The organism is Erwinia sp. 2186, from assembly GCF_057812255.1.
Genome location: NZ_CM173824.1, coordinates 2867817 through 3329189, shown reverse-complemented (window position 1 = coordinate 3329189; position 461373 = coordinate 2867817). Strand labels below are relative to the sequence as shown.

Here is a 461373-nt window from a genome sequence, read left to right as displayed (position 1 = left end):
GCCGGAAAAGCGGCGGTCAGCGAGTTAACCCTGAATATCGCCAAAGGCGAATTTACCGTGCTGATCGGCACGTCCGGCTCCGGCAAGTCCACCACGCTAAAGATGATCAACCGGCTGATCGAACACGATCGGGGCACCATTGAATTTGCCGGTGAGGAGATCCGCAGCTTCAATCCGCAGATCCTGCGCCGCCGGATGGGCTATGCCATCCAGTCCATTGGCCTGTTCCCGCACTGGACGGTGGAAAAGAATATCGCCACCGTGCCGGCGCTGCTGAACTGGTCAAAGCAGCGGATTGCCGAGCGCGTCACCGAATTGCTGGCGTTGCTCAATCTCGACGAGCAGTTTCGCCACCGTTTTCCGCACCAGCTTTCCGGCGGTCAGCAGCAACGCGTTGGCGTGGCCCGCGCGCTGGCGGCCGATCCCGAAGTGCTGCTGATGGATGAGCCGTTTGGCGCGCTGGATCCGGTTACGCGCGGCGCGTTACAGCAGGAAATCGCCCGTATTCACCAGATTTCTGGCCGCACCATTGTGCTGGTGACCCACGATATTGACGAAGCGCTGGCGCTGGCCGACCGACTGGTGTTGATGGACGGCGGCAAGGTGATCCAGCAGGGCACGCCGGTCGAATTGCTGACCCAGCCCGCCAACGACTTTGTGCGGGATTTCTTCGGGCGCAGCGAGCTGGGTATCCGCCTGCTGTCGCTGGGCAACGTGGGCGCGGCGGCGCGGCGCGGTGAATGGCTGGAAGAGGAGGCCATCCCGGAAGAGATGACCCTGCGTGAGGCACTGTCGCAGTTTATCGCGCGCCAGACCGACCGCCTGCCGGTGATCGACCGCCAGCAGAAACCGCTGGGCGTGCTGCACTTCGCCGATTTGCTGCGGCAGAGGAGGGAATAATATGCGCTGGACTCGGGATCCGTTGCTGTGGCTAATCGCGGTGTTTATCGCGCTGTTGGTGTTGCTGCCTTACAGCCAGCCGCTGTTCGCCAGCTGGTTTCCAGAACTCGACCGGCCGATGTACCGGCAGGACAGTTTCCTGCAGCTGGCGCTGGCGCATATCGAACTGGTGGCGGTTTCCAGCCTGTTTGCGGTGATCGTCGGCATGGGGGCCGGGATTTTTGTCACCCGTCCGGCGGGAAAAGAGTTTCGTTCGCTGATTGAAACGTTGGTGGCCGCAGGGCAAACCTTTCCGCCGGTGGCGGTGCTGGCGATTGCGGTGCCGATCATGGGGTTTGGCGAGAAGCCGGCGATAATCGCGCTGTTTCTTTATGGCCTGTTGCCGATCCTGCAAGGCACGCTGGCGGGCATTGGCGCGGTGCCGGCCAGTGCCCGCGAAATTGCGGAAGGCGTGGGCATGAGTTCGTGGCAGATTTTGCGTAAGGTCGAATTGCCGCTGGCAGCCAGCGTGATCGTGGCGGGGATCCGCACCTCGGTGATTATCAATATTGGCACGGCGGCGATAGCCTCAACCGTCGGTGCCAAAACATTAGGATCGCCGGTGATCATTGGACTCAGCGGGTTTAATACCGCCTATGTGATTCAGGGTGCCTGCCTGGTGGCGCTGCTGGCTATCGTCACCGATCGCCTGTTTGAGCGCCTGCAAAAACGCTTCAGGAACGGATAATCAGGGTATAACCGGTCAGCATCACGCCGCCAATGCCGCCGAGCGCCATTAACAGGAAGATGAAGATGACGCCAATTTTTTGCAAGTTCATGCCGGTGTGTCCATGGTGGTCTGCCGCTGAAAGAGGGCGAAGTATAACGCCATTCGCCCTCGCGGGTTAAGCCTTTGCTGTCATTTTATTGCCCGGCCGGCTGCTCTTTGTTGAAGAAAATGGTGACGCGCGCCACTTCAACGCCCAGCTTTTTCATCGACGTTACGTTCATCAGATGCGTGGCATCCTGCTGATAAATCCAGTCATCAAAGTTCAACTTGTAGCTGCTGCTGTCGGTTTTGACCGTCATCGCATATTGCCAGTTGAAGGCGTTGCCCGCCGCATGACCCTTGGCGGTGCCAATGATATCGCCCGCCGTGCCGACATAGCTACCATCCTCCAGCTTGCGGATATGCCAGACGCGGCTCTGTTTTTCACCATCATCGTAGACAAACTGCTCGTTGAGGGTCAGCGTTGACCCGACCACCGTGCCCTTGATGGTCACTTCAAAGCGGCGGATCTGCTTACCGCTGTAATCCTGAACCATGCCCCAGGCGCGGGACTGGCCGTTAAACCACTGGAAGATATCTATCTTCGGCTGGGCCTGCTGATAGTCTTCTATTTTCGCGCCGCAACCTGTCAGCAGCAGCGCACCAATTAACATCAGGGATTTCCACATCAGCTACCTCCGGTCAGTGCCCGACGGATGTCGGGATAGGTGGTTTTTTCTGAAAGCCAGATGGCCAGGAAGGCGTCGCGGAAAGCCGGGTCAAAAGGCTGCCCCAGCGGCTTGATTGGGGAAGCGATCCCCGGCGCCTGCCAGTAAAACTGTCCACCCTGTTGGCTGGCCTGAAACGCCAGTCGGGTGCCGTCCGTGACGTCGGGCCACAGTCGGTTTAATGCGGTGATCCACGCCTGACGCTGGCTAAGGGTGCCAATGTTTTGCGCCTGCCACTGCTCTTCGGTGGCCTGAGTCAGATCCTGATGGCTGATGTCGCGGCGGTAGGTGATCACCAGCGCTAACGGCCACTGCTGCGGCGTAAACGTGCCCGCCGGTGTAAACAGCTGCGAATCGTAAACCGTAAACGGTCCCCATGTCAGCGTGGCTTTCCCCACCGGCTGCCAGCGCTGCCAGTCGGAGGCCTGCGCCAGCGGCGAGAGTACCAGCATCATCAGCAACAGCGATCTCATCTCTCACTCCTTTGCAGCAGCCTGCGGGTAAGCGGCAGATAAATCGCCCAGCCGATGGCCATCAGGCCAAAGACTTTTAATGGCGACGCGGTCAGTTCCATGCCGCCCAGTCGTTCACCGAGATAATAGGTGAACGGACCAACAACGGCGCCCAGCACCGCCAGTAACGGTCCGCTTAAGGCGTAGCGGTGCAGGCACAGCGGCCACCAGCAGGCATAGGCCAGCCATAACGACAGCATCCACAGCGGCACCCAGTGTGCGTCGGCGAAATGGAACAGATCCAGCCACAGCCACAGACTGTCCATGGCTAACCCCACCAGCGCCACCGCTAACACCCGCAGCCGGATGGCGGCATCGCTGGCCCACCAGGCCAGCAGCGCAATGACCACTAACGCGTAAACCGCGCGCTCGCGCATCCCGACAGCCAGCGCCCAGTAGAGGTCAAACCCGAGCGTCAGCAGCCAGAAGCGCAGGGTGCTCATGCCCGCTCCGCGGTGAGCTGAACGGTGCCGATGGTTTTCGCGCGGAAGCCTGCTTCGCAATAGCAGAGATAGAACAGCCACATGCGGCGGAAGTGTTCGTCAAAACGGCCTTTTTCCAGCTGCGGCCAGGCGTGATCGAAACGGTGACGCCACTCCTGCAACGTGCGCGCGTAATCCAGCCCCATCTCAAACAGATCCAGGCTGACGAAATCCGTCAGCTCGTTCATGGTCTTTTGCAGCAGGTTGACCGACGGTAAAAAACCGCCGGGGAAAATATAGCGCTGGATGAAATCAACGCCCCGCGCATAGCTGTCGAAGCGTTCTTCGCTGATGGTGATTGCCTGCAAGGCCATGCGGCCGCCGGGTTTTACCAGCTGCTGACAGCGTTCGAAAAACAGCGGGATATAGTTTTTGCCCACCGCTTCAATCATTTCGATCGACACCAGCTTGTCATACTGACCGGTCAGATTGCGGTAATCCTCTTTCAGCACCGTGACCCGATCGCTCAGCCCCGCCGCCTGAATGCGCTGGCAGCTGTAGTCATACTGCTCCTGGGAAATGGTGGTAGTGGTCACCCGGCAGCCGTACTCGCGTGCCGCGAACTCGGCCATCGCGCCCCAACCGGTGCCGATTTCCAGCAGGTGATCGTTGGGGCCCAGCCCCAGCTTGACGCACAGACGGCGCATTTTTTCCTGCTGCGCCTGTTCCAGCGTCATCTCCGGCTGCTTGTAACAGGCACTCGAGTAGAGCATCGCCCGGTCGAGAAACGCGGTGTAGAAATCGTTGCCCAGGTCATAATGTGCGGCGATATTGCGCTTCGCCTGTTTCACGCTGTTGCGGCGAAACGCATGGCGCATCCTGTTCAGCGGCGACGACATCCAGCTCAGCCGCGACTCCAGCTTATCCAGCACCGGCATATTGGTGGCCAGCGTCAGGATCACCGACGTTAAATCCGGTGTATCCCAGTCACCGTCCATATAGGTTTCCGCTGCGGCAATGCTGCCACCGAACAACACCCGACGGTAAGCGCTGGAGTGATGGACCACCACTTCAGCCTGGATCGCCGCCTGGCTGTCGCCAAAGAAATGGGTGCCGAGGTGCGGATCGTGCAGACGCAGACCCGCCCCTTGCAGATGTTGCAACAGAGAAAAAATCAGCCGTCGTGAGGTGGACAAACGTTTGCCCGCTTTACCGCGACGGGTCAGGGTCAGTTCCGGTATACACATCCGCTATTTCTCCGACTTGGGGTGGTCATAAATCGGCGCGCCTTTGCGCCACAACTTCCAGGCCTGCCAGTAAATGGCCAGTCCGGTTCTCAGGGTGATCAGCGGAAACCGCCACAAATGGTGGCGCAGGGTCTTGCGGGTCAGCGGCTGATGACGCAGGTGCAGCGTGGCATCAAATTCGCGACCGGCCCGGTGATTCTCAATGTGCACCGACAACGATTTGCCGGGCGCGGAAAGCCGCCAGTGATAGACCATATCCATCGGGTTAAACGGCGAAACGTGAAACGCTTTCTGCGTGGTTTCGCTGCCGTCTGGCTTCACCGCATAGGTATGGCGTTCGTTCCACGGCGTATTGCGCACTTCGGCCAGCATCCAGCGCAGGCTGTCGGCGTCATCGTAGAGGTAGTAAAAATTTACCGGGTTAAACGAGCTGCCCAAATAGCGCAACTGGGTCAGTAACATCACCCGGCCGTTGAGCTGCTCGCCGGTCAGTTCGGCAATCCGCGTTTGCGCCCGCTGCTTAATGTCGCCGCCGCCAAGATAATCATCCTGGCAAAAAGAGGCCCAGGAAAACTTGCCGGGCCGGATGCCGACGCTGCGCAGCAGTGGCAGCTCATCAAGGTCAATCAGCGGCATAAAAATGCGGTAGCTGAACTGATGATCCACCGGGGTGAAACGCCGGTGACGCACGTGGCCGCTGTACAGGGCGCTGTTCATAGCAATCCCGCCTGTTCCATGCCGGCCACCACATCCAGCCCGCTGCGAATGCCGTCTTCATGGAAACCGTTATAGCTCCATGCGCCGCAGAACCAGCTGCGGTTACAGCCATTCAGCCGCAGCCGTTCGGTCTGGGTGATCAGGCTTTGCAGGCTGAACTGCGGATGATGGTAGCTATAGCGACCCAGCACTTTGGCCGGATCGATCGGTTGTGTGGCATTCAGCGAGACACAAAAGGTCTCGGATGACTTGATGCCCTGCAAAATGTTCATGTTGTAGGTGACGCTGGCGCCCAACAGCTCGTCGCCGGCCTGCGTATCATCCAGACGGTAGTTCCAGCTGGCCCAGGCGCGGCGGTTTTCCGGCAGCAGCGACGTATCGGTATGCAGGATCACTTCGTTGGCGCTGTAAGGCACGCCCAGCAGCATCTCGCGTTCTTCAGCGGTGGCATCGGCCAGCAGGTTCAGCGTCTGGTCACTGTGGCAGGCGAAAATCACCTGGTCATAGCTCTCCTCACCGCGCGCGCTGTACAGAGTCACACCCTGTGGATGACGCACCGCTTTCAGCACCGGTGTGGCAAGATGTACGGTGAGCTTGTCGCCCACCAGCGCGATCAGCCGGCGGATATATTCTCTGGACCCACCGGGCACCACATACCACTGCGGGCGCTGGCTCAAATCCAGCAGGCCGTGATGGTTAAAGAAGTGCAGAAACAGCGACAGCGGCATCTGGCGGATCTCGGCCAGTGACGTCGACCAAATCGCCGCGCCCATGGGCAGAATGTAGTGCTGGGCGAAGAACTGGCTGAAGCCCTCTTGCTGCAAAAAATCATCCAGCGTTCCCTGCTCCGACTGATGTTCCAGCCAGGCCTTGCCGCGTTTATTGAAACGCACGATTTCCATCAGGAAACGCCAGAAGCTCGGCTTAAACAGGTTGCTGCGTTGAGCAAACAGCGTGCTCAGCGTATGGCCGTTGTACTCCAGGCCGCTGCGATTGTTGCGCACCGAGAAGCTCATTTCGGTCGGCTTGCTTTCCAGCCCCAGCTCGGCGATCAGCGACAGAAAACGCGGATAGGTCCGATCGTTGTAAACGATAAAACCGGTATCAATCGCCCAGCGTTTGCCCGCCAGTTCCACATCAACCGTTGCGGTATGTCCGCCCAGCGTGTCGCCGGCCTCATACAAATGCACTTCTGCTTTGTTTGCCAGCTTCCATGCACAGCTGAGCCCGGAAATCCCACTGCCTACAATCGCAATTCTCAAAGATTACCTCGCTATCTGTTGGGTAAGCAGACGCTGTAGCGATACCGGCAGACGGGAGGTCATGCGCAGAATAAAGGAGAGCAGGCGCGGGAAGGAGATCTCCGCTTTGCCTTTCGCCAGGCCTTCACGAATGCAGCGCGAAGCCTGATTGACGTTGATGATCATCGGCATCGGAAAATCGTTTCGCTCGGTCAGGGGAGTATCGACAAAACCGGGCTGCACCAGGCTGATGGCGATTTGCTGACGCTTCAGATCCTGGGCCAGGCTGCGGGCGAAGTAGGCCAGCGCGGCTTTGGAGGCACCATAGGCTTCGGCCCGAGGCATCGGCACCAGGCTGGCGGTCGACCCGACCAGCGCCACCCGGCTGCCGGGGGCCAGCTGCGGCAGCAGCACGTCCAGACAGTTCACCGGACCGTTGAAATTGGTGCTCATCACCCGATGGACTTTCTCCGCTTCCACCACGCCGTGATTAAGGTATTCACAGGTGCCGGCACAGAGGATCACCAGGCTGGCACTTTTACCCAGCAGCGCCTGGCGGGTCTCATTCAGATCGGTGATATCAAACACGCACAGCACGATGTCGCTGTGGTGTTCCCGCAGCGTTTCCAGCTTGGCGCGATTTCTGCCGCACGCGGTAACGTGCCAGCCGTCGGCGGCATAATCGAGCGCCAGTTGGTAACCAATTCCGGAGCTTGCGCCGGTAATTAACACCCGTTTCATGGTTGTAACCTCTTTTTAAGCTGCCTGATTACCGATCCCAGCACGGGGATCTTTTCGTACAGCATGGCGCCCATGTCGTAGTAATCGCGCTGAAAACTGATCTTATCGTCGCGGAACTGGATGTAGCTGCTGCCCTCCAGCGTCTGCTCCGCGCCGCCTTGCAGCGAAGGGTGCGCATAGAACATTCGCCAGATAAGCAGGGCGTTATTGTCAAAATGGTGAGTCTGCGAGACGTCAAACCGGCAGTAGCGCAGGTTTTTCAGCAGTGAAGAAAAGTAGTCCGAGACCACCGGCAGCCCGCGATGTTCACCGACCGGGTCTGCCAGGCAGATATCAGAGTGGTAAATGTCGGCCAGTTGGTTGAGCTTGCTGGCCTCCAGCTTCTGGTAAAACGCCACCAGTCTGGCCAGCGTTTCCTGCTGTGTCATATGCCACTCCTCAGCCTCAGCTGTTGATATAGGTGATTAAGAACCCCTGTTCGTGCCAGTGCGTCAGCTGTTCCTGCTGTCGGCGGGTGAGGGGTTTACCGGTGAACACAAAGATTTTTTGGCCCGGAAACAGTTCAGGGCGCGGCATCTCAAGGGGTTCAGCCAGCACATCGATTCGCCAACCCTGCTGCGACAGCCGCCATGCTTCTAACCAGAGTCGGGTGCGGTCTTCATTGGCCCAACCCATCAGCAACGCGTCCTTGCCAGGTTTCTTACGCGAACCGGTTAAACAGAAGGCGACATAATCAATTAAAGCACCATCCAGCAAACTGCACATGGTCCTGGCGGTATTTTGATCCAGCCCCAGCCGCTGTCTGATTGGGATGAAAACGTGGTCAATCAACACATCTGCCGGATTTTCACGACCGGTTGCCGCAATTTTAGCGCGAAGTTTTGCCGGCCTGACATGACGGAGGACCGCCATCATTTCTTCCTGCAGTGTGACCCATCCATCATGGACGTTAACGTTTTCGCCTTCTAACAGCGCCTTGACCTTGCCGACAGGGACGCCACTTTGCACCCAGCGTTTAATCTCTTCGATGCGAAGAATATCTTCGTCATCAAACTGGCGGTGACCGCCTTCGGTCCGCTGGGGTTTTAATAAGCCGTAGCGACGCTGCCATGCCCGTAGCGTGACGGGATTGATACCGCAGCGGACTGCGACGTCACCAATACTGTACAATGCCATTCATTTCCTCAGGATCTGCCCACTCCACCTAACCGTAGCGAACTCTCCATTGCTGTACAACTATTATTTTTCTGTACAAGTTGAAGTTCACACTAAATCCCTGTAGATCTCAATTTAGAGAAAATTTCCCTTTTATGAGATTTTTATGGAACCTCTTGCCAATACCGACCGACGTCTGGCCCAGCGGCTGGCGGATTTACGTCTGGAAAAAGGCTGGTCGCTGGAAACCCTGGCTGAGCTGACCGGCATCAGCCGGGCCTCTTTGTCGCGCATTGAGCGGGGCGAAACCAGCCCAACCGCCGCCCTGATGAACCGCCTGTGCATTGCCTACGAGCTGACTATGTCGCGTCTGCTGAGCGAGGTTGAAGAGCAGGGACCGCAGCTTCTGCGCGCGGCCGCGCAGACCGTCTGGCAGGACCGCGAAAATGGCTATCACCGGCGCAGCGTTTCACCGCCGGCCACCCCTTTTCACGCTGAGCTGGTGGAAGGGCGTTTGCAGAGCGGGGCGCTGATTGAATATGACGCGCCGCCCGTAGAAGGCATTGAACAACATATCTGGATGCTCGCCGGCGTGCTGGAGTTCAGCATGAACGACGAGCAGTGGCGGCTGGAAGCCGGTGATTGCCTGCGCTTTCACCTGTTTGGCCGCTCCTCCTTCCACGCGCCGGAGGCCGAAGGTGCGCATTACGCGTTGGTGGTGTGTCGTCCATGAATGAAATTCAGTATCAGCTTCTCAGTGCAGAACAGGCAGCCAGTGAACAGGACGCGTTGTACAACGTTCTGCACGGCTGTGTGGCAGAAGGCGCCAGCATTGGTTTTATCTCGCTGGATCCGCAGCCCATGCTCACTTTCTGGCAGGGCGTGGTGACCAGCCTGGCCAGTGGCGATAAACGGTTAATCGTGGCCCGCCAGCAGGGCGAGATCGTGGCGACGGTGATAGTGGTGTTGGGCATGATGCCTAACGGCCAGCATCGCGCGGAAATGGCCAAGCTGCTGGTCCATCCCAAAGCCAGACGGCAGGGCATCGCCCGCGAATTACTGCATCAGGCGGAGAAACGGGCTGAGCAGGAGGGAAGAACCTTGCTGGTGCTGGATACCCGCAGCGGCGATGTGGCAGAGCAACTGTATCTGGCGCAGGGCTGGCAGATAAGCGGTCAGATCCCGCATTACGCGCTCTCCACCGAAGGGGTATTTGATGCCACCACGGTGATGTTTAAGCGGGTGGGCTGAAAAAAACGCCAAGGGTGCGCATCATGATGGTGCAGGCGCTCAGGCTATTCCCAGCGAATCCATAAACAGCTTAATAATCTGATTTATCTTGCGGCCCTTTTTTATTATCAGACAAAAGGGGGTATGCACCTGCAATGCATCCGGGCCGACGGCGCGGATGCTATTCTCCTGCACATATCGCGCGGCGTAATGCGTCGGTAAATAACCAATAAAATGTCCGGTGAGGATCAGCATCGCCACCGCTTCAACCTGTACCGCCTGAATGTTGCTCTCATTAAAGGCGAATAGCTTATTGCCATGGCGATGTGTGACATAGGTATGATTAATGATCTTTTGTTGTTTTAATAATTCAAGGGTAATGTCGGCATCCGCCATCGAAAATAACGCATGCTCACTGCTGCAATATAATGCCGAGGTTTCGCTGTAGGCAGAATAATAATCGAAGTCACTCTTCTCATCATAAACCGGCGCAATAGCACAATTAAAACGGCCCTCATTTAATCCTTTTTCAATATCATCCAGATGCGCGGTTTGCAGCCGGATGTTTACTTTTGGTGCAGCAATATGCAGTCGCTGCACGGCTTTGGTGACCGGCGAATGCGGATCAGAAATGGTGTTATCGACCACGGTAATACTCAGGTCGCCCAGCAGTTCATTGCGGCTGTTATGCAGCCTGTCGCGGAAGGTATTCAGCGACGAAAACAGCTCCAGCGTGGCCTGATAAACGGTAATGCCGTATTCCGTCAGCTCAAAGCCTTCCCGCCCACGGCTGCACAGAGTCATCCCTAAACGGATCTCCAAATCCGACACCTGTTTACTGATTGCCGCCAGACCAATATTCAGTTCATGACTGGCAGAGGTCAGCCCGCCGGCTTCCACGACACATTTAAATACACGCAATAACTTCAGGTCGACATTGTTAATGGTTATCGATGAATTATCGCTGCGCGGATAATTCATGTTTCCCGCATTGGAAACCTTACTTTCCATAATAACTATTCAACCCCGGCTTAAATACAGTGAAAGTAAGAGTGAACCTGAATCAGACACGAAATACCAGACAGTACGCAAATATAACCTTTATTTATCGTTAAGGCTGTTTCCAGAGGATTTCCTTATTCTCCTGCGGATCCGGCGTTAACCTCGCCATAAGAGAGAAATTATGTCAGACAGTGCCGATCGTTTATGGGGTGCCCGTTTTAAAACGCCACCAGCCGCCGCCTTAACCGCGCTGTCGCGCAGCCCTGAATACTATTTTGCACTGGCACCTTATGACCTCGCCGGCTGCCGGGCCCATGCGCACGAACTTCAGCGCGCGGGCCTGCTTACCGCAGAAGAAACCGGGCACATGACCGCCGCTATCGACCAGCTCGACCTGGATTACCGGGCAGGAAAGGTCGATCCGATCGCGGCTGATGAAGATGTTCATACATTTATCGAACGCGTCCTGACCGAGCGGCTTGGCGCGCTGGGCGGCAAGCTGCGCGCGGGCCGTTCTCGTAACGATCAGACCGTCAACGATCTGCGACTGTATCTGCGCGATAACGTCCGCAATATCACCACCGCATTGCTGGCGCTGCAGAAGGCATTGATTTTCCAGGCCGACCAGCACACTCATACCCTCGCGCCCGGTTTCACCCATCTTCAGCAGGCTCAGCCGATTGTGTTTGCTCATCAGCTGCTGGCCCATGCGCAGTCGTTCTCACGGGATATTGAACGCATTCAGGACTGGGATCACCGCAGCGCCTTCTCGCCACTCGGCGCAGCAGCGATGGCCGGTTCCGCCATTGCGCGTCGCCCGGAACTGGCGGCGAAAGAGCTGGGCTATCGCGCCCCGTGCGAGAACTCGATTGATGCCGTGGCCAGCCGCGACTACGTTGCCGAATTCCTGTTTATCACCAGCATGATTGGCGTCAACCTGTCGCGCATCAGCGAAGAGATTTGCCTGTGGACCTCCCGCCAGTTCCGCTGGGTAGAAATCAGCGACAGCTATGCCACCGGCAGCTCGATCATGCCGCAGAAAAAGAATCCGGATATTGCCGAGCTGACGCGCGGTCGCAGCGGCCGCCTGATCGGCAACCTGACGGCGATGCTGGCCACCATGAAGGCGATGCCGCTCTCCTATAACCGCGACCTGAGTGAAGACAAACGCAGCGCCATTGATTCGGTCGACACCCTGCTGTTAGTGCTGCCTGCAATGGCCGGCATGATTGAAACCATGAAGGTCAACACCGGGGAGATGCTGGCTCAGGCCCCGGATGGCTTCACCCTCGCTACCGAAGTGGCTGACTGGCTGGCGATGCGCGGCGTGCCGTTTAAGGAGGCGCATGAGATCACCGGCAAACTGGTTCAGCTGTGTGAATTCCATCAGCAGGGCCTGTCCGATCTGACCGACGACCAGCTGGCTGAGGTCGATGTCCGGCTGACGCCAGAAGTGCGCAGTGCGCTGACGCTGGAAGCGGCGATCCATTCCCGCGACGGCTTCGGCGGCACCGCACCGGCGCGCGTCAGCGAGCAGATTAGCCGCCTGAAAGCGCGTATCCAGCAGCAGGCCGAGTGGGTGAGCGTCTATCAGGGCCCTCGTCTGTAACTTCTCAGCCTTCAACCTCCGGAGCCGGAATGAACAGTTCGCAAAACGTTAACGAGACGGGCAGGGCAGCCGACCCCGCTTACGATCTCAAGCGCTACCAGATGGTCCCCAAGCGCTATTACGGGCGCATCACCGCCACGGTGGTGATCATCCTGTTGCTCGGCTCGCTGGTGCACGCCTTTTCGCAGGGCAAAATCGAGTGGTCCTATGTCGGGCAGTTCTTTACCGCCCGCGCCATTCTGGACGGGGTGGTGAATACGCTGGTGATGTCGATCCTGGCGATGGCGCTGGGCATCTTCTTCGGCGTGGTGGCGGCGATTATGTATATGTCGCCCAACCCGGTGCTGCATTACCTCTCGGTCGGCTATGCCTGGGTCTTTCGCGGCACGCCGCTGATCCTCCAGCTGCTGCTGTGGTTCAACCTGGCGCTGGTGTTCCCGGTGATCGCCATACCCGGCGTGTTCAGCGTCGAAACCGTCAACGTGATGACGCCGTTTGTCGCGGCGCTGCTGGGACTGAGCATCAACCAGGGCGCGTACACCTCGGAAGTGGTGCGTGCCGGCCTGTTATCTGTTGATACCGGTCAGTATGAGGCGGCGAAGTCGATTGGCATGCCGCGTCTGCAGGCGCTGCAACGCATCATCCTGCCGCAGGCGATGCGGGTGATCCTGCCGCCGGTCGGCAACGAATTTATCAGCATGATCAAAACCACCAGCCTGGCGAGCATGATCCAGTACTCCGAACTGCTCTACAACACGCAGAACATCTACTACGCCAATGCGCGGGTGATGGAGCTGCTGTTCGTGGCGGGCATCTGGTATCTGATTATCGTCACCGTGCTGTCGTTCGGGCAGAGCCGCCTTGAGCGCTACTTCTCACGCGGCCAGCGCCGCCGCAACTAAGGAATTCCTGCGATGAGAAATATCGTCAGAGCCGTTGAGGTGAACAAGTACTTCGACCATTTCCATGCCCTGAAGGACGTCAGTCTGGAGGTAAATTACGGCGAGGTGATGTGCATTTTGGGGCCGTCCGGCTCCGGCAAAAGCACCTTTCTGCGCTGCATCAATCAGCTGGAGAGGGTCGATCAGGGCGGGATCTGGATCGATAACGAACTGGCCGGCTACCGCATGGCCGGCAACAAACTGCATCCGCTCAGCGACAAGCAGATTGCCCGTCAGCGGCTGCAAACCGGCATGGTTTTCCAGCGTTTTAACCTGTTCCCGCATAAAACCGCGCTGGAAAACGTGATTGAAGGGCCGTGCCGGGTGCTGTTGCGGCCAAAGCGGGAAGCGACGGAAGAAGCGATGGCGCTGCTGGATCGGGTGGGACTATCCAGTAAGGCGCACGCCTATCCGCAGGCGCTTTCCGGCGGACAACAACAGCGTGTGGCGATTGCCCGCGCGCTGGCGATGAAGCCCAAGCTGATGCTGTTCGACGAGCCAACCTCGGCGCTTGACCCGGAAATGGTCGGCGAAGTGCTGGCCGTGATGCGGACGCTGGCAAAAGAAGGAACCACGATGGTGGTGGTCACCCATGAAATGGGCTTTGCCCGTGAGGTGGCCAACCAGGTGGTGTTCATGGATGAAGGCCGCATTATCGAACGCGGTGCGCCCGAAGACATCCTGCTGAATCCGCAAAATCCGCGGATGCAGAATTTTATCAACGCCATTCTTCTTTAATAACCAGGGTAAATCAGATGAAAAAGATCGTGCTTTCTGCCGTTGCTGCCGCTGTTCTGCTTAACTCCGCCGCCTGGGCTGCGGAGCTGCCTGCTACCCTGAAAGCGAAAGGCGCCCTGACCGTGGCCATCATGCCGAACTATCCACCGATGGAATTCAAAGATCCGGCCACCAATACCTTAACCGGCGTCGATGTCGATCTGGGCAACGCGATTGGCGAGAAGCTGGGGGTCAAAATCAACTGGCAGGAAATTGCCTTTGAACAGATGGTCAATGCCGTATCAACTAAGCGTGTCGATATGGTGATGTCCGGCATGACCGACACCGCCGAACGTCAGAAGGTGGTCAGCTTTATCGACTACTTCACCACCGGCCCGCAGTTCTACACCTTAGCGGCGCGCAAGGACATCAACAGCGCGACCGATTTGTGTGGCAAGAAAGTCGGCACCAGCCGTCGCACCACCTTCCCACAGGAAATCGCCAAATGGAGCCAGGCCAACTGCGAAGCCAAAGGTAAGCCCGCTATCGTAGTGGTCGGCGCGGAAGGCACGGCAGATGCGCGTACCCAGCTGCGTCAGCGTCGTCTGGATGGCGCGGTGCAGGGCAGCGAAACCCTGCCGTACGTGATGAACCTAGAGAAAAACACCTACAAACCGTTGGATAAGGCGATCGCTTCGCAGTTCACCGGCATGGCGATCGACAAAAACGATCCGGCGCTGATTGCAGCGGTGCAGGGCGCGGTCAATGCGATGATCGCCGATGGCAGCTATGTGAAGATCCTCAGCAAATGGGGCCTGGCGGATAACGCCGTGAAAACAGCGACCGTGAACGGGAACTGATGATGACCTCACCTGACGTTCGCCCGCGCTGGCCGCAAGGCAAGCAGGGCTGTATGGCACTGGCCTTCGATCTCGATGGCCCCACCGGTGACGCGATGCTTAACGGCACGATCTGGCAGACGCCCGAGTATTTCACCTTCGGCGGCTACGGTCCGTTCCGCGCGCTGGGGCGGATCCTCGATCTGCTGGAGCAGTTTGACGTTCCGGCCACCTTCTTTATTCCGGCGTGGGTGGTGGAGCAGTGGCCGCAGCAGTGCGCCGCCATCGTCGAAAAAGGGCATGAGGTGGCGTATCACGGTTACCGCCATGAATCCTTTTATGCCCTGAGCGGCGAACAGCAGCGTCAGGTGATGGCGACATCGCGTGAAATTTTCTGGCAACACCTCGGTATCCGTGCCGAGGGGTTCCGCACGCCATCGGGCGACTGGCATCACGAGACGCCGGGCATATTGCTGGACGCTGGCGTCACCTATTCCAGCAGTATGCGCGGCGACGACCGGCCCTACGCCATCGCCGTGCCGGGCTTTGCGCAGAAGCTGGTGGAAATCCCCGGCAAATGGGAGATGGATGATTACGCGTCGCTGGCCTATACCCGCGAGCCGGACTTCCCGAAAGGGCTGGATCGCACCGCCAGCTATGCCCTGACGCTGGATAACTGGTGCCGCGAATTTGATGGCGCGATGGACGAAGGGCTGTGTCTCACCACCCTGTTCCATCCGAAAATCAGCGGGAAACCGGGCCGCATTCTGCTGCTGCAACAATTTATCGCGCATATGCGCCAGCGCAACGTATGGTTCGCCCGCTGCCGCGATGTCGCCCACTGGTATCTCAAGGAGCAGCAGCATGACTGAACCCACACGCTGGCCAGACGGGCAGCAATCCGCCGTGGTGCTGACCATCGATTTCAATGATATTCACGGCATTCTGACGCACACCCCCGCCGTGGCCGGGCGCGATAAAACCCTGTCGGTCTGGCGTTACGGCACGCTTCGCGGCGTCGATCGCCTGCTGAAGCTGCTGGCAGAGAAGAACGTGCGCGCAAGCTGGTGTCTGCCCGCTATCGTGGCGGAAGAGAATCCTGAGGTGTTCGCGCGGATTGTCGCGGCGGGGCATGAAATTGCCGGCAGCGGCGATCGCCATCAGAATTTCGATACCCTGACGCTGGCGGAGCAGGTAAGCAGCGTCACTGGCGGTTGCGACCGGCTCGAAGCCGCCTGCGGCCAGCGTCCGGTAGGATTCCGCACGCCGGCTGGGCAGTGGAAACCGGGGCTGGCAGCGGCGCTGAGCGATCGCGGCATCCGCTGGTCTTCCAGCTGGCGCGGTGACGATTTGCCCTATTTTCATCCGGCCACCCGACTGGTGGAACTGCCAATGCATTATGAACTGGAAGACGAGCCTTACTTCGCCTTCAACCTCAGTCCGGCGGTGCCACCGGGGCAGTCGCGCATCGCCTCGTATCAGCAGACGCTGGAAAATATGAAGCTCGATTTTCAGGGCTTCCACCGCTTTGGCCTGTGCTACGTCTTACGCCTGCATCCCGAAATCATCGGCACGGCCGGGCGCATTGGCCTGCTTGGCGAACTGCTGGACTTTATCCTCAGCCATGAAAAGGTCTGGCTGGCCAGCGCCGGGGAGGTGGCGGAGTGGTGGCAGACCCAGCCGGATAACGTCAGCGAACACCCTGCGGAAATCTTCCAGCGCCAGCAGCAGGAGCAGCAAGCATGAGCCAGAGCATCAACCAACTGGCCCGCTTTGTCGCCCAAACCACCTTTAGCGATCTGCCTGAAGCGCTGGTTGAGCGTGCCAAACGGCATATTCTCGATACCTTCGGCGCGACCCTTGCGGGCAGCAACAGCCCGATCGCGCTGGCCGTTCAGCAAACGGTGCTGGCTGAAGGCTGCGCGCCGGCTGCCCGCGTCTGGGGAAGTCCGATGGCCACTTCGCCGCGTAATGCGGCCTGGCTGAACGGTATTGCGGCGCATATGTATGAGCTGGACGATACCGGCGGTTGCGATCACTCCGGCGCGGTGGTGCTGCCTGCGGTGATGGCGGTGCTGCCACTGTGCCCGCCTGATGTCACGGGCCGCGAGCTGATTACCGCCGTGGTGTTGGGCTATGAGATTGGCCGCCGGGTGCTGGAAGCCTGCGGTGGCTATGCACCGCACAACGAAGCCGGTTGGCATTCCACCTCCACCTGCGGCGTATTTGGCGCGGCGGCGGCGGTGGCCTCATTACTTAAGCTTAATCAGAACCAAACGGTGCAGGCGTTAGGAATAGCGGCCAGCTTTAGCGGCGGCTTATGGGGCTTTATCCACGACGGTTCGCAAAGCAAGAAGCTGCACGCCGGACGGGCCGCAGAGGGCGGGGTGCTGGCGGCGATGCTGGCCCGGCAAGGGATCACCGGGGCATCACAAACCTTTGAGGATCTCTGGGGCGGCTTCCTGAAGACGCTGGCTCCTTCCAGTCGGCAACCGCAAGCGCTGACCGCCGAACTGGGGCTGGTATGGAAACTCAACCGTTGTTCGATCAAGCCCTATGCCTCCTGCCGCGGCACGCATTCGGCGGTGGATGCCGTTGGCGAGTTGATGGCAGCCCATCGTTGCAGCGCCGCAGAGATTGCCCGCCTTCACGTTTACCTCAATCCTTTCCTGCAGGAGATGTGCGGCAACAGCGATCTTGCAAGCCTGGCGGCGGCGCAGATGAGCCTGCCTTACGCGATGGCCGCACGCGTGCTGTATGGCCATGCGGGCCTCGCGGCGTATGACGCGGAAAAACGCGGCAGCACAGAGATGGCCGCCATGCTGGAACGCATTGTGCTGCATGTCGACGCCAGCCAGAACAGCAACGAAGAGCCGATTGTTGAGCTGGAAACGCTTAGCGGCGAGCGCGGGCGTAAGCAGGTGACCGTTCCGCTGGGATCGCCGCAAAACCCATTGAGCGATGAGGCGTTGTTGCTGAAGTTTCAACAGCTGGCGGTCAGGGTGTTACCGGCGCAGCAAACCGCCGCGCTGGAAGCTTACTGCCTGACGCTGGAGCAGCAGACCGATATGCAGGAACTGCTGAATCTGCTGACGGTGCATTAAAAAAATCCCCGCAGTTGACCTTCAGGCGCTGCGGGGGTTACTTTCCTTTATTGCCCGTTTTTCCCCCGGTGGATGAAGGAACTATGCTCACGTTGAAAGTGTTAAGTATTGGATTTATCTGCATCATGCTGCTCTCTTTCGGCCAAAGTTACCTTAACGCCTCGCAGAACGGTACGGCGATGACCGGTCAGAGTTGGTCCACCGCGAAACGGGATTCCGCCGGCATCGCCCCCGACCCGGTGGCCTTCAGGCAGACCGCCATTGTGCAGGTGTATATTGCGCCTGCCTTTAGCTGGCGTGGGCTGCTGGCCGTTCATCCGTGGATCATCTTTAAGCCGGCTGGCGAGACGCAGTTCCGCCGCTATGAAGTGGTGAGCTGGGGAAGTAACAACGTCATCAGAGAGAATTTCACCCTGCCGGACGGTTACTGGTTTGGCGGTAAGCCGCAGCTGATTGTCGATCACCGGGGGGCTGGCGCAGAGGCGATGATCCCGCAGATTGAAGCGGCGATTAAAAGCTATCCGTGGCCGCACACCTACCGCGTCTGGCCTGGCCCGAACAGCAATACTTTCCTGGCGCACATTGGCCGCGAAGTCCCCGCGCTGAAGCTGGATCTGCCCGCCAACGCCATCGGCAAAGATTTCCGGCCGCTGACCAATCCGGTCGGTTTGCCGCCGTCAGGACGCGGTTTCCAGGCCTCGCTGTTGGGCGTGCTGGGATTAACGCTGGGTGGGGAAGAAGGGCTGGAGATCAATATCCTCGGCTTCAATATGGGCGTGGATGTGAAATCTCCCGCGCTGCGCCTGCCGTTTATCGGCCGCATCGGCAAAGCCCGGCTGGAAACGGATAGCGGAAGCTAGCGTCTGCTGGCATCAGCAGGCAGATAGCGAAAGCGAGGGTTGGTTGGATAACCTGGAGGATAGCGTTTGCTGCGGGTTTACCGGCGCCGAAAGGCGCCGTTTTCACCGCTGACTTCGCGGCTTATCGCTGGGCTGCCAGCGCTTCCACGCGGGCAATCGCCTGGTACAGCGCCTCGACGGTAACCGGCTCGGCCATGTTTTCCATATCCGGCGCGTGCACCGACTCGCGGACTATTACCTCAAGCTCTTCTTCCGTCAGCCCGGCAATCTCTTGCAGACTCAGCGGCACGCCGCATTTGTGCGCCAACGCCATCTCATGCAGCAACTCTTCATCACTGCGATTTTCCAGCGCCAGCAGACACAGATTGCCGTAGCCCACCAGCAGGCCGTGACCGAATTCGCGGGTTTTATCGCAGAAGGTAAAGCCTTCATAAATCGCGTGTGCGGCTGCGGCATGCGCGCCATTGCTCATCAATGAGGTCAGGCCGGCAAAGGTAAAGATCACGTCCAGCACCTGATCCAGATGGTGGTCAGGCAGATTTTTGCGCACCGCCTCGACCGCTTTCGGCCCGTGGGCGGCGATAATTTCATAACAGATATGGCTGTGCGCCAGCGAAGAACGGGCGTTGGCATCCAGCGCCGGGTGACGCTGGCTGACCGCACGGAATTCATACCACTTGGCCAGCGTATCGCCGAGGCCAGCCGCCAGCCAGCGCAGCGGTGCCAGCGCCAGCAGTTCGCTGTCGATAATCACCGCCGCCGGCGCCTGATGCAGCGGAAAGATATCGTGAAAGTTGCCGTTATCATCGTAACGAATACTCAGCGGCGTCACCGCCGAACAGGTGGCGGCAATGGTGGGCAGGGTAATCACCGGGATATTGCATTCAGCGCCTACCGCCTTGCAGGTATCCAGCGACTTGCCGCCGCCGGTGGCGATAATCACATCCGCCCTTAACGCCATTGCCAGCTCACCCAGCCGGGCAATCTGCGTGAGCGAGGTTTCCCCGCCGAACCATTCGCAGCCGACCAGCGCCACTTCTGCATCCGCCAGCTGCGTTCGCACCTGCGGCTCCACCGCTTTCAGCGCCTGATGGCCGCCAATCAGCAACGCGCGCTGCCCCAGCTCGCGACAGATTTCTCCTAACTGATGAATCACCCCTGCGCCACGCAACACACGGGCCGGGAAAACCAGATTTTGTTCAGACATGACTGACCTTATCAATGTGCCGACGCAGGGCGCCTTCAGTTGTATTTCACTCCGGGTAACACACAGAGCATTTCGTAGAGAATGTTTGCTGCCAGCTGCGAGGTGGTGCCGCTGATATCATAAGGGGGCGAAACCTCAACCAGGTCAGCGCCAATCAGGTTCAGACCGCGGCATCCGCGCACAATCTCCAGCCCCTGAATTGAGGTTAAGCCGCCCACTTCCGGCGTGCCGGTGCCCGGTGCCCAGGCGGGATCAAAGCTGTCGATATCATAGGAAAGATAAACCGGGCCGCTGCCCATCTGCGCGCGAACCTCTGCCATCAGCGGTGCCATGGACTGATACCAGCATTTTTCAGCGGGTACCAGACGGAAACCCCGATCGACGCCCCACTGAAAATCGCCGGCATCGTAGCCCTGCGCCCGCTGACCAATCTGGATCACCCGTTTGAGATCGAGTAATCCCTCTTCGACCGCCCGGCGGAAGGTGGTGCCATGCGCAATCTTCTCGCCAAACATGTCGTCGTTGGTATCAGTATGCGCATCGACATGGATAAGTCCTACCGGTCCGTGCTTTTTTACCAGCGCGCGCAGAATGGGCAGCGTCAGGGTGTGATCGCCACCGAGCGTAAGCGGCACCAGCGGAAAGGCGTTCAGCCCGGTGAAGTAGTCTTCGATAATCTGCACGGATTTATGCAGATTATAGGTGTTGATCGGCACATCGCCGAGGTCAGCCACCCGCAGTGAATCAAACGGGGCCGCGCCGGTGGCCATGTTATACGGCCGGATCATCACCGAGTCCGCCCGAATGGCGCGCGGGCCATAACGGGTGCCTGCGCGCTGCGACGTGCCGATGTCCAGCGGAATGCCAACAAAGGCCGCATCCAGTCCAGCCGGCATGTCGGCTGCCGGCAGGCGCATCATGGTGCCACGTCCGGCAAAACGCGGCATATCGTTACCGCTTTGTGGCTGCGGGAAAGATTGATTATCAACAGGTTGCATCGGGTGCGCCTCCGGGCAGTCAGCAAATGAACCGCCATCATCTGTCGTACAGGCTTGTGAAAAAATCCCTGAGAGCAAATAATCAGTTCAGAAAATTCATAACTGATTGCCGACCCTGAGGATCCGCCGTGAGCGCCACCCGTTTGCCCAACCTCAAGCTACTGACTATTTTCGCCACGGTGGCCCGCTGCCAGGGCTTTTCCCGCGCGCAGCAAGAGCTGAATATGACCATGCCGGCGATCAGCGGTTATATGAGCGAACTGGAGCAGCGGCTGGGCTTTGTGCTGTGCCAGCGCGGACGCGGCGGATTTTCGTTAACCCCGCGCGGTGAACAGTTTTTGCAATACAGCCTGCAGCTGCTGGGCACGCTGTCCGACTTTGACCGCCAGGTTGAGGGGCTGAAAACCGAACAGGGCGGCGTTTTTTCGCTGGGGGTGGTGGATTCCGTCTCTACCGACACCCGGCTGGGGCTGGCGGAGAGCATCAATCAGTTCAGCGAGCGATTCCCGGCGGTCTACCTCAATCTTTCGGTTCGCGATCCCAATGAGCTGCAGCAGAAGGTGCTGGATAACCGGCTGGATCTGGCCATCGGTCATTTCCCGGTTAACGTCAATAACCTGGTGACGGTGCCGCTGCATCACGAGCAGCACTGGCTGTACTGCAGTGACAGCCATCAGCTGTTTGACCAGCCGGATCTTGATGCGCTGGATCTGCATGATTATGGCTTTGTCACCCGCAGTTACTGGAATCAGGCCGAGCTGATGCGGCGTGGATTCAAGGCCAGCGCCGCCTCGGTGGAAAGTATTGAAGCCCAGCTGATCCTGATCCTCTCCGGGCGTTATATCGGCTATCTGCCGGAACACTGTGCGCGGCCCTGGGTGGAGAAAGGGCGGCTGAAAAGGTTGTCTCCGCAGCAGTTCAGCTATCAGGCCTCTTTCTCACTGATTTTCCGCCGTGGGCGCAGCCGGGAGACGCTGATCAGGGCCTTCCGCGATTTAGTAAAATTGCGTGCCGCGCCGACACAATAATCTAAGAAGGCTGACGTCAGCCTTATACTGTGTAAAAATACAGGCCGTCTCAGTAAAAAGTGGTTGTCATGGCGTTATCTGCCGCGTTAAAAACGCAAATTGCCGAATGGTATAAAGCCCTTCAGCAACAAATTCCCGATTTTATTCCCCGCGCCCCGCAGCGGCAGATGATTGCCGAAGTGGCGAAAACGCTGTCGGGCGATGATGGTCGCCATCTGGCGATTGAAGCGCCGACCGGCGTGGGGAAAACGCTCTCCTATCTGATCCCCGGCATCGCGGTCAGCCGTGACGAGAAGAAGCCGCTGGTGGTCAGTACCGCTAACGTGGCGCTGCAGGATCAGATTTACAGCAAGGATTTGCCGCTGCTGAAGAAAATTATTCCCGATCTGCAGTTCACGGCGGCCTTTGGCCGTGGGCGCTATGTCTGCCCGCGCAATCTCTCGGCGCTGGCCACCGACGAAGAGAAGCAGGGCGATCTGCTGCTGTTTCTTGATGAGCAGATGACCGCCAGCAAGGATGAGCGCGCGCTATGCACCACGTTAGAAAAAAACCTCAACCGCCATCAGTGGGACGGCCTACGCGATCACTGCGAAGACACCATTGAGGACTCCCTGTGGCAGCGCCTGAGCACCGATAAAGCCAACTGCCTGGCCAGCAACTGCCACTGGTTTCGTGAATGTCCGTTCTATGTTGCCCGCCGTGAGATTGAACATGCGGATGTGGTGGTCGCCAACCATGCGCTGGTGATGGCCGCGCTGGAAACCGAATCGGTGTTACCGCCAGCGAAAAACCTGCTGCTGGTGCTGGATGAGGGCCATCATCTGCCGGACGTCGCCCGCGATGCGCTGGAAATGAGCGGCGAGATCACCCCGGGCTGGACCACCTTACAGCTCGATCTGTTCTGCCGTCTGGTGGAGCAGTGTATGGCGCAGTTCCAGCCAAAAAGGCCGCCGGGGCTCAGTAACCCTGAGCGGCTGAAAGCCCATTGCGAAGAGGTGCGTGAACAGCTTCAGCAGCTGTCGCATATCCTCGCCCAGCTGCTGCCGCCCAATAATCAGGAAGGCGAATACCGCTTTGAAATGGGCCTGCTGCCGGAAGAGGTGCTGACGATCTGTGCGCGCCTGTTTAAGCTCAGCGACGGGCTGCGCGGTCTGGCAGAAGCCTTGCTTAACGATTTGAGCGAAAAATCCGGCCAGTTTGATGTGGTCAGGTTGCACCGCACGCTGATCCAGATGAACAAAGCGTTGGGCTGGTTTGAAGCCAGCAGCAAACTGTGGCGGCTGGCGGCGATGGAGAAAGCCTCTGGCGCACCGGTGTCGAAATGGGCCACGCGGGAAATCCGTGAAGGCAATGCGCATTTGATGTTTCATTGCGCCGGGATCCGCGTCAGCGATCAGCTGGAGAAACTGCTGTGGCGCAAAATTCCCCATGTGGTGCTGACCTCCGCGACCTTGCGCTCGCTCAGCAGCTTCCAGCGTTTGCAGGAGATGTCTGGCCTGACGGAGAAGGTCGGCGATCGTTTTGTCGCCCTGGATTCCCCGTTTAACCATATTGACCAGGGCAAGCTGGTGATCCCACAGATGCAGTACGAGCCGATGCTGGCGAATGAGGTGAAGCATCTGGCGGAAATGGCGCACTTTTTCCGCGATCAAATTAAGCAGGCAAAGCACAAAGGCATCCTGGTGCTGTTTGCCAGCGGCCGCGCCATGCAGCAGTTTCTCGCTTATATTCCTGAGCTGCGGCTGATGATGCTGGTGCAGGGCGATAAGCCGCGTCCGGCGCTGGTGGCCTTACACCGCAAGCGCGTTGAGCAGGGTGAAACCAGCATCCTGGTTGGCCTGCAGTCGTTTGCCGAAGGTCTGGATCTGAAAGGCGATTTGCTGTCCCAGGTGCATATTCATAAAATTGCTTTCCCCCCGGTGGACAGTCCGGTTATTTTGACCGAGGGCGAATGGTTAAAAAGCCTCAAGCGCTACCCGTTTGAAGTACAAAGTCTGCCCAGCGCCTCCTTTAATCTGATTCAGCAGGTGGGCAGGCTGATCCGCAGCCATGAATGTTTTGGCGAAATCGTGATTTACGACCGCCGTTTACTGAGCAAAAGTTACGGCGCCCGTTTGCTGGGGGCGCTTCCGGTCTTCCCGATCGAGCAACCTGCCATGCCGGAAGGGCCGCTGCCGAAAGCCAGTCCGGCCCTCAGCGGCAAGAAACCTGCCGCCCGTCGTCGTCGCTAACCACCGAACAGAGTAGAAGCATGGAATATAACAAGATCATCAAAGAAGTCGGGCGCGGTAAAAACCATGCCCGTGATATCGATTTTGCCACCGCGCGCGATCTCTATCGCCAGATGTTGGCGGGAGCGGTGCCGGATCTGGAACTCGGCGGCATTCTGATTGCCCTGCGCATCAAAGGCGAAGGCGAAGAAGAGATGCTCGGCTTTTATCAGGCGATGCAGGAACGGGTGATGCAGCTGACGCCACCGGCCGATCAGCCGATGCCGGTGGTGATCCCCAGCTACAACGGCGCGCGCAAACAGGGAAACCTGACGCCGCTGCTGGCGCTGTTGTTAAGCAGGCTCGGTTTTCCGGTGGTGGTCCATGGGGTGAGCGACGATCCGACCCGCATTACCAGCGAAGCGATTTTTGCGGCGTTAGACTTGCCTGCAGTGCACAACGCCGAACAGGCCCAGGCAAAACTGGCGCAGGGCGAACTGGTGTTTATGACCGTCGCCACGCTGTGTGAACCGCTGGATCGTCAGCTGTCGCTGCGCTGGAAGATGGGTGTGCGTAACAGCGCGCACACGCTGGCCAAGCTGGCGACGCCGTTTGCGGAAGACGCGGCGCTGCGCCTCTCCAGCGTGTCCCATCCTGAGTACATTCCCCGCGTCGGCAAGTTCTTCCAGGCGATTGGCGGTCGTGCGCTGTTGCTGAACGGCACCGAAGGCGAGGTGTACGCTAATCCCCAGCGTTTCCCGGCCATCAGCCTGATCAATGGCAGCGAACCGCAACTGATGCTGCCGCGTCAGGACGAGGTGATTACCGACCGTGATGCGCTGCCGGAAGCGAAAGATGCTGACACCACCGCCGCCTGGATCACCCGCTGCCTGAATCGTGAGGTTGCGGTGCCGGAAGCGCTGCGCCAGCAGATCGCCTGCTGTTATGTCGCCACCGGTCGGGCGGCGGATATCGCCGAAGGGTTAGTGCAGATCGACGCTGCCGGCTATTAAGCGCGACGTCGCGGGGAGTGTTGCGTGACAGAGATTCGGGCGGCGCGTTTACCGCCCGACGTCAGTTTATCGCAGAGGCAGTAAACGCTCGGCCAGCGCGGTCCACAGCGAAATGCCTTCGCTAATCAGCCGATCGTTAAAGTCGTAATGGGCATTGTGTAACGGCCTGGATGGCGTCTCGCCATCGGCGCCAATCCAGAAGTAGGCACCCGGACAGACGTCCAGCATACAGGCGAAGTCTTCCGACGCCATCGACGGACTGACTTCCCAATGCACCCGTTCAGCCGGCAGCAGCGCCAGCGCACAGTCGCGCACCTTCTCCGCTTCCGCCGCATTGTTGCGCGTCACCGGATAATCCGTCAGATACTCAATGCTGCCTTCAATGCCCATTGGTGCGGTGAAGGTAGTAACGAATTCATCAATCATCTTGCGCACTTTGCTTCGGACATCCCCTTGCAGACAGCGCAGGGTGCCGCGCAGCACCACATTCTCCGGGATAACGTTGATCGCTTCACCACCGGCAATCTGGGTGATGCTGACCACCGCAGACGCCAGCGGCGACAGGCGACGGGCTGGAATGGTTTGCAGTGCGAGGATCAGCTGGGCGGCAGCCACAATCGGGTCCGCGCCGTTTTCAGGCATCGCCGCATGGCAACTTCTGCCATGCAGGGTAATTTCGAAGGCATCCAGCGAGGCCATCATCGCGCCGCTGTTAACCGCCAGATGACCGACCGGCAAGCCGGGCCAGTTATGCAGGCCGTAGATCGCATCCATCGGGAACAGCTCAAACAGGCCATCCGCAACCATTTTGCGGGCGCCGCCGAGATTCTCTTCCGCCGGCTGAAAAACAAAGTGCACCGTACCGCTAAACTGGCGGGTTTCACTCAGATGTTTTGCGGCGGCCAACAGCATGGCGGTATGGCCATCATGTCCACAGGCATGCATCACGCCTGGCTGGGTGGAACGCCATTCGGCATTGCCCAGCTCGGTGATCGGCAGGGCGTCCATATCGGCACGGAAACCAATCGTCGGCCCAGGGCCGTTTTCCAGCGAGCCCACCACGCCAGTGCCGGCCAGGCCGGTATGCACCTGCAAGCCAAATTCCCGCAGCAGTTCAGCGACTTTGCGGGCAGTCTGATGTTCCTGGTAGCCCAGTTCCGGCAGAGCATGCAGCTCTTTACGCCAGCGGGTGGCTTGTTCAATCAGCGAAACGGGGATTGCCATAACGTCCTCTCCTCTGCGGGCTGTCATTCCTGATATCTGGCTGATTTAAGGTAGCATAAAATGGCGGGCAGAAATGGCGTGCTGTGCGGATGGCGAAAAAATGAAACAGGCCGGGCAGGGCGCCCGGCCATCAGGTCTAGCGAATCATCGGCAGGTTCAGTTCGTGCTTCGCGGCACATTCCTGCGCCAGTTCATAACCCGCATCCGCATGACGCATCACGCCGGTCGCCGGATCGTTCCACAGCACGCGGCCCAGACGCTTATCGGCCTCTGCGGTACCGTCGGCAACAATCACCACGCCCGCATGTTGTGAGAAGCCCATACCGACGCCACCGCCGTGGTGCAGGCTGACCCAGGTCGCGCCGCCCGCAGTATTCAGCAGCGCATTCAGCAGCGGCCAGTCGGAAACGGCATCAGAACCGTCTTTCATCGCTTCCGTTTCCCGGTTTGGCGAGGCGACTGAGCCGCAGTCCAGATGGTCACGACCAATCACCACCGGCGCTTTCAGTTCGCCATTGCGCACCATTTCGTTAAAGGCCAGACCGGCAAGGTGACGCTCGCCCAGTCCCAGCCAGCAGATACGGGCTGGCAAGCCCTGGAAAGCAATACGCTCCTGCGCCATATCCAGCCAGCGGTGCAGGTTTTTGTGATCAGGGAACAGCTCTTTCAGTTTGGCATCGGTCTTGTAGATATCTTCCGGGTCGCCAGACAGCGCCACCCAGCGGAACGGACCTTTGCCTTCACAGAACAGCGGACGGATATACGCCGGGACAAAGCCTGGGAAATCGAAGGCATTTTTGACCCCTTCTTCCAGCGCTACCTGGCGAATATTGTTGCCGTAGTCGACGGTGGGAATGCCCATATGGCAGAAGTCGAGCATCGCCTGCACATGCACCGCCATCGAGGCACGGGCGGCTTTCGCCACCGCTTTAGGATCGGATTTGCGGGTCTCTTCCCACTGCTCAACGCGCCAGCCCACCGGCAGGTAACCGTTGATTGGGTCATGGGCCGAGGTCTGATCGGTAACGATGTCCGGCTTCATACCGCCGGCTTTGGCGCGTTTCACCAGTTCCGGCAGGATTTCAGCGGCGTTGCCCAGCAGGCCGACGGAGATTGCGCGTTTTTCTTTGTTGGCGCTGTCGATCATCGCCAGCGCTTCATCGAGGCTGGTGGCTTTGAAGTCGACATAGCGGGTGCGCAGGCGGAAGTCGATACGCGATTCCTGGCACTCAACGGCCAGCACCGACGCGCCAGCCAGTACGCCAGCCAGCGTTTGCGCGCCGCCCATGCCACCTAAGCCTGCGGTCAGTATCCATTTACCGCTCAGGTCGCCGTTGTAATGCTGGCGGCCGGCCTCAACGAAGGTTTCAAAGGTGCCCTGCACGATGCCCTGGGCACCGATGTAGATCCAGGAACCGGCGGTCATCTGGCCGTACATCATCAGGCCGGCTTTATCCAGCTCGTGGAAGTGGTCCCAGGTGGCCCAGTGCGGCACCAGGTTGGAGTTGGCGATCAGCACGCGCGGCGCATCGGCATGGGTACGGAACACGCCGACCGGTTTGCCGGACTGCACCAGCAGCGTCTCTTCCGGTTGCAGGGCTTTCAGCGAACGCAGGATCTGCTCGAAGCACTCCCAGTTACGGGCCGCTTTCCCGATGCCGCCGTACACCACCAGATCTTCCGGGCGCTCTGCCACGTCGGGATCGAGGTTGTTCTGGATCATGCGGTAGGCCGCTTCAATCAGCCAGTTGGCACAGTTAAGTTCGCTACCATGAGGGGCACGCACTTCGCGAGCCACGGCTTTGCTTACGTTGTCACTCATTTTTCAGTCCTTAATTTTGGGGTTGCTTAACGTGCTGCACTGGGTAAAAGGGCGGCAACTGGCTGCGGCCAGCGGTCGCTGCTTGCCCATAACCGCATTTGTTCAATATCCGGCGCCATCAGGCGATCTTTGTCGAGGAAGGCGACGCGCTCGCGCAGGGCAGAGAGTTCCTGCTCAATCAGCGGAGAGCTTTGCAGCGGGCGATGGAAGTCGATGCCCTGTGCAGCCGCCATCGCTTCAATGCCGACCACCGCCGAGGTGTTAAAGCACATCGCGCCGAGGCGTCGGGCGGCATAGGTTGCCATCGAGACGTGGTCTTCCTGGTTTGCCGAGGTAGGCAGGCTGTCGACGCTGCCAGGGTGCGCCAGGGATTTGTTTTCCGAGGCCAGCGCGGCCGCGGTGACCTGGGCAATCATAAAGCCGGAGTTGACGCCGCCATCGTTGACGAGGAACGGTGGCAGGCCGGACAGGCCGGTATCCAGCAGCAGCGCCATGCGGCGTTCGGAGATGGCGCCAATTTCGGCAATCGCCAGCGCCAGAATATCGGCGGCGAAGGCAACGGGTTCGGCATGGAAGTTACCGCCGGAAATCACATCGCCGGTGTCGCTGAAGACCAGCGGGTTATCGGAAGCCGCATTGGCTTCAATCTGCAGGATTTTGGCGGCGTGGGTCAGGTTATCGAGGCAGGCGCCCATCACCTGAGGCACGCAGCGAATGGAGTAGGGATCCTGCACCCGGCCGCAGTTGGCGTGCGAAGGGAGGATTTCACTGCCTTCCAGCAGCGCAGTGACGGCGGCGGCCACGGCGATTTGCCCCACTTGACCGCGCGCTTCATGGATGCGGCTGTCGTAAGGTTTAATCGATCCCTTGATGGCTTCCAGCGACAGCGCGCCGGCAACCAGTCCGGCGGCAAAGGCTTTTTCGCCTTCGAACAGGCCGCGCAGGGCCAGTGCGGTCGACACCTGGGTGCCGTTCAGCAGCGCCAGGCCTTCTTTTGGTCCCAGCACGAACGGTTGCAGGCCGGCCAGCGCCAGGCCTTCCGTCGCCGGGATCAGTTTGCCTTCAACCCGCACGTCACCTTCGCCCAGCAGCATCAGGGAAAGGTGCGCCAGCGGTGCGAGGTCGCCGGACGCGCCAACCGATCCTTTTTCGGGAATGCAGGGCATCACGCCGGCGTTAAACAGGGCCAGCAGGCCGTCGATCAGTTCGATGCGCACGCCTGAATGGCCGCGCGCCAGGCTGATGATTTTGGTCGCCATCACCACGCGCACCACATCATCGGGCAGCAGGTCACCCAGGCCGACGCTGTGCGAGAGCACCAGGTTGCGTTGCAGTTCCGCCAGGCGTTCAGCCGGGATAGAGGTTTGCGCCAGTTTGCCGAAGCCGGTGTTGATGCCGTAGGTTACCTTGCCAGAATTAACGATGGCTTCGACGGTGGCGCGGGCCTCAAGGATTTTGGCGCGGGCGCTGTCATCCAGCGAGAGGTGAACCTCACCGTGATAGATGCGTTTCAGCATCGCCAACTCAACCTTACCGGGGATCAGGTGGCAGAGATGCGGGGTGGCTGACATGGTATACTCCTGTATAGACAAGTTCGTAGGGTATCGACCCTTTTTCAGGGATGCCGTTGCCCTTGGGCAGCGGGGGCTTAACAGGTCACTTTCTGCAGTGAAGCAGATGTGTATAGTCTTGTCTATACAATTAGCAATGCTTGTGCCAGTTCGATCACAAAACTTTCTGTCCGTGGTGAAATTCATCTCAGGCGCGGTGGCGGCGGGCTTCAGAGCCGGATCCGCGTGGTGACTGGGCTGGTGGTGTTTTTAATCGAGGCGCGGGTCGTGCGCTATTCTGAAGCAGGCTGCTCCATTGCAGTGCAGTGGTTGCCCCTCAGATGTATATACATTTGGGTGGGTTAACAGTAAACTGGCGAAAGTATTTTCATTAAGGAAGCAATTTATGGTCGAGCAGACTGCCATTTCTCAACTCTCAGCCGCCATGAGCGATCAGCCTGCGCCGATTTATCAGCGGGTGAAGCAGGCGATCGTCAGCCAGATTACGGAAGGCGTTTGGAAGTCGAATCAGCGGGTGCCGTCTGAGAGCGAGTTGGTGAATGAGCTTGGCGTGAGCCGGATGACCATAAATCGGGCGTTGCGTGAGCTGACCAGCGAAGGTTATTTGATCCGCATGCAGGGCGTCGGCACTTTTGTGGCCGAGTCGAAAGGCTACACGGCGATGTTGGAAGTGCACAATATTGCCGAAGAGATTGCTCAGCGCGGGCATCGCCACAGTTGCAAGATTGTGGCATTACGGGAAATCAAAGCCGATCCTGAGCAGGCTTCAGTATTGGGTTTGAGCACCGGTAATGCGGTGTTCCATTCGGTGATTGTGCATTTCGAGAACGATCTGGCCGTTCAGTTGGAGGACCGGTTGGTGAATCCGCTGGTGGCGCCGGATTATTTGCAGCAGGATTTCACTGCGCAAACCCCTTACACCTATTTGATGCGCGTCGCGCCATTAACGGCGGGTGAGCACATTGTCGAAGCGGTATTGCCGAATCGTCAGCAGTGTACGTCGTTGGCGATAGAGGCCAATGAACCCTGTTTGTTAATCCGCCGTCAGACATGGAGTGACGCGAAGATCGTGACCTACGCCAAGCTGTTGTATCCCGGCTCGCGTTATAAGTTGCTGGGGCGTTTTAAGGGGCACGGCTAGGTTTACTAAAGTCAAAACCGGGTTGGGTGGTAAGTCTTCAGCCAACGTCAAAACCGGCTTTGGTGCATGGCTTCAGCCAAGGTCAAAACCGGGTCCGGTGTATTGCGTCCGCACAGAGCGGGTTATCCGAGACGCCGTGAACCCATCCCTGGGGGCTTGGATGCCGCATCCTTGCGGCATACACATACACTCGGCTAACCCGCTCTGTGCTACCGCCCGGTAACTTCAACGTTTATTGGGTGGTTTTGTGGATGCACAGGTCAAAACCGGGTTCGGTGTAAGTCTTCAGTCAAGGTCAAAACCGGGTTGGGTGTAAGTCTTCAGCCAAGGTCAAATTCGGCTTTGGTGTTAGCCTTCAGTCAAGGTCAAGACCGGGTTCGGTGTATAGCGTCCGCACAGAGCGGGTTATCCGAGACGCCGTGAACCCATCCCTGGGGCTTGGATGCCGCATCCTTGCGGCATACACTCGGCTAACCCGCTCTGTGCTACCGCCCGGTAACTTCAACGTTTATTGGGCGGTTTTGTGGATGCACAGGTCAAAACCGGGTTCGGTGTAAGTCTTCAGTCAAGGTCAAAACCGGGTTGGGTGAAAGTCTTCAGCCAAGGTCAAATTCGGCTTTGGTGTTAGCCTTCAGTCAAGGTCAAGACCGGGTTCGGTGTATAGCGTCCGCACAGAGCGGGTTATCCGAGACGCCGTGAACCCATCCCTGGGGGCTTGGATGCCGCATCCCTGCGGCATACACTCGGCTAACCCGCTCTGTGCTACCGCCCACTAACTTCAACGTTTTCGGATGCTTTGGTGAACGCACAGGTCAAAATCCATCTGGTTTTGACCTGTGCGTCCCGAATTAACTATTCGACGCTGAAGCTTAGGGGAAGGGAGAGAGGGGTGATAAGCAAAGCATCGGCGACAGGGATGTCGCCGCTGAGCCCCCAGGGATGGGTTCACGGCGACTTTGTGTTCACCCCTCTCTCCCAGACCTTGCCACCAAGACACCCAGACGACTTAACTCACCAACCCAACCTATCTCTGCCTAATCTCCGTAAACAGCAACTCGGCGTCCGCCGATCCCGGTGCCAGCGGCTCACCGTTTTGCGGCCACCAGACGCCCTGACCCTGTTGCAAACGGCGGTCGCCAAGGACCCATTCTCCGGCTAACACATAGGCGACGCCGGCGGTTTCGGCAGCAGGGGAAATACTTTCGTTCACCACCCGCACCGCTGCCTGATGCGTTTCCCGCCGGGTCATCACGTTAAAGTCACTGCTTACGCCACCGATTAACCGTGACGCAATCTCATCTTCACCCGCGAAAACAAATGGCTGATTACGCAACAACAGCTGCTGATACTTGCCACGGGCATTCAGCTCCACACCGTCGCCGTCCAGTAGCGTGATCACCCGATCGATGCCTGGAAACAGGGAAAAATCCCCGTCCTCAGCGATGGTGGCAATGCTGATGCGCCAGCTGAAGGCCTCGGCGTAGGGCGGGAAACTGATGATCTCCCGCGTTTCGCCGCCGCCATTGCGCCAACGGCTGACCGGCAAGGTTTGCATGTCAAAGAAATGCATCATTTCAGCGCCTCAACCACAGCCCGGAACGCCGCATCGATTTGCGGCTGATCGGCATGCTTACCGTCCGCAATCACCTGCTTACCGGCAACAAAGACGTCCTGAATCTGCCCACGATGCCCGGCAAACAGCCAGCGGTTCAACAGCGAAGCGTCTGCCGTGCTTCCCAATAACGCATCATCGGCCAACACCAACCAGTCGGCCCGGTATCCTTGCGCCAGCTGACCCATCTTCACGCCACAGGCCTGCGCGCCGCCTTCCAGCGACTGACGGTAAAGCAGATCGCCAACCGAGGTTTGTTCTGGGGTGACTATGCGGTTGCGACGACGATCGCGCAGCCGTTGACCGTATTCAAGCAGACGCAACTCTTCAACGACATCCAGCGAAACGTGACTGTCGGAACCGATGCCCCATCGGCCGCCAAGGGCGATATAGTCGGTGGCCGGGAAAATCCCGTCGCCGAGATTGGCTTCGGTGGTCGGGCAAAGACCGGCGACCGCCTTGCTGGCGGCGAGACGCGAAACCTCGCTCTCGTCGAGATGAGTGGCGTGGATCAGACACCAGCGCGCATCCACCGCAAACCGATTGAGCAGCCAGCTGACCGGGCGTTCACCGCTCCACGCCAGACTGTCAGCCACCTCTTTTTCCTGCTCGGCAACGTGAATATGCACCGGCAGACTGTCCGACAGGGCGGCCAGCACCTCACGCATCTGCGTTTCGCTGACCGCACGCAGCGAGTGGAAGCAAATCCCCTGATTATGCAACGGCTTGTCGGCGAGCAGCTCAGCCAACTGCTGCTGCTGACGCAAATAACCGGCGGTATCCTGAATAAAGCGCTTCTGGCCCGGCTGCGGCGGCTGCGCACCAAAACCGGCATAGCTGTAGAGAACCGGCAACATGGTCTGACCGATGCCGACGCGGCCGGCTGCGGCAATCAGCTGCTGCAACATCTGATCCTGCGGATACGGCGTGCCGTCGGTGTGGTGATGCAGATAATGGAATTCAGCGACCTGGGTATAGCCGCCTTTCAGCATGTCGACATAAAGATGGGCGGCGATGGCGCCAACCTGTTCGGGCGAAAGGCGCTGCACCATGCGATACATTAAATCGCGCCAGGTCCAGAAACTGTCCTGCGGATCGCCAGCCACTTCTGCCAGCCCCGCCATCACGCGCTGAAAGGCATGAGAATGCAGGTTTGCCATCGCCGGGATCACCGCGCCATTCAGGCGTTCGGCGTCGCCTTCAGCGGCATTGGGCGTGAGCTTCTGAATAAAACCAGCGTCGTCGACTTCAATCAAAACATCGTGATGCCAACCGTCCACCAGCAGGACGCGCGGCGCAAAATAGCGAGCCATCATGGTTGCTTCCCAGGCAATGTAGTTGTATATACATATACATACTTATGAATCAACAGTAAAGCCGGGAGAGAAGATGAGCGGTGAACTTCGCTGTGACAGCCTGTGGTACGGTGCCGATATCGTGACGATGCAGGAGGGCAAGTATAGCATCATCCCGAACGGGGCTATCGCGGTGCGTCAGGACAGGATCGTCTGGATTGGCCCGTGGAAAGAGGCAAAACATATTCGCGCCGATATCCATAACAAACTGGATGGCGGGATCGTGACGCCAGGCTTCGTCGATTGCCATACGCATCTGGTGTTCGGCGGCGACCGTAGCCACGAGTTCGAACAACGACTCAACGGCGTCAGCTACAGCGAAATTGCGGCGCAGGGCGGGGGGATCATTTCGACGGTCACCGCCACCCGCAAAGCCTCGCTCGAGGAACTGGTGGCCAGTGCCAGCTGGCGGCTGGAAAGACTGCTGGCGGAAGGCGTCACCACCGTTGAGATCAAATCCGGTTACGGGCTGGACCAGGAGAGCGAACTGCGGATGCTGAAAGCGATCCGCCAGCTGGCAAAGATCCATCCGGTGCAGATTCGCTCGACCTGCCTGGCCGCTCATGCCACCCCACCTGAATTCAAATCCGATCCTGATGGCTGGATCACGCTGATCTGCGAACAGCTGCTGCCGCAGGTCGCCCGCGAAAAACTCGCCGATGCGGTGGACGCCTTCTGCGAACATCTGGCGTTCTCGCCTGCTCAGGTCACCCGCGTGTTTGAGGCCGCGCAACGGCTGGGGATGCCGGTGAAACTGCATGCCGAACAGCTCTCTTCCCTCGGTGGGAGTTCGCTGGCGGCGAAGTTTAACGCGCTGTCTGCTGACCACCTGGAATATGCCACCGAAGCGGATGTGGCCGCGATGGCCGCAAGCGGCACCGTGGCCGTCTTGCTACCCGGCGCTTTCTACCTGCTGCGTGAAAAACAGGTGCCGCCGGTGGCGCTGTTCCGCCAGTACAAAGTGCCGATGGCGCTGGCCAGCGATGCCAATCCGGGCACCTCGCCCGCGCTGTCATTACGCCTGATGCTGAATATGGGCTGCACGCTGTTCGGTATGACGCCGGAAGAAGCGCTGGCGGGAGCCACGCTGCATGGCGCAAGGGCGCTGGGCCTGGCGGATACGCAGGGATCGCTTGAGACCGGCAAATACGCTGATTTCGTTCACTGGCCGCTCAAGCGCCCGGCGGAACTGGTTTACTGGCTTGGCGGGCAATTGCCTTGTCAGGTGATCTTCAGAGGAGAGGCAATTCGATGAAACCATTTGAGTTTACCCAGGGTTCGCTACCCTTACTGGTCAGCATCCCGCATGCCGGCACCGCGCTGACACCCGAAGTCGAACAGGGCCTGAGTGAAGCGGCCCGCGGCCTGCCGGACACCGACTGGCATATCCCCCAGCTGTATGATTTTGTCCGTGAGATGGGTGCCAGCGTGCTGGTGGCCAACTATTCCCGTTTTGTTATCGACATGAACCGACCGCCGGATAACGAGGCGCTGTACACCACCGCCACCACCGGGCTCTATCCCGAAACGCTGTTTGACGGTACGCCAACCTTCAAGCCCGGCATGACGCCGAGCGATGCGCAGCGGCTGGGCTATCTGGCGACTCTCTGGACGCCATACCATCAGCAAATCCAAAAGGAGCTGGCGCGAATTAAGCAGAAGTTTGGCTATGCACTGCTGTTTGATGCGCACTCCATCGCCTCGGTGATCCCGCGTCTGTTCGACGGCCAGCTGCCGGATGTGAATCTGGGTACCAATGGCGGCCTGAGCTGTAGCCCGGCCATCGCCGAAGGGTTGACGGAGATTTGTGCCGCGCAATCCAGCTTCAGCTGGGTGATGAACGGGCGCTTTAAGGGTGGCTATATCACCCGCGCTTACGGTAAACCGGAAGAAAATCAGCATGCGGTACAGCTGGAGCTGGCCCAGTGCAACTATATGGATGAGACGCCGCCGTTTAACTGGCGCGGCGATAAGGCCAGCACGCTGCAACCTCTGCTGAAGCAACTTATCGACCGGATGCTAAAGCGCTAACCTCAATAGCCTGTTCAATCAGCAGGCTGGCTTAATCCCTTAATTCTGCGGCTGGAAACGGCCGAACATCTTATAGCGCGCGCCCGGATACAGCAGGCGTGCGCAGGTCACCACCGCCTGCTGATGCCAGGTGCGGCGCTGAATTTGCAGGCAGGGTTCGCCCACCGCAATCTGTAGCAACTGCCGCTCCTCTTCGGTGGCGCTCACCGCTTCCACCACATGCTCGCCGGCGGTTAACGGCGCAATCCCGGTCAGATAAGCAAAGGGCGTTCCCTGGGTAAAATCCTGCTGAAGATAGTCAGGGGCGACCCGCGGATTAACCTGACGATCCTCTAACTGCACCGGTATCTCGTTATCAAAATGGATAATGCGCGAGTGAAACAGGACTGCCCCCACGCTGATGCCCAGCGCCTGGGCGGCGACAAACTCGGCCTTTTCCTCACGCAGGAACAGCACCTCGCTGGCGTGACGATGTCCCCGGCTGGCAATCTCATCGGCAATGTTATGCACCTCCAGCATCGGCGTGAACGCCTTTAACTCGGCGACAAACGTGCCGACGCCCTGCAGGCGCATCAGAAACCCTTCGCTGGTCAGCTCCCGCAGCGCACGGTTGATGGTCATTCTGCTGACGCCCAGTTCCACCACCATTTCACTTTCCGAGGGAACGCGCTGATGGGGTTGCCAGTGTCCGGCGCGGATCAGGTTGATGATGCCTTGTTTGACCTGTTGATAGAGCGGGGCGGGTTCATTGCTGAGCAGGGTAATCATCTCGGAGAGCGCTTTGTGGTCTGACACTGCGGATACCTTTTTGCGGGCTGAGGAGAAAGTGTACACAGTGTATCTGACGGTACAACAGACATTTTTTGCCGCCGTTAGCCGTACTTAACCGTGCCGTTTTGGTGCGCGATGCCTTCTTCTGGTGCAAAAGGTTGATGTCGTTACCAGGCTAAACGGCTGTTTGGCTCAGACGTGTCTTGTTTTAGCAGGGGTGAGCCGGTAAGGGTGAAAATGGCATAAAAATTGCTCTGGTTGTATGTACAAGACATAACAACTGCTGACAACAAGTCATTAACATAGAGTGCGTCACAGTTTTGTCTTTGGTCGCGGGAATAGTCACGGCTTTACTTGTATATACATGACATAGCTACTTCACCTCTGTGCGGGTTTAACAGAGACAAACTCAGGGTTGCGCCGTCAGTTGTGCCACCCCTTTTCTCCAGGAGCGCTTGATGAAACATCCGTTAGTCCGTCGGGTACTGGTTACCTCCCTTGTTACTTCAGCCTTGCTTTGCGCCGTCTCTGTTCAGGCGAAAGAGTGGAAATCGATCACCATTGCCACCGAAGGCAGCTACGAACCCTGGAACATGACGTTGCCAGGCGGCAAGCTCAGCGGCTTTGAGCCAGAGCTAATGGCTGACCTGTGCCAGCGGATGAAAATCAGCTGCAAGCTGGTGGTGCAGAACTGGGATGGGATGATTGCCGGTATGCAGGCCGGGAAATACGACGTGATCATGGATGCGATCGTCATCACCCCGGACCGCCGCAAGGTAATTGACTTCACCGTGCCGTACGCCTCAACCCCGGCGAGCTTTATCACCACCAAAAGCGGCGGCGTGCTGCCGGCGGGCACCGGCGCTGCCGGGATCATCAAGTTGCATGACGATGCGAAAGAAATCGAACCGGCGATTGCCAGCCTGAAAGCGGCGCTGAAGGGCAAAACCATCGGCATCGCCTCCGGCACGGTGTACACGCCATTTATTGATAAGTACTTCAAGGATGTGGCGACCGTGCGCGAGTACAACGCATCGGCGGATGCGATCCTCGATTTGCAGGCCGAGCGTATTGACGCGGTGTTTGACGATGTGACCTTTGCCACCTCGATTCTCAGCAAGCCGGAGAACAAGGATCTTCAGCTGGGCGGCACGCAGTTGGGCGGTCCGATCTGGGGTGAAGGCGAAGCGCTGGGCATCCGTAAATCTGACAACGATCTGAAAGCCAAACTGGATGAGGCGATCAAAGCGGCGCTGGCGGATGGCACGGTGAAAAAACTCAGCCAAAAATGGTTTAAAACTGACGTAACGCCATAGGCGGGGAGAAGCAACAATGGCCAATCTTGGGTTTGGTGAAAATGGCTGGGGAGGCTTAATCCTGAGTGCAACGCTGACCACATTACTGCTTTCGCTGGTGGCGATGATGGTCGGTGCGGTGGTGGGCAGCGGCGTGGCGGCAGCCAAGCTTTCTCCCAGACGTCCGGTGCGCTGGCTGGGTGACGGCTATTCAGTGATTTTCCGCGGCATTCCGGAACTGCTGATTATCTACCTGTTCTATTTCGGTGGCTCCGGGCTGATTACCCAGATTGGTCAGATGTTTGGTGCTGATGGCTTTATCGAGGTGCCGCCGTTTCTGATTGGCGCGCTGGCGATCGGCCTGATTTCCGCCTCGTATCAGGCGGAAGTCTTTCGCGCGGGCCGACTGGCGCTCAATTCCGGCGAGATCGAAGCGGCGCAGGCCATCGGCATGCCAAAGTGGCGCATTCTGCAACGCATCATACTGCCGCAGGTGGTGCGTTACGCGCTGCCGGGCCTGTCCAATGTCTGGCAGATGAGCCTGAAGGATTCGGCGCTGATCTCGGTGACCGGCATCGTGGAGTTGATGCGTGCCAGCCAGGTGGCGGCCGGTTCCACCCGGCAGTACTTCACCTTTTATCTGATTGGCGGCACCTGTTATCTGCTGCTTACGGTGCTCTCGAACACCGCCTTTAAAAAGGCGGAACAACGGCTGGGGCGTGCACATCAAAGCCGCACTGCGGCCCACAGCTAAAGGAGAGGCCCGATGATTGATTTTGCTTTTTTGACCGATACCTTCCTCAAACTCGCGGCCGCGCTGCCGGTGACGCTGGGGCTGTTTTTCGCGTCATTTGTGCTGGGCGGTGTGCTGGCACTGGTGATCCTGGCGATGCGTATGAGCCGCAACCCACTGCTCAGCGGCTTCGCCCGTCTGTATATTCTGGTTTTCCGCGGCTCACCGCTGATGATCCAGCTGTTCCTGATCTATTACGGCCTGGGGCAGTTCGAGGTGATCCGCCACAGCTTTGTCTGGCCGGTGCTGCGTGAGCCGTTCTTCTGCGCCGTGGTGGCGCTGGCACTCTGTACCGCGTCTTACACCGCCGAAATTTTCCGTGGTGGCCTGCTGGCGATCCCTTCCGGGCAGATTGAAGCCGGAATGGCCTGCGGCATGTCCCGCTTGCTGCTGCTGCGCCGGATTATCGCGCCCATCATGCTGCGCTATGCGCTGCCGGCCTATTCTACCGAAGCGATCCTGCTGGTGAAGTCCACTGCGCTTGCCAGCCTGGTGACGGTGTGGGATGTCACCGGCGTGGCGCAACAGATTATTCAGCGTACGTACCGCACGATGGAAGTGTTCGTCTGTGCGGCGCTGATTTACCTGATCCTCAATTTTATCATCGTCCAAATCTATGCCTGGATTGAGCGCAGGCTGTCGCCACGTCTGCGCCCGGTGGAGGCCGATGTGCCGCTGCCTGTTCCCCCTGTGATTGCCGGAGACAAACATGACTGATTACGCCCCAATTACCCTGTCGATGAACGACATCCGCAAGTCTTTCGGCTCGCTTGAAGTATTAAAAGGCATTTCGCTGGAGGCGAGAAAGGGCGACGTGATCTCGATCCTCGGCGCAAGCGGCTCCGGCAAAAGTACCTTTCTGCGCTGCATCAATCTGCTGGAAACGCCGGATTCGGGCGTGGTCAGCGTAGCGGGCGAAACTATCGAGATGAAGCGCCACGCGCGCGGGCATCAGCTGGCGGCCAACCATCGCCAGGTGGAGTCGCTGCGTTCCCGGCTGGGAATGGTCTTTCAGAGCTTCAATCTGTGGTCGCATATGACCGTGCTGCAAAACGTGATTGAAGGGCCGCTGTATGTGCTGAAGCGCAGCAAGAAAGAGTGCATTGCGCAGGCGGAAAAAATTCTCGACCGCGTCGGATTGCTGAACCGCAAAGATTTCTATCCTTCGCAGCTGTCGGGCGGTCAGCAACAGCGGGTGGCGATTGCCCGTGCGCTGGCGATGGAGCCGGAAGTGATGCTGTTTGATGAGCCGACGTCCGCGCTGGATCCTGAGCTGGTCGGCGATGTGCTGAAAGTGATGCGCAGCCTGGCCGAAGAGGGCCGTACCATGCTGGTGGTTACCCATGAAATGGGGTTTGCCCGTAACGTGTCGAACCGCGTGGTGTTTATGCATCAGGGCACCATCGACTGCCAGGGCACGCCGGAAGAGATGTTTGGCGAACAGGGATCGCCGCGTTTCCAACAGTTTATTTCCAGTCATCGGGCGGGCTAACCATGAGCACAACAGAGCAGGTCACCTGGGGCGATACGCGCCTGAACTGGCAGGACGTGGTGCAGGTGTCGAAATCCTCCGCCAGCCTGCAACTGAGTGCCGCCGCCTGGCAGCGCATCTATGCCGCGCGCGACATTGTCAGCCGCATCGTCAGCGATAAGCAGATCGCCTATGGCATCAACACCGGGCTGGGCGCGCTGTGCAATGTCACTCTGGAAGACGATCAGCTCAGCCAGCTGTCACGCAATACGCTGCTGAGCCATGCCTGCGGCGTCGGGCCTAAACTGCCGGATGTGCAGGTCAGGGCGATTATCTGCGCCGCCATTGGCAACTACAGCCACGGTAAATCCGGCGTTTCGCCAGAAATTGTGCAGGGGCTGCTGTCGTTACTGAATCGCGGCATCACCCCACAGGTGCCGACGCAAGGATCGGTTGGCTACCTGACGCATATGGCCCATGTCGGGCTGGCGCTGATTGGCGTCGGCCACGTCAGTTATCGCGGGCAAATTGTGCCGGCAACGGAAGCACTGGCGGCCGAAGATTTGCCGCTGTGCCGGTTAGGCGCGAAAGATGGCCTGAGCCTGGTGAACGGCACGCCCTGTATGACCGGACTCTCCTGCCTGGCGCTGGAAGAAGCAAGCCGCTTATTTGCCTGGGCAGACGTTACCGGCGCGATGAGTTTTGAAGCCTTGCGCGGCCAGCTCGACGCCTTCGATGCCGAGATCCTGGCACTCAAAGGCAGCGCCAACGTGCAGATTGTGGGGGAACGGCTGCGTGGCCTGCTGGCGGGCAGCCAGATTATCGCCGAGAGCAAAGGCATCCGCACTCAGGATGCTCTGAGCCTGCGATCGATGCCGCAAATCCACGGTGCCAGCCGCGATCAGTTTGATTACGCGGCCCGGCAGATTGAAACAGAGCTGAATGCCGCCACTGACAACCCGCTGGTGCTGGGAACGGCTGAGCAGTGGCGCGTGGTGTCACAGGCCAACCCGCACGGCCAGTCCGTGGCGCTGGCCGCCGATGCGTTAGCCATTGCGGTGGCCGAAACCGGCAGCGTGGCGGAGCGCCGCCTCGACCGCCTGATCAACCCGCTGGTCAGCGGCCTGCCCGCCTTCCTGGTGGCTGAACCGGGCGTCAACTCCGGCATGATGATTGCGCAATACGTTGCCGCCTCACTGTGCGGCGAGAACCGCCAGCTGGCACAGCCCGCGGTACTGGATAACTACGTCACCTCCGGCCTGCAGGAAGACCACCTGAGCATGGGCACCAGCGCGGCATTAAAGCTGCTGAAACTCACCGACAACACCGTACAGATTTTGGCTATCGAATACCTGCTTGCCGCCCAGGCGCTGGACTTCCATAACGCTGAACACGCGGGCGAGGGCACGCAACGTGCCTGGCGATTGCTGAGACAGACTGTCGCAACCTGGCGGGAAGATCGCTGGCTGGCACCCGAGATCGAAAAAGCCGCGCATCTGATCCGCACCCAGCATATTGCGGTCTGAAAGTGACTACAGATTAACGCTCATGTCGGTCTTAAAACTTTCCCACCCAGTCCCCAACAGGTTTTGACCTGTGCAGCCCCCAGCTCCCTAACAACGCAGAAGCTTAAGGGTGTCCTATGTCGACGCCGTAACACGGAACGGGTTTTGACCTGTGCAGCCACCCAGCTCCACAACAACACAGAAGCTTAAGGGTGGCGGCATAGGGCACCTTCGCCGGGTGTATGCAGCAGGGATGCTGCATCCAAGCCTACAGGGATGTATTTACGGCGTCCCGGATAAGGTGCCCTATGTCGACACCGAACCACGGAGCAGGTTTTGACCTTTGCTGACGCCGTACCCCGGAACAGGTTTTGACCTGTGCCCTTAACCTTATTTCTCAAAAACCCTACCGACGCGCATCCGGCCGAATCAAATCGAAACGCAACTCCTCGCTGATGCCGTAATACGCACTTGGACCCCCGGCCCTGAGAATCGGATTGGCCTTCGCCGTCTGGTAAATGCCGTCTTCCAACAACCCCGGATCAATGTGGATCGCGACCACTTCGCCAAACACCATCCACTGCTCCAACTTCTCGCCGTTGACCCCTTCCAACTGCAACACCTGCGTCAACTTGCACTCAAAATTGACCGGACTTTCAGCGACCATGCTCACCGCCACCTGCGTGCCCGGCAAGGCGGTTAACCCGGCCAGCGCGAACTCATCCTCATCTCGCGCAACCGAGGCGGAACTCTCGTTCATCGCTTCCGCTAACTCCCGCGTTGCCAGATTCCAGACAAACTCGCCGGTTTCAACAATGTTGGCCACACTGTCTTTCCAACCCTGACTCGAAAAGCCAATGATCGGCGGCTTATAGTTGAAACAGTTGAAAAAACTGTATGGCGCCAGATTGCGATCGCCGCTGGCACTCTGTGAACTGATCCACCCTATCGGCCGCGGACCGATAATGGCGTTTAAAGGATCGTGCGGTAAACCATGACCAAGACGGGGTTGATACGAGTAACGGGATTGGGACATCAGGACACCTTTATCTTTACGGGAATCGCACAGTGTAGAACAACTGTTCGCGGAAAAAAGTCGGGAAGTGTTTACGATCTTTACCTTAGCAGGTATCTTACGCGGCTTCAGACAAGAGAGCCGCTCATGAAATACACCGCCGAAAAAACACAGCTTCATCCCCGTAACCGTCACCGCGCGCGTTATGACTTCCCCGCGCTGATCGCCAGCTTTCCTCCGCTGGCAGACTTTGTGGCCGTTAACCAACACGGTGATGAATCGGTGAACTTTGCCGATCCGGCGGCGGTGCGTACCCTGAATCAGGCGCTCCTGCAGCACTTTTATCAGATCGCTAACTGGACCATCCCGGAAGGCTTCCTTTGCCCACCGGTGCCGGGCCGCGCTGACTATGTTCACCATCTTGCCGACCTTTTGGCGGAAGATAATAAGCGTTCTGTGCCGCGCGACATCACCGTACTGGATATCGGCTGTGGCGCGAACTGCATCTATCCGCTGATCGGATTCCGCGAATACGGCTGGCGCTTCACCGGTAGCGAAGTTAATGAAGAAGCGATGAAGGCCGCTAACGCCATTATTGCCGCTAACCCGGACCTCAACCGCGGCGTTCGCCTGCGTCGTCAGAAAGACAGCAGCCTGATGTTCAGCGGTATCATCCACAAAAACGAATTCTTCCACGCGGTGATGTGTAATCCGCCATTCCACGCCTCTGCCGGCGATGCCCAACAGGGTACCCAGCGTAAAGTGCGTAACCTTGGCCTGGCGAAAAACTCTCCGCTCAACTTCGGCGGCCAACAGGATGAACTCTGGTGTGAAGGCGGCGAAAAAGGCTTTATCAGCCGCATGATCGCCGAAAGCGTTAACTTCTCCCGCCAGTGCGTCTGGTTCACGTCTCTGGTATCCCGCAAAGAGAACCTGCCGGACATCTGGCGCGCACTGGAAGAGCACGAAGTCGTTGCCTACCGCACCATCGAAATGGCGCAGGGACAAAAACAGAGCCGCATCATCGCCTGGACCTTTATGGAAAAACCGGCGCGTGAACGTCAGATGGGCCGCGTTTAATCCGGCGCAGGTAAAGACTGGACGCTGGCGGCACCGTCAATCTCGCTACCGGTCTGCATCACCTGCACGGTCTGATGCGGCGCTCTGATACCGGCCGCATCAAAATGTTTCTTCACCATGTTGTCCAGCGCGAAGCGAACCGTCCACTGCTTCAGCGGCTGCGTGGTGAAAGACACCCGCACCGTAAAGCCCTGATTGGTCAGCCCAACCAGCCCGGCAAAGGACGGCTCGCCAATCACCATCCCGCGAATATCCGTATCCTGCATCAACTCCTCAACGGCCGCCTGTAAAATGCTGTTCACCCGCTCGCTGTCCTCCCGCCGATCGACATCGTAATTCGCCACGAACGAGCCAATGCCACGCACAAAGTTGGCGAAGGTGGTGATCGAAGACCAGGGAATGATGTGATACGCACCGGTATCCTGCCGCACGCCGACCGAACGAATCGACATCCGCTCTACGGTGCCGGTGATCGCGCCGATAGTCACCAAATCCCCGGTATTCATGCCGTTCTCAAACTGGATGAAAATCCCGGTGATAATATCTTTCACCAGCGTCTGCGAACCAAAAGAGACCGCCAGACCTAACGCTCCGGCACCCGCCAATAATGGCGCAATGTTTACACCAATTTCTGACAACAGGATCATGATGGTAATGGTGCTGATCACCACCGCCAGTGCATTGCGGAACAGGGTCAACAGCGTGCGTGTTCGGGCGCTGGGCATCGGGCGACCGTGGGAATCGGACGCCAGACGGCTCTCAATCAGACTCGCCAGCAGCGTCCAGCCGACGGCGGAGAAGAACAGGATCATCACGATGCGGATAATCACATCCACCAGCTTCACGCCCGCGCCGACCGTCAGCCAGTGCCAGAGATCAAACAGATTCCACGCGTTCAGCAACAGCAAACTCACGGCGAACACCGTCAGCGTGCGCGCCAGCTTTAACATCACCGAAATCCAGCCGTTCACCCGCTGCTGTAACTCGGGATAGTTGCGCCGTAAGTCAGGCGACAGAATGATGGTTTTGGAAATCCAGCGGGTCAGGATGCCCGACACCAGTGCGCCGATGCCGATAATCGCCAGCGAACGCACCGTTGCGGACATCATAAACTTCAGGCTGTCGCCGGGATTGAACATCGAAAACAGGAACAGGGCGATAAAATAGGCGCTGGCCAGCCAGTGCCAGACCAGCGCAAACGCGCGGATAAACAGCGAGAAGAACGACAGGGAACGGTCGGCAAGATTCACCAACTCGCGCTGAATATTGCGACGGTTGTGGAAAATCAGATACAACGCCCAGACGGTAATCAGCCCCATCACAATCACGTTAACCAGCGCGGCCACCTGGACATTGACCTGATTGGAAACAATCGGCACCACCACTAGCAAACCATAGCCAATCAGTCCGCTCAACCAGCTAAGGCGCGTGTTCCAGTACGCGGCGCGGTCATCAGCCAGATGGAAGAAACGCAGCTGAGGATAGCGTGGACAGAACATCAGCCGCAGGATCGCCTTAAAGAATTCAATCAGCGCAAAGGCATTCAGGAACAACCCTTGCTGATAGGCAATGGTGCGGTTGCCGGCATTCAGCGCGTCACTGAGGATTTGCCCGACAAACAGCGCGATACCCAACAACAGCAGATCGATAATAAACGCACCAAGGATCATGCCGGGCAGATGCAGCCAGTTGGTGCGGTCGCTGTTTTTCACCCGTCCCCATTGCCCCATCCGGCGGTAAACCGGCGTCATTGCCCAACCGATCAGCCAGTAAAAGGCGAACAGCGCTACGGCCAGCATCGAAAAGTGGCTCAGGGCGGTGAAGAACGTGTGCTGATTAAAGGGTTTGTGCGGGGCATCGGCAATATTGCGTTGCAGCGTTTCGACTTTGGTCAGGAACTCCCCGCCAAAGTGGCGGCTGACGTCGGTAACGCTCTCCAGCACCGTTTTATCATCATCCACTGCTGGTGGTGTCAGTACCGGTTCCGGCGCGCTGGCAGGCGTCTCTGAGGCGCTTCTGAGCTGGTCAATCAGCGCCTGACGCGACCGATCGTTCTGCAGGATGTTGGCTAACGCGGCATAGGCGGCCTTTTGCTCGGCAGGGTCAGGTTGATCCTGCTGGCTGGTCGCGCTGTGTTGCTGGGTTTGCGACGCCGCCACGGCAGCGGCGGGAAGTGACACGGCGTGCGCCGGTGCGGTAAACAGTATTACGGCAAAAAAAAGCCACCTGAAGGCATAGCGCCAGGGTGGAGAGGGTACCCACATCGTGTTCTCCAAGTGCGGCGCGAGAAAGCATCAGCCAGAAAGTATAGTCGGCTCAGCGTCAGCAAAAGGTAAAGAGGGCACGTTAAGATAAGGTGGGTGAAAAACAGGGCGAACCGATGTTCGCCCTGGGGGATCAGGAAACGTGCTGCAGGAATTCGCGCAGACGGGCACTCGGCGGGTTGTCGATCAACTCATCCGGGTTGCCATCTTCCGCAATACGGCCTTTATCGATAAAGATCAGACGCGAGGCGACCTTCTTGGCAAAGCCCACTTCGTGGGTGACGATCACCATGGTCATGCCTTCTTCCGCCAGATCCTGCATCACTTTCAACACTTCGTGACGCAATTCCGGGTCCAGTGCGGAGGTCGGCTCATCAAACAGCATCATTTTTGGCTTCACCGCCAGCGCACGGGCAATCGCCACGCGCTGCTGTTGTCCACCGGACAACTCAGATGGGAAGTGATGGGCACGTTCGGCCAGGCCGACTTTACCCAGAAGCTCTTTCGCCAGACGGTGCGCCTCGGCTTTTTTAGTGCCGCGCACGCGGATGGGACCAAACGCCACGTTATCCAGCGCGTTCATCTGCGGGAACAGGTGGAACTGCTGGAACACCATGCCGGCTTCCTGACGGATCAGGCGCTCGTCGACTTTCGGGTCGTTAACCTTCAAACCATCAACAATCAGTTCGCCGCTGGTGATCTCTTCCAGCTTGTTGATGCAGCGCAGCAGAGTAGATTTACCGGATCCGGACGGGCCGATAATCACCACTACTTCGCCCTGCTGAATGGTCAGGTCGATGTTGTGCAGCACCTGGGTTTCGCCAAAATGCTTGGAGACGTTTTTAAATTCAATCACAGGATTTTCATCCTTTTCTCAATGCGACGCAGAATGAAGCTCAGCATCAGGGTAATAAACAGATAGATAACGGCCACGGCGCTCCAGATTTCCAGCGCACGGAAGTTTCCGGCAATAATTTCCTGTCCCTGACGGGTCAGTTCCGCCACGCCAATCACAATAAACAGCGAGGTGTCTTTGATGCTGACAATCCACTGGTTACCCAGCGGCGGTAACATACGACGCAGCGCTAACGGCATAATCACGTAGCGCAGCGTTTCGCGACGGGACAGGCCCAGCGCCAGACCCGCTTCACGGAAACCGTTATGGATAGACAGCACCGCACCGCGCGTAATCTCAGCGATATAGGCGCCGGAGTTGATCATGATGGTGACCACAGCTGCACTGAGCGGGTCAATGCGCAGGTCGGTGAAGGCCATTGGCAGGGCAAAATAGATGAACATCACCTGCACGACAATTGGCGTACCGCGGATCAGTTCAATAAATACCAGTGCGATATTGCGGGATATCCAGCCGCCATAAGCACGGGCAAAGCCGGCTACCAGGCCAATTATCAGACCGCCGACTAAACCGAGGACCGAAATCCACAGCGTCAGTCGGGCGCCTTCAAGCAGGGCCGGAATCGAGGGCCAGATAGCGCTCCAGTCAAACTGCATGCTTTATTTCTCCGGATCAAAAAACATATTCTGGTGGTGGTGAAAAAACGCAGGCCTGAGCCTGCGTTAAAGACTGCAAAAAATTGAATTATTTAGGCTCGCTGCCGAACCATTTTTTATACAGCGTGTTGTAGGTACCGTTCTCGCGCAGGACTTTCAGTGCGCCATTCACTTTTCCACGCAGCTCGTCGCTGCCTTTCGGGAAGGCGATGCCGTACTGCTGAGCGGAGATCGACTCACCTACCGCTTTGAACTGGCCTTTGCCGGCGGTGTTGATGAAGTACAGGATGTTTGGCGTGTCGTGCAACACGGCGTCAGCACGGTTGGTGCCCAGCTCCATGTAGGCGTTGTCGATGTTCGGGAACTGGTGCAGTTCCTTGGATTTGATGTGCTCTTTGGCGTAATCCACCGAACCGGTGCCGCTCTTCACTGCCACCACTTTACCGTCGAGGTCGGCAATGCTTTTGATCTTATCGTTGTTGGCTTTTACCATCACCAGCAGGCCGCTTTTGTAGTAGCCATCGGAGAATTCAATCGCCTTTTCGCGTTCCGGGGTAATGGTGATACCGGCCAGCGCCAGATCGATATTACGGGTCTGCAGCGCAGGGATAATGCCGCTGAAGTCCATTGGCTTCAGGGTGTATTCGATGTTCAGCTGTTTGGCGATAGCGGCCCACAGATCGACATCAAAGCCAACGTATTCGTTGCCCTGCTTAAATTCGAAAGGAACGAAGGCGGTGTCAGTTGCGACAACCAATTTCTTTTCTGCGGCGGTAGAAGAGACGGCAAACGCCAACGTCAGCGCTGCCAGGGAAAACTTAACAATCGACTTCATCTTTTTATCCTTTTTGCCGTCAGGCAAGGTCTTTGCCTGATTGAGTGCCAGCAGCCATATGAAAATATTATGCCAACTTTTCAAAATATATTGAAAACAGCACGTTGAGTCAATTTAAGCCGGGCTGGAAAGCAGGGAAATCCACAATGCATCATTATGGTGCGCTACTTTGGTGCAACGTAACCATTATGGTGCAGGGTTTCTTTTAACAAACTGAGGGATAAAAACAACTGATAGTGAAGGAGGAAATTGAATAAGTGTTAACGAAGTCTTGTTTAGCTGTGAAAAGCGTGGGGACTAGCGCAACTGGCTGTCTTTACTGCCACGGCGATTATACAGCGATGCCGCCTGCTGGTTGTCGCGCTGCTGCTGACACTGTACGCAATATTGCACGCCGGGCAGGGCCAGTCGACGGGCTTCGGGGATCGGCTCACCGCAATGCTCACAATATTCCGCGCTCACACCGTGATGGATAGCCCGTCGCGCGCGCGATACGGCATCATCAATGGTGGAATCGATCTGTTCCTGAACGGCATCGTCACGTGCCCATCCACTTGCCATACTGACCTCCAGATGCAAAAGAGCAGATGGAAAACGCCATCTGCTCTGTAATCGCTCTTTCAAGCCGCGCTAAACGCGGCGACCGACATTATTCGATATTGGATTCGATGAACCACAGGAATTTATCCAGATCGCGGGATGCCGCGGTAAAGATATCTGCTGTGTCTTCATCTTCTACTTCAGAGATTGCCTTGCGGGTATCATTTGCAACGACGGCATAACGTTCTGCCAGCGCTTTAAGATGATCCTGCACGCTGTGGATATTGAGCGGGTAACTTTTCAGCGGTGTTCTGTCGTTAACAATCTGGGTGGTGCCCAGTGCCACGCCACCTAACTGCACAACACGTTCTGCAATCGTATCCTGATGGTCGGTAATCGCGGTACGGAAACCGTCGAGCATCTCATGCACACCGATAAAGTTTGCGCCGCGCATATTCCAGTGCGCCTGCTTGGTGATCAGGGACAAATCAATGAATTCCGTAACTATGCGATTAAGCACCTCGATGGTGGCTTTTTTCTCGTCGTCGGCCACGTTGTTGCGGGTGTAAATCAGATCAGGAGATTTTGCTTTAACCAGTTTAGCGGTACTCATCATTAATATCCTCTTAATTGTGGTTGTCCTAATTAAGTACGAGATTAAGTATAGCAGCGGTTTTTAACTCTGCCGGAAAGTTACTGCCTATTAGTTGTATAGAGCAGGCCTTTCACGTCCAGGCGGTTGGATATTAAACGAATTCAGACAAATAAAATGCGAGTGATAAATATTCTCACTCAAGGTTGTTTTTATAAGGTGCTAATTTATAGGGCTTTTAAGGGTGTTATTAAACCCCAGTCAACTCGCGCGTTATTTTTAATGAATAACCCTTGCAGGATATTTCTGCCCGTTGAATCAACACGATGGTCCGCTATTAATAACCGTCGTGTTACATGATGATTAAAATCCTTACCCCACTGCAGGGGCAAGAATTATCTGAAGTTTTATTCGCGGATCTCACTGACCGGATCTATTTTCTGCTTTGAAGAACGCATGGTTAGCGTTGAACCTGCGGAGGCCAGAATGATCGCCAGCAGGCCGAGCCACTGAACGAAATTGAGGATCTCGCCGAGGAACAGCATGCCTGACAGCGCAGCCATCGCCGGCTCCAGACTCATCAAGGTGCCGAAGGTTTTAGCGGGCAAGCGCGTTAACGCCATCATCTCCAGCGAGTAGGGCAGTGCGCTGGACAGCACCGCAATCAGTAACGCGACCGGGATCAGCGACAGGCTCCACAGCCCGGCGCTGGCAAACGCCAGGCCAACCGGCACATAGATCACCGAGGCGATCAGCGATCCCATCGCCACGGTCGCCGGACCATGCTCAGACCCTGCGCGCTTACCGGCCAGGATATACACGGCCCAGAAGGCGCCGGCCACCACTGCCAGTAACGCTCCTTTCGGATCGACGCTCGAGATGTCCTGACCAATCGGCAGCAGGAAATACAACCCCAATAACGCCAGCAACACCCAGACGAAATCCAGCGGTCTTCTTGAGCCGGCCAGCGCTAACGCCAGCGGACCGGTAAACTCCAGCGCCACCGCAATGCCCAACGGCACGGTGCGCAGCGCTAAATAGAAGGTGTAGTTCATGCCGCCCAGCGCCAGGCCATACAGGAACAGCGGTAAAAACTGCTGCCGACTGAAGCGTAAACGCCAGGGTTTGAAGATAATGCAGAGGATGACGGTGCCCAGCCCCAGTCGCAAGGCGGTAATGCCGGGCGCGCCAACCACAGGGAACAGGGTTTTCGCCAGCGCCGCGCCGCCCTGAATAGAGGTCATGGCAATCAGCAGAACAACAACAGGGAGCCAGAGTGGAGATTTATCAGCAGAAGACATCCGTGAACCAACCTTATTCGTCCATCATTTTGGGAAAAAGTTCCGTTGAGTGTACTGGAAGGGGGCTAAAAACGGATCTAAAGGCGGATAAAAAAGTCCAGAAACTGTCAAAAACAGGGCCGTTTCAGTAAAGAAACGTCAGATTTTAGTAAGAATAATCTGAGTGCACATTTTTTTACATTATGATGACAAGGTTAAGGGAACTCGATAATCATAAGAGAAAAGAATGACATACGAACCATCATTAACGTCCTGTTACACCAAACATTGTGTTGGACAACAAAATCTAGGCAGAGTTTCTGGCTAAGTTTTGTTATATTTTCAGCGTTGTCAGGAGAATAAGTATTTTCACATTTGAGGTGGTTATGAAAAAAATTGCATGTCTTTCCGCACTGGCTTGTGTACTGGCCGTTTCAGCTGGTTCAGCAATGGCACAAAGCACCGTTTCTGGCGGCTACGCTCAGAGCGACTACCAGGGCGTTGCTAACAAAGCAAACGGCTTCAACCTGAAATATCGTTACGAAAACGGCAGCGATCCACTGGGTTGGATCGGCTCTTTCACCTACACCGAAAAAGATAACACTGACGCTGGCATCTATAACAAAGGCCAGTACTACGGTATCACCGGTGGTCCTGCTTACCGTCTGAACGACTGGGCAAGCATCTATGGTGTTGTAGGTATCGGCTACGGTAAATTCCAGCAGAACTCTACTACCAGCCGTGACAAATCTGATTCAAGCGACGTAGGTTTCTCCTACGGTGCTGGCATGCAGTTCAACCCAGGCATTCAGGATGTTGCCCTGGACGTTGGTTACGAGCAGAGCCGCATCCGTAACGTTGACGTTGGCACCTGGATTGCTGGCGTAGGTTACAGCTTCTAAGTTGTCACCCTCAAGCCCAGCCTGACTGGTGCTATAAAAAATCCGCCCTCAGTGGCGGATTTTTTTTGTCTGTCTGCAGTAACTGACGCTTTTAAGCGAATATTTGTGCTTCTATGAGCTTAGTTTACAATGTGGCACCCGCTGCCGTTATGCGCTACCTGGGTATCCGAGAATAAGAAGAGGAAGCTGAATGAGTCGTCGCGCCAAAAGTGCAGCGCCCGCGCCACTAAAAGATATCGAAGAGCATGTCGAAGGCTTCCGCCAGGTACGTGAAGCCCATCGTCGCGAGCTGATTGATGACTATGTTGAGCTGATTTCCGATTTAATCCGCCAGTATGGCGAAGCCCGTCAGGTGGATATGGCTGCCCGGCTGGGTGTGTCACAACCGACCGTGGCTAAGATGTTGAAAAGACTGGCCATTGGTGGGCTGGTTGAGCAAATTCCTTATCGTGGCGTGTTTCTGACGCCGGAAGGTGAGGCGTTAGCGGAAGAGAGCCGCAAACGGCACTATATTGTTGAAACCTTTTTACTGGCGTTAGGGATCAGTCCTGACACCGCGCGCCGTGATGCGGAAGGGCTGGAGCATCATGTCAGTGATGAAACACTGGCTATTTTCCAGAAGTTTTACGAAAGCCGTCAATAACCCGATCCCTTCTCAGTGAGTCCTTATGGCAACGCTGCTCAGACCTTTTTTGCAAGACCGCTTTTTGCATTTGTTAGTTCTGTTGGGCCTGATACTGGCCTTTTTTGCTCCATTCTCACTGCAGCAGCTTCCCCGGGCGGTTGACTGGCCGACCATCATCACCCTGTGTGGCCTGCTGATGCTCACCAAAGGCATCGAAGCGAGTGGTTACTTCGATGTGCTGGGTCGCAGGCTGGTGAAACGCTTCCATCGCCAACGCACGTTGGCGTTATTCCTTATTGCCGCAGCTGCCTTGCTGTCGACCTTTCTGACCAACGATGTCGCCCTGTTTATTCTGGTGCCATTGACGCTGTCGCTGCGTCGCTACTCTACGTTACCCATCGCCAGGCTGATCATCTTCGAAGCGCTGGCCGTTAATGCCGGCTCGTTATTAACCCCCATCGGCAATCCGCAGAACATTCTGATGTGGCGCCACGGTGAGGCCGGATTCGCCGGTTTTGTCTGGCAGATGCTGCCGCTGGCGGCCGTGATGGTCGCCAGCCTGCTGCTGTTAACCGCACTCTGTTTTTCCGCCAGGAAAATTGAGCTGTCAGGTGAGCAGGACAGCCCGCAGTGGCAGCGCCCGTTGATGATCGCCAGTGTGATCCTGTATGGGCTGTTTATCGTCGCGCTGGAGTTGGATCAGGCGATCTGGGGTCTGGCGTTGGTATTTGCGGTGTTTATGCTGATGGCGCGGCGGATTCTACTGAATATCGACTGGAGTCTGCTGGCGGTCTTTATTGCGATGTTTATTGATGTGTTTTTACTGACGCGATTGCCCGCGCTGCAAAGCTCACTGCACCACATTACCCAGTTGTCCGCAGGAGGGCAGTATCTTCTGGCCATCGGATTGTCTCAGGCGATCAGTAATGTCCCGGCGACGATCCTGTTGCTGAGCAGCCTGCCTGCCACCACGCTGATGGCCTGGGCCGTCAACATCGGTGGCTTTGGGCTGTTACCCGGCTCGCTGGCGAATCTGATTGCCCTGCGCATGGCAAAAGACCGCAGCATCTGGTGGCATTTCCATCTCTATTCGGTGCCGATGCTGGCCTGGGCGATGGCGGTTGGTTGGGGACTGCTTTTGATATTAAATGCGGTCTGATCTGAGGAAAGTCTGAGTTCACACCGGCCGGTCGGCCATTAAATGCGTCAGGTTGCCCATTAGGGCTGTCTGGCGCTCTTTCCTGCCCTGATTTTCATCCTGTATAGTGTCGTAAAGCTGTGTTTGATTTTGTCAGTTTTCCTTCTATTGTTAAGACAGCTTGAGTGACTTCAGGCCCGGTATGGGCTTCGCTAACTGATGAGAATTATGGCTAATCAATCGAATAATGGGTCAGATGACGACCAGCGTCAGCAGGATGACAACCAGCAGCAGGACAACAACCCGCAACAGGACAATAACGAGCCACCCGAACGTAAACGCCCCGGCAAAAAACCGCTGATTATTCTGGCGGTGGTGGTGGTGATAGCGATCGTTGTGGCGCTGTTCTTCTGGTTCACCACGCGCAATATTGAAACCACAGACGATGCCTTTACGGAATCGGATGCGATCACCATCGCGCCTAAAGCGTCCGGGTATGTCACCGAACTGCGGGTCAGAGATAACCAGCGGGTGAAAAAAGGCGATTTGCTGGTGGTAATCGATCCGCGTGACAACAAAGCGCAACGCGATCAGGCACAGGCTCAACTTGGGCTGGCTGTCGCACAGCTTCACCAGGCGCAGGCTTCACTGGAGCTTTCGAAGGTGCAGTATCCGGCGCAGAAAGATCAGGCCGTGGCCCAGCAGGCGAAAGCGCAGGCCAATTACATGAACGCGCAGGAAGATTACCGGCGTCAGCGCGGTGTCGATCCCCGTGCCACCTCGCAGCGTAATATCGATGCCGCCAATTCGCAGTTAAGAAGTGCGGCGGCTGAACTCGAAAGCGCCAAAGCGCAGGTCGAAGTCGCTTCGCAGATTAAACTGCAGATCCGTCAACAGGAAACCAATGTTGAGGCGCGTCAGCAGCAGGTCGAGCAGGCCCAGGCCCAGCTGAATACCGCCAATCTCAATCTCTCCTATACCGAAGTGCGTGCGCCTTATGATGGCTTCGTCACCAAACGTAATGTGCAGGTGGGGACGCTGGTACAGGCGGGCACCGCGCTGTTCTCGCTGGTGTCACCGGATGTGTGGGTCACCGCTAACTTCAAAGAGTCGCAGCTGGAACGCATGAAGCCGGGCGACAAAGTCGATATCACCGTGGATGCCTGGCCGGATATGAAGCTGGAAGGGCACGTCGACAGTATCCAGATGGGATCGGGCTCGCGCTTCTCCACCTTCCCATCCGAGAATGCCACCGGCAACTACGTGAAGATTGTGCAGCGCGTGCCGGTCAAAATCGTGATTGATAAAGGTCTGGATCCGAACAAGCCGCTGCCGCTGGGCCTGTCGGTTGAACCGAAGGTGACGGTGGAATGAGTCACAGCGAAAGCTGGAAGCCGGCCAGCAATCCCTGGCTGGTCGCCATGACGGTGACGCTGGCGGTGTTTATGGAAATCCTCGACACCACCATCGTCAACGTGGCGCTGCCGCACGTGGCCGGGTCGCTCTCTTCCAGTTACGATGAATCCACCTGGGTTCTGACCTCTTACCTGGTGGCCAACGGCATCGTGTTGCCGATTTCGGCCTTCCTCAGCCGCATGTTTGGCCGCAAGCAGTTCTTCCTGATCTGCATCGTGATGTTCACCATCTGCTCCTTCCTGTGCGGCATTGCCACCGAACTGTGGCAAATCATCCTGTTCAGGGTGTTGCAGGGCTTCTTCGGCGGCGGTTTACAGCCGGTACAGCAGTCGGTGCTGTTGGATTACTTCAAACCGGAAGATCGCGGCAAAGCGTTTGGCCTCTCGTCGATCGCGATCATCGTGGCTCCGGTGTTGGGTCCGACGCTCGGCGGCTGGATCACCGATAACTACAGCTGGCGCTGGGTATTCTTTATCAACATCCCGGTGGGGATTTTCAGCGTGATGGCAATCTATCAGCTGCTGGAAGATCCGCCGTGGGAACGCAAATGGGCGAAAGGTAAGCTCAGTATCGATTACATCGGTATCGGGCTGATTACGCTGGGCCTCGGCTGTTTGCAGGTGATGCTCGATCGCGGGGAAGACGATGACTGGTTCAGCTCGAACTTTATCATTACCTTTGCCGTGCTGACCGCCATCGGGCTGGTCGGTGCCGTTTACTGGCTGCTGTATGCCAAAAAACCGGTGGTGGATCTGCATGTCCTGAAGGACAAGAACTTTGCCGTTGCCAGCCTGCTGATGGCCGGGATGGCGGCCATTCTGTACGGCAGCTCGGTGGTGATACCGCAGCTGGCGCAGCAGGATTTAGGCTACACCGCCACCTGGTCGGGGTTAGTGTTATCGCCCGGCGCGGTGCTGATCGTGCTGTCGATCCCGCTAGTGTTGAAGCTGATGCCGATTATTCAAACCCGGTGGATCATTGCCTTTGGCTTTACCTGCCTGTTTGTCTCCTTTGTCTATTCGGCAACGCTGACGCCCAACGTCGATTTCACCACGCTGGTGCTGATGCGCAGTGCGCAGACGATTGGGCTGGGATTCCTGTTTGTGCCGCTGACCACCATCGCCTTTGTCACGATCCCGCAACGGCTTAACGCGGACGCCTCCGCGTTGTTTACCATGTGTCGAAACGTCGCGGGCTCTATCGGCATTTCGCTGTCAACGGCGATGATCACCGAACGCGCGCAGGTGCGCAGCGCCAATATGGTGCATAACATGTCGCCGCTGAATGAGCCGTTCAATCTGACCGTCGAGCGCTGGGCGCAGGGCGTCCGGGATTTCACCACGGCGGTGGGCGATCCGGTCACCATTGCCACCGGACAGTTGTATAAAGAGATGATTGCTCAGGCGCGTATTCTGGCCTATGTCGACGTCTTTATGGGCCTCAGCCTTGTCGCCCTGATCCTCATTCCATTTTGTTTACTACTTTCGCCGATTAAGAGCGAGGGCAGTGCTGGAGCACACTGACATGAACGTTTATCTTCCTTTTTTGCGTTCGCGGCTTAGCGCGGTGGTGGCCACGCTGGCCCTGTCTGCCTGCTCGGTCGGGCCTGATTATCAGGCGCCGAAGCCGTCAACGCCTGCGGCCTTTAACAGCATCAAAAACGACAGCGGCTCCAATCCCCAGGCCAGCGCCACCAACGCCAACTGGTGGAAATCGTTTAACGATCCGCAACTTGACAGCCTGATCGACCGGGCCATTGCCGGCAATCTGAGCCTGCAGCAGGCGGTACTGCGTATTGCCGGTGCGCGTCAGCAGCTGAATCAGGCGCGCGGTGCGTGGTATCCTTCGGTCAATGCAAACGCCTCGGCGAAACGCGAACAGCTGGGCCTGAAGGGCGAGCTGGAGTCCAATGGCGTCTACGATCAGGCCGATAATGTTGATCCGCAGGTCAGCTCGGCGCTGAACGGCCTGACCAAGCCGGTGGCGCTCTACCAGGGCAGTTTTGATGCCTCCTGGGAGCTGGATCTGTGGGGCAAAGTCCGGCGTCAGGTCGAAATGGCCGATGCTCAGCAGCAGGAGTCGGTCGAAAGCCGCAACGATGCGCTGGTGTCGCTGGAAGCCGAAGTGGCGAGAACCTATTTGCAGCTGCGTGGCGCGCAGTCCGTCAGCCAGACCTTGCAAACGCAGATCGATGTTGCTCAGCAGACGTTTGAGCTGACGCAAAGCCAGCAGCGTAATGGCCTGGCGCCGCAAATGGACGTGGAAAATGCACGCGCGCAGTTGAATTCGCTGCGAGCCCAGCTGCCGCAATACGAGTCGCAGGTCCATCAGGCCCTGAACGGTCTGGCGGTGCTGATCGGTAAGCCGCCGGGCGCCCTCGACGCAGAGCTGATCGCCAGTAAACCTTTACCGCCGCTGCCGAAAGTGGTGCCGGTCGGTTTGCCGTCGACGCTGGCCAGAAGGCGACCTGACGTGCGTCAGGCGGAAGCGAAGCTGCATGCCGCCACCGCCAATATCGGCGTCTCGGTGGCGCAGCTGTTCCCGGATTTGTCACTGACCGGGCAGTTTGGCATGCGTAACTCGGATATCAGCTATCTGGATAACTGGAGCAGCAATTTCTACAGCTTCGGGCCATCGGTATCGATTCCGATTTTCCAGGGCGGCAGATTAATTTCCAGCGTCAAGCTGGCCCGAGCAGATCAGGCCAGTGCCGCGTTAGGTTACCGTCAGACGGTGCTGACGGCACTTCAGGACGTGGAGAATGCGCTGGTCAGCTACCGTACCGATCAGCAGCAGGTGGACGGGCTGGATCAAACCGTCGAGGCAATGCAGAACGCCTTCGACCTGGCCAGCGACAGCTACAAACAGGGGCTTTCAACCTTTATTGACGCGTTGGATGCGCAGCGTCAGCTGGCGCAGGCCAAGCAGCAGGCCGCCCAGGCCCGCGTGCAGAGCAGCCTGGATCTGGTTGCGTTGTATAAGGCGCTCGGCGGCGGCTGGGAGCTTTATCAGAACGTGAAGATGCCGGACTATTCAGTATTCGGCCCGGCGGAGAGTGCCGACAAGCCGATTAATTAACCTTCATGTCCGAACGCTGAAGTTTACAAGCGTGTTCATGGCGAGCTGAAAGCCAGTAAACTGAACTAAAGACAGTGGAAAGGGTGGCGGTGTATTCGCCGCCCCTTTTTTTTGGCATAATGCGCGCTGGTTCACATACTCACATCGCAAACGAAAGGCAATCCTGTGCTAGTTTCCAGCAACGTCACCATGCAGTTTGGCAGTAAGCCGCTGTTCGAAAACATCTCTGTCAAATTTGGCGGCGGCAACCGCTATGGCCTGATCGGTGCCAACGGTAGCGGCAAGTCCACCTTTATGAAAATCCTCGGTGGGGATTTGGTTCCTTCTGCCGGCAACGTATCGCTCGATCCTAACGAACGCATCGGTAAGCTGCGCCAGGATCAGTTCGCCTTCGAAGAGTTTTCCGTGCTGGATACGGTGATCATGGGCCACGGCGAGCTGTGGGCAGTGAAAGAAGAGCGCGACCGCATTTATGCGTTGCCAGAAATGACCGAAGAAGACGGCTATAAAGTGGCCGATCTGGAAGTCAAATATGGCGAAATGGACGGTTACACCGCAGAAGCCCGCGCTGGCGAACTGCTGTTAGGCGTGGGGATTCCGCTGGAGCAGCATTACGGCCCAATGAGCGAAGTGGCACCCGGCTGGAAGCTGCGTGTGTTGCTGGCGCAGGCCCTGTTCTCCAACCCGGAAATCCTGCTGCTCGACGAACCGACGAACAACCTGGACATCGATACCATTCGCTGGCTGGAGCAGGTGCTGAACGAACGTAACAGTACCATGATCATCATTTCGCACGACCGTCACTTCCTGAACATGGTCTGCACCCATATGGCCGATCTGGACTACGGCGAGCTGCGCGTTTATCCGGGCAACTATGATGAATACATGACCGCGGCAACGCAGTCACGTGAGCGTCTGCTGTCTGAGAACGCCAAGAAGAAAGCGCAGATCAACGAACTGCAGTCTTTCGTCAGCCGCTTCAGCGCCAACGCCTCGAAGTCCCGTCAGGCGACCTCCCGTGCCAAGCAGATCGACAAGATCAAACTGGATGAAGTGAAAGCCTCCAGCCGTCAGAACCCGTTCATTCGTTTTGATCAGGACAAGAAGCTGTTCCGTAATGCGTTGCAGCTTGAGTCACTGACCAAGGGATTCGATCAGGGTCCGCTGTTCAAGAACGTTAACCTGCTGCTGGAAGTCGGCGAGAAGCTGGCCATTCTGGGCCCGAACGGTATCGGTAAAACCACGCTGCTGAAAACGCTGGTCGGTGAATTGCAGCCGGATAACGGTGAAGTGAAATGGTCTGAGAATGCCCGTATCGGCTATTACGCGCAGGATCATGCTCACGACTTCGCCAACGATCTGAACGTGTTCGACTGGATGAGCCAGTGGAAGCAGGAAAGCGATGACGAGCAGGCTGTGCGTGGCATCCTCGGTCGTCTGCTGTTCAGCCAGGACGACATTAAAAAGCCCGCTAAAGTGCTGTCCGGTGGTGAGAAAGGCCGCATGCTGTTTGGTAAGCTGATGATGGAAAAACCAAACGTGCTGATCATGGATGAACCGACCAACCACCTGGATATGGAATCCATCGAAGCGATCAACATGGCGCTGGAGATGTATGAAGGCACGCTGGTGTTCGTTTCCCATGACCGTGAATTCGTCAGCTCGCTGGCAACCCGCGTGATCGAAATGACGCCGGGCAAATTCAACGACTTCACCGGTAACTACGAAGACTATCTGCGCAGTCAGGGCATCAACTGATTTTGACTCAGAACTGACAGAACGCAATAAGGGGACCTTCGGGTCCCTTTTTTATTGGGTTGCGCGCAGTTATCCCATCTCAACCCGGTTTTTACCGGACATTTTCGCCTGGTACAGCGCCTTATCGGCCTGACCAATCAACGCATGGCGCGAGTTATCCGGCAGGCCACCCTGCATTACGTGGACGCCAATGCTGATGGTGACGATTTTAGCCGCGTGATGGCTATTCTGATGGGGGATGGCCATGGCCGCCACCGATTCAAGGGCTGAGCTGGCAAAGCGCAGGGCGCCTTCACCCTCGCAGTCTGGCAGGATCACCGCAAACTCTTCGCCGCCGTAACGGGCGATCATATCGTCCGACCGGTGTGACACCTGCAGCAGCGCATCACCGACGCGTTTCAGGCAGTCATCGCCGGACAGATGCCCATAGGTGTCGTTAAAGTTCTTAAAGGAGTCGACATCAATCATCAGCAGCGCCAGCGGTTTTCGCAGCTTATTGGCGCGTTCCATCGCCCGATCCAGATAGAGGTCAAACTGTCTGCGGTTCGCTAACCCGGTCAGGCTGTCTACCAGTGCCAGCGTTTGCAGCGTGCGGTTCATGCTGGTGAGCTGTTCACGCACCTGAGCCAGTTCGGCCTGATCGCGGATATTCTGGCTAAGATTGCGCAGCAGGAAATAGCCCAGCACAAAAATCGCCAGCAGCAGCAGACAGCAGAGGATCAGATAGATCAGCAGATCGGTAAACCAGGCATGAACCAGCTGCTTACGATCGTAACCGACGGTCACCACCAGCGGATAACGTTTGAGGCTGGCATAGCCAAACACCCGTTCCACGCCGTCTAATGCCGACTTATAGGTTGCGGTCCCATTCGGCGAGGTTTTAAGCAGATCGGTAAATAACGGGCTATTGGCAATATTGCGGTTGATGGTGCTGTCAGGGAAGGGACGGGCGTAAAGGATAGTGCCGTTATTGACGATCAGCGCAATTAAACCTCGCTCGCCAAGATTGTAATAGCCAAATATCTGCCGGAAATAGTCGATGCGCAGGGTCGCCAACAGCACGCCACGGAAGGAGCCATCGCTATTATTCAGCCGCATGGAAACCGGAATAATCAATGCGCCGGTAGTGCGGCTACGGATCACCTCACTGATATGCACACCGGGATCGGTATGCTGCTGATGATAGCGAAAGTATTCACGATCCTGATTGTTGCTGTGCTGCTTTAGCGCGCCTTCTGACGTCACCACCCAGTTGCCCTGACTGTCATACACAAACAGCCCGTGCAGCTGTGGCAGTGACGCCTTGCGATCGGTAATCAGCGAACGCAGGTATTCCTGCCGCTCTTTATCCAGACCCACCAGGGTAATGCGATCGCGCAGATCCTGTAAGGTCAGTTCGACCTGCAAAAAGGAGTCTTCCGCCTGTCGGGAAACGGATTGCGACAGGTTGCGCGCATCGTTTTGCGTCTCGTCGACCATCCGTTCCCAGGTGTTGAACACCACCCAGGCCGTGACCATCACCACCGCACCGCCGATCACCAGCAGAAAGACAATCAGCATCTTTCTCAGGTTGAGCAGGTTGACGTCTGGCTGTGGACGGGGCTCCGCGGTCATAAACAAAACGCTCCTTTAGTACCGGCATTAACTCGCCTAACTATAGTGGCTGCGGGTAAAGGGCGTTGTTTTAACTGTGGAAAAAGAGCAGAAGTGGGCGCTTAGTAGCAAAAACGCCCAACAAGCAGAGGAAAATATCAGTGACCGCAGACCTCACAGGCCGGATCTTTCGCCACCTTCATTTCGCGGAATTGCAGCGTCATCGCGTCATACATCAGCAGTTTTCCCGGCACCGGGTTGCCAAAGTCGCTCAGCACGCGAATCGCTTCCATCGCCTGCAGCGAGCCAATCACCCCGACCAACGGCGCCATCACGCCTGCTTCGACGCAGCTGAGCGTGGCATCGCCAAACAGGCGGCTGATGCAGCGATAGCAGGGTTCATCCTGCTGCCAGCGAAAGACGGCGATTTGCCCTTCCATACGGATGGCCGCGCCCGACACCAGCGGCGTTTTACTGGCGTGACACAGCCGGTTTAGCTGTTCACGGGTGGCCACATTATCGCTACAGTCCAGCACCACATCCTGCTGGCCAATCAGCTCAGCCAGTTGCGCATCATCCAGCTGCTGGTTGATGGCGTCGAGGCGGATATGCGGGTTGATCTGGCTTAACTGCTGGCGGGCAGAATCGACTTTCGCCTGGCCAATCGCACTGTCGCGATGCAAAATTTGCCGCTGCAGATTGGAGAGCGAAACCGTGTCGAAATCCAGCAGCGTAAGCTGGCCCACGCCAGCGGAAGCGAGGTAGGGCGCGGCGGCACATCCCAATCCGCCCAGTCCGACAATCAGCGCTTTAGCGGCTTTCAGCTTCTCCTGGCCGTCAAAGTCAAAGCCGCGCAGCACAATCTGGCGATTGTAGCGCAGGCTCTCTTCGTCGCTGAGTTCAGGCAGCATGTCAGCCCTCCAGCAGGCTGTTAAACGGCTCGATCTCGACCCATTCGCCTGCTTCAACGTTGCCACGATCACGCTCCAGCACGATAAAGCAGTTGGCCTGGCTGAACGAACTGAACACATGGGAACCCTGCGGGCCGGTGGAGTGCACTTCCAGTTCGCCGTCTTCATTTTGTTGCACGAATCCGCGCTGGAAGTCGAGGCGGCCAGGCGATTTTTTCAGCGCGGTTGCCGCTTTCACCGTCTGGCGAGGCGGCAGCGCCGGTCCCTGTTGCCCGGTCAGTTTTGCCAGCAGTGGCTGAACCAGCTGATAGAAGGTGAGGACGGCGGAAACCGGATTGCCCGGCAGACCGCAGAACCAGCTGTTGGTCAGACGGCCAAAGGCAAAGGGTTTGCCCGGCTTAATCGCCAGCTTCCAGAAGCTGATTTCGCCTAACTCTTCCAGCATGCTTTTGGTGTAATCGGCTTCGCCCACCGAGACGCCACCGCTGCTGATCACCACGTCGGCCTGACTGTCGGCCTGGCGGAAAGCCTCGCGCAGCGCCTGCCGATCGTCACGGATGATCCCGAGGTCAATCACTTCGCAACCCAGCTTGTCCAGCATCAACCGCACCGCAAAGCGATTGGTGTCATAAATCTGCCCTTCCGCCAGCGGCTGGCCGACAGGTTGCAGCTCATCGCCGGTGGAGAACACCGCGACCCGCAGCTTGCGCAGCACCTTCACGTCCGCCACACCGAGAGACGCCAGCAGCGGCAGTTCGGCGGCACCTAAGCGGATACCCTGTTCCAGCACCGTTGCGCCTTGCAGGATGTCATCGCCCGCCAGGCGGATATTTTGCCCTTCGGTGACGTCGGCCAGAATGCGGATCGCATCGCCATCCTCGCCGGTCTGTTCCTGCATCACTACGGCTTCAGTGCCGGGCGGCACCGGCGCACCGGTCATAATGCGCAGGCAGGTGCCCGCGGGCCATTCACCTTTGAACGGGGCGCCGGCAAAGGCTTTTCCGGCAATTTTCAGCGGCTGTCTGGCAAGGTCTGCCATTCTTAAGGCGTACCCATCCATTGCCGAGTTCGCAAACGGCGGCACGTCAATCGGCGAGGTCACCGCACAGGCGGTGATGCGTCCGACGGCCGCGGACAGCGGCAGGGTTTCCGTCTCTGTCAGCGGGGTAATCGCCGCCAGCATTTTCGCCAGCGCATCGTCCAGCGAGATCAATCCCGCAGTAAAGGCTTCCATAATGTCTCCAGCGTGCCCGAAGCGTCGGGCCGTCATCCAGTCAGTTGCCATTATTATGGCGTGAATTCGCGGTCTGGTCACGCCTGCACCGAAGGCGGTTATGACATAGAACCTTTCGTTATTATCAGCCAGCGAACATTCTGCTTTACATCACTTTACAGCCTGCCTATAGTCGAAAACGACGCAGACCTAAACAATTTCATTCTAACTCAGTGTTTTTCATGCTGATTTAGCACCCAGGGTAATCGGATTATGGCCAGAGCAGTCATCGCGATCCACGGCGGTGCGGGCGCAATTGCCCGCGCCAGCATGAGCGCAGAGAAAGAACAGCACTATATTCAGGCCCTGTCGGGGATTGTTGCCAGCGGACAGGCGGTGCTGGCGGCGGGTGGCAGCGCGCTAGATGCCGTAACCGAAGCGGTGCGCTTGCTGGAAGAGTGCCCGCTGTTCAACGCCGGTAAGGGCGCCGTCTTCACCCATCAGGGCACCCACGAGCTGGATGCCTGCGTGATGGATGGCCGCTCGCTGGACGCCGGTGCGGTTGCCGGGGTGAATACCCTGCGTAATCCGGTACTGGCCGCCCGTGCCGTGCTGGAAAACAGCCCGCACGTGATGTTTATCGGTGAAGGCGCAGAGAAATTTGCCGCTGAGCACGGGCTGGAACAGGTTCCGCCTGACTTCTTCTCCACGCCTGAGCGCTGGGAACAGCTTCAGCGCGCGCTGCATTCCGATCATGCCGTGCTCGATCATGATGGCGCGGCGCAAAGCTCTGACGATCCTCTCGATCCGGATCGCAAGTTCGGCACGGTGGGCGCGGTGGCGCTGGATTTATCCGGTAATCTTGCCGCGGCGACCTCGACCGGCGGCATGACCAACAAACAGGCCGGACGCGTGGGCGACTCGCCGATTGTTGGCGCGGGTTGCTATGCCAATAACGCTAACGTTGCGGTCTCCTGTACCGGCACCGGCGAAGTCTTTATGCGCACGCTGGCGGCTTACGATATCGCCGCGCTGATGGAATATGGCGGCTTGTCGTTGAAAGAAGCCAGCGATCGCGTGGTGATGGAAAAAATCCGGGTGCTGGGTGGCAGCGGCGGCGTGATCGCCGTCGACCGCGAGGGCAATGTCGCCCTGCCATTCAACAGTGAAGGCATGTATCGCGGCTACGGCTATGTGGGTGATGCGCCTAATGTCGGTATTTACCGCGAAGAATAAGGAAGCAGGATGCCGGTGATCACGGACCTGCCTGCCGGGCAGGTATTATCAGTCAGAAACCTCAGCGTCAGCTTCCGTCAGGAAGAGGGCGTGGTGCAGGCGGTGAAAAACCTGTCGCTGGATGTGCAGCGCGGTGAGACGCTGGCGATTGTTGGCGAATCAGGTTCCGGGAAATCGGTCACCTCGCTGGCCTTAATGCGGCTGGTGGAGCAGGGCGGTGGCAGCATCGACAGCGGCGAAATGTGGCTGCGCAGACGCAACGATCGCATCGTCGATCTGGCCAGCGCGCGCCAATCCCAGCTGCGCACCATTCGCGGTGCGGATATGGCAATGATTTTCCAGGAGCCGATGACCTCGCTAAACCCGGTGTTTCCGGTGGGCGAGCAAATTGCCGAGTCGATTCGCCTGCATCAGGGGAAAAGCCACCGCGAGGCGCTGCAGGAAGCCGAGAGGATGCTGGATCTGGTGCGCATCCCGGAAGCGAAAAACGTCCTCACCCGCTTTCCTCATCAACTCTCCGGCGGGATGCGGCAGCGGGTGATGATCGCGATGGCGCTTTCCTGTCGTCCGGCGTTGCTGATTGCCGATGAGCCGACCACCGCGCTGGATGTGACCATTCAGGCGCAGATATTACAGCTGATCCGCGTGCTGCAAAAAGAGATGCAGATGGGGGTGATTTTTATCACTCACGATATGGGCGTGGTGGCCGAAATGGCCGATCGCGTGCAGGTGATGTACCGCGGCGATGTGGTGGAAACCGGCACCGTGGACGAAATTTTCAGCTCGCCACAGCAGCCCTACACCAAGGCGTTGCTGGCCGCCGTGCCGAAACTCGGCTCCATGACTGGCCAGGCGTATCCGGCCAAATTTCCGCTGATTTCACTGGAGAGCCGCGACGAAATCGTGGTGCCTCAGGATACCGTTTCACCCGACGCGGAGCCGGTGTTGCAGGTTCGTGACCTGGTGACGCGCTTCGATGTCCGTGGCGGCATTTTTAATCGCGTCATCCGCCGGGTTCATGCGGTGGAGAAGGTCAGTTTTGACCTGCGGCCCGGTGAAACACTGGCGCTGGTGGGCGAATCCGGCTGTGGGAAATCCACCACCGGTCGCTCATTGTTGCGGCTGGTGGAAAGCCAGGGCGGCACCATTACCTTTGATGGCCAGCGCATCGACACCCTTTCCGGTTCGGCGCTTTCGCATCTGCGGCGGGATATTCAGTTTATTTTTCAGGATCCCTACGCATCGCTCGATCCCCGGCTGACGGTCGGCTTTTCGATAATGGAACCGCTGCTGGTGCACAAGCTGGCAAAAGGGCAGGCGGCAGAAGATCGGGTGGCATGGCTGCTGGAGCGCGTCGGTCTGTTACCTGAACATGCGCGGCGTTATCCGCATGAGTTCTCCGGCGGCCAGCGTCAGCGAATTTGCATCGCCCGCGCGCTGGCGCTGAATCCTAAAGTGGTGATTGCCGATGAGTCGGTCTCCGCGCTGGACGTGTCGATTCAGGCGCAAATCGTCAACCTGATGCTGGATTTGCAGCGTGAATTCGGCATCGCGTTCCTGTTTATTTCCCACGATATGGCGGTCGTCGAGCGCATCAGCCATCGCGTGGCGGTAATGTACCTCGGGCAGATTGTTGAAATTGGCCCACGTCAGTCCGTATTTGAAAATCCCCAGCATCCCTACACGCGCAAGCTGATGTCAGCGGTGCCGGTGGCCGATCCCCGACATCGCCGTCGTGAACGAGCGCTGCTGGTGGACGAAATTCCCAGCCCGATCCGTGCCCTTGGGGACGAACCGGTGGTGGCACCGCTGATTGAGGTGAGTGCCGGACACTATGTTGCCCGTCATGCGATTGGCGGTGCCTGATATTGCTGCACAACAACAACAAGGACTTCAGGAGATGAACGCACAATGATGATTCATAGCAAACGTAAGTTACTGTTAACCGCAGGTTTATTGAGCAGCTTTGCCGCTGTGCCTGCCTGGGCGGCGAAAGATGCGGTGATCGCGGTGGGTTCCAACTTCACGACATTGGATCCCTACGACGCAAACGATACCTTGTCGCAGGCGGTGGCCAAATCCTTCTATCAGGGCCTGTTTGGCTTCGATAAGGACATGAAGCTGGTCAACGTGCTGGCTGAAAGCTCCGATGCCAGCAAAGATGGCCTGACCTACACCATCAAACTGCGTAGCGGCATCAAATTCCAGGATGGCAGCGACTTCAATGCCGAAGCGGTGAAGGTCAACCTCGATCGCGCCAGCAATCCTGATAATCACCTGAAGCGCTACAACCTGTTCAAATCCATTGCGACCACCGAGGTTATCGATCCGCTGACGGTGAAAATCACCCTGAAGCAGCCGTTCTCGGCCTTTATCAACACGCTGGCCAGTCCGGCTGCCGCGATGATTTCGCCAACGGCGCTGAAGAAATACGGTAAGGAGATTGGCTTCCACCCGGTCGGTACCGGCCCGTATGAGCTGGATACCTGGAACCAGACCGATTTCGTGAAGGTGAAGAAATTTGCCGGCTACTGGAAGAAAGGCTATCCGAAGCTGGATACCATTACCTGGCGTCCGGTGGTGGACAACAACACCCGTGCGGCGATGCTGCAAACCGGTGAAGCCAACTTTGCCTTCCCAATCCCTTACGAGCAGGCAAAACTGCTGGAGAAAAACAGCAAGCTGGATCTGGTGACCTCGCCATCCATCATGCAGCGTTACATCAGCTTTAACGTCACCCAGAAGCCGTTCGATAATCCGAAGGTGCGTGAGGCGATCAACTACGCCATCAACCGTCAGGCGCTGGTGAAAGTGGCGTTTGCCGGTTATGCCACGCCAGCAACGGGTATCGTGCCGCCAGCGATCCAGTTCGCCCAGACCTATCCGGCCCCCGAATATAACCCGGCTAAGGCGCGTGAGCTGCTGAAGGAAGCGGGCTTCCCGAACGGCTTCACCACCACCTTATGGTCATCCCATAACCACAGCACCGCGCAGAAAGTGCTGCAGTTCACTCAGCAGCAGCTGGCTCAGGTGGGTATTAAAGCCACCCTGACCGCGATGGATGCGGGACAGCGTGCGGCAGAAGTGGAAGACAAAGGGCAGAAAGAGAGCGGTGTGCGGATGTTTTACACCGGCTGGTCGGCTTCCACCGGTGAGGCTAACTGGGCACTGACGCCGCTGTTTGCCACCCAGTCCTGGCCGCCAACCATCTTCAACACCGCGTTTTACAGTAATGCCAAGGTTGACAGCGATCTGGCCGATGCACTGAAAACCACCGACGGCGAGAAGAAAGCCGCGCTGTACAAAGATGCTCAGGACATTATCTGGAAAGAGCAGCCCTGGGTACCGCTGGTGGTGGAGAAACTGGTTTCAGCCAACACCAAAAACCTGACGGGCTTCTACGTGATGCCGGACACCTCGTTCAGCTTTGACGACGCCGATCTGAAGTAAACCCCGCTCACGGTGACCGCGCCTCCCGATATGGGAGGCGTGGTTGTCTTAAGCGCAGGATGACGCATGCTCAATTATTTTATCAGACGCTTACTGGGACTGATCCCCACACTGCTGATTGTGGCGGTATTGGTGTTCCTGTTTGTACATATGCTGCCGGGCGATCCCGCCAGGCTGATTGCCGGTCCAGAAGCCGATGCAACGGTGGTGGCACTGGTTCGTCAGCAGTTAGGCCTCGATCAGCCAATGATCCAGCAGTTCTGGCACTTTATCAGCAATGCAGTGCAGGGCGATTTTGGTCAGTCGATGGTATCAAAGCGGCCGGTTTCGGCGGAGATTGCCGCGCGATTTTTACCCACCCTGTGGCTGACGTTAAGCAGCATGGTGTGGTCAGTGATTTTTGGCATGGGCATCGGCATTACCTCCGCTGTCTGGCGCAACCGCTGGCCAGATCGGCTTGGCATGACGCTGGCCGTTTCCGGAATTTCGTTCCCGGCATTTGCGCTGGGGATGCTGCTGATGCAGGTGTTCTCGGTTGAATTAGGCTGGCTGCCCACGGTGGGGGCGGACGGCTGGAAGCACTATATTTTACCGTCCATCACCCTGGGCGCCGCGGTTGCGGCAGTGATGGCGCGCTTTACCCGCGCCTCGTTTGTTGAGGTGATGCAGGAAGATTATATGCGCACCGCGCGGGCCAAAGGCGTGCGTGAGACGCTGGTGGTGGTCAAGCACGGCCTGCGGAATGCGATGATCCCGGTGGTCACCATGATGGGCCTGCAGTTTGGCTTCCTGCTAGGCGGCTCAATTGTGGTGGAAGTGGTGTTCAACTGGCCGGGACTGGGGCGTCTGCTGGTGGATTCGGTCGAGATGCGTGATTACCCGGTGGTGCAGGCCGAGGTGCTGCTGTTCTCGCTGGAATTTATTCTCATTAACCTGGTTGTGGACATGCTTTACGCCGCCATCAACCCCGCGATTCGTTACAAATAAGGACCGGCGATGAAAAACTGGCGACGTAGCGCGGCGCTGTCCGCGATGCCAACGATTAACCAACATCGCGTGCGGACACCCTGGCGGGAATTCTGGCGGCGATTTAAAAAGCAGCCGGTGGCGATGGTGGCCGGGGTGTTTGTGCTGCTGCTGATTGTGGTGGCGGTGATTGCGCCGTGGATTGTGCCATTCGATGCAGAGAACTATTTTGACTACGATCGGCTGACCGAAGGCCCGTCGATGATGCACTGGTTTGGTGTGGATTCGCTCGGTCGCGATATCTTCAGCCGGGTGCTGACCGGCACGCGCTTGTCGCTAATTTCCGGCTTCTTCTCGGTGGCGATCGGCGCGGCAATTGGCACCTTGCTGGGGCTGCTGGCCGGCTACTACGAAGGCTGGTGGGATCGGATCATAATGCGCATCAGCGATGTGCTGTTCGCCTTTCCGGGGATCCTGCTGGCGCTGGCCGTGGTGGCGATTTTAGGCACGGGTATGTCCAACGTGATTGTGGCGGTGGCGATCTTCAGTATCCCGGCCTTTGCCCGTCTGGTGCGCGGCAACACGCTGGTGCTGAAGCATATGACGTTTATCGAGTCGGCCCGCAGTATTGGTGCCTCCGATTTCACCATCATCATGCGGCATATTCTGCCGGGAACCATTTCATCGATCGTGGTCTATTTCACCATGCGTATTGGCACCTCGATTATCACCGCAGCCAGCCTGTCGTTCCTCGGATTGGGCGCACAGCCGCCGACGCCGGAATGGGGGGCGATGCTCAATGAAGCCCGTGCCGATATGGTGATGGCCCCGCACGTGGCGATTTTCCCCAGCCTGGCGATCTTCCTGACGGTGCTGGCGTTCAACCTGCTGGGGGATGGCCTGCGCGATGCGCTGGATCCTAAACTGAAGACCTGATGTCGCCGAGTGCGTGCCCTGTCGGCGCGCGCTGCAGATTTCTGTGCCATGCTTGCTTCTTTCTCAGTGGGGTGGCAATGAAAGAATTCGACTATCAGCAGGATTTCAAAACAATCGACTTTCGTAAGCATCCCGAGTTGTATCAGGTGGGGCGCGGGGAACAGGGCGTGTTAATGGTTGAGCCCTATAAAAGTGAAATCCTACCGCACTGGCGGTTTAAAACACCGGATATTGCGCAGGTCTCAGCCACGGCGATCATGGCGCTTTTTGAGCAGTACCGGAAAAATGATGAGTTTGTCGGCATGGATATGGCCCGCAAATTTATTCAGATGGGCTATACCCGCGCCAGGCGCTATGCCAACCATAAGGGCGGGAAGAAATACGATGAGAAGCGCGAGCTGTTGCCCTTCGAGCTGAACGAAGAAAAGGCGGCCTCAGCGGCGATTTTCAAAGGGTATTGGGACCAGATCCGCGCCGATAAAGACTATCTTCAGCGCAAAAAACAGCATCAAAAAGAGTACGGCTAACGCGGAAAGTGAAAAGGGCCAGCCCATTCCGGCCGGCCCTTTTGGCAGGTATTAAATCTTGGACGCCCACAGGTCGTATTCGTCGGCGTTATCAACCTTCACACGCACCACATCGCCTGGCTTCAGGGATTTCTCGCCGTTGAGATAGACGGCACCGTCAATCTCAGGTGCATCAGCCATACTGCGGCCAATCGCCCCTTCTTCATCCACTTCATCGATGATTACCAGAATTTCACGACCGACTTTTTCCTGCAAACGTTCGGCGGAGATCGCCTGCTGCAGCTGCATAAAGCGATCGTAACGTTCTTCCTTCACCGACTCCGGTACCGGATCCGGCAGCTGATTGGCGGTCGCGCCTTCAACCGGGCTGTATTTGAAGCAGCCGACGCGATCCAGACGCGCTTCCTTCAGGAAGTCGAGCAGCATCTGGAAGTCTTCTTCCGTTTCGCCAGGGAAACCGACGATAAAGGTCGAACGCAGCGTCAGGTCCGGGCAAATTTCGCGCCAGCGCTTAATGCGCTCCAGCGTACGTTCAACGGCACCCGGGCGCTTCATCAGCTTCAGGATGCGCGGGCTGGCGTGCTGCAGCGGGATATCCAGGTAAGGCAGCAGTTTCCCTTCCGCCATTAGTGGAATGACATCGTCCACGTGCGGGTACGGGTAAACGTAGTGCAGACGCACCCACACGCCCAGTTTAGCCAGCTGTTCGCACAGGCTGACCATGCTGGTTTTTACCGGCGATCCATTCCAGAAACCGGTACGGTGTTTCACGTCCACGCCGTAAGCCGAAGTATCCTGGGAGATCACCAGCAGCTCCTTCACGCCGGCTTCAGCCAGACGCTTGGCTTCATCCAGCACCGAGCCAATCGGACGGCTGTCCAGATCGCCACGCATGGAAGGGATGATGCAGAACGTACAACGGTGGTTACAGCCTTCTGAAATCTTCAGGTAAGCGTAATGGCGCGGCGTCAGCTTCACGCCCTGTTCCGGCACCAGGCTCAGGAACGGGTTATGCGCTGGCTTAGGCACATAGCGGTGGACGTGCGACAGCACCTGCTCATAGCTGTGCGGTCCGGTGATTTCCAGCACCTTTGGATGCACTTCACGGATCTGGTTCTCTTTCGCACCGAGGCAGCCGGTGACGATCACCTTACCGTTTTCATTCAGCGCTTCGCCGATCGCTTCCAGCGATTCTTGTACAGCGCTGTCGATGAATCCGCAGGTGTTGACGATGACGATTTCGGCATCGTCATAACGTGGAACCACTTCATAGCCTTCGGTGCGCAGCTCGGTGAGGATGCGTTCAGAGTCGACCAGATTTTTCGGGCAGCCGAGAGAAACAAATCCGACACGCGGCGCCATAGTTGTATTTTGCGACATTACTCATTTCCTGTTTTGCACAGCAATTTTGCGCGGGATTCTACCCATCTCTACGTAGAATTTATACAGCAATATGAAGTGTAGGGGGATTCTTCTGACCGACGGGCATTCCCGGCCGGATTGAGGGAGATCAAAACAAGCGGGATTAGGGGCGGCATTTGTTTGATTTGCTGGGATTTTGACCGGTATAACAGTGGCTGCAAACAGTATTGTTGAGGCTGTTGGCGTTATCAATGGACAGTGACAAGTTATGGTAGACAGCATTGAACAGCGGGTTTATGAGCATGTGCGGCCCTAAGCTGGCTCGTACCTGTTCAATCTTAAGAAGGTGAAATTATCGCCTGAGACTGACCTTGATACCGACCTGAGCAATGATGAGCTTGAAATTGAAGATTTGATGAATGAGTTTTTCGAAAAGTTTAATGTTCAGTGAGGAAAATTCAGGATTGAGACCTATTTCCCTGATATGCCTTTTACATGGAATGTCTTTAAAAAGAGTGCAACTTTTCCCGTCCCTGATTTCACTGTCGGGATGATGATTGAATCCGCAAAAGCCGGGAAATAGTTGTATGACTAGCCACAAGCAAGGAGCTCAAAATGGCCGTACCTGTACACTTATTTTTGACCGATGATGGCGGCGCTATAATCCGGGGTTCTTCCGAGGTGAAACACCGTGAAGGAAGTGTGGAACTGAGGAGTTTGCATCACAATATCACCCTCCCAACCGACCCTATGACAGGGAAGGTTACGGGGACTCGCCAACATTCACCTTTCCAGTTCACCAAGGAGCTTGATAGCTCCTCTCCCTACCTCTTCAAAGCTGCGGCAACAGGGCAGACACTAAAATCGGCTGAATTTCGTTTCTATCACATCAACTATGCCGGCCAGGAAGTGGTGTATTACGTAATCACACTGGAAAAAGTGAAAGTGATTTCTGTTAGTCCTGCTATGCACGACACGCGAGGTTGCCCGGGAACAGGTCACATGGAAGAAGTTTCATTGAACTACGAGAAGATCACTCACCTGTACAAAGACGGCAATCTGTTAGCCCATGACGCTTGGAACGAGCGTACAACGGCAACGGCTTGAAACAAAGGGAAAGGGGGCTATTGCCCCTTTTTCATCCGAGAGTAGCGAGTCTAAAAAGCCATTGTTGTAGGGCAATTAAGGTTTACTTGACCCCAAGAATCATATGGAAGCCTGTCATTTACCAACCTGATTGTAAAAAAACAAATCTTAAGTCTGCAAAAAAGGGATATTAGTATGGATACAGTTGAGGAACTTAATGGAACATATTTCTATGCAGGGCGATCTAACGTTAACGCCTCTGAGTTGTTTTTTATGGTATTCGTGATGAATACTGCGAAACACTTCGGGATAGTAGATGTCGCTGCTGTAGTTGCTTTATATAGCGGTATTAATGATCAGACAACGCGAGCTAAACCTATAAACGCCGTCCCCGTTACCTCACGAGTGTCTAAAAGCGTCAGAGGACTTCTCAAAAATACGATGTTCCCATTTGGGATCAAAATGCCAACATGGATAGGAGGTTATACGCCATGGACTGTGAAACTAAAGATGGTTAGAAAAGTAAGCACGTTCGTAGGGCGAACCATACCCCTCATCGGTGAGGTTATTCTGATTGCAGATGTATCAAGGATCACTTACTGCTCTTTACGCGATTATAACTTCATAGCACGAGGTGACGACAAGTTATGGTAGACAGCATTGAACAGCGGGTTATCGAATTCGTGACCCGCCGGAGTGGCGTGTATATGTTCAGGAAGAAGAAATACGACACCTACACCGCGTCCTCAAGCATTCATTTTGACGTGAAGTTAGATCAGGATGATGTTGAAGAATTGATCGATGACTTCTCGGAAGAATTCAATGTGGATATGTCCAGCTTCCATATTGAAACCTATTATCCTGACGTTCATTTTTCCTGGAATCCCTTTAAGAAATCCGAACCGGTGGATATTCCCGATTTCACGGTCGGAATGTTGATCGATTCAGCAAAAGCCGGAAAATGGTTGTATGACTAGCTTAAATTAGCGCAGAACGCGCGGCTTAGGTTAATCCCACAGGAATGTGAGCCCCATTGCAAAGGCAAGAATTGAGCAGGGTACGAGTAAAAGTATGGCGACATAACGTTTACTCTTACGCTTTCTGGTGATGCGCGGAAGACGCGCTATGCTTCAGTTGTCCTTACGTTTTTTTGCCTAATCCTCTGTGAAAAAGGAACACCCCATGCGTGTGTTACGTCTTGGTCTTGTTGCCGGACTTGCGATTGCGGTTCTGGCCGGATGCTCTTCAAAAGTAACGGAATCCCATCAGTATTCTGGGTTTCTCTCCGATTATTCCAAACTGAAACCAACCGAATCTCCGAGCGGGCATCCAACGCTGCGTTGGATCTCGCCAGACTATAAAGCTTCTGATTATCGCGGGATCTATTTCACCCCGGTGGTCTATTACCCTGCGGCGAAACCTACCGAACGCGTTAGCCAGCAAACGTTGGATAGCCTGAGAAGCTACGTAGATACCCGGTTGAAAGCGGCTGTCGCTAAGCAAATGCCGCTGGTCAGTTCCCCGGGCCCAGATACGTTAATTATGAAAACCGCGATTACCACCGTCAGTGCTGAAAACCAGGACATGAAGTTCTATGAAGTCGTGCCGGTCGCTGCGGTGATTGCCGGAACCATGGCGGCCTCTGGCCACCGGACGCAAAATAGCGTGCTTTACCTTGAAGCGCAGCTGATTGATGCCAAAACCGGTAAGCCGGTGGTGGAAGCGGTGCGTAAAGCCTATGGCAAAACGGTACCTAACAACTCGGCACCTGTCACTCTGTCAGACCTTAAGCAGGGCGCTGATGACATGATTAACGACGTCACCACCTTCCCGCATCAACCTTAATCGTCACCTTCCATTAAGCGCCGCACCGTTGCGGCGCTTAATGTTTTGTAAAAACAGCCCCGTCTCCAGCCTTCTTCACTAAATTTAACGGACATTGATCTGAAGGAGTGAAGGTATGTCACGTCTGTTTCCCCTCTGTTTGCTCGCCAGCGCCGTCCTGTTTTCCCATCCCGTACTGGCCGAAAAGGTCAGTGTCGAGCAGTTACAACAAGGGCTTGATCATCCCTGGGCGATGGCTTTTTTGCCCGACAATCAAGGCATATTAATCACCGAACGATCGGGCCAGCTACGGCACTGGCAACAGGGGAAAGGACTCTCGCAACCGATTACCGGCGTGCCGAAAGTCTGGGCGCAACGTCAGGGCGGCCTGCTGGATGTCGTGCTGTCCCCCGACTTTGCGCAAAACCGCCGCGTCTATCTGACCTGGACCGAAGCCGATGACAACGGGCGTGCCGGTGCTGTGGTGGGCTCCGGCTTGCTCAGCAAAGATCTGACGCAGCTGACCGATTTTAAAGATTTACTCCACCAGCAACCGAAACTCTCCAGCGGGGCCAATTTAGGGTCGCGACTGGCCTTTGATCAGGCAGGTTATTTGTACGTCACCTTTGGCGATAACTTCCAGGCCGCGTCAGCGCAGGATTTAACCGCCTTAACCGGTAAGGTTATTCGCCTCAATGCGGATGGCAGTATTCCAAAAGATAATCCTTTTGTCGGTAAGAAGGGCGCCAGACCTGAAATCTGGAGCTATGGTATGCGCAATCCACAAGGGCTTGCCTTTAATCCGTGGAGCAAGGAGATGTGGGAAAGTGAACACGGTCCACGCGGTGGTGATGAGGTGAATATTCCGCGAAAAGGCCAGAATTACGGCTGGCCGCTGGCGACCTGGGGAATTGATTACAGCGGTGAGAAAGTGCCAGGCTCGAAAGGAGGAACCGCGCCAGGCACCGTGCAGCCGGTGTTCTGGTGGAAGGTGTCTCCGGCGATCAGCGGCATGGCCTTCTATAACGGCCACTTCCCGCAATGGAAAAACTCGCTATTTATCGGGGCGCTGAAAGATAAAAGTCTGATCCGTCTGACGGTCAATGGCGATAAGGTCGAAGAGAAAGAGCGCCTGTTGAAGGATCGCGGTGAGCGTATCCGCGATGTCCGGGCTGGCCCGGATGGCTATCTTTATGTGCTGACCGACGAGTCGGACGGCAAGCTGCTTAAGGTGGGATTAGCGAAATAACGGCAGGCTTGACGGTATGGTCAGCAAAATCGGGAGGGCTGATTCAGCCTTCCCGATTTTTGTCAGGCTTATCTTACCCAGTGACACACTTCCCAGCCACGCTGTTCGGCAAGACTGTGCAGCTGTTCGCCGGGGTTAATGACATGGGCATGATCCGCATGTTCAAGTAACGCCAGGTCGTTAATTGAGTCGCTGTAGGCCCAGGTTTTCCCAAAGGTGGTTTCGCTCTGATCGGCCAGCCAGTCATTAAGACGGGTGACCTTGCCCTCTTTGTAGGTCATGGTGCCGTAGGTCTGGCCGCTGTAGCGGTCATCCACGATTTCCACTCCAATCGCCAGCGCGCCATGGGCACCCAGCTGTTCGGCAATCGGCACCACCAGATGTTCTCCGCTGGCGGACACCACCATCACCTTATCACCGCGTTCCTGATGCCATGCCATTCTCTCGCGGGCGGAAGGATAAACCCGTGGCAGAATATCCCGCTGAATAAAGCGACGGACCCAGCCCGTTACCGTAAGCGTGCCCATGCCGGTTAATGGCGACAGGGTGGTGGACATGTACTCTTCCATCGACAGGGAACCCTGATAATACTGGTCCATCAGTGCCCGTTCCTGCTCAATCAGCGCGGCCGGGGCAAAGCCCTGGGAGACTAAATAACGCAGCCACAGGCCGGTGCTGTCTTCGCAGATCAACGTTTCATCAAGATCGAACAAAGCTAAATCCATGGTCATTACTCCTGAGGCAAACTTTATTCAGGTTAGCGGAAAAATGTGACTGACTTAACTGTTCTGCGAAAAATCGGAATTTCACCTGGTGCTGTTCGCCGCAAACGGCGAAAAAAAGCGCAACGAAACGGCATATCCCAGATTTATCTAATAAACTCTGAATAACTTTACAGTAATGCTGTTCTTTTTAAGGCCAGAAACCGTTAGCGTGTCAGGGTTTCCGCCGCCGCGCTGCAAAACACTTGTCTTTCAAATGGATACTTGGGTCTCGTCATGAAGAAATCACGCCTTTCCGCCGGTGCTTTGACACTGACTGCCACCACTTCACTGTTGCTGTTCACCTTCTCAACCCGTGCAGAAGAGGCGCCCGCAGCGCCACAAATCGATGCTAAAGCCTGGATCCTGATGGATTACAACAGCGGTAAAGTGCTGGCGGAATCCCATGCAGATGACCGTCTTGACCCTGCCAGCCTGACAAAAATGATGGCCAGTTACGTGGTAGGGCAGGCCATCAAAGCCGGCAAAATTACCAACGACGATATGGTGACCGTCGGCAAGGATGCCTGGGCGACGGGTAACCCCATTCTGCAAGGTTCCTCGCTGATGTTTCTGAAGCCGGGCGATCGCATTCCCGTTTCAGAACTGAACAAGGGAATTATTATCCAGTCTGGCAATGACGCCAGTATTGCACTGGCCGATTATGTTGCGGGCAGTCAGGACTCCTTTGTCAGCCTGATGAATAACTATGTGCAGGCGCTCGGACTGAAAAATACCCACTTCAAAACCGTGCACGGGCTGGATTCTGACGGGCAATACAGCACGGCCAGAGATATGGCGCTGATTGGCCAGGCGTTAATCCGCGACGTTCCGCAAGAATATGCGCTGCACAAAGAGAAAGAGTTCACCTTTAACCGCATCCATCAGCAGAACCGCAACCGCCTGTTGTGGAGCAGCAACCTGCAGGTTGATGGCATCAAGACCGGCCATACCGCGGGCGCGGGAAATAATCTGGTGGCTTCGGCGGTCAGTGGCGACCAGCGCCTGATTTCAGTGGTGTTAGGCTCCCCGACCGATGCCACGCGTTTCCGCGAGAGTGAAAAGCTGCTGACCTGGGGATTCCGCTTCTATGATACGGTCACGCCAATCAAAGCCGACAAGCCGTTTTCCACCCAGCGGGTTTGGTATGGCGAAAAGAAAGAGGTCAATCTTGGCGTCGCCAGCGATGCCTCGGTGACCGTGCCGAAAGGGCAGCTTAAGAACCTTAAAGCCAGCTTTACCCTCTCACAGCCTCAGCTAACCGCGCCGTTGAAGAAAAATCAGGTGGTGGGCAATATCGATTTCCAGCTTGACGGCAAAACGATTGAACAGCGACCGCTGGTGGTAATGGAAGATGTGAACGAGGGGGGATTTATTAGCCGCATCTGGGATTTCGTGATGATGAAAATGACCGGCTGGTTCGGCAAATGGTTTGCCTGACGGGCGGTAAGAACATGAAAGGGGCGAAGAGATTCGCCCCTTTTTTTATCTCTGTCAGACCAGATCGTATGCGATAGCGGAAATCGCGATTAATCCCACCAGCACCACAAAGATATTGCTGATTTTGCCGCTGTACTGACGCATTGCCGGCACTTTATTGATGGCATACATCGGCATCAGGAACAGCAGCACGGCAATCACCGGGCCACCCAGGGTTTCAATCATTCCCAGAATGCTTGGATTCAGAGTAGCGACCAGCCAGGTGGTGATCAGCATAAAGATGGCGGTGATGCGGTTCAGCTTCGCTTCCGGCAGCTTTTTCGCTTTCTCACCGAGAGATTTAACCATCAGGCCGTTGAAGCCTTCACGCGCACCAAGATAGTGACCGAGGAAGGATTTGGTAATGGCGACCATGGCGATGATCGGTGCCAGCCAGGCCATCAGCGGCGTATCAAAGTGGTTCGCCAGATAGGAGAGGATCGAGATGTTCTGCGCTTTGGCTTCGGCAAGATTCTCCGGAGACAGGCTGAGTACGCAGCTGAATACGAAGAACATCACCGTTACCACCATCATCAGATGGCTGCGGGCCAGAATGCGTGAGCACTTCTTCTCGGCTTCCTCGCCATATTCCTGACGTTTGGCCACCGCAAACGCGGAGATGATCGGCGAATGGTTAAAGGAGAACACCATCACCGGTATCGCTAACCACAATGTCATCCACAAGCTGCTGCCGCTGCCCGCTAAGCTGACGTGCTGGAAAACGGAGCTGTTCCAGTGAGGAATCAAAAACAGCGCCAGTGCCATCAGCACAATCACAAACGGATAAACCAGCACGCTCATGGTTTTGACGATCATCTCTTTGCCAAAACGCACAATCGACATCAGACCGACAATCAGGATTAAGGCCAGCAGCGCCCTTGGCGGCGCCTGCATATGCAGCTGGTGGGTCATAAAGCTCTCAACCGTATTGGTGATCGCCACGCTGTAGACCAGCAGAATCGGGTAGATCGCGAAGAAGTAGAGCAGGGTGAGCAATTTACCGGCGCCCTGACCGAAATGCTCTTCAACCACACCGGTGATGTCTTCACCCACTTCACGTCCGGACAGCACAAAGCGACACAAACCGCGATGGGCGAAGAAGGTCATCGGGAACGCCAGAAGCGCCATAATCAGCAGCGGGATCAACCCGCCGATACCGGCGTTTATCGGTAAAAACAACACACCGGCACCAATCGCCGTGCCGTACAGGCCCAACATCCACATGGTGTCGCTTTTGCGCCAGCTGGCTGCCTCTTCGGCGCTGGCGAGAGGAAGTGAAGCCGTTTTGGATGAATCCATGATGATCTCCAGTTTGAAAACAGTAAAGTAAAGTGCGCTATACAGTGAAAACGGCGGCGAACCAGCGCAATTTAATTTAAGGCTCTGCCTGAAAGGCCGACACTCTACCATCTGAAATGGAAGAAGGAAGGGGGCGAAAACGAATTTCTGGCGATCTGAATCACAATACCAATAATATTATTAGTGATAAATGCTGGAGGAGATTTTTAAGGTGGGCAAATACGCTGGTTTTATATTGCTGCTGTGGTTTTTTAGACTGGGATTTTGCTGATTTGAGTTGGTTAAACAATGTTCAGTCGATCGTTTTTTAACGATTTACCAACATTAAATATGATGTAAATCAATGTAATAGATTTTAAGGCGGGAGAAAAAGTTAACCAATATCCTGGCTTGCGCAACACGAGAGCTAAATTCACCGAATATGAGATCGCGTTGCGCAATAAAACTGCCGCTTCTTTAACCATGCAGCGAATATGCACTTATCGGCAACGGCTAATTGCGTACCCAGCCTTTACGAATGGGGAAGGCGAACAGCAGTCGATATATCGTCGAGATATTCTGTAACAGGCGGCGGCCACAAAAAAGCCAGGCAACCTGTGCAAACAAACAGGAGAGCGCACCGACCAGCAATCCTCCCAGCATATCCATTGGCCAGTGTACGCCAAGGTAAATACGGGACCAGGCAATGGCGGCACCCATCAGCAATAACACGGCACCTGACCAGCGACGATGCCAGCAGAAGAAGGCAATGGCGAAGGTGAAAATGGCGGTGCCGTGGTCACTTGGGTAAGAGTCATCTGGCGCATGCGGCAGGAACTGATGACCCAGACCCACCACAAAAGGTCGCGCATGGGGGAATAAATTGCCGACGCACCAGGAGATAGTCAGCGCATAACCCAGCGCTATGCCCGTTTTCAACACCAGCTTACGCTGTGAACCCACTTCGCGCTCTGGTCCCCACAGCCACATGGCGACTATCAACACAGGCACAATGGCAATCAGGTCGCGCGCGATAAACGTTGCCACGGAAATCAGCCAGTCCGGTGAGGCCGGCGTCGCGTTTATCCACAGAAAAAGCATGCGGTTCAGCGCTTCCATCGTTATTTATTCCTCGTTTTAAAAAGGTGTAAGACACACCTAAAGTCCATCTCTCCAGCCAAACCTGTCAGCCAGTTGATCAAAGGGGTAAAAGGCGTTCGGCAGCGGCGCCTAACGGCGATGCCAGTACGCTGTCCTGCGTGACATCGAAGGCAAGTGGCCTGCAGGATCAGTCAGATAAGATAAAAGCACCGCACAGGAAGATAAATAGACTCTCTCCTATTTGACAGTCTGGTTGTGCTTTTGTTAAGAATTGATGACAGTTTACTGTCAGCCCGAGAAAGGGAGAGCAAAGATTTGGGGGGGTTAAAAAAGGGATCATCATGCGGAATAACTAAGATTACTCTGAAGTAGAAAGAAAAAAACCCGCCAATCATATGATTAACGGGCTCCACAATTTAGGGGATTTCAAAGAAAAGCAGTGGCACTAATTAGGACTGCGGCAAAATGCAAAAGTTCTGATCTGCACAGAAATATTTTTTTTCGCATAAGGAAGAAGGGGTAACCGGAAATTAGGGGAATTTGGCGCTTAAGAAATTTCTCAATAAAACCGCAGGTTAGGCTTAAGTCTGCACCACTCATAAACACCATGTCATTTCGATTTAACAACTTTGCGACCTTTTACTGCCTCATGTAACGTCCTGTTTACCAGTAACCTGTTGAAGTTAATCGGGATTTATCTTATATTGCGTCGCTGCCAGCAGAGTAGCGGTAATATTCCGGGATACCCTGAATAACAGCCAGCAATCAAAAACTGTTTTTGACACTTTCGTATCACTTTTTCAGCCAGTCATCGCCGCGACGTAAGTTACGGTAGTTTTTTACTCGTTAACTGAATTACATAGCCGGGAGAAGATCCTATGGTATTTAAAGGGATGTCCTGGACAGGCGTCATTGCTTGTTTTGTCCTTTACTGCCTCGTTTTTGTCGCCGTGAGATATGAAATGAGTGTCGACAGCATTATTCAGGAAAAACCCCGCCTGGGCCTGCTGATGTTTGCCTTGCCTGGGGCAATTGCCGCCTTAACCTCGAAAGAAGCGCCGCTGACGGTGGCGCTGGCGGGAGCCCTGCTGGCCACGCCTGTTTTCTTGCTTATTCTGCATTTTTCGCTGGCGGCAGCCAGCCCGGTGTTACAGGAACTGGCCTTTATCACCAGTGCGATTTTCTGGTGTGGATCCGGTGCGCTGTTGGTGATGCTGTCCCGCACGTTGCTGGGCGATGAAGATCATACGAGGCACTGACAGCCAACGCGCGGCCTGTGGCAAGAGCAGGCTAAAGTGACAAACTGCAGGCAATAAAAAAGGTCGATAAATATCGACCTTTTTTACGCCTTCAGCAGGCTGATGAAACAGCCAGCGGAGAAATCTTACTGGAACAGGCCCAGATTCTCTTTCGCGTAAGCTTCGAAATCAGTGCAACCACCAATGTGTTTCTCGTCGAGGAAAATCTGCGGCACAGTTTCGACTGGCTTGCCGACGGTTTTTTCCAGGTCCGCTTTGGTGATCCCTTCGGCGTGGATGTCCACATAGCTAAAGGAGAAGTCTTCGCGCTCGGCGGTCAGCTTTTCAGCCAGCTCTTTCGCACGGACACAGTAAGGGCAGCCAGGGCGTCCAAAAATCACTGCAAACATAGGTTTCTCCTCAAAGGTCAAAATTTATGTGATGTACATCACACTTCATCAGTTAATGCCGAATATGATGCCCGCTTCACGCAGGGAAGGGAAGAAGGAATTACCTGTTGATCTGATTCGTACAGGCTATGCACAACGCTGCGGGATAGGCTTTAATAACCTGATAAAGGATAGAGCACCCCCTACAGAGGAGATACGCCATGCGTGCTTTTAGTCAGCTACCCAAATCCATTTTACTGCTGGAAGGGCTGGGGGGTATTTTGCTGGTGCTCTCTTACTTCACGCTGCACCGGATGCTACCCTTACCGGCACCTTTTTCCGGCCCGCTGGCCGCCACCGTGATGATTTTCGTCGGGATTGCGATGATGCTACCCGCGGCGCTGATGATGATGTGGCGCACGGCTAAAGCGATGGCGCCGGAACTTTTTAACGCTAAGCGTGATGATGTAAAACCAGGAGAGAAGCATGACCCCGACCATTGAGCTACAGCGCTCGCACCGATCGATTCGATCGTTTACCGACCAGCCGATGTCTGACCAGCAACGCGAGGCCATCCTGTCGGCGGCTCAGTCAGCCTCAAGCTCAAGCTTTTTGCAGTGTTCATCCATTATCCGCATTACCGATAAGGCGCTGCGTGAAAAACTGGTTGGCCTGACCGGCGGTCAAAAATATGTCGGAACGGCTGCGGAGTTCTGGGTGTTTTGCGCCGATTTTAATCGCCTGCTGCAGATTTGCCCTGAAGCCCAGTTAGGCCTGGCGGAACAGCTGCTGTTAGGCAGCGTAGACACAGCATTGATGGGACAAAATGCGATGCTCGCCGCGGAATCCCTCGGCCTGGGTGGCGTCTTTATTGGCGGTATCCGTAACAGCATCGCGGAAGTGACCGAACTCCTGGGCCTGCCGAAATTTGTGCTGCCGCTGTTTGGTCTTTGCCTTGGCACGCCCGCGCAGACGCCACAGCTGAAACCGCGTATGCCGTTGGCGATGCTGGTGCACGAGAACCATTACCAGCCGATTGATGCGCAGGTGCTTGCGGCCTACGATGGCGAGCAGGAAGAATATTATCTTTCCCGCGAGAGCAATCCGCGCCGCGAAAGCTGGAGTGACCACATCCAGAAAACCATCGTTAAAGAGAGCCGTCCGTTTATGCTGGACTACCTGCATAAGCAGGGTTGGGCAACGCGTTAAGTTCCCTGGAGGCAGCTGTGAAAATAGCGATTCTTTCGCGAGATGGCTCGCTTTACTCGTGCAAACGTCTGCTTGAGGCCGCGCGAAAGCGTGGCCACAGCGTCGAAGTGATCGATCCGCTCTCCTGTTATATGAACATCAATCCCGGTTCATCGGCCATTCATTACCGTGGCAAGCAGCTGGCCCATTTTGATGCGGTGATCCCACGCATTGGTTCGGCGATCACCTTTTATGGCACGGCGGTGCTACGCCAGTTTGAAGTCTGTGGCAGCTATCCGTTGAATGAGTCTGTGGCCATCACCCGCGCGCGGGACAAGCTGCGGTCGCTGCAGTTACTGGCGCGACAGGGCATTGATATGCCGGTTACCGGCTTTGCCCACTCGCCTGATGACACCAGCGATTTGATTAAAATGGTTGGTGGCGCACCGCTGGTGGTGAAGCTGGTGGAGGGCACTCAGGGAATTGGTGTGGTGCTGGCGGAAACGCGTCAGGCAGCCGAAAGCGTTATCGATGCTTTCCGTGGACTGAATGCGCATATTCTGGTGCAGGAATTCATTAAAGAAGCTGAAGGTCGGGATATTCGCTGCCTGGTGATTGGCGGTGAAGTAGTGGCGGCCATTGAGCGGTCAGCGAAAGAAGGGGATTTCCGTTCTAACCTTCATCGCGGCGGTACCGCACGCAGCATCGAAATTACCGGACTCGAGCGCGAAATGGCGATTAACGCGGCGGCCACGCTTGGACTGGACGTGGCGGGCGTGGATATTCTGCGGGCGAAACGTGGGCCGCTGGTGATGGAAGTGAACGCCTCTCCCGGGCTGGAAGGAATTGAAAAGACAACCGGTTTGGATATTGCCGCAATGATGATTGGCTGGATTGAGCAACAGGCGCGCCCCGGCTTCTGTCTGAAAACCGGCGGATAAGCGCATATTTCTGTCACAATCGTGGTGTTTAACGGCGTTTTTCCGTAAGCTAGGCCGCAATTTTAAGGCGGTAAGAGAGAAAGCACATGGATTCACTCGTCGTTCCAGATATTGACGTGATACGACGTTGGCTGGATCAGCAAAGCATCACCTGGTTTGAGTGCGACTCTTGTCAGGCGCTTCACCTGCCGCATATGCAAAATTTCGACGGGGTGTTTGATGCCAAGCTCGATTTGGTCGACAACGTCATTCTGTTTTCAGCGCTGGCTGAGGTTAAACCCACTGCGCTGATCCCGCTGGTTGGCGATCTTTCGCAGATCAACGCCAGCTCGCTGACCATTAAGGCCTTCCTGGATATTCAGGATGACAACTTGCCTAAGCTGATCGTTTGCCAGTCATTGACGGTCGCTGCGGGCATCACCTACGGGCAATTTGCGCACTTTATGAAGCAGAGTGAAGAGCAAATCTCGATGGTGGTTCTGGAAGCGTTTGCCAACCAACTGTTGATCCCGGGCGAGGAAGACGACCGTACCGAAATCGTCTCTTCCCATTCGATCCTGCACTAAATTCCATCCTCTCTTCTCTGTCGGGTTGATCGCTGATTAACCCGTCCTCCGCTTTGCCTGCCGTTTATTTATTCACTCTCCTTTAACTGTTGCTATTTTCCCCAGTTGATTCGCCTGAACAACCATTTTTTATTCTGCTTTATAGCCTAAAATGCCAGATATCTGTCGCCGTTTATGCCACCTTTGGCGTATCACATAGAGGAAACATGCATTAAAAATCGATAAAAGGCGTTTTTTACGCGGAGGGCTGGCCTGAGGGCAGCAGGGGGGCTATTCTTGCCAGGCTGCATTTCGCATGCAACGTCGCTTCAGGTATAGGTTTTTTCTATTTAACAGCACCATGAATAGTCATTCATTATAGGGCCATGTTCTGGCCGGCTGAGCCTGTGCCTCTGTTTGTAATTATCCCTGTTCAGGAGAATGGAAAACATGTTCAACCAACGTAAGAAATGGTTGTCAGGTGTGGTTGCTGGCGTGTTGATGGCGGCTTCCGCTGGCGCAGGTGCTGCTGATAAGACGCTGCATGTCTATAACTGGTCAGACTATATTTCCCCGGATACCGTACCGAACTTTGAAAAACAAACCGGTATCAAAGTGGTCTATGACGTGTTTGACTCCAACGAAGTGCTCGAAGGCAAGCTGATGGCCGGTAGCACCGGTTATGACGTGGTGGTGCCGTCTTCCAGCTTCCTGGCGCGTCAGCTGCAGTCCGGCGTCTTCCAGCCTCTGGATAAGAGCAAACTGCCTAATTACAAAAACCTCGATCCGGACATTTTGAAAAAGCTGGATCAGCACGATCCGGGCAACAAATACGCCATCCCTTACCTGTGGGCGACCACCGGTATCGGCTATAACGTCGATAAAGTTAAAGCGGCGCTGGGCAAAGATGCCCCGGTCGACAGCTGGGATCTGGTGCTGAAACCGGAAAACCTGGAAAAACTGAAAAGCTGCGGCGTGTCGTTCCTCGATGCACCGGAAGAGATCTTCGCCACCGTGCTGAACTACCTCGGCAAAGATCCGAACAGCACCGATCCTAAAGATTACTCTGGTGCGGCCACCGACCTGCTGCTGAAGCTGCGTCCGAGCATCCGTTATTTCCACTCTTCTCAGTACATTAACGACCTGGCAAATGGCAACACCTGCGTGGCGATTGGCTGGGCGGGTGACGTTCTGCAGGCGAAAAACCGCGCGATTGAAGCGAAAAACGGCGTTCACCTGGCGTACAGCATTCCTAAAGAAGGTGCGCTGGCGTTCTTCGATATGCTGGCGATCCCTAAAGATGCCAAAAACGTCGATGAAGCTTACCAGTTCCTCAACTATCTGATGGAGCCGAAGGTCATTGCTGACGTCTCTAACAAGATGTTCTATGCCAACGGCAACAAAGCATCCGTGCCGCTGATCAATGAAGATATCCGCAACAACCCTGGCATCTTCCCAACGCCAGAAACCATGGCGAAACTGTTCGTGCTGAAAGTACAGGATCCGAAACTTGACCGTGTGCGTACGCGCGCATGGACTAAAGTTAAAAGTGGTAAGTAACAGACATTAGTGGATTTGACTCACTTTTGATCGTGCAACAGAGGCGCAGTGACTGGCCTCTGTTTTGTCTTTTATACGGCTGAGACGCCGTATTCTCTCAAGCCGCCGGAGAGTAATGGTAGTGAACGACGCGATCGCCCGTCCGCAACAAAAAGCAGCCAAGGCCTTAACGCCCCTGCTTGAAATCCGCAATCTGACCAAGTCTTTCGACGGTCAACATGCGGTTGATGATGTCAACCTGACCATCTACAAAGGTGAGATTTTTGCACTGCTTGGCGCCTCAGGCTGCGGCAAATCGACACTGCTGCGTATGCTGGCAGGATTCGAGCCGCCAACCTCCGGGCAGATTATGCTGGATGGCCAGGATCTCTCCCACGTGCCGCCTTACCAGCGCCCAATTAATATGATGTTCCAGTCTTACGCGCTGTTCCCACACATGACGGTGGAGCAGAATATCGCCTTCGGCCTGAAGCAGGACCGGCTGGCAAAAGACGAGATCACCAGCCGCGTGGCAGAAATGCTGACGCTGGTGCATATGCAGGAGTTTGCTAAACGCAAACCGCATCAACTTTCTGGAGGACAGCGCCAGCGTGTGGCGTTGGCCCGCAGCCTGGCTAAACGTCCTAAGCTGCTACTGCTGGATGAGCCAATGGGCGCGCTGGATAAGAAGCTGCGTGACCGTATGCAGCATGAAGTGGTCGATATTCTGGAGCGCGTCGGCGCAACCTGCGTGATGGTGACCCACGACCAGGAAGAAGCGATGACCATGGCCGGCCGTATTGCGATCATGAACCGTGGCAAATTCGTGCAGATCGGCGAGCCGGAAGAGATTTATGAGCATCCGACCACCCGCTACAGCGCGGAATTTATCGGATCGGTAAACCTGTTCGAAGGGATTTTACGTGAGCGTCAGGCCGATGGTCTGGTGATTGAAAGCCCAGGGCTGATCCATCCGCTGAAGGTCGATTCTGATGCTTCCGTGGTGGACGGCGTGCCGGTACACGTCGCGCTGCGTCCTGAGAAAGTCATGCTGTGTGAAGAGGTTCCGGCGGACGGTTGCAACTTCGCGGTCGGTGAAGTGGTGCACATTGCCTATCTGGGCGATCTGTCGATTTACCATGTGCGCCTGCGCAGCGGTCAGATGATCAGTGCCCAGTTACAGAATGCCCATCGCTTCCGCAAGGGTGCGCCAACCTGGGGAGACGAAGTGCGTCTCTGTTGGGAAGCGGACAGTTGTGTGGTTCTGACGGTGTAGTGGGGGAGTGATGAGCGAGAATTCTTCGAGAACGACCGAGCCACCAACCCGACAGCAGGGTGCTTTTAGCGCGCTTCTCGGTCGGTTGCAGATGAAACAGGGCCGCAAGCTGGTTATTGCGCTGCCTTATTTGTGGCTGATCCTGCTGTTCCTGCTGCCATTTTTGATCGTGCTGAAAATCAGCTTTGCTGATATTGCGCGCGCGATCCCACCGTATACCGATTTAGTGACCTGGGCCGATGGTCAGCTGACCATGGTGATGAATCTGGGCAACTACATCACGCTGACAGACGATCCGCTGTACGTGGATGCGTATCTGCACTCGTTGCAGGTCGCCGCGATCTCGACGGTGGTTTGTCTGCTGATTGGCTACCCGCTGGCGTGGGCAGTGGCGCACAGTTCGCCGTCAACGCGTAACATTCTACTGTTACTGGTGATCCTGCCTTCCTGGACCTCGTTCCTGGTGCGGGTGTATGCCTGGATGGGCATTCTGAATGACAACGGTATTCTGAACCGCTTTCTGATGTGGACCGGCATTACCGATCATCCGATCGCCATTCTGTATACCAATCTGGCGGTCTATATCGGCATCGTGTACTGCTATTTGCCGTTTATGGTGTTGCCGATTTATACCGCGTTAACGCGTATCGATTATTCGCTGGTGGAAGCGTCGCTGGACCTTGGCGCGCGTCCGATGAAAACCTTTTTCAGCGTGATTGTGCCGTTGACCAAAGGCGGCATTATCGCCGGTTCCATGCTGGTGTTTATCCCTGCGGTGGGTGAGTACGTGATCCCGGAACTGTTGGGCGGCCCTGACAGTATTATGATCGGTCGCGTGCTCTGGCAGGAGTTCTTTAATAACCGTGACTGGCCGGTAGCGTCGGCACTGGCGGTGATTATTCTGCTGATTTTGATCCTGCCGATTATCTGGTTCCATAAGCATCAGAATAAAGAGCTGGGGGAAACGAAATGACTACCTTACCCACCATTCGTTCTCCATGGCGCACGGCGATCCTCGTGGTGTGCTTCTTCTTCCTGTATGCGCCGATGGCGTTGCTGGTGATCTATTCGTTTAACTCCTCGCAACTGGCGGCATGGGAGAGTTTCTCCCTGCACTGGTATAACGTGTTGTTCCATGATGATGCGATGATCAGCGCGGTGACCCTGAGCCTGAGCATTGCCGCGCTGGCGGCAACGGCGGCGTCGGTCCTGGGCACCATTGCGGCGGTGATTATCGTGCGGTTTGGTCGCTTTAAAGGCTCAACCGGATTTGCGTTTATGCTGACCGCGCCGTTGGTGATGCCCGATGTGATCACCGGCCTGTCGTTACTGCTGCTGTTTGTGGCGATGGCCAATACCTTTGGCTGGCCTGCCGACCGCGGCATGCTGACCATCTGGCTGGCGCACGTCACCTTCTGCACCGCGTATGTGGCGGTGGTCATCAACTCGCGTCTGCGCGAGCTTGACCGCTCCATTGAAGAAGCGGCGATGGATTTGGGTGCCACACCGTTGAAGGTGTTCTTTGTGATTACCGTTCCGATGATCGCCCCGGCGATTGTCACCGGCTGGCTGCTGGCCTTTACGCTGTCGCTGGATGACCTGGTAATTTCCAGCTTTGTCACCGGGCCAGGTGCCACCACCTTGCCGATGCAGATCTTTGCAACGGTTCGCCGTGGCGTGAACCCGGAAATCAACGCGCTGGCGTCGTTAATCCTGTTTGTAGTTGGCATTGTGGGCTTTATCGCCTGGCGCTTTATGGCGCACGAAGAGAAGCAGCGGCTGCGTGATATTCAGAAGGCGCGAGGCGGTTAAGACGCGTTAGCGCTGTGTTAGGCGATTTTTGCCGCCACCCACTGTCGTATTTGGGTGGCGGCAAACTGTCAGAGCGAGGCTATCCGAGGACCTTCTTCACGCAGGCTTTAAACACCTTGATGCCGACAGGCAGCGAGTTCAGGTCGAAATGCATATCGGGATGATGCAGGCCCGGCACTAATCCCGTCCCTAATCCCCAGAAACCGGACTTGACCTCAGGGCGCTGCACCGCATAGTGGAAGAAGTCTTCGCTACCCGGCGTGGAACGGACCGGCATCAACGCCTCTTCACCCAGCACCTCTTTGATTGACGCCGAAATCAGCGCGGTCATCTCATCATCAATCTCTGCCGCTGGCATCGATTTCAGTACGGCGATATGCGCGGTTGCGCCATAAGCGGCGACGCTGTGCTGAACGGCTTTTTCTACCCGCGCCTGCAACACTTCCATATCTTCGTTTTCCGCTGCGCGAAGATCGAATACCACGCGGGCTTCATCGGGAATAGAGTTGGTCACGCCGGCATCGCACAGGAAGCGGGTGGCTTTTGCACTCCAGCTCTTACCGGGTGCCATATGCACGCCATTAACGGCCTGTACCGCGGCGGCACCGGCATCCAGCGCATTGATGCCAAGGTGAGGACGCGCGCCGTGTGCCGTCTGGCCGCGGATGGTCGCTTCAATGGTGACACAGGCGGAATAATAGACCGCCGGGATGGCTGTGCCGACTGCGCACTCTTCTGCCGGACGCAGGTGGAAGCCCAGAATCATGTCGACATCGTCGATGGCGCCGCCGGCAATCATCGCCAGCGCACCGGTGCCTAACTCTTCTGCAGGCTGGAAGATCAGCTTCAGGCGGCCTTTTTTCACCGCGCCTTCAGCAATCAACTCCTGCGCCGCGGTCAGCACGACCGAGGAGTGGCCGTCATGACCACAGGTATGACGTGCGCAGGCTTCGCCATTAATGATATGGCCCAGTGCATCCATGTCTGCCCGCAGAGCGAGGGTAGGGCCCGGCACGCCGCTGTCCAGCACGGCGACGATACCCGTGGTGCCATTAAAGTTGTCCTGCACCGCATAACCTGCTGCTTTAAGCTGCTGGCTGATATAGGCCGAGGTTTTAAATTCCTGGAATCCCAGTTCCGGGATCTCATGCAGATAAGCGTAATGTTCTAAAACTTTTAACACGTTAAGCACTCCATTTATCAGTTATCAGGCAACCACTCGCATGACCAACATCGAGATGACCGCATTCAGGATGCTGGTCACCAACGGCAGTGGCCAGTACTTCTTCGGCACGTCGGACACACCCAGCAGACGGCCCATGTATTGTCACTGTGCGGTGCAAACACCTTACCAATAAAGCCCATAATCCCGGGTAAATTTAGCATCTCCGCAATCACATACGCCATCACCACATTCGGCAATAAATTTTGAATGGCGATCCGCGGGATCAATACCGGAATCGACAGAGAAACAAATAGTGCTGAGCCAATGGCAAAATAGTTATTGATTAATCCCGCACCGGAATACTGCCAGGCCGCCATAATAACCCCGTCCTTTTTGCTGATTTGCTTCTCGTCATACAGTTCTTTGGTTAATGCTGCGCCTGCATCGGTACTTTGCAAATCGGTAATTAGCGCAAGGCCGGATCGACCCGCAAACCTAAAACAGGTTTTAATAACGGCGTGAGTAATTTATGCGCAGCGCGGATGGCACCGTAATGGGTGAATATTTCCAGCAGACCCCAATGCCGATGGTGTTCTGGCTGGCGAGCACGTTATCTCTTCCTTCATCAACGTTTCTCCTCCCAAAAATAGAAAAATGCAGAAAACGCAGCAAAAAAGGGGCCCTGAGTGGCACTCTTTCGGTAATTGCGCTAAAAATAACCTGTTAACTTTCAGGTAAGGATGAATTGCAGAGTTCGTGCCAGTATGGCTGAATTAAACAAAATAACTGCCGATAAACCCTTATTACCGCCATCGTTGCGTATGAAGGCGTAATAAAAAAACATCGCGTAATGCCGACCTTCAATATTTATCTAGCCTTATTTATCGTAAAATCAGGCATCAGGTCGGTGGACCCCCACTATCGCGCACGTGCACTGTTTTGGGGCGGAGCAACAGGTTGGTCAGGAGAGTGTCATGTCAGAGGTGTTCAGAGAGGGTAAAGCAGTCCTGAAATCACCGTCTTCAATTCCTGTGGCGGTGCTGGTGGCGGGCATTGCAGCAATCGCTACGCGCGTACTCGGCGTGGCCTTGCAGGTGCATGACTTAGGTCTGGCAGAAGTCATCAGCTTTGTTTATCGCAGTGCTCAGGCGTGGAACTCGACGTTGATTTTTATCGCCAGCCAGCTGATCTTCTTTTTTGAGCTGCGTTGCGCGGTTGCGATGATGCGGGGGAAAAACTGGGGGCGCTGGGGCTTTGTGATTTCTCAAATCACCGTGTTGATCTATATGTTTTGCGCGTCGATGGGCTGGATCTATCCTGAACTATTCAGCGTCAGTGGCGAGAACAACCTGCAAATTATTCATCTGCTGATCTCGCAGAAGTTGCCCGATCTGCTGATTATCCTGCTGCTGTTTATGCCTGAAAGCAGCCGGCGATTTTTTAGGCAGCACTGAACAGGCGGCACGACAGACGCCGACCTCCTGTTGGCTGAGGGAGCAATAAACCTTTTTTAAGCTAAGCCGCTGCGCCAAACCAGCGTTGGCGAAGCTTTTCCAGCGTGCCATCGTCTTTCAGGCTTTGCAGGGCTTGATTCAGGCTGTCACGCAGTTCGGTGTTGCCTTTGCGCACGGCAATCCCCAATCCTGAACCAAAAAAGCGGCTATCGGTGATTGGATCGCCGACTTTGGCCAGATGTGGATTGGTTTTCAGTAATTCCTTCACCGCCAACGTGTCGCCAAAAATGCCATCCAGCCTGCCGTTACGAATATCCAGTAAGGCATTCTGATAATTGTCGTAGGTGACGGTAATGATCTCAGGCCAGGCCGTCATTAAATAGGCCTGCTGAGTGGTTTCGGCACCGATACCGATACGCTTACCTTTCAGCTGTTCAATATTGCTGTACAAACCTGCCCTGGCGACCAGCGTCCCCGAATTCATAAAATAAGGCTGGGTAAACTCGACCGTTTTCTTACGCTCATCGGTGATATCCAGACCGGAAATGATCGCATCATAACGGCGGAACTTTAATGACGGCAGCAGGCGTTCGAAGGTGTTATTGGTAAAAATGCACTGTTTTTGCATCCGGTCGCACAGAGCTTTCGCCAGATCGATATCGAATCCGACCAACTGATTTTCAGCAGTGAGAAACTCAAAGGGAGGATTGTTAGCGTTAGAAGCAAAACGCAGCGGTTCCGCTGCCTGAGCACAGGCACATATCGAGGTCAGTAGTAGGGTAAAAACAAACTTAAGCATCACGTACCGTCCTTGCGGTCACTTTACCTGACCATTATGCCGTGGGTGATGCCTGGGCTATCCGCGGATTAACCGCTAAAGAAGGGCTGTTTCTGACGGATACCGGTGACCTGCACCGGCATCGATCAGTTTCTGCGTTCAAAGGCCAGCGCGCGACGTTCAATCATCCGCATCATTAAGGTGAGCAAGCCGTTTACGCACAGGTAAATCAGGCCCGCTGCCGCAAACACCGAGACGTCATAAGTGCGGCCATACAGCAATTGACCGTGCCCCATCACCTCCATCAGCGTGATGGTGTAGGCCAGCGAGGTACTTTTGAACACCAGCACCACCTCATTGGAGTAAGAGGAGAGGGCGCGCTTAAAGGCATAGGGCAGCAGGATGCGCAGCGTTTCTTTGCGGTTCATACCCAGTGCGGCACAGGATTCCCACTGACCGGCAGGGATCGCCCGCATCGCGCCATAGAAAAGCTGCGTGGTGTAGGCGGCGCTGTTTAGCGACAATGCCAGCAGCGCGCAGAGCCAGGGCTGCGAGAGTAAATGCCATAGCCAGGGAATGGCCTGAATCGACGGAAACTGTCCTGGCCCATAATAGATCAGGAAGATTTGCACCAGCAGCGGTGTCCCGGTAAACAGGGTGATATAGCCCCGGACTACCAGCCGCAATACCGGCACTTTCAGCGATAAAATCACCGTGAAGATCAGCGCAAACACCAGCGCGAGGATCAGCGATGCCACGGTCAGCGTCAGACTGGTATGCAGCCCTTTCAGCAGTTCGGGTAAATAGCTCAACATCAGGTATTCCCTTGCTCAAAACGGGTCGCACGGGCATCAATACGCTTCAGCACCTGCTGGCTCAATAAGGTGATCACCAGATAGATGGCCGCGGCCATCAGATACCAGGTAAACGGCTCCTGCGTGCGGGCCGCGATGCTTTTGGTTTGCAACATAATATCGTTCACGCTGATCAGCGAGACCAGCGCCGTGTCTTTCAGCAGCACCAGCCACTGATTACCCAAGCCTGGCAGGGCATGACGCCACATCTGCGGCAGGATCAGGCGGAAGAAAATGGCCGGGGTTTTCATGCCTAGCGCCTGTCCCGATTCCCACTGCCCCACAGGGACCGCTTTCAGCGCGCCGCGAAGGGTCTGAGAAGCATAGGAGGAATAGAGGATCGACAGGGCGATCACCCCGCAAAGAAACGGGCTGACGTCGAAGTTCTGAATATTCACCTGCACCGGGAAGCTGAACAGCCCCAGATTGACGGTGAAACCATCGGACAGGGTCAGCAGCAGTTGCGAGGCGCCAAAATAGACGAACAGCACCACCAGGATCTCCGGCAGGCCACGGAATAGCGTGACCAGACCGGTTCCCAGCCAGGCGACCGGACGCCAGCGGGCCGATTCCCAGGCGGCGAAAATCATCGCCAGAATCAGCCCAACGACCAGTGCAGAAACGGCAAGGCCGACGGTCATGCCGGCGGCGCTTGCTAAAGGAGTGAGTTCATTCATTCAGAAATTACTGCTGGAACCATTTGCTGTAGATGGTTTTGTAGGTGCCGTCAGCCTTCACTTTGTCCAGTGCGGTGTTGAACTGGCCCTGCAACTCGGCGTTACCCTGACGAACCGCGATGCCCAAACCGGTGCCGAAGTAAGCCTTATCAGTCACTTTCTCGCCCACTGGTGCCAGGTTTGCGTTCTGCTTCAGCCATTCGTTCACCACCGCGGTGTCACCGAATACCGCATTGATACGGCCATTTTTCAGGTCCAGGATCGCATTCTGATAGCTGTCGTAAGGAACGGCATTCACGCCGGTCATTTTTTCGGTCAGGTATTTCTGATGCGTGGTGCCGTTCTGTACGCCAACACGTTTGCCTTTCAACGCATCAACAGAAGCCACTTTGCCTTTCTGGGCAATAAACAGGGCAGAGTTGTCATAGTAAGCTTTGGAGAACAGAACCTGTTTCTCACGTTCAGGCGTGATGTCCATGCCGGCCATTACCGCGTCAAAACGACGGAATTTCAGGCTTGGGATCAGGCTGTCGAACGCCTGGTTAGTGAAGGTACAGGTTGCGTTCATTTCACGGCACAGTGCGTTAGCCAAATCGACATCAAAGCCCTGAATTTTGTTATCGGAATCGACAAATTCAAACGGAGGATAAGAGGCTTCGGTAGCAAAACGAATGGTCTGCGCGGCGCTCGCGCTCAGGCTTAAACCCGCTAACAGTGCGGCAAGTACGACTTTTTTCATCATTATACCCTGCATTAGTGCGATAGATAATTGGCAAACGCGTCGGTTTGCGGCTGTGTAAAGCGGCTGGCATCACCCTGTTCGACCACGTAACCGTTCTCCATGTACACCACGCGGCTGGCGGTTTTACGCGCCACTTCCACTTCGTGCGTTACGATGACCTGGGTGATGTTGGTCTGCGCCAGTTCCTTAATGATCGACACGATCTGGGCCGTAATTTCCGGATCAAGCGCGGCGGTGGGCTCATCGAACAGCAACACTGCCGGCTCCATCATTAACGCTCTGGCTATCGCCACGCGTTGCTGTTGGCCGCCGGAAAGGTGCAAAGGATAGCGGTCGGCGAATGTGGTCAGGCGCAGGCGATCCAGTAGTTTTCCGGCGCGGGCATGGGCCTGATCTTTGCTCAGCCCCAGCACGCGGCAGGGCGCTTCGATCAGGTTCTGCATCACCGTCAGGTGCGGCCAGAGATTATATTGCTGGAAGACCATACCCACGTTTTGACGCAGCTCGCGGATGGCCGCGTCTGACGGGGTTTTACTGAAGTCGATTTGATGTCCCGCAATGCTCAACGTGCCGGAACGCGGCATCTCAAGCAAATTGAGAACGCGCAGCAGAGAGCTCTTACCGGCACCGCTTGGACCCAGCAGAACCAGCGTTTCGCCCTCAGGGCACGCCAGTTGAATGTCGAACAGTGCCTGATGGGCACCATAAAAGCAGTTAATACCGTTTAGTTGAATACTCATGCGCAAAAAGTGAATAGCAATTGATGCTGCGAATCTTAACGTTGACGGCATACTTATGCAATCATCGTGCGTGAAAATACCTTTATGCCTGCTGTAAACTAAAAGGCTAGCACAAGATCGCGTGCTTTAAGCGGATTTGCCCGGGAAGATGCAAGAACTGCGAGAGCGATCGTGCCATCGGGCGATGGCACGACACTGGGAGACACTACTTCAGCAGCAACTGGCTGAGCGAGCCGCCCTGAAGATGCGGGTTCGGGCTGTTGTAGCGCACGTCGTCAACTGCCCAGCAGGTGCCTTCGCGCACCATCAGCACTTCATCCTGCCACTCTACCGGCTTGCTGCCATCCCGAGTGAGCGTCACGCGCAGCGGAATGTTGCGTGCATCGGTATTCGGAATGGTCGATGCATCCGCCACGCTGGCTGAGGTTGGGCCAACCGATAAACTTGAGAAGATATCACCCTGATTTAACTCAGGCGCGCGAGTGGTGTCGCTGTTGGCTTTCAGCAAGGTGGCATACAGTTTATCGCTGAGATAAGGGCGGTATTTGGCCAGCTGTTGCGCCGTCGGCATTCCCTGAGTCGGCTCTTTCAGGCGCAGATCATAGAACTGCTGCGCGACTGAATCCGGGCCGCCATCGACGCAGGGCCCCATACGCTTACCAATGTCCTTATACGCGGGTTGTACCGTGGTACAGGCACTGAGAAGCAGCGCCATTGGAGCCAGTGCAGCAATCGCTTGGTATTTCATCTTGATTTCCTTATTGTTTCTGGATGACGGTTTTTAGCATAGAGTATAGCCGCTCTGCTTAACCAGAAGGGCTACACTGGGAAAGAACAACAAAAGGAGAGCATTCAATGATGCGTCTGTTGATATTGGCAGTTTTTTCGCTGCTGCTGAGCGCCTGTGGTTCATCAGGCTTCGAGTCGCATTCCGGCTACACCGTTGATACCCGCCATCCCGCGTATGGCGCCCGTCCCCGTATTAAGGTGCTGGTGATCCACTACACCGCGGAAGATTTCCCCAGCTCGCTGGCTACGCTCACCGATCGTGACGTAAGCGCACACTACCTGATTCCGGCGAAACCGGTGGAGAAATCACATCAGCCGGTGGTGTTTCGTCTGGTACCGGAATCACAGCTTGCCTGGCATGCGGGCCCCAGCTTCTGGCGGGGAGCCTCCCGATTAAATGATACCTCGATCGGCATCGAGCTGGAGAATCAGGGCTACAGGCGAACGTCTGCTGGCCAAATCTGGTACCCGTTTGCGCCGTCACAGATTGCGGCGCTGGCCCCGCTGGCCAGAGATATCGTACAGCGTTACAACATCCTGCCGCAGGATGTCGTTGGGCACAGCGATATCGCCCCGCAGCGTAAGCAGGATCCTGGCCCACTATTCCCCTGGCAATGGCTGGCAGAGCAGGGGATTGGCGCCTGGCCAGATGCCGGACGGGTCAGTTTTTATCTGGCAGGCAGGCCGCCGGAGCAACCGGTCGATCACGCCCATTTGCTGACGTTGCTTTCGCTTTATGGTTATCAGGCCAGTCCGGAGATGACGGCAGACGAACAGCGTAAGGTGATCGCGGCTTTCCAGATGCATTTCCGCCCCGCAAATTATTTAGGGCTGCCGGATGCGGAAACGGAAGCGACGGTGAGAGCGTTGCTGGAAAAGTACGGCGAAGGTTAGGGTGACGGAAAAGTAAAAAGCCCATCTCCCATGGTGGGAGTGGGCTGAGCAGGGTTACGCGGCGAGGAACGCCTTCCACTGCGCCACCAGCGTTTCCAGCGCGTGGCGGTCAATATCCAGATGGGTTACCAGACGCGTGACCGCACCGGTGCTGATCAGGATATTCTGCTGCTTCATCCACGCTTTCAACGGTTCAATCTGCGCGTCTGGCAACCTTACAAACACCATATTGGTGTCCTGACGGGACACATCCACGCCAATCGCTTTTAACTGCTCCGCCAGCCAGGCGGCATTATCATGGTCGTCTTGCAGACGGGCGACGTTATGTTCAAGGGCATACAGGCCTGCAGCCGCCAGAATGCCCGACTGACGCATCGCGCCGCCGGTCATTTTACGCCAGCGGCGGGCGCGCTGAATGTATTCGGCGCTGCCACACAGCAGTGAACCTACCGGGGTGCCGAGCCCTTTTGACAGACAGATGGTCAGCGTATCGCAGTAGCGCGTCAGGGCTTCCAGCTCGACCCCGAGTGCCACGCTGGCGTTGAATATACGCGCACCGTCGATATGCAGCGCCAGCTTGTGCTGACGGGTGAATTCCCAGGCGTCTTTCAGATAGGCAATCGGCAGGACTTTACCGTTATGGGTGTTCTCAAGGCTGAGCAGTTTGGTCATCGCGAAGTGGAAATCATCAGGCTTGATAAACTGCGCCACGACATCCAGCGGAAGCGTGCCGTCAGCGGCCGCCAGAATCGGTTGTGGCTGAATGCTGCCTAACACCGCGGCGCCGCCAGCCTCGTACTTATAGTTATGCGCCAGCTGGCCGACAATGTACTCCTCTCCACGCTGACAATGGCACAGCAGCGCGATTAGGTTAGCCTGGGTGCCCGTGGGTAAAAACAGGGCGGCTTCTTTGCCGGTTAACTGCGCGGCCCTGGCTTCAAGTGCATTGACCGTTGGGTCATCGCCGTAAACATCATCCCCGGTTTCTGCGGCCATCATCGCGGAAAGCATCGCCTGGCTGGGGCGGGTTACCGTATCACTGCGTAAATCAATCACACCTGAGCTCCTCTAATGAAAACGGACGCCGTAGCGTCCGTAAAAAAAGACCTGCAAATGTTTTACCGCAGCCAGTTGGTTTTTGCCAGTTCAACCACTTCGTCACCACGGCCATTGATCACCGCCCGCAGCATATACAGGCTGAAGCCTTTCGCCTGCTCCAGCTTGATTTGCGGCGGCATGGCCAGCTCATCTTTGGCGGTCACCACATCAACCAGCACCGGACCATCGTGATTCAGCGCTTCCTGCAGGGCTGCATCAAGGTCTGACGCGCGCTCCACGCGGATCCCTTTCACGCCACAGGCGGTGGCAATCTCCGCAAAATTCGGATTTTCCAGGTCGGTACCGTCAGTCAGATAACCGCCGGCCTTCATCTCCATCGCCACAAAGCCGAGGACGCTGTTGTTGAACACCACCAGTTTTACCGGCAGTTTGAGCTGAGCAACCGAGAGGAAATCGCCCATCAGCATACTGAAACCGCCATCGCCACACATCGCTATCACCTGACGCTGCTTGTCCAGCGACTGCGCCCCCAGCGCCTGCGGCATGGCGTTAGCCATCGAGCCATGGTTAAAGGAGCCAATCAGCCGGCGTTTACCGTTCATCTTCAGATAGCGTGCGGCCCAGACGGTCGGCGTTCCCACGTCACAGGTAAATATGGCGTCGTCGTCGGCAAAGCGACTTAACTGCTGGGCCACGTATTGTGGATGAATCGCCTGTTTATCATTGGCGGTTGCCAGATTATCCAGCTCTTTACGCGCATCGACATAATGCTCAAGCGCTTTATCAAGGAAGTCGCGATCCTGTTTAACCTCCAGCTGCGGTAACAGCGCGGCGAGCGTGGTTTTGATATCGCCAATTAACGCCATATCGACGTGACTGTGCGATCCAATGCTGCCCGGATTGATATCGATCTGAATGATTTTCGCATCGGCAGGATAGAACGCCCGATAAGGGAACTGCGTACCCAGCAATACCAAGGTGTCCGCGTTCATCATCGCATGGAAGCCAGACGAGAAGCCGATCAGCCCGGTCATGCCAACGTCATAAGGATTATCGTATTCCACATGCTCTTTGCCGCGCAGCGCGTGAACGATCGGCGCTTTCAGCGTCTCGGCCAGCTTGACGACTTCCGCATGCGCGCCGGCACAGCCGCTGCCGCACATCAGGGTGATGTTATGTGACTCATTCAGCAGTTCGGCCAGCTTAACCATCTCAGTGGCTTGCGGTTGCACCACCGGCAACTGAGGCGGATACCAGTTAGCCGTCGCACCTTCCGGCGCCAGCTTCAGCGCGACATCACCTGGCAGCACCACCACGGACACACCGCGATTAAGAATGGCTTTGCGCATGGCGATGCCCAGTACCTGCGGTAACTGCTCCGGGTTGGAGACCAGCTCGCAGTAATGGCTGCATTCGCGGAACAGTTCCTGCGGATGGGTTTCCTGGAAATAGCCGCTGCCAATTTCGCTGGATGGAATGTGCGCGGCAATCGCCAGTACCGGTACGCGGTTGCGGTGACAGTCAAACAAGCCGTTGATCAGGTGCAGGTTGCCGGGGCCACAGGAACCGGCACACACTGCCAGTTCGCCGCTGATTTGTGCCTCGGCACCGGCGGCAAAGGCGGCCACTTCTTCATGGCGGGTCGGCATCCATTCGATGGTGCCCATTTTGTTCAGGCTGTCGCTCAGCCCGTTCAGGGAATCTCCGGTAACTCCCCAGATGCGTTTTACCCCGGCGCTTTCTAACGTTTTCGCCACTAGGGCGGCTACGGTCTGTTTCATGCCTTTCTCCGTTTGGCTTATCTCAAATTAGTCAGAGTAAAGCATAGACGAAGGCGGGGCGTTGTCAGGGAGTGGGCGGTAGTCAAACGTGCGGTTTACGGCAGCCCGCAGGCTGCCAGAGACTCAGGAGGAGAACAGCGCGATCAGAATGGGCGCAAACAGGCTCAGCAGAAAGCCGTGAACAATGGCCGCCGGTACGATCTCCGTTCCGCCGCTGCGTTGCAGCACGGGAAGGGTGAAATCCATGGAGGTTGCGCCACACAGCCCAAGCGCGCTTGAGCGGTGACGTGAGATCAGCGCCGGGATCAGCATTATCGCCAGCAGTTCGCGCATCAGGTCATTAAAGAACGCCGCGCTGCCAATCACCGGCCCGAAGGATTCAGTCATCAGAATGCCCGACAGCGAATACCAGCCGAAGCCTGACGCCATCGCCATGCCGGTTTTTAGCGGTAGGCCAAGCAATAAGGCGGTCAGCACGCCACCGACCATCGCGCTGAGGAACACCACCATCGCCACCATCAGGCCACGACGGTTGAGGATGATCTGGCGCAGCGTCATGCCACTGCCGCGCAGCTGTAATCCCACCAGGAACAGCAAAAACAGCAGCGCGTATTCGCTGGCCAGCGAGGCAAATTTCAGCGGCGCCCAGTGGCTCAGGCCCAGCACAAATCCAATCACCACCACGCCGCACAGCTTTAATGAATCCAGCGCCATATGCAGCCGCGAAGGAAGGGCTTCCTGCCGGTGTTTGTGTGTCCACGGACGGCGCGATTCCAACAACCGCAGCGCCAGCAAATTACAGATCAAGATGCAGACCGCACTGACCGCGCAGTAATGGAAAATAGACAGCAGATTGCTGCTCAGATCGTCGAGAAAGGCCAGGCTGATGCCCATAAAAAACAGGATAACGTACACCATCCAGCTGAGAAGCTTATTTACCAGTCGCAGCAAAGAGGGGTTTTTAGTCGGCAGAATGTAGCCGAGGATCAAAGGAATAAGAATGATCAGCAATCCTGAATACATGGGGCAGGTCGTCCGTGGGGAGAATTTGTGGCGTCAAGCTAGCGAAAATTCTTAGCGGAGTAAAGCAAAGTTCCCGTCTTCACCGGGCCTCGTCGGGTTACCCGTACTGGATATGGAGCATTTCCTGCATAAGCTCGGATTTTCAGAGGGTTATCATGACACTGCTCCGTTGCCGGCCAGCGTAACGATGAATTCTGAATTTGCTCCCTTGAAAAGAGGCGTAGCAGCCCAATCTTAAAGGTATTGCCGGATGTCAGTCATAAAAATGCCAGCGTGCATGGCTGGCATTTTACTGTAGGGTTGTTCAGAATGAGGTAAGGAAAGGTCAGGCACTGACTGCCATCGCCATTTCCACAGGGACAATGAGGCTGGCATGATTGCCCTTCGGTCCCTCATGCACATCAAACTGGACTTGTTGCCCGGCTTTCAGCGTTCTGTATCCATCCATCTTGATGGTCGAGTAGTGCGCGAAGATATCCTCGCCGCCACTGACTGGACAGATAAAGCCGAAGCCTTTGGCATTATTGAACCATTTAACAGTACCCGTCTCCATGCTTCTACTTCCCTCGCAAGACATTCGAATGAGTGAGGTGGCGAGGCTTAAAGCCTCTAAGCTGGTTAAAACGCATTCAGCTTATGCCTGTACTGTAGAGATTTGGCATTGAGCGTCAAGCAAATGGGGCGTTCAAACGGGGACGAAATCATCAAAATTTGAAGCAGTTAACGCTATTGCGAATTTTGTGATGGAGGTCGCGTAGCGGCAGTTTGCAGCAAACAATCACCGGCGTGGGCCAACATTCTGGGCGTGTTAAACTTACCCTTAATAATGTTAGTCTGACCTGAGTAAGTAACGTGTTGAGATTGGGTACGTATGGCAAACACTAACGATTGGCTTAACTTTGAACACCTTGCAGATGACAAGCTCCGTGAAGGGCTTAAGCCACCTTCGATGTATAAAGTTATTCTGAACAATGACGATTATACACCTATGGAATTTGTTATTGACGTACTGCAAAAGTTCTTTTCTTATGATACTGAACGTGCAACGCAACTGATGCTTGCGGTCCATTACCAGGGAAAGGCGATCTGCGGTGTCTATACTGCTGAAGTGGCAGAGACCAAAGTCGCTCATGTAAATAAGTACGCCAGGGAGAACGAGCATCCGTTGCTGTGTACGCTGGAAAAAGCCTGAATAAGGCGATCTATTGGGGGAGGTGCCTATGCTCAATCAAGAACTGGAACTCAGTTTAAATATGGCTTTCGCCAGAGCGCGCGAGCACCGTCATGAGTTTATGACTGTCGAGCATTTGTTACTGGCATTGCTCAGTAACCCGTCGGCCCGCGAGGCGTTAGAAGCCTGCACGGTCGATATCGTGGCTCTCCGGCAGGAGCTCGAAGCCTTCATCGAACAAACCACCCCGGTCTTGCCGGTCAGCGAAGAAGAGCGCGACACTCAGCCGACGCTCAGTTTCCAACGCGTATTACAACGCGCCGTATTCCACGTGCAGTCATCCGGTCGTAGCGAAGTTGCGGGTGCTAACGTCCTGGTCGCGATTTTCAGCGAGCAGGAGTCGCAAGCCGCTTATCTGCTGCGTAAGCATGAAGTCAGCCGTCTTGATGTGGTTAACTTCATTTCCCACGGGACGCGTAAAGATGAACCGGGTCCGTCGTCAGGTGCGGAAAATCCGGTCAACGAAGAGCAAGCAGGCGGGGAGGATCGTATGGAAAACTTCACCACCAATCTTAATCAGCTTGCTCGCGTAGGTGGGATTGACCCACTGATCGGGCGCGATAAAGAACTGGAGCGTACTGTTCAGGTACTTTGCCGTCGTCGTAAAAATAACCCGTTACTGGTGGGTGAGTCTGGCGTCGGTAAAACCGCCATTGCGGAAGGCCTGGCCTGGCGCATTGTGCAGGGTGACGTGCCGGAAGTGATGAAAGATGCCACGATTTATTCGCTGGATATCGGTTCACTGTTGGCGGGCACCAAATACCGTGGTGATTTTGAAAAACGTTTCAAAGCGCTGTTAAAACAGCTTGAGCAGGATACCAGCAGCATTCTGTTTATCGATGAGATCCACACCATCATCGGTGCCGGTGCTGCATCAGGTGGCCAGGTTGACGCCGCTAATCTGATCAAGCCGCTGCTCTCCAGCGGGAAAATTCGCGTGATGGGTTCCACAACCTATCAGGAATTCAGCAACATCTTTGAAAAAGACCGTGCGCTGGCTCGCCGTTTCCAGAAGATCGACATTACCGAACCTTCTGTCGACGAAACCGTGCAAATCATCAATGGTCTGAAGCCGAAATACGAAGCTCACCACGACGTGCGCTACACCGCGAAAGCGGTCAGAGCCGCCGTGGAGCTGGCGGTGAAATACATCAACGACCGTCATCTGCCTGATAAGGCGATTGACGTGATTGATGAGGCGGGCGCTCGCGCACGTCTGATGCCGGTTAGTAAGCGTAAGAAAACGGTTAACGTGTCGGATATCGAATCTGTGGTGGCCCGCATTGCGCGTATTCCAGAGAAGAGTGTTTCTGCCACCGACCGTGACACGCTGAAAACCCTGAGCGATCGTCTGAAAATGCTGGTATTTGGCCAGGATGATGCGATTGAGGCCTTAACCGAAGCGATCAAAATGAGTCGCGCCGGATTGGGTCAGGATCGTAAACCTGTCGGTTCCTTCCTGTTTGCTGGTCCTACGGGCGTCGGTAAAACTGAGGTGACCGTTCAGCTGGCGAAAGCGCTGGGCATTGAGCTGCTGCGTTTCGATATGTCGGAATACATGGAGCGTCACACCGTTAGCCGTTTGATTGGTGCGCCTCCAGGCTATGTTGGTTTCGATCAGGGCGGCCTGCTGACGGATGCGGTGATTAAGCATCCACACGCGGTAGTACTGCTTGATGAAATCGAGAAGGCACACCCGGATGTCTTTAACCTGCTGTTGCAGGTAATGGACAACGGTATGCTGACCGATAACAACGGCCGTAAAGCCGATTTCCGTAACGTGGTGGTGGTGATGACCACGAACGCCGGCGTGCGGGAAACTGAACGTAAGTCGATCGGTCTGATCCACCAGGATAACAGCACCGATGCGATGGAAGAGATCAAAAAGATCTTTACGCCAGAATTCCGTAACCGTCTGGACAATATTATTTGGTTCAAACACCTCGATACCGAGGTTATCCATCAGGTTGTCGACAAGTTTATTGTCGAACTGCAGGCGCAGCTGGATGCGAAAGGCGTGTCGCTGGAAGTCAGCGATGATGCCCGGGACTGGCTGGCAGCGAAAGGGTACGATAAAGCGATGGGCGCACGTCCAATGGCGCGTACCGTGCAGGAATGCCTGAAAAAACCGCTGGCAAACGAACTGCTGTTTGGTTCGCTGGTGGATGGCGGCTCCGTGTCGGTGGCTCTCGATAAAGAGAAAAACCAGCTGACCTATGACTTCGTTAGCGCTGAGAAGCGTAAAACGGTAGGGTCAGAACACTAAGCTGTTCGATAGATAGAAAAAAGGCCGGATATGATATCCGGCCTTTTTTTATGGGTGCTGCGGCTACGGGCGGCAGCACGGCTGAATGCTAATTAGCGACTACGGAAGACAATGCGGCCTTTGCTCAGGTCGTACGGGGTCAGCTCAACAGTGACTTTGTCGCCCGTCAGGATGCGGATATAGTTTTTACGCATTTTACCGGAGATGTGAGCGGTAACCACGTGTCCATTTTCTAACTCAACGCGGAACATGGTGTTAGGTAACGTATCCAATACGGTACCCTGCATTTCAATATTGTCTTCTTTGGCCATCGAATCCTCTAGGTGTTACAACCTTAGTTTTGAACCGGCAAGATAATGCCGAATTTCAAGTATTATGTAAAGAATTGTTGGTGATTTCACCAGCATCAACTCCTCTGTTACGCGTTTCGCGCAGAGGAGCTCACGATTAAAAATGTGCAGTGTACGACGTCAGCGTGGGGGAAATGCGGGCTAAAAATGGGTCTCGCATTCGCTCCTGTGCGCAATGCAAACCGAAAGACAAAGTGCGTTAATATTCCCAGCCAGGCCAATCCCGGCTCGCCAGTGACAGGAGGCGATGGGCGGACGACATACCAAACGCGCATATTATATCACTGTTATCCACTCTTGCGTGGAAAACATCGTTTAATCCCACTAAAAAAGGGTCTGCGGCTGCCAACAGTTCGCTGAAAGCGGCTGATCTGCCAGCGAGTTGACCTGATGCAGGTAATCCGCACGGCCTATCTCCTCAGCGCCAAGCGAAGCGGTATGCGGGTTCAGTACCTGGCAGTCGATCACTTTTCCACCTTGCTGCTGAAAATAGCGGCTGAATACCAACAATGCCGTTTTTGAGGCATTTTCTCGCCGGCTGAACATCGATTCGCCACAAAAAATCTGTCCCAGCGCCAGCCCGTACATCCCGCCGACCAGTTCATTCTCATGCCAGACCTCAATCGACTGCGCATGTCCTGCCTCAAACAGCTTCAGCCAGGCGCGGCGAACTTCATTGGTTATCCATGTCCCTTCTTCACGATTGCTGGCACAGCCTTCGATAACATCATAAAAGCTCTGATTAAGCGTCACGCGGTAAGGTGACTGCTGATGAAAGCGCTTCATGCTGCGGCTGAGGTGGAAGCTTTGTGGATAAAGCACCGCACGAGGATCGGGCGACCACCACAGAATCGGATCCCCCGGCGAGAACCAGGGGAAAATGCCACGGTGATAGGCGCTCAGCAGGCGGGCAGGGCTGAGATCGCCACCCATCGCCAACAGGCCATTAGGTTCACGCAGCGCCATTTCCGGCGGCGGGAAGTTGAGTGACTCCCTTGAGAGTTGGATCAGGCGCATGTTAACAGCCTCTGCGGCACGAGAGGCTATGACTATAGCGCAAACCGCTGGTGGAAATACCAGTAGCGACCGCGTTTTGAGATTAATTCGACATGATTTCCCTGCTCAATGATCCTGCCGCTGTCCATAATGCAAATTTTGTCGAACTGCTGCAGGCCTTGCAGGCGGTGAGTCACCATAATCATCGTTTTGTCTTTGGCGACCTCGTGAAGTAACGCCAGAATTTGCTGCTCTGTTTCAGCATCAAGGCCTTCGGTCGGTTCATCCAGCAGCAATAAATCACCGTTATGCAGTAGTGCACGCGCAAGACCCAGCCTTCTTAACTCGCCACCGGAGAGCTGACGTCCACCTTCACCCAGCCAGGCATTCAGCCCCAAATCATCCTCCAGCAATCCGCCAAGGCCCACCTGGTTAAGGACTTCAACCAGTTGCGCGTCGCTGCTTTGCGCTGAGGCCAGCAGCAAATTTTCCCGCAGCGTGTTACTGAAAAGGTGAACACGTTGTGTGACCACGCTGGTGGCCGCACGCAGAGAAGCTTCATCCCACTGCTGCAGTGGCTGCCCGTTGAGGAGCAGGCTGCCATGCTGTGGATCCCAGGCGCGAGTAAGAAGCTGGAGGAGTGTCGATTTCCCGCAGCCCGTTCTGCCCAACAGCGCGACATGTTCCCCTTGGGCAACGTCCAGTGAGAGGCAGTCCAGCGCAGGATGATGATCGCCATAGCTGAAGCTCAGATCCTTGATACTCAGGGAAACGCCTTCGCGTGCTGGAAGGGGAGTGTGGGCAAAATGCACCGCAGGTTGCTGGTTAATTACTTCAGAAACCCGCGTCGCTGACGCCATCACCTGACCCAGGTGCAGAAACGCGCCCCCAACCGGCGCCAGCGCTTCAAAGGCCGCCAGAGCACAAAACACAAACAGGGCAATAAAGGCGCCAGGCTCCTTCAGATGACCGATGCCGCCCGCGCTTAGCCATAAAATCAGCACCACGGTAAAGCCGGTAATCAACGTCAGTAACCCCTGAGAGAGTCCCATCAGGCTGGCCTGACGTTGCTGCGCAGCCATCCAGCGTGCTTCAGTCTGGTCAAGATTCTGGCGGAAGAGTTTAGCCGCTCCGTAAAGTGCCAGCTCTGCCTGAGCCTGCAGCCAGTCGGCCAGCTGAGTGCGGTATTGACCGCGTAATGCGGTCAGAGCGATACCTGCCGGCCTGCCAGCGCGATAAAACAGCGGAGGAAGCAGTAGCAGCGTCAGTAACATCAGGCCGCCCAATATCACCGCCAGATGCCAGTCCAGCCAGCTCAAGCCAACGGTTACAGTAAGAATCACCACAAAAGCGCCAAACAATGGTGAGATGACGCGCAGATAAAGATGGTCAAGCGTATCGACATCAGCAACCAGTCTGTTCAGCAAGTCGCCTTTACGATAGCCACTTAATCCCGCAGGGGAGAGCGGCAGCAGTTTGCTAAAGGTAAACACCCGCAGATGCTGAAGGACTCTGAATGTGCCATCGTGGCTGACCAGGCGCTCGAAATAGCGTGCTGCAGTGCGGGTGATCGCCGCACCCCTGACACCAGCGGCTGGCAGCATGTAGTTGAAGCTGTATAAGCCGGCAAAGCCTGCCACTGAGGAAGCGGCCAGGAACCAGCCGGAAAGTGTTAACAGACCGATGCTGGCCAGCAGGGTAATAATGGCCAGCACAATTCCCAATGACAGCCGCCAGATATGACGGCGATAAAGGGCCAGAAACGGCATTAACGTTTTCATTCTACGGTCTCCTGACGCCTGGCAGCCAGTTCGGCAAATGCACCGGGCGAGCGCATAAGCTCAGCGTGGTCACCTTGCTGCAGGATTTTGCCGTTGCGCATCAGCCAGATTTCATCCCAGCGGCCCAGTTGATCCAACTGGTGGGTGATCATTAAGGTGGTCTGGCTGAGGGACGCGGCCAGTAAGGCTTCATTAACCCGCTGTTCACTGCGACTGTCGAGGCTTGAACCGGGCTCATCAAGTAACAGGAAATGGCAGGACTTATACAGCGCCCTGGCCACTGCAACACGTTGCGCCTGACCGACTGACAGGGAAGAGGCCTGCTCACCGATTTCACTTTCCAGTCCATTCGGCAGCTGTGAAAGGAACTCTTTTACGCCGGCCTGCTGGCAAACGTTGTCAAGCTTGATCGGGTCAACCCGGCCGGCCAGCACAATATTCTGCCGTAACGTTGCCGCAGGGAGGTGAGGGTTCTGTCCAACCCAGGCAAGTTGCTGTTGCCAGAACTCCGGCGAGATTTCCCGCAGTTCAGTCCCGTTGACCCGCAGCGATCCCTGGTAGGGCAGAAAACCCAGCAGTACGTTAAGCAGGGAGGTCTTACCCGCACCGCTTTGCCCGACCAGCGCCACGCGCATGCCAGGAAGCAAGGTGAAATTCAACGGTCCTGCCAGTACCTTGCCATCCGGGGAAAGGATCTGCAGTTCCTGTGCCTCGAAAGTCAGGCCATGCTGCGTATCAATCACCTTTTCGCCTTGTGAGGAGGTCAGGGTTTCGCTCTGATTCAGGAAGGTTTCCAGTGCATCCGCGCCGCCGACGGCCTGCGCTTTGGCATGATAAAACGCGCCGAGATCGCGGAGTGGCTGGAAGAACTCCGGCGCGAGGATCAACGCAAGGAATCCGGCAAACAGCGTAACGCCGGAGCCATAATGGCCAAAATTGAGTTCGCCGAGGTATGAGAAGCCGAAATAGACCGCCACAACCGCGATTGACAGTGAGGCGAAGAACTCAAGCACGGCGGAGGAGAGGAAAGCCAGGCGCAGGACTTCCATGGTTCGTTGCCGGAAATCTTCCGAAGACTGGCGAATGCTCTCGGTTTCCGCTTCTGCACGATGGAACAGGCGTAAGGTTTCCAGCCCACGTAAACGATCGAGGAAGTGGCCACTGAGCCTGGCCAGCGCTTGAAAGTTACGGCGATTGGCATCCGCCGCGCCCATACCGACCAGCGCCATAAACAGCGGTATCAGCGGCGCGGTACACAGCAAAATGAGCGCAGCGGCCCAGTTTACAGGGAACAGGGCAATCAGAATAAAGCAGGGGATAAAAACGGACAGCAGCATTTGCGGCAGATAGCGGGAATAGTAATCCTGCATATCTTCGATTTGTTCCAGCAGCAGCGTGGCCCAACTGCCCGCAGGTTTACCCTGGATCCAGGCCGGCCCCAATGCGCTGAGCTGGTTGAGGACCGTACGTCGGAGCGTGGTTCGGATAGCTTTGCCACATTCGAATCCCACTTTTTCGCGTAGCCAGGCCAACACACCGCGCAGAACGAAACAGCCGAACAGCAGCACGAACGGGGTGACTAAGGCTTCTCGTGGCGTGTGATCAACAATCAACGCCTGTAGCAGTGAGGCCAGCAGCCACGCCTGACAGACAATCAGCAGGGCGCTTAACATGCCAAGCATCAGAGAGAGCCGTAACCAGCGCTTACCCAGCCCGGTCTGGCTTTTTAACCAACGGAGTAACTGTTGCTGCCGTGTTTTGTTCATGCTTTTCCAGCTGAGCGTTAGACGAAAGAGGAGAAAACATCCCTGCTAAAAACAGGGGGATTGGCTGGCAATGTTACAATGCGGAAAGCAAAAAGGCGACCAGTTGAGGTCGCCTTTGGCAAGATTGATGCAGAGTGTTAACAACTCACTGAGAGTTTTTAACTAATCCATCGAGGAAGCGTTCTGCATCCAAAGCCGCCATACAACCGGTGCCGGCTGAGGTGATCGCCTGACGGTAGATATGATCCATCACATCACCCGCGGCGAACACGCCTGGAATACTGGTCTGAGTCGCATTGCCCTGCAGACCCGACTGGACTTTGATGTACCCATTTTCCAGCTCAAGCTGATCTTTGAAGATGCCGGTGTTCGGGCTATGCCCGATGGCGACAAACAGACCGGCTACATTCAGCTCTTCAGTCTGCTGATCGTCCAGCGCAGAGCGCAGGCGCAGCGAGCTGACACCCATTTGATCGCCGATCACTTCATCCAGCGTCTGGTTAGTGTGCAGCACGATATTGCCGTTGCGCACTTTTTCCATCAGACGGTCGATAAGGATTTTTTCCGCGCGGAAGCTGTCGCGGCGGTGAATCAAATGCACTTCTGCAGCGATGTTCGCCAGATAAAGCGCTTCTTCAACGGCGGTATTCCCCCCGCCGATCACCGCAACTTTCTGGTTACGGTAGAAGAAACCATCGCAGGTTGCACAGGCTGAAACGCCGCGTCCTTTAAACGCTTCTTCAGACGGCAAGCCCAGATAGCGGGCAGAGGCACCGGTAGCGATGATCAAAGCATCAGCAGTATATTCCGCGCTGTCGCCAGTTAATCTGAACGGGCGCGTCTGCAGATCGACCGTATGAATGTGGTCGAAAATGATCTCGGTGTTGAATTTCTCCGCATGCTCCTGCATACGTTCCATCAACGCCGGACCGGTCAGATCGTTCGGGTCACCCGGCCAGTTTTCAACTTCGGTGGTGGTGGTCAACTGACCGCCTTTTTCCAGGCCGGTGATTAACACCGGATTCAAATTGGCGCGCGCTGCATAAACGGCAGCGGTATAGCCAGCCGGGCCTGAGCCCAGGATAAGTAATTTACTGTGTTTGGCCGTGCTCATGAGACCCTCATTATTTGTCTGGCAAACATTTTTCGATTGTAGGGAATTTAACGCGGCAACAAAAGCATTCTGCGATTTTGTTAACGATGACTGCGAAAGGTTTGACCAATGGACCCTTTCACCTTGCGGGCGAGTTGTGCGCTATTTTGGGGCAAACGCTGACACCTGACAGTGCAATGCCCTGAAAATATCCATTTAAAAACAGTCACGCAGCGATACTTCTGGCATGTTGTACTGGTTTTAGTTGTTTTGCTTTGACAATCGGCTGCGCTTTTGCGAAAACAGTGTAGGAAGCAGAGGGGATTTAGGTTGGCAAAACAGATTTTCATTCCATGTTTTGGCACGCTGGCCGAATAAACTCAGTCTGTCATTGGTCATGACGCATGGTGTGGACAGACAACATGCGTCATACGGATGGGCGTTTTGCAAGAAGCGCAGCAGGCTCCTGACTTCACTTAGAACAACCCTGCACATCGAATGCGCCAGGGTATGGCAAGTAAAGGGAAGGCATTAAGAGAGACAATAATAATGGTAGACAATAAAAAACGACCTGGTAAAGATCTCGACAGGATCGACCGCAACATCCTTAACGAACTGCAAAAGAATGGTCGAATTTCTAACGTCGATCTTTCCAAGAGTGTGGGTTTATCCCCGACACCCTGCCTTGAACGTGTCCGTCGCCTCGAGCGCCAGGGATTCATCCTGGGTTATACCGCGCAGCTGAATCCACACTATCTGGACGCGTCACTGCTGGTATTCGTTGAGATTACTCTGAATCGTGGTGCACCGGATGTGTTTGAGCAATTTAACGCCGCCGTACAAAAACTTGAGGAAACTCAAGAGTGTCATCTTGTTTCAGGCGATTTTGACTATCTGCTGAAAACCCGTGTTCCTGATATGTCGGCTTACCGTAAATTGCTGGGCGAGACCCTGCTACGTCTGCCGGGCGTGAACGATACGCGGACCTATGTCGTCATGGAAGAAGTGAAACAAAGTAACCGCTTAGTCATTAAAACGCGGTAACACAGGGCAGGTGCAAAACCTGATAGTTTTCGGTACACTCCTGTGAATTCATACAGGTTCAGCGTCGGGCTCGCCCGGCGCTGTTGCCTCCATAGTTTACAGGCCCCTGGAGAGTACTCTTGAGCCAGGAATACACAGAAGATAAAGAAGTATCCTTACAACCGCTTAGCAGTGGGCGTCGTCTGCTCGAAGCGTTGTTGATTGTTGTGGCTCTTTTTGCCGTTTATCTGATGGCAGCGTTGGTGAGCTTCAATCCTTCCGATCCCAGCTGGTCTCAGACCGCCTGGCATGAACCTATCCACAATGTGGGCGGCGGCATTGGCGCCTGGCTTGCGGATACCCTGTTCTTCATTTTTGGTGTGATGGCCTATGCCATTCCTCCAGTCATTTTAGGCCTTTGCTGGATCACTTTCCGTCAGCGCCACTCTCAGGAATTCATTGATTACTTCGCAGTCGCCCTGCGCCTGATTGGCGTGCTGGCTCTGGTGATCACTTCATGCGGCCTTGCGGCGCTGAATGCCGATGACATTTGGTACTTCGCTTCGGGTGGCGTGATTGGCAGCCTGCTGAGTAATGCCATGGCACCATGGTTCAGCAGCGCCGGTGGCACCTTGACGCTGCTGTGCATCTGGGCTGCGGGATTAACGCTCTATACCGGCTGGTCATGGCTCACTATCGCTGAGAAAATCGGTGGTGTCGTGATGGGCGTGCTGACCTTTGCCAGTAATCGTTCGCGTAACGATGAGCACTGGCATGATGATAAGTATGAAGACGAGCAGGGCGAAGCGGTTCCGGCCGCACCTGTTCTGAAGCAAAGCGCCCGCAGCGAAGAAGATGATGTGCTGCTGTCTGCGCCGAAGAAAATACTGCAGGACGATGAGCATGAAGCAGAGGACAACGATCCGCTTCTGAGCAAATCGGCTGTGGCTGCAACTGCTGCACCATTGGCTGCGGCTCCGCAAGCTGAAGAGGCTCCTGCTGCCCCGGTTTCTCCGGTCGCCAGCGTTCAGCCTGCGCATGTTCCCGCTCAGGCGGCGACTCCCGAGCCTGTTGCGGCTGCGCCAGTAGCACAAACGCCTGAACTTTACCGCTTTGAAATGCCGGCTGAGACCACGCCTGCACCTTCAGTGCAGGTGGATGACGAAGATGAAGGGCCACGGATGGGGAACTGGCGAGACAGTTCTTCGCCATTCGACTTCTCTGCTCCGCAGTCCACTCAGCCAACCGATATGGCTGCTGGCACTCAGGGTGTCGTGGCTGCGGCTAAAGTCGCGGCAGCGTCCGCGCCGTTTATGCCGGGATTCAGTGCGACCAGTGAGGCGCCGGTTAACCCTCAGGTTAAGCAAGGCATCGGCCCGGCATTGCCGCGTCCTAACCCGGTTAAATTGCCAACGCGTCGTGAACTGGCTTCTTATGGCATCAAATTGCCTTCTCAGCGTATGGCTGAAGAGAAGGCGAAAGAAGAGCAGGAACTGCTGGGATCCACCTCCGCCACTCTGCCCGCTGCGGATGAAGATGCGATGGAGCTGGAAGAGGCCCATCTGCGCGAGGCCTTTATGGCTCAGCAGCAGACGCGCTATGGCGAAGAGTTCGCAGAAGATGATGAAGCCGCTCTGCAACAGGCTGCATTGGCTCGTCAGTTTGCTGAACAACAGCAGCAACGGTATGGCGAAGAGGACCAGCAGCAGGCTCCGTCCTTCAAACTGGATACCGCCGGAGCGTTCGATTTCTCTCCAATGGATGATTTGGTGGATGACGGCCCAAGCGAGCCGCTGTTTACCTTACCCGCAGAGACCGATAAAGCCGCAGAGCAGTGGCAACAGCACAGTTCTACGCCTGAACATGCGCCGGTACAGCAACCCGTCACGCCATCATGGCAGACGCCTCCGGCTCAACCGGTCGCGACGCAACCACAGGCTCCGGTAACCCCGTCATGGCAGACGCCTCCGGCTCAGCCGGTCGCGCCGCAGCCACAGGCTCCGGTAACCCCGTCATGGCAGACGCCTCCGGCTCAGCCGGTAGCACAGCAGCCACAGGCACCGGTTGCCCCATCCTGGCAGGCTCCTCAGGAAGCTGCGCCTGAGCCAGAACCGGCGAAACCGGCTGAAGATAGCTTGTTCCACCCGTTCCTTGTGCGTCATGAGCAACGTCTGGAACGCCCAACCACACCGTTGCCTTCGCTGGATTTGTTGACCGAACCGCCGATTGAAGCTGAACCTGTCGATATGTTTGCCCTGGAGCAAATGGCCCGACTGGTTGAGGCCCGTCTGGCTGATTACCGCGTGAAAGCCGAAGTGGTTGGCATCTCACCAGGTCCGGTCATTACGCGTTTCGAACTGGATTTAGCACCGGGCGTGAAAGCGGCCCGTATTTCTAACCTGTCTCGTGACCTTGCCCGCTCGCTTTCAGCCGTTGCTGTCCGCGTGGTGGAAGTGATCCCTGGCAAGCCGTATGTTGGTCTGGAGCTGCCTAATAAGCATCGCCAGACGGTCTATATGCGTGAAGTGTTGGAGTGCGCTAAATTCCGCGATAACCCCTCACCGCTTGCCGTGGTATTGGGCAAAGATATTTCGGGGCAGCCGGTGATCGCGGATTTGGCCAAGATGCCTCACCTGCTGGTGGCCGGTACCACCGGTTCTGGTAAGTCGGTCGGCGTTAACGCCATGATTATCAGCATGCTGTATAAGGCCTCGCCGGAAGACGTGCGCTTTATCATGATCGACCCGAAAATGCTGGAACTGTCGGTCTATGAAGGCATTCCTCATCTGCTGACCGAAGTCGTTACCGACATGAAAGACGCCGCCAATGCGCTGCGCTGGAGTGTCGGTGAGATGGAACGTCGTTATAAGCTGATGTCGGCGCTGGGTGTGCGTAATCTGGCAGGCTACAACGAGAAGGTGGCTCAGGCTGAAGCGATGGGGCGTCCAATTCCGGATCCATTCTGGAAACCGGGCGAAAGCATGGATGCCACGCCGCCGGTGCTGGAAAAACTGCCCTATATCGTGGTGCTGGTCGATGAGTTCGCCGACCTGATGATGGCGGTGGGCAAGAAAGTTGAAGAGCTGATTGCCCGCCTGGCACAGAAAGCGCGTGCCGCAGGGATCCACCTGGTTCTGGCGACACAGCGTCCGTCGGTCGATGTGATTACCGGTTTGATCAAGGCTAACATTCCAACGCGTATTGCGTTCACCGTTTCAAGCAAGATCGACTCCCGTACAATTCTCGATCAGGCAGGCGCTGAATCGCTGCTGGGAATGGGTGACATGCTTTATATGCCACCAAACTCCTCGATGCCTGTGCGTGTTCATGGTGCCTTCGTGCGCGATGAGGAAGTTCACGCCGTTGTGCAGGACTGGAAGGCGCGCGGTCGTCCGCAATACATCGAGAGCATCACCGCTGGCGAAGAGAGCGAAGGCGGTCTGACGCTGGATGGTGATGAAGAGCTGGATCCGCTGTTCGATCAGGCCGTTGGCTTTGTGGTGGAGAAACGTCGTGCGTCTATTTCTGGTGTGCAGCGTCAATTCCGCATCGGCTACAACCGTGCGGCGCGTATTATCGAACAGATGGAAGCACAGGGGATTGTCTCTTCACCGGGCCATAACGGTAACCGTGAAGTGCTTTCCCCTCCGCCACATGAGATGTAAGTCGGCTGTCAGGTCAGTTTTGCCTTAAAATACGGGCCGGGGAGACCCGGCCCGTTGAGTTTCCGGGGCTTATCCCCATATCAGACAGTATTGCCAGTTTCATTCAGGGGATCCCCTGTTGATTTCGCTAGTGCCTGGCTACAGTTATCCCCCCAGGCTTCCCCGCTTATCGGGATAAAAAGTTTTAATAAGGATGCCCTAATGAAAAAATTATTGATCTCCTGCTGTCTGCTGACCGCCTTTGCCTCTGCCAGTGTACTGGCCGATGCGTCTTCAGACCTGCAGCAGCGTCTGGACAAAGTGAAGAGCTTCCACGCCAGCTTCACGCAGAAAGTCACTGACGGTAGCGGACAGTCCGTTCAGGATGGGGAAGGTGAACTGTGGGTTAAACGCCCGAACCTGTTCAACTGGCATATGACCGCACCGGACGAAAGCGTGCTGATTTCTGATGGCAAAACGCTGTGGTTCTATAACCCGTTTGTTGAGCAGGTCAGTGCAACCTGGCTGAAAGATGCCACCAGTAACACGCCGTTTATGCTGATCGCGCGTAATCAGGGCAGTGACTGGAAGCAGTACAACATTAAGCAGCAGGGCGACAACTTCGACCTGACCCCTAAATCTACCGATGGCAACCTGAAGCAGTTCACCATCAATGTTTCCACTAACGGCACCATAAACCAGTTCAGCGCCGTGGAGCAGGATGGACAGCGCAGCAGCTATGCACTGAAGAGCCAGCAAAATGGGGCTGTTGAAGCCAGTAAGTTCCAGTTCACACCGCCAAAAGGCGTGACGCTGGACGATCAGCGTCAGTGAGGTTAGCGTGAATACTCTGTCTCTGGATTTCTCCCACAATGAATTTCAGCCTCTGGCCGCCCGTATGCGGCCAGCAACGCTGGCAGAATATATTGGGCAGCAGCACCTGCTGGCTGCCGGTAAGCCTCTGCCACGCGCCATCGAGGCCGGGCATCTGCATTCGATGATCCTGTGGGGGCCGCCAGGGACAGGAAAAACCACGCTGGCCGAAATTATCGGCCGTTACGGCCAGGCTGATGTGGAACGCATCTCCGCAGTGACGTCGGGCGTAAAAGAGATCCGCGAAGCCATCGAGCGCGCGAGGCAAAACCGCGATGCCGGGCGTCGCACCATCCTGTTTGTCGATGAAGTTCACCGTTTTAACAAAAGTCAGCAGGATGCGTTTCTGCCACATATTGAAGATGGCACCATCACCTTTATCGGTGCCACAACGGAAAACCCGTCGTTTGAGCTCAATTCAGCACTGCTTTCCCGTGCCCGCGTCTATCTGCTGAAATCGCTAACCAGTGAAGACATCGAAATCGTGCTCGATCAGGCCATGAAAGACAGCGATCGCGGTTATGGCAAAGAGAATATCGTTCTGCCTGAGGGTACGCGCAGGATGATTGCCGAACTGGTTAACGGCGATGCTCGCCGTGCGCTAAACACGTTGGAGATGATGGCCGATATGGCCGAGGTCAACAGCAAAGGCAAGCGGGAGCTGACGGCTCAACTGCTGAACGAAGTGTCAGGCGAACGCAGCGCCAGGTTCGATAATAAAGGCGATCGCTTTTACGATCTGATTTCGGCACTGCATAAATCGGTACGTGGCTCAGCACCTGATGCCGCCCTGTACTGGTATGCCCGTATTATTGCCGCGGGTGGCGATCCGCTGTACGTTGCCCGTCGCTTGCTGGCAATCGCCTCGGAGGATGTGGGGAATGCCGATCCCCGGGGAATGCAGGTCGCTATTTCCGCCTGGGACTGTTTTACTCGCGTTGGGCCAGCGGAAGGGGAACGCGCGATTGCCCAGGCTATCGTCTATCTGGCTTGTGCACCGAAGAGCAACGCGGTATATACCGCGTTTAAAGCCGCGATGCGCGACGCAAAAGATAATCCAGATTTCGATGTGCCTGAACATCTGCGAAACGCGCCGACCAAGCTGATGAAAGAAATGGGGCTGGGTGCGGAATACCGATATGCCCACGACGAGCCGAACGCCTATGCGGCTGGTGAGGACTACTTCCCCTCTGAAATGGCACAAACGCGGTACTACCGACCGACTTCCAGAGGTCTTGAAGGGAAGATCGGTGAAAAGCTAGCCTGGCTGGCTGAGCAGGATCAAAATAGCCCGACAAAACGCTACCGTTGACACTGACGTTGCGGTAAGGTTAGCAAGGAATTCAACGCATTCGCACGCCGGATGCGCCCCTCATTTACTCACTCGAATAATCACAGGACAAGCATGCTCGATCCCAATCTGCTGCGTAATGAGCCAGACGCAGTCGCTGAAAAACTGGCACGCCGGGGCTATAAGCTTGACGTTGACACGCTGCGTTCGCAGGAAGAGCGCCGTAAAGTTCTGCAGGTCGAAACCGAAACACTGCAGGCAGAACGTAACTCCCGATCCAAATCTATCGGGCAGGCCAAGGCGCGTGGGGAAGACATCGAGCCATTACGTCAGGAAGTGAACGCGCTGGGCGAAAGCCTGGATGCGGCCAAAGCGGAACTGGACGAACTGCTGAACGCCATTCGTGAAATGGCTTCTGCTATCCCGAATATCCCGGTTGATGAAGTACCACTGGGTAAAGACGACAGTGAAAACCTCGAAGTCAGCCGCTGGGGAACCCCGCGTGAATTTGATTTCGCCGTTCGCGATCACGTCGAACTGGGTGAAATGGCTTCCGGTCTGGATTTCGCCATGGGCGCCAAACTGACAGGTTCACGCTTTGTGGTGATGCAGGGTCAAATTGCGCTGATGCACCGTGCGCTGAGCCAGTTTATGCTGGATCTGCACACCGAGCAGCACGGCTATCTGGAAACTTACGTTCCTTACCTGGTGAACCATGCGTCTTTGCACGGCACCGGCCAGCTGCCTAAGTTCGGTGAAGACCTGTTCCACACTCGTCCGCTGGAAGAAGAAGCGTCCAGCAGTGATTATGCGCTGATCCCGACTTCAGAAGTACCGCTGACCAATATGGTTCGCGATGAAATTCTGGAAGAAGAGTCTCTGCCGCTGAAGTTCACCGCGCATACACCTTGCTTCCGTTCAGAAGCCGGTGCCTATGGTCGTGATACCCGTGGCCTGATCCGTATGCACCAGTTCGATAAAGTTGAAATGGTGCACATTACCCGTCCGGAAGATTCCATGGATGCTCTGGAAGAACTGGTCGGACACGCGGAGAAGGTGCTTCAGCTGCTGGAACTGCCATACCGTAAAGTGTTGCTTTGCACCGGTGATATGGGCTTTGGCTCATGCAAAACTTACGATCTGGAGGTGTGGCTGCCAGCGCAGGACACCTACCGCGAAATCTCTTCCTGTTCGAATATGGGCGATTTCCAGGCGCGTCGTATGCAGGCTCGTTGCAGACCGAAAACCGAGAAGAAAACCCGCCTCGTTCATACCCTTAACGGGTCTGGTCTGGCAGTGGGTCGTACGCTGGTGGCGGTGCTGGAAAACTACCAGCAGGCTGACGGTCGCATCGCGGTGCCTGAGGTTCTGAAGCCATATATGAAAGGTCTTGAATTCGTCGGTTAATTTCTGACGTGCTCCTGCTAAAAAGCCTGCTGGTTACGCCCGCAGGCTTTTTTTTGTTTAAGGCCCGGCGTATAGCAAAAATCGTCTGCATCGCTACGGCAATATTTTTTAATCAAAGTAATCAATGGGACAGGAAAATTATCTGATTATGAGACTCGGATGTAAATAAAAGCGTCCTAATTTCAATCGGTTAATCGCGCCCCTTAAATCAGTCTGTTTCTGCCTTCTCTGGCATGATAAGTAATTTAAATCATCGCTAATCCCTTTGGGCTTCAGCCTTTTTTTGCCAGATTGACTTTTATTCCGGCAGTGGCATTATGCGCGCAAAATCATCTCTTCTTTTGGTAGTTCCGCCACTATGTCCACCTGGTCTCGCCCTGTTATTGTGCTGCTTTGCGGCCTTCTGCTGCTGACGATTTCGATCGCCGTGCTGAATACGCTGGTGCCGCTTTGGCTCACGCACGATTTCCTGCCAACGTGGCAGGTTGGGGTGGTCAGTTCTTCTTACTACACCGGTAATCTGGCAGGCACTCTGGTTGCAGGTTGGGCAATCAAACGACTGGGCTTTAACCGCAGCTATTACATCGCTTCAGTGCTCTTTGCGCTGGCTACCGCCGCGTTAGGGCTGGAAAGCGGTTTCTGGGTTTGGGCTATGTGGCGTTTTGTTGCCGGAATTGGCTGCGCACTGATTTGGGTTATCGTTGAAAGCGCCTTGCTGTGCAGTGGAACGCTACGTAATCGTGGTCAGCTGCTGGCTGCCTATATGATTGTCTACTATATCGGTACCGTTGCCGGTCAGCTGTTGGTGAGCAAGGTTTCCACAGAACTGCTGCATGTTCTGCCGTGGGTAACCGGTATAATCGTGGCGGCTATCCTGCCGCTGGTCTTCACCAAAGTGACGGCCAAAGGGGACGACACGGAAGCCGCACCAGGACGTATGTGGCCAATGCTGCGCCGTCGTAGCGCGCGTTTGGGTATCAACGGCTGCATCATCTCCGGCATCCTTCTTGGTTCGTTATATGGTCTGATGCCGCTGTATCTCTCCCATCAGGGAATGAATGATGCCACGGTGGGATACTGGATGGCTTTGATGGTCAGCGCCGGAATTGTCGGGCAATGGCCTGTGGGTCGCCTGGCCGATCGCTATGGCCGCCTGCTGGTGCTGCGCGTACAGGTGTTTGTGGTTATCCTCGGCGCCTTTGCGATGTTGGGTAATGCGGCAATGGCACCTGCGCTGTTTGTGTTGGGTTGTGCCGGCTTTACGTTGTATCCGGTTGCCATGTCCTGGGCCTGTGAAACGGTCGCTCATCATGAGCTGGTCGCAATGAATCAGGCTCTGTTACTGAGCTATACCGTTGGCAGTCTGCTTGGCCCGGCGATGACCTCAATGCTGATGCAGAACTATTCTGACCCTGTGCTGTTTATGATGATTGCCGCTGTGGCCTTTGTCTATTTGGTGATGCTGCTGCGTAAATCTGATAAGCAAGCCACGCCATTCGCGCAAGCCTGATACTGCGTACGCAATAAAAATGGCGCCATTGGGCGCCATTTTTATTTGTGCTGTTTGAGAGGATCAGTACATCACCTTGTGGCCGTAACCTTCAAGAATGGATTTAACCCGGTCCATCGTTTCCGCCTTCGGTGGATGCACGCCGTCCAGTTTGTACTCCTCGCCCATCGCGACCCATTTATGCTTGCCTAATTCGTGATAAGGCAGCAGCTCGATTTTTTCCACGTTGCCCATATCACGGGTGAATTCACCCAGACGGTGTGCGGAATCATCATCATCAGAATAACCAGGCACCACAACATAACGGATCCAGGTGCGGATTTTCTTCTTAGCCAGATAGCGGGCGAAATCCAACGTTCGATGGTTAGAAACCCCAACCAGGACCTGGTGAACATCATCATTGATCTGCTTCAGATCCAGCATCACCAGATCGGTCACTTCCAGCAGTTCATCAATGACCGGGTCATAGCGACGGACAAAACCGTTGGTATCGAGGCAGGTATTGATGCCTTCAGCGTGGCAGGCTCGGAACCAGTCCCGCACAAACTCCGCCTGTAAAATTGCTTCTCCGCCTGAAGCCGTCACGCCGCCGCCGGACGCATTCATAAAGTGACGATAAGACACCACGTCCTTCATCAATTCCTCAACGGTAATCTCTTTACCGCCATGGGTATCCCAGGTATCACGGTTGTGGCAGTAGAGGCAGCGCATCAGGCAGCCCTGGAAGAAGGTGATAAAGCGGATGCCGGGACCGTCTACAGTCCCGCAAGATTCGAATGAGTGGATACGGCCGGTGACTGACATTGCGATGAGTTCTCCACGGTAGACCTGCCTTTAGCAGGTACGCAGTCTTTAGCTGCGTTAAGTCTGTTTTGCCAGCGGTCTGGTTGGACGGTCAGGCTGCTGGCAAACAAGGCTTTTGAAAAGGCTCCACCGAAGTGGAGCCTTACTGCTTCGCTAATTACATACTCTTAGTGAAGGTACGGGTGATCACATCCTGCTGCTGCTCTTTAGTTAATGAGTTAAAGCGAACGGCATAACCCGAAACGCGAATGGTCAGCTGCGGATATTTTTCCGGATCTTCCATCGCTTCTAACAGCATCTCGCGGTTCATCACGTTGACGTTGAGGTGCTGACCGCCTTCGATATTGGCTTCATGGTGGAAGTAACCATCCATCAGACCAGCCAGGTTCGCTTTACGCACATCATCATCTTTGCCTAACGCATTCGGCACGATGGAGAAGGTGTAAGAGATCCCGTCTTTCGCGTAGGCAAACGGCAGTTTAGCGACCGATGTCAGTGAAGCGACTGCACCTTTCTGATCGCGACCGTGCATTGGGTTAGCACCTGGTCCAAATGGTGCGCCAGCGCGACGGCCATCAGGTGTGTTACCGGTTTTCTTACCATACACCACGTTAGAGGTGATGGTGAGCACAGACTGAGTAGGAACGGCGTTACGGTAAGTTTGCAGTTTCTGAATTTTCTTCATGAAACGTTCAACCAGGTCGCAGGCAATGTCATCTACACGGGAGTCGTTGTTACCAAACTGTGGATATTCGCCTTCAATTTTGAAGTCAACAGCCAGACCATCTTCATCACGAATGGTGGAGACTTTCGCGTATTTGATAGCCGACAGGGAGTCAGCCGCAACGGACAGACCAGCGATACCACACGCCATAGTGCGATAAACATCACGGTCATGCAGCGCCATCAGTGAGGCTTCATAGCTGTATTTGTCATGCATATAGTGAATGACGTTCAGCGCAGTCACATACTGTTTGGCCAGCCAGTCCATAAAGTGATCCATACGATCCATCACTTTATTGTATTCCAGCACGTCGTCCATCATTGGCGCTTCTTTCGGGCCCACCTGCATTTTCATTTTTTCATCCACGCCGCCGTTGATGGCATACAGCATGGTTTTAGCAAGGTTGGCACGCGCACCGAAGAACTGCATTTGTTTGCCGACAATCATCGGGCTTACACAACAGGCGATGGCATAGTCATCGTTGTTGAAGTCAGGACGCATCAAATCGTCGTTTTCATACTGGACAGAAGAGGTATCGATCGAGACTTTCGCCGCAAATTTCTTAAAGTTCAGCGGCAGCTTTTCAGACCACAGAATGGTCATGTTCGGTTCCGGTGAAGGCCCCATAGTGTAAAGGGTATTCAGGAAACGGAAGCTGCTTTTGCTCACCAGCGTACGGCCATCAACGCCCATACCCGCCAGGGATTCTGTTGCCCAGATTGGGTCACCCGAGAACAGTTCATCGTATTCCGGCGTACGCAGGAAGCGAACCATACGCAGTTTCATCACCAGGTGGTCAATCAGTTCCTGAGCGTCGGTCTCAGTAATTTTACCTGCCTGCAGATCCCGTTCGATATAGATATCCAGGAAGGTAGAAACACGGCCGAACGACATTGCTGCACCGTTCTGAGATTTCACTGCGGCCAGATAACCGAAGTAAGTCCACTGAACCGCTTCCTGCGCCGTTTTCGCCGGGCCAGAAATGTCACAACCGTATTTTGCTGCCATCTCTTTGATCTGCTGCAGCGCATGATGCTGATCGGCAATCTCTTCACGCAGACGGATAGTGGCTTCAAGGTTTACGCCATTTTCCATATCTGCCTGCAGCGAGGTGAACTGCGCAAATTTATCTTTCATCAGCATGTCGATGCCGTACAGGGCAACACGACGGTAGTCACCGATGATGCGACCGCGACCATACGCATCTGGCAAACCGGTCAGCACGCCAGATTTACGGCAGCGCAGGATGTCCGGTGTGTAGACGTCGAACACGCCCTGGTTATGGGTTTTACGGTATTCGCTGAAGATTTTTTTCAGGCCTGGATCCAGTTCACGACCGTAAACTTTACAGGAGCCTTCCACCATTTTGATGCCGCCGTAAGGGATCAGGCCGCGTTTTAATGGCGCTTCAGTCTGCAAACCCACGATGGTTTCCAGTTTTTTATTGATGTAGCCCGCATCATGAGAGGTGATGGTCGAAGCCAGGTCGGTATCAAAATCTACTGGCGCATGGGTACGGTTTTCCTGTTTGATGCCTTCCATCACCTTGTCCCACAGGGACGTGGTGGCTGCGGTGGCACCGCTCAGGAAGGATTCATCACCTTCATACGGGGTATAGTTTTTCTGAATGAAGTCACGCACGTCAATGCTGTTCTGCCATTCGCCTTGTGCAAAGCTTTCCCAGGCCGCGACCTGTTTTTCGTTGTGCTCGCTCATTTGATACCTACCTTAATTACGTGGAGTTCTGGTGTTCCTGCTGCCAGCCGTCAGCAACAGGCGCTAAATCAGTTTGTGGCGCAATCAGTCATGACCGCTGTCTCGCAGATAAATCACCCAGTAAGTCAATCCAACCAGGAAACCGCCGCCGATGATGTTGCCTATCGTCACCGGGATCAGATTATCGGTAATAAAGTCGCTGACGGTCAGGTGTGAGAACTGGGCAGCGGTTGTCCCTGTTGCCTGCCAAAATTCGGGGCCAGAGAAATCCCGGATAACAATGGCCAGTGGGACAAGAAACATATTGGCAATGCTGTGCTCAAAGCCGCTGGCCACGAACATCGCGACCGGAAGCAGCATCGCTAACATTTTGTCTGTCAGGGTCCGGCCGGAATAGCTCATCCATACCGCCATACAGACCATCAGATTCGCCAGGATCCCCAGGCAGACCGCTTCAAGGAAAGTATGGTGCATTTTATGGTCAGCGGTTTGCAGGACATTGAGCCCCCAGGCACCGTTGGCCGCCATTGCCTGTCCAGCGAACCAAATCAGAGCCACGAAGAACATCGCACCGAAGAAGTTGCCGACGTACACGATGATCCAGTTGCGGGCCAGCTGTAACCAACTGATGCGTCCGCTGGCTTTCGCGACGATGGTCAGTACGGTTGAGGTGAACAGGTCAGCCCCACAGACGACGACCAGCATCAGACCGAGAGAGAAGCACAGACCCCCCACCAGTTTGCTCATGCCCCAGGGTGACGTACCAGAACCCGTAGTGGCGGTGATATAGAAGACAAACGCGATGGAGATGAAGACACCGGCGGTGATCGCCAGAAAAAATGTGGTGAAGGGTTTTTTTGTCGCTTTATAGACGCCGGCTTCCTCGGCCACTTTGGCCATTTCAGACGGTAAGAGTAAGTCGAACGGGTTGCCAGCTTTCACACTAACTACTCCCTAAATTAGTCAACGACGAAATACTAACAAAGGAGTATAGGTTAGAAATTGATGTGGATCATGTTGGCCTGGAGTACCTGCGCTTAATGGCCTTTTTTAAGTAGGGTTAATGATTTAATTAATTGAAAAATATGAATTAAATACTTTTTAATTTTCTAAAAAAAAGTTGAATTAAGCACGAATTGCGCTTTGTTTAAACGAGGTTATTCAATGAAATGTAGCTGGAAGGTTAAAGTATTCGTTTTATGACAATTAGACGTTACTTTAAAATAACATTAGAAGATTAAGAGAGTGTGGAAAGGGCAATCGAGACCGGTCCCGATTGCCATGAAGTCTTATTTCCAGTTCAGGCGTTTTGCCTGTTGCAGCTTCTCGTAAGCGGCAAGCAAGGACTGATGAGCCGGGAAGGCCATCAGGTCTTCATCAACTGACTGCAGACCATAGAAAGGGGCTTCGCCACTGATTGCAGCCGAAGCGGCTTCAACCGCATCCAGTCCGTACATCCGCACAAATGCAGTATGATACTGCACCGGATCGCGTCCTTCTTCCTGGCTCAACAGCAGCAGCGTTTGCAGGCAACGATAGTAGTTAGCGCGCGCTGGAGTGAAGATAGAGTTGTTGAACTCCATGGTCCATTCCGTCCAGATCAGCGCCTGATCCAGATCGCCACCGGCCAGCGCCAGCATCGCTTTCAGCTCACCAATACGCAGCGTGTACCAACCATTGTCTTTACCCGTTGCCAGGCCAAGCAACTCGCGCACACGGGTGAAGTCATCGTGACCATCTTCATCCAGACGCTCAATCAGTGACAGATAGTCCTCTTTTTCCCACTGAGTTTCTGGCAACGACAGCAGCGTTTCGCGCAGATACGCGCCCATGCTGTTGTTGGCCAACAGCAGATCTTCCGCAGGATAAATATCAGACATCCCCGGGACGATGATACGACAAGCGTAGACGTCCAGATGCTGGTAATCAGCGAAGTAGACTTCCTGATCTTCAGCTTTGAAGATTGCCATCAGCGTCGCGAACTCTTCTTCCGTTGACCCGTCGAAACGCCAGTCAACAAACGGATAATCGGCATCGTCTTTGAACATGTCCCAGGAGATCAGGCCGCTTGAATCAATGAAGTGCGTCTCGAGGTTGGCATGTTCAGCGACTTCTTCATCATCGAAGGTTGGCGGCGTGAACACATCCAAATCTTTCAGGCTACGGCCCTGCAGCAGTTCGGTAACGGTACGTTCCAGCGCCACGCCAAAGTCAGGATGCGCGCCAAAGGAAGCGAAACAGGTGCCATTTTCTGGGTTGAAAAGGACCACGCAGATAACCGGGTACTTGCCACCGAGCGAAGCATCGTAAGAGAAAATCGGGAACCCTTCGGCTTCCAGCTTATTGATCGACTCCACCACGCCCGGATAACGATCCAGCACGGCTTGTGGGATCAACGGCAGGCTGATGGATTCGGCAATAATACGATTTTTGATGTAGCGTTCGAACACTTCAGACAGGCCCTGTACACGCGCTTCATTCGGCGTGTTGCCGGCAGACATGCCGTTGGAGACATACAGGTTACCGATGATGTTCATCGGGATATAAACCGTCTGCTGATCGGATTGGCGCGTAAATGGCAGGGCGCAAATGCCACGATCGCTATTGCCTGACTGCAGATCAATCAGATCGCTGGCGCTGACTTCCTGCTCTGGATCATAAAAGGCGGTCAGACGTTCGTCCAGAATACAGGCTGGCAGGCTGTCGTCTTCTGGGAGCGGGAACCATTTTTCATTTGGGTAATGAACGAAGTCACCGTTGGCCACCTTGTTGCCCAACCAGAAGTCGGCGAAAAAGTAGTTAGTCGACAGACGTTCGAAGTATTCGCCCAGCGCGGAGGCCAGGGCAGCTTTCTTGCTGGCGCCTTTACCGTTGGTAAAACACAGCGGGCAGTCGCGGTCTCTGATATGAACGGACCAGACGTGGGGAACCGGGTTCAGCCAGGAAGCTTCTTCAATATTGAAGCCCAGATCCTGCAATTTTTGCTGAAAGCGTGCGATGGAATCTTCCAGCGCGGCGTCTTTGCCTGGAATATACGTTTGCGTCATAGTGCCCACTCGTTTTGGGTTGTGCCGAAAGTGCGCAATGATACGGGGTTTCTGTCCGATCCGCTACGCGAGGGGGGAAATTACTGTAGCCACCGGCCGGCATCATTCCGGAACTGGTCGGCTGACCCGATTAATCATTGCAGCGGCGGATGGGCAATGATAAAACCGATAGCAGAATAGCAATCGATTGATCTGAAAGTGGTGAGGGGAAATGAGTCAGGTTTTCAATTTTAGCTCCGGCCCAGCGATGCTGCCGGCGGAAGTTCTGCGTCGTGCCGAACAAGAACTGCGTAACTGGCAGGGATTAGGGACGTCCGTGATGGAAATTAGCCATCGCAGTAAAGAATTTATTCAGGTTGCCGAAGAGGCTGAGAAAGATTTTCGTGACCTGTTAAAGATCCCTTCAAACTACAAAGTCTTGTTCTGTCACGGTGGGGCGCGTGCACAGTTTGCGGCGATCCCAATGAACCTGTTAGGCAATAAGACCACCGCCGATTATGTTGATGGTGGCTATTGGGCACACAGCGCAATCAAAGAAGCGCTGAAATACTGCACACCTAACGTCATCGACGCGCAAACCAAGGTAGATGGCCTGCGGGCAATCACCCCGATGAGCAGTTGGGCATTGTCTGATGACGCTGCTTACGTTCACTACTGCCCGAATGAAACCATTGATGGCGTTGCTATTAATGAAGAGCCAGATTTTGGTGATAAAGTGGTGGTGGCCGATCTCTCCTCAACCATCCTTTCGTCCCCACTGGATATCAATCGTTACGGCGTTATCTATGCTGGCGCGCAGAAGAACATTGGACCGGCTGGCTTAACCCTGGTCATCGTTCGTGAAGACCTGTTAGGCAAAGCCAAGAAAGAGCTGCCTTCGATTCTGGATTACAAGGTGCTCAGCGAAAACGAATCGATGTTCAATACGCCACCAACCTTTGCCTGGTACCTTTCTGGCCTGGTATTCAAATGGCTGAAAGAGCAGGGCGGCGTGGCCGAACTCGATAAGCGCAATCAGGCTAAAGCCGACCTGTTGTACAGCACCATTGATAACAGTGGTTTCTACCGTAACGAAGTGGCGACCGCCAACCGTTCTCGCATGAACGTGCCTTTCCTGCTGGCCGACTCTTCGCTGGATAACCTGTTCCTCGATGAATCTGTCGCAGCTGGCCTGCATGCGCTAAAAGGCCACCGCGTAGTTGGCGGCATGCGTGCCTCAATTTACAATGCGATGCCGTTAGAAGGTGTGAAAGCACTGACTGATTTCATGATCGATTTCGAGCGTCGTCACGGCTAAGTCAGCCTGATTGCTCGTAGCCAGTTGGAACCCCGCAAGGCTGCGGGGTTTTATTGTTTTTAATTTGGAGAATATGTTTCGCATGTTGGAATCCCTGACCCTACAACCTGTCGCGCTGGTCGATGGCACCGTAAACTTACCTGGCTCCAAAAGCGTATCAAACCGCGCATTGTTGCTGGCGGCGCTGGCTAAAGGCACCACTCGTCTGACCAACTTGCTGGACAGTGATGATGTGCGCCATATGCTGACGGCATTGAAAGCGCTGAACGTCAGTTATTCGCTTTCCGACGATCGTACTGTCTGTGAAGTCACTGGTCAGGGTGGTCCACTGCATGCGGAAGGCCCGGTAGAACTCTTTTTAGGTAACGCCGGCACCGCAATGCGCCCGCTGGCTGCAGCACTCTGCCTGGGAAGTAATGACATTGTCTTAACCGGTGAGCCACGGATGAAAGAGCGTCCGATTGGGCACCTGGTGGATGCGTTGCGTCAGGGTGGGGCTGAAGTCAGCTACCTGGAGCAAACAGATTATCCGCCGCTGCACCTGAAAGGCGGCTTTAGCGGTGGCGAAGTGTCGGTGGATGGTAGCGTTTCAAGCCAGTTTCTTACCGCTCTGTTAATGACGGCACCGCTGGCACCGAACGACACTAAAATTGTGATCAAAGGCGATCTGGTTTCTAAGCCTTATATCGACATCACTCTGAACCTGATGCGTACGTTCGGCGTAGAAGTGAAGAATGATAACTACCGTGAATTCCACATTGCCGGAAATCAGCAGTATGTTTCACCTGGCGAATACCTGGTAGAAGGTGATGCTTCTTCGGCTTCCTATTTCCTGGCCGCTGCGGCCATTAAAGGCGGAACCGTTAAGGTGACCGGTATTGGCCGTAACAGCATGCAGGGCGATATCCGCTTTGCCGATGTGCTGGAGCAAATGGGCGCGGTGATTGAGTGGGGAGATGACTATATTTCCTGTACCCGTGGCGATCTTAACGCTATCGATCTGGATATGAACCACATTCCTGATGCGGCGATGACAATCGCAACTGCGGCGCTGTTTGCCAAAGGCACCACGGTGATGCGTAACATCTACAACTGGCGCGTTAAGGAAACCGATCGTCTGGCTGCAATGGCAACAGAATTGCGTAAAGTCGGCGCTGAAGTGGAAGAGGGCCACGATTACATTCGCGTGACGCCACCACAAACGCTGAAGTTTGCTGAGATTGGCACGTATAATGATCACCGTATGGCGATGTGTTTCTCGCTGGTGGCGTTATCTTCAACGCCGGTCACTATTCTTGATCCAGGCTGTACCGCGAAAACCTTCCCCGACTATTTTGAGCAGCTGGCGCGTATCAGTCAGTTGGCATAATTCTGCAAATCCGCTGCATTCAGGTGCAGCGGATTGCGAGCCAACTCACGTCCTGCAAGGTTGTTCCCCTCATCATCAGCATTAATCTGACAAATAATTTAATCTCGACCAGGCTTAGGGGTAACGATCCTTGCGTAAGCTGCGTATAATGCCCGTCGATATTTGCCTGGGCAGCTAACAGGCATTCCACCGACAGGAGAATGAGATGACGGCTATAGCCCCGGTGATCACGATTGATGGCCCAAGCGGTGCTGGTAAAGGGACCCTGTGTAAAGCGATGGCTGAAGCCTTGCAATGGCATCTGCTGGATTCGGGCGCAATCTACCGCGTACTGGCATTGGCTGCTTTGCATCATCAGGTGGATATTACTTCTGAAGAAGCACTGGTGCCGATTGCAGCCCATCTCGACGTGCGTTTTGTCTCGACCAACGGTGAGATGGAAGTGATCCTGGAAGGGGAAGATGTTTCTGGCGAAATCCGCACTCAGGATGTCAGCAACACCGCGTCAAAAGTGGCTGCATTCCCTCGCGTGCGTGAAGCATTGCTGCGTCGTCAGCGCGGATTCAGGGATTTGCCAGGTTTGATTGCTGATGGTCGCGATATGGGCACCGTGGTTTTCCCTGATGCACCGGTGAAAATCTTCCTGGATGCCAGCTCGGAAGAGCGTGCGCACCGTCGTATGCTACAGTTGCAGGATAAAGGCTTTAGTGTTAACTTTGAGCGCCTTTTATCCGAGATAAAAGAACGTGATGACCGCGATCGTAATCGCGCCATTGCACCACTGATACCGGCAGACGATGCGCTGGTGCTGGATTCAACCAGCATGTCGATTGAGCAAGTTATTGAAACTGCACTCAATTATGCGCGTGAAAAGTTGTCCTTGCCGCAGTGAATCACGGGCCAAACTGCCCGTAAGAATCCCCTAACCCTGTGATATGGACGTCATGGGGCATGTGAAACAACCCCACCCGTCAGGATGTCAGGTGGACGTTAAATTGAAGAATCCATAAGATTATCAATATGACTGAATCTTTTGCTCAACTCTTTGAAGAGTCCCTGAAAGAAATCGAAACCCGTCCGGGTTCCATCGTTCGTGGTGTTGTTGTCTCTATCGACAAAGACATCGTCCTGGTTGATGCGGGCCTGAAATCTGAATCTGCAATTCCTGTAGAACAGTTTAAGAACGCAGCCGGCGAACTGGAAATCCAGGTTGGCGACGAAGTTGACGTAGCTCTGGACGCTGTAGAAGACGGCTTCGGTGAAACTCTGCTGTCCCGTGAGAAAGCTAAGCGTCACGAAGCCTGGATCACGCTGGAAAAAGCATACGAAGAAGCTGAAACCGTTACCGGTGTTATCAACGGCAAGGTCAAGGGCGGCTTCACTGTTGAGCTGAACGGCATTCGTGCGTTCCTGCCAGGTTCCCTGGTTGATGTGCGTCCAGTGCGTGATACTCTGCACCTGGAAGGCAAAGAGCTTGAATTCAAAGTAATCAAGCTGGATCAGAAACGTAACAACGTGGTTGTTTCACGTCGTGCGGTTATCGAATCCGAAAACAGCGCAGAGCGCGATCAGCTGCTGGAAAACCTGCAGGAAGGCATGGAAGTTAAAGGTATCGTTAAGAACCTGACTGACTACGGTGCATTCGTTGATCTGGGCGGCGTTGATGGCCTGTTGCACATCACTGACATGGCATGGAAACGCGTTAAGCATCCAAGCGAAATTGTCAACGTGGGCGACGAAATCACTGTTAAAGTGCTGAAGTTCGACCGCGAGCGTACCCGTGTGTCTCTGGGTCTGAAACAGCTGGGCGAAGATCCTTGGGTCGCTATCGCTAAGCGTTACCCAGAAGGGACTCGTCTGACTGGCCGTGTAACTAACCTGACCGACTACGGCTGCTTCGTTGAAATCGAAGAAGGCGTTGAAGGCCTGGTACACGTTTCAGAAATGGATTGGACCAACAAAAACATTCATCCGTCCAAAGTTGTTAACGTTGGCGATGTTGTTGAAGTTATGGTTCTGGATATCGATGAAGAACGTCGTCGTATCTCCCTGGGTCTGAAGCAGTGTAAAAACAACCCATGGCAGCAGTTTGCAGAAACCCACAACAAGGGCGACCGTGTTGAAGGTAAAATCAAGTCAATCACTGACTTCGGTATCTTCATCGGCCTGGACGGCGGCATCGACGGCCTGGTTCACCTGTCTGACATCTCCTGGAACGCTACCGGAGAAGAAGCAGTTCGTGAATACAAGAAAGGCGACGAAATCGCTGCTGTTGTACTGCAAGTTGACGCAGAGCGCGAGCGCATCTCCCTGGGCGTTAAGCAGCTGGCAGAAGATCCGTTCAACAACTACATCTCTCTGAATAAGAAAGGTGCAATTGTTAACGGTAAAGTGACTGCTGTTGATGCTAAAGGTGCTACAGTTGAACTGGCAGACGGCGTTGAAGGTTACCTGCGCGCTTCTGAAGCTTCAGTTGACCGCGTAGAAGACGCAACTCTGGTTCTGAATGTTGGCGACGATGTTGAAGCCAAATTCACCGGTGTTGACCGTAAAAACCGCGTTGTTAGCCTGTCTGTTCGTGCGAAAGACCAGGCTGACGAGAAAGAAGCCATTGCGACTGTTAACACCAAACAGGAAGAAGGCAACTTCTCTAACGCTATGGCTGAAGCTTTCAAAGCAGCTAAAGGCGAGTAATTGCTTTTGCAACAGGGCGGCGTAAGTCGCCCTGAAATAGCCGTTACTGTCAGAGCTTTTCCAACAGGAATTTACCGGAGGATTTATGACCAAGTCAGAACTTATTGAAAGACTTGCTGGCCAGCACTCTCATATTCCGGCGAAAGTCGTTGAGGATGCGGTAAAAGAGATGCTTGAGCACATGGCGACCACTTTGGCGCAGGGCGAACGCATTGAAATCCGGGGTTTCGGCAGTTTTTCTTTGCATTACCGTGCGCCTCGTACCGGCCGTAACCCGAAAACGGGTGACAAAGTGGAGTTGGAAGGTAAATACGTTCCACACTTCAAGCCAGGTAAAGAGTTGCGCGACCGTGCAAATATCTACGGCTAACGCTTAGCACTACGCGATAAAACGACACTTCGGTGTCGTTTTTTTTTGCCTGAAATTTGGCACAGCGTTGCGTGCAGTGCCGCAATAAAAATCAGGACCCTGCAAGACCCACCGAAAGATTGCGCGCCGCATTTCAGCGGAGCGTCATTGCGGCTGCATCCTCTCTTCGCGGAGGATAAAGTCTGCTGACGGAATAATGGAGAACCGTCATGCCTTACAGCCTCAGCCGCCTTGCTATGTGGGTCCTCATCGCGATGTTACCTCTGACGTTCCTTCCACGACTGCCTGCCGCCCGTTATGACCTGTGGCTGATCCTCCCCTCCCTGTACTTGCTGATGCAACGCCAACGCTGGCTGAAAGATATCGCGTTATGCGTATTACTCTTTCTGTGGCTGGTTATGTCGGCAAGAACCATGTCCGAACAAATTGAATTGTTGTCCGCAAGGACGATAACGGCCACGACGCAGATAGAAGCCGTACTGGTTAATTCTGAGCGGCTAAAAATGCGGATTGTCAGCGTTGATGAGCGAAGGATTTTTCCACCGGTGTCTACTCTGGTCAGCAGCAAGGAGATTGACCAGTCATTTTGTAGCGGTCAGCGTTGGCAAATGACGCTGAAACTGCGGCCAGTTCATGCCCGATTGAATGAAGGGGGTTTTGATGCACAACGATTTGCACTGGCCAACAGTACGCCGCTAAGCGGAAGAATAATGTCGCTGACGCCAATCGATAGCACCTGCAGCTGGCGTGAACGAATTATCCAACGCAGCCGCAGTTACTATGCTGAGTTTCCCTGGCAGGCGATTCTCTCTGCGCTGGCGTTTGGCGAACGGGGAGACGTCAGCCAGCAGATGACACAGCTGCTAAGAGAGACGGGAACGGCACATCTGATGGCCATTTCAGGTATGCATATCAGTCTGGCGGCCAGTGTAGGCTGGTTATTTGCCAGGGGCTTACAGTTGGCTTTCAGCGCAGCGTGGATTGGCTATCGTTTCCCCTTGATGTGTGGGCTGCTTGTCGCAGCAGTCTATTGCTGGCTTGCGGGTGCCAACCCACCATCACTCAGAGCCGTATTAGCGGTCAGTTTGTGGGGGGCTTTACGGCTATCAGGTGTCCGCTGCAGTAACTGGCAGGTCTGGGGCATCTGCATCGCGACCATTATTTTCTTTGACCCCTTGAGTCTGCTCTCTGACAGCTTATGGCTGTCGGCGGTGGCCGTAGCGGGGTTGTTGTTCTGGTTTCACTGGTTCCCATTACCATCGAAATACGCCGGCAAGAAACGCTGGTTACCTTTGCAGTTACTCCACCTTCAACTGGGCATATTTTTTATTATGATGCCGATACAACTGCTGATTTTTCACGGTATCAGTATCAGCGCCTTGCTGGCGAATATCTGGGCAGTGCCGGTTGTCACCTTCATCTCCGTGCCGCTGATCCTTGCGGCTTTAGCATTTCTACCTTTAGCGCCACTTAGTCAGGCTTTCTGGTGGTTTGCCGATCGCTCGCTGGAAGCGGTCTTCGTTCCTCTGGCTTTGTTGCCGTCGGGTTGGCTCGATATGAACAGACAGGCGCTGCCGATAAGTGCAGCGATTTGGCTGACGGTGATTGCCTGTCGTTTCTGCTGGTGGCGCTCCTCACCGATGACGGTTCTGAGCTTAGGTTTGGCATTAGCCTGCTGGCGACTGAATAACGAGGAACCCAAGTGGCGGCTGGATATGTTGGATATCGGGCATGGTCTTGCCGTAGTGATTTCAGCCAACGGCGAGGCGTTAGTCTACGATACTGGCAATAGCTGGCCGGGTGGCGATGCAGCCAAATCCCAGATCATTCCCTGGTTAGGATGGCAGGGGCTTAAGGTTAAACACATTGTGTTGAGCCACGGTCATCTGGACCACATCGGTGGACTGGGAAGTCTGCAAACGGCTTTTCCTGAAGCGGTAATACACAGCGGGCTGGGAACACCCGGACATTTACCGTGTGAGCAGGGCGTGAGCTGGGGCTGGCAAAACCTGTCTTTTCAGGCAATTTGGCCACCGACAGGACAAACTGAGGCCGGAAATAATCAATCCTGCGTAATCAGGGTAAGTGATGGAAAATGGCGCGTGCTGTTAACGGGGGATATCGAGGCGCAGGCTGAGTATGATTTAGTTCGATATCATCGGGCGTCAATTGGTGCCGATATTTTACAGGTGCCTCACCACGGTAGCAGTACGTCCTCAGTACCTCCTTTTCTCAGAGCCGTGGGCGGAAAGGTCGCTCTGGCCTCTGCGGCGCGCTACAGCGCATGGAAATTGCCGGCGGAAAAAGTAATTAAACGCTACCAAAACTATCACTACATCTGGCATGACACGGCGCTTGAGGGGCAGCTTAGCGTGCATTTTTTTGATAAAAACTGGCACCTTAGCAGTCTGAGAGCGCAAATAATGAGCCGTTGGTATCATCAGTGGTTTGGCGTACCACGTTATTCCAGGTAGAATGAGCGGCTATTTTCAATAAAAGCTGGTTAAATAATGCATCAGGAAAAAGATCTCTCCACCTGGCAGACATTCCGTCGCCTCTGGCCGATGATCAAACCGTTTAAACCCGGATTGATTGTGGCTGCGGTAGCACTGGTACTGAACGCAGCGGGAGATACATTAATGCTGTCACTGCTGAAACCATTACTGGATGACGGTTTTGGTAAGGCTGACTCTTCCGTCCTGATTTGGATGCCTCTGGCGGTGATTGGCTTAATGTTAATCCGCGGCGTCACCAGTTATATCTCGAGTTACTGCATCTCCTGGGTCTCCGGCAACGTTGTGATGAGTATGCGCCGTCGCCTGTTCAGCCACATGATGGGAATGCCGGTAGCCTTCTTCGATCAGCAGTCCACCGGGACGCTGCTCTCGCGCATCACCTACGACTCCGAGCAGGTTGCTTCCTCATCTTCCAGTGCGCTGGTCACCGTCGTGCGTGAAGGGGCCTCGATTATTGGCCTGTTCATCATGATGTTCTACTACAGCTGGCAGCTGTCGCTGATCCTGATTTTACTGGCACCTATCGTTTCTTTTGCTATTCGTACCGTTTCAAAACGCTTCAGAAACATCAGCAAAACCATGCAGAACACTATGGGGCATGTGACCACCAGTGCTGAGCAGATGCTGAAAGGGCATAAAGAAGTGCTGATTTTTGGCGGCCAGGAAGTGGAAAGCCAACGCTTTGCACGCGTCAGTAACCATATGCGCCAGCAGGGGATGAAACTGGTTTCTGCCTCTTCTATCTCCGATCCAATTATTCAGCTGATTGCTTCTCTGGCGCTGGCTTTCGTACTGTACGCGGCAAGCTTCCCAAGCGTGATGGCAACTTTGACCGCCGGTACAATCACCGTAGTCTTCTCTTCGATGATTGCCCTGATGCGTCCGCTGAAGTCGCTGACTAACGTCAATGCGCAGTTCCAGCGGGGAATGGCTGCCTGCCAGACGCTGTTCTCAATCCTTGATACCGAGCAGGAAGAGGACACCGGTAAGCGTGTAATTGAACGCGCTAAAGGTGACGTTGAATTCCGCAACGTCACCTTCACCTATCCGGGACGTGAAACGCCTGCGCTGCACAATATCAACCTGGCGATCCCCGCGGGGAAAACTGTTGCCCTGGTTGGGCGTTCAGGATCGGGTAAATCCACCATTGCCAGCCTGATGACGCGTTTCTACGATATTCAGCAGGGCGAAATCCTGATGGATGGCCACGATTTGCGCGAGTACACCCTTAGCTCGCTGCGTAATCAGGTCGCACTGGTTTCACAGAATGTGCATCTGTTTAACGATACGGTGGCGAATAACATTGCCTATGCCCGTACCGAGAAGTACAGCCGCGAAGATATTGAGAAGGCCGCTACCATGGCTCATGCCATGGACTTCATCAACAAGATGGATAAAGGGCTTGATACTATCATCGGTGAAAACGGCGTGCTGCTTTCCGGTGGACAGCGTCAGCGTATTGCCATTGCCCGCGCATTGCTGCGTGACAGCCCAATCCTGATCCTGGATGAAGCGACGTCTGCACTGGATACCGAATCTGAACGTGCCATTCAGTCTGCGCTGGATGAACTGCAGAAAAACCGTACTTCATTGGTTATCGCTCACCGTCTTTCCACTATTGAAAAGGCCGATGAGATTGTGGTGGTGGAAGACGGTTACATTGTTGAGCGCGGAAGCCATGCCGATCTGTTGGAACATCGTGGCGTGTATGCCCAGCTCCATAAGATGCAGTTTGGTCAATGATTGAACGCATCTGGAGCGGACGCTCCGCGCTTTATCTGCCGCTGGTTCCGTTAAGCTGGCTGTATGGCCTGATTAGCAACCTGATCCGCCTCAGCTATGTCTGGGGCCTGCGCAAAGCGTGGCGCGCTACCGTTCCGGTGGTGGTGGTGGGCAACCTGACAGCCGGAGGCAACGGCAAAACGCCGGTTGTCATCTGGCTGGTACAGGCTTTGCAGCAGCGTGGTCTGCGTGTTGGTGTCGTTTCAAGAGGCTACGGCGGTAAGGCCGATCGCTATCCGCTGGTGCTGGATAACCGCACCACAACCGCGCAAGCGGGTGATGAACCTGTGCTTATTTATCAGCGCACAGGGGCTGCGGTAGCGGTCTCGCCTGTCAGAAAAGAGGCCGTTCAGGCGCTCACTGAGCAGGCGAACATCGACATCATCATTACCGACGATGGCCTGCAACATTACGCCTTAGCGAGAGACTTCGAGATTGTGGTCATCGACGGCAAGCGTCGTTTTGGCAATGGCTGGTGGCTTCCCGCCGGCCCGATGCGTGAGCGTGCTTCCCGTTTGAGAACCGTTGATGCGATCGTTACCAATGGCGGTGAGGCGCAGGCTGGCGAGCTGGCGATGCAGCTGAACCCCGGTGATGCCGTTAACATCCGCAGTGGTGAAACCTGCCCGGCCATGATGCTGACAAACGTGGTGGCGATGGCCGGCATTGGTCATCCTCCTCGCTTTTTTGCCACTCTTCATCAGCAGGGTGTTATGCCAGTTAAGGAAGTGCCTTTTGCCGATCATCAGTCTTATCAACCGGCCCAGTTAGCAGCATTGCTTGCGCCAGGCGAAACGCTGTTGATGACGGAAAAAGACGCGGTGAAAGTCCGGTCTTTCGCTGAAGACAACTGGTGGTACCTGCCGGTGGATGCCGAGCTGCCACAGGCGGCTTCCGGTGCCTTACTGGACAGGCTTTGCGCACTGACCGCCAAACGCTAACAAGCTGAATAAGCGCACAATCTCCGTGCCGGAATCTCCGGAAAAGAACTAAACTCACTGCATCTTTGTCACGAAGGTGCATCATGTCCGCTCTCCAACTTTCGCTTTCTCAGGCCCGCCAGTTACACCTCGCCGCTCAGGGGCTGCTTCGCCCACCGGGACGTAAAGCCAGGGCTGAAGATATCCTCAGCGCCATCCGCCAGATGTCATTACTGCAGATTGATACCATCCACGTCGTTGCCCGCAGCCCTTATCTGGTGCTATTCAGCCGTGTAGGCGACTATCCCGAAAGCTGGCTCGGTGAGGCGCTAAGCCGCGGTAACCTCTATGAATACTGGGCGCATGAAGCCTGCTTTATCCCAATCGAAGACTATCGCCTGCTGCGCCATCGCATGCTGAATCCTCACCATATGGGATGGAAATATAACAGCGAGTGGATGGAGAACTGGCAGCAGGAAGTCGGCGATCTGTTAACGCATATTGAACAAAATGGGCCGGTCAGATCGGCCGATTTTGCCGCACCTCCCGGTCAGAAGCCTGGCTGGTGGTCGTGGAAACCGCATAAACGCCATCTTGAAAATCTGTTCACGGCCGGCGATCTGATGGTGATCGAGCGACGCAATTTTCAGCGCGTCTACGATCTGCGGCAGCGCGTGATGCCGGACTGGGATGACCAGCTGCATGGGATTGAAGAGTCAGAGGCGGTCCGCCAGATGTTGCGTAACAGTGCCAGAAGTTTGGGGCTGTTTCGTGCCGCCTGGCTACCCGATTATTACCGTCTGAAGCGCGCGCCAGTAAAGGCGGTTTTGGCTGACTGGCTGGCGCAGGGAGACGTGATACCGGTGGAAGTGGAATCGCTGGGCGCCTGTTACCTGGATGCCGCTTTGTTGCCCCTTCTCGAACAGGGAACCCGGGCAACCTACACCACCTTGCTGTCTCCTTTTGATCCGGTGGTCTGGGACCGCAAACGGGCGCTGGAGTTGTTTAACTTCGATTACCGACTGGAATGTTATACGCCAGAAGCGAAGCGGCAATATGGCTATTTTGTTCTGCCAATTCTGCACCGGGGAGAACTGAAAGGGCGGCTGGATGCGAAAATGCAGCGTAAGGAAAAAGTATTGCAGATCAAACAGCTGTGGCTGGAGCAGGGCGTCAAAATCAGTCAGGGCACGATCAACGATCTGCATCAGGCCATCTCACGCTTTGCGCGCTGGCAAGGGGCCGAGGCGGTGGTGCTGGATAAGCTGCCCGAAACGCTGGCAGTTGCCTGGCAAAAAGGGTGGGCGCTGTAACATCCTGCACGCGGGGAAGTAACCGATGCCGCGCCAGCTATGATATTCTAAGGACCTGTCTGACCGGGATCACCAGGGAGAAACCATGGATCACCGTTTACTCGAAATCGTTGCTTGTCCTGTTTGCCACGGCAAACTGTATTACATCAAAGACCAGCAGGAGCTTATCTGCAAACCTGATGGCCTCGCTTATCCTGTGCGCGACGGCATTCCAGTCCTGCTGGAGACAGAAGCGCGTTCACTCACCATGGAAGAGATCCACCCATGAGTTTTGTCGCTATTATCCCGGCGCGTTTTGCTTCAACGCGCCTGCCGGGTAAACCGCTGGTCGATATCCAGGGTAAACCGATGGTAGTGCATGTGATGGAGCGAGCGCTGGAATCAGGTGCCGATCGGGTCATTGTCGCTACCGATAATGAACAGGTGGCGCGTGCTGTTGAAGCGGCCGGCGGTGAGGTGTGTATGACCCGCGCCGATCACCACTCCGGCACGGAACGGTTGGCTGAAGTGATCGATCGCTATCAGTTTGCCGATGACACCATCATCGTGAACGTGCAGGGCGATGAGCCGATGATCCCACCGGTTATCATCCGTCAGGTGGCAGAAAACCTGGCCAAAAGCGAAGCCGGCATGGCGACGTTAGCCGTGCCGATTGAGACCGCAGAGGAAGCCTTCAATCCGAATGCGGTCAAAGTCGTGATGGATGCGAGAGGTTACGCGCTCTATTTTTCCCGGGCTACCATTCCCTGGGATCGTGAGCGTTTTGCCACCTCCCGCGAAGAAATCGGCGATACCTTCCTGCGTCACATTGGCATCTACGGCTACCGTGCGGGCTTTATTCGCCGCTATGTCAGCTGGGAGCCGAGCCCGCTGGAGCACATTGAGCTGCTTGAGCAGCTACGCGTGCTTTGGTACGGCGAAAAAATCCACGTTGCCGTCGCCAAAGCGATCCCAAGCGTTGGTGTCGATACACCGGAAGATTTGGCCCGCGTGCGCGCGGCTATGCAGTAATCCTGTTGGGGCCTTCGCTGGCCCCTTCTCCACTTTTTTTAAAGGAGGAGGAAATGGAACAACTCCGCTCGGAGCTTTCTCTGGTATTGGGCGAAACCCTCAGCCGCCTGGAATGTATCAGTGAGCAACCCTGGTCCAGCCTGTATTCGCTCTATGACCAGCAAGGCCACTCGCTGCCAATGGTGGCAAAATACTTCAATGTCAAAGGCATCGCGGCACAGGAAGCCTATAAGCTTTCGATGCTGGCTAAGGACAGCACCATCCGTTTGCCGACGGTCTACGGCCTGATCGTCAGCCAGCAACCGCCACAGCATGATGTCTTGTTGATCGAGCGCATGGGCGGCGTGTCGGTTGAAGCGCCAACGCGCACGCCGGTCCGCTGGCTGCAGTTGCAGGATCAGATTGTTGCCGCCTTACTGGCATGGCATCGACTCGACAGTCACGGTCTGGTCGGCAGCGTCGACAGCACGCAGGAAAATAACTGGGTTTCCTGGTATGCCCAGCGCGTTGAGGTGATCTGGTCCACGCTCGGGTTTATGCGGCCTGACGCGCTGTCGATGGAACACCGGCGCGTGCTCTACCGCAGCCGGGAAAATCTCGGCAATCTGCTGGCGGATTTCAACGATCCTTGCGTGCTGGTTCACGGCAATCTGTCACTGAGCAGCATGTTGAAAGAGGCGTGGAGCGACCAGTTATTGTCGATGATCAATCCCGGGATGATGCTGTGGGCACCACGGGAATATGAGTTGTTCCGGCTGTGCGAAGAGGGGCTGGCAGAATCGCTGCTGTTCCATTACCTGAAGCAGGCTCCGGTGGCGGAAGGGTTTGTTGCCCGGCGCTGGTTGTACACGCTGTGGGACGAGACTGACCGGCTGATTCATACCGGCCAGTTCGATGCACGCCGTTTTCAACGCGCGGCGGACTCACTGCTCCCCTGGCTCAGTTGAGGCCCCATCCCCGGAGGTCAGCCGTTGCCAGCCTCTTCCCAACCACTCATAAATCGCCCGATCGCTGTGACCCAGCCACAATGGCGACGGAATTGCGCGTTCCCAGACATTCAACGGTGAGTCAATAGCCAGCTGATTGGCTGGCGCCGGTAGAGGATCCAGTCCCTGCTGTTGGAAAAAGATCATCGCTCGCGGCAGGTGTGAGGCGGATGTCACCAGCAGGAAGGGTGTTTTTCCCACCACCTTAGCCACTTCAGCCGCTTCCTGTCGGGTATCCCTCGGTTTATCAAGCGTCACGATCGCACTCAATGGCACGCCTAATGACTGGGCGACGCGGGACGTGACTTCGGCAGAGCTGACCGGATTGTTCTGCGCCGCCGCACCGGTAAAGATCAATTTGGCTCCCGGATTTTCCCGCCATAAGCGGATCCCTTCAACCAGCCGCGGCAAACTGTTGTTGATCATATTGGAGCCAGGCGCCCAGTCTGGATTCCAGGTGTATCCACCGCCCAGTACCACCACATAGCCGACTTTTTGCTGATTCTGCCAGGTGGGATAGCGGTTTTCGGTCGGCGCAAGCAGGCTGTCCGCCACCGGTTGCAGGCTTAACAGCGCTAACAGCAGGCAGGCAGCAGAGAGGATAATTTTGCCGGTTTTCTGCCAGCGGCTGAACCAGAGCAACAAAAGCGCAATTGCCATCAACACAATCAGCAAAGGCAAGGGCAGCAACAGCCCACCGACGAGTTTTTTTAACGCAAAAAGCATGAAAACGGACTCCTTTTGTCCGAAAAAACACCACCCGAGAGCCTGGCGATGACTGAAAGGTTCATTCCTGGTCAGTGTATGTCAAAATAGCCGCCAGTTTCACCCACTCAGCCGCCGGGAACCCGAATGCAGGATCGCAACTTTGATGATATAGCCGAAAAATTTTCGAAGAATATCTACGGTACCACCAAAGGGCGGATCCGCCAGGCGATTGTCTGGCAGGCGCTGGAAGAGATCCTCGCCAGCCTGCCGGAAGGGCCACTCAACGTGCTGGATGCCGGCGGTGGAGAAGGGCAGATGAGCTGTGGCCTGGCAGCCCGAGGTCATCAGGTCTTACTCTGCGATCTCTCCGCTGAGATGTTGCAACGCGCAGAGGCTCATGCCGAAGAAAAAGGTGTGAGCGGGAACATGCAATTCAAACAAATTAGCGCGCAACAGGTCGGTCAACATTTGGATAAGCCGGCCGATCTGGTATTGTTTCACGCGGTGCTTGAATGGGTCGCCGAGCCTGAAGCCATCTTAAAAGCACTGTATGATGTGCTGGCCCCGGGCGGCGTGCTGTCGCTGATGTTTTATAACGTCAATGGTCTGATAATGCAGACGCTGGTGCTGGGCAACTTCGGTTATATGCAGGCTGACCTGAAGAAACGCAAACGAAAAACGCTGTCGCCTGACTTCCCACGTGAACCTGAGCAGGTTTATCGCTGGTTAGAAGCAGCAGGCTTTACAGTGGAAACCAAGACCGGGATCCGCGTTTTTCATGACTATATGCGTGACAAGAACAAGCAATCTGAACGTTTTGAGGAAGTTCTGCAGCAGGAATTACGCTTCTGCCGCCAGGAGCCATTTTTAAGTTTGGGCCGTTATATCCACGTGACCGCGCGGAAACCCATAAACAGGACGAACCATGAGTGAATTTTCCCAGACTGTACCGGAACTGGTCGCCTGGGCGCGAAAAAATGACTTTTCCGTCACGTTGCCTACCGAACGTCTGACGTTTTTGCTGGCGATTGCCACCCTGAACGGGGAGCGCATGGATGGCGAAATGAGCGAAGGCGAATTGACCGATGCCTTCCGTCACGTCAGTGAAGGGTTTGAACAGACCAGCGAAACCGTTGGTGTGCGAGCCAATAACGCCATCAACGATATGGTGCGTCAGCGCCTGCTTAACCGATTTGTCAGTGAACAGGCCGATGGCAACGCCATCTATCGCCTGACGCCGCTGGCCATCGGCATTACGGATTACTACATCCGCCAGCGTGAGTTCTCAACGCTGCGGCTGTCGATGCAGCTGTCGATTGTTGCCGGCGAGCTGAAGCGCGCTGCCGATGCGGCCGATGAAGACGGTGACGAATTCCACTGGCATCGCAACGTTTTCGCCCCGCTGAAATACTCGGTGGCAGAAATCTTCGACAGCATCGATATCACCCAGCGAACCATGGATGAACAGCAGCAGGCGGTGAAAGACGATATCGCCCAGCTGTTGAACAAAGACTGGCGCGCGGCCATTTCCAGCTGTGAAATGCTGCTGAATGAAACCTCCGGCACGCTGCGCGAATTGCAGGACACGCTGGAGGCGGCAGGCGATAAGCTGCAGGCCAATCTGTTACGCATTCAGGATGCCACGCTGAGCAGCCCGGACCTCGGCTTTATCGATAAGCTGGTGTACGACCTGCAAAACAAGCTGGACCGCATTATCAGCTGGGGACAGCAGGCGATTGACCTGTGGATCGGCTATGACCGTCACGTGCACAAATTCATCCGTACCGCCATCGATATGGATAAAAACCGCGTCTTCGCTCAACGCTTGCGCAAGTCTGTGCAAACCTATTTCGATCATCCCTGGGCATTGACCTATGCCAATGCTGAACGCCTGTATGACATGCGTGATGAAGAACTGGCGTTGCGCAGTGAGGAAGTGACCGGTGAACTGCCTTCCGAACTCGAATACGAAGAGTTTAACGAAATTCGTGAACAGCTGGCCGCGATGATTGAAGAAGCGCTGGCCATCTATAAAGCCCAACAGAAACCGCTCAATCTGGGCACAGTGATGCGTGATTACCTGGTGCAGTATCCCCGGGCACGACACTTCGACGTGGCGCGTATTGTCGTCGATCAGGCCGTCCGCTTAGGCGTGGCCGAAGCAGATTTCTCCGGCTTGTCAGCAGAATGGCAGGTCATTAATGATTACGGAGCCAAGGTGCAGGCGCATGTCATCGACAAATATTGAACAAGTGATGCCGGTTAAACTGGCACAGGCGCTGGCCAATTCTCTTTTCCCGGCGCTGGACAGCCAGTTACGTTCCGGTCGCCATATTGGCATTGAAGAGCTGGATCAACATGCTTTCCTGATGGATTATCAGGAGTATCTGGAAGAGTTTTACGCGCGTTACAACGTTGAGTTGATCCGTGCCCCGGAAGGCTTCTTCTATCTGCGTCCCCGCTCCACCACGCTGATCCCGCGTTCCGTCCTTTCCGAGCTGGATATGATGGTGGGCAAAATCCTGTGTTATCTCTACCTGAGCCCGGAACGTCTGGCGAATGAAGGCATCTTCACCCAGCAGGAGCTTTATGATGAGCTGCTGTCGCTGGCTGATGAAAGCAAGCTGATGAAGTTCGTTAACCAGCGCTCAACCGGTTCCGATCTCGATCGGCAAAAGTTGCAGGAAAAAATGCGCGCTTCCCTTAACCGTCTGCGCCGCCTTGGCATGGTGTGGTTTATGGGTAATGACAGCAGCAAATTCCGCATTATTGAGTCGGTATTCCGCTTTGGTGCGGATGTGCGGAGCGGCGACGATGCCCGCGAAGCGCAGCTGAGAATGATCCGGGATGGCGAAGCGATGCCGATTGAAGGTGGCCTGGCGCTGAATGATGAAAGCGAAGAGGATGATGAGGCGCAGAGCCCGTCGTCGGACAACGCGGAGAACGAGTAAATGATTGAACGCGGAAAATTTCGCTCGCTGACCCTGGTTAACTGGAACGGTTTTTTTGCCCGCACCTTTGACCTGGATGAGCTGGTTACCACGCTTTCCGGCGGTAACGGCGCCGGTAAGTCTACCACCATGGCGGCCTTTATCACGGCGCTGATCCCCGATCTGACCCTGCTGCACTTCCGTAACACCACCGAAGCGGGAGCCACCTCCGGCTCGCGTGACAAAGGTTTGCACGGAAAGCTGCGTCCTGGCGTCTGTTACGCCGCGCTGGACGTGGTGAATTCCCTGCATCAGCGCGTGATTGTCGGTGTGCGTCTGCAGCAGGTTGCCGGTCGCGATCGTAAAGTCGATATCAAGCCTTTCAGCATTCACGGCCTGCCGATGTCGATCAACCCGACGGAAATCCTGACGGAAACGGTCAATGCCCGTCAGGCCCGCGTTCTGCCGCTGAGCGAACTGAAAGACAAGTTCGAAGCGATGGAAAGCGTGCAGTTTAAGCAGTTTAACTCGATCACTGATTACCACTCGCTGATGTTCGATCTGGGCATTGTGGCGCGTCGTCTGCGCTCAGCCGCCGATCGCAGCAAATACTATCGCCTGATCGAAGCCTCGCTGTATGGCGGTATCTCCAGCGCCATTACCCGATCGCTGCGTGATTACCTGCTGCCGGAAAACAGCGGCGTGCGTAAGGCCTTCCAGGATATGGAAGCCGCGCTGCGCGAGAACCGCATGACGCTGGAAGCGATTCGCGTCACCCAGTCCGACCGCGATCTGTTTAAGCACCTGATCTCCGAAGCAACCAGCTATGTTGCTGCGGACTATATGCGTCATGCTAACGAACGCCGCATCCACCTTGACGGCGCGTTATTGAACCGTAATGAGCTGTTCACCAGCCGCAAGCAGTTAAAAGCGGAGCAGTATCGCCATGTTGAAATGGCTCGCGAACTGGCTGAGCACAACGGAGCAGAAAGCGATCTCGAAACCGATTACCAGAGCGCCAGCGACCACCTTAACCTGGTGCAGACGGCAATGCGTCAGCAGGAAAAAATCGAGCGCTATGAAGGCGATATCGATGAGCTGACCTACCGTCTTGAAGAGCAGAATGAAGTTGTCGCTGAAGCCCGTGAAGTGCAGGAAGAGAATGAAGCCCGCAGCGAAGCCGCTGAACTGGAAGTCGATGAGCTGAAAAGTCAGCTGGCCGATTACCAGCAGGCGCTGGACGTGCAGCAAACTCGCGCTATCCAGTATCAGCAAGCGTTGCAGGCGCTGCAGCGCGCGCAGGAAATCTGCCGGGTTGCCGAACTGACCGTCGACAATGCCGAAGAGTGGCAGGAAACCTTCCGTGCGAAAGAGCAGGAAGCGACCGACAAGTTATTGCAGCTTGAACAGAAAATGAGCGTGGCGCAGGCTGCTCACAGTCAGTTCGAGCAGGCTTTTGAGCTGGTGGGCCGCATTGCCGGACCGGTCAGTCGTTCCGACGCGTATCACACCGGCCGCGAATTGCTTCGCGATGCCAGCAATCAGCGTTATCACGCCGAGCAGTTGCAGTCCTTACGTTCCCGTGTGGCCGAGATGGAACAGCGACTGCGTGAACAGCAGGATGCAGAACGGTTACTGAATGAGTTCTGTAAGCGTCACGGGCAACAGTTTGAGCCGCAGGATCTGGAAGGCTATCAGTACGAGCTTGAAGCCCGTATTGAACAGCTGTCCGAAAGCGTGTCTGAAGCGGGCGAACGTCGCATGGAAATGCGTCAGGAGCTTGAACAGGTGCGTGAACGCATTGCCCGTCTGACCAAACAGGCCCCTCAGTGGCATGCCGCGCAGGATATTCTTAGCCAGCTGAACGAGCAAACCGGTCAGGAGCTGGAGAGCGGTCAGCAGGTGACCGAGTACATGCAGCAGCTGCTGGAGCGCGAGCGCGAAACCACCGTTGAACGCGACGAAGTTTCGGCCCGTAAACGCGAAGTTGAAAAACAGGTCGAGCGTCTGAGCCAGCCTGGCGGCGCTGAAGATGGCCGTATGACCCATCTGGCCGAGCGTTTTGGCGGCGTGCTGCTGTCAGAAATTTATGACGACGTCACCATCGACGATGCGCCGTACTTCTCCGCGCTGTATGGCCCGGCCCGTCACGGTATCGTGGTGCCCGATCTGTCACTGGTGCAGGATCTGCTGGACGGTCTGGAAGACTGCCCAGAAGACCTTTATCTGATCGAAGGGGACCCGCAGTCGTTCGATGACAGCGTATTTAACGTTGAAGAGCTGCAAAAAGCGGTAGTGGTGAAGTCAGGCGATCGCCAGTGGCGTTACTCGCGCTTCCCTAAAGTGCCGTTGTTTGGTCGTGCCGCCCGTGAAAATCAGCTGGATCTGTTACATGCCGAACGCGAAACGCTGGCAGAACGCTATGCCACGCTGTCGTTTGACGTGCAGAAAACGCAGCGTCTGCACCAGTCGTTCAGCCGTTTTATCGGTAGCCATTTAGCCGTCGCCTTTGAGTCGGATCCGGAAGCCGAGCTGCGTTTACTGAACCTGCGTCGCGGTGAACTCGAACGTGGCCAGGCCGCGCATGAAACGGAAAACCAGCAGCAGCGTCAGCAGTTTGATCAGGCGAAAGAGGGCGTCGCCCAGCTTAACCGCCTGATGCCACGCGTCAGCCTGCTGCAGGATGAAACCCTGCAGGATCGTTATGACGAACTGCTTGAGCGTCTGGATGAAGCACAGGAAGCCGCGCGTTTCCTGCAGCAGCACGGCGCGCAACTGGCGAAACTGGAACCGCTGATTTCGGTGCTGCAGAGCGATCCGGAACAGCACGAACAGTTGAAGCTGGATTATCAGCAGGCGCAGCAGGTTCAGCGCGATGCCCGCCAGCAAGCCTTTGCCATGACCGAAGTGGTGCAGCGTCGCGCGCACTTTGGCTATGTCGATTCCGCCGGCATGCTCGACGGTAACAGCGACCTGAATGAGAAGCTGCGTAAGCGTCTTGAGCAGGCCGAATCCGATCGTACCCGTGCCCGCGAGCAGCTGCGCGGTCATCAGGCGCAGTTTACCCAATATTCACAGGTGCTGGCGTCACTGAAAAGTTCTTACGATGCCAAGCGCGACATGCTGAAAGAACTTCAGCAGGAAATGCAGGATATCGGTGTGCAGGCAGATGCCAGCGCGGAAGAGCGCGCGCGTCTGCGCCGTGATGAACTCTACGCTGCGCTAAGCAATAACCGCGCCCGTCGCAATCAGCTGGAAAAGCAGATCACCTTCTGCGAAGCCGAAATGGACGCGCTGCAGAAAAAACTGAAGCGTGTCGAGCGCGATTACCATCAGGGCCGCGAGCAGGTTGTTCATGCCAAGGCGGGTTGGGTCGCGGTGTTACGCCTGGTGAAAGACAATGGCGTTGAGCGCCGTCTCCATCGTCGTGAACTCTCTTACCTCGGCGGTGATGAGCTGCGTTCAATGTCGGATAAGGCATTAGGTGCGCTGCGTCTGGCAGTGGCCGACAACGAACATCTGCGCGACGTGCTGCGTCTGTCCGAAGATCCAAAACGGCCAGAGCGTAAGATTCAGTTCTTTATCGCTGTTTATCAGCATCTGCGTGAACGCATCCGTCAGGACATCATCCGTACCGACGATCCGGTCGAAGCGATTGAGCAGATGGAGATTGAACTTGGCCGTCTGACCGAAGAGTTAACCGCGCGCGAACAGATGCTGGCGATCAGCTCCCGCAGCGTATCTAACATTATTCGTAAGACCATTCAGCGTGAACAAAACCGTATTCGCCAGCTGAACCAGGGCCTGCAGGCTGTGAGCTTCGGCCAGGTGAAGAGCGTCCGTCTGAACGTTAACGTCCGCGAGGCGCATTCCACGCTGCTGGACGTGTTGTCTGAACAGCATGAAGCGCATCAGGATCTGTTTAACAGCAATCGCCTGACCTTCTCAGAAGCGCTGGCTAAGCTGTATCAGCGCCTGAATCCACAGATTGATATGGGCCAGCGTACGCCGCAGACCATTGGTGAAGAGCTTCTGGATTACCGTAACTACCTGGAAATGGAGGTTGAGGTAAACCGGGGATCTGATGGCTGGTTGCGTGCGGAAAGTGGTGCGTTGTCAACCGGTGAAGCGATCGGGACCGGGATGTCGATTCTGGTGATGGTCGTGCAGAGCTGGGAAGAAGAGTCTCGTCGCCTGCGCGGAAAAGATATCTCACCGTGCCGCCTACTGTTCCTCGATGAAGCCGCGCGACTGGATGCCAAGTCGATCGCCACGCTGTTTGAGCTGTGCGATCGTCTGGAAATGCAGCTGATTATCGCCGCGCCAGAGAATATCAGCCCTGAGAAGGGCACGACCTATAAACTGGTGCGTAAAGTGGTCAATAACATTGAACACGTTCACGTCGTCGGCCTGCGCGGCTTTGCCGCCGAGCCAACCGCCGCAAATTCCTCCACACCTGAGGAAGATCAACAGGCTTCTTCATAAGAAAATCTCAACCGGCAGATATAGTAAAAAGTCGGGCAGCGGTTTATTCTACCCAACGGCATTGGTTGTATTTACAGCGAATGCCGTTTTCTTTTTCTATACTGATAACAATGACTAATAAACAGGTGATCGCCATCTGTTTTGGCACTTAACCAGGGAGCAAGGGATGTTGCTGATGAAAACGAATTCTGCAAGGTTGGCACTATTTAGTGCTTGCCTGGTGCTTGCCGGTCAGATGCAACCCGCATTGGCAGGTATTCCGCCTGTATCCGCGCCTGTAACGGCAACCTATACCCCATCGCAGGCCCAGCGACATCTGCTGGCCACGCTTCCTGCTGGTTATAAACCGTTTTATCTGACGACCCTGGCTTCGCTGTATGCGACCCAGGGCATGCAGCCACTGTGGCAGGATCGGCAGGCTGTGCAGCAGTTCCAGCAGCAACTGGCTGAAGTGGCCATTTCTGGCGTGCAACCGCAGTTTAATCTGTGGGTTAAACTGCTGACCGATCCTTCTATTACGGGAATGGCGCGTGATGTCGTGCTGTCTGATGCGATGCTGGGCTATCTGCAGTTTGTCTCCACGGTGCCCGCCAAAGGGGAAACCTGGCTGTACAGCAACGTGCCCTATAAGCTGGAAGTGCCCACCCTGTCGGTGATTAATCAGTGGCAGAGAGCGGTTGAACACGGTGGAACCAATGCCTTTGTCACCTCGCTTGCGCCGCAGCACCCGCAATATGTTCTGATGCATCAGGCGCTGAAAACGCTGCTGGCAGATAATCATCCCTGGCCGCAGCTGGCCGCGAAACAGACCCTGAAGCCGGGACAACTGAGTGATGATGTTCCTGCACTGAGGGCAATTCTTGCGCGCACCGGAATGATGACCGCCAGCGCCGAAGGACCGAAGCCGACCGATGAACCCGTCCCGACCACCAGCGTACCGGCGTCTTTCGTGGATGAAGAGATAGCCTCGACACCTGCACCTAAGCCGGTTGATGAGCAGGCGACCGTCAGTCCTTCCGCCACGCCGCTGCCGGAAAATCCCAATGCCGCCAACACGCCTGAGCTGGCCGGTCAGGTGCAGGGAAATGCCGTGCCCGCCGACCCAACACATATCTATTCTGCCGATCTGGTCGAAGCGGTAAAACGCTTCCAACGCTGGCAGGGGCTTGAGCCGGATGGTGCGATTGGCCCACGGACCCGTGAATGGCTGAACGTTTCGCCGCAGCTTCGTGCTTCTCTGCTTGCGCTGAATATTCAGCGTTTGCGTCTGTTGCCTGATGATATGCACAACGGGATTATGGTGAATATCCCGAACTACTCGCTGATCTATTATCTCAACGGCAGTCAAATCCTGGCGTCGAGGGTTATTGTGGGTCGACCAGACCGCAAAACGCCTCTGATGCGCAGCGCACTGAATAACGTGGTGCTTAACCCGCCATGGAATGTGCCGACTACGCTGGTCCGTCAGGATATTGTGCCGAAAGTGAAGCAGGACCCGGCTTATCTTTATAAACATAACTACACCTTGCTCTCTGGCTGGAGCAATGATGCGGAAGTCATCGATCCGTCGATGATCGACTGGCGGATGGTTTCAGCGGCGTCATTCCCTTACCGCATACGTCAGGCGCCGGGTGCAACGAATTCGCTGGGAAGGTATAAGTTCAATATGCCTAGCTCAGACGCCATCTATCTACACGATACGCCGAACCATAACCTGTTCCAGAAAGACATCAGGGCGCTGAGTTCAGGCTGTGTCCGTGTGAATAAAGCGTCTGATTTGGCCAACCTGCTGTTACAGGATGCGGGATGGAATGACACGCGCATTTCCAGCACGCTGAAAGAAGGGGATACCCGCTACGTGCCGATTCGTCATCGCATCCCGGTCAATCTTTACTACCTGACGGCGTGGGTCGCGGATGATGGTAAGGCGCAATATCGTACAGATATTTACAATTATGATATGACCGCGCGTTCTGGCGTGCAGAGTATGGCGGCGGCTGGTCAATTAATGCTCTAATGGTTGATTCTTCAGGTGTTCCGGCTCAGGGCAAACCGGGCCGGTCACCTCGGCTTCCAGACAGGTGTTAATATTTGCCGAAGCTGTCACATTTCCACGGTTGACTCAGCTATTCTCCCCGGTTATGGTTCCCGACGGTGACCATTTTGCACCATTTCAGAACATTTAGCCGGGTAATACAGATTAATGAATAATTTTGACTCTCATCGCCGTAAGTGGCTGACATTAGGAGGCGCTGCATTAGGTTGTGCATTGCTTCCCCGACAGGCTTTCGCCTCGCTCTCCACCTCGCGTCCTCGTGTATTAACACTGAATAACCTGAATACCGGTGAAACGCTCAAAACTGAGTTTTTTAACGGGAAAAGTTACGACAAGGATGAGTTGTCACGTTTGAATCATTTCTTCCGTGATTATCGGGCCAACAAGGTCAAGAACATCGATCCGCATCTGTTCGATCAGCTTTATCGTTTGCAGGCGTTGCTCGATACCCGCAAACCGGTGACGTTGATATCGGGGTATCGTTCGCTGGCTACCAACAATTCCCTGCGGGCCCACACGAAAGGCGTAGCGAAACACAGTTACCACACGCTGGGTCAGGCGATGGATTTACATATTGACGGGATTGCATTGAGCAATGTTCGCAAAGCGGCGCTTTCCATGGGCGCTGGTGGTGTAGGATACTACCCAAGCAGTAACTTTGTGCATATTGATACCGGGCCGGCACGGCACTGGTAAGATGAAATTCCGGTAGGGCCATGGCTCGCCGGTAACGGAGTGTTATGGACTATCAAATTATCCCGGTGACGGCATTCGCCCAGAATTGCTCGCTAATCTGGTGCGCGGAAACCCTGCAGGCAGCGGTGGTTGACCCCGGCGGCGATGCCGAAACCATCCAGGCGCATGTGGCAGAAAAGGGCGTTACCGTAACGCAAATTCTGCTGACCCACGGACACCTTGATCATGTTGGCGCCGCTGCCGAGCTGGCGGCTTTTTATGGCGTGCCGGTTGTTGGTCCCCATAAGGCGGATGCTTTCTGGCTGGAAGGTTTACCTGCTCAGAGCCAGATGTTCGGCTTCCCCTATTGCGCGCCTCTGACGCCAGATCGCTGGCTGGAAGAGGGGGAAACCGTGCAGCTCGGCAACATCACCCTCGAGATCCTGTTATGCCCTGGCCATACGCCCGGTCACATCGTGTTCTTTGACCGTGCTTCTCGCCTGCTGGTCTCCGGTGACGTGATCTTTAACGGTGGCGTAGGGCGTTCTGATTTTCCTCAGGGCAGCCATGCGGACCTGATCGCATCCATTAAGACCAAGCTTTTACCGCTGGGTGACGACGTGACCTTTTTACCGGGACATGGGCCGATGTCCACACTGGGCCGTGAAAGAATTTCGAACCCGTTCCTGCAGTAACGCGCTCGGGGAAAAAAGACACAAAAAAGCCTGCATTAAGCAGGCTTTTTTTATGCTCAGTCGCCGGTTTACAGCACGGCGACAATCGCTTCACACAGCGGAGCCATATTATCTGGCGTCATGCCGGCCACGTTCACACGACCTGAATTCACCGCATACACGCCGAACTCTTCGCGCAGGCGAACCACCTGGTCTTTCGTCAAACCGCTGAATGAGAACATGCCATTCTGCTTGATGATAAAGCTGAAATCCCCTTTAGCGCCTTTCTCCTGCAGGGTGTTCACAAACAGCTGACGCATACGGTGGATGCGTTGACGCATGTCTGCCAGTTCCTGCTCCCAGATAGCACGCAGAGCCGCGTTACCGAGGATGGTGGCCACTACCGCCGCACCGTGCGCCGGTGGGTTAGAGTAGTTTGCACGGATGGTGGCTTTCACCTGGCTGAATGCGGTATCCGCTACCGATGCTTCGCTGGCAACCAGCGTCAGTGCGCCAACGCGTTCGTTATACAGACCGAAGTTTTTCGAGTAAGAGCTGGCGACGATCAGTTCCTGATGGCTGGCCGCAAAAATACGCAGGCCTTCCGCATCTTCTTCCAGACCCCGGGCAAAGCCCTGATAGGCGAAGTCGAACAGCGGCAGCCAGCCACCGGCCAGTGACAGCTCGGAAAGTTGTGCCCACTGTTCAGCCGTCGGATCGATACCGGTCGGGTTATGGCAGCAGCCATGGAACAGCACCACGTCACCGGCTGCAACCTCACGCAGGGCGTTAACCATGCCCTCAAAGTCGAGGGAGTGATTGGCCGCGTCGTAATACTGGTACTCGCAGACTTCAAGACCCGCGGATTCAAACACATTTTTATGGTTCGGCCAGCTTGGGTTGCTTACCCAGATGCGCTTCGCGCTGGTCTGAGTGGCAATAAAGTCAGCCGCAACGCGCAATGCACCGGTTCCACCTGGGGTCTGCGCTGTGCGGGCACGCTTGGTGCTCACAATGGCGTTGTCTTTCCCAAACAACAGTTCCTGAGTGCACTTACCGAAGTCGGCCAGTCCATCGATGCTGAGGTAATTTTTGGTGGTTTCATTCTCTAACAGGTACTGCTCAGCTTTCTTCACGCTGGTGAGTACCGGTGTTTTGCCGGTTTCGTCTTTATAGACACCAATGCCCAGATTGATCGTATTTGGGCGATCGTCGGCACGGAAGAGATCGGCTAAACCAAGAATAGGGTCGGCGGGTGCAGCTGCAATGCGTTCAAACATAGTCGAAGTCCGTTAGCTTAATCTAAAGCGAAGTGAGGACTCAGGTTACGCCACAGCGCACAAATTGCCAACCGTTTGCGTTAAAAATCACAGGGAACAGAGTGAGGGTAACTAATCAGAGGGAGAAAGCGGGGCGGAGGAAACAAAAACGGGGCCGAAGCCCCGTTTTGACGTTGCGCGGTGGTGACGCGAATCACCCCGGCAGTGCAGCTTATTAGAACTGGTAAACCAGACCCAATGCTACGGTATCGCCTGAACCTATGCCCAGTTTGTTGTCGTCATCAATCTGGTTGATGATGTAGTCAACATAGGTAGACATGTTTTTATTGAAGTAGTAAGTCGCGCCCACTTCGAAGTATTTAACCAGGTCAACATCGCCAACGCCTTCGATATCTTTGCCTTTAGTCTGAACGTAGGCAATGGACGGACGCAGACCGAAGTCGAACTGGTACTGTGCAACTAACTCGATGTCCTGAGTTTTGTTAGCGTAGCCAGCAACAGCGTTAGACACACCATTGGCGTCGATGATGTTACCAGAGATACGGGTAGCGTTACGGCCTTCAGCATAAGATGCGGCCAGGTAAACGTTGTTTGCATCATATTTCAGAGCAGTGCCCCAGAACTCTGCACGGTCACCACGACCCAGAGCCAGGTCAGTGTTCTGGCCGTCAACACGGTCCTGAGAGCTATAAGCACCTACGATGCCAACACCGATTGGTGAGGTATAAGAAGTCGACACACCGTAGCCGTCGCCGTTAGAGCGCTGCAGGTCATCACGTTCGTTTTTGCCCTGGTACTGAGCTGCGAAGTCCCAGCCATCAACCAGACCAAAGAAATTGGTGTTACGGTAAGTCGCCACGCCGCCGGTACGGCTGGTCATGGTATCAGACTGGCCGAAGTCGCCACCGAATTCTGGCAGCATATCTGTCCAGGCCAGTGCGTCATAAGCGATGCCGTAGTTACGACCGTAATCTACAGAACCGTACTCAGCGAATTTCAGACCAGCAAAGCCCAGACGGGTTTTGTTGCCGTCTTGCGCGTCAGAACCTTCAGAGTTGTTTGCCTGGATGTTGTATTCCCACTGGCCGTAACCGGTCAGCATGTCGTTGATCTGGGTTTCACCTTTGAAACCAAAACGGACATAGGACTTATCGCCATCACCGCCGTAGCTGTCGTCGTCTGATGAGAAGTAGTGCAGACCAACAGCTTTACCATAGAGGTCCAGCTTGTTGCCGTCTTTGTTATAGATTTCTGCTGCATTGGCTGCACCAGCTGCTAACAGGGCTGGGATAACCAGTGCCAGAATGTTGCGCTTCATCATTTTTTATTACCCTCATTGGAGTTATTTGGACACCTGCCACTGCCGTCAACAATTCTTTACAGAACCCCGAAGAGAGTTTGGTGTCTTCCTGTGTCTGCACGCATCTTTCCATTCGCTGAGCGGATTATCTAGCCCGAAAATGCTACTAATCTCCTATTCTAGTAACAAGAGGAAAATATGTATTACAAAATGTAAGAATCACGGAACTTTGTGAACTATATCTAAATTTACAAAAATAAAAAAAGGCCAGCGAGGCTGACCTTGAATATATATATGAATTTCTTATATTTAATGCTGAAAATCAGAAGGTGGCGTTACGCGGCGTCCTTGGGAAGGCGATAACATCTCTTACATTTTGCACACCGGTGACATAGGCGATTAATCTTTCGAAACCTAATCCGAAACCTGAATGAGGAACGGTGCCGTAGCGGCGCAGGTCACGATACCACCAGTAATCTTCTTTATTCAGACCCATTTCAGCCAGACGTGCATCCAGTACATCCAGACGCTCTTCACGCTGTGAACCGCCGATGATTTCCCCGATACCTGGGGCCAAAACGTCCATCGCCGCCACGGTTTTACCGTCGTCGTTCAGGCGCATATAGAACGCTTTGATATCTTTCGGATAGTTTTTAACCACTACCGGTGCTTTGAAGTGTTTTTCTGCCAGATAACGCTCGTGTTCTGAGGAGAGATCGATACCCCAGGAGACGGCATTTTCAAACTTCTCACCACAGGCGATCAGAATTTCTACCGCTTCGGTGTAATCCACCTGAGCAAAATCTGTGGTTACAAAACGCTCAAGGCGCGCGATGGCATCTTTGTCTACGCGCTCGGCAAAGAACTCCATATCATCACGACGCTCTTCCAGTACCGCTTTGAAGACGTATTTCAGCATGGCTTCGGCCAGTGCGGCGTTGTCTTCCAGGTCAGCAAAGGCGATTTCCGGCTCCAGCATCCAGAACTCAGCCAGGTGACGGCTGGTATTGGAGTTTTCTGCACGGAAGGTTGGGCCAAAGGTGTAGATTTTGGAGATGGCGCTGGCGTAGGTCTCGCCATTCAGCTGGCCGGATACGGTCAGGAAGGCTTCTTTGCCGAAGAAATCTTCGTCAAAGTTCACTTTGCCTTCTGGCGTGCGCGGCAGGTTTTCCATATCCAGCGTGGAAACGCGGAACATTTCGCCCGCCCCTTCGGTATCCGACGCGGTGATCAGCGGAGTAGAAACCCAGAAGAAGCCCTGCTCATCAAAGAAACGATGCAGCGCTTGCGCCAGCGTATGACGAACACGCGCCACGGCACCGATCAGGTTAGTACGCGGGCGCAGGTGAGCCACTTCACGCAGGTATTCGATGCTGTGACGTTTAGCAGCCATAGGATAGGTATCAGGATCATCCACCCAGCCGACCACTTCTACTGCAGTGGCCTGAATTTCAAAGCTCTGGCCTTCGCCCGGTGATTCCACCACTTTGCCGGTAATGATCACCGAACAACCGGTGGTCAGTCGCAGTACTTCGTCCTGATAATTATTCAGAGAATTATTGACGACAGCCTGGACGGGATTAAAGCAGGAGCCGTCATATACGGCGATGAAGGAAATACCAGCTTTTGAATCTCTTCGTGTACGTACCCAGCCACGTACGGTGACTTCACTGTCAACCGCGACCCGGCCTTGCAGTACATCCGCTACAGGCACAACGCTCATAAAAGTCTCTCACTATTAATCAGGATTAAAAAAAATACCCCGGATTTGGGGTAGTGCTATGTTACTTGCCGACTGGCGAGACACAAGAAGAATTCGTTGTTCTGCGGGAGATTTATCAGAGAAATTGCAGGAAGGAAAAGAGAAGAGGCTGAAGCTCTTCTCTTTTTATTGCGGCACTAACTGGCTTTTTTCACCAGTGGTAGATCGAAGGCTTTGCGTAAGGCGCGAACAAAGGCTTTATCCTGGCAAATCGTTTTGCCTGGGCTGTCCGAGAGTTTAGCGACCGGTTTGCCGTTACATTCAACCAGCTTGATGACGATATTCAGCGGCGTGACCTGAGGAATATCGCAGGTCAGCTTGGTACCAATGCCAAAAATCACATCCACGCGCTGGCCAAACTGGCGGTAAAGCGCCACGGCTTTTTCCAGATCCAGGTTGTCAGAAAACACCAGCGTTTTGCTGCGAGGATCGATGCCGAGGTGCTCGTAATGAGCAATGGCTTTTTCGCCCCACTCAAACGGATCGCCGGAGTCGTGACGCAGGCCCTGATAACGGGTAGCAAAGTTCTCACCGAAGTCGCGCAGGAAAGCATCCATGGTAATACAATCGGTCAGGGCAATGCCCAAACGGTCCGGATACTCCTCCAGCCATGCCTGCAATGCCGCACGCTGGCTGTTTGCCAGAACCGGGCTGATCTGCTGATGCGCCTGGAACCATTCATGGGCCTGAGTGCCCACCGGTGCGATATTCAACTGGCGCGCCACGTCATAATTGCTGGAACCGACCAACCATGGAAATTCCTGCTGCAGCGTACCGACGATAGCCAGCTGCACATCGCGGGAGAAGCGGCGACGCGTACCGAAATCCATCAGCTTAAAGCGGGACATATCCAGGTCAGCGGTCAACGCTTTAAACCCGGCCAGCTTGCTTTGCAGATGGGTGACTGCCATTTCCGGGGTGACCAGCGGCGAGCGGTGGCGATGAACCACTTCACTGATCAACGCCAGCAGCGGCACTTCCCACATGATGACGTCCAGCCATGAACCGCTGATGCGAATATCCAGCTTGCCCTGGTGATTGCGGACCACCACCGTCGACGGGTCATAACGGTATTCGCGCAGCCAGGCCAGATAGTCCGCCTTAAAGAAGGGCAGGCCGGCAAGGTAGTCAGCTTCTTCGTCAGTCAGCGCCAGCGACTGCATGGTCGCTATCTGCCGGACAATTTCATCTGCATAAATGCCCAGCAGATCGTCACCACGGCAGCGAAACTCAGCCACCACGGAAACGTTCCGGTAACGATGGAACACCGCTTGCTGCATATGCAGCTTATAGGCATCCGTGTCCAACAAGGTGGTCAGGATCGGGGTAGCATGTCGAGTCATGGTGCGTTTCAGCATCCTCTGGCGAAGAGCGTTATCCCTGGTTCAATAAGTGGAAAAGACGCTGGAGTATAACTTGAATACTCGTTTAGTGAAGCGGATCACAACACATTACCGCGGATAAGGTCGAGGGCAATCTGTGCGCTTGTTAATGAAATGTAGCTTTTTAAGCCAAAGACCCCGTGGCATCGCGATTCAACGTGGCAACATCGGGCTAACAGGAATAGACTTGAAAAGGTTAACTAATTATCGACGTGAGAAGGACTTATGACGCAACTGCCACAAGCCAAAAATCGCCATGATTATCGTGCTCCGGATTACACCATCACGGATATCGACCTGACTTTTATTCTCGATGCCAGCACCACCCAGGTCACCGCTATCAGCCAGGTAAAACGGTTGGGGGCAGCAGGCGCAGAACTGCGTCTGGACGGTGAAGACCTGACGCTGGTTTCTCTGGACATTAACGACCAGGCCTGGACGCACTACCGTCTGGAAGACGGCGCGCTGATCCTTGAGCAACTGCCAGAAACCTTTACGCTGAAAATCGTCAACGAAATCCACCCGGATAAAAACACCGCGCTGGAAGGCCTGTATAAATCGGGTGAAGCGCTTTGTACCCAGTGTGAAGCGGAAGGCTTCCGCCACATTACCTGGTATCTTGACCGTCCTGACGTGCTGGCGCGCTTTACCACCACCATTGTGGCAGATAAGGCCCTCTATCCTTATTTACTGTCAAACGGCAACCGTGTTGATGCCGGACAGATGGAAGATGGCCGCCACTGGATGAAATGGGAAGATCCGTTCCCAAAACCTTGCTACCTGTTTGCCGTGGTCGCCGGTGACTTCGATGTACTGCGTGACAGCTTCAGAACCCGTACCGGGCGCGATGTGGCGCTGGAAATCTTTGTCGATCGTGGCAACCTCGATCGCGCTGACTGGGCAATGACCTCACTGAAAAACAGCATGAAGTGGGATGAAGAGCGCTTCGGTCTGGAGTACGACCTGGACATCTTTATGATTGTCGCGGTGGACTTCTTCAACATGGGCGCGATGGAGAATAAAGGCCTTAACGTCTTTAACTCGAAATATGTGCTGGCCAGGGCGGAAACCGCCACCGACAAAGATTACCTCGGTATTGAAGCGGTTATCGGTCACGAATATTTCCATAACTGGACCGGTAACCGTGTGACCTGTCGCGACTGGTTCCAGCTCAGCCTGAAAGAAGGGCTGACCGTGTTCCGCGATCAGGAGTTCAGTTCCGACCTCGGATCCCGTGCCGTTAACCGTATTGATAATGTCCGTATCATGCGTGGTGCGCAGTTTGCCGAAGATGCCAGCCCAATGGCGCATCCGATCCGCCCTGAGCAGGTGATCGAAATGAACAACTTCTATACGCTGACGGTGTATGAGAAGGGGTCAGAAGTGATCCGTATGATGCATACCTTACTGGGTGAAGAAAACTTCCAGAAAGGCATGCAGGTCTACTTCGAACGTCACGATGGCAGCGCTGCAACCTGCGACGATTTTGTGCAGGCGATGGAAGATGCGTCCAACGTCGATTTATCGCAGTTCCGCCGCTGGTACAGCCAGTCGGGTACGCCGATCCTCTCAATTCGGGATGACTACAACCCGGAACTGGAACAGTACACGCTGCACGTCACGCAGAGAACGCCAGCAACCGCCGATCAAAAAGAGAAGCTGCCGCTGCATATCCCGCTGGATATCGAACTGTATGATGGCGAAGGCAAGGTGATCCCACTGCAGCATAACGGCCATCCGGTGCACAACGTGCTGAATGTGGTCGAAGAGTTCCAGAGCTTCGTCTTTGATAACGTCTATTTCCAGCCGGTTCCTTCTCTGCTGCGTGAATTCTCTGCCCCGGTGAAACTGGACTACAACTGGAGCGATGCGCAGTTAACCTTCCTGATGCGCCATGCGCGCAATGACTTTGCCCGTTGGGATGCCGCTCAAAGCCTGATGGCGACCTACATCAAACTAAACGTGGCACGTCAGCAGCAGGGGCAACCGCTCTCTCTTCCGCTGCATGTGGCTGATGCTTTCCGCGCGGTGCTGCTGGAAGAAAACAGCGATCCTGCGCTGATGGCGTTGATCCTGACGCTGCCGAGTGAAAATGAAATTGCCGAGCTGTTTGAAACTATCGACCCGCAGGCAATTTCTGACGTGCGTGAATCGCTGGTGCGCCTGCTGGCAACCGAGTTGGCAGATGAGTGGCTGGCGGTTTATAACGCCAATCAAAGCGACGAATACCGCATTGAACATGCCGAAATTGGCAAACGCTCGCTGAAAAATGTCTGCCTGGGGTATCTGGCCTTTGGCGACGTCGAGCTGGCTGACAAGCTGGTTAACGCACAGTTTAGCCACGCCAATAACATGACCGACTCGCTGGCGGCGATGGCGGCCTCGGTGGCGGCTCAGTTGCCGTGTCGCGAAGCGCTGCTGGTGGCGTTTGACGAGCGCTGGCATCAGGATGGTCTGGTGATGGATAAATGGTTTGCCTTGCAGGCCACCAGTCCGGCACCGGATGTGTTAAACCGCGTGCGTGCGTTGTTAAACCACCGCTCATTTACCCTGAGCAATCCAAACCGAATCCGTTCGTTGATTGGCGCCTTTGCCTCGGCAAACCCATCGGCGTTCCACGCGGCAAACGGCAGCGGCTATCAGTTCCTGACGGAAATCCTCACCGATCTGAACACGCGTAACCCACAGGTTGCCGCGCGGATGATCGAGCCATTGATTCGCCTTAAGCGTTACGATGCCGGTCGTCAGGGGTTGATGCGTAACGCGCTGGAGCAGTTGAAAGGGCTGGATAAACTTTCAGGTGACCTTTACGAGAAAATCAGTAAAGCCCTGAGCGCCTGAGCAGGCTAAAGAGAAAGCTAAGGGGCGAATTTCGCCCCTTTTTTTAACGTTGTGCGTAGCGTTTTTCGCTTTCGACCGGCGTGCGTTTCATCACCCGATCCAGCACTTCCGCTTCCAGCTCGGCCAGGCGCACTGAGCCTTTACGTCTCGGGCGCGGCAAATCAACCTGCAGATCCAGTCCGATATTTCCCTCTTCTATCAGCAGTACCCGATCGGCCATCGCCACGGCTTCGCTAACGTCATGCGTGACCAGCAGCACGGTAAAGTTGTGCTTCTGCCACAGTGATTCAATCAGATCCTGCATTTCGATGCGGGTCAACGCATCCAGCGCACCCAACGGTTCATCCAGCAGCAGTAAACCCGGACGATGGATCAGCGCGCGAGCCAGGGCGACACGCTGCTTCTGGCCTCCGGAGAGGGCAGCAGGCCACTCTTTTGCCCGATCGGCCAGACCTACGGCTTCCAACGCTTCCAGCGCGGCCGCTTTCCAGCTTTTCCCTTTCAGCCCCAATCCGACATTATCAATCACGCTTTTCCACGGCAGCAGGCGAGCATCCTGAAACATCAAACGGGTGTCGTCGCTGGCTTCACTGAGCGGCGCATTACCGGCCAGCAGCGCGCCTGACGAGGTTTTCTCCAGACCGGCAAGCAGACGCAGCAGCGTACTTTTACCGCAACCGCTGCGCCCGACCACCGCGACAAACTGACCGGAAGGGATATGCAGATCGATATTGTTTAATACCGTCCGGCCTTTGTACTGCTTGCTGACACCGTTGATGACCAGCGGTGTACCGGCATTCAGGCGAGCCGGAGACGCGGTTAATTCGCTCATGCGTTATCCTCTTTCAGTTGATAAGCCGGATGCCAGCGCAACCAGACGCGTTCCAGTAACTGCGCGCTGACATCTGCCAGTTTACCGAGCAGGGCATAAAGAATGATCGCTACCACGACCACATCGGTTTGTAAAAACTCTCGGGCATTCATCGCCAGGTAACCGATGCCCGAACTGGCGGAGATGGTTTCGGCCACAATCAGCGTCAGCCACATCAGGCCCAGCGCAAAACGCACCCCAACCATGATTGAGGGCAGGGCGCCAGGCAATACCACCTGAATAAACAGACTCCAGCCGGACAGGCCATAACTGCGGGCCATCTCGACCAGGCCACGGTCAATATTGCGGATGCCGTGATAGGTGTTCAGGTAAATCGGGAACATGGTGCCCAGCGCGACGAGGAAGATTTTGGCCGATTCATCAATACCGAACCACAGGATCACCAGCGGGATCAGCGCCAGATGCGGAACGTTACGCAGCATCTGTACGGAAGTATCCAGCAGTCTTTCGCCAAGGCGAGACATACCGGTGATCAGACCAAGCACCAGGCCAATCGAGCCGCCGATGCCAAAACCGATAGCGGCACGCCAGCTGCTGATCGCCAGGTTTTGCAGCAGTTCGCCGCTAACCGAAAGCTTCCAGAAGGTGACGACAATCGCTTCTGGCGACGGCAGAATGCGGGTTGAAAGCCAGCCGGTCTGGGAAGCAATCTGCCAGACAACGATTAACAGAGCGGGAAGGGCCCAGGGAACCAGGCTATTTCCAATGCGCGAAAGCGGCTTTTTCATCTTCACCTCTAGCTCTGTGACACTTTCTGTGGGGCAAAATCGTGGGCAACGGCTTCACCGTGTGCCGCGACTGCAGCCGGTTTCGGGATTTCCGGTACCGCCAGATCCAGATGAGGGAACAGCAACTCGCCGACGCGGTAGGCTTCCTCAAGATGCGGATAGCCGGAAAGAATAAAGGTTTCAATGCCCAGGTCGGCATATTCCTGCATTCTGGCCGCCACGGTTTCGCCGTCGCCAACCAGTGCTGTCCCCGCACCGCCACGAACCAGGCCGACGCCAGCCCAGAGATTAGGGCTAATTTCCAGCTTATCGCGGCTGCCGCTGTGTAACGCGCGCATCCGCTGCTGGCCGACCGAATCGGTTTTGGCCAGCGCCGCCTGCGCTTTTGCAATGGTGGCGTCATCGAGGTGGGAGATCAGACGATCGGCCGCCTGCCAGGCTTCTTCATTGGTTTCACGCACAATCACATGCAGACGAATACCAAACTTCACTTTGCGACCCTGTGCGGCGGCTTTCGCCTGCACCTGAGCGATTTTCTCTTTGACCTGCGCCGGCGGTTCGCCCCACGTCAGATAGACATCCACCTGTTCTGCCGCCAAATCCTGTGCAGGCTCAGAAGAGCCGCCAAACCATAAAGGCGGACGCGGCTGCTGTACCGGTTTAAACATCAAACGCGCGCCACGGACGTGAACGTGCTTGCCTTCGTAATCGACGGTTTCTCCCTCCAGCACCCGGCGCCAGACGCGGGTGAATTCGGCGGATTCTTCGTAGCGTTCTTTATGGTCGAGGAATACACCGTCACCGGCTAACTCTTCAGCATCACCACCGGTGACCAGGTTGAACAGGGCGCGGCCATTTGACAGCCGATCTAAGGTCGCAGCCTGACGGGCCGCCTGAGTCGGGGAGATCACCCCAGGACGCAGCGCCACCAGGAAGCGTAAACGCTGGGTCACCGGGATCAGGGATGCGGCAACCAGCCAGGCATCCTCACAGGAACGACCGGTCGGGATCAGCACACCACCGAAACCCAGACGATCCGCTGCCTGAGCGATCTGCTGCAGGTAACCATGATCAACCGGGCGCGCACCTTCTGAAGTACCTAAATAGTGACCATCACCGTGGGTCGGTAAAAACCAGAAAACGGAAAGGCTCATGTTGGGATTCCTTATTAATTAGCGCTGCTGGCGTGCCAGATACGGTCGGCAATCTCGACTTTTACCGGCATTAAATGGCTGGCATAGAACAGGTCGGCAGTTTGTTGCTGGGCGTTGGCCGTTTTGTCACTGACCGGGCCGATAGAGGTTGGCGGACGGTGATCCAGATAGCTGGCAATCACCGGCTTAGGCAGACCCATCGCCTGCGCCAGCAGATCGATACTCTGCTCACGATCGCTGAGGGTCAGCGCATCGGCCTGGCTGAAGGTCGCCAGCACCTGGGTGATAAAGGCCCCGTTTGCCTGAGTGAAGGGACGCGTTGCCAGATAGAACGACCCGGTTTGATTCAGTTGGCTGCCATCGGTCAGCACTCTGACGCCGCCCTGCAGCAAGGCCGCAGAATAGTACGGGTCCCAAATCGCCCAGGCATCCACATCACCCTGCTGGAACGCCGCGCGGGCATCGGCTGGGGTCAGATAAGCGGGCTGGATATCGCTGAACTTCAATCCGGCTTTTTCCAGTGCGCGCAGCAACAGGTTGTGCGAGCTGGATCCTTTCTGGAAAGCGACCTTATGTCCCTTCAGATCGGCAACGGTTTTATAGGGGCTGTTTTTCGCCACCAGAATCACTTCGGCTTTCGGTTTCGGCGGTTCTGCGCCGACATACAGCAAGTCTGCGCCGGCTGCCTGAGCAAAAATCGGTGGGATATCGCCGGTGCTGCCCAAATCAATGCTGTTAACGTTTAACGCTTCAAGCATTTGCGGACCGGCCGGGAACTCGACCCATTTGATTTTGGTGTTGGGAAAACGCTCTTCAAGCAGGTGATGAGATTTGGCTAACACCATGCTCACCGATCCTTTCTGATAGCCTATGCGAAAGGTTTTCGGCGCCTCTGTTTCTGCCGCGAAAGCAGTACTGGCCAGCACGCTGGTTAAGGTCAGTGCGGAGAGGATCCTTGCAAATAATGTCATCAGCGGCTCCTTAAACGGCGACGGCCAGCGGTCGGTGGCGACGAGCCAGCGCAGACCAGAAGGTGTCGATGGATTCGTTGATGCGGTCGCGCAGCACCGGCGTGAGTTCCGGCTGACGATCGTAATGGGTAATTTGCGAATCATCCGCGAACACGCCATGCAGCACTTCCTGCGCTTTCAGCGCATTCAGCACGGGCTTGAGGGCGTAATCCACCGCCAGCATATGCGCAACGGTGCCGCCAGTGGCCAGCGGCAGCACGACTTTGTGCTCAAGCGCGCGCTCAGGCAGCAGGTCGAGCAGCGTTTTCAGGGCACCCGAAAACGACGCTTTATAAACAGGTGTGGCAACAATCACCCCATCGGCCTGCTCCAGGTCTTCCTTTAAGGCCAACAGCGCGGGTGAATCAAAGCGGGCATAAAGCAGGTCTTCAGGCACGAAGTTATGCAAATTCCACGGAATAACCTCTACGCCGCGCTGTTCAAGCAGGCGCTGGCAAACGGTTAACAGGGCGGTGGAACGAGATGGATAGCGAGGACTTCCCGCCAGAGTAATAACGCGCATAACCTCTCCTTATAACTAAAAGTTATTGAACTGACTTATTCTGGAACCGATGGAACTATCCTGACAGACGGGCAGGAGAGGCTTAAATGATTTATCTGGCATAGATAAGTTGATTAGCGGATATAAAAGCGGAATGAGCGGTTTAGCTGGCACTATCGTTTTACTTTCCTGACAAAGAACCTTACCATTTTGCCCCGCACCTGCAGCGTCACTGCGCCCACTGGCTGTTATCACCTCTCTCATCGGATCCACAGTATAAAAAGGAGAGAAGCCGCAACCGTGACGGTTAAACGCAGTATTTCGGGTTAGTATCGCCAGACGATATCAACTGTTTGTCCTATCCCGCTCGAGAGTCTCGGGCATTCAGGAGCGACCATGTATTATCCCTTTGTCCGCAAGGCCCTTTTCCAGCTTGATGCCGAGCGTGCCCATGAACTGACACTCCGCCAGCTGCACCGGGTCACCGGAACACCTTTACTGCACCTGGTTCGCCAGTCGTTGCCTTTCAAGCCGGTTAACTGCATGGGGCTGACCTTTAAGAATCCTTTGGGCCTTGCCGCAGGACTGGATAAAAACGGTGAGTGTATCGATGCCTTTGGTGCATTGGGCTTTGGATCGATCGAAATCGGCACCGTGACGCCAAGAGCGCAGGACGGCAACGACAAGCCAAGAATGTTCCGCGTATTGGAAGCCGAAGGGATTATCAACCGCATGGGCTTCAATAATCACGGCGTGGATAACCTGGTGGAGAACGTCAAAAAGTCGCATTTCGATGGCGTGCTCGGGATCAATATTGGTAAGAATAAAGATACGTCGGTCGAGAACGGCAAAGACGATTATTTAATCTGCATGGATAAGATCTATCCTTATGCGGGTTACATCACGGTAAATATCTCCTCGCCAAACACCCCAGGATTACGCACGCTGCAATACGGTGAAGCGCTGGACGATCTTTTGATCGCGGTGAAACAGAAACAGAAAGATCTAGAAATGATTCATCACAAATATGTTCCTGTGGCGGTGAAGATCGCGCCGGATCTTTCTGAAGAAGAGTTGATCCAAATTGCCGACAGTCTGATCCGTCATAATATTGATGGCGTGATTGCCACGAATACCACCCTCGATCGTTCACTGGTCGCTGGCCTGAAGCACGCGGGGGAAGCGGGTGGATTAAGCGGACGTCCGGTGCAATTACGCAGTACAGAAATTATTCGCCGGCTGTCGCAGGAACTGCAGGGCAAACTGCCTATTATTGGCGTGGGCGGGATTGATTCGCTGGTTTCAGCGCGCGAAAAAATGGCGGCGGGTGCTTCGCTGATCCAAATATATTCCGGCTTTATTTACAAAGGCCCACCGCTGATAAAAGAAATTGTGACCCACATCTAAGCTAATTCTTAGCTAAACCGGCCAGGGGCTTTATTTTCGCCGCTGGCTCGTTTATATTTTATCCTGTTTAAACATTATTCAGACTATTTTGGCTCGCGGCTGGATTGACATATCTTTTCAAATCCCCCGTTCGTCCAGTAAATAGCGGCCAATTTTATGACTACAGGACCCATCATGAGAATTAAACCTGACGACAGCTGGCGCTGGTTTTTCGATGCAGAACACGATCGCATGATGCTGGATCTGGCTGACGGAATGCTGTTCCGTTCGCGCTTCCCTCGTAAGATGCTGACGCCGGATGCTTTTGATACTTCTGGGTTTTGTGTCGATGATGCTGCGCTGTTCTTCAGCTTTGAAGAGAACTGTCGCCGCTGCGAATTGAATGTGGACCAGCGTGCAGAGCTGGTGCTGAATGCGCTGGTCGCCAGCCGTTTCCTCAAGCCGTTAATGCCGAAAAGCTGGCACTTTGAGACCCATCGCCACAGTGGCTGGGTTCCAGAAGAAGGCGAGTTGGTGAGCGTTCAACTGTGTGAAAACGGCGAACAGGCACATTTGCTGGTGGTAGAAAGCGGAGAAAATGCGGCACTCTGTCTGCTGGCTCAACCGCAACTGACACTGGCCGGGCGCGGAATGGTATTGGGTGATGCGATTAAGGTGATGAACGATCGTCTTCAGCCCCGGCAGTCTGAGTCTCTTACTTTCGCCAGGGCTGTTTAAGATTATTGCGTCAGGACCAGGTCGCTGGCGGGAATGCAGCTGCAGCTGAGGATCCTGCCGTTATCACGCACGGCCCCTTTTTTCATCTGGCTGACTTCTCCTGACACCAGATTCAAATGGCAACTGCCACAAATCCCGGCCCGGCACGAGTAGGGAATGCGGAATCCCTGCATTTCCAACTGTTCCAGCAGTACCTGCTGATTGTTTCCCTGAAAGGTTTCCCCCTGCCAGCTGATGGTCACGCTTTGGGCGTTGCCACTGACCACCTCCAGCGATTCCACGACCTGGCCTGCGCCGTAAGGTCGCGGTGGCTTGCTGGCGACGACCTGAAGCTCGTCACCGACCCGCATAATGCCGCTGTTTCTGGCAATCAGGTTAAGGCCAAAATCGATGTCTCCACTGCCGTCAGTGGCGGTGCGGAACTTTTGCAGCGTGGCTAAAGGTTCACCGCTGGGGTGTTTACGGCCTTTCTCAGGGCTAACCGTGGTCAGTACGCAGCGGCTGCAAGGTTTCGGCACATCGAACAGTACCTCACCAATCCGCACCGTTGACCAGCTGTCTTCTGCCCAGGCACTGGCACCGGTGATCACCAGGTTTGGTCGAAACTGCTCCAGTTTGATCCCTGCCGGACAGCGCTGACGCAAATCCTGCAAAGACGCTTCATTTATTAGCAGGAACGGAAAACCGTCGGCAAAGCCTAATGGCACCTGCTCAAAGCGTTTAACCCGGCGGGACATCTGCGGACCCACCCAGCGTAATTGCACCGGGCGGGGGAAGAAGCTGCTGAGCCACTGGTTAATGGCGGCTGGCGCGGTGAGTGAGGTGAAAACATTGCCCCAGACTTCGGTCGGTGCAAGTTCACTGGAGAAGTCAGCGAGCCGAACCGTGGCGCTGGTACCATCAGGCGCAGAAAGAAAGAGACCTTCAGGGATCAACGCGGGGGTGAAAAGCACCATCTCCGGATACTGGCGGGCAGTAATAAAGGTGCCATCCTCGTCCGTGATCATAAAGACACGGTCAAAGGCCAGCCCACTCTCCAGTGCCTGTGCATGAGAAACCTGGGTCCCTCGCAATGACTTCACCGGATGAATGAACAGACGAGACAGGCTAATCATGGTGCCCTCCAGGCAAATAAAGCGGAAAAAAGCGTCTTCAGGCAAGAAAAGCGGCGGGGTACCTGAGGAAAAGAAGCTAACTTTATGACATGTGCCTGCGATTAGCTATAATGCGCAGCAATTTTCTGACGACGATAAGTGACACTATGAATTCTCTGTTTGCCAGTACGGCGCGTGGGCTCGAAGAGCTATTAAAAAGTGAACTGGAAGCGATGGGGGCTGAGGCCTGCCAGATCGTCCAGGGCGGCGTACATTATCAGGGTGACGATCGTCTGATGTACCAAAGTTTGATGTGGAGCCGTCTGGCGTCGCGCATCCTGCTGCCGCTGACCGAATGCGGCGTTTACAGTGACCTCGACCTTTATCTGGGTGTGCAGGCTATCGACTGGCCGGCGATGTTCGGCAGTGATAAAACCTTTGCGGTGCATTTCAGCGGTCTGAACGAGGTTATCCGTAACAGCCAGTATGGCGCGCTGAAAGTTAAAGATGCGATTGTCGACAGCTTTACCCGTAAAGGGTTTGCCCGTCCGGACGTCGATCGCGAGCAGCCCGATATCCGCGTTAACGTCTGGCTGAATAAAGATACTGCCAGCATTGCGCTGGATCTGAGTGGTGAAGGCCTGCATCAGCGCGGCTATCGCCAGCAGACCGGTCAGGCTCCGTTAAAAGAGAACCTGGCCGCGGCGATCGTGCTGCGCTCCGGCTGGGAGGTGGGAACACCGCTGATCGATCCGATGTGTGGATCGGGAACCCTGTTGATTGAAGCGGCAATGATCGCCAGCGATCGCGCACCGGGACTGCATCGTCCACATTGGGGCTTCAGCGGCTGGTCTAAATTCAATGATGCGTTGTGGCGTGAAGTGACCACCGAGGCACAGGTTCGTGCTAAACGTGGCGTGCAGGAAACCACCTCGCGTTTTTATGGCTATGACAATGATTCTCGCGTGGTCGAACGGGCGATTGCCAATGCCCGTCGCGCAGGAATGGCGGACATCATCAGCTTTACCGTACAGGAAGTGTTGAAACTGACCAATCCGCTGCCTGAAGGGCCAACCGGAACCGTGGTGAGCAACCCGCCTTACGGTGAGCGTATGGATAGCGAACCCGCGCTGATCGCCCTGCACAGCCAGTTGGGGCGCCTGATGAAAAGCCACTTCGGCGGCTGGAATCTGTCGTTGTTCAGCGCTTCTCCGGAACTGCTGAGCTGCCTGCAACTGCGCGCCGACCGTCAGTTCAAAGCGAAAAACGGTCCACTGGACTGCGTCCAGAAAAACTATCAGCTGGCGGTCAACCCTTCCGCTGCGGCCGGTGGTCAGGTTGCTGAAGATTATGCCAACCGTCTGCGCAAGAACATTAAGAAGCTGGAGAAGTGGGCACGTCAGGAAGGAATTGAATGCTACCGCATTTACGATGCCGATCTGCCGGATTACAACGTGGCCGTCGATCGTTACGGCGACTGGGTGGTGGTACAGGAATATGCGGCACCAAAAACCGTGGAGCCTGCCAAAGCCCGACAGCGTCTGTTCGATGTTATTTCGGCCACGCTGCACGTACTGGAACTGCCTTCTGATAAGCTGGTGCTTAAAACCCGCGAGCGGCAGAAAGGCAAAAGTCAGTACCAGAAGATGGACGAGAAGGGCGATTTCTTCGAAGTCAGCGAATTCAATGCCAAAATGTGGGTCAATCTGACCGACTATCTGGATACCGGACTGTTCCTCGATCACCGTATTGCCCGCAAAATGCTCGGCAAAATGAGTAAGGATAAAGACTTCCTGAACCTGTTTGCCTACACCGGTACGGCCAGTGTGCATGCCGGTCTGGGCGGCGCGCGCAGCACCACCACCGTAGATATGTCGCGTACCTATCTGGAGTGGGCAGAGCGTAACCTGCGACTGAATGGCTTAACCGGCCGCCAGCACCGTCTGATGCAGGCTGACTGCCTGGGCTGGCTGAGCGAGTCGAGCGAGCAGTTCGACCTGATCTTTATCGATCCGCCAACGTTCTCTAACTCGAAGCGGATGGAAGAGAGCTTTGAGATCCAGCGCGATCATCTGACGCTGATGAAAGATTTGAAAAGGCTGCTGCGCAAAGGCGGCACCATTATGTTCTCTAACAATAAACGCGGTTTCAAAATGGACCACGACGGTCTGGCAGAGCTGAATCTGGTTGCACAGGATATCACCGCCAAAACCCAGTCGCAGGATTTTGCCCGCAATCGTCAAATACATAACTGCTGGCTGATCACTCACGCCGGTAAGGAATAAGCTTTTATGTCATTAATCAGTATTCATGGTGCGTATCTCTCTTTCAGTGATGCCCCGTTGTTGGATAACACCGAACTGCACATTGAAGAGAATGAGCGGGTCTGTCTGGTAGGTCGTAACGGTGCGGGTAAATCCACACTGATGAAGATTATTAACCGCGAGCAGGCGCTGGATGATGGTCGTATCATCTATGAACAGGACCTGGTCGTGTCACGTCTGCAACAGGATCCGCCGCGTAACGTGGAAGGATCGGTTTATGACTTCGTGGCTGAAGGCGTCAACGAGCAGGCGGAATACCTGAAGGCGTATCACGCGATTTCTCATCTGGTGATGACCGATCCGAGCGATAAAAACCTTAATGAAATGGGACGTCTGCAAACTATTCTGGATCACCAGAATCTGTGGCAGCTGGAAACCCGTATTCACGATGTGTTGAAGCAGATTGGCCTGGATGCTGATGTGCCGCTGTCCTCGTTGTCGGGCGGCTGGCTGCGTAAAGCCGCGCTGGGACGTGCACTGGTCAGCAATCCACGGGTGTTGATGCTCGATGAGCCCACCAACCACCTGGATATCGAAACCATTGACTGGCTGGAAGGGTTCCTGAAAACCTTCCAGGGCAGCATTATCTTTATTTCCCACGACCGTTCCTTTATCCGCAATATGGCCACCCGCATTGTCGATCTGGATCGCGGCAAGTTAGTTTCCTGGCCTGGCGATTACGACCTGTATCTGACCAGCAAAGAAGAAGCGCTGCGCGTGGAAGAGATGCAGAACGCTGAATTCGACCGCAAACTGGCTCAGGAAGAAGTGTGGATCCGTCAGGGCATTAAAGCGCGCCGTACGCGTAATGAAGGCCGTGTTCGTGCATTAAAAGCGTTGCGTAACGAGCGTTCAGAACGCCGTGAAGTGATGGGCAAAGCCAATATGCAGGTGGAAGAAGCGTCGCGCTCAGGCAAAATTGTCTTCGAGATGGAAAATCTTCACTACAGCGTTGACGGCAAACAGCTGGTGCGTGACTTCAGCGCCCAGGTTCAGCGTGGCGATAAAATTGCCCTGATTGGCTCCAACGGTTGTGGTAAAACCACGCTGCTGCGACTGATGCTGGATGAGTTGAAAGCCAGCAGTGGTCGCGTGCATATCGGGACGAAATTAGAAGTGGCCTATTTTGACCAGCACCGTGCCGATCTCGATCCTGACCGCACGGTAATGGACAACCTGGCGGAAGGTAAGCAGGAAGTGATGGTGAACGGTAAGCCGCGTCATGTACTCGGTTACCTGCAGGAGTTCCTGTTCCACCCTAAGCGTGCGATGACGCCGGTGCGTGCCTTGTCAGGCGGTGAGCGTAACCGTCTGTTGCTGGCCCGTCTGTTCCTCAAGCCAAGCAACCTGCTGATCCTCGATGAACCGACCAACGACCTCGATGTGGAAACGCTGGAGCTGTTGGAAGAGCTGGTGGATGGGTATCAGGGCACCGTATTGCTGGTCAGCCACGATCGTCAGTTTGTCGATAATACCGTCACCGAGTGCTGGATCTTTGAAGGTAACGGTGAGATTGGCGCCTTTGTCGGTGGCTATCATGATGCTCAGCGCCAGCGTGCGGCCTATAAGCAGACGCGTTCGTTGAGCAAACCCGCGCCTGCTGCGCGCCAGGAAAATGCGAAAGCAGAGCCAGAAAAACGTGCTGCGAATAAGCTAAGCTATAACTTGCAGCGTGAACTTGAACAGCTGCCACAAAAGATGGAAACGCTTGAAAGCCAACTGGAAACATTGCAGGCCAAAGTGGCCGACGGTGATTTCTTCAGTCAGCCTCATGATGTGACTCAGCCCGTGCTGGATGCGCTTGCCGTAGCCGAACAGGAACTGGAAGTGGCGTTCGAACGCTGGGAATATCTGGAGTCGTTGAAAAACGGCTGATGCTTAAGCAAGAGGTCGTTTATGTGTTCATCGCACCACGCTGATCAATGGATGCTCTGCCCGCAGTGTGACCTGATGACACAACTGCCGGAACTGAAACCGGGTAGCAAAGCCAGCTGCCCGCGTTGCGAAACCACGCTGACGGCCAACTGGGTAGAGCCGCAAAAGCGGCCTACCGGTTATGCGCTGGCGGCACTGTTTATGCTGGTTCTGGCTAACCTGTTCCCGTTCGTCAATATGCACGTAGCGGGACTGAGCAGCGAAATAACCCTGTTGCGTATTCCTCAGGTGATGGTATCTGAGGATTACAACAGCCTGGCCACGCTGTTTATGGTATTTGTACAGGCGGTCCCTGCCGTTTGTATGGTGATTATTCTGCTGCTGGTCAACCCAGTCCGTTTGTCGCTGCCGCTGAAGAAAGGCATGTCTCGCATGCTGTTTCAGATCAAGACCTGGGGCATGTCAGAGATTTTTCTGGCAGGCGTATTGGTCAGCTTCGTTAAGTTGATGGCCTATGGCAATATCGGCGTCGGAGCCAGTTTTATTCCCTGGTGCCTGTTTTGTGTGTTACAGCTCAGGGCGTTTCAATGTGTCGATCGCCGCTGGTTATGGAACCGCATTGAGCCGATGCCAGAAATTCCCGCCAAACCGATCCCTGCAATCAGCGGCATTCATCAGGGGCTACGTTCCTGCCGTTGCTGCACCGCTATTCTCCCGGTCGATCAGTATACCTGCACCCGTTGTGGGACAGGCGGGCACGCCCGTCGTAAGAACAGTCTGCAATGGACAATGGCGTTGCTGGTGACCTCAATGTTGCTCTATATCCCGGCTAATTTGATGCCAATTATGATCACCCAGGCGCTGGGCACCAAAATCACCTCGACCATTATGGCCGGTGTGGTGTTGCTGTGGAGCGAAGGGTCGTTCCCGGTAGCGCTGGTTATTTTTATTGCCAGCATCATGGTGCCTTCGCTGAAAATGATCGCCATCGGTTGGCTGTGCTGGGATGCCAACAGTAAAGGTGCAACCCACCATGACAGTGAGCGGATGCACAAGATTTATGAAGTGGTTGAGTTTGTCGGACGCTGGTCGATGATTGACGTGTTTGTGATTGCTGTTCTCTCAGCGCTGGTGCGAATGGGGCAGTTGATGAGTATTTATCCCGCGACGGGGGCCTTGCTGTTTGCCATGGTTGTTATTCTGACCATGTTTGCAGCCATGACCTTTGACCCTCGTTTGACCTGGGATCGTGTACGTGAAAAAAGTCTTGAGGAGCCAAGCATTGAAGGAAAATAATCACGGCGTGGCGACGGTTGATCAAATCAAACGCTGGTCACCGGTATGGATCATTCCCATTGTCACCGTATTAATTGGTGCATGGATCCTGTTTTATCACTTCAGCCACCAGGGCCCTCTGGTCACCCTGATCACCACCAATGCCGAGGGCATTGAAGGCGGCAAAACGGCGATCAAAAGTCGCAGCGTGGATGTCGGCGTGGTGGAGAGTGCCGTCTTAACTGACGACCTTCATCATGTGGAAATTACTGCCCGTCTGAATTCCGGCATGGAAAAACTGTTAAAAAACGACAGTGCTTTCTGGGTGGTAAAACCGGCAATTGGACGTGAGGGCGTTACCGGGCTGGGCACCTTGCTTTCCGGGGCCTATATCGAATTACAGCCGGGCGTGAAGGGCGATAAAAAAGAGCGGTATGATCTGCTGGATTCTCCGCCGCTTGCTCCGCCAGATGCCAAAGGCATTCGTATCACCCTCGACAGTGCCAAAGCCGGGCAGCTCAATCCAGGCGATCCGGTGCTATTCCGTGGCTACCGGGTTGGCTCAGTTGAAACCAGCCACTTTGATGCCGATAAACGCATGATGACCTATCAGCTGTTTATCGCCGCGCCGTACGACCGTCTGATCACCACCAACGTGCGCTTCTGGAAAGACAGTGGCATAGCGGTGGATATGTCAGCATCGGGTATGCGTGTGGAAATGGGGTCACTGACTACCCTGTTTAGCGGGGGTGTCAGCTTCGACGTGCCGGACGGCTGGGAACTGGGACAGGTCGCACAGAATCAGTCGGAATATAAACTGTTCGACGATCAGCGCAGTATTCAGGATTCCCTGTATACCGCCCACAAAGATTTCCTGATGTTCTTCACCGATTCGATCCGTGGCCTGCAACCTGGCGCGCCAATTGAGTTCCGTGGCATTCGTCTGGGTACGGTGGCAGAAGTGCCATTTAAATCCACGGTGCTTGCACAACAGCTGGATACCGATTACCGCATCCCGGTCTTGATCCGCATCGAGCCGGACCGTTTCCAGAGTATGTTGGGTAAAGACTTCAATATCGAACAGCATCTGAAAGACGGTATCAACAATGGACTGCGCGCCTCGCTGAAATCGGCGAACCTGTTAACGGGTTCACTGTATATCGACCTCGATTTCTACAAGAATGCCAAGCCGTTCACCGGTCCACGCACCCTGTCTGGCTATGAGCTGATCCCAACGGTGAGTGGTGGACTGGCGCAAATCCAGCAGAAACTGATGGATGCGCTGGATAAGGTTAACAATCTGCCGCTGAATCCGCTGCTGAATCAGGCCACCAGTACCCTGAAACAGAGTCAGAAAACCATTCAGGAACTGCAGAAGACGCTGGATAACATTAACCAGATTACCTCAAGCCAGTCGATGAAGGATCTGCCGGCCGATATGCAGAAAACGCTGCGTGAACTGAACACCAGCATGAAAGGCTTCCAGCCAGGATCGCCGGCTTATACCCGCATGGTGGGAGATATGCAGCGACTGGATCAGGTGATGCGTGAGCTGCAACCGGTATTGAAGACCTTGAACAGTAAGAGTAACGCCCTGGTGTTTGAAGCTAAACCTGGCCAGGACCCGCAGCCTAAGAGGGCGAAATAATGATGAAATGGATCCCCGTAGCCTTGGCTCTGATGCTGTCTGCCTGTAGCAGCACGCCAGAAACCACCTACTATCAGCTGCCTGCGGGCGGTAAAGCGACCTCGACAACCCGTCCAGCGGATGCCACACGTCCGGCGGTGTTTGTTCAGCATGTTTCTGTGCCAGATTATCTGGCCGGAAACGGCCTGGTCTATCAGAGCAGCGATGTGAAATATGTCATTGCCGCGAACAATCTGTGGGCCAGTCCGCTGGACCAACAGCTGCAACAGACGCTGGTGGTTAATCTGGGCGAAGCACTGCCAGGCTGGCTGGTTTCTTCCAGCCAGTTAGGGCGACAGCAGGATACGCTTAACGTCAACGTCACGGGCTTCCAGGGCCGCTACGATGGCCATGCGGTGATTAGCGGTGACTGGGTTCTTGAGCATCAGGGCCAGATCATTAAGCGTTCTTTTGCCCTGACGCTGCCGCAAACGGAAGATGGTTACGATGCGTTAGTAAGAACGCTGGCTAAAGGATGGCAGCAGGAAGCGGGCGAAATCGCAAATGCGATCCGTGGCATTAATTAACAAAATTTAATCTTTAAAGCTAAGCCCTTGATTGTCGAAAATTAAGATTTTCCGCAGTCAGGGGCTTTTTTTTTGGATTACAGCGGCTTATTAGCAATTCGTGCGCTGATTCGGGGCCAGGAATGGCCCTGGTTTGTCTCAAAATGATGACATTGGCGTGAAATTTGCGCATTGATCTTTGGACCAGTTGGCGGTAGAACTTATGAGTGGTTACGCAGAAAGCGACCACTGTTTTCTTTCCACCAGATTCCACCTGACCTGAAGAGGGGATTACAGGCATGATGAAGAGACAGAAACGAGATCGGCTAGAACGGGCACATTCACGAGGTTATCAGGCCGGTATTACCGGACGCTCGAAAGAGATGTGTCCCTATCAATTGATAGATGCGAAATCTCACTGGTTGGGAGGTTGGCGACAAGCCATGGAGGACAGGACGGTTACTGCGTAATCTGACTGTTCAATGTAGTAAGGAAAAGAACCTCCGCCGAAGCGGAGGTTTCCGTTTTAGTACTCTGGATTAAAAAGCAGTCGTGTCTTTAAACAGACCCACTTTCAAATCTGTCGCGGTGTAAATCACGTTACCGTCGACCAGCACTTCACCGTCTGCCACACCCATCACCAGCTTGCGATTGATCACACGCTTGAAGTGAATGCGGTAAGAAACTTTTTTCGCGGTTGGCAGTACCTGGCCAGTGAATTTAACTTCACCCACACCCAGAGCACGACCTTTACCTTCGGCGCCTAACCAGCCGAGGTAGAAACCAACCAGCTGCCACATGGCATCCAGACCGAGACAACCAGGCATTACCGGGTCGCCAATAAAGTGACAGCCAAAGAACCACAGGTCCGGATTGATATCCAGCTCGGCTTCAACGAAACCTTTCCCGTAGTTACCGCCATCCTCAGTCATTTTGACCACGCGGTCCATCATCAACATATTGCCAGACGGTAACGGTGGGCCTTCAGCGCCGAACAGCTCACCACGACCAGAGGCAATCAGGTCTTCTTTTGTATAGGAGTCGCGTTTATCTACCATGTTCTCAATATGCCTTATTTTAATGAGTCACGAAGTCTAGCTTACAGCTGTAAGCTGAACAAGTCCGATCAGCTGTGGTTGAACCAGTTTAACCAGCGCAACGGCCACGGACGATGACGTCCATCCTGATGATTGATCTGAGCAATACGCTCCTGAATCAACCTGAGCAGGCAGGGACCTTCTTCTTTATCCCACTCTGCGCCGGTCAAAATCGGCAACGCTTCTTCCACACTGCTGACCGCCCAGATATGGAATTTGCCTTCCCGAACCGCATCAACAACTTCCTGCTGTAATGACAGGTGGCGAACGTTTGCCAGAGGCATAATAATCCCCTGAGTGCCGTTCAGCGTACGTTGATTACAGATGTGGAAAAACCCTTCGATTTTTTCGTTCAGTCCGCCGACAGGCTGCACCCGACCGAATTGATCGACCGAACCGGTCACGGCAATTTGTTGGGTCAGTGGCTGACCGGAGAGGGCGCTGATCAGCGCGCAAAGCTCCGCCAGAGAGGCGCTATCGCCGTCCACTTCTGAATAGGATTGTTCAAATACGATCGAGGCAGAGAAAGGCAGCTGCTGCTCAAGCTCCAGCTCAGAGATCAGCCAGGCCTGCATAATCATCATGCCTTTCGCATGAATATTGCCGCCTAATTCAGCCTTACGTTCAACGTCGGTGAATTCACCGTCACCGACATGCACGACACAGCTGATGCGTGAAGGTTCGCCAAAAGCACGGGGATGCCCAGGGAACTCGATCACTGACAGGGCGTTGATCTGACCGACCATCGTGCCTTCGGTTTCAATCAGGATTTGATCGAGCAGGATCTCATCGCGCACGCGTTCGGCAAGGAAGCCCTCACGCCACAAACGCGTTTCCAGTGCGGTTTGCAACTGCTCGCCATTGACCGATTGATCCGGGCTGTACATCGCCGCTTCCAGCAGTTGTCGGGCGATCCACGAGGGATCCAACGGCAACGTATCCTGATCGCCCGTGTAGCGGACGGCTTCGCGAATCAGCACCGGCCAGAAGTCTTCCGCAATCGGGCCATAGCCTTCAGTCGTGGCAACGTTCAACACCCATTTCACCCACAGGCTGAACTCTTCGCCATCTACAATCTGGATATTCTCTTCGAATTCCGCATAGAGGCAGAGGGCCGCCATCTCCGGTTCCATCTCCTGGAAATCTGCCAGCACGTCACGGTCGCCGGTCAGGACCAGGCGAAACTGCAAAGGCATGGAGGGGATAGCGACCGGTAAGGGGCGCGTCTCGTCAGGAGAGTGCCAGTCAAAGCGCTGTGTGGTGAGAATTTGTCGAATGCGAAGCCACAGCAGAGGCTGTGCAATTAACGTCCGCAGAGACAAAATCAGTGTGCCACCGTTGGCCCGGTGAACCAGTCCCGGTTCAAGCGTCAGCTGGTTGTTATACCAGCGTACACAGCCCAGAAGCTGTTCTGCCTCAATCCAGTCTGCACGATGAATGCCACCGGTGCTGGCAAAGTTATCCTGCTCCGTTTCCGCAGCACGCCAGGTGACCGACATACCGTCAATCTGGTAATGGCCTCCTTGTAACGTCGCCTCATCATCTTCGCTGAGGCCAGAAAGAACATCTTGCAGTAAAGCCTGATATTCGACGTTTTCAGCTGTTTTAATCAGCATCAGCGGCAATTTAGCCGGCGTTTGCAGCAGCAGACTCAGGCCATTAAACAGGCGTGATTGCACGGCATCAAAGCAGCTGGCGTCGTCTTCAGGCGCCTGCAGGAAGAGGGGCTGAACGCTTTCTGTATCGGGCTGTAGGGCACGCCATTCAAGTCTGTTGTTGGTCAAAGTTATCGTATTTTTCTGAAATGAGTAAAAGCGGCATTATACAAGATTTCAGCCTGTTAAGCATCGTAGAGTGACACTTCTAACGATGTTCAGCAGCAGATTGCGATAACAAGCCCGTTTTCTTTACGGCATGCTTAAAAAAAGCTGTTATTCTAAACTCGTCACGAAATCAGCATGAGATTCCGATGAAATATCAGCAACTGGAAAATCTTGAAAGCGGTTGGAAATGGAAATACCTGGTGAAAAAACACCGGGAGGGTGAAGCGATCACCCGATATCTGGAATACAGTGCGGCTCAGGCGGTGGTGGACGAACTGTTGGCGATGGAGAATCGCCCAGTTGATGTCTTAACCTGGATTGCTCAACATATTAATCCGGCGCTCGAAAACCGGATGAAACAAACCATTCGCGCCCGTCGCAAGCGTCACTTTAATGCTGAACATCAGCACACACGCAAAAAATCTATCGACCTGGAGTATCTGGTCTGGCAGCGTCTGGCCGGTCTGGCTCAACGTCGTAACAGCACGCTTTCCGAAACGATTGTGCAGCTGATAGAAGATGCTGAACGTAAAGAAAAATACGCCACGCAGATGTCTTCTTTGAAACAAGATCTGCAGGCCATTCTCGGTAAGCCGGATTAATTTCTTCCGTAAAGCGCCTTCCGCCGGTTCCGGCAGACAAAATAAAGACCAAAAAAAACCCCGCCGAAGCGGGGTTTTTTCATCAAAGAGAACTTAGCCCTGTGGCTGAGTTACAACATCTTTGATGCCTTTAACTTCGATTTCTACGCGACGATCCGGTGCCAGGCAATCGATCAGGGCATTACGGCCTTTCACGCTGTCACAGGTGTTGCCGGTAACTGGGTTAGATTCACCCATACCGCGTGCAGAGATCTTGTTAGAAGGGATGCCTTTAGAAACGAGGTAGTCAACTACTGACTGAGCACGTTTCTCGGACAGTTTCTGGTTGTACTGGTCAGAACCGATACGGTCGGTATAGCCCAGAACAACAACAGAACCATCTTTAGGATCCAGTGAGCTCAGCTGGGTGTACAGCTGATCCAGAGCCTGCTGACCTTCTGGCTTCAGGGAAGCTTTGTTGAAGGTGAACAGAACGTCTGATTTCAGAGTGAAACGCTTGGTTTCAACAACTGGCGCTGGAGCAGGCGCTGGAGCTGGTGCTGGAGCAGCAGCTTCGTCCTGACCGAAACGGTAAGAAACACCCAGTGCTAACATGCCGTTGTCTGGACGAGCACCAACGGTCTGTGCATCACCGATGTTGTTAACCCACTGGTAATCCAGACGGGTTGCCCAGTTCTGAGTCAGTGCGTATTCAACACCAACGGCAGCCAGTGGAGAAACACCGGTGTCGTGGTCGCTCTGGCGGTTGCCAGTAATGGTGTTCTGCTGAGTAGAGTCTGCACGCCATACCATGCCGCCCAGACGCGTATACACGTCCAGATCGTCAGTGATTGGGTAGCTCAGTTTAGCAGCCAGCTGAACGCCCTGTGCTTTGAATGCGCCGTTAGTTACGTTGCCTTTGTTAGGCATACGTCCCAGCCAGTCATAACCCAGTTCGAAGCCCAGGTATTGGTTAGCCTGGTAGCCACCGAAAGCACCTGCACCAAGCTGGCTTTCGTGAGTTGGGCCGTCATTGTTTGCATAACCGTTACCGTAGTAACCAGTGTCATGGTACTGAGACCAACCCAGTTTTGCACCAGTATACCAGGTGTTATCTTTAGGAGCGGCCTGCGCTACGGTAGCGAAGCCAGCCAGTGCCACTGCAATTGCGATAGCTGTCTTTTTCATTATTGCGCCTCGTTATCATCCAAATAGGCAATGAGCTTTAATTAGCTCTTTGATTAATCCTTCGCCGGGTTATAAAGCTCGATTGTGACTCATCCAAAAACTGGAGATTATTGAGCACCCTGGCGACGTAAAGTCTACAACGTACCAGCAAACTTACAAGTATGATGTGACGACGGTCAGCAAAAAAATAGGCTTTCGTACACAAATTTACACATCTGCAGACAGGTTATACAGGTAAAACCTGAGGGGAAAATGGCGCTAAACCATTGTCCCGCAGGCTCATAGCATAATCAGGGGCTTAACGAGCCAGCTGCAGAATTTTCTCGTGAGAAATTTCTTATTTTTACTTAATGATACAAAGTAGAGTGAATTTTTAAGCCATTAAACGGTCTGGAGGAGGCAGAATTGATCCGATCGGGTCGCATAATCAGCCCCAAAGCCTTGCCAGCAAATGCCGCTTTTTGCAGCCGCTGACGATCTTCTAAGGTGATCTCGCCCGTCAACCAACCTAAAACCACACTGTAATTTCCCGTCTGTAATGCTTTGATCATCGCCTCTACGGTAGTAATAGCACCGGAATGATTAATCTGCATCACTTTATCCAGCGGTAACCCTGACTCAATCAACCAGCTACGGCTCAATTTTTGATGAGGCGTCAACCACAATTGCCAGCGTGACTGAGTCCCTAACTGTTGCAGTAAGGGCAGCAGCAGCATTTGCGTCATAGCAGGCTGATTCTCGCTGTAAGTCAGCTCACTGATTAAGCCCGCCGCAGCTGCAGGCTGGGCTTTCGCACAGTCTGGAGCAGTCCGCACACCAGTTTTAACAGAAGAAGATTTCAGGGAATGAGTTTGCATATTGGCTTCGCTCGCAGGGTTACTGTATGGATGTACAGTATAGCGAGGGTGTCCAAAGATCAACCTTATTTTTTTGAAAACGCCTCGCAAAAACACAAATCGATAGGGTGCAAAGCAAATCATTGATTGAACTTGTAACGGCGATTGCCTATTTTTTTTCTGCAGGAAAGGAGAAACACCAGGATGTCTTACAACGTTAAGGATGCGGAATATGAAGGACTCAAAAAGCAATATTATCAGGGCAAAACGTCAGCTTTCTTCGCTGGGCGAGATAAATAGCCGTAGCCAGTTTGGTGGCTACAGTTTATCAGTGGAAAGCGTGGTCTTTGCGCTTGTCAGTGAGGGCGATCTCTATCTTCGGGCCTGTGAAGAAGTGAGGCCGTATATCATTGAACGTAAGATGAAACCGTTGATGTTTAACAAAAGGGGGATCCCTGTCGCGCTGGAATACTACCGCGTGGACAACCCGCTGTGGGCCGAGCCTGAACAGTTGGTTGCGCTCTGTCAATTGTGTCTGAAAGGGGCGATGCAGGATAAAAAACTGCATCAAAACTCGGGGCGGCTGAAGGATTTGCCTAATCTCAGTATGAAACTGGAAGTGCAGCTCAGGCGGGTGGGTATCGCTAACGCAGAGATGTTAAAGCAGCTGGGCGCAAAGCGCAGTTGGTTAAAATTGCACGAGAAAAATAAAAGTCTTGGGGTGAATATTCTTTTTGCGTTGCAAGGCGCGATCGAGGGGCTGCATTGTGAAGCACTGCCGGGGGCGATCAAAGAGGAGCTCAGGGGCTGGCACCGCGAAACCTTGCTGTACCAGACGCTGAGCGAACTGAGAAGACGTTAAGTTTCCAGGACCTGTTTTTTTAACTGAGCGATTTCTGGCAGTAATGCGATCAACAGACCCACCTGCTGAAGCACCAGCGGCTCTTTGGTTTCCGGGTCGGCTTCCGTTGCTGCCAGTCGCTCAGAGAGGCTCGACAACAATCTTTGGGTTTTTTGTTCATCGATAAGATCAATATGCAGCACGTCATCGACGTAGCAGACGGCATCATCCATCAATTGCAGCATGGCAGGCCGGGTGATCTTTTCCCGGTGCGCGCCCAGCGCCGAGATATAGCTGAGGAAGGAGTGGTTGAGGCACAGTAGACGAAACGCCGCTTCCCGCAACGAGGCGGAAGCATTCTTCTCTGCGGAGATGTTAGACACCACTGAAGCCAGCTCAGCATCACCGTTGTGGGCGTCACGGCGGGCAATACGGTAATCCAGCCGGTTGTCTTTTCCCTGATGATACTGAACCAGAATGGCATCCAGATAGCGGCAGTTAGCGGTCAGCGTGCGTTCTGCAACCGAAGACAGCCGACGAAAACGCCAGTCTGGCCAGAGGAAAGCCACCGCCAGCCAGGCAATGCCGCAGCCTAACAACGTATCAAAGATGCGGGGCAGGGCAATCTCAAACCCTTCACCCAGCAGATTGAAACAGAACAGTACCAGCAAGGTGATAAACATTGTGGCATGAGCATATTGCGACTGACGGAAGGCGAAGAACAGCACGCCGGTGACCACGATCAGTATCAGCTGCCCCTCGACAGAAGGCACCAGCCACAGTAAAGGCAACCCAAGTACGATACCCGCCACGGTTCCCACAATACGCAATGCTAATCTGCGTTTGGTGGCATTGTAGTTCGGCTGGCAGACAAACAGGCTGGTCAGCAGGATCCAATAGCCGTGCTCAAGGCCAGTCAGCTGAACAAACCCATAGCCGGCACACAACAGCAGCGACATCCGCACCGCATGGCGGAAAAGCGGGGATTCTGGCGATAAATGGCGGCTGATACGTAAACGAATATCGGCCCAACCGGTTAATCCTTCGCTGGAGAGCGTTTGATCATGATTCTCATGATGGCTTTCCAGAATTTGCTCTGATTCAATTGTCGCCAGTTGGGCGTCTATGGCTTTGAGGTTATTTAACAAATAGTGCATGGCTTTGACGTCACTGCTTCCTGGACGGGCAGTAGCAAGACGATCCAGCGCGGCGTTGAGGTGAATGAAGGTTCGCTCAAAGCGGCTGTTATGCTGATAGGTTTCGCGCAGCAGAATGCAGTTTGCCAACTGCTGGCAGGCCTTTGCCTGCAGCGTCAGCAGGCGTTGAAAGCGAAACAGAATATCGCTGTAACGGTATTCCTGCCGCAGCGCGTGGTATTGCGCATGGGAAGAGCTGGCACGCTCATGAATGTCCTGAGCGACAAAGTAATAATGCAGCGTTCTGCGCGTGCTGCGTTGTCCCCGGTCCCCACGTAAGCGGGACTGAATCGAAATTTTTGCCTGGTTGAGTGTCGCCACCAACTGACTGTTGGCCATGGCCACGTCGATCAACGACGCATTTTCATTCTCTTCGATATCCGGGTCGAATAACCCCGCTTTTGCCTCCAGATACACTGCCAGCCCTTCAAAGCTGCGGGCGATGTTTTCCTGTAACGGACGGACGGGAAAAATAACGTGTCCGGTGAGCGTCAGCAGGTTGTACCAGATAGCGCCGACCAGCAGCAGGGAAGGTTGCAGATACCACTGAGGGAACAGCCCAAGGCCGAGCAGGGTATAGATAGCGATCAGCAGCGCGCCAAAGGCAATCGTGGCATAGCGCTGCCCCAACGCGCCAAGCAAAATGAAACCCCAGGTCGACACGGCAAGACCGAGGATAAATAGCCAGGGATACGGAGAAAGAAGTTCAACAGAGACGGACGCAATGCAAAAGCAAACCAGGGTGATGACCAGATTGCGCAGCCGGCCGCTGAGGCGATCGTCAAGGTCTGCCAGCGCCGCAGCCACCACGCCTAACGTTAGCGGAATGGTCCAGGTGATTTGATTCAACCACCAGGGCAAACCTGCGGTACCCACAAGGGCGATAAAAATACGCAGGTTGTACAGCAGCGCAGTGTTATAGGCGTAGCGCCGCAGCCTGGAGCTTAACGATAAGCGCATCAGAAACTAGTTGAACCGGCTGCGGGCGTTAGCTTCACGCGCGGCTTGTGCCACTTCGACGCTGACGACGCGGCGGCCTACCGGCCACAATGCGATGGCGGCGATTTTGAAATTCGCAATCCCAACCGGAATGCCGATGATAGTGATGCACTGGGCGATACCGGTCATGATGTGCATCACGCACAGCCACCAGCCAAAGAAGATCAGCCAGATGATATTCAGCAGCGTGCCGCCCGAATTCATCAGCGCATTTTTGCGGCCGGGTTCCAGCTCATCTACATGCACGGCTTCGTTACCGTAAGGCAGTAACGAAAGCTTGGTGATTTCCCAGCAGGAACGGGTGAGCGGTAAGGTAAAAATAAAAATGATGCTGACAACGGTCGCAAACAGCCACGAAAGCGTGGTCAGAAAACCGCCCAGAATAAAATTCAGAATGTTTAAAACAGTACGCATTGGTCGTTTCCCTAACAGAGCGCGGAGCTCAAAAATACAATGCGTTGATTGTAGCGCGTTTTAACTCTGGAGCGGTACACTCCTGCCAGCTAAACTACAGCCCATTAAAAGCAACCACAGCCAGAGGCAGGTCATGGAACTGAAAGCAACGTCGCTGGGCAAACATCTGGCGCAGCATCCCTACAATCGGGTACGAATGTTGGCCGCAGGCGTTGAGGTGAGTGGTGAAAAACATGAATACCTTATTCCGTTTAACCAGCTGTTAGCCATCAAATGTAAACGCGGGATGGTTTGGGGCGAACTCGAATTTGCCCTGCCTGAAGATAAAGTCGTGCGCCTGCATGGCACCGAATGGCAGGAAACCCAACGTTTCTATCATTACCTCAACCAGGCCTGGCAGCAATGGAGTGAGGAGATGAGCCTGGTCTCCTCTGAAGTCTTGCAGCAACTGGTCACCCGCTTACAGGAGGGTGAACAGCAGGATAAATGGTTGAAGCGCAGCGATATGGCCGGCTGGCGTACCGCCATTCAGGAGGCGTTCTCCTCATTGCCACTGCCGGTAGAGCGTCTGGATGAGTTTGATAACTGCCGCGAAAACTATCAGTTCTGCCTCGCCTGGCTGAATAACAGCGATGCACAACGGCAGAAGCGCAACGGTCAGTGGTCAGAAAAAATGCTGGCGCAGTACGCCGATTTCTTCAATACCGTCGAGACGTCCCCTCTCAACAGTTCCCAGGCAAAAGCGGTGGTGAATGGTGAGGATGCGCTGCTGGTGCTGGCGGGTGCGGGGAGTGGCAAAACATCCGTGCTGGTCGCCCGCGCAGGATGGTTACTGATGCGCAAACAAGCCAGCGCAGAACAGATCCTGCTGCTGGCCTTTGGTCGTCAGGCGGCTGAAGAGATGAACGAGCGCATCAAAGCCCGGTTGAATACCGACGGTATTCAGGCCCGTACGTTTCACTCACTGGCTTTGAACATCATCCAGCAGGGCAGCAATAAATCCCCTTCCATCAGCAAGCTCGAAACCGATACGACGCTGCGCCATAAGCTGTTAATTGACGTCTGGCGCCAGCAGTGTGGGGAAAAGAAAGCCCATGCCAATGGCTGGCGGCAATGGTTGCAGGACGAGCTGGAGTGGGAAATCGGCGAAGGTGATTACTGGAAAGAAGAGCGGCTTGCCAAACGTCTGGCCAGCAGGCTTGAGCGATGGCTTGGATTTATGCGAATGCATGGCGGCGCGCAGGCGGCAATGATTGAATCAGCTCCTGAAGAGGTGCGCGATCTCTTTTCCAAACGCGTAAAGCTGATGGCGCCTTTGATGAAGGCCTGGAAAAGCGCCCTGAAAGAAGAAGGGGCGGTAGATTTCTCCGGCTTGATCCATCAGGCGGTCAACATCCTTGATAAAGGCCGGTTTATCAGCCCGTGGAAGCATATCCTGGTCGATGAATTCCAGGATATCTCGCCTCAGCGTGCGGCGCTGCTCGCCGCCCTCAGAAGACAGAACAAGCAGACGGCGCTGTTTGCCGTTGGCGATGACTGGCAGGCGATCTATCGCTTCAGCGGGGCTGAGATGACCCTGACCACCGCGTTTCATCATCACTTTGGTGAGGGCGACCGCTGCGTGCTGGATACCACCTATCGCTTTAACGATCGAATTGGTGAAATTGCCAATAAGTTTGTGCAGAGCAACCCGCATCAATTGAAAAAACCGCTGAACAGCCTGACCAAAGGCAATAAAAAGTCGATTTCCCTCCTGCCGGAAGATCAGCTGGAGGCGTTGCTGAATAAAATTAGCGGCTATGCCACCGCGGATGAGCGGATTTTGATCCTTGCCCGTTATCACCATATCCGCCCGGCAGTATTGGAAAAAGCCAAAACCCGCTGGCCAAAATTGCGGATTGATTTCACCACCATCCATGCCAGTAAAGGGCAGCAGGCGGATTATGTGATATTGCTGGGTTTGCAAAACGGCAAGGATGGCTTCCCCGCAGCGGCCAGAGAGTCCGTCATGGAGCAGGCGTTGTTACCCCAGCCGGAAGACTTCCCCGATGCAGAAGAGCGCAGGTTAGCGTATGTCGCCATAACGCGTGCGAAGCAGCAGGTGTGGCTGCTGTTTAATAAAGAGAACCCATCGGGATTTGTGGAAGAAATTAAGCGGCTGGGTGTTCCGGTGCTGCGTAAACCTTAAATTGGCGGGATGAGCGTGCCGTTGCACGCTCATCAGTTTACTTCAGACGTTCCTGCAAATAGCGCTGATAATCTGGAATGATGATATCAACCGCCTGCGCGAATAACGGTGAGCGGATAATAAAGTCGGCGGTTGCGCGGTTGGTCGCCACTGGAATATTCCATACTGTTGCAAGGCGCAATAACGCCTTAACGTCTGGATCGTGTGGCACGGCGTTTAGCGGATCCCAGAAAAAGAACAGCACATCAATTTTCCCTTCGGAAATCAAGGCACCCACCTGCTGGTCGCCGCCCATTGGGCCACTCAACATTGCCGTCACCGGCAGGCCAGTTGCACGCTGGACAAGGTTGCCCGTGGTGCCTGTCGCATAAAGGGTATGAGCCTGTAACACGTCTTTGTGTATATCGACCCACTCCATCAACGATGTTTTGCAATGGTCATGCGCAACCAGCGCAATGTGTTTCTTTTCCTGAATTTTACGGGTGGTCTGATCCATTCCGGCTTCCTGGTTTCACGTCAATCAGATGAGGGGAACTGCCTGATAAAGCGTATCGAGTGTAGGCGGAAGGCGTGCAGACATCAACTGGTACGCAGGGCGCGCATCAGCATCACAAAACGTTGGCGGGTGGCGGAATCAACCTGTTGATACCACAGCTGCAATACCCGGCTGCCGGCATGATTGCCGTTGGCAAAGTCCTGGGAATCATTACTGATTGGGGTAGTGGAGGTTTGTCCCTGGGCAAAGCGAGGTACTGAGGCGACGTTGCCTTTCAGGTTATACACCACCATGGCCTGCTCATAGTTATTGTCAGCTTTGACCAGCAAATGGTCTTGCTGACTCTCAACCACCGCACCATGCTCGTTAAGCAGCTGGAAAGTGGGATGTTTATCAAACATTTTTCCCTGCGCGGTGGTGGTTAGCGGCGGCAACGTGATGGTGACTGATTTTGCCTGAGAGGTGAACGTGACGATCAATGGGGTAGAGACCCATGGCGTGGCCATTTGAGCATCTTTTTTCAGGCTTTTCTCGACGCGAAACAATACCTGATGCTGTCCCTGCTCGAGTTCGAGCCCTTCAGCACCTTTTAATAACGAACCAGAAATTTTTCGGCCGTCCAGCACCAACAGGTCAATATCAGGGGCGAGTTTGAGCGTGGTGGCATGGACTGTAGTCGCAACCAGCAAAGCTAAAACGCCTGTAATGACCAAACGCAGCTTCATTTATTCTCCAGAGGCGAGGGCAGGCAAACACGTCGAGTGTATCAAAGTCTTTCAGTATGGCAGCATATTAACATTTTAACATATTTATTCGTGCTATATATTCAGGAATTGGCATCTTCTGCCTGAGCTGTTTTTTCCAACAGCCACACTGCGCATAAACTGTTAATCAGTCTGATAAGGAGAGCTGCATGCAAGATAAAATAATTGCCGACATTTTGACCTCCACTAAACATATCGCGCTGGTTGGAGCGAGTGATAAACCCGCCAGGGCCAGTTATGGCGTGATGGCATATCTGCTGTCGCAGGGATACAAAGTGACGCCGGTCAGCCCAAAGCTGGCAGGCCAGACGCTGCAGGGACAAAAAGTTTACGAAAAGCTGGAAGACATTCCTGAACCGATCGACATGGTGGATGTGTTCCGTAATGCCGAAGCGGCCTGGGGTGTCGCTCAGGAAGCGATCGCGGTGGGGGCGAAATCTCTGTGGCTTCAGCTTGGGGTGATTAACGAGCAGGCTGCGGTGTTGGCGGGAGAAGCGGGATTAAAGGTGGTGATGGATCGCTGCCCTAAAATCGAGATCCCGCGCTTAGGGCTGGAAAAAGGCTAAAAAAAACCCCGCCAGGCGGGGATTTTGCATTAGTTCCTGAGGCGTGGCGCCTGCAACTGTTCGCGAATTGACGCGGCCAGTTCATCCATGGAAGGTTGTTCCGGATGGTCGCCCGGCAGCTCCCACGAAAGCTGGGCTTCTGCCAGATAAGTATGAACGGTCTCGCCGTCTTCATTCTCCATCACGACATGATACCAGGGCGCTTCACGCAGCGATTCGCTGGTGGCAACCTCATCCTCTTCGGGATCATCGTCCAGTGAATATTCCGCATCCACATCTACCACTACACCGAGGAAACCGTGCAGCTTATGCCGCACCTGTTGTCCGAGTCCAAATTTGCTGGCAATCATCGTGACCTCCTGAGAAACAGTGCCCTGCTACCAAGATGGGGACAGGGACAGCTTTTTCAAGTCACAGGACGCGGCAGGCAAATCCTTTCAGGTACATGCCTTCCGGATAGCTGGCGATCACCGGATGATCGGCCGCCTGCCGGAACTGCTCTATAAATTGTACATCACGTTGAGCATCGAGCGCGGCATCGGCAATGATTTTCTGGAAGAGATCGGTTGGCATCAGCCCTGAGCAGGAGAAGGTCAGCAGCATGCCGTCCGGGTTCAACAACTGCATCGCCAGCATATTGATGTCTTTATAGCCACGGCAAGCACCGGCCAGCTGATTTTTGTTTTCGACAAATTTCGGCGGGTCCATCACGATCAGATCGAATTTCTCACCGCTATCACGGTAGCGGCGCAGCAGCTTAAACACGTCATCGCGCAGGAACTCGGCTTTCGACAGATCCAGCCCGTTCAGCTCAACATTCTGGCGGGCAATGTCCAGCGCGCCTTGTGACGTATCGACGCTGATAACCTGTTTGCAGTCGCCCATCAGCGCGGAAACTGCAAAACCACCGGTGTAAGAGAAGCAGTTCAAAACCCGGCGATCTTTCGCATAGCGGCGAGTCGCCATACGGCTGTCACGCTGATCGAGGTAGTAACCGGTCTTGTGGCCGCCCTGGATATCGACCAGTAACTTCATGCCATGCTCAACAATCGGTAACTGCTCTGGCGGCGTGTCGCCCAGGACGTTGCCCTGAGTCAGTTCAAGACCTTCTTTTTTACGCACTGCAACGTCCGAGCGATCGTAAATCGCACAGTCCGGGTAGCAACTCTGCAGCGCGGAGATCAGCGCAGCACGTTGATATTCTGCGCCAGCCGACAGCAATTGCAGGACCAGGAACTTGCCGTAGCGGTCAATGGTCACGCCAGGCAGACCGTCAGATTCACCGGCAATCAGGCGATAGCTGTCGAGGTTATCGCGCGCTGCCAGCCAGTCGCGCAGAGATTGCGCAGCCTTGAGACGGCGGATAAAGAAGTCGGTATCAATCGTTTCGTCCTGTTCCCAGCTCCAGACACGGGCAGAGATCTGCGACACGGGTGACCAGGCAGCATGAGCCAGCCAGTTGCCCTGGCTGTCACAGACGTCAATAGTTTCACCCGACTCGGCTTTTCCCTCAAGACGAGCAACAGCACCAGAAAAGATCCACGGATGGCGGCGAAGTAAGGATTTTTCACGTCCTTTGGCAAGAATCAAACGAACAGTCATATTTGCTATGCTTATACAGTAAAGAATCAGCGGTTATTGTCCGGTGCCAACCGTTAAAATGCAATCTGCGTCGTGAAAGGAGAAGAAATATGACTACTGTCTGCGTAAAAGCCTGGGTTCACGGTGTGGTTCAGGGCGTGGGATTCCGCTACAGCACGCAACATCAGGCCAAAGCGCTGGGGCTCAAGGGGTATGCGAAGAACCTGAATGACGGCAGCGTTGAAGTGCTGGCCTGTGGTGAAGAGGGTGACGTGCAGACGTTACTTACCTGGCTTAAAGACGGCGGCCCCAGAAGTGCCCGCGTAGAAAGGGTGCTCGAGGAACCTCATCAACCGCGCGACTTGCCAAACGGCTTCACTACCGGTTAGTGCTTAAAGGCATTTGGCCGGTTTGGGCAAGCCGGCAATTTTAGTTGCCTGTTTTGCCGGGCCTTTTGGGAACAGACGGAATAAATAGCGGCTGTTGCCTTTTTCTTCACCGTATTTTTGCGCCATGGCTTTAACCAGCATTCTCACCGCCGGGGAGGTATTGAACTCCAGATAGAAGGCACGGACGAAATGCACCACTTCCCAGTGGGCGTCAGTCAGCTCAATGGCCTCTTCTTCTGCCAGTAACGGAGCCAGATCTTCACTCCAGTCCATCGTGGACTTCAGATAACCTTGCGCGTCACGTTCAATTTCTTTGCCCTGGAATAACACCGTCTTGCCTCTGTCTGATTTGCTAAGCCGCCCAGTTTAGCAAACTGCGGCCAGCTGTGGGTAGTCTGCCTCTTACTGGCAGCTTTAATCCGGCACATAAAAAAAGCCCCGCAGGGCGGGGCTCTTACTGTTGCGTCAACTGCGGGCTATTAATTACTGCGCGATGACATGCCCAGAATGCTCAACAGGCTGACGAAGATGTTATAGATCGACACGTACAGGCTAACGGTCGCGCGAATATAGTTGGTTTCGCCGCCGTGAATGATGTTACTGGTTTCCCACAGGATGGCACCTGAAGAGAACAGGATAAACAACACGCTGATTGCCATATGCAATGCCGGAATGTTGAGGAAGATGTTTGCCACGACGGCAACCAGCAATACCACAAACCCGGCCATCATCATGCCACCCAGGAAGGACATATCCTTACGGGTGGTTAGCACGTAGGCAGAACAGCTGAAGAACACCAGTGCGGTGCCGCCTAATGCCAGACCAATCACATCACCCATCCCTGCAGACAGCAATGAGTTGAGGATTGGGCCCAGGCAGTAGCCGAGGAAACCGGTAAAGGCGAACGCCGCCAGAATGCCGGTAGGGCTGTCCGCCAGGCGGTAAGTCAGGAACATCAGCCCGTAAAAGCCGACCAGCATCAGAATGAAGCCTGGCGCGGGCAGGGCGAAAACGGTGCTCAAGGTAGCGGTAACGGCAGAAAAGGCCAGCGTCAGCCCCAGCAGGAAATAGGTATTGCGCAGCACCTTGTGAGTGGTAATTAAGGAGCTGCCACGGGTACTCGAAACAATGCGATCCATAAAAGAGCCTCTTTGGGTCACCAATTTACCTGTGAGAATAGGGAGCAGGGCGAAGCGGGGAAAGGCGTTTTACCCTTCTTTACGCGATAGTCGGCTGTTTAAGTAAGCAGAGTGGCGATATTGCCAGCAAATAAACGCCGATCGACTGTTTTTCAGGCGATTGAACCGCATCACACTTTACATCGACCGGGAGGGTGTTTATAGTTCGCCTCATTGTGGAGGGGTGGCCGAGTGGCTGAAGGCACCGGTCTTGAAAACCGGCGACGGGAAACCGTTCCAGAGTTCGAATCTCTGCCTCTCCACCATCTAATTTAACGGGTCAGCGAAAGCTGGCCCGTTTTGCTATGGGCGCAATAAAACCGCCAATTGACCGTTTGTTGAACAGATGAAAAAAAATTGCATAAAAGCGCAATAATTCAACAAACTAGCCAAAATTATGCTTGGCAAAGCGATCGGCATCCCCTATACTGCGCCCCATCAGTTGCTCAGGGAGTTTAGCCACTCTTTGAAACGGTGACTGGTACTAGTGTGGAGGGGTGGCCGAGTGGCTGAAGGCACCGGTCTTGAAAACCGGCGACGGGAAACCGTTCCAGAGTTCGAATCTCTGCCTCTCCACCATCAAATTCAACGGGTTAGCTTAGGCTGGCCCGTTTTGCTTTCTGCCTTCCCCGCTTGTTTCTTCGCTAACACGTTCGTTTATTAGAGCATTCCGAAAAACATCCCGTTTCTTTTCAATCTCCTGATGCGACTCAACGGCAAAGGCGATACTCTGCTATATTCTCAACACCAATGAAGAATGCCCACCCCTGGCCTGAATTTCCAGGAACGCCGAGCGAGCCTCATTTGCGTTGTTGCGAATTTTTAACCAACCGCATCGCCATATTACGGCCGGGTGATTTACCTTGAATCAATGGAAAAACACATGATTAAAAAGTTTAGTCTTTGCGCATTAGCAGTCTGCTCGGCACTCACCGGCATTTCAGCTTATGCTGCTGACGACGATTACCAGCTTGAGCAAGTGTTAATGATGAGCCGCCATAACCTCCGTGCGCCGCTGGCTGATAATGGCAGCGTGCTGGCTCAGTCCACTAAAAAGGCCTGGCCTAAGTGGGATGTGCCGGGTGGACAGTTGACGACCAAGGGCGGCGTGCTTGAAGTTTACATGGGCCGTTACACCCGTGAGTGGCTTGCGCAGCAGGGGCTGATCGCCGACGGCGAATGTCCAGCCTCTGACGATATTTACGCCTACGCCAACAGCCTGCAGCGTACCGTCGCCACCGCGCAGTTCTTTATCACCGGTGCGTTCCCGGGATGTGACATTCAGGTGTCTCATCAGGATGAAATGGGCGCGATGGATCCGGTGTTCAACCCGGTGATTACCGACAGCAGCGAAGGCTTCAACAAGCAGGCGTTGACCGGCATGAACAGCGCGGGTGAAAAACTGGCACTCAAACCGGCCTTCCAGCGCCTGGAAAAAATCATCGATTACAAATCCTCTGCTGCCTGTGATGGCAAAAAGCAGTGCGATCTCTCCAGTGATAATCAGAACAAATTCACCGCTGAAAATGGTAAAGAGCCGAACGTTTCGGGTCCATTAAAAGTCGGGAATTCGCTGGTGGATGCCTTCACCCTGCAATATTACGAAGGGATGCCGCTGGATCAGGTCGCCTGGGGCCAGATCAAGACACCTGAGCAGTGGAAAGAGCTGTCCGCCATCAAAAATGGCTATCAGGACACATTGTTTACTACGCCAGAAGTGGCGCGTGACGTCGCAGCACCACTGGTCGATTATATCCGCAGTATGTTAGTGGATGAAGATAAAGCCTCCGCGCCGAAAGTGACGCTGATGGTCGGCCATGATTCGAATATCGCCTCCCTGCTGACGGCGTTGGATTTCAAAGCTTACACGCTGCCAGAGCAAAACGAGCGCACGCCTATTGGTGGGATGATTCAGTTCCAGCGCTGGCACGATAAGAAAAACAATCGTGAGTTGGTGAAGGTTGAGTACGTTTACCAGTCTACCGATCAGCTGCGTAATGCAACGCCGCTGTCGCTGGATACGCCTCCTAAGCGCGTCACGCTGCAAATGAACGGTTGCCAGACCGATGCCAATGGCTTCTGCCCATGGGATCAGTTTACTCAGGTGCTGAATAAAGCCATTGAGGGAACGCCGATGGCGGCAAGCGCGCCGCAACCTGCACCAGCAGCTCCAGCAGCTCCGGCAGCTGAAGCACCAGCCGCACCAACGGCCGCGAAAGATCCGGCTGCTGATAAAGTGGCTGCGGCTAAAGCAGCGGCCGATCAGGCTGCGGCAGATAAAGCCGCTCAGGCTAAAGCGTCTGCAGAAAAGGCGGCAGCTGATAAAGCCGCAGCCGAGCAGGCAGCCAAAGACAAGGCGGCTGCTGACAAAGCCGCGGCTGAGCAGGCTGCGAAAGATAAAGCGGCGAAGGATAAGGCTGATAAAGCCGATAAAGCCAAGGCGGAAAAAGCTAACGCCGATGAGCCTGCCACTCCTGCGCAGCCAGAGACTGAAAAGTCTTCCTGAGTCTGATTCGCACGCAATAAAAAGGCCGACATTCACTGTCGGCCTTTTCTTTTTGGGCAGATGCCGTTAGCAATCAGTCACTGCTGACCACGACCAGTTTCTGGTTAACGAACTCTTTGATACCCAAATCAGACAGTTCACGACCATAGCCTGAACGTTTCACGCCGCCAAATGGCAACTCGGCCGACGTATCGCTGGCGGAATTGATATACACCATGCCGGTTTCGATTCGTGAAGCCAGTTTTTTGGCACGGGCAATATCTTTGCTAAATACCGCACCACCCAGACCATAGTGAGAATCGTTGGCGAGATTAACCACTTCTTCGTCATCCTTCACCACGTAAACCTGCGCGACCGGGCCAAAGAACTCTTCAAAATAGGCCGGATTATCACGGGTGATACCGGAGAGGATAGTGGGCTCGTAGAAGCAGCCTTCACCGGCAACCACTTTACCGCCGATATGCAGTTTGGCGCCTTTAGACACCGCCTGCTCAACTTGTTTCACCAGCGTATCGCGTGCCGTGGAGGAAGATAGCGGGCCTAGCGTGGTGCTTTCATCCAGCGGATCGCCAATCTTCACGTCACGGAAAGCCTGGGTGAATTTTTCGAAGAAGGCATCTGCCACTTTTTCATGCACGATAAAACGTTTAGCTGCGGTACACACCTGACCACAGTTGCTGAGACGGGCACCGACGCCAGCCTTCACGGCCTTATCAAGGTCACAGTCATCCAGCACCACAAAGACGTCATTACCGCCGAGTTCCAGCGTGGTCTTTTTCAGGTATTTACCGGCTTGTTGTGCCACGGCACTCCCGGCACGTTCAGAGCCGGTCAGCGCAGCACCCTGAACACGATCGTCAGCAATCAGTGAGGCAACCTGATCGTTGCTGATAAACAGGTTAGTCCAGGCACCTTTTGGCGCACCGGCCTCGGTCACCAGCTCTTCGAACAGCGTGGCGCAATGAGGGACATTGGCGGCATGTTTTGCCAGCACCGGGTTACCGGCGGCCAGATTCGGCGCCAGTACGCGCATTAGCTGATAGAACGGGAAGTTCCAGGGCTCAACGGCAACCAGCACCCCAATAGGGTGATTTTCCACCCAGGCTTCGCCCAGCTCGCTTGGATAACGGGTAGGGGCAAGGAAGCGTTCAGCATTTTCGGCGTAATAACGGGCAATCTGCGCGCAAAGCTGCACTTCGCCGCGACTCTGATTGATCAGTTTCCCCATTTCAACACTGGCCGTTTTTGCCAGTTCTTCAACGCGAGCGTCAATCAGGTCAGCCATTTTTTTCAGCACCTGCAGACGCGGTTGGATATCGCCTTTGGACCAGCTGGAATGATAAAGGTCATCCGCGGTCTTTAACGCCTGTTCAACCTGCTGGTCATTGTGATCGGTCCAGGTTTTGACAAGCTTATTACTGGCGGGATTAATTGTCTGATAAGACATACTGCACTCCTTTTCGAGTAATCGGCCTGGCGGTCAGGCTAATGAATATGGCATTAAGCCTGGTAGAAAAACGATGGTTTCACAACGTGAGTAGTTAGTGGTTTCGGACGTTTCTGAGGGCGTAAAACAATAAAAAGGGCGGATAAATCCGCCCCGAATACCGATTTTGGTGCTAAACGTTTTTTCGCTCGACGACTTTGTTATCCCAGGTCAGCACGTCCTGATCGGTTTTCTCAAAGGCCCTGAGCAGCACTTCGTCACTGCCTTGCTGCTCCCAGATGCCTTCGGCAAGTTTCTCATCGTAGTTAGCCACTTCAAAAATGGCCTCCGCAATTTCCGGAGAGGTGCTGCGCAGGCTTGCCCACTCGCCTACATGATGAGCTTTCGATTGTTGCGTTGCCATAATAGTCTCCTGATTGAGGTTATCCGTTCAGTTTTACTGCCAGGCCGGCGACATATTCACCCTGATAACGGGCAATATTCAGCTCTTCTTCGCTGGGTTGTCGCGAACCGTCACCGCCGGCAATGGTTGTGGCGCCATAAGGCGTACCGCCACGCACCTGCGATATATCAAAGAGTTCTTTGGTGCCATAACCAATCGGCACGATCACCATGCCGTGGTGGGCGAGGGTGGTCCAGGTCGAAGTGATGGTCTGTTCCTGTCCGCCACCGGTACCCGTTGAGGCAAAGACGCTGGCCAGCTTGCCGTACAGCGCACCTGATGCCCAAAGGCCACCCGTGCGGTCAAGGAAGGTACGCATCTGACCGGCCATATTACCGAAGCGGGTTGGGGTGCCGAGCAATATGGCATCATATTGCGGCAGTTCTTCCGGGGTCGCTTCCGCTGCCGACTGCTGCGTTTTACCGCCCACCTGGGCGAAGCGTTCTGCGTCCATGGTTTCAGGTACGCGCTTGATTGTCACTTCCGCTCCGCTAACCCGACCTGCGCCTTCTGCAACCGCATTGGCCATGGTTTCGATATGTCCGTACATGGAGTAATAGAGCACCAGAATCTTTGCCATTTGTTCCCTCGTCGACTGGTTGTTGGATGATTGGGGTCAAAATCAGGCCCTGAAGGCAATCAGGAAAGTATAGAAGAGCCTGACGGGTCATGCAGAAGGAAGCGGTCCTTTTGCTTAAAACGCGCGCAATGCGGGTGGCGGGATGGACATAAAGATTAGCGTCAATAATGCAATAATTCAGGCTGTTTAAAGGAATTTGCCGTTTTGTGAGCCGTGCTCAGGCGTTTTTTTCACCACTTCAGGCTTGATAATCTATGCTTAGTAACGCGGCCGGGAGTGTTCTCTCCCCGATTGCCGTCACGGAAGGCCTGAAGGCTAATCGTGATAAAGCAGTATGATGGCTTAACTATTCGGAGGTAAGAAATGGCAGAACATCGTGGTGGATCTGGAAATTTCGCTGAAGACCGTAAAAGAGCATCAGAAGCAGGTCGCAAAGGCGGCAAAGTCAGCGGAGGGAATTTTAAAAATGACCCTCAACGTGCTTCACAGGCTGGCGAAAAGGGGGGACGCAATAGCCGTGGCAGTCGGACTAAAACCGATTCCGAAGCTTAGCCTCGCCTGAAACCGTCGGGTCTTTCCCCGGCGGTTACGTCACAGAGTTGACCACTGCGTTCCCTCCCGGCACACTAGCGCCAAATTCTCAACCGAGCCTGCTATGTCTGCCTTACTTTCCCGCTATAAACTGTCGTTTACCCCACAAGAGATTGTGCTGGTCCTGATTACCATGATCTGGGGCGGAACTTTTCTGGCAGTCCATCATGCGATGACCGTAAGCGGGCCATTTTTCTTTGTCGGCACCCGATTTGCCACTGCCGCGCTGGTGCTGGGCGCGATTTCATGGCGTTCGTTGCGCGGCATCACCTGGGCTGAAATCAAAGCCGGGACATTAATCGGCATCGCCATTGGCTGTGGGTATGGCTTACAGACCTATGGCATGCAAACCATCAGTAGCAGTAAATCCGCCTTTATTACCGCAATGTATGTGCCGCTGGTGCCGCTACTGCAATGGCTTTTCCTGGGACGCTTGCCCGGCCTGATGTCGTGGATCGGCGTGGCGCTGGCATTCACCGGTCTGATGTTGTTGGCGGGGCCGGACGGAGATTCGCTGGCATTTGGCGCCGGTGAAATTGCCACCTTAATGAGCACGCTGGCAATTGCCGCTGAAATCATTTTGATCAGCGCCAGTGCCGGCAAAGTGGATGTCAAACGCGTCACGATCATCCAGCTGGCGGGCGCTTCACTGCTGGCGTTCGCGCTGATGGTCCCCAATGGTGAATCGGTACCGCCGTTTTCGCCCTATCTGCTGTTCAGCGCCATTGGTCTGGGGCTGGCCAGTGCGTTAATACAGGTGACGATGAACTGGGCGCAGCGCAGCGTGTCGCCAACGCGTGCCACGGTGATTTATGCCGGTGAGCCGGTGTGGGCGGGGATCGTTGGTCGGGTTGCCGGTGAGCGTTTGCCTGGCGCGGCACTGATTGGCGGCGCACTGATCGTCGTCGGCGTGCTGGTCAGTGAGTTGAAGCTGAAGCGCAAAAAAAGGCGAAGGTTGACCCTTCGCCTGATAAAGCGGAAGTGAATTAATTGTCCTGATGCACGACGTCGTTGCTGTTAAGCACGGCAGCTTTACGACGCGTCAGGATAGCGTTGAGGATAATCGCGCCAAAGGTCGCCGTCCCGATCCCGCCCATGGTGAAGTTACCGATCTTCAGGGCAAAGTCTCCGGCACCCAGTACCAGCGTGACCGCCACCATAATCAGGTTGTTGTTCTGCCCAAGATCGACGTTGTTCTGCACCCAAATCCTCGCACCCGCTACGGCAATCAAACCAAATACCACGATGGATGCACCGCCGATCACCGGGCCTGGGATGGTGTGAATTAACGCGCCGAACTTCGGCGAGAATCCTAACAGGATGGCAATCACCGCTGCCGCAACAAACACCAGGGTGGAATACACCTTGGTTACCGCCATCACGCCAATATTCTCAGCATAGGTGGTGACACCGCTGCCGCCCACGCCACCGGAAAGCATGGTGGCCAGGCCATCACCGACAAAGGCTCTGCCCATATACGGATCGAGGTTTTTGCCCGTCATCCCCGCCACCGCTTTGATATGCCCGAGGTTTTCAGCCACCAGGATCACCGCCACCGGCGCAATCAGGAACATCGCATGGCTGTCGAAAATGGGTGAGGTGGTGGTCGGGAAGCCCAGCCACGGCACGGCAGCCATCAGGCTAAAATCGATCGGTTTACCCAGCCCGAGCCCGTTGGTCAGCACGGCATAGATGGCACAGGCGACAATGAGGCCGACGAGGATCAGCAGCCGTTGCACCATGCCGCGGGTAAATACCGCCACAATACCGATACAGAGCACGGTCATCACCGCCATCCAGCTATCGAACATCGATGAGGAGACGCTGCGTACCGCAATCGGCGCGAGGTTCAGGCCAATCGCCATCACCACGGCGCCGGTCACCACCGGCGGCATCAGCTTCTCAATCCAGCGGGTGCCCACTTTCATCACCACAAAGCCAATCAGCGTATAGACCAGGCCGCAGGCAATAATGCCGCCCAGCGCCACGCCAAGGTTAGGGTTGATGCCCTGACCATTGAACCCCGTCACCGCAATCACCACGCCCACGAACGCGGCGCTCGACCCAAGATAACTGGGCACGCGTCCGCCCGTGATCAGGAAGAACAGCAGCGTGCCGACGCCCGACATCAGAATCGACAGATTGGGATCTAATCCCATCAGCAATGGCATCAGAACCGTGGCACCAAACATCGCGACCGCGTGCTGAAGCCCCATAATTACCGTTTGTCCCAGCGGCAGGGTTTCATCCGGTGCCACTAACCCTTGCGCTGATGCGGACTGCTTACGCCATACAGGAAACCAGGAACTCGCCATCGTCTTCTCCAGAGAAGTGAATAAAGCATTGCCCGCCGTCGGCGGTATCAGGCTTCCTGCCGCAGTAAATGGTGATAGCCGCGATCGAAATAGATCAGGCCGTGAGTTTCATCGTTACAGACTAATGCCTGGGCTTCGCAGACCAGCACATCATGGGTACCGACACTCATCACCTGGGTGATTTTGCAATCAAACGACGCCACCGCGCCGGCCAGAATCGGCGAGCCGGTCACCAGCGTCGACCATTCGGCCGCGATAAAGCGTTCTGCCATTGGCGTTTTACCGCCAAACAGGTTGGATAACGATTCATGTCCCGCAGCCAGCGTGTTAACGCAGAGCTGCTGATTGGTTTTGAACACCTCATACACGGACGCCGAGCGATTCAGACACACCAGCAGGGTTGGCGGCGTATCGGTCACACTGCACACCGCGGAGGCGGTAAAGCCTGCGCGACCGGCGGGGCCGTCGGTGGTGATAATATTGACGGCCGCACCCAGGCGCGCCATCGCATTGCGAAAATCTTGTTTTTCTACGCCCGACGTTACCGCGGGCGACAGGGTCGCCAGAGACATGATCGTTTCCTTACTCGAGGGTGCAGGCTTCTGCAAATGAGAGACGTGGCAGGCGCGCATACACTTTGCTGGCATCGCCATAGCCGATGTTGATAAGCAGATTGCTTTTCCAGCCACTTTCCGCAAAGAACGCCGCATCAACCGCCGCACGATCGAAGCCAGACATCGGGCCGGTGTCTAAGCCCATCGCGCGACAGGCGGTGATCAGGTAAGCCGCCTGCAGCGAGCTGTTGCGAAATGCGGTCTCTTCCGCCAGCGCCGGGCTGCTGGTGAACCAGGATTTGGCGTCGGCATGTGGGAAGAGTTGTGGCAGCTGGTCAAAGAACGCCGGATCCCAGGCGACGATCGCCGTCACCGGCGCGCTCAGGGTTTTTTCCAGATTGCCGCTGGAGAGCGTTGGCTTCAGCCTGGCTTTGCCTTCCTCACTGCGGATAAAACAGAAGCGCGCAGGGCTGCAGTTCGCCGAGGTTGGACCCATCTTTAACAAGTCATACAGCTGGTGGATTTGCGCGTCGGTAACCGGACGATCCCGCCAGCCATTGTGCGTCCGTGCTGCGGTAAACAACGTCTCTAACGCGAGGGAATTCAGGGCTTCTGCCATATCAGCTCCAGTTCAGCAGGGGATGAGGCCGGGGTATTGCTCAGCCAGTTCAGTAACAGTGGATTGAAGGTACTGCTGTCGGTGACGCTCATCGCATGACCGCCCCAGGCCATTTTTTCCAGCGTGGCGTTTGGCAACGCCTCCAGCAGGGTTTGCGAGCAGGTCCAGGGCACCAACAGATCGTCCTGTGAACAGATCAACAGCACCGGCTGGGCGATCTGGCCGGCAAGTTCGGTGAAATCGCAGGCCATCAATGCGTTCAGACGGCGCAGCAAGTTTTCTGTCCCCTGAAAATGTGCGGCGTGCAGCGCATCTTCAGCTTCGATACGTGCCTGATTATCTGCCAGCCAGTCGGCAGGATAGAGAAACAGGGGCTGTGCGCGAACATAGGATTCAACGCCGACATTGAGCAGCAGCTCCTGTCGAACGGTGAAGCAGCGGCGGGTATGCGCATTCAGCCTGAGCCAGCCATTAACAATCACCAGCCTTCCGACGCGTTGTGGAAAGTCCACCGCCAACTGCATCGCCACCATACCGCCCAGCGCATGGCCAATGACGTCATAGCTTTTGATCCCCAGAGCCGCCAGCTCGTGAGCCAGTTCAGCCGCCATATCGCCCATGCTGTAGCCTGCCGGCAGCGTGTCGGGACTGCGCCCGGTGCCACGCTGGTCATACACCACCACCCGATAGTGTTCACGCAGTGCGTTTAGCTGCGGCAACCAGAAGTTAGCCAGGCCGCCTAACCCGGCAGAAAGCACCAGCGTTCTGGCCTGAGGATCGGTCGATCCTGAGAGCTCAATATGCATGTCTTCCTCCGCTACTTACCGATATGGGCAACGCTGGCGATCTCGATCAGTGCATCGGGTTTCACCAGACCACACTGAATGCAGAAACGCGCCGGTTTTTCGCCAGGGAAATATTCGGCATACACGCTGTTCACCGCCGCGTAGTTGCTCCAGTCGGTGATGAAAATCGAGTTAAAGGTCACGTCGTCCAGGGTGCCGCCCGCGGTTTCAATCACGCTTTTAATGGTTTCCAGCACATGGCGGGTTTGCGCGGCGGCATCGCCGACGTGCACCACGTTATTGTCTTTATCAAAGGGCAATGTGCCCGAGACATACACCACGCCATCGGCCAGCGTGCCGGGGACGAACGGCGCTATCGGCACGCTGGTTCCCGGTGGGGTAATAATGGTTTTCGGCATTGCGCACTCTCCAGTCAGGTCAGATTTCAGGCCGTTTGTTGTTGCGGCACGGCTTCGGTTTGCAGGGCGGAGCAAAAGGTCGAAACATCAGACACCCAGCCGAAAAACGTCTCAATATTGAAGATGGCGGCCTGCTGGGCGAAGAGCGGACCGGCCTGATAGGTGGCGTCTTCCAGTACAATGCCGAAATACTCCAGGAAGAAACCATCGCGCAACGTTGATTCAACGCAGACGTTAGTGGCGATGCCGGTAAATACCAGATGGCGAATGCCACGGCTGCGCAACATGCTGTCTAACGCGGTATTGAAGAAGCCGCTGTAGCGTGGCTTCGGCAGCACGATATCGCCGGGTTGCGGGACAAGCTGATCGACCAGATCATAATCCCAGCCGCCTTTCGCCAGCAGCTTGCCTTCCAGTTCAGGATTCTGGCGCATGGTTTTCAGCGCGTTGGATTTGTGCCAGTTAGGCGAGCCTGGGCCACCGGCTTCAACATACCGATCGTCCCAACCGTTCTGGAACCAGATAATTAGAATGCCGGCTTCACGGGCGGCTTTCACCGCCACGTTGATGTTATCGATCACCGGGCGGGTAGCGGACACATCAAATCCCGCCAGATCCAGGTAGCCGCCGGTGGTGGCGTAAGCATTCTGCATATCCACCACGATTAAAGCGGTCTGCTCGGGTGGAAAGGCAATGGGCTCCGGCCGCGCGGGCAGGGTAATGCAGTTTTTAGTCGACGCTGTTGTGCACACTACCGGCTCTTTACTGCTCATTACGCAACCTCCTTCGCGGCTTCAATGATATCGGTACGGCACTGCATCAGCGGTTGGATGCGTTGGCCAAATTTCTCAATGCCTTGTAAAAAATCATCAAACGTCAGCAACACGCCCTGGGTTCCCTCAACGGTCGCGACTTCATCCAGCATGCGTGCCACGTTGGCATAAGAGCCGACCAGCGTACCCATATTGATATTGACGGCGGACGTCGGGTCGGCCATCTGGCGTACATTGGTGTCGCTGCCCGACGTTTTATCCTGTTGGCTTTGTGTGGTCAGCCACGAAAGCGCGTCTTCGTCTGCGCCGGCTTTATAGTGTTCCCACTTCGCCCGGGCGGCTTCGTCGGTTTCATCGGCAATGATCATAAACAAAACGAAAGATCCGACATCACGGCCCACTTCATCGGCGGCTTTTTTCATACGGGTGGCGGTTGGGGCGAAGGCGGTTGGGGTATTCACGCCCTTGCCAAAGCAGAAGTTGTAGTCAGCATGTTTCGCTGAGAACGCCATACCGGCATCGCTTTGGCCGGCACAGATCACCTTGACCGGCTTCTGCGGTTGCGGGCTGAGGCGACAATCGTTCATGGTGAAGAACTCACCTTTCAGATCGGATTTGCCGGTGCCCCACAGATCTTTCAACACCGAGACGTATTCGGTCAGATAGTCATAGCGACGGGCGAAGTATTCATCCCCAGGCCAGATACCCATCTGATCGTATTCCGGTTTCTGCCAGCCGGTCACCAGGTTCACCCCGAAGCGGCCGTTAGAAATGGAATCAACCGTGGAAGCCATGCGCGCCACAATGGCCGGCGGCAGCGTCAGCGTGGCCGCCGTGGCATAGATTTCGATGCGCGAAGTGACGGCAGCGAGGCCAGCCATCAGGGTGAAGGATTCAAGGTTATGATCCCAGAACTCGGTCTTGCCGCCAAAGCCACGCAGTTTGATCATCGACAGCGCAAAGTCGAAGTGATAATGCTCGGCTTTCTGCACAATCGCTTTATTCAGTTCAAAGGTCGGCATGTATTGCGGCGCGTTGGTGGAGATCAGCCAGCCGTTGTTGCCAATTGGGATAAAGACACCGATTTTCATTGGGATACCTCTGGGTGTGCGTTAGGGTAAAGTTGTGCGCTGCAATGCATCCTGCACTCTCCCTGAAGCGGCGCTTGTTGAGATAATTGCAAACGCTGTGCCAGTTTATAAAAGGTGCTAGTAATCAGTGTGTTGAAATATTTGTGTTAAATTTTTCTGGAGTGAATGGTCTAAAACAGACCATTTGGTCAAAATCAGGTGCACAAAAAGCAGGCATCGTGGTCAATTTAAGTGCATTAGGTCCGGGCGAGGGGTTTTGCTATCATCCCGGCACCCCACATGGAGTATGAGGTCTCAGTGAATTCTACAGATAAGACATCGGTGAAGGCGCCTACGCGCCGCTCACGTGCGGTAGCGGCGAAACGCACGGCGATCCTCACTGCGGCACTGGCGCTGTTTTCACAATTTGGCGTGCATGGCACCAGCCTGGATAAAGTGGCCGAAGGGGCTGACGTTTCTAAAACCAACCTGCTGTACTACTTCCCGTCGAAAGAGGCCCTCTATATTGCGGTGCTGAAGGACATTCTTGATGTCTGGCTGGCGCCACTGCGTGCGTTGCGGGAAGACCAGCAGCCCTTAGTGGCGATCAAGGACTACATCCGGCTTAAGCTTGAGGTGTCGCGCGATCATCCGCAGGCATCACGCCTGTTCTGCATGGAGATGCTTCAGGGCGCACCGTTGCTGAAAGGGGAGCTGGAAGGCGATCTGAAAGGGCTGGTGGATGAGAAATCTGCGGTGATTGAAGGCTGGATAAATCAGGGCAAACTGGCGGCTGTTGAACCGCATCATCTGATCTTTATGCTGTGGGCCACGACCCAACATTACGCCGATTTTTCAACTCAGATCGAAGCGGTGACCGGGCAGACGTTAAATGATGAAGGCTTTTTCAATCAGACGGTTGAAAACGTGCAGCGGATGGTGATCGAAGGGATTCGGGTTCGCTAAAAAATGGTGGGCCTGAGCGGCCCACCAGCATCACATTACGCCTGTTTTCTCTGGCGTAACCACCAGCCAATTCCCAGCAGAATAAACCAGATTGGCGTCACCATCAGCGCCTGACGGGTATCCTCCTGCAGCGTCAGCAGCACCAGCACAAACGCGAAGAACGCGATGCACACCCAGCACATAAACTTACCCATCGGCATTTTATAGCTGGACTCCGCATGCAGTTCAGGGCGCTTTTTGCGGTAAGCCAGGTATGAACAGAGAATAATCGTCCAGACAAACATAAACAGGATCGCTGACACGGTGGTGACCAGCGTGAACACCTGCATCACGTTCGGGATCAGGTAAATCAAGGCAACGCCGCCCAGCAGACACAGGCACGAGAAGAACAGACCGGTGGTCGGCACCGCCCGGCGGGAAAGCATGCCAAAGCGACGGTGTGCCACACCCTGTTGCGCCAGGCCATACAGCATACGGCTGGTGGAGAAGATGCCGCTGTTAGCGGACGACGCCGCCGAGGTCAGCACCACAAAGTTAACGATGCTGGCCGCAGCGGGTAAGCCAATCAGCATAAACATCTCAACGAACGGGCTGCGGTCAGCAACCACGCTGTTCCATGGCGTCACCGCCATGATCACCAGTAGCGCCAGCACGTAAAACATAATGATGCGCAGCGGAATGGCGTTTATTGCCCGCGGCAGAACCTTCTTCGGATCGTGGGTTTCAGCCGCCGCCGTTCCGACCAGCTCGATACCCACAAAGGCGAAGACGGCGATCTGGAAGCCCGCAAAGAAGCCGCTTAAGCCTTTCGGGAACATGCCGCCATGATCCCAGATATTGCTGATGGCTGCTTTGCCGCCGCCCGGTGAAGGGTAATGCATTGCCACCAGCACAATCCCGGTGGCAATCAGCGCAACGATGGCAACAATCTTGATGATGGCAAACCAAAACTCCATCTCGCCGAACAGTTTCACCGTCGCGATATTCAGCGACAGGAACACGGCGATACAGAGCAGGGCGCTCATCCATATAGAGAAATCGGGGAACCAGAGCTGGAAGTAGGAGCTGATGGCCACCACGTCGGCAATGCCGGTCACCACCCAACAGAACCAGTAGGTCCAGCCGGTGAAATAGCCGGCCCAGGGACCGAGCAGATCGGCGGCGAAATCACTGAACGACTTATACTCAAGGTTTGACAGCAGCAGCTCGCCCATGGCGCGCATAACGAAAAACAGCATAAAGCCGATAATCATATACACAAAAATGATCGACGGACCGGCCAGACTGATGGTTTTACCGGAGCCCATAAACAGGCCGGTGCCGATGGCACCACCGATAGCGATGAGTTGGATATGACGATTGTGCAGGGTGCGCCGGAGCTCGCCCGGGGCTTCTTCATCGAGACGCGTCTCTTTTGGTTGGTCAACCATAACGTTTTCCTGTCCTTTACGTGATGTTATGTAAGCTCTGAAGGCTTTTACGGCGCAAAGCTTAACGTAAAAGCCCCGGAATGGCAGGTAAAGTTCGGTATAACCCGACCGATTGCACAAAAACGCCGCTACACTGTTTAATTCTGATTTCCGGGTGATCAAAGCCTGACGGATCTGCAGCTTAGGGCAGGGGGAAAACCGATAAAATGAAAGGATTGTTGATTGTTGGCGGCATTTTACTGCTGCTGGTGGCAATTACGCCCTGGTTTGCCAAAAATCTGCCTTCAGCCTGGAATCCCTTCACGCCGCTGCAAGTGACGGACTCACCCACATTTATCACCCGCTATAAGCTGCAACGCCTTGCGGGCGATCCGCAGGCGTGCCTCGCTGTGTTAGAACGGGCCCAACAACAGGGCTACCTCAGCTTCAGTCAACCCGCGCCCACTTCGGGCAGCTGTCCGTTACCTGCGCCGATCAGAGTGCAACGTTTTGGCGACGTAGGCCTGAGCGCCAGTTTTCTGGCCAGCTGTTCTTTGGCCGTCAGCAGCACGATGTTTGTCACGCAGACCGTCAAACCGCTCGCTGCGGCAGAGTTGGGGTCGCCACTGGTGCGTATCGACCATCTTGGCAGCTATGCCTGTCGGAATATCTATCATCGGGCGGAAGGAAGGTTAAGCGAGCATGCCACGGCCGATGCCCTTGATATGTCTGGCTTCAGGCTGGCAAACGGTCAGCAGATTGGCGTATTAAAAACCTGGCCTCGACAGGGGAATGACGCGCAGTGGCTGCACCAGATTTTTCAACAGAGCTGCCGATATTATGGCAATTCGATTGGTCCTGACTACAACGCGGCGCACGCAAATCATTTCCACCTTGGGATGCGCGGAAGGGGTTTTTGTCGCTAGATAACGGGTTTAAACCCACGTTGTAGCAGGAACTTATTCGCCGGCCATGCAAAGACGAAACCGATCATTAAGGCAATTTGCAGCATAAACCAGAAGCTCAGCAGGCGCGGTTCAATCTGGCCATGCAAAATAAAGCGAAACGCCAGTTCAAGGCAGAGAAACATCCCCGCCTGATAAACCATCAGCGAAAACACATCAGTTTTAATTGCCCGCCATAGCGCGCGAAATAGAGAGAAGCCTTCTATTTGTCTCAGGGCGAAAAATTGCAGCGCGACCCCAAAAATCAGCGACAGGATCAGCGACAGAATAGCGTGGGCGATCAACAAAGAGTGAAAAGGGATGTAGTTCAGCATTGAAATTATCGGAATCGCAACGATATCACCTAATACACAGCCGGCGGCACAGTGGCTGGTAGTGGAAAAAATTTGCTTTAACTCGGGTTGCTGCTTGCCTCGGGAGATGCGGAGTAAGGAGACCGAACGACTTTTCCGCGCAAAAAACCACCAGGCCAGCCAGCCAAAAAACGGCATATAAAGTCCGGTGATCGGCCACACCAGATTCATAATCCGCACCGGGTGCGGACGGCGTAGGATGTCTTTGATAATCATCAGGGAAGTACAAATGCCTAACAGGATAAACACCATCGCCAGTCTGTCTAACATCACTATTTCCTTACCGGTATAATGCGTCGAGGGAGGTTGGTTCTATTACATCCATTCAGCCAGTTAGATTATGGCTCTGCACCTGGCAAAAGCCAACGAGAGGTAAAGACTCATTTTAACGCAGTCAATCCCGCCGACAGACGGGTAAAACAGATTACGCTGATAAACCCTTTGGCGCATTAAGGTTATCATTCGTTTACTACAGCAATCTTTAACATTAAGCGGAAAGGCAAATATTCACCCTAAAAAATATAAATTTGTTTTATTTCATTGTGTTATTTGTTTTTACTATGGGTGGTAAAGGGCGGTTTAGGTGATTTAAATCGTCTAATCAGTAAAATGTTAGCAGGAATTATTAATCTTAGCAGGGTCAAAATTATTGAATATTTCCAGGAAAAATCCTATTCTAATTAGGTTAATGAGTTCGCGGGATGAGGCCTGTTTTTCGCGCTGCATAGGGAAAGTAAAGGCTCTTTTACCGTTCTTTATAAATTTAATTGACTGGACTTTTAATGAATGCGGGTTTAACGCATCATTCGTCGGATGCAACAATCCGTAATTGCGGTTATTATCACCTGAAGGGAAAATTAATTTTATACATTAATTTTTTTTCTCGATTTAATTCATTTTTTTCCCACATCACTAAAAATTATAAGCAAAATTTGGGGCGATTTTCTCACCCTTGATGAGGAATAAATGACATCTGAGAATTATTTCAGTTGGCGTGAAAAAATACAGCTTGCATTCCTGAATGTCTCCGACATTTCAGAGATCACTGCGCTCATTGAGCAGCAGACGCTGGCGTTGGGATTTGACTTTTATGCGCTGTATATTCGCCATCCAGTGCCCTTTACCCGGCCTAAAATCTTTATTTACTCCAGCTATCCTAAAAAGTGGGTCAGCGCCTACCAGAAAGGGAATTTTGCCGCCATAGACCCGGTGATCGAAAATTGCCAGGTCCCGGGAAAAATAGTGTTATGGGATGAACCTCTCAGTCGTCGTGGGCAGAAAGTGTTTGATGCGGCGAAAGAGTATGGCATTCACAGTGGATTTTCCGCCTGCGCAATGGCTAAAAATAGATCCATTGGTATATTATCAATGGCATCGGGTAAGACTTTTGAAAAGATTATGTTAACGCCTGAAAAGCAACTTAAGCTTCAGTATTTATCGGTACTGATAATGGAGGCGTTACAACAGGTAAAAGATATTTCCATGTCGGTGATGAACATGGAATTAAGCCAGCGTGAGCTGGAGATCCTTAAATGGACGGCCGAGGGTAAAACTTCAGCAGAAATATCTCTGATCCTGTCCATTTCGGAGAATACGGTCAATTTCCATCAGAAAAAAATGCAAAAGAGGTTCAATGCACCCAACAAAACACAGGTGGCCTCTTACGCAGCCGCAATCGGTCTACTTTGAGGGAGATGCAACTACCAGATTTGGTAGTTTCGCAATATTAATCGGTTGTCTACCCTGCGCGCAGGGTAACAACCCTGATCTAGCCGTGAGGAGCGGCGTTCACGAGGGAATGCGATAGGGGATCAATGATGAAAATTATCCAAACGAAGCTCAGGGATATGCCGTCCTCTTTGCTGGCAGAACTGGGAAGTTACCGTTACAACGTCTTTGCCCGCGGGGAAGGGTGGTCAATTCCTTCCCGTCTGAGTACCCCGGGCCAGGAGTACGATCGTTTCGATCGCTCTGACGTGGTCTGGCTGATTGCCTGGAAGGCTCAGCATGGCATCTGCGGCTGTGCCAGGTTGATGCAGTGGCAGGATCCGGAAGCCGGCTCGGCTGCCGATATGACCGAGAAAAAAAGCCAGGCGCCGGTGCCGGTCTGGGAAATGTCGCGTTTCTCGGCCAAGCTGGATATTGATGCCGAGCTGCCGTTAAGCATCTTATGGCACAGCGTGCAGCTAGCCGAGCAGTCGGGAATTGAGTATCTCTACAGCGCCGCTACGCCGATGCTTGAGCAGATGTTCGAGCAGCACCGGGTGGTTTATGAGCCGCTGAATGCTGGCGTGATCCAGTCGGAGGATAACCTGTTCGCGGTCAGGATCCCGGTGAATCAACCCGAGCTGGCGGAAAAGTTCCACGGTGCGCGTCGTTTCAGTCCGGAAGAAGTGTTACCCACGCTGGGTGTTTCCGTCAGCTGGAGTGCCAGAGGCCGCTAAGCGTGCCACTTGCTCCACAGCGTTATCAGCAGCCAGGCGGCCAGGCACCAACAGGCGACTGCGCTGCCGAGGGCATAGGGCAACCGCATCATGCTGACGAAATACCAGAGTGACAGTAGATAGATAAAATAGGGAATGATCGCCCACATACCAAAAATGATTGTGGTACGCAGCGCTTCAATGCCACGGTCGCTGGCCACAATATAGTGGGCTATCAGCGCAAAGGTGGGAAACAGAGGCAGAAGGCCGGCGATGTAATAGTTGCGGGTCTTCGATAACATGCCGATCAGCACAACGACCAGTGCACCGAGTACCGCTTTGATAAGTAAGCCCATTGTTCCATTCAGCTTGAGGGAAAATGTAACCATGTTACAACGCTGAAGGAAAAGCAATGGGCTAAGGCGTGGCAGAGAGAATTATTGGCGATAAGCCTGTTTGATCTGCTTGATGGTGCTGCTGAAGACGTCAGCCTGCTGCTGATCGGTCAGTTGATCAATGTACTTTTCCATATTAATGATGACTTTGCCGGCATCGGCCTGACCCATTCCCTTTAACATAAAGGTAACGAGGGCTTTCATGCAGGCCATTTCCTCTGACAGGGTTTTGGTTTCTTCACTGGTTGAAAAGTCAGTATTACTCATGATTTCTCCTTGTTGTCATCATCAATTCAACGCGGTATACGCACTGCGTTGAAAATGTAAATCAATAACAAGTATATCACATAACCCTGTGAGAGAAGCCACAGCGACAGTGGCTTACCTGAAATGCTTTCACCTGACAAAGTCCATTATTTCAGTTCTAACACCCGCTAAAAAGAGGTAAGATCCGGCCTCTTAACGCATCCTGAACCACGCTGGTAGTGCCCACTTGGAGAGACCTTTTTGATTAGCGTTTTTCTTGTTGATGACCATGAACTGGTCCGCGCGGGTATCCGTCGGATACTTGAAGATATAAAAGGTTTCCAGGTTACCGGAGAGGCAAGCTGCGGCGAAGATGCAGTGAAGTGGTGCCGTGCCAATAGCGTCAACGTTGTGCTGATGGACATGAACATGCCGGGCATTGGTGGGCTGGAGGCGACGCGCAAAATCGTGCGCTACAGCCCGGACATCAAAGTCATTATGCTGACCATCCACACGGAGAATCCGCTGCCCGCCAAAGTGATGCAGGCCGGTGCGTCGGGCTACCTCAGCAAAGGGGCAGCGCCGCAGGAAGTGGTTAATGCCATCCGTCAGGTCAACGCCGGCCAGCGTTATATCGCGTCGGATATTGCTCAGCAAATGGCGCTCAGCCAGATTGAACCGCAAACATCCGATTCACCGTTCGACAGTTTGTCGGAACGCGAATTGCAGATTATGCTGATGATCACCAAGGGCCAGAAAGTTGCCGATATTTCCGAGCAGCTGAATCTGAGCCCTAAAACCGTTAACAGCTATCGTTACCGCATGTTCAGCAAGCTCAACATAAGCGGTGACGTTGAGTTAACGCACCTGGCCATTCGACATGGCCTGTTCAATGCGGAGTCGTTAATCAGTAGTGAATGAACAGTTTGATGCTAAATCCTTCCTGAAATCGGTTACCAGCCAGCCAGGCGTTTATCGCATGTATGATGCGGGTGGCACGGTTATCTATGTCGGCAAAGCCAAAGATCTGAAAAAACGGCTCACCAGCTACTTCCGCGGCAATTTAGCCAGCCGTAAGACGGAAGCGCTGGTTGAGGCCATTCGCCAGATAGATGTAACGGTCACCCATACCGAAACTGAAGCGCTGTTGCTGGAACACAATTACATCAAACTCTATCAGCCACGCTATAACGTGCTGTTGCGTGATGATAAATCCTATCCGTACATTTTTCTCAGTGCCGATGCGCATCCGCGCCTGGCAAGCCATCGCGGGGCAAAACACGCAAAAGGCGAATACTTCGGCCCGTTCCCTAACGGCTATGCCGTGCGGGAAACCTTGTCGTTGCTGCAAAAGATTTTCCCGGTCCGCCAGTGTGAAAACAGCGTCTACCGCAATCGCTCACGTCCGTGCCTGCAATACCAGATTGGACGTTGCCTGGGACCCTGCGTTAACGGGCTGGTCAGTGAAGAGGAATATGCGCAGCAGATTGAGTATGTGCGGCTGTTTCTCTCCGGCAAGGACGATCAGGTGCTCAATCAGCTAGTTGCCCGCATGGAAAGCGCCAGCATCAGCCTGAAATTTGAGGAAGCGGCCCGTTTGCGCGATCAAATTCAGGCGGTACGTCGGGTGACTGAACGCCAGTTTGTTTCCAATAATGGTGACGATCTGGATGTGATTGGCGTGGCGTTTGATAATGGCATGGCCTGTCTGCACGTGCTGTTTATCCGTCAGGGAAAAGTGCTGGGAAGCCGCAGCTACTTCCCCAAAGTGCCGAACGGCACCGAGTTGGCGGAAGTGGTGCAGACCTTTGTCGGGCAGTTCTACCTGCAGGGCAGTCAGGCGCGCACCTTGCCAACCGATATCCTGCTGGACTTTACCTTGCCGGAAAAAGATCTGCTGTCCGACTCGCTGACGGGGCTGGCTGGCCGCAAGGTTTCGATTCAAAGCAAGCCACGCGGTGACCGTGCACGCTATCTTAAGCTGGCGCGAACCAATGCCAGTACCGCGCTGGTCAGTAAGCTTTCCCAGCAGTCGACCATTCATCAACGCCTGAAGGCGCTGGCTGAGATCCTCGATCTGCCTGAGATCACACGCATGGAGTGTTTTGATATCAGTCACACCATGGGTGAGCAGACCGTGGCGTCCTGCGTGGTGTTTGACCGCAATGGCCCGCTGCGGGCCGAGTATCGCCGCTATAACATTACCGGCATCACGCCGGGGGATGATTACGCTGCGATGAACCAGGTTTTACGCCGTCGTTATGGTAAAGATCTGGAAGAGAGCAAGATCCCGGATGTGATCCTGATTGACGGTGGTAAAGGCCAGTTAGGGCAGGCAAAGAATGTCTTCGCTGAACTGGATGTCGCCTGGGATAAAGATCGGCCTATTTTGTTGGGTATTGCCAAAGGCACCGATCGTAAAGCCGGACTGGAGACGCTGTTCTTTGAACCGGAAGGGGAGGGCTTCAACCTGCCACCGGACTCTCCGGCGTTGCATGTTCTACAGCATATTCGTGATGACTCTCACAATCATGCAATTACGGGCCACCGTAATAAGCGGGCGAAGGTGAAGAACACCAGTGCGCTGGAAACAATTGACGGAATTGGGCCTAAACGGCGTCAGATGCTGCTGAAATACATGGGCGGCCTGCAACCGTTGATGAATGCTTCGGTGGATGAAATAGCGAAAGTGCCTGGGATTTCACAACTACTGGCGGAGAAAATCTTTTATTCGCTGAAACACTAAGCATTGCAACCCCTGGAGCAATGTAGGAACATAGGGACAAATTCTACTCTGCCCAAACAGTTAGCGTACCTATGCATTTTAACATTCCGACCTTACTTACCCTGTTTCGTGTCGTTTTGATCCCATTCTTTGTACTGGCTTTTTACCTGCCATTTGAATGGGCTCCTCTTGTATGTGCGTTGATCTTCATTTTTGCGGCGATCACCGACTGGTTCGACGGCTATCTTGCCCGTCGCTGGAAGCAAACCACCCGATTTGGTGCGTTTCTCGACCCGGTGGCGGACAAAGTGATGGTCGCCATGGCGCTGGTGCTGGTGGCTGAGTACTTCCACTCCTGGTGGATCACCTTGCCGGCGGCCACGATGATTGCCCGTGAGATTATTATCTCGGCGCTGCGTGAATGGATGGCGGAAATTGGCAAACGCAGCAGCGTGGCCGTTTCGTGGATCGGTAAAGTCAAAACCACCGCGCAGATGCTGTCGCTGTTTGCCTTGTTATGGCGTCCGGACAGTACCGTAGTGGGAATTGGCGTGGTGGCGTTGTACATTGCTGCCGTACTGACTTTCTGGTCAATGTTCCAGTATCTCAACGCGTCACGCGGGGATTTGTTTGAACAGTGATCGATGCGATTCAAAAAGCAGCAAACGGACGGAAAGTGAGGATAATTGTGTTGACTCATTTCTCCAGGTCAGTAGAATGCAACGCATCGAAAGGCAGCTGGTCTGTCAGAAGATAAAGTAAATCAGCAAGTTCTGCGATTATCGCAGCTGTTGAATGCGGGAATAGCTCAGTTGGTAGAGCACGACCTTGCCAAGGTCGGGGTCGCGAGTTCGAGTCTCGTTTCCCGCTCCAAATTTTAATCATCAGAAAGTCTGGTGATACAGCAAGATTAAGGCGCGTTGGCAGAGTGGCCATGCAGCGGATTGCAAATCCGTTAACCTCGGTTCGACTCCGGGACGCGCCTCCACTTTACACCCATGCCCGGGTGGTGAAATCGGTAGACACAAGGGATTTAAAATCCCTCGGCTTATGGCTGTGCGGGTTCAAGTCCCGCCCCGGGCACCATATTTAGTACCGATTAAAATCGAATAAAATCAAAGCAATAAGCAGTGATGTCGTAACCGCCCAAGGGCGGTTTTTTTGTGCCCAATGTAAAATTCATAACATCCCTTCATAATATTTCCTCATCAAATTGGTTAATCACCACAAAACCAATGCGCTGGAATTAAGAGTCAATTAGCCCGATGACTTCAAAACAGATAAATTCAGGCAAAAAGTGAGCAGGCAAAAAAAAACCGGCCATAAAGACCGGTTTAAGCTGTGTGTTATCTTTGTTGTTATCCGTCAGCTTGCAGCATCCGGTGAGGTATTATCGGCAGCTGCCCGCAAATCATGAATGTCAGCGTCATTCGCCGTGGATACGTTGTTTCATCTCACGCTGGTGCTTGGAGTAGTCTTCGCCACAGTCAGCGGAGCAGAACGCGCTGTTGGGCACTACCGATTCATCTTCACACCAGATGCATTTGCCGTCAGGACTGGTGATCACCGGCTGCCGGGCTGACATGGCTGCCGTGATAAGGGCTTCCTCACGTTCTTGCGCTAAATCTACATCGTCCATTGCTTCTCCTCCTGTGAAACTTTACCGGTTTGGTTGAAGGGCCTGTACGCCGTCTTCAACCATGATGCGAAATCACATACTTTAATAAAACTTCTCAACACTATTAAAGTCAGGGCGACTATTATAGCCAAAGCGCATTCCCCTGCAAATTTTTCGCATCTGCAGACTTTCCTGAGTCTGCGGTAGGAAGGTTAGCTGTGGGCGTGGGTGTGACAGCTAATATGCTGATATCCAACCTGTATTTACGGCAGGCTAAACGAATTGCGGGGAGAATAAATACGCCTTTGCGGAGGTGTGTTGTCGTCTTAAATAAAAATCTGCAGCGCGCGATGATAATAATTATATATTACGCATCAAGCATTAAATGCAGGCCCTGATAATCATTATTATCAGGGCGGGATAAGCGCTCGACGGCAAAAAATGAAATCAGCAAGTCACAAGGGTTTAACCAAATAGCTTTAGCTTTCCGGTGAGTTTACGCAGCGCTTTTTTCTCGCCAACGATGCCCAGACCTAAATGCTGAAGTTGGTCAGTCGGGATCTGTCTGACGGCTGCTGAAAATGCGGCATAGTCGACGGTCATCTGTCCTTCAACCGGGAACAAAATGGTATCGAAACCCTGTTCGGCACACTGACCGACCAATGATGCCAGCTGTTCATCACTGGCCGACAGCACCGGAATACCCACCGGGATCAGTCCTGGCCAGGCTTTTTCATCGCCATCAACCAGCTCTGTCCCGACAAATTGGGGATGGCGCTGCCCGAGAGTAAGGGAAATCACCGCCGCCGCATTAGCGGCTTTGCCGGCGGGCAGGTCGGCATTCAGGATAACTACACAGCGTAAATCGTTCATTGGGCTCTTCTTTAGGCAGGTAAAAACAGCAGGGTAGGGGATTGCTCAAGCGCCGTCTGGAAGATTTGTGCAGAGAGGCAAGTTGAATTTAAAGCGGCGTACAGCCTTGCTGATAGCGAGCCGGAGTTAACTGATAGGCGCGACGGAACCAGCGGCCGAGATGGCTTTGGTCTGCAAAGCCCAGCTGGGCAGCCACGTTCGCCGGTGAAACGCCCTCAGCCAGTAACCGGCGTGCATGGGTGAGGCGCAGCTGGATCAGCCAGGCATGCGGCGGCAGGCCAAACTGCGCCTGAAACTCACGAGACAGACGAAAGCGATCGACCTCTAATGCCTGCGCCATATCACTCAGACCAATATTGTCGTGCAGATGATCGCTCAACCAGTCTCTGGCCTTCAGCGCCAGCGACGTTTCAACCTTCGGGGTAACCATCGACTGTCGCCAGTGCTGATGCTGGGTCAGTGCGGCAAACAGCTGCTGCATTGCCGCCTCCTTCACAATCTTTAACTCGCGGTCATACAGGCACTGAAAGGCATGGAACGTGGCGTGGGCCAGCCGGCGATCGCCGGAAAGCGTGCGGGCAAAATTGAGTTCAAAGCTGTCCGGAACATTGCCAAACACGGCTGCCAGCTGCTGGCGCATAAAGTCGGCATCGATATACAGCATCCGGTAGGTAAAGCCGATGTCATCAATGGCATCGCCATCGTGCAACTCACCCGGTTCAAGCAGAAAAACCGTACCGGGCCGACTCTGATGTTTCTTTCGGCGGGAGTGAAACTGTTGCACTCCCTGTTCGGTCACGCCAACCAGGTAGGTATCGTGCCAGTGCGGATCGTAGGCATGGCCAGTGAAATGGGCACGGATCGCTTCCACCGGCATCTCATCATCTCTGGAAAGCTGCACCCAACCTGGCGTATTCATCACTCTGGCTCCCGTGGCGTTGTCCTGAGCAGGGTAAATTCTGCAGTAACCCCTGGCAACCGTTTGTTGATTACCTCATAGCGAAAACGCGGGTCTAAAAACGTAACTATTTCTCCATTTATTTACGTTTTTGTCACACCTTTCGCTTTCTAACGACTATGATCCTTGCATATAATTACCGCCATTATTTAGTTAGACCTCTAATTATCAGGCCTCTATATTTTGAACGCTCAGGAAGTCAACTTTTCCCGCTTACTCCATTTGACGGCCCATGCCTGGCGTCAGGCGATCGATCGCCGAATGAAAGACAACGGACTGAGCATGAGCAGCTGGATGGCGGTGGCCACCATTGCCATTCAGGAAACGCCAATCACCCAGAAAGAGCTGGCTCAGGCGCTGGGGCTGGAAGATGCCAGCGTGGTTCCCCTGATCGATCGCCTGGTTAAGCAACAGCTGGTCGAACGCTTTCAGCCGGAAGAGGATCGCCGCAAGCGTCTGCTGCACGTCACGCCGCAAGGTAACGCGCTTTATCAAAAGCTGAAGGTCGAAGCGGATAGCCTGCGCAATGAACTGCTGGCCGACATCAATAGCGATGAACTGGCCATTACCCAACGCGTGCTGCAGCGTCTGCTGAAAGCCACCGAGGCGAAATAACATGCGCGGTACCCGACCCGATCCTTTCGCGCCGCGCGAGTGGGCACCAGGCGAAAAACCGATGCTGCCGGGCTCGCCTTCCACACCGCTGCATCCAACCCATAAACGCATCGCCTTTGGTATCATCGGCCTGTTGATTTCTATCACCGGCGCGCTAAGTAATGCGCTGGTGACGGCGAATCTTACTAATCTGCAGGGCGTGTTCGGCGCCTACAGCAACGAAATTGCCTGGCTGCCCGCGGTGTATGTGATGGGGAACATCTCCATCAACTTGTTGTTGGTCAAATTCCGCCAGCAATTTGGCCTCCGCGCCTTCACCGAAGCCTTCCTGGTACTGTATGTGCTGGTGTCGTTTTTCCATCTGCTGGTCAATGACCTCAGCTCGGCCATTATTGTGCGCACCGCCCACGGCATGGTCGGCGCGGCGCTCAGCTCGCTGGGCATTTATTACCAGGTGCAGGCCTGGCCGGCGAAACACCGTCTGAAAGCCCTGACTATCGGCTTAGGCGCATCGCAACTGGCGATCCCGCTGGCGCGTCTGTTTTCGACAGAGCTTTTGCAGCTGGATGAGTGGCGCGGTCTGTATCTGTTTGAGCTGGGCCTGGCGATGATTTGCCTGGGCGCGGTGCTGGTCTTAAAACTGCCACCCGGCGATCGCATCAAGGTCTTTGAGAAAAAAGACTTCCTGACCTTTATGCTGATGGCGCCCGGCATGGCGCTGTTCTGCGGCGTGCTGTCGCTGGGCCGCATTGAATGGTGGACCAGCACGCCGTGGCTGGGCATCTGCCTGGCACTGGGGCTGGTGCTGGTGATTGCCGCCGTGGTGCTTGAACATAACCGCAGTAACCCGCTGATCAATACCCGATGGCTGCGAACCGGGGCGATTTTCCGGCTGGGCATCGTGATGATCATGCTGCGCGTCACGCTGGCGGAGCAGAATACTGGCGCAATTGGCTATCTGCAGCAGGTCGGCCTGCTGAACGATCAGATGCAGCACCTTGCGATGGCGATCCTGGCGGGCGTGGTGACGGGGATTGTGGTCAGCGCGCTGACCATCAACGTTAAGCACCTGAGCTGGCCGATTGTCATGTCGCTGCTGTTGATCATCGTGGCCTCATTGATGGATTCACAATCCAGCCCGCTGACGCGTGCAAACAATATGTATTTCAGCCAGTTCCTGCTGGGCTTTAGTAGCACCTTCTTTATTGCCCCGGCGCTGTTGCTGAATATTGGCAGCGTGGTGACGCAACCCAAAAACCTGGTCAGTCTGGTGGTGCTGTTTGGCATGAGCCAGAACATTGGCGGTCTGATGGGCTCGGCCCTGTTGGGAACGTTCCAGACCTGGCGGGAAAAATATCACTCCAGCCTGCTGGCCGATCAGTTGTCGTATCTCAATCCGAATGTCACCGACAGGCTGACCCAATACACCAATCTGTTTAACAGCTTTATTGGCGACAACGCGTTGCGCAGTGCGGAGGGCGCGGTGCAGCTGCAAACCGTCGCCACGCTGCAGGCCAATGTGCTGGCCTATAACGATACCTATCTGCTGACGGCGGGCATGGCGTTTATCACCCTGATCTGGGTGCTGTGGCGTTTGTCACGGCTGCGCTATCTCAACTGGCAGCAGGCAAAACGTGAAGCAGCAGCCGAACTGCGCGCAATGCAACAATCCACATCTTCGATTAGCACGGGGCAATAATGAGTCAGCAGGAACAGAGCCAAATCTCTGAGCGTGAAAGAACCAACAGACTGCGTATTATCTCGATCGCCTTTGGCGCAGGCATTGCCTTAGTCGGCGTACTGGTGATCCTTTATGCCTGGCAACTTCCCCCGTTTACCAGCCAGATCCAGTCGACCGAAAACGCCTATGTCCGGGGTCAGGTCACCTTTATCAGCCCGCAGGTGAACGGTTACCTGACGTCGGTTGACGTGCTGGATTATCAGCCCGTCCGACAGGGCGATCTGCTGATGACCATTGATGACCGCATCTATAACCAGAAGGTGCACCAGGCGGACGCGCAGGTGGCGATGAAAAAAGCGGCGCTGGCCAACAACATTCAGCAGCGCCGCAGCGCCCAGGCGGTGATCGAACGCAATCAGGCCGCGCTGCAAAATGCCAAAGCGCAGGCGGTCAAAAGCGGCCTGGATTTGAAGCGCGTCGAAAATCTGGTTTCTGACGGCTCGTTATCGATCCGTGAGGGCGATGCCTCCCGCGCCAGCAACAGCCAGACCATGGCCGATGTACAGCAGGCGAAAGCGACGCTGGACGTTTCGCGTCAGGATCTGCAAACGGTGATCGTCAATCGTGCTTCGCTAGAAGCCGATGTCGCCAGTGCGGAGGCGGCGCTGGAACTGGCCCAGATCGATCTGGCTAACACCAAAATCATCGCCCCACGCGACGGCCAACTGGGACAGATTTCTGTGCGCCAGGGCGCGTATGTCACGGCGGGCACGCGGCTTACCTCAGTGGTACCAAAACAGCTGTGGGTGGTCGCCAACATGAAAGAAACCCAGATGGCGCGCATCAGGCCAGGCCTGCCGGTGAACTTTACGGTCGATGCGCTGAACGAAGAGCGCTTTGAGGGTGAGGTTGAATATATCTCGCCTGCCGCCGGGTCTGAATTCAGCGCCATCTCGCCGGATAACGCCACCGGGAACTTTGTGAAGATTGCTCAGCGTATTCCGGTGCGCATCAAAATCACCAGCGATAATGCTGCACACCTGCGTCCGGGCATGTCCGTCGAAGTGAATATTGATACGTCAGGCGAGCATGACGCGCAGGAGGCGAAGTAATGCGCTGGTCAACCTCACTGCTGGCGGCATTGTTGACCGCGCTGTTGGCAGGCTGTGCAACGGAAGTCGACAAAGCGCCGGGATCGCTGCCGATCCCTCAGCAATGGCGAAATCAGGTCGGGCCATCCTCTGCGGTGGAAGCCAACTGGTGGCGCGCCTTTGGCGATGCGGATCTTAACCATCTGGTTGAGCAGGCGTTGCGCAATAACCTCGATATTCTTACTGCCCGTTCGCGGGTCGATCAGTATCGCGCGGAATTGCGTGGGGGGCAGGGGGACAACTTTCCCACCTTAGATGCCGGCGTTGCGGCCTCACATGCGCGGGCGCTCTCATCGGTGACCGGTCAACCGTACGAATACGCGGTATTCCAGGGACTGTTGCAGGCGAATTACGAGGTGGATTTGTGGGGCGCGCGGAGCAGCAGTATTGATGCCGCAAAAGCGACGCTGGCCGCTCAACAGGCTGCCGCCTCTGCCGCGGAGTTAACCGTCGCCAGTTCAGTGGCTTCCGGTTACATGACGCTGGTCTCGCTGGATGAACAGCTGCAGGTTACGCAGGCGACGCTTGCCTCGCGGGAAGATTCCTCCAAACTGGCCCAGCGCCAGTATGAAACCGGCTATACCTCGAAACTCGAGTGGGTGCAGGCAGAATCCGAACTGCAAACGGCGAAAGCCCAGGTCCCGGTGTTGCAGCATCAGATCGCACAGCAAGAAAACGCGTTAAGCATTCTGGTGGGGATGAACCCAAGAGAGATTGCGCGACAAGGTCATCACGTTGCGCCGCAAACGCTGCCATCAGTGTTGCCTTCCGAACTGCTGCAGCGCCGGCCGGACATTGTTCAGGCTGAACGTCTGCTGCTGGCGGCCGACAGCTCGCTGGGATCCTCCCGGGCCAAATTACTGCCGTCGCTGAATCTGACCGCCACCGGCACAATGCAAAGTTCCGTGCTGCATCAGCTGATCGACGATCCTTTCCGCCTGTGGAGCATTGGTGGCAGCGTGCTTGCGCCGTTGCTGAACCGGGAAGCGTTAACCGCTCAGGTGGATGTATCGATGGCCTCACGCAATCAGGCGCTGTACAGCTATGAAAAGGTGGTTCGCAACGCTTTCAGTGAAGTGAATAACGATCTGGATGCGATAGATCGCTATAAGCAGCAGCTGGCAGAGCTGCAACAGCAGCAACAGGTCGTCAGCGAAGCACTGCGTATTTCCCGTAATCGCTATCAGAATGGTTATGCGTCGTATCTTGATGAGCTGGATGCGCAGCGCACCCTGTTCACCACTCAGCTGAACGTGGTACAGGTGAAAAACAATTTACTGCTGGCACAGATTGATCTCTACCGCGCGTTAGGTGGCGGCTGGAATCCGCAATAACCATTTCGCAGGCGGACAGGGACAGCGTCCGCTGATTTTCCTCTTTAAATACTGCCTTTCCGATCTGTGGTGGCGAAAAATCCACCCAGAATCCTCCGTAACAGTTATTCATGCTGATTAAAGTAGGCCTGTACTATTTGTGGACTTTTGCGCTTCGCATTCTTTAGCAACGGGTGCTATTATGCGCGCCATTATATTAAATAAACGCCACTAATGGCCGTTAATTGATTTTGGTGTTGCGACGTTTTTAACAACACACTGCCTATTTTTAAACAAATTTTAGGGTTATCTATGTATAAGAATCGTGTTATTCCTGCGCTGGCTATCGTATTTGCGCTGGCGGGTTGTGCCCGCACCGAACCTGTTCATAACATCAATGAAACTGTTTCCTTACAGTACAGCAATGAACAGCTGAAAGACGCCATCATTCAGGCCGGCCTGTCCCGTCAATGGGTGATGACGCCCGCCGCACCGGGGGTTATCAACGGCCATCTGTCACAGCGTGGACACACGGCGGATATTCGGGTGACCTATTCTTCCGGCAGCTACAGCATCAATTATGTCAGCAGCAGTAATTTGAAAGCGAGACGCGGTCAAATCCACAAAAATTATAATCACTGGATCAGCAACCTCGACCAGGATATTAAGCTGCGCCTCGCGTCTCAGGCTGCTAAATAAGCAAACGATCTGTTTATCCTCAAAAAATGCATCAGTAGTGTTAAAGAATAAGGATTGTCTGCCGACAATCCTTTCAGACAGCCCGTTGGGATAAACCAGAGACTCCCCGCAATTGCGGGTAAATCCGAGTGCTTTTCGGACCAGGCTGGCGCTATGCTTAGCGGAATGTTCTGCCCTGCAGTCAGCGGAACGCCTTGAGAAGATTGGACGTATGAAATTAGCTTTTACACTCCTCGACTGGCAGGCCAGCGCACCGGGACTGAACGAGCAGGCCGACTGGCAACAGTGGGCCAGCCAGACTCCCGAGATTGATGCCTCCCGGCCGATGGCCAAAACACGCTTTCTGCCGATGATGACGGCCCGACGACTGATGGGCGGAAGCCGCGCAGCCGTAGAAAGTGGTCTGGCCCTGATGGCGCGCCAGCGGGTCGATGCCATTGTGTTTACCAGCCGCCACGGCGAACTGGAGCGAAATCTGCGGATCCTCACCTCTCTGGCGAAGGAAGAAAGCCTTTCACCCACTGATTTCGCTATGTCGGTACACAATGCCGCCGTCGGCAGCCTGACGATTGCCGCCGCCGCGCCGCTGGTCAGTACCTCACTGGCCGCGGGCGTGGACTCTTTTCAGCAGGGGCTGGTCGAAGTCAGCGCGCTGCATTCCGCCGGGTACCAGCAGGTATTGCTGGTGGATTTTGACGGCGCGATCCCCGAATTTTATCACCCTCATGTCGCTGAGGGCGCGATGCACAGTCCTTATGCCGTCGCCTTATTACTGGCGGCGGGTGACGCCTGTTGCTGCCAGTCCAGCCCGGCCAACAATCAGGAAGCGGGCGGTTTGCCGCAAAGCCTGCTGTTTATCCATGCCTGGCTGGCCCGAACCTGTGATTTTACTCTGAAGGGCGATCGGCTCAACTGGGCCTGGGAGTGTCGCTATGACTGACTCAACCTTTAGCCGCCGTTCAGGTACGTCGACCTTTAACCGCGCCTGGCGCATTGCGATGACGGGGATCTGTTTCACCCTGTTTGGCCTCGGTGGTCTGATGCTGTCGCTGGTGTGGTTCAATTTGCTGCTGCTGGTGCAGCGCAACCCTGAACGCCGACGCCAGTGGGCCCGCCGCAGTATTTCCTGCAGCTTTCGCTTCTTTATGCGCACCATGACCTTTCTGGGCGTGCTGGATTACCGCATTGAAGGGGCTGAAATCCTGCGCAGCGATCGCCGCTGCCTGGTGGTGGCTAACCATCCCTCGTTAATCGACTATGTGATGCTGGCATCGGTGATGCCGGACGTGGATTGCCTGGTGAAGGCCGATCTGCAGCGCAACGTTTTTCTGCGTGGCGTGGTGCGCTCAGCTAACTACCTGGTTAACAGCCAGGCCGAAACCCTGCTGCCCGATTGTCAGCAGCGTCTGGCGAAGGGCGAAGCGATCATGATCTTCCCGGAGGGAACCCGCACACGTTATGGTGAGCCGCTGAAACTCCAGCGCGGTGCGGCAAATATTGCCGTGCGCTGCCAGTGCGATTTGCGTATTGTGCACATCCGATGCAGCCAGCGAATGCTGGACAAACAGAGCCGCTGGTACGAAGTCCCGCCGGAAAAGCCGCTGTTCACCGTCACGGTGGGGCAGCGCATCGACAGTCAGCAATTTATGGCAGGGGATGAAGATGCACAGGCGCTGGCCGCCCGCCATCTGACCCAGTATTTGCAACAGGCATTAACCCCAGAACATCAATAATTATTCGGAAACAGGTATGGAAGAGCTAGCGCTTGAAATAAAACAGATGATCATCGACACCCTCAATCTGGAAGAGATTGCCGCGGAAGAGATCGACAGCGAAGCCCCGTTATTCGGCGACGGACTGGGGCTGGACTCAATCGATGCGCTGGAACTTGGCCTGGCGGTGAAAAATCGCTACGGCGTGGTGCTCTCCGCCGAGAGCGAGGAGATGCGTCAGCATTTTTATTCCGTCTTTACGCTGGCGGCCTTTATCCTCAGCCAGCGCAAGCTGGGTGCCTGATCCTTAACATCGCGAGTTATTTATGGATAAGAATGAAATTTATCAGGAAGTTACCGGGCTGCTGGTAAAACTTTTTGAATTAGATGCGGATGACATTAAGCCTGAGTCGCGGCTGTATGAAGACCTGGAACTGGACAGCATTGATGCGGTGGACATGGTCGTGCATTTGCAGAAACGCATCGGGCGCAAAATCAAGCCTGAGATGTTTAAAGCCGTGCGCACGGTGCAGGATGTGGTCGACGCGGTTGACCAACTGATCCGCGAAGGGTAATCCGGCTTACATGCAGCGGCTGTTACAGGCGGTCAGCGCGGTGATGATGATTGCCTGGCCGTTTCTGGTCTGGCTCTCTCTGACGCATCCTGGCTGGCGCTGGCTGTTGCCCTTGGCCGCGGTCCTGTTTTTACTGCGCTGGCTGGCATTACGCGGGCAACATGGCGCGCTTTCGCTGGTGGGGAAATGGCTGGCGCTGGCCGGGGCAGGGTTGAGTCTCAGCAGCCTGTTCCTGCGCAATCATCATCTGTTGCTGTGGTATCCGGTGATGGTCAACGGGCTGATGCTGCTGCTGTTTGGCAGTTCGTTATTCAGCCGGATGCCGCTGGTAGAACGGCTGGCGCGGCTGCGTGAACCCGATCTGCCGCCGCGCGCGATCCGCTGGACCCGGCGCGTGACGCAGATCTGGTGTCTGTTCTTCATTTTTAATGGCAGCGTCGCGCTGGTGACCTGCCTGATTAACAATCTTCTCTGGTGGACGTGGTGGAACGGGCTGGTCAGTTATCTGTTGATGGGACTGTTGATGGCGAGCGAATGGCTGCTGCGTCAGCGAATGAGAAAGCAGGCATGAGCCAGGCGCTGCCTGTCGCACAATGGCTGACGTACTCCGCTGAAGGGCCGATCGCCCGCCGGGGATCTCAACTGTTCACGCGCCAGCACTGGCAGCGTGAGGTGCTGAGCCTGGGCCACGCGTTGCTGGCCCGGCCGCAACAGAAGTGGGCGCTGTGCTTTGAGGACAGCTACCTGTTCAGCATCGCGCTGCTGGCCGCGCTGCATGCCGGCAAAGTCCCGGTGATCCCCGGTCATTGCCGCGAATCTCTGTTGCAGGAACAGAGCAGCGAGTTTGACGCGGTGTTAACCGACATGCCGCTGGCGCTCAGCTGCCCGGTGGTCAACCTGACTGAATCTGCGGCCGGTAATGAGCCTCTGCCCGCGTTGCCGCCGATTGACCCGCAGGCCTGTATCGTCTTATTCACCTCCGGGTCGACCGGAACGCCGCGACAAATCGTTAAACCCGTGAGCTGCCTGGATGAAGAAGCCCGCTGGCTGGCGGATCGCTGGGGCGAGCGTCTTGAGGGATGCACCGTGATCGCCACGGTCAGCCATCAACATCTTTATGGTCTGACGTTTAGACTCATTCTGCCGTTAGCGCTCGGTCTGGTATTTGACTGCCGCCAGGTCTTTTACAGCGAGCAGCTGTCCGCGCAGGATCCGCGCCTGAAATTCGCATTAATCAGCAGTCCGGCCTTTTTGCGCCGTCTGGATCGCACCCTTGCCGCACCGGATTGCCGACTGATCGTTTCGGCGGGCGGCGTACTGCCGTGGACCAGCGCGCAGGAGGTGAACAGCTGGCTTAAGCTGCCGGTGGATGAGATTTATGGCAGTACCGAAACCGGCGTGCTGGCGACCCGCAGCCGCGCAGCAGAAGACGAACTCTGGCAGCCGTTCAGCGGCGTGCAGTTCAGGCAGGATCATCAGCAGCGCTGGTGGGCCACGTCTCCGCTGATATCGGAGCCAGAAGGGCTGCAGCTGGACGATAAACTGCAGTTTACCGCCGTGGGCTTTCAGCTGTGTGGCCGCTACGATCGCATTGTGAAAATTGAAGACAAGCGCGTTTCGCTCAGTGAGATTGAACGACGATTGCTGGCGCTGCCGCAGGTGGTTGATGCCGTCGCACTTTCGGTCAGCCGCCCTGAGCGCAGTGGCATTGGCGTGGTACTGGTGCTGAATGCCGCCTACAGTGAGCAGCAGCTGATCCAGCTCAAACGTGACTGGCGTCATGAGCTGCATCGCTGGCTGGAGCCCGTGGCCATGCCGCGTTATTGGCGGATCGTAGAGACGATCCCGCACAACAGTCAGAGCAAGCGTGCCTGGCCGCAAATACAGGAGTTATTTTATGCTGCCCGTTGAACTCTCCTGCCAGCAACAGGCTGATCAGGCGGAACTGGTGTTGCTCGTTGATGCCGATCTGTTCTGGTTTCAGGGACATTTTCCCGCGCAACCGATCCTGCCCGGCGTTGCCCAGCTGGATTGGGTGATGCATTACGGCATCGCTTTGCTGGCGCCGGGCAAACAGTTCTCCGCCATCGAAAATATCAAATTTCAGCAGCCGATCCTGCCGGGGAAAACCCTCAGGCTGACGCTCAGCTGGCAGGAAGCGAAAAACTGGCTGCTGTTCGACTACCACATCCTCGACGGTGAACGGCCTTTGCGTGCCAGTAGCGGGAAAATCGCGCTGTGCTAACGGCAAACTTCTCGCCCTGCGTGGTGATCCCTTGCTACAACCACGGTGCGATGATGGCCTCGGTGCTGGCCAGGCTGGCGCCGTTTAATCTTGCGGTATTTATCGTTGATGACGGCAGTGATGAAGCGACACGCCTCCAGCTTGAGCCATTACGCAACGCGCAGGTGACGTTGATCCGTCTGGCTGAAAACCAGGGTAAGGGCGCGGCGGTGATGCGTGGGCTGCAGGTTGCTGCGGAGGCGGGATTCAGCCATGCGCTGCAGGTAGATGCCGATGGTCAGCACCAGATTGAAGACTGCCCGCAGATGCTGGCTGAAGCCCGGCAGCATCCGCAGTGCCTGATCTCGGGTCAGCCGGTGTATGACGACACAATACCAAAATCCCGCCTGTACGGCCGCTATATCACCCATTTCTGGGTCTGGGTTGAAACGCTGTCGTTCTCAATCAGGGACAGCATGTGCGGATTCCGCGTGTATCCGCTGGCCCCCACGCTGGCACTGGCCACCCGTCATCCCATCGGTCAGCGGATGGATTTCGATACCGAAATCATGGTGCGCCTGTACTGGGCCGGAACCCCAAGCCGCTTTATCGCCACCCGCGTGACCTATCCGCAGGACGGGGTGTCGCACTTTGATGCCCTGCGCGATAATTTGCGCATCTCGTGGATGCATACCCGGTTGTTCTTCGGCATGTTGCCGCGCATCCCGTCGCTGCTCAGGCGCCCGCGTGGCGAGCATTGGGCGCAGACGAAGGAGCGAAAAGGGCTGGCGGGCCTCAAGTTTATGCTGTGGATCTACCGCATTTTTGGTCGCGGCATCTTTACGCTGTTTCTCTGGCCGGTGATTGGCTTCTACTGGTTAAGTGGCGGCCCGCAGCGCGAGGCTTCACGCCAGTGGTTGCAGACGGTGAAAACGGTTGCGGCGCAAAAAAACCAGCCACTGCCCGCGCGCATGACCAGCTTTCATCATTTCCTGCGCTTCGGCGAGGCGATGCTGCAGAAGATCGCCAGCTGGCGCGGCGATCTGCGCTGGGGCAAAGAGATCGATTTTGCTGCGGGTGCAGAGCAGGCGCTGGCTGCGGGCCAGCCTGGCGGCAGACTGATCCTCGCGTCGCATCTCGGTGATATCGAAGCCTGCCGCGCGCTGGCGCAACAGGTCAGCGGGCTGGTGATCAATGCGCTGGTCTTTACCGATAACGCCGAGCGTTTCCGTCAGGTAATGGATGAGATTGCGCCAGAAGCCAGCAAGCATGTGATCCCGGTCAGCAACATTGGCCCGGAGACCGCCATCCTTCTACAGCAGAAGCTGGACGCGGGCGAATGGGTGGCTATCGTTGGCGACCGCACGGCGGTGAACCGTCAGCGCGGCGGCGTAAGACGGGTGGTCTGGAGCAACTTCCTTGGCAAACCGGCCCCGTTTCCGCAGGGGCCCTTTGTGCTGGCCGCCGCACTGCGTTGTCCGGTGCTGCTGATGTTTGCCCTGCGCGAGCAGGGGCAACTGAAGCTGCATTGTGAACCCTTTGCCGATCCGCTGCTGTTGCCCCGGGCCACCCGGCAACAGGCATTGCAGGACGCGGTCGATCGTTATGCCGCCAGGCTGGAGCATCATGCGCTGATCGCGCCGCTGGACTGGTTTAATTTTTTTGATTTCTGGCAACTGCCGGATCAACCGCAAGAGAAAGAGGAGTAACAGTGTTAAACGACCCGCGTTTTACTGTTGATGTTGAGCTGACCATTCCTTTCCATGATGTGGATGCGATGGGCGTGGTCTGGCACGGCAACTATTTCCGTTATTTTGAGATTGCCCGCGAAAAACTGCTCGGCACGTTCAACTACGGCTACCGCGAAATGAAAGCCTCCGGCTATCTGTGGCCGGTGGTGGATACCCGGGTGAAATACCGCGCGGCGCTGACCTTTGAGCAGACCATCCGCGTGCGCGCCACGCTGGACGAGATTGAAAACCGCCTGCGGATTAACTACCAGATCTTCGATGCCCACAGCGGCCAGCGGACCACCACCGGCTACACCATTCAGGTGGCGGTGGAAGAGGGCAGCCATGAGCTGAGCTTTGTCTCGCCGCCGATTTTGTTTGAGCGCCTGGGAGTGCAGCCATGATGAAGTCTCTGCTCGCGGGCCTGCTGTTACTCAGCGCCGCCGCTCAGGCCGTCACGCTGGACGATTTACAGCATCGTTTCGCCAGCCAGCCGGTGGTGCGGGCGGACTTCAGCCAGCTGCGTGAAATCAAAGGGATGGCGCAACCGCTGAAATCCAGCGGTGAACTGCTGATCGCGCAGGATAAAGGGCTGTGGTGGCATCAGGCCAAACCGTTCCCGCTGACGCTGGTGTTGGATGACAAGCGCATGGTGCAGGTGATGAACGGCCAGGCGCCGCAGATTATCACCGCCGACAGCAATCCGCAGATGTTCCAGTTTAACCATCTGATGCGGGCGCTATTCCAGGCCGATCGCCAGGTACTGGAGCAGAACTTTTCGCTGGACTTCAGCGATCTCGGCCAGCAGAAATGGCAGCTGGTGCTGACGCCGAAAACCTCGCCGCTGGATAAACTGTTCACCACCATCACCCTGCAGGGCGCGGAGTATCTGGATGTGATTAAGCTGAACGATCGTCAGGGTGATAACACCGACATCACGCTGACCAATCAGCGCCTGGCGCCTGCCAGCCTGACCGATGAAGAGCAGAAGCGTTTTGATTTCTAAGTCACCGCGCTTACTGGCTCTCGCCTGGCTAGCGATTTGCCTGCTGCTTGTGGCGGTGCTGGTGACGCTATTGCCCAGAGCGACCATTAACAGCAGCGTGCTGGCTTTGCTGCCCGAGCAAACCATGGGCGACATTCCCAGCGATCTGCAACAGGGTTTTATGCAGCGCCTGGATCGTCAACTGGTGTGGCTGGTGAGTGCCGGTGACAAAAACGATCCTGAGGTCGCTAACTGGATGCTTCAGCAGTTGCAGAGTCTGCCGGTACTGAAGAAGGTTCAGGGGCCAATGACCGATGAACGACAGCAAGCCTGGGGCAAATTTGCCTGGCAGAACCGCAATGCGCTGATCGATCCGGCCACCCGCGCCAGGCTGCAACAGGCGGGTGCCGCGCAAGGCGACTGGGTGCTCGGCCAGCTCTATTCGGCCTTTGCCGGCGTCAGCGGCAAGGAGTTGACTCACGATCCGCTGCTGCTGGTGCGCGGCGCGCAACTGGCGATGCAGCAAAACAGCGGTCAGCTTGGGCTGAGCCAGGGCTGGCTGACCACCACCGATAAGCAGGGGAGGGTCTGGTATTTCCTGCACGCGGAACTGAAAGGTAACTCCTTTGATATGCAGCAAAGCCATGCGCTGGTGGCGCAGCTTACGGCGTTCAAAGCCCGTCTGCAGGCGAAATATCCTGATGCACAGCTGCTGTCACGCGGCACGGTGTATTTCAGTGATTTTGCCAGCCAGCAGGCGAAGCATGATGTTTCTACCCTCGGCGTAGCGACGATTATTGGCGTGCTGCTGCTGGTGTTCTCGGTGTTCCGTTCTCCGCGTCCACTGATTTTGTGTGCTCTCTCGGTGGGCATCGGTGCGCTGGCGGGCATTACCGTGACGCTGCTGGTGTTTGGTGAGCTGCATCTGATGACGCTGGTGATGAGCCTGAGCATCGTAGGCATCTCGGCCGACTACACGCTTTACTATCTGACCGAACGGATGGTGCATGGCGCAGACGCCACGCCAGCCGAAAGCCTGAATAAGGTAATCCGCGCCTTGTTGCTGGCGCTGGGCACCACCGCCATTGCCTGGCTGATCATGGTATTTGCGCCGTTCCCGGGCATCCAACAGCTGGCCGTCTTTGCTGCGGTCGGGCTGACCGCGTCGTGCCTGACGGTGATCTGCTGGTATCCGCTGTTGGTGAAAGGGCTGCCGGTGCGGCCGGTGCCTGCCATTGCCCTGATGGGACGCTGGCTGGGCAGCTGGCGGCGCAATTGCACCGTTCGCGTCGGGCTGCCGCTGCTGGTCGCCGCGATTTCGCTGGCAGGGCTATGCAGACTGCATGTCGATGATGATATTTCCCAACTGCAGACGCTGCCGCAGGCATTGATGGCACAGGAAAAGCAGATCACCCAGTTAACCGGTCAGAGCGCCGACCAAACCTGGATGGTGGTCTATGGCGACAGCGCAGAACAGACCCTGCAACGTCTGGAAGCGCTGGCGCCACAACTGGCAAAGGCCAAAAGTCAGCAGTGGCTGGGCAATTATCGCCTGTTGCCGCTGTCGTCACTGGCGATGCAGCAGAAAGATCATCAGCTGCTGCAACGTGCGGCACCGGGCGTGATGGCGCAACTGCGTCAGGCTGGGGTAGAGGTCGGCAACCCGGATCTGTCAGCAACCCATCTGACGCCGCAGCAATGGCTTTCCAGCCCGAACAGCGAAGGCTGGCGTCTGTTGTGGCTGACCGTTCCTGCCGGACGTAGCGGGGTGCTGGTGCCGATCGAAGGCGTGAAAAATAGCGCCGCGCTGGCCGGACTGGCAAAAAGCTTGCCTGGGGTGAGCTGGATCGATCGCAAGGCCAGCTTCGATCGGCTGTTCGCATTCTATCGCACGCTGCTGGGCTGGCTGCTGGTCGCGGCACTGGTGGCGATCGCGCTAAGCTATATGCTGCGCCTCGGCCTGCGTCAGGGCGCAATCGGCGTTCTGCCGTCGATCCTCTCACTGGGCGGCGGCCTGGCTGCCTTAGCCTTGTCCGGCCATTCACTGAATCTGTTTTCGCTGCTGGCGCTGGTGCTGGTACTGGGTATCGGCATTAATTACACCCTGTTCTTCAGTAATCCGCGCGGCACGCCGATAACCTCGTTACTGGCCGTCACGCTGGCGATGGCGACCACTTTACTGACGCTGGGCATGCTGGTCTTCAGCAGCACCCAGGCGATTGCCAGTTTTGGCATTGTGCTGTGCAGCGGCATATTTACCGCCTTCCTGCTGGCTCCGCTGGCGATGCCGCCAAAAAGGAAAAAAAGATGAAAGTAATCGCGGCGGCCGCGCTGGCCGTGATGTTACTGGCCGGATGTGCCGGTAAACCCGATAGCAGTCGGCCAGAAGCCTGGCTCAAGCCAGGGGTAAAAGTGACGCTGCCGGCACCGGGGATCGATCCGGCATTCAATCAGCAGCAGCTGCTGACCGGCACCTTCAAAGGCAAACAGCAGTCGCTGTTGGTATTACTGAGCGCCGATCGACAGCAGTTGACGCTGGCCGGGCTCTCCTCGCTGGGGATCCGCTTGTTCAGGGTCACTTACGATGGCACCGGCATCCACACCGAGCAATCCATGGTGCTGCCTGAGATGCCGCCAGCCAGCCAGGTGCTGGCCGATATTATGTTGAGCCACTGGCCGATCGCCGCCTGGCAGCCGCACTTGCCTGAGGGCTGGACCCTTAAAGACAGCGGCGATCGCCGCCAGCTGCGTGACAATCACGGCAAGCTGATTACTGAGATCCGCTACCTGCAACGCGGGACGCAACGTGAGCCGATCAGCATTCAGCAGTTTGCGTTTGGCTATCAAATTCTTATTCAACATCTGGACGCCTGATGATCTACATTTCGGCAGTCGGCATGCTTAGCGCGCTGGGTAACGACATGACCGCCACGGCGGAAAATCTGGCGAAGAATCATGCGCCAGGCATGCGCCCCGACAGCGGCTGGCTGTTGCAGGGCAAACCCTGCTGGAGTGGACGGATTGACGCGGCCTTGCCGCCGATCCCGGAGGCGCTGGCTGCGCACCGCAGCCGCAATAATCAGCTGTTGCTTGCCGCGTTACGGCAAATTCAGCCGCAGGTTGATGATGCCATCAGCACCTTTGGTGCCGACCGGGTGGCAGTGGTGCTCGGCACCAGCACCTCGGGATTGCATGAGGCCGACCTTCAGGTGGCCGAAAACGCCAGGGACTACCATTACTATCAGCAGGAGCTGGGCGATCCGTCGCGGTTTCTGGCCCAGCATCTGCAGTTATCCGGCCCGGCTTATACGCTCTCGACCGCCTGTTCTTCCAGCGCCCGGGCGATCATCAGCGGTCAGCGGCTGATTGCGTCAGGGATGGCGGATGTGGCAATTGTGGGTGGCGCAGATACCTTAAGCCGCATGCCGATGAACGGTTTTGACAGTCTCGAGTCCCTGTCGGCGGATCGGTGTGCGCCGTTCAGCAAGCAGCGTAACGGCATCACTATCGGCGAAGGTGCTGCGTTAATGTTGCTGACTAACGTTCCGCAGAAAGTTGCCGTATTAGGCGTAGGCGAGTCGTCAGATGCTTATCATATGTCGGCTCCCCATCCTGAAGGCGAAGGCGCGATCCGCGCCATTGAGATGGCGCTTAAGCAGGCGCAGCTGGCGCCGGGTGCGTTGGGCTACATCAACTTGCACGGCACCGCGACGCGGCTTAACGATCAGATTGAAGCCGGGGTGGTCAGCAAACTGTTTGGTACAGCAATCCCCTGCAGCTCTACCAAGCATCTGACCGGCCACACGCTGGGCGCGGCCGGGATCTGTGAAGCGGCGATAAGCTGGCTGATCCTGACGCAATCCGTTCCGCTGCCGGCGCAGGATTTCACCGACAACGAGCAGGATGATACGCTGCCTGCCTGTGGTGTGTTACTGCAGGGGCGTCCGTTGCAGGGAACGGCGGTGATGAGTAATTCTTTTGCCTTTGGCGGCAATAATACCTGCCTGATTTTAGGAAAGAGTGATGGTTGAATATAAACGCGCGGCAGAGTATTTGCCCCACGATGCGCCGATGGTGCTAATTGAAAAGGTGCTCTCCGTCGGTGAAGAGCAGGCCAGCTGTCAGGTGACGGTCGGCGAGGGCGTGCTGGCACCGTTTCTGACGCCGGATGGCGATCTGCCCGCCTGGTTTGGCATCGAAATTATCGCGCAAACCATCGGCGTCTGGTCCGGCTGGCATGGTCGCCAGCGCCATGACAGCAAGCCGTCGCCGGGCATGTTATTAGGCGGGCGCGGTTATCGCTGTCAGGCTGCGGTATTTCCGGCTGGCGCCACGCTGGAAATCACCGTCACGCTGCTGATGCGCGACGAGAAAATCGGCAGTTTCGACGGCGTGATTACGATTGATGGCGAACGTTACGCCAGCGGCAGGTTGAACACTTATCAACCTGACCGGGAAGAACTCCACCAACTATTGCAACAGGGTAATAACGGATGACGCGTTCAGTATTGGTCACGGGTGGCAGCAAGGGGATTGGACGGGCGATTGCCTGCCGCCTGGCAGCCGACGGTTTCACGGTGGTGGTCCACTATCACAGCGATCGCGCGGGCGGGGAAGAGACGCTGCGCCTGATACAGCAGGCTGGCGGTCAGGGGCGCTGTATCGGATTTGATATCGCCAACCGCGAACAGTGCCGCACCCTGATTGAACAGGATATTGAACAACACGGTGCCTTTTATGGTGTGGTCAGCAATGCCGGGATCACCCGCGATGGCGCGTTCCCGGCGCTGAGCGAAGATGACTGGGACAGCGTGATCCATACCAATCTGGACAGTTTTTATAACGTGATCCATCCGTGCATTATGCCGATGATTGGCCTGCGCAAAGGCGGCCGGATCGTAACGCTGTCATCGGTTTCGGGCCTGATGGGCAATCGCGGCCAGGTGAACTACAGCGCGGCCAAAGCGGGCATTATTGGCGCCACGAAAGCGCTGGCGATTGAGTTGGCGAAGCGCAAAATCACCGTTAACTGCATCGCACCCGGCCTGATTGATACCGGGATGATCCAGATGGAGCCGGTGGCGTTCGAAGAAGCAATGAAGATGATCCCGATGAAGCGCATGGGTCAGGCTGATGAAGTGGCCGGGCTGGCAAGTTATCTGATGTCCGATATCGCCGCATACGTCACGCGTCAGGTGATTTCAATCAATGGAGGTATGCTGTGAACCGCAGGGTGGTGATTACAGGGATGGGCGGCGTCACCGCCTTTGGTAACAGCTGGCCAGAGATTGCCGACAGAATGCGGGCTGGCCGCAATGCGGTCCGTAAAATGCCCGAGTGGCAGGTTTATGACGGTCTGAATACGCTGTTGGGCGCGCCGGTGGATGATTTCACCCTGCCGGAACACTATACGCGTAAGCGCATTCGCTCGATGGGCCGGGTGTCGTTGATGGCAACCCGGGCCAGTGAGCTGGCGCTGGAGCAGGCCGGTTTGTTGGGCAATGCCGTGCTGACCAATGGCGAAACCGGCATTGCCTACGGTTCATCGACCGGCAGCACCGGGCCGGTCAGTGAATTCGCCACCATGCTGACCGAGAAGCACACCAATAACATTACCGGCACCACCTATGTGCAAATGATGCCGCACACCGCAGCGGTCAATGCCGGATTGTTCTTTGGTCTGCGCGGACGGGTCATCCCGACGTCCAGCGCCTGTACCTCGGGCAGCCAGGCGATCGGTTATGCGTGGGAAGCGATCCGTCACGGTTATCAGACGGTGATGGTCGCCGGTGGAGCCGAAGAGCTCTGTCCGTCAGAAGCGGCGGTGTTTGATACCCTGTTTGCCACCAGCCAGCGCAATGATGCGCCTGACACCACGCCGTCGCCGTTTGATAAGCAGCGCGATGGCTTAGTGATCGGCGAGGGTGCCGGAACGCTGGTGCTGGAAGAGCTGGAACATGCCCAGGCGCGTGGCGCAACCATCTTTGCGGAGATCGTGGGTTTCTATACCAATTGCGATGCGGCACATATCACCCAGCCACAGCGGGAAACGATGCAGATTTGCATCGAAGGGGCGCTGCGGATGGCCGGACTGAAAGCGGAAGACATCGGCTATATCAATGCCCATGGCACCGCCACCGAGCGCGGTGATATTGCCGAGAGTCAGGCAACCGCCGCGATATTTGGCGACCGGACACCGATTTCCTCGTTCAAAAGCTATTTCGGCCACACGCTGGGTGCCTGCGGTGCGCTGGAAGCGTGGCTGAGCATTGAAATGATGCGGGCAGGGTGGTTTGCTCAGACGCTGAACCTGACCGAGCCGTCAGAGGATTGCGGTAAGCTGGACTACATCATGCACCAGCCGCGCGAAATCCAAACCGACTACGTTCAGTCGAACAATTTCGCCTTCGGTGGCATTAACACCTCGCTGATTTTCCGTCGCTGGACCGAATAGCATCGCGGTAACACGGCCACCTCATATCCGCCAGCTTCCCGGCGGAGCGCGGTGGCCTTACCCCTTCAACCCCAGTCAGACTCGCGCTTTTAACCCTCTCAACCATCCGTTCAATACTTCATCACGCCTTAATAGTTCATCTTCTAAACGCTAACTGGCTGAAAATAAATCAGTTGAACGATTTGCCGCGATGCGTGTCCTGCTGACATTTTCAGCTTGCATTTCGGACTTCCCTGAGGATAATCGCAATCCGAATAATAATTATTATCAATTGTATTAATTATCAGGGAAATGTAATGGCCTCTTCTTCCACTCAGAATCGCTTCCGGTTATCGCTGCTGGCAGCGTTGATTAGCACAGCGACTGCGCCCGCTCTGGCAGCAACCACCGACAGTACCGCCGGTAAAAAATCGGCAACCCCCGAAGAAACCCTGACGGTGGTGGCGAAACCCGATGACAACTTCAAAGCGGGCGGCGACCAGCTGGTCCCTGCCTATCTTGATGGCCAGATCGCCAACGGCGGCCGTGTGGGCATGCTGGGCGAGCAGGACGCCAAAAACGTGCCGTTTAACGTTATCGGCTATACCAACAAAATGATCCAGGATCAGCAGGCGACCACGCTGAAAGACGTTGTCGCCAACGACGCTTCGGTGCAGAACGTGCAGGGCTACGGCAACTTTGCCGAAACCTACCGCATCCGTGGTTTTGATCTGGACGGCGACGACATGACTTTCGGCGGTCTGGCGGGCGTGATGCCGCGTCAGGTTGTCTCTACGCAGATGATTGATCGCGTTGAAGTGTTTAAAGGATCCAACGCGCTGATCAACGGCTCTGCCTCGTCTGGCGTGGGTGGAATGATCAACCTTGAGCCGAAGCATGCGGAAGACACGCCGCTGACCCGCATTGGCGTTGACTACACCTCCTCTTCACAGATTGGTACCACGCTGGATGCGGGCCGGCGTTTTGGTGACGATAACCAGTGGGGCGTGCGGGTAAACGTCCTGCACCGTGAAGGCGAAACGGCGATCGACAATGAGAAACGCCGCGCCACCGTGGCGTCAGTTGGGCTGGACTATCGTGGTGATAAGCTGCGCACCTCGCTGGACATGGGTTATCAGAAGCAGGAATACCACGGTGGCCGCCTTGGCGTGAACGTCAGCGGCGTGGATTTTATCCCTGAAGTCCCGCGTGCGACCAGCAACTACAGCCAGGACTGGGTTTACAGCAACCTGGAAAGCGAATTTGGTATGGCGCGTGCGGAATATGATATTGCACCAGACTGGACGCTTTACGGCGCAATGGGTGGCCAGCACTCGCACGAAACCGGCGCGTATGCTTCACCATCACTGAAGGATGAAGACGGCACGGCCACTATCGGCCGCATGGACACCAACAAAATCGTTGATGCCTTCAGCGGTATGGCCGGCGTTCACGGTAAGTTCGATACCGGCTTTGTCAGCCACAGCGTTAACGTCGGCTACTCCGCGCTGACCAAGCGTGAAAAGACCTCTTACGGCATGGCGCTGACCCCGCAAGCCACCAATATTTATGACACCTCGCCGGTGGCCGCGCCAACTAACACCTACTTTGGTGGCGATCTTGATGACCCGCGTCCAACCAGCCGCGTGCGGACGGAAGGGCTGCTGCTGTCGGATACGCTGGGCTTTGTTGACGACAAAATCCTGCTCACCGTCGGTGCCCGTCATCAGAAAGTGGTGGTGCGTAACTATGCCTACGGCACCGCAGAGGAAGATACCGATGCGCGCTTCACCAAATCCCGCTGGACGCCGGGCTACGGTCTGGTGGTTAAGCCATGGGAGACCGTCTCGTTCTATGCTAACCACATTGAAGCGCTGCAGCCGGGTGACACCGCCAGCAGCGGGGCGGTCAACGTCGGTCAGGTAACCGGCATTTCCCTGTCGAAGCAGAATGAAGTGGGGATGAAGGTAGATTACGGCAACATAGGCGGCACGCTGGCGCTGTTTGAAATCAAAAAACCAACCGGTATCATCAACCCGCAAACCAACGTGTTTGGCCTGTACGGCGAACAGCGTAACCGCGGCGTGGAGCTGAACGTATTTGGTGAGCCGATCTACGGTGTGCGTCTGAACGGCAGCGCCACCTGGTTGGATCCGAAAATGAGTAAAACGGAAGATGGCACCTGGGACGGCAAAAATGCCATCGGCGTGGCCAACTTCTATACCGTGCTGAGTGCGGAATACGACATCAAACCGATCGAAGGTCTGACCGCTCTGGCCCGCGTCACGCATTCTGGTTCGCAGTATGCTGACGAAGCCAATACCAAGAAACTGGACAGCTATACCACGCTGGATCTGGGTATGCGCTACCGAATGAAGGTGCAGCAGAACGATCTGACCTGGCGGCTGGGCGTGGAAAACGTCACCAACGAGAAATACTGGTCCGGAGTGGAAAGCTACGGGACCTACATTTATCAGGGCGACCCGCGAGAGCTGAAACTTTCCCTCTCCTACGATTTTTAAATCACAGGCCGCGAAAGCGGCCTTTTTTCTTTACAGAATTCTTACGTTATTTGCCTGAACCGCCGGGACTATTCATTTTATCAGCGGGCGACTGTGCTATAGTACAGTCCATAAGAAAATACTGGCGTTAAACACAGGACGTTTGGCCAGCAAATGATGAAGAAAAATGAGCGAACGTCCTGAAAACGATTACCCTAAAGAGCCCCGCTTTCCGCTTGATGATGCGCAGTTTGCCATTGTGGTTCTGGCCCTGACCTCCTTCACGCTGATCATGTTTGTGCTGGTGATCACCCTGTGCATGACCTGATTACTCTCTCTGCTTAAATTTAATCTGCTGGCTGCGGATCTCCAGCGCATACGGCTCATAAATGGTTCGGTTGCCGTTGGCATCTGGCAGGCCGAACAGGCCGCCAGGCGAACGTCGGTCGTCAGCCCAGGATGGGTAGTCCACCGCCGGAAACAGTGAGATCCCCTCGATTTCGCATCCCCGATCCATCGCCATCCCGACCTGCTCAATCACCCCTTTTAGCCACGGCACCCTGGCGTCGCCTTCCGCACCGGTTTCCGCAATCAGCAGCGGGCGTTGATAACGTTGCCATACCTCGCTCAACAGCGATGAAAGCGGGCGGTAATCGGGATGGTGGGCCTCCAGCGGATCGCCATTAACAAACCACTGATTATCGGGATACCAGGTCAGGCCGATAATATCCATCAGCGCCGGATCGCCTCCCAGTTCCGGATTCAGCCGACCGCTGAGCATATCCCAGGCTTCGTACTGCGCCTCGTGCTGGCGGCTGGCTTCCTGACGACTGGCCTCGCTGCTCTCCAGCGCGGCGACGTTAACCAGCGGATCGGTCAGCACAAATCGCGCCGCCGGAAGCTCTTCCCTGATGGCGTGCATGGCGGCGACAGACGCCCGTACCAGCTGCTGTTTTAACTCGCGGCCGCGACCGGTCACATTGGGGTTAAACCAGGCGACATCGGCACCGGCCCATGACCAAAAAGAGATTTGATTCATTGGCGTAAAGAAAGGGGCGGTAAACCCTTCATCGCGCATCAGACGGGCGGCAGCGCGTGAGAACGCCGCAAAACGATCGATAAACTGCGGTTGCCAGATATCCAGTCCGTCGGGCCAGCCAAAATGGGCCAGCTCCCAAATCATCTCAATTTCGTGCTGTTTGGCGGCCAGTAACATCGGTAAAAATGTTGACCAGTCATATTCTCCGGCGGTTTTCTCGATCAAATACCAGCGTGCGCCATCGCGCGCGGTATAAAGATGTTCAGCCGCCAGATGGGCGTAATCCTTCTCTAACAGGGTGTCATGGCCGCTGTTGATCACCAGGTCCAGGCGTTTGCCTTCGCTGCGGCAGGCGGTTGAGCAGGCGAAGCTGCCCTGAAAGAAACTTTTAAACAGCTGTGGCCTGTGGCGCAGGGGAGAGTCTTGACGCGTTTCGCTATTCATGGCATTTCCTCATCACAAGGGCTATCGCAACGCACTGGGCTAAGTCTAGACTAAATGCCATTGCAGGCCGCAATCAGAACAGTCGCATGACAATACAGGCAAACAGCATTGATAATAGAACCAGCAGGACCTTTCCTTCGAACTAAGGACCATTGATGGCCGAAGCCTATACCCCTGAACCTGACGAGCCTGATTTTGAGCAGACGCGTCTGACCCGTGCCGTCTCTCCCCTGGTGGACAATCATCCCGACCACAGCGGCATTCACCCGCTTGAAGATGGCCTGGACGCGTTTGCGGCCCGCTATCTGCTGATGACCATGGCCGAGCACACGCTGGATATTCAGTACTACATCTGGCAGAACGACATGTCCGGGCGACTGTTGTTTAGCGCGGTACTGGAAGCCGCGGAACGTGGCGTTAAGGTCCGGCTGCTGCTGGATGACAACAACACCATGGGGCTGGATGAAACCCTCAGCCAGCTCAGCAAGCACCCGAATATCGAGATCCGGCTGTTCAATCCCTTTTCGTTCCGCACGCTCAGAGCGCTGGGCTATCTCACCGACTTTGCCCGGCTCAATCGCCGTATGCACAACAAAAGTTTCACCGTAGACGGAGAAGCCACCATTGTTGGCGGACGAAATGTGGGCGATGAGTATTTTGGCGCGGGAGAAGAGCCGCTGTTTTCCGATCTCGACGTGCTGGCGATTGGCCCGGTGGTGGCCGAGGTGACGAAGGACTTTGAGCGTTACTGGAAAAGCCGCGCGGTTGAACCCTTCAGCAAAGTGGTTGATCTCGATGACGCGGCGGCCAACAGTGCGGTGTCATTACCAGAAGCCTGGCACAGCGACCCGCAGGTTGAGCGCTATCTGGAACGGATTCACGCTTCGCCATTCGTCGCACAGCTGGAAAGTGGCGACCTGCGGCTAATCTGGGCCAACACCCGCTTGCTGAGTGACGATCCGCGTAAAGGATTAGGCCGGGCGAAAGCCGGGAGCCTGTTGCCTCAACGCATGCTGGAGGTGATTGGCAAACCCCAAACGCAATTCGATATTATCTCGGCCTACTTTGTCCCAACGCGAGCCGGCGTGGCGCAGCTGCTGTCGCTGGTGCGCAAGGGGGTGAAGATAGCCATTCTCACCAACTCTCTCGCGGCCAATGACGTCTCGGTGGTGCATGCCGGCTACGCCAAATGGCGCAAGAAGTTGCTGCGCCACGGCATCACCTTATATGAGCTGAAACCGCATACCGATAACCGCGATAAGCCGCATGACCGGGGATTAACCGGTAATTCAGGTTCCAGCCTGCATGCGAAAACCTTCAGCGTCGACAACGAAAAGGTGTTTATCGGCTCGTTCAACTTTGACCCGCGTTCCGCCATGCTCAACACCGAAATGGGCTTCGTGATTGAGAGTGAATGCCTGGCATCCAGTATTCACCAGCGCTTTATCACCCGGATGCGCGACCGGGCCTGGACCTTACGTCTGGACAAATGGGGTCGGGTAAACTGGGTGGAGTATCCGGGAGAAGGGGAGAAAGAAATTGTGCATAAGCATGAACCCCGAACGCGCTTTATGCAGCGGTTGCTGGTTCGTCTGGTCTGGCGTCTGCCGATTGAGTGGCTACTGTGAGGTGATAACACGCCCGTTCAGCAGATGAACGGGCGTTTTTTTTAACTGACTTTTTCAGCGGCAGTCTTTTTGCGCTGGGGTTTTCCTGAGAACAGGAAGCGCAGTAACGGCACGCGCAGATGGATTTCGTACAGCATAAACGCGATACCAAACACAAAGACCAACCCGGCAAAGAAGCCAAGGGTGTTGCTGCCGATCTCGGGTACGAACAGGATGCCGTAGATAATGGTCAACGGATGGTGCACCAGGTAGATAAACAGCGAGGCATTCACCAGGTAGGTCACACGCGGGGAATGCGAGTTCAGGAAGCGATGTCCCAGCGAGAACACCACGTTCACCATCCACAGGCCCATCATCATCGACACCACCGCATCAATCTCGTACAGCCAGCCTTCGCCTTTGTTGTAAGTCTGGTTAGCCACGTACGCCACAAACGCCAGCGCTGAACCGACAAAAGTCCAGGGCACCGGTTTGACGAACAGGGCTTTAATCGCCGGATACTTCCACGACATGGCGCCCAACATAAAGAAAGGCAGGAAGAACAGTGACTGCATTACCGCATAATTAAACAGGCCATCGCCCAGCAAATCGGGGGCAAAAATAAACAGCAGACGACGAATGGCTCCCCAGGCCAGGCTACAAAGCAGGATGGCGAGGGATAATTTGCTCCAGGTTATGTCGGAATAGTCTGTTTTTGAGCCTTTGCCATCGCGCAGCCATTTAAAGGCCCAAATTCCGACAACGGTCAATACCACCAGCACCAACAGGAACCAAAGATGGGAAATTAAATTCCATGCCAGCGCATTAAACCGTTGGTAAAAACTGAAGTCATGCCAGTCGCCAATCTTGCTGGTCCAGTCTTTTATCAGGTAGAACTGCGGCAGCGTAAGCAGCGGAACCGCCGCCAGCATTGGGATGCCGACACGTTCAAGCCGGACTTTCAGCCAGTGCTTCGAACTGTATCGCAAATAAAGCATGTAGGAAAAATACCCGGAAATGACAAAAAATACCTGCATACGAAAAGCATGAATAAAGTCATTTAACAGGGTCAGCCACTCAGACGGGGCCGGGCTGTTCACCGTCCAGATCTGGGTGGAATAAATCAGGGAGACGTGAAATGGCACGCCCAACAGCATCAAATAGGCCCTGATCGAGTCGAAAAAGTATTCTCTTTCCTGTGTGTTTTTAGTCATATATATCCAATATTCAACACGTTAACGCGTTGGCTCGCCCTGAGCCACGCTAAAGCCTTACGCTCACTTTAGGGTAGAAATCGCGGGTATACTATCAGGCTAATCTGGATCCGTTAAACACTTGAGAATAAGGCGATTAGCGCAGGTAACACGAGGAACTAAATGATTGCCGAGCTGTCGGAATGCTGAATAATCCATTAAGATGGATAGGATTGATTTAAGCACACGAAAGGGGGGGATGTGCTGATTAAAATGAAAAATAAGCCAAAACTGATGAAATTGCGCTGGTTAGGCGTAACAGTTTTGCTGTCGATGTATGCCAGCTCCAGCTGGGCTTTCAACATTGATGACGTAGCAAAGCAGGCTAAAGATTTGGCAGGGAAAGGGTACGAAGCGCCGAAAAGCAATTTGCCTTCCCAGTTGCGGGACATGAAATATGCGGATTATCAGCAGATTCAGTTCAATCGCGATAAAGCCTATTGGAGTAAGCTGAAGACCCCATTCAAGCTTGAGTTCTATCATCAAGGAATGTACTTCGATACACCGGTGCAGATTAATGAAGTCACCGCTTCGACGGTTCGACAGATTAAATATTCACCAGATTACTTTAACTTTGGCAACGTAAAGCACGATCCGGAAACGGTTAAAAACCTCGGTTTTGCCGGGTTTAAAGTGCTGTACCCGCTAAACAGTAAAAACAAGAAAGATGACGAGATCACCAGCTTCCTGGGCGCGAGCTACTTCCGCGTGATTGGCGCCGGCCAGGTTTATGGTCTTTCTTCTCGTGGTCTGGCTATTGATACTGCATTGCCGTCTGGCGAAGAGTTCCCACGCTTTAAAGAGTTCTGGATCGAACGTCCAAAACCGTCTGATAAGCATCTGGTGATCTATGCGCTGCTGGATTCGCCACGGGCGACGGGAGCCTATCGCTTCCTGATCACCCCAGGCAAAGAAAGCACGGTTGACGTGCAGTCTAAAGTCTATCTGCGCGACAAAGTAGGCAAGCTGGGCGTGGCTCCGCTGACCAGTATGTTCTTGTTTGGGCCGAACCAACCTTCGCCAAACACCAACTACCGTCCGCAGTTACATGATTCCAACGGTCTTTCTATCCACGCCGGCAACGGTGAGTGGATCTGGCGTCCGCTGAACAACCCGAAACATCTGGCGGTGAGCACCTTTACCGTTGAGAACCCGAAAGGCTTCGGACTGTTGCAGCGCGGACGTGATTTCGATCAGTATCAGGACCTGGACGATCGTTACGATCTGCGTCCAAGTGGCTGGATCGAACCACAGGGTGACTGGGGTAAAGGCCGCGTAGAGCTGGTCGAGATCCCAACGGCTGATGAAACCAACGACAACATCGTTGCTTTCTGGACGCCGGAAAACCTGCCGGATCCGGGCAAAGAGATGAACTTTAAATACCGTCTGCACTTCACTCGCGACGAGAGCCAGCTGCATTCGCCAGATGTGGCGTTTGTGAAAAGTACGCTGCGCTCAACGGGCGATGTGAAGCAGTCTAACCTGGTTCGCCAGCCGGATGGCACGGTCGCCTTCGTGGTGGACTTCACCGGTCAGGACATGAGCAAGTTGCCGGAGAATACCCAGGTAACGCCTCAGGTCAGCATCGGTAACAACGGTGAGCTGGTGGAAAACAGCGTACGCTATAATCCGGTAACGAAAGGCTGGCGTCTGATGATGCGTTTACGCGTCAAAGACAACAAGCAAGCGACCGAGATGCGTGCTGCGCTGATGAGCGGTGATAAGACGCTGACAGAAACCTGGAGCTATCAGTTGCCTGCCAATGAATAAGCCTACAGTTTTACCCACTGACTATATCGATGCGCTGCCCCTTTCCGCCGAGCGGAAGGGGGCGCTGCGTGAATCGCTGCCTGAACAACCTGAAGAGGCGTTCAGCCAGCTGCACCAGTCGCTTGCGGATGGCGGCCCGGTAGAGTGTCGTCCTGACGATGCGCCACTGGAGTCGGTTAAGTCGCGTATCGAAATGAGCTGGCCGGAGTCCGTCGGGGAAGGGAAACAGTTCGATACTGATGAACTTGACCGCACCACGCTGAAGGCCATGCCTCGCCATACTCGCTCTTCCATGTACCCGGAAGCCTGGCGCACCAACCCGGTTGCGCGCGCCTGGGATTCCGTTCGTGGCCGCAAAACCACTCATCGTTATGCCGATCCTGAAGAACAGCGGCAGGAAGATAAGTGGCGTCATGTTGGTTCGATCCGTCGCTACATCTTGCTGTTGCTGACCATCGCACAGACCGTTGTCGCGACCTGGTACATGAAAACCATTCTGCCTTACCAGGGCTGGGCGATGATCGATCCGCTGGAGATGATCAACCAGAACTGGCAGCAGTCGGTGCTGCAGATCCTGCCTTACGTACTGCAAACGGGGATCCTGTTCCTGTTCGCGGTACTGTTCTGTTGGGTCTCCGCTGGCTTCTGGACCGCGCTGATGGGCTTCCTGCAGCTGATGATCGGCAAGGATAAGTACAGTATTTCCTACGGGCTGAATGGCGATGAGCCCATCAACCCGGAGCACCGTACTGCACTGATCGTGCCGATCTGTAACGAAGATGTCGGACGTGTTTTTGCCGGTGTGCGTGCTACCTGGGAATCGGTGGCCAGAACCGGCGAAGAGAAGAATTTTGACGTCTATATTCTCAGCGACAGTTACAACCCGGATATCGCCATTGCGGAACAGAAAGCCTGGATGGATCTGGTACGTGATGTTGGCGGGGAAGGGCGCATTTTCTATCGCCGTCGCCGTCGCCGTGTGAAGCGTAAAAGCGGCAACATCGATGACTTCTGTCGTCGTTGGGGCAGCCAGTACAGCTACATGGTGGTGCTGGATGCGGACAGCGTGATGAGCGGTGAGTGTCTGACCGGTCTGGTGCGCATGATGGAAGCCAACCCGAACGCCGGTATTATCCAGTCGTCGCCAAAAGCGTCAGGCATGGATACGCTGTATGCCCGTTGTCAGCAGTTTGCGACCCGCGTCTACGGTCCGCTGTTTACCGCTGGCCTGCACTTCTGGCAGTTGGGTGAGTCCCACTACTGGGGGCACAACGCCATCATCCGTATTGCGCCGTTTATCGAGCACTGTGCGCTGGCACCGTTGCCGGGTGAAGGGTCATTCGCCGGTTCGATCATGTCCCATGACTTCGTGGAAGCGGCGCTGATGCGTCGTGCCGGTTGGGGCGTGTGGATTGCTTACGATCTGCCGGGTTCTTATGAAGAGCTGCCGCCTAACCTGCTGGATGAGCTGAAGCGTGACCGCCGCTGGTGTCACGGTAACCTGATGAACTTCCGTCTGTTCCTGGTAAAAGGGATGCACCCGGTTCACCGTGCGGTGTTCCTGACGGGCGTGATGTCCTATCTGTCGGCGCCGCTGTGGTTTATGTTCCTGGCACTGTCAACCGCGTTGCAGGTGGTGCATACGCTGATGGAGCCGCAGTACTTCCTGCAGCCCCGGCAGCTTTTCCCTGTCTGGCCGCAGTGGCGTCCGGAGCTGGCGATAGCGCTGTTCTCCACCACCATGGTATTGCTGTTCCTGCCGAAGCTGCTCAGCATCATGCTGGTGTGGTTCAAAGGGGCGAAGCCTTACGGTGGTGTGGTTCGCGTAACGGTATCTCTGTTCCTGGAAATGCTGTTCTCGGTACTGTTGGCACCGGTACGTATGCTGTTCCATACGGTGTTCGTGGTAAGCGCATTCCTCGGTTGGGAAGTGGTGTGGAACTCTCCGCAGCGTGATGATGATGCAACGCCATGGAGCGAAGCCTTCAAACGTCACGGTTCGCAGATGGCACTGGGTATTGTCTGGGCTGCAGGAATGGGCTGGCTTGACCTGAACTTCCTGTGGTGGCTGGCGCCAATCGTCTTCTCGCTGATCCTGTCGCCATTCGTGTCGGTGTTCTCCAGCCGTTCAACGACCGGTGCAGCGTCCAAACGCGCCAAACTGTTCCTTATCCCGGAAGAGTACGATCCGCCGAAAGAGCTGGTGGATACCGATCGCTACGTGGAAGTGAACCGTGAGCGCGCGCTGAAAGATGGCTTTATGCACGCCGTGTTTGACCCATCGTTCAACGCCCTGGCCAGTGCGTTAGCGACCTCCCGCCACCTGAAAAGTGATGTGCTGGAATTCGCCCGCGACCGTCAGGTTGATCAGGCACTCAGTGAATCGCCGGCCAAGCTGGATCGCGATCGCCGTCTGGCGTTGATCAGCGACCCGGTGACGCTGTCGAGGATGCATTACCGCTTGTGGGCGCATGCTGACAAGTATCACGACTGGTTCGATTACTACAAGTCGTTGAAAATGAATCCGCAGGCGCTGCAGAACACCAAGCCTGAAACGGTGTAAACGCTGAAACTTAAAAAGGCCGGGAATTGTTTCCCGGCCTTTTTTATGCCCAACGCCTGTGGCGCTTTACGCAACGCTTACGGAAATTTTGCGTTTTTTGCCAGATAGCGTTTGCGCAGTTACTCTACAATGGCGCGTTTTTCTTCAGTTAAAGGTGGTTATGATTAAGCTTATTTACCGCGGCATTCTGACGGGAGCGATCGTGGTGCTGTTGACGGGCTGCGGCAGTATTATCAGCCGGACGTTTCCGGGACAGGGGCACGGCAACCAGTATTATCCTGGCGTGCAATGGGATGTGCGCGACACGCCATGGCGCTTTCTGACTATTATCGACCTGCCGCTGTCACTGGTGGTGGATACGCTGTTGCTGCCTGTCGACGCGCACCACGGTCCTTACGAATAAAAAGCCCGGCAGTTCAGCCGGGCTTACTTCAGCGCTTAGATCGGCACACAGGGCCGCAGCAGGGACTATTCGTAGCGTTCGGACTCGCTGTTGTCATCTTCCCACTCATCTGCTGCCGCTTTGCCTTCTTCGGTGTCCGTAGGCGGCTCAAGCTGGAACTCACCTTCATCCCACTCGTGCAGCGTATTTTCAGGCAGCCATTCCTGACGGATTTCAATCTCATCGAAATCGTCATCAAAAATCGCCTGGGCAGCCTCGCCGCCACGCAGGGATAAGCATTCCCCTTCATCGCCTTCGTTAGCGAAGAACTCGGCCTGCCACATGATATCGCCATCCTGCATCACATATTTCTGCAGGTTGAACTGGCCCACTGAGGCGTCCTCTTCTTCCATTTCCGGGTTTGCAGCCAGAAACTCTTCACGTGCGGCATCAATGGCTTCTTCAAGCGTTGCATATAATGACATACCAATTCGTCCTTTCTAAGATAAGATGATTAGCAAAGGATAGTAGATCTTCTGCCACGGTAAACCTATGACCGCAAAAAAAATGAAAGCATATTTGTATACGCGTATCAGTGGGTTACATGCAAAAAGGGCTTGCTTAATGATCTTTAAATCGGTTCTGTTATTAATTGCCATGCACACTCACAAACTTGGCCGCCGCTTCAATAAATCATTTTTATTAAAACTTAGTGTTGTATCAACACTATTAGCCTGTGGGTTAGTTGGAAAATGTTGTTTCAGTAAATTCACGTTAATTGAAGAGGCTAAATGAAGCTGACTTAAAAAAACGGGTTCTTCAAACGATTTATTTTTACAAACAGATAATTACAAATAGAGGTGACATGAACAGAAAGCAATTCATCCAATCTGAGGGGGCGACATGTAGCAACTGGACATGGAGTTGGTCTTTTGTGAATCATCAAAAGCGAATGGTGATCTTTGGTACATGGGATGTTGAGCAGGAGCGAGAGAGAGCTGTTATTCTTCGTGAAGGATGGAAGAAGAACAGTAAAGATAAGAAACAGCCTGGTTATGCTCAGGCCATAGAACATCTCCAACTGGTGACTGAGGGCTACGAGCTTTACACATTCAAAATGAAATTTGCTGAACACCCTGATAATTCTGAGGTAGGAGTCATTGAAAACTTCGAACGTAAACTGGTTAAACGATTTCTAAGCAAAGAAGGTGACGTTTGGTATGCAGACTTTGCCGCTAATCCTTTCCCTGATGAAATCCCAATGCCCGATAACTTCATCGAAGGGGCAAAGACACGAGTTACAGTTAATTCTTATGAAAGGGATCCCCGAGCAAGACAGGAATGTATCCGGCATTATGGTACTGCATGTAAGGGATGTGGGTTCGATTTTGGAAAAGTCTATGGTGAGCATGGTAAGGGATTTATTCATGTACACCACATCAAACCCATTCATACTCTAGGTGAGGGATGTAGTATCGATCCTATCGTTGACCTTATTCCACTCTGCCCAAATTGTCATGCCATGGTACATTTAGGTAACAAGCTAATGACAATTGAAGAACTGAAGATCAAAACAGGGTACATTTAAAAATAATAAACAGTCGGAGTGACTATTGAATTCCTCCATGAAAAATCACCATACGTTTATATTATGAGTTGAATTACTTCATGGCATTCCTACAGATGATTTATAATAAAAACAAGAGTAACTTATGGATGTCGTGGTCTAGAGAATTTCTTATGGAGCTCAAAAAATTCGCAAGGATTAAATATTGTTGCTTTAGGATTTTATGGAATGACAATAGCAACCCATTTTTTAATTAGACGCATTCTATTGGTTGGTGCTACTTAGGTTCAGATGGGCTCTGAAAGTTATTTTGAACCTATTAGAATGCATCATATCAAGCTTATTCGCGGTTTTCTTTTATGTTCCAGCTTGATTGGGTTTCTGCACCCTTACCGCCAGTAGTCGACTGCTCCCAGTACTGGGTTTTAACTTTTGCAGCCTGGAACTGGTATGTCATACCAACAAGATCACGCTGGCTTGCACCATTGAACATTGCATCAATGATCAGTACATCCTCAAGGGTAATACGGCAGTACTCATTCTGAGTGCCACCGGCTTTACATATCGCCAGCTCAATCTTACTGATGTGCTTGCCATTAGAGACATAACGCCTGATTGCAGGAATGGCCTTATCAATATTGGCATGGACTGTAAGATCGCGGTAATGAACCTTGCCAGCTCCACCCCCACCACCAACACTCATATTCCCGGCCTGGCTTGCCCCCCAAGAGAAGGAGTCAATGTCGATCCAGGTAGTGTCTGCATCTGTTCAGTTCTATCATGAACATGAAAAAATTATCGGTTATATAATCGATGGCATAGGTGTTGTTGTGGGTGGGTTACAGATGGTTGCAGGTGCTACCTTGATTGCTGGTTCAATGGCTACTGGGAATGTAATTGGAGTTGTAGCTGGTTCGAGTTTGGTTCTGAGTGGTGCTGGCTCAACTATAGAAAGTGCTGAAAAACTCCTTGGACGTGCCAATCCAACAAATTTCATGCGAAATGCATATGAAGATGCTGCTGAATTTATGGGCTTCGACAAAAGATTGGGATTTTTAGCTTATCAGGCCGTAGATTTTACTACATCGTATTATGGGGTTTTGAAGTTAAGTTTAAAACCAGAAGCATGGAGGCTATTTAACTATCTGCCATCAGATTATTACAGAAAGGTTCAGACAATGAGCAAACCTGCTCTCGCATTAAAAGGAGCTGGTGCGGCAAAGAAAGGTATAGAGATCGGCATTAACATTAAAGATCTGAATACTGATCCCAAATAATTTTACTTTTTCTTAGCCATGTAGCGATGTGCTTTCCATGCTAATTTCATTGGAGTGACAATATAAACAACGGTGACTCCAAAAAGAATAACTATCAGGTAGATGACAAAGTTTTCCGCTGAGTCATAGATACTGCCAAAAATGGCAATAACTGCCATCAGTAACATCCCAATAACACCACCCCAGAAACGTTTACTCAAGTCAAGAACTATAGAGGAAAACGTTTGATCCTTAGTAGGAACACTCTCAACTATTGTTCTTAATCGACTTATATCCTTGTCAGTAAAGCCATTGGCCTTAAGATCATTAACAAAATCCATATCGTTCAAAATTGACTCCATCTATAATTTTCTATGAATTGATAATGATTATTCTAACATATGGCTGCTTAATAGGTACATCCATTAGTTGATTGTGCATCTTTTTTTAAGTGAAGAGGGAGGTTTTACTTAATAGAGCCAAGGTTGAATTGGTGACATAGATTATATATCTTGTAAAAAATTAATCGCCCTTGACCCGCTCCCCATTGATTAATAAATCCCGATGTTAGTAATGGCGCCATAAGTCACATGAGGACATGTCCATGGAAATGTGATTTTCCGACAAGATATAATCAGTATTCACCATGCTGCCCCAAACGGGGTTACCTTCTATGAAATCTGCAGCAAACATGCCATTTCCAACACTACGTCTACACCCGGCGTAAGAAGTAAGGCGGTATCGAGGTGCCTTAGGTTAGCCCCTGAAGTTGTTCGAGGAGAAGAACATCAGGCTCAAAAAGCTGCTTGCCGTAGCTATGTAGGATCTTTTCTCCATAACAACTGATTCAGGTTTTAGATAGGATAGTCGAAGATTGCTGAGGGGAAACATCTGAGGATAAAAAAAGATGAAAGGAATTTTGTGCAGGCCTTTCAGCAGGTTAATGAAAGGACTGGGCAGGATTGAGCACAAACTCGGCGCGATCCTGCCAGCAAATTCACTCATCCAGCATTGAACTGCGATCCACGCGGCGGCGCAGGGTGATCCACGAGTAAATGGCGTTAAACAGCACCACGCAGGCGGTCACCACGAACACGGCGCGGAATCCCCAGTGAGCCGACACGGCAGCGCCCATTAGCGGACCGGTGACATTGCCGATGTCTCTGAAAGACTGGTTATAACTGAATATTCGTCCCGCCACCTGATTGCTGGCGTTATAAATCAGCAGCGTCTGCACCGCAGGAAGGAGCGCACCATCTGCGGCGCCGAGCAGGAACCGCAAAATACCCAACTGCAGCGGATTCTGCACCATCGACATCGGGATTAACAACAGCACCGACACCAGCAGCATCGCCACCAGAATCCGTTCCGGGCCAATCCGGTCACCCAACTTCCCCAGCCGTGGCGCGCTGATCAGCGCAGCAACGCCGGGCACTGAGGCGATCAGCCCGCTGACGAACGCCAGGTTCTGAATATCTCCGGCCAGATCCCGCACGTACAGCGTCAGAATTGGCGCTATTGAGCCAGTCGCCACCTGAATAATCATCGTGGTAACAAACAGCGTCAGCACCAGTCTGGGGTTTTTCAGGGTGGTAAACACCTGATGGGCGTGCAGCATGTCCTTTTTTTGCACCGGCACAAACTCTTCGCGCACGGCAAACAGCGTCATGATAAAGCAGACGAAGAGAACCGAAGCGGTGATAAAGAACACCGGACGCAAACCAAAACTGTCCGCCAGTAATCCGCCGATCAGCGGGCCAATCAACGCGCCGCTGACGGCACCGGTGGAGAGCCAGCCGAGCGCCCAGCCGCTTTTGTTGCGGGGCACCTGCGTCGCTATCAGCGCATTGGCATTGGGCACAAATCCTCCCAACAAGCCCAGCACTGCACGCAGCGCCAGGAACTGCCAGATTGATGTCGCCAGGCCCATCAACACCATCACGACAGACATGCCCAACGCCGAGCGCAACAGCATGATCTTACGGCCCTTACGGTCAGCCAGACCACCCCAGAAAGGGGAGGCAATGGCTGAAAACAGAAAGGTGATGCTGAACACCAGTCCCGACCACATATTCAGTGAATGAGGATCGGTAACGCCCAGCAATTCGACATACAGCGGAAGGAACGGCATCACCAGGCTGAAGGCGATACCGGTAAGAAAGCAGCCGCACCAGGCGACAAACAGATTTTTTTGCCAGTTGATCGAGGAGAGCGGAACGTCAGCAGTAGCCATAGTTCAGTGTAAGACCTGTAGGGTGGATTTTTTTATTAGCAGGCTAATTATGCGCGCAAAAAATCGGCATTAACAGGGGGTACATAAGGAAAAGAAACAGCGTTTAAAAAGGGTTTTAGTTGGGTAACAGGCCAGGAAAAACCCTGCTACCAACCAGATTTAATAAAGGGAGGATTCACCGGCGGGACGGGTTTTAAAGCGGCGATGCAGCCACATATATTGCTCCGGCGCCATCAGCACGCCGCGTTCAATCACCTGATTCATCCTTGCCGCCGTGGCGGCTTCATCATCCAGCGGCATGTCTTTCTCTTCCGGCAGGATCACCATTTCATAGCCTTTTCCGTGCGGCAAACGGCGTGGCACAAACGGAATTACCGCTGGATGACCGCTACGGATAAGCACATAGCTGCCTTTGGTTGAAGCGGCCTTATCGACGCCAAAGAACGGCACAAACACGCTGCTCTTCGGGCCGTAATCGTGATCCGGCGCGTACCAGATGATGTCGCCGCTTTTTAGCGCGCGGATCATGCCTTTCAGGTCTTTACGATCCAGCATACTTTTATTGGAACGCATGCGGCCCCAGGTCTGTAACCAGTCCAGCAGCGCATTGTCATTGGGACGGTACACGCCGATGCCGGGATTATGGATGCCGAAAATACGGGCGCCCAGCTCCAGCGTCAAGAAGTGCATACCAATCAGCAAAATGCCTTTGCCGTCTTCGTGTGCCTTATCGATGTGTTCAAGTCCGCTGACGTGGAACCACTTATTTATGCGCCAGTTCGGCCAGAACCAGGCCATGCCGGTTTCAATCAGTCCCATACCCACGGATTCAAAATTCCGTACCACCATCGCTTCGCGTTCTGCTTCCGGCATGGTTGGAAAACAGAGCTCCAGATTACGGTGAGCGATATTCACGCGCTTACGCAGGAAACGCATTGAAAGGCGTCCCAGGCCGCAGCCAATATAATAGAGGACCGGGTAAGGCAGCAGCACCAGCAGGTACAGGAAGCCAATACCCATCCAGGTATGCCAATAACGAGGATGCAACAACGCGCGCGTAAATTGAGGCAGCTGAGTCATGAGTGTCCAGATCGCATAAAAAGGGCAGTATTATGCTGCCCAAGAACTTTAAATTATGGCCTATTGTGCCATTTGTTACGTGCAGAATGAAATAACCCGCTGTGTTAGCGTTGATTTGGGTCGCCAGCAGCATAAACAGGCTGTGACGACCCAGATAAGGCTTATTGCTTAAACAGCCCTTTGACCTCATGAGGCTCACAGCGCCAGTATTGCTCTGGTGCATGCACCTTCGCACCCAGTTTCGCCGCCGCGTGCCACGGCCAGCGAGGATCGTAAAGCATACCGCGCGCAAGGGCGACCATATCGGCCTGCTGTTCCACCAGCACCGCTTCGGCCTGCTCCGGCTCGGTGATCATACCCACCGCAATAACCGGGATCGTGACGGCTTTTTTAATCGCCGCGGCAAAGGGCACCTGATAGTTCGGCCCGACTTTAATTTGCTGCGCCGGTGACAGGCCGCCGCTGGAAACGTGAATATACGCGCAGCCTTCTGCGGCCAGCGCCTGACTTAACGCAATGGATTGTTCCACATCCCAACCGCCTTCCACCCAATCGGTAGCGGAAATGCGTACGCCAACCGGTTTGTTCGCCGGGAAGACGCGACGGACTTCGCGGAAAATTTCCAGCGTCAGGCGCATTCTGTTTTCCAGCGAGCCACCGTAGACATCATCACGCTGGTTCGACAGTGGTGACAGGAACTGATGCAACAGATAGCCATGTGCCGCGTGGACTTCAATCAAATCCAGGCCCAGCCGATCGGCGCGAATGGCACTATCAACAAAGGACTGTTTGATCTCTTCGATGCGCGCTTTGGTCAACGCCACAGGCGTGCCATCGGTCTGATTAAACGGTACGCCAGAAGGCGCAGAGGTTTGCCAGCCGCCTGCTTCAGGCTGCAGGAAACCACCGCCACGCCATGGCACATCGGTAGAGGCTTTACGTCCGGCGTGGGCAAGCTGGATACCAATCGGCATGGAGGAGTGCTGACGTACGTCTTTTAACACCGAACCCAACGCCTGTTCAGTTTCATCATTCCACAATCCTAAGTCCTGCGGCGTGATGCGGCCCGCGGCTTCAATCGCGGCGGCTTCAATAATCAACAGGCCCGCACCAGAAAGCGCCAGATGGCCAAGATGGATGCGGTGCCAGGCGGTTGCGTTGCCGTGGTCGGCAGAATACTGGCACATCGGTGCGATGGCGATGCGGTTCTCGAGGGTTAGCTTACCGAGGGATATCGGACTGAAAAGCTGGCTCATGCAGGTTCTCCGGTGGGTTAACAATGTCAGTGACAAAGGCTAACTATAGGCAAATTTTATCATGGCGTTGAGCAAGCCATGCTTTTACCAGAAGCCGTCAAGACATCGGCATCGGACCTTTTCACCGCTTTTACCGGATTCCGGTTTGATTTTTCTGCTATTCAGGTATGATAGCGCCCGCAAAATTTCTCTCTTGAACGCAGGAACGTACACCATGCCAGTGTTACATAACCTTGTTTCCAATGAAGAGCTGCGCGCGCGGATGTTGGCCGAAAGCGAACCGCGTACCACAGTCTCTTTCTATAAATATTTTACCCTCGACGATGCTAAAGCCTTCCGCGATGCGCTGTATGTTGCGCTGACTAAGCTGAAAGTTTTTGGGCGCGTTTACGTTGCCAGTGAAGGAATTAACGCCCAGATCAGCGTGCCTGCCAGCCAGTACGAAACGATGAAAGCGATGCTGTATGCTTTCCATCCGGCGCTGGATAATCTGCGCATGAATATCGCGCTGGATGACGACGGAAAATCGTTTTGGGTATTACGCCTGAAAGTGCGCGAGCGCATTGTCGCCGACGGCATTACCGATGATACCTTCGATGCCAGCGATATTGGCGGCTATTTGAAGGCCAACGAAGTTAACGCGATGCTCGACGATCCGGATGCGGTGTTTGTTGATATGCGTAACCACTACGAATACGAAGTGGGGCATTTTGACAACGCGATGGAAATCCCGGCCGATACCTTCCGCGATCAGCTGCCGATGGCGGTTGAGATGCTGAAAGACGATAAAGAGAAAAAAATCGTCATGTATTGCACCGGCGGGATCCGTTGTGAGAAAGCCAGTGCGTGGATGCGTCATAACGGCTTTGAAAACGTCTATCACGTTGAAGGCGGCATTATTGAATATGCCCGCCGTGCGCGTGAGCAGGGCTTGCCGGTACGCTTTAAGGGCAAGAACTTTGTCTTTGATGAGCGGATGGGTGAACGCATTTCTGACGATGTGATTGCTCACTGTCACCAGTGCGGTGCCGCCTGTGACACTCACGTCAATTGCAAAAACGATGGCTGCCATTTGCTGTTTATTCAGTGCGCCAGCTGTGCCGAGCAGTATAAAGAATGCTGTAGCCCAATCTGCATGGAAGAGTTGGCATTAACGCCTGAAGAGCAGCGCGCCCGCCGTGCTGGCCGTGAAAATGGCAACAAGGTGTTCAATAAGTCACGTGGCAAGCTCACGATGACGCTGAAAATCCCCTCAGCAGAGTAATACCCTCCGGCCGGGTGTCAGACATCCGGCCGGGTGGTTATCCGTCAGTTACTGACGGATCCCTTCGACCGAGATCATTAGCTGCACGTCCTGTGAGGCTGGCCCCAGATCGGTTTTAATGTTGAAATCTTTCAACGCAATTTTGGTTTCGGCTTCAAAGCCCGCACGATAACCTCCCCACGGATCCTTGCCTTCACCCAGCTTTTTCGCTTCCAGCGTTACCGGTTTAGTCACCCCGTTCAGCGTCAGGTTGCCGGTGATATCCAGCTCGTCGCCATCCTTTTTCACACCCGTTGAGACAAAGGTCGCCTGAGCGAATTTCGCCACGTTAAGGAATTCCGCGCTACGCAGATGCTTATCGCGTTCCGCATGGTTAGTGTCAACACTGTTGGTATTGATGGTCACATTGACCTTATCTTTCGACGGATCGGCTTCATCAAACGTGAAGCTGCCGTCAAAGTCTCTGAACGTGCCGTACAGCCAGCTATAGCCAAGATGCTGAATGCGGAATTGCACAAAGGCATGTTGCCCCTGTTTATCAATTTTATAGTCAGCGGCTGAGGCGGTTGCCGCACTCGCCAGCAGAGCGGCAGTGGTCAGTGCTAACAGGCTTTTCTTCAACATAGTTCTGTTCCTTTCAGAGGTTAATCAACGCGGCTACCCAGCATCCGCTTCAATGTACTGTCGCGATCGACAAAATGGTGTTTCAGGGCGGCCAGGCCATGCAGAGCGGAGAGGATCACCACGCTCCAGGCCAGCCACAGGTGAATATCGCCGGCCAGGTCGGCCTGCTCGCCAAAGCCTTCCAGCGTGGCCGGCACGGAGAGCACGCCAAAGACCTCAATCGGTTTGCCATCGGCGGTTGAAATCAAATAGCCGCTGATAAAAATGGCGAACAGGATGCCGTACAGCAGCAGATGAACCGCAACGGCGCTCACACGGGTCAGTGCGGAGTAACTGCTTAACGGCTTTGGCGGCGGGGAGATGAATCGCCAGATGACCCGCAACACCATGACGGCAAACAGAGTGATGCCAATGCTTTTGTGCAATTCCGGGGCAGGGTGATACCAGCTGTCGTAATAGCCGAGGGTGACCATCCACAGGCCGAGCGCAAACATGCCGTAGAGGGCAATGGCCACCAGCCAGTGCAGCATTACGCTGACGGTGCCAAAGCGGGTGGGGGTGTTTTTCCAGCGCATGCTTACATCCTGCAATCAATTTTTGCCAAGACTGGATAATCCGAAACATAAAATCAACAACTAATTACCCGTAGTAAACAAATAGTGATTATCATTCAGAAATATTGAATGTTTAATCGGGTTATTATCATTAAATTTGGTTTTCAGAAGGTTGGTTTAGCGTTATGTGGCTTATTTATGTGGGGTTGGTTGTGGAGTGAAGAGAAGTTGTTAATGTCTGTTTATTTGATGGTAAATTAAGTATTCGTCAGTAGTTTGTCACTTTTCGTCAATATTACGCCCTAAAATAGGTAATATTTATTGATGTGTCTGCTTAAGGCGTAATGTAAATGAATAGCGGATGCCAGCAATTTGTCTATCTACTCTGGCGCAGATGTCTGAGAATCGGCATTTCTCTGGAGGTCTGTATGGTTTTTGAGGAAAAATTCAGCGATAACGGTCACAAACTTGAAAAAATCCGGTCTGTCGTATAGAGTCAGTTACCGTAAAGAGATGTTGTTTATGTGTAAATCATCGTCTTATCCCGCTGCTTTATAGCTTTCTTTCCCTTCATTACTTCCATCCCGGCAACGAAAGCTATGACGCTGCTCTCTACATTCAGTCACTCCGGAGACCGTATGAGCACTGCATCAGATTCAAATAACAAGCTTAAGAAGCTTTTCTCACGGCATAAGAAGCCGAAAGAGCTGACCGTAGACGATATCACCATTGTTGATGGCGACATGCTTAAACGCGCGGTGGGCGCCGCAGCCTTGGGTAATGCCATGGAATGGTTCGATTTCGGTGTCTACAGCTACCTGGCAGTCACCCTGGGCAAAGTCTTCTTCCCGGGCGGTGACGCTTCGGCGCAGCTGCTGGCAACCTTTGGTGCCTTTGCGGCAGCCTTCCTGGTTCGTCCGATTGGTGGACTGGTGTTTGGCCCGCTGGGTGACAAAATCGGCCGTCAGAAAGTGCTGGCGATCACCATGATCATGATGTCTATCGGTACCTTTTGCATCGGCATCATTCCGTCCTATGCCTCGATAGGCATTCTCGCGCCCATCCTGCTGCTGGCCGCTCGTCTGCTGCAGGGCTTCTCAACCGGAGGCGAATACGGCGGTGCGGCGACCTTTATTGCCGAATACTCCACCGATAACCGTCGCGGGTTTATGGGCAGTTTCCTCGAATTTGGTACCCTGGGCGGCTATCTGCTGGGCGCCGGACTGGTCACCATCCTGACCGTTGCTATGCCGCAACAGACCTTGCTGGACTGGGGCTGGCGTATCCCGTTCTTTATCGCCGCGCCGTTGGGCCTGTTTGGTCTGTATATCCGCCTGAAGCTGGAAGAAACGCCGGCGTTCCAGAAGCATATGGAGAAGCAGGAAGCCCTTGAGCAGAGCAAACCCCGTCTGACCCTGTGGCAGATGCTGAGCAAGTATCGTAAGCAGATGCTGAAATGTATCGGCCTGGTGCTGCTGTTCAACGTGTCGAACTACATGCTGACCTCCTATATGCCAAGCTACCTGACCGGTATCCTCGGCCTGAGCGAAATCAGCAGCCTGTTGCTGATCCTGGTGGTGATGTTTGTGATGATGCCGCTGACGCTGTTCTGGGGACACTGGAATGACCGTCTGGGCCGTCGTCCGGTGATCTGGGCTGGCGCAATCGGGCTGATTGTGATGGCGATCCCCTGCATGATGATGATTGGCACCGGCAATCTTTACCTGGTGTTCCTCGGTCTGATTATCCTTGGGGTGATCCATACCTGTTTCAGCGGCTCGATGCCGGCGACCTTACCGGCGCTGTTCGCTACCGATATCCGCTACAGCGCGCTGGCCATCGGCTTCAACCTGTCCGTTTCACTGTTTGGCGGCACCACACCGCTGATCACCACCTGGCTGGTGGAGAAAACGCACAACCTGATGATGCCGGCCTACTATCTGATGGGTGCTGGTGTGATTGGGGTGCTGACGGTGTTTACGCTGCGTGAAACCGCCCGTAAACCGCTGTCAGGATCTGCGCCAGCCGTGGCCACCGAAGCCGAGGCACACTCGCTGGTGAAGAAGCTACGTCTTCGTCAGCAGAAGAAAGAGGCTGACGCGACGCGTTAACCGATAAGCCAGACAATAAAAAACCGGGCCTGGCCCGGTTTTTTTATTGCCTGAAAACATTATTTAAAGCGCGAAAGCGAGAAGGGCGATAAATCAAATTCAGTATTTTTCCCTTGCGCAAACCCAGCGGCAATCTCACCTAATACGCTGGCAAATTTAAATCCGTGGCCGCTTAACCCGCTAATAGTAAGCCGATCGGGCGAGCCGGGAAGCGTGTCGATAATAAAGTCTTCATCCACCGTATTATCATAGGTACAGGCTTCGCCGCGCAGACAAACGCCAACACCCGGCAGGAAATGGCGAATGAAAGAAAACAGTTCGCTGCCATCTTCTTTTACCGATCCAAAGGGTTTACGTTCTTCAGGTGCGCTAATCAGCTGCCCGCCGTCATGACGGCCAATTTTAAGTGCGTTATTATCCGCCGGGAAACCGTAAAAATGACTGCCGTCCGGCATTTCGCAGGTAAAAGCCGGGAATTTATTATTTTCACTGTAGCGGCCATCGGCCTGATGCCAGGCGAACACCTTTCTTACTGGCGCGATGGGCAACTCGGGTAGCAAGGTTTTTACCCAGGTGCCGGCGCTCAGCAGCAGCTTACGGCCACTGTAGGTGCCATCTGCCGTATGCACATGCTGCAATCCATCACGCTCTTCCAGCGCGTCGACGCCGCAGTTGAACAGCTGGGCACAACCCGCTTCGCGCGCCAGGCGGATCAGCTGGCGGACCGCCACTTCAGATTTCAGGTAACCGGACTGCGGTTCAAAAATGCCGGTATAGCCATCGGGAACCGTTATCTGCGGCCAGCGAGCCATCACCTGCTCACCGCTCAGGGTTTCAACGTTCAGGGAGAAGGCTTGCGCGCTCTGGCTGACGTTACGAATAAATTCAGAGGTTTCCGGGGCCAGATTGATGATACCGCTGCGGTGCATAATGCGTTCACCACAGGCGATTTCCAGCTCATCCCACAGCTGTTGCGCGCGTAAAACCATTGGGACGTAGCGGGCACCCTCACCATAAGCATGGCGGATCAGGCGGGACTCACCGTGGTGGCTACCCTCGCTGTGCGGCGGATGCGCGCGGTCAATCATCAGCACTTTCAGGCCCGCCTGCGTTGCATACCAGCCGGCGGCGGCACCTACCGATCCACTTCCCACCACAATTAAATCGTAAACCATCTGCACCGGTTCCTTTGTTGATCAGGCAATCCGTGCAGGATAGCAAAATGTAGCAGGAATGAAAAAGGCACCCTTTGGGTGCCTTAGAGAGTAAACCAACAGGATTTAATGCTTTTTATAATCGCGATCTACGTAGTCTGTTGCTTCAATCTTCGCTATGCCAGCTTCGAGAATGGAGATAAATTGCCTGGCAACATCAGTGGTTAACCAGTAAGTCTGACCTACTTCTGCGTCTTCATTCTGCTGCTCGTTTGACGTTAGTGAATGAAGACGGATCATCATGGCATCGTAAGAATCTACAGTACTGATATCCCACCCAATGAGGGGATGTGTCTGGATTACGTCTTTGTTTCTGTCCATTATAACCCCCTTATTACTCGTGTTAATGATGACAACGAAGTGATTTATCGAGGTTCAATGCGGCTTTTTTTCATAGAGCAAAGTAATTATAACAGGGATTTAAATTCTCGCAGGCGGAAAATTTATGGCGAAAGGAGAAGAGAGTTTGATTAAAGATTTTATATAAGCGGGTGCAATGGACAAATAATGCGCAAAAAAGATAAAAAAGCCGGATGGCGAAACCCGGCAAACAACGGCAAAAAAGGAGAGAAAAGCGCTAGTCGGTAATAAACCAGTCGTCGGCACTTTCCCAGGTTTCCTGCAGAATTTCAGTGATGCGATCTTTGGCCTCTTTGCCACCGCCCATCACCGTCAGATTATTTCCTCCCGCATAGCGAACCGAAACGCTGTTGCTGGATTCAGGGAACTGTTTGTCGATACGTTTAACCAGCTCAGAAGAGAGCGCATCAATTGCGCCAGCAGGAAGAGAAGTGGTTTTTGCTACAGTGACTTCAATACGCATAAAAGCCTCCGAATAAGATACTGTAAATATATACAGTAATCTCACGGGAGGCAATCATTTAATGCAGGGCGTTCGATTGGATTACAGCTCGACGGTCCAGTTCAGGGTTTCACCGGCAAGGAAAGGCACCAGCGTGTGCTCGCCGAGGGCAATACTGTCAGCGACTTTCCACGGCTTGCGAACCAGCGTAATGGTGCCTTCGTTCAGCGGCAGGCCATAGAAACGTGGGCCGTTTTCAGAGCAGAAGGCTTCGAAATGTTGCAGCGCATTCATCTCTTCAAACACCGTGGCATAAGCCGGCAGAGAAGACGGGGCGTTGAACACACCGGCACAGCCACAGCTGGCTTCTTTCAGATGCCGCAGGTGTGGCGCGGTGTCGGTTCCCAGGAAGAAGCGATCGTTTCCGGTTGCCACCACCTTACGTAACGCTTCCTGATGCACATTCCTTTTGAGGATCGGCAGGCAATACAGATGTGGGCGAATGCCGCCAACCAGCATATGGTTACGGTTAAACATCAGATGCTGTGGGGTAATGGTCGCGGCGAGGAAACGATTGCCTTCTTCAACATAGGCAGCCGCTTCTTTGGTGGTGATATGCTCAAACACCACTTTCAGCTCCGGGTACTGCTTACGCAGCGGCTCCATCACCGTTTCAATAAAGCGCGCTTCACGATCGAAGATATCGATCTCTGCGGCGGTCACTTCACCGTGGATCAACAACGGCATACCGATCTTTTGCATACGCTCCAGCACGGTGGCGATGCTGGCGATATTGGTCACGCCGTGGCTGGAGTTCGTGGTCGCATGTGCCGGATACAGCTTGGCGGCGGTAAACACGCCTTCGGTGAAGCCTTTTTCCACTTCATCCGCATCCAGTGAATCAGTCAGATAGCAGGTCATCAGTGGGGTGAAGTGATGCCCGTCAGGGAGTGCATCCAGAATACGATTGCGGTAAGAAATGGCGGCAGCAACGCTGGTGACCGGTGGCACCAGATTTGGCATCACAATCGCCCGGCCATTGACCTCACTGGTAAAGGGCAGCACGGTTTTCAGCATCTCATCGTCACGCAGATGAATATGCCAGTCGTCAGGACGGCGAATGATAAGTTGCTGAGGTTGTGCGGTCATTTTGCTGCTCCGGCAGAAGTGAAATCGGGTTGGCGATTTAGCCGGGTACTAAGCATAGGGATAAAGGCAGGGGAATGCACCTGCTTTGTGTGCAGCGGGAGGAAATTAGCGTTTCAGCCTGCGCTGAGCCGACAAAGGGCACAGCGCGTGCTGAAACGGCAGGATTACTGGCTAACGAAAGGGATAATTAGCTCGCCTGGCTTCACTTCCAGCCCTTTGGCAAAGCGTTTGGCCAGCGACTCAGCCTTGCTGCGATCGGTGCTCAGCACATAAGCCGGTTTCTGATTAAAGTAATCCTTCAGCGACTGGTTCAGGTAAGGCGTCAGGGTTTTCAGAATGCCCTGCATCTTTTCAGGCTGGACCTGAACGTCGACCAGTTCCATATCCTTCAGGAAGATGGCGCCTTGCTCTTTATCAAAGAATGGCTGCGCTTTCATCGTCAAGGTCATGTTCGCCTGCTGTGGGCCGAACAGCGAACTGATGTTGACCTTCGCGTTGCCTGAAAGAGTCACCTTATTCGGCTCTGCGCGGCCAATCTGGCTGCTGAGATCGGTCAGCACAATGTGGGCATCGACCAGACCGGCCACGCCAATCTGCTTCTCGTAGTTATTGTGTTTTGCCAGCGCCTGGTTCACTTCCTGTTCACTGATGCTGTACTGCGTCAGTTGATTACAGCCGGTCAGTAAACCCACCAGCAGCAGGGCGCATAGCCCGAAAAATGCTTTGTTCATGGTTATCCTCTGTCTACAAATCGTCAGCAACCCTTCTGACGTGAGGCAATAGAGTGCCCGACAATGGCAATGGAGTCACCAGGACAAAGGGTAAACGGAAAGGAAAAAAAGTGTGAGGAAATGCAGCAGGGCCACGAATGTGGCCCTTGGAAAATCAGGACGCGATCGAGGACAACAGCGTGACCTGCGTCTGTTTGGCCATATTGTCACGGTAGTCCGCCACGCGGCTTGGGTACTCCACGCCTGCGATCAGCGACAGCGAACGCAGCACCGGGAACAGATGAATATCATCCATCGACAGCTCACCGTTGACCGCATTGGCTTTCACAATCAGCTTATCCAGCTTACGTAAGTCGTCGTTCACGTTCTTGATGTAGCCTTCGGCATGCAGCTTGAGCTCGGCGAAACTGCCCAGATTCGCTTCTTTCTTCTCTTTGAAATAGCGGCGGGCTTCCGGCGTAGCGAATTCAGCAAACGGTGCCTCAGCAATGCGTGGCAGCAACAGCTTATTCAGATAGCTGTTGATGTGACGCAGCCAGTCAGAAATCGCCGGATTGGTTTTACCGGTCACCAGCGGCTCGCGATCCTTATTATCAATGTAATGCACGATATCCAGGCTTTCCGGCATGCAGCTGCCATCTTCTTTCATCAGGACAGGCGCCATCTTTTGCCCAATCAGCTTCTTCGGCAAGGCTTCATCGTCGCTCAGCATCACCACCAGTTCGACTGGCAGATTTTTCAGGCCGAAAATCATGCGGGCTTTTACACAGAACGGGCAGTGATCGTAGATATAAAGTTTCAAGAACGCCTCCTTACAGCGGTGACGGCGGGCGGGCCGCCATCAATCATTTGAATGCATTAGGGAAGTATGGAAGAGATCCCAGCACAGGGCAAACTGCGACCGGACATTACTTGTGCAAAAGAGATTTTAGGAAATTTTATGCGCATTATTTTACCGGTCACTGCCCTGGCGGTTATAGTGGTTTGTAAGCGCAGAAAATGTCGGCCATCTGGCCCAGGCTAAGCAGTTCTGCTGTGCGGGTTGACCCGCTTAAATCCTTTATCGGCCGGATCAGGAGAGAAGATGTTTGGCTATCGTTCCGCTGCCCCGAAAGTCCGCCTGACTACAGACAGGCTGGTGGTTCGTCTTGTTCATGAACGCGATGCCTGGCGTCTGGCGGATTACTATGCTGAAAACCGGGCTTTCTTGAAACCCTGGGAACCGATCCGTGATGAAAGCCACTGTTATCCGTCTGGCTGGCAGGCGCGTCTGGGCCTGATTGCCGAAATGCATAAACAGGGCAATGCGTTCTATTTTGTGGTGATGGATCCTGAAGAGAATGAAGTGCGTGGCGTGGCAAATTTCAGCAACGTGGTGCGCGGCTCATTTCATGCCTGTTATCTGGGCTATTCGCTGGGCGAGAAATGGCAAGGGCAGGGGATGATGTTTGAAGCCCTGCAGTCTGCGATCCGCTATATGCAGCGCCAGCAGCGCATGCACCGCATTATGGCCAACTATATGCCGCATAACCAACGCAGCGGCGATTTGCTGGCCCGGCTGGGTTTTGAAAAAGAAGGCTATGCCAAAGCGTATTTACTGATTGATGGACGCTGGCAGGATCACGTGCTGACTGCGCTGACCGCCAAAGAATGGACACCTGAACGTCGCGGATAACTTAATGAAAATTCACCTTTCGGCCGTAGAGGCCCGCATTATTGGCTGCCTGCTGGAAAAGCAGGTCACCACGCCCGATCAATATCCGATGTCACTGAATGGCGTAGTGACGGCCTGTAATCAAAAATCCAACCGTGAGCCGGTGCTGTCGCTGAGTGAAGTTAGCGTGCAGGACACGCTGGATATGCTGGTGAAAAAGCATCTGGCCACCCCGCAAAGCGGTTCTGGTCAGCGGGTAGTGAAATACGAACACCGTTTTTGTAATTCCGAGTTTGGTCAGCTGAAATTTACGGCGGGTGAACTGGCGCTGATCGCCACCTTATTGCTGCGCGGCGCGCAAACGCCTGGCGAATTGCGCACCCGCAGCACGCGCCTGCATGAGTTTGCCGATATGGCCGAAGTGGAACAGGCGCTGCAGGCGCTGGCTTCGCGTGAAGACGGCCCGTTTGTGGTCAGATTAGCGCGTGAGCCCGGCAAGCGTGAAAGCCGCTATATGCATCTGTTCAGTGGCGAAGTCGATGAGGCCGCCTTAGCGTCAAACGACGTCCCACAGGAAAATGACGACCTGCGTGAACGTGTCGCCGAGCTGGAAAGAGAAATGGCTGAGATTAAGCAGGTTCTGGCACGACTAACCGGGGAAGACTGAGATGACGGCATTGAAAGTGGGCATTATTGGTCTCGGTGGCATCGCGCAAAAGGCGTGGTTGCCGGTGGTCACGCAAACCGCCGGCTGGGAGATTGCCGGCGCGTTCTCACCCAATCAGCAAAAAGCGCGGGTGATTTGCGACAGTTATCGCATTCCTCTGATGGGCAGCGTGGCTGAGGTGGCGGCGGCCAGCGATGCGGTCTTTGTGCATACCTCAACCGCCAGCCACTTCGACATTGTTAAAGAACTGCTGATGGCGGATGTGGATGTCTGCGTCGATAAACCGCTGGCAGCGAAACTCAGCGAGGCGGAACAGTTGGTCGAACTGGCTCACCGACGGGGACGCAAGCTGATGGTGGCCTTTAACCGTCGCTTTGCGCCGCGTTATCTGCAGCTGAAGGATCATCTTGGCAGCCTGGCGTCGCTGCGCATGGATAAGCACCGCAGTGACAGCGTGGGGCCACACGATCTGTTTTTCACGCTGCTGGACGACTACCTGCATGTGGTCGACACCGCATTGTGGCTGAGCGGCGGCAGAGGGAAACTGCAGAGCGGCAGCCTGCAGACCACCGATGCCGGCGAAATGCTGTATGCCGAACACCATTTTTCCCAGGATGACATTCACATCACCACCAGCATGCATCGCCGTGCCGGCAGCCAGCGTGAATCGGTGCGTGCCGTGACCGATGGCAGCCTGTTGCTGGTCGATGAGATGCGCGATTTCCATCAGGAAACGGCCGGTAAGCTGGTGATCGATCCGATACCCGGCTGGCAAACCACCCTTGAGCAGCGAGGCTTTGCCGGCGCGGCGCAGCACTTTATCGCCTGCGCACAAAATCAGACAATGCCGCAAACCTCCGGAGAGCAGGCGCTGATGGCGCAGCGGGTGGTGGAAAAGCTCTGGCGAGAGATTGACCGGGAATAATCCGCTGTAACAAAGCAGTGTGGTGATTTGCCGCAACATCAGTAAACTGTGCCCGAGATATTTCAAGCCAAAAAACCGGAAGAACATGAACCTGTTGAAATCGTTGGCAGCGGTCAGCTCCATGACCCTGTTTTCGCGCGTGCTGGGATTTGCCCGCGATGCCATTGTGGCAAGAGTTTTTGGGGCGGGAATGGCGACGGACGCCTTCTTTGTGGCGTTCAAACTGCCTAACCTGCTGCGGCGTATTTTTGCTGAAGGCGCGTTCTCCCAGGCCTTCGTGCCGATCCTCGCCGAATACAAAAGCAAGCAGGGCGAAGAAGCGACCAAAGTTTTCGTGGCCTACGTTTCCGGGTTACTGACGCTGGCGCTGGCGATTATCACCATCGCCGGGATGCTGGCGGCTCCCTGGGTGATTCTGGTGACCGCGCCAGGCTTTGCCGATACGGCGGATAAATTTGCCTTAACTTCCGCGCTGCTGCGCGTGACTTTCCCCTATATCTTCCTGATTTCTCTTGCCTCGCTGGCCGGGGCCATTCTGAATACCTGGAACCGCTTCTCCGTTCCGGCGTTCGCACCCACCTTGCTCAACGTCAGCATGATCGGTTTTGCCCTGTTTGCCGCACCGCATTTCCATCCGCCGGTGATGGCGTTGGCGTGGGCGGTCGTTGCGGGCGGCGTGCTGCAGTTAGGCTATCAGTTGCCGCACCTGAAGAAGATTGGGATGCTGGTGCTGCCGCGTCTGAACCTGAAAGATGCTGGCGTCTGGCGAGTGATGCGCCAGATGGGCCCGGCGATCCTCGGGGTGTCAGTCAGCCAGATCTCGCTGATTATCAACACCATTTTTGCCTCTTTCCTGGTGTCGGGTTCCGTCTCCTGGATGTACTACGCAGACCGTCTGATGGAGTTCCCGTCCGGCGTGCTGGGCGTGGCGCTGGGCACCATTCTGCTGCCTTCGCTGGCAAAAAGTTTCTCCAGCGGCAATCACGATGAGTATTCGCGCCTGATGGACTGGGGATTGCGGCTCTGTTTTGTGCTGGCATTACCCTGTGCGGTGGCGCTGGGCATCCTGGCGAAACCGTTAACCGTCGCCTTATTCCAGTACGGCAAATTCAGCGCGTTCGATGCCTCCATGACCCAGCGCGCGCTGGTGGCGTATTCGGTCGGTTTGATGGGCATTATTGTGGTGAAGGTGTTGGCACCGGGCTTCTATTCGCGTCAGAACATCAAAACGCCGGTCAGGATTGCCATCGCCACCTTAATTATGACGCAGCTGATGAACCTGGCGTTTATTGGCCCGCTGAAACATGCCGGTCTGTCGCTGTCGATTGGTTTGGGTGCCTGCCTGAATGCGGCGTTGCTTTACTGGCAGTTGCGTAAGCAGAAGATCTTCCATCCTCAGCCTGGCTGGAGCGGTTTCCTGCTGCGTTTGTTTATCGGTGTGGCGGTAATGGCGGCGGCACTGCTGGGCATGTTGCATGTGATGCCTGACTGGGCGACGGGTAATATGCTGTCGCGGCTGTTACGTCTGGCCGGCGTCTGTGCCGTTGGCGGCGCGGTGTTCTTTGCGGTGCTGGCAATACTCGGCTTCCGCGTTAAGGACTTTGCCCGTCAAACTCAGGTCTGATAAAACGCAAAACCCCGCTCAGGCGGGGTTTATTTTTTACTCGATAGTCATCTTGACGTGTTTGCCTGTATTGGCAACCATCGTCACTAAAGAGTCCAACGTAAATTTTTCTGTCTTCTGATTAACCACATCTGATACACGAGGCCGTGATATATGGAGCAATTTTGCTGCTTCACTCTGTTTATGCCCCTTATCTTCCATCCAATCTGAGATCACGCTCATTAATTGCCTTTTCATGGCCTTGGTTTGAGCAATATCGTCTTTGGATTTGGCCAGTAGCATTTCTGCTTCAGAAGGTTCAAAACCCAGTTCCGCAAAAATATTACCGCCAGCTTTAGTGATGTGGCGTGACGTGGTATCAATTTTATCAGTCATAATTCTCTCCGCTCAGCAACTACGGCCCTATAGCGTGCTTTAATTATTGCTACGTCAGATGGACTCGTCTTCTGCGTTTTTTTTTAAAAACTGTGTAGCACGTAGACTGCCTCTGCAAATTTTGCAACATAAACAACGCGATACTGATTTACATTATCCTCAAGCCGTATTTCAATAACACCGGCACCCCAGTCGTTTATTCTTTTGAAATCACGAGGGTCTTCACCATGTTGTACTCTTCCCAGTTCAAAACCGGCGATCCTTTTGGCATCATCGGGAAACGCTAAGAGGTCGTTGTACGATGAACCTCGCCAGTCAATTGCTTTTTCACCCATCCTTGAGCGTCCCTTTACACCGTGTTTATGTATAAAATTTTATACGCCCACATTACAAAGAGCAAATTCCTTTGCTGGCGCAGTTCGTTTCATCTGGCCTAACTGATTGGATTGTGGTGAAAGTGTTACGGGCTGGCGTTTAGGCGCGGGAAGGGGGGAACTGCTTTCTGGCGGCTACATGGGTACGAGGAATAAACATTCGTCAAACGCAATCAAGCCGGGTATTCCTGGCCTTAAGGTAGGCCTGGCAATAGTGCTCTATAAAAATACCCGGCCATAAAGTGCAAATGTCAGATCGCTGATGCAGGCCGTTGACTGGCTGGGTTTTCCTGACTTTTGAAAACCCAGCCTACACTTTACGGCTGATAAAACTGCTGGTGGTCGCCTGGCCATCCGGGCCGTAAAACTTCTGAGTCTGGTGCGGCTTTAACACTTCCAGCGCCTGCTCGGTAAAGACAATCTGGTGATTCAGCAGCAATCCATTATGCAGATTGGTATCGCGCAGCTTCACGGTCTGCTCCTGAATGTCTGCCCAACGGCGGCCCATATCAGGATTGAGGCTGTAAGGGGCATGCAGCCCGGCCTCTTTTTCCGCATCACGGCGCATTTGCTCAATAAAATTAAGCGTCGCCAGCAGGGAGTTTTTGTCTTCGGTAATGCGTTGCAATAAGCTGCTGTTGATCTGACCGCCCGAGAGCTGTTGTTGCTCGGCTGTCATTACGTCGGCCAGACTTTTCAACACTTCCAGCATTTTATCAAGCGCGGTCAGCAGCTTCTGCATTTACTTAGTTACCTTCTAAAGAATCTTTTGCCTGCTGAATCAGGGCATCGGCAATTTTGCCGGTATCCATCTTCAATTCGCCATTGCGAATAGCTGTTTTTAACTCTTCAACACGGGCGGTGTTGATGTCTTGTGAACTGGCCTTGGTCAGCTGAGACTGTGCGCCGCTCAGAACAACCTGAGTGCCGGCTTCAGTGGTTTTGCTGCTTTCTGCCGGACGCGCTTTCGGTGCCGCTGTTTCGCTGGTATCGCGAGGTTGCACGGTTGCTGCCGGTTTCAGAGGTTGAGTTCTGTCAATGCTCATTATTTGACTCCTGTATAATCAGGCGGTGTATCGACCTGATAGCTAAGTGTACTATGTCTGTTATTAACACTATCGGCAGAACTGAACCCTTCTTTAGTGCTTTATAGCGTTATAAGAATAATCCCATCCGCCCCGACTTTTCCACTGACTATCTGACCTGAACTCATCCTCACCCGAACCAGCTGCGCGGTGGTGGCGTTGTTCATTGCGCGCCCCTCACTGCTGATACTAAAACCGCCGCCGTTGGCCGTCACCGTCACGTTCTGACCGGCTTTAACCCGCCATGGCTGCCGGACCATCATCAGCGTCAGCGGCTGGCCAGGAATGATATCCCGCAGCGCCACGGCGTCGGTCACTTCCTCTGCCGACATCACCGTTCTGGCGGGCAGGGTATCTAATCTGCCGCGCTGAATTTTCACATCGTCGGCGGTCAGGGTGCCACCGCGGATCACCTGGCGGGCCGCGACCAGATAGTCGCCGGTCACCTGCACCTGAACCTGAATATAACGACGGTTCTGATCGCAGTTGGCGGCCACGCTCATATTGCCCCACATCCGGCTGTTGCCCGGCAGGGAGAATTGCGGCTCGGCACAGTCCGGCCACTGCGACTGCGGCGTTTTAACCACCACGGAGAGAGTATCGGCATTCTGGCCGGTTTCCCCATAGCGGGATTTAAAAAATTGATTGAGCTGAGCCGTTAAGTCGCCCGCACTGGCCGACAGGGTCACCAGTCCCAGCAAACTCACCCACAAGGCTGTCATTCCCCGCATTCTCGCTTCTCCCATAAATCAAACTGGCACTGATTCTACTCCTGGCCCGTTCAGGTCAAGGCGCAAAATAGCAACATAATTTAGCGCTATTCAGACGATGACTATTGCGTGCCTTGTTTATTCTGTCAGCTCTGAATTTTCATTTTGCGGAGGAAGCATGCTCGACAAACTGGACGCGGCACTACGGTTTAACACCGAAGCTTTAAACCTGCGTGCCCAGCGGCAGGAGATCCTGGCATCCAACATCGCCAATGCTGATACGCCAGGCTATCAGGCTCGCGATATCGATTTCGCCAGTCAGATGAATAAGGTGATGGAGCAGGGGCGTGCGGAAGGATCGGGACTGTCGCTGGCGGTGACGTCAGCACGCCATATTCCCGCGGAAACGCTGCAGCCCGCCTCTATCGATCTGATGTACCGGGTTCCGGACCAGCCTGCGATGGATGGCAACACGGTTGATATGGATCGCGAGCGTACTCAGTTCGCGGACAACAGCCTGAAATACCAAACCGACCTGACCGTGATCAGCGGTCAGATCAAAAGCATGATGGCCGTGCTACAGGGGCAATAATTTATGGCTTTACTGAATATTTTTGATATCGCCGGGTCCGCCATGAACGCCCAGTCACAACGTCTGAACGTCAGCGCCAGTAACCTGGCCAACGCCGACAGTGTGACCGGGCCGGATGGTCAGCCTTATGTCGCCAAGCAGGTCGTTTTCCAGACGGATGCGGTTCCAGGTTCACCGACCGGGGGGGTACGCGTTGCTCAGGTTGTTGACGATCCGACGCCAGCCAAGCTGGTGTACGAACCGGGCAACCCAATGGCGGATGCCAAGGGCTACGTGAAAATGCCTAACGTCGATGTAGTCGGGGAAACGGTCAACACCATGTCCGCGTCACGCAGCTATCAGGCCAACGTGGAAGTGTTGAATACCGTCAAACAAATGATGATGAAAACCCTGACGATGGGTCAATAAGGAGCAGGCTGATGGGCATTGCAGTTGGCGTCAATGAGAAACTTGATAATTCCTCCATCACTACCGCCGCGTCGACTACCGACACGTCGGCAGCGGACCTGCAAAGTAACTTCCTGACGCTGTTGGTCACCCAGTTACAGAACCAGGATCCCACCAATCCGATGGATAACAGTCAGCTGACCACCCAGCTGGCGCAGATCAATACCCTGAGCGGCATTGAAAAACTGAACACCACGCTGGGATCGATTTCCGGCCAGATCAACAGCGGACAGTCTTTGCAGGCGACCACGCTGATTGGTCACGGTGTGATGGTCGATGGTACTCAGGTGCTGGTCGGCAGCGGGCAGACCACGCCGTTTGGCGTGAGCCTGGAGCAGGCGTCTACTGCGACCACCGCAACCATTACTGATTCATCCGGCAAGGTGGTGCAAACCATCAATCTGGGCGGCCTGAGCGCCGGCGTGCATACCTTCTCATGGGATGGCAGCACCGCCGATGGCACCACCGCGGCAGACGGTAAATACAGCGTTTCACTGAGCGCCAGCAACGCATCCGGGCAACTGGTTACGCAGCCGCTGAACTATGCGCTGGTTAATGGGGTGACTAACGACACAAGCGGTGCCGTTTTAGACCTCGGCACGATGGGTACCACTACCGTCGCGAATGTTCGTCAGATTATTTAACAACTTAACCCTCTTTCAGGAGTGAACACATGGCATTTTCACAGGCAGTCAGTGGCTTAAACGCCGCGTCCAGTAACCTTGATGTAATCGGCAACAACATCGCCAACTCCGCAACGGTCGGCTTTAAATCCGCTACCGTTTCTTTTGCCGACATGTTTGCTGATTCTAAAGTGGGCCTGGGCGTAAAAGTGGCTGCGGTAACACAGGACTTTAACGACGGTACCACTACCTCTACCAGCCGTGGCCTCGACGTGGCGATCAGCCAGTCTGGCTTCTTCCGTATGACCGATACCAGCGGCGCGGTGTACTACAGCCGTAACGGCCAGTTCACCCTGGACGCTAACCGCAATATCGTTAACGCCGACGGCCTGCAGTTGACTGGCTACCCGGCAACCGGTACGCCGCCAACCGTGCAGACCGGTGCTAACCCGGTGGCGCTGAACGTGCCAACCACCGCGATGTCAGCAAAAGCCACTTCCGCTGCGGCGCTGGTTGCTAACCTGAACTCCACTGACAGCACGCCAACCAAAGACTGGGCAACCACCAATACCGACCTGTCCAGTATTGACGTTGATACCTATAACAGCAAAGCGACGATGACCACCTATGACTCGCTGGGTAACGAACACAACATCAACCTGTATTACGTGAAAACCGGTGATAACAGCTGGAAAATGTATCCGGTTGATGGCACCACGGGCCAGAGCGCAGCAGGCACCGGTGCCAACGCCGATGGTAGCTACAATGTGACCTTCAACTCGAGCGGCCAGATGACCAGCCCGACCGCCACCGTACAGCTCGCCACCGCGACGCTGAATGGCTCGGCAGCAGGCACCTTCAACCTGAACCTGGCCGGCAGCCAGCAGCAGAACACCGGCACCAGCACCTTCGGTAACCCAACGCAGGATGGCTACAAGCCAGGTGACCTGACCAGCTACCAGATCAACAACGACGGCACCGTCGTCGGCACCTACTCGAATGAGCAGACGCAGACGCTGGGTCAGATCGCTCTGGCTAACTTCGCTAACCCGGAAGGCCTGAAGTCTGAAGGTAACAACGTCTGGTCTGCCACTAACTCTTCTGGCCAGGCGCTGGTGGGGCTTGCCGGTACCGGTAACCTCGGCACCCTGACCGCAGGCGCGCTGGAGTCTTCCAACGTCGATCTGAGTAAAGAGCTGGTGAACATGATCGTGGCACAGCGTAACTATCAGTCTAACGCCCAGACCATCAAAACTCAGGACCAGATCCTCAACACCCTGGTCAACTTGCGTTAATCCGGCTAACAGGATCGTCTTATGGATCACGCGATATATACCGCAATGGGGGCTGCCAGTCAGACCCTCGAGCAGCAGGCAGTGACGGCGAGCAATCTCGCCAACGCCTCCACACCGGGCTTTCGTGCGCAGCTGAACGCGCTGCGCGCCGTGCCGGTGGAAGGTCTGTCGCTGCCAACCCGTACGCTGGTGACGGCTTCTACCCCTGGGGCAGACACCTCCCAGGGATCTCTCGACTACACCGAGCGTCCACTGGACGTGGCTGTCCGTGAAGACGGCTGGCTGTCAGTGCGCGCGCCGGATGGGACGGAAGCCTATACCCGCAACGGTAATATGGAACTGAACCCGGCCGGTCAGCTGACCATTCAGGGCAACCTGGTGATGGGCGACGGTGGACCGATTGCCGTGCCGCAGGGTTCGGAAGTGACCATTGCTGCTGACGGCTCTATTACCGCGCTGAACCCGGGCGATCCGCCGAATGCCACCGTCCAGTTGGGCCGTCTGAAACTGGTGAAGGCTGTCGGTTCAGAAGTGACGCGCGGCGATGACGGTTTATTCCGTCTCACCGCGACCGCTCAGGCACAGCGTGGTGCCGTCCTGCAAACCGATCCCACCATTCAGGTGATGCCCGGTGTGCTGGAAGGCAGCAACGTCAAACCGGTTGAAACCATGGTCGATATGATCGCCAACGCACGCCGCTTCGAGATGCAAATGAAAGTGATCTCAAGCGTCGATGAGAATGAACAACGCGCTAACCAGCTGCTGTCAATGAGCTAAGCGCAGAGGAAATCACTATGATCCGTTCCCTATGGATTGCCAAAACCGGTCTTGACGCTCAGCAAACCAACATGGACGTCATCTCGAACAACCTGGCAAACGTAAGCACCAACGGCTTTAAACGCCAGCGCGCCGTGTTCGAAGACCTGATGTACCAGACAATTCGTCAGCCAGGCGCCCAGTCGTCTGAGCAGACTACCTTACCGTCAGGTATGCAGCTGGGTACCGGTGTTCGTCCGGTCGCCACCGAGCGTTTGCATACTCAGGGTAACCTGAACAAAACCGACTCGTCGAAAGACGTGGCGATCAGCGGTCAGGGTTATTTCCAGGTGCAGATGCCAGACGGCACCCTGGCCTATACCCGTGACGGCTCTTTCCAGACTGACCAGAACGGCCAGCTGGTGACCAACGGCGGCTTCCCGGTTCAGCCGGCGATCACCGTCCCGGCGAATGCCTTAAGCATGACTATCGGCCGTGACGGCGTGGTCAGCGTAACGCAGCAGGGGCAGACGCAGCCGGTGCAGGTTGGACAGTTAACCCTCAGTACCTTTATTAACGATGCGGGCCTGGAAAGTAAGGGTGAGAACCTTTATCAGGAAACGCAGGCTTCCGGTGCACCGACCGACAGTACGCCAGGCAACAACGGCGCCGGTCTGCTGTATCAGGGCTATGTGGAAACCTCCAACGTTAACGTCGCCGAAGAGCTGGTCAGCATGATCCAGACTCAGCGCGCTTACGAGATCAACAGTAAAGCAATCAGCACGTCCGATCAGATGCTGGCCAAACTGACGCAGTTGTAATGCCAATGTGGTCGGGTTCGCCCGACCCTGAATAAAAGAACTCTCATTATTAAAGGTAGTGATTCCATGGCGAAGCAAATCCCAATGCCTGGACGTTTGTTGGTAGCCTCGTTGCTGCTGACACTTAACGGTTGTGCTCTTGTACCCCGTACGCCACTGGTCGAAGGTTCGACAACGGCCCAGCCGCTGCCTGCTTCGCCGCCGGTTGTTAACGGCTCTATTTTCCAGGGGTTGATGCCGATGAACTACGGTTATCAACCGCTGTTTGAAGACCGTCGCCCACGTAACATTGGCGACACGCTGACCATTACCCTGCAAGAGAACGTCAGTGCGAGCAAAAGCTCCACGGCAAGTGCAGGACGCGACGGCAGCACCACGCTCGGTCTGACCGTGCCAAGTTCGCTGACCGGCCTGTTGGGCGGTGATAAAACCAATATCGATGCCTCCGGCAAAAATGACTTTGCAGGCAAAGGTGGCGCCACGGCCAACAACACCTTTACCGGCACCATCACCGTTACCGTCAATCAGGTGCTGCCGAACGGCAACCTGAAAGTGGTCGGTGAAAAGCAGATTGAAATTAACCAGGGAACGGAATTTATCCGCTTCTCGGGCGTGGTTAACCCTCGCACCATCAGCGGCAGCAACGCCGTGGTGTCGACTCAGGTTGCGGATGCCCGCATTGAATACGTCGGTAACGGCTACATCAATGAAGCGCAGACGATGGGTTGGCTACAAAGGTTCTTCCTGAACCTGTCACCGTATTAAGAGGTTCCACCATGCGTAAGATGATTTTTCGTTTCACCCTGCTGCTGCTGGCTGGCTTCAGTGCTTTCGCCAACGCCGATCGCATCCGCGATCTGACCACCGTCGGCGGCGTCCGTGAAAACCAGCTGATCGGTTATGGCCTGGTTGTCGGGCTGGATGGTTCGGGTGACCAGACCACCCAGACCCCGTTCACCACCCAGAGTCTGAACAACATGTTGTCCCAGTTAGGCATTACCGTGCCGGCTGGCACCAACATGCAGTTGAAAAACGTGGCGGCGGTGATGGTCACCGGCAAGCTGCCGGCTTTCGGTCGCCAGGGACAAAACATCGACGTGGTGGTTTCCTCAATGGGTAACGCCAAAAGCCTGCGCGGCGGCACCCTGTTGATGACCCCGTTGAAGGGCGTCGACAACCAGGTTTATGCGCTGGCGCAGGGTAATATTCTGGTGGGCGGGGCAGGTGCGTCCGCGGGCGGCAGCAGCGTCACCGTCAACCAGGTAAACGGCGGTCGTATCACCGGTGGAGCGACCATTGAACGCGAGCTGCCGAACAACTTCGGCACTTCCAGCGTGATCAACCTGTTCCTGAATGAAGAAGACTTCAGCATGGCGCAGCGGATCACCGATGCCATTAACGCCCGCAGTGGTTATGGCTCGGCGCAGGCGCTGGACGGTCGTACCGTACAGGTGCAGGTTTCCGCTAACGGCACCTCGCAGGTGCGCCTGCTGGCCGATATTCAGAACATCGATGTTTCCGTACCGATCATGGACGCTAAAGTGATCATCAACTCGCGTACCGGCTCGGTGGTGATGAACCGCGAAGTGCAGCTGAGCAGCTGTGCCATTGCGCAGGGTAACCTGTCGGTCACCGTCAACCAGTCGCAGAACGTCAGTCAGCCGAATACGCCGTTTGGTGGTGGTCAGACCGTGGTGACGCCGCAGACGCAGATCGATCTGCGCCAGAGTGGCGGAGCGCTGCAAAGCGTCAATGCCAGCGCCAACCTCAACAGCGTAGTGCGTGCCCTGAATGCGCTGGGTGCCACGCCAATCGATCTGATGTCTATCCTGCAATCCATGCAGAGTGCCGGTTGCCTGCACGCAAAACTGGAAATTATCTGATGAGCGATTCCCAATCTCTGATGGGAGCGGCGTATGACAGCCGCTCACTGAACAACCTGAAGCGCCAGGCCAGCGGCGATCCTAAAGCACATGCAAAGGAAGTCGCCAAGCAGGTCGAAGGGATGTTCGTACAAATGATGCTGAAAAGTATGCGTCAGGCGCTGCCGCAGGATGGCCTGCTGAGCACCGAGCAAACGCGTCTTTATACCTCGATGTACGATCAGCAGATTGGGCAACAGATTGCATCTAAAGGGCTGGGCCTCGCCGACATGATGGTCAAGCAGATGGAGCAGGCGGCGCCGCTGGATGAGAAAGCCGGTACCGTGCCGATGTTGCTGGATAAAGGCTTTATCAACACGCTGCCGCCGCTGGCGATGGAGCAGCTGGTGCGCAAGGCCGTTCCGCGCCTGCCGGCGTCTGATGCCACCATGAGCGGTGACAGCAGCGACTTTATTTCCCAGCTTTCCCAGCCCGCTAAGATGGCCAGTGCGGAAAGTGGCATCCCTCATCACCTGATCCTCGCCCAGGCGGCGCTGGAATCCGGTTGGGGACAGCGTCAGATCCGCACCGCTGAAGGCAAGCCAAGCTATAACGTGTTTGGTATTAAAGCCTCGGCGAACTGGCAGGGAAAAACCACCGAAATTACTACCACCGAATATGAGAATGGCGAAGCGAAAAAGGTGAAGGCCAAATTCCGCGTGTATGACTCCTATTTCGATGCGTTAAATGACTACGTCAAGCTGATCGCGAATAACCCGCGATACAGCGCCGTAACCACTGCCGCCACGCCGGAGCAGGGCGCTAAAGCCTTGCAGGAAGCGGGTTACGCCACCGATCCGAAGTATGCCCAAAAGCTGGTCGGCATGATCCAGCAGTTTAAAAATATGGGCGAAAAAGTCGTCAAGGCTTACAGCCAGGATATTGGTGATTTGTTCTGATTTTTACTCAAGTTTGTCCCGGTTTTACCGATAACCTTTTCAGGCCGGATTTGTGTTAAAGCACCCCGGCGACTTTTAATGCCGGCCCGTGCTGTGTCAGGGTAAACAAGGAACCGACATGTCTAACTTAATTAATACCGCATTAAGCGGGATAAACGCGGCTTCGGCAGCGTTGAATACCACCAGTAACAACATCAGTAATTACAGCGTTGCGGGCTATTCACGTCAGACGACCGTCCTTGCTCAGGCCAGCAGCACGCTAAGCGGGACAAACTACTACGGTAACGGTGTTTCCGTTGCCAGCGTCAACCGTGAATACGATGCGTTCATCACCAATCAGCTGCGCGCGGCCAGCACGCAGTCCAGCGCACTGACCACGCAATATAATCAGCTGTCGAACATTGACGATATGTTCTCCAGCACCACCAATACGCTGTCGACTAACATCCAGGATTTCTTCTCCTCGATTCAGACGCTGGTCAGCAATGCTGATGATGCGTCTGCGCGTCAGGCGGTATTGGGCAAGGCCAGCGGCCTGGTAAACCAGCTGCAGGTGTCCGATACCTATCTGCGCAATCTCGACAGCAGCCTGAATACCTCCGTGACGTCCACGGTCGATCAGGTCAATGGCTACGCCAAACAGATCGCCAACGTCAACCAGCAGATCGCCAAGCTGAAAGGCTCTGGCGACGGCAACCCACCGAACGATTTGCTGGATCAGCGCGATCAGCTGGTCAGCAACCTGAATAACCTGGTGGGCGTTACCGTCAGCCAGCAGGACGGCGGCAGCTATAACATCAGCATCGGCAACGGCATCTCGCTGGTCACCGGCGACAGCTACAACACGCTGGCAGCCGTCCCATCCAGCAGCGATCCAAGCCGGTTGACCATTGCGTCGGTGAATCCAACCACTGGCGCAACCAGTGAGATTCCTGAAAAGCTGGTAACCACCGGTTCACTCGGCGGCTTACTGGCTTTCCGCAGCGACCTGGATAATACCCGTAATCAGTTAGGTCAGCTGGCGATGGCGCTGGGCTCCAGCTTCAACACCCAGCATGAAGCCGGTTATGACAGCAACGGTGATGCCGGTGAAGCCTTCTTTAATCTGGGCAGCCCGGCGGTTATCTCCAACACCAAGAACACCACCACCGCCTCAGTGAGTGCGCAATGGACCGATACCAGCAAGGTTCAGGCCTCAAACTACAAGGTCAGCTACGACGGCACCAACTGGAGCGTGACCCGCAATTCAGATAACGCCAGCATCACGCCGACCATGGGCACCGACACTAACGGCAACTCCACCCTGAGCTTCGATGGCTTGCAGCTGACGGTCAGTGGTTCGCCGGCCAAAAATGACAGCTTCCTGGTGAAACCGGTTGCTGACGTCGTGGTAAACATGGGCGTCAATATTACCGATGAGTCTAAAGTTGCCGCAGCCGGTGCCGATGATGGTGTCAGTGATAACACCAACGCCCAGTCGTTGCTGGATCTGCAAACCAAAAACGTCATTACCGGATCAAAAACGCTGACGCAAAGCTACGCCAGTATGGTCGCGGATATCGGTAACAAAACCAGTAACCTGGAAACCACCAGCACCACCCAGACCAACGTCGTGACGCAGCTGACCAATCAGCAGCAGTCAATCTCCGGCGTAAACCTGGATGAAGAATACGGCAACCTGACGCGTTATCAGCAGTATTACACTGCCAATGCCCAGGTCATTCAAACCGCCAGCACCATTTTTGACGCGCTGATCAGCGCCGTTAGCTGATGACCGAATAAGGAGTTCATGATGCGACTCAGTACTGCCCAAATCTATGATCAACAGATGCGTGGGATCTCAAGTTCTCAGGCCAGCTGGTTGAAAGTGGGCGAGCAACTCTCTTCAGGTAAGCGGGTTGTGAATCCGTCTGATGATCCTGTCGCTGCCGCGCAAGCGGTGGTGCTGTCACAGGCTCAGGCACAAACCAGCCAGTATTCTACGGCCAGGGGTTTTGCTACCAACAACATCTCGCAGGAAGAAACCAACCTGCAGCAGGTGACCAGCGTTGTTCAGCAGGCGCAAACCATCGTGGTTGCAGCCGCAAACGGCACCCTGTCTGATGATGACCGCGCGTCTTATGCGCAGCAGTTGACCGGGATCCGTGACCAGTTGCTGAACCTGGCGAACACCACTGACGGCAACGGCCGTTACATGTTTGCCGGCTATCAGACCGATAAAGCCCCGTTCACTCAGGATGCTAACGGGGATGTGACCTATGTCGGCGGCGATACGCCAATCAGCCAGAAAGTCGACTCTAACCGCACCATGGTCACCAACCATACCGGTAGCCAGGTCTTTACGTCACTGACCAGCAACCCAACGGCTGAGCCGGACGGCAGCGCCAGTGAGAGCAATATTTTTACCACGCTGAATACCGCGATTAAAGCGCTGAACACCCCGCTGGAAAGCGCGGACCAGGCGACGTCAGATGCCGCTTCTGCGGCACTGGATAAGACCAACCGTGGCTTGAAGAACTCGCTGAACAACGTGCTTGCTGTGCGTTCAGTGCTGGGTACGCAGTTGACCGAGCTGGACAACCTGGACTCGAAAGGCGATGACACCAAGGTGAATCAGGCTACGCAGATGAGCAATCTGGTCGATGTTGACTACACCAGTGCTATCTCGTCTTACACCATGCAGCAGACGGCATTGCAGGCCTCTTATAAAGTCTTTACCGACATGTCCAGCATGTCACTGTTCAAAATGTAATTAAAGCTTCACCAATTTTGAGCGTGCTTAAACCGGGTACGTTCAGTTTCTCCCGCTATCAGCGTTAACCTTCTGATAGCGGGTTTTTTTTGCCCTGAATATATTGAGGTAAAAAAAAAGCCCCGGTCATAAGACCAGGGCTTTTTCAGTCAGGCGACAGTTACTCTGGGCGAGTTGCCGGAGCCGTTGCCTGATGGGTTGCAGCATGCCCGCCTGCAGAACCCTGACCATCGAACTGATAGTCAGGGCGTACCCAGTCACTTGCTCGCGCAGGTTCAGCCTGATACTCAGGTGCAGGCGCTTTAGTCATTGGCGCCGTTGCGTGGTGCTTGTAAGCGGGCTGAGCGGTAACCGCTGCAGCAGCAGGTGCCTGAGCCGCTGGTGCTTCAACTGGCGCAGCAACAGGAGCCTGAGCCGCTGGTGCTTCAACCGGCGCAGCAACAGGTGCCTGAGCCGCTGGTGCTTCAACCGGCGCAGCAACAGGTGCCTGAGCAACTGGTGCTTCTACTGGTGCAGCCACAGGGGTCTGAGCAACTGGGGCTTCAACCGGCGCAGCAACAGGTGCTTCAACCGGCTCGTCACGGGCAGGAACAGGTGCATGCGGCTCGGTTGCAGTGACATCGGCCACGGCTTCCGGTGCTGCCAACACTTCTTCTACCTGCTGTTCCAGCGCCGGGCTGACGTCAGAGGCGGCTTCTTCAGCCTGATGGCTGGCTTCTTCAGCCTGATGGCTGGCTTCTTCTGCCACACGCTGCTCTTCAGCCTGCTTCGCTTCAACCACAATCTCTTCGACCGCGTCGACAGCCTGAACTGCCGGAGCCTCTTCAGCTGGCACAGCCTGTTGAGTCACAGCATCAGCGATAACTTCGTCAGCGGCAGACACCACAGACGGCTCTTCATTAACGGCTGTTTCGATAGCAGTCGTTTCGTCAGTGTTCACCAGCGTCACTGCCGGGGTATTTTCCGGCTGTGGCTCAGAGAAATGCACCGGCTGAGCTTCAGCAATCACTTCAGGCTGTGCAGCGTCTGCTGTTGCAGCCACGGCAATCGCATCAGCCGTATCCTGATGACCGTACTCTGGCACCACAGACTGCTCGTGTTCATGCTCATCCGTTGCCTGAGCAACAGGATAGGTGATCCACACTTTACCGGAAGCCATTTCTGGCGACGCAGCCGCGAAGGTCAGTGGCATTGGCGACTGGTTCGGGTAGCGCTCATCACGGTAGCGACGGCGACGTTGACCGCTGACGCGCAGATGACGAGGAGAGCGACGTGAACGACGTGGCATGCTGTTGCTGTCACGATCTTCGCCTTCTTCCGCGTCACTGGCGTGTTCTGCCGCAGGGAAGTCAGCAGTCTGCTCCAGTACCGGTGCAACCTCGTCTTCTGTCGGCGCAAAAGAGCGAGCCGCAGTTTGCTCAGCCGTTTCGATACGCACTTTCTGATCCAACTGACGCGGCTTACGGCGCGGCATAACCTGAACATGCTCATCACTGTCAACATCAACGGAAGCATCAACAACTGTTTCAGGAATCTCAGCGATTTCAACTGCTTTTTCTTCCTGTACTGGCGCGCGTTTTTCGTCCTGACGACGACGTGGCTGACGCTCACGACGCGGCTGTTGCGGTTGTGCATCTTCGGCGACAGCCTGCATCAGCATATCTTCCGGAGACTCAACGGCCGGCGCATTACGCTTGTTACGACGGTTCTCTTCACGGCTTTCAGCAGCAGGATCGCGGTCGCGAGTCATGCGCTCATTGCGGTTAGAGTTACGGTCGTTACGCGGGGTGCGCTCGCTGCGATCGTTACGCTCATTACGTTCCGGACGGTCAGAAGTCCGCTCGTTGCGATCCGCATTGCGGTCAGTATTGCGATCGGCGTTACGCTCGTTACGGTCAGAACCGTTACGGTCATTACGCTCGTTGCGGTCATTACGCTCGTTGCGGTCATTGCCATTACGCTCGGTGCGTTCGTTACGCTCAGAACCATTACGATCGGCATTGCGTTCGTTACGGTCGCCATAGCGCTCACCGCGTTCGCCGCTGTTATTGCGGTCACGACGGTTATTCTGACGGCGGTTGTTACGACGTTCACCCCTTGGCGCTGCCGCTTCAGGAGCTTTCTCTTCCACCACAATGGCTGGCTGAGGCTGTTGTTCTACAGGTTTCTCTTCACCGGCAAACATTTTCTTCAGGCCGCGGAAGAAGCGACTCATCAGGCCGGTTCCCGCTTCGGCAGGGGCTTTAGCCGCCGCCGCAGGGGCTGGCTCTGCTGCTACTGCTGCCACCGGTGGCGCTTCAGCAACAACCGCTTCCTGTGGTGCTGGCGGCGCATCAGGCATCACAAACGCGGCCAGAGCCGGTTGCTCAGGACGTTTGCGCTCGGCGTGCTCTTCTTCAGAAGGCAGCGCCATTTCGGCTTCATGCAGCTTCGGCAGGTGGTAGCTGAGGGTTTGTGTCTCTTCACCGGTGCGCACACGCAGAACTGAGTAGTGTGGGGTTTGCATCTGATCGTTTGGCACGATGATGGCCCGCACGCCGCCCTGGCGTTTTTCAATCGCGCTTACCGCTTCACGTTTTTCGTTCAGCAGGTAAGAGGCAATCTGCACTGGAACGATTGCGTGAACTTCTTTGGTGTTCTCTTTCAGCGCTTCTTCTTCAATCAGACGCAGAATAGAGAGTGACAGCGATTCGTTATCACGGATGGTGCCGGTGCCGCTACAGCGTGGGCAGACGTGATGGCTTGACTCACCCAGTGATGGGCTGAGGCGCTGACGGGACATCTCCAGCAGGCCGAAACGCGAAATGTGGCTGATCTGAATGCGGGCGCGGTCCTGACGAACGGCTTCACGCAGACGGTTTTCAACCGCACGCTGGTGACGAACCGGGGTCATATCGATGTAATCGATAACGATCAGGCCGCCAAGGTCACGCAGGCGCAGCTGACGGGCAATTTCGTCTGCCGCTTCCAGGTTGGTGTTGAAGGCCGTTTCTTCGATATCGCCACCGCGCGTTGCGCGAGCGGAGTTGATATCAATGGCGGTCAGCGCTTCAGTGGTGTCGATGACAATCGAGCCGCCAGACGGCAGGCGCACTTCACGCTGGAAGGCAGATTCGATTTGCGATTCGATTTGATAGTGGCTGAACAACGGAATTTCACCGGTGTAGAGCTTAATTTTGCTGCTGAAGTCCGGGCGGCCCAGGGCAGCGATATGCTGACGAGCAAGCTCCAGAACTTTCGGGTTATCGATAAGGATTTCACCGATATCCTGACGCAGATAATCGCGGAAGGCGCGGACAATAACGTTGCTTTCCTGATGGATCAGGAACGGAGCAGGGCGGCTGTCAGCGGCTTTTTTAATCGCGTCCCAGTGCTTCATCCGGAAGCTTAAGTCCCACTGCAGCGCTTCGGCAGATTTGCCAACGCCTGCGGTACGAACGATCAGACCCATCCCTTCTGGCAGCTCAAGTGCAGAGAGCGCCTCTTTCAGTTCAGTACGGTCATCACCTTCGATGCGACGGGAAATACCGCCAGCACGTGGGTTATTCGGCATCAGCACCAGATAGCTGCCGGCCAGACTGATAAAGGTGGTTAAGGCGGCGCCTTTATTTCCACGTTCTTCTTTATCGATCTGAACAATAACTTCCTGACCTTCACGCAGTACGTCCTTGATATTAGGGCGACCATGGGAATTGTAATTACTTGGGAAGTATTCGCGGGAGATTTCTTTCAGAGGGAGAAAACCGTGTCTTTCAGCACCGTAATCGACAAATGCTGCTTCAAGACTTGGTTCAATGCGGGTGATCTTGCCTTTATAGATGTTGGCTTTTTTCTGTTCGTGTCCTGGGCTTTCAATATCCAGGTCGTACAGGCGCTGTCCATCCACCAGGGCGACACGCAACTCCTCCTGCTGAGTTGCGTTTATCAACATTCTTTTCATCGTAACTTACTCATTATTCTTACATTAGTGACAAAGCTACGGGCAATAGTAACGCTGGACGCGAGTAACCGATGGCCCCGAGTCTCATCGCAAAAACGTCAACCTCACGGTTGTGGTCTGCTAAGGGGCGCAAAATCTCGGCAGCCTGTTTTTCATATGGAAAAACAGCGCTTTTAAAAAGGGGGGAACCGCCAGTGAGTAACCAGAGTGAACCAATCCCGTCTTGTCGTCCAGGCTGCAACCCGCAGCCCGCTAAATGCCTGATTGCACAATACGTCTTACGCCATTGCTGCGTGTATGGGCTATCCGGCAAACTTTCTTATTACGCTTTTTTCTTGTTTCACAAGGTTTAGCGAGGAAAAACAGTAGCATTATTCCATTGCTAACCTTGTGATAGCAAGGTGACTTTAGTGGCTCTGTGAAGTTTATTCCGGCTTTTATGGCGATTTGCATCTCAATTCCACAAATTGCCCAAAAACTGGTCATAAATCATCAGCCACAAGGGTCACCGTCAGTTAAGCACAGAAAAAGAGGTGGCGCTATCCTGGCGCTCTATTTAGAATCGCCGACCATGAAAACCAATACTCCCGCAGTACGAATGGTGACGATTTCTGCCGATGAGGCAGGACAGCGCATCGATAACTTTTTACGCACGCAGCTCAAAGGCGTGCCGAAAAGCATGATTTATCGCATTTTGCGTAAGGGCGAAGTGCGCGTGAATAAAGGTCGCATCAAGCCAGAATATAAGCTTGTTGCCGGCGATGAGATCCGCATTCCGCCGGTTCGCGTGGCAGAACGTGAGGAAGAGGCGATTTCGCCGAAGCTGGATAAAGTGGCGGCCTTAGCCCACGCCATCGTCTATGAAGATGATTACATCCTGGTGATGAACAAACCGTCCGGCACCGCCGTGCACGGTGGCAGCGGCCTGAGCTTCGGGGTAATCGAAGGATTACGCGCCCTCAGACCCGAAGCCCGTTTCCTTGAACTGGTACATCGCCTTGACCGTGATACCTCGGGCATCCTGCTGGTCGCGAAAAAGCGTTCAGCACTGCGCTCGCTGCATGAGCAGTTGAGAGAGAAGGGGATGCAAAAGGATTATCTGGCGCTGGTTCGGGGTTCTTGGCCATCGCATATCAAAGCCGTACAGGCACCGCTGCTGAAGAATATTCTGCAAAGTGGTGAGCGTATTGTGCGCGTGAATAGCGAAGGCAAGCCGTCTGAAACGCGTTTCAAGGTTGAAGAGCGCTATGCGCATGCCACGTTGGTTAAAGCCAGCCCGATCACCGGGCGAACCCACCAGATCCGCGTTCATACGCTGCACGCGGGCCATCCGATTGCTTTTGACGATCGCTATGGCGAGCGCGATTTTGATGCACAGCTTGTCGGTACCGGTCTGAAAAGGTTGTTCCTGCATGCGGCTGCGTTGAAGTTCACCCATCCGAATACCGGTGAAGTGATGCGTGTCGAAGCGCCGCTCGACAATGAGCTGAAGCACTGCCTGGAAGTCCTGCGCAAAACCGCACCGGCGAAATAACCTTGGATTAGGTGGCGGATAGACAGTGCAAAAGTACTTAGCGTCGCTTTTGCACTGTGTTGCCCGATTCAACGGGCAACACTGACGCTTTTTCAATTCCTTAGCGGATCGATCCCGGCCGCACGTAGCATCTCGCAAAGCGCAATCAGTGGCAGCCCGACCAGGGTATTGGGATCGCGGCCTGAAAGGCGGTCGAACAGCGTGATCCCCAACCCTTCGCTTTTAAAACTCCCCGCGCAGTTCATTGGCTGCTCTTTCGCCACATAATTCACGATCTCCTCATCGGTTAAGGGACGGAAATCGACGTTAAACGGCTCGCAAATCACCTGTAACTGCTGAGAACCACTGTCGTACACCGCCAGACCGGTATAAAAAATCACGCTGTGGCCGCTGGCCTGGCGTAATTGCTGATGCGCATTGTCGGCCGTATGCGGCTTCCCGGTTATTTTTCCGTCAATCACACAGACCTGATCGGAGCCGATAATCAGATGATCCGGGTAGGTTTCCGCCAGCGCCTGCGCCTTGGCAGCGGCGAGTCGCATCACAAGATCGGTAGCGGATTCATCAAGTTGCGCGCTTTCGTCCACCTTGGGTGCGGCAGTGATAAACGGGACCCCCAACTTTTCCAGCAGGGACTTTCTGAAAGGGGAGGTTGAAGCAAGCACCAGTCGTGTCATATTTTTTTCCAGAATAGATAGCGAATCAGTTCAAGGCATTTTAAACTGTGCGCCGCATTGGATGCGAATATTGGGTGAAAGATGCTGTAAACCGGCCTTTTTCTTTGACTCTATCTCGTTTGAAAGTTAATATGCGCGCCCTATGCAAAAAGTAAAATTACCCCTGACTCTCGATCCGGTTCGTACCGCTCAAAAGCGCCTTGATTATCAGGGTGTTTACACCCCTGAACAGGTGGAGCGTATTACCGAATCGGTAGTGAGTGTGGACAGTGATGTTGAGTGCTCGATGTCGTTCGCCATCGACAATCAGCGGTTAGCAGTATTTAACGGTACTGCGGCGGTCTCCGTAACCCTGTGTTGTCAACGCTGCAACAAGACATTTCCGCATCAGGTCCACGTGACGTATTGTTTCAGCCCGATCGTTACTGACGAGCAGGCTGAGGCACTGCCGGAAGCGTACGAGCCGGTCGAGGTCAACGAGTTTGGTGAAATCGATCTGCTGGCGGTGGTTGAAGATGAAATTATCCTCGCCCTGCCTGTCGTTCCGGTGCATGATTCTGAACACTGTGAAGTGTCCGAGGCGGACATGGTCTTTGGCAAGCTGCCTGCAGAGGCAGAAAAACCAAACCCATTTGCCGTATTAGCCAGTTTAAAGCGTAAGTAATAGGAGTAAGGTCCATGGCCGTACAACAGAATAAACCAACCCGTTCCAAGCGTGGCATGCGTCGTTCACACGATGCCCTGACCACAGCATCTCTTTCCGTAGATAAAGTTTCTGGCGAAACGCATCTGCGTCACCACATCACTGCGGATGGTTACTACCGCGGTCGCAAGGTCATCGTTAAGTAGTTCTTGCGGATACGCAAGGCGATACTTTGCCACGTCTGACCCTGGCGATAGATGCCATGGGCGGGGACTTCGGTCCCTGCGTGACAGTGCCTGCTGCAATGCAGGCACTGGCCTCTAACACACAGCTGCATCTTCTTCTGGTCGGCGATCCCGACAACATCTCGTCATTTCTCGCAAAAGCTGATTCTGCCTTATTGGCACGTCTGCAGGTGATCCCTGCTGAGTCGGTTATTGCCAGTGATGCCAAACCCTCACAGGCCATTCGCCACAGCCGTGGCACGTCCATGCGTGTGGCGCTTGAGTTGGTGAAAGAAGGGCGGGCGCAGGCCTGTATCAGCGCCGGAAATACCGGTGCGCTGATGGGCCTGGCAAAAATGATGCTCAAGCCGCTGGACGGTATTGAGCGCCCGGCGCTGATGACGGTATTACCGAATCAGCTCAAGGGTAAAACCGTGGTGTTGGACCTGGGCGCAAACGTCGAGTCCGACAGCGCGATGCTGGTACAATTTGCAGTGATGGGCGCGGTGATGGCGGAAGAAGTTCTGTCGATACACTCTCCCCGGGTGGCGTTGCTGAATATTGGTCAGGAAGAGACCAAAGGGTTAAGTAGTATTCGCGATGCCGCAGTTATCCTGCGTGCATCGCCAGAAATTAACTATATTGGATACCTCGAAGGCAACGATCTTCTTACCGGGAAAACGGACGTGATGGTCTGCGATGGTTTTGTGGGCAACGTCACCCTGAAAACCATGGAAGGCGTGGTAAGAATGTTTCTTTCGCTGTTGAAATCACAGGGCGAAGGTAAAAAAAGGGCCTGGTGGATGACGCTGCTGGCACGTTTGATAAAAAAACGTCTGGAAAAGCGCTTCGGCCACCTCAACCCCGACCAGTACAATGGCGCCTGTCTGTTAGGATTGCGCGGCACGGTGATTAAGAGTCACGGTGCGGCCAATCAACGCGCATTCGCTGCGGCGATCGAACAGGCAGAGCAGGCGGTGGCGCGGCAAGTCCCAGAGCGGATTGCTGCCCGCCTTCAAGCTGTATTACCTAAGAGTGAATGACGTACATGTATACGAAGATTATCGGTACAGGCAGCTATTTGCCTGAACAGGTGCGGACTAACGCCGATCTGGAAAAAATGGTGGATACATCGGACGAGTGGATTGTCACCCGCACCGGTATCCGTGAACGTCGCATTGCCGGGCCGGATGAAACCGTTGCCTCAATGGGTTTCCACGCCGCAGAACGCGCGCTGGAAATGGCCGGCATTGATAAAAATGATATCGGACTGATTGTGGTGGCGACGACCTCCTCCAGCCACGCCTTCCCAAGCTCAGCCTGCATGATCCAGCAACTGCTGGAGATTGAAGATGCCGCGTCTTTTGACCTTGCGGCTGCCTGTGCAGGCTTCACCTATGCCCTGAGCGTGGCTGACCAGTACATCAAGAACGGCGCGGTAAAAAATGCGCTGGTGATTGGTGCTGACGTGTTGGCACGCATGCTCGATCCTGAAGATCGTGGCACAATCATCCTGTTTGGTGATGGCGCAGGCGCGGTGGTGTTAGGCGCCAGCGAAGAACAAGGCATCATCTCGACCCATCTCCACGCTGATGGCCGTTACGGCCAGTTGCTGACCCTGTCTAATCAGGATCGTCAGAACCAGCAGCAGCCTTCCTACGTGACCATGGCCGGTAACGAAGTGTTTAAAGTGGCTGTTACCGAGCTTGCACATATCGTTGAAGAGACGCTGCAAGCCAATAACCTCGATCGTGAAGCCATTGACTGGCTGGTTCCGCATCAGGCCAACCTGCGTATTATCAGTGCCACCGCCCGCAAGCTGGGTATGGGCATGGAGAAAGTCGTGGTTACGCTCGATCGTCACGGCAATACCTCCGCCGCTTCCGTGCCTACCGCACTGGATGAAGCCGTGCGTGATGGTCGCATTCAACGTGGTCAGCTTATTCTGCTGGAAGCCTTCGGCGGTGGATTCACCTGGGGCTCGGCGCTGGTTCGTTTTTGATTAAGGATTTCACAATGACGCAATTTGCTATGGTTTTTCCGGGACAGGGCTCCCAGACGGTAGGCATGCTGGCTGAGCTGGCTGCAGAGAATCCGCTGGTTGAGAAAACCTTCGCCGAAGCCTCCGCTGCGCTGGGTTACGACCTGTGGGCACTGGTGCAGCAGGGAACTGTAGAAGAACTGAACAAAACCTGGCAGACCCAACCGGCTTTGCTGGCCGCATCTGTTGCTATTTTCCGCGTTTGGCAGGAAAAAGGCGGTAAGATGCCTGCAATGCTGGCGGGACACAGCCTGGGCGAGTATAGTGCGCTGGTTTGTGCAGGTGTGATCGCCTTCGACGAAGCGATCAAACTGGTTGAATTGCGTGGCAAACTGATGCAGGAAGCGGTGCCAGAAGGCACGGGCGCCATGCAGGCCATTATCGGTCTTGATGATGCGTCAATCGCGAAAGCGTGTGAAGAGTCGGCTCAGGGACAGGTTGTCTCCCCGGTTAACTTCAATTCGCCTGGTCAGGTTGTGATTGCAGGAAATAAAGAAGCGGTAGAACGCGCTGGCGCAGCCTGTAAGGCTGCCGGTGCCAAACGTGCTCTGCCGTTGCCTGTGAGCGTACCTTCTCACTGTGCACTGATGAAACCCGCAGCCGATAAACTGGCTGTTGCGCTGGAAAAACTGACCTTCAACGCCCCGACATTCCCGGTGGTTAACAACGTTGATGTGCAGTGCGAAACCTCAGCAGAGGCCATTCGTAGCGCGCTGGTTCGTCAGCTGTACAACCCGGTCCGTTGGACTGAGTGTGTGGAGTTTATGGCGCAGGAAGGCGTGACGTCACTGCTGGAAGTTGGCCCTGGTAAGGTGCTGACAGGCCTGACGAAGCGTATTGTTGACACCCTGACTGCGGCTCCGGTAAACGATCCGGCCAGCCTGTCAGCGGCGCTTTAACAGTAGACGAGGATGAACATGAGCTTTGAAGGAAAAATCGCACTGGTTACCGGTGCAAGTCGCGGCATAGGCCGTGCTATCGCCGAAACGCTGGTAGCACGCGGCGCGAAAGTTGTCGGTACAGCGACCAGCCAAAGTGGTGCGGACGCCATCAGTGCTTATCTGGGCACCAATGGCAAAGGCCTGCTGCTGAATGTGACTGACAGTGCGTCAATTGATGCGGTGTTAGAAAATATTCGTGCTGAATTTGGCGAAGTGGACATTTTAGTCAATAATGCTGGCATTACGCGTGATAATCTACTGATGCGTATGAAGGATGATGAGTGGCAGGATATCCTGGACACAAACCTGACTTCCGTATTCCGCCTGTCAAAAGCGGTAATGCGCGCTATGATGAAGAAACGCGTAGGCCGAATCATTACCATTGGTTCTGTAGTCGGAACGATGGGTAATGCGGGCCAGGCAAACTACGCAGCAGCAAAAGCGGGTTTGATCGGCTTCAGCAAGTCACTGGCGCGTGAAATCGCGTCACGTGGTATTACCGTTAACGTCGTGGCGCCAGGTTTCATTGAAACCGACATGACGCGCGCGCTGACTGAAGATCAGCGTGCGGGCATTCTAGCGGAAGTGCCAGCGGGTCGCCTCGGCGGCGCGCAGGAAATCGCGAATGCCGTAGCATTTTTAGCCTCCGACGAGGCTGCGTACATCACTGGTGAGACGCTGCACGTCAACGGCGGAATGTATATGGTCTGATAATCACGAAATATATTTGCGTTATTTGCGGTTATACCCGCAAAATAGCGTAAATTCGTGGTTTGACCAGCCGGGATTTAGTTGCATCTTTTTCACCATTTTATACACTACGAAAACCATCGCGAAAGCGAGTTTTGATAGGAAATTTAATAGTATGAGCACTATCGAAGAACGCGTTAAGAAAATCATTGGCGAGCAGCTTGGCGTTAAGCAGGAAGAAGTCGTTAACACTGCCTCTTTTGTAGAAGATCTGGGCGCTGATTCTCTTGATACCGTTGAGCTGGTAATGGCTCTGGAAGAAGAGTTTGATACCGAGATTCCGGACGAAGAAGCTGAGAAAATCACTACTGTTCAGGCTGCTATTGATTACATCAATAATCACCAGGCATAAGTGAGCATCTCCAGGCGGTCATTCGACCGCCTGAGTTTTTTCTGTACACCCCATACTGTTCCATTGTCATTTTTTCCCTCCCTGGAGGACGAACGTGTCTAAGCGTCGTGTAGTTGTGACCGGTCTTGGCATGTTGTCTCCTGTCGGCAATACCGTAGAGTCCACCTGGAATGCTCTTGTTGCCGGTCAGAGTGGCATCAGCCTGATCGACCATTTTGATACTAGTGCCTACGCAACGCGTTTTGCTGGCTTAGTAAAAGATTTTAACTGTGAAGAATTTATCTCGCGCAAAGATCAGCGCAAGATGGATGCCTTCATTCAGTACGGCGTTGTCGCTGGCATTCAAGCCATGCAGGATTCCGGTCTGGTCATTACTGATGAGAACGCCGATCGTATTGGTGCCGCTATTGGCTCCGGTATCGGTGGTCTCGGTCTGATTGAAGAAAACCACGATTCGCTGATCCACGGCGGCCCGCGTAAAATCAGTCCTTTCTTCGTTCCCTCCACGATTGTAAACATGATAGCGGGTCACCTGACTATTATGTTCGGCATGAAAGGTCCAAGCATCGCCATTTCCACGGCCTGTACTTCCGGTGTGCATAACATTGGCCAGGCTGCACGTATCATTGCTTACAATGATGCCGACGTGATGCTGGCAGGTGGTGCCGAGAAGGGCAGTACGCCTTTGGGTATGGGTGGTTTTGGCGCCGCACGTGCGCTTTCAACCCGCAATGACAATCCTGAGGCGGCAAGCCGTCCATGGGATCGCGATCGCGATGGCTTCGTGCTGGGCGATGGTGCTGGTCTGGTGGTGCTTGAAGAGTACGAACACGCGAAAAAGCGTGGCGCGAAAATTTATGCGGAACTGGTTGGTTTCGGCATGAGCAGCGATGCTTACCATATGACTTCACCACCGGAAGATGGTGCAGGCGCCGCTCTGGCAATGAAAAATGCGCTGAGAGATGCGCAGTTGTCACCCGAGCAGATTGGCTATATCAATGCGCACGGCACCTCCACGCCAGCGGGTGATAAAGCTGAAGCCCAGGCAGTGAAAACGGTCTTCGGTGCCAGTGCAGGCAGCGTGATGGTGAGCTCCACTAAATCCATGACCGGTCACCTTTTAGGGGCTGCAGGCGCCGTAGAGTCGATTTTCTCTATTCTTGCCCTGCGCGACCAGGTTATCCCGCCAACCATCAATCTGGATAACCCGGATGTTGGTTGCGATCTGGATTTTGTCCCGCACACAGCCCGTCAGGTAAAAGGTCTGGAGTACACCTTGTGTAACTCCTTCGGATTTGGCGGAACCAACGGTTCGTTGATTTTCCGTAAAATTTGATTGTTGCCTTACCTTGAAGAAGGCCCGCTCTGCGGGCCTTTTTTGTTGCTAAGCGCGCAGCGGGTCGGGCTTTTTATCTCTCTATACAATTATGCACAGACAATCGGATGAATCTGCAGCGGCATAAAGGGTATCTTTACCGCTGTGCGATGTTCACTCAGGGGGAGCAATGGTCTGGATTAATGGCGAGCGGCAGGACAGCCTGCAGGCGCGCGATCGTGCCGTGCAGTTCGGTGACGGCTGTTTCACCACCGCCCGCATTTTGCAGGGTGAAATCGTGATGCCCGAGGCCCATGTGCAGCGCCTTAAACTCGGCTGCGAGCGCCTGATGATCGCCAACGTCGACTGGTCAGCGCTGCAGGATGAAATGCGTTTTGCGGCAGCGACCCGTACTGATGGCGTGCTGAAAGTGATCCTTTCGCGCGGAGTGGGCGGTCGGGGCTACAGTGCCGCCGGATGCCAACAGCCCTCACGGATGATCTTCCTCTCTGACTACCCCGCGCATTATCATCCGTTGCGCCACACCGGCGTGACGCTGGCGTTAAGCTCGATCCGCCTCGGCAGAAACCCGCTGCTGGCCGGTATCAAACACCTTAACCGGCTTGAGCAGGTGCTGATCCGTACAGAGCTTGACCAGACTGGCGCAGACGAGGCGCTGGTGCTTGACACTGACGGTAGCCTGGTGGAATGCTGTGCGGCAAATTTGTTCTGGCGTAAGGGAGAGCAGGTGTTTACGCCCGATCTTCGCCATTCAGGGGTGAACGGTATTCAACGCCAGCGGGTGATCCAGCGACTGCGCGAGCTGGGGACCGCCGTGCAGGAAGTCAGCCAGCCGTTGGAAATACTGGCCGACGCGGACGAAGCGATCATTACCAATGCGCTAATGCCGATCCTGCCGGTGCAGCAGATCGAGCACTGGCACTATTCCTCACGGCAGCTGTTTACTCTGTTACACCCTCAAGACGATTAACATGGATATTTCATGACAGTAAAAAGAAAACTCTTCACCGGGATTGTCGTCATCGTCGTGGCGGCCATCGCCTTCAGCTACTGGCAGATACGCCAGTTTGCCGACTCGGCGCTGACCATCAACAAAGAAACGATCTTTACGCTGCCGGCGGGTTCCGGACGTGTGGTGCTGGAAGCCGAACTTAACCGCCAGCATATCGTGCCGCAAACGGTCTGGTTTGGCTGGCTGTTAAAGCTGGAGCCGGAACTGGCGAAGTTTAAGGCCGGGACCTATCGCTTCACCCAGGGCATGACCGTCAGGCAGATGCTCGATCTGCTGGCCAGCGGGAAAGAAGCTCAGTTCCCGTTACGTTTGGTTGAAGGGCAGCGTTTGCAGGAGTGGCTGGCACAGCTGCGTGCAGCGCCTTATATTAAGCACACGCTGTCTGACGATAAGCTGGCGACCGTTGCCGCTGCACTGTCATTACCCGAACAGGATGTGGAAGGCTGGCTCTTCCCGGACACCTATGCCTATACCGCCAATACCACCGACGTGGCGCTGCTGAAGCGGGCTAACGAGCGGATGGTGAAACTGGTGGATAACCAGTGGCAGGGCAAAATGGACGGCCTGCCGTATAAAGACAAAAACGATCTGGTGACCATGGCATCGATCGTCGAAAAAGAGACGGCCCTAAGCGACGAACGCAGTAAGGTTGCCTCGGTGTTTATCAATCGTCTGCGCGTCGGTATGCGTTTGCAGACCGATCCCACGGTGATTTACGGCATGGGCGACAGCTACAAAGGCACCCTGACGCGTAAAGACCTGGACACGCCAACCCCTTATAATACCTACGTCATTGCCGGTATGCCGCCAGGGCCGATTGCCATGCCGAGCAAAGCCTCGCTGGAAGCGGCTGCACATCCGGTGAAAACGGACTTCCTCTATTTTGTCGCAGACGGCAAAGGTGGACACACGTTTACCACTAATCTGGCCAGCCATAATCGTGCGGTTCAGGCGTGGCGTCTTGCGGTGAAGGAAAAAAATGGACAGTAAATTTATCGTCATCGAAGGGCTGGAAGGGGCGGGTAAAACCACCGCCCGGGATGTGGTGGTCGCCACGCTGCGTGAGCAGGGTATCAGTGACATCGTGTTCACGCGCGAGCCGGGCGGCACGCCGCTGGCGGAAAAGCTCCGAGACCTGATCAAGCAGGGCATTGACGGTGAGCGGGTGACGGATCAGGCCGAACTGCTGATGCTGTATGCCGCGCGCGTTCAGTTGGTTGAAAACGTGATCAAACCTGCGCTGGCCAGCGGTGCCTGGGTCGTGGGCGATCGTCACGATCTCTCTTCCCAGGCGTATCAGGGCGGCGGACGCGGCATGGACATTGCGCTGATGAGCCAGCTGAAACACAGTGTGCTCGGCGAGTTTGCGCCGGATATGACCATCTATCTCGACGTGACGCCAGAAATTGGCCTGCAGCGCGCCAGAGCCCGTGGCGAACTGGATCGCATCGAGCAGGAGTCGCTGAACTTCTTTATCCGCACCCGTCAGCGTTACCTGGAGCTGGCCGCCAGCGACAGCAGGATCCAAACGGTCGATGCCACGCAGTCCATTGAGCAGGTCAGCGCCTCGATCCGTGAGGTGCTGGTCGCATGGCTGAAGGAACCGCGATGATCTGGTATCCGTGGCTGAACCAGCCCTATCGTCAGATCCTCAGCCAGCACCAGGCAGGGCGTGGTCATCACGCATTGCTGCTGCAGGCGCTGCCGGGGATGGGCGATGCCTCGCTGGTGTGGGGCATCAGCCGCTGGCTGATGTGCCAGCGCCGTGACGGGTTGAAAAGCTGTGGTGAATGCCATGCCTGCCAGCTGATGCAGGCGCACACCCATCCGGACTGGTACAGCCTGGAAGCGGAAAAGGGCAAGAGTTCGATCGGCATCGATGCGGTGCGCAGCATCACCGAAAAGCTTTACCACCATGCTCAGCAGGGTGGCGCGAAGGTGGTGTGGATCCCGGATGCGGCTCAGCTGACCGAAGCGGCGGCGAATGCGCTGCTGAAAACGCTGGAAGAGCCGCCAAAAAACACCTGGTTCCTGCTCTGCAGCCAGCAGCCTGCGCAACTGCTGGCGACGCTGCGCAGTCGCTGCCTTAACTTTCACCTTTCTCCACCGGATGAGGCGCAAAGCCTTAACTGGCTGCTGAAGCAGGTCTCCACCACAGAACAGGATGGCATAACCGCTTTACGTCTCAGTGGCGGTGCGCCGGCGGCTGCACTCAGTCTGTTAGAGGAAAAGCGCTGGGCGGCCCGCCAGTCGCTGTGTAACGCGCTACCGACGGCATTGCGCGAGGATATGCTAAGCTTGCTGCCCGCGCTGAACACCGATGATGCCGCGCAGCGCACCGGCTGGCTGTGTGCCTTACTGGTCGATGCATTGAAATGGCAGCAGGGTGGCGGCCAGTATATTGCCAACGTCGATCGGCAAGCGCTGATTGCCGATATGGCCCTGCAACTGCCGACCAGCGCACTGCATGAAAGCGTGCGCCAGTGGATGGTCTGCCGCGATCGTCTGCTTAACGTGGTTGCCGTAAACCGTGAATTATTACTGACCGACCAGCTGCTGGGATGGGAGCAAATGCTTACCCCGGCGGCGTCTGGTCAGACTGAATAGAGAAGAATTATGTTTTTAGTTGATTCGCACTGCCATCTCGATGGACTGGATTATGACACCTTGCACAACGATGTCAGCGACGTGCTGGCGAAAGCCGCCGCGCGCGATGTGAAATTTATGCTGGCAGTTGCCACCACGCTGCCGGGTTATAAAGCGATGGTTGAGCTGATTGGCGATCGCCCGAACGTCGCCTACTCCTGCGGCGTTCATCCGCTGAATCAGGAACAGCCCTATGACTTTGCCGAACTGCGCCAGCTGGCTGCAGACCAGCGGGTGGTCGCCATGGGTGAAACGGGTCTCGATTACTTTTATCAGAAAGAGACTAAGGAGCAGCAGCAGGCATCTTTCCGCGAGCATATCCGCATCGGACGCGATCTGAACAAACCGGTGATCGTCCATACGCGTGACGCGCGTGAAGACACGCTGGCGATCCTGAAAGAAGAGAAGGTGGAAGGCTGTGGCGGCGTGCTGCACTGCTTTACCGAAGATCGGGAAACGGCCGGCAAACTGTTGGATATGGGTTTCTATATCTCCTTCTCGGGCATCGCCACCTTCCGCAATGCGGAGAGCATCCGCGAAGCGGCACGCTACGTGCCACTCGATCGTATGCTGGTCGAGACGGATTCACCGTACCTGGCGCCGGTGCCGTTCCGCGGCAAAGAGAATCAGCCCGCTTACACGCGTGATGTTGCCGAATATATGGCGGTGGTCAAAGGCGTCAGCATTGAGCAAATGGCTGAAGCCACCACAAAGAACTTTTCCGATCTGTTCCACGTGCCGCTCTCCCGGTTAACCGACGCATAACGACGGCGTTCACGGCAGCCGGCAGCGGCTGTTGATGCAATTCCGCATCGCTCTGTTGGGTGATGCGGTTTTTTATTGTGCAAAACCTGGCATTTTCTGGCCATTTGAACTAGACGATGTGCAAAGCTTCGATGAAACGTGATGCTCATCAAACTAAATTTTAGCGATTTATTTTACTCTTCGTAATAAATACCGAGAACGCTAAGACGTTCCGAAAATAGCGGGGATCTCCCCTCCGTTATCACGCGTAACGCGCGTAAAACAGCAATCATACTCAGGAGCTTCACACTATGTTTAAAAATGCCTTTGCCAACCTGCAAAAGGTCGGCAAATCGCTGATGCTGCCGGTGTCGGTTTTGCCGATAGCCGGTATTCTGCTGGGCGTTGGTTCTGCCAACTTCAGCTGGTTGCCTGCCGTGGTTTCTCACGTCATGGCGGAAGCCGGTGGTTCAGTCTTCGCCAATATGCCGTTAATCTTCGCGATTGGCGTGGCGCTGGGCTTCACCAACAATGACGGCGTTTCGGCACTGGCCGCCGTCGTTGCCTATGGCATCATGGTGAAAACCATGGCGGTGGTCGCGCCGCTGGTGCTGCATTTACCGCCGGCGGAAATCGAAGCCAAACATCTGGCGGATACCGGCGTACTCGGTGGCATCATTGCCGGTTCGATTGCGGCATACATGTTTAACCGCTTCTACCGTATCAAGTTGCCGGAATATCTGGGCTTCTTTGCCGGTAAACGCTTTGTGCCGATTATCTCTGGCTTCACGGCGATCTTCCTCGGTGTGGCGCTCTCCTTTGTCTGGCCACCGATTGGTACGGCGATTCAGGACTTCTCACAGTGGGCGGCTTACCAGAACCCGGTTGTTGCCTTCGGCCTGTATGGTCTGATTGAGCGTACGCTGGTGCCGTTTGGCCTGCACCATATCTGGAACGTTCCTTTCCAGATGCAAATTGGTGAGTTTACCAATGCGGCGGGTCAGGTATTCCACGGTGATATCCCACGCTATATGGCGGGTGACCCAACGGCAGGCAAACTTTCCGGCGGCTTCCTGTTTAAAATGTACGGTTTGCCAGCGGCGGCTATCGCTATCTGGCATTCAGCGAAACCAGAGAACCGCGCCAAAGTGGGCGGCATCATGATCTCCGCTGCGCTGACCTCGTTCCTGACCGGCATCACCGAACCGATTGAGTTCTCGTTCATGTTTGTGGCACCGGTGCTGTACGCCATCCACATTCTGCTGGCCGGACTGGCGTTCCCAATCTGTATCCTGTTAGGAATGCGTGATGGCACCAGCTTCTCGCACGGCCTGATCGACTTTGTGGTGCTCAGTGGTAACAGCAGCAAAATCTGGCTGTTCCCGGTAGTAGGCGTCATTTATGGCCTGATTTATTACACCGTATTCCGCTTTGTGATCACCAAATTCAACCTGAAAACGCCAGGTCGTGAAGAGACCACTGCGGAGCAAACGGTGGGTAACGCCAGTGAGATGGCCGGTAATCTGGTCGCAGCCTTTGGCGGCAAAGAGAACATCACCAATCTGGACGCCTGTATCACCCGCCTGCGTGTCAGCGTGGCGGACGTGACCAAAGTCGACCAGCCCGGCCTGAAAAAATTAGGCGCGGCGGGCGTGGTGATTGCCGGGTCCGGTGTTCAGGCCATTTTTGGCACTAAATCCGATAACCTGAAAACCGATATGGATGATTATATCCGTAACAGTTAAGGGTTTATTCCGTGACGAAAGGGGAGCTGAGGCTCCCCTTTTTCATGCCCGTACAAGCCGAATGCTGACATGCCAGGCGATTAGCGTAAGAAATGTCACGGGAAGGTTGAAAGAAAACGGCTAACTCACTCATACTGCCTGAACTCTACTTTTCGTTAAGGAAGTGACTGATGGCTGAAGAAACGATTTTCAGTAAAATTATCCGCCGTGAAATCCCGGCTGACATCGTCTATCAGGATGAGCTGGTGACCGCCTTCCGTGATATCTCGCCAAAAGCGCCCACCCATATTCTGATCATTCCCAATATTGTGATCCCTACCGCCAACGATGCGGTGCCAGGCCATGAAGCGGCGCTGGGCAGGATGATCACCGTTGCGGCTAAAATTGCCAAAGATCAGGGCATTGCCGAAGATGGCTACCGCCTGATCATGAACTGCAATAAACACGGCGGGCAGGAGGTTTATCATATCCACTTCCATCTCGTCGGTGGTCGTCCTTTAGGCCCAATGCTGGCTAACTAGCCCTCTGATACGGACACACCTCACTATGCGGGCGATTGCCACAGGCATAACGTTACTGGCGCTGCTCAGCGGATGCAGCAGCCCTCCCACCACCATCAATACCTCGCAGTCGTTGGTGATGGAGTCATCGGTCCTTTCAGCCGGGATCACCACCGATCAGCCGGTGATGTCCGAAAATGAAGGGCAGCAGCGGGCCTCCTCGGTGCTTTATAACCAGCAGGTGAAGCCGGTGACCGTTCACTACCGTTTCTACTGGTATGATGACAAAGGTCTGGAAATCACCCCGTTTGAAGCGCCGCGCACCACCACCGTGGCCGCCAATGGCAATATTGAAATATCATCGCAAACCGGTAACCTGACGGCGAGCAAAGTCAGGCTCTATTTGTATCTTTAGGAGTTATTGCGTGGAAAGGAAGTTAATCAAACTCTCGGGTGTCGTGTTACTGGCGCTGATCCTGGCAGGCTGTGTGAATGAACAGCAGCAACCGCAGAAGCCTGCGCCGGTCGAGCCGGTGCAGCCGACTCAGCCAGTCCAACCGCCTGTTGAGCCACCGCCAGCGGAAACCGTACCACAGCCGCCGAAGTTCCAGTCCATTAACTGGGATGCCAGCGTCTCGCCATTGATTGCGCAGATGCTGAAAGCCGATGGCGTCACCGCCGGCAGCGTTCTGCTGGTGGATGGGGTGAAAAACAGCACCAACGGCAGCCTGCAAATCTCTAAAGCCACCGCTGCGCTGCACACGGCACTGGATAATAATACCCAGTTCACGCTGGTCACGCCGCAGCAGCTAGCGACCGCCAAGCAGACGCTGGGCCTGTCGGCAGAAGACAGCCTGGGCTCACGCAGTAAAGCCGTGGGTCTGGCGCGTATTGTTGGCGCGCAGTATGTGTTGTACAGCAACGTGCAGGGCGATGTGAAAACGCCTTCGCTGCAAATGCAGCTGATGCTGGTGCAGACAGGTGAAATCATCTGGTCAGGCAACGGTGTCGTCCAGCATTGATCCGGCGCTTGGCAGGCTGATCACCCAACAGTTTCCGGCGGCGCAATCCGCCGGTTCTTTTTTTCCGCTGACCGGACTCACCGGCCAGACCGGAAAAGTCGTGGTGGGCGACCTGACCTTGCTGGCTCGCCATCAGCGAAAAGCCGAGCCTGTTCCCGGCGTCGATCGCCGTCGCGAGTACCATATTCTGCGCAAACTCTCAGGCAGTGGTCTTGCGCCAGCGGTGCAGGGTTTTAACGCAGAGTGGTTGCTGCTGGGCTGGCAGCCGGGCGAAGCGCTGGATCGGCAGGGGTTTATTCAGCACCTTGAGGCCGTTGCCTTAAAGGTGGCCACCTTGCACGCGCAGCCACTGAGCGGCTACCGGCTTTCTCTGCTGTCGCTGTTACAGCAATACTGGCAGTTAAGTTGCCCGACGCGTCGCCATCATGGCTGGCTGCGGGCGCTTAAAAAGTGTCAACAGCAGGGCGAGCCCAGGCCGCTGCGGCTGGCGTTACTGCATATGGATATCCATGGCGGCAACGTCATCCGTCATCGGGACAGCTTGCAGCTTATCGACTGGGAATACGCCAGCGATGGCGATGTGGCGCTGGAGCTGGCGGCGATAGTGGCGGGCAACGGCCTCAACCAGCAACAACAACAGCAGCTGACGGCTCGCTATGCAGCGCAACAGAATATTGACCAGCAGGCGCTGACGCAGCAGATGCAGCGCTGGCAGCCGTGGCTGAGGCTGCTAATGGCCAGCTGGTATGAGCTGCGCTGGCAGCAGACTCAACAACCGATGTTTTACACGCTGGCAGCAGAAGCCTGGCAGCGGGTGTTTTCAGATTAAGAGGTGAAGTGTGGGACCGGTAATGTTAGACGTGCTCGGCTACGAGCTGGATGCAGAAGAGCGTGAGATTTTACAGCACCCGCTGGTCGGCGGGTTGATCCTGTTTAGCCGTAATTATCACGATCCTGCGCAGCTGGCCGAACTGGTCAGGCAAATTCGCGCGGCATCGCGCAACCGGCTGGTGGTTGCCGTCGATCAGGAAGGCGGACGCGTTCAGCGCTTTCGTGAGGGCTTTACCCGCCTGCCCGCCATGCAGTCTTTCTGCGCGCTGAACGACGAAGCGAAAGCCGCCGAGCTGGCCCAGCAGGCTGGCTGGTTGATGGCCTCAGAAATGATCGCCATGGATATCGACATCAGCTTTGCGCCGGTGCTGGATATCGGCCACGGCAGCGCGGCCATTGGTGAGCGCAGCTTCCATGAAGATCCGGCCATCGCTTTACGCATGGCGCGTCAGTTTATCCGCGGGATGCACGACGCGGGTATGAAAACCACCGGCAAACATTTCCCCGGCCATGGTGCGGTCAGTGCCGATTCGCACAAAGAGACGCCGCGTGATGACCGCAGCGAGCAGGAAATTCGCCAGCACGACATGCAGATTTTCAAACAGCTGATTGAAGAGCAGGCATTGGATGCGATCATGCCGGCGCATGTTATCTATACTCAGATCGATCCCCGTCCGGCAAGCGGATCGTCCCACTGGTTACAGACCGTGCTTCGCGGCGAGTTAGGGTATGACGGCGTGATTTTCTCGGACGATCTGTCGATGGAAGGTGCGGCGATTATGGGCAGCTACGCAGAGCGTGGCCAGGCATCGCTGGATGCCGGCTGCGATATGATCCTGGTCTGCAATAACCGTCAAGGTGCGGTCAGCGTGTTGGATAATCTGTCGCCGATCAACGCCGAACGCGTCAGCCGGTTGTATCATCGGGGAACATTTACCCGCCAGCAGCTGCTGGATTCGCCTCGCTGGAAAGAAGCGAACAAGGCCCTGACCGCGCTGCAATCGCGCTGGCTGGAGCAAAAAGGCAGCTGACGGCAATTCTCAACGAGGATGGCGATGATCATTTATCTGCACGGTTTTGATTCAACCAGTCCGGGGAACCATGAAAAGGTTCTCCAGCTGCAGTTTATTGACCCCGATGTGCGCTTGCTGAGCTACAGCACGCTGCATCCCAAGCATGATATGCAGTATCTGCTGAATGAGACCGATAAACTGCTGCGCAGCACTGACGATGAAAGGCCGTTGATTTGCGGCGTGGGCTTAGGTGGCTTTTGGGCCGAGCGCATTGGTTTTCTCAGCGATATCCGCCAGGTCATCTTCAATCCGAACCTCTGGCCTGAAGAGAACATGGTGGGGAAAATCAATCGCCCGGAAGAGTACGTCGATCTGGCTACGAAATGCGTCAGCAATTTCCGCGAGAAGAACCGTGACCGCTGCCTGGCCATTCTCTCACGCAACGATGACGCGCTGGACAGCCAGCGTTCGGCAGAGGCGTTGCAAAGCACCTATGAGATTATCTGGGACGACGTGCAGGGCCATAAATTCAAAAATATCGCGCAACATCTGCAACGCATCAAAGCCTTTAAAACCCTCGGTTAACGCTTAAGGGCGCGGTCATCCGGCTGCGTCCTGCCCCTTATTTCTTCGTACTATTCTGAGATCGTTGGTAAAAATTGACCTGCATCAATTTTAAGAGATCTCTGCTTCATCCCCGTGCTATTCTGCCAGCAGATAGCGAATTAAACTCGCCAACCCTATGTTTACTAAGGATATTAATTTAACCTTTAGTTAACGATCGGTTCACAATTTAAGGGGGTCAATTGACTACACCACTGAAGAAAATTGTCATTATTGGCGGAGGGGCAGGTGGACTTGAACTTGCTACTCAGCTGGGTCACAAGTTGGGGCGTAAGAAAAAGGCTGAAATCACTCTGGTCGATCGTAACACCAGCCACCTGTGGAAACCGCTGCTGCATGAAGTGGCCACCGGATCGCTGGATGAAGGGATTGATGGACTGAGCTACCTGGCGCATGCCCGCAATCACGGTTTCCAGTTCCAGCTGGGCACGCTGACCGATATCGACCGCGAAGGCAAACGCCTCCAGCTGTCTGAGATCCGCGATGCGCAGGGTGAGCTGTTGGTCCCTGAACGTGAACTGGCCTATGACACCCTGGTGATGGCGCTGGGCAGTACCTCAAACGACTTTGGTACGCCGGGCGTAAAAGACCACTGCATTTTCCTTGATAACCCGCACCAGGCGCGTCGTTTCCACAATGAAATGCTCAACCTGTTCCTGAAATTCTCTTCCAGCGAAGGGCCGCAGGACACAGTGAACATCGCCATTGTTGGCGCAGGCGCAACCGGCGTTGAGCTGTCGGCCGAGCTGCATAATGCGGTCAAACAGCTGCACAGCTACGGTTACAAAGGGCTGGATAACAGCGCGCTGAACGTCACGCTGGTGGAAGCCGGTGAGCGTATTCTGCCAGCGCTGCCGCCACGTATCTCCACCGCGGCGCATCAGGAACTGACCAAGCTGGGCGTGCGGGTATTAACGCAGACCATGGTCACCAGCGCCGATAAAAAAGGGCTGAACACCAAATCGGGCGAGTTTATCGATGCCGATCTGATGGTGTGGGCAGCGGGGATCAAAGCGCCTGACTTTATGAAAGAGATTGGCGGTTTGGAAACTAACCGCATCAATCAGCTGGTGGTGAAGCCTACGCTGCAAACCACGCTGGATGACAGCATCTTCGCCATTGGTGACTGTGCATCCTGTGCACTGCCTTCCGGCGGATTTGTGCCGCCGCGCGCGCAGTCTGCTCACCAGATGGCTTCGCTTGTGCTGGGTAACATCCTGGCGCAGATTAAAGGCCAGAGCCTGAAATCCTATGTCTATAAGGATCACGGTTCGCTGGTGTCGCTCTCTCGCTTCAGTACGGTGGGAAGCCTGATGGGTAACCTGATGCGCGGTTCGATGATGGTGGAAGGGCGCATTGCGCGTTTCGTTTACATTTCGCTGTACCGTATGCACCAGGTGGCGCTGCATGGCTACTTCAAAACCGGCCTGATGATGCTGGTTGGCAGCATTAACCGGGTGATCCGTCCGCGCCTGAAAATGCATTGATCGCAATTTAGTCGTTGTAGTACCACAGTATTTGCAAGCATCAAGGCTTATAGTGACACGTTTACTATAAGCCTTTCTTCTTTTACCGCCCCGCAAAGCCGTCGATCGGAACACTCTTAAAAGCTTTCTCTTATGGTAACTGGACGTGATTTCGTCCGGTATTCTTATTGTCACAATTGGTCCTGATGCGCAAAATTACCCCAACACCACATGGCGCGTCGCGCACGCCAGGTAATGGTCTCTGCCACGGAATGGGCTGCAGGCTAAATTGCGCGGTAACAATTTCAGGAGAACGTCCTGTGAATAAATCAATGTTGGCAGGTATCGGAATTGGTGTGGCAGCGGCCCTGGGCGTCGCTGCTGTTGCAGGCATGAACGTTTTTGATCGCAGCCCGCAGTATGCGCAGGTGCTTTCCGCAACACCAATCAAAGAAACGACCAAAAACCCACGTCAGGAATGCCGTAACGTGACGCTGACACACCGTCGCGCCGTGCAGGATGAGCACCGTATTGCCGGTTCAGTACTGGGCGCGGTAGCGGGTGGCGTGTTGGGCCATCAGTTTGGCGGCGGTCGCGGTCGCGACGTGGCAACCGTTGCCGGTGCAGTGGCGGGTGGCTACGGTGGTAATCAGGTGCAGGGCGCACTGCAGGATCGGGATACCTACACCACCACCGAGCAGCGCTGCAAAACCGTTTACGACAAGCAGGAAAAAATGATGGGTTATGACGTTACCTATAAAATCGGTAACGACCAGGGCAAAATCCGTATGGATAACGACCCAGGCACCCGTATCCCGCTGGACAGTAACGGTCAGCTGGTGCTGAACGACAAAGCGTAAAATCCGGCAGTTGACGCCACGCGCGTAGCTGCCTGATAAGATGCTTACCGTTGTGGGCATCTCGCGGATAGAAAAAAAGCGGCTGATTAGCCGCTTTTTTTATTGCTGAGTCAGGCTCACGCGGCGTTCGCCAGTACCTGAGCCATAAAGTCACCGACCCATTTCATCCTTAACTTGCGGTCAGCCAGGTCGCGGATAAACTTGATTTTGGTCGGGCCATCAAGCCGCCAGTGCTGCGGTTCCTTCTGCAACAACCCAATCAGCCAGCCTGGATTAGCCAGATTCTTCTCGGCGAACTCAATAAAGCCGCCTTTGTCGCTGGCTTCCACCCGACGAATGCCGATCTTCTTCGCCATTAGGCGCAACGAAGCAGTATCCAGCAGATTACGTGCGGCATCCGGCAACAGGCCAAAGCGGTCGATCAGTTCGACTTTCAGATCCTGCAACTCGCCTTCTTCCTGCGCGCTGGCGATGCGTTTGTAGAACGACAGACGGGTGTTCACATCCGGAATGTACTCATCTGGCAACAGGGAAGGCATCCGCAGCTCAATGTCAGTCTGACTGTTGGTCAGATCTTCCAGCGACGGTTCGCGGCCTTCTTTCAGCGCCTCAACGGCATTTTCCAGCAGCTCCATATATAGCGAGAAGCCAATGGTTTCCATCTGTCCGCTTTGTCCTTCACCCAACAGCTCACCCGCGCCACGAATTTCCAGATCGTGGGTCGCCAGCGCAAACCCGGCGCCCAAATCTTCCAGAGAGGCGAGTGCTTCCAGACGCTTATGCGCATCGGACGTCATCGCTTTCGGATGCGGCGTCATCAGCCAGGCATACGCCTGGTGGTGTGAACGTCCCACGCGGCCGCGCAACTGGTGTAACTGTGCCAGACCGAAATGGTCCGCGCGCTCGATGATGATGGTGTTGGCGGTCGGAATATCGATACCGGTTTCGATGATGGTGGTACACACCAGCACGTTGAAGCGCTGATGGTGGAAATCATTCATCACCCGTTCCAGCTCGCGCTCACGCATCTGACCGTGGCCGATGGCCACACGGGCCTCCGGAACCAGTTCAGACAGGCGATTAGCCGCTTTCTCGATGTTTTCGACGTCGTTGTACAGATAGTAAACCTGGCCACCACGCAGCACTTCACGCAGGATAGCTTCACGCACCACCAGATCGTCGAACTCACGCACGAAGGTTTTTACCGCCAAGCGACGTGCCGGTGGCGTGGCAATAATTGACAGATCGCGCATGCCGCTCATCGCCATATTCAGCGTGCGCGGGATCGGCGTGGCGGTCAGCGTCAGGATATCCACGTCGGCGCGCATCGCTTTAATGCGTTCCTTATGACGCACGCCGAAGCGGTGCTCTTCATCGACGATCAGCAGCCCCAAATCGCGCCACTTGATCTCATTGGCCAGCAGTTTATGCGTGCCAATCAGAATATCGATTTTGCCTTCTCTGGCCTGCTCAAGGATCGCCGTTTGTTCTTTGGCGGTTCGGAAGCGGGAAAGCATCTCAATGCGTACCGGCCAGTTGGCAAAACGGTCGCGGAAGTTATCGTAATGCTGCTGAGCAAGCAGGGTGGTCGGCACCAGCACCGCAACCTGCTTGTGGTTTTCCACCGCCAGGAAGGCGGCTCGCATCGCCACTTCGGTTTTACCGAAGCCGACGTCGCCGCACACCAGACGATCCATCGCCAGCGGCTGGCACATATCACTGAGGACGGCATTGATTGCCTGCGCCTGGTCTGGGGTGGTTTCGAACGGGAAACTCTCGCAGAACAGCTGATATTGCTCACGATCGTGCTTAAAGGCAAAACCGCTCTTGGCTTCACGCTGGGCGTAAATATCCAGCAGCTCCGCGGCCACATCACGCACTTTCTCGGCGGCTTTCTGCCGCGCCCGTGACCAGGCATCGCTGCCGAGCTTATGCAGCGGCGCGTTCTCATCCGCACCGCCGGCATAGCGGCTGATCAAGTGCAGCGACGACACCGGCACATACAGCTTGGCGTCACCGGCGTAGGTCAGCATCAGGTACTCGGCGGTGATACCACCGGTTTCCAGCGTGGTCAGCCCGATATAGCGACCCACGCCATGCTCGAGGTGCACCACCGGCTGCCCGGAGCGCAGTTCAGCGAGGTTACGGATTAATACATCAGGGTTAATGGTGCGGCGGCTGTCCTGACGACGACGGCTGACGCGTTCGCCCAGCAGATCGCCTTCGCAGATAAACGCCCGCTGGCGCAAACCGTCGACGAAGCCTTTTTCGCTGGCACCAATCATCAGATAGTGACCGGCCGCTTCGGCTTCGGCAAAGGTATGCACGCCCTGAGGCAAAATTTTGATCCGCGCCAGCAACTCTTGCAGCGCTTCACGGCGGCCTTCACTCTCAACCGAGAAGATTACCGGGCCGCTGAATGCTTCCAGGAAGCGACGCAAGGTATCCAGCGGCACTTTGGCCTGCGCCTGCACCGCCAGATCCGGCAGCGGGTGATACTGCAAGTTGGTATTAGCGGCTTTCTTCGGCAGCTCTTCGCTTTTCAACTGCACGCGCGGCCAGTTTTTCAGCTCGCTAAACAGCTCATCGGTGCGCAGCCAGAGCTTTTCTGGCGGCAACAGCGGGCGCATAGGATCCACGCGGCGGCTTTCAAAGCGGGAGGTGACATCCAGCAGGAAACGGTCGGCGCTGACTTCCAGATCGCCGGTATTCACCAGCAGGGTGTTTTCCGGCAGATAGCTGAACAGCGCCGGCAACGGCTGATCGAAGAACAGCGGCTGCCAGTACTCGATGCCGGTCGGCAGCGTGCCTTTGCTCACCTGCTGATAGATGTGTTCGGACTCGCGGCGCACCTCGAAATGTTCGCGCCACTGGGTGCGGAACAGCTCAATCGCCGCTTTGTCGGTCGGGAATTCATGCGCCGGCAGCAGGTTAACCGCCGGAACCTCTTCCAGCGTGCGCTGGCTGTCGACGTCGAACAAGCGCAGGCTGTCGATCTCGTCATCAAAGAAATCGATGCGGTAGGGCTGGTCGCTGCCCATCGGATAGAGATCCAGCAGCGCGCCACGGGTGGCGTATTCGCCATGTTCCATCACCTGATCGACGTGACGGTAACCGGCCTGTTCAAGCTGGCTGCGCAAGGTATCGCGCGACAGCCGCTGGCCTTTCTTCATCACCAGCGCGTGCCCGTGCAGGAAGCTGTGCGGACAAACCCGCTGCAACAGCGTATTCACCGGCAGGATCAGCACACCGCGTTCCATCATCGGCAACTGGTAGAGCGTGGAAAGGCGTGAGGAAATAATGTCCTGATGCGGTGAGAAACTGTCAAAAGGCAGCGTTTCCCAGTCGGCCAGGCTCATCACCGGCTCGTCGGTAAACTGTTTGATCTCATCATACAGGCGGAGGGCATTTTGCATGTCGGGGGCGATTAACATCACCGGGCCAGGATGGCGTTCGATGATCTCAGCGCATTCCACCGCACAGGCGGCACCGGTCAGTTGACCTAACTGGCGTTGGTCACCTGCTTTTACGGGCAGGGTGTAACGAATGTGTTCAGGCATAATCAGTCAGACGGTCTCTTCGCAAAATGGAGAGCAGGGAACCGTGTTCCCCTTCAGCTAACCGGAGTATACCTCTATTTCGGCGATTGTTGGGTGTAGTGCATCTTAGGTCGGTCAATGTTTGCCCAGATCAGCTCTTTTTCACCGTGATAGCTGTGGTTGCCGTCATCCCACTTTACGTAGTAACCCGCGGGTGAATCGCCCTGTTCGAACACGTTCACTACCATGCCTTTAATGTCGCCGGTTTTGTGCCTGACAATGCTGCCTTTAGGATATTTAGACATTTTTACCACTCCTGGGCTGACTCTACGGCGATATTGCACTTAACGTATTACCTCTTTTTGAGAGGGGTTAATAGTATTGTAAGCCGATTCACGGCCGACAATTGAGCAATTAGCGGCTGTTTTTTGTGCGATATCGCGGTGATGAGGGCCATTGTTGCCGTTGCTGACAAAACAAAGCTGCACAGTCAGCGGCTTAGAGGTTCCATAACGCCGGGCTAACCTTTATTATCTTCGATCACTTTTTGCCAACGCTTTGCCAGAAGACGGATTACATGTATCAACCTGTCGCGTTATTTATCGGTCTGCGCTATATGCGTGGACGAGCTTCAGACCGCTTCGGCCGGTTTGTTTCCTGGCTCTCCGCCATCGGCATCACGCTTGGCGTGCTGGCGCTGGTCACCGTGTTATCGGTGATGAACGGTTTTGAGCATGAGCTCGAGAAGAGCACCCTCAATTTGATGCCTCAGGCGCTGATTACCAGCGACAAAGGCTCGATCAATCCGCAACAGCTGCCGGCTGACAGCCTCAAGCTGCAAGGAACGAAGAAAATTACGCCGCTGACCACCGGGGATGTGGTGCTGCAAAGCGCCCGCAGCGTCGGCGTGGGCGTGATGCTGGGCATCAACCCGGATGAACCGGATCCCCTTTCGCCTTATCTGGTGAACGTCAAGCAGACCGATCTGCAGCCCGGCAAATATAACGTGATCATTGGTGAACAGCTGGCGACCCAGCTGGGCGTGAAGCGCGGTGAAGAGCTGCGTCTGATGGTGCCTTCTGCCAGCCAGTTCACGCCGATGGGCCGCTTGCCGAGCCAGCGTCTGTTCACCGTGGTGGGCACCTTCGCCGCCAACAGTGAGGTGGACGGTTATCAGATTCTGGTAAATCAGCAGGATGCCTCAAGACTGATGCGTTATCCGGCGGGCAACATCACCGGCTGGCGTCTGTGGCTGGATAAGCCGCTGCAGGTTGACAGCCTCAGCCAGCAAAAGCTGCCGGAAGGGCTGGTATGGAAAGACTGGCGCGAGCGTAAAGGCGAGCTGTTCCAGGCGGTGCGCATGGAGAAAAACATGATGGGCCTGCTGCTGAGCCTGATCGTCGCCGTGGCAGCCTTTAACATCATCACCTCGCTGGGTCTGCTGATCATGGAGAAGCAGGGCGAAGTGGCGATCCTGCAAACCCAGGGCTTAACCCGCCGGCAAATTGTGATGGTGTTTATGGTGCAGGGTGCCACCGCAGGCATTGTCGGCTCGGTGCTGGGCGCGCTGCTCGGCGTGCTGTTAGCCAGCCAGCTGAATAACCTGATGCCGTTGATTGGCGCGTTCCTTGATGGCGCGGCGCTGCCGGTAGAAATTTCCATTCCGCAAGTGATCACCATTGTGGTAACGGCGATGGTCGTGGCGCTGCTTTCCACGCTGTATCCTTCATGGCGCGCCGCCGCCGTACAACCCGCTGAGGCTTTACGTTATGAGTAACCCGATTCTGTTGCAGTGCAATGACCTGTGCAAACGCTATCAGGAAGGCAGCGTCCAGACGGATGTGCTGCGCAATGTCTCCTTCAGCGTGGCCCCTGGCGAAATGATGGCGATTGTCGGCAGCTCCGGCTCCGGTAAAAGCACCCTGATGCATCTGCTGGGCGGGCTGGATACGCCCACCTCTGGCGATGTGGTGTTCAACGGCAAATCCCTTAACGGCATGAGCTCCTCGGCGAAGGCTGAACTGCGTAACCGCGAGCTGGGCTTTATTTACCAGTTCCACCATCTGTTGCCGGACTTTACGGCGATGGAAAACGTGGCGATGCCGCTGCTGATTGGCAAAGTGGGCAAAGCCGAGGCCGAAGCCAAAGCGATGGAGATGCTGACGGCCGTGGGTCTGGATAAGCGTGCGAAACACCGTCCGTCCGAGCTTTCCGGCGGCGAGCGTCAGCGTGTGGCCATCGCCCGTGCGCTGGTGAACAATCCGCGTCTGGTGCTGGCGGATGAGCCCACCGGTAATCTGGATGCCCGCAACGCGGATGCCATTTTCGATCTGCTGGGCGAACTGAACGTGCGTCAGGGCACGGCTTTCCTGGTGGTAACCCACGATTTACATCTTGCGAAGCGGCTTAACCGCCAGATGGAGATGCGTGACGGCCAGCTAAGCGGAGACGTGTTACTGGCAGGGAAGGCGTAATGGCGGGCAATCTTTCTCTTCTTCTTGGCCTGCGGTTCAGCCGTGGGCGTCGCCGTAGCGGCATGGTGTCGTTGATCTCGGTGATTTCCACCGTCGGTATTGCGCTGGGCGTGGCGGTACTGATCGTGGGTCTGAGTGCGATGAACGGTTTCGAGCGCGAGCTGAATAACCGTATCCTGGCGGTAGTGCCGCATGGCGAAATCGAGCCGGTCAATCAGCCCTTTACCGGCTGGCAGCAACTGCTGCCGAAGGTGGAGCAGGTGAAAGGCATCGCAGCGGCTGCACCGTACATCAACTTCACCGGGCTGATTGAAAGCGGCGCGAAGCTGCAGGCGGTTCAGGTGAAGGGCGTCGATCCTCAGCAGGAAAACAACCTGAGCGCGTTGCCGAAGTATGTGCAGAACAATGCCTGGCAGAGTTTCAGCGCCGGCAAACAGCAAATCATTCTTGGTCAGGGCGTGGCGACCAGCCTGAAGGTTAAGCAGGGCGACTGGCTGACCATCATGATCCCCAACAGCGATCCCGAGCATAAGCTGCTGCAACCGAAGCGCGTACGCCTGCAGGTGAGCGGCATTTTAGCGCTCAGCGGCATGTTGGATCACAGCCTGGCATTGGTTCCTCTGGGTGATGCGCAGCAATATTTAGGCATGGGTGACAACGTCACGGGCATTGCACTGAAGATGAGCGACCCGTTTGCCGCGCAAAAGCTGGTGCGTGATGCCGGTGAAGTGACGCATTCTTACGTCTATATCCGCAGCTGGATTGGCACCTATGGCTACATGTATCGCGATATCCAGATGATCCGCGCCATTATGTATCTGGCGATGGTGCTGGTGATTGGCGTGGCCTGTTTCAACATCGTTTCAACGCTGGTGATGGCGGTGAAGGATAAGAGTGGCGACATTGCGGTATTGCGCACGCTCGGGGCGAAGGATGGCCTGATCCGCGCTATCTTTGTCTGGTATGGCCTGATGGCCGGGCTGGTCGGCAGCGTCAGTGGCGTGGTGGTTGGCGTGCTGGCGGCATTCAACCTCACGCCGCTGATTCGCGGAATTGAAACCTTAACCGGCTATCATTTCCTGTCCGGCGATATCTACTTTATCGACTTCCTGCCATCAGAAGTGCACTGGTCAGATGTGGCTATCGTGTTGGTCACCTCGCTGGTGCTGAGTCTGATTGCCAGTTGGTATCCCGCACGGCGGGCGAGCAAAATCGACCCGGCGCGTGTACTGAGCGGACAATAACAGCATGTATTACGGTTTTGACGTTGGCGGCAGCAAGATTGCGCTGGGGGTGTATAACCTTCAGCTTCAGCAGGTCTGGACTAAGCGGGTCGTCACGCCAAAAGACGACTATCAGGCGCTGGTGGATCTGCTGGTTGCGCTCACGGAAGAAGCCGATGCCTTTTGTGGTCAACGGGGCAGCGTGGGCATTGGCGTGCCGGGGATCCCGGTGCCGGACGATGGCACGCTGTTTACCGCCAACGTGCCCGCCGCGACGGGCAGAACCTTGCAGGCCGATCTCTCGCAACGGCTGGGTCGCGATGTGCGCATCGATAACGATGCCAACTGTTTTGCCCTCTCGGAAGCCTGGGATGAAGAGTTTCAGGTCTATCCGGTGGTGATGGGGCTGATCCTTGGCACTGGCGTTGGCGGCGGACTGATTGTTGACGGCAAGCCGTTAACCGGGCGCAATTACGTGGTGGGCGAGTTTGGCCACACGCGTTTGCCGATTGATGCGCTGGACGTGCTGGGACAAAACGTAGTGCAGCCGCGATGTGGCTGTGGCAAGACGGGGTGCATTGACTCCTGGCTGTCGGGCTCGGGATTTTCCCGCCTCTGGCAGCTGCATAATCAGCAGGCTCTCAGTGCACCCGAGATTATCTCCCGCTATTATCAGGGAGATCCGCAAGCCATCGCCCATACCGACCGATACCGGGAGTTGCTGGCCGTTTGTCTGGGTAACCTGCTGACGCTGGTAGACCCGCATCTGGTGGTACTGGGGGGGGGATTGTCCAATTTCGACGCGCTGTATGACGGCCTGGCAGAGAAGGTAAGCCCTCATCTGCTGCCGGTTGCCAAACCACCGAGGTTTGAAAAGGCGCGTCACGGAGACGCAGGTGGAATGCGCGGTGCCGCATTCCTGCACGTTAAGGAATAGAGAAATTATGATGCGAACTCCCCGTCGCCGACTGCGTCTGGCGCGATACAAGAAGACCCGACGCCAGGTGCACCAGCGTTTTCGTCAGCGTATTTTTGAGCGCGATCGCAATATTGAGATAGCCCAACATCCATTGCCACGCGTGGTGGTGTTGACCGGCGCAGGTATTTCTGCCGAGTCGGGTATCCGGACTTTCCGCGCGGCCGATGGCTTATGGGAAGATCATAAAGTCGAAGATGTGGCCACGCCGGAAGGTTTTGCGCGCGATCCGCAAAAAGTGCAAGACTTCTACAATGCCCGCCGTCGTCAGTTGCAACAGCCGGAGATCCAGCCGAACGCCGCCCACGAAGCGCTGGCGGAACTGGAAGCCGCGTTGGGCGATCATTTCCTGTTGGTGACGCAGAATATCGACAACCTGCATGAGCGTGCAGGGAACAGTCACGTGATCCACATGCACGGTGAGTTGCTGAAAGTGCGTTGTGCCACCAGCGGGCAGATCCTGCATTGGGGTGATGACGTTAAGCCAGAAGATCGCTGTCATTGTTGCCAGTTCCCGTCAGTATTGCGTCCCCACGTCGTCTGGTTTGGCGAGATGCCATTACAGATGGACGAGATTTACGCGGCATTGAGCGAGGCCGACTATTTCGTCGCCATCGGAACATCAGGCCACGTTTACCCCGCCGCAGGTTTCGTTCACGAAGCCAAACTGCAGGGCGCGCATACCGTCGAGCTGAACCTCGAGCCCAGCCAGGTCGGCAGTGAGTTCGAAGAAAAAGACTACGGTTTAGCGAGTGAAGTCGTGCCGAAGTTTGTGCACAATCTACTGGCTAAAATCGCGCGGTAATTGCTGAAGGTAAGTAGTTGAGGCGAAGAGGTTGTCGCCGCTGATAGCCAGTAAGTCGTCTGCGTGGCCCGGTATCCCGTTCAGGGAGAGAAGGTTGAACGCAAAGACGCCGTAAACCCATCCCTGGGGGCTCAGCGGCGACATCCCTGTCGCCGAAGACTCGCTATCAACCTTCTCTCCCTTCCTCGACGCTTCAGTGTCACCTGTTTAAATGGGGATGCACACGTCAAAACCGTTTACAGCGGCATACTTTAGAATTGTGCGTCTGGGAAACACTGCAGCAATGCCGTGCCACCGAGCTGGTCTTGATCTGTGCGTCCACGAATACAGCCACCGACACCAATGCTATTGGGTGGCGGCATAGAGTGCCTTAGCCGAGTGTCTGCGGCAGGGATGCCGCAGCCAAGCCTACAGGGATGTATTTACGGCGTCTCGGATAAGGCACTCTATGCTGACGCCGTTTCACCCGAGCTGGTCTTGACCTGTGCGTCCACGAATACAGCCAACGACACCAATGCTATTGGTTGGCGGCATAGAGTGTCTTAGCCGAGTGTCTGCGGCAGGGATGCCGCAGCCAAGCCTACAGGGATGTATTTACGGCGCCTCGGATAAGGCACTCTATGCTGACGCCTTACCCCCGGAACCGGTTTTGACCTGTGCTGACACCGTGCCACCGCACTCACCCATGACCTCAACTCCAAAACCCCATCACGCCTCGCTCTCAACCACCTGCTCAGCACTCTCCGATGGTTTATTCCTGACCAACAACATCGTCAGCGTAAACGACAACACCAACGCTATCGCCACGCCCATCAAGGCGAAAACGAAATAGGGACCGATGTAGGCGGGCAAACTGAAGATGCTCGACAGGATATAACCGTATAACCGCACGCCGAAGAAGGCGATAAAGGCCGAGGCTAATGAACTGGCAATGGTGGCAGCGATAAAGGCTTTCTTATAACGCGTTAACACCCCAAACAGCGCCGGCTCGGTAATCCCCAATAACGCTGATATCGCTGCAGAAAGCACCACGGACTTCTCCTGACGCGTCTTGCAATGCAGCCAGATAGCGAATGTCGCGCCGGCTATCGCCATGTTTGCCATAAACATCATTGGCATCAACATGTCATAGCCGCGATCGGTAAAGTTCTGCAACGCAATCGGCGTCATGGCGTGATGCATTCCCGTCAGAATCGCTACCGGGCGAATGGCACCGACCACCAGACCCGCGAAGCTTGCCGAAATGCCAAATAACCCTTCGATAAACCAGGCCAACAGCTTGCCCAGCCAGATGCCCATTGGTCCAATCACCACCAGCGCGACTAATGCAGCAATAAACAGCGTCAATGTCGGGGTGAAAACCGTTTTTAGTACGTCCGGCATAAACCGGTCGACCCAACGATGGATATAACTGAGCGCCAGCACAGAGAAAATAATCGGGATCACGCTGGAGGCGTAATTAAACACCGATACCGGCACCACGTTGAAGAAGTAAATGGTGTCCACCGCGCCGGGTGCATGGCTGGCCAACGCTTTCGCTGCGTCAATCAGCGAGGGATACATCAGACAGGCCGCAACCGCCGCAGCCAGATACTCGTTGGTTTTGAACATCTTCGCGGCTGAAATCGCCAGGAAAAACGGCAGAAAATAGAACACGCCGCTGGCAATCAAATCAATGACCACCACCGTATCGCTGCTGGCTGAAATCACCTTCAGGGCAATCAATCCTGCCAGCAAACCTTTGATCATCCCGGCACCCGCGATGGCCGGTACAATCGGACCAAATACCCCCGAAACCGTATCCATAAATAGCGAAATCAGCCCTTTTCTGGCTTTTCCCGCGGCGGCTGGTCGATCGGCATCCGGCGACACCTGAGGCAAAATCGCCTGATACCACTCATTGACCTTCGGCCCGATAATGATCTGAAACTGATCGCTCTGAATCTGTGCGCCTAATACTCCCGGTAACGCCTTAATATCGGCCTGGCGTATTTTGCTCTTATCAACCAGATCAAAACGCAGACGGGTCATGCAGTGCCAGACTTTATTTATATTTCCGGCACCCCCTACCAGCTCTATTATCTTTTGACTTGTCGCGGTAATTCCCATGAAGCCTGCTCCTGAAACGATCTGATATTCCAGGCGAAATAGTAGAGAAACCCTCAACCTAAAACAAACCAATAAATGTTGATTCAGCTCACAGTTCGCCATCAGCAGGCGTTAAAAGTAAGGCTAATCAATAATTGGTCTGGTTTTTGGCGATAATATTGACGCTTTTCAGACCAAAAAAAACAGACGAAAAAAAGGGTTTACGCCAGCCGATAAATAGCTTCATAGTACTGCACATTAACCGGGGTAAACCTCTTCAGTGACCACCTGATCCAGACCGGAGCCTATTTTAATGTCACCCACGCTGATTAAAAATATTGAATGTTTTATCACTAAACCTGACCGCCATAATTTGATTGTGGTCCGTGTGACCACCGATAAAAATATCATTGGTTATGGCTGCGCAACCTTCCAGCAACGCCCACTGGCGGTGAAAACCATGGTGGATGACTATCTTAAGCCGCTGCTGATTGGCCGCGATGCCAATGCCATTGAAGATTTGTGGCAGATGATGATGGTGAATGCCTACTGGCGGAATGGTCCGGTGATCAACAATGCGGTCTCTGGCGTGGATATGGCGCTGTGGGATATCAAAGGGCAGCTGGCCGGTATGCCGCTTTATCAGCTCTTCGGCGGTAAATCGAAAGATGCCATCGCTGTTTACAGCCACGCGTCGGCGGAAACGCTGGAAGGCCTCTTTCCCCAGATCGATACATTACTCGCCGACGGTCATCGTCATATTCGCTGCCAGCTTGGCTTTTACGGCGGCACGCCGGAAGGGATGCATAGCACCCGACAGCCCACGCCAGGCGCTTACTACGATCAGGATGAATATATGGCCAACACCGTGGCGATGTTTAAGGCGCTGCGGGAAAAGTACGGCAATCGCTTCCATATCCTGCACGACGTCCACGAACGCCTGTTCCCACAGCAGGCGATCCAGTTTGCCAAAGCCGTTGAACCTTATCAGCCGTACTTTATCGAAGATATTGTCTCGCCTCAGCAATCCGGCTGGCTGGAGCAGGTGCGTGCCCATTCCTGCGTGCCGCTGGCGCTGGGTGAACTGTTTAACAATCCGGCCGAATGGCACGACTTGGTGGTTAACCGTCGCATTGATTTTATCCGCTGCCACGTCTCTCAACTGGGCGGAATCACCCCGGCGCTGAAACTGGCGGTGCTCTGTCAGGCATTTGGCGTGCGGCTGGCCTGGCATGGGCCGCCGGATATGACGCCAATTGGCGCGGCGGTGAATACCCATCTGAATATCCACCTGCATAACGCCGCGATTCAGGAATTCAATCCGTATGGTGCCAATACGCTGAAGGTCTTCCCACAGGCAGCCCAGGCGGAGCAGGGCTATCTCTATCCGATAGACCGGCCGGGCATTGGGGTGGGCTTTGAACAACAGGCCGCAGAAGCGTTTCCGGTTGCGTATCGCGCGCATGAATGGACGCAGAGCCGCTTACCCAATGGCGCCATGCATACGCCTTAACCCGTAGACTGGCGGAAGGTCAGGCTGTCCTGATTAAACGGGATGACGTAGGTGCAGTTGTAATGGATATCCACCACCTCGCTGATCTCAAATACGCGGCCGCCTTCCAGAATCCCCCGGCTGTTGATCTGCATCGCCGGAATGCCTTTTTTGCAGGTGAGCAATGCCGCCTGCTCTTTACTGACCGCAATCGCCTGATAACTGGTCAGCAGATGCGAAATGCGGAACCCGCGACTCAAAACGTATTTCTGCAGTGAACTCTCAATAATGTGCTGGTTGAGATCCGGAAAATCGGCCACCGGCAGTTTCGAAACCTCAATCTGCATGCGCACATTATCCACGTAACGTACCCGGCAAAACCGCCAAATCCACGCGTCTGCCGCCAGGCCAAACACCTGACGTTCGTCCTTATCCGGCAGCTTTTTATGCAGGCTGATCAGCTTAAAGCCAATCTGGTCGAAACGCTTTTCGGTGATCGAGTTATAGACCAGGGGATTGGTGCGGGCGCGCTCGCTGATGTAGATGCCCGATCCCTGCACCACATTGACTACGCCAATGCTCACCAGCTTCTCCAGCGCCTGGCGGATGGTAAAGCGCGACACGCCATACTCTTCCGCCAGCTGTCGCTCTGGCGGCAGCTTACGCTGCGCCGGATCGTGTTGCTGATAGATTTTGCTCAGCAAATCCTGAGTCACAAAGTCTTTCTTTTTCATCGTGCTGCCACCACTCGCTCGGGGATAACTACTATACCTCAACGGGCTTTTTCTTCGGCAGAGAAAGGATCAGATGGGTGATCACGCCACCCACCAGGCCCCAGAACGCGGCTCCGACACCAAGCAAACTCAGCCCGGACGCGGTGATCAGGAAAGCGATCACCGCCGCTTCCCGCTGTTTCTCGTCGGCAAGGGCGCGTTGCAAACTGCCAGCGATGGTCCCCAGCAGCGCCAGTCCGGCGATGGTGTGGATCAATGCCGGCGGCAGGGCGCTGAATAACTGTCCAATCGCGGCGCCAAATAATCCTGCCATCAGGTAGAAAAAGCCGGCGCAGGCCGCACCCCAGTATCGCCGCTGAGGATCGGGATGCACATCAGGCCCCATACAAATCGCGGCGGTGATCGCGGCAATACACACCGAGAATCCGCCAAAAGGTGCCAGAAGCAGCGAGGCCAGGCCGGTCCAACTCATCAACGGGGAAATGGGTACCTGATAACCGGCGGCTTTGAGGGTGGCAATGCCCGGCGCATTCTGTGACGCCATGGTCACCACAAAAAACGGGATACCAATGCCGAGCAGCGTTGAAAGGCTAAACTCTGGGGCAATAAATTGCGGCAAAGCAAAGCGCAACGGCTGATGGGAGAAGTGGATCTCACCGCTGAACCCGGCGATCAGCAGCCCGGCGACCAGCGTCAGCACGATGGCATAGCGGGGCAGATAGCGTTTTGCCAGCAGGTACGCCAGACACATGCTGGCGGTCAGCGGAAAGTTAAGCTTCAGCGCGCCAAAGGCATCCAGACCAAACCGCAGTAGGATCCCGGCGAGCATCGCGGCAGAAATCGCCTGCGGGATATAGTTCATCAGCCGCGCAAACAGACCCGTCACGCCGCACAGGAAAATCAGCCCTGAAGCGAAAATGAAGATGCCAATCGCTTGCGCAATCGGCGTGCCTGGCAGACTGGTCACCAGCAGCGCCGCGCCGGGCGTTGACCAGGCGGTCAGAATCGGCGCGCGGTAGTAAAGCGACAGTCCCAGCGACGTCACGCCCATCGCCAGGCCGAGCATACTTAGCCAGCCACCAATTTGCAGCTCAGAGGCACCGGCGGCACCCGCAGCCTGAAAAATGATCGCCGCCGAACTGGTATAACCCACCAACACGGCAACAAAACCGGCCACAACGGCCGGGAAGGTCAGATGCTTAAAGGAAAACGGCGGGCGCATATCAGGATCCTGTTTGTACGTTATAACGCACACGCTACCACTGTGCGTTATAACGTACAAGCGCTATACTGAGCCCCGGACTGACTGGAGGAATGATGGAACCCGACCTTGGACACACGTTGAAATCACTGCGAACGTCGCGCGAATGGAGCCTGACGATGGCGGCGGAGCAGACTGGCGTCAGTAAAGCCATGCTCGGGCAGATAGAGCGCGGCGAATCCAGCCCGACAGTGGCCACGCTGTGGAAAATCGCCACCGGCTTTAACGTCCCTTTTTCACTTTTTATCACCGCCACCACGCCGCCATCTTCAGCAGAGGTGCAACGCAGTGGCTCCATTGCCAGCTGGCAGCAACACAGCGGCAATATGCAGGTCACACCGGTGTTTCCTTTCGATCCGCAGTTGGGATTTGATATGTTGGCCGTCGAGCTGGCGGCGGGCGCGTCCAGCGACTCTTCGGCCCATGACCACGGGGTGATTGAACATGTGATCGTGCTCAGCGGCAGGCTAGCGCTGCAGGTTAACGATCGCTGGCACAGTTTGCAGACCGGGGAAGGGTTACGCTTCCAGGCCGACTGTCCGCACAGCTATCGCAATGAAACCGATCGGGTGGTTCACTTCCAAAGCCTGATCCACTATCCCAAAACCCACTAAAATACCGTCAGAAGGCAACAACAGCCGGGTAACTTGCTGCAGTAGTGACCTGGAGCAATATTCTGATGGGTGAGGTTTCACATACTACGCATTCGCATTCAGAGGGACGGCAGATGAATAACTTACTCGATCGCTTCTTAAACTATGTTTCTTATGACACGCAATCGAAAGGCGCCGCACGTCAGGTGCCGAGCACCGAAGGACAGTGGCAGCTGGCGCGTGTGCTGCAGGCGGAGCTGACAAGCCTGGGGCTCAGCGACATTACGCTCAGCGATCACGGCATTGTGATGGCGACGCTCCCCGCGAATGTCGACTGGGACGTGCCGACGATTGGCTTTATTTCGCATATGGACACCTCGCCGGACTTCACCGCGAAACACGTTAATCCGCAAATCGTCGAAAATTATCGCGGCGGCGATATTGCCCTCGGCATCGGCGATGAAATTCTGTCGCCCGTGATGTTCCCGGTATTGCACAGCCTGATTGGCCATACGCTGATCACCACCGACGGTAAAACCCTGTTAGGCGCTGATGACAAAGCCGGCGTTGCCGAAATTATGACGGCGCTGGCGCGGCTGAAAGCCGGGAATATTCCGCACGGTAAAATCCGCGTGGCCTTTACGCCAGACGAAGAGATCGGTAAAGGCACCAGCTGTTTTGATGTAGCGGCCTTTGGCGCGGAATGGGGTTACACCGTGGATGGCGGCGGAATGGGCGAGTTCGAATTTGAGAACTTTAACGCGGCTTCCGCCACGGTAAAAATTACCGGCAATAACGTTCATCCCGGCACCGCTAAAAACGTGATGGTGAATGCGCTGGATTTGGCGATGCGCTTCCATGCGGCGATGCCGGAAAAAGAAGTGCCGGAACACACGTCGGGCTATGAAGGTTTTTACCATCTGCACAACATCAAGGGCAGCGTGGATAAAGCCGAGCTGCACTACATCATCCGTGATTTTGATTTTGAAAGCTTCACCGCACGTAAGCAGTTGATAAGGGATCTTGCGGCAACGCAAAGCAAAAATCTGCAGGCGGGTTGCCGCATAGACGTTCAAATTGATGATAGCTACTTCAATATGCGCGAGAAGGTTGAGGCCCATCCACATATTGTCGAACTGGCGCTGCAGGCGATGCGCGAGTGCGATATCGAACCGGACGTGAAGCCGATCCGCGGCGGCACCGATGGCGCGGCGTTATCCTTTATGGGATTACCGTGCCCGAACCTGTTTACCGGCGGCTATAACTATCACGGCAAGCACGAGTTTGCCTCGCTGGATAATATGGAAAAAGCGGTGACGGTCATTATGCGCATCGCGGCGCTAACGGCAGAAAAAGCGAAATAAAAATAAAAAAGGCCGATGCGAGATCGGCCTTTTTGTCTTTGAGACGCCCTGAGATTCTGGGCTGTCTACTATTCTTCGTCGCTGAAATACCAGTAACCGCTGTTGACCAGCGCCGCCAGCTGGGCGAGGAACGACGGATCGTCCAGCGCTTCGGCCAGGTCCTCTGCGCCAAGCTGATGCAGGTTAGCAATGGCGGTCAGGGCTGCATGATGAGGAGATTCCATCTGCTCGCCGTTCACAAACACCGCAGAGCCGATGGTCAGCACGCGCAGACCGCCAAGGCGGGATAACTTATCACCCTGTTGCAGCGCATCGTAAATCTCATCTGGCTGATACGGCGGTTCTGGCGGTGCCACATCCAGCTCATGGCGCGATTGCGAAATAAACTCACCGAACCACTGGTTGAATTGCTCCGGCTGGTTGATCACGTCGATCATCATCGCGCGGATGCCTTCCAGTTCTTCGGGCAGGATCTCAGCTTTGTGTTCACGTGCCGGCACATCCGGATCGCTGAAGCGGTGGCTGCCCAACTCTCGGGCGATAGCATAGTCAGCGAAGCCGCTGATCAGTTCACGTCCGCTCGGCGCACGGAAGCCAACAGAGTAGTTGATGGCGTTTTCCAGCGAGTAGCCTTCATGCGGGAATCCTGGCGGAATATACAGAATGTCGCCGGGCTCCATTTCTTCATCAATGATCGCGTCGAATGGCTCAACCTGCAGCAGGTCAGGGTGCGGGCAATGCTGCTTTAACGGCACCTTATCGCCCACGCGCCAGCGACGGCGGCCGGTGCCCTGAATAATAAACACGTCGTACTGATCGAAGTGGGGACCCACACCGCCGCCAGGGACCGAGAAGGAGATCATCAGATCGTCGGTACGCCAGTCAGGCAGGAAACTGAACGGGCGCATCAGCGCGGCTGAAGGCTCGTGCCAGTGATCCACCGCCTGCACCAGCAACGACCAGTTGTTCTCACCAAGGTGATCAAAACTCTCAAACGGGCCGTGGCTGACCTGCCATTTTCCGTCCTGATGGCTGACCAGACGGCTGTCGACTTCGTTTTCCATCGCCAGCCCGGCCAGTTCGTCCGGGGAGATTGGGTCAACGAAATTTTTAAAGCCACGCTTAAGCACTACCGGACGTTTCTGCCAGTAACGCTGAATAAAATCTGCGCAGTTGAGATCGAGTTGATAATCCATGAAGGGAGTTCCTGAAACGCTGAATTTAATCGATTATAACAGTGCCGGGCGGGGTCGGGGTAACCCATTTGCTCGGCACTGCTCAGGGAAGCGGCGGTCGTCACTATTCGTCGGTGTGTAAGACTTCCTGACGCCGGAATATCACTTCCATCCGCGCGCCACCCAACTCGCTGGTGGAGGCGACAATGTCACCGGCATACTGCTCAAGAATATCTCTCGCTACCGCTAAACCCAGACCCTGGCCTGGACGCAGGGTGTCGGCTCGCTGTCCGCGGATAAAGATCATGTCCCGTTTGCTTTCAGGGATGCCTGGACCGTCATCCTCAACGATAAGATGCAGCTCTTCGTCGGTCTGACGCACGCTGATTTCGACAAATTCCAGGCAATATTTGCAGGCGTTATCCAGCACGTTGCCCATCACTTCCATCAAATCGTTATGTTCGCCAACAAAGGTCAGTTCAGGGGAGATATCCAAGGTAAGCACTACGCCTTTACGCTGATAAACCTTATTCAGCGCCGAGCACAGGCTGTCCAGCAGCGCCGGAACCGAATGCAGTTCGCGCTTCAGCACGTTGTGATCGGCCTGCATACTGGCGCGGTGCAGGTAATAACCAATCTGTTGTGAAATACGACTGATCTGCTCAAGCATAATCGGCTCGGCCTGCTCAATCGACAGATTCTGACCGCCACGCAGCGAGCGCAGGGTGGTTTGCAGCACCGCCAACGGGGTTTTCAGACTGTGAGTTAAATCACTGAGCGTGGTGCGATAGCGGGTGTAACGCTGACGCTCGTTATCCAACAGCAGGTTGAGGTTGCGCACCAGGCTTTTCAATTCCTGAGGCGGGCGGGGATCCAGCGTGTCGCGCGTGCCACCTTCCAGCTCGCGAACCTGCGCCGCCAGCGTGCCGATCGGGCGCAGACTCCAGTGCGCGGCCAGCCATAACAGGGGGATCACCAGCAGCAGGTTCACCAACAGCACATAACTGAACCATGACCAGACCACGTCTGAATGCTGCAACTCCTGCGGAATGGTATCGACCACCACAATGGTCAGCGCAGGCAGGTTCGGCGTGGCATCGTAACGGTTAACCGCCACCGAGTGGGTGAAGGTGTCGTTATTATCGTCGTCGTAAGCGGTCAGTTTATTCTGCGCTTCGGTATTATTTCCCAACGCTTCACGACTGGTGCTGTTGTCGGTATCGATCTCGTAGAAATCCGAACTTTTCAGCCATTCGCGCTTAATCTTATTGCGGATTTCCGGCACGTCGCGCAGTTGCCACAGCAGCTTGCCTTTCTCGTTATAGATATACACCAGCGTCGGGAAATTCAACGAAACCCGCTCTGGCTGGGCGATGGTTAATTTACCGTCCTGCCACTGCGCAAGGGTGAAGAACAGGTTACTTTCACCGCGCATCACCCGGTAGGTGTTCTTATCGAAGCTCATTACGTAGCCGACCACCGCCACCATCCCGTAGGAAAGTGACAGGATCAGCACCACGGCAGCAGTAGCCACCAGGAAGCGGGCGCGGAGCGAGAAGGGCGTTTTTGGGCGGAAATCTGGCATCTGTTTACAAATCGAACCTGTAGCCCTGACCGCGCACGGTGGTGATCACATCCAGCGGATGTTCAGCCTGCATTTTCTTGCGCAGACGGCCCATCAGGACATCGATGGTATGGCTTTCACGCAGTTCAGCATCCGGATAGAGCTGCAGCATCAGCGAATCTTTGCTGACCACTTTGCCTGCATTGCGGATCAGCGTTTCGATGATGGTGTATTCAAACGCGGTCAGCTTGATTTGGGTGTCGTTAATGGTCAGCTCACGGCGTGAGAGGTCGACCTGGAAGGGCGCTAACGAAATAATTTGTGAGGCCAGACCGCTGTTACGGCGCATCAGCGCCTGCATGCGGGCAACCACTTCTTCAATATGGAAAGGTTTGGTGACGTAATCATCGGCACCGGCTTCCAGCGCTTCTACCTTTGCCTGCCAGCCTTCACGCGCGGTCAGCACCAGAATCGGTTGCTTAACATCTTCGCTGCGCCAGCGGCGTATCAGCGCCATGCCATCTTCATCGGGCAGGCCTAAGTCAACCAGAGTGATATCAGGCGTGTGTTCGTTGAGGAAATAGTCGGCTTCTTTCGCATCTTCAGCGGCATCAACCTGATGGCCCATATCCCGCAACTGTACGGCGAGATGGTGACGAAGCAGTTGATTATCTTCCACAACCAGTACGCGCATAATTTATCCTTTCTGTCTGACAGTGTTACGGCCCCAGAGCCTTGTTATAAGTCTTTGCAGAGTATAGGTGAAAGCAGATAAACAGCAGGTTAACGCGGGCCGACTAGCGCCGGCCCGCGAGGCAGTATTACTTCAGGTCGTCGACCATCTGAATCGCACGGCCAATGTAGTTAGCCGGGGTCATCAGTTTCAGGCGGGTTTTCTCTTCTTCCGGCAGCGCCAGGCTGTCAATAAACGCTTTCATTCCGGCGGCATCCACACGCTTGCCACGGGTCAGCTCTTTCAGCTTTTCATACGGCTTTTCAATGCCATAGCGGCGCATCACGGTCTGAATTGGCTCGGCCAGCACTTCCCAGTTGTGATCCAGCTCGTCCAGCAGACGGTCACGATTCACTTCCAGCTTAGAGATGCCTTTCAGCGTCGACTGATAAGCGATCACCGCATAGCCGACACCCACGCCGAGGTTACGCAGCACGGTGGAGTCAGTCAGGTCGCGCTGCCAGCGTGAAACCGGCAGTTTGCTTGCCAGGTGCTGCATCATGGCATTGGCCAGACCCAAGTTGCCTTCTGAGTTTTCGAAGTCAATCGGGTTAACTTTATGCGGCATGGTGGAAGAACCGATTTCGCCAGCGATGGTTTTCTGCTTGAAATGGTTCAGGGCGATATAACCCCAGACATCACGATCGAAGTCGATCAGGATGGTGTTGAAGCGCGCCATGCAGTCAAACAGCTCGGCAATATAGTCGTGCGGCTCGATCTGCGTGGTGTACGGATTCCAGGTGATGCCCAGGCCGGTGACAAAGCTTTCGCTCAGTTCATGCCAGTCCACTTCCGGGTAAGCGACAATGTGCGCATTATAGTTACCGACAGCGCCGTTGATTTTACCCAGCATTTCAATGCGTTCCAGCTGACGAAGCTGACGCTCGAAACGGTAGGCCACGTTCGCCATCTCTTTACCCAGCGTAGACGGCGTGGCCGGCTGACCGTGGGTACGGGAAAGCAGAGGAATATCGCGGTACTGCACGGCCAGGTCTTTCACGGCGGTGATGATCTGGGTCCAGTAAGGCACAATCACTTCGCGGCGTGCGGTTTCCAGCATCAGTGCGTGAGACAGGTTGTTGATGTCTTCCGAGGTACAGGCGAAGTGGATGAACTCAGAAACCGCATGCAGCGCGGCGTTTGGCTCCACCTTCTCTTTCAGGAAGTACTCAACCGCTTTCACATCATGGTTGGTGGTGCGTTCGATGGTTTTGATGCGCGCTGCATCTTCCACGCTAAAATTGCTGACAATCGCATCGAGGAAAGCGTTTGCGTCGGCATCAAATGCAGGAACTTCCTTGATCTCTGCGCAGGCGGCCAGTTTCTGTAACCAGCGAACTTCCACTTCCACGCGGAATTTCAGCAGGCCAAATTCGCTGAAAATGCCACGTAACGGGGTGATTTTGTCGCCATAACGGCCATCAACGGGTGAGACGGCAGTCAGAGAGGATAATTCCATCAGTGCAACTCCTGGATCGGTTAACAAATTAGAGTGAAGACTCGGGCATACGGGACAGCATTTGCTTCGCCTCAGCGGCGAGGCGATTGCGTGAAAACATTAACTGCAGGCGACCGCCGCCGACCTGGTGCCAGAGTACCGCAGAACGGATGCCGGCAAGCAGGGTGGCGCGGACTTTGCTCTGGATCTGCGCATTCTGCAACACGGCGGGCGAGCCGGTAACCTGAATGCGTGGACCGAGCGGGCTAATCACATCGACATAAATGGCCGCCATGGCGCTCAGCAGCGTGTCGGAATCTAAATCATAGTGCGCCAGCTGCCGATCTAACTGGCTGACGCGCTGAGAAAGGTCGTTCAGCGCGGTTTTATTGGCGCTGAGCTTACGCTCCAGCACCATCATACTCAGCGTATAGCGGGTCAGTTCGGCACCGGCACCGTGGCGGCTGCTGCTGTTTAACACCGCCAGCAGCGACTCAAGACCGAAGCGCAGATTCGCTTCATCATTACCATAAATCGCCAGCGTGGAGGCCGGGTTAAGATCGACCACGCTTTGCAGCGAGGTTTTCAGCGGCTCTGCCGGACAATGGCCCTGATGCGCCAGTTGCTGGACCAGATGAGCAGACTGGCAGATGCCCGCGAGGGCCAGCGTAATATCGTAATAATTCTTCGCCACGGTAACTCCTGTAAATCCCCTTGTTCAGGGGTTACGCCAGTATGCTGATATCATTCTCAGGGGCAGCGTGCGCTTAAAGCAGCGGCATGCGTGCTTCGATAATCCCACCACCCAGGCAGATTTCATCAAGGTAAAACACCGCAGACTGGCCCGGTGTGACAGCGGCAACCGGCTCGTCGAAGCGGACTTCAATCCGATCTTCGCCTAATGGCGTCACGGTGCAAGGAATATCGGCCTGGCGGTAACGGGTTTTGACCGTGCAACGCAACGGCGCCGTGAGGATTTCGCGGTCCACCCAGTGCAGCTGTTGTGCCACCAGGCCAACAGACATCAGGCGCGGATGTTCATGGCCCTGTGCCACCACCAGGATGTTATTGGCGACATCTTTATCGACCACGTACCAGGGTTCTTCGCTGCCGGCTTTGGTGCCGCCAATACCCAAACCTTTACGCTGACCCAACGTATGGTACATCAGGCCCTGATGTTCACCGACCACTTCTCCTTCGGCATTTAAAATCGGACCTGGCTGAGCCGGTAAGTAGCGGCCCAGAAAGTCACGGAATTTGCGCTCGCCGATAAAGCAGATGCCGGTCGAATCTTTCTTCTTAGCGGTGATCAGCTCAAGCTCTTCGGCAATGCGGCGCACTTCCGGTTTAGCCAGTTCGCCCACCGGGAACAGGCTCTGCGCGATCTGCTCGTGGCCAAGGGTGTAGAGGAAGTAGCTCTGGTCTTTGTTGTCGTCCAGGCCGCGCAGCAGACGGCTTTTGCCATCGACATCCTGGCGACGAACATAGTGACCGGTGGCGATAAAGTCGGCGCCCAAATCTTCGGCGGCAAACTCGAGGAAGGCTTTGAATTTGATCTCTTTGTTGCAAAGAATATCCGGGTTAGGCGTGCGTCCGGCTTTGTACTCTTCCAGGAAGTGCTCAAAGACGTTATCCCAGTATTCGGCAGCAAAGTTTACCGTATGCAGGTAGATACCTAATTTGTCGCAGACCGCCTGCGCATCGGCCAAATCTTCCGCGGCGGTACAGTATTCCTCACCGTCGTCCTCTTCCCAGTTTTTCATAAACAGGCCTTCAACTTGATAGCCCTGCTGTTGCAGTAACCAGGCGGAAACCGAGGAGTCAACACCGCCGGACATACCGACGATCACTTTTTTCTGGCTTAGAGACATGAGAAATACCCGACTTTAGTGGCAGTTAAAGGCTGCCCTGTAAAATTGCGGCATATTCTACCACGCGTCTGCCGCGGGCGCATCCTCGCTAAATGGCCACTGAAACGCGCTTAGCACCTCCAGTGGATAGCGCGGCCCTTGCTGATAAATCCGGATACTTTCCGCAACCAGCGGAGAACGGAGCTTTTTCGCGTTGAGGATCTCGTCCGGTGGCAGCCACCAGCAGCGATCGATATCGCGATCCTGCGGGTAAGTCGGCAGCACGTTCGGTAAATCCAGCGAGAACAGAAAGCGTAAAAACGGCGTATTATCCGGCGCGATCCATTGATGCAGGCGTAAAAACGCCTGCGGAACGCCTTCCAGCCCCGTCTCTTCATACAGCTCGCGCACCGCGGCCTGCAGCAGGGTTTCGTTAGCTTCCAGATGACCGGCAGGCTGATTCCAGGTCGCGCGTCCTCTTACCATCTCTTCCACCACTAAAAATTGCCCTTCGGCTTGCACAACGGTGGCCACGGTGACGTGGGGTTTGAACATGGCTGACTCCTTGCTGGTAATGGCTTAAGTGGCTCAAAGAGGAAATTCGGCGGTGACGTCTCGCCATTCGCCCGGCGGTAAATCCTGCAGCAGCTGCGTGCCCATCGCAAAACGAATCAAGCGCAGGGTAGGGAAGCCAATCTGCGCGGTCATCCTTCTGACCTGGCGATTACGCCCTTCGTATAAGGTGATCTTTAACCAACTGGTGGGAATGGCTTTTCGCTCGCGGATCGGTGGATTACGCGGCCATAACCACTCCGGTTCGGCCACTAACTCTGCGCCGGCGGGCAGGGTCGGGCCATCTTTCAGATTAACGCCATCCCGCAGCGCCTGAATATGGCTGATATCGGGGATGCCTTCCACCTGAACATAGTAAATTTTCCCGGTGCGTTTTCCGGGCTGAGTCAGCGTGGCCTGCAGCGCGCCGTCGTTGGTCAGCACCATCAGCCCTTCGCTGTCGCGGTCCAGGCGTCCTGCGGCGTAAACACCGGCCACCGGGATAAAATCCTTCAACGTACTTCGTCCCGCTTCATCGCTGAACTGGGGCAGCACATCAAAAGGTTTGTTAAAAATAATGACACGGCGTGGACCTTTATCGACCTGACGGGCGCTAGAGGACGGGCTGAATCGTTTAACGCGGTGATTCTTAACGGAAGATTTTCGCATATGCTTTGCACTTTAAAACCATGAGCGCATTATACCGCAATCCGGAGATGATTGGCGCGACGTGAATATTCAAGTAGTATTGACGCGCATCTTACAAATCATTAACAAAAAAAGCGCTCGAAGGAGAGGTTAATGGAAAGCAAAGTAGTTGTTCCGGCGGAAGGTCAGAAAATCACCCTGGCGAATGGAAAACTGAACGTACCAAACAACCCTATCATCCCTTTCATTGAAGGTGACGGTATTGGTGTGGACGTTTCTCCAGTGATGATCAAAGTTGTCGATGCCGCTGTGCAGAAAGCTTATAACGGTGAGCGTAAAATTTCCTGGATGGAAATTTACACCGGTGAAAAATCGGTAGAGCTCTACGGACCGGATGTTTGGTTGCCAGAAGAGACGCTGGACCTGATCAAAGAGTACCGCGTGGCGATCAAAGGCCCACTGACCACCCCAGTCGGCGGCGGTATTCGTTCCCTGAACGTGGCTCTGCGCCAGCAGCTTGATCTCTACATCTGCCTGCGTCCGGTGCGTTATTACACCGGCACACCAAGCCCGGTTAAGCGTCCAGAAGAGACCGATATGGTCATCTTCCGTGAGAACTCCGAAGATATCTATGCGGGTATCGAGTGGAAAGCCGGTTCTGCAGAAGCGGATAAAGTGATCAAGTTCCTGCGTGATGAAATGGGCGTGAAGAAAATTCGCTTCCCAGAGCAGTGCGGTATCGGCGTTAAGCCGTGTTCAGAAGAAGGCACCAAACGCCTTGTTCGCGCTGCCATCGAGTACGCAATCACCAACGATCGTGACTCGCTGACGCTGGTTCACAAAGGCAACATCATGAAGTTCACCGAAGGTGCCTTCAAGGATTGGGGCTATCAGCTGGTGAAGGAAGAGTTTGGCGGTGAGCTGATCGACGGCGGCCCGTGGATGAAGATCAAGAACCCGAACACTGGTAAAGAGATCGTTGTAAAAGACGTGATCGCCGATGCGTTCCTGCAGCAGATCCTGCTGCGTCCGGCTGAGTATGACGTTATTGCCTGTATGAACCTGAACGGTGACTACATCTCCGACGCCCTGGCGGCGCAGGTTGGCGGTATCGGTATTGCGCCTGGTGCAAACATCGGTGACGAGTGTGCACTGTTCGAAGCGACCCACGGCACCGCACCTAAGTACGCTGGTCAGGATAAAGTGAACCCAGGTTCAGTGATCCTGTCCGCAGAAATGATGCTGCGTCACATGGAATGGTTCGAAGCCGCAGACCTGATCGTTAAAGGCATGGAAGGCGCAATCGCTGCCAAAACCGTGACCTATGACTTTGAGCGTCTGATGGATGGCGCTAAGCTGCTGAAATCTTCAGAGTTTGGTGACGCAATGATCAAACACATGTAAGTGTGTTTGCTGCGATAAGAGGAGCCTTAGGGCTCCTTTTTTTTCGTCCACAGAAAGGAGCGGGGTAAATCCTCCCAGCGTCGCCACAAAGGGTTCATTAAGGTCAAACTGACGATATTTCCCTAAAGGCATCATATGTTGATCACCATATCAATGCAGGGCAGAGCGCCCGCGCTGGCCGAGTGATAGACGGTTTCTTTAACTAATGTGAATCCCTGTTTTTGATAGAAGCTCAGGGCGTTTGGTGTGGAAGAGAGCGTCAATTTCCTGATGCCACGCTTTATTGCCTCCTGCTTTAAGGCGGTGACGATCTCCGCTGCATAACCTTTTCCCCAATACGCCGGCAGGGTGAAGATGGCTTCGATGCTGTTTTCTGCCAGGTCCAGAAAGCCGGTCGCCACGGGGAAGCTCTTCGTAGGATCATCAATGACAAAGAAGGGGTTGTTGAGCACCGCCTGACGATATCCTTCTGGCATCTGTTCTGGTGTCCAGGCCCGTAATGCTTCGGCAGAATAGACACCCTTACATCCGGCGCGCAGTGCTTGATTACGTATATTCCACAACTCTTCAACCTCTTCTACAGCAGCGAGTCTGACGGCCATTACTCTTCTCCTTCATCTTCAGACGAATGCACTATCACCTCAAACCCTTCTTCAGCCTGCGGCGCTTCAAAGTAGCGGCTAATCAGCTCGAACTGCGCGTCGGTTGCGGCAAAGTTATGGTTTCCGCCGGCGTTTCTGGCCTGCAGACGGGCCTTACAGCGGCTGTCAGCGACATCGAGGTAATGCAGTTGCGGTAGTACAGAGGCTGAATCGGCAATTTCCCGCATCCATTTGCGTAGCGACAGCGTATTGGCCGGGAAATCCAGCACCACGGAAAGGCCCGATTCCAGCAGCGCGATCAGATTGGGTGTCATCGCCGCACGCAGCTTAGCCGAACAGCGGACATAATCTGCCACGCTGTTCATTTCATCGCGGTACAACGCCGCCAGCCAGCGATCTTCAGAAATGAGTAGCGTAGCGGGCGCCTCAGCCAGTTGACTCGCCAGAGTCGATTTGCCGGAAGCAATTTTCCCGCACAGCAAATGCAGGGTGGGAGAGGAAGCGTTTGGAAGGGAACCGGTAGACATTTTTAACCTCGCTGTATGAAACCAGACAAGGCGCCCGCCTTATCTGGCGGGTGTCGACTGAAAGACGAACGTTATCCCACCGGAATTACGGGTGTAATAATCATCATCTGGGTGGTAGAGGAATCAGGGTGCATGGTTTAAAAACTAGCAGAAGGCAGGGGGTGAAGTCTATCGCCGCGATCTGCACAGCAAAAAGGGGGCATCCCGCCCCGCAGGCGCGATCAGCTTTTAATAAAGTTGAGCAAATCCTCATTCACCTGATCTTTATGGGTACTGCACAATCCGTGCGGCGCACCCGGATAGACTTTTACCGTTGGATTTGGCAAAAGCTTGATGGCCGCTTCACTGGACGATTTCGGCGGCACAATCTGATCGTCGTCGCCGTATAGCACCAGCGTTGGGATGGTCATCTTCTTCAGGTCTTCCCGTTGATCCGTTTCGGAGAAGGCCGCCACACAGTCATATAACGATTTAAGCGATCCCTGCATTCCCTGTAGCCAGAAGCTGTCGCGCAATCCCTGAGAGGACTGCGCAGAGTCGCGGTTAAAACCATAAAAGGCGGTAGGGAAGTCCTTAAACAGTGAGGATCGATCCTTCAGCAAACCCTCGCGGATCCCGTCAAACACCGTTTTGGGTAAACCGTCCGGATTAAAATCGGTCTTGACCATAATCGGCGGCACCGCACCAATCAGTGCCGCTTTTGCCACGCGTGAGATGCCGTGACGGCCAATGTAGCGCGCCACTTCGCCGCCGCCGGTAGAGTGGCCGATATGCACCGCATCCTGTAAATCCAGCGCGGCGGTCAGTTCAGCCAAATCGTCAGCGTATTGGTCCATATTGTTGCCGTCCCAGGGTTGGGAAGAGCGGCCGTGTCCCCTACGGTCATGGGCGATCACCCGATAACCGTGGGAAGCCAGGAAAAACATCTGATCTTCAAACGCATCCCCGGACAAAGGCCAGCCGTGGCTGAACACTATCGGCTGGCCTTTGCCCCAGTCTTTATAGTAAAGGCTTGTCCCATCTTTGAGTTTTAGATAGCTACCTGATGACATTATTTCACTCCTCATACAATTAACTGATTGATTGGGAATAACATTACCTGTGGCAGGTCGGGCTGTTAAAGGCTAGTTCATAGCCTTGAAGTTGTCGCATCGCGTGCGGTGAATTCGCCGGAGTTGAGGGAAAACAACGGCATAATCAGCGCCAAAAAATAATGAATTAAAGTGCTCACGCGTACGCATTAAGCGATCTAAGGTATTACTATCAGCAGCAACAGCGCAGACAAACGAATTTTTGGAACCCTGGCCCCGGCCGGGGTTTTTTGTTGCTCAAATCCTTGAGAAGACGCTGTAGCAAAAGGGGGCATTATGGTCGGGAACTTACTCGCCGTTAGCGCAGGCGCGGCATCTTCAGCAGGTTCATTGTTGTCCGGTCCGATGGCCGGCATCAATTATGGGGTGTTATTCGGTGCCTTTGCGGGGGCTGTTTACTATGTTGCCAGCGCCGTCGATCTCAGACTGATTGTGCGTGCAGCCTATTTCCTTGTCTCGTGGATTGTGGGGGTGTTTGGCTCAGGGCTGGCAGGTGCCAAGCTGGAACAGTTATCGGGCTATACCGACCGTCCGCTGGATGGGCTGGGAGCCATATTACTTTCCGCCGTGGCAATCAAAACCTTAACCTTATTCAGTGAGCATGATCCGGTCAGCTGGCTGGCACGCCTTAAAGGAGGTTTCCATGGTAACAAATGATCCTCTGGTACTCACCAACGTCGTCACCGCCACCGCCATTGCGCTGCGGCTCATGATGTTTCGCAAACCGGGCGCCCACCACCAATGGTGGGCATCGTGGCTGGCTTACTTAATTGTGCTGTCCTACGCCTCGATTCCTTTCCGCTATTTCTTTGATGCTTACGCCCATGCCAGCTGGGCGTCGGTGATGGTTAACCTGATTTTTGCCGCAGCCGTCTTTCGGGCGAAAGGCAATGTGGCGCTGATTTTTGCCGTGCTGCGACCACAGAAATAGGTTAACCGTCACTCTTTCACCCCTGGCGGCAACGCCAGGGCTTTATCAATCCGGCGGTTACTGCCGGTCAGGGCTTGAGTGAGCTGGCGATCCAGTTTTTTGCAGGCCTCGCGATAGCGTAGGGCCCGGCGTTGTCGTGAGTTCATCAGTGCACCTCGTTAAGGAGAGTATCGGTAAACTAACCTTAGAAGGGGTTTTTATATGCGTCAAACGCATTAAATAGCGGGGAAGGAAACAAAACCCGCCGGAAGCGGGTTGCACAGAGACTTAGCCATGGCGGCGGAACTGTTGCGACTGGCTGAGCATTACCCGGCCGGCCACATGCAGCATCGCCATCTCCTCAGCGGAAATCGTCCACTCTTTATAGCGGGGGTTATCGGAAATGACATACAGTTCTGACTTCACTTTTTGCAGGCGTTTTACGAACATATCGCCATTGAAATCAAAAACGTAAATCCCATCACCATCGAAGAAGGGGACGCTGACGTCGACAAAAATCAGATCGCCAGGTTCAATGGTTCCTTCCATGCTGTCGCCCCGGACGTTTATCAATTTAACAATGGCCTCAGGTTTATTACCAAAAATAACGCTGGCTTCCTTCCGCACATATTCAATAGATCTAATGACCTGAACCACTTCTCTGGCCGGTGAACCTTCACCCGCACTGGCAGAAACATCAAGGACGTCAACACGATACACATCATCTCTCCCCATTTCGGTTAACGAAGATACACTGTATAAATCACCAGTATTCTTCAGCTCTCCTGATGAGAATAGCGCAGAAATCGGCACTGCGAGTGCATCCGCCAATTTTTGTAGCAACGCATCGCTGTATCCCTGCACCCCGCGTTCCAGTCTGGACAGGTTCCCGACATCACTTCCTACCTGCATTGCTAACGCGTTTAGCGTCATCTTCTTCGCTTTGCGAAGCTGTCTGATTCTTTCTCCGGGTTTCATTAAGCGTTCACACCTTTTTTATGCGTTTTACACAAATCGCCTTGCGCAATAAAATACTGCCTACTAATATGCGTATAACGCATTAAATAACGTCTCCACGCAACATCTGAAGCCGTTACGCTCTTTACACAATCTGGCCGCGCCGATACAGGTGCCTGTAAACCTCGCATTTAACCTGCCTGTCGAACATTTTTCCACAGGTGAAAAATGATTCCTACGCATTTTTCAGCCAGCCTTGCTGTCTGATACTCATTTTTTGCGTCAAGAGGAGTATTTACCATGAGTCAGATAATTTCCATCCTAAAGTATGAAGAAGGGTATCGCGACGTTCCCTTTATAGACACCCTGGGCTATCCCACCGTGGCCGCAGGGATCAAAATCGGTCCAAAAGGCGCGGCCCTGACCAGCTATATCTTCAAAGTGCCGGCGCCGGTCGGTGAGCTGTGGATGCAGATGTTGGTCGAGAGCAAAATTTTTGAGCTAAAGCAGCGCCCACTGCTTGCCGATGCGCTTCGCCAGTGCAATGAGGCGCGGGCCGACATCCTTTACAGCATGGCCTATCAAATGGGGGTGGAAGGGCTGTCGGGATTCAAAGAGAGCCTGAAAGCTATGTCACGCGGCGACTTTTCCTCTGCGGCGGACGGCATGCTGAACAGCCTCTGGGCCAGGCAGACGCCGGCCCGGGCGAAACGTCATGCTGCGGTGATGCGCAGCGGCACCTACGACTGCTATCGGGGGTTGCTATGAAATTCGCCCTCTATCTCTGCGCCATCCTGATGACCATTCTGCTGCTGTTAACGATCCGCAAGTACAGCTCGGTTGAGTTTGTGCATCACGCCAGGCTGCTGTTCAAAACCTGGTCGGTGTGGCTGGCTTCAGCCGGATCGGTGATCAGCGCCTGGGTGCAATCCTTTCCTGATTCCGCGATGCGCGCCTGGCAGCTGTTACCGCCCGATGCCAAAAGCGTTATTCCCCCCAACTACCTCGGCATGATTGGGGCATTTATGGTGGCGATGGCGGTGATGGCGCAGTTTGTCCGCCAGCGGCCGTTAGCGACTGAACGAGAGAAACTCGATTGCGGAGAACACACATGAATCGTCTGCAACTACTGGGGGCGGGATGGCGTTTGCTGTCCGGCCTCCGCACCCCGAAGCAAAATGAGGACATTATCATGACTGATACCACCACGATCCCCGAAGAGAGCAACGGCCCGTTAAGCAGCAATACCCAAACTCGCCAGGTCACGGTAATCACCAATGACGTGGTGCTGGAAAAAGTCGGCGAGTTGCTGAGCTCGGTCGGGCACAACATCGATGAGTACGCCGAAATCGTTGCGCTGGCCAAGAAGCTGGTAACAAAATAGCGTTACCGGCACTGAATCGCTTTTATCTCCAGGCGGCCTGGCCGCCATCACTCTAATACCCTGCAACGTAACGTCCCATCTCCATCTCCATCCTGCCCGTCACGGGCATCTCACTGTACGTAACCATCCATCCGGAGGTCTTTATGATCGAAGTAAACTGCTTTGCTGATTTGCGAACCACTGCGCCAACGAAAGCCGGTGATATTGCGGCACTCAAACGCTACTACGACAAGGATTCCAGTTTTCATGGCGGCGGCGACTTTGTCGGCTTCCTCGGCACCACCACGCTGAGTGATGACGGCGGCACGATGGCGAAGGGCAGCACCTTCTACTGGAAGCGCATCATTAATGACACCGAACAGGTGAATTTGTACCATTTTGGCGCGAAAGGTGACGGCGTCACCGACGATACTGACGCCTTTAAGCGGATGTTTAGCTGGTCGCAAGGCTATGATGTTAATGCAAAAGATATTGGCGTGCGTTTCCCGGCAGGTAAGTTTTTAATCTCGCCTGTCGACCTCAGCGCCAGCGAAATCCCGTGTTTCGCTTTGTACGGTGACGACGCGCCGTATGGCGTCACGCCGAGAACGGTGATTATCTCGGACAAATCGATCAACACGGTGTTCAAGGTGAATGCCCGCCGGACCATCATTCGCGGCATCAGCTGGAACGGCCAGGCCACGGCGGATACGGCCAGCAATACCGGGGCGATCACCGCGGACATGCTGTCCAACGTGCAGCCGTTCTTTGAGAACACCACCATCGAAGGGGAGTTCGTTAATATCCGCTGCTTCCGCGTGCAGTATAACGGCGGCACGGCGGTGAAACTGCTGGATACCCTCGACACGCGATTCGATCAAATTTATTCGCAAAATACCTATGCCCGGGTCTTTGACATCAGCTGGTCAAACTCGCCAAACGGCGTCTGGGATCACTCGACCGCCATTGAGCTGTCGAATGCCAACTTCCAGTACGGTTATGGCGATGCCACGCTGAAGATGCCGCGATTAACCCAGGGGCTGATCCGCAACGTCTGGGTTGAACATACCCGCTTCCCCGGTGATTTAAGCAACGGCCAGTGGATTATCGATGCCCTGAGCCTCGAGGATTGCGCCAATCCGCTGCTGCTGAATAACAGCCGGGTGCTGCTGCGTCAGCTCAGCCTGCAGGCCGGTGCGACGGTCAATCTGGACAATACCTCCGATCGCTGGCTGTCAGGCTATGAGAGCGGCTGGCGTCGTGATGAAAACTTTGGCACCACCATGACCGGATCGATGAAAGCCGGCTGGTACAGCGGCTATAAGCTCAGTAACACATCGGACACCGATAAATGGTATCGCATCGGCAAATTTGTCTTCCCGAAAGCCAATCAGCAGTGGACGCTGGAGATGGTCAGCAAACAGTCGACGGCCAATCCTTCCGGCACCGCGGCCAGCCCGCTGCAAACCATCTCCTCGGGCGTCACCTACCTGAATCTGCAGCGCTGCGTCAGCTCAGTGTGGGCCGATATGTTCCATCGCGGCACCACGGCGGTGGTTGACGTCAAGTATGCGCGCAGCTATCAGAATATCGTCGAGGTCTGGGTGAAGCTGAAAGCGGGCAGTGGCGACACCATGTTTAACGTGCGATCGACCGGGCCAACGCGGTTTGAAGCCGGGGAGTGTTCCTTATTTACACCGGATCTGTCGGAGGTTACCGATCTGACCACCGTCGGCACCGTCACGCCCAACGCGCGCTTAAGTTTCCACAACGGCCTGGCGGGCATCGGCGCCAATGAAAATGGGGTCGTGACCTTAGCGACAACGGAGGCAGCATCCCCGGTCAGCGCGGCCCCGGTGGGGTATATCACCCTTAACGTTAACGGGATAGATCGTAAATTCCCTTACTTCAGCTGAATAGTAGCTTGCTAACGAAAACCGCCTGCTGAGGGCGGTTTTTTTTCGTCTGAGGATTTTAAGCGAACTTTTCCTGCGAAAGGGCTGGTAGTCAGTGGCAAAGGGTGAAATAGTGCTGTTTCATTACCAGGATTAATCTGTTTTTTGCCGTGATTTTTTCTGATTTAGGCGGATAAAACGCCTTTTTGGTCAAATAAGCGTAAAAAACGGACATTTTTACACTCCGGTAGAAATCGGGGGTTGAGATGGCGGAGTGTTGATCCGTAAAATAGGGCCAAAACGCAAATCAGGAGAATTCTGTGTCAGAAGCTGCTTCAATCGAAGATAACCCCAACCGACTGGAAGAAGCGAAAAACATCGCTTTGGGCTGGCGTATTGTTGGCAATATCGAACCGCAGACGCTGGAAGATGCCATTCAAATGCTGCGCGACAGTGCGGCCCATGCCGCGAAAGTCTACGAATTGTTGTATGCGGAAATTGCTCAACGGGCGAAATAGTCCGGCGACTGCGTATTATGCCGTCTGTGCCAGACCCGCAGAGCGAGAGTCACGCCACGCCTCCCAGCATCTTGCAGGATCGATATCACGGTATCCTCGTGACGGATCCATCCCCCGGACAAGGTTGTCCGGCACGGAAATGCAGGTGGCATTATCACGAATTTGTTCCACTTCCTGCTGCGTCAACCCACTGCCTTTTTGCTTTTCAGCGTTCACCAGTAAACTGACCAGTGACGGAATATAAAGTACTGCCATCATCGCATTCCCATTCGTTATGCCCTGGGAACATCTTCGGCTCAGCGGGTGAAAACTTTAGCGGTGGACGCGCACAGTGTGAAAAATGCCCACCGTCGTTTAAAATTCTTCTGACACCAGCCACTGATCGGCTTCATCGAACATCTCTTCAATGATCCGCAGCATCACCGACTTGTCACTTTTACTGGCATCGGTTTTCACGCCATTAGCCTGCATCGGTTTTACCTTCACTTCGGCAGCCGGGAAAACGCGCTGAATACGCTTCTCCAGCTCGTTCAGAATCAGTTCCTGCGCATTGGGCAATCCGGCAACGTTGCGCTTATCGTAAGTCAGTTCTACAAACATGGGGTTATCCTGGTTATAAATGCTGGATAAAAATACAGTTAATGTCCGCAACCTTCAATGAAAATTTGCCCTCCAGGAATAAACTGAAAAATGGCCTTCCGCCGCCAATCTGTTAAGCAAACGGAAATCTCCGCAACATTCATCAAATTAACGAAAATCACCAGGCTACACTGCACAGTGTTGAATCCAATGAAGGAAACCTAAAATGAAAAAATTAGCTTGTGCACTGACCTTACTCGCTGGCGGATTGCTGCTGGCAGGCTGTTCCAGCGACCATGTTCTGCAGATGAAGGATGGCAGCACCGTGGTGGTCCAGGGGAAACCTGAAGTCGATAAAGCCACCGGCATGGTGATGTATACCGATGAAAATGGTAAGCAGCAGGCGGTGAATCAGGATCAGATCAAAGAGATGAACTCGCTGAATAATTAATCTCTGCCGGGGATTTAGTAACACTTAAGGCAAACGTGGGTAGCGTCCTGTGGTAGGCTTTCTGACATATAGTCAATGAAATCAGAGAGAATCGCCCGGAGACCGCTGCCCATGTTCCGCACTATCGCCACTGGATGTTTGCTCGTCTGTGCCACCTTTGCTGCACAGGCTAACAACGACACGCCGCCACTCAACACCGAATTTCAGATTACCTGCCCAGGCCGCCCCACGATGACCGTCACCCAGGCGCAATACGGCCTGACCACCCTTATGTGGCCGGGCGATAATTTCCAGATTGCGGCGGGTAATCAGCGTTCCAAAACGGATAACGGGGTAAAGGTGTCGATCGTGCTGTTCCGCAATGGCGATCAGATGGTGGTGAACACCTCAGACGATGACACCTTCTTCTCCTACAGCGGCGTACAAAAGCTGGTGCCCTGTAGCCGCAGTAGCGAGCGTGAAAACAGCGCGGTCGATCTGCAACGTACCGATTCGTCCGGCAACGTCGCCTCCTGATCGCCGGCTAGTCAGGCAGCCGCTGGCGCAGATCCAGCGGCGAACTCTCCGCCTCATCCAGCAACGCCAGCCATTCGCGCATCGTCACTTCCTGCCAGGACAGATGTCCGGCGGTGGTGCCCATCAACACCACGTCGGGCCTCAGCGCCCGATAGAACTCAATCGACTTTTTCAAATCCGCTTCGTTGCTTTCCGGCACCAACACCGTCACCCAGCGATCGTGTGACATGGTGATGGTGTCGCCAACAAACAGATAGGTTTTGCCAAAGGGTGAGGCATACAGATAGCTGGTGCTGCCCGGCGTATGGCCCGGCGTGGGAACCACGTGAAAGCTGCCACAGTGCAGCTCAGCCTGATTGAAGGTGTCGTCAGCTTCGACATACGGGCTGATCGCGCCCAGCGCCTTGTTATGACAATACAAGGCCGCGTTAAAGCGCGTTTGCAGTAAACGGGCACCCGGCCCGGCTTCATGGGAATGGGTCAGATAATGGCGGATAATCCCGCCCAAATCTTCAATCGCCTGATGGTCGTTCAGATTCTCGACGCGGGAAATCAGTAAGTTTCCCCGCGTATGCTGCAGCAAAAATCCATGCATCATCAGTTCCGGCTCATGCTCACTGGCCGGAAACTCCGGGGTTGAAACCCAGAGATCCTCGTACAACTGCTTCATGGGCGCTCCGGATGGTTAACGAAGCGTAGGGTGCCCTGATAGCGTCAGCGTGCTGCTTGAACCCTTGACCTGTAAATGTCCCTGCGCGCCTAACGGAAGCGTCACGGTATTCCAGTGATGGCCAAATTCAAGACCGGTAACCAGCGGTACGCCCGTTACCTGACGAATCAGCGTCCAGACGCTGTCGAAGTCATAGCCATTGTCATAATCGGTGAGTGTCGCGCCGGTAAAGCTGCCGGTCACAATTGCCTTCTGTCGTGCCAGGATGCCGCTCTGTGCCAGCTGAAGAAGCATTCTCTCCACGCGGAAAGGGTGCTCATTCACATCCTCGATCACCAGAATGCCGTCTTCAATCTCCGGCAGCCAGGGGGTGCCCATCATCGAGGCAATCATCGCCAGGTTACCGCCCCAGACGGTGCCCTGTACGTCGATATCCTGCGGCTGCGTTTCCCAGCTAAGGATTAATTTAGGCGAAGTCAGCGCGCGCCAAAAGTGGTCAACGGTGAAATCAGATAAAACCTCAGCGCCAAAATTGCCGGTCAGCATCGGGCCACTGAAAGAAATGGCACCTTGTTTCAGCAGCGGAAGCTGGATAGCGGTGAAGTCGCTGTGGCCACACAGCGCCACCGGCTGGTCCTTCAGGCGGGCAGCGACGGCGGCAAAATCAATCTGCGGCAGCAGCCGGGTCGCGCCATAACCGCCACGCACCGCCAGCAGGATATCCGGCAGATCCTCCATCTGCGCCAGACCGTTTATATCCTGCAAACGTTCGGCATCATCCCCCGCAAAGCGCTGGTGACGGCGGGCTATCACCTCGGTATTCACCACGTGATGCCCTTGATCCTGCAGCCGTTTTACCGCCAGCTGCGCGGCCGGCTGATTATGGCAATAGCCAGAAGGAGCAATCAGATGAAAAGTGCGCGGAGTAACGGACATAATGTTCACTTTAATCCTCGGTGCGGCGAAAGATCGGCCGCATTTCAACGGCATTTTGCAGGCAGCGCGAAAAAAAAGTCGCCTTCAATCACAATCTGTGTGATTTTTATCCACTTCGAAAGGAATTTTTTTACGCCACTGACGGTCCAATACCCCTGATGATGACGAAAAGCATACGTGAAGTCACCCGCAAGCGCGTCAAATTCAGAGTTTCGGTAATTTTCTTTTGTCCGGCGCACGCTATTGTAAGGCGCGAGGCTAAGGCTCAGAGGATGAAAACAGCGTGAGAAAAGTGAAAACGGTTGCGATACTGGGCGTGTTACTGCTGGCGGGATGTGCCAGTGAACCGCATAAACAAACAATAACTCAGCAGCAAACGCCGTTAACTCAGGCGCCGCCAGAAAAGGTGGCTCAGGCCTGGTCGATGTTCACGGAGAGCGCAGCAAACAACTACGGGGTCGATCCAAAGCTGGTAGATGCCATTATTTCAGTCGAATCGGGCGGCAATCCAACGGTAGTCAGTAAGTCGAATGCCATTGGATTGATGCAGATTAAAGCCTCAACAGCAGGCCGTGAAGTGTACCGGGTTCAGGGAAGAAGAGGGCAGCCAAGCAGTAAAGAGCTGCGCGATCCGGTAAGGAACATTGATATCGGTACGGCCTATCTGAAGATCCTGCAGGATCAGTCGCTGGCCGGCATCCGCGATCCGAAAACCCTGCGTTACGCCACCATCGTGTCGTATGCCAACGGTGCCGGTGCGTTGCTGAGAACCTTCTCACGCGATCGGGATCAGGCGATTGCAATGATTAACTCAATGTCGCCGGAAGAGTTTTACCAGCACGTGCAGAATAAGCATCCTGCCGCTCAGGCACCGCGTTATCTGTGGAAAGTGACCACCGCTTACCGCACCATCTAAAGGGTCCGGCGTGCTGACTGCCCGGCACGCCGCCTGTTCTTCAGGTCGGCAATCTACTGGAAGCGAGTGGCTTTATCGCGCGCCAGGCGCTCAAGAGAAAAAATCACCTGCTGAAGCGAACGTTCTTCGCCCGCATTTAATGAACTGAAGCGGAAGCTCAGACGTGGGGTGACCACGGTTTCATTCTTATTGCCGACAATGCTGCGCTTACCGACGTTGATCAGATACGCATCCACTTCAAAACGGCCATATTCCCCCAGCTCAACGCGCAGCTTCTTAAACTGCTCGCCACCGTGCAGCCCTTCCGGGATCGGCGAATCGCCCAGCACGCCAATGCCGCCGAGTGACAAATCCTGCAGACGCATCCGGCCTTCGCCGCTGCCGTCGGGCCATTGCACGTAGCAATAAAATATCGGGTCAAGCGGGGCATTCACGCGGAAAAATTCCCGCCGTTGGATCATCCACAGAATATCTGGCAGGTCGGCACCGAAGGCGGGCAGGCCATCAAACTTATCGTCAGTCAGCGTGCCGAGAGCGAATTCGACCTTCGCCCCGTGCGTTTCCGCCGTCAGATGCAGGTCTTCGGCGTCCATCGCCAGCTGGTTTTCATGATCGTTACTGCCCAGATCGAGCACCATCCGATCCTTGTCGGCATCCAGCAATTTGGTAATAAACTGGCCACGCGCGTGAGAGACCAGGATTGGCGTCTGATTTTTCATCAGATTCTTCAATACCGCCAACACCGCCAACGGGCCGCGTTTCAGGTACTGTTCATTATCGTTTTCTTTCACATTCCACTCCGGTTGACTGCCAGAAAACACGCTTTGAGCGGTGATACGTCGAAGTATCGGCATCTCAACGTGACGCTTTAGGGCTGAAGCAAAAAAAACTGACAAAAAGTTTAGATTTAAATCACAGAGTTAGAATCCTGTCCTATACTAATCCCGTCTAATCAGTAAGTAACAAGGAGCTGTAAATGGGAATTTTATCTTGGATCATCTTTGGTCTGATCGCAGGGATTATCGCTAAGTGGATTATGCCAGGTAAAGACGGCGGCGGATTTATCATCACCGTGGTTCTCGGCATCATCGGTGCTGTGGTCGGCGGCTGGATCAGTACGCTGTTCGGCTTCGGCAGGGTAGACGGGTTTAACTTCGGCAGCTTTGTTGTCGCGGTGATCGGCGCGATTGTGGTGCTGTGGATTTACCGTAAAGTGAAAAGCTGACCAGCGATGGGCAGTAAAGGAAAGGGAGACGATATCGTCTCCCTTTTTTTATGGATGGCGGATTAGAAATCGTAGCCGACGGTCGCCACCACGGTGCGCTCTGCGCCCCAGTAGCAGTAACCGGTACCGTAACAGGCCGAGACATAATCACGGTCAGTCACGTTATTGGCATTAACCTGCACAAACGCGCCTTTCAGGCTGCTGTTCCAGGCGCCAAGATCGGCACGCACAGAAGCATCAAACAGCGTGGTGGAGGGCAGACGGGTGGTGTTTTCGTTATCCGCCCACTGCTTGCCGATGTAACGCACACCGGCACCGACGCTGATACCCCAATCCAGCTGGTATTTCGCCCAGGCCGAGGCCATGGAGTTTGGCGTAACGTACGGCGTGTGGCCGTCGTTGCCATCCACAGAATCCTTAAAGCGCACGTGGTTCATGGTGTAGTTAGCAATGGTGCTCAGACGAGGCGTGATCTGGTTATGTGCTTCCAGTTCAAACCCTTGTGAATGCACCTTACCGGCAGGCTCATAATAGGAACCGACCACAACGCGGTTACCCACGTCTTTCTGCGTCAGATCGTACACCGCAACCGAGTAGAGATCGGACGTGCCGTTCGGCTGGTATTTCACCCCGGCTTCATACTGCTCGGAGGTGGTTGGCTTCAGCAGATTGCCATCTTCACCGGACAGTGACTGCGGCGTAATGGCCTGGCTGTAGCTGGCGTACGGCGAAATGCCATTGTCGAACGCATACAACAGGGCAGCACGGCCACTGACGTGGTCGTCCTGACGACGGTTTTTGGTGCTGGTGGAGTAATCATCCGTTTCCGACACGATGCGGTCATAACGGCCAGACAGGTCGAGGTGCCATTTCTGCCAGGTCATTTCATCCTGCAGATAGACGCCGGTCTGGTAATAACGACGCTGCGAATCGGTAAAGTCATAGCTCAGACGATCGCCGATGGCCTGGCCGGTTAGCGCATTCAGCTGATTTGCTGATCCACTGGCATCGCTCAGATCGTTCTTGTACTGGTGATATTCCCCGCCGAGCACCACTTTGTGATCCACTTCGCCAGTGGCGAAATCGGCTTCCAGCTGGTTATCAATGGCGTACGCATCCAGCGAGGAGCGTGAACCGGAGTAGTAGCGGTTCAGCAGATTCGGGTTATCGGCGTCCCAGCCAATCTGATAAACCTGATCGAGGTCGACGTTGGAGTGGGAATAGCTGGCGTTAGAACGGAACGCCCAGGTGTCATTAAAGCGGTGAGCGAATTCGTAGCTGTAAATCTGCTCGTTACGTTTGAACTGATCCAGTGAGCTGTCGCCGTCGTAGAAACCGTTGCTCAGCTTGCGGCCGTTATGTTCGGTAATGCTGCCATCGCCCGGCACGGCACCGTGATAGCCGCCTGACGGGTCTTTCTGCAGATAGGCACGCAGCAACAGCGAGGTATCTTCATCAGGCTGCCACAGCACGGAAGGGGAGATGGCGTATTTTTCTTCACGGGTGTGATCGTACTGGGTGTCGCTGTTGCGGGTGATACCGGTCAGACGAAACGCCCACTGATCGTTGATCGCATTGGTGTAATCAAAGGCGGCGCTGTTGGTGGAATTGGTGCCGGTAGAGGCACGGAAGTGGCCTTCAGGCGTGAACTGTGGACGCTTGGAGGTTTCCATCACCAGTCCACCCGGCACGGTCTGACCATACAGGGCAGAAGACGGGCCTTTGATCACATCGATACGGTCCAGGAACCAGGGATCGACCTGCAGGACGTTATAGCTGCCCGGATCGCTCATCAGACGCAGGCCATCGAGGAAGATGTTATCAACATCCCCACCGTGGAAGCCGCGCAGAGAAACGGTGTCATAACGGGTTGCGGCACCGGCGAAGTTAGTAAAGGCACCGGCGGTATAGTTCAGCGCCTGGTTAACGTCCATCGCGCCCTGGTCTTCCATCTGCTGACGGGTAACCACGGAAACGGACTGGGCGGTGGTGATCAGCGGACGATCGGTTTTGGTTGCGCCTTTGCTGGTTTTAGCCGTGTAACCCTCTGTTGGCGTGGTCGCCGTTTCTGCGGGTTGCGCGGTAACGACCAGCGTCTCGGCCGCAAAGGTGAAAGCAGGTGTAGCCAGAGCGATGGAGCAAAGCAAAGCAGAACGCTTTAAAGAAAAAGCCATTCTCATTGTCAATTCCCTTACAAAATGCGAAGAAAGGTCCGCCGACGCTGTTACAGTGAAAGACGCGTCGTGACGGTAATGTAAAGATATATGATAATCTCAATGAGAATTATTATCTTTCCGTAACATACTTTCAAGCATTGAATTTGCTTATCTATTCACTTGCAAAAATAAGGGAATTATATCGCCAGCAGGAGAGGCCAGCGGAGCGCGCCGCTGGCTTGAGGTGAGTCTAAGGCTTGAGGTCGTGCAGATGATCGTCGCGGTTTAGGGTCAGCAGCGCCAGCGCACTGATCGCCCCGGTGATCATCACATACCACGCTGGGATATAGATATTTCCGGTTTGTTTGATCAGTCCGGTGATAATCAGCCCGGCACAGCCGGAGAAAACGGCGTTAGAAAGTGAATAGGCCAGGCCCAGGCCGGTATAGCGAATGCGGGTAGGAAACATCTCGGCCAGCATCGCCGGACCGGGACCGGCAATCATCCCCACTACCGCACCGGCTATCAGAACGGCTAATCCTTTCAGCCAGAGCGCGGCGCCCGGTTGCTGCAACAGGGCCAGCAGTGGATAGCTAAACAGGACCACCACCAGCATCGCCAGCAGCATAATACTGCGCCTTCCATAGCGATCGCTGAGCCTTCCCGCCGGTAAAATGGTTAACGCAAAACCGACGTTGCCCAATACGGTTGCCAGCAACGCCTGCTGAAAACTGGCATGCAGTGCGGTCTGTAGCCACGAGGGCATCACCACCAGGAAGGTGTAGCCCGCGGCCGACCAGCCCATCATTCTGCCGATACCCAGTACGATGGCTTTCACAACTGAAGACAGCGGTGCGGGTTCAAGCTTCTGCGCTTTGGCAAAGGTGGGCGGCTCTTCCAGTTGTGACCGCAGCCACAGCGCCACCAGCCCCATCGGTAACGCCAGCAGGAAGGGGATTCGCCATCCCCAGCCTTTCAGCTGTTCAGGCGTGAGCAGCGCCGACAGCAAGGCCACCAGACCGGCACCCGCCAGTAACCCCAGCGCGACGGTGAAGGATTGCCACGCGCCGTAGCGTCCGCGTTTTCCCGCCGGAGCGAATTCGGTCATCAGCGCCACCGCGCCACCAAATTCCCCGCCGGCGAACAACCCTTGCAGCATCCGCAGCAGGGTCAGAAGCAGCGGTGCCGCCACGCCGACGGTGGCATAAGTGGGCATCAGTCCAATCAGAAAGGTCGCCAGCGTCATCAGCAGCAGCACCGCAATCAGCGTCGGCTTGCGGCCGATGCGGTCGCCGATGCGGCCAAAAATCATCGCGCCAATCGGCCGACAAAAGAAGGCCAGCGCAAAGGCGGCGTAGGTGAGGATCAGACTGGTCAGGTCGCTCTCACCTTCCAGATGGAAAAAGTTTCCGGCGATAACGGTCGCCAGAAAGCCATACACCGCGAATTCATACCATTCGATAAAGTTGCCAACCGATCCGGCAATTAACATTTTTTTCTCAGGGAAGCGAGAGTCAGTGGTCTGCATAAAGGGAGGTCCTGGTGAGGGGGTTAACGCAGAGTGCCTTTTATAGTCACGGAAGAACAATAGGATAGGGTTATTACCGCGGCTGCCGGTTGGGCAGGCAGCCGCGAGGGTTGCAACGCTTACTGCGTTTTGGTTATGTCACTCACGTTATTACAGGTGCTGTTTTTCGGGCAGTAGAGGTCCATCAGCTTCAGCGTCACGCCGTTGGTCCAGCCGAAACCATCCTGCAATGGATATTCACCGCCGCCACCGCCACCGAGCCCTTTACCTTCCACCACATATTTTTCGACCAGCTTGTGTTCCTTGTCATAGGTAGCCTGCACGTTCTGCAGGAAGCGCATACCGACATCCTTCGCCAGCGCCTGTTTACCATAATTATTCAGTCCCTGAACTGCCGCCCATTGCAGCGGTGCCCAGCCGTTCGGCGCATCCCACTGCTGACCGTTGTTGACGTTGGTCGTCGCCAGTCCACCTTCTTTCAGCAGCTGAGCCTTCACCGCGTCAGCAGTGCGGGAGGCGTGCTCTTCCGTTGCCGCCTGCAGATACAGTGGGAACAGGGTAGCCGCCGTCAGCTGAGGACGGATGGTGGCTTTCTGCCAGTCATAATCGGCATAGAAGCCTTGCTTATTGTCCCAAAGATAGCGGTTGATCGCCGCCTGACGTTTCTTCGCCAGCCCGTCAAATTTCTTCACCGCATCGTCGTTTTTCGCCACTTTATTGGCGCGCGCCAGCGTTTGCTCCAGATGGAACATCAGCGCATTCAAATCGACCGGAACAATCCGCGTGGTATGGATGGTGGAGAGATCGCCCGGCTTATCAAACCAGCGCGAGCTGAAGTCCCAACCGGAGGCGGCGCCGGCACGCAGATCGCGGTACAGCTCTGCTTTGTTGCGGTCGCTGGCCTTCTGCGCGGTGGCGATGTCATCCATATAGGATTCGGTACGCGGTACGTCGCGGGCATCCCAGTAGCGGTTCAGTAGCGTGCCATCCTTCAGCTTCACCACCCGCTTGCTGGCCTGGCCCGGCTTAACGCTGTCGGCGTCCGCCATCCAGTAGTCGTACTCTTTCTGCAGCTCAGGCAGGTATTTGCTGTAAGCGCTGTCGCCCTGATGCTGGGCCAGTAAATCGACCATCATGCTGAAGAACGGCGGCTGCGAGCGGCTGAGGTAATAGCTGCGGTTACCGTTAGGAATATGGCCGTAGGTATCCAGCTCGTGGGCAAAGTTTTCCACCATATCCTGCACGCGATCCCAGTGGCCGCTCTCGGCGAGGCCGAGCATGGTGAAGTAGCTGTCCCAGTAATAGACCTCGCGGAAGCGGCCGCCAGGCACCACGTACGGTTTCGGCAACGGCAGCAACGAATCCCACTGGCTGGCCTGCTGCGTCGAGCGGGTCAGCACCGGCCAGAGGCCATTAATGTGTTCGCGCAGGCTCTGTCCGGACGGCGGAACATACTTTTCACCGGCAGCCGGCAGGGTGAAGTTAGCCTCAACAAAATGGCGTAAATCAAAGTTGCTCTGTTTTTTCTGCATCTGCCAGTCGGCCAGAATCGACGTTGGATTGCTTTTAGGCACGGCATCGGCAAAGGTTTTTTGATCCGGGTAGAGTTTCGCCGCCTGCACCGCATGGAACAACGGCCCCAGCCGGATATCGGGTGGCTGAGGTGCACTACTCAGCAGATGTTGCCCGGCATCATTCTCTGCCGCATAGCCCGTTTGTGTCAGCGCTGCGACCATTAACGGCAGCACCAGAACCGCTTTCCATTGACGCTTCTCAACTCTCTGCATAGGTAGTTCTCCATGTCCAGACGATGGCTGTCTGTAAGTTATTGACCCTGAAACAAACTTTAGACGACTTTCTTTGGTCCTACATCGGCTATGCCGCGAAATGTGAACTGGTCAGGGTTTTGCACTGACCGAATCCATCGCTTAAACGGCGGCACGCTGCACCAGCAAATGATCTCCCCTGCACCGTTGTGGTGATAATTTGAGCGCTGAATTTCTGCTCACTCTGCCCTTATCGCAGGCAAACCCTTGTGCTGCTGTTAATTAATTAGTTATTTAAAAAATGGCATAAGGCTTGCAAAACTGATGCTGAGAACATCAGCCGGAAGTCGGGGCAACGTTCTGATTCACTTATTGCTTTTTTTATCATCAGGGCCTTCAGGCGACTCGCCTAACTATCCGGAGTTAAAAGCATGAGAATAAAAACACTGTTGTTAAGCGCCGTGACCGCCTGCTCCCTTGGCGCTTTTTCTTTGTATGCGCAGGCGGCCGACACGCGGCTGGCGATGGATGCTGCACTGCATGCGCAGCTGCCCGACAAGATCCGCAGCAGTAAAACCCTCAATCTGGTAACCGACGCGCACTATCCTCCCTGCGAATCCTTCGCGGAAGACAATAAAACCATGGTCGGATTTGAACCTGACCTGTGGAACGCGCTGGGTGAGGTGTTGGGCGTGACGGTGAAGCCGGTCTCAATCGACTTTGCCGGCCTGATCCCCGGCGTGAAAAGTGGCCGGTTTGATGTGGCGATGGAGTGTATTTCCGACAGTCTGGAGCGTGAAAAACAGGTGACTTTTGTTAACTACGCCTATGCCACCAGCGAGGTCTACACCCTGGCAACTGAGACAGCCATTAAATCGGATCCTCTGACGCTCTGTGGCCTCAAAGTCGGCTTGCAGACCGGTACTGATTTCGAACATGCCATTAACGAAATTTACTCCCCGAACTGCAGCAAAAATGGCAAGCCTGACATTCAAAAAGTGACGCTGGCGTCGGCGGATGCGGTGCTGCTGGCACTCTATTCTGGCCGCGTCGATTTCGTCCTGAATGATGCGGCGTCCGTCGATGACATTAAGAAGAAGGCACCGAAGCCGATCCGCACGGTTTCCATGCCGCTGATGCCGAAATACTACCTGGGCATTGTTGTCGCGCATGAAAACAAACAGCTGGCTGACGTGCTTCTGAAGGCAATGAACGTGCTGATTGCCAATGGCACCTACAACAAGGTGATGGACAAATGGGATCTCGGTCCGATGAAACTGGAAAAACCGGGGATTAACCTCACCAGCACGACGCCGCTGTAATGTCGGTCAATTACGCTGACGAAACCCGGCACTGTGATGTGCTGGTGGTCGGGTCAGGAGGGGCAGCACTGAGTGCTGCCCTGCGGGCCGCTTCAGCCGGACTGTCGGTGATCGTGGCCGAAAAATCGGCCTGGCTGGGCGGCACCACCGCCATGTCGGGCGGAGCCACCTGGGTACCGGCGAATCATCATGCCAAAGCCGCCGGACTGGCTGACTCGCCCGAAGAAGCACTGCGTTATCTCACCGCCAGTGCGCCGGAAGGCTGGGCAGCAACGGAATCCGAACTCTGGCAGGCGTTTGCCGAAAGCGCAGGGGAGATGCTGCAGTTTATTGAGCGTCAGACGCCGTTACGATTTGCCCTGACCCCGGAGGCCGATCCGCTGCATCACCTGCCGGGTGCGAAAGCGCAGGGACGGATGGTCGCGCCTCTGCCGTTACGTGCCTCAACGCTGCGGGGCCGACGATGGGCGATTCGGCCTTCGCCACTGCCGCAGCTGTTTACCTACCACGAAACCATCGGGCTGGATATCTGGCATCACCCGCTGCGCGAAAGCCTGCGGATGGCGCCAAAACTGGCCTGGCGGGCGTTAACCCGTACGCGAACCAAGGGCGCGGCGCTGATCGGCGGCCTGCTCGAAGGCTGTCGGCGTCTGGGCTGCCAGGTGGAAACGCAGGCCAGGGTGGAAACGCTGGTGACCAGCGCCGAGGGTCGCGTGACCGGCGCGTTGATCAATCAGGAAGGCAGGTTATTGCAGATCCTCACCACGCGCGGTGTGGTGCTGGCCTGCGGCGGTTTTGAGTGGGACGCGCAACGCCGAAACCTGCACTTCCCAGGCAATACCGATTTTATCGCCAGCCCGCGCAGTAACAGCGGTGATGGTCATCGCATGGCGGAAGCGATTGGCGCGCAGCTGGCACATATGGATCAGGCGACGATCGGCGGCGGCATCCCCAGCCGCTATCTGGGGGAGTCGTATGGCCTGTCGGTGTTTTTTCAATACGAGCCGGACGCCATCCTGGTCAATAAACGGGGCCAGCGTTTCGTCAATGAATTCACCTTTAATCTGGGTGAAGCGCTGGATGCCCGCCAGCCGGATGGCAGCCCGGAGCAGCTGCCGGTGTGGATGATTGCCGATGGCGGTTTGTTGCGCCGTTCGCCGCTGCTGCGCTATTACGCATGGCGTTCCCGCGGTTGGCTGCGCAAGGCACCGACGCTGACCGCGCTGGCGGCGCAGATAGCGATACCGGCAGAGGCTTTAACCGCCAGCGTGACCCGCTTTAATGGCTTTTGTCTGGGGGGCGAAGACGGTGATTTTCAGCGTCATCTTTCGTCTGCACACGGCAAAAGCGATAAGCGACTACGCGGCGGATTACTGCCAATTGAACGCGCGCCGTTCCTGGCCATCCCGTTTAACCGCACCTTTCTGGCCACCAAAGGCGGTCCGCGCACCGACCGCTATGGCCGGGTAATGCATAAAAACGGCAGCGTCATTCCGGGGCTGTTTTGCGCCGGCGTGGCGATGGCCAATCCGATCGGCACGCGTGCGGTGGGTGCGGGCACCACCCTTGGGCCAAATCTGACCTGGGGCTACATCTGCGGGCGGACGCTGGCGGAAGGCGTCCCGGAAAATGCACAAACGGAGGCACTGCCATGCACGGCTTAGCGGGAAAAACGGCGCTGGTGACCGGCGGCTCGAAGGGCGTGGGCCTGGCGATTGCGCAGGCGCTGGCACGGAATGGCGTCAATATTGCATTACTGATCCGCGCGGACAGCGCAGCGGCAGAAACTGCGGTGGCTTCACTGCGGGAGCTGGGCGTGAAGGCCGGTTACTGGTTGGCGGATATGACGGTGCGGGCGGAGGTGGTGTCCGTGCTGGAAGCGATGCGCGACGCGTTGGGTAACATTCAGCTGCTGGTCAACAATGCGGGCAGCACCGCGCCGGCACCGTTGCTGTCCCTGACCGATCGGCAATGGCAGCAGGTGATCAGCGCCAATCTTACCGGCACCTTTGTGGTGTCCACCGAGGTGGTACGTCGAATGGCCGGGGGAGGCGTGGTGATCAATATCGCCGGGGCGTCGGCCCACCGCTGTTATCCGGGCGCCGGCGCGTATGGGCCTTCCAAGGCGGCGGTGGTCAATCTCACCCAGCAAATGGCGCTGGAATGGGCGCCATCCGGGATCCGCGTGTGCGGCGTCAGTCCGGGGCCGATTCGCCCGGCAGGAACCGGCTGGCAGCAGCACGAACCTCAACTGGCTGAAGAGGTCAGCCGCCTGCCGCTCAAACGTGCCGGCACGCCGGAAGAGATTGCGCAAACCGTCTGCTTTCTGGCGTCCGATGCTGCCAGCTATATCACCGGGCAGATGTTGCTGGTGGATGGCGGCGGTGCCAGCACCTGGTATATGACTCAGACAGCGTCAGGAGGAACACCATGACAGCGCAAGTGGCAGTGGTAGAGGCACTCCAGGTCAGAAAATCCTTTAGCGGCGTCGAGATCCTGAAAGGGGTCGATCTGACCATTGAGAAAGGCGACGTGGTCTGCCTGATTGGGCCATCCGGTTCCGGTAAATCGACCTTTTTACGCTGCATCAACCATCTGGAAAAAATTGATGGTGGCGCGCTGTACGTCGAAGGCGAGATGGTCGGCTACCGGCGGCAGGGTGATCGGCTGTACGAGTTAAAAGAGTCAGAAGTGGCGCGCAAGCGTCGTCAAATCGGCATGGTTTTCCAGCGCTTCAACCTGTTCGGCCATATGACCGCGCTGGAGAACGTGATGGAAGCGCCGATCACCGTCAAAAAAATCCCGCGCGCGCAGGCACAAAAAGAAGCCGAAGCGCTGCTAGATCGGGTTGGGCTCAGCCACCGCTATCATGCTTATCCATCGGCGCTATCGGGCGGCCAGCAGCAACGGGTGGCGATTGCCCGCGCGCTGGCAATGAAACCCGGCCTGATGCTGTTCGACGAGCCGACGTCCGCACTGGATCCCGAACTGGTGGGCGAAGTGCTGGACGTGATGCGCGTGCTGGCGCAGGAGGGCATGACCATGGTGATCGTCACCCACGAAATGTCATTTGCCCGTGAAGTGGCGTCAAAAGTGGCGTTTATGGACAACGGCGCGATCGTCGAAACCGGTGCGCCGCAGGCGATATTTAGCGCGCCGGTTCATCCGCGAACGCGGGATTTTCTCACGCGAATTTTGTAATCGATTGAGCAGGGATTGTGTTGACGGATCCGCGCCCGTAGTGTTAATTAATCGATTAATTAATTCGACTTTCTGCAGGGATCCTCCCATGCGTAACGAAAAGAGAATTGCGATGACAGAGAACCACCAGGCGCTTAACGACACCCGACTGCGGGCCAGTAAAGAGAATCCTTACCCGCATGACCAACTGAAGGTGGTGCCTTCGCCCTATGTCGGCCGCTGGATATCGGCAGTGGTGATTGTGGTGCTGATTGCGCTGGTCGCCGAGTCGATGATAACCAACCCCAACTTTGGCTGGGCGACGGTGGGGAAATACCTGTTCTCGCCGACCATCCTCAGTGGACTGGTTACCACCAGCTGGTTAACGCTGGTCATTATGCTGCTGGCGATTGTGCTGGGCGTCGTCATCGCGGTGATGCGGCTGTCGACTAACCCGTTGCTGTCTGGCTTTAGCGGCGGCTGGATTTGGTTCTTCCGCGGCACGCCGGTGCTGGTACAGCTGATCTTCTGGTACAACCTGGCGGCGCTCTATCCGACGGTAAATATCGGCATTCCCGGCGTGTTTTCCCTGTGGCAGGGCAGCATGAACGACCTGATCACCCCATGGACGGCGGCAATCCTCGGCCTGGGGCTGAACGAGTCGGCCTATATGGCGGAAATTATTCGCGCGGGGATCTCCTCGGTCGATGACGGTCAGCAGGAAGCCGCTCGCGCGTTGGGCATGACCAAAAACCAGTATTTAAAACGGGTGATCTTACCGCAGGCTGTGCCGTTTATTATTCCGCCGACCGGCAACCAGATTATCGGCATGCTCAAGACCACCTCGCTGGTCAGCGTGATCTCACTCTCCGACCTGCTCTATTCGGCGCAGGCCATTTATTCACGAACGTACGAAAATATTCCGCTGCTGATTGTGGCGTGCATCTGGTACCTGGTCGCGACAACGCTGCTCAGCGCTGCGCAGACCCGCATAGAAAAACATTACAGCAAAGGTCGGGTGAGGTAACTCACCGTGGGTCAGTTTGTCCGGGGAAAACGTATGAGACTGGGTTTATTTAACTTGATGTCTTTTAAGGATAACGCCCGAGGTCTGCAAGGGGTTATTCAGGACACGCGCGAAATGATTCAGCTGGCAGAAGCCATCGGTTTTGACACCGCCTGGTTTGCTGAACACCATTTCACCAATTACTCGATCAGCGTGTCGCCACTGATGATGGCGGCACATATGGCGGGATACACTCAACGCATCAAACTGGGGACGGCGGTGATCGTACTGCCGCTCTACCACCCGATGCGCATTGCGCAGGAGATCGCGCTGGTGGATCGGCTGACCGACGGTCGGCTGGTGCTGGGCATTGGCAGCGGCTATCAGGCATGGGAATTCGATCGTTACGGTCTGGATGTGGACGCGCGAACCGATCGGCTGCTGGCGAACTGGCAAATGGTCAGCGATGCCCTGACCACGGGACACACCCAGTCAGCCGATCGCCACGGTGCGCCGCTGGTGACCGATTTTCTGCTGGATACGCTGCAAAAGCCGCTGCCGCCGCTGTACATCACCTCGGCCAATCCGTCGGTGCTGAAGGCTTTCCAGCCGTGGCAGGCAACGCCGTTTATGACCGCCGGTTATCGCGGTACGCACAAGCTAAGGCAGACGGTGCGCGATGCCCGAGCCGGCTGGCAGGCGGCGGGTCTCAACGGCGATATGCCGGTGGCGATCCAGCAATACATCCACGTGACCGACAGCCGCAGCGAAGCGCGTGAAGCTGCAGACCGTGCGATGTTCGTCGCCAGGATGATCGTCGCGCTACAGGGTGACACCCAGGTCAGCGCGGAAGCGTTTATCGACGCGCCGCCGTTCGTCGGGGAGCCGACGCTGGACCAGGTATGTGACAACCTGATGTTTGGCGATGCGGAAACGGTGGCCGAACGCATTCTCAGCGAAGTGCGTGAAATCCGTCCCAGCCACTACAACTGCTTTTTCCAGTTTGGTGATATGCCGCTAGCCCGGGCACGCCGTTCGCTTGAGCTGTTTGGCGAACGGGTGATCCCGCTGCTGGAGGCGGAGTTAGGCCGCATTACCGTCGATTTTAATCCTGCACTGTCAGGCCATCAGGGGGGAGTTTATGCAAACTGAAACGAAAATAGACTGTCGTTATGACGACGGCGAAGCGATTGCCCGGCAGATCCTGGCGCAACAAAGCGACAATGCGGCGAGGGCCGAAACCCTGCCGGCGGAAGCCTACAACAGTGACGCGTTCTTCCGTATTGAAGCGCAGAAGGTACTGCGGGAGGACTGGCTGTTTGTCGGCCATGTGGCGCAGCTGCCCAATGAGAACGACTACTTTACGCTGGATGTGGTCGGCGAGCCGCTGCTGGTGGTGCGCAATGCACAGGGCATCCGCGTGATGTCCAACGTCTGCCTGCACCGCTGGGTGCCGATCGCCAGCGGCAGCGGCAATTCGCGGGTCTTCGTTTGTCCGTTCCACAACTGGAGCTATAACACCGAAGGCAAACTGACCGGCGCACCGTCGATGCAGCAGGCAGAAGGTTTCGATCGCCATGACTGCCAGCTGCCGCAAATCCGCCATGAGATCGTCGCCGGCATGATCTTTATTACCTTCTCGGCAACCCTGGCACCGTTAAGCGATCGTCTGGGGCCGCTGGTGCCGGTGCTGGAAAAATACCACCTTGCGGATCTGCACTGCGCTTTCACCCTCGATTACGACTGTCCGTTCAACTGGAAGATGGCAGTGGAAACCTTCATTGAGTGTTATCACCACGCCGGCGTACACCGTACCACGCTGGAAGACAGCTTCCCGGGTCGCCTGACCTGGATAGGTGAAGACACGCCGGGCTGGACCGTTTGCCATCAGCCGCTGCGCAAAAACGGCGATATCAGTGAAATCATGACCGCCGGGCTGGAGCCCTTCGGCGGGCTGGAAGGCGATGATTTACGGCGCAGCGATCTGCTGCTGCTGTATCCCACCTGCCTGATGTCGCTGAATCCTGACCGGGTGACCATCAACGTCATTCTGCCGGTCAGCAAATCGATGTCGGTCTGGCATCGCGTGGTGCTGGTGTCGAAACCGGCGGCCGCGCGCAGCGACTTTGCGGATACCGTCGAACGGATGCGCGCGGGAGTGATGACCATTGTCGCCGAAGATCTGGAAATCAACGCCGAACAGCAGCGCGGCAGCCGCTCGCAGCTGGCCCGGCCTGGACGGCTCAGCCATCTGGAAACGTCCGTCTGGCATCTCGCCAACTATCTGAAACGCAAACTGACCGCCTGAGGAACTGCGATGAGAACCCTAAAGCTGGGCCATTCCGGCCTGGAAGTGTCTGCCCTCAGTCTGGGCTGTGTCACCTACGCGCCGCCAGCGGCCAGCGGCTACAGCTGGACGTTTGACGAAGAGCAAAGCCGCACCTTTATCCGTAAAGCGCTGGAGCTGGGGATCAACTTTTTCGACACGGCGAATATCTACGCCAAAGGGGCCAGTGAAGAGGTGTTGGGCCGGGCGCTGAAAGATTTCGCTAACCGCGATGAGGTGGTGATTACCAGCAAACTCTATAACCCGATGCGTAAGGGGGCCAACAGCAAGGGCCTGTCCCGCAAGGCGATTTTCGCCGAGTGCGACCACAGCCTGCGCCGTCTCGGCACCGATTATATCGACCTGTATCAAATTCACCGCTGGGATTACGACACCCCGCTGGAGGAGACGCTTGAGGCGCTGCACGACCTGGTGAAGGCCGGCAAGGTGCGCTATCTCGGCGCGTCTTCGATGTATGCCTGGCAGTTCAGCAAGGCGTTGCAGGTGCAGAAGTATCACGGCTGGTCGCGCTTTATTGCCATGCAGAATCACCTCAACCTGCTGTACCGCGAAGAAGAGCGCGAAATGCTCGACCTGTGCGCCAGCGAAGGGGTGGGCGTCACGCCGTGGAGTCCGCTGGCGCGCGGCAGGTTAACCCGACCGGTTGAGGCGCAGCAAAACAGCGAGCGCGGCGGCAAAGATTCTTATGCGGAATTTCTCTACCGGGCAACCGAAGAGGCGGACCGTCGGGTGATTCAGGCGGTGACGGCGGTGGCGACAGCGCGCGGCGTGTCGCAGGCGCAGATTGCGTTAGCCTGGCTGTTCACACGCAAAGCCGTGGCCTCGCCGGTGATCGGCGCGACGAAATTTCTCCACCTTGAAGAGGCGGTCGCCGCCAGTGAATTGACCCTTACTGCGGAGGAGATCGGCCAGCTTGAAGCGCCGTATGTCCCGCACCCGATCGTTGAACACAGTTGAGGCAGGAAGAAGATGAAAACAGCCGGAGAGATCGCAGAGATTAAGCAAAGCCTGAAAGCCAAAGGCGTGGAATATTGCATTGGTGCTTACGTGGATATTCACGGCGTACCCAAGGGCAAAGTGGTGCCGATTGAGCATCTCAGCCATATGGCGGAGGGCTCGGAACGCTATACCGGCTACGCGCTGGATGGCCTCGGGCAATTGCCGAACGAAGATGAACTGACCTCGGTGCCGGATCTGGACCATATCATCCAGCTGCCGTGGGAGCCGAAAATCGCTTGGATGCCGGCGGATAACCACTTCCAGGGCAAACCCTATGCGCTGAATACCCGCGTGGCGCTGCAAACCGTGTTGAAGCAGGCCAACGAGATGGGATTCGGCTTTAACCTGGGAATTGAATGCGAAATCTATCTGCTGAAGCGCAATGAAGATGGCTCGCTTTCCGTACCGGAAAAAGACAATAAACTGACCAAGCCGTGCTATGACCTGCAGGGCTTCGTCGACCAGTTTGCCTGGCTGGATAAAGTCTCCAGCACCATCAACGCGCTAGGCTGGGACCTCTATTCGCTGGATCACGAAGATGGCAACTCCCAGTATGAATTCGACTTTAACTATGCCGATGCGCTGACCTCCTGCGACCGGTTTATCTTCTTCCGCTTTATGGCCAAGCACTACGCCAAAGAGATGGGGCTGGTGGCCACTACTATGCCGAAACCCTTCTCGGATAAGACCGGCACCGGTGCGCACTTTAATATGTCGCTGTATGACCTGAAAACCGGCGATAACCTGTTCAAACATCAGGCCGGCAGCAGTGACGATCCCTGGGGACTGGGGCTGAGCGAAACCGGCTATCACTTTATCGGTGGCCTGCTGAAGCATGGCCGATCGTTGTGCGCCGCTTTCGCCCCGACGGTGAACAGCTATAAGCGTCTGGTGCGTCAGGGGGCCATGAGCTATTTCAGTTGGGCACCGGTGTTTAACTCCTGGGGATCGAACAACCGGACCAATGCGGTGCGCGTGCCGGCTGGTGGCGGTCGCTGCGAGTCGCGCAATGCCGATGGCGCGGTCAACCCGTATCTGGCGGCCACGCTGGCGCTGGCGGCTGGTCTGGAAGGGATCCGCGAAAAAATAGACCCACGTCAGCCCAACGAGGACAACCTGTACGCCATCAGTGAAGAAGAGCGCAAAGCACGCGGCATCGACTTCCTGCCGCAGAACCTGCTGGAAGCGGTGGAAGCCTTTGACAGCGATCCCTTTATTGAAGCGACGCTGGGCAAGGCGCTGAAGGATGAGTTTGTGAAGTACAAATTGCAGGAGTGGAACAGTTATCACCTGCATGTCAGCCAGTGGGAGATCGACCGTTACAGCACGATTTTCTAGCGTTAACGGGGGCGATCTGCCATTCGGCCGATCGCCCTCAGGCCATTAAGGCCTGATCAGACTGGCCGGGGTTCTAACTGCTCGAAGACAAAATTGCGCATCACCTGGATGGCCTGTTTGTATTTGAAGTTGGGGAACATCACGTTGCGGAACAGCACGCCATCAAGGAAGGTGGAGATCAGCATCGCCATATCGGCCGGATCCACTTCGCGGAAGGTGCCGGCAGCAATCCCCTGTTTGATGGTGTTTTTCAGGATCACCGACTCCTTCTCGTAAAAGGTCTTAATCGCTTTATCGATAGAAGGAATGCGGCCGTTGGTGCTGGAGTAGTCGAGGCTGATTTTTGCCAGCTTCTGCAACAGATGGAACTGAGAAATATGGATTTCAATCCATAAAAACAGAATGTCTTTGGGGCCGTTATCACTGCCAATCACGTTGTCGAATTTCTGGAAGGCATTGGTCACCGCGGTTTCGATCACCTTCACAAACAGATCTTCTTTCGAGCCAAAGTAATAATAAATCAGCGCGGAATTGAGGCCGGTGGCGGTGGCAATATCTTTGATTCTGACCGAAGAGTAGTTTTGATGGGCAAACAGTTCGAAGGCGGAAGATTGCAGCAGTTCAGCCACTTCGCTTTGGGATTTCTTGGCTTTTCTGCTGCCGGTCTCGCCGGTGGAGCGTGCTGCTTCCTTCATTCGTTGCCCCTTTGAGCCTGGCGTAAACCACACGTGTAATTAAGTTAACTGATTAATTAATCATATCATAGTCACGGAGAGAGTGGACATGAGCGAACGGAGATTTCATCCGCTGGGCAACCTGCCGTTGCAGCAGGGCGGCGTCCTCAACGACGCGATGATTGGCTGGCGCGCGTTTGGCGAACTGAACGCGGCCAGGGACAATGCCGTGGTGCTGTTTAGCTACTATACCGGCAGCGACGAAAGCTATTTGCCGTTGATTGGCACGGGCAAGGCGCTGGATCCGGCCCGCTGGTATATTGTGCTGATCAATATGTTCGGTAACGGTATCTCTACCTCGCCAGGTAACTCGCAAACGCAGCCAGGCAGCCAGTTTCCGCCGGTCACGCTGATTGATAATATTACGGCGCAGTACGATCTGTTGATCAATACGCTGGGGATTACGCAGATTGCCTTAGCCAGCGGCTGGTCGATGGGGGCTATGCAGGCCTGGCACTGGGCTGCCGCCTGGCCGGCGCGGGTGCGCAACCTGCTGGTGGTGTGCGGAACGGCGCGCTGCTGGCCGCTCAATCATCTGTTCCTCGACGGGGTAAAAGCCGCGCTACAGGCGGATGAAAGCTGGCAGGGCGGAAATTACCGTTCTCCGCCGCTGAAAGGGCTGGCCGCCTTTGGCCGGGTCTATGCCGGTTGGGCTTACTCGGCGCAGTTCTTCCGCGAGCACCTTTACCAACAGCTCGGCTTCGCCAGCCAGCAAGCGCTGTTGCAGTATTGGGAAAGCGATCATCAAAACTGGGATGCCAACGATTTGCTGGCGATGCTCTACAGTTGGCAGCAGGCCGACATCGGGCAGTTACCCGACTACCAGGGGGATTTTAGCGCGGCATTACAGGCGATTACGGCCAGAACCATCGTCATGCCGTGCGACACCGACAGCTATTTTACGCTGGAAGAGAGCCGGCTGGAGTGCGAGCAGGTTGGCGGTGAGTTCAGGCCGATCCATTCGCCGTTTGGACACTGTGCCGGCGCGCCGGGTCGGGTTGCGGAAGCGTCAATGCAGATTGAGCAGGCGATGCGCGATCTGTTGGGGTGAATTCGCGGCGCTGATTTTAAGCACGGATAAAGGGCCGGCGATCCCGGCCCGAAACCTTAACCAATAATACTGAGTTCCACCACCCGGCCCTGATCGAACCAGGTTTCCAGGCCGGTCACGCGCAGTTCCAGCGCACCTTCCACCACTTCACCAATATACGAAATTGGCAGCGGCTCATCGGCGGTATCATCGCCATACACCACGCAAAACTGCTGACGAGGGCTGTAATAACAGACCGCGCCGGTCACCTTGCCGTATTGCTCGCGGCGCAGTTTGCCGACGTCTTCGGTTTTATATTTGTTTTCCCACGGGGCGACGATCGGCATGGTGAAAAACACCATATCGCCAATCAACTTACCGTGCTGCAGGATGCTTTTCATCGGCAGCTTTTCGCGCAAAACGTTGCACAGATTCGGCACTTTATCGTCCCACACTTCAATCACGCAGACTTTCTCGTCCGCCACAGTCATTTGTAATTTCATCGTTGCTCCAGGCGTATCAGGCTTTGACGCGGCGGAAGCCGTCACCCAGCCCCCAGGGAAGAATAAAGTCGACCCACATATGCAGGCGGTTGGCCCAGGAGAGGGCCGCATGCGACAGGCGCACCAGCTCGTCCAGGCTCTGACATTCGGCCGCCACATGGACATAAGTGTGCAGCAGCTTTGCGGCATCCGGCAGGCTGACGAAGTCAAAGAAGTCGGCCTTGTAACCGATGATCTCGGTGATGATCATCTGCAGGGTTTTCAGATCTGCGCTGTCTGGATGGTCTTCCGCCACGCGGATCAGGCCCCATAACATCTCATCGGCCAGCGTGCGGGCTTCGCCTTCGGCAAAAATAATGGTGCTGAGATACTGCCCGCGCGCACCGGTGCCGCGTGGTACTTCACCGCGGCCAAGCGCCGCAATTTCAGCGGGCTGCTCAAACCAGATTTTCTCTCGCTGCTGATCGAAAAGCGCGATCGCGTCATCAACCGTCATAACTTTTCTCCTGTGGAGTGGTGTCGTTATAACCCTGCCCGAAATCTGGCACGGACCCGATTAATTAATCGAGTAATTAAATTTTGCAAAGTTTGTGCCAGAGCTGACTATAAATTAATCAGTTAATTAACAGTGGCTTGGCGGCAGGGAAAATAACAAGCAGGAACAGCGTGCTGTATGGCAGTGCGAATGCACCAAAACAGGCGGCGGCAGACCGGGAGCCCGCCGCCCGCCGCTAGCGGAAAGGTCCGTCAGCGACCGAATCCCGGACGATCATCTCGGAGAAAAAGGTGTTTTGCTTGGCTAAATAGCCGCCATCGAGCATCGAAATGATCTGGCCGATCACTTCGTTGACCATCTCTTTGACCGGATCTTTAACGCTCGACAGGGCCGGGATCAAATAGGCGGCGGTCGGGATGTCATCGAACCCCATTACCGACACCTGGGCAGGTACCGCCATGCCGGCCTGATTGAGTTTTTTCATCGCCCCGATCGCCATTTCATCGTTACTGGCCAGCAGGGCGCTAAAAATGGTTTCGTTTTTCAACAAGGTTTCCACCGCGGCCGCGCCGCTGGCGGGCGACCATTTCCCGCTCACGATCAGCTCGTCGCTGACCGGCAGGGCATGTTCCGCCAACGCCTGCTTATAGCCGGACAGGCGTTCCAGCGCGGTAGGGGAGTCCAGCGAGCCGGTGATAAAGGCAATCTGCCGGTGACCGCGTTCAATCAGATAACGGGTGGCATTAAAGCTGGCGCCTTTATGGTCGCAGGAGATGCAGTGACTCTGGTGCTGGCGCAGTTTACGGTTCACCACCATCAGCGGCTTATTGTCTTTATCGATCAGCCGGTCAAGCGCATCCACCGATAAAAAACGCGGATAGATGATGATCGCGTCACAGCGCAGATCGTGCAGGAAATCAATCGCTTCCAGCTCCTCCTGCGCGCTGTTTTTACCATCCACCAGCAATAGCTGGCGGCCGTTGGCATCGAGCTTTTTGGCCGCCTGCGAGATCAGTTCATTAAAGTAAGGGCCGTTATACAGGGTGTTGGTCACCACCAGGCCAATACACATTGATTTGCTGGTGGCCAGATTGCGTGCCAGCAAATTAGGCCGGTAACCGGCTTCTTCAATGGCCTTGTAGACCTGATCTTTGGTCTGCTGGCTGACGTAGCCTTTACCGGAAAGCACACGCGAAACCGTGGCCTTTGAGACGCCTGCTTTGGCTGCCACTTCCTGCATTGTTGACACAGGCCCCTCCTGGAAGAGTCAAAATGAAGCGTCATTCTACACATTCTGCAGACCACGCGATGAAATACCCGCTAATAACGATCGCTGTCACAAATTCAGATCGCCATTTAACAAATTGATTGAAGTTTAGTCCTGAGTTGAACATTCTCGTGTGAAACCGGTTACCTATTTTTCTCAGCGTTGCAGATTAACGGCCAACAAGAGACCGTGCTCCTGCAGCCTGAACGCCTAACCCTATGAATTCTGGAGAATAGTCCCTGATGGCCAAGAACTTTGCACCTCTGGCGCAGTCGATAGTCGCTGCGCTTGGCGGCGTGGACAATATCGCCGCCGTGACCCACTGCATGACCCGTTTACGCTTCGTGGTTGTTAATGCTGACCTGGTGGATACGGCGGTGTTGAAGTCACTGACCGGCGTGATGGGCGTGGTAAGCAACGACACCCAGTGCCAGGTGATCATTGGCAATAACGTCTCTCAGGCCTATGCCGAAGTGCAGAAACTGCTGCCCGCCGACGTCGCGGCAAAAGAGACCAGCCCAAGCCACACGAAATTCTCCTTTAAGCGCATTGGCGCGGGCATTCTCGATGCGCTGATCGGCACCATGTCACCGTTAATCCCGGCGATTATCGGCGGCTCGATGGTCAAGCTGCTGGCGATGATTCTGGAAATGTCCGGCGTCTTTACCAAAGCCGATCCGACGCTGGTGATCCTCAATGTTATCGGCGATGGCGCCTTCTTCTTCCTGCCGGTGATGGTTGCCGCTTCGGCGGCGGTTAAATTTAAAACCAACCTGTCGCTGGCCATCGCTATCGCCGGGGTGCTGGTGCATCCGGCCTTTATCGATTTGATGGCCAAGGCTGCCCAGGGGCAAAAAGTGGAGTTTATTGGCCTGTCGGTGACGGCGGTGAAATACACCTACACGGTGATCCCCGCACTGTGCATGACCTGGCTGCTGTCCTATATCGAACGCTGGGTGGATCGCATCACGCCGGTGGTCACCAAAAACTTCCTTAAGCCGATGCTGATTATGCTGATCGCCGCACCCATCGCCATCGTGCTGATTGGCCCGTTGGGCATCTGGATAGGTACCGGGATCTCTGCCGTGGTTTATACCGTGCACAGCTACCTTGGCTGGCTGTCGGTGGCGATCATGGGCGCGGCCTGGCCGCTGCTGGTGATGACCGGTATGCACCGCGTGTTTACCCCCACCATTATTCAGACCATTGCCGAAACCGGTAAAGAGGGCATGGTAATGCCGTCGGAAATCGGTGCCAACCTGTCGCTGGGCGGATCCTCACTGGCCGTCGCGTGGCGCACCAAAAACCCGGAGCTGCGCCAGACGGCGCTGGCTGCGGCGGCTTCCGCCATTGTGGCCGGTATTTCCGAACCCGCGCTGTACGGCGTGGCCCTGCGCCTTAAGCGCCCGCTGATTGCCTGTCTGATCAGTGGCTTTATCTGCGGCGCCGTGGCCGGAATTGGCGGCCTGGCCAGTCACTCAATGGCCTCGCCGGGCCTGTTCACCAGCGTGCAGTTCTTTGATCCCACCAATCCGATGAGCATTGTCTGGGTGGTCGGCGTGATGGTGCTGGCGGTGGTGGTCTCGTTTGTTACCACCTTACTGCTCGGCTTTGAGGATATCCCGGTTGACGCGCCGCGCACCGCACAGAGTAAGCAGGGTGATGCCGTACCAGCGGCGTCCCTTGCCGTAAAAACACCCTGATAGAGAGGAAAGTCATGTCAGCAACACAGTTTCCCGACGGTTTTTTATGGGGCGGCGCATTAGCCGCTAACCAGGCCGAAGGCGCAAGTTTTGAAGGTGGAAAAGGGCTGACGACGGTGGACGTCATCCCGCATGGCACGCATCGTCTGGCGGTCAAAGTCGGATTAGAAAAGCGCGTTGCGCTGCGTGAGGATGAGTTCTATCCCAGCCATCAGGCGATCGATTTTTACCATCGTTACAAAGACGATATCGCGCTGATGGCCGAGATGGGCTTCACCGTGTTCAGAACCTCCATCGCCTGGAGCCGCATCTATCCAAACGGTGACGAGCTGGTGCCCAATGAAGCCGGCATCGCCTTCTATCGCGATCTGTTTAATGAGTGCAAAAAACACAACATTGAACCGTTGGTGACGCTGTGCCATTTTGACGTGCCGATGCATCTGGTCACTGAATACGGCTCATGGCGTAACCGCAAGATGGTGGCGTTCTTCGCCCGTTACGCCCGCACCTGTTTTGAAGCTTTTGACGGGCTGGTGAAATACTGGCTGACCTTCAACGAGATCAACATCCTGCTGGCCAGCCCGTTCTCCGGTGCCGGACTGGTGTTTGAAGAAGGTGAAGACCCGGCGCAGGTCAAATATCAGGCCGCGCACCACGAGCTGGTGGCCAGCGCGCTGGCGACCAAAATCGCCCATGAAGTCAATGCGGAGAACCAGGTGGGCTGCATGCTGGCCGGCGGAAACTTCTACCCCCGGACCTGCAAGCCCGAGGACGTTTGGGCCGCGCTGGAGAAAGACCGCGAAAACCTGTTCTTTATTGATGTGCAGGCGCGCGGCGCGTATCCGTCCTATACCCGTCGTCTGTTCGCCGAGAAAGGCATTAGCGTCAAGATGGAAGAGGGTGACGGCGAGCTACTGAAAAATACCGTCGACTTCGTTTCCTTTAGCTATTACGCCTCACGCTGTGCCTCGGCTGATATGAACGAGAACAACAGCAGTGCCGCCAACGTGGTGAAATCGCTGAAAAACCCGCATATTCAGGTCAGCGACTGGGGCTGGGGCATCGATCCGCTCGGACTGCGTATCACCATGAATATGATGTATGACCGTTATCAGAAACCGCTGTTCCTGGTGGAAAACGGCCTCGGGGCCAAAGATGAGATTACCCCTGAGGGCGAGATCGTCGATGACTACCGCATCAGCTATCTGCGCGAGCACATTAAAGCGATGGGCGAAGCCATTGCCGATGGCATTCCGGTGATCGGCTATACCTCATGGGGCTGCATCGATTTGGTGTCGGCGTCCACCGGCGAAATGAGCAAGCGCTATGGCTTTGTCTATGTCGATCGTGACGACCAGGGGCAGGGAACGTTAGCGCGAACCCGCAAGAAATCCTTCTACTGGTATCAGAAAGTGATTGCCAGTAACGGTGCGGATTTGAGTTAGTTCAGGCAAAAAAAAGTGCCCTTGCTCTGGAAAGAGAAGGGCACCGGTCAGGCCAGCTTACTTAACGCATTTCGCGCACTGTTCCTGATGGATCTGCTGGAAGAAATCGTTGCCCTTGTCATCGACAAGAATAAAGGCCGGGAAGTTCTCCACTTCGATTTTCCAGATGGCTTCCATACCCAGTTCCGGGTACTCCACACACTCCAGGCTCTTGATACTCTGCTGCGCCAGCACCGCTGCCGGGCCGCCGATGCTGCCCAGGTAGAAGCCGCCGTGTTTCTGACAGGCATCGGTTACCTGCTGGCTGCGGTTGCCTTTCGCCAGCATAATCAGGCTGCCGCCCGCTTCCTGCAGCTGATCGACATACGAATCCATGCGGCCTGCGGTGGTCGGGCCCAATGAACCGGAAGCATGACCTTCAGGGGTTTTGGCCGGACCGGCGTAATACACCGGGTGATCTTTAATGTACTGCGGCAAACCTTCGCCGTTATCCAGACGCTCTTTCAGCTTGGCGTGGGCAATATCACGCGCCACGATAATGGTGCCGCTTAACGACAGGCGGGTTGAGACCGGATGCTGAGAAAGCTGATCGAGGATCTCTTTCATCGGACGGTTCAGGTCGATATGCAGTACGTCACCTTCGCCCTGCTCGCGCAGTTCCTCAGGGATATATTTGCCTGGGTTGTCTTCCAGCTTCTCAATCCAGATGCCTTTACGGTTGATCTTGGCTTTGATATTACGGTCTGCGGAGCAGGAGACGCCCATGCCCACCGGGCAGGACGCGCCGTGACGCGGCAGACGCACCACACGGATATCGTGCGCAAAATACTTACCGCCAAACTGCGCGCCAAGCCCCAGCTGCTGTGCGGCAACCAGTAACTCTTCTTCCAACTGCACATCGCGGAAGGCCTGACCGTGCTCGTTACCTTCGGTTGGCAGCCCGTCGTAATAGTGAGTGGACGCCAGTTTGACCGTCTTCAGGGTGCTTTCTGCCGAGGTGCCGCCAATGACAAAGGCGATATGGTATGGCGGGCAGGCAGCGGTGCCGAGGGTCAGCATTTTACCGATCAGGTAATCTTTCAGCTTCGCCGGACTCAGCAGGGCTTTGGTTTCCTGATAGAGATAGGTCTTGTTGGCTGAACCGCCGCCTTTGGCGATGCAGAGGAACTTGTATTCATCGCCATCAACGCTGTAGAGGTCGATCTGCGCCGGCAGGTTGGTGCCGGTATTGATTTCTTTATACATATCCAGCGCCACGGTCTGGGAGTAGCGCAGATTGTCTTGAATATAGGTGTTGTAGACGCCCTGGGATAACGCCGCTTCGTCACCGCCGCCGGTCCAGACGCGCTGGCCTTTCTTGCCGCTGATGATCGCGGTGCCGGTATCCTGGCAGGTTGGCAGAACGCCTTTCGCGGCGATCTCCGAGTTTCTCAGAAACTGTAACGCCACATAGCGGTCGTTTTGACTGGCTTCCGGGTCGGCCAGCACCGCAGCAACCTGCTGCTGGTGGGCAGGACGCAGCATAAAGGAGGCGTCATGGAAGGCCTGCTGCGCCATCACGGTCAGCGCTTGCGGGTCAACCTTCAACACTTCCTGACCATCGAACTCGGCAACGGAAACGTGATCCGCCGTCAGCAGGTAGTATTCGGTATCGTCAGCGGCGAGCGGGAAGGGATTTTGATAGTAGAAAGGTTTATTCGACATTTTTTTCTCACTTAATGACGCGTTGCTGCGTGAGCAACAGGCAATATCATTGGCGACAGCATCTTATTGGTTTTAGGCTTGCCGGCCCGCTAAGACCGGCAAGGGAAGAGATGATATAACAATTATTCAACATCTGCATGCTTCTGCGGCCGGGGCCGCAGCGGGTCAGAACATCATGACCATCCACGGATAACCAATCAGCATCAGGCCCGCCAGGAAGATGGCGCCGAAGATGGTGCCAAGGCGCCAGTAGTCTTTGGTTGGCAGGTAACCACTGCCGTAATAAATCGGGCTTGGACCGGTACCGTACGGGGTGATAATCCCCATCACACCCAGTGATGTCACCATCATCAGGCAGTAGACCGGCATATTGATGCCCGGAATGGCAGCGGCGATGGTCAGCATGGCCGGCAGCAGCGCGGTGGTATGCGCAGTGGTACTGGCGAACAGGTAGTGCAGCAGGAAGAAGGCCACCAGCAGCATCACCGCCGCCACCTGTGGGTCAATGCCGGTCAGCAGCTGACCGCCTTCTTTACCTAACCAGCCGATAAAGCCGACGCGTGCCAGACCATCCGCCAGCGCCACCAGGGTGGCAAACCAGGCGAAGGTGTTCCAGGCCGGTTTGTTGCTGGTAATGTCGTTCCAGTTCAGTACGCCGGTCCACAGCATCAGCACCACCACCAGCAGCGCGGCCATGGCCGGTTCAATCCAGGCGGTGGCAAAAATCCACATCAGCAGGGCGCTACAGACAAACACCAGCAGCAGAATTTCGTTGCGTGACAGTTTGCCCAGTTTCTCCAGCTCGCCTTTTGCCCATTTCGGCACTTCGTCATTGATTTTGACTTCCGGCGGGTAGAACCAGTAAGCCAGCAACGGCATGGTCAGAATCAGCAGCACGCCCAGCGGCAGGAAGGCGAGGAACCAGGTGCCCCAGGAGATTTCAAAACCGACGATGCTTTTCACCAGCGCCAGCGCCAGCAGGTTCGGAGCCAGGGCCGACAGGAACATCGAACTGGTGATACAGGCGGCGGTGATCGCTACCCACATCAGGTAAGAACCGATTTTGCGGGCGCTCGGGTCGTTCGGTTTAGAACCGTACAGCGGCGGCAGGTTGGCAATAATCGGGTAGATGGTGCCGCCGCTGCGCGCGGTGTTGGACGGGGTGAAGGGCGCCAGCAGTAAATCCGCGAAGGTAATGGCGTAACCCAGCGTCAGGCTGCGACGACCGAGATATTTCACCAGAATCAACGCCAGACGACGACCAAACTGGGTCTTGTCATAACCGGCGGCAAACATAAAGGCACCGAAGATCAGCCAGACGGTGGAATTACCGAAGCCGCTCACCGCCCATTTAAATGACTCGGTGGCCATTTTAAATTTCGGGTTGGCCAGTTCGGCCGGGCTGAATAATAGCCACTGGCTAAACAGGGCGATTACCACCACCCCGGTCAGGCCGATTACCGCACCCGGCAGAGGCTCAAAGATCAACCCGACGATGACACCGACGAAGATAGCAAAGAAGTGCCAGGCATAGGGTTCCAACCCGGCAGGCACTGGGGTCAGGAGTAGCAGCACGGCGACCAGCACCGGCAGGAACATCATAATCAGCCGTTTTTTTTGTCCCGCTGGGGCAGGAGGTGCCGCGACGGGTTCACTCAAAGTTGATGTCGTTTTCATAGTATTTGTCTGCAAGTTGTGGAGAATGCGATTTAACGCCCCGGTTTTTCTACAGCCACTTTTTTTAGTTTCTTAATCGTTACTTTAGCTATTTTACCGTGACATTTGAGTTAATTTCACTTCCTTATCTTACGTCTTCATATTTATATTAATGACAACGTGCGAATATAATGCGATTTACCCGTGACGCTAATTTTGATCTGGATCAATAAAATATTCTCGCCACCCTTAAATTAATATAAAAATGTAATTAATTTAATAAAACCCTGTTTTCTGTATAAAGTCGGTCACATCTTCGCTATCGCCTTGAACTTAAAGACAGTAGATTCAATTTCCTGAAAAATCCACCACGATTTTATGTGTCTGATTTTTATGGTTTTATTTGGTATGTTAATGAAGGGTTGATTTTTTACTACTAATGATTAACAATTGAAGTTGGTATTTGAAGCATGGCCATCAATTATCCAACTTCAGTTCGTTTAAAAGTTTTATAACTAAAATTAACGGTTATATAAGAAAAGAAATTGTTATATTAACTGCATCACATCGGACCACTTAATTAAATGGAAAGTAACGCGTCCGCGACAGAATTCAAAACTTTTAAATTTTGGAGTTGATCATAATGCATACTCTCACCCCGATCCTGAATCCCCTGACTCTGCCCAACGGCGCGGTGCTGAAAAACCGCCTGCTGATGGCACCGATGACCACCTGTACCGGATTTTACGATGGCACCGTGACCAGCGAGCTGGTGGAGTACTACCGTGACCGTGCAGGCAGCATTGGTACGGTGATCGTGGAATGCTGTTTTATCGATCCTAAAGGCCCGGCTTTCCCCGGCGCCATCGCTATCGACAGCGACAACAAAATTTCCGGTCTGAGCAAAATTGCCCATGCCATCAAGTCCAAAGGCTCGAAAGCGATCCTGCAGATTTACCACGGCGGCCGAATGGTTGAGCCTGAGCTGATTGGCGGCAGAACGCCGGTCGCGCCGAGTGCCATCGCCGCACCTCGTGAAGGGGCCACCACGCCGCAGGCGCTGACCGCGGAAGACGTGGAGGTGATGATCACCAAATTTGGTGATGCCGTTAACCGCGCAATCAAAGCCGGCTTCGACGGCGTGGAAATCCACGGCGCGAACACCTATCTGATCCAACAGTTCTACTCCCCGAACTCCAACCAGCGTGACGACAAGTGGGGCGGCAGCCGCGATAACCGCGCCCGTTTCCCGCTGGAAGTGTTGGAAATCACCCATAAAATGGCCGAACGCTTCGCGGATAATTCTTTTATTATCGGCTATCGCTTCTCGCCAGAAGAGCTGGAAGTTCCCGGCATTCGCTTCGATGACACCATGTACCTGCTGGAGAAGCTCGCCGCGCGTGGCCTGGATTACGTGCACTTCTCCGTCGGCCAGCTGCTGCGCTCATCCATCGTCGACCGTGAAGATCCGACGCCGCTGATCAGCAAATTTATCGCCATGCGCTCTGAAACCCTCGCCAAAGTGCCGGTGATTGGCGTCGGTGGCGTAGTGAATAAAGAAGATGCCGAAAGCGCGCTGGAACATGGCTTTGACCTGGTGGCGATCGGTAAGGCCTGCATCGCCTATCCCGACTGGGCCGATCGCATTACCAACAACGAACACCTTGAACTCTATATCGACAGCAACAAACGTGAAGCGCTGAACATTCCTGAGCCGCTGTGGCGCTTCTCGCTGGTCGACGCGATGATCCGCGATACCAGCACCACCGGCCGCAAATACAAAGCCGGCGTCTATCAGGAAAAAGTGGAAGCGGAAGCGCTGAAGCTGAAAATCAACGTCACGCTGGATACCGACCGTATTACCGACATCATTCTGGTGCCGGATGACACACTGGACGTGGACTTCACCACCACCTTTGAGAGCCTGCGCAGCCGCATCCTGGTCGCCAACAGCCCGCACGTGGACGCCATCACCGGCGCGACCACCCAGAGTGAAGCGCTGAAAAAAGCCGTTTCCCGCGCGCTGGCCACTTCCAGTAAAGAGCACGTGATTGAGGAAGGCGGCAACCCGGCGGCACCGGTGAATTACGATGTGGTGGTGATCGGCAGCGGTGGCGCAGGCCTGGCCGCCGCCATTCAGGCCAGCGACGACGGCGCTCACGTAGTGATCATCGAGAAGATGCCCACCATCGGCGGCAACACCATCAAGGCGTCAGTCGGGATGAACGCGGCAGAAACCCGCTTCCAGAAACTGAAAGGCATCGAGGACAGCAAAGACCTGTTCTATGACGAAACGCTGAAGGGTGGCAAATTCAAAAACAATCCGGTGTTGCTGAGAGAGTTCGTTGAGCTGGCGCCAGAAGCGATTGAATGGCTGGCGGCCAAGGAAATTGAGCTGTGCGATATCACCATCACCGGCGGCATGAGCATTGACCGTACGCACCGTCCGGCTGACCGGTCTGCGGTTGGCGGCTTCCTGATCAGCGGCCTGGTGAAAAACATCAACAAGCGCGATATCGAAGTGCTGCTGGAAACCTCCGTGGCGGACATTCTGGTTGAGAACGGTGTGGTTAAAGGCGTGAAGGTGGTCGATGAATACAACGACACCCGCATCCTGAATGCCAAAAGCGTGATTGTCGCGACCGGCGGCTTCAGCGCCAACCGCGAGATGGTGGTGAAATACCGTCCTGAACTGGATGGCTTCGTCACTACCAACCATGCCGGCGCCACCGGCAGCGGTATCGCCATGCTGCAGAAAATCGGTGCCGATACCGTGGATATGGGCGAGATCCAAATCCACCCAACCGTGGAGCAGACCACCTCCTACCTGATTTCCGAAGCCATTCGTGGTGGTGGGGCGATTCTGGTGAGCCAGGCGGGCAAACGCTTCTTTAATGAGATGGAAACCCGCGACAAAGTCTCCGCCGAAATCATCGCCTTGCCGGAGAAAAGTGCCTGGGTGATCTTCGATGAGCAGGTTCGCCTGAATAACAAAGCGGCCGACGAGTATATCGCCAAGGGCTTTGTGATCAGCGCACCGTCACCGCAGGAGCTGGCGATTAAGCTGAACATGGATCTCCATGCGCTGCTGGCGACGCTGGAACGCTACAACCTGTTTGTTGAAAAACAGGATGATGAAGACTTTGGCCGTAAAACCGCGCTGCGTCATCCACTGAATCAGGGACCGTTCTACGCTATCCGCATTGCCCCAGGGGTTCACCACACCATGGGTGGCGTGACCATCAATCCGGACACCGCGGTGCTGGATGCGCAGAAACAGGTGATAGAAGGTGCCTGGGCGGCGGGTGAGGTGGTTGGCGGTATCCACGGTGCAAACCGTATCGGCGGTAACGCCGTGGCCGATATCATTATCTTCGGTATCCTGGCCGGTAAAAACGCGGCGGCGCTGGCACGACGCTAAAGCAACAATGGGGTCACGCTCTCCGGCCATTTCCAGGCACGGGACGTGACCCCCTCTTATTGCGTGAATACGCTTATCAGAACGATGAATTAAACCCTTTCCGCAGCTTAGAATTGATACGCAATCCCCAGTGCCATCACATCATCCGTGGCTAACCCCAGCGGATTGTCATTTTTCAGCAGGTTTATTTTATATTCTGCAAACACCACCATATTCTTATTGAAGTAATAATACGCGCCCGGTGCGATATAGTTAATAATATCCGTGTCACCAATCCCCTCAATATCTTCAGCCCGGGAGAATATCCAGGCCAGAGACGGGCGGAAACCATTGGTGAACTGATATTGTGCCACCGCCTCAATATTTTGCGCTTTATTGGCAAACCCGCCGCTAATCGGCGTGGCGTTCAGCGTTTCATCATAGTCAGCGGCAAGATAGATACTGTTGGCGTCGTATTTTACCCCGGCTGCCCAGTGCTGTGCTTTCTCGCCGTTACCGCGGCTCATGCTGTTCTGTTCCTCGGTGCGATCCAGGCTGGCGAAGGATCCCACCAGGCTGACGCCCGAGCCAAAATCATAGGTGGCCGACAGTGCAAAGCCGTCGCCGTTAGAGCGGGTGATGGCATCACTGTCGCCGGCGCGTTCGTTTTTGCCCTGATACTGCGCGGCAACGTTAAGCCCACTGAGCAAGCCGAAGAAGCCGTTGTTACGCCAGGTGAGTAATCCGGCGGAACGTCCCACCAGGAACACGTCGTTATAGTCGGAGTCGCTGCCGAAATATGGCAGCATATCCGTATAGCTCATCACGTCATACACCAGGCCAAAGTTACGGCCATAGTCAATGGAGCCCCACTGGCCATACTTTAATCCGGCGTAGCCCAGGCGGGTGGCGTTGCCGTTTTGCGCATCGCTGCCTTCGGAATTATGCAGGCTGTATTGATATGACCAGGTGCCATAGCCGGTGAGCTGGTTGGATATTTGCGTTTCGCCGTAAAACCCACCCTGGAGATTTGATGAAGCGTCGCCATCGTTATTCGCATCGTTGGAAATAACGTGCGAGGTTTTAATACGTCCGGTCAAATCAAGTCTGTTTCCGTCTTTATTATAGATCTCAGCTCCGTGTGCCGGGCACAGGAAAGCCAACAGTGGCATGGCTGCCATTGCAAGAGAACGCTTCATCATTTTATAAACCCTGTTTAATGTTGTTTTTATTTCCCCCCTTAAGGGGGGTATTTACTGATAAGAGAATCCCTGTCTTTTATTACGGTAAACTTATTTAGTGAGCTGGCGTGCCTCCCATTGTTCTTTAGTTAATGTTTTTACGTCAAACTGATCGCGGGTGCGGCAGTAGGTATTACCGCCCATGCGGCCCACGGCATCCATCAGCTGCTGATCGATATGCATATTCTCAGGATTGACCGCATCGCTGCGGATATACACGCCGACCACTTCGCCTAAAATGATCTCGCGCGCGGCGCCAACCTGCAGCGTGGTATGACGGCGGCACTCCAGCGCGGCCGGTGCGGACAGAATGCGCGGGCTGCGCACCATTTTTCCGGGCGTGGTATTCAGCCCGGCGGTCTCCAGCTCATCCACCTCGGGGCCGAACTTAATGGCGCAGATCTCCATCTGACTGACCAGCGCATCGTCAACGATATGCACGGTGAACTCGCCGGTTTCACGAATATTGCGCGCGGTGTCCTTGAAGCGCATATCGTCATAGTTCTCGACGCCAATCGCCACAATCGCCGGATCGTGGGTCAGCACGTTGAAAAAGCTGAATGGACCGGCGTTTGGCACGCCATCCTTGCTGAGCGTGGTGACCAGCGCGATCGGGCGCGGGATCACGGTGCCAATCAAGATCTTGTAGCGTTCGCGCTCGGTTAAGTCGGCGAAATCAAAAAAGGTGTGCGGGACGGCGGGATTCATTTCAGGCTCCAGAGCGAATGCGGTGAGTTTCTAACGGCGTATGGCGGCTGAGGTTCTCAAAGCCGTCACGGGTCACGACGTAGCAGTCGCCAATGTTGCAGCCGGCAGAGAGCGGTTCCAGCCACTGGGTGTGCAGCACAAACACCATGCCTTCTTCCAGCCGGTCGTAGTTGTGCGATGAAATATTGAAGCTGTTCTGACCGCCGGCCATGCCGACCGAATGGCCGAGATTGGGGTTATGCGGACCGTGCGTGGCCGGATAGACATGCATCAGCTTGCGGCCCTGAGCTTCCCAGTCGATATCCTTGACGTACTGCTGCGGGATCAGTCGTGCGCCGCCATCCGGCATCGGCGACCAGTTGTACGGCATGGTGCGCGCTTCCGGCGAGGCGAGCAGGCCCTGTTCGATCATCGACTCAAAGGCGGCGTTATTGATATCGCGCATCAGCGCACCGGGTTTGATCAGCCGCTCTGCGCGCTTTACGCCGTCGGTGCAGGCTGCCAGCACTTTTTCCTGACGCTCGGTGATCTCGCCTACCGCGATCATCCGCGCGGTTTGCGCGGTGTAGCCGCGCCAGGTGACGTTGGAGATATACAGATTGATCAAATCCCCCGGACGCACCACGTGACCGTACGGCTTGCCGCAGTGGGTGCCGAATTCATTGATGCCAATCTGATAGCCGTCGCCGGTCTCGCCGCCAAAGGCCATCTGCGCGGCGGTGAAGGCGGCGAAGATTTCGTGGTCGGTCACGCCGGGCCTGGCGACATGGTAGGCCGCCTGGGTACCGATACTGATCAGCTGCGCCGCGGCGCGGAACATCTCGATTTCACGCGGTGAACGCACCTTCTGCAGGCGGTCGAGGATCGGGTTGTCGGCAACAAATTTAGCCCCCGGCAGCATCGATTCCAGTCCGGCCCAGAAGGTCAGGGCGGTGCGATCGCCGAGGAGGCCGATCTGCGCTTTCTTCAGGCCCAGACCGGTCAGGATTTCGGCACATTTCTCGGCGGTTTTTACCACCGAATCACCCGGACGATCCGAATATTCGCGGCCAATCGGCCCAATTTGCCAGATATCGTTGACCAGCAAAGGCTCACCCGCAGGCGGCAGCAGCACCGACTGGGTGAAGAATGACAGCAGCGTCAGCGGTTTGTCGGCGTCGGTGGGGATAATTAATACCCCTTCACGCATCCAGTCACACAGGTAGCGCAAATAGTAGTTAGAGGCATGGAACCAGCCGACGCTGCCAGCATGCACCACCAGCGCATCGTGTCCGGCCTCCACCGCGGCACGGCGGACGCGGCGTAAACGTTCCTCAAACTCGTCCAGCGGCAGCGGCAGCGGCGCTGAGAATTCAAAATCGGGCTGAAAATCAGCCAGCAGCGCGCCAATACGATAGCCTGCGGCCGGGTTGCCTTGCATGGTCATAATCATTCCTTTTTGTTCAGTAAATTAAGGGTTCTGCGGGCGCGGGGCCAGCACGCGGCGGGCCACCAGCAGGCCCAGCAGCGTAATGGCGATCAGGATCCCGGAGATGGCGGCAACGCGCACATCCAGCGACTCTTCAATCAGCGCAAACATACGCAGCGGCAGAACCGTGGTACTGGCATCGGCCAGGAACAGCGTGACGGTGACGTTATCCAGCGACTGGATAAACACCAGAAACGCGCCGGCGAGGATGCCCGGCATCAGCAGCGGCAGGATCACCCGCCGCAAGGTCATAAACCAGCTGGCACCCATGGTGGTGGAGGCTTCGGCCAGCGACGGATTCAGCCCCTGCGCCACCACCGACGCGGCGCGGTACATCAACGGACCAAACACCACCACGTGTCCCAGCACCGTCAGCCACAGCGACGGCGCGAAGCCAAAGAAGTTGGCGACAATCAGCGCCGCCAGCCCGTACACCAGGCTTGGCAACACCAGCGGCGCCAGCAGCAGCGGCTCGATGGCATTGACGCTTTTACGCTTCATCCGCGTCATGCCGATGGTGGCGGGCACCGCAAACAGCAGCGATCCCAGCACCGCCCATCCGGCAATTTTCAGCGAGTTCCAGGCGGCGATATGCTCAGTCCCGGAGCGCACCGGATCCAGCAGCGCTTCATACCAGCGCAGGGAGAAGCCTTCCGGCGGGTACTTCAGCGTCTGCCCGGCGGTAAACGACATCATGATGGCGATGACGATCGGCGCGACCAGATAAATCAGGCACAGGGTGCCGAAGCCATAGACGAACAGCGTGTAAAGCCAGCCAGGGATTGGGTTTTCTCGGTGATCAGACATGGCCGCTCAGCCTCCTGTGACGTGAAATCATGGTCAGTGCCACCAGCAGACAGCCGGTCGACACCAGCAGTACCACCGCGATAGCGGACGCCAGTGGCCAGTCAAACAGCGTGCCGACTTCGCGATAAATCAGCTGTGGCACATAAACATTACGCGCGCCGCCAATCACGGACTGAGTGACAAACGAGCTGCTGGTGCTGGCAAACACCAGGATCCAGCCGGCCAGCAGCCCCGGCAGCATCAGCGGCAGCAGCACGGTAAACAGAATGCGCCAGGGTCCGGCGCCCGACACCTGTCCGGCCTCGGTCAGTGAGTAAGGGGTACGGGTCAGAATGGCAATCAGCGGCAGAATAATCAGCGGCAGATCGATCTGGCACATCGCCATCACCAGCCCGGTTTCGGTGAACATCAGGCTGGTGGGCATGCCGGTGATGCCCAGCGCCATCAGCGCATCGCTGATCGGCCCCTGGCGACCAAGAATAACAATCCACGCAAAGGTTCTGACCACGTTGCTGGTGAGCATCGGGACAAGCGTCAGGAAAATGACCATCTGCCGCACGGTTCTCCCGCTGTGCCAGTACAGCAGCGCAATGGGAATGCCCAGCAGGGTGGTGCCGATCACTGTTTCAATCCCCAGTCGCGCCGTGTTGATCAGCACGTGGAAGTTGAAGGCGTCACCAAAAAAGCGGAAATAGTGATCCAGCGTAATGCCACTTTTTGAGAAAAAACTAAACCCGACTAAAACAGCGAGCGGCGTTGCGAAGAACGCCACGGAAAGCAGTAGCATGGGCAGGACATACGGAAAGCCGCTCTGTTTCATAACCTCACCTTATCCCGCTACGAGGGTGTCGAACTCGCGGATCCACGCATCGCGATTCTGATTAATTGCCGCCCAGTCCGGGTAGACCAGCTTCGGCAGCTCGGCGCGGGTGACGTAGGCCGAAATGGATGGCGTCAGCTCAACCTCTTTGTTGGTTGGGAACATTTCCGCCGGCGGCATCTTGAACTGATCCTGTGCGGCTTTTGAAATGGCGGCATCCATATAGGCATACACGGCGTCGGCATTTTTAGTGCCTTTGGTCATATGGATATTGACCGGTGCCGCCGGTGAGCCGGTGACGGGGTGGACAAATTCGGCCTTCATCCCGAGGCTTTTCAGGCGGGCAACGTTGCTGGTGCTGCACATAAACACCGCGATTTCCTGCTGCTGGAACAGGGTCATCTGATGGTTGGTGCTGTCGACAATGCTGGCAAACTGCTCAGGATGTTCCTTAAACAGCTTGAACACCGCTGCCATATCATTCGGACCGGTGCCGTAAATTTTGGCAATTTCGGTATAGGCCATCACCGCCGTGTTAGAGGCGAAACCGGTCCAGGAGACCAGCCCCTTATATTTTGGATTGGTAAACAGGTCGGCATAACCGGCGGGACGCGGAACCATCTCCGGGTTATAGGCGATACCGTTCACTTCCACGGTGACGGTTGGGCCATATTCGCCCTGGAAACTTTTGTCCAGCAGGTTCCAGTTCTTCAGCCGTGACGGGTCGATCTTCTGGATCAAATCGTTTTTAACCGCAATATCCATCTGGCCTGGCGACATCAGCAGCGCGTCATACGGTGGATTGCCGGGGCTGGCCATTACTTTTGCCAGCTGATCCTGCGCCATGGCCGGGGCGATGGTCAGGCCAAAACCCGATTTGCTCATGATCGGGGTCAGCACGTTGCGATAGGCATCTTCCCAGTTACCGGGAAAGGTGGCGGCAACCGCAGTCTGCTGGCCCGCAGCCAACGCCCGAAATGACAGCGGCAGCAGGGAAGTGGCCGCTGCGCCCGCGATAAGCTGACCGAACCGACGACGACTGATTTCAAAGTCTTTCATGTTGTTCACTCCTGGTGTTAACTAACGGGTTGCGGTTCAGCCGGGAAGGCGTGACAGCGAGTGGTATCGATTTCAGCAAACAGCGGAGAACCGGGAAGCGGTATAGCCGTACCGGGGCCACGCACCTGCGAGGCACGCAAACCGGTACCGCAGCCCAGTGACAGGTCGTGAACCAGCACCGGGCCCAATGGCACCGACACGGTCAAGGTCACCGGATGGCGGTTGTCGCCGGGGTGTTCGGTCAGTTGCACCTCTTCAGGACGGAAGGTAATTACCACCCTGGAACCGAGGGTAAAATTGAGCCGGCGCGGCAGACGCAGAAATTTGTTATCCGCCAGGCCAATCACCGTGCTGTCACCCTCAAAGCGCAGCACTTCGCCCGGCAGCTGGTTGGTCTGGCCGATAAAGGTATTCACAAACAGCGATTTCGGGCGATCGTAAACCGCCATCGGCGTATCAATCTGTTCAACGTTGCCCTTATTCATCAGCACCAGACGGTTCGCCAGGCTTTGCGCCTCCTCCTGATCGTGGGTCACGATCAGCGTGGTGATGCCCAGGCTCTTTTGCAGATGCAGCAGCTCAACCTGAAGATCGAAGCGCAGCGCGCGGTCAAGCGCACCGAAAGGCTCATCCAGCAGCAACAGGGATGGACGCCCGGCAATGGCACGGGCAACCGCAACGCGCTGCTGCTGGCCACCCGACAGTTCACGCGGCAGGCGGTTGGCGTACTCACCGAGCCGCACCAGCTCCAGCATCTCCATCACGCGCGCCTTGCGTTCAGCGCGGGGCACCTGCTGGCAGGCCAGCGGATAGGCAATGTTCTCGGCCACCGTCAGATGCGGGAACAGCGCATAGTTCTGGAAAACCATGCCAATGCCGCGCGCCCTGGCCGACACGGCCGCGAGGTTCTGGTTTCCCAGCTCAATCTTTCCGGCTTTGGGCTGAATCAGCCCGGCGATGGCGCGCAGCACGGTCGATTTCCCGCAGCCGCTCGGGCCGAGTAATGCCACGATTTCGCCGGGTTCAATGGTGAAGGCAATGTCGCTGATCGCATTATTGCCGCCGTAGCTATGGGTAAGACCCTGAACGCTGAGCCGCTTGCGTTCTGATGTTTTAGGCATAGTTGACATAGTGCTTCCCTGGTGCTGAGACGCTAAATAAAGAACCGAGATGACAGGAAAATTGCAAGCGACATGCCAACCACGCGTTACGCGGCGGAATAAATCCTAATCTTATGATTTAAATGATTATTATTTTCGAAATTACGTTCGTAAATATATGCGAAACTATGTAATACGAAATATTCTACAGTTTTTGACAATGAAAGGTCACTTTTTTGGTGCAGAAGTTTCATCAAAATGGTGCAGATTCGCCCAGGAAACGGCACAAAGGCAGGGGCAAAGTTGAGGGTAAGCAGGGGGATTCAGGACGCGTATCGGCTATCAAGCCTTGTGCAGCAAGGACTGACGGCGCATAGCCAGTCAAGATCGGTTTGTTTGGTGATTAATTTTTATTTTTGTATAATGTAGATTCGAAACTTTATTATTAAATTTTTTATATTGTTAATCAGTGAGTTACTCCCGATGCGTTTATGCCTGGCATACCGCTTGCACAGCAAATCAGACAGTACCCAATAAAGGAATTCCCCTGATGAGATTAGGCATTGATGGTTTAAAGCTACCGGAAGTTAAAAAACGCGGGCCGCTGGCGAGCCTCGACCACGTTAAAGAGCTGGGCCTGGACGGCGTTTTCTTCAGCACCCTGCTGGATATGAGCCCCACGCTGGATGCCGGCGAGCTGCGGGCGATCCGCGACAAGGCCGACAGCCTCGGCCTGTATCTCGAAAGTGGCCTCGGCAAAATCAACCCTTATTGCAGCGCCGAGTCCCCGGAGCTGCGCGATATCGGCAACGGTGACATCATCGCCGGCTTAACCCGGATGATTGAGGCCGGTGCGGCCATTGGCTGCAAAGAGCTGTGGGTGTCGCCGGGCAATTTCAAACCGGCTTACCCTGGCCGACTGGCGGTCGATCGTTTTCGCACCGACGTGAGCTGGGACGATCAGCTGCTGGCGATGGAAAAGGTGCTGCGCAAGCTGGCGCCGGCGGCTCGCGCCAACGGCGTGCATATGAATATCGAAACCCATGACGAGATCACCTCATTTGAGATCCTACGCTTAATCGACGCGGTGGGTGAGGATTGCGTCGGCGTGGTGCTGGATACCGCCAATATGCTGCAACGTGCGGAACATCCGGTCTGGGCCGCGCGCCGTCTGGCGCCGTGGGTGCGGCAGACGCATATCAAAGATGCCTATATTGGCCGGGCGCCCGGCGGCCTGGATTTCCAGCCGCGTCCGTGCGGCAGCGGCATCGTCGACTTTTCCGCCATCTTGGCGCTGCTGGCGCAGGCCAACCCGCAGGTTAACCTGTCGCTGGAAATTGCGCAGTCCTCGGATGATAAGCCGCGTAAGGCCAATCCGCGCCAGTGCATCCAGATTAACGATCCGCTGTGGCGCGCCGGCCATCCTGATTTAACGCCGGAAGAGCTGGAGGCCTATATGGCGATGCTGGACGCTTATGAGCTGCGCGTGCAGGCAGGCGAAGTGGCCGGCTGGGAAGGCTATGAGTCGGCCAACTACGGTTATCCCACCTATCAGCATCAGCCTTACGGTTACCGCCAGGCCGTCAGCGCCATCCGCAGCTCTGCCGACCATATCCGGTCTCTCTGTGCGGAACAGGGCATCATCTTAAATTGAGACGTTGCGCAGGGATTGTATTACGGAGATAGTAGGTGGCGGTGGGTCTGAAGACCAAATGCGGTGGGTGTGCTCATCGCAAGATTAGGGAGAAAAGCATGAAAACTACGCGCAGCCGGGGCGCAGCGGCAGCCGGAAAAGAGGCCGCGACGGGCGACGTTGCTGATGATGTGTCCGAGCGCATTCGTATCACGCTGGCCAGCGCCATCGGTGAGGGCGCGCTGAAACCGGGCAGTAAAATCCTGGAAGAAGCGATTGCCGAGCACTTTGGCGTCAGCCGCACCGTGGTGCGCGGCGCGCTGGGCGTGCTGGAAAGCGATCACCTGCTGGAAAGAAAGCGCAATCGCGGGACCTTCGTTGCCGAGCCGGGGATCCAGGAAGCGCGAAGCCTGTTTGAAGCGCGTCGCAAGCTGGAAGGCATTCTGCTGGAGCTGGTAACGCAGCGGGCCACCAAGGACCAGCTGGAATTTCTGGAAAAGCTCACCGATGAGGAGGAGCATATCCATCAGCACGGCGATGAAAAATCGAAAACCGTGCTGTCCGGCAAATTCCATCTGGTACTGGCGGACATGGCCGGCAATTCGGTGCTGACGGAAATGCTGTCAAAAATCGTGGCGCGCCTGTCGCTGGTGATGGCGCTGTATGAAGAGAAGCACACCGACGACTGCGGTGCCGATCATCACCGGATGATTGTCACTGCGCTGAAAGCGAAAGATCTGGCTAAGGCGCAGCAGCTGATGGACCATCATCTTGCCGATATTGAAGGCCGTGTCCACCTGACCGAAGGGCAGGGCGATCGGCACTCCTTTATCTCGGTGCTGGAGAATTTCTCCTGAGCGAAATTAAGCCTGCCAACCTCGTTGGCAGGTATCCCACTCATCAATAAATTTATGCCGTTCACAGGTGCAGGGCATAAAACCGCGTATCGACCGCCATTAAAGGGAATGTTGAGGGCAAATCATGCTGGCTGACCAGGCTGAAACCGTGCTTTTCATAAAAGGCATGCGCCGCCAGAAACCTGTCGGTGGTACCGAGATAAATCGTTTTGATCCCGCGCTGTTTAGCGGTTTCAATCAGCAGCGCCAGCATCTGGCGGGCAACCCCCAGTTCACGTCCTCGCCAGGCGGCGGCCACGAACATCTTGCGTAACGCTGCCTGATTGTTACCGATGTCTTTCAGACCAATGGTGCCAACCACAGCGTCCGCCATCCGTGCTACCCAAAAGTCACCGCTGCCACCCTGGTAAAATGACGGGATTTGCATCAGGTCGGGCTGATCCTCAGCGGAAATGTCGATGCCGAACTCCTCACGCTGGATATGCAAAATCAGTGGGATTAACCCGCGCTCATCACCCGGCGCATAGCGCGCAATACGCAATTGTTCCATTCAGTTACCTTCACCTGTTGGTTATCGCCTCAGACCCTTTCCGATCGGCGTCTGCCCGCAGGGAAGCGTAGCATGCTTAACGGCAGGGTGATCACCGCCAGGCTGGCGACGATCAGCGCCACGCCAGCCCATCCATAAGACGGCAGCCTTTCCCCGACCAGCACCACTGCCAGCAATGCGGCAACCACCGGTTCCAGCAGGGTGATGGTGGTGGCCATGCTGGCGGGAATGCGCGCCAGCCCGTAGCCATAGCAGACGTAACCGATAAACATCGGCACCAGCGCCATATATATCCCGACCGCAGCATTATTCCAGGCGGCCAGCAGCGGCGCGCCGGTCAGCAGCAATACCGGCATCAGCAGCAGACCCCCGGCACCAAATGTGGCACCCATCGCCGCGCGGGGCAGCACGCCGCACTGCATTAACCGCCTCGCTGACCACGAATACAGGGCATAGGTAAAGCCGGCCAGCAGTCCCAGGGCGATGCCCGCCATGGCGTAGCCGTTGCCGGCACCGTGCCCGCCGCTTTCCGCCATGCACAGCAAGGCCATGCCGGCCACGCCAACCAAGGCGCCGATCGCCCACTGCTTTGTCAGGCGCAGTCCGTCAAGACGGGTTTCGATCAGCGCCGAGAGCAGGGGCGCAGAGCCGATGGAGATCACCGTGCCGACCGTCACCCCGGCATAGCGCATCGAGGTATAGAAGGCGAGGGGATAGACCGCGACCGCGAGGGCACCGGTCAACAGAAAAGGCCAGTGTCGGGCTATCAGGCGGCGCTGACGAATAATCGTGGTCGCAGCAATCAGCGCCTGCAACAGTCCGCCAATCCCCATTGCCACCGCGCCCACCGCCAGCGGGCTCAGCCCTGGGGCATAGGTGGCGGCGGTGCCGGTGGTGCCCCACAGGATCGCCGCAATCAGCACGCCCGCCGTGCCGCCCAGTCGTTGTCCGGATGACAGCATTAACAGGCCTCCATCATTTTGCCCGCCATGGCGGCGGCCTGGGTAACGCAGTCACTGCGGCCTTCCAGCCCGGCGCGTGAGATACTGCCTTCCAGCAGAAAGGCAAAATGCCGGGCCATTTCACCGGCAGCACCGGCGTCTCCGCCGAGCAAATCGCTCAGATGCGCGGTCAGAATGGCCTCGACCTCTTCCTTGTGTTCACGCACCGCCTGACGTCCCGGCGATCCGGCCGGCAGCTCGGCCGCCGCGTTCAGCAGCCCGCAGCCGCGAAAGCCATTTTCATAGGCAAATTCGGCGTGATCCTCATAGGCAGCAAACACCGCCAGCACCCGATCGCGCGGGGTGATGGCGCTGGCCACCCGGTTTTTGTACAGCGAAAGCCACTCGTCATGACGCACCCGGAGGTAGGTGGCCACCAGCTCATCTTTTGAGGCGAAGTTGTTGTACAGGCTCTTTTTAGCCACCCCAGCCCGCTTGATGATGGCATCAATGCCGGTGCCGTTGACGCCATGGTTATAAAACAGGACGCGTGCCGCGTTGAGCAGCTTTTCATAGGCGGATTCAGAACCCACAGGCAGGCCAGCCATAAGTCACCTCGTGAATAAGAGTAGGTAGACCAGTCTACCTACTCTGCGCGGTTAATCAACCTCAGTCTGCATCACCAAACTCATCGAAGCCGGCAGCACGGTCAGCGTCACCACCGTCGCCACTAACAGTCCGCCGGTGATTGCCCAGGCCATCGGACCCCAAAAAACCTGATGGGAGATCGGGATCATCCCGAGGATCGCCGCGCAGGCGGTAAGCATAATCGGACGTGAACGGTTCAGCGCCGCCGCAATGATCGCGGCGTCATGCGCCATGCCGGCGCGGGTATTGTTATCCACCTCGCTGATCAGGATCACCGCATTGCGGATGATCATCCCGGTCAGCGCGATCACCCCCAGCAGGGCGACAAACCCCATCGGCGTGCCCGACGGCAGCATCGCCATCACGATGCCAATCAGGCCAAAGGGTGCCATCAGCAGCGCCAGGAAAAGCCGTGAAAAGCGCTGCAGCTGCACCATCAGCAGCACCAGCATGATGCCCAGCGTCACCGGCAGCACGGCAAAGATCGAGCCGTTGCCTTTGTTTGATTCGGCCACCGTGCCCAGCTCTTCGATGCTGTAGCCCGAGGGCAACGAGGTGCGGAATCGGTCAATAGCCGGTGCGAGGCTGTCCGACAGGGCTTCAGCCCGGACGCCGGGTGCCACATCGGTCTGCACGGTAATAAACGGCAGCCGCTGGTGTCGCCAGATAACCGGATCGTCAACCAGCCATTGTGGCGTTGCCACCTGGGCCAGCGGGATCTTCTCTCCCCGACTGTTGGTGAACAGCATCCCGGAAAGCGCCGCCAGGTCCTGCCGATCGCTGTCGCTGCCGCGGAGCACCACGCCAAGCTGACGGTTACCCTCACGCAGCGTGGTGACCTGCTTACCTGACCAGTAAGTGTTCAGCCCGTCGGCGAGACTTTCCGAAGACAGGCCCGCCGCCCGTGCCGCAGTCTGGTTAACCAGCAGGTTAGTTACCCGCTCGGGCTCACCTGAGGTCAGATTCACATCGCGGGTCAGGGCATTTTTGCCGACCACTTCCGCCAGCTGACGGGCAAAGATGCCGACGGTGTCGTTATCCGGTCCCGTCACCCGGTATTTAACCGGCCAGCCCACCGGCGGCCCCAGCTCCAGCGGCGACACGCGGGTGGTGATATCGCTGAAGTGCTGACTCAGCATCGCCTGTAGCTGGCTGCGCAGGCGATCGCGGGCGGCGAGGTCTTTCGCCACCACCACCAGCTGCGCGGTATTTTCATTGTCGTTAAGCACGTCCATCGGCAGATAGAAGCGGATCGCGCCGCCGCCGATATAGCTGCTGAAACGATCGATATTATGATTGCCCTTCAGCCGGGCTTCCAGATCGCGGGTTCTGCGGGCGGTCTCCGCCTGAGAGGCATTGGCGGGCAGGTTCAGGCTGACCAGCAGCTCGGGACGATCGGAGGCCGGGAAGAATTCGCCCTGCATAAAGGTGGTTCCCCACGCCGACAGGGCCAGCAGGCACAGCGCGATGCCAATGGTCAGCAGGCGGTGGCGCAACACGCGCTGGAGAATTTCGCGATACCAGCCGATGAGTTTGCCTTCTTTTCTGACGTGCCCGTGCAGGGATTCGGCCAACATCCAGCTGCCGATCAGGGGCGAAAACAGTATCGCCACGCCCCAGGAGCACAGCAGCGAAATCAGCACCACCGCGAACAGGGAATAACAGTATTCCCCGGCGGCAGAGGCGGCAAAACCGACCGGGATAAAGCCGCTGATCATCACCAGCGTGCCGGTCAGCATCGGAAACGCCGTGGTTTCGAACGCCACCGTCGCCGCCCGCCAGCGGCTGTCGCCCGCTTCCAGACGGGTGACCATGGTTTCCACGGCGATCATCGCGTCATCGACCATCAGACCGAGGGCAATGATCAGCGCACCCAGTGAAATGCGCTGCAGCCCGATCCCCGCCAGCTGCATACCGATAAAGGTCAGGGCCAGCACCAGCGGGATGGCGGCCGCCACCACCAGGCCGGCCCGCATTCCCAACGAGAGAAAAGACACCGCCAGCACGATGGCGATCGCTTCCAGCAGCACCCGAACAAAGCTGCCGATCGCCTGAACCACCACCTGGCTTTGATCGGCAACCCGCACCACCTCAATGCCGTGCGGCAGCTGCTGCTGGATCGCCGCCATCCGTTGGTTCAGCGCCTTGCCGAATGCCGGCATATTGCCGCCAGCGGCCATGGAAATGGCCAGCCCTATCGCCGGCTCACCGTTTACGCGAAATGCCGGCGCAGGCGGGTCAGCGATATCACGGGTGACGCTGGCAATATCCGCCAGCGGGATATAGCGACCGGCGATATTCAAAGTCACCTGGCGCAAACTCTGTTCTGAGGTAAAAGCCCCGCTGACCCGCAGCGCGATATTTTCACTGGGCGTCCTTAAGGTGCCCGCTGAAACCACGGCATTCTGCTGTTTCAGCGCGTCCGCCACCCGATCGGCGGTGATCCCCATTCCCGCCAGCTTATGCAACGAGAAAGCCACGGTGATCTGTTGCTCCTGAACGCCAATCAGCCGGATTTTGCCCACGTCCGTCAGGCTGGCCAGGCTGCGGCGAACCGTTTCAACCCGGTCGCGCAACTCCTGCGGGCTAAACCCCTCGGCGGTAAAGCCGTAAATAGTGCCCCAGGTGTCATCGAACTCATCGTTGACCGCCGGGGTAGTGACGCCATCAGGCAGGGAAGGCGTCAGGTCCTGCACCTTCTTTCTGACCTGATACCAGATATCCGCCACCGCATTGGGCGGCGTGTCATCGCGCAGGTTGACGAACAGGGTGGTTTGACCGGCACGCGTTTCGCTTTCGACATAATCCAGATGCGGGATCTCCTGCAGCGTTTGTTCCAGCGGATCGGTCACCAGATTGACCATGTCCGTGACCGTCGCCCCAGGCCACTGCGCACCGATCACCGCCGTTTTGATGGTGAAAGCTGGATCTTCATTTCTCGGCAGCTGCTCAAAGCTCATGACGCCCGCAGCCATGATTAACAGCATAAAAAACACCATCAGCTGCTGGTGGCTCAGCGCCCAGCGGGAAAGATTGAATTTGGCATTCATGGATTTGGCTCCCCAGCACTGACTTTCTCGCCATCGCGCAGATGACTGACGCCGGCGGTCACCACCGCCTCACCGGGTGCGATGCCGGATTTCACCCACACCGCGTCCACGGTGAAGCGGTCGACCACCACCGGACGCAGGTGCACGGTCTGGGTGTGGCGATCGACCACAAATAGCGCGGCGGCGTGTTGAGAACGGGTCAGCGCCGGGGCCGGAAGGCGGATGGCAGACTGTCCCGGCAGGGTTATCTGGCCGAGTACGCTGGCTCCCAACGCTATCGCGTCCGGCGGATTGTTCAGGGTGACGCGGATGCGCCAGGTGCGGGTTTGCGCATCGGCCTGCGGGCTGACGTCACGCAGCGATCCGCTGACCTGAACCGCCGGATTGGCAAGCAGGGTGATCAGCAACGGTGTGCTGGCGTTTGCGCTGAACAGGTGAGGGTCGGCGACATCAAAGACGGCATCGCGGCTGCCTGAGGTGGCGAGCGTCACCACGGTCTGGCCTTCGCTGACCACCTGTCCGGCAGAGGCGCTGACGCCGGTGATAATGCCGTCTTCCGGCGCGTTCAGCGTGGTCCAGGACAGGGTTTCTCTGGCATTGCTGAGGGCTGCCTGACTGCTTTTCAGTCGGGCGGCGGCGGACTGCCAGTCTGATTTCGCGGTATCCAGCTGGACGCGGGCAATTGCGCCCTGCGGCATCAGCAACGTCATTCGCTTCAGGCTGAGGGCGGCCAGATGTTCGGCAGCCGCAGCACTTTCAACGTCTGCCTGGGCGCTGAGCAGCTGATTATGGCTGCTCTCACTTTCGATGGTCGCCAGCGACTGTCCGGCGTGCACCCGGTCGCCAACGTCCACCGCTCTGGCGGTGATCCTGCCATCAAGGCGAAAGCCCAGCGTGATTTCATCATGGGCACGTATTTCGCCGGTCTGGCTCAGTGACACACCCGACTCGGGAGCGGGGGCCAGGATGAAGCGCACGGGGCGCGGAGGCGCGACCGGCAGCGGGGATTTTTCGCCGCAGCCGCAGAGTGAACAGGTCACCGGCAGGATAACCAGCAGGGTGTTTTTTAGGCTCACGGCCAGGGCATGCAGTGTTTGTCTGACGAAAGGGATAATCAACGCGGTCATGGTCATCGTCCTGAAACTGAATCGCGTCAGTTTCAGGACGACCTGTCCAGAATCGCCGTATGTTTTATCAAGATGGGGTCAATTTCTGACTTTATTGCGCACTTTTATCCCGGTCGATGGGAAGCATAACCGTTATCAGCAGGCCGCCGTCGTCCGGCAGCGTTGCAACCACTTCGCCACCGTGCGCCAGACAGATGGCGCGGGCAATCGACAGACCCAGACCGCTGCCGCCCGAATGCCGCGCCCGTGAGGAATCGGCCCGGGTGAAGCGGTCGAACAGCGAAGGCAGAAAGTCTTCCGCCACACCCGGCCCACGATCTTTAAAACAGATCGATTGCCGGTCGCCTTGGCTTTCCAGCCACACGCTGAGGCGACGGCCCTCGGCGGCATAGCGCAGGGCATTCTCCATCACGATAGTGAACACCTGCGCCAGACGGAAGGCGTCTCCGACGATCATGCAGGGGGCCTGTTCTCTGATGACGATCGCCATGCCCAGCGCTTCCGCCTGCGGCGTCAGCCAGTTCGCCCGCTCGTGCAGCAGCTCGGTGATATCCAGGCTCTCATGATGCAACACCAGCTGCCCGGCATCCGCCAGTGAGAGCAGGTGCAGCTCATCGGTTAAGCGGCTGAGATGCTGTAACTGCTTCATCACCATTTGCAATTGATCAGGCTCCGGCTGGAAAACCCCATCCAGCATGCCCTGCATCCGGCCGATGGCGGCGGTTAATGGCGAGCGCAGTTCATGGGCCATCGCCACGTGCGACGCCTGCAGCTCACGATCGTACCTCTCCAGCTGGGCGGTCATGGCGTTAAAGTCGGCGGTAAAGCGCACCAGCTCGGTCGGGGCATTTTTTATCTGTGCCGCGCGGGTGGCAAATTCGCCGCGCGCCACCGCGCCGGCGGCCAGCACCAGGCTGCCAAACTGTGCAGATAACGGCCGTGCGATACGCAAACCGACCAGGGTGATCACCGGGATCATAATGACAATCATCACCCCCAGCGCAATCCAGTCGGGCGAGGCGATAGAGGGCACCGAATACTGCAGCCCCCAGCGATCGTCCATAATCTGATGGAAGCGGGCAGGATTAAGGGTCGGGTTGTGGAGGAGGATCTGAAATTCCTGCTTCAGTGCCGGTGACATCCGCTGCATGATCCACATATTTTCCAGCGCAAACCGCAGCCACATTAACGCCGCGATAATGACGATGGTGCCAATCGCCAGCGCCAGGATGCGCATACAGATCCAGCGCCATAAAAACTGATGGGAAATTTTACTCATGGCTGTCTGAACCGGTAGCCGACGCTACGCACATTGATCAACACTTCGCTGATGCCCGCCAGCTCCAGCTTTTTGCGCAGATTATAAACGTGGGTATCAACCACCCGCTCCAGCGCTTCGCTGTCCGGCAGGCATTTTTCCAGCAGTTGCAGGCGTGAAAAAGCACGGGTAGGGGATTGCATTAGGGTGGTGAGCAGACAGAATTCGGTCGGCGTCAGGTCCAGCAGGGCGCGGCCCGCTTCGCTGCCCACCGTGGCGGTCATCGATTCGCTGTCGACTTCCAGCCCGTTCCAGCGCAGCCGCTCATCCGCCAGCGCCGCCGGGACGCCGCGCCGCAGCACGGCGTGGACGCGGGCGACCACTTCTCCGGGATTGTAGGGCTTGACCACGTAGTCATCGGCGCCGTAACGCAGCGCGCCAATCTTGTCATGCGCTTCGCCCATCGCGGTGACCATAATCACCGGCACGTGGCTTTTTCGCCGCAGCGCAGCCAGCACCTCGGTGCCATTCAGGCCGGGCAACATCACGTCCAGCAGGATCAGATTCGGTTTCCACTGGGCGACAACATCGAGCGCGCGCAGCCCATCGCCGACAATGGCGACCTCAAAATGGTCCCTTTTAAGATAGGCCTCCAGCACGCTGGCGGCATCCGCATCATCTTCAACGATCAGAATTCTTTTTGACTGCATCGCTGCACCTTGACTCTTTCTTGATAATCATCTGCCAATATAATATTGGCGTATTTATAATTTATTTATCAACACGTCACCCATTAAATAACGTGCAATAGCCATTTAATTTGTATTAAGCGGCTGCCGGTAAAACTATTTCCTGAAATTAAAAGCAGAGTACAACAAAACAATCGTCATCAATAGCACTATTTTTCTGTGAAATAAGTCGGTCTTGACACGTTCTTAATAAATAACCGACCGTCTGTTGATAACGTGCGCTCATCATCAGCTCATTCCAGGGACCCTGAGTCAGGGTAAGAAAATCCGACATGAGTGATTATGATGAAGCCGATAAATAGACTGTGGCCTTTAGCCTCCCTGCTGTTAATTGCCCAGAGCGCGTTAGTGCGAGCCGATCAGGCTGCACCGGCCGATCCCAGCCTGATGGTGGGCATCGGCGCGGTGAATACGCCGCGTTACAGCGGTTCCGACCAGCGTCAGTGGCAGGTTGTCCCGCTGGTGCAGGCGCGCGACGGCGCGTTTTTCTTCGATTCGCAAAAAGGTCTGGGCTACGACCTGCAGGCGGATAATGGCCTCTATCTGGAACACACGCTGGGCTACAACCTTGGGCGGTCGGACGACAACAATCTCTGGCGGGATGGCTCCGATAAGCTGAAGGGCATGGGTAATATCAGCGCGGTGGCCAATACGGCGATCGCCATTGGCTGGCAGGCCACGCCGTGGTTTTCCGTTGAAGGTAAGGCCACCTTACCGCTGACGGATTCGCAGGGCGTGCAGTATCAGGGCTCCGTCACGCTGCTGCCCTGGCAGACCAGCACCGACACGGTGGCGTTACAGACGGCGGCGCTGTTTGGCGATGCCCGCTACAACAATACCTTTTATGGCGTTAACCGACAGCAGAGCGAGCGCAGCGGCTTTGCAACTTATCACACCGGCGGTGGCTTCTACGGCATGCAGTCGAGCCTGACCTGGAATCATCAGTACAGCGCGCAGTGGGGCAGCATGCTGATCGGTAATTATACCTGGCTGGGTGAGAAGGCGGATGACAGCCCGATTGTTTATCGCCGGAATGAATTTACCGCCATCGCCGCCATTACTTACAGCTTCTGATTTACCTTAAGTCCGGTTTATTAGGTTATTAACCTTTACGCGTGGTGAAATATATGACAAAACGCTCAGCGGAGTATCCGGAACCTTACCGGTCGCGGAATCATTCCGCAGAATTGCGGTCGGCTGAAAAAGAATCAGGCGAAGGGGAAGTGCTGTGCATAATACTTGCCGGCTATCTGCTGAGTTATTTTATTCTTTACTTACTGCTGGCGTGAAGGCGTAGCGGTGAATAAGCAGATGTTAACCCTGATAAAACAATCTTAAGCCTCACCGGCTTTCGATCGCCCAGCGATGCGGATGGCAAACACCAGCACAAAATGATGCGCCGTGGCACAATGTCAGCCCTATCTGGGCAGAAAGCAGGAGCGCAGCATGTCATCTGACACCCACGTCTATTCCTACTCCGCAGTGCTGATGGGGTCGCCGATCCTTCTCAAACTGTTTGATCATAATGAAGCGCTGGCCGGCGCGGTGTTCAGAGTGATTAAGCAGCAGGAGATTTTGCTGACGGTCAACCGGCCGCAGTCGGAAGTGATGTCGGTCAACCATGCCGCCGGCATCGAACCGGTGGTGGTCAGCCAGCCGGTGTTTGACCTGATCGCCCGCGCCAGAGCGGTCAGCGTATTGCCGGACAGCCTGTTTAACGTCACCATCGGCCCGCTGGTCAAACGCTGGAAGATCGGTTTTCACGGCGACAGCGTGCCGCCGGCGGAAGAACTTCAGGCGCTGCTGCCGCTGACCGATCCGCAGCAGGTGATCCTCGACCCAGCGGCCCGTTCGGTGTTTCTGCCACAGCGCGGGATGGAGATCGATTTGGGGGCCATCGCCAAAGGCTATATTGCCGATCGGGTGCGGGATTTTTTACGTCAGCAGGGCGTTGAACATGCGCTGATCAATCTCGGCGGCAACGTTCAGACGCTGGGCGGAACGCCGGATAGCGAGGCGCCGGGCTGGGGCATCGGCCTGAAGAAGCCGTTTGGCGCGCCGGAAGAACTGATTGGGGTGATCACCGTCAGCGGCAAATCGGTGGTGACCTCCGGCGTATACGAGCGATATTTCGAACTGGCCGGCAAGCGCTACCACCATATTCTGGACCCGGCCAGCGGCTATCCGCTGGATAACGAATTACTGAGCGTGACGGTGATCTCTGAGGACTCCATCGACGGGGATATTTACACCACCTTGCTGTACGGAATGGGCGTTAAAAAAGGCCTCGACTATCTGGCAAACACACCCGAAATCGAAGCCATTTTTGTGACTCGCGACCGCCAGGTGATCTGCTCTTCCCAGCGGCAGTTTAGCTTCACGCTGCTGGATGCGGATTTTCACGCCGTTTAAGGCTACTGGCAAAACTGTTTTAACAGCTCGCGATGTTCCGCTTGCAAGCGGTAGCGATAAACCGGCCGGCCGGTTAAACCATAATGCAGGTTGGTGGAGAGGATTTTACGCTGCGCCAGCCAGATCAGGTATTTGCGGCACGACACGCGGGAAATGGCCACGGCGGCGGCCAGATCGTCGGTTGAAAACTCGCTGTCGTGATGGCTGTCAATCCACAGGCACAGCGTGCGCAGCGTTTGCGGCGTTAAGCCTTTTGGCAGACGGTGCGCTTCGGTGACGTCCGGCGGATTGCCGTGCAGCAGGGCATCGACATCGGTCTGCTGATACCACGGATGCTGGTCCTTAAGGGATTTCTTATGCTGCCAGCCGGTCAGCGCCTCTTCAAAGCGGGAGAACTGGAACGGCTTGATCAGATAATCCACCACGCCGTAATGCAGCGATTGCTGAATGGTCTGGGCATCGGCGGCGGAAGAGATGACGATGACATCGATATTGCGCCTGGCCGCGCGCAGTTCAGGCAGTAAATCCAGCCCGTTTTCCTGTTGCATGTAGATATCCAGCAGGATCAAATCCACCGACAGTTCGCTGTGCAGCACCATTTCTCTGGCCTGTTTCAGCGTTGACGCCACGCCGCAGCAGGCAAATCCCGGGATCTGGCCAATGTAGCAGCGGTTCAGCTCTGCCACCATCGCATCATCATCGACGACTAACACATTTAGCATGCGGATCGGTTTCCTCCATCCCACGGCAGTTGTACTAAGAATTGGGTATAAACCCCAGGGTCGGACTCTACAATAATTTCGCCGCCAAGGCTCTGGATTTGCTGCTTGCAGAGGAATAAACCTACGCCGCGTTGCTCACCCTTCGACGAAAAGCCGTGCTCAAAGATCGCATCAAGCTGTTCTGCCGGGATGCCGGGGCCGTCATCGCTGACTTCACAGCTCAGCCAGCCGTTCTGATAGTGTAGCAGCACGCTGACTTCGCCATCAGGCTGCTGCGCCAGCGCATCGAAGGCGTTCTCAATCAGATTGCCGAGCACGGTGACCAGCACCGAGGTTTGCTGTTCGTTGCCGCTGTCGGGCAGGAAGCTGTCCTCGCTGAGGATCAGCTGGTGGCCGCTGTCCGCCGCGCGGTTTAATTTACTCAGCAGCACGCCGGCAATCACCGGCGACTGGATTTTTTTCACCAGCGAGCCGATCTCGGTCTGGTAGTTATTGGCGGTTTTCAGAATGTAATCTTCCAGCTGCGCATAGCTTTTCATATGCAATAAGCCGAGGATCACATGCAGCTTGTTCATAAACTCGTGGGAGTGCTGACGCAGCGCGTCCACATAGTTAACCATGCCGCTCAGGCGTTGGGTCAGCTGGGTCACTTCGGTTTTATCGCGGAAAGAGCAGATCGCGCCAATCATCACGCCGCCTTTCAGCACCGGCATGGTGTTGCACAGCAAAACCCGACCGCGGAACAGGATCTCTTCATCCCGCTGCGGTTTTCCGCTGCGCAGCACTTCACGCAGGTTAATAATCAGCGCGCCGGTGGCCTGAATACTCTGAATGATTTCGCTTTCCAGCGCCTGCGGCATGCCGGTCTCGCGGAACAGCTTGCGCGCGGCATGGTTAATCAACGTCACCTGGGCGTTGATATCCACGGCGATCACCCCTTCTTTGATGGCATACAGCATGGCCTGACGCTGTTCAAATAGCTCAGAGACTTCGTACGGTTCCAGGCCGAACAGGATCCGTCGGGAGGCTTTCACCAACAGCCAGGTGCCGATAGCACCCACCAGGATGCCGAACAGCGCGGTCCACAGAATGTTCCAACGGCTCTGGTTAATCTGATCCGCCACTTCGCTGAGCGAGATGCCAATCACCACCACGCCAATCTGCTTGTGTTCAGCATCAAACACCGGAGTAAACACCCGCAATGCCTGCACTAACTGCCCGCGGTTGATCGAAACATTCTCTTTGCCCAACAACGCGGGTTGCAAATCATCGCCAATAAAATGGTGATTAATGGCGTCCTTATTGGGATGCGAATAGCGAATGCCGGCCATATTGGTGACCACCACAAACAGCAGGTCATTGCTCTGCAACACGGCGGTAGCGATCGGCTGAATCACGTTGCTGTCCGGCGGTAACAGCAGTCCGCGATGAATATCCGGCGACTCCGCCAGCGTCCGCGCCACCGCCAACGCTTTATCCTCGACGCCTTTGTTAGTGACCTGGCTTATCTGCAGGAAATAGAAAAAGTGGACGGCCAGTAAGACGGCGACAATCACCGCGCTGACCATCAGGCTGACGGAGGTACTGAGCTTCATCGGGCGTTTAAGCCCCGGAAGGGTTGGCTGGCGTTTCATGGCATGATTTCCGAATTTTCCTGCGGAGGCTTTCCATTAAGGTAAATTTATCTGACTCTGCCTGACCTGTAATGCTTTTAATAAGGAGTTTTTAATGCAACTCAGCGTTTATGAAGTCGATGATTTCAATCTGTTGTCCCACTGGCTGGCGGAAAACGATCTGGCGGAACGGGAGATCGACGACGTTCAACTTATTATCCTCGCAGGTAATGCCATCCTCCCGGAAATCGAAGGGGCGATGGCGTTGTGCCGTCAGCGCGGCATTCCTCTTTTGCTCAGCGGCGGCGAGGGACACTCCACCGAGCTGCTGCGCGCGGCGTTGGCCGCAGACAGGCGTTATCAGCAATTCGCTACGCTGCCCGGCGGGGAGGGCGATCTGCTGCAAGCGATGGCAATACAGGCTTTTGGTTTACCGCCAGAACAGGTGCTGAATGAAAACCGTTCGAGAAACTGTGGTGAAAACGCGCTGTTCAGCCTCAATTTTCTGCAAAAGGCCGGGAAGGTTCCGGCAAAGTATCTGCTGGTGCAGGATCCGCTGATGCAGCGACGCACCAAAGCCACCTATTTACATCAGTGGCACCAGCAGGGCGTGCAGGCTGAATGCCTGAGCTGGCCGGTATTTACCCCCGTGCTGACGAGGGTGGATGCGCAACTCACCATTACCGGCGCGCCGGGATCAGGCGGGATCTGGTCACTGGAGCGCTATCTGTCGATGATTCTGGGGGAAATGGTCCGCCTGAAGGATGATGTCCACGGTTATGGCCCGAACGGTAAAGGATTTATTGGCGCGGTTGAGATGCCCGGCGCAGTGGAAAGCGCCTGGCGTCGCCTGAGTGAGAATCCACGGCTGGCTGAATTAAGTCGATAGTTGCGGGCCACTTATCCTTCAGCGTCTTATCTCACACGATGTGGTGATTAGCTGTCACCACTGAAGCAGAGTGAGCCCGTCACTCGCCCTGAAGGTCATTCCCACACCGAATCTTGTTTAGCAGCATATGGCCCTCCGCTTCACCTTTCACGCCAGCACATCAGGTTGAACGGTTACCGGGAGCATGACTCGGTATGGACAAGGCGAACAGACGTGACGGTTTATGTGAGGGGAGTGGGATCATGTTTCCAGTGCTGGGTATGCACATGCCGGTTGTGCTCCGCAGCCATAACATTGAATCAGCAGATCAGGCACAGCATAAATTTTCCTCCGGGAAGAATAATGGCGCACTGATATTCATATTCGAATTAATGAATATGTATTTGACACTCTCTTTGCAGCAGGCGACACTGGCTTCAGTCTTGGAATCAGGAGTCATCATGCATCAACTTAAGCCTCTTCACCTTTTCAAAAACCTGTCTGACCAGACCCGACTCAATCTGGTCCTGTTACTTCGGGAAAAAGGTGAACTCTGCGTCTGTGAACTTTCGTCAACCCTGAAAGAAACTCAGCCGAAGATATCCCGGCACCTGGCTCTTCTGAGAGAAGGCGGCCTTCTCCTCGACAGGCGTGACGGCAAATGGATCCATTATCGGTTATCACCACACATCCCTGCATGGGCAGCGGCGATCATTGAGCAGGCATATCTGTGCCAGCGGGATGACATTATGCATCTCAGCCAACAGGCAGAACGCGATAACGTAACAACCAATGGCAAACCTGTCTGCATGTAAAAATTTACCTATACATATGTGTTTTTATGGATGTGTTTTTGTCAGCCCGGATTAACGGTTAGTTTTGTTTAAAAAGGAGAAGCTATGTTTATGGCGGGTGTGATTTTCGTCCTGACCCTGGTACTGGTCATCTGGCAGCCGAAAGGACTCAGTATTGGCTGGAGTGCCGTAATTGGTGCCGGCCTGGCGCTACTGACGGGCGTGGTACACATCGACGATATTCCGGCCGTCTGGCAGATTGTCTGGAACGCCACAGCTACGTTTATTGCGGTAATCATTATCAGCCTGCTGCTCGATGAGTCCGGTTTTTTCGAGTGGGCTGCGCTGCACGTTTCCAAATGGGGAGGTGGCAAAGGCCGGCTGCTTTTCACCTATATCGTACTGTTAGGCGCAGTTGTCGCGGCACTTTTCGCCAACGATGGAGCGGCTTTAATTCTGACGCCGATTGTTATTGCCATGCTGCTGGCGCTGGGCTTCAGCCCGGGTGCGACGCTGGCATTTGTGATGGCGGCAGGGTTTATCGCCGACACATCCAGCCTGCCGCTCATCGTGTCGAACCTGGTGAACATTGTCACGGCAGACTTCTTTAAGCTGGGCTTTGGTGAGTACGCCTCGGTCATGGTGCCGGTAAATATTGCTTCGGTTGCCGCCACGCTGATCATGCTGCACCTGTTTTTCCGCAGGGACATACCAGCCACCTACGATCTGGCGAAGCTGAAAGCGCCGCGTGAAGCTATTCGAGATGTGCGGACCTTTAAAACTGGCTGGATTGTGCTCATCCTGCTGCTTGTCGGCTTTTATGCCCTCGAACCGCTCGGCGTGCCGGTCAGCCTGGTGGCAGCGGAAGCGGCGTTTATTCTCTGGCTGGTTGCCCGTAAAGGACATGTGATCGATACCGGAAAGGTGCTGAAAGGCGCGCCCTGGCAGATTGTTATCTTCTCGCTGGGCATGTATCTGGTCGTGTACGGTCTTCGTAACGCCGGAATGACAGATTACCTTTCTGCCGTCCTGAACAGGTTTGCAGAGCACGGCGTCTGGGGCGCAACGCTCGGCACCGGTTTCCTGACGGCGGCGCTCTCGTCCGTCATGAATAACATGCCTACCGTGCTGGTTGGCGCGCTTTCGATTGACGGCAGCACCGCTCAGGGCGTGGTGAAGGAGGCGATGATTTACGCCAATATCATCGGCTGCGACCTCGGCCCGAAAATCACCCCGATTGGCAGCCTCGCCACCCTGCTGTGGCTGCACGTACTGGCGCAGAAGAATATCGCCATCAGCTGGGGCTACTACTTCCGCGTGGGCATAGTGATGACCCTGCCGGTACTTTTTGTGACGCTGGCCGCATTGGCCCTGCGCCTGTCTGTTTAATCCTCACCCCAGGGCTGCGCCTGTGCAGCGCCTTATCGGAGTACCGCTCATGACTGACATCACCATTTACCATAACCCGGCCTGCGGGACGTCCCGCAACACGCTGGCGCTGATCCGCAACAGCGGCACCGAACCCACGGTGATTCTGTATCTGGAAACACCGCCGTCGCGCGACGAGCTGAAAAAACTGATTGCCGACATGGGCATCAGCGTACGCACCCTGCTACGTAAAAATAACGACCCATACGAACACCTCGGCCTTGCGGAAGACCGCTTCAGCGATGACGAACTGCTCGATGCCATGCTGGCTCATCCGATCCTCATTAATCGCCCGGTGGTGGTGACGTCGCTCGGCACGAAGCTCTGCCGCCCCTCCGAAGTGGTCCTCGACATACTGCCAGACCCGCAGCAGGGTGCATTTATCAAAGAGGATGGCGAAGCGATCATTGATGAGCAAGGAAATCGCGTCAGCCGCTGATTTTTCATCAGGTTAAGGGCATACCGTGTGTGAAAAATAAAAAGCCGGCATCTGCCGGCTTTTTATTTATATGCTGCGCTGGTTTACCCGCTATGACCCGCTCTCGATATATGCTGAGTCGGGTTGGGTGCACCAGCTCACGCAGGGCGCTGGTGGTGCAACGACGTTATAAATCCTGCAGAAAGCCGACCAGGCCATCGCGCACGTCATTAATACGCGTTTCATTGCGGCGATAATAGGTCCACTTACCGACCTTGCTGGCTTCCAGCAGTCCGGCTTCAAACAGCACCTTCAGACACAGCGAGGTGGCCGGCTGGGATAAGCCGGCCTTGTCCTGAATAAGGCTGGCACACACCCCGTACAGGTCATAGTCATAGAGCTGGCTATAGCCTGCAAAGGCCTGTTGCGGGGTCTTCAGCCACTGCAACACCGCCAACCGGGTGGGGTTGGACAGTAATTTCATGGCGCTTTCAGGGGACATGCAGCCTCACAAACAATCAGGAGCGGTAAACCGGGTAGTCAGTATACCCTTTAGCGCCGCCACCATACAGCGAGGACGCATCCACCGGATTTAACGCAACATCCGACGCAAAGCGGGCCGGTAAGTCCGGGTTGGCAATAAAGGTTCTGCCGAATCCAAACAGATCGCCCCAGCCATTTTGCAGAATGCTTTCGGCTTTCTCGCGGGTATAGCGGCCGGAATACATGATCGGCCAGTGGAAGGTTTCCCGCAGCGCCGTGCGGAAGCTGACCGGCAGATCCGGGCTGTTATCCCAGTCGGCTTCGGCAATCGACAGATAGCCAATCTCCAGTTCATTCAACATGCCGGCCGCAGCGATATAGGTCGCGTGCGGATCGCTTTCCACCAGGCCTAAATAGACGCGCTCTTCGTCGGTGCTGGTAAACAGCGGCGCAAAACGCACGCCGACTTTCTGGCTGCCAAACACCTCGCTGAACGCTTCGACAATCTCTTTCAGGAAGCGCAGCCGGTTTTCCAGCGAACCGCCGTACTCATCACAGCGGAAATTGGTGTGTTCAGAGATAAATTGATTGATCAGATAGCCATTGGCAGAGTGCAGCTCCACGCCATCAAATCCGGCGGCCTGCGCATTGACTGCCGCCTGACGATACAGCCCGACAATCTCTTTCACTTCGTCGGTGCTGAGTTCGCGGGGATCGCTGGGCGACGTCAACATGCCTTCGCCCGGCCCGGTTTCGATAAACACGCGAACGCCGGTGGCGGTGACGGCAGAAGGTGCTACCGGCGGCTGTTCGCCGGGCTGAAGCGCAGTATGCGAGACGCGGCCCACGTGCCACAGCTGGCAGAAGATCGTGCCGCCTTGCTGGTGTACGGCTTCGGTAACCTTTTTCCATCCGGCGATCTGCGGTTCACTGTGGATCCCCGGCGTCCAGGCATAGCCCTGTCCACGCGGCTCAATCTGCGTCCCTTCGGTGATCATAAAGCCGGCGGTGGCGCGCTGACGGTAGTATTCCACCATCATCTCGCCGGGAATATTGCCAGGCTGTTCACTGCGGCAGCGTGTTAACGGCGGCAAGGCAATACGGTTACGCAGGGTGAAGCCGCCAAGCTGAAGCGGGGAAAAAAGGGTAGGACGATTCATAAAGCTTCCGGTTTTTTGAGAATAATTTGCCGGGCCATTATATTTATAAATTTAAATGTGTAAATGCATTTTATCAGACGATCTGTGTTGCAGATGTCGCTTCGCGACGGTGACAGATCTTGGACTTTGCGTCATGCTGATGACAGATCGCACCATCTTAACAGCGCGAATGCCTGTTCATTCTCTCAACCGAATCAGCCTGATAAGCGGGAAAACACTCATGACGGATAAGCCCCAGCAGCAGCAAAAAAGCGGCCAGCGCGCCGGCGTTATTGGCGTGGTCATCGAGGGATTCAACAATCCCTGGACCCTGAAAATGCTGGATGAAGTCACCCGGCAGCTGGATCTGCGCGGGTATCTGCCGCTGTTGCTCAACGCCCGTTCTGCGGACCGCATGCCGTCCCTGATGCAAAAAGCCGCAGGCCTCGAACCCGGCGGACTGGTATTGCTCACTGCCGACGGCACTGCGCAGTCGGTGGCGGGCGATCTTCTTCCCGGCGTTCCCGTCGTCCAGCTTGGCGGCGCGAGCAAGGGTGAGGACACGGTGGTTGCGGCCGGGGGGTATCAGGCGGGCGTTGAGAGCGGAAAATTACTGCTGTCGCAAGGCTATCAGCGTTTTGGCTTTATGCAGGGCAAAGACCGCGCTTCAACGCCACTGCGACAGATGGCCGGTTTTGCCGACAGCCTGACGGCGGCGGATAAACGGCTGGACAGGGTGCTGATTGCCGGCAACAACGACCGCGAGCTGGCATGGCAGGCAATGACCGCCTACCTGAAACAGACCCGGGCGTCAGAACGCATTAATGCGCTGTTATGTGAAAACGATCTGCTGGCGTTCGGCGCGATTCAGGCAATCCGGGATTTTGGTCAGGGCGTGCACATCGGCGTGGTGGGCTTCAATGACAGTGATGATGCCGGTTCATCCACCTGGCACCTGACCAGTTGGGCACCACGCAGCGATCTGCTGGTGACCGAGGCGCTAAACCGCCTGCTGGACAAGCGGGCCGATCTCAGCGGCCAGTGGCAGCAGGGCCAGCTGCAGGTCAGGCATTCGCATTTAGGCAAAGAAATGCTCGGTGACATCCCGAAATGTGGTTGTGCCAGCCGACATTAATCCCGGCGTAGCCGACACCGATTTTAACATTCGCTGCAAAATCGCCTTTTCAAAGCAGATCCTGGGGGCAGGGGCTAAATTTTTCGAAATTTATGCCGTTAACAGTTAAAGACCTCCCCTTATCTGGATAACGCTATGTCGGTTAAAAAATCCTCGCTGTTGATTATGTTGTTCTTATTTATCATCTTTATTAGCAGTATGTTCGCCAGCATCTGGTTGCTGACCCGCAGCAACCAGTCGCTTGATGCGGTCAATAAAGAGATCCGCGTTGTGCTGTCGATCATTGACCCGATTAACCACAGCCGCACCTTACGGTTGCGACTGATGGAATATATGAAGGCCAGTGAGGGGAGCGATGGGCTGTCTAAGCCGTCGCTGGAAGGCGTGAAGACGGTGATCGGCAAGGCCGATGCCGCATTCCAGGCGTATAAAGATGCGCCGCGCTTAGCCGGTGAAGACGCGGCAGCAAAAGCCTATGAGCAGGCCTATCTGACCTACCGTCAGCAGGGCATTCAGCCGATGATCGACGCGGCGGAAGCCAACGATCAGGCGCGCTTTAAGGACCAGCTGGCAACGGTGATCCGTCTCGACCGACAGTATGAAATCGTCCTCGATCAGGTGCTCGCCGAGCACGAGGCCTATGCTAAAAAGCTCAACAGCGATGCGCAGAGCCACTTCAGCCTGGGGATGAGCGTGATTATCTTCTTTGGCGTGCTGTTCCTGCTGGTGATCACCGCCGTGCTGTTCTTTATCAAGCGCTATGTGCTGAATCCGCTGGACAGCGCGAAAGCCTATTGCAGCAAAATCGCCGAAGGGATCCTCGACCAGCCGGTGCCGGTCACTGTCGGTTCTAAGAGCGAAATCCAGGATTTGATGGCCACCATGGAGCAGATGCGCCAGTCGCTGACCGACATTATTGGTCAGGTTCGCAACTCGACGCTGACCGTGTCGCACGCCTCGAAAGAGATTGCTGCCGGCAACATCGATCTGGCGTCGCGCACCGAGCAGCAGGCCGCCGCCCTGACCGAAACCGCAGCCAGCATGGAAGAGTTAGGCGCGACGGTGAAACAGAACACCGAAAACGTCTTCGAAGCCAGCCGCCTGACCGGCGAAGCGGTGAAAAATGCCAAAACCGGCGAAAAGGTCTCCCAGCAGGTGATCGTCACCATGGGACTGATTAACAGCAGTTCGAAGAAAATCGAAGATATTACCGGCGTCATTAACAGCATTGCTTTCCAGACCAATATCCTGGCGCTGAATGCGGCGGTAGAAGCGGCGCGTGCCGGTGAGCAGGGCCGTGGTTTTGCGGTGGTGGCAGCGGAAGTCCGTAATCTGGCCCAGCGCAGCGCGGTGGCGGCCAAGGAGATCGAAAGTCTGATTGCCGAATCCGTTATCAACATTCGTGCCGGATCGGATCAGGTTGGCCGGACCGGCGAGGCGATCGGGGCGATAATCGCTTCGGTCAGCCAGGTGGATGTGCTGATGGATCATATTTCGACCGCTTCTGATGAGCAGAGTCGCGGCATCAGTCAGATTGAGCAGGCGGTGACCGAGATGGACAGCGTGACCCAGCAAAACGCCTCGCTGGTGCAGGAATCTGCGGCGGCGGCGGCTTCTCTGGAAGAGCAGGTGCATTACCTGACGCACTCCGTCTCCACCTTCCGCTTGTCTGACGCATAACAGCCAAAATGCCGTCCTGTTCAGTTGAGCAGGGCGGATAATTACCGGTAAGGTTTGGAACGTTTTTCGACAACCGCAGAAATGTAAAAGCCCCGACTTTTCAAGTCAGGGCTTTTAACGTACTGCATACTCGTAATTTAGCATTAATTTACTTACATCGATTTACTGCTGATTGTACAACGTTAAATGTACAAGTCCACACAGATAATATTAGGCACTGTGTTAATAAATGACCTCCTATTATTACCGCTTAAACACAGCCCACTCTACGAGCGGGCGGAACACGTACATCTCCCCATCGCGATATATACTCTTGATGCATGGCCTGACTATCGTCGGAAAATCGTCATAAAAGATAACGATACGTCGACTCTGAGTACTGTTGAAACATGGCCTGACATCATCGCGTTTTCGTTCCCATCCTGCGATCGGTACAGATTTTGTTTCGAGGCCCTAACGCGTCGGGTGGATAGCTTCCCCACCGTCAATGCCCATACAACAATATTACGTGACCTTCATCGCAGATTACTTACTTAACACTGTAAAGCGTTAACTTATTAACGACTGGAGGGTTTTTCCTGCCGTTGGTTAATAAACTACTCCAATAAGATCACGAGTCAATACTGTTTTTAATGCCATGTTAATATGGTCAGTAGTTTCCGAAAAATGCGCTTTTTTTAAGCGTTTTACACAGGGCTTCAGCGCTGAAGTAACACCTACTCGCCAACCTCATATTTCACCGTCATCACGCCTTTCTTTTCGCTGATTTTCAGAATGCGCACCAAACCCACCTCAGCCGTGCTGACCACGTGGGTGCCGCCACAGGCATACGCCGGTAAGTCTCCCCAGGTCACCTCACGACGGCCGTCGACAATAGTCAGCTGGCGCGGCAGATCGCGCGCGACAATCTCAGCGACATCGGCTGCAATCTGCTCTGCCGTCACCGGCGTTTTCTGCTCAGTGGGCTCAAATACCACCCGCGCTTCGCCAGGGCGGTGATTGCCCTTGCTGCCGTGCCAGCCGAATCTCTCCCCGGCCACGGCGATAAAGTGTCCCGCAGAGTGATAATGGCTATGCAACCGCCGCAGCGTTTCATCCACCTTGATGTGAACCGGGCCGGGTGCGACCGGCCCATCGGTGTAATGGGCGATCTCGCCGTCTTCCTGTGCGGCATGGAGCATGTCCGCCGTACCAAGGGTTCCCCGATCGGAAGGCTGCCCGCCGCCTTGCGGATGAAAAAGGGTGGCGGCGAGGATGACACGAAAACGGCCATCGTCCTGCGGTGTACAGCTGATGACCGTCGTTTCCATCTCCAGCGCATCGTTATCAAAATAGCTACGTTCAGTCATGTTCTTTCCTTAAGACGCTGTTCTCTGTGCATTAAGACAGGTCAACCATTTACCTTTTATTATCAATACTGTCAACAAGCCGACCTGTATTGACCGTCACGCAGCGTTATTTGTTCAGTAACAAAAAGCGTGACACGGGTGTGTCATATTTAACTATCTACTGCCGTTATTGATATTTGCCCTCGCGGCTTTGTGTGCTCTATTCGTCTTATAAACAGAATGCGATCTTCATTTAAATAACGTTCAGGCCGCAGCAATAATTGCGGTCCAGCGAATATTCGGCATTATCAGGGGAAAGAATGACGCGATGAGCAGTTTACGCATAAATAAAACCGTATTACCGCTGGCGGCAGCGGCGATACTGCTGCTGGTGGGGCAGCCTGTCGCCCTGGCGGATCCAGCGCCGGCGCGGGTGGCAGGGCATAATCAGGACGGCGGCACGCTGGTTTACCTGCACGAGCAGGAGCCGCCGTGCCTGTGGGGTGGATGGGTGCAGCAGGCCTATCTGTCGCGGCAGGTATTCGATTATCTGGTCAGTTTTGATCACGGTAAAATACGTCCCTGGCTGGCAACCGACTGGACGGAATCAGCGGATCGCAAAACCATTACCTTTCATTTACGTAAAGACGTTAAATTTACCGATGGCGATAAATTTAATGCCGATGCGGTGGTCGCTAATTATTCCGCGTGGACTAAAGGTATTGGCTGGCACGGTTTTACCTATATGACCGGGTTAACTAAAGTCGATGATTATACCGTTGAGTTACATTTATCTGAGCCCAATCCCGAAATTTATAACGTGCTGGCGAATGGGCATTATGGTTTCCAGTCACCGGATTCCATTGCGCATAACAGCAGTGAGCAAAAATGCCTGAAACCGGTCGGGACAGGCCCATGGAAAGTGGAAAAATGGGTCAGAGGGGAAGGCATCAGCTTTGTCCGCAACGATGATTATCACTGGGCACCGCCAAACGCCCGGCACAATGGCCCGGCCTATATAAAGCATCTGGAATGGAAATTTGTGCCGGATGCCACCACCCGCTGGGGTGCGCTGGTCAGCGGCGGCGCAGACGTGATCTACCAGCCACCTTCCGCGCAGTGGCACGCGCTGCAACGGGACTATCAAACCCTGTCATACGTGGCCACCGGCCGGCCACAGGCTTTTTCGTTCAACGTTCAGCGCGGTCCCTTTACCGATCGGCGGGTACGTCAGGCCTTTGCCTATGCGCTGGATCGCCAGCAGATTGTCAAAACGGTGTTCAAGGGTGCGGTGCCGTATGAAGGCAACGGATCCCTGAGTAAAAGCACGCCGCTGTATCTCAACGTCGACAATCGTTATTCCCTCAATGTTGCCAAAGCCAATGCGCTGCTGGATCAGGCTGGCTGGACCGGACGCGATGCCGAAGGCTATCGGGTGAAGGATGGCGAGTCGCTGGTTGCCAGGCTGCCCTTTATTCAGGCGATTATCGATCAGGAAGGCGCGCTGATGCTGCAGGCGGTGCAGGATCAGGTTAAGCAGGTCGGTATCAAACTGGTGCTGATCCCGCTGACGCAAACCGAAGGCTTTGCGGGCGCGAAGTCGCGACCGGCGGATAAGGAGGTCAGCTTTGGTTACTGGGTCTGGCCGTCACCGAACATTCTCGACATCGTCTATAACGCGACGCTTGCCGGCGCGTTCAACGGCAATAACACCAGTTTCTTCAATAACCCGCAGGTTGAGTCACAGATCCTCGACGCACAACGCGAACCCGATCCTGCCCTTCGTCGCCAGAAATTCGATGTGTTGCAAAAGTGGTTTGACGATCAGGCGATTGCCATCGGGGGATACAACTTCACTTACAACGTCGCGATAGCCAATAACGTCCGGGGCATCTGGCAGGACAGCGGCAATGGCTTACTGAATTTCAACGACGCCTACTTCGTGCAGGAGAAGCCATGACCGATCTTATTTCATCGGGGAATCAACCGACCGCCAGCCAGGGATCGGGCGACACTTCGGTTAAACACCGCAGTCTGTGGCGCCGCATTTCGCTGAGGATTGGCTCGGCACTGTTTGTGCTGTGGGGCACGATCACCGTGACCTTTGTCGTGCTATCGATTCTGCCCGGCGACCGCGCCACGATTTTGCTCAACATCACCTCAGGGCAGGTGATTGAACGCACCCCGGCGGAGCTTGCGCCGATCAACGCGCTGTATGGATTCGATAAACCAATTACCGAACAGTACCTGAGCTACTTCTGGCGTCTGGTGCACGGCGATTTTGGCTTTTCGTTCGAGCTACAGCGCCCGGTGGTGCATGTGATTGCCGAACAGCTGATTCCTACCTTTACTCTGGCGATTGCGGCACTGCTGCTGGCGTGGGTGATTGCCATTCCCTGGACGCTGCTGACGGCGGGGCGCAGCGCCAGGCTGGGGGCATTGGGTTCGGCGGTGGAGACGATAATGGCCGGGCTGCCGCAGTACTGGATTGGCATCCTGCTGCTGATTGTATTTGCCATCGATCTGCGCTGGTTCCCGGTGGTGGGAGGCGACAGTCTGTACGGCACCTTACTGCCGGCGATTACCCTCGCCATCCCGCTGGCCGGATTTCTTGGCCACGCCCTGCGGGGAGAGTTTGAGCGCAACATGCAGGAGCCCTTTGTGCTGTCTGCGCGTGCGCGCGGCATGAGTCTGCGCAGGGTCAAACTGCATCACGTCCTGCGCCATGCGCTGATCCCGGCGATTACCCTCAGCGGTTGGGCGATCGGCAATTTACTCTCCGGCGCGGTGCTGGTGGAGGCGGTGTTTGCCCGTCCCGGCCTCGGCAACGTGCTGGTCAATGCGGTCAGCAATAAGGATTTCGCGCTGGTATCGGGGATCGTCATCCTGATCAGCTTTCTCTATATCGTTATTAATCTGGCGGTCGACCTGATCTATCTGATCGTCGATCCGCGACTGCGAGGCCACTGATGACCAGCCATATTTCCGATTTTTCAGACGCGAAGGCCGGGCACGTCCCGCGTCAGCGCTTGCGGCGCGCCCTGACGGTGATACCGCTTTCCACCGCACTGTCGCTGCTGGTTGCGCTGTTCTTTATCGTCGCCGCCGTGGCCCCGTCACTGCTCGCGACCCATAACCCGTTCAGTACCGATTTGCTTAATGCGCTGCAGGCCCCGTCTTTCACCCACTGGCTGGGCACCGATGATATTGGCCGCGATCTCTACAGCCGCATCATCTGGGGCACGCGTCAGTCGCTGGCGATCGGGCTGGGGGCGATGGCCATTGCGCTGGTGGGCGCGATCGTCCTCGGGTTCAGCGCCGCGCTGGCACCGCGCTGGATTGCCGAGCCGGTTAACCGCCTGCTGGAAATTCTGCTGGCGTTTCCCACGCTGTTACTGGCGTTGCTGTTTGTGGCGCTGCTGGGTCCTTCCGCCAGCAGCCTGCTGATTTCGGTGGGGATTGGCACCGCGCCGGGCTATGCACGGCTGGTGCGTGCCCAGGCGCTTAAGGTGCGGCAGTCCGGTTACGTCGAGGCCGCGCGGGCGTTGGGGCATCCCTGGCACCGGCTGTTTTTACAGCATATCGCGCCGAATGCCTTTCGCCCGCTGGTGTCGCTGGTGGCGCTGGGCATCGGTCAGTCGGTGGTCTGGGCATCAGGATTATCTTTCCTTGGACTCGGCGTGGTGCCGCCGTCGCCGGAGTGGGGCGCGTTACTGGAAGCCGGAAAAATCAACGTCACCGTGGCCTGGTGGCTGGAAGTGCTGCCGGGGATCGCCATCGTACTGGTGGCGCTCTCCTTCACCCAAATTGGCCGTTACCTGCAACAGCGGGCAGAAGGAGAATCGCGCTGATGAGCAAGCAAAACACAAGTCAGGCCATCCCGCGCGGCGTCACCGACACCATCATTGATGTCCGGGGACTCAACGTCTGGACGGCGGGCGAAGGCAGCCCGCGTCGGCACATTGTGAAGGATGTCAGTTTCGCCCTGCAACGGGGTCAGTGCGTGGCGCTGGTCGGCGAGTCCGGATCGGGCAAAAGCGTCACCGCGCGATCGCTGGTGGGGCTGGCCGGGGAACAGCTGCAGGTGCAGGCCGACAGCCTGACCCTCGATGGCGAGACGCTGCTCGATCGCAGTGACGGTTGGTGGCAGCAGGTGCGCGGCGTCAGGGTGGGATTCATCCTGCAGGACGCGCTGGTGTCACTGGATCCGCTGCGGCCGGTAGGCAAAGAGATTGCTGAAGCGCTTTCGCTACACGGTTGGGGAAACCGGGCGACCCGCCAGCAAAAGGTCGAGGCGCTGCTCGAAGAGGTTGGCGTGCCTGAACCGGCCTTCCGCGCCAGCCAGCGGCCGGGCGAACTTTCTGGCGGCCTGCGTCAACGCGCGCTGATCGCCTCGGCAATTGCGCTGCATCCCGACGTGTTGATTGCTGATGAGCCGACCACCGCGCTGGACGTCACGGTTCAGGCGCAGGTGCTGGAGGTGCTGAGGCAGATGCTGGACCGCGGCACCAGCATCATTCTGATCAGCCATGACCTGGCGGTGGTGGCGAAAATTGCCGACCACATTCTGGTGATGCAGGGCGGCACGCTGGTGGAATCGGGCACGGTCGAACAGGTCCTGCAACGCCCGCAGCATGCCTATACCCAAGGCCTGATCAACGCCATACCCAGCGAACACACCAAAGGGCAGCGGCTGTCTGCGGGCGACGGGGTGGTCGCGGTCGCGCAACCGGCAACAGCGGCCAACGCGTCGGCAGAATGGCTGCTGGACGCGCGGAATATCGTCAAAGGCTTTAAGGGACACCGCGCGGTGTCGGACGTCTCCTTTACCCTCGGGCGCGGCGAAACGCTCGGCATTGTGGGGGAATCCGGCTCGGGCAAAACCACCCTGTCGCGGATTGCGCTGGCGTTAGTGCAGCCGGACAGCGGTGAGATCCTGTTTCGCGGCCAGCCCTGGAGCCATGCTTCAGCGCGGGAACAGCGGGCAATTCGCCGCCATATTTCGGTGGTCTATCAGGATCCGCTTTCCTCTTTTGATCCGCGCTGGCGGGTGTCACAGATTCTGCTCGATGCCATTGCCCTCGGGCCGGCGATCCCCGGACAGACCGCGACGCAACGGGCGTTAAGCCTGCTGGCGTCGGTGGGGCTGGGGCCAGAACATATGGCGCAAAAGCCGGCTCGGTTATCGGGTGGCCAGCGCCAGCGCGTGGCCATTGCACGGGCCATTGCCACCCAACCGCAGGTGATTGTGCTCGACGAAGCGGTGTCGGCGCTGGATGTGACCATTCAGGCGCAGATCCTCGATCTGCTGAGCGATTTACAGCAGCAGCTGGGCGTGAGCTACCTGTTTATCTCCCACGATCTCGGGGTGATCCACCATATGAGCGACCGGGTGCTGGTGATGCAAAACGGCGTCGCGGTGGAACAGGGCACCGCCAGCGAGATCTTCTATCGTCCGCGCCATCCTTATACGCAAAAGTTACTCGCCTCGTTGCCACGGCTGCAGGCGGCGGAATTCGCCCACAACTAAAACGGGAGCCATAATGTCACGCGAACTGATTTATAACGGTTTTTTGCACCTGACGCCGAACCACCACAGCCATGGTTACTGGCGCACCACCGAAGGCCAGGTCCAGTACGGCTACAACCAGCTGGATGAATACGTCAAAACGGTGAAAACGCTGGAAAAAGGGCGCTTTGATACGCTGTTTATCGCCGATGTGGTGGGGGTGTATGACGCCGATTTTGGCGACGGTAAAACCACCATCCGGGCAGGCACGCAGTTTCCCGAGCCGGACCCGATCACCATTGTGTCTGCGCTGGGGCTGGTGACCGAGCATCTGGGGATTGTGGTCACCAGTAACGTGATTCAGGCCCATCCGTTTTCATTTGCCCGCCAGATCTCCTCGCTGGATGAATTCACCCGCGGGCGTATCGGCTGGAATATCGTCACCTCCTATTTATCGAACGGGTTCCGCAACTACGGCTTCAATGACATCGTGCCGCACGATGAACGCTATGAATGGGCGCAGGAATATCTCGATGTCGCCTATAAGCTGTGGGAACTCTCCTGGGAAGATGGTGCAGTGCTGCACGATCCGGCCACTAACCGTTTCTTCGATCCGGATAAAATCCACAAAATTAACCACGTCGGCAAACGCTATCGCGTCGAGGGGCCGCACATTGTCGAGCCCTCGCCTCAGCGCAGCCCGGTGTTCTTCCAGGCCGGTAACTCTGACGCGGGCCGGCGGTTTGCGGCGCGCAATGCCGAGGTGACGTTCCTGCCGTCGCAAACCCCGGAAACCGCGCGCAAAGATATCGCTATTCTGAATCGCGAGCTGATTAACTATGGCCGCCAGGCGGAAGATTTGAAAAAGCTGGTGTCGCTGTCAACGGTGATCGGCTCGACCGAGGAAGAGGCCAAACGCAAGCAGCAGCATCTGTTCGATAATATCGATATCAATGCCTTGCAGGGCTTTTACAGCGGCGGTTCGGGGATCGATTTATCCAGTATCGATCCCGATACGCCGCTGACCGAGCTCAGCCGTCAGGAGCAGTTCAGCCAGCATATGCGATCCAAATTCCGCATTGCGGTCGATGCGGATTACGGTCAGGGCCGCGTGCTCACCTGGCGCGAATACCTGCTGCAACATGCGTTACTGCCAGGACGTTTTGCCGGCACGCCGGAACAAATCGCCGATAAGGTGCAGCAGTATGCGGACGCGGGTGTCGACGGCTTTAACGTGGTGCCGGTCACCACGCTGGGCTGGTGGGATGAATGGGTTGAGCATGTGGTGCCGGTGCTGCAAAAGCGCGGACTGGCGCGCAAAGAATACCGGCCTGGCACCCTGCGCGAGAAACTCTTTGGTAAAGAGAGCCAGCTACCGGCGACGCATCCACAGAGAACGCTGACGCTGGATTAACAGAACCGGCTGCTGAGCGCTATACAGGCTCAGCAGTATCTGGTGCTTGAATTCGTTGGTGAGGCGATCGCAATCTGCCACGGGTGATTGAACCCGGACAGGAGGCGATCGCCATCCGCCATTGGTGATTTAACCCGGCTAAGAGGCGACACCAATACGCCATTGCGGCGGCGGCAAGGTGCCGTTCACCGCAAAATCGCCGACGATACGGTCTTTATAGATGCGGGGATTGTGGGAGGAAAGCGTGCGGGCATTGCGCCAGAACCGGTCTAACGACAGCGGATTCAGGGTGGCGGATGCGCCTAACGCATCGAATAAAATGGTGGCCGCGTTAAGCAGCAGATCGGTCACCACATTCAGCGACTGCGACACCTCGATCTCAGCGATGGCGTTGGCCTGCACTTCCGCCGGTTCATCGCCGGCAAAGCGACTGTCGAAGGCCCGCTGCAGCGCCTCGGCCGTTTTCAGCACAATCGCGCCGCTGGTATAGGCCGCACCGCGCAGTTTGCCGACCACCGCCAGGATCTGCGGATCCTGCGCGGCGCGGGCGGCGTTGCCATTGCTGTAGGTGCGTTTGCGGGCGGCCACGTTTTCAGCCACTTCCCGGCTAAGCTGGCGGCCAAGGCCCGCGAGGGTTGCGAGGTGAACCAGCTGATAAAATGCCGGGGAGTATTTGAATTTATCCTCGTCATAGATATCGCTTTCCTCCACCACCACGTTATCAAACACCGAGGTGCCGCTGGCGGTAAGCCGCTGACCAAAGCCATTCCAGTCATCAACCACCGTCACGCCGGGTGCCGAGCGTGAAACGGTGATCGCCAGCGTTTTCCCCGTCTCATCACTGATGCCAACGTCAATCCAGTCAGAATAGAGCGAGCCGGTGGTGTAGAACTTTTTGCCATCTATGCGCCACTGCTTGCCAATCTGTTCCAGCCGCGTCGAAAACGCCGACTGCTGCACGTCACCGGCTTCGCTCCAGGCCGGGCCGACGATATCACCGCGGCCCAGTCGCGGTAACCAGGTTTCGCGCCGTCGGGGGTTGTCACTGTTCAGCACATTTTCGACAAACCCCAAATGACCGCGTATCGACTGGACCAGATTTGAATCAGCTTCGCCGAGCTCAATTAACAAATTAAACAGCTCAGGTAAGGAAATACCGCTGCCGCCATATTCTTGCGGTACGCGTAATGCCGTGAAACCACTCTCTTTTAACCACTGAATCTGTTCGAAAGGTAGTTCACGGTTTATTTCCCGTGCAATCGCGCCGTCGCGAATTCTGGTAAAGAGTGGCCTGAAACGTTCCGCCAGTTGCTCATAATAAGGCGTTGGGCCTGCACCCCAGGCTGCATCAATTTGCGACATGCTGATCCCTTATAATTAATTCGCGTTAAACGGTTTTAGCAAACGCCATGCCATTGATTAATCGACTGATATTAAATGTGAAAGTGATTTGGCTGGCGAGTCGGTGACGGTTGAAAAACAGGCAGCCGTGACCGCGCTGTCGGTATTCAAACTGTAAAGGGGTTGGTGAAGAATAAACAGGTAGAAATAATCATAAGCTAAATCAATACGCAGATTAGTATTCAGAATTTGGCCACTATCTATAAATCAAATGAAGGATTAGGGTGAGGGCAGCTTAAACGGTGACCCACCGCGAAGGGCACAAGATTAAAAAAATCATTTGCTGTTTATTCCTCTTTTCATAATGAAAAGGGGATTTGTTATTGCAAAATTGTTACCCGTTAAGGTAACCCGTTCCTGCCAGAGGAAACGGGCCGTCTCGTATGGCTCGCACAAACCATCCGCCATCCCGCACCTTCAGGTGTCGCGATGGCTTGCGCGCCAAAATTCTGAACGGGGTGACCTATGTCCCAACGCGTTGACTACCGTGCTCTGCGTCTGGAGTCTGTTTTCCAGAATGCGGTCAGCAACTATGCTGCCGCCGAAACCACGGAACCTGCATCATCCAGCCGCCTGGCGGTTCCCACCCTCACGCCGGAAATGGCCAGCAGCCTGAGTGCGCCCGGCATTACTCCCCTGGCGGTCAGCACCGTGGATACCGAGGCGCCTGCACCGTTGCGCCCTTATGAACCGGTCGCCAGCGATGGCGTGATTGCCGCCTGGGAAGCCAGCCACCGTATTCATCTGCGTGGTCGGGCCGAAGGCGAGGCCGGTTCGACCGTCACCCTCACCTTTAACGATCAAAGCTGGACCAGTACCGTCAATAAGTGGGGTTACTGGAACGCCTCGATGCCGCCAGAGGTGCTGAAAGGCTTGTCCGACGGCAATTACAGCCTGAAGCTGACCATCACCGATAAAGCCGGCAACCACACCGATACCAACGTGGATTTTGGCCTGTATGTTGATAAGACCATCAAGCCGACCCTGACGGTGGACGCCATCAGCGGCGATAACGCCATCAACGTCGCCGAAAGCATTTATGGCGTGGACATCAGCGGCACCTCAACGCATATGGCCAACCACAACAAAGTTACCCTGACGCTGGGCGCCGCGACCGTCACCGCTTTAGTCAATGCTGACGGCAGCTGGACCGGCCACTTTACCACCGAGCAATTGCTGGCAATTCAGGATGGCCTGCACAGTCTGACCCTGACCGCGGTTGATGCGAATGGCAAAACCAGCACCGTCAGCCACGATCTGACGTTAATCACCCATATGACCAGCGTGCCAGAAATCCACTTCGACAAGGTCACGGATGACAATGTGATCAACCTGGCGGAGAGCCAACACGATCTGCTGTTGAGCGGCTCACTGTCTGCCGTGGCGTTGGGTCAGTCGCTGATCCTGAAAGGTAGCGATGGTCACGAGCATGCCGCAACCATTGATGCTCAGGGACACTGGCAGGTGCTGATCGCCGCGGCCGACGTGGCCGGATTTATTAAAAATGGTGAGATCCACGCCTGGTATCATGACGGGGCCAATAACTATACCGATATGGCGCAAGAGCTGAATGTGGTCACCCAGCTGACGCCGGTTTATTACGAGATGGATATCGGCGGTGACATGATCCTGAACTATCAGGAAGCACAGCAGGATTTGAGTTTCTATATTGAAGGCGTGACCTCGCTGGACATCAACGGCAAAACCTACCAGCCGGACAGCGGCGGGATGATCACCTTACCGAGCGCCGATCTGCTGGCGCTGGCGGAAGGGCCGGTGACCGCCAGTGCCCATCGCTCGGATCAGTATGGCAACAGCGATAGCCAAACCCTGAGCGACTTTTTTGACGTCGCAACGCACAATTTACCGACGCTGACGCTGGATACCGCGTTTGCGGATCACGTTATCGGTGCGGATGATGTCAATACCTGGCATCTGTTGCAGGGCAGTTCAACCCATCTCGATGCGGGCAGTACGGTGACCTTAACTCTCGGCGATCAAAGCTACAGCGCGGCGGTTAAAGCCGATGGCAAATGGGCGCTGACGATTCTTGCCGGACAGCTGGCGCCGCTGGATGACGGCGACTATGTCATCAAGGTGACGGCACATGACAGCGCCGGCAACCAGGCCACGGCCAGTGAAAATGTCACCGTGGCGTCCCACGAAACCGCGCTGAATATGGATCATTTACTGGCGTTTTACGCGCCAACCGTTGCTCAGGATGATGGGGCAACGGCGAGTTCATCGCCCGTGACGGCCAGCGTGGCCACGGACACCACGGCCAGTTCCGCCAGCCATATCCCGGTCGAAAGTACGCTGGTTAACGACTCACCTTATACGCTGGCTGACCACTTATTACAGCACCCGGCAGTGATGGTGTAATTAGCTCGCGGCAGTGACCCTCACCGGTTTCGCTATTAGCGGGTGAGGACACGACAGAGACATAATGTCGTAAGCGGCAGCAGGGCGAATATTCCAACGCCTGCTGCCGGGGTTATTGTCTGGTGAAGATTCAATTCATCAGGCAATATCCATCCTCGCCTGAAAATACATCTCATAAAACTCTCATGTTTCACTTCAGAACGTTATAAACGCGGTCCATCTTCGCGGGTGAGGCGTTTTTGTGCGTAAAATAAATAGAATACTATCATGTAATTAGCGTTATAACTGGCTTGTGGTGCGCCAGGCTGGCTGGCTTGCTATTTCCTGCCGGCCAAATGATAACTTTATGAGTTGAACAGAATAACTCAGCCCGTAAACTGCCCCTAAGAAAAGTGACGTTAATTTATTCAAACCATTCGGATGATTTTATTCTCACTATGACGTCTCATTCCCTTCATTAATTCCCGATGTGCAAAGATCCTCAAATGTCTTTGCGCATTACACTCCACTTAACGTTTCAGGTGACGGTATGTTTAAGAAATTATCCGCAGAGTTTATCGGTACATTTGTATTGGTGTTTGGCGGTTGTGGTAGCGCCATTTTTGCCGCCGGTTTTCCGGGATTAGGCATCGGCTTTGCCGGTGTGGCGCTGGCGTTTGGCCTGACGGTATTGGTGATGGCCTTTGCGGTCGGCCCTGTTTCTGGCGGGCACTTTAACCCGGCGGTGACGCTGGGCCTGTTCGCCGGTGGCCGTGTCGCCGCCCGCGACGTGGTGCCGTATATCCTTGCGCAGGTTCTGGGTGGGATCGCTGGCGCCGCCGTGTTGTATGTGATTGCCAGTGGCCATGCCGGTTTTGATGCCACCGCCAGCGGTTTTGCGTCTAACGGTTACGGCGAGCATTCACCGGGTGGTTACAGCCTGATGGCGGCGATGGTGTGTGAAGGCGTGCTGACCGCAATCTTCCTGATTGTGATCCACGGTGCAACCGACAAGCGTGCGCCGGCCGGATTCGCGCCGATTGCCATCGGTCTGTCACTGACGCTGATACACTTAATCAGCATTCCGGTCACCAACACCTCGGTCAACCCGGCGCGCAGTACCGCAGTGGCGATATTCCAGGGCACCTGGGCAATGGACCAGCTGTGGATGTTCTGGTTAATGCCAATTATCGGCGGTGTTATCGGTGGTCTGGTTTACCGTTTTGTTCTGGCATCGAAAGACTGAATATTCAGCCTGATTAATAAAACTGCTGTAGGGAATGCCCGCCAATCGCGTTAACCGATCGGCGGGCATTTTTTTGTTGGTGTTCATGGAGCCGGATGTGATGGCGAGGGGGCCAAAACAAAGAGTGGCCGGGCGGGCAAAAGTTAGTATTCCGAACAAATCATATAAGGCGTCGGGGTGGTGGTGAAAATCCACACGCCCGGCCGGATCTGCTTTATTCTGACGTGATGCGTCCCGACATTCCTGCTGAAGTAAAAGTCAGAGAGGAATTTTCGCAGCACCTGCTGATCGCCGTCATTCACTTCCATTACGCCGTTGGGTTTTTCCGTAAAGGTAAACTCGCCATCCTGTTGCGTGTAAAGAAACTCCTTTTTCAGATCGATGTCAGATTTTTTGACCCCATCCTTAAAGTAAGTCCCGTTCATGGTGATATAGCCATCGCCATGGTTCAGGTTGTAGTTAATCGACAGGCTGAGCATTTCATCGCCTGAATGGGTATTGAAATTAGCGGTGCAGAAGAAGACATCGTTTGCACGGACCTGCTCTTTACCCAGCGAATAACCGGCAAAGCCAAACAGCAGGATCACCACCGACATCAGGACGGTGCGTAGGTTAATTTTCTTCATTGTTGTTGACCGTTTTCGCTATAGAAGTCGGAGGTGCAGAGCGGAGTTTTATCGCTGCCTGACGCGGTAAGTTCTTTTGAACAACGTAATATCGACACCTCTTCAGACGGTGGGTAATTAGTGATGTACCACCATTTCTGCGTTCCGCATTCGACATTCTTATCGGCAATGAATTTGGTGAAGAATGCGTCGTCTCTTGACGAGTAATTCCTGAACACCTGGCAGTCTTTAACGTTGCCCAACGGTGAAAAGTCCGGCGCAATATAGGCAGGGATAGTATCGTTGCCCAGATAACGCGTCGCAGCCGTGGTAATCAAAAACGCCATACAACAGGCGATGCCGAATAAAACAGCCTGAAGCCTGCGATTGATTTTACCGGCAGCGGGCGCTGCAGGGACTGAGGTGTCCGGGATTGAAGGGGGATCTTCTAAAGCTGACGGAAGGACCGGGGAGGGCGCCGGGATTATCTCCTCTTCAGCCTGGCTGAGTGGGGTGTTATCTTCATTCTCATAAATAAACTCAACCGGAAAACCGGCCGGTATCATAAATCCACGCTTGGGCACCGTTCTTATCATCTCACTGGAAACACCCATCGATTCCAGCGCCTTACGCAGTATCGACATGTTCTGATAAACCGTATTCGGAGAAACCATCATTCCCCTTGCCTCCCAGGCGAAGGAAAGCAGATCGCTATGAGAAACAATCTCGCCTTTATGCTGCAGCAAACTTAACAGGCACAGGCTGGCAGGAATGGCTAAAGCAACCTGATTCTCACTGTCTCCGGCCTTATAAAGAGAGTGCGTGATCGGGGAATACACCACGTTACCCTCAAGCTGAATGGTTTTAATGCCCATAGTTTATCGACCCAACCTGGTTGAAATTTCAGTAAAAAATCAAAGTATCACAGAATTTTAAGCGCCACTAATGATGCCGCTTCACTTTTTCCTCAGGCTTTTCTCATGCATCTTAAGCGGCTGAGGTATCAATGGTTTAATGGTAATCAGAACTGATAAGACAGTAGGGTAAACAGGCTGAAACCGACTTAAGATACTTCATAACAGCATGAGTTGCCGCATATCCCCGACCAACCCGATAATATGGCAAACGTTCAAATAAGACTAACGAGGGGGGCTCCTGTGGCCGACTTAGCTGATGAGGCTGAAAAATGCATTACGCTGGCGAAGCGTAACGAAATTATCTCAATCCGGATAATGCTGACACAAACAGGTCAGGAAAGTTGTCAGGATTGCGGAGAGACTATTTCAGATGAACGGCGTCGAATTATCCCCAGCGCAGTGACCTGTTATACCTGCCAGGATATTCGCGAATTACGAGAGAAAACCCTCTTTAAATGAATTGGCTAACGCTGACGCCAACTTATTAACGGTTTCATCTACCGACCCTGTCATCAGGCGCTGGGGGATCGCAACACCTTTCACCATGGTATTGAGTAATTTCAGTATGAATAAGACAACCGCACTGCTTTTTGTAGGGGTGATGATCATTAGTTATTTCATTGCCAATTGCCCAAATCCGCTGGGTGAACCCGCAGACGATGGCTACGCCCAAAAGGCCTTCTCCGACGCCCCACCTGAGATACTCACCCTAACCCCTTCTCTAAACGTTTAATCGCTTTTAACGGTCGCTTTTATTCTCAGACTCTTAGAATTTGGGGGAAATCTGCCTCTTTTTGTATTGCGAATAAAGCCTTTTTATCGCCTAAATATTCCCCTCTTTTGAAACGCCAATCTCATTTATCGGTATGAAGATATAATTTATTTTTCATATGCAGAGTATTAATCTATAGAAGCGATAATTTTCGATATATATGGCCTGCCTAGGATTTTTCCGTGAGAATGCACCCCATCGACGAAACCTCTTGCTAAGCGGGTTTCACAGAATTCCGATAAACAAACCGTAAAATTTCGCATAGAAGCCTTTAGCGGAAATTACACGGCGAATAACAACTCCAAAATTTCTGAATGGGGAGGCGGAGACCAGGCGTTTTCATTATTCCCTAAGGTTGGGTGCACTAACCAAAGTGCTGGCTGGATAGTGGGGTCTACGCAAGTCGCATGGCTGTGGCGCGTACCAGAAGGGAATCAAGGTTGCTATGGTATCAGCTCGGTCGACCGGCCTGTGAGAGATGGGTTGTTACGCGGATTACACCTCAATTGACGGGTAAGAGCAGTTTCAATCTTTCAAGTTCAGGCAATTTCACCGTCTATCTGACCTGTGAGTATGAAAGCGGAACAGGGTGTGCCATAAGCAGCGACAAAACGGGGGAGCTGGTTCCCGTGAAAACCTTCTTAACGTTGCCCGTCAATATTACAGACGTTCAATCAGGTACTACGATGGTTCGCCAGGAACTGTATACCGGATTTGATACCAGCAAAAATATTTTTTACACCGATACGTTTGCCAGAGGAGTCAAAGGAAGCATTGATTTCAATGTAGACAAACGGGACGTGGGCAACATGCTAAAAAACGCGCCTGATACCTATTGCGGTAGCGTGGCGGTGATATTTAACCCGAAACTTTATTGATAGTTCAATAGCATTCTGCCTGTCAAACGGCAGCATAAATCAAAATCAACTCAATTATCAGGAGGGGAGTTTACGTCCCAATATAAAATATGATTATTTACTGGGTTTATTTAGGTCTTGCAATCGCAACAGAGTTTATTGGTACGCTTTCGATGAAGTGGTCAAGCGTCAATGATAACAACATTGGTTTTATTTTTATGTTAGTGATGATTGCCACATCCTATGTGTTGTTATCCTTTTCCGTAAAGAAGGTCGCCCTCGGGGTTGCCTATGCGCTATGGGAAGGGATCGGCATTGTGATTATTACGGCATTGAGCGTGCGATTATTTGATGAATCACTGACCTTAATGAAAGTCGCCGGTCTGACCCTGTTGATTATCGGCATTGCGTTGATTAAATCAGGAACCAAGCTTAAAAAAGGAGTGAGTGATGCAACAATTTGAATGGATCCATGCGGGCTGGTTAATTGTTGCCGTGTTGCTTGAAGTTGTCGCTAACATTTGGCTGAAATATTCGGATGGTTTCAGAAAAAGAAAATATGGCCTTTTGTCACTTGCCGCGGTGCTATGCGCATTTGCTTCACTTGCGCAAGCGGTGAAAGGGATTGAGCTTTCTGTAGCTTATGCGGTGTGGGGAGGATTTGGCATCATCGCAACCATTATCGCCGGTGGTGTGTTATTTAATCAGCGGTTAAATCGAAAGGGCTGGACTGGCGTGCTGTTTATCCTCTCCGGCATGGTGCTGATCAAACTTTCGTGAGAAAAATGGATTTTTTAGATCGACAGGACATGGAAATATGCTATATAAAATCATGATTATAGACAGCAATGAGTATTTTAAGGCTGGACTGAAAGCGATTATCAGAAATTACTTTCTAAAGACACGCCATGATGTGATGTTTATCAAAATGGAAAACGCGCATCCTCTTGCAGATATTATATTTTGGGCGCCTAATGTTTCGTGGGATGAAATACCCATCGATCTGGCCTACGACAAGAGAATAATATTGATTGGCAATAAACAAAAACATGGGTATTTCCGGGGGGAAGTCTATCGGGATGCACCTTGTTCCGTATTGCACGATATTCTTTTCAATATTATCCGGATGCGCATCTGTTCGCTTCATCGAGAATTTGTTTCTGACAAGCTGTCAATACAGCAGAATCTGGTGCTATATTATTTTTCATTAGGCGAAAAACCGTTAGATATCGCGAACTATATGAATATAAGTGAAAAAACCGTTAGTCAGCATAAGCGCAAGGCGATGAAGGTATTGAAATTGTGCAAAAATACCGATCTGAACCAGTGGCTACTGGCAAGGTTAGCATATTGTAACGAGCACCATATCGATTTCAGTAATTATTAAAGGACAGGTTATGATTAAAACGTATATGTTTTTGGGTATTGCAATCATTGCTGAAGTCATTGCGACAAGCAGCTTAAAAAGCTCGGAAAGTTTTACCCGCTTATGGCCAACCGTGCTTTGCGTGCTGGGCTATGCGGTGGCCTTTTTCTTTTTATCATTGACATTGAAGGTCTTGCCCACCGGCATTGCTTATGCCATTTGGTCAGGGGTTGGCATCGTATTGATATCGGTCACCAGCTATCTCTTGTATGGCCAGAAACTGGACGCCGCCGGGATCGCGGGATTGACCCTCATTATTGCTGGGGTTTTAGTAGTGAATCTTTTTTCAAAATCAATCACGCATTAAAGAAGGAAAGCCGCAAAGGAAAAGGGGAAGCGTTTCATTTTTTACTTAACCCAGGCTGGCAGCGGAGAAAGATGAAACTGTGCTGAGTGTTTACCTAACTACCGGAATTAACTGTACTTGTTTATTGTTGTCAACTACACTTACCTGACATTTTTAATTATTTCCTTAATGGTCTAAAAATGCAATACACCATCAATAATACAATAAAGTATAATACGTATGAGGGTTCGTTAACATTAGTGTCGACCAATGACACGTTAACCTTGCCATTGCCCGCCCGAAGATTAATTGAATTGATTTTAGAATCTGAAGGGGAAATATTAACCCGCGACTTTTTGTTCGTCGAAGTATGGGATAAATATGGTCTGAGAAGTTCCAACAGCAACCTGAATCAGTATATGAGTATCCTCAGGAGGAGCCTGGTGAGGTTGGGATGTGATAACTTTATTGTCACGCTACCGACGGTGGGCATCAGACTGAGTGAAAATGTGCTCATTACGAAAGAAGACGTGCCAGGGATTCCGCACATTATCAACTCAGAGGATGTCAGTGAACTGGGAAAGTCGTTTTCCTTTTCAAGAAAAAAGATTCTGTCTGTGCTGTTATTGATGCTGGTCATCATCAGCGGCGGTTTAATTTACAAATACCTGTATACGGATAGTTTAGATCCTACCGCTCAGGTTGTGAAGATGGAAGGTGGATGTGAACTTACTATGCTTAAAACCTTTAATGACAGTGAAGTTGCCAATGTGAAGAAGCAAGTGGGAATAATCATGAAGAAAAATCAACTGAGCTGTCAGACCGGTAAACGCGTCTATTTCGACAATTATGCCTCTTCATCCTTACAAACTTACGGGCGCACAATGCTGTCGTACTGCAGTATTGGTAATAATGGTTATAACATATCTTGTGAAAATGTTTATTATCTGGACTGGAGTGGTGATGAAAAGTAAAAGAACGGTCCTTTTTATTACTGTGAGTCTTGTAGTGATTGTTGCCGTGGCGATGACCGCTTTTATCGGGCATTGGGTCGTCTGGCGGGAGAGAATCGTTCCCTTTAAATGCACGTTCTTCACCCATTATGATTTTGGAAAAAATCAAAGTGACCTGACGTTTTCCGTCACCCAGGATATGCGGTTTTATTCGAAAGAATCCGGCTATGTGATTTTTAATGGCAAAGTTACCATCAACGGTGAAACCAAAAAGTTGAACCGGAGCCTGTTGCTGTCGGACGGCGTATTTTTACAAGGAAAAACCATCAGCTATCATATCAAAGACATGAAAAAATCAATACTGGATGATACCCCCGATAACGTGTTTAAAATGTTGTTAGGCGAGTACACCTTTAATCCTGAGACTTTCCAGATTGACATTTTCCCTCTGGATAAAAAAAGTTACATTGTTGGTGGTCCTTATTCGTTTACCAGTTCCTGTATCCGCTATTAATCATTTAAGCAGGCGTTTGTTGTCCCTACAGTTTGTCTGTCGCGTTACAAATGAAGTTATGCCTATCTATTCTCAGAACGGGTCATCATCTGGCGACGATGACCGACCCGTTTAAACAGAGTTTTTGAAATCAGTTCTGTTTATGCTCCCTTCTGTATAAATCCCATTCATCGATATGTTCACCGTCCGCTAACGTACAATACCCTTTTTTTCCTGCGTCAGACTCGCTGGTACTTAACTTACCACCGACGTGGAGACAATAGACTGCAGCCGGATTCGCCATATTCAGCGAGGGAGAAGGTTTACCTTCCTCAGTGGTGCAGGCAGCGAGGGTCACACACCCTAACAATATAACAATAGGCTTCACTGTTTTTCCTTTAAGTAAACTAAAATATGTCAATATTTTAGCATGTCGACAAAGATTATCCACTTTGGTTTTTTTTAAGGTGTTGTGATATTTTTAAAATTTTTTCATAAAACTGTTAAATTCATAGATTTTAAATATAAATATCATTCCGATGGTAGAATAAAAATCTAATTAAGGGTTTTTTTTCCATAAATATTGTTGCCGCCAGATTAACAAGGCAGCATGACGTTGTGATATATATTGCCGAGGCTGCAATGAGTATAGCTGCGATTTTATATAACACCTGGTTTCTACTTTAACTTTATTTATGGAGAAATATGATGCTGAACAAAACAGCAATGAGTGCTGAACACTGTAAGGAAGTGCGCGGTGGTTGGGGGAGTGGATGGGGCGGCGGCGCTATTGGTGGGATCGGTGGCGCCGGTATTGGCGCAATTATGGGTATTCCGGGAGCTGCTGTAGGCGCACTGGTTGGCAGTGCTGCTGGTGTAGCGATTGAGAAAAGTGCTTCTTAATCTCGCCTGATATTTTATTCGTCATCAATAAGAGGTGGGGTAAACCCCACCTCTGATATTAAGCTATTATGTCAAATCAATTTAATCAGTGTTTTACGCGTGCTCCTATCAGTCTTAATTTTTTTTGCGGTGTCATTGCGCTTATGACAGCTATTTTTATGTTGTTATTGCTGAATGGCCGTTATGGTAAACAAGAAGACGTTAAGGGTTTGATCCGCAGCGAGTCATTTTACCGGCTAACGGCAGAAAAACCCGGAAATGTTTCTGCGATCTACGTTAATGAAGGCGACAGCGTTAATCCGGGAGATGCCATTTTTAGCGTGGCTTTACTGTGGCAAAATACCAAAGACCATAATGGTGTTGGTAATATGGCCGAGGAGACAACCAAGCGGTTGAATGAGACGTTAGTGGAATTCGAGACTGAACGAAAAAATCAGTCTGAAAATCATGACCAACTTCTCATTCAAAAAGAAAGTTATTTTAACGAGTTGACACAATCTATTGCCATTGCCGAAAACGCAATCAAAGACTATTACGATAAAAAACGTCTTTATGCCACTCAGTTACGCGATTTAACGCGATTATACAAAGACAACGCTATTACTAAGACGGAAGTGGAAAACACCAGGCAGCTGATCATTGAAAATGAGCTGGGTGTGAAAAAAAGTGAGGTTGAAAAGTCTGGACTGTTGCAAACTAAAATAGAAAAAGAGATTCATTACGCCAGGCTTGAGCAAGAGTCCTTACAACGTAAAAATGACATCAGCCGTAAAATCAGGGAAATCGGTAGCGAGTTAAATAATATCCGCATGCGACAGGAATATATTGTCACTTCACCCATAAAAGGGATTGTCCATGATATGGGGATATTGAAAGGGGACTTCATTGATGGACGCACCCTGACGCCATCAGTGATCCTGAAAGAAAACAGCGCTGCAGAACCCGTTGTAGTCCTGCAACTGAGCAGTAAACAAATCGGCCTGATAAGCCCTGGCGAGAAGGTCTTCGTACGTGTTGATACTTTCCCCTATGAAAGCTATGGCGTTTTGGCCGCAAAGGTCATCAATATTTCTACTACACCGACCCGGGTCAGTGTGGATGATAAAGAATCCTGGTTCCGGGTGAAGCTGAATATTCTGGCTAATGACAAACATAATAAAATCCCGATGGAATTTCTCGCGGACGGCATGACCGTCAGTGCCTCATTACGTCAGCCAAAGCAAACGTTAATTGAGTGGTTATTCCTTCCTGTGAAACAAGCCCTCAAACGTAATCCGGATTATATCCATGCTGAAAAATAATGTACGAGATGTCCTACAGGATGAGTGCGCAGAATGCGGTCTGGCCTGTGTCAGTTATATCAGCGCAATGTTTAATAAGACGCTGCAGTTGCAGACCCTCCGTAACCAGTATGAGGTCACTCTTGAGGGGCTTTCATTTTTTCATCTGATAAAGATTTTTTCCGAGCATCAGATGATTGCCACCGGCGTTCAGGTCGCCGCAGACAGCCTGCGTGAGCTGCAAACGCCGGCAATTTTACTGTGGGATAACTGCCATTTTGTGGTGCTTAAAAAAACCAGCAAAACAAAAATCGAAGTCATGGATCCTGCCATCGGCAGCCGTTCCTTCACCTGGCGGGAAGTAGAGAAGTTTTACTCAGGCGTTGCGCTTGAAGTCATACCCGATAACAGCTTCGTGGCCGATACGAAAGGGCAGCGCAGGGAAAATTCCGCAGACAATGGCCATTTTTTCAGCGCCAGTGCTTTCAGAAAAGGACTTAAGAGTTGGAAAAGCTATCTGATCCCGCTGGCGGTGCTGGCGGTGATCATTCAGCTGACCCATATTGCCATTCCTAAGTTTATTTCTTTAGTCTTCGATGAAGTCTTGTCAAAAAACGACGATGATTTACTGTTTCTGTTGCTGTACATCTTCGGTTTTGTCTATCTGCTGCAGGCGATTGCAAGCTATCTGAAAATCGCCCAAGCCCAGCGATTAAGAAGGATGTTAAGCCTGAATGAAGGGCACCGGATAGTCAGCGATCTTCTCAACATGGAGTTGAAGTATTTCGGTAAACGAATGGCATCGGATATTTTACGTAAAATTAAATCCGTTGATGTTTTCCACATTATCTATACCAATGGTTGGATAGATATTTTCATACAGTCATTTTTTGCCGGTTTATTTGTGGTGCTGCTGTTTTTCATCAACACCCATCTGGCCATGCTCACCCTTGCGGTGACCTCCATAATGATCCTCGTTAGAGTGTTAATGCTGCCAGAAATGCTCTCCCGCCAATATGCTTCTCTCGATGCCGAAGTCCGCAGAGATAATGTATTGCTGGAGTCGGTAGATAATATCGATGTGATTAAGATCAATCACAATGAACATCACAGGATCCTGGCATGGTCCGAGCATCATTCAGAGCTGGAATACAATCGCTCCGCAATTGAAAGAACGCAGTCGCTGATTGAATTAATGGTGACGACCCTTTCGCATGTTCAGACCTTACTGATTATCGGCCTGGGATCGTTAAGCGTACTGCAGGGTGAGACAACGGCGGGGCAGTTACTGACTTTTATATTCTATAAAAATTGTCTGATTAATAATATTCAGTCAATTGTCGAAAGTCATGTCAATATCCGGGTGTGTTCCGTTGAGGTTAAACGCTTACAGGAAATACTACCGTCTGATAAAACGGCTGCGATATCGTTCAAGTCTTCGGTCAAAGAGATAACTGAACCGGTGCGAAAAGTGAGTTTCCGCGATATCAGCTTTGCCTACAGTAATCTTGACGATAATTTCATAAAAAACGTCAATTTTGATATTCACGAAGGTGAGAAACTCGTCATCACCGGGCCCTCGGGCTGCGGTAAAACCACCTTAATGAATATGTTATCGGGCCTGCTCAAACCCACGGCAGGTGAGATTCTGATTAATGATATTTCACTGGCCAGGTTTGGACTCAATCCCTTCCAGCAACGGATCTCATTGGTGAGTCCTAATGGGAAGTTAATCAAAGGTAACGTGATGGATAATATTATTTTTGAATCCGATCGCTATGATATGACGTTACTGGAGAACTGCATCGAACAGGCAGATTTTGCCGAGGTTATCAGAAGTTTGAAATCCGGTTTGAATACTTCGCTCGGCGCTAACGGTACCAGGCTCTCATCCGGCCAACTGCAACGACTAATGATTGCCCGAGCCTTGTACCGAAAGCCGCAGCTCTTGCTGCTGGATGAACCCACTTCACATCTTGATGATGAATCGCGTCACAAAATCATTGCGCTTATTCGCCGCCTGCCCGTCGCCTGCGTGGTTGTCAGTCATGATGCTGCCTTAATCGACAGTATTGAACAGCGGGTGGTTCTGCGGGGAGAGGCCAGATGATATCGGGCATCAATGCGAGGCCAGGCCTGCTGCACAGGCGTGTTTTGCTGGCAATGGTTGCCAGGGCAATGGCGGTGGTAGCGACATGGCGATCCTTATCCACCGCATTGTTATTGATAAACATGGTTTCTGTTTTATTCAGAAGGACGCTTTCTGAATACTATTCAGTCAAGACGGCCATGCAGTTATCTGCAAAGGTTACCGGTAGGCAAGAGCCATGGTCTGGAAGGCAGCTTATTTTAACCAAGCTAATTTCCCGTTACCTCTCACTGTTCATGTTTTCACATGACTGGAAAACGGTTTCGGCTTTGCTGGAGAAGGTTTGTCATCTGTCCGATCCGAATCTGACACAGGCGAAATTGTTGCTCTGTACGCATACCGGAGATTACTGGCTGACAATATTAACTCTGGCCAGACAATACCAGGGCATGGATTACGATTTTCTGGTGCCGATATTTGAAGAGATTACCGAAGAAAATGCGCGAAACTATAACCTGATCGCCATACCCGGCGTACGCGTATCCTTTATCAATATCAACGCGCCAGGCGCGTTGATTAAGATCGCGCGTTATTTGCGGGAGCCGAATAAGGTGGTGGCTGTTTTCTATGATCTGCCCTGTTATGTGGCCGGGAATTTAACCGGAGCGGTCGAGCCGGTGACGTTTTTTAATAAAAAAGGCCATATGACCACGGGGGTTATTAAACTCGCCATAAAACGAGCGGTGTGTATGAAACTTGTCTCTAACCGCTATAACGAGGCTTCCCGAAAATTCACGGTGACAACCGCAGCGGTTATCGGTAGGCAACAGCAAGAAATAAACCATGAAATGGTCGGTTTTCTTGAACGCTATGTCAGGGAAACCCCATGGCAATGGCATTTCATTTCAACCCTTGACACCTATTACCATTTTCCACTGATCGCCCTTCACAGGAAAAACGAAAAAGAGATGCGCCATTTTACTGTGTTAAACAACAAATACCGTCGCAGCTATGACTAAATTATTCTCATTCAGGACCCTGTTTATCACCACGACATTAAGCCTGAGCGGGTGTTCTTTGGCGCCTGAATATCAGCGTCCTGACAGCGTGGCCGATCCCGTTGTTGAGCTGAAAGCCGCGCAGAGCAGCGGCCGTTACCGCTTTCAGGATCTCTACCGGGACGATCCGGCCTTGCTGGCTATTTTGGAAAATGCGCTCATCAATAACTTTGATCTTCAGCTGGCCATGGCTCGCGTTGAAAGCACCCGGGCGCAAAAGTTGAGTTCGCTGTTTGACCTGATTCCCAGCCTGAATTATACCGCGAGTAAAACAATCTCGATGAATTCGGTCAGTTCGCCGCTCACCAATCAGACGCTTAAACAGAGATCTGAACAATATCAGGGGCGAATGGGCGTTGACTCCTGGGAGGTCGATCTGTGGGGCAAAAAGCGCAATAAGATCGCCTCAATGAATAGCAGTGAAGAAAGTCATCGTAGCCTGGTCGCCAATGTGCAGCTGACGTTGATGTCTGATTTAGCCACAGCCTGGTATGAAGCGCATTCAATGATTCAGGTATGGCATATACTGCAAAATAAAAAGATCGAGATGCAGCGTATTGAAGAAAAGCTGATGCGCATTAATCAGCAGGGCAGGTTAGAGCCAATTATTTTAACCAAGTTTCTGCGAGGTAAAGGCACTGACGAAAGCACCACGCATAATCTTGAAGTGGAGATTCTGGCGAGAATACATCAGCTTGAATATTTATCCGGCACGGTTTCACCGGCACTGAACGCCGAGAACTGGCAAACGATTGTGAGTTACAACGAGGCGCCTCAACTTATGCAGGCGATCCGCTCCGACATTATCCTTAACCGACCTGACGTCATCGCTGCCGAATGGCAGATTAAGGCGGCCAACGGCAATATTGGTTCCGCTCGTGCTGCATTGCTTCCCGGCGTCAGCCTGTTTGCTAATGCATGGCGCACCTCCAGTTCGCTGGACGGAATAGTGGACAGCTATCGTGATAACTGGACGCTGACACCCTCGGTGATGATACCGGTGTTCGACCTGCCCAAACATTATGCCAGCCTTAAATATGCTGAAACCCAACAGAAGATGGCGATCATCGATTACCGCAACACCATTGCTCAGGCATTGAAGGAGATTAAAGATGCCACCGATGCCCTACGCCTGTCTCAGGGGAGTCTCGCCGTAGTGCGTGAGGAGCTAAAGGCTCAGTCCGTTAACTTCGACAACAATAAACGCCGATATGAAGCAGGGTATCAGGATTTATATACGCATTATGAAGCGTTGGATATTTACTCTGGCGTGCAAATCGAGCTTGAAAGTAAAAGACAGCTGGTCATCCTTAACAGCGTTGCCCTGCTTAAGTCTCTGGGAGGCTGAAGCCCAAAGCAGCATTTTCACCTGCAACATTTTGCGATTTTTGCGCCATGCTCACCCTTGCGCAGGCAACAGAGTCATCAAAGCCGAATGCAGCCTTGCCCGCCAGGTGTTTTCCCCTGCCGGGCAACGGGGCTTAAGGCTTAAGGATAACCTTCGTCCATCCTTCATCCCGGTCGTCAAAGTGCTTATAACCGGCAGCCGCTTCATCAAGCGAAAGGCGATGTGAAATGATCTCGCCCGGTTTGGCTTTTCCATGATGGATCAGGCGCGCCAGCTGACGGTTATAGGCTTTGACGTTCGCCTGGCCCGTACGGATTGCCTGTCCTTTGAACCAGAAACTGCCGAAATCAAAGGGCATTTTACCCTGTTTGGCCAGCTCGGATTCAGCCCCCGGATCCTGAGGAATAAACACGCCGACCACGCCGATCCCCCCGGTGGCTTTCGTCGAGGCAACCAGACTGTTCATGGTAGCCGAATTGTCTTCGTGGCCATGTTTATCACAGCACTGATAGCCGACACATTCACAGCCACAATCGGTACCGCGCCCATCGGTCAGGTCGAGAATTTTTTGCACGGCCTCATCGCCCGTCGCATTGATTCCCGTGGCGCCCAATTTTTCTGCCAGCGCCAGCCGGTCTTTATGTGTATCCACCACAAATACCTGGGACGCGCCTTTGATGATCGCCGAATGCGCCGCCATCAATCCGACCGGTCCCGCGCCATAAATCGCCACGCTTTCGCCGGGCTTCACGCCGGCAAGCTCGGTTGCGTGCCAGCCGGTGGGGAAGATGTCTGAGAGCATCACATAGTCATCTTCTTTTTCTGCCGCGTCTGGCGGTAGCACCAGGCAGTTAAAATCGGCAAAAGGCACCCGCAGCAACTCGGCCTGACCGCCTTCCCACGGGCCCATTTCGGCAAAACCATAGGCTGCACCCGCCGTGCCGGGGTTGGTGGTGAGGCAAAAGCCGGTCAGGCCTTTTTCACAGTTTTCGCAAAAACCGCAGCCGACGTTAAACGGCAGGCACACATAGTCGCCCACCTTGATACGCTCAACGCCTGAGCCAATTTCGACCACCTCTCCGAGGTTTTCATGACCCAGAATGCGCCCCTGTTCAAAGCTGGTTCGCCCTTCATACATATGCAGGTCTGAACCGCAAATATTGGTGGTGGTGATGCGAACGAGGACATCCGTGGGACGAACAATTTTTGCGTCCGGGACATCTTTCACCTGGACATCATAAGGACCGTTATAAATGACTGCTTTCATCATCTTCTCCTGTTTGCGTCCGGCATTGACTGCAACCCGACAGATATGAATATCAGACAAGTTTAGCTTAGTGACAGGATCGCAACGGGAGGGAGGTGGATCGGGATGTTTCTTGATCGGTTGAGGGCGCTGTCTCAGTGCCAGCCGGAAGAGCAGGGGACGGTGATTAAGCTGATTGATGCGGCGATTGTGAAGCACCGGCTGGAGACGGCCGTAAGGTCGGTTGATTAGCAGAGGATCACAACGTGATTTTTAGCGCGGGACTGAGGTGTCACTGGCACCTTAACCCCGCTGACCACAAGCAACTACCGAGGAGTTGATCATCCGGCTGGCTGAGGGGTGATCGACGGATAAAAAGATCCCGGCTTGGTGCGAGGGCAGATACAGATGCCTGGCCGATTTTTTCATGATCATATGATCGGCCATCGCGCGCGACGCCCGTAGAGCTGCAACACCCGGCCACGGCTCTGTGGATCGTAACTCTCTAACCAGCCGACCACCGGCACCACCAGACTGCGCGCTCGACGCCAGCCACCCCTGCGCGCCCTCGTTATCCAACAGGTTAGGGTGAAAGAAGTCGGTGACCTGGTGTGGCAGGGCCTGTCCGTCTTCGTCCAGATCGGTGAGGATCTGACGGGCCACAGTGGCGAAGAAGCGGGGCGCACATAGGTAGTACCGTTCAGTTGCCGCAGCCACAGGATCCCTTGTAGGAACCTCAGCCGTTCGGTATGCAGCAGCCAGTCCAGCACCGAACCGCCCGCATCGCAGCCGAAGCAGTGGTACAGGTTTTTATCCGCGCTGATGACGCGTAGGAACCACAGCCGGAACTGCCCGCAGAGCCGGAGGTGGTGACCACGCTGAAGCGGGCCTACAAGAAACTCTCTGACCGTAAGTAGCATGAGATAGCTGCGTTTATTTAACTGTTTGCCACCCAGTAGAAGCGGCCACGCAAGATCTCGGAAGGAACGGGGGAGTGGCGATCTGTTTCAGGTAACTCGCTGGTTATAAAGTAAAATCCCAGCCTTAATGGCTGGGATCTGCTATTCAAGAAGGGATCTTAGCCAGTAATTCGTTAACTTTATCTGTATCTTCAAGATGCAGCTTAAGATATTTTTCACAGGCTAAACGGACATATTGATAACAGGTTTCTTCGCTGACAATGACTGTCTCCGCTTCAGAAGGCGGATAACCTACAGCAAATTCTACACCCTCAAAATGTTCGCTTTCATCGTGGCTATTCATGTCGGGGAAATTGCAATAGGCACCGTCTTTATTTAAAGAACCTCCATTTGAAAATAATTCAAGAGCTTCAATAAAATTATCATCCTCGTACATTCTGTCAAAATAGGACGCAACAATTAAATTGATCCCGCCATCTACATCTTGTTGAGTAAATAATTCTTTTATCATGGATCACCTCAATTAGGATGGAAGTTACGAACTGTTCCAGTCGTTTTATCTACGTAAATTCTAAAATTAACACCATCCACGGTTACATTTACCTGACCACTCTTACTCGACATTGCCTCATTGAATCCCTTGGCAGCAGCCTGTTGCCCAAGATCTAAGATTTTCTGATCGGTGAATACATTAGGATCATAGATGGTTTTAGTCTCAACGGTAGTTTTATATTCACCAGTAAGACTTCCATCCCGATTCTTGGTTGGAACCAGATATTTCACTTCAGTAATACCCTTCACGCTTGTAGGTCTTTCACTGACTACTTTCACATTATATTCTTTCGCTGACTCATAAAATGCATTAGCATTATGACCGCCCGAGATCCCATTTTTCTGTGTAAAACTATCGACGGTTGCCAAATGTTTTGGCTGATCAATTTTGAAATTGATTCCCGATGGATAAACTACAACCTTTTCAGCCAATGTACTGAGTTTACTGACAGCCGCGACACCCAAAACTGGCGTCATCGAAGCGGCAACCGTCTTCATCCCGTCATAGGTTTCGATGTAATTTTCAGCTGTCACCTTATCAACACCAAGTTGAACCATTGCATAGTTCACCATCGCATCTTTCACCTGCTGCTGATTCTGGGCATCAACGCTGGTGATATTCAGCAGGTTTAATATCTGGCCGTAAGCGTCCGGATACATCTCGCTGACTTTGTTATTGTATTGCCCGGTTTCATACTCAGCTTTGGCTGAGTAAGCCTCCAGTCTAGCTGAAACACAACCACTACTGGCAGCTTTACCGTTACCACAGGCTTCAATCACCTTCTGATCGCGGCTGATATCCTTCTCGCGCAGATCGTTGATCTGCTGCTGCGCCTGCTCACGCTCTGCCGGGTCTTTACTGTTCTGGAGTTTCTGCTTCGCTATCTCAAGTTCAGTCTTCTCCGAAACGTGCAGATAATTATTCTCAACAGCATTTTTACCTGCCTGTGCCCCGGCAACCGCATCCGCTGTGCTGTCACCAACAACGCCACCGGCAAGTCCTGCCGCCAGTGTCCCCAGCGCGCTTATCGTCTGGCGCTGCTCTTCCGTCAGGTCTTTACGGTCAACGCCCGGATACATCTGCTGGGCTATGTATTCACCCATTACCGCGCCGGAGGCTCCTGCTAATGCGCTGTTGCCCGCAGCCCAGGAAGTTACTGCACCAACCACGGCATGAGCCATCAGATTGGCTTGGGTGTTCACCACATCCTTACCGTCAGGGCCTTTTGTGGTGGTCAGGTTATGGATTTGCTCAGCGAGGTAAGGCGCCGCCGCGCCGCTGACGGCCTGAGCGATATTCCCACCCGCCAGCCCCTGTACCGCAGCAGTCGCCGCCTGAATACCCTGCTGAATGGCGCTGCCGGTTCCCCATTGCTGTTGGGCCGTTTTATAGCCGGAGGTTTCCGTCAGGGCTTTATTCCAGGCGGCGCGTTCTTCCTTCGTGGCATTCTCACCCGGTTCTTTAACGCCTTTCGCAGCCAGCTCTGCCTTACCGGCTTTTGTGGCTTCTATCTGCCCCTGCGTCCAGGCAATATCACCTACCTGATTGCCAATCTGGCCAATCAGCTGCGCTTCCTTCAGCCGGTTCTGCTCTTTCTCTTTATCAAAGATTTGCCCCAGACCCGGATTGGCGTTCTCCACGTCGCGGCTCAGGTCGGCCACGTCCTGTTTCTGCGCGTGCTGGTCGCGAATAACAATCGTGCCATCCGATACCGCTGCTTTGGTGGTGCTGTCCGCGCTGCCCGAGTTGTTAATCCCGGTCAGCAGGCCGTTGGCCATGTTCCCGGCAAACTGGTTGCCGATGCTGCCGCCGGTGCTGATGCCCACGCTCTGATGCTGAACCTTATATTCAGCCTCGTTTTTTATGTCGCTCCAGCCCAGCGTGCCGGTATCCAGCCTGTTTTTATCTGCATCTGCCGTCGAACCAATAACCGCGCCGTTCAGCTGCGTATGCTCACCCACCGTGATATCGAAGCCGCCTTTGCCCGCCAGCAGTCCGGTCTGCTCCTGCACCGACTGATAGTCGCTGTGCATCTTATCCTTGCTCATGTTGATGCTGGCCGAGCCGGACATCGAGCCAAAGTTAAAGCTGGCACCCGCGCTGGTATTTTTCTGCTGCGCGTCGTAGGTCGCGCTGTCCTGTTCACTGGTCAATGTCAGGTTGCGACCGACATCCGCTTTAATGGATTCGCCGCTCACCTGCGCGCCGGTCAGTGTAGTATCGCGTCCGCTGACCAGCGTCACGCGATTACCGGCCGCAACCTGCGTTTCATTGTGGACAAGGCTGTCGCTGTTCTCGTGCCCGCTGCCTTTGTTGATGCTCGCAGACACGTTGATGCCCCAGCCGCCAGAACCCGCACCGATGCCCACGCCCACCGAGCCGCCGCTGGACGAGTTGGTGCCGCGTGAGCGTTCAGTGTCCTGGCTGGAGGTCAGGTTGATGTCGCGGCTGGCGTTCAGCAGCACGTCATTGCCCGCCTGCAGCTGGCTGCCCTGCACGTTGATGTCACCACTGCTGGCGATGACGTTAAGGTTATTACCGGCGGTGAGGGTGCTGCCCTGATGCGTTTTCTGCGTCAGGTTAGTTTCAGACTTCGACTGCTGGCTGCCGTAGGAAAGGCTGATGCCAATGGCGTTGTCCTGACTTGCAGCACCTGGCTGCGTTGCCTGCGCGGCCTGTACGCCGGACAATGCTGCCTGCACGCCTTTCAGCGCCTGCAGCCGTCCGCTGCTTTCCTGACGCGAATCTCTTGCGGTGGTGACCGTGGTATTCAGCGCGCTGCCCGCCACGCCGGAGAGTGCCAGCGTCAGACCACTCTGTTTAGTTTCATAGGTATCGCGCTGGCTCAGCCCCTGTTCGGCGGCGCTGACCGTGACATTTTTTCCGGTAAGCGTCAGATCTTTACCGGCGACGGCGTCAGAGCCGTGAACCAGCAGATCGTTGCCCGCCTGCATTGTCAGGTTGCCCTGCACGCTGCCCACCGTACTGCCACGCACGCTGTCGGTATGCGTGGTGGTGGTGGATTTTTGCGCGTTGCTGCCGTAACTCACACCGATGCCGCCGGTGCCGGACAGGCCCGATTTGGTCTCCTGAATCATGCGCGATTCGTCGCGCTGTTCAGCGGCGGTGGTTACGGTCAGATTATTGCCCGCCGCCAGCCGCACATCCTGCGTGCCCACCACGTCGCTGCCTTTCACCAGCAGGTCGTGACCAGCCAGCATCTGGACGCTGTCGCCAGACAGCGAGCTGCCGACCGCCGTGCGCGCATCGATGGTGGTGTGCGTCTCGCGGGTGGTTTTGGAGGCGATGCCGCTGGTGCCGCTGGCTTTGGTGTGCTCATCCATCTGCGTGCGGGATTCACCGCTGACGATGCTCAGATCGTTACCTGCGCTCAATGCCAGCCTGCCGCCGGCATTGACGCTGGTCGCCGTTGCCAGCAGATTATTGCCTGCGGCCAGATCCACGTTGCCTTTACCGACAATATCCGTGCCCAGCTGCGTGGATGACGACTGATGGAGCCAGTTGTCGCTGTCAAAATTGAGATTGTCGCGGCTGCCGGTGGTGACGGCGTTCAGGTTCATATCGCGTCCGGCGATAATCGCCGTATTGCCATTCTCGCTGCTGTTCACCACCTGCGCGGCAGTCAGATTGATGTCGCGTCCGGCCTGCAATCTCAGCGTGCCGTCGCCTTGGTCCACGTAAATACCGGCGATACGATCGAGGCTGGTGCGGGCAAAGTTACCGTCGGCGCTTTCAGCGGTGCGTGTGCCCGTGACGACGTTGATATCACGCCCGGCCAGCGCTGCCAGTGCAGAGCTGCCTTTCAGTACGCCGCCGAAATTATTGATATCAGTACGTGCCTGTAGAGCGGTGCTGTCGCCCTGAATCAGCCCGCCAAGGTTATTAATATTTTCGGCCACCACCTGCGTATTGGCGCGCGCATTGATACGACCGCTATTGTTCATATCGTCGCTCAGGTTCAGGCTGACGTTTTTCCCGGCCAGCAGCGCGCCGCTGCCGTCGAGGTCGCCCGACTGCACTTTGGCAAACAACTGCGGCACCAGTACCTTTTGCTGGCTGCCGTCGGGGAGGGTGACGGCCTGCGTCACCAGCCACACCATGTCGCCGGTGATCAGGCTCATCTGCTCAGCCGTTAACGCCATGCCCGGCACCAGATTCAGCTGTTTACCGTAGGCGATGCCCGCATCCATCAGCGCTTTGTACTGCGTCTGATCGCTGTCATAACCGTCCAGATAGCGCTGACCGGTCAATGAAATCACCTGCTGGCGGATAAGATTCTGCTCGTAATACGCATCGCCCAGCCGCTTGTGCACGTTGTCAGGATTGGTGACGAACGCCTGCAACATGTAATCCGAGCCGAGCCATTTTTGCGCATTGGTAAAACGGGGATCGGTTTCGACCAGGTAATCACTGCCAGCCGGATGGGTTTTATACAGGCTGTTATCCGGCAGGCGGGTGTTAGGACCTTGAGTGCGGATCACGCTGCCCGCCGCATCGCCTTTCGCGGCGGTATTCACCGGCACTTCAAAGGTTTTACCCGGCGGCAGCAATATCGCGTTGCCGGGATTAAATGCCGCGCCTGCGCTGAGGTCGCCCAGCGAAATATCACCCACGCTACCGCCCGTCCGGTTGTCAATCACCAGACCGCTGCCGCTAATTTGTTGATGCTCCTCTAAGGTGCTGGGTTTTAAGGTAATGCTCTGGATAACGGTGGGCGGGATGTAATCCGCCGTGCTCTTGCCCTGACTGTCGCCGCCTTTATTATGGATGCGCCAGTAATGGAACGCCTTGCCAACGTCACTGATGTGCCGCTCACCGGCCTCCTCCACGTTGTCGAGCGTGGCCGCGTTAATCACCAGATTATTACCGGCGATGATCTGGCTCTTGTCGTTCAGTACGTTGCCCGCGTTAATCGTCAGATTTCCGCCCGCAATGATGCGCGCCGGATCGCTGGTTTTGATGCGCGTTTCTTCAACGGTGCGTTCATATTCGTAACGATACCAGTTGTCGTTTTTGTCATTTTGTCGCCCCGGATAATCGGGCGTGAGCACAAAATCGACCTCATCATGCGCGAAACTGACCTCATCGCGACCATAGCGATTGGCATTGCCCGAGACCTGATACTCCTCAATATCTTCACGCGACACTTCGACGATCTCGGTTTCAAAATTGTCGTTAATGTTGTTCAGGCTGCCGACGTTAAGCAGCATGTCGCCCGCAGATTCGAGGGTTGCGCTGTGGTTGTTAACGGTTCCGGCCTGTCCGGTAGCGTGGCCATTGGCATCAATCGCGGCACCCACGCTCATCACGCCTTCGCTGTAAATCAGCGCGTGATCGCGATTGTTCAGCGTGCCGACGCCAAGATCTAAACGCTGACGGGCCGCGATGGTTGCTGCAGTACCATTCTCAGCGAGATTATTGAGCGTGCCTGCCTGGATGCTGAGAAAATCGCCATAGATGCGTCCGGTGCCGATATTACTGACGGTTCGGCCGTTCAGCCGCGTGGAATAACCATCAATCAGGCCGTAGTTGGTCAGGGTGTTGCTGACATCAAGAAGTGTGCTGTCGCCGCTGAGTTCAGCATCCTGCAGGTTAGTCAGATTGATGGCGGTGACGTGCAGCGTTTCACCGGCCTGAATCAGCTTTTCATTGCGGATATCACCGTGACTTGTGAACGTCAGATTGCCGTTGGCCTGCACATTACCCTGATTGGTGAAGCTGTTCACCAGCGTCACCGCCATATTACCCGCGGCCTGCAATGCGCCGCGCAGGTTGGTCAGCGTGCTGGCAACCAGAGTAAAATCGCCTTTGCTGGCGAGCATGCCGTCGGTGTTATCGAGTGCGGCGGTGTTCAACGCCAGATTGCTGCCGGAAATCACCTGGCCTTCATGGTTATTGACTTCGCCACTGCGCAGCGTGAAATCGTCCTGGGCGCTAATCAGACCGCTGGCGTTGTTGAAACGACTGCCTTGCGTATTCCAGTCAAGAATCCCGCCAGCCTGAACGGTGCCATGCTGATTATTCACTGACTGAGTTTGTGCGGTGATGCCGCCGAGCCCGGTGATTTGCCCGAACGGGTTCAGCACCTGCCCGGACGCAAGGCTGATGGCACCGGAGGCCAGTAGCGTGCCGTGCTGATTATCCAGCTCGCCGGTCGCCAGATGCATATTGCCCTGGCTGATTATCCCGCCGGTTGCGCCGCTATTGGTGTTGCTCAGCCGCTGGCCGTGCGTGTCGATACGCAGCGCAGCGCCGCTCTGCATCCGACCGCCGTTGTCGTTTTGCAGTTGTTGCGTGCTGAGCGATAAATCGCTGACAGCGCCGATTTGTCCCAGACGGTTATCGAGATTCGCCGTGGCAAGCGTTGCCGTGCCGCTGCTCATCACCAGCCCATTGCTGTTCAGCAGCTCAGCGCTTTGCAGCGCCAGTGACTGACCAGCAACCAGATTGCCCTGCTGATTATCAATGCCACCCGCCGTAATGCTGAGCTGTTCAGCGGCGGCAATCGTGCCACGCTGATTGTTCACCGCGCCGCTGCCGAGCTGCAACGTGGTGGTGGTGGCGGTAAGCAGGCCGTCACTGTTGTTCAGACCGTTGCTGGTGACTGAGAGTGTCTGACCGGCATTAATTTTTCCGCTACTGTTATTCAGCAGCTGGCTGGCCAGTTGCGTGTTGCCCGCCACGGCGCTGATGACTCCCGCTATGTTTTCAAGCGTTCCGGCGTTAACGGTCAGGTTCTGGCTGGCCGCCAGCGTGCCGCTGTGATTATCCAGTTTTTGTGCAATGTGGGTATTCAGTGAACCGGTACCGGCGGCAATAACCTGGCCTTTATGATTGTTCAATGAACCCGCGTTCAGGTTCACATCACCGTTACCGGCGAGTTTGCCGTCGCGGTTGTCCAGCGCCGACGTCACGTTGATATTCATTGCGCCATTGCCGCTCTGCACCATCTCACCCTGACGGTGCGAAAGGGTGCTGGCATCTATACGGATTTGCGCAGCGGCGGTGGTCGCGCCGTCAAAATTGAGCGCATCACCACGCAGCGCTAATCCACCGTTGCCGATCAGGCTGCCCTGACTGCCGTTCAGCGTGGAGGCCTGGATGTTCAGTTGTCCATCACCGGCGTGCTGAATTTTGCCGAGTCCGTTATCCAGCACGTCGGTGTTCAGCGTCAGGTTGTAGCCGTTGCTGGCAAGGGTGCCGCTATGGTTGTCGATGCCTGCGGCGTGCGACAGCAGCAGGTCGGCGTCACCCAGTTGGCTAATAGTTCCCTGGCGATTGGATAGCGCGGGAGCCGTGAGGTTAAGCCTGTCCGCCTGAATTTTGCCGCCGTCATTATTAATGCGCGTATTGCTGCTGGCGCGAAGGTTGTTCTTTGCTTCAACCGTGGCGCTGCGCGTGGTGACGTCGCCGCGAGTGGCATTCAGGTTGATATCGCTGGCATAAGTCTGGCTGTTGCTGATATCGACCGCGCTGCCTTGAGCGCTGAGATTACCCGCCGCGAGGTTACGCCCATTGCTGGTGAGCTGCCCGCGCGTGGTCAGACTCAAATCGCCTTGTGTACCGAGTGCGCCGTCGGCCTTCATCCCTGCGGCCAGCACGCCGCTGCTGGCATTAATGAGTGAACCGGCCTGAATGCGGTTGTTGCCTGCGGACGCCAGCACGCCCTGATTACTGACCTCGGAAACGGCCTGAATCTGGCTGTCACGCTGCGCGTAAACCGTGCCGCTGTTGCGAATATCGGCGTTACTGGTCAGCGCAATATCCTGCGCGCCGTTAATGCTGCCGCTGTTTTCAATGCGACCGTCGCTGCTGAGGGTAAAGTTGCCCGCCGTGGCGCCCAGCGAACCGGCGTTGCGCACGCCAACACCCTGTTCAGTGCCAATCAGACGGATTTTACTGGCGTACATGCCGCCAAGTGCTGCCACGTCCAGCGCCACCTGCGGGCGACTTGCCGCAGCGGTCTGGCCTGCCGTCAGCATTTCATGCGCCGCATCGACCTGATTGAGACCGGTCGTTACCTTTAGATCGTTGGCCCAGACGCCCGCGTTCACCTTGACGGTGCGGGCAATGATGTCGGTGTAATCCTGGCCGCGTGAATCCAGACCTTTGCCGTTAATGACAACTTCGCCGCCGCTGACCTGATAGCCGGTCAGGTTGCCGTTGCTCAGCTGCGTCTGGCCGGTGGTCAAGGTTGCGCGGTTGGCGTTGATAAAGCCGCAGCCATCGCAGGTGATACCGGACGGGTTGGCAATCACCACCTGCGCTTTTCTGCCGGCGACTTCCACGTAGCCGTTGAGCTGGCTGGGGTTGCGTGAATTCACCTCGTTGAGGATCACGCTGGCTTCACCGCGCGCCAGCCACGGGTTACCGGTGACCATGCCGCCGAGCTGGGTAGGGGTGTTGCCGTGTGAGTTGTTGAGGATGACACCTTTCTGATCGACATCGAACTGGCTGTAGTTATTGCGTGATACGCCGCCCGCGCCTGGCGTCTGGATGTTGACCTGCGGCGTGCCGTTGGCCGTAGCGATAACGGTGGGTTGCTGGTTACCCGGAGCCTGGCCGTTGGCCACGATCTGCGCCTGAGCGGGCAGCACGGTGACGCAGCCCAGTGCGCTCAGCAGGGCGAAGCGCATCGCGGAGAGCGTACAAGTCTGGCTGGCTTTCTGTTGTATCCGATGCGCGCGCGCCTGTTTGCCTTGCCCGCTGCGGGCGATATCGGCCACAACCATCAGCATGCCGCGCGCTTTGTTGAAAATGATGCGATAGAGAAGTTTGTTCATCTGATGTCCTTATCCGATTTCTGGAAGCGCCACGCTGAGTGGATTTGCCTGCTGCCATTGCCTGGCGGCGGCATGTTTAATGCTCTTTCCATGAAAAAAACGCACCCGCTGACCGCGTTGCTCGCCCTGATGATCTAACGCCCGGAGGCACTGCTCAGGCAAAATCACCTCGCGAGTGAGCTTCTGTAGCGCGCGCACCTCACCAAATGGGGCAATGAAATCGGTGATCCACAGGCGATTGCCGCTGGTCCAGTCTTGTTCTTTCATCATCACTGAAGCGTTCGTGAGATAGCGCCGTTCAGCGTCTTCATTCATCCGCGCCCATCCGAGGAAGAACACCGGTTTACCGTTTTTCACCGCGATGGCGTACTGCTGCTGTTTGATCAGTGGCAGCAGCAACGTCGGCAGGGTATGGAGCGGCGCATCGCGATGGCGTTCTGAGTGCATCCACAGCCAGACCGCCATGCCCAGCACTTCGGCTTCGCGGGTGTCATCAGGCGTGACCCACGGCGCAATCAACCTGTAGCCATTGATTTCCATCAGTAACTCCAGTTGAGGTTGAAGCCCAGCGTCAGGCCGCTGGTTTGATAGCCTGCGGGTTTAGAGAGTGGAATTCCGGCAAACAGGTCATAGCTGGTGCGCAGCGCGTAGCCGCGCAGTCCTACCGCGCCACCGGCCAGATGCTTGCCGATCAGATAATCCTGCCCGCTGTTACGTCCGCTGACTTCGCCATAATCCAGCGCCAGATAGAGTTCCTGCGACGGTAGCGGTGTGGCCCAGCCAATGTCGTTACGGAGATACCAGCCTTCATCGGCGTTCAGCGTGCGCTGGCCGTCAAAACCGCGCACCGACCAGCGGTTGCCAATGGCAAACTGGTCCTGTGGCGTCAGCGGCGTGTTGCTCATCTGGCGCAGATACTGGGTGTTAAAACTGAATCGCTGGTTGAGGAGTGAGAACGGCACGGCCAGCTGCGCATTCAGCTGGACAATTTTCGACAGGGCGGTGGCTTCCCCCCAATACTCTTCCGGCGCGGGCTGTGCGCCAAACCAGCGGGTGCCGCGCTGATAGCTGACGCCCGCATCCAGCGTGGCGCTACCGAGATAGTGGCGATGTTGCAGACCGAGTTTCCACGCCGAGGTCTGGCGGCGCTGCACTTCAATCTCGGTATCGTTGATGAAATTGCGGGTCTCTCGTGTGATGACGTCGTAGCTTAGCGTAGTTTTCTGGCTGCCGTTGCGGTGCAACACGCGGCTGATATTGGCGTTCAGACTTTTACTTTTGCCGCTGTATTGATAGTCGGTGAACGCCCCGGCCACCGTCTGGTTGTAGCGGTAATCACTGGTGGTGATGCCCGCCAGCCAGTAGCCAAACGGCACCGAATAGCTGCCGGTGAAGTTCTTCGTGCCTTTATCATTGCCGAACTGCAAATCATGGCTCGCCGAAACGTAGAGCATATCGCTCAGCGAAAGGGGGTTATCGACATACAGCGTGAGTCCACCCTGGTAACGCCCGGTAGATGTCGATCCGGAATCATCGAGCGATGCGCCCAGCCGCCACATTTTGCTCTGGTTCCACTGCACGGCCATCACGCTTTCGCCAGGCGCACTGCCGGGGATCAGCGCCATATCGGCCTGAACGGTAGGCAGGCGTTGCAGGTTTTCCAGTCCCTGCTCGGTATCACGCAGGTCGTAGAGTTGGCCTTCACGCGAGGGCAGTGCGGTGGCTAGCGTGACATAGCGATCGCTGGGATCGGTGCGTGTAATGTGGCTGATTTTTCCGGCCAGCAGCTGGAGCGTCAGCGTGCCACGCGACAAATCCTGCGGCGTTGCCAGCACGCGGCTGGTGACGTAACCGCTGTCGATCATGCGATTCTGCAGTACGCTCATCAGCAGGTTAATCCCCTTTACGCCCAGACAATGCCCCTGGCCCTGATTGGCCAGACGTTGCAATGGAAGCCAGCCCGGAAAGTCATTCAGGCCGTTCAGCGTGATCTGCTGAATCTCAAAACAGGGATTTTCTTGCGGGAAGCTGACGCGCGATGAACTGCTTGCGGGCGCAGGCAGACGGATGTCAGGCGTCGGCGGCTGAAGCTGGGCTTCAATCGCTTTCTGGCGCTGTTGTTGAATAATATCCTGTTCGTTAGCAGTTGCGATCTGCGGGAATAGGGTGCCGATTGCCAGCGCAAATACGCCAGCGGCAAGCGATATGCCTGCTTTCTCTTCCATGAGTGTGTTCCGTAATTATGGTCGTTCCTGACTAATGTTTATACTTTACCTGTTTATTTTGTGATTTCAATATTCACTGTGAGATTTCTCTAACGTTAAAATATAAGAAATTTCCTACAATATTCTGAGGTTTTTTCTTAATGAACTTGATTAATGAGAATGGAAATAATATGAATTGGAAATTGTTTTTTACTGATGTGTGACTTTATCTACACCTGATTTATATTTCATAGCCTGTACACCACGAGGGGCTCTAAATATCAGTGGCGGAGGTAATAAGGCCTAATCTTTAATAATTCATTCAGCTTGGACTTAATAAGATCTGCTTTTGTTCCTGAGCTGCCTCAGTCCATTCAAGTCGGAGGTACTCACCTGCGTACTCAATTTTAACTACGCTTCTACGAAACCATTTGAGACTCTATGAAATAAAAAAAATCCACGCAATTGCGTGGATTTTGTAATTTTTGCGATTCTTATGAGATTCATTCAAACCTCATGAGACCGCAATAACGATTTAGACGTTAAACAGGAAGTTCATCACGTCGCCATCTTTGACGATGTACTCTTTACCTTCTGAACGCATCTTGCCGGCTTCTTTCGCGCCTTGCTCACCCTTGCAGGCGATGAAGTCATCAAAGGCGATAGTCTGGGCGCGGATAAAGCCTTTCTCGAAGTCGGTGTGGATCTTACCGGCGGCCTGTGGCGCGGTGGCACCGACCGGGATGGTCCAGGCACGTACTTCCTTCACGCCCGCGGTGAAGTAGGTCTGCAGGTTCAGCAGCGAGTAACCGGCGCGGATCACGCGGTTCAGGCCTGGCTCTTCAATGCCCAGCTCGGCCATAAACTCTTCGCGGTCGGCATCTTCCAGCTCGGCAATATCAGACTCAACGGCGGCACACACGGGCACCACCACGGAACCTTCCGCTTCGGCAATCGCACGCACGATGTCGAGGTACGGGTTATTTTCAAAACCATCTTCGTTCACGTTGGCGATATACATGGTTGGCTTCAGGGTCAGGAAGCTCAGGTAGCGGATGGCCGCTTTATCTTCGTCACTCAGATCCAGCGCGCGCAGCATGCCGGCTTTTTCCAGATGCGGCAGACATTTTTCCAGCGCGGCCTGTTCAGCTTTGGCGTCTTTATCGCCGCCCTTGGCTTTCTTCTGCACGCGCTGCAGAGCACGTTCGCAGGTATCAAGGTCAGAAAGTGCCAGTTCGGTATTGATGGTTTCAATATCGTCAGCCGGGTCCACTTTGTTGTTCACGTGAATGATGTTGTCGTTTTCAAAACAGCGCACCACGTGGCCGATCGCTTCGGTTTCGCGGATGTTGGTCAGGAACTGGTTACCCAGGCCTTCGCCTTTCGACGCGCCTTTTACCAGGCCAGCGATATCCACGAATTCCATGGTGGTCGGCAGAATGCGCTGTGGCTTAACGATGGCCGCCAGCTGATCCAGACGGGAGTCAGGCATTGGCACCACGCCGGTATTTGGCTCAATGGTACAGAACGGGAAGTTAGCTGCTTCGATGCCCGCTTTGGTTAACGCATTGAACAGGGTGGATTTCCCGACGTTTGGCAGGCCCACAATACCGCATTTGAATCCCATGTTTGAATCACCTTAATTGCTTGATAACCAATGAGCCAGACAACTCACCGGTGTTATTAGTTGGTTACTGCTAAAAGTTACCGCGCATTATACACGGAATTATGCGGCAAATGACGTTGATTTATGCCCAGCCGTTCAGGTTTAGGGTTGAGATCTGCCTCACAATTCCCGATACTGACCTAACTTTACAGCTGACGGAGAACGCCGCAGATGCATCGCTTGCTGCTTACGCCACCTTAAGACTTCCCTTGCCAGCAACGCCTGTTGCGCCACTCGTCTTTCTGACGAGCCTCTTTGCGCCCGTTGTTCCGCGGTGCAGGATTTCACCTGAATAATGATAACTGGAAATTTTAATGTTTAATCTGAGCAAGCTCAGGGCGAGTGACGTCAAAAACGACGTGCTGGCCGGTGCCGTGGTGTCTGTTGCGCTGATCCCGGAAGCGACGGCATTTTCTCTGCTGGCCGGGCTGTCGCCGACCATCGGTCTGCATACCGCCTTTATTCTCGGGCTGGTCACCGCCTTCTTCGGTGGTAAACCGGGAATGATCTCCGGCGCGGCCGGGTCGATCATCGTGGTGCTGATCAGCCTGATTACCCAACACGGCTACGAGTACGTGCTGCTGGCAACCATCCTGGCCGGGCTGATCCAGCTGGCGATTGGCGTACTGCGACTCGGTAAGTTTATCCGTCTGGTGCCGCAACCGGCGATATACGGCTTCGTTAACGGCCTGGCGATCGTAATAATGCTGGCCCAGTTCCCAATGATTAAAGGGCAGGGGCCGGTGATGTATGCGCTGGTGGCGCTGGCGATGCTGATCGTCTGGCTGTTCCCAAAACTGACCAAAGCCATTCCCGGTTCGCTGGCGGCGCTGATTGTCATCAGTGCGATTGCCATTGGTTTTGGCCTGGATACCAAACGCGTTGGCGACCTGGCGAATATCTCCGGTTCACTGCCATCCTTCCATCTGCCGACCGCGCCATTAACCTGGGAAACCCTGAAAATCGTGCTGCCGTATGCGGTGGTGATTGCGCTGGTGGGGCTGATTGAGTCGCTGCTGACGCTGGCGGTGCTGGATGAAATGGGCAGCAAAAAGGGTGCCGGCAACCAGGAGTGCGTGGCGCAGGGCATCGGTAACACCATCTGCGGCTTTTTCGGCAGCTTCGCCGGCTGTGCGATGATCGGTCAGTCAATTATCAACTTCACCTCCGGCGGGCGCGGGCGCATCTCCAACCTGGTCGGCGCGGTCCTGCTGATCCTGTTTGTCATTAGCCTGTCGGACTATATCGCACTGCTGCCGGTGGCGGCGCTGGCGGGCATTATGTTCGTGGTGTGCATTAACACCTTCGAATGGAGCTCCATTAAACGCCTGAAACGCATGCCGAAAGCCGATGCGGTGATCATGATCGCGGTAACGCTGGTGACGATTTTCACCGACCTGGCAATGGCAGTAATCTGCGGGGTGATTATCTCGGCGCTGGTCTTTGCCTGGCAGCATGCGCGCATCACCATTATCGCGCAGTCGGAAAAAGAGGGTGAGAAAACCTACCGTCTGGAAGGGCCGCTGTTCTTTGGTTCCACCGCCAGTTTCCAGGAACTGTTTAATCCGCAACAGGATGCCGACAGTGTGGTGATCGATTTCGCCCGCACCCGGGTGATGGATTCCAGCGGCGTCGAGGCGATCGACAAGCTGACCGCGCGCTACCTTGAAGCCGGCAAGAGCCTGCGTCTGCGCCATCTGAGCGAAGATTGCATCAGCCTGTTGCGCCAGGCCGGGCCATTCTGCAGCCATGAACTGGACGATCCGGATTATAAAGTTACCAGTAATGATGCCTGAGTCATGAAGGGATTGCCGGGCCAACCGGCAATCTTAAAAATTCCAATACGGTCAAAAAATCCTGACCATCAGGAAAGGTTGAGAACGATAAAAATTGTTGCCAGAGGTGACTAAACAGTAAAGCTGCCGCTGGACCTGCCGATAACGTTAAAAATCGTCGTATTGATTCGCTGTTTTACAGAATAAGCATCTATGTTTTATCTGTACGACGATTTTTAGCATTGGCAGGACGCCTGAACATTGGCATGAAGGCATGATACATAATTACAACTGTGTTCCTATCCACACGCTGAACGGTGAACTGATCGCACTGGATCTGACGCCGGGCGAAATGGACATTGATTCGGGTACTCCGCTGGTCGATCAGCTCGATCCGGAAACCCTTTTGCTTAATCAATTGCTCACCATTGAGCATTACGCTGACTATTTCCAACAACACGGCTTGCTGTGCTGCCTGACAATCAACTTCCAACTGGCCAAAGTGGTCAGCCAGTCGGCGTTTATCCAGCAGATCCTCAGCCATTTGCCCTTTATCCGTCTGAAACTGTCAGAGGATTTCCCGAACCTGCACGATGGTCCGAACAATCCGCTGCTGCGCACGCTGATCGAACAGCTCAACATCCTGTGGCTGGATGATTTAGGGGCAGGGGACGCGAACCTGAATGCGCTGCAGTCGAAAATGTTCGAAGCGGTGAAGTTGGATCGGCAGTTCTTTCTCGATAACGTCACCAAACCCTGGTTCAGCATCCTGATCGCCAATATCCGCCAGTACACCAACCGGGTGATTGTCGAAGGGGTTCAGAGTGAAATTCAACTGGGGAAACTGGCCGAAAGCAAAATCTGGGGCGTTCAGGGCTACTTCTTACCGATGGTGGCGCTGAAAGAATTGGGCAAAGCCGACCAGTAATCTTTCGTTTAACCTGTATGTTCACCGAGCGGGTAACGATCTCAGCCTTTGACCTGTGTGTTCACCGAACGGGTAACTATCTCAATTGCTACAGGGTGGTGCCACAGGGCGCGTTAGCCGGGTGTATGCCGCAGGGATGCGGCATCCAAGCCCCCAGGGATGGGTTCACGGCGTCCCGGATAACGCGCCCTGTGGTAACGCCGAGCCACTGCACCGGTTTTGACCTTAAAATCACCGAGCCACCAAACCCGGTTTTGACCTTAAGATCACCGAGCCGCCGACCCGGTTTTGACCTTCAACCGAAGAAATTACTCAGCCTTATAACTGTGCAACCGGTTCATCGCCTTTAAGCGATCTTCCTTCAACCACACCTCAGTACAGCGCGCGGCTTCATCAATGGCATTATCAATCAACGACTGCTCGGCTGATTGCGGCTTGCCTAACACAAATCCCACCACCTTGTTGCGATCGCCCGGATGACCAATGCCAATCCGTAAACGGTGGAAGTTTAGATTGTTGCCCAGCTTGCTGATGATATCCTTCAAGCCATTGTGACCGCCGTGACCGCCACCCTGCTTGAACTTCGCCACGCCCGGCGGCAAATCCAACTCATCATGCGCTACCAGAATCTCTTCCGGCGTAATCCGGTAAAAGGTCGCCATCGCGGCCACCGCTTTACCGCTTAAATTCATAAAGGTCGTCGGAACCAGTAAACGGACATCTTCGCCGCCAATATTCAAACGCGCGGTGTAACCGTAAAACTTACTCTCTTCTTTTAACGCTTGATTGTGACGCTGTGCCAATAAATCGACGTACCAGGCACCGGCATTATGGCGGGTGGCGGCGTACTCTGCGCCGGGATTGGCAAGGCCCACAATCAGTTTAATGCTGCTCACTTGTCTGTTTTCCTGAAGAGTGCGGTGAAGAAGGGGTCTAGTGTACTTTGCCCGGCTGAAAACGCAAAATCCCCCACCAAAACGTGACACACTCCGCAATAGTTCACTGGCGTTATAATGCATTTTCTATAAGAAATCAGTCGCTTGTGCGTAAAGAATTGTCAAACTTTTAGCAACAAATGTGATCTGTCCCGCACCAACTTAAACATCTATTGCATAAACTTATGACATCCGGGCACAGGACAACGCCCTTATCTGGAAACTGGAGGGGAATGATGAAACGTAAACATGCCAATTTGACCGGTAATTCATTAATGGTGTTTGGGCTGGTGGTGATGGTTGCTGGAGTCGGTTACTCCGTGCTTAATCAGCTGCCGCAACTGCAATTGCCCCAGTTTATGGTTCACGGCGCAATCTTCAGCATCTTTATCGGCGCATTGCTCTGGCTGGTCGGCGCGCGCATCAGCGGACGTGAAAAAGTCGCGGACCGCTACTACTGGGTGCGTCACTACGATAAACGCTGCCGTCGCAGCACCGATGGGCATAGCCACCATTAATCCCGTTAAAAACGCCTCTGTTCAGAGGCGTTTTCATCCCTTATCCCGCCACGCCTGACAGCGCATTCGCCTCGGTTGCCACAAAACGCGTCACCCGATTTCGCCCCAATGCCTTTGCCTGATACAAAGCTTCATCAGCGGCGACCATTAACGTTGGTATCTGATGGTAGGCACCCTGCGCGGTGGCGACACCGATACTCACCGTGTAATTCACCCCTTCCGGATGGGAATGCTCGACCGTCTGACGGATCTTCTCGGCAATCCGCAAGGCATCGCGCTCGCTGGCCACCAGAATCGCCGCAAACTCTTCGCCGCCTAATCGCGCAAAATGACTCTGCGCCGGCAGTGATTGCTGCACCTGTCGGCAAAAATCAATCAGCACCAGATCGCCCTGATTGTGACCAAAGCGGTCATTGATGCTCTTAAAATGGTCCAAATCGAACAGCATAATTGTCAGCGGCTGCGCCGTTTTATCGCACCGGCGAGCCAACGCTTCGCCCTGCTCAAACAACGCGCGACGGTTCCAGACGCCGGTCAGGGGATCGAGCAACGAGGCGTTCTTATACTTGATCTGCGTGCGCTCATTGACCATCGCCAACATGGTAAAGGTCAGCCCGATCACCATCATGATCGACTCCAGAATGACGTAAACCGAAAAGGTCGAACCGCCAATCGCGCCATGAAACGGGCTGGGAATGCCGCCATCCACCACCGCGCGCGTCAGATGGAACACCAGATGGATCCACAACAACAGCTGGGCCGGCCAGTAGGTCACCGGCAAGGTGGCCCGCGAACGGTGCAACTCAATAATCATCCAGCCGGTGTAAATCACACACAGCAGACAGACGGCCAGAATGCGCATCGGCATCGAGTGGTAAAACGTCGACCACTGACACAACGCCAGCCACACCAATGGCCCGGTCAGCCATAACCAGCCGCTGCGCGCGCCGCGAAACGCCCGAAACGACATCACCAGCAGACTGTAGGCCAGCATCACCAGCAGATTACCCACGCCGACCGGCAGAAAAAGACTGCCGTTACTGCGCAAACTGCTCAGGAACACCGCAATGATGGTGATCACCAGCGCCAGGCACTGAAAGCCCAATACGCGATTATATTGTGAGCCTTTCCATGCAAACACCATGATGATGCTGAGAAAAAACAGCACATAGAGCTCGCAAACAAACAGGGTATAGACGTCCAGCGTCATCTTAGGATTATTCCTGGTGGAATCATTCAGGCAAAATATCATTAATAAATAGCGGCCAAAAGAGCTGGCTGGCGGGAATGATAAAAAGAGTTGCGAGAGAGGACAATAAGGACTAAAGGGCGGTACAGAAGGGCTGAGAACAGAGGCAATCGCCGGGGAAGGCTGGAGGCGGACCCTTAGATTGTTACGGAAGTGATAAAACAGGTTAACGAATTTGGAATAATTGGCCGGGAAAAAAGAGGGACGGGCGAACCCGTCCCTTCGCTATCAATGCTCGAACATCGCAGAGATAGACTCTTCATTGCTGATGCGACGGATCGCTTCAGCGAGCATGCCAGACAGCGTCAACGTACGCACGTTTGGCAGGGCTTTAATCTCTTCCGGCAGCGGAATGGTGTCGCAAACCACCACTTCATCAATCACGGAATTACGCAGGTTTTCCACGGCATTGCCGGAGAAAATAGGGTGCGTGGCGTAAGCGAATACACGCTTGGCACCACGCTCCTTCAGCGCTTCAGCAGCCTTGCAAAGCGTCCCACCGGTGTCGATCATGTCATCCACTAACACGCAGTCACGGCCAGCGACGTCACCGATGATGTGCATCACCTGTGAAACGTTAGCGCGTGGACGGCGTTTATCGATGATCGCCATATCAGTGTCGTTCAGCAGTTTAGCAATAGCACGGGCGCGAACCACACCGCCGATGTCCGGGGAAACCACAATCGGGTTCTCCAGGCCAATCTGCAGCATATCCTCAAGCAGGATCGGGCTACCAAATACGTTATCAACCGGGACGTCAAAGAAGCCCTGAATCTGTTCAGCATGCAGATCCACAGTCAGTACGCGATCGACACCTACGCTGGAAAGAAAGTCAGCAACCACTTTGGCCGTGATGGGTACACGAGCGGAACGTACGCGACGATCCTGACGGGCATAACCAAAATACGGGATTACGGCAGTAATACGGCCAGCGGATGCACGGCGCAGGGCATCTACCATCACAACCAGTTCCATCAGGTTGTCATTGGTAGGGGCACAGGTGGACTGGATGATGAAAATATCACCACCGCGTACATTTTCATTAATTTGTACGCTCACTTCACCATCACTGAAACGACCGACGGCGGCGTCGCCCAGGCTAGTGTAAAGGCGGTTGGCAATACGTTGTGCTAGTTCGGGTGTTGCGTTACCAGCAAAAAGCTTCATATCAGGCACGAGAAGAACCTCAGGCTTTGCGTCCAGAGAATGAACATCATCGTTAGCGGCACTGGGCGGAATACCGTAACGACGGTTTCATACGGGTATAGTCATCTACGTGCAGCATCAGGAACGTGGCGATGCTGTCACGGTCACTCTAATAACGTCGAAAGGTGGCGGTGCAGCGGCGAAACGTTAACGCCTCGCGCAACAAAGCTCTGCCACGCTTTCGGCGTTAGCTCAAACACCTGGCGGGCAGCGGACTCGGTGTCGAATTCAGCAAACACACAAGCTCCTGTCCCGGTCAGGCGCGACGGCGCGTATTCTAGCAGCCAGGAAACGAGCTGTTCAACCTCGCGAAAACGTTTTCTTACGACTGGTTCACAATCATTACGGAATTCAGCACTTAATAACTCACTGATTTCGCGGGCTGGCGTGGTGCGGATCAGCTCAGGATCGGTGAAAACAGCCGGTGTGGAAATGTTCACGCCAGGGTGGACAACAAGATACCATTTTTCTGCAGGCGACACCGGAGTCAATTTTTCGCCGACGCCTTCAGCAAAAGCAGCGAAGCCTTCCACGAACACCGGAACGTCCGCGCCCAGCGATAATCCCAAGTCGGCCAGCTCGCTCAGCGTGAAGCCGGTTTGCCACTGGTGATTCAGCGCGACCAGCACCGTGGCCGCATCAGACGAGCCGCCGCCCAGCCCGCCGCCCATCGGCAGGCGTTTCTCAATGGCGATGCTGGCACCGGCCTGCGCCGGTAGCGTTCCGCGCAATGTTGCCTGCTGCTGCAACAGCTTCGCCGCCCGCACCACCAGATTATCTTCCTCTTTTACCCCGACCACCGGCGTCAGCAGGCCGATCTGCCCGCTGGCGTTGGTTTCAATGGTCAGGGTGTCGCCATAATCGAGAAACTGAAACAGCGTCTGCAAATTATGGTAGCCGTCAGGACGACGGCCCGTGATGTAGAGAAATAAATTCAGCTTGGCGGGCGCCGGCCAGCTTTCACGGCTGCTCGCCGTCAGGGGAACGTTGCCTGCACTCATTTAACGATCCAGCTGTCCATTTTCAGTTTGATGCGCTGGTTGCCTTCTTTCAGCTCAAGATTGGACGGCAGCGTCGGGTTCTGCTTGCTGTCATAACCCTGATAGGTCACCTGCCAGTTCTGGCCGTCGCGGCTGTAATTCACCGACTTGAGGCGATACTGGTCGTCCAGCGTGTAATCGGACGATTCACCCGGCAGGCCCATCATCCACTGACGCAGGCTGTTTAACGGAATATCCATGCCGGTCAGCTGAGAAATCATCTTCTCGGCGTCATTGCTGGTATAGCGTTTGCCTTTGTTGTCGACTAGCTGCACCACGCTGCCCTGGGCATCCAGCTGCAACTCGGTGCTGCCCAACGGGTTGGTCAGGATCAAACGATAGCGATCGGGGGAGGTCTGCTGCCAGTTAAAACGGGCATAGACTTTCTGGCTATCAGAAAGATAGGCAAAAGCGCCGCGGGTCTGATATTGCGTGATTTTTTCAACGTCTTGCTGGTGCTGCTGCCATTGTGGCGAGGAAATACTCTTGCCAGGACCTTGCGGTTTATTGATGGTACAGGCGGTCAATAACAGGGCGGCAAGCGGGAGAAGCCGCATCAGGCGGCGATTCTGCGTAAACATTAAGGGGTCAACTCCTCAGACTCCGGAAGGGCTTTCATGCCCAAAGTAACCGTCCAAGCTAACCAGACCGGCGGACGGCGTCAATGCTCAATTTGTCTTATTTGATGCATAATAACTATATCTTGTTACAGCCTTCGGTGAACGATGGCTTTTCTTGATCTCGCGCATCTTGTAGAATGCGCCTCACAAAACCCTATCAACTGTGGGATAACCCCAACCTAATCACCATGACCTTGCTGGCTCTCGGAATTAATCACAAAACGGCCCCAATTGCTCTGCGTGAACGCGTGACGTTCTCCCCGGAGACGTTGGATCAAGCCCTTAGCAGTCTGTTGGCCCAGCCAATGGTGCAGGGCGGCGTGGTGCTGTCTACGTGTAACCGGACCGAGCTCTACTTAAGCGTTGAGCAACAGGAAAACCTGCAGGAACAGTTGGTTAAGTGGCTATGTGACTACCATCATTTGAGTGCCGAAGAGGTGGCGAAAAGCCTCTACTGGCACCATGATAACGACGCCGTCAGCCATCTGATGCGCGTGGCAAGTGGCTTAGATTCACTGGTGTTAGGGGAGCCGCAGATTCTGGGGCAGGTGAAGAAAGCCTTTGCCGATTCCCATCGCGGACAGCCGATTGTCAGCGAGCTGGAAAGGATGTTCCAGAAAACCTTCTCGGTGGCTAAGCGCGTGCGCACCGAAACCGAGATTGGCGCTAGCGCCGTATCGGTCGCCTTTGCGGCCTGTACGCTGGCAAGACAAATCTTTGAATCCCTGGCCGACGTCACCGTGTTGTTGGTCGGTGCCGGGGAAACCATCGAACTGGCCGCGCGCCATCTGCGCGAGCACAACGTTAAAAATCTGATCATCGCCAACCGCACCCGTGAACGTGCCCAGTCTCTGGCCGATCAGGTGGGGGCGGAAGTGATCGGCCTGGCGGAAATCGACGCGCGCCTGGCCGAAGCCGACATCATTATCAGTTCCACCGCCAGCCCGTTGCCGATTATCGGTAAAGGCATGATGGAGCGGGCGTTGAAAAAACGCCGCAACCAACCCATGTTACTGGTGGACATAGCCGTACCCCGCGATGTGGAGCCGGAAGTCGGCAAGCTGCCGAACGCCTATCTCTATAGCGTTGACGACCTGCAGGCGATCATCGAAAGCAACATGGCGCAGCGTAAAGCCGCCGCCGTGCAGGCCGAAACCATTGTGGTGCAGGAAAGCAGTGAGTTTATGTCCTGGCTGCGGGCGCAGAACGCGGTGGAAACCATTCGCGACTACCGTTCGCAGGCCGACCAGGTGCGTGAAGAGCTGCAGGCCCGTGCGCTGACCGCGCTGCAACAGGGCGCCGATCCGCAGGAAGTGATGCGCGATCTGGCCCATAAGCTGACCAACCGTTTGATCCACGCTCCTACCAAATCTCTTCAGCAGGCTGCCCGTGATGGGGATGATGAACGCCTGCAGATTTTACGCGACAGCCTCGGGCTGGAATAGCGTTTTAGCCTCTATTGAATACAAGGTAAAACAACACCAATGAAGCCTTCTATTGTTGCCAAACTGGAAGCCTTGCAGGAACGCCATGAAGAAGTTGAGGCGATGCTGGGCGATGCGGGCGTGATTGCCGACCAGGACCGTTTTCGTGCTCTGTCACGCGAATATGCGCAGCTGACCGACGTGAGCCAGTGTTTCCGTCGCTGGCAGCAGAACCAGGACGATATCGCCGCAGCCGAAGAGATGCTGGACGATCCTGAAATGCGCGACATGGCGCAGGAAGAATTAAAAGACGCGCGTGCTACCAGCGAACAGCTGGAGCAGGAGCTGCAGGTTCTGCTATTGCCGAAAGATCCGGATGACGAGCGCAACTGTTATCTGGAAGTGCGCGCCGGCACCGGCGGTGATGAAGCCGCGATTTTCGCCGGCGATCTGTTCCGTATGTACAGCCGTTATGCTGAAACCCGCCGCTGGAAAATTGAAATCATGAGCACCAACGACGGTGAGCATGGTGGCTATAAAGAAGTGATTGCCAAAGTGATCGGCGACGGCGCTTACGGGCGTCTGAAGTTTGAATCAGGCGGTCACCGCGTGCAGCGCGTACCGGAAACCGAATCGCAGGGCCGTATACATACTTCTGCCTGCACCGTGGCGATTATGCCCGAGCTGCCGGAAGCGGAAATGCCGGAAATCAACGCCGGCGATCTGAAAATCGATACCTTCCGCTCCTCCGGTGCCGGTGGTCAGCACGTTAACACCACCGACTCGGCCATCCGTATTACCCACCTGCCAACCGGCATCGTGGTGGAGTGTCAGGACGAACGTTCACAGCATAAAAACAAAGCGAAAGCGTTGTCGGTGCTGGGCGCGCGTATCCGTGCGGCAGAAACCGCCAGGCTGCATCAGGAAGAAGCTTCTACCCGTCGCAACCTGCTGGGCACCGGCGATCGTTCCGACCGTAACCGCACCTATAACTACCCGCAGGGTCGTATTACCGACCACCGCATCAACCTGACGCTTTACCGTCTGGATGAAGCGATGCAGGGCAAGCTGGATATGCTGATTGAGCCTATCGTGCAGGAATATCAGGCGGATCAGCTGGCCGCACTGTCCGGTCAGGACTAATGACCGTACGCCAGTGGTTGCGGGCGGCGATTGCCCGCCTGGCGGGCAGCGAAAGCCCCAAGCGGGATGCCGAAATCCTGCTGGGCTTCGTCACTGGCAAATCCCGCAGCTGGATTATTGCCTTTGATGACAGCGAACTAAGCGCGGAACAGCTCAGCCAGCTGGACGATTTACTGGCGCGCCGTGCCAACGGCGAGCCGGTTGCCTATCTGACCGGCCAGCGCGAATTCTGGTCGCTGTCCCTGAGCGTTTCCCCCGACACCCTGATCCCCCGTCCTGATACCGAATTGCTGGTCGAGCAGGCGCTGGCCCATCTTCCCGAAACTGCGAGTACCGTTCTTGACCTCGGCACCGGCACCGGTGCGATTGCGTTAGCCATCGCCTCCGAGCGGCCAGATTGCCAGGTGACGGGTGTCGATCGCATTGCCGCCGCGGTTTCGCTGGCCGAAAGCAATGCAGAGCGGCTGGGCATCACCAACGCACGGTTCCGGCTCAGCAACTGGTTCAGCGCGGTGTCCGGCGAACAGTTCACGCTGATTGTCAGTAATCCACCGTATATTGATGCTGAAGATCAACATCTGCAGCAGGGCGACGTGCGCTTTGAGCCCGACAGCGCCCTGATTGCCGCCGATAATGGGCTGGCGGACATTAAGCAGATTGCAGCAGAAGCGGGGCACTATTTGCTGCCCGGCGGCTGGTTATTGCTGGAGCATGGCTGGCAGCAGGCGGAGGCGGTGCGGGCGATCCTGCAGCAGAATCATTTTGTCAGCGTCGCCACCGCAAAAGATTATGGTGGCAACGATCGTGTGACTTATGCCCAGAAACGCTAAATGAACGCAAGAGAATGACCGAATGGCGCGGTCCCCGGCTGACGGGGAGGCTATTTGGCGGTATCATCGTGGCAAAATGCCATTGTTGGGGAGTGTATGACGTCGATAGCAACTGAAGATCTCACAGTGTTACCACTGTGTGAGGCGGTAATAGCAGCCACCAAAGCTATCCGCCCCGATTTCCCTGCTGAAGACGTGAATAAGCAGTTAGCGGCACTGGTAGCAGAGGCCCGCGCAGCAATTCCACAGCAGTTAGAGCAGGACATGCAGCTTGAGAAGTTAATTGAGCTGTTCTGGAAACAGTGGGGATTTGGCGGCGCCAGCGGCGTATATCGCCTGTCCGACACTCTGTGGCTGGATAATGTTCTCAGAACCCGTCAGGGAACGGCTGTCTCGTTAGGCATCATTTTCCTGCACATTGCCGGTCAGCTGTCGTTACCGCTGATGCCGGTCATTTTCCCCACCCAGCTGATTTTACGTGCCGACTGGATCGACGAAGAGATGTGGTTAATTAACCCGTTCAACGGCGATACCCTCGATGAACATACGCTTGAAGCCTGGCTGAAGGGCAATATTGGCCCGGTCGCGGAGCTGTATGACGACGACCTTCAGGAAGCCGAACCGCAGTTGGTGCTGAATAAAATGCTCGATACGCTGAAATCCGCGCTGATGGAAGAGAAGCAGATGGAGCTGGCACTGCAGGTCAGCCAGGTGCTGGTGCAGATGGACCCGGAAGATCCCTACGAAATTCGCGACCGTGGGCTGATTTTCGCCCAGTTAGAGTGTGAACATGTGGCTTTGACGGATCTGACTTACTTTGTTGAACAGTGTCCAGAAGACCCGGTCAGCGAAATGATTAAGCTGCAGATCCATTCGATTGAACAAAAACAGATTACGCTGCATTAACAGAGAATAAGGCGAAGACATGAAACAGAAAGTGGTTAACATTGGCGATATCAAGGTAGCAAACGACCTGCCGTTCGTGCTGTTTGGTGGCATGAACGTGCTGGAATCTCGCGATCTGGCGATGCGCATCTGTGAGCATTACGTCACCGTGACCCAGAAGCTGGGTATCCCCTACGTGTTCAAGGCCTCGTTTGACAAGGCCAACCGCTCTTCCATCCACTCTTACCGTGGCCCAGGCCTGGAAGAGGGAATGCGCATTTTCCAGGACATCAAAGCGGCCTTCGGCGTGAAGGTGATCACCGATGTGCATGAAGCCAGCCAGGCGCAGACCGTAGCTGACGTGGTGGACGTGATCCAGCTGCCGGCCTTCCTCGCCCGTCAGACCGATCTGGTTGAAGCGATGGCGAAAACCGGCGCGGTGATCAACGTCAAAAAACCCCAGTTCGTCAGCCCTGGCCAGATGGGTAACATCGTCGATAAGTTTGCCGAAGGCGGCAACGACAAGGTGATCCTGTGCGATCGCGGTGCCAACTTTGGTTACGACAACCTGGTCGTGGATATGCTGGGCTTCAACGTGATGAAGCAGGTGTCTAACGGTAGCCCGGTGATCTTTGACGTGACCCATGCGCTGCAGTGCCGTGACCCGTTTGGCTCCGCATCCAGCGGCCGTCGTGGTCAGGTCACCGAACTGGCTCGCGCCGGGATGGCCGTTGGCCTGGCCGGCCTGTTTATCGAAGCGCACCCGGATCCGGCTAATGCGAAATGCGACGGTCCGTCGGCGCTGCCGCTGGATAAGCTGGAGCCGTTCCTGGCGCAGATCAAAGCGATTGATGATCTGGTTAAAAGCTTTGCGGAGCTGGATACCAGCAACTGAGAAATCGGTTAAGGACATTCAGGACAAGGAGTGAATGATGAAAAGAACCCTCGCCGTGTTAACGGCCGCCATGGTGCTGGGCGGATGCAGTAGCGCTGCACAGCACGACGCGCAGGCGTCACTAG

431 protein-coding genes, 5 tRNA genes and 6 pseudogenes (2 of these 442 running past the window's edge) are annotated in these 461373 nt (G+C 55.1%); 254 read left to right on the top strand and 188 right to left on the bottom strand.

Annotation, left to right across the window (positions count from 1 at the left end):
* Together ACXKZG_RS15435 and ACXKZG_RS15430 are read left to right on the top strand one after the other, a co-directional pair.
* A protein-coding gene (locus ACXKZG_RS15435) for an ABC transporter ATP-binding protein (RefSeq protein WP_013201410.1) crosses the window boundary here: on the top strand, nucleotides 1-900 show its 3' portion. 33 nt of this gene lie to the left of the window's left edge; 900 of the gene's 933 nt are visible here — the last part of the coding sequence; its start codon lies beyond the left edge, outside the window; it ends in the stop codon at nucleotides 898-900.
* A 1-nt stretch (nucleotide 901) separates the two neighbouring features.
* Complete coding sequence (locus ACXKZG_RS15430) at nucleotides 902-1627, top strand: ABC transporter permease (protein ID WP_013201411.1); 726 nt, start codon at nucleotides 902-904, stop codon at nucleotides 1625-1627.
* Here the strand turns inward: ACXKZG_RS15430 and ACXKZG_RS15425 are convergent.
* From ACXKZG_RS15425 to ACXKZG_RS15380, 10 genes are all read right to left on the bottom strand, one after another.
* Complete coding sequence (locus ACXKZG_RS15425) at nucleotides 1614-1718, bottom strand: protein YohO (RefSeq protein ID WP_041691950.1); 105 nt, start codon at nucleotides 1716-1718, stop codon at nucleotides 1614-1616. The genes ACXKZG_RS15430 and ACXKZG_RS15425 overlap by 14 nt on opposite strands.
* 85 nt (nucleotides 1719-1803) lie before the next feature.
* A complete protein-coding gene (locus ACXKZG_RS15420; RefSeq protein ID WP_488875114.1) occupies nucleotides 1804-2337 on the bottom strand; it encodes a DUF3833 domain-containing protein in 534 nt (177 codons plus the stop codon).
* Nucleotides 2337-2849 carry a chalcone isomerase family protein gene (locus ACXKZG_RS15415; RefSeq protein WP_013201413.1) on the bottom strand — a complete coding sequence of 171 codons (513 nt, stop codon included), beginning with the start codon at nucleotides 2847-2849 and terminating at the stop codon, nucleotides 2337-2339. Before ACXKZG_RS15415 ends, ACXKZG_RS15420 begins: the two co-directional genes overlap by 1 nt.
* Nucleotides 2846-3331 (bottom strand): DUF2878 domain-containing protein, encoded by a 486-nt coding sequence (locus ACXKZG_RS15410; RefSeq protein ID WP_013201414.1) that lies wholly within the window; start codon nucleotides 3329-3331, stop codon nucleotides 2846-2848. The genes ACXKZG_RS15415 and ACXKZG_RS15410 overlap by 4 nt, the downstream gene beginning before the upstream one ends.
* Complete coding sequence (locus ACXKZG_RS15405; RefSeq protein WP_488875113.1) at nucleotides 3328-4557, bottom strand: class I SAM-dependent methyltransferase; 1230 nt, start codon at nucleotides 4555-4557, stop codon at nucleotides 3328-3330. The genes ACXKZG_RS15410 and ACXKZG_RS15405 overlap by 4 nt, the downstream gene beginning before the upstream one ends.
* A 3-nt stretch (nucleotides 4558-4560) precedes the next feature.
* Nucleotides 4561-5274 (bottom strand): DUF1365 domain-containing protein, encoded by a 714-nt coding sequence (locus ACXKZG_RS15400; RefSeq protein WP_151037904.1) that lies wholly within the window; start codon nucleotides 5272-5274, stop codon nucleotides 4561-4563.
* Nucleotides 5271-6536 (bottom strand): NAD(P)/FAD-dependent oxidoreductase, encoded by a 1266-nt coding sequence (locus ACXKZG_RS15395; RefSeq protein WP_471720386.1) that lies wholly within the window; start codon nucleotides 6534-6536, stop codon nucleotides 5271-5273. The genes ACXKZG_RS15400 and ACXKZG_RS15395 overlap by 4 nt, the downstream gene beginning before the upstream one ends.
* Before the next feature lie 3 nt (nucleotides 6537-6539).
* Entirely contained in the window at nucleotides 6540-7256 is a 717-nt protein-coding gene (locus ACXKZG_RS15390; RefSeq protein WP_013201418.1) for an SDR family NAD(P)-dependent oxidoreductase, read from the bottom strand.
* Nucleotides 7253-7684, bottom strand: a complete 432-nt coding sequence (locus ACXKZG_RS15385; protein WP_488875112.1) for a nuclear transport factor 2 family protein — start codon at nucleotides 7682-7684, stop codon at nucleotides 7253-7255. Before ACXKZG_RS15385 ends, ACXKZG_RS15390 begins: the two co-directional genes overlap by 4 nt.
* 16 nt (nucleotides 7685-7700) lie before the next feature.
* Nucleotides 7701-8432 carry a MerR family transcriptional regulator gene (locus tag ACXKZG_RS15380; RefSeq protein ID WP_013201420.1) on the bottom strand — a complete coding sequence of 244 codons (732 nt, stop codon included), beginning with the start codon at nucleotides 8430-8432 and terminating at the stop codon, nucleotides 7701-7703.
* 145 nt (nucleotides 8433-8577) lie between these two features.
* Between ACXKZG_RS15380 and ACXKZG_RS15375 the strand changes: the two genes are divergently transcribed.
* Together ACXKZG_RS15375 and ACXKZG_RS15370 are read left to right on the top strand one after the other, a co-directional pair.
* The gene (locus tag ACXKZG_RS15375; RefSeq protein WP_471720385.1) at nucleotides 8578-9144 is read left to right on the top strand and encodes a helix-turn-helix domain-containing protein; all 567 of its coding nucleotides are present in this window, start codon (nucleotides 8578-8580) and stop codon (nucleotides 9142-9144) included.
* Entirely contained in the window at nucleotides 9141-9662 is a 522-nt protein-coding gene (locus ACXKZG_RS15370) for a GNAT family N-acetyltransferase (RefSeq protein ID WP_013201422.1), read from the top strand. Before ACXKZG_RS15375 ends, ACXKZG_RS15370 begins: the two co-directional genes overlap by 4 nt.
* 39 nt (nucleotides 9663-9701) lie before the next feature.
* Here the strand turns inward: ACXKZG_RS15370 and ACXKZG_RS15365 are convergent, their stop codons facing one another.
* Nucleotides 9702-10652, bottom strand: coding sequence for a LysR family transcriptional regulator (locus tag ACXKZG_RS15365; RefSeq protein WP_013201423.1), 951 nt, complete (start codon nucleotides 10650-10652; stop codon nucleotides 9702-9704).
* A gap of 172 nt (nucleotides 10653-10824) precedes the next feature.
* On the opposite strand from ACXKZG_RS15365, the gene argH reads away from it, so the two are divergent.
* The 8 genes from argH to ACXKZG_RS15325 all read left to right on the top strand — a co-directional run bounded on the left by argH (nucleotide 10825) and on the right by ACXKZG_RS15325 (nucleotide 18713).
* On the top strand, nucleotides 10825-12252 hold the full coding sequence (gene argH / locus ACXKZG_RS15360; RefSeq protein WP_013201424.1) for an argininosuccinate lyase: 1428 nt from the start codon (nucleotides 10825-10827) through the stop codon (nucleotides 12250-12252).
* A 29-nt stretch (nucleotides 12253-12281) separates the two neighbouring features.
* Entirely contained in the window at nucleotides 12282-13154 is an 873-nt protein-coding gene (locus ACXKZG_RS15355) for an amino acid ABC transporter permease (RefSeq protein WP_013201425.1), read from the top strand.
* 12 nt (nucleotides 13155-13166) lie between these two features.
* Nucleotides 13167-13931, top strand: a complete 765-nt coding sequence (locus tag ACXKZG_RS15350) for an amino acid ABC transporter ATP-binding protein (protein WP_013201426.1) — start codon at nucleotides 13167-13169, stop codon at nucleotides 13929-13931.
* Between the two features lie 17 nt (nucleotides 13932-13948).
* Nucleotides 13949-14770, top strand: coding sequence for an ABC transporter substrate-binding protein (locus tag ACXKZG_RS15345; RefSeq protein ID WP_488875111.1), 822 nt, complete (start codon nucleotides 13949-13951; stop codon nucleotides 14768-14770).
* Nucleotides 14771-14772: 2 nt separating this feature from the next.
* Complete coding sequence (locus ACXKZG_RS15340; protein ID WP_488876275.1) at nucleotides 14773-15621, top strand: polysaccharide deacetylase family protein; 849 nt, start codon at nucleotides 14773-14775, stop codon at nucleotides 15619-15621.
* Nucleotides 15614-16495 carry a polysaccharide deacetylase family protein gene (locus ACXKZG_RS15335; RefSeq protein ID WP_488875110.1) on the top strand — a complete coding sequence of 294 codons (882 nt, stop codon included), beginning with the start codon at nucleotides 15614-15616 and terminating at the stop codon, nucleotides 16493-16495. The genes ACXKZG_RS15340 and ACXKZG_RS15335 overlap by 8 nt, the downstream gene beginning before the upstream one ends.
* Nucleotides 16492-17853 carry an MmgE/PrpD family protein gene (locus ACXKZG_RS15330; RefSeq protein WP_488875109.1) on the top strand — a complete coding sequence of 454 codons (1362 nt, stop codon included), beginning with the start codon at nucleotides 16492-16494 and terminating at the stop codon, nucleotides 17851-17853. Before ACXKZG_RS15335 ends, ACXKZG_RS15330 begins: the two co-directional genes overlap by 4 nt.
* 83 nt (nucleotides 17854-17936) lie before the next feature.
* The gene (locus ACXKZG_RS15325; protein WP_346565982.1) at nucleotides 17937-18713 is read left to right on the top strand and encodes a DUF3750 domain-containing protein; all 777 of its coding nucleotides are present in this window, start codon (nucleotides 17937-17939) and stop codon (nucleotides 18711-18713) included.
* A gap of 121 nt (nucleotides 18714-18834) precedes the next feature.
* On the opposite strand, the gene ACXKZG_RS15320 is transcribed toward ACXKZG_RS15325, so the two are convergent.
* Nucleotides 18835-19920, bottom strand: a complete 1086-nt coding sequence (locus ACXKZG_RS15320; protein WP_013201432.1) for an iron-containing alcohol dehydrogenase family protein — start codon at nucleotides 19918-19920, stop codon at nucleotides 18835-18837.
* Nucleotides 19921-19955: 35 nt separating this feature from the next.
* Entirely contained in the window at nucleotides 19956-20918 is a 963-nt protein-coding gene (gene speB, locus ACXKZG_RS15315) for an agmatinase (protein WP_488875108.1), read from the bottom strand.
* A gap of 128 nt (nucleotides 20919-21046) precedes the next feature.
* On the opposite strand from speB, the gene ACXKZG_RS15310 reads away from it, so the two are divergent.
* The 3 genes from ACXKZG_RS15310 to ybiB all read left to right on the top strand — a co-directional run bounded on the left by ACXKZG_RS15310 (nucleotide 21047) and on the right by ybiB (nucleotide 25169).
* On the top strand, nucleotides 21047-21946 hold the full coding sequence (locus ACXKZG_RS15310; protein WP_151037890.1) for a LysR family transcriptional regulator: 900 nt from the start codon (nucleotides 21047-21049) through the stop codon (nucleotides 21944-21946).
* 68 nt (nucleotides 21947-22014) lie between these two features.
* Nucleotides 22015-24177: an ATP-dependent DNA helicase DinG gene (gene dinG / locus ACXKZG_RS15305; protein ID WP_013201435.1), complete on the top strand. Its 2163-nt coding sequence runs from the start codon at nucleotides 22015-22017 to the stop codon at nucleotides 24175-24177.
* 20 nt (nucleotides 24178-24197) lie between these two features.
* Nucleotides 24198-25169, top strand: coding sequence for a DNA-binding protein YbiB (gene ybiB, locus ACXKZG_RS15300; RefSeq protein WP_488875107.1), 972 nt, complete (start codon nucleotides 24198-24200; stop codon nucleotides 25167-25169).
* Nucleotides 25170-25235: 66 nt separating this feature from the next.
* Here ybiB and ACXKZG_RS15295 read toward each other — a convergent pair whose 3' ends face one another.
* From ACXKZG_RS15295 to hutH, 3 genes are all read right to left on the bottom strand, one after another.
* Nucleotides 25236-26393: a M20 aminoacylase family protein gene (locus ACXKZG_RS15295; RefSeq protein ID WP_488875106.1), complete on the bottom strand. Its 1158-nt coding sequence runs from the start codon at nucleotides 26391-26393 to the stop codon at nucleotides 25236-25238.
* A 136-nt stretch (nucleotides 26394-26529) separates the two neighbouring features.
* Nucleotides 26530-28215, bottom strand: a complete 1686-nt coding sequence (hutU, locus tag ACXKZG_RS15290) for a urocanate hydratase (protein ID WP_013201438.1) — start codon at nucleotides 28213-28215, stop codon at nucleotides 26530-26532.
* 26 nt (nucleotides 28216-28241) lie between these two features.
* Entirely contained in the window at nucleotides 28242-29786 is a 1545-nt protein-coding gene (gene hutH / locus ACXKZG_RS15285; RefSeq protein WP_013201439.1) for a histidine ammonia-lyase, read from the bottom strand.
* Nucleotides 29787-30171: 385 nt separating this feature from the next.
* On the opposite strand from hutH, the gene hutC (ACXKZG_RS15280) reads away from it, so the two are divergent.
* Complete coding sequence (hutC, locus tag ACXKZG_RS15280; RefSeq protein WP_013201440.1) at nucleotides 30172-30927, top strand: histidine utilization transcriptional repressor HutC; 756 nt, start codon at nucleotides 30172-30174, stop codon at nucleotides 30925-30927.
* A 1024-nt stretch (nucleotides 30928-31951) separates the two neighbouring features.
* Here hutC (ACXKZG_RS15280) and ACXKZG_RS15275 read toward each other — a convergent pair.
* On the bottom strand, nucleotides 31952-32500 hold the full coding sequence (locus tag ACXKZG_RS15275) for a HutD/Ves family protein (RefSeq protein ID WP_488875105.1): 549 nt from the start codon (nucleotides 32498-32500) through the stop codon (nucleotides 31952-31954).
* Nucleotides 32497-33852: a formimidoylglutamate deiminase gene (locus ACXKZG_RS15270; RefSeq protein ID WP_013201442.1), complete on the bottom strand. Its 1356-nt coding sequence runs from the start codon at nucleotides 33850-33852 to the stop codon at nucleotides 32497-32499. The genes ACXKZG_RS15275 and ACXKZG_RS15270 overlap by 4 nt, the downstream gene beginning before the upstream one ends.
* A 76-nt stretch (nucleotides 33853-33928) precedes the next feature.
* On the opposite strand from ACXKZG_RS15270, the gene hutI reads away from it, so the two are divergent.
* Nucleotides 33929-35149 (top strand): imidazolonepropionase, encoded by a 1221-nt coding sequence (gene hutI, locus ACXKZG_RS15265; RefSeq protein WP_488875104.1) that lies wholly within the window; start codon nucleotides 33929-33931, stop codon nucleotides 35147-35149.
* Complete coding sequence (gene hutG / locus ACXKZG_RS15260; protein WP_013201444.1) at nucleotides 35146-35925, top strand: N-formylglutamate deformylase; 780 nt, start codon at nucleotides 35146-35148, stop codon at nucleotides 35923-35925. The genes hutI and hutG overlap by 4 nt, the downstream gene beginning before the upstream one ends.
* Before the next feature lie 39 nt (nucleotides 35926-35964).
* Here the strand turns inward: hutG and hutC (ACXKZG_RS15255) are convergent, their stop codons facing one another.
* Nucleotides 35965-36693: a histidine utilization transcriptional repressor HutC gene (hutC, locus tag ACXKZG_RS15255; protein ID WP_407919945.1), complete on the bottom strand. Its 729-nt coding sequence runs from the start codon at nucleotides 36691-36693 to the stop codon at nucleotides 35965-35967.
* 461 nt (nucleotides 36694-37154) lie between these two features.
* Between hutC (ACXKZG_RS15255) and ACXKZG_RS15250 the strand changes: the two genes are divergently transcribed.
* Genes ACXKZG_RS15250 through ACXKZG_RS15230 form a run of 5 tightly spaced genes read left to right on the top strand, consistent with a single transcriptional unit; the run spans nucleotide 37155 to nucleotide 41781 of the window.
* Nucleotides 37155-38012, top strand: a complete 858-nt coding sequence (locus ACXKZG_RS15250; RefSeq protein ID WP_013201446.1) for a transporter substrate-binding domain-containing protein — start codon at nucleotides 37155-37157, stop codon at nucleotides 38010-38012.
* A gap of 16 nt (nucleotides 38013-38028) precedes the next feature.
* Nucleotides 38029-38745, top strand: coding sequence for an ABC transporter permease (locus ACXKZG_RS15245; RefSeq protein ID WP_013201447.1), 717 nt, complete (start codon nucleotides 38029-38031; stop codon nucleotides 38743-38745).
* Nucleotides 38746-38757: 12 nt separating this feature from the next.
* Nucleotides 38758-39501, top strand: a complete 744-nt coding sequence (locus tag ACXKZG_RS15240) for an ABC transporter permease (protein ID WP_488875103.1) — start codon at nucleotides 38758-38760, stop codon at nucleotides 39499-39501.
* On the top strand, nucleotides 39494-40276 hold the full coding sequence (locus tag ACXKZG_RS15235) for an ABC transporter ATP-binding protein (protein ID WP_013201449.1): 783 nt from the start codon (nucleotides 39494-39496) through the stop codon (nucleotides 40274-40276). Before ACXKZG_RS15240 ends, ACXKZG_RS15235 begins: the two co-directional genes overlap by 8 nt.
* A gap of 2 nt (nucleotides 40277-40278) precedes the next feature.
* Nucleotides 40279-41781, top strand: coding sequence for an HAL/PAL/TAL family ammonia-lyase (locus tag ACXKZG_RS15230; protein ID WP_488875102.1), 1503 nt, complete (start codon nucleotides 40279-40281; stop codon nucleotides 41779-41781).
* A gap of 385 nt (nucleotides 41782-42166) precedes the next feature.
* On the opposite strand, the gene ACXKZG_RS15225 is transcribed toward ACXKZG_RS15230, so the two are convergent.
* Complete coding sequence (locus tag ACXKZG_RS15225; RefSeq protein ID WP_471720370.1) at nucleotides 42167-42796, bottom strand: flavin reductase family protein; 630 nt, start codon at nucleotides 42794-42796, stop codon at nucleotides 42167-42169.
* A gap of 126 nt (nucleotides 42797-42922) precedes the next feature.
* Between ACXKZG_RS15225 and rlmF the strand changes: the two genes are divergently transcribed.
* Entirely contained in the window at nucleotides 42923-43855 is a 933-nt protein-coding gene (gene rlmF / locus ACXKZG_RS15220; RefSeq protein WP_013201452.1) for a 23S rRNA (adenine(1618)-N(6))-methyltransferase RlmF, read from the top strand.
* Here the strand turns inward: rlmF and ybiO are convergent.
* From ybiO to rhtA, 7 genes are all read right to left on the bottom strand, one after another.
* Nucleotides 43852-46119 carry a mechanosensitive channel protein gene (gene ybiO, locus ACXKZG_RS15215; protein WP_488875101.1) on the bottom strand — a complete coding sequence of 756 codons (2268 nt, stop codon included), beginning with the start codon at nucleotides 46117-46119 and terminating at the stop codon, nucleotides 43852-43854. The genes rlmF and ybiO overlap by 4 nt on opposite strands.
* A 133-nt stretch (nucleotides 46120-46252) precedes the next feature.
* Nucleotides 46253-46975 (bottom strand): glutamine ABC transporter ATP-binding protein GlnQ, encoded by a 723-nt coding sequence (gene glnQ / locus ACXKZG_RS15210; protein ID WP_013201454.1) that lies wholly within the window; start codon nucleotides 46973-46975, stop codon nucleotides 46253-46255.
* Nucleotides 46972-47631, bottom strand: coding sequence for a glutamine ABC transporter permease GlnP (glnP, locus tag ACXKZG_RS15205; protein ID WP_013201455.1), 660 nt, complete (start codon nucleotides 47629-47631; stop codon nucleotides 46972-46974). The genes glnQ and glnP overlap by 4 nt, the downstream gene beginning before the upstream one ends.
* Nucleotides 47632-47719: 88 nt before the next feature.
* Nucleotides 47720-48466 (bottom strand): glutamine ABC transporter substrate-binding protein GlnH, encoded by a 747-nt coding sequence (glnH, locus tag ACXKZG_RS15200; RefSeq protein ID WP_488875100.1) that lies wholly within the window; start codon nucleotides 48464-48466, stop codon nucleotides 47720-47722.
* 297 nt (nucleotides 48467-48763) lie between these two features.
* Complete coding sequence (locus ACXKZG_RS15195) at nucleotides 48764-49027, bottom strand: DksA/TraR family C4-type zinc finger protein (protein WP_013201457.1); 264 nt, start codon at nucleotides 49025-49027, stop codon at nucleotides 48764-48766.
* 88 nt (nucleotides 49028-49115) lie between these two features.
* Nucleotides 49116-49619: a DNA starvation/stationary phase protection protein Dps gene (gene dps / locus ACXKZG_RS15190; protein WP_013201458.1), complete on the bottom strand. Its 504-nt coding sequence runs from the start codon at nucleotides 49617-49619 to the stop codon at nucleotides 49116-49118.
* A 386-nt stretch (nucleotides 49620-50005) separates the two neighbouring features.
* On the bottom strand, nucleotides 50006-50899 hold the full coding sequence (gene rhtA / locus ACXKZG_RS15185) for a threonine/homoserine exporter RhtA (RefSeq protein ID WP_013201459.1): 894 nt from the start codon (nucleotides 50897-50899) through the stop codon (nucleotides 50006-50008).
* Between the two features lie 365 nt (nucleotides 50900-51264).
* Here rhtA and ompX point away from each other — a divergent pair, with 365 nt between their 5' ends.
* The 7 genes from ompX (at nucleotide 51265) to ACXKZG_RS15150 (ending at nucleotide 59795) form a co-directional block, all read left to right on the top strand.
* Nucleotides 51265-51780, top strand: a complete 516-nt coding sequence (gene ompX / locus ACXKZG_RS15180; protein WP_013201460.1) for an outer membrane protein OmpX — start codon at nucleotides 51265-51267, stop codon at nucleotides 51778-51780.
* A gap of 190 nt (nucleotides 51781-51970) precedes the next feature.
* Nucleotides 51971-52423: a manganese-binding transcriptional regulator MntR gene (gene mntR, locus ACXKZG_RS15175; RefSeq protein WP_013201461.1), complete on the top strand. Its 453-nt coding sequence runs from the start codon at nucleotides 51971-51973 to the stop codon at nucleotides 52421-52423.
* A 25-nt stretch (nucleotides 52424-52448) separates the two neighbouring features.
* On the top strand, nucleotides 52449-53564 hold the full coding sequence (locus tag ACXKZG_RS15170) for an SLC13 family permease (protein ID WP_013201462.1): 1116 nt from the start codon (nucleotides 52449-52451) through the stop codon (nucleotides 53562-53564).
* Nucleotides 53565-53762: 198 nt separating this feature from the next.
* Nucleotides 53763-54917, top strand: coding sequence for an HlyD family secretion protein (locus ACXKZG_RS15165; RefSeq protein ID WP_371732132.1), 1155 nt, complete (start codon nucleotides 53763-53765; stop codon nucleotides 54915-54917).
* Entirely contained in the window at nucleotides 54914-56482 is a 1569-nt protein-coding gene (locus ACXKZG_RS15160) for a DHA2 family efflux MFS transporter permease subunit (protein WP_105759398.1), read from the top strand. Before ACXKZG_RS15165 ends, ACXKZG_RS15160 begins: the two co-directional genes overlap by 4 nt.
* A 1-nt stretch (nucleotide 56483) precedes the next feature.
* Nucleotides 56484-58037 carry an efflux transporter outer membrane subunit gene (locus ACXKZG_RS15155; RefSeq protein WP_455915093.1) on the top strand — a complete coding sequence of 518 codons (1554 nt, stop codon included), beginning with the start codon at nucleotides 56484-56486 and terminating at the stop codon, nucleotides 58035-58037.
* A gap of 165 nt (nucleotides 58038-58202) precedes the next feature.
* Nucleotides 58203-59795, top strand: coding sequence for an ABC-F family ATPase (locus ACXKZG_RS15150; protein ID WP_041691954.1), 1593 nt, complete (start codon nucleotides 58203-58205; stop codon nucleotides 59793-59795).
* Between the two features lie 69 nt (nucleotides 59796-59864).
* Here the strand turns inward: ACXKZG_RS15150 and ACXKZG_RS15145 are convergent, their stop codons facing one another.
* From ACXKZG_RS15145 to moeA, 3 genes are all read right to left on the bottom strand, one after another.
* Nucleotides 59865-61409, bottom strand: coding sequence for a sensor domain-containing diguanylate cyclase (locus tag ACXKZG_RS15145; RefSeq protein WP_488875099.1), 1545 nt, complete (start codon nucleotides 61407-61409; stop codon nucleotides 59865-59867).
* Between the two features lie 137 nt (nucleotides 61410-61546).
* A complete protein-coding gene (gene moeB, locus ACXKZG_RS15140; protein WP_053145861.1) occupies nucleotides 61547-62299 on the bottom strand; it encodes a molybdopterin-synthase adenylyltransferase MoeB in 753 nt (250 codons plus the stop codon).
* A gap of 1 nt (nucleotide 62300) precedes the next feature.
* A complete protein-coding gene (gene moeA / locus ACXKZG_RS15135) occupies nucleotides 62301-63533 on the bottom strand; it encodes a molybdopterin molybdotransferase MoeA (RefSeq protein WP_455865162.1) in 1233 nt (410 codons plus the stop codon).
* A gap of 252 nt (nucleotides 63534-63785) precedes the next feature.
* Here moeA and ACXKZG_RS15130 point away from each other — a divergent pair, with 252 nt between their 5' ends.
* From ACXKZG_RS15130 to ACXKZG_RS15105, 6 genes are all read left to right on the top strand, one after another.
* Complete coding sequence (locus tag ACXKZG_RS15130) at nucleotides 63786-64748, top strand: isoaspartyl peptidase/L-asparaginase (protein WP_013201470.1); 963 nt, start codon at nucleotides 63786-63788, stop codon at nucleotides 64746-64748.
* Between the two features lie 9 nt (nucleotides 64749-64757).
* A complete protein-coding gene (gene gsiA, locus ACXKZG_RS15125) occupies nucleotides 64758-66614 on the top strand; it encodes a glutathione ABC transporter ATP-binding protein GsiA (protein ID WP_013201471.1) in 1857 nt (618 codons plus the stop codon).
* Nucleotides 66615-66662: 48 nt separating this feature from the next.
* Nucleotides 66663-68198 carry a glutathione ABC transporter substrate-binding protein GsiB gene (gsiB, locus tag ACXKZG_RS15120; protein WP_053146443.1) on the top strand — a complete coding sequence of 512 codons (1536 nt, stop codon included), beginning with the start codon at nucleotides 66663-66665 and terminating at the stop codon, nucleotides 68196-68198.
* 66 nt (nucleotides 68199-68264) lie between these two features.
* Complete coding sequence (gene gsiC, locus ACXKZG_RS15115) at nucleotides 68265-69185, top strand: glutathione ABC transporter permease GsiC (RefSeq protein ID WP_013201473.1); 921 nt, start codon at nucleotides 68265-68267, stop codon at nucleotides 69183-69185.
* A 9-nt stretch (nucleotides 69186-69194) separates the two neighbouring features.
* Nucleotides 69195-70100 carry a glutathione ABC transporter permease GsiD gene (gsiD, locus tag ACXKZG_RS15110; protein ID WP_053145851.1) on the top strand — a complete coding sequence of 302 codons (906 nt, stop codon included), beginning with the start codon at nucleotides 69195-69197 and terminating at the stop codon, nucleotides 70098-70100.
* A 77-nt stretch (nucleotides 70101-70177) separates the two neighbouring features.
* Nucleotides 70178-70627 carry a DUF4385 domain-containing protein gene (locus ACXKZG_RS15105; protein ID WP_013201475.1) on the top strand — a complete coding sequence of 150 codons (450 nt, stop codon included), beginning with the start codon at nucleotides 70178-70180 and terminating at the stop codon, nucleotides 70625-70627.
* 51 nt (nucleotides 70628-70678) lie between these two features.
* Here ACXKZG_RS15105 and rimO read toward each other — a convergent pair whose 3' ends face one another.
* On the bottom strand, nucleotides 70679-72007 hold the full coding sequence (gene rimO / locus ACXKZG_RS15100; RefSeq protein WP_013201476.1) for a 30S ribosomal protein S12 methylthiotransferase RimO: 1329 nt from the start codon (nucleotides 72005-72007) through the stop codon (nucleotides 70679-70681).
* Nucleotides 72008-72317: 310 nt separating this feature from the next.
* On the opposite strand from rimO, the pseudogene ACXKZG_RS15095 reads away from it, so the two are divergent.
* The 6 genes and pseudogenes from ACXKZG_RS15095 to ACXKZG_RS15070 all read left to right on the top strand — a co-directional run bounded on the left by ACXKZG_RS15095 (nucleotide 72318) and on the right by ACXKZG_RS15070 (nucleotide 76148).
* Nucleotides 72318-72572: pseudogene (locus ACXKZG_RS15095) on the top strand (DUF1493 family protein).
* Between the two features lie 32 nt (nucleotides 72573-72604).
* Nucleotides 72605-73096, top strand: coding sequence for an Hcp family type VI secretion system effector (locus ACXKZG_RS15090; protein ID WP_488875098.1), 492 nt, complete (start codon nucleotides 72605-72607; stop codon nucleotides 73094-73096).
* 174 nt (nucleotides 73097-73270) lie between these two features.
* Nucleotides 73271-73729: an STM2901 family protein gene (locus ACXKZG_RS15085; protein WP_488875097.1), complete on the top strand. Its 459-nt coding sequence runs from the start codon at nucleotides 73271-73273 to the stop codon at nucleotides 73727-73729.
* The gene (locus ACXKZG_RS15080; RefSeq protein WP_053145847.1) at nucleotides 73723-74052 is read left to right on the top strand and encodes a DUF1493 family protein; all 330 of its coding nucleotides are present in this window, start codon (nucleotides 73723-73725) and stop codon (nucleotides 74050-74052) included. The genes ACXKZG_RS15085 and ACXKZG_RS15080 overlap by 7 nt, the downstream gene beginning before the upstream one ends.
* Nucleotides 74053-74257: 205 nt before the next feature.
* Nucleotides 74258-74920, top strand: a complete 663-nt coding sequence (locus tag ACXKZG_RS15075; RefSeq protein ID WP_053145845.1) for a DUF3313 domain-containing protein — start codon at nucleotides 74258-74260, stop codon at nucleotides 74918-74920.
* Nucleotides 74921-75035: 115 nt separating this feature from the next.
* Nucleotides 75036-76148 (top strand): PQQ-dependent sugar dehydrogenase, encoded by a 1113-nt coding sequence (locus ACXKZG_RS15070; RefSeq protein WP_013201479.1) that lies wholly within the window; start codon nucleotides 75036-75038, stop codon nucleotides 76146-76148.
* Between the two features lie 68 nt (nucleotides 76149-76216).
* On the opposite strand, the gene ACXKZG_RS15065 is transcribed toward ACXKZG_RS15070, so the two are convergent.
* Nucleotides 76217-76873, bottom strand: a complete 657-nt coding sequence (locus ACXKZG_RS15065; RefSeq protein WP_134823800.1) for an HAD family hydrolase — start codon at nucleotides 76871-76873, stop codon at nucleotides 76217-76219.
* A 273-nt stretch (nucleotides 76874-77146) separates the two neighbouring features.
* On the opposite strand from ACXKZG_RS15065, the gene ACXKZG_RS15060 reads away from it, so the two are divergent.
* Nucleotides 77147-78349: a serine hydrolase gene (locus ACXKZG_RS15060; RefSeq protein WP_013201481.1), complete on the top strand. Its 1203-nt coding sequence runs from the start codon at nucleotides 77147-77149 to the stop codon at nucleotides 78347-78349.
* A gap of 54 nt (nucleotides 78350-78403) precedes the next feature.
* Here ACXKZG_RS15060 and ACXKZG_RS15055 read toward each other — a convergent pair whose 3' ends face one another.
* Nucleotides 78404-79687, bottom strand: a complete 1284-nt coding sequence (locus ACXKZG_RS15055) for an HAAAP family serine/threonine permease (RefSeq protein ID WP_013201482.1) — start codon at nucleotides 79685-79687, stop codon at nucleotides 78404-78406.
* Between the two features lie 492 nt (nucleotides 79688-80179).
* Nucleotides 80180-80785, bottom strand: a complete 606-nt coding sequence (gene ybjG / locus ACXKZG_RS15050; protein WP_488875096.1) for an undecaprenyl-diphosphate phosphatase — start codon at nucleotides 80783-80785, stop codon at nucleotides 80180-80182.
* 860 nt (nucleotides 80786-81645) lie between these two features.
* Between ybjG and ybjM the strand changes: the two genes are divergently transcribed.
* Entirely contained in the window at nucleotides 81646-82026 is a 381-nt protein-coding gene (gene ybjM / locus ACXKZG_RS15045; protein ID WP_488875095.1) for an inner membrane protein YbjM, read from the top strand.
* A gap of 125 nt (nucleotides 82027-82151) precedes the next feature.
* On the opposite strand, the gene ACXKZG_RS15040 is transcribed toward ybjM, so the two are convergent.
* Complete coding sequence (locus ACXKZG_RS15040) at nucleotides 82152-82415, bottom strand: GrxA family glutaredoxin (RefSeq protein ID WP_013201485.1); 264 nt, start codon at nucleotides 82413-82415, stop codon at nucleotides 82152-82154.
* 200 nt (nucleotides 82416-82615) lie between these two features.
* Between ACXKZG_RS15040 and ACXKZG_RS15035 the strand changes: the two genes are divergently transcribed.
* The 8 genes from ACXKZG_RS15035 (at nucleotide 82616) to potI (ending at nucleotide 89695) form a co-directional block, all read left to right on the top strand.
* Complete coding sequence (locus tag ACXKZG_RS15035) at nucleotides 82616-82897, top strand: DUF1418 family protein (protein WP_346566012.1); 282 nt, start codon at nucleotides 82616-82618, stop codon at nucleotides 82895-82897.
* Nucleotides 82881-83603, top strand: coding sequence for an oxygen-insensitive NADPH nitroreductase (gene nfsA / locus ACXKZG_RS15030; RefSeq protein WP_488875094.1), 723 nt, complete (start codon nucleotides 82881-82883; stop codon nucleotides 83601-83603). Before ACXKZG_RS15035 ends, nfsA begins: the two co-directional genes overlap by 17 nt.
* Before the next feature lie 17 nt (nucleotides 83604-83620).
* On the top strand, nucleotides 83621-84523 hold the full coding sequence (gene rimK, locus ACXKZG_RS15025) for a 30S ribosomal protein S6--L-glutamate ligase (protein WP_488875093.1): 903 nt from the start codon (nucleotides 83621-83623) through the stop codon (nucleotides 84521-84523).
* Between the two features lie 86 nt (nucleotides 84524-84609).
* Entirely contained in the window at nucleotides 84610-85089 is a 480-nt protein-coding gene (locus ACXKZG_RS15020) for a YbjN domain-containing protein (RefSeq protein WP_013201489.1), read from the top strand.
* A 429-nt stretch (nucleotides 85090-85518) separates the two neighbouring features.
* Nucleotides 85519-86628 carry a spermidine/putrescine ABC transporter substrate-binding protein PotF gene (gene potF / locus ACXKZG_RS15015; protein ID WP_134823803.1) on the top strand — a complete coding sequence of 370 codons (1110 nt, stop codon included), beginning with the start codon at nucleotides 85519-85521 and terminating at the stop codon, nucleotides 86626-86628.
* Between the two features lie 121 nt (nucleotides 86629-86749).
* Entirely contained in the window at nucleotides 86750-87883 is a 1134-nt protein-coding gene (gene potG / locus ACXKZG_RS15010) for a putrescine ABC transporter ATP-binding subunit PotG (RefSeq protein WP_134824873.1), read from the top strand.
* 10 nt (nucleotides 87884-87893) lie between these two features.
* The gene (gene potH, locus ACXKZG_RS15005) at nucleotides 87894-88856 is read left to right on the top strand and encodes a putrescine ABC transporter permease PotH (protein ID WP_013201492.1); all 963 of its coding nucleotides are present in this window, start codon (nucleotides 87894-87896) and stop codon (nucleotides 88854-88856) included.
* Nucleotides 88853-89695: a putrescine ABC transporter permease PotI gene (gene potI, locus ACXKZG_RS15000; RefSeq protein WP_013201493.1), complete on the top strand. Its 843-nt coding sequence runs from the start codon at nucleotides 88853-88855 to the stop codon at nucleotides 89693-89695. The genes potH and potI overlap by 4 nt, the downstream gene beginning before the upstream one ends.
* 79 nt (nucleotides 89696-89774) lie before the next feature.
* Here the strand turns inward: potI and ACXKZG_RS14995 are convergent, their stop codons facing one another.
* The 3 genes and pseudogenes from ACXKZG_RS14995 to ACXKZG_RS14985 all read right to left on the bottom strand — a co-directional run.
* Nucleotides 89775-90878 (bottom strand): M20 peptidase aminoacylase family protein, encoded by a 1104-nt coding sequence (locus tag ACXKZG_RS14995; RefSeq protein ID WP_488875092.1) that lies wholly within the window; start codon nucleotides 90876-90878, stop codon nucleotides 89775-89777.
* 24 nt (nucleotides 90879-90902) lie between these two features.
* Nucleotides 90903-91147, bottom strand: a pseudogene (locus ACXKZG_RS14990) (hypothetical protein).
* A pseudogene (locus ACXKZG_RS14985) lies at nucleotides 91133-91437 on the bottom strand (hypothetical protein); the annotation flags it as partial. The pseudogenes ACXKZG_RS14985 and ACXKZG_RS14990, both read right to left, overlap by 15 nt.
* On the opposite strand from ACXKZG_RS14985, the gene ACXKZG_RS14980 reads away from it, so the two are divergent.
* Both ACXKZG_RS14980 and ACXKZG_RS14975 read left to right on the top strand, forming a co-directional pair.
* Nucleotides 91390-91587, top strand: a complete 198-nt coding sequence (locus ACXKZG_RS14980; protein WP_346566018.1) for a hypothetical protein — start codon at nucleotides 91390-91392, stop codon at nucleotides 91585-91587. The pseudogene ACXKZG_RS14985 and the gene ACXKZG_RS14980 sit on opposite strands and share 48 nt — an antisense overlap.
* A gap of 247 nt (nucleotides 91588-91834) precedes the next feature.
* On the top strand, nucleotides 91835-92314 hold the full coding sequence (locus ACXKZG_RS14975) for a YbjO family protein (RefSeq protein WP_488875091.1): 480 nt from the start codon (nucleotides 91835-91837) through the stop codon (nucleotides 92312-92314).
* A 61-nt stretch (nucleotides 92315-92375) separates the two neighbouring features.
* Here ACXKZG_RS14975 and ACXKZG_RS14970 read toward each other — a convergent pair whose 3' ends face one another.
* The 6 genes from ACXKZG_RS14970 to ACXKZG_RS14945 all read right to left on the bottom strand — a co-directional run bounded on the left by ACXKZG_RS14970 (nucleotide 92376) and on the right by ACXKZG_RS14945 (nucleotide 96853).
* Complete coding sequence (locus ACXKZG_RS14970) at nucleotides 92376-93113, bottom strand: transporter substrate-binding domain-containing protein (protein ID WP_488875090.1); 738 nt, start codon at nucleotides 93111-93113, stop codon at nucleotides 92376-92378.
* A 125-nt stretch (nucleotides 93114-93238) separates the two neighbouring features.
* Nucleotides 93239-93907: an arginine ABC transporter permease ArtM gene (artM, locus tag ACXKZG_RS14965; protein ID WP_346566020.1), complete on the bottom strand. Its 669-nt coding sequence runs from the start codon at nucleotides 93905-93907 to the stop codon at nucleotides 93239-93241.
* On the bottom strand, nucleotides 93907-94623 hold the full coding sequence (gene artQ, locus ACXKZG_RS14960; RefSeq protein ID WP_053145816.1) for an arginine ABC transporter permease ArtQ: 717 nt from the start codon (nucleotides 94621-94623) through the stop codon (nucleotides 93907-93909). Before artQ ends, artM begins: the two co-directional genes overlap by 1 nt.
* A gap of 7 nt (nucleotides 94624-94630) precedes the next feature.
* The gene (gene artJ / locus ACXKZG_RS14955; protein WP_488876274.1) at nucleotides 94631-95362 is read right to left on the bottom strand and encodes an arginine ABC transporter substrate-binding protein; all 732 of its coding nucleotides are present in this window, start codon (nucleotides 95360-95362) and stop codon (nucleotides 94631-94633) included.
* A gap of 14 nt (nucleotides 95363-95376) precedes the next feature.
* The gene (gene artP, locus ACXKZG_RS14950; protein WP_488875089.1) at nucleotides 95377-96105 is read right to left on the bottom strand and encodes an arginine ABC transporter ATP-binding protein ArtP; all 729 of its coding nucleotides are present in this window, start codon (nucleotides 96103-96105) and stop codon (nucleotides 95377-95379) included.
* A gap of 205 nt (nucleotides 96106-96310) precedes the next feature.
* A complete protein-coding gene (locus ACXKZG_RS14945) occupies nucleotides 96311-96853 on the bottom strand; it encodes a lipoprotein (RefSeq protein WP_488875088.1) in 543 nt (180 codons plus the stop codon).
* 107 nt (nucleotides 96854-96960) lie between these two features.
* Between ACXKZG_RS14945 and ACXKZG_RS14940 the strand changes: the two genes are divergently transcribed.
* Nucleotides 96961-97788 carry an N-acetylmuramoyl-L-alanine amidase gene (locus tag ACXKZG_RS14940; protein WP_488875087.1) on the top strand — a complete coding sequence of 276 codons (828 nt, stop codon included), beginning with the start codon at nucleotides 96961-96963 and terminating at the stop codon, nucleotides 97786-97788.
* A gap of 54 nt (nucleotides 97789-97842) precedes the next feature.
* Here ACXKZG_RS14940 and ltaE read toward each other — a convergent pair whose 3' ends face one another.
* The 4 genes from ltaE to cspD all read right to left on the bottom strand — a co-directional run bounded on the left by ltaE (nucleotide 97843) and on the right by cspD (nucleotide 102204).
* Nucleotides 97843-98844: a low-specificity L-threonine aldolase gene (ltaE, locus tag ACXKZG_RS14935; protein ID WP_346598257.1), complete on the bottom strand. Its 1002-nt coding sequence runs from the start codon at nucleotides 98842-98844 to the stop codon at nucleotides 97843-97845.
* Between the two features lie 62 nt (nucleotides 98845-98906).
* Nucleotides 98907-100628: a ubiquinone-dependent pyruvate dehydrogenase gene (gene poxB / locus ACXKZG_RS14930; RefSeq protein ID WP_488875086.1), complete on the bottom strand. Its 1722-nt coding sequence runs from the start codon at nucleotides 100626-100628 to the stop codon at nucleotides 98907-98909.
* A gap of 123 nt (nucleotides 100629-100751) precedes the next feature.
* Nucleotides 100752-101651: a LysO family transporter gene (locus ACXKZG_RS14925; protein ID WP_134823811.1), complete on the bottom strand. Its 900-nt coding sequence runs from the start codon at nucleotides 101649-101651 to the stop codon at nucleotides 100752-100754.
* Nucleotides 101652-101976: 325 nt separating this feature from the next.
* The gene (gene cspD / locus ACXKZG_RS14920) at nucleotides 101977-102204 is read right to left on the bottom strand and encodes a cold shock-like protein CspD (protein WP_013201507.1); all 228 of its coding nucleotides are present in this window, start codon (nucleotides 102202-102204) and stop codon (nucleotides 101977-101979) included.
* Between the two features lie 318 nt (nucleotides 102205-102522).
* Here cspD and clpS point away from each other — a divergent pair, with 318 nt between their 5' ends.
* Together clpS and clpA are read left to right on the top strand one after the other, a co-directional pair.
* The gene (gene clpS / locus ACXKZG_RS14915) at nucleotides 102523-102843 is read left to right on the top strand and encodes an ATP-dependent Clp protease adapter ClpS (RefSeq protein WP_013201508.1); all 321 of its coding nucleotides are present in this window, start codon (nucleotides 102523-102525) and stop codon (nucleotides 102841-102843) included.
* A gap of 28 nt (nucleotides 102844-102871) precedes the next feature.
* Nucleotides 102872-105148, top strand: coding sequence for an ATP-dependent Clp protease ATP-binding subunit ClpA (clpA, locus tag ACXKZG_RS14910; protein WP_488875085.1), 2277 nt, complete (start codon nucleotides 102872-102874; stop codon nucleotides 105146-105148).
* Between the two features lie 92 nt (nucleotides 105149-105240).
* Here clpA and infA read toward each other — a convergent pair whose 3' ends face one another.
* From infA to trxB, 5 genes are all read right to left on the bottom strand, one after another.
* Nucleotides 105241-105459: a translation initiation factor IF-1 gene (gene infA / locus ACXKZG_RS14905; RefSeq protein ID WP_002211347.1), complete on the bottom strand. Its 219-nt coding sequence runs from the start codon at nucleotides 105457-105459 to the stop codon at nucleotides 105241-105243.
* A gap of 363 nt (nucleotides 105460-105822) precedes the next feature.
* Nucleotides 105823-106515, bottom strand: a complete 693-nt coding sequence (gene aat / locus ACXKZG_RS14900) for a leucyl/phenylalanyl-tRNA--protein transferase (RefSeq protein ID WP_488875084.1) — start codon at nucleotides 106513-106515, stop codon at nucleotides 105823-105825.
* A gap of 32 nt (nucleotides 106516-106547) precedes the next feature.
* Nucleotides 106548-108275 (bottom strand): heme ABC transporter ATP-binding protein/permease CydC, encoded by a 1728-nt coding sequence (gene cydC / locus ACXKZG_RS14895; protein WP_346594940.1) that lies wholly within the window; start codon nucleotides 108273-108275, stop codon nucleotides 106548-106550.
* A complete protein-coding gene (gene cydD / locus ACXKZG_RS14890; protein WP_488875083.1) occupies nucleotides 108272-110041 on the bottom strand; it encodes a heme ABC transporter permease/ATP-binding protein CydD in 1770 nt (589 codons plus the stop codon). Before cydD ends, cydC begins: the two co-directional genes overlap by 4 nt.
* A gap of 145 nt (nucleotides 110042-110186) precedes the next feature.
* The gene (gene trxB / locus ACXKZG_RS14885) at nucleotides 110187-111155 is read right to left on the bottom strand and encodes a thioredoxin-disulfide reductase (RefSeq protein WP_013201513.1); all 969 of its coding nucleotides are present in this window, start codon (nucleotides 111153-111155) and stop codon (nucleotides 110187-110189) included.
* A gap of 528 nt (nucleotides 111156-111683) precedes the next feature.
* Between trxB and lrp the strand changes: the two genes are divergently transcribed.
* The 6 genes from lrp to ACXKZG_RS14855 all read left to right on the top strand — a co-directional run bounded on the left by lrp (nucleotide 111684) and on the right by ACXKZG_RS14855 (nucleotide 120882).
* Nucleotides 111684-112178: a leucine-responsive transcriptional regulator Lrp gene (gene lrp / locus ACXKZG_RS14880; RefSeq protein ID WP_013201514.1), complete on the top strand. Its 495-nt coding sequence runs from the start codon at nucleotides 111684-111686 to the stop codon at nucleotides 112176-112178.
* Nucleotides 112179-112297: 119 nt separating this feature from the next.
* A complete protein-coding gene (locus ACXKZG_RS14875; RefSeq protein WP_488875082.1) occupies nucleotides 112298-115822 on the top strand; it encodes a DNA translocase FtsK 4TM domain-containing protein in 3525 nt (1174 codons plus the stop codon).
* A gap of 201 nt (nucleotides 115823-116023) precedes the next feature.
* On the top strand, nucleotides 116024-116635 hold the full coding sequence (gene lolA / locus ACXKZG_RS14870; RefSeq protein ID WP_013201516.1) for an outer membrane lipoprotein periplasmic chaperone LolA: 612 nt from the start codon (nucleotides 116024-116026) through the stop codon (nucleotides 116633-116635).
* 7 nt (nucleotides 116636-116642) lie between these two features.
* Complete coding sequence (locus ACXKZG_RS14865; RefSeq protein ID WP_488875081.1) at nucleotides 116643-117986, top strand: replication-associated recombination protein A; 1344 nt, start codon at nucleotides 116643-116645, stop codon at nucleotides 117984-117986.
* Between the two features lie 93 nt (nucleotides 117987-118079).
* The gene (gene serS, locus ACXKZG_RS14860; RefSeq protein WP_013201518.1) at nucleotides 118080-119372 is read left to right on the top strand and encodes a serine--tRNA ligase; all 1293 of its coding nucleotides are present in this window, start codon (nucleotides 118080-118082) and stop codon (nucleotides 119370-119372) included.
* A gap of 358 nt (nucleotides 119373-119730) precedes the next feature.
* On the top strand, nucleotides 119731-120882 hold the full coding sequence (locus ACXKZG_RS14855; RefSeq protein WP_013201519.1) for an MFS transporter: 1152 nt from the start codon (nucleotides 119731-119733) through the stop codon (nucleotides 120880-120882).
* 63 nt (nucleotides 120883-120945) lie between these two features.
* Here the strand turns inward: ACXKZG_RS14855 and pflA are convergent, their stop codons facing one another.
* From pflA to ycaO, 4 genes are all read right to left on the bottom strand, one after another.
* On the bottom strand, nucleotides 120946-121686 hold the full coding sequence (pflA, locus tag ACXKZG_RS14850; RefSeq protein ID WP_013201520.1) for a pyruvate formate lyase 1-activating protein: 741 nt from the start codon (nucleotides 121684-121686) through the stop codon (nucleotides 120946-120948).
* Between the two features lie 157 nt (nucleotides 121687-121843).
* Nucleotides 121844-124126: a formate C-acetyltransferase gene (pflB, locus tag ACXKZG_RS14845; RefSeq protein WP_134823818.1), complete on the bottom strand. Its 2283-nt coding sequence runs from the start codon at nucleotides 124124-124126 to the stop codon at nucleotides 121844-121846.
* A gap of 84 nt (nucleotides 124127-124210) precedes the next feature.
* Entirely contained in the window at nucleotides 124211-125068 is an 858-nt protein-coding gene (gene focA, locus ACXKZG_RS14840; RefSeq protein WP_013201522.1) for a formate transporter FocA, read from the bottom strand.
* A 347-nt stretch (nucleotides 125069-125415) separates the two neighbouring features.
* Nucleotides 125416-127173, bottom strand: coding sequence for a 30S ribosomal protein S12 methylthiotransferase accessory factor YcaO (gene ycaO / locus ACXKZG_RS14835; protein ID WP_488875080.1), 1758 nt, complete (start codon nucleotides 127171-127173; stop codon nucleotides 125416-125418).
* Between the two features lie 211 nt (nucleotides 127174-127384).
* Here ycaO and serC point away from each other — a divergent pair, with 211 nt between their 5' ends.
* The 12 genes from serC (at nucleotide 127385) to ACXKZG_RS14775 (ending at nucleotide 141392) form a co-directional block, all read left to right on the top strand.
* Nucleotides 127385-128470, top strand: coding sequence for a 3-phosphoserine/phosphohydroxythreonine transaminase (gene serC, locus ACXKZG_RS14830; RefSeq protein WP_013201524.1), 1086 nt, complete (start codon nucleotides 127385-127387; stop codon nucleotides 128468-128470).
* Nucleotides 128471-128555: 85 nt separating this feature from the next.
* Nucleotides 128556-129839 carry a 3-phosphoshikimate 1-carboxyvinyltransferase gene (gene aroA, locus ACXKZG_RS14825; protein WP_151038745.1) on the top strand — a complete coding sequence of 428 codons (1284 nt, stop codon included), beginning with the start codon at nucleotides 128556-128558 and terminating at the stop codon, nucleotides 129837-129839.
* Nucleotides 129840-130044: 205 nt separating this feature from the next.
* Complete coding sequence (gene cmk / locus ACXKZG_RS14820) at nucleotides 130045-130731, top strand: (d)CMP kinase (RefSeq protein ID WP_013201526.1); 687 nt, start codon at nucleotides 130045-130047, stop codon at nucleotides 130729-130731.
* A gap of 128 nt (nucleotides 130732-130859) precedes the next feature.
* Complete coding sequence (rpsA, locus tag ACXKZG_RS14815) at nucleotides 130860-132533, top strand: 30S ribosomal protein S1 (protein WP_013201527.1); 1674 nt, start codon at nucleotides 130860-130862, stop codon at nucleotides 132531-132533.
* 85 nt (nucleotides 132534-132618) lie between these two features.
* Nucleotides 132619-132903 carry an integration host factor subunit beta gene (gene ihfB, locus ACXKZG_RS14810; protein WP_013201528.1) on the top strand — a complete coding sequence of 95 codons (285 nt, stop codon included), beginning with the start codon at nucleotides 132619-132621 and terminating at the stop codon, nucleotides 132901-132903.
* Nucleotides 132904-133112: 209 nt separating this feature from the next.
* Nucleotides 133113-135377 carry a ComEC family protein gene (locus ACXKZG_RS14805; RefSeq protein WP_488875079.1) on the top strand — a complete coding sequence of 755 codons (2265 nt, stop codon included), beginning with the start codon at nucleotides 133113-133115 and terminating at the stop codon, nucleotides 135375-135377.
* A gap of 36 nt (nucleotides 135378-135413) precedes the next feature.
* A complete protein-coding gene (gene msbA / locus ACXKZG_RS14800; RefSeq protein ID WP_013201530.1) occupies nucleotides 135414-137162 on the top strand; it encodes a lipid A ABC transporter ATP-binding protein/permease MsbA in 1749 nt (582 codons plus the stop codon).
* Nucleotides 137159-138142, top strand: a complete 984-nt coding sequence (gene lpxK, locus ACXKZG_RS14795) for a tetraacyldisaccharide 4'-kinase (RefSeq protein WP_488875078.1) — start codon at nucleotides 137159-137161, stop codon at nucleotides 138140-138142. The genes msbA and lpxK overlap by 4 nt, the downstream gene beginning before the upstream one ends.
* 83 nt (nucleotides 138143-138225) lie before the next feature.
* Nucleotides 138226-139434 carry a winged helix-turn-helix domain-containing protein gene (locus ACXKZG_RS14790; RefSeq protein ID WP_488875077.1) on the top strand — a complete coding sequence of 403 codons (1209 nt, stop codon included), beginning with the start codon at nucleotides 138226-138228 and terminating at the stop codon, nucleotides 139432-139434.
* An 85-nt stretch (nucleotides 139435-139519) separates the two neighbouring features.
* Entirely contained in the window at nucleotides 139520-139702 is a 183-nt protein-coding gene (locus ACXKZG_RS14785; protein ID WP_013201533.1) for a Trm112 family protein, read from the top strand.
* Nucleotides 139699-140445: a 3-deoxy-manno-octulosonate cytidylyltransferase gene (kdsB, locus tag ACXKZG_RS14780; protein WP_488875076.1), complete on the top strand. Its 747-nt coding sequence runs from the start codon at nucleotides 139699-139701 to the stop codon at nucleotides 140443-140445. Before ACXKZG_RS14785 ends, kdsB begins: the two co-directional genes overlap by 4 nt.
* 53 nt (nucleotides 140446-140498) lie before the next feature.
* The gene (locus tag ACXKZG_RS14775) at nucleotides 140499-141392 is read left to right on the top strand and encodes a YcbJ family phosphotransferase (RefSeq protein WP_013201535.1); all 894 of its coding nucleotides are present in this window, start codon (nucleotides 140499-140501) and stop codon (nucleotides 141390-141392) included.
* Here the strand turns inward: ACXKZG_RS14775 and elyC are convergent.
* Nucleotides 141369-142157: an envelope biogenesis factor ElyC gene (gene elyC, locus ACXKZG_RS14770; protein WP_346566041.1), complete on the bottom strand. Its 789-nt coding sequence runs from the start codon at nucleotides 142155-142157 to the stop codon at nucleotides 141369-141371. The genes ACXKZG_RS14775 and elyC overlap by 24 nt on opposite strands.
* A 126-nt stretch (nucleotides 142158-142283) precedes the next feature.
* Between elyC and cmoM the strand changes: the two genes are divergently transcribed.
* From cmoM to ACXKZG_RS14735, 7 genes and pseudogenes are all read left to right on the top strand, one after another.
* On the top strand, nucleotides 142284-143072 hold the full coding sequence (gene cmoM / locus ACXKZG_RS14765; protein ID WP_013201537.1) for a tRNA uridine 5-oxyacetic acid(34) methyltransferase CmoM: 789 nt from the start codon (nucleotides 142284-142286) through the stop codon (nucleotides 143070-143072).
* Nucleotides 143065-144387 carry a chromosome partition protein MukF gene (gene mukF / locus ACXKZG_RS14760; protein ID WP_013201538.1) on the top strand — a complete coding sequence of 441 codons (1323 nt, stop codon included), beginning with the start codon at nucleotides 143065-143067 and terminating at the stop codon, nucleotides 144385-144387. Before cmoM ends, mukF begins: the two co-directional genes overlap by 8 nt.
* Nucleotides 144368-145090: a chromosome partition protein MukE gene (mukE, locus tag ACXKZG_RS14755; protein ID WP_041691956.1), complete on the top strand. Its 723-nt coding sequence runs from the start codon at nucleotides 144368-144370 to the stop codon at nucleotides 145088-145090. The genes mukF and mukE overlap by 20 nt, the downstream gene beginning before the upstream one ends.
* A complete protein-coding gene (gene mukB / locus ACXKZG_RS14750; protein ID WP_013201540.1) occupies nucleotides 145091-149554 on the top strand; it encodes a chromosome partition protein MukB in 4464 nt (1487 codons plus the stop codon). It begins immediately after the preceding gene.
* Nucleotides 149555-149864: 310 nt separating this feature from the next.
* Nucleotides 149865-151571, top strand: a pseudogene (ldtD, locus tag ACXKZG_RS14745) (L,D-transpeptidase); the annotation flags it as partial.
* 186 nt (nucleotides 151572-151757) lie between these two features.
* Nucleotides 151758-152306 (top strand): peptidoglycan L,D-endopeptidase MepK, encoded by a 549-nt coding sequence (gene mepK, locus ACXKZG_RS14740; RefSeq protein ID WP_013201542.1) that lies wholly within the window; start codon nucleotides 151758-151760, stop codon nucleotides 152304-152306.
* A gap of 44 nt (nucleotides 152307-152350) precedes the next feature.
* Nucleotides 152351-152980, top strand: a complete 630-nt coding sequence (locus ACXKZG_RS14735; protein WP_346598279.1) for an MBL fold metallo-hydrolase — start codon at nucleotides 152351-152353, stop codon at nucleotides 152978-152980.
* 68 nt (nucleotides 152981-153048) lie between these two features.
* On the opposite strand, the gene ACXKZG_RS14730 is transcribed toward ACXKZG_RS14735, so the two are convergent.
* The 4 genes from ACXKZG_RS14730 to pncB all read right to left on the bottom strand — a co-directional run bounded on the left by ACXKZG_RS14730 (nucleotide 153049) and on the right by pncB (nucleotide 158644).
* On the bottom strand, nucleotides 153049-154239 hold the full coding sequence (locus ACXKZG_RS14730; RefSeq protein WP_134823828.1) for an amino acid aminotransferase: 1191 nt from the start codon (nucleotides 154237-154239) through the stop codon (nucleotides 153049-153051).
* A gap of 214 nt (nucleotides 154240-154453) precedes the next feature.
* Nucleotides 154454-155560, bottom strand: a complete 1107-nt coding sequence (gene ompF, locus ACXKZG_RS14725; RefSeq protein WP_346566047.1) for a porin OmpF — start codon at nucleotides 155558-155560, stop codon at nucleotides 154454-154456.
* Nucleotides 155561-155861: 301 nt separating this feature from the next.
* Nucleotides 155862-157262 (bottom strand): asparagine--tRNA ligase, encoded by a 1401-nt coding sequence (asnS, locus tag ACXKZG_RS14720; RefSeq protein ID WP_013201546.1) that lies wholly within the window; start codon nucleotides 157260-157262, stop codon nucleotides 155862-155864.
* A gap of 176 nt (nucleotides 157263-157438) precedes the next feature.
* A complete protein-coding gene (gene pncB, locus ACXKZG_RS14715) occupies nucleotides 157439-158644 on the bottom strand; it encodes a nicotinate phosphoribosyltransferase (protein WP_013201547.1) in 1206 nt (401 codons plus the stop codon).
* Nucleotides 158645-158908: 264 nt separating this feature from the next.
* On the opposite strand from pncB, the gene pepN reads away from it, so the two are divergent.
* Complete coding sequence (gene pepN, locus ACXKZG_RS14710; protein WP_346566052.1) at nucleotides 158909-161524, top strand: aminopeptidase N; 2616 nt, start codon at nucleotides 158909-158911, stop codon at nucleotides 161522-161524.
* A gap of 43 nt (nucleotides 161525-161567) precedes the next feature.
* Here the strand turns inward: pepN and ssuB are convergent, their stop codons facing one another.
* From ssuB to ssuE, 5 genes are read right to left on the bottom strand one after another with little or no spacing between them, the layout of a single operon-like run.
* Nucleotides 161568-162356 carry an aliphatic sulfonates ABC transporter ATP-binding protein gene (gene ssuB, locus ACXKZG_RS14705; RefSeq protein ID WP_013201549.1) on the bottom strand — a complete coding sequence of 263 codons (789 nt, stop codon included), beginning with the start codon at nucleotides 162354-162356 and terminating at the stop codon, nucleotides 161568-161570.
* Nucleotides 162353-163144, bottom strand: coding sequence for an aliphatic sulfonate ABC transporter permease SsuC (ssuC, locus tag ACXKZG_RS14700; protein ID WP_013201550.1), 792 nt, complete (start codon nucleotides 163142-163144; stop codon nucleotides 162353-162355). The genes ssuB and ssuC overlap by 4 nt, the downstream gene beginning before the upstream one ends.
* Before the next feature lie 8 nt (nucleotides 163145-163152).
* On the bottom strand, nucleotides 163153-164298 hold the full coding sequence (gene ssuD / locus ACXKZG_RS14695) for an FMNH2-dependent alkanesulfonate monooxygenase (RefSeq protein WP_013201551.1): 1146 nt from the start codon (nucleotides 164296-164298) through the stop codon (nucleotides 163153-163155).
* 14 nt (nucleotides 164299-164312) lie between these two features.
* Nucleotides 164313-165269 carry a sulfonate ABC transporter substrate-binding protein gene (locus tag ACXKZG_RS14690; RefSeq protein WP_134823831.1) on the bottom strand — a complete coding sequence of 319 codons (957 nt, stop codon included), beginning with the start codon at nucleotides 165267-165269 and terminating at the stop codon, nucleotides 164313-164315.
* A 10-nt stretch (nucleotides 165270-165279) separates the two neighbouring features.
* Complete coding sequence (gene ssuE, locus ACXKZG_RS14685; protein ID WP_488875075.1) at nucleotides 165280-165831, bottom strand: NADPH-dependent FMN reductase; 552 nt, start codon at nucleotides 165829-165831, stop codon at nucleotides 165280-165282.
* 375 nt (nucleotides 165832-166206) lie between these two features.
* Between ssuE and pyrD the strand changes: the two genes are divergently transcribed.
* Nucleotides 166207-167217 carry a quinone-dependent dihydroorotate dehydrogenase gene (gene pyrD / locus ACXKZG_RS14680; protein WP_488875074.1) on the top strand — a complete coding sequence of 337 codons (1011 nt, stop codon included), beginning with the start codon at nucleotides 166207-166209 and terminating at the stop codon, nucleotides 167215-167217.
* A 174-nt stretch (nucleotides 167218-167391) separates the two neighbouring features.
* The gene (locus ACXKZG_RS14675) at nucleotides 167392-167934 is read left to right on the top strand and encodes a cell division protein ZapC (RefSeq protein ID WP_013201555.1); all 543 of its coding nucleotides are present in this window, start codon (nucleotides 167392-167394) and stop codon (nucleotides 167932-167934) included.
* A 2-nt stretch (nucleotides 167935-167936) separates the two neighbouring features.
* Here the strand turns inward: ACXKZG_RS14675 and ACXKZG_RS14670 are convergent, their stop codons facing one another.
* Nucleotides 167937-169049: a YcbX family protein gene (locus tag ACXKZG_RS14670; protein ID WP_013201556.1), complete on the bottom strand. Its 1113-nt coding sequence runs from the start codon at nucleotides 169047-169049 to the stop codon at nucleotides 167937-167939.
* Between the two features lie 146 nt (nucleotides 169050-169195).
* Here ACXKZG_RS14670 and rlmKL point away from each other — a divergent pair, with 146 nt between their 5' ends.
* The 6 genes from rlmKL to rmf all read left to right on the top strand — a co-directional run bounded on the left by rlmKL (nucleotide 169196) and on the right by rmf (nucleotide 177165).
* Nucleotides 169196-171313: a bifunctional 23S rRNA (guanine(2069)-N(7))-methyltransferase RlmK/23S rRNA (guanine(2445)-N(2))-methyltransferase RlmL gene (rlmKL, locus tag ACXKZG_RS14665; RefSeq protein ID WP_346598289.1), complete on the top strand. Its 2118-nt coding sequence runs from the start codon at nucleotides 169196-169198 to the stop codon at nucleotides 171311-171313.
* A gap of 6 nt (nucleotides 171314-171319) precedes the next feature.
* Nucleotides 171320-173227: an ABC transporter ATP-binding protein gene (locus ACXKZG_RS14660; protein WP_013201558.1), complete on the top strand. Its 1908-nt coding sequence runs from the start codon at nucleotides 171320-171322 to the stop codon at nucleotides 173225-173227.
* Between the two features lie 21 nt (nucleotides 173228-173248).
* Nucleotides 173249-174523 (top strand): membrane integrity-associated transporter subunit PqiA, encoded by a 1275-nt coding sequence (gene pqiA / locus ACXKZG_RS14655; RefSeq protein WP_488875073.1) that lies wholly within the window; start codon nucleotides 173249-173251, stop codon nucleotides 174521-174523.
* Nucleotides 174510-176150: an intermembrane transport protein PqiB gene (pqiB, locus tag ACXKZG_RS14650; RefSeq protein ID WP_041691957.1), complete on the top strand. Its 1641-nt coding sequence runs from the start codon at nucleotides 174510-174512 to the stop codon at nucleotides 176148-176150. Before pqiA ends, pqiB begins: the two co-directional genes overlap by 14 nt.
* On the top strand, nucleotides 176150-176716 hold the full coding sequence (pqiC, locus tag ACXKZG_RS14645; RefSeq protein WP_134823836.1) for a membrane integrity-associated transporter subunit PqiC: 567 nt from the start codon (nucleotides 176150-176152) through the stop codon (nucleotides 176714-176716). Before pqiB ends, pqiC begins: the two co-directional genes overlap by 1 nt.
* A gap of 281 nt (nucleotides 176717-176997) precedes the next feature.
* The gene (gene rmf / locus ACXKZG_RS14640) at nucleotides 176998-177165 is read left to right on the top strand and encodes a ribosome modulation factor (RefSeq protein ID WP_071822140.1); all 168 of its coding nucleotides are present in this window, start codon (nucleotides 176998-177000) and stop codon (nucleotides 177163-177165) included.
* A gap of 69 nt (nucleotides 177166-177234) precedes the next feature.
* Here rmf and fabA read toward each other — a convergent pair whose 3' ends face one another.
* Nucleotides 177235-177753: a bifunctional 3-hydroxydecanoyl-ACP dehydratase/trans-2-decenoyl-ACP isomerase gene (gene fabA / locus ACXKZG_RS14635; protein WP_013201562.1), complete on the bottom strand. Its 519-nt coding sequence runs from the start codon at nucleotides 177751-177753 to the stop codon at nucleotides 177235-177237.
* A 68-nt stretch (nucleotides 177754-177821) separates the two neighbouring features.
* A complete protein-coding gene (locus ACXKZG_RS14630; RefSeq protein ID WP_488875072.1) occupies nucleotides 177822-179576 on the bottom strand; it encodes an AAA family ATPase in 1755 nt (584 codons plus the stop codon).
* Between the two features lie 185 nt (nucleotides 179577-179761).
* On the opposite strand from ACXKZG_RS14630, the gene matP reads away from it, so the two are divergent.
* Nucleotides 179762-180217 carry a macrodomain Ter protein MatP gene (matP, locus tag ACXKZG_RS14625; RefSeq protein WP_013201564.1) on the top strand — a complete coding sequence of 152 codons (456 nt, stop codon included), beginning with the start codon at nucleotides 179762-179764 and terminating at the stop codon, nucleotides 180215-180217.
* A 93-nt stretch (nucleotides 180218-180310) separates the two neighbouring features.
* On the opposite strand, the gene ompA is transcribed toward matP, so the two are convergent.
* Entirely contained in the window at nucleotides 180311-181384 is a 1074-nt protein-coding gene (ompA, locus tag ACXKZG_RS14620; RefSeq protein WP_013201565.1) for a porin OmpA, read from the bottom strand.
* Between the two features lie 347 nt (nucleotides 181385-181731).
* Complete coding sequence (sulA, locus tag ACXKZG_RS14615) at nucleotides 181732-182241, bottom strand: SOS-induced cell division inhibitor SulA (protein ID WP_134823838.1); 510 nt, start codon at nucleotides 182239-182241, stop codon at nucleotides 181732-181734.
* Between the two features lie 211 nt (nucleotides 182242-182452).
* Between sulA and ACXKZG_RS14610 the strand changes: the two genes are divergently transcribed.
* Nucleotides 182453-183082, top strand: coding sequence for a TfoX/Sxy family DNA transformation protein (locus ACXKZG_RS14610; RefSeq protein WP_488875071.1), 630 nt, complete (start codon nucleotides 182453-182455; stop codon nucleotides 183080-183082).
* Here the strand turns inward: ACXKZG_RS14610 and yccS are convergent.
* Nucleotides 183079-185217, bottom strand: a complete 2139-nt coding sequence (yccS, locus tag ACXKZG_RS14605) for a YccS family putative transporter (RefSeq protein WP_488875070.1) — start codon at nucleotides 185215-185217, stop codon at nucleotides 183079-183081. The genes ACXKZG_RS14610 and yccS overlap by 4 nt on opposite strands.
* Nucleotides 185218-185223: 6 nt before the next feature.
* Complete coding sequence (locus ACXKZG_RS14600; protein ID WP_338569513.1) at nucleotides 185224-185670, bottom strand: YccF domain-containing protein; 447 nt, start codon at nucleotides 185668-185670, stop codon at nucleotides 185224-185226.
* Between the two features lie 133 nt (nucleotides 185671-185803).
* Here ACXKZG_RS14600 and helD point away from each other — a divergent pair, with 133 nt between their 5' ends.
* The gene (gene helD, locus ACXKZG_RS14595; protein ID WP_488875069.1) at nucleotides 185804-187858 is read left to right on the top strand and encodes a DNA helicase IV; all 2055 of its coding nucleotides are present in this window, start codon (nucleotides 185804-185806) and stop codon (nucleotides 187856-187858) included.
* A gap of 37 nt (nucleotides 187859-187895) precedes the next feature.
* Here helD and mgsA read toward each other — a convergent pair whose 3' ends face one another.
* Nucleotides 187896-188354 carry a methylglyoxal synthase gene (gene mgsA / locus ACXKZG_RS14590; protein ID WP_013201571.1) on the bottom strand — a complete coding sequence of 153 codons (459 nt, stop codon included), beginning with the start codon at nucleotides 188352-188354 and terminating at the stop codon, nucleotides 187896-187898.
* 83 nt (nucleotides 188355-188437) lie between these two features.
* Nucleotides 188438-189079: a YccT family protein gene (locus ACXKZG_RS14585; protein ID WP_013201572.1), complete on the bottom strand. Its 642-nt coding sequence runs from the start codon at nucleotides 189077-189079 to the stop codon at nucleotides 188438-188440.
* Between the two features lie 188 nt (nucleotides 189080-189267).
* On the opposite strand from ACXKZG_RS14585, the gene ACXKZG_RS14580 reads away from it, so the two are divergent.
* A complete protein-coding gene (locus ACXKZG_RS14580; protein ID WP_013201573.1) occupies nucleotides 189268-189684 on the top strand; it encodes a CoA-binding protein in 417 nt (138 codons plus the stop codon).
* A gap of 29 nt (nucleotides 189685-189713) precedes the next feature.
* Here the strand turns inward: ACXKZG_RS14580 and hspQ are convergent, their stop codons facing one another.
* Both hspQ and rlmI read right to left on the bottom strand, forming a co-directional pair.
* Nucleotides 189714-190034, bottom strand: coding sequence for a heat shock protein HspQ (gene hspQ / locus ACXKZG_RS14575; protein ID WP_013201574.1), 321 nt, complete (start codon nucleotides 190032-190034; stop codon nucleotides 189714-189716).
* A gap of 61 nt (nucleotides 190035-190095) precedes the next feature.
* Nucleotides 190096-191286 (bottom strand): 23S rRNA (cytosine(1962)-C(5))-methyltransferase RlmI, encoded by a 1191-nt coding sequence (rlmI, locus tag ACXKZG_RS14570; protein ID WP_346566067.1) that lies wholly within the window; start codon nucleotides 191284-191286, stop codon nucleotides 190096-190098.
* Nucleotides 191287-191375: 89 nt separating this feature from the next.
* Here rlmI and yccX point away from each other — a divergent pair, with 89 nt between their 5' ends.
* Nucleotides 191376-191654: an acylphosphatase gene (gene yccX / locus ACXKZG_RS14565; protein WP_013201576.1), complete on the top strand. Its 279-nt coding sequence runs from the start codon at nucleotides 191376-191378 to the stop codon at nucleotides 191652-191654.
* Nucleotides 191655-191657: 3 nt separating this feature from the next.
* Here the strand turns inward: yccX and tusE are convergent, their stop codons facing one another.
* Together tusE and yccA are read right to left on the bottom strand one after the other, a co-directional pair.
* A complete protein-coding gene (gene tusE / locus ACXKZG_RS14560; protein WP_013201577.1) occupies nucleotides 191658-191984 on the bottom strand; it encodes a sulfurtransferase TusE in 327 nt (108 codons plus the stop codon).
* A 149-nt stretch (nucleotides 191985-192133) separates the two neighbouring features.
* On the bottom strand, nucleotides 192134-192793 hold the full coding sequence (gene yccA, locus ACXKZG_RS14555; RefSeq protein ID WP_013201578.1) for an FtsH protease modulator YccA: 660 nt from the start codon (nucleotides 192791-192793) through the stop codon (nucleotides 192134-192136).
* Nucleotides 192794-193010: 217 nt separating this feature from the next.
* Here yccA and ACXKZG_RS14550 point away from each other — a divergent pair.
* The 3 genes from ACXKZG_RS14550 (at nucleotide 193011) to agp (ending at nucleotide 195338) form a co-directional block, all read left to right on the top strand.
* A tRNA-Ser gene (locus ACXKZG_RS14550) sits at nucleotides 193011-193098 on the top strand.
* Between the two features lie 225 nt (nucleotides 193099-193323).
* A tRNA-Ser gene (locus tag ACXKZG_RS14545) sits at nucleotides 193324-193411 on the top strand.
* A 304-nt stretch (nucleotides 193412-193715) separates the two neighbouring features.
* Nucleotides 193716-195338 (top strand): bifunctional glucose-1-phosphatase/inositol phosphatase, encoded by a 1623-nt coding sequence (gene agp / locus ACXKZG_RS14540; RefSeq protein ID WP_488875068.1) that lies wholly within the window; start codon nucleotides 193716-193718, stop codon nucleotides 195336-195338.
* A 73-nt stretch (nucleotides 195339-195411) separates the two neighbouring features.
* Here agp and ACXKZG_RS14535 read toward each other — a convergent pair whose 3' ends face one another.
* From ACXKZG_RS14535 to wrbA, 3 genes are all read right to left on the bottom strand, one after another.
* Complete coding sequence (locus tag ACXKZG_RS14535) at nucleotides 195412-196785, bottom strand: NAD-dependent succinate-semialdehyde dehydrogenase (protein WP_488875067.1); 1374 nt, start codon at nucleotides 196783-196785, stop codon at nucleotides 195412-195414.
* 172 nt (nucleotides 196786-196957) lie between these two features.
* Nucleotides 196958-197188 carry a YccJ family protein gene (locus ACXKZG_RS14530; protein ID WP_013201581.1) on the bottom strand — a complete coding sequence of 77 codons (231 nt, stop codon included), beginning with the start codon at nucleotides 197186-197188 and terminating at the stop codon, nucleotides 196958-196960.
* A gap of 19 nt (nucleotides 197189-197207) precedes the next feature.
* Nucleotides 197208-197807: an NAD(P)H:quinone oxidoreductase gene (gene wrbA, locus ACXKZG_RS14525; protein ID WP_013201582.1), complete on the bottom strand. Its 600-nt coding sequence runs from the start codon at nucleotides 197805-197807 to the stop codon at nucleotides 197208-197210.
* Nucleotides 197808-198170: 363 nt separating this feature from the next.
* Here wrbA and ACXKZG_RS14520 point away from each other — a divergent pair, with 363 nt between their 5' ends.
* On the top strand, nucleotides 198171-198359 hold the full coding sequence (locus tag ACXKZG_RS14520) for a con-10 family general stress protein (RefSeq protein ID WP_071822109.1): 189 nt from the start codon (nucleotides 198171-198173) through the stop codon (nucleotides 198357-198359).
* 103 nt (nucleotides 198360-198462) lie between these two features.
* Nucleotides 198463-199383: a DMT family transporter gene (locus tag ACXKZG_RS14515; protein WP_488875066.1), complete on the top strand. Its 921-nt coding sequence runs from the start codon at nucleotides 198463-198465 to the stop codon at nucleotides 199381-199383.
* Nucleotide 199384: 1 nt separating this feature from the next.
* Here the strand turns inward: ACXKZG_RS14515 and rutG are convergent, their stop codons facing one another.
* From rutG to rutA, 7 genes are read right to left on the bottom strand one after another with little or no spacing between them, the layout of a single operon-like run.
* Nucleotides 199385-200713 (bottom strand): pyrimidine utilization transport protein G, encoded by a 1329-nt coding sequence (gene rutG / locus ACXKZG_RS14510; RefSeq protein ID WP_013201584.1) that lies wholly within the window; start codon nucleotides 200711-200713, stop codon nucleotides 199385-199387.
* A 47-nt stretch (nucleotides 200714-200760) separates the two neighbouring features.
* Nucleotides 200761-201285 carry an NADH-dependent FMN reductase RutF gene (gene rutF, locus ACXKZG_RS14505; RefSeq protein ID WP_013201585.1) on the bottom strand — a complete coding sequence of 175 codons (525 nt, stop codon included), beginning with the start codon at nucleotides 201283-201285 and terminating at the stop codon, nucleotides 200761-200763.
* Between the two features lie 10 nt (nucleotides 201286-201295).
* Nucleotides 201296-201886 (bottom strand): malonic semialdehyde reductase, encoded by a 591-nt coding sequence (locus tag ACXKZG_RS14500; RefSeq protein ID WP_488875065.1) that lies wholly within the window; start codon nucleotides 201884-201886, stop codon nucleotides 201296-201298.
* Nucleotides 201871-202692: a pyrimidine utilization protein D gene (gene rutD, locus ACXKZG_RS14495; RefSeq protein WP_488875064.1), complete on the bottom strand. Its 822-nt coding sequence runs from the start codon at nucleotides 202690-202692 to the stop codon at nucleotides 201871-201873. The genes ACXKZG_RS14500 and rutD overlap by 16 nt, the downstream gene beginning before the upstream one ends.
* Nucleotides 202693-202703: 11 nt before the next feature.
* Nucleotides 202704-203090 (bottom strand): pyrimidine utilization protein C, encoded by a 387-nt coding sequence (gene rutC / locus ACXKZG_RS14490; protein ID WP_013201588.1) that lies wholly within the window; start codon nucleotides 203088-203090, stop codon nucleotides 202704-202706.
* A gap of 26 nt (nucleotides 203091-203116) precedes the next feature.
* A complete protein-coding gene (rutB, locus tag ACXKZG_RS14485; RefSeq protein WP_013201589.1) occupies nucleotides 203117-203863 on the bottom strand; it encodes a pyrimidine utilization protein B in 747 nt (248 codons plus the stop codon).
* Nucleotides 203863-204954 carry a pyrimidine utilization protein A gene (rutA, locus tag ACXKZG_RS14480; protein WP_013201590.1) on the bottom strand — a complete coding sequence of 364 codons (1092 nt, stop codon included), beginning with the start codon at nucleotides 204952-204954 and terminating at the stop codon, nucleotides 203863-203865. Before rutA ends, rutB begins: the two co-directional genes overlap by 1 nt.
* Nucleotides 204955-205233: 279 nt before the next feature.
* Here rutA and rutR point away from each other — a divergent pair, with 279 nt between their 5' ends.
* Nucleotides 205234-205899 carry an HTH-type transcriptional regulator RutR gene (rutR, locus tag ACXKZG_RS14475; RefSeq protein ID WP_013201591.1) on the top strand — a complete coding sequence of 222 codons (666 nt, stop codon included), beginning with the start codon at nucleotides 205234-205236 and terminating at the stop codon, nucleotides 205897-205899.
* Nucleotides 205900-205934: 35 nt separating this feature from the next.
* Here the strand turns inward: rutR and cycA are convergent, their stop codons facing one another.
* Nucleotides 205935-207329 (bottom strand): D-serine/D-alanine/glycine transporter, encoded by a 1395-nt coding sequence (gene cycA, locus ACXKZG_RS14470; protein ID WP_346566077.1) that lies wholly within the window; start codon nucleotides 207327-207329, stop codon nucleotides 205935-205937.
* Nucleotides 207330-207535: 206 nt separating this feature from the next.
* On the opposite strand from cycA, the gene ACXKZG_RS14465 reads away from it, so the two are divergent.
* A complete protein-coding gene (locus ACXKZG_RS14465; RefSeq protein WP_488875063.1) occupies nucleotides 207536-208234 on the top strand; it encodes an extensin-like domain-containing protein in 699 nt (232 codons plus the stop codon).
* Here ACXKZG_RS14465 and ACXKZG_RS14460 read toward each other — a convergent pair.
* Nucleotides 208231-208797, bottom strand: coding sequence for a DUF4396 domain-containing protein (locus ACXKZG_RS14460; protein WP_488875062.1), 567 nt, complete (start codon nucleotides 208795-208797; stop codon nucleotides 208231-208233). The two genes, ACXKZG_RS14465 and ACXKZG_RS14460, sit on opposite strands and share 4 nt — an antisense overlap.
* A gap of 795 nt (nucleotides 208798-209592) precedes the next feature.
* On the opposite strand from ACXKZG_RS14460, the gene ACXKZG_RS14455 reads away from it, so the two are divergent.
* Together ACXKZG_RS14455 and ACXKZG_RS14450 are read left to right on the top strand one after the other, a co-directional pair.
* Nucleotides 209593-210315 (top strand): autoinducer binding domain-containing protein, encoded by a 723-nt coding sequence (locus ACXKZG_RS14455; RefSeq protein ID WP_013201595.1) that lies wholly within the window; start codon nucleotides 209593-209595, stop codon nucleotides 210313-210315.
* A 128-nt stretch (nucleotides 210316-210443) separates the two neighbouring features.
* On the top strand, nucleotides 210444-211070 hold the full coding sequence (locus ACXKZG_RS14450; RefSeq protein WP_134824879.1) for an acyl-homoserine-lactone synthase: 627 nt from the start codon (nucleotides 210444-210446) through the stop codon (nucleotides 211068-211070).
* Here the strand turns inward: ACXKZG_RS14450 and ACXKZG_RS14445 are convergent.
* Together ACXKZG_RS14445 and ACXKZG_RS14440 are read right to left on the bottom strand one after the other, a co-directional pair.
* Nucleotides 211067-211405: a GlpM family protein gene (locus tag ACXKZG_RS14445; RefSeq protein WP_013201597.1), complete on the bottom strand. Its 339-nt coding sequence runs from the start codon at nucleotides 211403-211405 to the stop codon at nucleotides 211067-211069. The genes ACXKZG_RS14450 and ACXKZG_RS14445 overlap by 4 nt on opposite strands.
* Nucleotides 211406-211486: 81 nt before the next feature.
* The gene (locus ACXKZG_RS14440) at nucleotides 211487-211711 is read right to left on the bottom strand and encodes a DUF2594 family protein (RefSeq protein WP_013201598.1); all 225 of its coding nucleotides are present in this window, start codon (nucleotides 211709-211711) and stop codon (nucleotides 211487-211489) included.
* Nucleotides 211712-211951: 240 nt separating this feature from the next.
* On the opposite strand from ACXKZG_RS14440, the gene uvrY reads away from it, so the two are divergent.
* The 6 genes from uvrY (at nucleotide 211952) to ACXKZG_RS14410 (ending at nucleotide 215501) form a co-directional block, all read left to right on the top strand.
* Entirely contained in the window at nucleotides 211952-212611 is a 660-nt protein-coding gene (uvrY, locus tag ACXKZG_RS14435) for a UvrY/SirA/GacA family response regulator transcription factor (RefSeq protein WP_013201599.1), read from the top strand.
* Complete coding sequence (gene uvrC, locus ACXKZG_RS14430) at nucleotides 212604-214436, top strand: excinuclease ABC subunit UvrC (protein ID WP_488875061.1); 1833 nt, start codon at nucleotides 212604-212606, stop codon at nucleotides 214434-214436. Before uvrY ends, uvrC begins: the two co-directional genes overlap by 8 nt.
* Before the next feature lie 71 nt (nucleotides 214437-214507).
* Nucleotides 214508-215056: a CDP-diacylglycerol--glycerol-3-phosphate 3-phosphatidyltransferase gene (pgsA, locus tag ACXKZG_RS14425; RefSeq protein WP_013201601.1), complete on the top strand. Its 549-nt coding sequence runs from the start codon at nucleotides 214508-214510 to the stop codon at nucleotides 215054-215056.
* Nucleotides 215057-215212: 156 nt separating this feature from the next.
* A tRNA-Gly gene (locus tag ACXKZG_RS14420) sits at nucleotides 215213-215288 on the top strand.
* 41 nt (nucleotides 215289-215329) lie between these two features.
* A tRNA-Cys gene (locus tag ACXKZG_RS14415) sits at nucleotides 215330-215403 on the top strand.
* 12 nt (nucleotides 215404-215415) lie between these two features.
* Nucleotides 215416-215501: transfer RNA gene (locus tag ACXKZG_RS14410), tRNA-Leu, on the top strand.
* A 340-nt stretch (nucleotides 215502-215841) separates the two neighbouring features.
* Here ACXKZG_RS14410 and ACXKZG_RS14405 read toward each other — a convergent pair.
* The 3 genes from ACXKZG_RS14405 to ACXKZG_RS14395 form a co-directional block, all read right to left on the bottom strand.
* Nucleotides 215842-216054, bottom strand: coding sequence for a DUF2116 family Zn-ribbon domain-containing protein (locus tag ACXKZG_RS14405; protein WP_013201604.1), 213 nt, complete (start codon nucleotides 216052-216054; stop codon nucleotides 215842-215844).
* A gap of 444 nt (nucleotides 216055-216498) precedes the next feature.
* A complete protein-coding gene (locus ACXKZG_RS14400; RefSeq protein ID WP_013201605.1) occupies nucleotides 216499-216906 on the bottom strand; it encodes a DUF2000 domain-containing protein in 408 nt (135 codons plus the stop codon).
* Nucleotides 216907-216994: 88 nt separating this feature from the next.
* Complete coding sequence (locus ACXKZG_RS14395; RefSeq protein ID WP_488876273.1) at nucleotides 216995-217825, bottom strand: AraC family ligand binding domain-containing protein; 831 nt, start codon at nucleotides 217823-217825, stop codon at nucleotides 216995-216997.
* A gap of 222 nt (nucleotides 217826-218047) precedes the next feature.
* On the opposite strand from ACXKZG_RS14395, the gene ACXKZG_RS14390 reads away from it, so the two are divergent.
* The 23 genes from ACXKZG_RS14390 (at nucleotide 218048) to ACXKZG_RS14280 (ending at nucleotide 239811) form a co-directional block, all read left to right on the top strand.
* Nucleotides 218048-218479, top strand: coding sequence for a MarR family winged helix-turn-helix transcriptional regulator (locus ACXKZG_RS14390; protein ID WP_053145687.1), 432 nt, complete (start codon nucleotides 218048-218050; stop codon nucleotides 218477-218479).
* A 1-nt stretch (nucleotide 218480) separates the two neighbouring features.
* Complete coding sequence (locus ACXKZG_RS14385) at nucleotides 218481-220178, top strand: MFS transporter (RefSeq protein ID WP_346594913.1); 1698 nt, start codon at nucleotides 218481-218483, stop codon at nucleotides 220176-220178.
* Entirely contained in the window at nucleotides 220178-221272 is a 1095-nt protein-coding gene (locus ACXKZG_RS14380) for an HlyD family secretion protein (protein WP_134823851.1), read from the top strand. The genes ACXKZG_RS14385 and ACXKZG_RS14380 overlap by 1 nt, the downstream gene beginning before the upstream one ends.
* Nucleotides 221272-222645 carry an efflux transporter outer membrane subunit gene (locus ACXKZG_RS14375; protein WP_488875060.1) on the top strand — a complete coding sequence of 458 codons (1374 nt, stop codon included), beginning with the start codon at nucleotides 221272-221274 and terminating at the stop codon, nucleotides 222643-222645. The genes ACXKZG_RS14380 and ACXKZG_RS14375 overlap by 1 nt, the downstream gene beginning before the upstream one ends.
* A 291-nt stretch (nucleotides 222646-222936) precedes the next feature.
* Nucleotides 222937-223323 (top strand): hypothetical protein, encoded by a 387-nt coding sequence (locus ACXKZG_RS14370; RefSeq protein ID WP_013201611.1) that lies wholly within the window; start codon nucleotides 222937-222939, stop codon nucleotides 223321-223323.
* A gap of 211 nt (nucleotides 223324-223534) precedes the next feature.
* The gene (locus ACXKZG_RS14365) at nucleotides 223535-224263 is read left to right on the top strand and encodes a beta-ketoacyl synthase chain length factor (protein WP_488875059.1); all 729 of its coding nucleotides are present in this window, start codon (nucleotides 223535-223537) and stop codon (nucleotides 224261-224263) included.
* A complete protein-coding gene (locus ACXKZG_RS14360; protein WP_134823854.1) occupies nucleotides 224256-225056 on the top strand; it encodes a lysophospholipid acyltransferase family protein in 801 nt (266 codons plus the stop codon). Before ACXKZG_RS14365 ends, ACXKZG_RS14360 begins: the two co-directional genes overlap by 8 nt.
* Before the next feature lie 16 nt (nucleotides 225057-225072).
* Nucleotides 225073-225339 carry a phosphopantetheine-binding protein gene (locus ACXKZG_RS14355; protein WP_013201614.1) on the top strand — a complete coding sequence of 89 codons (267 nt, stop codon included), beginning with the start codon at nucleotides 225073-225075 and terminating at the stop codon, nucleotides 225337-225339.
* A 22-nt stretch (nucleotides 225340-225361) separates the two neighbouring features.
* On the top strand, nucleotides 225362-225610 hold the full coding sequence (locus ACXKZG_RS14350) for an acyl carrier protein (protein WP_013201615.1): 249 nt from the start codon (nucleotides 225362-225364) through the stop codon (nucleotides 225608-225610).
* A 10-nt stretch (nucleotides 225611-225620) separates the two neighbouring features.
* Nucleotides 225621-226181, top strand: a complete 561-nt coding sequence (locus ACXKZG_RS14345) for a COG4648 family protein (protein WP_488875058.1) — start codon at nucleotides 225621-225623, stop codon at nucleotides 226179-226181.
* Nucleotides 226178-227521 (top strand): AMP-binding protein, encoded by a 1344-nt coding sequence (locus tag ACXKZG_RS14340; protein ID WP_488876272.1) that lies wholly within the window; start codon nucleotides 226178-226180, stop codon nucleotides 227519-227521. Before ACXKZG_RS14345 ends, ACXKZG_RS14340 begins: the two co-directional genes overlap by 4 nt.
* The gene (locus tag ACXKZG_RS14335) at nucleotides 227508-227855 is read left to right on the top strand and encodes a 3-hydroxyacyl-ACP dehydratase FabZ family protein (RefSeq protein ID WP_488875057.1); all 348 of its coding nucleotides are present in this window, start codon (nucleotides 227508-227510) and stop codon (nucleotides 227853-227855) included. The genes ACXKZG_RS14340 and ACXKZG_RS14335 overlap by 14 nt, the downstream gene beginning before the upstream one ends.
* Entirely contained in the window at nucleotides 227849-229543 is a 1695-nt protein-coding gene (locus ACXKZG_RS14330; protein WP_488875056.1) for a glycosyltransferase family 2 protein, read from the top strand. The genes ACXKZG_RS14335 and ACXKZG_RS14330 overlap by 7 nt, the downstream gene beginning before the upstream one ends.
* 2 nt (nucleotides 229544-229545) lie before the next feature.
* Nucleotides 229546-229968, top strand: coding sequence for a thioesterase family protein (locus tag ACXKZG_RS14325; protein ID WP_206403001.1), 423 nt, complete (start codon nucleotides 229546-229548; stop codon nucleotides 229966-229968).
* Nucleotides 229968-230570, top strand: a complete 603-nt coding sequence (locus ACXKZG_RS14320) for an outer membrane lipoprotein carrier protein LolA (RefSeq protein ID WP_488876271.1) — start codon at nucleotides 229968-229970, stop codon at nucleotides 230568-230570. Before ACXKZG_RS14325 ends, ACXKZG_RS14320 begins: the two co-directional genes overlap by 1 nt.
* Nucleotides 230542-232860 (top strand): MMPL family transporter, encoded by a 2319-nt coding sequence (locus ACXKZG_RS14315; protein WP_488875055.1) that lies wholly within the window; start codon nucleotides 230542-230544, stop codon nucleotides 232858-232860. Before ACXKZG_RS14320 ends, ACXKZG_RS14315 begins: the two co-directional genes overlap by 29 nt.
* Nucleotides 232857-233423 carry a DUF3261 domain-containing protein gene (locus ACXKZG_RS14310; RefSeq protein WP_488875054.1) on the top strand — a complete coding sequence of 189 codons (567 nt, stop codon included), beginning with the start codon at nucleotides 232857-232859 and terminating at the stop codon, nucleotides 233421-233423. The genes ACXKZG_RS14315 and ACXKZG_RS14310 overlap by 4 nt, the downstream gene beginning before the upstream one ends.
* Nucleotides 233423-234580 carry a beta-ketoacyl-[acyl-carrier-protein] synthase family protein gene (locus ACXKZG_RS14305; protein WP_346594900.1) on the top strand — a complete coding sequence of 386 codons (1158 nt, stop codon included), beginning with the start codon at nucleotides 233423-233425 and terminating at the stop codon, nucleotides 234578-234580. Before ACXKZG_RS14310 ends, ACXKZG_RS14305 begins: the two co-directional genes overlap by 1 nt.
* Entirely contained in the window at nucleotides 234573-235046 is a 474-nt protein-coding gene (locus tag ACXKZG_RS14300) for a hotdog family protein (RefSeq protein ID WP_346594898.1), read from the top strand. Before ACXKZG_RS14305 ends, ACXKZG_RS14300 begins: the two co-directional genes overlap by 8 nt.
* Entirely contained in the window at nucleotides 235043-235774 is a 732-nt protein-coding gene (locus ACXKZG_RS14295; protein WP_488875053.1) for a 3-ketoacyl-ACP reductase FabG2, read from the top strand. The genes ACXKZG_RS14300 and ACXKZG_RS14295 overlap by 4 nt, the downstream gene beginning before the upstream one ends.
* Nucleotides 235771-237003 (top strand): beta-ketoacyl-ACP synthase, encoded by a 1233-nt coding sequence (locus ACXKZG_RS14290; protein ID WP_338569409.1) that lies wholly within the window; start codon nucleotides 235771-235773, stop codon nucleotides 237001-237003. Before ACXKZG_RS14295 ends, ACXKZG_RS14290 begins: the two co-directional genes overlap by 4 nt.
* A gap of 296 nt (nucleotides 237004-237299) precedes the next feature.
* Nucleotides 237300-239504, top strand: coding sequence for a TonB-dependent receptor (locus ACXKZG_RS14285; RefSeq protein ID WP_488875052.1), 2205 nt, complete (start codon nucleotides 237300-237302; stop codon nucleotides 239502-239504).
* A 166-nt stretch (nucleotides 239505-239670) separates the two neighbouring features.
* Nucleotides 239671-239811: a hypothetical protein gene (locus tag ACXKZG_RS14280; protein ID WP_167738402.1), complete on the top strand. Its 141-nt coding sequence runs from the start codon at nucleotides 239671-239673 to the stop codon at nucleotides 239809-239811.
* On the opposite strand, the gene ACXKZG_RS14275 is transcribed toward ACXKZG_RS14280, so the two are convergent.
* A complete protein-coding gene (locus tag ACXKZG_RS14275) occupies nucleotides 239812-240966 on the bottom strand; it encodes a beta-glucosidase (RefSeq protein ID WP_488875051.1) in 1155 nt (384 codons plus the stop codon).
* Nucleotides 240967-241121: 155 nt separating this feature from the next.
* Here ACXKZG_RS14275 and ACXKZG_RS14270 point away from each other — a divergent pair, with 155 nt between their 5' ends.
* Complete coding sequence (locus ACXKZG_RS14270; protein WP_488875050.1) at nucleotides 241122-242594, top strand: phospholipase D family protein; 1473 nt, start codon at nucleotides 241122-241124, stop codon at nucleotides 242592-242594.
* Between the two features lie 41 nt (nucleotides 242595-242635).
* Here ACXKZG_RS14270 and mdoC read toward each other — a convergent pair whose 3' ends face one another.
* Nucleotides 242636-243787 (bottom strand): glucans biosynthesis protein MdoC, encoded by a 1152-nt coding sequence (mdoC, locus tag ACXKZG_RS14265; RefSeq protein ID WP_013201631.1) that lies wholly within the window; start codon nucleotides 243785-243787, stop codon nucleotides 242636-242638.
* A 270-nt stretch (nucleotides 243788-244057) separates the two neighbouring features.
* Here mdoC and mdoG point away from each other — a divergent pair, with 270 nt between their 5' ends.
* The 3 genes from mdoG (at nucleotide 244058) to ACXKZG_RS14250 (ending at nucleotide 248562) form a co-directional block, all read left to right on the top strand.
* A complete protein-coding gene (mdoG, locus tag ACXKZG_RS14260) occupies nucleotides 244058-245596 on the top strand; it encodes a glucans biosynthesis protein MdoG (protein ID WP_173363026.1) in 1539 nt (512 codons plus the stop codon).
* Entirely contained in the window at nucleotides 245589-248159 is a 2571-nt protein-coding gene (gene mdoH / locus ACXKZG_RS14255; RefSeq protein ID WP_105759273.1) for a glucans biosynthesis glucosyltransferase MdoH, read from the top strand. Before mdoG ends, mdoH begins: the two co-directional genes overlap by 8 nt.
* Before the next feature lie 160 nt (nucleotides 248160-248319).
* Complete coding sequence (locus ACXKZG_RS14250) at nucleotides 248320-248562, top strand: YceK/YidQ family lipoprotein (RefSeq protein ID WP_013201634.1); 243 nt, start codon at nucleotides 248320-248322, stop codon at nucleotides 248560-248562.
* Between the two features lie 65 nt (nucleotides 248563-248627).
* On the opposite strand, the gene ACXKZG_RS14245 is transcribed toward ACXKZG_RS14250, so the two are convergent.
* Nucleotides 248628-249026 (bottom strand): MysB family protein, encoded by a 399-nt coding sequence (locus tag ACXKZG_RS14245; protein WP_134823868.1) that lies wholly within the window; start codon nucleotides 249024-249026, stop codon nucleotides 248628-248630.
* Between the two features lie 380 nt (nucleotides 249027-249406).
* Between ACXKZG_RS14245 and ACXKZG_RS14240 the strand changes: the two genes are divergently transcribed.
* Nucleotides 249407-250129, top strand: a complete 723-nt coding sequence (locus ACXKZG_RS14240; RefSeq protein ID WP_488875049.1) for an HNH endonuclease — start codon at nucleotides 249407-249409, stop codon at nucleotides 250127-250129.
* A gap of 319 nt (nucleotides 250130-250448) precedes the next feature.
* On the opposite strand, the gene ACXKZG_RS14235 is transcribed toward ACXKZG_RS14240, so the two are convergent.
* On the bottom strand, nucleotides 250449-250856 hold the full coding sequence (locus ACXKZG_RS14235; protein WP_488876270.1) for an Hcp family type VI secretion system effector: 408 nt from the start codon (nucleotides 250854-250856) through the stop codon (nucleotides 250449-250451).
* On the opposite strand from ACXKZG_RS14235, the gene ACXKZG_RS14230 reads away from it, so the two are divergent.
* The gene (locus ACXKZG_RS14230; RefSeq protein WP_245174119.1) at nucleotides 250849-251385 is read left to right on the top strand and encodes a DUF4225 domain-containing protein; all 537 of its coding nucleotides are present in this window, start codon (nucleotides 250849-250851) and stop codon (nucleotides 251383-251385) included. The two genes, ACXKZG_RS14235 and ACXKZG_RS14230, sit on opposite strands and share 8 nt — an antisense overlap.
* Before the next feature lie 2 nt (nucleotides 251386-251387).
* On the opposite strand, the gene ACXKZG_RS14225 is transcribed toward ACXKZG_RS14230, so the two are convergent.
* The 4 genes from ACXKZG_RS14225 to ACXKZG_RS14210 form a co-directional block, all read right to left on the bottom strand.
* A complete protein-coding gene (locus ACXKZG_RS14225) occupies nucleotides 251388-251714 on the bottom strand; it encodes a hypothetical protein (RefSeq protein ID WP_134823871.1) in 327 nt (108 codons plus the stop codon).
* A gap of 647 nt (nucleotides 251715-252361) precedes the next feature.
* Nucleotides 252362-253597 carry a multidrug efflux MFS transporter MdtG gene (gene mdtG, locus ACXKZG_RS14220; RefSeq protein WP_013201639.1) on the bottom strand — a complete coding sequence of 412 codons (1236 nt, stop codon included), beginning with the start codon at nucleotides 253595-253597 and terminating at the stop codon, nucleotides 252362-252364.
* 159 nt (nucleotides 253598-253756) lie between these two features.
* On the bottom strand, nucleotides 253757-254677 hold the full coding sequence (locus tag ACXKZG_RS14215; RefSeq protein WP_488875048.1) for a Kdo(2)-lipid IV(A) acyltransferase: 921 nt from the start codon (nucleotides 254675-254677) through the stop codon (nucleotides 253757-253759).
* Between the two features lie 161 nt (nucleotides 254678-254838).
* A complete protein-coding gene (locus ACXKZG_RS14210; RefSeq protein WP_338569388.1) occupies nucleotides 254839-255933 on the bottom strand; it encodes an NADH:flavin oxidoreductase/NADH oxidase in 1095 nt (364 codons plus the stop codon).
* Between the two features lie 214 nt (nucleotides 255934-256147).
* On the opposite strand from ACXKZG_RS14210, the gene trhO reads away from it, so the two are divergent.
* Complete coding sequence (gene trhO, locus ACXKZG_RS14205; RefSeq protein ID WP_134823874.1) at nucleotides 256148-257197, top strand: oxygen-dependent tRNA uridine(34) hydroxylase TrhO; 1050 nt, start codon at nucleotides 256148-256150, stop codon at nucleotides 257195-257197.
* Nucleotides 257198-257245: 48 nt separating this feature from the next.
* On the opposite strand, the gene ACXKZG_RS14200 is transcribed toward trhO, so the two are convergent.
* Nucleotides 257246-257818, bottom strand: a complete 573-nt coding sequence (locus ACXKZG_RS14200) for a YceI family protein (RefSeq protein WP_041692258.1) — start codon at nucleotides 257816-257818, stop codon at nucleotides 257246-257248.
* Nucleotides 257819-257841: 23 nt separating this feature from the next.
* Nucleotides 257842-258396, bottom strand: a complete 555-nt coding sequence (locus ACXKZG_RS14195) for a cytochrome b (protein ID WP_105759269.1) — start codon at nucleotides 258394-258396, stop codon at nucleotides 257842-257844.
* A 617-nt stretch (nucleotides 258397-259013) separates the two neighbouring features.
* On the opposite strand from ACXKZG_RS14195, the gene proP reads away from it, so the two are divergent.
* Complete coding sequence (proP, locus tag ACXKZG_RS14190; RefSeq protein WP_013201645.1) at nucleotides 259014-260486, top strand: glycine betaine/L-proline transporter ProP; 1473 nt, start codon at nucleotides 259014-259016, stop codon at nucleotides 260484-260486.
* Nucleotides 260487-260545: 59 nt separating this feature from the next.
* Here the strand turns inward: proP and solA are convergent, their stop codons facing one another.
* From solA to grxB, 6 genes are all read right to left on the bottom strand, one after another.
* A complete protein-coding gene (gene solA, locus ACXKZG_RS14185; protein WP_488875047.1) occupies nucleotides 260546-261661 on the bottom strand; it encodes an N-methyl-L-tryptophan oxidase in 1116 nt (371 codons plus the stop codon).
* A gap of 105 nt (nucleotides 261662-261766) precedes the next feature.
* Nucleotides 261767-262021, bottom strand: coding sequence for a biofilm formation regulator BssS (bssS, locus tag ACXKZG_RS14180; RefSeq protein ID WP_013201647.1), 255 nt, complete (start codon nucleotides 262019-262021; stop codon nucleotides 261767-261769).
* Between the two features lie 256 nt (nucleotides 262022-262277).
* Nucleotides 262278-262523: a DNA damage-inducible protein I gene (gene dinI, locus ACXKZG_RS14175; RefSeq protein ID WP_013201648.1), complete on the bottom strand. Its 246-nt coding sequence runs from the start codon at nucleotides 262521-262523 to the stop codon at nucleotides 262278-262280.
* An 81-nt stretch (nucleotides 262524-262604) separates the two neighbouring features.
* Nucleotides 262605-263651 (bottom strand): dihydroorotase, encoded by a 1047-nt coding sequence (gene pyrC / locus ACXKZG_RS14170; protein WP_488875046.1) that lies wholly within the window; start codon nucleotides 263649-263651, stop codon nucleotides 262605-262607.
* A gap of 164 nt (nucleotides 263652-263815) precedes the next feature.
* The gene (locus ACXKZG_RS14165; RefSeq protein ID WP_013201650.1) at nucleotides 263816-264382 is read right to left on the bottom strand and encodes a lipoprotein; all 567 of its coding nucleotides are present in this window, start codon (nucleotides 264380-264382) and stop codon (nucleotides 263816-263818) included.
* Between the two features lie 154 nt (nucleotides 264383-264536).
* A complete protein-coding gene (gene grxB / locus ACXKZG_RS14160) occupies nucleotides 264537-265184 on the bottom strand; it encodes a glutaredoxin 2 (protein ID WP_346566109.1) in 648 nt (215 codons plus the stop codon).
* Nucleotides 265185-265466: 282 nt separating this feature from the next.
* On the opposite strand from grxB, the gene rimJ reads away from it, so the two are divergent.
* From rimJ to murJ, 4 genes are all read left to right on the top strand, one after another.
* Nucleotides 265467-266057 carry a ribosomal protein S5-alanine N-acetyltransferase gene (gene rimJ, locus ACXKZG_RS14155; protein WP_013201652.1) on the top strand — a complete coding sequence of 197 codons (591 nt, stop codon included), beginning with the start codon at nucleotides 265467-265469 and terminating at the stop codon, nucleotides 266055-266057.
* Nucleotides 266058-266061: 4 nt separating this feature from the next.
* Nucleotides 266062-266703: a DUF480 domain-containing protein gene (locus ACXKZG_RS14150; RefSeq protein ID WP_013201653.1), complete on the top strand. Its 642-nt coding sequence runs from the start codon at nucleotides 266062-266064 to the stop codon at nucleotides 266701-266703.
* Between the two features lies 1 nt (nucleotide 266704).
* Entirely contained in the window at nucleotides 266705-267628 is a 924-nt protein-coding gene (locus tag ACXKZG_RS14145; RefSeq protein ID WP_346594884.1) for a Gfo/Idh/MocA family protein, read from the top strand.
* Between the two features lie 85 nt (nucleotides 267629-267713).
* On the top strand, nucleotides 267714-269252 hold the full coding sequence (gene murJ, locus ACXKZG_RS14140) for a murein biosynthesis integral membrane protein MurJ (RefSeq protein WP_105759262.1): 1539 nt from the start codon (nucleotides 267714-267716) through the stop codon (nucleotides 269250-269252).
* A 36-nt stretch (nucleotides 269253-269288) separates the two neighbouring features.
* On the opposite strand, the gene ACXKZG_RS14135 is transcribed toward murJ, so the two are convergent.
* The 5 genes from ACXKZG_RS14135 to flgA form a co-directional block, all read right to left on the bottom strand.
* Complete coding sequence (locus tag ACXKZG_RS14135; protein ID WP_013201656.1) at nucleotides 269289-269627, bottom strand: helix-turn-helix domain-containing protein; 339 nt, start codon at nucleotides 269625-269627, stop codon at nucleotides 269289-269291.
* An 83-nt stretch (nucleotides 269628-269710) separates the two neighbouring features.
* On the bottom strand, nucleotides 269711-269962 hold the full coding sequence (locus ACXKZG_RS14130) for a type II toxin-antitoxin system RelE/ParE family toxin (protein WP_346566110.1): 252 nt from the start codon (nucleotides 269960-269962) through the stop codon (nucleotides 269711-269713).
* A gap of 349 nt (nucleotides 269963-270311) precedes the next feature.
* Nucleotides 270312-270743: a flagellar export chaperone FlgN gene (flgN, locus tag ACXKZG_RS14125; protein ID WP_013201657.1), complete on the bottom strand. Its 432-nt coding sequence runs from the start codon at nucleotides 270741-270743 to the stop codon at nucleotides 270312-270314.
* 4 nt (nucleotides 270744-270747) lie between these two features.
* The gene (gene flgM / locus ACXKZG_RS14120; RefSeq protein WP_013201658.1) at nucleotides 270748-271047 is read right to left on the bottom strand and encodes a flagellar biosynthesis anti-sigma factor FlgM; all 300 of its coding nucleotides are present in this window, start codon (nucleotides 271045-271047) and stop codon (nucleotides 270748-270750) included.
* Nucleotides 271048-271148: 101 nt separating this feature from the next.
* A complete protein-coding gene (gene flgA / locus ACXKZG_RS14115; RefSeq protein WP_134823879.1) occupies nucleotides 271149-271817 on the bottom strand; it encodes a flagellar basal body P-ring formation chaperone FlgA in 669 nt (222 codons plus the stop codon).
* A 157-nt stretch (nucleotides 271818-271974) separates the two neighbouring features.
* On the opposite strand from flgA, the gene flgB reads away from it, so the two are divergent.
* From flgB to flgL, 11 genes are all read left to right on the top strand, one after another.
* A complete protein-coding gene (gene flgB, locus ACXKZG_RS14110) occupies nucleotides 271975-272388 on the top strand; it encodes a flagellar basal body rod protein FlgB (RefSeq protein ID WP_013201660.1) in 414 nt (137 codons plus the stop codon).
* A 3-nt stretch (nucleotides 272389-272391) separates the two neighbouring features.
* Nucleotides 272392-272796 carry a flagellar basal body rod protein FlgC gene (gene flgC / locus ACXKZG_RS14105; protein WP_013201661.1) on the top strand — a complete coding sequence of 135 codons (405 nt, stop codon included), beginning with the start codon at nucleotides 272392-272394 and terminating at the stop codon, nucleotides 272794-272796.
* Between the two features lie 11 nt (nucleotides 272797-272807).
* Nucleotides 272808-273479, top strand: coding sequence for a flagellar hook assembly protein FlgD (gene flgD, locus ACXKZG_RS14100; RefSeq protein WP_013201662.1), 672 nt, complete (start codon nucleotides 272808-272810; stop codon nucleotides 273477-273479).
* A 29-nt stretch (nucleotides 273480-273508) separates the two neighbouring features.
* Nucleotides 273509-274753 carry a flagellar hook protein FlgE gene (gene flgE, locus ACXKZG_RS14095; RefSeq protein WP_134823881.1) on the top strand — a complete coding sequence of 415 codons (1245 nt, stop codon included), beginning with the start codon at nucleotides 273509-273511 and terminating at the stop codon, nucleotides 274751-274753.
* Nucleotides 274754-274774: 21 nt separating this feature from the next.
* Nucleotides 274775-275530, top strand: a complete 756-nt coding sequence (locus ACXKZG_RS14090) for a flagellar basal body rod protein FlgF (protein ID WP_013201664.1) — start codon at nucleotides 274775-274777, stop codon at nucleotides 275528-275530.
* 17 nt (nucleotides 275531-275547) lie between these two features.
* On the top strand, nucleotides 275548-276330 hold the full coding sequence (gene flgG, locus ACXKZG_RS14085) for a flagellar basal-body rod protein FlgG (protein WP_013201665.1): 783 nt from the start codon (nucleotides 275548-275550) through the stop codon (nucleotides 276328-276330).
* Nucleotides 276331-276396: 66 nt separating this feature from the next.
* On the top strand, nucleotides 276397-277095 hold the full coding sequence (locus tag ACXKZG_RS14080) for a flagellar basal body L-ring protein FlgH (protein ID WP_013201666.1): 699 nt from the start codon (nucleotides 276397-276399) through the stop codon (nucleotides 277093-277095).
* Nucleotides 277096-277106: 11 nt separating this feature from the next.
* Complete coding sequence (locus ACXKZG_RS14075) at nucleotides 277107-278213, top strand: flagellar basal body P-ring protein FlgI (protein ID WP_134823882.1); 1107 nt, start codon at nucleotides 277107-277109, stop codon at nucleotides 278211-278213.
* The gene (gene flgJ / locus ACXKZG_RS14070) at nucleotides 278213-279151 is read left to right on the top strand and encodes a flagellar assembly peptidoglycan hydrolase FlgJ (protein ID WP_013201668.1); all 939 of its coding nucleotides are present in this window, start codon (nucleotides 278213-278215) and stop codon (nucleotides 279149-279151) included. Before ACXKZG_RS14075 ends, flgJ begins: the two co-directional genes overlap by 1 nt.
* Nucleotides 279152-279269: 118 nt before the next feature.
* Nucleotides 279270-280922, top strand: a complete 1653-nt coding sequence (gene flgK, locus ACXKZG_RS14065; RefSeq protein WP_053145608.1) for a flagellar hook-associated protein FlgK — start codon at nucleotides 279270-279272, stop codon at nucleotides 280920-280922.
* A gap of 21 nt (nucleotides 280923-280943) precedes the next feature.
* Nucleotides 280944-281903, top strand: coding sequence for a flagellar hook-associated protein FlgL (flgL, locus tag ACXKZG_RS14060; RefSeq protein WP_013201670.1), 960 nt, complete (start codon nucleotides 280944-280946; stop codon nucleotides 281901-281903).
* A 160-nt stretch (nucleotides 281904-282063) separates the two neighbouring features.
* On the opposite strand, the gene rne is transcribed toward flgL, so the two are convergent.
* Entirely contained in the window at nucleotides 282064-285843 is a 3780-nt protein-coding gene (rne, locus tag ACXKZG_RS14055) for a ribonuclease E (RefSeq protein WP_488875045.1), read from the bottom strand.
* A 571-nt stretch (nucleotides 285844-286414) separates the two neighbouring features.
* Between rne and rluC the strand changes: the two genes are divergently transcribed.
* Entirely contained in the window at nucleotides 286415-287377 is a 963-nt protein-coding gene (gene rluC / locus ACXKZG_RS14050) for a 23S rRNA pseudouridine(955/2504/2580) synthase RluC (protein WP_471720337.1), read from the top strand.
* Nucleotides 287378-287469: 92 nt separating this feature from the next.
* Here rluC and ACXKZG_RS14045 read toward each other — a convergent pair whose 3' ends face one another.
* Nucleotides 287470-288054, bottom strand: a complete 585-nt coding sequence (locus ACXKZG_RS14045; protein ID WP_488875044.1) for a Maf family protein — start codon at nucleotides 288052-288054, stop codon at nucleotides 287470-287472.
* 142 nt (nucleotides 288055-288196) lie between these two features.
* On the opposite strand from ACXKZG_RS14045, the gene yceD reads away from it, so the two are divergent.
* From yceD to ACXKZG_RS13935, 22 genes are all read left to right on the top strand, one after another.
* Nucleotides 288197-288718, top strand: coding sequence for a 23S rRNA accumulation protein YceD (gene yceD / locus ACXKZG_RS14040; protein ID WP_013201674.1), 522 nt, complete (start codon nucleotides 288197-288199; stop codon nucleotides 288716-288718).
* Between the two features lie 14 nt (nucleotides 288719-288732).
* Complete coding sequence (gene rpmF / locus ACXKZG_RS14035; RefSeq protein ID WP_013201675.1) at nucleotides 288733-288903, top strand: 50S ribosomal protein L32; 171 nt, start codon at nucleotides 288733-288735, stop codon at nucleotides 288901-288903.
* A gap of 26 nt (nucleotides 288904-288929) precedes the next feature.
* Nucleotides 288930-289964: a phosphate acyltransferase PlsX gene (gene plsX / locus ACXKZG_RS14030; protein WP_013201676.1), complete on the top strand. Its 1035-nt coding sequence runs from the start codon at nucleotides 288930-288932 to the stop codon at nucleotides 289962-289964.
* Nucleotides 289965-289969: 5 nt separating this feature from the next.
* The gene (locus tag ACXKZG_RS14025) at nucleotides 289970-290923 is read left to right on the top strand and encodes a beta-ketoacyl-ACP synthase III (RefSeq protein WP_013201677.1); all 954 of its coding nucleotides are present in this window, start codon (nucleotides 289970-289972) and stop codon (nucleotides 290921-290923) included.
* A gap of 14 nt (nucleotides 290924-290937) precedes the next feature.
* On the top strand, nucleotides 290938-291861 hold the full coding sequence (gene fabD / locus ACXKZG_RS14020) for an ACP S-malonyltransferase (RefSeq protein ID WP_488875043.1): 924 nt from the start codon (nucleotides 290938-290940) through the stop codon (nucleotides 291859-291861).
* An 18-nt stretch (nucleotides 291862-291879) separates the two neighbouring features.
* Nucleotides 291880-292614 (top strand): 3-oxoacyl-ACP reductase FabG, encoded by a 735-nt coding sequence (fabG, locus tag ACXKZG_RS14015; RefSeq protein ID WP_013201679.1) that lies wholly within the window; start codon nucleotides 291880-291882, stop codon nucleotides 292612-292614.
* 154 nt (nucleotides 292615-292768) lie between these two features.
* Complete coding sequence (gene acpP, locus ACXKZG_RS14010; RefSeq protein WP_013201680.1) at nucleotides 292769-293005, top strand: acyl carrier protein; 237 nt, start codon at nucleotides 292769-292771, stop codon at nucleotides 293003-293005.
* A gap of 94 nt (nucleotides 293006-293099) precedes the next feature.
* Complete coding sequence (gene fabF, locus ACXKZG_RS14005) at nucleotides 293100-294341, top strand: beta-ketoacyl-ACP synthase II (protein ID WP_013201681.1); 1242 nt, start codon at nucleotides 293100-293102, stop codon at nucleotides 294339-294341.
* A gap of 169 nt (nucleotides 294342-294510) precedes the next feature.
* Nucleotides 294511-295311 carry an aminodeoxychorismate lyase gene (pabC, locus tag ACXKZG_RS14000; protein WP_488875042.1) on the top strand — a complete coding sequence of 267 codons (801 nt, stop codon included), beginning with the start codon at nucleotides 294511-294513 and terminating at the stop codon, nucleotides 295309-295311.
* A 12-nt stretch (nucleotides 295312-295323) separates the two neighbouring features.
* On the top strand, nucleotides 295324-296343 hold the full coding sequence (gene yceG / locus ACXKZG_RS13995) for a cell division protein YceG (protein WP_013201683.1): 1020 nt from the start codon (nucleotides 295324-295326) through the stop codon (nucleotides 296341-296343).
* Complete coding sequence (tmk, locus tag ACXKZG_RS13990) at nucleotides 296333-296965, top strand: dTMP kinase (RefSeq protein WP_488875041.1); 633 nt, start codon at nucleotides 296333-296335, stop codon at nucleotides 296963-296965. Before yceG ends, tmk begins: the two co-directional genes overlap by 11 nt.
* Nucleotides 296962-297960: a DNA polymerase III subunit delta' gene (gene holB, locus ACXKZG_RS13985; RefSeq protein ID WP_013201685.1), complete on the top strand. Its 999-nt coding sequence runs from the start codon at nucleotides 296962-296964 to the stop codon at nucleotides 297958-297960. Before tmk ends, holB begins: the two co-directional genes overlap by 4 nt.
* A 9-nt stretch (nucleotides 297961-297969) precedes the next feature.
* Nucleotides 297970-298764 (top strand): metal-dependent hydrolase, encoded by a 795-nt coding sequence (locus ACXKZG_RS13980; protein WP_206403110.1) that lies wholly within the window; start codon nucleotides 297970-297972, stop codon nucleotides 298762-298764.
* Nucleotides 298765-299054: 290 nt separating this feature from the next.
* Nucleotides 299055-300488, top strand: coding sequence for a PTS glucose transporter subunit IIBC (gene ptsG, locus ACXKZG_RS13975; protein WP_134823889.1), 1434 nt, complete (start codon nucleotides 299055-299057; stop codon nucleotides 300486-300488).
* A gap of 170 nt (nucleotides 300489-300658) precedes the next feature.
* Nucleotides 300659-301009: a purine nucleoside phosphoramidase gene (hinT, locus tag ACXKZG_RS13970; protein ID WP_013201688.1), complete on the top strand. Its 351-nt coding sequence runs from the start codon at nucleotides 300659-300661 to the stop codon at nucleotides 301007-301009.
* A 25-nt stretch (nucleotides 301010-301034) separates the two neighbouring features.
* Nucleotides 301035-301403, top strand: a complete 369-nt coding sequence (locus tag ACXKZG_RS13965; protein ID WP_013201689.1) for a YcfL family putative periplasmic lipoprotein — start codon at nucleotides 301035-301037, stop codon at nucleotides 301401-301403.
* A 10-nt stretch (nucleotides 301404-301413) separates the two neighbouring features.
* Nucleotides 301414-302010 carry a penicillin-binding protein activator LpoB gene (gene lpoB, locus ACXKZG_RS13960; protein WP_013201690.1) on the top strand — a complete coding sequence of 199 codons (597 nt, stop codon included), beginning with the start codon at nucleotides 301414-301416 and terminating at the stop codon, nucleotides 302008-302010.
* Nucleotides 301970-302839 carry a thiamine kinase gene (gene thiK, locus ACXKZG_RS13955; protein WP_346594872.1) on the top strand — a complete coding sequence of 290 codons (870 nt, stop codon included), beginning with the start codon at nucleotides 301970-301972 and terminating at the stop codon, nucleotides 302837-302839. Before lpoB ends, thiK begins: the two co-directional genes overlap by 41 nt.
* Nucleotides 302840-302861: 22 nt before the next feature.
* Nucleotides 302862-303872 (top strand): beta-N-acetylhexosaminidase, encoded by a 1011-nt coding sequence (nagZ, locus tag ACXKZG_RS13950; RefSeq protein ID WP_181151355.1) that lies wholly within the window; start codon nucleotides 302862-302864, stop codon nucleotides 303870-303872.
* Between the two features lie 24 nt (nucleotides 303873-303896).
* Nucleotides 303897-304439: an alpha/beta hydrolase YcfP gene (gene ycfP, locus ACXKZG_RS13945; RefSeq protein ID WP_013201693.1), complete on the top strand. Its 543-nt coding sequence runs from the start codon at nucleotides 303897-303899 to the stop codon at nucleotides 304437-304439.
* 221 nt (nucleotides 304440-304660) lie between these two features.
* Nucleotides 304661-305965, top strand: a complete 1305-nt coding sequence (locus tag ACXKZG_RS13940) for an NAD(P)/FAD-dependent oxidoreductase (RefSeq protein WP_013201694.1) — start codon at nucleotides 304661-304663, stop codon at nucleotides 305963-305965.
* 299 nt (nucleotides 305966-306264) lie between these two features.
* The gene (locus tag ACXKZG_RS13935; RefSeq protein WP_013201695.1) at nucleotides 306265-306804 is read left to right on the top strand and encodes a glycine zipper 2TM domain-containing protein; all 540 of its coding nucleotides are present in this window, start codon (nucleotides 306265-306267) and stop codon (nucleotides 306802-306804) included.
* A gap of 116 nt (nucleotides 306805-306920) precedes the next feature.
* Here the strand turns inward: ACXKZG_RS13935 and mfd are convergent, their stop codons facing one another.
* Both mfd and ACXKZG_RS13925 read right to left on the bottom strand, forming a co-directional pair.
* Nucleotides 306921-310364, bottom strand: a complete 3444-nt coding sequence (gene mfd / locus ACXKZG_RS13930) for a transcription-repair coupling factor (protein ID WP_105759244.1) — start codon at nucleotides 310362-310364, stop codon at nucleotides 306921-306923.
* A gap of 74 nt (nucleotides 310365-310438) precedes the next feature.
* Nucleotides 310439-310648, bottom strand: coding sequence for a hypothetical protein (locus tag ACXKZG_RS13925; RefSeq protein ID WP_013201697.1), 210 nt, complete (start codon nucleotides 310646-310648; stop codon nucleotides 310439-310441).
* Nucleotides 310649-310920: 272 nt separating this feature from the next.
* Between ACXKZG_RS13925 and lolC the strand changes: the two genes are divergently transcribed.
* The 5 genes from lolC to cobB are packed head-to-tail and all read left to right on the top strand — an operon-like array spanning nucleotide 310921 to nucleotide 315821.
* Complete coding sequence (lolC, locus tag ACXKZG_RS13920; RefSeq protein WP_013201698.1) at nucleotides 310921-312120, top strand: lipoprotein-releasing ABC transporter permease subunit LolC; 1200 nt, start codon at nucleotides 310921-310923, stop codon at nucleotides 312118-312120.
* A complete protein-coding gene (gene lolD / locus ACXKZG_RS13915; protein WP_013201699.1) occupies nucleotides 312113-312817 on the top strand; it encodes a lipoprotein-releasing ABC transporter ATP-binding protein LolD in 705 nt (234 codons plus the stop codon). Before lolC ends, lolD begins: the two co-directional genes overlap by 8 nt.
* Nucleotides 312817-314061, top strand: a complete 1245-nt coding sequence (gene lolE / locus ACXKZG_RS13910) for a lipoprotein-releasing ABC transporter permease subunit LolE (RefSeq protein WP_013201700.1) — start codon at nucleotides 312817-312819, stop codon at nucleotides 314059-314061. The genes lolD and lolE overlap by 1 nt, the downstream gene beginning before the upstream one ends.
* 4 nt (nucleotides 314062-314065) lie before the next feature.
* Nucleotides 314066-314977 (top strand): N-acetylglucosamine kinase, encoded by a 912-nt coding sequence (gene nagK, locus ACXKZG_RS13905; RefSeq protein WP_488875040.1) that lies wholly within the window; start codon nucleotides 314066-314068, stop codon nucleotides 314975-314977.
* Between the two features lie 10 nt (nucleotides 314978-314987).
* Nucleotides 314988-315821 (top strand): Sir2 family NAD+-dependent deacetylase, encoded by an 834-nt coding sequence (gene cobB / locus ACXKZG_RS13900; protein WP_013201702.1) that lies wholly within the window; start codon nucleotides 314988-314990, stop codon nucleotides 315819-315821.
* Between the two features lie 708 nt (nucleotides 315822-316529).
* On the opposite strand, the gene ACXKZG_RS13895 is transcribed toward cobB, so the two are convergent.
* Nucleotides 316530-317930 (bottom strand): PTS transporter subunit EIIC, encoded by a 1401-nt coding sequence (locus ACXKZG_RS13895; protein ID WP_013201703.1) that lies wholly within the window; start codon nucleotides 317928-317930, stop codon nucleotides 316530-316532.
* 292 nt (nucleotides 317931-318222) lie between these two features.
* Between ACXKZG_RS13895 and ACXKZG_RS13890 the strand changes: the two genes are divergently transcribed.
* Nucleotides 318223-319422 (top strand): enolase C-terminal domain-like protein, encoded by a 1200-nt coding sequence (locus tag ACXKZG_RS13890; RefSeq protein WP_053145484.1) that lies wholly within the window; start codon nucleotides 318223-318225, stop codon nucleotides 319420-319422.
* Here ACXKZG_RS13890 and ACXKZG_RS13885 read toward each other — a convergent pair.
* Entirely contained in the window at nucleotides 319419-320135 is a 717-nt protein-coding gene (locus ACXKZG_RS13885) for a GntR family transcriptional regulator (RefSeq protein ID WP_488875039.1), read from the bottom strand. The genes ACXKZG_RS13890 and ACXKZG_RS13885 overlap by 4 nt on opposite strands.
* 31 nt (nucleotides 320136-320166) lie before the next feature.
* On the bottom strand, nucleotides 320167-321357 hold the full coding sequence (locus ACXKZG_RS13880) for a benzoate/H(+) symporter BenE family transporter (protein WP_488875038.1): 1191 nt from the start codon (nucleotides 321355-321357) through the stop codon (nucleotides 320167-320169).
* A gap of 95 nt (nucleotides 321358-321452) precedes the next feature.
* Between ACXKZG_RS13880 and ACXKZG_RS13875 the strand changes: the two genes are divergently transcribed.
* Nucleotides 321453-322010, top strand: coding sequence for a helix-turn-helix domain-containing protein (locus ACXKZG_RS13875; protein ID WP_134824884.1), 558 nt, complete (start codon nucleotides 321453-321455; stop codon nucleotides 322008-322010).
* Between the two features lie 113 nt (nucleotides 322011-322123).
* Complete coding sequence (pepT, locus tag ACXKZG_RS13870; protein ID WP_105759237.1) at nucleotides 322124-323353, top strand: peptidase T; 1230 nt, start codon at nucleotides 322124-322126, stop codon at nucleotides 323351-323353.
* 68 nt (nucleotides 323354-323421) lie between these two features.
* Here the strand turns inward: pepT and ACXKZG_RS13865 are convergent, their stop codons facing one another.
* The 8 genes from ACXKZG_RS13865 to rluE all read right to left on the bottom strand — a co-directional run bounded on the left by ACXKZG_RS13865 (nucleotide 323422) and on the right by rluE (nucleotide 331334).
* Nucleotides 323422-324549: a ribosomal protein uL16 3-hydroxylase gene (locus ACXKZG_RS13865; protein ID WP_013201710.1), complete on the bottom strand. Its 1128-nt coding sequence runs from the start codon at nucleotides 324547-324549 to the stop codon at nucleotides 323422-323424.
* Between the two features lie 103 nt (nucleotides 324550-324652).
* Nucleotides 324653-326113, bottom strand: coding sequence for a two-component system sensor histidine kinase PhoQ (gene phoQ / locus ACXKZG_RS13860; protein WP_013201711.1), 1461 nt, complete (start codon nucleotides 326111-326113; stop codon nucleotides 324653-324655).
* Between the two features lie 4 nt (nucleotides 326114-326117).
* The gene (gene phoP / locus ACXKZG_RS13855) at nucleotides 326118-326786 is read right to left on the bottom strand and encodes a two-component system response regulator PhoP (protein WP_013201712.1); all 669 of its coding nucleotides are present in this window, start codon (nucleotides 326784-326786) and stop codon (nucleotides 326118-326120) included.
* Between the two features lie 127 nt (nucleotides 326787-326913).
* Nucleotides 326914-328284 carry an adenylosuccinate lyase gene (gene purB / locus ACXKZG_RS13850; protein ID WP_013201713.1) on the bottom strand — a complete coding sequence of 457 codons (1371 nt, stop codon included), beginning with the start codon at nucleotides 328282-328284 and terminating at the stop codon, nucleotides 326914-326916.
* A gap of 28 nt (nucleotides 328285-328312) precedes the next feature.
* The gene (gene hflD / locus ACXKZG_RS13845; protein ID WP_013201714.1) at nucleotides 328313-328957 is read right to left on the bottom strand and encodes a high frequency lysogenization protein HflD; all 645 of its coding nucleotides are present in this window, start codon (nucleotides 328955-328957) and stop codon (nucleotides 328313-328315) included.
* Between the two features lie 73 nt (nucleotides 328958-329030).
* Nucleotides 329031-330134 (bottom strand): tRNA 2-thiouridine(34) synthase MnmA, encoded by a 1104-nt coding sequence (mnmA, locus tag ACXKZG_RS13840; protein WP_206403124.1) that lies wholly within the window; start codon nucleotides 330132-330134, stop codon nucleotides 329031-329033.
* A 57-nt stretch (nucleotides 330135-330191) separates the two neighbouring features.
* Nucleotides 330192-330668, bottom strand: a complete 477-nt coding sequence (locus ACXKZG_RS13835) for an NUDIX domain-containing protein (protein ID WP_346598382.1) — start codon at nucleotides 330666-330668, stop codon at nucleotides 330192-330194.
* Between the two features lie 33 nt (nucleotides 330669-330701).
* Entirely contained in the window at nucleotides 330702-331334 is a 633-nt protein-coding gene (gene rluE / locus ACXKZG_RS13830) for a 23S rRNA pseudouridine(2457) synthase RluE (RefSeq protein ID WP_134823903.1), read from the bottom strand.
* A gap of 132 nt (nucleotides 331335-331466) precedes the next feature.
* On the opposite strand from rluE, the gene icd reads away from it, so the two are divergent.
* Nucleotides 331467-332717, top strand: coding sequence for an NADP-dependent isocitrate dehydrogenase (gene icd, locus ACXKZG_RS13825; protein ID WP_013201718.1), 1251 nt, complete (start codon nucleotides 331467-331469; stop codon nucleotides 332715-332717).
* Between the two features lie 131 nt (nucleotides 332718-332848).
* Here the strand turns inward: icd and ACXKZG_RS13820 are convergent, their stop codons facing one another.
* From ACXKZG_RS13820 to ACXKZG_RS13810, 3 genes are all read right to left on the bottom strand, one after another.
* Entirely contained in the window at nucleotides 332849-333319 is a 471-nt protein-coding gene (locus ACXKZG_RS13820; protein ID WP_488875037.1) for a GNAT family N-acetyltransferase, read from the bottom strand.
* Nucleotides 333319-333846 carry a P-loop nucleotide/nucleoside kinase family protein gene (locus ACXKZG_RS13815; RefSeq protein WP_488875036.1) on the bottom strand — a complete coding sequence of 176 codons (528 nt, stop codon included), beginning with the start codon at nucleotides 333844-333846 and terminating at the stop codon, nucleotides 333319-333321. The genes ACXKZG_RS13820 and ACXKZG_RS13815 overlap by 1 nt, the downstream gene beginning before the upstream one ends.
* Before the next feature lie 221 nt (nucleotides 333847-334067).
* The gene (locus ACXKZG_RS13810; protein ID WP_053145469.1) at nucleotides 334068-334898 is read right to left on the bottom strand and encodes an alpha/beta fold hydrolase; all 831 of its coding nucleotides are present in this window, start codon (nucleotides 334896-334898) and stop codon (nucleotides 334068-334070) included.
* Nucleotides 334899-335282: 384 nt separating this feature from the next.
* Here ACXKZG_RS13810 and ACXKZG_RS13805 point away from each other — a divergent pair, with 384 nt between their 5' ends.
* Entirely contained in the window at nucleotides 335283-335594 is a 312-nt protein-coding gene (locus ACXKZG_RS13805; RefSeq protein WP_488876269.1) for a putative holin, read from the top strand.
* Nucleotides 335581-335868 (top strand): phage holin family protein, encoded by a 288-nt coding sequence (locus ACXKZG_RS13800; protein ID WP_013201723.1) that lies wholly within the window; start codon nucleotides 335581-335583, stop codon nucleotides 335866-335868. Before ACXKZG_RS13805 ends, ACXKZG_RS13800 begins: the two co-directional genes overlap by 14 nt.
* Before the next feature lie 8 nt (nucleotides 335869-335876).
* On the opposite strand, the gene ACXKZG_RS13795 is transcribed toward ACXKZG_RS13800, so the two are convergent.
* Together ACXKZG_RS13795 and ACXKZG_RS13790 are read right to left on the bottom strand one after the other, a co-directional pair.
* Nucleotides 335877-336014 (bottom strand): hypothetical protein, encoded by a 138-nt coding sequence (locus tag ACXKZG_RS13795; protein ID WP_206403132.1) that lies wholly within the window; start codon nucleotides 336012-336014, stop codon nucleotides 335877-335879.
* 121 nt (nucleotides 336015-336135) lie between these two features.
* Nucleotides 336136-336825 (bottom strand): XRE family transcriptional regulator, encoded by a 690-nt coding sequence (locus ACXKZG_RS13790; RefSeq protein ID WP_013201724.1) that lies wholly within the window; start codon nucleotides 336823-336825, stop codon nucleotides 336136-336138.
* Nucleotides 336826-337104: 279 nt separating this feature from the next.
* Here ACXKZG_RS13790 and ACXKZG_RS13785 point away from each other — a divergent pair, with 279 nt between their 5' ends.
* From ACXKZG_RS13785 to ACXKZG_RS13765, 5 genes are all read left to right on the top strand, one after another.
* The gene (locus ACXKZG_RS13785) at nucleotides 337105-337572 is read left to right on the top strand and encodes a lysozyme (RefSeq protein WP_488875035.1); all 468 of its coding nucleotides are present in this window, start codon (nucleotides 337105-337107) and stop codon (nucleotides 337570-337572) included.
* Nucleotides 337569-337919 (top strand): DUF7940 domain-containing protein, encoded by a 351-nt coding sequence (locus ACXKZG_RS13780; RefSeq protein ID WP_013201726.1) that lies wholly within the window; start codon nucleotides 337569-337571, stop codon nucleotides 337917-337919. The genes ACXKZG_RS13785 and ACXKZG_RS13780 overlap by 4 nt, the downstream gene beginning before the upstream one ends.
* Entirely contained in the window at nucleotides 337916-338188 is a 273-nt protein-coding gene (locus ACXKZG_RS13775; protein ID WP_041691969.1) for a hypothetical protein, read from the top strand. Before ACXKZG_RS13780 ends, ACXKZG_RS13775 begins: the two co-directional genes overlap by 4 nt.
* Nucleotides 338189-338331: 143 nt before the next feature.
* Nucleotides 338332-340083, top strand: coding sequence for a glycosyl hydrolase family 28-related protein (locus tag ACXKZG_RS13770; RefSeq protein WP_488875034.1), 1752 nt, complete (start codon nucleotides 338332-338334; stop codon nucleotides 340081-340083).
* A 299-nt stretch (nucleotides 340084-340382) separates the two neighbouring features.
* Nucleotides 340383-340580, top strand: coding sequence for a hypothetical protein (locus ACXKZG_RS13765; protein ID WP_013201729.1), 198 nt, complete (start codon nucleotides 340383-340385; stop codon nucleotides 340578-340580).
* A 15-nt stretch (nucleotides 340581-340595) separates the two neighbouring features.
* Here ACXKZG_RS13765 and ACXKZG_RS13760 read toward each other — a convergent pair whose 3' ends face one another.
* Entirely contained in the window at nucleotides 340596-340838 is a 243-nt protein-coding gene (locus tag ACXKZG_RS13760; protein ID WP_245174121.1) for a hypothetical protein, read from the bottom strand.
* A gap of 96 nt (nucleotides 340839-340934) precedes the next feature.
* Complete coding sequence (locus ACXKZG_RS13755; protein WP_013201731.1) at nucleotides 340935-341180, bottom strand: DinI-like family protein; 246 nt, start codon at nucleotides 341178-341180, stop codon at nucleotides 340935-340937.
* A 205-nt stretch (nucleotides 341181-341385) separates the two neighbouring features.
* Here ACXKZG_RS13755 and ACXKZG_RS13750 point away from each other — a divergent pair, with 205 nt between their 5' ends.
* Together ACXKZG_RS13750 and ACXKZG_RS13745 are read left to right on the top strand one after the other, a co-directional pair.
* Nucleotides 341386-341610, top strand: a complete 225-nt coding sequence (locus ACXKZG_RS13750) for a YgdI/YgdR family lipoprotein (RefSeq protein ID WP_013201733.1) — start codon at nucleotides 341386-341388, stop codon at nucleotides 341608-341610.
* Nucleotides 341611-341721: 111 nt separating this feature from the next.
* A complete protein-coding gene (locus ACXKZG_RS13745; protein WP_041691970.1) occupies nucleotides 341722-342126 on the top strand; it encodes a hypothetical protein in 405 nt (134 codons plus the stop codon).
* A 7-nt stretch (nucleotides 342127-342133) separates the two neighbouring features.
* Here the strand turns inward: ACXKZG_RS13745 and ACXKZG_RS13740 are convergent, their stop codons facing one another.
* Nucleotides 342134-342796, bottom strand: coding sequence for an MBL fold metallo-hydrolase (locus ACXKZG_RS13740; RefSeq protein ID WP_013201735.1), 663 nt, complete (start codon nucleotides 342794-342796; stop codon nucleotides 342134-342136).
* A 15-nt stretch (nucleotides 342797-342811) separates the two neighbouring features.
* Nucleotides 342812-343732 (bottom strand): muramoyltetrapeptide carboxypeptidase, encoded by a 921-nt coding sequence (ldcA, locus tag ACXKZG_RS13735; RefSeq protein ID WP_488875033.1) that lies wholly within the window; start codon nucleotides 343730-343732, stop codon nucleotides 342812-342814.
* A gap of 292 nt (nucleotides 343733-344024) precedes the next feature.
* Here ldcA and emtA point away from each other — a divergent pair, with 292 nt between their 5' ends.
* Nucleotides 344025-344648, top strand: a complete 624-nt coding sequence (gene emtA, locus ACXKZG_RS13730) for a membrane-bound lytic murein transglycosylase EmtA (protein ID WP_371732187.1) — start codon at nucleotides 344025-344027, stop codon at nucleotides 344646-344648.
* Between the two features lie 53 nt (nucleotides 344649-344701).
* Here the strand turns inward: emtA and ACXKZG_RS13725 are convergent, their stop codons facing one another.
* Entirely contained in the window at nucleotides 344702-345439 is a 738-nt protein-coding gene (locus tag ACXKZG_RS13725; RefSeq protein ID WP_134823909.1) for a flagellar brake protein, read from the bottom strand.
* 185 nt (nucleotides 345440-345624) lie between these two features.
* Here ACXKZG_RS13725 and ACXKZG_RS13720 point away from each other — a divergent pair, with 185 nt between their 5' ends.
* Nucleotides 345625-345873 (top strand): GlsB/YeaQ/YmgE family stress response membrane protein, encoded by a 249-nt coding sequence (locus tag ACXKZG_RS13720; protein WP_013201740.1) that lies wholly within the window; start codon nucleotides 345625-345627, stop codon nucleotides 345871-345873.
* 62 nt (nucleotides 345874-345935) lie between these two features.
* Here the strand turns inward: ACXKZG_RS13720 and ACXKZG_RS13715 are convergent, their stop codons facing one another.
* The 3 genes from ACXKZG_RS13715 to treA all read right to left on the bottom strand — a co-directional run bounded on the left by ACXKZG_RS13715 (nucleotide 345936) and on the right by treA (nucleotide 351344).
* Entirely contained in the window at nucleotides 345936-348053 is a 2118-nt protein-coding gene (locus tag ACXKZG_RS13715; protein WP_488875032.1) for a TonB-dependent siderophore receptor, read from the bottom strand.
* Nucleotides 348054-348279: 226 nt separating this feature from the next.
* Nucleotides 348280-349557, bottom strand: coding sequence for an MFS transporter (locus ACXKZG_RS13710; protein ID WP_488875031.1), 1278 nt, complete (start codon nucleotides 349555-349557; stop codon nucleotides 348280-348282).
* A gap of 119 nt (nucleotides 349558-349676) precedes the next feature.
* Nucleotides 349677-351344, bottom strand: a complete 1668-nt coding sequence (gene treA / locus ACXKZG_RS13705) for an alpha,alpha-trehalase TreA (RefSeq protein ID WP_488875030.1) — start codon at nucleotides 351342-351344, stop codon at nucleotides 349677-349679.
* Nucleotides 351345-351754: 410 nt separating this feature from the next.
* On the opposite strand from treA, the gene ACXKZG_RS13700 reads away from it, so the two are divergent.
* The 9 genes from ACXKZG_RS13700 to glnT all read left to right on the top strand — a co-directional run bounded on the left by ACXKZG_RS13700 (nucleotide 351755) and on the right by glnT (nucleotide 361515).
* Complete coding sequence (locus tag ACXKZG_RS13700; RefSeq protein WP_488875029.1) at nucleotides 351755-352645, top strand: ABC transporter substrate-binding protein; 891 nt, start codon at nucleotides 351755-351757, stop codon at nucleotides 352643-352645.
* Nucleotides 352645-354309: an FAD-dependent oxidoreductase gene (locus tag ACXKZG_RS13695; protein WP_488875028.1), complete on the top strand. Its 1665-nt coding sequence runs from the start codon at nucleotides 352645-352647 to the stop codon at nucleotides 354307-354309. Before ACXKZG_RS13700 ends, ACXKZG_RS13695 begins: the two co-directional genes overlap by 1 nt.
* Nucleotides 354297-355079 carry an SDR family NAD(P)-dependent oxidoreductase gene (locus ACXKZG_RS13690; RefSeq protein WP_488875027.1) on the top strand — a complete coding sequence of 261 codons (783 nt, stop codon included), beginning with the start codon at nucleotides 354297-354299 and terminating at the stop codon, nucleotides 355077-355079. Before ACXKZG_RS13695 ends, ACXKZG_RS13690 begins: the two co-directional genes overlap by 13 nt.
* Entirely contained in the window at nucleotides 355076-355846 is a 771-nt protein-coding gene (locus ACXKZG_RS13685) for an amino acid ABC transporter ATP-binding protein (RefSeq protein WP_013201747.1), read from the top strand. Before ACXKZG_RS13690 ends, ACXKZG_RS13685 begins: the two co-directional genes overlap by 4 nt.
* An 88-nt stretch (nucleotides 355847-355934) precedes the next feature.
* Nucleotides 355935-356852 (top strand): amino acid ABC transporter permease, encoded by a 918-nt coding sequence (locus tag ACXKZG_RS13680; RefSeq protein WP_488875026.1) that lies wholly within the window; start codon nucleotides 355935-355937, stop codon nucleotides 356850-356852.
* Nucleotides 356853-356966: 114 nt separating this feature from the next.
* Entirely contained in the window at nucleotides 356967-357983 is a 1017-nt protein-coding gene (locus ACXKZG_RS13675; protein WP_488875025.1) for an LLM class flavin-dependent oxidoreductase, read from the top strand.
* Nucleotides 357973-359139 carry an aromatic ring-hydroxylating oxygenase subunit alpha gene (locus tag ACXKZG_RS13670; protein WP_346594842.1) on the top strand — a complete coding sequence of 389 codons (1167 nt, stop codon included), beginning with the start codon at nucleotides 357973-357975 and terminating at the stop codon, nucleotides 359137-359139. The genes ACXKZG_RS13675 and ACXKZG_RS13670 overlap by 11 nt, the downstream gene beginning before the upstream one ends.
* A gap of 9 nt (nucleotides 359140-359148) precedes the next feature.
* Nucleotides 359149-360135 carry an aldo/keto reductase gene (locus ACXKZG_RS13665; protein ID WP_013201751.1) on the top strand — a complete coding sequence of 329 codons (987 nt, stop codon included), beginning with the start codon at nucleotides 359149-359151 and terminating at the stop codon, nucleotides 360133-360135.
* 12 nt (nucleotides 360136-360147) lie between these two features.
* Entirely contained in the window at nucleotides 360148-361515 is a 1368-nt protein-coding gene (gene glnT, locus ACXKZG_RS13660) for a type III glutamate--ammonia ligase (RefSeq protein WP_013201752.1), read from the top strand.
* A gap of 56 nt (nucleotides 361516-361571) precedes the next feature.
* Here glnT and ACXKZG_RS13655 read toward each other — a convergent pair whose 3' ends face one another.
* Nucleotides 361572-362210 carry a TetR/AcrR family transcriptional regulator gene (locus ACXKZG_RS13655; protein WP_013201753.1) on the bottom strand — a complete coding sequence of 213 codons (639 nt, stop codon included), beginning with the start codon at nucleotides 362208-362210 and terminating at the stop codon, nucleotides 361572-361574.
* Nucleotides 362211-362298: 88 nt separating this feature from the next.
* Between ACXKZG_RS13655 and ACXKZG_RS13650 the strand changes: the two genes are divergently transcribed.
* A complete protein-coding gene (locus ACXKZG_RS13650; protein WP_488875024.1) occupies nucleotides 362299-363300 on the top strand; it encodes an alpha/beta fold hydrolase in 1002 nt (333 codons plus the stop codon).
* A 56-nt stretch (nucleotides 363301-363356) separates the two neighbouring features.
* Here ACXKZG_RS13650 and ACXKZG_RS13645 read toward each other — a convergent pair whose 3' ends face one another.
* The 3 genes from ACXKZG_RS13645 to ACXKZG_RS13635 form a co-directional block, all read right to left on the bottom strand.
* Nucleotides 363357-363782, bottom strand: a complete 426-nt coding sequence (locus tag ACXKZG_RS13645) for a DUF3830 family protein (protein ID WP_013201755.1) — start codon at nucleotides 363780-363782, stop codon at nucleotides 363357-363359.
* A gap of 16 nt (nucleotides 363783-363798) precedes the next feature.
* Nucleotides 363799-364278, bottom strand: coding sequence for a cucumopine synthase-related protein (locus tag ACXKZG_RS13640; RefSeq protein WP_013201756.1), 480 nt, complete (start codon nucleotides 364276-364278; stop codon nucleotides 363799-363801).
* Between the two features lie 235 nt (nucleotides 364279-364513).
* Nucleotides 364514-365527 (bottom strand): LacI family DNA-binding transcriptional regulator, encoded by a 1014-nt coding sequence (locus tag ACXKZG_RS13635; RefSeq protein ID WP_488875023.1) that lies wholly within the window; start codon nucleotides 365525-365527, stop codon nucleotides 364514-364516.
* A 260-nt stretch (nucleotides 365528-365787) separates the two neighbouring features.
* Between ACXKZG_RS13635 and ascF the strand changes: the two genes are divergently transcribed.
* Both ascF and ACXKZG_RS13625 read left to right on the top strand, forming a co-directional pair.
* Nucleotides 365788-367248 carry a PTS cellobiose/arbutin/salicin transporter subunit IIBC gene (gene ascF / locus ACXKZG_RS13630; RefSeq protein WP_488875022.1) on the top strand — a complete coding sequence of 487 codons (1461 nt, stop codon included), beginning with the start codon at nucleotides 365788-365790 and terminating at the stop codon, nucleotides 367246-367248.
* 14 nt (nucleotides 367249-367262) lie between these two features.
* Nucleotides 367263-368693 carry a 6-phospho-beta-glucosidase gene (locus ACXKZG_RS13625; RefSeq protein WP_488875021.1) on the top strand — a complete coding sequence of 477 codons (1431 nt, stop codon included), beginning with the start codon at nucleotides 367263-367265 and terminating at the stop codon, nucleotides 368691-368693.
* Nucleotides 368694-368750: 57 nt separating this feature from the next.
* Here ACXKZG_RS13625 and fumA read toward each other — a convergent pair whose 3' ends face one another.
* On the bottom strand, nucleotides 368751-370397 hold the full coding sequence (gene fumA, locus ACXKZG_RS13620; protein WP_346598409.1) for a class I fumarate hydratase FumA: 1647 nt from the start codon (nucleotides 370395-370397) through the stop codon (nucleotides 368751-368753).
* Nucleotides 370398-370562: 165 nt separating this feature from the next.
* The gene (locus tag ACXKZG_RS13615) at nucleotides 370563-372074 is read right to left on the bottom strand and encodes an anion permease (protein ID WP_053145431.1); all 1512 of its coding nucleotides are present in this window, start codon (nucleotides 372072-372074) and stop codon (nucleotides 370563-370565) included.
* Nucleotides 372075-372696: 622 nt separating this feature from the next.
* Between ACXKZG_RS13615 and ACXKZG_RS13610 the strand changes: the two genes are divergently transcribed.
* Nucleotides 372697-375474, top strand: coding sequence for a flavocytochrome c (locus tag ACXKZG_RS13610; protein ID WP_488875020.1), 2778 nt, complete (start codon nucleotides 372697-372699; stop codon nucleotides 375472-375474).
* A gap of 107 nt (nucleotides 375475-375581) precedes the next feature.
* Here the strand turns inward: ACXKZG_RS13610 and ACXKZG_RS13605 are convergent, their stop codons facing one another.
* The 7 genes from ACXKZG_RS13605 to ACXKZG_RS13575 all read right to left on the bottom strand — a co-directional run bounded on the left by ACXKZG_RS13605 (nucleotide 375582) and on the right by ACXKZG_RS13575 (nucleotide 382686).
* Nucleotides 375582-376655, bottom strand: a complete 1074-nt coding sequence (locus ACXKZG_RS13605; protein WP_488875019.1) for a porin — start codon at nucleotides 376653-376655, stop codon at nucleotides 375582-375584.
* A gap of 90 nt (nucleotides 376656-376745) precedes the next feature.
* On the bottom strand, nucleotides 376746-377402 hold the full coding sequence (locus ACXKZG_RS13600; RefSeq protein WP_488875018.1) for a flavin reductase family protein: 657 nt from the start codon (nucleotides 377400-377402) through the stop codon (nucleotides 376746-376748).
* Nucleotide 377403: 1 nt separating this feature from the next.
* Nucleotides 377404-378828 (bottom strand): M24 family metallopeptidase, encoded by a 1425-nt coding sequence (locus ACXKZG_RS13595; protein ID WP_488875017.1) that lies wholly within the window; start codon nucleotides 378826-378828, stop codon nucleotides 377404-377406.
* A gap of 24 nt (nucleotides 378829-378852) precedes the next feature.
* Complete coding sequence (locus tag ACXKZG_RS13590) at nucleotides 378853-379677, bottom strand: ABC transporter permease (RefSeq protein WP_134823921.1); 825 nt, start codon at nucleotides 379675-379677, stop codon at nucleotides 378853-378855.
* Nucleotides 379670-380497: an ABC transporter permease gene (locus ACXKZG_RS13585; protein WP_134823922.1), complete on the bottom strand. Its 828-nt coding sequence runs from the start codon at nucleotides 380495-380497 to the stop codon at nucleotides 379670-379672. The genes ACXKZG_RS13590 and ACXKZG_RS13585 overlap by 8 nt, the downstream gene beginning before the upstream one ends.
* A gap of 9 nt (nucleotides 380498-380506) precedes the next feature.
* Nucleotides 380507-381556 (bottom strand): ABC transporter substrate-binding protein, encoded by a 1050-nt coding sequence (locus tag ACXKZG_RS13580; protein WP_134823923.1) that lies wholly within the window; start codon nucleotides 381554-381556, stop codon nucleotides 380507-380509.
* Nucleotides 381557-381573: 17 nt separating this feature from the next.
* Complete coding sequence (locus ACXKZG_RS13575; RefSeq protein ID WP_488875016.1) at nucleotides 381574-382686, bottom strand: ABC transporter ATP-binding protein; 1113 nt, start codon at nucleotides 382684-382686, stop codon at nucleotides 381574-381576.
* A gap of 520 nt (nucleotides 382687-383206) precedes the next feature.
* Between ACXKZG_RS13575 and ACXKZG_RS13570 the strand changes: the two genes are divergently transcribed.
* Together ACXKZG_RS13570 and ACXKZG_RS13565 are read left to right on the top strand one after the other, a co-directional pair.
* Nucleotides 383207-384310 (top strand): sugar phosphate isomerase/epimerase family protein, encoded by a 1104-nt coding sequence (locus tag ACXKZG_RS13570; protein ID WP_488875015.1) that lies wholly within the window; start codon nucleotides 383207-383209, stop codon nucleotides 384308-384310.
* A gap of 98 nt (nucleotides 384311-384408) precedes the next feature.
* Nucleotides 384409-385146 carry a GntR family transcriptional regulator gene (locus tag ACXKZG_RS13565; protein WP_488875014.1) on the top strand — a complete coding sequence of 246 codons (738 nt, stop codon included), beginning with the start codon at nucleotides 384409-384411 and terminating at the stop codon, nucleotides 385144-385146.
* Between the two features lie 61 nt (nucleotides 385147-385207).
* Here ACXKZG_RS13565 and ACXKZG_RS13560 read toward each other — a convergent pair whose 3' ends face one another.
* The 7 genes from ACXKZG_RS13560 to ACXKZG_RS13530 all read right to left on the bottom strand — a co-directional run bounded on the left by ACXKZG_RS13560 (nucleotide 385208) and on the right by ACXKZG_RS13530 (nucleotide 393430).
* Entirely contained in the window at nucleotides 385208-385696 is a 489-nt protein-coding gene (locus ACXKZG_RS13560; protein ID WP_488875013.1) for a GNAT family N-acetyltransferase, read from the bottom strand.
* A gap of 29 nt (nucleotides 385697-385725) precedes the next feature.
* Entirely contained in the window at nucleotides 385726-386658 is a 933-nt protein-coding gene (locus ACXKZG_RS13555) for a DMT family transporter (protein WP_488875012.1), read from the bottom strand.
* Nucleotides 386658-387245, bottom strand: coding sequence for a TetR/AcrR family transcriptional regulator (locus ACXKZG_RS13550; protein ID WP_134823929.1), 588 nt, complete (start codon nucleotides 387243-387245; stop codon nucleotides 386658-386660). The genes ACXKZG_RS13555 and ACXKZG_RS13550 overlap by 1 nt, the downstream gene beginning before the upstream one ends.
* Before the next feature lie 51 nt (nucleotides 387246-387296).
* Nucleotides 387297-390335 carry an efflux RND transporter permease subunit gene (locus ACXKZG_RS13545; protein WP_488875011.1) on the bottom strand — a complete coding sequence of 1013 codons (3039 nt, stop codon included), beginning with the start codon at nucleotides 390333-390335 and terminating at the stop codon, nucleotides 387297-387299.
* The gene (locus tag ACXKZG_RS13540) at nucleotides 390332-391462 is read right to left on the bottom strand and encodes an efflux RND transporter periplasmic adaptor subunit (RefSeq protein ID WP_346594819.1); all 1131 of its coding nucleotides are present in this window, start codon (nucleotides 391460-391462) and stop codon (nucleotides 390332-390334) included. The genes ACXKZG_RS13545 and ACXKZG_RS13540 overlap by 4 nt, the downstream gene beginning before the upstream one ends.
* 91 nt (nucleotides 391463-391553) lie before the next feature.
* Entirely contained in the window at nucleotides 391554-392741 is a 1188-nt protein-coding gene (locus ACXKZG_RS13535; protein ID WP_488875010.1) for a sensor histidine kinase, read from the bottom strand.
* Nucleotides 392738-393430, bottom strand: a complete 693-nt coding sequence (locus ACXKZG_RS13530) for a response regulator (protein ID WP_013201778.1) — start codon at nucleotides 393428-393430, stop codon at nucleotides 392738-392740. The genes ACXKZG_RS13535 and ACXKZG_RS13530 overlap by 4 nt, the downstream gene beginning before the upstream one ends.
* A gap of 324 nt (nucleotides 393431-393754) precedes the next feature.
* On the opposite strand from ACXKZG_RS13530, the gene ACXKZG_RS13525 reads away from it, so the two are divergent.
* A complete protein-coding gene (locus ACXKZG_RS13525) occupies nucleotides 393755-394543 on the top strand; it encodes a MipA/OmpV family protein (protein ID WP_488876268.1) in 789 nt (262 codons plus the stop codon).
* A gap of 372 nt (nucleotides 394544-394915) precedes the next feature.
* The gene (locus tag ACXKZG_RS13520) at nucleotides 394916-395881 is read left to right on the top strand and encodes an FAD:protein FMN transferase (RefSeq protein ID WP_488875009.1); all 966 of its coding nucleotides are present in this window, start codon (nucleotides 394916-394918) and stop codon (nucleotides 395879-395881) included.
* A gap of 2 nt (nucleotides 395882-395883) precedes the next feature.
* Here the strand turns inward: ACXKZG_RS13520 and dcuR are convergent, their stop codons facing one another.
* A complete protein-coding gene (gene dcuR / locus ACXKZG_RS13515) occupies nucleotides 395884-396603 on the bottom strand; it encodes a two-component system response regulator DcuR (RefSeq protein WP_013201781.1) in 720 nt (239 codons plus the stop codon).
* Nucleotides 396597-398237 (bottom strand): sensor histidine kinase, encoded by a 1641-nt coding sequence (locus ACXKZG_RS13510; RefSeq protein WP_488875008.1) that lies wholly within the window; start codon nucleotides 398235-398237, stop codon nucleotides 396597-396599. Before ACXKZG_RS13510 ends, dcuR begins: the two co-directional genes overlap by 7 nt.
* Nucleotides 398238-398331: 94 nt before the next feature.
* Here ACXKZG_RS13510 and ACXKZG_RS13505 point away from each other — a divergent pair, with 94 nt between their 5' ends.
* The 4 genes from ACXKZG_RS13505 (at nucleotide 398332) to arsC (ending at nucleotide 401745) form a co-directional block, all read left to right on the top strand.
* Nucleotides 398332-399105 (top strand): YdcF family protein, encoded by a 774-nt coding sequence (locus tag ACXKZG_RS13505; protein WP_488875007.1) that lies wholly within the window; start codon nucleotides 398332-398334, stop codon nucleotides 399103-399105.
* Nucleotides 399106-399545: 440 nt separating this feature from the next.
* The gene (locus ACXKZG_RS13500; protein WP_151038733.1) at nucleotides 399546-399899 is read left to right on the top strand and encodes a metalloregulator ArsR/SmtB family transcription factor; all 354 of its coding nucleotides are present in this window, start codon (nucleotides 399546-399548) and stop codon (nucleotides 399897-399899) included.
* A gap of 84 nt (nucleotides 399900-399983) precedes the next feature.
* Nucleotides 399984-401267 carry an arsenic transporter gene (locus ACXKZG_RS13495; protein WP_488875006.1) on the top strand — a complete coding sequence of 428 codons (1284 nt, stop codon included), beginning with the start codon at nucleotides 399984-399986 and terminating at the stop codon, nucleotides 401265-401267.
* Nucleotides 401268-401316: 49 nt separating this feature from the next.
* Nucleotides 401317-401745 carry a glutaredoxin-dependent arsenate reductase gene (gene arsC, locus ACXKZG_RS13490; RefSeq protein ID WP_488875005.1) on the top strand — a complete coding sequence of 143 codons (429 nt, stop codon included), beginning with the start codon at nucleotides 401317-401319 and terminating at the stop codon, nucleotides 401743-401745.
* A 166-nt stretch (nucleotides 401746-401911) separates the two neighbouring features.
* Here arsC and ACXKZG_RS13485 read toward each other — a convergent pair whose 3' ends face one another.
* Entirely contained in the window at nucleotides 401912-402226 is a 315-nt protein-coding gene (locus ACXKZG_RS13485) for an ArsR/SmtB family transcription factor (RefSeq protein WP_346566181.1), read from the bottom strand.
* A 16-nt stretch (nucleotides 402227-402242) separates the two neighbouring features.
* The gene (locus ACXKZG_RS13480; RefSeq protein ID WP_488875004.1) at nucleotides 402243-403367 is read right to left on the bottom strand and encodes an alkene reductase; all 1125 of its coding nucleotides are present in this window, start codon (nucleotides 403365-403367) and stop codon (nucleotides 402243-402245) included.
* A gap of 220 nt (nucleotides 403368-403587) precedes the next feature.
* Here ACXKZG_RS13480 and ACXKZG_RS13475 point away from each other — a divergent pair, with 220 nt between their 5' ends.
* Entirely contained in the window at nucleotides 403588-404481 is an 894-nt protein-coding gene (locus ACXKZG_RS13475) for a substrate-binding domain-containing protein (protein ID WP_488875003.1), read from the top strand.
* Between the two features lie 135 nt (nucleotides 404482-404616).
* A complete protein-coding gene (locus tag ACXKZG_RS13470) occupies nucleotides 404617-406161 on the top strand; it encodes a methyl-accepting chemotaxis protein (RefSeq protein WP_013201787.1) in 1545 nt (514 codons plus the stop codon).
* Between the two features lie 716 nt (nucleotides 406162-406877).
* Here the strand turns inward: ACXKZG_RS13470 and ACXKZG_RS13465 are convergent.
* Nucleotides 406878-407510 (bottom strand): alanyl-tRNA editing protein, encoded by a 633-nt coding sequence (locus ACXKZG_RS13465; RefSeq protein ID WP_488875002.1) that lies wholly within the window; start codon nucleotides 407508-407510, stop codon nucleotides 406878-406880.
* A gap of 307 nt (nucleotides 407511-407817) precedes the next feature.
* Here ACXKZG_RS13465 and ACXKZG_RS13460 point away from each other — a divergent pair, with 307 nt between their 5' ends.
* From ACXKZG_RS13460 to ACXKZG_RS13440, 5 genes are read left to right on the top strand one after another with little or no spacing between them, the layout of a single operon-like run.
* Entirely contained in the window at nucleotides 407818-409449 is a 1632-nt protein-coding gene (locus ACXKZG_RS13460) for an ABC transporter substrate-binding protein (protein ID WP_488875001.1), read from the top strand.
* Nucleotides 409446-410459 carry an ABC transporter permease gene (locus ACXKZG_RS13455; protein WP_488875000.1) on the top strand — a complete coding sequence of 338 codons (1014 nt, stop codon included), beginning with the start codon at nucleotides 409446-409448 and terminating at the stop codon, nucleotides 410457-410459. Before ACXKZG_RS13460 ends, ACXKZG_RS13455 begins: the two co-directional genes overlap by 4 nt.
* Entirely contained in the window at nucleotides 410459-411340 is an 882-nt protein-coding gene (locus tag ACXKZG_RS13450) for an ABC transporter permease (RefSeq protein WP_488874999.1), read from the top strand. The genes ACXKZG_RS13455 and ACXKZG_RS13450 overlap by 1 nt, the downstream gene beginning before the upstream one ends.
* The gene (locus tag ACXKZG_RS13445) at nucleotides 411340-413019 is read left to right on the top strand and encodes a dipeptide ABC transporter ATP-binding protein (RefSeq protein WP_488874998.1); all 1680 of its coding nucleotides are present in this window, start codon (nucleotides 411340-411342) and stop codon (nucleotides 413017-413019) included. The genes ACXKZG_RS13450 and ACXKZG_RS13445 overlap by 1 nt, the downstream gene beginning before the upstream one ends.
* A gap of 13 nt (nucleotides 413020-413032) precedes the next feature.
* Complete coding sequence (locus ACXKZG_RS13440) at nucleotides 413033-414412, top strand: NtaA/DmoA family FMN-dependent monooxygenase (RefSeq protein ID WP_488874997.1); 1380 nt, start codon at nucleotides 413033-413035, stop codon at nucleotides 414410-414412.
* Between the two features lie 138 nt (nucleotides 414413-414550).
* On the opposite strand, the gene ACXKZG_RS13435 is transcribed toward ACXKZG_RS13440, so the two are convergent.
* On the bottom strand, nucleotides 414551-415774 hold the full coding sequence (locus ACXKZG_RS13435) for an acyl-CoA dehydrogenase family protein (RefSeq protein WP_488874996.1): 1224 nt from the start codon (nucleotides 415772-415774) through the stop codon (nucleotides 414551-414553).
* Between the two features lie 504 nt (nucleotides 415775-416278).
* Here ACXKZG_RS13435 and ACXKZG_RS13430 point away from each other — a divergent pair.
* Nucleotides 416279-418195, top strand: a complete 1917-nt coding sequence (locus ACXKZG_RS13430) for an Ig-like domain-containing protein (RefSeq protein ID WP_488874995.1) — start codon at nucleotides 416279-416281, stop codon at nucleotides 418193-418195.
* Between the two features lie 529 nt (nucleotides 418196-418724).
* Nucleotides 418725-419420 carry an aquaporin Z gene (gene aqpZ, locus ACXKZG_RS13425; protein WP_488874994.1) on the top strand — a complete coding sequence of 232 codons (696 nt, stop codon included), beginning with the start codon at nucleotides 418725-418727 and terminating at the stop codon, nucleotides 419418-419420.
* A gap of 143 nt (nucleotides 419421-419563) precedes the next feature.
* On the opposite strand, the gene ACXKZG_RS13420 is transcribed toward aqpZ, so the two are convergent.
* Nucleotides 419564-420046, bottom strand: a complete 483-nt coding sequence (locus ACXKZG_RS13420) for a hypothetical protein (protein WP_013201797.1) — start codon at nucleotides 420044-420046, stop codon at nucleotides 419564-419566.
* Nucleotides 420043-420771 (bottom strand): winged helix-turn-helix domain-containing protein, encoded by a 729-nt coding sequence (locus ACXKZG_RS13415; RefSeq protein WP_488874993.1) that lies wholly within the window; start codon nucleotides 420769-420771, stop codon nucleotides 420043-420045. Before ACXKZG_RS13415 ends, ACXKZG_RS13420 begins: the two co-directional genes overlap by 4 nt.
* Nucleotides 420772-421182: 411 nt before the next feature.
* Here ACXKZG_RS13415 and ACXKZG_RS13410 point away from each other — a divergent pair, with 411 nt between their 5' ends.
* The 8 genes from ACXKZG_RS13410 to ACXKZG_RS13375 all read left to right on the top strand — a co-directional run bounded on the left by ACXKZG_RS13410 (nucleotide 421183) and on the right by ACXKZG_RS13375 (nucleotide 425750).
* Nucleotides 421183-421401, top strand: coding sequence for a TraR/DksA C4-type zinc finger protein (locus ACXKZG_RS13410; protein WP_488874992.1), 219 nt, complete (start codon nucleotides 421183-421185; stop codon nucleotides 421399-421401).
* 720 nt (nucleotides 421402-422121) lie between these two features.
* Nucleotides 422122-422592 (top strand): hypothetical protein, encoded by a 471-nt coding sequence (locus ACXKZG_RS13405; RefSeq protein WP_134823951.1) that lies wholly within the window; start codon nucleotides 422122-422124, stop codon nucleotides 422590-422592.
* An 89-nt stretch (nucleotides 422593-422681) separates the two neighbouring features.
* Nucleotides 422682-423035 (top strand): multidrug/spermidine efflux SMR transporter subunit MdtJ, encoded by a 354-nt coding sequence (mdtJ, locus tag ACXKZG_RS13400; RefSeq protein WP_488874991.1) that lies wholly within the window; start codon nucleotides 422682-422684, stop codon nucleotides 423033-423035.
* Entirely contained in the window at nucleotides 423022-423351 is a 330-nt protein-coding gene (gene mdtI, locus ACXKZG_RS13395) for a multidrug/spermidine efflux SMR transporter subunit MdtI (protein ID WP_134823952.1), read from the top strand. The genes mdtJ and mdtI overlap by 14 nt, the downstream gene beginning before the upstream one ends.
* A gap of 37 nt (nucleotides 423352-423388) precedes the next feature.
* The gene (locus tag ACXKZG_RS13390) at nucleotides 423389-423958 is read left to right on the top strand and encodes a helix-turn-helix transcriptional regulator (RefSeq protein ID WP_488874990.1); all 570 of its coding nucleotides are present in this window, start codon (nucleotides 423389-423391) and stop codon (nucleotides 423956-423958) included.
* A 13-nt stretch (nucleotides 423959-423971) separates the two neighbouring features.
* Complete coding sequence (locus ACXKZG_RS13385) at nucleotides 423972-424304, top strand: SMR family transporter (protein ID WP_209215564.1); 333 nt, start codon at nucleotides 423972-423974, stop codon at nucleotides 424302-424304.
* A 239-nt stretch (nucleotides 424305-424543) separates the two neighbouring features.
* Complete coding sequence (locus ACXKZG_RS13380; RefSeq protein ID WP_167738405.1) at nucleotides 424544-425257, top strand: winged helix-turn-helix domain-containing protein; 714 nt, start codon at nucleotides 424544-424546, stop codon at nucleotides 425255-425257.
* Complete coding sequence (locus tag ACXKZG_RS13375; protein ID WP_134823955.1) at nucleotides 425247-425750, top strand: FidL-like protein; 504 nt, start codon at nucleotides 425247-425249, stop codon at nucleotides 425748-425750. The genes ACXKZG_RS13380 and ACXKZG_RS13375 overlap by 11 nt, the downstream gene beginning before the upstream one ends.
* Before the next feature lie 130 nt (nucleotides 425751-425880).
* Here ACXKZG_RS13375 and ACXKZG_RS13370 read toward each other — a convergent pair whose 3' ends face one another.
* On the bottom strand, nucleotides 425881-426033 hold the full coding sequence (locus ACXKZG_RS13370; protein ID WP_371732188.1) for a putative hemolysin: 153 nt from the start codon (nucleotides 426031-426033) through the stop codon (nucleotides 425881-425883).
* Between the two features lie 422 nt (nucleotides 426034-426455).
* On the opposite strand from ACXKZG_RS13370, the gene ACXKZG_RS13365 reads away from it, so the two are divergent.
* The 5 genes from ACXKZG_RS13365 (at nucleotide 426456) to ACXKZG_RS13345 (ending at nucleotide 432407) form a co-directional block, all read left to right on the top strand.
* Nucleotides 426456-426632 carry a hypothetical protein gene (locus tag ACXKZG_RS13365; protein ID WP_488874989.1) on the top strand — a complete coding sequence of 59 codons (177 nt, stop codon included), beginning with the start codon at nucleotides 426456-426458 and terminating at the stop codon, nucleotides 426630-426632.
* A gap of 68 nt (nucleotides 426633-426700) precedes the next feature.
* Entirely contained in the window at nucleotides 426701-427933 is a 1233-nt protein-coding gene (locus ACXKZG_RS13360) for an HlyD family secretion protein (protein WP_134823958.1), read from the top strand.
* Nucleotides 427920-430022 carry a peptidase domain-containing ABC transporter gene (locus ACXKZG_RS13355; protein WP_488874988.1) on the top strand — a complete coding sequence of 701 codons (2103 nt, stop codon included), beginning with the start codon at nucleotides 427920-427922 and terminating at the stop codon, nucleotides 430020-430022. Before ACXKZG_RS13360 ends, ACXKZG_RS13355 begins: the two co-directional genes overlap by 14 nt.
* Nucleotides 430019-431020, top strand: a complete 1002-nt coding sequence (locus ACXKZG_RS13350; RefSeq protein WP_488874987.1) for a lysophospholipid acyltransferase family protein — start codon at nucleotides 430019-430021, stop codon at nucleotides 431018-431020. Before ACXKZG_RS13355 ends, ACXKZG_RS13350 begins: the two co-directional genes overlap by 4 nt.
* A gap of 172 nt (nucleotides 431021-431192) precedes the next feature.
* Nucleotides 431193-432407 (top strand): TolC family protein, encoded by a 1215-nt coding sequence (locus ACXKZG_RS13345; protein WP_471720303.1) that lies wholly within the window; start codon nucleotides 431193-431195, stop codon nucleotides 432405-432407.
* A 133-nt stretch (nucleotides 432408-432540) separates the two neighbouring features.
* Here the strand turns inward: ACXKZG_RS13345 and ACXKZG_RS13340 are convergent, their stop codons facing one another.
* On the bottom strand, nucleotides 432541-433674 hold the full coding sequence (locus tag ACXKZG_RS13340; RefSeq protein WP_471720302.1) for a glutathione-independent formaldehyde dehydrogenase: 1134 nt from the start codon (nucleotides 433672-433674) through the stop codon (nucleotides 432541-432543).
* A 111-nt stretch (nucleotides 433675-433785) separates the two neighbouring features.
* On the opposite strand from ACXKZG_RS13340, the pseudogene ACXKZG_RS13335 reads away from it, so the two are divergent.
* Nucleotides 433786-433905: pseudogene (locus tag ACXKZG_RS13335) on the top strand (helix-turn-helix domain-containing protein); the annotation flags it as partial.
* A gap of 51 nt (nucleotides 433906-433956) precedes the next feature.
* Here the strand turns inward: ACXKZG_RS13335 and ACXKZG_RS13330 are convergent.
* From ACXKZG_RS13330 to ychF, 7 genes and pseudogenes are all read right to left on the bottom strand, one after another.
* Nucleotides 433957-434370, bottom strand: coding sequence for a hypothetical protein (locus ACXKZG_RS13330; protein ID WP_488876305.1), 414 nt, complete (start codon nucleotides 434368-434370; stop codon nucleotides 433957-433959).
* A 44-nt stretch (nucleotides 434371-434414) separates the two neighbouring features.
* A pseudogene (locus ACXKZG_RS13325) lies at nucleotides 434415-434573 on the bottom strand (hypothetical protein); the annotation flags it as partial.
* Nucleotides 434574-434718: 145 nt separating this feature from the next.
* Nucleotides 434719-435084 carry a ribonuclease toxin immunity protein CdiI gene (cdiI, locus tag ACXKZG_RS13320; protein WP_167738407.1) on the bottom strand — a complete coding sequence of 122 codons (366 nt, stop codon included), beginning with the start codon at nucleotides 435082-435084 and terminating at the stop codon, nucleotides 434719-434721.
* An 8-nt stretch (nucleotides 435085-435092) separates the two neighbouring features.
* Complete coding sequence (locus tag ACXKZG_RS13315) at nucleotides 435093-443930, bottom strand: two-partner secretion domain-containing protein (RefSeq protein ID WP_488874986.1); 8838 nt, start codon at nucleotides 443928-443930, stop codon at nucleotides 435093-435095.
* A gap of 9 nt (nucleotides 443931-443939) precedes the next feature.
* Nucleotides 443940-444470, bottom strand: a complete 531-nt coding sequence (locus ACXKZG_RS13310) for a toxin-activating lysine-acyltransferase (RefSeq protein ID WP_488874985.1) — start codon at nucleotides 444468-444470, stop codon at nucleotides 443940-443942.
* Entirely contained in the window at nucleotides 444470-446155 is a 1686-nt protein-coding gene (locus ACXKZG_RS13305; RefSeq protein WP_488874984.1) for a ShlB/FhaC/HecB family hemolysin secretion/activation protein, read from the bottom strand. The genes ACXKZG_RS13310 and ACXKZG_RS13305 overlap by 1 nt, the downstream gene beginning before the upstream one ends.
* A gap of 514 nt (nucleotides 446156-446669) precedes the next feature.
* The gene (ychF, locus tag ACXKZG_RS13300; RefSeq protein ID WP_013201822.1) at nucleotides 446670-447761 is read right to left on the bottom strand and encodes a redox-regulated ATPase YchF; all 1092 of its coding nucleotides are present in this window, start codon (nucleotides 447759-447761) and stop codon (nucleotides 446670-446672) included.
* Nucleotides 447762-448114: 353 nt separating this feature from the next.
* Between ychF and ACXKZG_RS13295 the strand changes: the two genes are divergently transcribed.
* Both ACXKZG_RS13295 and ACXKZG_RS13290 read left to right on the top strand, forming a co-directional pair.
* Nucleotides 448115-449596 carry a SulP family inorganic anion transporter gene (locus ACXKZG_RS13295; protein ID WP_488874983.1) on the top strand — a complete coding sequence of 494 codons (1482 nt, stop codon included), beginning with the start codon at nucleotides 448115-448117 and terminating at the stop codon, nucleotides 449594-449596.
* Nucleotides 449597-449849: 253 nt separating this feature from the next.
* Nucleotides 449850-450503 carry an EAL domain-containing protein gene (locus ACXKZG_RS13290; protein WP_013201843.1) on the top strand — a complete coding sequence of 218 codons (654 nt, stop codon included), beginning with the start codon at nucleotides 449850-449852 and terminating at the stop codon, nucleotides 450501-450503.
* Nucleotides 450504-450811: 308 nt separating this feature from the next.
* Here the strand turns inward: ACXKZG_RS13290 and pth are convergent, their stop codons facing one another.
* Nucleotides 450812-451399, bottom strand: coding sequence for an aminoacyl-tRNA hydrolase (gene pth / locus ACXKZG_RS13285; RefSeq protein ID WP_053143534.1), 588 nt, complete (start codon nucleotides 451397-451399; stop codon nucleotides 450812-450814).
* A 275-nt stretch (nucleotides 451400-451674) separates the two neighbouring features.
* On the opposite strand from pth, the gene ychH reads away from it, so the two are divergent.
* On the top strand, nucleotides 451675-451956 hold the full coding sequence (gene ychH / locus ACXKZG_RS13280; RefSeq protein ID WP_041691986.1) for a stress-induced protein YchH: 282 nt from the start codon (nucleotides 451675-451677) through the stop codon (nucleotides 451954-451956).
* A gap of 40 nt (nucleotides 451957-451996) precedes the next feature.
* Here the strand turns inward: ychH and ACXKZG_RS13275 are convergent, their stop codons facing one another.
* From ACXKZG_RS13275 to lolB, 4 genes are all read right to left on the bottom strand, one after another.
* On the bottom strand, nucleotides 451997-453166 hold the full coding sequence (locus ACXKZG_RS13275; RefSeq protein WP_488874982.1) for a GGDEF domain-containing protein: 1170 nt from the start codon (nucleotides 453164-453166) through the stop codon (nucleotides 451997-451999).
* 267 nt (nucleotides 453167-453433) lie between these two features.
* Nucleotides 453434-454381 carry a ribose-phosphate diphosphokinase gene (gene prs / locus ACXKZG_RS13270; RefSeq protein WP_013201847.1) on the bottom strand — a complete coding sequence of 316 codons (948 nt, stop codon included), beginning with the start codon at nucleotides 454379-454381 and terminating at the stop codon, nucleotides 453434-453436.
* Nucleotides 454382-454515: 134 nt separating this feature from the next.
* A complete protein-coding gene (gene ispE / locus ACXKZG_RS13265; protein WP_013201848.1) occupies nucleotides 454516-455412 on the bottom strand; it encodes a 4-(cytidine 5'-diphospho)-2-C-methyl-D-erythritol kinase in 897 nt (298 codons plus the stop codon).
* Nucleotides 455409-456032, bottom strand: coding sequence for a lipoprotein insertase outer membrane protein LolB (gene lolB / locus ACXKZG_RS13260; protein ID WP_488874981.1), 624 nt, complete (start codon nucleotides 456030-456032; stop codon nucleotides 455409-455411). The genes ispE and lolB overlap by 4 nt, the downstream gene beginning before the upstream one ends.
* A gap of 227 nt (nucleotides 456033-456259) precedes the next feature.
* On the opposite strand from lolB, the gene hemA reads away from it, so the two are divergent.
* The 6 genes from hemA to ACXKZG_RS13230 form a co-directional block, all read left to right on the top strand.
* The gene (gene hemA, locus ACXKZG_RS13255) at nucleotides 456260-457516 is read left to right on the top strand and encodes a glutamyl-tRNA reductase (RefSeq protein WP_013201850.1); all 1257 of its coding nucleotides are present in this window, start codon (nucleotides 456260-456262) and stop codon (nucleotides 457514-457516) included.
* Nucleotides 457517-457555: 39 nt separating this feature from the next.
* The gene (gene prfA, locus ACXKZG_RS13250; protein ID WP_013201851.1) at nucleotides 457556-458638 is read left to right on the top strand and encodes a peptide chain release factor 1; all 1083 of its coding nucleotides are present in this window, start codon (nucleotides 457556-457558) and stop codon (nucleotides 458636-458638) included.
* Nucleotides 458638-459468 (top strand): peptide chain release factor N(5)-glutamine methyltransferase, encoded by an 831-nt coding sequence (prmC, locus tag ACXKZG_RS13245; protein WP_488874980.1) that lies wholly within the window; start codon nucleotides 458638-458640, stop codon nucleotides 459466-459468. Before prfA ends, prmC begins: the two co-directional genes overlap by 1 nt.
* A gap of 96 nt (nucleotides 459469-459564) precedes the next feature.
* A complete protein-coding gene (gene sirB1 / locus ACXKZG_RS13240; RefSeq protein ID WP_013201853.1) occupies nucleotides 459565-460374 on the top strand; it encodes an invasion regulator SirB1 in 810 nt (269 codons plus the stop codon).
* A gap of 19 nt (nucleotides 460375-460393) precedes the next feature.
* Nucleotides 460394-461248 carry a 3-deoxy-8-phosphooctulonate synthase gene (gene kdsA / locus ACXKZG_RS13235; protein WP_013201854.1) on the top strand — a complete coding sequence of 285 codons (855 nt, stop codon included), beginning with the start codon at nucleotides 460394-460396 and terminating at the stop codon, nucleotides 461246-461248.
* A gap of 34 nt (nucleotides 461249-461282) precedes the next feature.
* Nucleotides 461283-461373, top strand: partial view of an META domain-containing protein gene (locus tag ACXKZG_RS13230; protein WP_346598591.1) — the start only. 323 nt of this gene lie beyond the right edge of the window; the window shows 91 of its 414 coding nt (coding positions 1-91); its start codon is at nucleotides 461283-461285; its stop codon lies off the right edge, out of view.

Coding starts and splice junctions, on each gene's coding strand:
- lolE (WP_013201700.1), top strand. CDS start 312,817: ATGGCGGGCAATCTTTCTCTTCTTCTTGGCCTGCGGTTCAGCCGTGGG.
- ACXKZG_RS14350 (WP_013201615.1), top strand. CDS start 225,362: ATGGATAAGAATGAAATTTATCAGGAAGTTACCGGGCTGCTGGTAAAA.
- lolB (WP_488874981.1), bottom strand. CDS start 456,032: ATGTTTACGCAGAATCGCCGCCTGATGCGGCTTCTCCCGCTTGCCGCC.
- ACXKZG_RS14375 (WP_488875060.1), top strand. CDS start 221,272: ATGCGCTGGTCAACCTCACTGCTGGCGGCATTGTTGACCGCGCTGTTG.
- trxB (WP_013201513.1), bottom strand. CDS start 111,155: ATGAGCACGGCCAAACACAGTAAATTACTTATCCTGGGCTCAGGCCCG.
- ACXKZG_RS13925 (WP_013201697.1), bottom strand. CDS start 310,648: ATGTCTAAATATCCTAAAGGCAGCATTGTCAGGCACAAAACCGGCGAC.
- ACXKZG_RS15105 (WP_013201475.1), top strand. CDS start 70,178: ATGAAAGAATTCGACTATCAGCAGGATTTCAAAACAATCGACTTTCGT.
- asnS (WP_013201546.1), bottom strand. CDS start 157,262: ATGAGCGTTGTGCCTGTAGCGGATGTACTGCAAGGCCGGGTCGCGGTT.
- aqpZ (WP_488874994.1), top strand. CDS start 418,725: ATGTTTAAGAAATTATCCGCAGAGTTTATCGGTACATTTGTATTGGTG.
- ACXKZG_RS13505 (WP_488875007.1), top strand. CDS start 398,332: ATGCAACTCAGCGTTTATGAAGTCGATGATTTCAATCTGTTGTCCCAC.
- flgC (WP_013201661.1), top strand. CDS start 272,392: ATGGCTTTACTGAATATTTTTGATATCGCCGGGTCCGCCATGAACGCC.
- ACXKZG_RS15230 (WP_488875102.1), top strand. CDS start 40,279: ATGAGCACAACAGAGCAGGTCACCTGGGGCGATACGCGCCTGAACTGG.
- ACXKZG_RS15235 (WP_013201449.1), top strand. CDS start 39,494: ATGACTGATTACGCCCCAATTACCCTGTCGATGAACGACATCCGCAAG.
- ACXKZG_RS14405 (WP_013201604.1), bottom strand. CDS start 216,054: ATGGACGATGTAGATTTAGCGCAAGAACGTGAGGAAGCCCTTATCACG.
- ACXKZG_RS14090 (WP_013201664.1), top strand. CDS start 274,775: ATGGATCACGCGATATATACCGCAATGGGGGCTGCCAGTCAGACCCTC.
- ACXKZG_RS14660 (WP_013201558.1), top strand. CDS start 171,320: ATGTCATTAATCAGTATTCATGGTGCGTATCTCTCTTTCAGTGATGCC.
- acpP (WP_013201680.1), top strand. CDS start 292,769: ATGAGCACTATCGAAGAACGCGTTAAGAAAATCATTGGCGAGCAGCTT.
- murJ (WP_105759262.1), top strand. CDS start 267,714: ATGAACCTGTTGAAATCGTTGGCAGCGGTCAGCTCCATGACCCTGTTT.
- ACXKZG_RS13640 (WP_013201756.1), bottom strand. CDS start 364,278: ATGACGGTTGATGACGCGATCGCGCTTTTCGATCAGCAGCGAGAGAAA.
- pgsA (WP_013201601.1), top strand. CDS start 214,508: ATGCATTTTAACATTCCGACCTTACTTACCCTGTTTCGTGTCGTTTTG.
- serS (WP_013201518.1), top strand. CDS start 118,080: ATGCTCGATCCCAATCTGCTGCGTAATGAGCCAGACGCAGTCGCTGAA.
- ACXKZG_RS13480 (WP_488875004.1), bottom strand. CDS start 403,367: ATGAATCGTCCTACCCTTTTTTCCCCGCTTCAGCTTGGCGGCTTCACC.
- ACXKZG_RS13430 (WP_488874995.1), top strand. CDS start 416,279: ATGTCCCAACGCGTTGACTACCGTGCTCTGCGTCTGGAGTCTGTTTTC.
- ACXKZG_RS15070 (WP_013201479.1), top strand. CDS start 75,036: ATGTCACGTCTGTTTCCCCTCTGTTTGCTCGCCAGCGCCGTCCTGTTT.
- mukB (WP_013201540.1), top strand. CDS start 145,091: ATGATTGAACGCGGAAAATTTCGCTCGCTGACCCTGGTTAACTGGAAC.
- mdoH (WP_105759273.1), top strand. CDS start 245,589: ATGAATAAGCCTACAGTTTTACCCACTGACTATATCGATGCGCTGCCC.
- rimO (WP_013201476.1), bottom strand. CDS start 72,007: ATGTCGCAAAATACAACTATGGCGCCGCGTGTCGGATTTGTTTCTCTC.
- rhtA (WP_013201459.1), bottom strand. CDS start 50,899: ATGTCTTCTGCTGATAAATCTCCACTCTGGCTCCCTGTTGTTGTTCTG.
- ACXKZG_RS13820 (WP_488875037.1), bottom strand. CDS start 333,319: ATGGCCGTCAGACTCGCTGCTGTAGAAGAGGTTGAAGAGTTGTGGAAT.
- ACXKZG_RS15275 (WP_488875105.1), bottom strand. CDS start 32,500: ATGATGCATTTCTTTGACATGCAAACCTTGCCGGTCAGCCGTTGGCGC.
- lolD (WP_013201699.1), top strand. CDS start 312,113: ATGAGTAACCCGATTCTGTTGCAGTGCAATGACCTGTGCAAACGCTAT.
- ACXKZG_RS14585 (WP_013201572.1), bottom strand. CDS start 189,079: ATGAAGCTGCGTTTGGTCATTACAGGCGTTTTAGCTTTGCTGGTTGCG.
- pqiC (WP_134823836.1), top strand. CDS start 176,150: ATGATGAAATGGATCCCCGTAGCCTTGGCTCTGATGCTGTCTGCCTGT.
- cmoM (WP_013201537.1), top strand. CDS start 142,284: ATGCAGGATCGCAACTTTGATGATATAGCCGAAAAATTTTCGAAGAAT.
- cydC (WP_346594940.1), bottom strand. CDS start 108,275: ATGAAAACGTTAATGCCGTTTCTGGCCCTTTATCGCCGTCATATCTGG.
- ACXKZG_RS13770 (WP_488875034.1), top strand. CDS start 338,332: ATGATCGAAGTAAACTGCTTTGCTGATTTGCGAACCACTGCGCCAACG.
- ACXKZG_RS13575 (WP_488875016.1), bottom strand. CDS start 382,686: ATGTCAACTATGCCTAAAACATCAGAACGCAAGCGGCTCAGCGTTCAG.
- kdsA (WP_013201854.1), top strand. CDS start 460,394: ATGAAACAGAAAGTGGTTAACATTGGCGATATCAAGGTAGCAAACGAC.
- ACXKZG_RS14195 (WP_105759269.1), bottom strand. CDS start 258,396: ATGCGCTGGAAAAACACCCCCACCCGCTTTGGCACCGTCAGCGTAATG.
- ACXKZG_RS14515 (WP_488875066.1), top strand. CDS start 198,463: ATGTCTGCCTTACTTTCCCGCTATAAACTGTCGTTTACCCCACAAGAG.
- tmk (WP_488875041.1), top strand. CDS start 296,333: ATGGACAGTAAATTTATCGTCATCGAAGGGCTGGAAGGGGCGGGTAAA.
- ACXKZG_RS13760 (WP_245174121.1), bottom strand. CDS start 340,838: ATGATGGCAGTACTTTATATTCCGTCACTGGTCAGTTTACTGGTGAAC.
- pflA (WP_013201520.1), bottom strand. CDS start 121,686: ATGTCAGTCACCGGCCGTATCCACTCATTCGAATCTTGCGGGACTGTA.
- ACXKZG_RS15055 (WP_013201482.1), bottom strand. CDS start 79,687: ATGGATTCATCCAAAACGGCTTCACTTCCTCTCGCCAGCGCCGAAGAG.
- fabA (WP_013201562.1), bottom strand. CDS start 177,753: ATGGTAGATAAACGCGACTCCTATACAAAAGAAGACCTGATTGCCTCT.
- ACXKZG_RS13605 (WP_488875019.1), bottom strand. CDS start 376,655: ATGATGAAGCGTTCTCTTGCAATGGCAGCCATGCCACTGTTGGCTTTC.
- ACXKZG_RS13315 (WP_488874986.1), bottom strand. CDS start 443,930: ATGAACAAACTTCTCTATCGCATCATTTTCAACAAAGCGCGCGGCATG.
- phoP (WP_013201712.1), bottom strand. CDS start 326,786: ATGCGCGTACTGGTTGTGGAAGATAATCAACTGCTTCGTCACCATCTC.
- ACXKZG_RS14210 (WP_338569388.1), bottom strand. CDS start 255,933: ATGAGCCAGCTTTTCAGTCCGATATCCCTCGGTAAGCTAACCCTCGAG.
- ACXKZG_RS14500 (WP_488875065.1), bottom strand. CDS start 201,886: ATGGCAGAAGCCCTGAATTCCCTCGCGTTAGAGACGTTGTTTACCGCA.
- ACXKZG_RS15375 (WP_471720385.1), top strand. CDS start 8,578: ATGGAACCTCTTGCCAATACCGACCGACGTCTGGCCCAGCGGCTGGCG.
- potF (WP_134823803.1), top strand. CDS start 85,519: ATGTTCAACCAACGTAAGAAATGGTTGTCAGGTGTGGTTGCTGGCGTG.
- ACXKZG_RS15075 (WP_053145845.1), top strand. CDS start 74,258: ATGCGTGTGTTACGTCTTGGTCTTGTTGCCGGACTTGCGATTGCGGTT.
- ACXKZG_RS13460 (WP_488875001.1), top strand. CDS start 407,818: ATGAGCAGTTTACGCATAAATAAAACCGTATTACCGCTGGCGGCAGCG.
- cdiI (WP_167738407.1), bottom strand. CDS start 435,084: ATGATAAAAGAATTATTTACTCAACAAGATGTAGATGGCGGGATCAAT.
- ACXKZG_RS13445 (WP_488874998.1), top strand. CDS start 411,340: ATGAGCAAGCAAAACACAAGTCAGGCCATCCCGCGCGGCGTCACCGAC.
- ACXKZG_RS15410 (WP_013201414.1), bottom strand. CDS start 3,331: ATGAGCACCCTGCGCTTCTGGCTGCTGACGCTCGGGTTTGACCTCTAC.
- ACXKZG_RS13880 (WP_488875038.1), bottom strand. CDS start 321,357: ATGCGCCCGCCGTTTTCCTTTAAGCATCTGACCTTCCCGGCCGTTGTG.
- rutG (WP_013201584.1), bottom strand. CDS start 200,713: ATGGCGAGTTCCTGGTTTCCTGTATGGCGTAAGCAGTCCGCATCAGCG.
- ACXKZG_RS13310 (WP_488874985.1), bottom strand. CDS start 444,470: ATGGAAATCAATGGCTACAGGTTGATTGCGCCGTGGGTCACGCCTGAT.
- glnT (WP_013201752.1), top strand. CDS start 360,148: ATGAAAACAGCCGGAGAGATCGCAGAGATTAAGCAAAGCCTGAAAGCC.
- ACXKZG_RS13815 (WP_488875036.1), bottom strand. CDS start 333,846: ATGTCTACCGGTTCCCTTCCAAACGCTTCCTCTCCCACCCTGCATTTG.
- ACXKZG_RS13530 (WP_013201778.1), bottom strand. CDS start 393,430: ATGCAGTCAAAAAGAATTCTGATCGTTGAAGATGATGCGGATGCCGCC.
- argH (WP_013201424.1), top strand. CDS start 10,825: ATGTCAGACAGTGCCGATCGTTTATGGGGTGCCCGTTTTAAAACGCCA.
- ACXKZG_RS13625 (WP_488875021.1), top strand. CDS start 367,263: ATGTCAGCAACACAGTTTCCCGACGGTTTTTTATGGGGCGGCGCATTA.
- rutF (WP_013201585.1), bottom strand. CDS start 201,285: ATGTCTCTGGCGACCCTGTCGCCCGCGGTAACGTCGGGCGTAGAAAAA.
- glnP (WP_013201455.1), bottom strand. CDS start 47,631: ATGCAGTTTGACTGGAGCGCTATCTGGCCCTCGATTCCGGCCCTGCTT.
- ACXKZG_RS13570 (WP_488875015.1), top strand. CDS start 383,207: ATGAGATTAGGCATTGATGGTTTAAAGCTACCGGAAGTTAAAAAACGC.
- rne (WP_488875045.1), bottom strand. CDS start 285,843: ATGAAAAGAATGTTGATAAACGCAACTCAGCAGGAGGAGTTGCGTGTC.
- ACXKZG_RS13555 (WP_488875012.1), bottom strand. CDS start 386,658: ATGCTGTCATCCGGACAACGACTGGGCGGCACGGCGGGCGTGCTGATT.
- ACXKZG_RS14945 (WP_488875088.1), bottom strand. CDS start 96,853: ATGAAATACCAAGCGATTGCTGCACTGGCTCCAATGGCGCTGCTTCTC.
- cobB (WP_013201702.1), top strand. CDS start 314,988: ATGCGAACTCCCCGTCGCCGACTGCGTCTGGCGCGATACAAGAAGACC.
- ACXKZG_RS15270 (WP_013201442.1), bottom strand. CDS start 33,852: ATGGCTCGCTATTTTGCGCCGCGCGTCCTGCTGGTGGACGGTTGGCAT.
- ACXKZG_RS14400 (WP_013201605.1), bottom strand. CDS start 216,906: ATGAACGATTTACGCTGTGTAGTTATCCTGAATGCCGACCTGCCCGCC.
- ACXKZG_RS15080 (WP_053145847.1), top strand. CDS start 73,723: ATGGTAGACAGCATTGAACAGCGGGTTATCGAATTCGTGACCCGCCGG.
- ACXKZG_RS14135 (WP_013201656.1), bottom strand. CDS start 269,627: ATGACTGATAAAATTGATACCACGTCACGCCACATCACTAAAGCTGGC.
- ACXKZG_RS13420 (WP_013201797.1), bottom strand. CDS start 420,046: ATGAAGAAAATTAACCTACGCACCGTCCTGATGTCGGTGGTGATCCTG.
- flgG (WP_013201665.1), top strand. CDS start 275,548: ATGATCCGTTCCCTATGGATTGCCAAAACCGGTCTTGACGCTCAGCAA.
- yccX (WP_013201576.1), top strand. CDS start 191,376: ATGACTACTGTCTGCGTAAAAGCCTGGGTTCACGGTGTGGTTCAGGGC.
- ACXKZG_RS14080 (WP_013201666.1), top strand. CDS start 276,397: ATGGCGAAGCAAATCCCAATGCCTGGACGTTTGTTGGTAGCCTCGTTG.
- ssuD (WP_013201551.1), bottom strand. CDS start 164,298: ATGAGCCTTTCCGTTTTCTGGTTTTTACCGACCCACGGTGATGGTCAC.
- ACXKZG_RS15295 (WP_488875106.1), bottom strand. CDS start 26,393: ATGGCAATCCCCGTTTCGCTGATTGAACAAGCCACCCGCTGGCGTAAA.
- ACXKZG_RS13465 (WP_488875002.1), bottom strand. CDS start 407,510: ATGACTGAACGTAGCTATTTTGATAACGATGCGCTGGAGATGGAAACG.
- treA (WP_488875030.1), bottom strand. CDS start 351,344: ATGCAGAGAGTTGAGAAGCGTCAATGGAAAGCGGTTCTGGTGCTGCCG.
- ACXKZG_RS14245 (WP_134823868.1), bottom strand. CDS start 249,026: ATGTCATTATATGCAACGCTTGAAGAAGCCATTGATGCCGCACGTGAA.
- hutH (WP_013201439.1), bottom strand. CDS start 29,786: ATGTCAGCCACCCCGCATCTCTGCCACCTGATCCCCGGTAAGGTTGAG.
- clpA (WP_488875085.1), top strand. CDS start 102,872: ATGCTCAATCAAGAACTGGAACTCAGTTTAAATATGGCTTTCGCCAGA.
- ACXKZG_RS13405 (WP_134823951.1), top strand. CDS start 422,122: ATGGCTGTGGCGCGTACCAGAAGGGAATCAAGGTTGCTATGGTATCAG.
- ychF (WP_013201822.1), bottom strand. CDS start 447,761: ATGGGATTCAAATGCGGTATTGTGGGCCTGCCAAACGTCGGGAAATCC.
- ptsG (WP_134823889.1), top strand. CDS start 299,055: ATGTTTAAAAATGCCTTTGCCAACCTGCAAAAGGTCGGCAAATCGCTG.
- artM (WP_346566020.1), bottom strand. CDS start 93,907: ATGTTGAGCTATTTACCCGAACTGCTGAAAGGGCTGCATACCAGTCTG.
- ACXKZG_RS14230 (WP_245174119.1), top strand. CDS start 250,849: ATGTCGATCCAGGTAGTGTCTGCATCTGTTCAGTTCTATCATGAACAT.
- flgL (WP_013201670.1), top strand. CDS start 280,944: ATGCGACTCAGTACTGCCCAAATCTATGATCAACAGATGCGTGGGATC.
- mukE (WP_041691956.1), top strand. CDS start 144,368: ATGTCATCGACAAATATTGAACAAGTGATGCCGGTTAAACTGGCACAG.
- pepT (WP_105759237.1), top strand. CDS start 322,124: ATGAATAACTTACTCGATCGCTTCTTAAACTATGTTTCTTATGACACG.
- yceD (WP_013201674.1), top strand. CDS start 288,197: ATGCAAAAAGTAAAATTACCCCTGACTCTCGATCCGGTTCGTACCGCT.
- ACXKZG_RS13785 (WP_488875035.1), top strand. CDS start 337,105: ATGAGTCAGATAATTTCCATCCTAAAGTATGAAGAAGGGTATCGCGAC.
- ACXKZG_RS13580 (WP_134823923.1), bottom strand. CDS start 381,556: ATGAAAGACTTTGAAATCAGTCGTCGTCGGTTCGGTCAGCTTATCGCG.
- ACXKZG_RS14980 (WP_346566018.1), top strand. CDS start 91,390: ATGCGCAGCGCGGATGGCACCGTAATGGGTGAATATTTCCAGCAGACC.
- phoQ (WP_013201711.1), bottom strand. CDS start 326,113: ATGCCAGATTTCCGCCCAAAAACGCCCTTCTCGCTCCGCGCCCGCTTC.
- hutG (WP_013201444.1), top strand. CDS start 35,146: ATGAAACCATTTGAGTTTACCCAGGGTTCGCTACCCTTACTGGTCAGC.
- hutC (WP_407919945.1), bottom strand. CDS start 36,693: ATGATTACCCTGCTCAGCAATGAACCCGCCCCGCTCTATCAACAGGTC.
- ACXKZG_RS15390 (WP_013201418.1), bottom strand. CDS start 7,256: ATGAAACGGGTGTTAATTACCGGCGCAAGCTCCGGAATTGGTTACCAA.
- ACXKZG_RS15345 (WP_488875111.1), top strand. CDS start 13,949: ATGAAAAAGATCGTGCTTTCTGCCGTTGCTGCCGCTGTTCTGCTTAAC.
- ACXKZG_RS14690 (WP_134823831.1), bottom strand. CDS start 165,269: ATGACATTATTTGCAAGGATCCTCTCCGCACTGACCTTAACCAGCGTG.
- ACXKZG_RS13875 (WP_134824884.1), top strand. CDS start 321,453: ATGGAACCCGACCTTGGACACACGTTGAAATCACTGCGAACGTCGCGC.
- ACXKZG_RS13585 (WP_134823922.1), bottom strand. CDS start 380,497: ATGAAACAGAGCGGCTTTCCGTATGTCCTGCCCATGCTACTGCTTTCC.
- sulA (WP_134823838.1), bottom strand. CDS start 182,241: ATGCAAACTCATTCCCTGAAATCTTCTTCTGTTAAAACTGGTGTGCGG.
- rimJ (WP_013201652.1), top strand. CDS start 265,467: ATGTTTGGCTATCGTTCCGCTGCCCCGAAAGTCCGCCTGACTACAGAC.
- ACXKZG_RS13720 (WP_013201740.1), top strand. CDS start 345,625: ATGGGAATTTTATCTTGGATCATCTTTGGTCTGATCGCAGGGATTATC.
- ACXKZG_RS13810 (WP_053145469.1), bottom strand. CDS start 334,898: ATGTCATCAGGTAGCTATCTAAAACTCAAAGATGGGACAAGCCTTTAC.
- ACXKZG_RS15430 (WP_013201411.1), top strand. CDS start 902: ATGCGCTGGACTCGGGATCCGTTGCTGTGGCTAATCGCGGTGTTTATC.
- ACXKZG_RS14970 (WP_488875090.1), bottom strand. CDS start 93,113: ATGCTTAAGTTTGTTTTTACCCTACTACTGACCTCGATATGTGCCTGT.
- ACXKZG_RS13510 (WP_488875008.1), bottom strand. CDS start 398,237: ATGAAACGCCAGCCAACCCTTCCGGGGCTTAAACGCCCGATGAAGCTC.
- ACXKZG_RS13615 (WP_053145431.1), bottom strand. CDS start 372,074: ATGAAAACGACATCAACTTTGAGTGAACCCGTCGCGGCACCTCCTGCC.
- ACXKZG_RS15405 (WP_488875113.1), bottom strand. CDS start 4,557: ATGTGTATACCGGAACTGACCCTGACCCGTCGCGGTAAAGCGGGCAAA.
- ACXKZG_RS14675 (WP_013201555.1), top strand. CDS start 167,392: ATGAGAATTAAACCTGACGACAGCTGGCGCTGGTTTTTCGATGCAGAA.
- ACXKZG_RS13350 (WP_488874987.1), top strand. CDS start 430,019: ATGATATCGGGCATCAATGCGAGGCCAGGCCTGCTGCACAGGCGTGTT.
- ybiO (WP_488875101.1), bottom strand. CDS start 46,119: ATGTGGGTACCCTCTCCACCCTGGCGCTATGCCTTCAGGTGGCTTTTT.
- flgE (WP_134823881.1), top strand. CDS start 273,509: ATGGCATTTTCACAGGCAGTCAGTGGCTTAAACGCCGCGTCCAGTAAC.
- rlmI (WP_346566067.1), bottom strand. CDS start 191,286: ATGACTGTTCGTTTGATTCTTGCCAAAGGACGTGAAAAATCCTTACTT.
- ACXKZG_RS15330 (WP_488875109.1), top strand. CDS start 16,492: ATGAGCCAGAGCATCAACCAACTGGCCCGCTTTGTCGCCCAAACCACC.
- rpmF (WP_013201675.1), top strand. CDS start 288,733: ATGGCCGTACAACAGAATAAACCAACCCGTTCCAAGCGTGGCATGCGT.
- moeB (WP_053145861.1), bottom strand. CDS start 62,299: ATGCTGCCTGAACTCAGCGACGAAGAGAGCCTGCGCTACAATCGCCAG.
- ACXKZG_RS15335 (WP_488875110.1), top strand. CDS start 15,614: ATGACTGAACCCACACGCTGGCCAGACGGGCAGCAATCCGCCGTGGTG.
- artJ (WP_488876274.1), bottom strand. CDS start 95,362: ATGAAAAAAGTCGTACTTGCCGCACTGTTAGCGGGTTTAAGCCTGAGC.
- ACXKZG_RS13540 (WP_346594819.1), bottom strand. CDS start 391,462: ATGACCGCGTTGATTATCCCTTTCGTCAGACAAACACTGCATGCCCTG.
- ACXKZG_RS15155 (WP_455915093.1), top strand. CDS start 56,484: ATGAACGTTTATCTTCCTTTTTTGCGTTCGCGGCTTAGCGCGGTGGTG.
- ACXKZG_RS15320 (WP_013201432.1), bottom strand. CDS start 19,920: ATGTCTGAACAAAATCTGGTTTTCCCGGCCCGTGTGTTGCGTGGCGCA.
- mdtJ (WP_488874991.1), top strand. CDS start 422,682: ATGATTATTTACTGGGTTTATTTAGGTCTTGCAATCGCAACAGAGTTT.
- ACXKZG_RS15020 (WP_013201489.1), top strand. CDS start 84,610: ATGGATTCACTCGTCGTTCCAGATATTGACGTGATACGACGTTGGCTG.
- ACXKZG_RS14335 (WP_488875057.1), top strand. CDS start 227,508: ATGCTGCCCGTTGAACTCTCCTGCCAGCAACAGGCTGATCAGGCGGAA.
- ACXKZG_RS15085 (WP_488875097.1), top strand. CDS start 73,271: ATGGATACAGTTGAGGAACTTAATGGAACATATTTCTATGCAGGGCGA.
- ACXKZG_RS13745 (WP_041691970.1), top strand. CDS start 341,722: ATGTTCCGCACTATCGCCACTGGATGTTTGCTCGTCTGTGCCACCTTT.
- moeA (WP_455865162.1), bottom strand. CDS start 63,533: ATGGAAGCCTTTACTGCGGGATTGATCTCGCTGGACGATGCGCTGGCG.
- ACXKZG_RS13755 (WP_013201731.1), bottom strand. CDS start 341,180: ATGTTTGTAGAACTGACTTACGATAAGCGCAACGTTGCCGGATTGCCC.
- flgM (WP_013201658.1), bottom strand. CDS start 271,047: ATGAGCATTGACAGAACTCAACCTCTGAAACCGGCAGCAACCGTGCAA.
- ACXKZG_RS14855 (WP_013201519.1), top strand. CDS start 119,731: ATGTCCACCTGGTCTCGCCCTGTTATTGTGCTGCTTTGCGGCCTTCTG.
- ACXKZG_RS15195 (WP_013201457.1), bottom strand. CDS start 49,027: ATGGCAAGTGGATGGGCACGTGACGATGCCGTTCAGGAACAGATCGAT.
- solA (WP_488875047.1), bottom strand. CDS start 261,661: ATGGTTTACGATTTAATTGTGGTGGGAAGTGGATCGGTAGGTGCCGCC.
- rlmF (WP_013201452.1), top strand. CDS start 42,923: ATGAAATACACCGCCGAAAAAACACAGCTTCATCCCCGTAACCGTCAC.
- ACXKZG_RS15350 (WP_013201426.1), top strand. CDS start 13,167: ATGAGAAATATCGTCAGAGCCGTTGAGGTGAACAAGTACTTCGACCAT.
- ACXKZG_RS14735 (WP_346598279.1), top strand. CDS start 152,351: ATGGACTATCAAATTATCCCGGTGACGGCATTCGCCCAGAATTGCTCG.
- ACXKZG_RS14785 (WP_013201533.1), top strand. CDS start 139,520: ATGGATCACCGTTTACTCGAAATCGTTGCTTGTCCTGTTTGCCACGGC.
- ACXKZG_RS14340 (WP_488876272.1), top strand. CDS start 226,178: ATGAGCCAGGCGCTGCCTGTCGCACAATGGCTGACGTACTCCGCTGAA.
- hutI (WP_488875104.1), top strand. CDS start 33,929: ATGAGCGGTGAACTTCGCTGTGACAGCCTGTGGTACGGTGCCGATATC.
- ACXKZG_RS14145 (WP_346594884.1), top strand. CDS start 266,705: ATGACGGCATTGAAAGTGGGCATTATTGGTCTCGGTGGCATCGCGCAA.
- ACXKZG_RS13340 (WP_471720302.1), bottom strand. CDS start 433,674: ATGAAAGCAGTCATTTATAACGGTCCTTATGATGTCCAGGTGAAAGAT.
- ACXKZG_RS14730 (WP_134823828.1), bottom strand. CDS start 154,239: ATGTTTGAACGCATTGCAGCTGCACCCGCCGACCCTATTCTTGGTTTA.
- ybjM (WP_488875095.1), top strand. CDS start 81,646: ATGGTATTTAAAGGGATGTCCTGGACAGGCGTCATTGCTTGTTTTGTC.
- flgD (WP_013201662.1), top strand. CDS start 272,808: ATGGGCATTGCAGTTGGCGTCAATGAGAAACTTGATAATTCCTCCATC.
- ssuC (WP_013201550.1), bottom strand. CDS start 163,144: ATGAAAAAGCCGCTTTCGCGCATTGGAAATAGCCTGGTTCCCTGGGCC.
- ACXKZG_RS14440 (WP_013201598.1), bottom strand. CDS start 211,711: ATGAGTAATACTGACTTTTCAACCAGTGAAGAAACCAAAACCCTGTCA.
- ACXKZG_RS13495 (WP_488875006.1), top strand. CDS start 399,984: ATGTTTATGGCGGGTGTGATTTTCGTCCTGACCCTGGTACTGGTCATC.
- fabD (WP_488875043.1), top strand. CDS start 290,938: ATGACGCAATTTGCTATGGTTTTTCCGGGACAGGGCTCCCAGACGGTA.
- ACXKZG_RS13680 (WP_488875026.1), top strand. CDS start 355,935: ATGCGTAACGAAAAGAGAATTGCGATGACAGAGAACCACCAGGCGCTT.
- flgN (WP_013201657.1), bottom strand. CDS start 270,743: ATGCAGAAGCTGCTGACCGCGCTTGATAAAATGCTGGAAGTGTTGAAA.
- ACXKZG_RS13690 (WP_488875027.1), top strand. CDS start 354,297: ATGCACGGCTTAGCGGGAAAAACGGCGCTGGTGACCGGCGGCTCGAAG.
- ACXKZG_RS13360 (WP_134823958.1), top strand. CDS start 426,701: ATGTCAAATCAATTTAATCAGTGTTTTACGCGTGCTCCTATCAGTCTT.
- artP (WP_488875089.1), bottom strand. CDS start 96,105: ATGAGTATTCAACTAAACGGTATTAACTGCTTTTATGGTGCCCATCAG.
- ACXKZG_RS14520 (WP_071822109.1), top strand. CDS start 198,171: ATGGCAGAACATCGTGGTGGATCTGGAAATTTCGCTGAAGACCGTAAA.
- ACXKZG_RS13375 (WP_134823955.1), top strand. CDS start 425,247: ATGAAAAGTAAAAGAACGGTCCTTTTTATTACTGTGAGTCTTGTAGTG.
- ACXKZG_RS14045 (WP_488875044.1), bottom strand. CDS start 288,054: ATGACACGACTGGTGCTTGCTTCAACCTCCCCTTTCAGAAAGTCCCTG.
- pyrD (WP_488875074.1), top strand. CDS start 166,207: ATGTATTATCCCTTTGTCCGCAAGGCCCTTTTCCAGCTTGATGCCGAG.
- ACXKZG_RS13685 (WP_013201747.1), top strand. CDS start 355,076: ATGACAGCGCAAGTGGCAGTGGTAGAGGCACTCCAGGTCAGAAAATCC.
- arsC (WP_488875005.1), top strand. CDS start 401,317: ATGACTGACATCACCATTTACCATAACCCGGCCTGCGGGACGTCCCGC.
- pncB (WP_013201547.1), bottom strand. CDS start 158,644: ATGACTCGACATGCTACCCCGATCCTGACCACCTTGTTGGACACGGAT.
- ACXKZG_RS15425 (WP_041691950.1), bottom strand. CDS start 1,718: ATGAACTTGCAAAAAATTGGCGTCATCTTCATCTTCCTGTTAATGGCG.
- ACXKZG_RS13775 (WP_041691969.1), top strand. CDS start 337,916: ATGAATCGTCTGCAACTACTGGGGGCGGGATGGCGTTTGCTGTCCGGC.
- ssuE (WP_488875075.1), bottom strand. CDS start 165,831: ATGCGCGTTATTACTCTGGCGGGAAGTCCTCGCTATCCATCTCGTTCC.
- ACXKZG_RS15060 (WP_013201481.1), top strand. CDS start 77,147: ATGAAGAAATCACGCCTTTCCGCCGGTGCTTTGACACTGACTGCCACC.
- mfd (WP_105759244.1), bottom strand. CDS start 310,364: ATGCCTGAACACATTCGTTACACCCTGCCCGTAAAAGCAGGTGACCAA.
- ACXKZG_RS14360 (WP_134823854.1), top strand. CDS start 224,256: ATGACTGACTCAACCTTTAGCCGCCGTTCAGGTACGTCGACCTTTAAC.
- ACXKZG_RS13290 (WP_013201843.1), top strand. CDS start 449,850: ATGATACATAATTACAACTGTGTTCCTATCCACACGCTGAACGGTGAA.
- ACXKZG_RS13700 (WP_488875029.1), top strand. CDS start 351,755: ATGAGAATAAAAACACTGTTGTTAAGCGCCGTGACCGCCTGCTCCCTT.
- ACXKZG_RS15170 (WP_013201462.1), top strand. CDS start 52,449: ATGGCAACGCTGCTCAGACCTTTTTTGCAAGACCGCTTTTTGCATTTG.
- ispE (WP_013201848.1), bottom strand. CDS start 455,412: ATGAGTGCAGGCAACGTTCCCCTGACGGCGAGCAGCCGTGAAAGCTGG.
- ACXKZG_RS13355 (WP_488874988.1), top strand. CDS start 427,920: ATGCTGAAAAATAATGTACGAGATGTCCTACAGGATGAGTGCGCAGAA.
- ompA (WP_013201565.1), bottom strand. CDS start 181,384: ATGAAAAAGACAGCTATCGCAATTGCAGTGGCACTGGCTGGCTTCGCT.
- rluE (WP_134823903.1), bottom strand. CDS start 331,334: ATGCGAAAATCTTCCGTTAAGAATCACCGCGTTAAACGATTCAGCCCG.
- ompX (WP_013201460.1), top strand. CDS start 51,265: ATGAAAAAAATTGCATGTCTTTCCGCACTGGCTTGTGTACTGGCCGTT.
- ACXKZG_RS13525 (WP_488876268.1), top strand. CDS start 393,755: ATGAAGCCGATAAATAGACTGTGGCCTTTAGCCTCCCTGCTGTTAATT.
- ACXKZG_RS14075 (WP_134823882.1), top strand. CDS start 277,107: ATGCGTAAGATGATTTTTCGTTTCACCCTGCTGCTGCTGGCTGGCTTC.
- ACXKZG_RS14215 (WP_488875048.1), bottom strand. CDS start 254,677: ATGACTCAGCTGCCTCAATTTACGCGCGCGTTGTTGCATCCTCGTTAT.
- pyrC (WP_488875046.1), bottom strand. CDS start 263,651: ATGACCGCACAACCTCAGCAACTTATCATTCGCCGTCCTGACGACTGG.
- sirB1 (WP_013201853.1), top strand. CDS start 459,565: ATGACGTCGATAGCAACTGAAGATCTCACAGTGTTACCACTGTGTGAG.
- trhO (WP_134823874.1), top strand. CDS start 256,148: ATGCCAGTGTTACATAACCTTGTTTCCAATGAAGAGCTGCGCGCGCGG.
- rutD (WP_488875064.1), bottom strand. CDS start 202,692: ATGCATATTGAGCTCTCAGGATCGACCGATCCTCAGGCCAGAACGCTG.
- ACXKZG_RS14370 (WP_013201611.1), top strand. CDS start 222,937: ATGTATAAGAATCGTGTTATTCCTGCGCTGGCTATCGTATTTGCGCTG.
- ACXKZG_RS15225 (WP_471720370.1), bottom strand. CDS start 42,796: ATGTCCCAATCCCGTTACTCGTATCAACCCCGTCTTGGTCATGGTTTA.
- ycfP (WP_013201693.1), top strand. CDS start 303,897: ATGATCATTTATCTGCACGGTTTTGATTCAACCAGTCCGGGGAACCAT.
- ACXKZG_RS15065 (WP_134823800.1), bottom strand. CDS start 76,873: ATGGATTTAGCTTTGTTCGATCTTGATGAAACGTTGATCTGCGAAGAC.
- ACXKZG_RS14455 (WP_013201595.1), top strand. CDS start 209,593: ATGACATCTGAGAATTATTTCAGTTGGCGTGAAAAAATACAGCTTGCA.
- agp (WP_488875068.1), top strand. CDS start 193,716: ATGATTAAAAAGTTTAGTCTTTGCGCATTAGCAGTCTGCTCGGCACTC.
- ACXKZG_RS14395 (WP_488876273.1), bottom strand. CDS start 217,825: ATGAATACGCCAGGTTGGGTGCAGCTTTCCAGAGATGATGAGATGCCG.
- icd (WP_013201718.1), top strand. CDS start 331,467: ATGGAAAGCAAAGTAGTTGTTCCGGCGGAAGGTCAGAAAATCACCCTG.
- ACXKZG_RS13655 (WP_013201753.1), bottom strand. CDS start 362,210: ATGAAGGAAGCAGCACGCTCCACCGGCGAGACCGGCAGCAGAAAAGCC.
- speB (WP_488875108.1), bottom strand. CDS start 20,918: ATGCAACCTGTTGATAATCAATCTTTCCCGCAGCCACAAAGCGGTAAC.
- elyC (WP_346566041.1), bottom strand. CDS start 142,157: ATGCTTTTTGCGTTAAAAAAACTCGTCGGTGGGCTGTTGCTGCCCTTG.
- ACXKZG_RS14805 (WP_488875079.1), top strand. CDS start 133,113: ATGCCTTACAGCCTCAGCCGCCTTGCTATGTGGGTCCTCATCGCGATG.
- ACXKZG_RS13305 (WP_488874984.1), bottom strand. CDS start 446,155: ATGGAAGAGAAAGCAGGCATATCGCTTGCCGCTGGCGTATTTGCGCTG.
- ACXKZG_RS13750 (WP_013201733.1), top strand. CDS start 341,386: ATGAAAAAATTAGCTTGTGCACTGACCTTACTCGCTGGCGGATTGCTG.
- ldcA (WP_488875033.1), bottom strand. CDS start 343,732: ATGTCCGTTACTCCGCGCACTTTTCATCTGATTGCTCCTTCTGGCTAT.
- ACXKZG_RS13520 (WP_488875009.1), top strand. CDS start 394,916: ATGTCATCTGACACCCACGTCTATTCCTACTCCGCAGTGCTGATGGGG.
- ACXKZG_RS13470 (WP_013201787.1), top strand. CDS start 404,617: ATGTCGGTTAAAAAATCCTCGCTGTTGATTATGTTGTTCTTATTTATC.
- ACXKZG_RS15415 (WP_013201413.1), bottom strand. CDS start 2,849: ATGAGATCGCTGTTGCTGATGATGCTGGTACTCTCGCCGCTGGCGCAG.
- ACXKZG_RS14345 (WP_488875058.1), top strand. CDS start 225,621: ATGCAGCGGCTGTTACAGGCGGTCAGCGCGGTGATGATGATTGCCTGG.
- glnH (WP_488875100.1), bottom strand. CDS start 48,466: ATGAAGTCGATTGTTAAGTTTTCCCTGGCAGCGCTGACGTTGGCGTTT.
- ACXKZG_RS14310 (WP_488875054.1), top strand. CDS start 232,857: ATGAAAGTAATCGCGGCGGCCGCGCTGGCCGTGATGTTACTGGCCGGA.
- ACXKZG_RS14450 (WP_134824879.1), top strand. CDS start 210,444: ATGAAAATTATCCAAACGAAGCTCAGGGATATGCCGTCCTCTTTGCTG.
- ihfB (WP_013201528.1), top strand. CDS start 132,619: ATGACCAAGTCAGAACTTATTGAAAGACTTGCTGGCCAGCACTCTCAT.
- hutU (WP_013201438.1), bottom strand. CDS start 28,215: ATGAGTGACAACGTAAGCAAAGCCGTGGCTCGCGAAGTGCGTGCCCCT.
- ACXKZG_RS15240 (WP_488875103.1), top strand. CDS start 38,758: ATGATTGATTTTGCTTTTTTGACCGATACCTTCCTCAAACTCGCGGCC.
- rpsA (WP_013201527.1), top strand. CDS start 130,860: ATGACTGAATCTTTTGCTCAACTCTTTGAAGAGTCCCTGAAAGAAATC.
- poxB (WP_488875086.1), bottom strand. CDS start 100,628: ATGAAACAGACCGTAGCCGCCCTAGTGGCGAAAACGTTAGAAAGCGCC.
- aat (WP_488875084.1), bottom strand. CDS start 106,515: ATGCGCCTGATCCAACTCTCAAGGGAGTCACTCAACTTCCCGCCGCCG.
- pflB (WP_134823818.1), bottom strand. CDS start 124,126: ATGAGCGAGCACAACGAAAAACAGGTCGCGGCCTGGGAAAGCTTTGCA.
- ACXKZG_RS14270 (WP_488875050.1), top strand. CDS start 241,122: ATGGCCGAAGCCTATACCCCTGAACCTGACGAGCCTGATTTTGAGCAG.
- ACXKZG_RS13980 (WP_206403110.1), top strand. CDS start 297,970: ATGTTTTTAGTTGATTCGCACTGCCATCTCGATGGACTGGATTATGAC.
- ACXKZG_RS13535 (WP_488875010.1), bottom strand. CDS start 392,741: ATGAGTAAAATTTCCCATCAGTTTTTATGGCGCTGGATCTGTATGCGC.
- ACXKZG_RS14285 (WP_488875052.1), top strand. CDS start 237,300: ATGGCCTCTTCTTCCACTCAGAATCGCTTCCGGTTATCGCTGCTGGCA.
- prfA (WP_013201851.1), top strand. CDS start 457,556: ATGAAGCCTTCTATTGTTGCCAAACTGGAAGCCTTGCAGGAACGCCAT.
- ybjG (WP_488875096.1), bottom strand. CDS start 80,785: ATGGAAGCGCTGAACCGCATGCTTTTTCTGTGGATAAACGCGACGCCG.
- hspQ (WP_013201574.1), bottom strand. CDS start 190,034: ATGATTGCCAGCAAATTTGGACTCGGACAACAGGTGCGGCATAAGCTG.
- ACXKZG_RS13560 (WP_488875013.1), bottom strand. CDS start 385,696: ATGGAACAATTGCGTATTGCGCGCTATGCGCCGGGTGATGAGCGCGGG.
- lolA (WP_013201516.1), top strand. CDS start 116,024: ATGAAAAAATTATTGATCTCCTGCTGTCTGCTGACCGCCTTTGCCTCT.
- ACXKZG_RS14250 (WP_013201634.1), top strand. CDS start 248,320: ATGATTAAGCTTATTTACCGCGGCATTCTGACGGGAGCGATCGTGGTG.
- rmf (WP_071822140.1), top strand. CDS start 176,998: ATGAAGAGACAGAAACGAGATCGGCTAGAACGGGCACATTCACGAGGT.
- ACXKZG_RS13595 (WP_488875017.1), bottom strand. CDS start 378,828: ATGACCATGCAAGGCAACCCGGCCGCAGGCTATCGTATTGGCGCGCTG.
- yceG (WP_013201683.1), top strand. CDS start 295,324: ATGACAGTAAAAAGAAAACTCTTCACCGGGATTGTCGTCATCGTCGTG.
- ACXKZG_RS13780 (WP_013201726.1), top strand. CDS start 337,569: ATGAAATTCGCCCTCTATCTCTGCGCCATCCTGATGACCATTCTGCTG.
- ACXKZG_RS15370 (WP_013201422.1), top strand. CDS start 9,141: ATGAATGAAATTCAGTATCAGCTTCTCAGTGCAGAACAGGCAGCCAGT.
- ACXKZG_RS14305 (WP_346594900.1), top strand. CDS start 233,423: ATGATCTACATTTCGGCAGTCGGCATGCTTAGCGCGCTGGGTAACGAC.
- ACXKZG_RS13790 (WP_013201724.1), bottom strand. CDS start 336,825: ATGAAACCCGGAGAAAGAATCAGACAGCTTCGCAAAGCGAAGAAGATG.
- ychH (WP_041691986.1), top strand. CDS start 451,675: ATGAAACGTAAACATGCCAATTTGACCGGTAATTCATTAATGGTGTTT.
- flgJ (WP_013201668.1), top strand. CDS start 278,213: ATGAGCGATTCCCAATCTCTGATGGGAGCGGCGTATGACAGCCGCTCA.
- ACXKZG_RS14295 (WP_488875053.1), top strand. CDS start 235,043: ATGACGCGTTCAGTATTGGTCACGGGTGGCAGCAAGGGGATTGGACGG.
- ACXKZG_RS13435 (WP_488874996.1), bottom strand. CDS start 415,774: ATGTCGCAAATTGATGCAGCCTGGGGTGCAGGCCCAACGCCTTATTAT.
- ACXKZG_RS14580 (WP_013201573.1), top strand. CDS start 189,268: ATGCAAGATAAAATAATTGCCGACATTTTGACCTCCACTAAACATATC.
- rutA (WP_013201590.1), bottom strand. CDS start 204,954: ATGAAAATCGGTGTCTTTATCCCAATTGGCAACAACGGCTGGCTGATC.
- ascF (WP_488875022.1), top strand. CDS start 365,788: ATGGCCAAGAACTTTGCACCTCTGGCGCAGTCGATAGTCGCTGCGCTT.
- ompF (WP_346566047.1), bottom strand. CDS start 155,560: ATGATGAAGCGCAACATTCTGGCACTGGTTATCCCAGCCCTGTTAGCA.
- ACXKZG_RS13475 (WP_488875003.1), top strand. CDS start 403,588: ATGACGGATAAGCCCCAGCAGCAGCAAAAAAGCGGCCAGCGCGCCGGC.
- nagZ (WP_181151355.1), top strand. CDS start 302,862: ATGTTAGACGTGCTCGGCTACGAGCTGGATGCAGAAGAGCGTGAGATT.
- ACXKZG_RS14365 (WP_488875059.1), top strand. CDS start 223,535: ATGAAATTAGCTTTTACACTCCTCGACTGGCAGGCCAGCGCACCGGGA.
- ACXKZG_RS14300 (WP_346594898.1), top strand. CDS start 234,573: ATGGTTGAATATAAACGCGCGGCAGAGTATTTGCCCCACGATGCGCCG.
- lrp (WP_013201514.1), top strand. CDS start 111,684: ATGGTAGACAATAAAAAACGACCTGGTAAAGATCTCGACAGGATCGAC.
- ACXKZG_RS15090 (WP_488875098.1), top strand. CDS start 72,605: ATGGCCGTACCTGTACACTTATTTTTGACCGATGATGGCGGCGCTATA.
- ACXKZG_RS14275 (WP_488875051.1), bottom strand. CDS start 240,966: ATGAATAGCGAAACGCGTCAAGACTCTCCCCTGCGCCACAGGCCACAG.
- ACXKZG_RS14465 (WP_488875063.1), top strand. CDS start 207,536: ATGAAAGGATTGTTGATTGTTGGCGGCATTTTACTGCTGCTGGTGGCA.
- artQ (WP_053145816.1), bottom strand. CDS start 94,623: ATGAATGAACTCACTCCTTTAGCAAGCGCCGCCGGCATGACCGTCGGC.
- ACXKZG_RS13885 (WP_488875039.1), bottom strand. CDS start 320,135: ATGAAAAAGAAAGACTTTGTGACTCAGGATTTGCTGAGCAAAATCTAT.
- mepK (WP_013201542.1), top strand. CDS start 151,758: ATGAATAATTTTGACTCTCATCGCCGTAAGTGGCTGACATTAGGAGGC.
- ACXKZG_RS14790 (WP_488875077.1), top strand. CDS start 138,226: ATGTCCGCTCTCCAACTTTCGCTTTCTCAGGCCCGCCAGTTACACCTC.
- serC (WP_013201524.1), top strand. CDS start 127,385: ATGAGTCAGGTTTTCAATTTTAGCTCCGGCCCAGCGATGCTGCCGGCG.
- ACXKZG_RS15400 (WP_151037904.1), bottom strand. CDS start 5,274: ATGAACAGCGCCCTGTACAGCGGCCACGTGCGTCACCGGCGTTTCACC.
- hemA (WP_013201850.1), top strand. CDS start 456,260: ATGACCTTGCTGGCTCTCGGAATTAATCACAAAACGGCCCCAATTGCT.
- ycaO (WP_488875080.1), bottom strand. CDS start 127,173: ATGACGCAAACGTATATTCCAGGCAAAGACGCCGCGCTGGAAGATTCC.
- rutR (WP_013201591.1), top strand. CDS start 205,234: ATGGAGTATGAGGTCTCAGTGAATTCTACAGATAAGACATCGGTGAAG.
- mdtI (WP_134823952.1), top strand. CDS start 423,022: ATGCAACAATTTGAATGGATCCATGCGGGCTGGTTAATTGTTGCCGTG.
- ACXKZG_RS14280 (WP_167738402.1), top strand. CDS start 239,671: ATGAGCGAACGTCCTGAAAACGATTACCCTAAAGAGCCCCGCTTTCCG.
- msbA (WP_013201530.1), top strand. CDS start 135,414: ATGCATCAGGAAAAAGATCTCTCCACCTGGCAGACATTCCGTCGCCTC.
- ACXKZG_RS13695 (WP_488875028.1), top strand. CDS start 352,645: ATGTCGGTCAATTACGCTGACGAAACCCGGCACTGTGATGTGCTGGTG.
- ACXKZG_RS13365 (WP_488874989.1), top strand. CDS start 426,456: ATGAGTGCTGAACACTGTAAGGAAGTGCGCGGTGGTTGGGGGAGTGGA.
- ACXKZG_RS15365 (WP_013201423.1), bottom strand. CDS start 10,652: ATGGAAAGTAAGGTTTCCAATGCGGGAAACATGAATTATCCGCGCAGC.
- ACXKZG_RS14460 (WP_488875062.1), bottom strand. CDS start 208,797: ATGAATCTGGTGTGGCCGATCACCGGACTTTATATGCCGTTTTTTGGC.
- ACXKZG_RS13455 (WP_488875000.1), top strand. CDS start 409,446: ATGACCGATCTTATTTCATCGGGGAATCAACCGACCGCCAGCCAGGGA.
- lolC (WP_013201698.1), top strand. CDS start 310,921: ATGTATCAACCTGTCGCGTTATTTATCGGTCTGCGCTATATGCGTGGA.
- dinI (WP_013201648.1), bottom strand. CDS start 262,523: ATGCGTATTGAAGTCACTGTAGCAAAAACCACTTCTCTTCCTGCTGGC.
- ACXKZG_RS14940 (WP_488875087.1), top strand. CDS start 96,961: ATGATGCGTCTGTTGATATTGGCAGTTTTTTCGCTGCTGCTGAGCGCC.
- dinG (WP_013201435.1), top strand. CDS start 22,015: ATGGCGTTATCTGCCGCGTTAAAAACGCAAATTGCCGAATGGTATAAA.
- ACXKZG_RS14130 (WP_346566110.1), bottom strand. CDS start 269,962: ATGGGTGAAAAAGCAATTGACTGGCGAGGTTCATCGTACAACGACCTC.
- ssuB (WP_013201549.1), bottom strand. CDS start 162,356: ATGAGCGAATTAACCGCGTCTCCGGCTCGCCTGAATGCCGGTACACCG.
- ACXKZG_RS13645 (WP_013201755.1), bottom strand. CDS start 363,782: ATGAAATTACAAATGACTGTGGCGGACGAGAAAGTCTGCGTGATTGAA.
- flgK (WP_053145608.1), top strand. CDS start 279,270: ATGTCTAACTTAATTAATACCGCATTAAGCGGGATAAACGCGGCTTCG.
- gsiA (WP_013201471.1), top strand. CDS start 64,758: ATGCCGGTGATCACGGACCTGCCTGCCGGGCAGGTATTATCAGTCAGA.
- ACXKZG_RS15325 (WP_346565982.1), top strand. CDS start 17,937: ATGCTCACGTTGAAAGTGTTAAGTATTGGATTTATCTGCATCATGCTG.
- ACXKZG_RS14320 (WP_488876271.1), top strand. CDS start 229,968: ATGAAGTCTCTGCTCGCGGGCCTGCTGTTACTCAGCGCCGCCGCTCAG.
- flgB (WP_013201660.1), top strand. CDS start 271,975: ATGCTCGACAAACTGGACGCGGCACTACGGTTTAACACCGAAGCTTTA.
- ACXKZG_RS14445 (WP_013201597.1), bottom strand. CDS start 211,405: ATGGGCTTACTTATCAAAGCGGTACTCGGTGCACTGGTCGTTGTGCTG.
- infA (WP_002211347.1), bottom strand. CDS start 105,459: ATGGCCAAAGAAGACAATATTGAAATGCAGGGTACCGTATTGGATACG.
- pabC (WP_488875042.1), top strand. CDS start 294,511: ATGGTCTGGATTAATGGCGAGCGGCAGGACAGCCTGCAGGCGCGCGAT.
- ACXKZG_RS15340 (WP_488876275.1), top strand. CDS start 14,773: ATGACCTCACCTGACGTTCGCCCGCGCTGGCCGCAAGGCAAGCAGGGC.
- ACXKZG_RS13890 (WP_053145484.1), top strand. CDS start 318,223: ATGTCACCCACGCTGATTAAAAATATTGAATGTTTTATCACTAAACCT.
- mnmA (WP_206403124.1), bottom strand. CDS start 330,134: ATGTCTCTAAGCCAGAAAAAAGTGATCGTCGGTATGTCCGGCGGTGTT.
- yccS (WP_488875070.1), bottom strand. CDS start 185,217: ATGCGCTTATCGTTAAGCTCCAGGCTGCGGCGCTACGCCTATAACACT.
- nagK (WP_488875040.1), top strand. CDS start 314,066: ATGTATTACGGTTTTGACGTTGGCGGCAGCAAGATTGCGCTGGGGGTG.
- ACXKZG_RS13665 (WP_013201751.1), top strand. CDS start 359,149: ATGAGAACCCTAAAGCTGGGCCATTCCGGCCTGGAAGTGTCTGCCCTC.
- ACXKZG_RS14925 (WP_134823811.1), bottom strand. CDS start 101,651: ATGTATTCAGGATTGCTGATCATTCTTATTCCTTTGATCCTCGGCTAC.
- proP (WP_013201645.1), top strand. CDS start 259,014: ATGAGCACTGCATCAGATTCAAATAACAAGCTTAAGAAGCTTTTCTCA.
- ACXKZG_RS13865 (WP_013201710.1), bottom strand. CDS start 324,549: ATGGATTATCAACTCGATCTCAACTGCGCAGATTTTATTCAGCGTTAC.
- ACXKZG_RS15245 (WP_013201447.1), top strand. CDS start 38,029: ATGGCCAATCTTGGGTTTGGTGAAAATGGCTGGGGAGGCTTAATCCTG.
- ACXKZG_RS14610 (WP_488875071.1), top strand. CDS start 182,453: ATGAAGGACTCAAAAAGCAATATTATCAGGGCAAAACGTCAGCTTTCT.
- ACXKZG_RS13275 (WP_488874982.1), bottom strand. CDS start 453,166: ATGACGCTGGACGTCTATACCCTGTTTGTTTGCGAGCTCTATGTGCTG.
- ACXKZG_RS14025 (WP_013201677.1), top strand. CDS start 289,970: ATGTATACGAAGATTATCGGTACAGGCAGCTATTTGCCTGAACAGGTG.
- cmk (WP_013201526.1), top strand. CDS start 130,045: ATGACGGCTATAGCCCCGGTGATCACGATTGATGGCCCAAGCGGTGCT.
- rluC (WP_471720337.1), top strand. CDS start 286,415: ATGAAAACCAATACTCCCGCAGTACGAATGGTGACGATTTCTGCCGAT.
- pqiA (WP_488875073.1), top strand. CDS start 173,249: ATGTGTTCATCGCACCACGCTGATCAATGGATGCTCTGCCCGCAGTGT.
- ACXKZG_RS13500 (WP_151038733.1), top strand. CDS start 399,546: ATGCATCAACTTAAGCCTCTTCACCTTTTCAAAAACCTGTCTGACCAG.
- mdoC (WP_013201631.1), bottom strand. CDS start 243,787: ATGACTAAAAACACACAGGAAAGAGAATACTTTTTCGACTCGATCAGG.
- ACXKZG_RS13670 (WP_346594842.1), top strand. CDS start 357,973: ATGCAAACTGAAACGAAAATAGACTGTCGTTATGACGACGGCGAAGCG.
- ACXKZG_RS14530 (WP_013201581.1), bottom strand. CDS start 197,188: ATGGCAACGCAACAATCGAAAGCTCATCATGTAGGCGAGTGGGCAAGC.
- ACXKZG_RS13590 (WP_134823921.1), bottom strand. CDS start 379,677: ATGTCTGATCACCGAGAAAACCCAATCCCTGGCTGGCTTTACACGCTG.
- ACXKZG_RS13675 (WP_488875025.1), top strand. CDS start 356,967: ATGATTCAGCTGGCAGAAGCCATCGGTTTTGACACCGCCTGGTTTGCT.
- bssS (WP_013201647.1), bottom strand. CDS start 262,021: ATGGACAGAAACAAAGACGTAATCCAGACACATCCCCTCATTGGGTGG.
- ACXKZG_RS14240 (WP_488875049.1), top strand. CDS start 249,407: ATGAACAGAAAGCAATTCATCCAATCTGAGGGGGCGACATGTAGCAAC.
- ACXKZG_RS14775 (WP_013201535.1), top strand. CDS start 140,499: ATGGAACAACTCCGCTCGGAGCTTTCTCTGGTATTGGGCGAAACCCTC.
- ACXKZG_RS14165 (WP_013201650.1), bottom strand. CDS start 264,382: ATGAACAAAGCATTTTTCGGGCTATGCGCCCTGCTGCTGGTGGGTTTA.
- hutC (WP_013201440.1), top strand. CDS start 30,172: ATGGTCGAGCAGACTGCCATTTCTCAACTCTCAGCCGCCATGAGCGAT.
- ACXKZG_RS13545 (WP_488875011.1), bottom strand. CDS start 390,335: ATGAATGCCAAATTCAATCTTTCCCGCTGGGCGCTGAGCCACCAGCAG.
- lpxK (WP_488875078.1), top strand. CDS start 137,159: ATGATTGAACGCATCTGGAGCGGACGCTCCGCGCTTTATCTGCCGCTG.
- ACXKZG_RS15420 (WP_488875114.1), bottom strand. CDS start 2,337: ATGTGGAAATCCCTGATGTTAATTGGTGCGCTGCTGCTGACAGGTTGC.
- hinT (WP_013201688.1), top strand. CDS start 300,659: ATGGCTGAAGAAACGATTTTCAGTAAAATTATCCGCCGTGAAATCCCG.
- ACXKZG_RS14355 (WP_013201614.1), top strand. CDS start 225,073: ATGGAAGAGCTAGCGCTTGAAATAAAACAGATGATCATCGACACCCTC.
- dcuR (WP_013201781.1), bottom strand. CDS start 396,603: ATGCTAAATGTGTTAGTCGTCGATGATGATGCGATGGTGGCAGAGCTG.
- gsiB (WP_053146443.1), top strand. CDS start 66,663: ATGATTCATAGCAAACGTAAGTTACTGTTAACCGCAGGTTTATTGAGC.
- ACXKZG_RS14975 (WP_488875091.1), top strand. CDS start 91,835: ATGTCAGAGGTGTTCAGAGAGGGTAAAGCAGTCCTGAAATCACCGTCT.
- cspD (WP_013201507.1), bottom strand. CDS start 102,204: ATGGAGACGGGTACTGTTAAATGGTTCAATAATGCCAAAGGCTTCGGC.
- potH (WP_013201492.1), top strand. CDS start 87,894: ATGAGCGAGAATTCTTCGAGAACGACCGAGCCACCAACCCGACAGCAG.
- ACXKZG_RS13485 (WP_346566181.1), bottom strand. CDS start 402,226: ATGTCCCCTGAAAGCGCCATGAAATTACTGTCCAACCCCACCCGGTTG.
- ACXKZG_RS15040 (WP_013201485.1), bottom strand. CDS start 82,415: ATGTTTGCAGTGATTTTTGGACGCCCTGGCTGCCCTTACTGTGTCCGT.
- mntR (WP_013201461.1), top strand. CDS start 51,971: ATGAGTCGTCGCGCCAAAAGTGCAGCGCCCGCGCCACTAAAAGATATC.
- gsiD (WP_053145851.1), top strand. CDS start 69,195: ATGAAAAACTGGCGACGTAGCGCGGCGCTGTCCGCGATGCCAACGATT.
- holB (WP_013201685.1), top strand. CDS start 296,962: ATGATCTGGTATCCGTGGCTGAACCAGCCCTATCGTCAGATCCTCAGC.
- yccA (WP_013201578.1), bottom strand. CDS start 192,793: ATGGATCGCATTGTTTCGAGTACCCGTGGCAGCTCCTTAATTACCACT.
- ACXKZG_RS15380 (WP_013201420.1), bottom strand. CDS start 8,432: ATGGCATTGTACAGTATTGGTGACGTCGCAGTCCGCTGCGGTATCAAT.
- ACXKZG_RS13650 (WP_488875024.1), top strand. CDS start 362,299: ATGAGCGAACGGAGATTTCATCCGCTGGGCAACCTGCCGTTGCAGCAG.
- ACXKZG_RS13965 (WP_013201689.1), top strand. CDS start 301,035: ATGCGGGCGATTGCCACAGGCATAACGTTACTGGCGCTGCTCAGCGGA.
- prmC (WP_488874980.1), top strand. CDS start 458,638: ATGACCGTACGCCAGTGGTTGCGGGCGGCGATTGCCCGCCTGGCGGGC.
- ACXKZG_RS13795 (WP_206403132.1), bottom strand. CDS start 336,014: ATGAACTCACGACAACGCCGGGCCCTACGCTATCGCGAGGCCTGCAAA.
- ACXKZG_RS14150 (WP_013201653.1), top strand. CDS start 266,062: ATGAAAATTCACCTTTCGGCCGTAGAGGCCCGCATTATTGGCTGCCTG.
- pepN (WP_346566052.1), top strand. CDS start 158,909: ATGACGCAACTGCCACAAGCCAAAAATCGCCATGATTATCGTGCTCCG.
- kdsB (WP_488875076.1), top strand. CDS start 139,699: ATGAGTTTTGTCGCTATTATCCCGGCGCGTTTTGCTTCAACGCGCCTG.
- ybiB (WP_488875107.1), top strand. CDS start 24,198: ATGGAATATAACAAGATCATCAAAGAAGTCGGGCGCGGTAAAAACCAT.
- ACXKZG_RS13550 (WP_134823929.1), bottom strand. CDS start 387,245: ATGGCTGGCCTGCCTGTGGGTTCTGAATCCGCCTATGAAAAGCTGCTC.
- ACXKZG_RS13390 (WP_488874990.1), top strand. CDS start 423,389: ATGCTATATAAAATCATGATTATAGACAGCAATGAGTATTTTAAGGCT.
- fumA (WP_346598409.1), bottom strand. CDS start 370,397: ATGTCGAATAAACCTTTCTACTATCAAAATCCCTTCCCGCTCGCCGCT.
- ACXKZG_RS14385 (WP_346594913.1), top strand. CDS start 218,481: ATGCGCGGTACCCGACCCGATCCTTTCGCGCCGCGCGAGTGGGCACCA.
- mgsA (WP_013201571.1), bottom strand. CDS start 188,354: ATGGATCAGACCACCCGTAAAATTCAGGAAAAGAAACACATTGCGCTG.
- ACXKZG_RS14380 (WP_134823851.1), top strand. CDS start 220,178: ATGAGTCAGCAGGAACAGAGCCAAATCTCTGAGCGTGAAAGAACCAAC.
- mdtG (WP_013201639.1), bottom strand. CDS start 253,597: ATGGCTACTGCTGACGTTCCGCTCTCCTCGATCAACTGGCAAAAAAAT.
- flgA (WP_134823879.1), bottom strand. CDS start 271,817: ATGCGGGGAATGACAGCCTTGTGGGTGAGTTTGCTGGGACTGGTGACC.
- potI (WP_013201493.1), top strand. CDS start 88,853: ATGACTACCTTACCCACCATTCGTTCTCCATGGCGCACGGCGATCCTC.
- ACXKZG_RS13610 (WP_488875020.1), top strand. CDS start 372,697: ATGCATACTCTCACCCCGATCCTGAATCCCCTGACTCTGCCCAACGGC.
- fabG (WP_013201679.1), top strand. CDS start 291,880: ATGAGCTTTGAAGGAAAAATCGCACTGGTTACCGGTGCAAGTCGCGGC.
- ACXKZG_RS14670 (WP_013201556.1), bottom strand. CDS start 169,049: ATGATTAGCCTGTCTCGTCTGTTCATTCATCCGGTGAAGTCATTGCGA.
- ACXKZG_RS15385 (WP_488875112.1), bottom strand. CDS start 7,684: ATGACACAGCAGGAAACGCTGGCCAGACTGGTGGCGTTTTACCAGAAG.
- ACXKZG_RS15355 (WP_013201425.1), top strand. CDS start 12,282: ATGAACAGTTCGCAAAACGTTAACGAGACGGGCAGGGCAGCCGACCCC.
- ACXKZG_RS13740 (WP_013201735.1), bottom strand. CDS start 342,796: ATGAAGCAGTTGTACGAGGATCTCTGGGTTTCAACCCCGGAGTTTCCG.
- gsiC (WP_013201473.1), top strand. CDS start 68,265: ATGCTCAATTATTTTATCAGACGCTTACTGGGACTGATCCCCACACTG.
- ACXKZG_RS15165 (WP_371732132.1), top strand. CDS start 53,763: ATGAGAATTATGGCTAATCAATCGAATAATGGGTCAGATGACGACCAG.
- ACXKZG_RS13800 (WP_013201723.1), top strand. CDS start 335,581: ATGGTAACAAATGATCCTCTGGTACTCACCAACGTCGTCACCGCCACC.
- ACXKZG_RS13895 (WP_013201703.1), bottom strand. CDS start 317,930: ATGGGAATTACCGCGACAAGTCAAAAGATAATAGAGCTGGTAGGGGGT.
- wrbA (WP_013201582.1), bottom strand. CDS start 197,807: ATGGCAAAGATTCTGGTGCTCTATTACTCCATGTACGGACATATCGAA.
- ACXKZG_RS13295 (WP_488874983.1), top strand. CDS start 448,115: ATGTTTAATCTGAGCAAGCTCAGGGCGAGTGACGTCAAAAACGACGTG.
- ACXKZG_RS14315 (WP_488875055.1), top strand. CDS start 230,542: ATGAAGAGCAGAAGCGTTTTGATTTCTAAGTCACCGCGCTTACTGGCT.
- cydD (WP_488875083.1), bottom strand. CDS start 110,041: ATGAACAAAACACGGCAGCAACAGTTACTCCGTTGGTTAAAAAGCCAG.
- ACXKZG_RS15160 (WP_105759398.1), top strand. CDS start 54,914: ATGAGTCACAGCGAAAGCTGGAAGCCGGCCAGCAATCCCTGGCTGGTC.
- ACXKZG_RS14600 (WP_338569513.1), bottom strand. CDS start 185,670: ATGCGTACTGTTTTAAACATTCTGAATTTTATTCTGGGCGGTTTTCTG.
- ACXKZG_RS15145 (WP_488875099.1), bottom strand. CDS start 61,409: ATGACCGCGGAGCCCCGTCCACAGCCAGACGTCAACCTGCTCAACCTG.
- ACXKZG_RS13835 (WP_346598382.1), bottom strand. CDS start 330,668: ATGTTCAAACCCCACGTCACCGTGGCCACCGTTGTGCAAGCCGAAGGG.
- ACXKZG_RS13450 (WP_488874999.1), top strand. CDS start 410,459: ATGACCAGCCATATTTCCGATTTTTCAGACGCGAAGGCCGGGCACGTC.
- helD (WP_488875069.1), top strand. CDS start 185,804: ATGGAACTGAAAGCAACGTCGCTGGGCAAACATCTGGCGCAGCATCCC.
- rlmKL (WP_346598289.1), top strand. CDS start 169,196: ATGAATTCTCTGTTTGCCAGTACGGCGCGTGGGCTCGAAGAGCTATTA.
- ACXKZG_RS15035 (WP_346566012.1), top strand. CDS start 82,616: ATGCGTGCTTTTAGTCAGCTACCCAAATCCATTTTACTGCTGGAAGGG.
- nfsA (WP_488875094.1), top strand. CDS start 82,881: ATGACCCCGACCATTGAGCTACAGCGCTCGCACCGATCGATTCGATCG.
- cycA (WP_346566077.1), bottom strand. CDS start 207,329: ATGGTTGACCAACCAAAAGAGACGCGTCTCGATGAAGAAGCCCCGGGC.
- clpS (WP_013201508.1), top strand. CDS start 102,523: ATGGCAAACACTAACGATTGGCTTAACTTTGAACACCTTGCAGATGAC.
- ACXKZG_RS13370 (WP_371732188.1), bottom strand. CDS start 426,033: ATGGCGAATCCGGCTGCAGTCTATTGTCTCCACGTCGGTGGTAAGTTA.
- matP (WP_013201564.1), top strand. CDS start 179,762: ATGAAATATCAGCAACTGGAAAATCTTGAAAGCGGTTGGAAATGGAAA.
- ACXKZG_RS13600 (WP_488875018.1), bottom strand. CDS start 377,402: ATGAATCCCGCCGTCCCGCACACCTTTTTTGATTTCGCCGACTTAACC.
- ACXKZG_RS15250 (WP_013201446.1), top strand. CDS start 37,155: ATGAAACATCCGTTAGTCCGTCGGGTACTGGTTACCTCCCTTGTTACT.
- mukF (WP_013201538.1), top strand. CDS start 143,065: ATGAGTGAATTTTCCCAGACTGTACCGGAACTGGTCGCCTGGGCGCGA.
- dps (WP_013201458.1), bottom strand. CDS start 49,619: ATGAGTACCGCTAAACTGGTTAAAGCAAAATCTCCTGATCTGATTTAC.
- rutB (WP_013201589.1), bottom strand. CDS start 203,863: ATGAGCAGTAAAGAGCCGGTAGTGTGCACAACAGCGTCGACTAAAAAC.
- ACXKZG_RS13710 (WP_488875031.1), bottom strand. CDS start 349,557: ATGCAGACCACTGACTCTCGCTTCCCTGAGAAAAAAATGTTAATTGCC.
- rutC (WP_013201588.1), bottom strand. CDS start 203,090: ATGCCGAAAACCATTATTACCCCACCGGGAACCAGCGTGCCGATAGCG.
- ACXKZG_RS13715 (WP_488875032.1), bottom strand. CDS start 348,053: ATGAGAATGGCTTTTTCTTTAAAGCGTTCTGCTTTGCTTTGCTCCATC.
- ACXKZG_RS14535 (WP_488875067.1), bottom strand. CDS start 196,785: ATGTCTTATCAGACAATTAATCCCGCCAGTAATAAGCTTGTCAAAACC.
- ACXKZG_RS15130 (WP_013201470.1), top strand. CDS start 63,786: ATGGCCAGAGCAGTCATCGCGATCCACGGCGGTGCGGGCGCAATTGCC.
- ACXKZG_RS13805 (WP_488876269.1), top strand. CDS start 335,283: ATGGCCGGCATCAATTATGGGGTGTTATTCGGTGCCTTTGCGGGGGCT.
- ACXKZG_RS13565 (WP_488875014.1), top strand. CDS start 384,409: ATGAAAACTACGCGCAGCCGGGGCGCAGCGGCAGCCGGAAAAGAGGCC.
- ACXKZG_RS13440 (WP_488874997.1), top strand. CDS start 413,033: ATGTCACGCGAACTGATTTATAACGGTTTTTTGCACCTGACGCCGAAC.
- purB (WP_013201713.1), bottom strand. CDS start 328,284: ATGGAATTATCCTCTCTGACTGCCGTCTCACCCGTTGATGGCCGTTAT.